The following is a 461,373-nucleotide window of genomic DNA, read 5'->3' on the forward strand; positions in this document are numbered from 1 at the left end:
CGCCGCCGCTCCGATCGAGCGCCGGATCGGATCCCGTCGCTTCGCCGTCGCGGCCTTGGTGACGCAGGTGGCCGGTTCGCTGTTCGGCCTCGGTCTTGCGGTCCTGGCCAAGACCTTCGACGCGGATTGGGGGTTCCGGTTGCACGTCGGAACCGCTGTGGGTCCGACGACCTGGATCTTCGGCGTCGTCCTGGTCGCGACCTCGCGGATGGATACGTTGTGGCGCAGGCGTATTCGTGTCGGTGTGCTGGCCCTGTTGGTGACGTTGGCTCTGTTCGGTGGGCACCTGCAGGACGTCGTTCGGCTCGCCGCGGCGGTGATCGGTCTGATCGTGGGCCCGTGGATCGTCGGTCGGTCGGCACGTGGCCCGCGATTGGCCGGTACCCAACGCGAGGGTCGGGTCCTGGTTGCGTTGATCGTCGCCGCGAGTGCCCTCGGCCCGGTGCTGGCGGCACTGAGCCCCAACGCTGTCGGGCCGTTCGCGGTACTTCGAGATGTGGTGCGGGGGGTTCCGTACACGGCGGCCGAGGTGCGCGAGATCTGCGCCGACGCGACCACCGACCCGGTCGAATGCCGTCGTGGTCTGCTCGATCTCAGACTCGGGGGAGTCGGCCCGACCATCCTGAGCATCATGCCGTCGCTGTTCCTGCTGGTGGTCAGTGACGGCCTGCGCCGAGGGAGGCGATTCGCGTGGGCGATGGCGGTGGTCTCGCAGGGAATTCTGCTCGCGCTGTCGGTGGCCAACTTCGCGATCCGGTTCCTCGAGTCCGGTGACGACCAGTCCCTGTTCTACGGTTTGGAATCGCCGACGGCGTACCGCACTGCGGTGCCGTTCCTGCTGCCGCTGATCGTGTTGTTGGTCCTGTTCGTCACCCGCAAGTTCTTCGATGTGTCGGCACCCTCGGGAACCTATCGTCGATGGGCGGCCTCGGTGGTCGGGGTGGCGGTCGGACTCGCTCTGATCTATTCGATCGGTGGGTATCTGGCCCGAGGCGGATTCGCCGATTCGCCATCGTTCGGCGGCTTGCTGGCGGACTTCCCGCAACGGTTGATTCCCCCGGTCTACCTGCAGTGGCTCGAGCCCTCCCTGCTACCGCAGAACACGCCGACCACTCTGCTCTTCGAGTGGACCGGTGTGGTGTTCTGGGTGGTGGTCTGTGTGCTCGCCGCGAGTACCTTCCTGACCCCGGTGTACGGCAGCGAGACCGACGCCACCGAACGGGCACGCGAATTGCTCATGTCGAGCAGCGGGTCTGCCCTGTCGTGGATGACGACCTGGCGCGGCAACAAGTACTGGTTCGGTCCCGACGGCCGCAGCTATGTCGCCTACCGAGTCATCTCCGGCGTTGCACTGACCACCGGGGATCCCGTCGGTCCGCGGGAATCCCTGCGGGACAACGTCGTCGACTTCGCCGAGTTCGCATCCGAGAACGGATGGATACCGTGCTTCTACTCCGTCACACCCGACGTCCGCCGCATCACCGACTCCCTCGGTTGGGGAGGAATCCAGGTCGGTGAGGAAACGGTTCTCGACCTCGACGGAATCGCATTCACAGGTAAGCGATTCCAGGACGTGCGGACTGCGCTGAACAGAGCGAAGAAGGCCGGCGTCGTCGCCGAGTGGATTCGCTTTCCTTCTGCCCCGCTGGCGATCACGGACCAGATCACTGCGATCTCGGAGGAATGGGTCGCGGACAAGGGCATGCCCGAGATGGGCTTCACTCTCGGCGGTCTCGAGGAGGTCGACGACGAGAACGTGCGGTGCCTGATCGCCGTCGACGAGCACCGGACCGTGCACGGTGTGACCTCGTGGATGCCGGTGTACGAGGACGGCGTCATCGTCGGATGGACGCTCGATTTCATGAGACGGAGATCCGAGGGTTTCCGGCCCACGATGGAATTCCTCATCGCTTCGGCCGCTCTGCTGCTCGAACAGGAGGGGGCTCGATTCCTCAGTCTGTCGGGAGCACCCCTGGCCAAGGTCGACGAGAAGCAACCCGAACATGTCTCGAGTGCCGAGCAGTCGACGCTGTCGGGCTTGCTCGAACGGTTGCTCGACGTCCTCGGACGCACCCTCGAACCTGTATACGGATTCCGTTCGCTACTGGCGTTCAAGTCGAAGTTCCAGCCTCGCTACGAACCGATGCACATGACGTTCGCCGATCCGGCCGCACTTCCCAGCATCGGTAATGCAATCGGTCGGGCGTATCTGCCGGACGTATCGATCGGTCAGGGCTTCAAGCTGGTGCGCACGATGATCGAGCGGTGAGCAGCGTCGTCAGATAGCGGTGAACGGGCCTGTGGCAGAACGATTCCGAGATCTCACAGGCCCGCCGACCGATCCGTACACGTGCCGGGTTCCGATCGGAACGATGAGGGGACGATCGGACATCGGATCGTCGATGACTGCGGCCTCTAGGCCGAACACGTCGAGCAGAAGCTGCTCGGAGATGACATCCTGCGGCCGACCTGCGGTGATGATCTCTCCCTGCTTCATCACGATCAACCGGTCGCTGTAGCGAATCGCCAGGTTCAGATCGTGCAGGACCATGACGATGGTGCGGCCCAGTTCGTCGTGCAGGCGGTCGACGAGATCGAGGACCTCGATGGAGTGCGCCAGATCGAGGTAGGTGGTCGGCTCGTCCAACAACAGAATATCGGTGCCCTGTGCCAGTGCCATCGAGATCCAGGCGCGTTGCCGCTGGCCCCCGGACAGCTCGTCGACGGGTCGGTCGGCGAGGTCGCCGACTCCGGTCAGTTCGAGTGCGTTCGCCACCTCGGCCTCGTCGTCCGAGCTCCACTGCCTGATCCACGACTGGTGCGGGTGACGACCGCGCGAGACCAGATCTGCGACGGTGAGGCCTTCGGGGGCGGTCGGCGCCTGAGGCAGCATTCCGAGGGTGCGGGCGACCTCCTTGGTCTTCATCGACGAGATCGCTCGTCCGTCGAGCATCACACTGCCGGCCTTGGGTTTGAGCAGGCGGCCGAGTGAGCGCAGCAGCGAGGACTTTCCGCAGCCGTTGGGTCCGATGACTGTGGTGATGACACCGGTGTGTATTTCGAGGTCCAGGTGTTCGACGATGGTGCGGTCGCCGTAACCGAGGCTCAGATCGTTCGCGATCAGACGCGAGGTGTGGCTGGTTGTCATACGGAGGCCTTTCGATTACTGCGAACGAGTAGGTAGAGCAGGAACGGTCCGCCGAGGGCCGAGGTGACGATGCCGACCGGGAGCTCGACGGGCAGAATCGTGCGAGCGATCAGATCGCTTCCCACGACGAGCAATCCGCCGAGCAGTGCCGACGCGATGATCGGGGGGCCGGGCGTTCGCAGCACCCTCAGCGCTATCTGGGGAGCGGCGAGCGCCACGAACCCGATGGGTCCCGCGGCGGCGGTGGCGATCGCGGCGAGTGCGACGGCAGCGAGCAGCATCATCGCCTGACTGTGTTGCAGTCGAATTCCGAGAGATCGTGCGTTGTCGTCTCCGAGTCGCAGGGCACCGAGCGTGAACGTCGCGACGACGGTGCCGCCACCGACCAGGACGACGGCAATGGCAACCGGCCAGACCGCAGCCCAGTCCGCTCCGTTGAGCGACCCGTTGAGCCAGACCTGAGCGCGGGAGACGTCGTTGATGTCGGCGCTGATCAGCAGCCAGCCGATCACGGCGGTGAGCATGGCGTTGACGGCGATCCCGACCAGAATGAGGCGGAACCCGTCGACGCCCTTTCGCCAGGCGAGGGCGTAGATGGCGATCGCGGTGAGCAGCCCGCCGATCAGTGCAGCGAGAGGAAGACCGAGGGTGGCCAGCAGCCCGCTGAAGCTGCCTCCGCCGAGCACGATCAGCGCGACGGCCGCGGCACTGGAACCGGCGGTGATTCCCAGGATGTCGGGGCTGGCAAGGGCATTGCGAGAGATCGATTGCGTGATCGCGCCGGAGATACCGAGGGCGGCCCCGACCAACAGCCCGGTCAGTGAACGGGGCAGTCGCAGGTCCATCACGATGAACCGTTCGATTCTCGAACCGCCGCCGAGCAGCACGTCGAGGACCGCCGTGATCGACAGCGGGAAGTCGCCTCGTCCGATGTTCACACACATGACCAGCAAGAGCGCCGCAGCCAGGAGGATGGTCGTCAGGACCATCACCGGCCGTCGGACCATGGAGATCGGACCGAGGCGGAACGCAGGCCGGGTGCGAACGACGCCGGGGCCGGGTGCCGGTGTGGGGGACTGCAGCTCGGCGGTCACAGGCTGACCAACTTCCGGCGTCGAACGAGAGCGATGAAGAAGGGTGCCCCGATCAGTGCCAGAACGATGCCCACCTGAAGCTCGCCCGGGCGCACCACGACCCGACCGATGACGTCGGCGATCATGAGCATCACTCCGCCCATGAGGCCCGCGTAGGGCACGAGCCAGCGGTAGTCGGGTCCGGTCACCGCGCGGGCGATGTGTGGAACGACGAGGCCGACGAATGCAATGGGCCCGCACGCTGCCGTCGCGGCACCGGTGAGCAGAGTGATGGCGAGGATCCCGACGGTGCGGGTGATCGCGACGTTGGTCCCGAGCGATCGCGCGACGTCCTCGCCGAGGCTCATGACGTTCAGGCCGGGTGTGCTCGCCAATGCGATGAGCACGCCGATGACCAGGAAGGGCAAGACCTGCCACAGTACGTCGAGGCCGCGTCCTGCAACGGATCCGACCACCCAGAAGCGGTACCCGTCCAGGCTGGTCTGATCGAGCAGTACGACGGCGTTCGTCATGGCCGAGAGAAAGAATGCGACGCCTGCCCCGGCCAAGGCGAGATTGACCGGACTCGATCTGCCCGACCCGATCGAGGAGAGACCGAACACGACGATGCTCGCCACCGCCGAACCGGCGAATGCGAACCACAGGTACTGACTCGGCGAGGTGAACCGGAACAGGTAGATGGCCATCACCACGAAGAACGCTGCCCCGGAGTTGAGGCCGAGCAGACTGGCGTCGGCCAACGGATTGCGGGTGTGCCCCTGGATGAGAGCACCTGCGATACCGAGCGCGATGCCCACGACCAATGCGAGCACCGTCCGGGGAACTCGCAGTGTGCGCACGATGATGTCGGTGTCGGTGCCCGTCGAATTCAGCAGTGCATGGGCGATTTCGGCGAACGTCAGTGGCCGTGCGCCGATGGCGATGCTGGCGAGTACTCCGGCGACGAGAGCGGCGACCAGGACGGCCAGACCGAGCAACCGTCGCCGCCGAATGGCCGCGACCGAAACATCTTTGGGGATGGGCTCGAATCCTGCTGCGACAGCGGCCTTTTCGCGCACCACCTCGGACGATGCCGCGCCGATCCGGAATTGTCGGCGCAGGGCGCGACGAGCACCGATCGGACCCTGCGTTGCGCTGTCCCGCAGTGTCAGACCCATCCAGCGTCGACCGGTGCTCTGGCCTTCGTTGCCGTCGCGGTAGCCGCGATTCCAGACGAACAGAGCCAGAGCGACACACACCGCGATGGTGCCGAACACGAATCGGTCCGCTTGGCCGCCACCGTTGTCGTCGCGAAGCGCGTCGACGATCGACCAGCCGACGAACAAGGGGACCAGCACGATCAGTGCGTCGATAGCGGCTGCAGCGATGCGAGAGCCACGCGGCGGCGGACCCGTGGGCACGTCCTCGATCCCGTAGGACTCGTCGGAAGACCGGCGTGCGCCGTGAGGGCCGAGTAGCGGAGCTGTGGTCACAGTGCTCGTGACTCCTCGCTGGTTCGAAGGGACTCGGTTTAGGTTACGGAACCCTTGCTCGACACGTGAGGTGAGGTAAGGGTAGCGGTGCCTGACCCGCTTTACGATCTGGTTAGGCTAACCTACATTGATTGCAAGGGGTGCGACGTGAGCACCCGCCGAGAACCCAAGGAGCGATCAGGTGTCAGTTGCAACAGCGTCATACACGGGCTGGGCCGATGTGCATCGATTCTCGAACCGATCCGGCGGGGCGGCGCTGTTGACCGACTCGTGCGCGACCCTGCGTGCACTCAACCCCGACTACCCGCGGATGTACGCGGTGGCAACCATGGCGAACGAGGGCAAACGCCGTTGGTGGCAGTTGGCGGTGGGACTCGACGACGGCCGCGTCGAGCAGATGTACCGACGATCGCTCGAGGATCTCGACGTTCCCGAGGCCGCGGCGGTGCAGGTTGCCACGGCCCTGATCCATGCCGTCGTCGGACGCGTGGCCGCGCTGCTGGTCCTGGAGGCACGAGCCTGGGATCCGGGCATCGACAACCTGTGGATCCACATGGACAGCGACGGCGGGATCGATTGGGCGGGAGTGGCATCGCCGATCCTGCGAGTGCTTCCCGAGGACCCTGCCGCGGGTGAGCCCGGCACGGTCACACTGCCGTGTGAACGAGCACTGTTGGTCTGGACTGCGCATCGCTGCACGACCTCGCTCGGCGCGGTGTTCCGTGCGATCGCCGAACGCGCACCGTTGGATGCGCGTGTCTTCTGGGCTCTGGTCGGTGATGCCATCCTCGGGGCCTCGACATACGTGCCGATTCTGGCGGGAGCGAGCGCGTCGGCAGGTGCCCGCCGGGGACAGATGCTGCTCGACGCCATGGTCGCGGCCGGGGCTCCCGTCCGCGCGCGAGTCGGGGTTCCGGGGCGAGCGAGACTCCGGGCATCGTGACGGTCTTGCGCCGGTACTAAGGTATGCCTATGCTGACTTCGTACCAACGGACCGCGCCGGAGTCCTGAGGGCTGCAGTGACTCCCGGTCCTTGCCACGGTGGGCCTCTCGTTCTCGACGAACGAGAGGCCCACCGATTTTCGTGGGTCGATCGTCGTGTATCTCTGAACGAGAGTCGACAGCCGAGTCGGCCGGACCATCTCGACGCAACCGGAAGGCACAGCTATGACGGACTCGAACGGCACCACGGGGGAGAGCACCTTCGACACCATGACGCCGGAACAGCTCACCGAATTGTGTGCACGAGGGTTCGACGGGGTTCTCGGCCTGCGGTACCTCGAGGTGACCGGCGACGAGGTGCGCGCGGAATGGACCGTCACCCCGCAGCTCCATCAACCGGCCGGAATCATGCACGGGGGTGTGCTGTGTTCGGTGGTCGAGTCGGTGGCGAGTATCGGTGGATCGGCGTGGTTCGGCTCGCGCGGCCACGTCGTCGGAACCAACAACAACACCGACTTCCTGCGCGCGACTCGGTCGGGAACGCTGAGCGCGCACGGACATCCGATTCATCGGGGACGGACGCAGCAGCTCTGGCAGGTCGACATGACGGACGAGAACGGACGCCTGGTTGCTCAGGGCAAGGTCCGGCTGGCGAATATCGAAAACACGGCGCATCTGGGACAGTGATGCCCATGACGGGACACAGCGACAGCGCCGACTCTTCCTTACGGTCGACGGAGACCGCACTGACTTCCGACGCGTTCGATCGCCTCGAATCACTGTTCGGTCCCATCGACGACGAACTCGCACAGCATTATCCGGGTGACCGAGTCGGCGGCCAGCCCTCTCACACCGTCTACGTATCGGCCTCGGATGCGTCGGCCTCCGTGCCCGCCGAATGGGGTGCCGCCGCCCTGGCAATCCTGGACGCTCAGCCCGAGGCGTTCGCCGAACTCGACACCGAGGACGCACTACCCCTGGTGCGGGACCGGCTCGGCAGTGCGCCGATCCAGGACCTCAGATTCGACTTCGAGGACGGCTACGGGTGGCGATCGGACGCCGTCGAGGACAGCCATGCGAGGGCGGTCGGCGCGGCACTGTCCGCCTTGGCAGAGGATGCGGCCGGTCCGACGTGGCTGGGGATTCGTGCCAAAGGGCTTGCCGCACATGAGCGTCGGCGCGGAATCCGCACCCTCGAGCTGGTCCTGGACGGGGCCGGGGGAGTGCCCGACGGCTTCGTGTTCACCGTGCCCAAGCTCCGTGCCGCCGCGCAGGTAGCTGCTGTCGTCGCCCTGTGCGAAGAACTCGAGCGTGCGCACGGGCTTCCCGATCGAGCCCTGCGATTCGAGCTGCAGATCGAGAGCCCGCAGGCGGTCATCGGGGCGGACGGAACGGTGACGCTCGCGCGTGCGATCACCAGGGCGGACGGTCGTTGCACGTCCCTGCACTACGGGACATACGACTACAGTGCCGCCTGCGGAATCACCTCTGCGCAGCAATCATTGGCCCATCCGGTGGCGGACCACGCGAAGAACGTGATGTTGGTGGCAGCGGCACAGACCGGGGTGTGGGTGTGCGACGGTTCGACCCAGGTGGTGCCGACCGGTGATCCCACACAGGTGGCGGCATCCGCGCGTCGACACTTCGAGCTGGTGACCAGATCGCTCGAACGCGGCTTCTATCAGGGTTGGGACATGCATCCCGGGCATCTGGTCACGCGATGGCTTGCCACGTTCGGCTTCTTCCGTCAGGCCATGCCGGTCGCTGCTGCTCGGCTGGGCAGCTATCTCGATCGCCAGGGTGGTGAGGTGATGGACGAACCGGCGACGGCGCAGGCGTTGGCAGGCGTTGTGGTCCGAGGCCTGGATTCGGGCGCGTTCGGCATCACCGAGCTGCAGAACGTCGCTGCCGGCATCGACCGAGACGTGCTGCGGGGACTGCTCGATCGATCGGTGACCGTGCCGCTCGGATGAGAGACGTCGGCGCGCTCCGCTGCCGACGGGTCGCAAGCGTGTCAGAATTGCCGAGCACCATCACCGATCGGGACGGAGAACTCCAATGCGGTTGTCTCCGCACGAGCAGGACCGACTGCTCGTCAGCTACGCGGCCGAACTCGCTCGGCGTCGCCAGGCACGCGGCCTCAAACTCAATCACCCCGAGGCGATCGCGGTCATCACCGATCACCTCCTCGAGGGTGCCCGCGACGGACGATCTGTCGCCGACCTGATGTCCTCGGGACGCGAGATTCTCGGTGCCGACGACGTGCTCGACGGTGTGCCCGAGTTGCTCCCCGAGGTGATGGTGGAAGCGACTTTCCCCGATGGTACGAAGCTGATCACCGTGCACGAGCCGATCTCCCCCAAGCGGGGTGACGGTCACCTGATTCCGGGTGAGATCATCACCGTCGCAGGCGACATCGAGATCAACGAAGGTGCCGAGGTGATATCCATGGCCGTCGTCAACGCGGGAGATCGCCCGGTGCAGGTGGGTAGTCACGTACATTTCCCGCAGTCCAACGCTGCGCTGCAGTTCGACCGCGAGAGGGCGCACGGTTGCCGCCTCGACATACCCGCGGGCACGGCAGTGCGTTTCGAGCCAGGAATCGAACAGACGATTCGGCTCGTGCCACTCGGTGGCACGCGCGAGGTCCACGGATTGAGCATGACACCTCCCGGAAAGTTGGACAGCTGATGGCGCGCATGAGCCGCAGTCGATACGCCCAGTTGTTCGGCCCGACGACGGGCGATCGAATCCGCTTGGCAGACACCGATCTTCTGATCGAGGTGACCGAGGACCGCAGTGGAGGACCAGGCACAGCCGGTGAGGAAGCCGTGTTCGGCGGCGGCAAAGTCATCCGTGAATCGATGGGGCAGTCCCGAGCCACCCGCGCGGACGGCGCTCCCGACACGGTGATCACGGGAGTGGTCGTCGTCGACTACTGGGGAATCATCAAGGCCGATCTCGGTATTCGCGACGGACGGATCGTGGCACTGGGCAAGGCGGGCAATCCCGACACCATGACCGGGGTGCATCCCGATCTCGTCATCGGCCCGTCCACCGAAATCATCGCGGGCAACGGGAAGATCGTCACGGCCGGCGGCATCGACTGTCACGTCCACCTGATCTGCCCGCAGATCAAGGAGGAGGCTCTCGGTGGCGGCATCACCACCGTGATCGCAGGCGGTACCGGACCCGCGGAGGGCAGCAAGGCCACCACCGTCACCCCGGGGGCATGGCACCTGTCCCGGATGCTCGAGTCGCTGGACGATTGGCCGATGAACATCGTGCTGCTCGGGAAGGGCAACACGGTCAATCCCGACTCGATGTGGGAGCAATTGCGCGAAGGCGCATCGGGATTCAAGCTGCACGAGGACTGGGGGTCGACTCCCGCCGCGATCGACGCGTGCTTGCGTGTGTGCGAGGACGCAGGTGTTCAAGCTGCTCTGCACTCGGACACCCTGAACGAGGCCGGATTCGTCGAGACCACTCTCGATGCGATCAAGGGACGCGGAATCCACGCGTATCACACCGAGGGTGCGGGCGGCGGGCACGCACCCGACATCATCACCGTGGCGGCGCAGCCGCACGTGCTCCCCAGCTCGACCAACCCGACCCGTCCCCACACCGTCAACACCCTCGACGAACATCTCGACATGCTCATGGTGTGCCATCACCTCAGTCCATCTATTCCGGAGGACCTGGCTTTCGCCGAGAGTCGAATTCGTCCGTCGACGATCGCAGCCGAGGATCTGCTGCACGACATGGGTGCGATCTCGATGATCGGCAGCGATGCCCAGGCCATGGGCCGGATAGGTGAGGTCGTCCTGCGTACGTGGCAGACGGCGCACGTGATGAAATCTCGTCGCGGATTCCTGGCCGGCGACAACGGAGCCGACAACAACCGCGTCATGCGCTACGTCGCGAAATACACCATCTGCCCGGCCGTCGCACACGGCCTCGACGACGAGATCGGTTCGATCGAACCGGGCAAACTCGCCGACCTGGTGCTGTGGGATCCGGCCTTCTTCGGCGTCCGTCCACACATGGTCGTCAAGGGCGGCATGATCGCGTGGGCAGCCATGGGCGATGCGAACGCGTCCATCCCGACCCCGCAACCGGAACTACCTCGTCCGATGTTCGGGGCGTCACCCAAGGCTGCGGCCGCGACGTCGTTGCATTTCGTTGCCCCGCAGGCGATCGAGGACGGACTGGCCGGGCGTCTGAACTGCGATCGCCGGCTCGTTCCGGTCAAGAACGTGCGCGGTGTCAGGAAGTCGGACATGGCACTGAACGACGCTCTACCCGATATCCGAGTGGATCCCGACACCTTCACCGTCCGCATCGACGGTGACGTGTGGACCGAGCAGCCGGCAACCGAACTGCCGATGGCGCAGCGATACTTCCTGTTCTGATGCCCGATGCCCGCCTCCAGGTGACGACGCTTCTCTCGCTTGCCGATTCACGCCTCCCCACCGGTGGCCACGTGCACTCGGGCGGCGTCGAGGAAGCGATCGCCTCGGGGTTCGTTCGAGACATCACGACGCTCGAAGCATTTCTGCGACGCCGTATCCGAACCTCCGGAGCGACGACGGCGTCCATTGCCGCATCGCTGGTGCACGGGTCGTCGAGCACGGACCGGGCCGATGCCGAATCCGACGCACGAACCCCGTCTCCGGCCGCCAGATCTGCCTCCCGCGCTCAGGGCCGCGGACTGCTCCGGCTGGCCAAGTCCGCCTGGCCGCACCATGATTGGTCGTCGATCGGACGGAAGCCGCACCTCGCTGTTGCCGCAGGGCATGTCGGACTCGCGGCGGGTCTGTCGGTGGCGGACACGGCCGCGGTGCAGGTCTACATCACCATGACCGGGTCGGCGATCGCCGCGCAGCGTCTGCTCGCCCTCGACCCGGCCGAAGTAGCGGCGACCACCATCCGGTTGGGTGACTTCTGCGACGACGTGACCGCCACGGTGTGCGACTGCCTGCCCGAGCTGATGGAGTTGTCGGATCCCTTGCTGGACATGTTCGCCGAAGCCCACGCCATCCGCGATCGGCCGTTGTTCGTATCCTGAACACGGATCCATTTTTCCTCTAGTGACAAGGAGTTCGACATGCCCCCGCACCTGATCGACGGTGAGCCCCACGACCACGGTTTGGATCGCCCCAAGCGCGCACGGGCGGCAGGCGACGCGCTGCGAGTCGGAATCGGTGGGCCCGTCGGCTCCGGGAAGACGGCGTTGGTGGCCGCGTTGTGCCGCCAGCTGCGCGACGAGCTCTCACTCGGCGTGCTCACCAACGACATCTACACCACCGAGGATGCGGACTTCCTGCGTCGGCACGCGGTATTGCCCGACGAGCGGATCACCGCAGTACAGACCGGTGGCTGCCCGCACACGGCAATTCGTGACGACATCACGGCCAACCTCGACGCCATCGACGATCTGATCGAGAACAACCCGCCCCTCGATCTGATTCTCGTGGAATCCGGTGGCGACAATCTGACGGCGACGTTCTCGTCCGGTCTGATCGACGTTCAGATATTCGTCGTCGACGTGGCCGGGGGAGACAAGGTGCCGCGCAAGGGCGGTCCCGGTGTGACGTTCTCCGACCTGCTGGTCGTCAACAAGACCGACCTCGCCCCGTACGTCGGAGCCGATCTCGGTGTCATGGAACGGGACGCGGCCCAGGTGCGCGAGGGGCGGCCGACTGCGCTGATCTCCCTCACCGACGATCCCGCGGCGACCACCGTGCTCGAGTGGGTGCGAGAGCAGCTGAAGGTGATCGCCGACGCCGACGCGCATGCCCACACGCACTGAGCGTCGATGCACACAGAGCTCTGCATCGACGCGAGCCGCAGCCGGAGCCCTCGTATCACCTCGGTGGGCGGACTCGCAGGCCGCCAGACGGGACCGGACACAGTTCACCTGATCGGTACGGCGGCAACTCCTCTCGGCGGAGACACCATCGTTGTCAGAATATCGGTGGCGGCCGGGGCGCATCTGGAGGTGCGCAGTGTCGCAGCCTCGTTGGCGATGCCGGGTGGGCTGCACCGTCACTCGTCCGCGCAGTGGCACTTCGAGGTCGGTGCAGGCGCATCGCTGATCTTCGATCCCGAACCGATGGTCGTCGTCTCCGACGCCTCGCATTCGGTGATCAACACCGTTGTACTGGAGAAGGATTCGACCCTACGGCTGCGTGAGCGTACCCAGATCGGCCGCTTCGAGGAAGCGTCGGGGCACTGGAGCAGTGCGATTCGATGCGATGTCGGGGGTAGCCCGCTGCTACGCCATCGAGTGGAGCTGGGCGCGGGATCGGTTGCGCACGACGCGTTGTCGGCCCCGCTGTCGATGTCCAGTACTCTGCGCTATCCCGATACCCGGGCATCCGAGGTCGATCTGGCCGACGGCACCGTCCGGCTGGCGTTGGCCGGCGGCGGCTCGCTGAGTACCTCGGTGGGGCGTCGTCTGCTGCCCGTCGAACCGGGGATGTGAGACCGGTCGCTCGGACAACGAGCAACGCAGCGGCCGACGGTATCCCGTCGGCCGATGCGTTGTGTCAGAGCTTGTTTCGGTCGATTCCCGGTTCGGGGTCGATCAGCCTGCCGCCTTCTCGCGTTCCTGGTCCGACTCGTCCGCGGCTGCCTCGACGGCCCCCGCACGCTCGAGGGAATTGAGTTGCTCGATGGCAAGTCGCGCGAACACCTGCTGCTCGGTCGACGCCATCTGCGCGCGGCCCTTGCCGAGGAACGTCACGAACCACGAGATGACCGTCGTGATGCGGCTGCGGTAGCCCACGAGGTAGTACAGGTGCAGAGCGAGCCACATGAGCCAGGCGATGAATCCGCCGAATTCGAGTTTGCCGACCTTGGCGACCGCGTTGAATCGCGACACCGTTGCCATCGAACCCTTGTCGAAGTACTTGAACGGGGCCCGCTGGGCGGGATCGTCCTGGCCCTTGACCGATGCCTTGATCAGCTTGGCAGCGTAGGTTGCGCCCTGAATGGCACCCTGCGCCATGCCCGGAACGTCCTTGACCGACATCAGGTCGCCGATCACGAACACGTTCGGGTGGCCCTTGACGGTGAGGTCCGGTTCCACCAGCACACGTCCGGCGCGGTCGGTCTCCGATCCCGACTGGTCGGCGAGCTGCTTGCCGAGAGGGCTGCCCTGCACGCCTGCGGACCAGACCTTGCACTGCGCCTCGATGCGACGCGTGGTGCCGTCCTTCTCCTTGACCGTCAGGCCGTCGTTGTCGACGTCGGTGACCATCGCGTTGAGCTGGATCTCGACGCCGAGCTTCTCGAGCCGTTCGGCGGCCTTGCGGCCGAGCTTCTCGCCCATCGGCGGCAGTACGGCGGGGGCGGCGTCGAGCAGGATGACGCGGGCGTCGCGGGGATCGATGTTGCGGAAGGCACCGTCGAGGGTGCGATCGGCGAGCTCGGCGATCTGCCCGGCGAGCTCGACGCCGGTGGGGCCCGCGCCGACGACCACGAAGGTCATGAGGCGGTCCTTCTCCTCCTGATCGTCTGAGAGTTCGGCCTGCTCGAACGCACCGAGGATGCGTCCACGCAGCTCGAGTGCATCGTCGATGGTCTTCATGCCGGGTGCGAACTCGGCGAAGTGATCGTTGCCGAAGTAGGACTGCTGCGCGCCTGCTGCGACGATCAGGCTGTCGAACGGGGTGACGGTGATGCGTTCGAGAAGCTTGGACGTCACCGTCTTGGCCTCGAGATCGATGTTCAGCACGTCTCCGAGCAGCACCTCTGCGTTCTTCTGCTTGCGCAGAATGACGCGGGTGGTGGGAGCGATCTCGCCGACGGACAGGATGCCTGTCGCGACCTGATAGAGGAGAGGTTGGAAAAGGTGGTGTGTCGTCTTGGCGACGAGGGTGATGTCGACGTCGGCTTTCTTGAGGGCCTTGACGCCGAACAGACCTCCGAACCCGGAACCGATGACGACGACGCGGTGACGCTTCGATTCGAGCGGTTGGATGCTCATTACCTGCTCCCTAACGATTGCGGTGTGAGGTCAACGGTAGTCGCCATCCATCGCGACGTCTCGACAAGGTCGTCGTGTCCGTGATGGCAGTCCACACCTATCGGCCGGCTGCTGCTCGCTTCGCAAGTTCCACGGTCGCGGCCCGCAGTTCGGTGGCCGAGTCGATCGGAGTCGCGTACCCGACTCTGGTGTACGCGATCCCGCGCGGAGTGAGCACTTTCAGATCCAGTCCGTACCGGTCGGCGGCCGTGCACTCGGCGGACGTGGCATCGGGAAAGCCGCCCAGTTCGCGGGCCATCGCAGTGAGCGACGACGAGTGGTCGGCGTTGAGGTGCTCTATCGCGTATCCGGAGGTCGGTGACACCGGATCGGGCGCAGCCTGCGCATACGCCTCGGCAGTTGCCGAATCCATTCGGCCGTATCCGCCGACCCACCGGACCCGATGCACGCGCATGATCCACAGCGTGAAGTCGCTGTAGTCCAGGTAGTACTTCGCCGCCGGTACGCCGTCGAGATGCGCTGCGCGGGCCGCGGCCAATTCGTCACCCTCGGGCCGCTCGACCACGCCTGCCAGCGTGATTCGGCCCGATGCCAGCGGATCGGTCTGCGATTGCGGTGCCACGATCGACAGGCTCATCCGTTGATCGCCTGCCAGGTTGCGTCCGTGCTCGGCCATGCGCGAGACACACAGAACCGGCGCGCCGTCGAGCAATCCGTAGGTCACGAACGAGGCCCAGGGATCACCGTCCGCGGTCAGGCTCGCGAGAGTTGCGGTGTTGGTGGACGCAGCGATCGTGCGCGCTTCTTCGGCCGCGGAGGGACGACGGTCGTCGACGACCGGGGCCAGGGGAGGGGGAACGGACGGGGCGTCACCGGGATCGCCGTGATCGAGTGCCATGCGCAGAAGCTTACGACGGCGACCTACAGGAGGTCTCCGGCATGAATCAGGGCGTCGGCGACGAGTGCGACGCCGAGCACGACGAAGACGACGCGCACCGTCGGAGGGCCGTACCGCATCAGGGCTCGGACGGTCGCGGTGAACGCGCGCCTCGAGCGTCGACTCTTCCTCGACGCCAGAATCAGCACGAGGACGGGTGGCAGGAGCCCGATCAGGCAGTAGACGACCACGATGGCCGGCCACCACGGCGGACGCGGATCGTAGGTCGAGAGCATCGTCAGCCCCGCGAGGTACGGCACTGCCGTCGGGCCCTGCACCAGACCGATCGTCAGTCCGGTCAAGGCGACGACGGGGATGCTGGAGCCGGCTCGAGCCGCCCACTCCGGTGGGCGGCGCTCGGTGGTGCGCAGAGCACCGAGTGTGATCAGTACCAGCCCGACCGCGAGTTCCGTGCGATACCGCACCGTGGGAGTGATGGTGATGTCGAACAGATCGGTGAAGAAGTCGATGCCGAGAACGGTGAGGATGCCGAATGTGGTCGTCGCCGTGAACACCCCGCCGACGAAGGCCAGCCCGGCTCGGAACGGGGACCGGCGGGTCGTTCTCGCGTGCACTGCGATGGCTGCGGTCACGCCGATCAACAACACGTCGAGCGAATCGAGTATCGCGAATCCGACGAGAGCGAGCAGCAAGGTCACCATGGAGGGTTCAGGGTATCGGTCGGGTGAAATCGACCTTCTCGGTGACGACGGCCTCGGCGGTCCGGCCGGGAGCGGTCTGGTTGTCCCAGTACATGTTCGTGTGCGCGATGACCTGGGCAGGCGGCGGCGCGCCCCACTCGGTCAGGTCCTCGGCGGTGTGGGCATCGCTCACCAGCGTCACGTCGTATCCGCGGACCAAGGCTCCGTGCAGCGTGGACCTGATGCAGAAGTCCGTGTGCGCGCCGGCGATGACGACGTGCCCCACGCCGAACGAAGCGAGGTCGGCTTCGAGACCGGTGTCCTCGAAGGCGTCGCCGTGCTTCTTGTGGACGATTCGATCGCCTGGAACCACGGGCAGAGCGTCGAGAAGCTTCCACCCGTCCGTCCCGAAGCGCAGCTCCTTCTCGGCGGAGTGCTGCACCCAGATCACCGGCGTGCTCGTCTCTCGGGCTCGCGATACCAGGGTCACGATGTTGTCGACGACGGGCTGCCGGTCGTGGACGGCGACCATCACGTCGTTCTGCACGTCGACGATCACCAGTGCGGTGGCGTTCCGGTGGGCCAGGGTGGTCACGTAGTCAGCTCCCTACGTACGCGGCCAGGTGCCGGCCGGTCAGGGTCGAACCGTCTGCCACCAGATCGGACGGTGTTCCCTCGAACACGACGAGGCCTCCGTCGTGGCCGGCACCCGGTCCGAGATCGATGATCCAGTCGGCGTGGGCCATGACGGCCTGATGGTGCTCGATCACGATCACCGACTTGCCGGAGTCGACCAGCCGGTCGAGCAACCCGAGCAGCTTGTCGACATCGGCGAGATGCAGCCCGGTGGTGGGCTCGTCGAGCACGTAGATCCCGCCCTTGTCGGCCATGTGCGTCGCCAGCTTGAGGCGTTGGCGTTCGCCACCCGACAGTGTGGTCAACGGCTGGCCGATCTTGAGGTATCCGAGCCCGACGTCGTTCAAGCGCTGCAGAATCTTGTGCGCTGGTAGCAGTTTGGCCGCGCCGTCGGCGAAGAACTCCTCGGCCTCGGCGACCGACATCGACAGCACCTCGTCGATGTTGCGTCCGCCGAAGTGGTACTCGAGTACCGATGCTTGGAATCGCTTGCCCTCGCACTCCTCGCACACCGTGGCGACGCCGGCCATCATCGCGAGGTCGCTGTAGATGACGCCCGCGCCGTTGCACGTCGGGCACGCGCCTTCGGAGTTCGAGCTGAACAGCGCGGGTTTGACGGCGTTCTCCTTGGCGAACGCCTTTCGGATCGGTTCGAGCAGCCCGGTGTACGTTGCGGGGTTGCTTCGCCGTGATCCACGGATGGTCCCTTGATCGACCGACACCACATCGTCTGTCCCCGAGAGCGATCCGTGAACGAGTGAACTCTTGCCCGAGCCTGCGACGCCGGTGACGACGACCAGTACACCGAGTGGAACGTCGACGTCCACTTCGCGCAGATTGTGGGAGTTCGCGCCGCGAATCTCCAGCACCTCGGAGAATTCGCGTACGGATTTCTTCAGTGCTGCCCGATCGTCGAAATGCCGACCGGTGACGGTGTCGCTCCGCCGTAAACCGTCGACGGTGCCCTCGAAACAGACGTGCCCGCCTGCGCTTCCCGCACCGGGACCCAGATCGACGACGTGGTCTGCGATGGAGATCGTCTCGGGCTTGTGCTCCACTACCAGCACGGTGTTTCCCTTGTCCCGCAGCTGAAGCAGCAGATTGTTCATTCGCTCGATGTCGTGGGGATGCAGGCCGGTGGTGGGCTCGTCGAACACGTACGTCACGTCGGTCAACGACGATCCCAGGTGACGAATCATCTTGGTGCGCTGAGCCTCTCCACCGGACAGTGTTCCCGAGGGACGATCGAGGCTCAGGTAACCGAGCCCGATCTCGACGAACGAGTCGAGGGTCTCACCGAGTGTGGTCAGCAGTGGTGCCACCGACGGTTCCTTCAGGCCGCCGACCCACTTCGCCAGGTCGCTGATCTGCATGGAACATGCGTCGGCGATGTTGATGCCCTCGATCTTCGACGACCGAGCGCCCTCGTTGAGTCGGGTGCCGTTGCAGTCGGGACATGTCGTGAAGGTGATCGCGCGTTCGACGAATGCGCGGATATGCGGCTGCATTGCGTCGACGTCCTTGGACAGGAACGATTTCTGGATCTGAGGCACGAGACCCGAGTAGGTCAGATTGATGCCCTCGACCTTGATTTTCGTCGGCTCGCGATAGAGCAGATCGTCGAGTTCCTTCTTCGTGTATTTCGAGATGGGCTTGTCCGGGTCGAAGTACCCACAGCCGCGGAAAATGCGCCCGTACCAGCCTTCCATGCTGTAACCGGGGATCGTGATCGCGCTCTCGTTCAATGACTTGCTCGCGTCGTAGAGCGCGGTGAGGTCGAAGTCGCTGACGGCGCCTCTGCCCTCGCAGCGCGGGCACATGCCACCGGTCACGGAAAAGGACTTCTTCTCGGTGGTCTGCCTGCCGCCCTTGTCCACCTTGTACGCGCCTGCACCGGACACCGATGCGACGTTGAACGAAAAGGCCTGTGCGGAGCCGATGTACGGCTTTCCGATTCGGCTGAACAGGATCCGAAGCATGGCGTTGGCGTCGGTCGCAGTGCCGACGGTGGAATGGGGATTGGCGCCCATGCGCTGTTGATCGACGATGATGGCCGTGGTGAGTCCGTCCATGACGTCGACATCCGGTCGGCCCAGCGTGGGCATGAATCCTTGAACGAAGGCACTGTAGGTCTCGTTGATCATGCGCTGTGATTCGGCCGCAATCGTACTGAAGACCAACGAGCTCTTGCCGGAGCCGGAGACGCCGGTGAACACGGTCAGTCGGCGCTTGGGTAATTCGACATCGATGTCCTGAAGATTGTTCTGCCGCGCCCCCTGCACACGAATCACATCGTGACTGTCGGCAGCATGCGGTGCCGAGCCCTGCGTGACCTTCTTCGTCGCCATGAGCAGTCAGGCTAGTCGTACCGGAACGTGCCTGCTTCTCGATTCCTGATCGATTCCGGTGGCCGAGAGAGCAGCGTCGAGTCGTCTCAGATCTGCCGCGGAGGACTCCAGAAGTGGGCGTCGCACGGTCGCGTCGGAGATGACGCCGATCCTGGCGAGTGCGGCCTTGGCCATAACGGCTCCCTGCGTCGTGCGCATGACGGCGTCGGTCAACGGCAGGAGTGATCGCTGTACTGCGTTCGCCCGGAGCAGGTCGCCCGCGCGGACCGCATCGATCAGCTCGGCGTAGCGGTCTGCCACCACATTGCCGGTGACGCTGACCAGTCCTGTTGCACCGGAGGCTAGGTAGGGGAGCGCGAGTTCGTCGATTCCGCAGTAGTAGGCGAGGTTCGTCGAGGACATGACGGTCATGGCCTCGTACAGGTCACCCTTCGCGTCCTTGACGGCACCGATGAGAGGGTGACGAGAGAGTGCCTCGAGCGTCGACGCCTCGATGGCCACACCTGTGCGCGCCGGGACGTCGTAGACCATGACGGGCAGCCCACCTGCCTCGGCGATGGCGACGATGTGCTCTGCGATGCCGGTCTGGGTGGGGCGCGAGTAGTACGGAGCGGTGATCAACAGTGCGTCGGCACCGGCTGCCGCTGCGGACCGAGCCATCTCGATCCCCGTGGAGGTGTCGTTGGTGCCGACTCCCGCGGTCACACGAAGAGCGTGATCGCGATGACGACGTGTCCGGGATATCAGCTGCGAGATTTCGTGGCGCGTCAGGGTAGGTGCTTCTCCGGTCGTTCCGGCGACGACGACGCCATCACACCGTGTTGTTGACAGATGCGCGAGAAGGGCATCGACGCCCCCTCGGTCGAGCGATCCATCGGGGTGCATGGGGGTCGCCATGGCGACGACGTTCGTGCCGAAGCTCGTCGAGGCCGGCGATGCAGTGGTGATCATGGTCCGAGTGTGAACCGCCCGATAGATGAGGTCCAGCGATGCATTTTCCGTAATACTGCGTATTTTTGCTTCATGATCGATGTCAGTGCTCTGCACGCCCTGCGGGCCGTCGCAGCCCTGGGCACTCTTGCGCGGGCGGCCGACGAACTCGGCTACACCTCTTCGGCGATCTCCCAGCAGATCAAACGACTCGAACGCCAGATCGGTACCCCGGTGCTGGCGCAGGCCGGTCGGGGAGTCGTGCTCACCCCCGCAGGTCGGGCGGTGGTCGAGTCCGCGGGGGAGGTGTTCGACGCTCTCGAACGGTGCGTCGAGGCGGCTCGATCCGCAGACGAGGGCGTGCCACGTGGGGTCGTTCGGCTGGTCGGATTCTCGACCGCGGTGCGCGGCTTGCTGGCACCCGCGCTGGTCGAGCTGAATCGACGGTATCCGGATCTGACCGTGCACATCAGCGAGGAGGATCCGGATCGTGCACTGCACAGCGTGTATGCCGGTACCGCCGACCTGGCGTTGGTGCACGACGCAGACGGGGTATGGGTGCCCGCTCCTCCCTCGGTCGTTCGGCAACCGATTCACACGGACTTCGGCGACGTGATCATGAAGCGAACTCACCCCCTCGCTCGACGGAAGACCGCGTTGACCCATGCCGACCTCGCTCGGTACCCGTGGGTGACGAGCCCGGCCGGGACGGTATGTCACCAGTGGTTTCGTCGGCTGTTCGCCGAGACGTCCGCCGAGGTCGACGTTCGCCATCTCGTCGACGACTTCTCCACGCAACTCGCGCTGGTCGAAGCCGACGATGTTCTCGCTCTGGTACCTCGCCTCGCGCGTCCGCTGCTCGGAGCCGGTCTCGTCGCGGTGCCGCTCGAGCGCGCTCCCGCTCGTGAGGTGCAGGCTGCGTGGCGGCGCAGCGCCGACGCCAGCCCGGCCATTCATGCTGTGCTGGACGTCCTCCATGCGGCCTCGCGCTGAGTGGTCAGCAGCACCAGCCGTCCGGTCGCGCGTGTCATAGCCACGTACGTGTCGACGGCACCCTCGACTCCGGTCCCGAAGGAATCCGGGTCGATCAGAACGACCAGATCGAATTCGAGTCCCTTCGACAACTGCGGAGTCAGGGATCGGATTCGCTCCGACTCCGGAAATGCAGGATTGCCTATGACGCAAGCGATTCCGGAGGGATTCGAGTCCAGCCATCGGTCGAGAATCGATGCCAGATCTGCCGTGTCTGCGTATTCGACGGGCACACCGGTGCTGCGGATGGAGACCGGAACATTGGCGTCCGGCAGCGCCGCGCGAATCACCGGCTCGGCCGCGGCCATGACTTCCCGCGGGGTGCGGTAATTGACACCGAGGGTGGCGATCCTCACCCGGTCGAGTCCGACCCGTCCGAGCCGTTCGACCCAGGACTCGGCGAACCCCTGCCGCGCTTGCGCCCGGTCTCCGACGATGGTGATGCTGCCCGACGGGCATCGTCGCAGGACCATCTGCCACTGCGCGTCGGTCAACTCCTGCGCCTCGTCGACGACGATGTGTGCGAACGGCCCCGCCGAGGGATCCGTCGGGATCTCCTCGAAGCCCGCCGAATCGACGAGTGCATCGCGAATTCCGTCCTGCCGCAACTGTGCAGCCATCATCTCGTCGTCGTCCGCGGCCATGAGTTCGTCGACCACGCGGTCCATTCGCGCACGCTCCGCAGCCGCGGCCAACTCGCGACGTCGAGTGCGGCGTGAATGCTCGGGATCTCCGAGCCGCATTCGTGCGGCGTCGAGCAGTGGCAGATCGGACACCGTCCACCGCGTCGGATCGGGTCGCTGGAGTGAACGAATCTCCTCGGGGCCGAGCCAGGGTGCGCACCTACGGAGATACGCCGGAACGCTCCACAGATCTGCGACGAGGTCGGCAGCGTCGATGATCGTCCAGGATCGTTCGAGCTCCGTGCGCAGAGGCTCATTGTTCTGCAACGACTTCCGTATCTCGGTTGGGTCCTCGTCACCGTCGTAGCGGTCGGCCAGAATCGTCAGTAGCAGGTCCCAGACCTGTTCGCGAGCCTCGTTGTGCGCAGTGCCGGGATCGGGTGCCTCGAACGCCTCGGCCCAGTCGTCCGGCGTCAGCCTCAGGTCGGCCCACTCCGTCTCCACGATCATGTTCCGAGTCGGCGGCTGCTCGTAGAACGCAACGGCCGCCTCTATCGCCACGCTCATGTCGGCGGATGCCTTCAGTTGCGCGACAGCAGGATTCGGCTCTTCGACCACGTCCGTGCCTTCGGCGACGAGATCCCGGAGGGTGCAGGTCCGCACACCGTCCTCACCCAGACTCGGAAGGACGTCGGAGACGTAGGCGAGGTACGGCTCGTGTGGGCCGACGAACAGCACGCCGCCGCGGCTGTGTCCCAGACGCGATTCCGTGTACAGCAGATACGCGGTGCGATGGAGTGCGACCACGGTCTTCCCGGTTCCCGGGCCACCGTCGACGACCAGCGCGCCCCGGGCGTCCGCTCGAATGATGGCGTCCTGATCTGCTCGAACGGTGCCCAGCACGTCACGCATTCGCGGTGAACGTGCCGTACCCAGACTGGCGATGAAGGCAGACTGATCGTCGAGTGCAGCGTCGGTGATCGGTCCGGTCAGGTCGAACACCTCGTCCCAATAGTCGGTGATGGTGCCGTTCGTCCACCGATATCGTCGACGACTCCGCAGCCCCATGGGATTGGCGTGAGTGGCACCGAAGAAGGGTTCGGCCGCGGGGGAGCGCCAGTCGACGAGGAGTTGTTCACCCGATGTCCCCAACAATCCGAGTCGTCCGATGTACACCGGCTCGTCCGTATCGGAGGCCACGACTCGACCCAGGCACAGATCCACCCCGTACCGACGAAGTGAACGGAGACGTCCGCCCAACCTGTGAATCTCGAAGTCCCGCTCCATCACCTCTCGGCCCATTCGGCCCGACGACTTCTGCGCGGCCGCGAGCTGCGCCGCGGTATCGGATCGAGACTTCTCGATGCTCGAGCGGATCGCGGAGAAGTGTCGCTCGTCGTGGCCGATCAGCGCTGGATCACGTTTGCGTGCGAGGCTGTCGGGTAGGGCGAAAATGCTTGGGTGCACATGCTTCACAGGACTCCGATCGAATGGTTCTCGGTTGCAGCGAGCCATTCTGAGCCCTGCACGGGGTCTTGCCGCAAGCCCCGGGGTGCGCTATATGTTGAAAGTGGAAAGACGTGATCGTCGCTTTCCGATTCCTCCGCGATTCATCCGGCACCGAGAAGCAGATCGGCGATGGCACCGGCACCGACCGGCCGGCCCAAGAGGTATCCCTGCGCGAAGTCGCAGCCGGTAGCGGCCAGTGCCTCCAGTTGCTCCTCGGTCTCGACGCCCTCGCCGACGACGGTGACGTCGAATGCGCGTGCCAGTGCCACGATGGCCGAGACGATCGCGCGAGCCCTGGGAGCGGGCAGCCGAGCTATGTACGACTTGTCGATCTTGAAGCACTCGAACATGGGGTAGCGGTCGAGATACGACATGGAGCTGTGGCCTTTACCCATGTCGTCGAGCAGCAGAGCCACACCCATCGCGTGCAGAGCAGAGACGGTGTCGGCGACGCGCTCGGTGTCCGCGACCCACACGGTTTCGGTCACTTCGAGTCCGAGAGCGAAGGCAGGCAGTCCCGTCTCTGCGAGTATGGAAGCGACCTCGGCGGGAAAGTCGGGATCGCGGAGTTGCAGCGCGCTGACGTTGACGCGAACCACGATGTCGGAGAACGTCCGCCACCGCGCCGCGGCCGTGCATGCGGTACGCAGCGCCCATGCGCCCAATGGTGTTGCAAGACCTGTTCTTTCGGCGACGCCGACGAACTCGCTCGGTTCGATGGGGCCGAGCTCATGGTGATTCCAGCGGGCGAGTGCCTCCACCGCGACGATTTTCCGCGACGCGATGTCCACCAATGGTTGGTACGCGAGAGTGAGCTCGTCGGCGCGCAGCGCCGCTCGCAGATCTATCGACAGTGACCTGATGCGATCCGCGTCGTAGAGATCGGTGGGATCGAAAACGGCATGCCCGCCGGTCCCACTGTCCTTCGCGCGGTACATGGCCAAGTCGGCGCGGTGGATCAGCTCGTGCCGAGTCGAATTCGGTTCGGACACCGCGATACCGATGCTGGCACTCAAGGGGATGGGCACGTCCTCGGCCGAGAAGGGAACCGCGATGGAACTCGTGATGTGTCGCGCCAATTCCTCTGCATGAGCCACGCTGTCCACACCCTCGCAGACGATCAGGAATTCGTCGCCGCCCAGGCGCGCGATGGTGTCGGCGTCTCGGATCGCCGAGGCGAGCCGTTCGACGAACTTGACCAGCGCCCTGTCTCCGGCGTCGTGTCCCAAGCTGTCGTTGATGATCTTGAAGTCGTCGATGTCGAGCAGCAGAAGAGCCACGGTGCCGGACTGTTGTCTCGCGCGGTTCAGTGCCGAATCGATGACCTCGTATGCGAGGGTGCGGTTGGGTAGACCGGTCAGGGCGTCGTGCGTACTGCGTCGTCGCAGTTGAAGTTCGAGGTCGATGCGGCGTATTGCCGCGGATACGATGCCGGCCACCGAACTGAGGAACGACACCTCTTCGTCGCGGTAGAGACGGGCCTCGACGCTGTGAATGGAGAGAACTCCCCACGCTTTTCCGGCCGCGGTGAAGATGGGAACTCCGACGCCGCTGCGCAGGCCGAGCGAGATCATCGTGTCGGTCCGGAATCGATTCTCGGTGTGACAGTCGTTGCACACGACAGGCTCCGAGAGGGTCAGGGCGAGTCCCACCAACGAACCGTCCCCGGAGGGAATGTCCTGACGCATACCGAGTACACCGCTGGCCGCGTCCATGGTCAAGTACGGGTCGGTCGGGTGCTCGAGGTGGGCGATGGCGGAGTTTCCCACGCCGATCAGGGTGGCTGCGGTGGCGGTTGCTGCGGTGAGCAAACTGGGTAGCTCGGCGATGACGGCGAATCGGCTCAGATCGGCCAGAGCCTTCTGCTCCTGAGCATGACGACCGGCGACCACTGCATCGGCCGCGATCCTGGCATTGCGCTGCTCCACCGTATGTCGGTGCCGAATGGTGGATGCCACCACGTCGGCGCCGCCGTCGTCACGAGGGATCACATAGGACGACACCACCACCGGCATGCCGGTCCCGGTCACGTGATGGCGCAGCTCGCAGTACCCCTCCCATTTGCCTTCGGAGAGCAGCCCGGCGGCGATGTCGTCGGTGAGGTCGACTCCGTCGGAGGTGAGCAGTTCCAAGGCCGAGAGTTGGCCGATATCGGCCACGTCATCGAGTCCGATCAGGGTTGATCCTGCCGGATTGATGTACAGAATTCTCCCCGTGAAGTCGGACAGCGCAACGAAGTCCGGAGAACGTTCCAGGAAGGATCGAAGACTCACCGGATCGTCCGGGAGATCGAACATCGGCCCTCCGATCCGTTTCGCTCGGGATACGAGCGCATCGCACCCATGTTATTCGTGGTTCACGTTCCAAGGGTACGAACACGACGTAGACCTGTGTGGGCGGGGCGGACGGATTCGCTCGTCGCCGCTCGTCGGTCTGTCCACCGTGGGCGTCGAGGGACGTTCATCGACGAAGATCGCCACGTCGCCCACCATCGTCACCTCGACCTGCGCGAATCTGTCGGACAGCGGAACGGTCACCACACCACCGTCCTGTCCTCGACACGAACGCGACCGAAGAATCGATGGGTACTGTCGTCACCGAAGTGGTTGTAGCTGTTCACAAGTACGGCGATTTCATCGACGAGAGCACTCAGCGCAGGGGAGTGGACGTCGATTCCGTCGTCGTGCTGCCAACCCCAATCAGCGTGTACGAGAAAGCAGGGTGGATCGGAACCGACGTCACACAGGTGGACCCCACATCAGGACGAGTGGAGCGACGGCTGTTTCGGATGCTGGATGGTGAAAGTGTCGCCCGGTGACATGGGTTTCAGCCCAATTCGGGTGTGGTGCCGAAGGTCGGACTCCACGTTCGGAGGGGTGGCCGTGACGACGATGGCTCCGGGTGGCCATGGGCGATGACATGAAGCTCGGCGATGTGTGAGTCGAATGCTTCTCGTCCAGCGCGTGTCAGTTTCACCCATGTCAATCTCCTCGAGTCCGAACGTGACAGCGACGCAGTCTTGTTCATCGAGACGTAGCCCGCGTCGGAGAGCGCTCTGAGATGTTTCGACAGCGACGCGTCGCTGATCTGAAGTGTGTCGCGTATGACCGCGAAGTCGATTTCGTCGATCCGGCGGAGAAGTCCGCAGACGCGCAAGCGGACTGGAGCATGGATGACGGAATCGAATCTCGGTCGGGCACCGGGATCTTCGGTCATGACCAGCTGCTTCTGGACCGACGACCGGCGAGTTGCCGGACGCCTCCAGCGTGCAGATGGGTTCGGTACACGCCGTCGAACAGGCGGCCGCCAAACAGCACGATGACGAAGCACACGGCCTGCGGCAGAAGCACCCACCACGCCGTCAGTGATGCCACCACGCCGTAGGACACGCTCAACAGGCCGAGCACGCTGACCAGCAGTCCAATGAGAACAGCCCATCCCATCATGCCTACTGCCGCTGGCCGCACCCCGGATATGCGGGGGTACAGCAGAGCCAATGTCACGGCTGCCGCAACCGGAAGGGCGCCGAGCGCTGCACTTACGTTGCCGTCCGGCAATGCCGGTGTGCCTACGTACAGGGCGGCGAGGGCGGCGAAGACCGGGTAGAACCAGGACGGCGCGGCGAGGCGCTCGGCTAGCAAGACCCGATCGGCGTGGATTGCACCCAGAAGATCGCGGATATCGTCCGGTGACTGATGGCTTTCCATAGCGGAAACTCTAACACTTTCCGAATCGGCAAGTGTTATGTTCGAGCCTCCCACTGCACCACGAACACCCACGGAGGGTCATGAAGAAGCATCCGATCGTCACACGGTCACTCGCCCTCGCAAGCGCGGTCACGGCGGCGATCGCCGCGGGGACCGTGCAATCGAGTGCCCAGGAAATGTACTTCTCGCCGCAGCAGCGAATCTACACTCTCGCCGAGGCACCCCAATGTGGTGCTGGCACAGTCGATGTAGATGTCACGAGCGGATACGCGCCCAACGAGATTCGAGCGAACTTCACGACCCACCTGTACAGTCCGGCGTGGGCTGGATCAGCCGACTACGAGTGCTATCTGAGCATCTATGCGGATTGGCGTAACCACGACACCGGACTCAGCGGAACCGCCGAGCAGCGGGTGGCGAGCTGGCGGTTCCAAGGCCCCAATGTGGCAAACCCTTACCTGGACATCGAGACAGGGGAGGGGCCGCTTACGGTCACCTTCAGAACAAGTGCCGCGCATTCACCGAGTCCCACCTTCGAAGTGCCGGCCCGCTGAACGATGCCGATCGAACCAGTCGCTCACGCCGAGACGTTCGTGTCGACTACCGAAAAGAGAAGAGTAAATATGACGATTGCTCGTAAGTCCGTTGTTCTGGTTGCGACTTTGTGCGGGTTGGCTCTCGGTGGTTGTGCGAGTGGCGATTCGGACACCAGTGCCCCGCCGGAAACTACGTCTGTGCCCGCTGGGACGACGACCTCGCCCGTGGAGACGACCACCGAGTCGTCGGTTGTGGCCGAGCCGCCGACTCAGGGCGAGGTCGAATCGCCACAGGAATCAGCAGTCGCTCCGCCGACGCGAACGCCGGAGGAAGCAGCGGATCTGGTGCCGGGTGGTGGCGGTGCGACCTTGCAGCCGTCGTTAGACCAACCGGGCAACGTCGATCCCGCGACGTTCCGGACGGGGAGCGATAAGTACAACTTCACTTCGCCGACGGGCAACATCCACTGCGGCATCTGGGACGCCGACGGTCCCGAGGGGCGAGTGGGATGTCAGGCCGTGGACGGCAGGAATCCCTTCGAGGGACCCCAGTGCTCGATGGCCGAAAACGACAAGGTCGCAGTTCGCGTCACCGCGGCGGGCTCGGAAAGCATGTGCACGACGCAGGGCATCTACGTGGATGCGAACGCGCCGGTGCTCGAATTCGGCCAGGTGCTGTCGGTCGAGGGCGTGGTGTGCCAGTCAGGGCCCGACGACATAATCGGATGCACAGCACCAACGGGCGGATTCACGTTCTCCCGAGGTATCAACTACACCTACTGATTCGGACGTTGCGGGGTGTCGGCCAGCAGTCCACACTGGGACCCACCATGACGAACTACGACCTACGCGCGAACCCACGGAAATTGCGGCCGCGGCCAGCGGTCCCGCGCGAGGCGGCGATCGAACTGACGTCCAGCGGGGTGCCTGTTTCCGAGCGTGACTTCTTCATCGAGGAATTCCGCGGGGTCACGATCGTGATTGCCCTTCCCGTGTTGAGTGTCGCTGCGCTCGAGGCAGTGGAACGAACGGTCGAGGAGTTCGGTCCTGGTGATACGCGATTCATTTTCGTCGTGCCAGCCGACCACGTTCCGGAAGTCGCCGCTGCAGTCGGTGGTGTGGCCATGGCGAGTGGGACTGTCTGGAACGACGAGTCCGTCGCCCGTCTGTGGCTCGCTATCGCAGACTCGGAATGCGTCGTGATCGGGGCGGAGGCAACCGCGGTCGCGCGCACCGCAGGCACCGTGTCTGCGAGCGTGCGGGCTTCGAAGATGGTTCTGACCGACCCGGGAGGAGGTTGGGGCGATCCTCCTCGCAGCTTCGCCGACATCGACCTGCACCGCGAGCGACTGGTCGCTCATCTGGCCGAACGGGGTCTCGACGACTTTCCGTCCGCGGCCGAGGCGGCACTTGCCGGCGGTGCATACAGCGTAAACCTCTGCCGCGGCGAGGATCTCGAGTTCGAGCTGTTCACATTCGACGGCCGGGGGACCGTCCTCACCCAGGGGCGCTACCTCCACTTGGCGTCCTTGCAGGTCGACGATTTCCCTGCAATCGAGGCGTTGGTCGCACAGGGAGTGCGAGAAGGAGTTCTCAAGCAGCGCAGTCGGATAGAGATTGCCAGGATGGCGGTCGGAGGACTCGGTGCGCGGGTACTGCGTACCGGGCACCTCGCCGGTATCGTCGGGCTGGAGATAGACCGTTACGCAGGAACGGGATTCGCTGAAGTGTCGGGTCTGATCACAGTCGCCGAGTTCTCCGGACTGGGAGCGGGTGGCCTGCTGATGGACGGACTGTTGGAGGTCTGCCGCACGAGGGGCATCGAAAACCTTTTTGCGGTCACCGTCAGCAGTGAAGCCGCGGAGTTCTTCGTCAAACGCAATTTCGTCGAAGTAGGGCACCGGGATGTCCCTGCGGCGAAATGGGATGACTACGACGCCCATCGACTCGAGGCTGCGCGGTGTTTTCTTCGATCCGTCTAGACGGATCCCTATGAACAGTCACGGGGCAGCGCCTGCACGCGGTCCGGTTTGCGACTACTTGACATAATGTTGATTATCGGCAAAACGATGGCCCAGCTCGGAAGCTGACCGGCCGGTCGGCACGGCGGTCCGGTTCATGTGAGTCGAAATGTACGGGTGTGTCTGCGTCGACTCTTCCACCGGCGTGCGCGCAGTTTTCGAGCGTCGAGTCGGCCATCCGCCGTTGGCCGGCTCGGCTCTTCCCTGTCATTGGATGACGTGCGCGTATCTCACCTGATCCAGGCCACCTCTCGGGCCGCTCCTGGGTCGGCCCCCGTTTCACTACTACGAAACGTCACAGTGACGTTTTGGGGTGATGCGGCGGGAGCTGCAATCTTCTCGGTGCGACGGTGATCATGGCGAAAACGGTCATTTCGATCGGTATCGGCCGATTCCGTGGTCGAAGTGCACGTTTCTGCTACTGTCCGTGAAATTGCTCGGTGCAGATACCAGCCGAAGGTCACCCGATGTTCGCCGTTCGTCCGTTCATCTCGGCCTCGGGTCGACGTGTGTCGTCGCAACAGCGCGCGGACAGTTCGGTGGCGGGGCTGTTGGATCTGGACGCGACTCGAACTCGCGTCATTCGATTACTCGTCGGCTCGGGGACGTTGTCGATCGGTCTCATCGGTTTACTGAGCGCACCGTCCGAGGAATACAGCGGTTGGCGAGTACCTGCGGTGGTAGCAATCAGCCTGACCGCGTTTCCGGTCGCGTTGCGTTGGTTCTTCGGTCGATGGCCGGGACCGCGTCTGCTGACTGCATTCATCGTGTATTCGGATGTATCGATCGCCGCCGGTCTGTTGTTGAAGGACACGACAATGACTGCGATCGGCGGCACGGTACTCTTCGCCGTCATCACCACTCTGGCTGTGGTGGCGGTGCCGCTACTCCCCTGTCTCGTGCACATCGTTTTCGCCACCGGCGTCCTTGCGGTGGTGGCCGTACTCACCGTGCACGCGGACGTCGCCAGCGGCTGGGTCGTTGCCGCACACAGTATGACCATGCTGTTGATGTTCGCGTCTCCGCTCATTCTGATGGTGTACGTGAGCGAGCTCAGATCTCGGGCGCGGGAGTCGCTGGTGGACCCGCTGACGGGCCTGCACAACCGTCGCGGGCTGTTCGCTGCAGTAGCTGCTACCGCGATGACGACGCCGGATGTGGAACCGAAGGTGATATGCGCCGTCGCCGCCGATGTCGACGGGATGAAGGGTGTCAACGACAGCTACGGACATCACACCGGCGACGCGGTTCTCGTCGATGTGGCCCAGCACATGCGAGCGCTGGCGGCCAACCGCTGGATCGTCGCACGACTGGGCGGTGACGAGTTCGCGTGCATCGCCGTCGGGCGACCTGCCGACCTCGCCGACCGAACTGCAGAGCTCGTGGAGCGCCTCGGACGGGCCCGGATGTTGTCCGGACTCACCGTCAGTGTCGGGTCGGCAGTGGTACCCGTCGACGCGGACAGTGATGTGCGGCAGTCCGCACACGACGTACTCCGCATCGCGGACTCGGAGATGTATCGAGCGAAACGCAGTCGCTGGCCGGCGTGAGAGCAGACACCGAGCGAATTCGTCGTCACCGCAACGTCATCGAGTTTTCAGATACCACCGTGGGAGTGCCACCCACAACGTGAGGAGAAGGGTCAGAGCGACCAGTGCCGCTACGATGCCGACGAGCGGACCGACCACGAAGTCGAACGTGAGAGCCACTACTCCCACCAGTGCGATGCCGAGCATGAACAGGCCTGCGATCGCGAGTCGGTTGCCGACCCGTACGAGTACATCGATTTCTTTGTGACGGAACAGAATTCGGTGCATTCCCACCGGCGCAATCAGCAGGATGGTTGCAACGATCGACGCACTGACGGTGATCAGATACACCGCTCGGCCGAATGTGGACACGTCGTCGAACCGTTGTTGGAACGGCAGGGTCAGGAGAAATCCGGTCAACAGCTGAACCCCGGTCTGTTCGACGCGCAGTTCCTGAAGTAACCCGAGCCAGTTCCTGTCGAGCTGCTGAGTCGGCGTCTCTCCCCTGGCCCGTGCATTCCACTCGGCATTGGGAGGTATCGACCGATCGGTCACGGGCTCTCCTTGTGTGTTGCCGGTTCGGTCACCGGTCGGGTGACGCCGTCGACGGCGGGTGTACCACGATCGTCGGCGAGAGCGTCGTTGCCCTGGACCGGGGACGCATGGCCAACCTGGTCCGCCAGCTCCAAGCCCGCTCCCGCGTAGACGTTGAAGGCGATGTCGACACCGTGATCCCTGGCCCACTGCACTTCGTCGTCGTAGCGCGCGACAGCAGCGACCGTGCCACTGAACCCGGATTCGCGCAGACAGGCGAGGGCAGTGACGTTGGCACCGTGACGCGGCATCGCCAGCACCGCGATTCGAACCGACTCGGAGTGGCGTAGTTGGTTCCAGAAGTCCAGGTCGGTCGCGTCGCCTTCGATCACTCGCAGGCCCTGGTCGGCGAGTCGGCGAATGCGTGGCCCGTCGTAGTCGACACCCACCACACCGAGGCGGTAGTGGTCGGTCAGCCGCTGATACGCCGCGAACCCGACACGCCCCATCCCGATCACGACGACCTCTGCATCGCCGGCGTCACCGGAACGTTCCTCCGGATGCAGACTGTTCTCGTCCTGCTCGGGCAAACGAGTCGCAATCTTCTCGACCATCAGGTGCCCTCGTCCGTTGACCAGCGCCGACGCCACGAAGCTCAGGGCCACGGCTATCGACATCTCGACCAGCCATGCCGGTGCCAGCAGGCCGGTCGTCACTCCGACCGAGACGACGATCAATCCGAATTCCGAATAGTTCATCAGGCTCAACCCGGCAAGGAGAGCTGTTCGATATCGCAACTTCATCAGGGCGAACAGCGCGAGATACAGCACGGACTTGAGCGGCAACAGAAACACCATGAGCAGTGCGACGCCGAGACTGGGCAGGTCGGGTAGACCGGACAGACCGATCGAGACGAAAAAGCCGACCAGCAGCAGTTCCTTGATGTGGAACAACGATCGAGACAGCTCGGACGATGCCGGATGCGACGCCAGCAGCACACCGATGATCAGTGCACCCAGGTCTCCTTTGAGACCCAGTGCGGAGAACAGCGCGTAACCGGGCACCAGCGCCATCACGATGCCGAAGAGGGATTGCATCTCACCGTGACCCAGTCCGCTCCATACTCGTCGGAGGATGCGAGTGACGGGCCACAGCAGCACCAGCATCAGCGCCCAGGGACTGGGCAGCGTGCCGCTGGTGACGGTCAGGAACACCACGGCGACGATGTCCTGCATCACCAGGACACCGATCGCCACCCGTCCGTAGAGGGCGTGTGACTCCCCTCGCTCCTCGAGGACCTTGACCACGAAGACGGTGCTCGAGAACGACATGGCGAAGGCGAGCAATGCGATCGTCGTCAGGCTCTGCCCGGACAGCATGGCCAACCCCGCCACGGCAGCCAGCCACAGAACGGTGGTACCGACCACGACGCTGATCACCAGATGCACCGAGGTGGTCAGCCACACTTCCCGGCGCAGCAGAATACGAACGTCGAGCTTGAGACCGATTGCGAACAACAGCAGCGTCACACCCAGATCAGCGAGCAGCTCGAGCTGGGGCACCTCACCGACGTCGAGTGCATTGATGACGAAACCGGCAGCCAGAAATCCGACCAGTGGAGGCAGCCGTACCACCATGGCAAGTCCACCCAAACCGAAGGCGATGACGAGGTAGATCGCGGCAACTGTCATGCACGGTCCCTTTGCTGGTGGGCTGCAACCGGATCTCCAACGGATCGTTCGACATCGGCACATGCCGTCGGAGTGTCCTCAGTATCCCGGCAATACCGCGATTTCACAGCGCACGAGGCTCGACGGGAACGGCGGTCGACGAAGCGGATTGCTTCGTCGACCGCCGTTCCTACGTGATACTTCGGCTGGGAACTCTCAGAGCTCGAACTCGGCCGGATCGATTCCGACCGCGAAGCACGCGTTGCGCACTGCGGCCTTCTCGTGATCGTCGAAATGGCCGTCTGCGCCGCCGATGATGATGCCGATCTGGATGACGGCTCGTGCTTGGTCGGGCTTCGATTTCAGTTTGCCGATCGTGGCTGTCGCCTCGACCTTCCCAAAATCGAAATCTCCCTGCAGCTTGTCGCAGTACCAGTCGAATTTCTGCCGAAGTTCGTCGGGCTCGAACACTCGCAGTGCCTCGTTACCGGCGATGAGAGATGCCGTCTTCTGGCGCTCGGCAGGATCGATGGTGCCGTCGGCCGCCGCGATCAGGGCGCACATGGCCATGCTGCCGTTGGCGAATTCCTTGTTCTTGAACTGGCTGGTCTTCGTCTGCAGCTGGCCGTTCAATTCCTGTGCCTTGGACTTGAGTTGATCCCAGAACGCCATGGAGCTCCTCACTAGGTGGTACTCGCCCGCACAGTCGCGCGGGCTTCGACCATTGTCCACGTAGTCCGTGAACTGGAGAGGAACTCCAGCTCAGCGCAGCCGTTCTGCATCGTGCGCCTTGGCCAACAGTTCGACGCACAGTCGGTGCAATTCGGCGGCGTCGGCACCCTCCGTCACCGCAGTGCTGACGTCCTCGGCAGCACACCGAACTTCGAACGCTCTGTCGGCCGCAGCCGATACCTCCTCGGCGGTCAACACGACAGCGTCGTCGGGAATCGACGTCCCCTTGGTCGCGCTGCGTTGCTCGTAGGCGCGTTGACGGCACGATTGACGGCAGTACCGCCGCTTCCGGCCGGTTCCGGAATCGGCGACCGGGCGTCCGCACCAGGTGCATGTCTGGTCGCGGCGGGTTCTGACGGACATGGTCGTTCAGCCTACTGCGGCCGCGAGGTAAGATCGCCCGATAAGCTGCGCCGATCGGACCGCGCCTGGACCCATCGGCTCGGGAACGAACCGGCGTGCGGCGACGTTGTAGATCAGTGGGTAGACGGTGTAGTTCGAAGTCGACGGATGGCTTCGGCGCACGTACCTACTATCGATGGAGAGGACTTCACCATGGCAGATCGTGTACTTCGAGGTAGTCGGCTGGGAGCGGTCAGTTACGAGACCGACCGTGATCACGACCTGGCACCCCGCCGCGTTGCGCGCTACCGGTGCGACAACGGCGAAGAGTTCGACGTACCGTTCGCCGACGATGCCGAGATTCCCGGAACCTGGGCATGCCGCAACGGCCTGGAAGGGTCGCTGATCGAAGGCACCGCGCCGGAGGCCAAGAAGGTCAAGCCTCCCCGCACCCACTGGGACATGTTGCTCGAGCGTCGCTCGGTCGACGAGCTCGAAGAACTCCTCAAGGAACGCTTGGACCTGCTGAAGGTGAAGCGCCGCGGCGCATGACCGTCCCCGCGCACTGCACCGCCTGATTGGAAACAATCCGGCGGTGCAGTTTTTTTGTGCTATTCGAACCTGCTGAATGTTTCGATGTGCTTTGTCGCATTAATTGTCCACCGAACGAGGATTCCAATACGATCGACTGGCGGTGTCAGAGTCCGAGGTGACATCATCGAGTATCGGTTGTCACACAAGTGGACGATTCGTGAACGGTTGCCGTAACAGTTATCGGACAATATCGATAAACAGCAGGCACCGGAGTCGAATAAACCAGGGGGCATCAACACGTGAGCCAGGATTCTGATCAGCGCTCGACCGACGCCTTGCGTACGGCGGCCTCCGATGCGAAATCGGAAGGTCATCGCGCAGTCGGCGAGCAGAAGCTTGCGGAGTTGAGGCGCGAGTTGGACGGAATCGACGAGGTTCTGCGCGCTGCAATTCGAGACCGCATCGATGTGTGTGTACGAGTTGCACACGTAAAACGTGAACATGACATTCCGATGATGCAACCAGGCCGCGTCGGACTGGTGACCGAACGAGCGCGAGAATTCGCGTCGGCCAATGGACTGTCTCCCGATTTTCTCGAAGATCTGTATCGATCGATGATTGCAGAGGCATGTCGCGTCGAGGATTCGATCATCGATTCTCCGACGCCCGGGCCCGGCCTCGACAGTGAACGGTAGAAGCACTCCGATGACGATCCATACGCTCCTGGTGGACAATTACGATTCGTTCACCTACAACCTGTACAGCCTTCTGACCGAGGTGAACGGTCGACCGCCCACTGTGGTCAAGAACGACGTCGAGTGGACGTCGCTGAATTTCGACGCCTACGACAACGTCGTGATCTCGCCCGGTCCCGGGCGTCCGGATGTCGAGCAGGACTTCGGGATCAGTGCCCGCGTGATACTCGAGTCGGGTCTACCGATACTCGGCGTGTGCCTCGGGCATCAGGGTCTGTGTCATCTGTTCGGTGGCAGTGTGGATCTCGCGCCCGCGCCGATGCACGGCAGGATCACCGACATCACCCATACGGGTGTGGATCTGTTCGAAGGGATTCCGTCGCCGTACTCGGTGGTGCGATATCACTCACTCGTCGTAACCCGTACCCCTGCCGACTTCGAGGAAGTCGCGTGGACGCCCGACGGACTGGTCATGGCCGTTCGTCACCGCAGCAAGCCCATGTGGGGAGTTCAGTTCCATCCCGAGTCGATCAGCACCGAATACGGCCGCGAACTACTCGCCAATTTCCGCGATCTGACGTTGGCTCGATCGAGCGCATCGAGTGCTGCGCGTACTCAGGATTCGATGTTCACCATCGAAACACGTTCGCTGGAAGGAGCATTCGACTCCGAGCAGGTCTTCGAAGCTCTTTTCGCGGACGGCTCGAAGAGTTTCTGGCTGGACGGCAGCGCGGCTCTCGAACCCGACTGCAGATTCACCGTCATGGGCGACTGCTCGGGTCCCCATGCGGAGTACGTGACCTATTCGGTTGCCGAGACCACGGTGACCGTGCAAGGTTCAGACGGTACGACCGAGCGCATTCACTCGACGTTCTTCGACTACATCGACGACCGTTTACGGGAGCGGGCCACTCCCCCTCGGCACGACCTACCGTTCGCTTTCGGTCTCGGTTACGTGGGGTACCTGGGCTACGAACTCAAGGCCGACACCGGTGGGCAACTGGTGCACACCTCTGCGACTCCCGACGCGTCGATGGTCTTCGCAGACCGCGCGTTGGTGTTCGACCACGAGGCAGGCACCCTCTATCTGATGGGGTTGGCGACCACCCCCGGGGATCCTGTGTTGGCGACGTGGTTCGACTCGGTCACCGATACCCTGCATGGTCTGTCCCGAAAGGTCGCCCCCGACAACCGTCCGGGTGTGCCTGCCTCCGGCACTCCCCTGCTCGGAGCCGATCGGTCGCTCGAACCCCGCCTACGCCACGACCGGGCCCACTACCTCGATCTGATTTCCCAGTGCCTTGCCGAGATTCGTTCCGGTGAGACGTACGAGGTCTGTTTGACCAACACGGCGACCGTGGCCGGTTCCATCGACGCGACCGCCACCTACTCGTACATGCGCGAAATCAACCCCACTCCGTACAGCGCCCTGCTGAAGTTCCCCGAGCTGTCGGTGTTGAGTGCGTCTCCGGAACGCTTCCTGCGCATCGACGCCGACCGCATAGTCGAGTCGAAGCCGATCAAGGGAACTCGTCCTCGCGGAGCCACCGCTCAGGAAGACAACGCACTGAAGGCCGATCTCGTCGCGAACGAGAAGGACAAGGCCGAAAACCTGATGATCGTGGACCTGGTGCGCAACGACCTCGCCCAGGTCTGCGTGCCGGGGTCGGTGCACGTGCCGAAGCTGTTCGATGTCGAAACCTATGCTCCCGTACACCAATTGGTCTCGACGGTTCGTGGTCGCCTGCGCGACGACGCGTCGGCCGCGGACTGTATCCGCGCTGCGTTTCCGGGTGGATCGATGACTGGAGCTCCGAAGATCCGCACGATGGCGATCATCGACAAGCTCGAAGACGGACCGCGGGGGGTGTACTCGGGTGCCATCGGTTACTTCTCGATCACCGGCACCGCGGATTTCTCGATCGTCATTCGCACGATCGTGGCCACCGAACACGAAGTGACGTACGGCGTCGGCGGCGCGATCGTCGCTCTCTCCGATCCCGACGAGGAGTTCGAGGAGACCATGGTCAAGGCTGTGTCGATGCGCCGCGCGCTGACCGGAAGAACCGAAAACAGCGGGTAGGGCACTGACGCCCTACCCGCTGTTCGACACTCCCCGACTCGGGGTCGACGTGCCTACGGAGTGGTGAAGTACTCGAACACTGCAGGCTGAGCCTGCGGGTTTCCGTTGCTGGTACCGATGACTGCGCCCGCGACCGTACCGATGACGGTTCCGATGATGCACCCGGAGATGAAGTTCGGGAAGATCGACACACAGCCGATGGCGAAACCGAGGCCTGCGCCGATCGCCGTGCCGACACCACCACCGTTGTTCCAGCCGATCGCGAGCTGGTTGACCATGTTGTCGAACGCCTGCTGCTTGGTCCGCGGACCGGCGACGTCGGCGACGGGAACCGTCTGCGGAGTCAACGTCAGTTCGCGACCCTCGGCACCGATCAGCGGTGCGATCGAGTAGACGGTGCCGTTGACGGTGTACTCCAGCGGGACAGATGCAAGCGTGGCACCGGCCTGGTCGATGACGGACACGGTCTCGCTCGTGGCGTCGACCCGGAACAGTCCGGCATCGAGGATGGTGGTGACCGTTCCGTCGGGGTTGACCGACGTCTCGTAGTTCACCGTGTCCGACGACGGGTCTGCCACAGCATGGCCCGCTCCGGTGGCCACCGCAGCGGTCAACGCCACCGCTACCGTTGCTGTTCTGATCAGTTTCACTTATGTCCCCTGGTGTTGGTTATTCGCCTTCGGCGGCATTCGTGCCGAATGCCGATGGTATTCGCAGATGTGCTCTTCGACGTGAAGAACACACCAATCGTTATTCGGGTGTATTTCCGAGATGAGAATCGACGACAGGCCCGATCACGTTGGCAGCGTCCGCATTGGTCATCTCGTTGTGGAAAACGTCGACATCGTGGATGACGATATCTCCTGTGACATACGGCCGCCATTCCTGCGGGGATCGAACAATTCCATCGCTCGCGCCCTTCGTTGCCGAGAAGAACAAAACATCTCCGTCGAAGACGTCCGGGATGAACTCGGCCATCATTCGAGTCGAGTTCTCGAATCCCGCATTGATACGACGGAGGTGATCGGCGGAGACGCCGGTCGTCTGCCCCAACGACTCGTCGAGCAGTTCGACCCCCCGTTCGTAGGTCAGTGGCTCTGTCGATGCATGAGCCGACAGGTCGAGCCCCAATCCGGCGAGCAGATTCTCGACGCTCAACGCTCCCTCGGCCTGTTCGCCGTCGTGTCCGTCCACGTAGCTGTCGAGGAGAGCAAGGGTGGCGACGTCGCTGCCGGTGCTTCGCAGTTCCACCGCTATCGCATGAGCCAGCGAGCCGCCGAGCGACCACCCCAGAAGGTGGTACGGACCGACTGGCTGGACGGCGCGGATCTCGTCGGCGTACCGGTGGGCGAGATCGCGAATGGATCCGAAGCTCGACCCTTCCACGATGCTCGGCAGCTGCAGGCCGTACACGGGACGGTCGTCGCTCAGGTGTGAGACGAGACCGGCGTATCCCCATGACAGTCCGATTCCCGGGTGGACACAGAACAACGGGGCCTTGGACCCGCTGCCGCGCAGCGGAATCACGACTCCGAACACAGAATCGAGGTCGGCGCCTCCCGCGTCGGCATCCGCGGCGACCCGCGCGGCCAACCCTGCCGGCGTCGGATCGACGAACAGTGCCTGCAGCGGCACCCGAACCCCGATGGCGTTCTCGATGGCAGGCACGATCTTCGTGGCCACCAGCGACGTTCCGCCCAACTCGAAGAAGTTGTCGTCCATGCCGACCCGTTCGACCCCGAGAACCTGAGCGAACGCGTCGGCGATCGCGGCTTCGACATCGGTGCCCGGTGCCCGGTACGGAGTTGTCGACACGGTCAGCTCGGGAACCGGCAGCGCCCGTCGATCGAGCTTGCCCACCGGAGTGAGCGGAATGTCGTCGAGCTCGATGATCGCCGACGGAACCATGTGCCGCGGAAGCACTTTGGCCACGCGATCGCGAAGTGCCTCGGTGTCGACCGATTCGCCGTCGGCCGCGAGAACGTAGGACACGAGGACGGTGTCGCCGGACGCAGCCGTGTGACCGATCGTGGCGGCGAATCCGACCTGTTCGTGCTCGGTGAGAGCGGAGTCGATCTCGCCGAGTTCGATACGGAAACCGCGCACCTTGACCTGGAAGTCACTGCGCCCGACGAACTCGACGGCCCCGGCACTGCCCCAGCGCACGACGTCGCCCGTTCGATACATCCGATCGCCCGGAGTGCCGAAGGGATCGGCGACGAAACGCTCGGATGTCAGTCCGAAACGACCGAGGTATCCGCGGGCGGTGCCTGGACCGGCGATGTAGAGCTCGCCCGACACTCCGGCCGGGACCGGTCGAAGTCGTGCGTCGAGCACCAGGAACCGGAATCCGGTTCCTGGCCTGCCAACGTCCACCGTGCCACCGGGCACCAAAGGTCCACCGACACTTGCCTGAATGGTGGTTTCGGTCGGACCGTAGCCGTTGAACATCTTGCGGCCCGGTGCCCATTTCGCCACCAACTCGGGAGTGCAGGCCTCGCCTCCGACCGCGAGGACCCGAACGGTGCCCAGACGTGTCTCGTCGATCGACGACAGCGCCGCCGGCGTCAGGAACGCATGCGTGACGTGCTCGGATTCGAGCAGGTCGGCCAAGTCGCCGCCGCCGAAGACTCCCGGCGGCACGATGACGACGGTGGCACCGACGCCGAACGCCATCGTCAGCTCGTAGATCGATGCGTCGAAACTCGGCGACGCGATGTGCGAAACACGCGAATCCCGAGTGGGGCGGAATCGCTCGATCACCTCGGCCTGGAGGTTGGCCAGGCCACGGTGCCGTACCGCAACGCCCTTCGGCCGACCGGTCGAGCCCGAGGTGTAGATCAGGTAGGCCGGGTGGTCGATGTGCAGGGTGGCCGTGCGATCGGCATCGGTCACCGCGTCCGCCGGGTAGCGAGAGAGCTCCGCGGAGGTTTCCGGATCGTCCAGAACCAGCCACGGGACCGTGTCGGGCAGCGAAGCCCTGTTGTCGATGTCGGTCAGACCCATTGCGGCATGGGAATCTTCGAGCATGTGCGCGATTCGGTCCGCCGGGTAGTTCGGATCGACAGGCAGGAACGCGGCACCGGTCTTCGCCACAGCCCACACCGACAGCACCGACTCGATCGATCGAGGCAGCGCCAACGCGACGAACGTTTCGGGACCGACCCCGTAGTCGATCAGCATCCGAGCGATCCGGTTGGACCAGCTGTCGAGATCGGCGTAGGACAGGCTGATGCCTCGGTAGGTCACGGCCACTGCGTACGGATCGAGCGCGACCGCCGCCGCGAGCAACTCCGGCCACGTCCGAACTGCCGCGTCGGCGTTTCCTCGCGCAGGCACCAACGTGCGCTGCTCGTCGGTACCCAGAAGTTCGATGTCTCCGACCACCGTGTGTCGGTCGCGTCCGACGGCATCGAGAACTCGGATCAGTCGCGCCGCGATGGCCTCGACGCTGGATGCGTCGAACAGCGATGTGGCGTAGTCGAATGCGGCCTCGAAGCCGGACGGACGCCCCTGGTCGTCGAAGGTCTCGGACAGCAGCAATTGCAGATCCTGCTTGGCCACCGGAACGTCGAAATCGAAGCCTTCGACGCGGAGGTTCGGCAGCTCGAGCGAGGCCTTCTCGTTGTTCTGGAACGACAGCGCGACCTGTGACAGCGGAGCGTAAGCCGTCGAACGCGTGGGATTGAGAACCTCGACGATTCTCTCGAAGGGCATTTCGGTGTGATCGAATGCGTCCAGGTCGTGTGTCTTGACCTGGTTCAGCAGATCGTCGAACGTCGCGGACTCGTCCACTCGGCTGCGCAGCACGAGCGTGTTGACGAACATGCCCACGAGGTCGTCGAGCGCCGCGTCACCGCGCCCGGCCACCGGGGTGGTGATCGCGATGTCGTCGGTGCCGCTCAGTCGTGCCAGAACGACCGCGAACGCGGCGTGCAGAACCATGAACATGCTGACGTTCTGTTCGCGCGTGATGGCGACGAGGGCGCGATGGATGTCGGCATCGACGGTGAAGCGGACTCGACCGCCGCGGAAGTCCTGAGTGGTCGGCCTCGGTCGGTCCGTCGGCAACGGCAACAGATCGGGAAGACCCGCGAGCGCGGTGGACCAGTGCTCGAGCTGAGCCGCAGCCACACTCGACGCGTCCTGCTCGTCACCCAGCAGCGAACGCTGCCAGATCGTGTAGTCGGCGTACTGGACGGGCAGCGGCTGCCAGCTCGGTGCGTGACCGGCACTGCGCGCCGAATAGGCGAGCACGACGTCGCGAGCGAGAGGTGCCATCGACGCGCCGTCGGCGGCGATGTGGTGCACCACCATGGCGAGTACGAAGACGGGATCCTCCGACGCGTCGTTGTCGGCGTCGAGCACCTCGAACAGCTCGACGTGCACCGGGATCTCGGTGGTCACGTCGAATCCTCGACCGGCCAACAGAGCCACGCGATCGGTGAGAACAGCGGCATCGATCCGTTCGGATTCGACCGCGGGCGCGACCTCGGCAGCCGGGTGCACGAGCTGCACCGGGAACTCGGGGCCGTCGGGGAAGGTCGTGCGCAGGGACTCGTGGCGCCCCAGAACATCGACCACCGCGTCGGCCAGCGCAGCGGTGTCGAGCCGTCCGGTCAGTTTGACGACCAACGGCACGTTGTACGCCGCCGACGAGGTGTCGAACTGGTTGATGAACCACATCCGCTGCTGTGCGAGCGAGAGCGGAATGTGCTCCGGACGCGTCGCCGCAACGAGGGCCGGCCGCTGCGTACGCGGGTCGGCCGAGCCGACTGCGCTCGCCAGACCCGACACCGTCGGGGTCTCGAAGATCGTGCGGACCCCGATCGATGTACCGAATTCGGCATTGACGCGAGCGATCACTCGCGTTGCGCTGAGAGAGTCGCCACCGAGCTCGAAGAAGCCGTCGTCCGCACCGACTCGACCCACCTCGAGGATCTCGGCGAAGACCGCCGCGACCGTCAGCTCGGCAGGCGTGCTCGGCTCGCGGTACGACGTGGCCGTGCCGAACTCCGGTACCGGAAGTGCTGCGCGGTCGAGCTTGCCCACCGGTGTGAGCGGAATCGACTCGAGCACGACGATGGCGCTCGGAACCATGTGCGACGGCAGAGCGGTGGCGAGATGATCGCGCAGAACGGCCGTGTCGAAGGTATCGACCGTCTCGGCGGGGTCGTCCCCCGTCAGGCGAACGTAGGCCACGAGAACGGTGGCACCGGTCGGCCCGGGAGTTCCGAATGTCGCCGCGAAGTCGACCGCCGGATGAGCAGAGAGCGCTGCGTCGATCTCACCGAGTTCGATGCGGAATCCACGGACCTTGACCTGGGAGTCGCTGCGACCGACGTACTCGATGGTCAGATCCGGCGACCAGCGCACCACGTCTCCGGTGCGGTACATGCGCGCACCGGGAGCACCGAACGGATCGGCGACGAATCGTTCGGCCGTCAACCCCATCCGATCGTGGTAGCCGCGGGCCAATCCGACGCCCGCGAGATACAGCTCACCCACAACCCCGATGGGAACCGGCTGCAGTCGCGAGTCCAGGACCACCTCGTACACGCCCCGTACCGGTCCGCCGATCGAGACCGGCTCGCCGGCCACCATCGGTGCACTGATGTTGGACATGATCGTGGCCTCGGTCGGTCCGTATCCGTTGAACAGGTTGCGGCCCGGAGCCCACTTGGTGACCAACTCGGCCGGGACCGCCTCGCCGCCGACGACCACGTCGGCGAACGTGTCGAGCCCTGCGGGATCGACAGAGGCGAGGGCGGACGGGGTGATGAAGCCGTGAGTGACCGATTCCTCGGCCAGCAACGATGCCAGCTCGGCTCCGCCGTACACGGTGGGCGGAACGATCACCATCGTGGCTCCGACGCCGAACGCGAGCAGGTACTCGAGCACGGACGCATCGAAGCTGGGCGACGAAACATGGAGCGTGCGTGAGTCCTTCGTGACTCGATAGCGCTCGCGTTGCTCGGTAGCGAAGTTGTCGAGGCCGGAGTGGGTGACCACGACCCCCTTCGGAACACCCGTCGAACCCGATGTGTAGATGGTGTACGCGGCACTCGAGAGGGTGACGCGACCGTGGCGTTCGTCGTCGGCGATGGGCTCGTCGCTCACCGCGTTCGGCCCATCGGTGGCGAGGTCGTCCAGAACGATCCACGGCACGGTCGACGGCAGATCGTCGAGGTGACTGCGGGTGGTGACACCGAAAGACGCTCCGGAGTCGGCCAGCATGTGCTCGATGCGATCGGCCGGGTAGTTCGGATCGACCGGCACGAACGCGGCACCGGACTTGGCGACGGCCCAGACGGTCAGCACCGACTCGATGGATCGTGCGATTCCGAGCGCCACGAACGTTTCGGTACGCACACCGTGACCGAGCAGAATGCGGGCGAGACGGTTCGACTGTCGATCCAGCTCGCGGTACGTCAGCTCGCCGTCGACGCTGCGCACCGCGACGGCATCCGGGTCGACGGCAGCTGCGTCGGAGAAGATCTCCGGCAGCAACCGAGTCGATCGGCCTTCGAGTCCGAATACCGGTGCCAGCGAACCGAGTTCGGCATCGGCGAGCAGACTGAGCCGAGCCAGCGGCTGTTGCTCGTCGGCCAGTACCGCATCGAGTACCCGCTCGACCCGATCGACGATCGCGTGCACGTCCTCGATCTCGAACAGTTCGGGCAGGTACTTGGCCTTGAGGTTCAAGCGCTCGTCCACCGACGACACCAGGGTGAGCGGGTAGTGCGCGGCATCGGTTCCGAGGATGTCGGTCACCTGCATGCCAGCGAAATCCGTTGCCGCAGAGGCTCCGGCGCGATCGACCGGGTACGACTCGAACACGGTGAGCGTGTCGAATGCGACGCCGGCACCGGCTGCGCGCTGGATGTCGGTCAGACCGAGGTAGTGGTGGTCGAGCAGTGCTGCCTGTTCGGCCTGCACGCGATCGACCAGAGCACCCAGAGTCTCGGCCCGATCGAGCGTGACCCGAACGGGCAGTGTGTTGATGAACAGCCCGATCATGCCTTCGATGCCAGGGACCTCGGGCGGCCGACCCGACACCGTGGCACCGAAGACGACGTCTTCGCGTCCGGTCAGAGTGGCGAGCACGATGCCCCACGCGGTCTGAACGAGGGTGTTCAGAGTCGAACCGCGGCGCGCTGCGAAATCACGCAGTGCCGCTGTGGTCTCGATCGACAACGACCTTTCCGTCTCGCTCGAGACGGTGGACAACTGTCGGCCCCGATCACCGGTGACCAGCAGTGTCGGCTCCTCGACACCCGCCATCGCGCTGACCCACTGCGCCGTGGAGATGGCGACGTCGCGTTGCCGCATCCACGCGAGGTAGTCCCGGTACGCGGGCACACGCGGCAGCATCGAATCGTCGGACTCGGTGACGTAGAGCGTGATCAGTTCCTTGACGACCAGAGGCGTCGACCAACCGTCGAGCAGGATGTGGTGGTTGGTCAGCAATAGTCGCCAGTGATCGTCGGCGAGGGTGATCAGCGTGAATCGAAGCAGCGGCGCCGAGTCCATCTCGAACCGCACACCGCGATCGGCGGCGAGCACGGCCTCGAGCGCGGAGTCGACGTCGGCCTCACCGCGTAGATCGACCTCGGCCCAGGGAACCGTCACCGAACTCTGCACGATCTGCAGGGATTCGCCGGCGCTGTTGTGCACGAACGCTGCTCGCAAGTTCGGATGGCGAGAGACGAGCTTGTTCACGGCGGAGTGCATCCGCTCGGCATCGACGACGCCACGCAGCTCGAGACCGAGCTGCACCATGTAGGCGTCGACGCCCGCAGTGTCACTGCCGACCTCGCCGGCGAGGCGCGCATGGAACAGCAGGCCGGCCTGCAGCGGCGACAGCGACCACACGTCGTCGAGGTCGGGGAACTGCTGCTCGAGCACCTCGATGGAGCGCTGATCGATGTCCACCAGCTCGAGGTCGGACGGGGTCAAGCCTCCCGCACCCTGCACCGAGGCGTGCTCGGTGATCGCGGTCAGCGCCTGCGTCCACAGTTCGATCAACCGATCGACCTCGTCAGAATCGAGGATGCCCGCCGGGAACGCGAAGGTGGCGTCGAGCTGCGGACCGTCGGGCGTCGAGGTGGTGACGGCGTTGATGTCCAGCGCAGCCGGCACGGGCATGTCCGGATTCTGCGCGTCGCCGAGCTCGGCGTCGGCCACGGGAATCCAGCCGACGTCGGCCATGCCTTCGGTGGAGCCGGTCGAGAATCGTCCGAGGTAGTTGAAGCTGACTTGAGGCGCGGCGAAGTCGGAAAGCGCCTCGGTGCCAGCGGAATCGAGGTACCGCAACATGCCGTAGCCGATTCCGTGATCCGGTATCTCGAGCAGCTGTTCCTTGACTGCCTTGATCAGTGCACCGGCGGAGTCGCCACCCGACAACGCGTCGGCGACGTCCACCGAACCGAGGTCGAGTCGCACGGGGAAGATCGTGGTGAACCAGCCGACGGTTCTGCCGAGATCGGCTCCGGGAACCACGGCGTCTTCACGGCCGTGGCCTTCGAGCGTGATCAGGGCGCTGCTGACAGCGGCTCCCCGTTCACGGCGCCACGCGGTCAGTGCCAATGCCAAGCCGGCCAGGAGGCCGTCGTTGACGCTGCCACGGAAGACGTTCGGCACCGTGGTCAGCAAGCGCTCGGTCACCTCGACGGGAAGTGATGTGCGGATGCGCTGCACGGTGGCGTCGACGTCGATGCTCTTGTCGAGTGGTCGCGAACCGATCGTCGGGTCGGCACCGCTCAGAATGCGCTGCCACAGCCCGATCTCGTCGGCGCGGCTCGCCGTGACCTCGGCCAAACCGGTGGACCACCGCCGCATCGATGTGCCGATCGGTGCCAACGCAGGCGCGTCGCCGGCGATGATCTGGCTCCATGCCGTTGCGAGATCCGGCACGAGGATGCGCCAGGACACGCCGTCGATCACGAGGTGATGCGCGACGACGAGCAGTCGGCCGGACCCGTTCGGGCCCTGGAACCACACCATCTGAACCATGACGCCGTCGGCTGGGACCAGTCGATCTGCTGCGGCGTCGAGCTCCGTTGCGGCGCGGGACGAGAATGCGGCACCGTCCACGGAATCGACCGAGACCGCATGGATGACCGACGCGGCGGACACGGTGCCGATCGGAGATACTTCCTCGTGCCAGATGCCGTCGGCATCCTGGTACAGCCTCGACCGGAGCATGTCGTGACGATCGAGCACGGCCTGGACGGTGCGCTCGAGCGTCTCGGTCTCGATGCCGACCGGAAGCTGAAGCAGGGCGGTCTGGGTGTAGCGGCCGAAGTCGGTGCTGCGGTCAAGCATCCAGCGAACGACGGGTGTCAGAGGCAGCGAGCCGACTCCCCCACCGTCGAGCTCTTCCAGCACGACGGCGTCGCCCCCGAGAACGACGACCTCGGCCAGCGCCGCAACGGTCTTGCGCTCGAAGATGTCGCGCGGAGCCAGGACCAGACCGGCCGCCTTGGCACGTGAGACCAGCTGGATGGACATGATGCTGTCGCCGCCGAGCGCGAAGAACGAGTCGTCGACGCCGACGGTGTCGAGGCCGAGCACGTCGGCGAACAATCCGGCAAGGATCGACTCGACTTCGGTTGCAGGCAAACGGCTTTCGGTCACGTTGGCCGAGAAGTCCGGAGCCGGCAGTGCACGGCGATCGAGCTTTCCGTTGGCAGTGAGCGGCAGCTCGTCCAGCACTATCAGCGCAGCCGGAACCATGTAGGACGTCAGCGAGTGCCCGACGAAATCCAGAACGGCGGAGTGGTCGAGGGTTCGACCCGCCTCGGCGACGACATATCCGATCAGGCGATCGCCGGATCCGTCGTCACGGACCGAGACCACGGAGGCCGCGACACCGTCGTACGCCAGCAGAGCACTCTCGATCTCGCCGAGCTCGATGCGGAAGCCGTGCAACTGCACCTGCATGTCACTGCGGCCCAGGTATTCCAGTGCACCGTCGCGATTCCATCGCGCGGTGTCGCCGGTGCGGTACATCCGGGCACCGGGGTCTCCGGACGGATCGGCGACGAAACGGGTGGCCGACAGTCCGGCCCGGCCGAGGTAACCGCGAGACAGCTGTGCCCCCGAGACGTACATTTCACCGGTCACACCCGGCGGCACCGGATTGAGACGGGTGTCGAGAACCGCGACGTGCAGCGCGGGAATCGCCTGACCGATGACGCTGGCCGAGGCCGAGGCGGCGAACTGTTCGGTCAGGGCCAGATGACTCACGTGGACGGTCGTCTCGGTGATGCCGTACATGTTGACCAGAGTCGGAGCGGATTCGTCGTGCCGGGCGTACCAGCGAGCCAACTGACCGAGATCGAGTGCCTCTCCGCCGAAGATCACGTACCGCAGCGACAGATCGGAGTCCGCGGTTCCGGCGAGGTTTCCGGTCGCAACTCGATCCGCTTCCGCGAACTGGTAGAACGCCGTCGGTGTCTGGTTGAGAACCGTGACCTTCTCGCGTACCAGCAACTCGCGGAACAGCTCCGGGGAGCGCGCGGTGTAGTAGTCGACGACGACGAGCGTTCCGCCGTGCAGCAGCGGTCCCCACAACTCCCATACCGAGAAGTCGAACGCATACGAGTGGAACATCGTCCAGACGTCGCGATCGTCGAAATCGAAGAGATCGGCTGTGTTCGCGAACAGCGTCGCCACGTTGCGGTGCGCGATCTGCACGCCCTTGGGGCGACCGGTACTGCCCGAGGTGTAGATGACATACGCGATCGAATCGGCGCTGGTGCCACCCGAGCGGTCCGCATCGGTCAGCGGGGCACCCGACATGACGTCCAGTTCGGCGATCAGCTCGGGCGAATCGATCTCGAGGACATCGAGATCCGAGGCGGGCACTGCCGCACTGTCGGCAACCGTGGAGATCACACAGACGGGCGAGGCGTCCTCGAGCATGAACGCGAGCCGATCCGCTGGGTAGGACACGTCGATCGGAAGGTAGCCTCCACCGGACTTGATCACCGCGAGCAGAGCGACGATCAGCTGCTCGTTGCGCGGCATCGCGACCGCCACGAGCGATTCCGACGTCACACCGCGCTGGACCAGAAGCCGCGCGAGTCGGCTCGACCGGTCGTCCAACTCGGCGTAGGTCAGCACGTGATCGCCGAAGACGACCGCACGCGAGTCGGGGAATCGCGCTGCTGCGGTGGCGAATCGATCGGCCAACGTCGCGTCGGATGCCACGAGACCTGCGTGGTTCCACTCGCCCGTCATGGCATCGAGCTCGCCCGGGAGCAAGAGGTCGATGTCGCCGATTGCGCGCTCGGGATCCGTCGTCACCGAGGCGAGCACAGCACCGAATCGTGCCGAGAACTCCCGGACGGACGATTCCTCGAACAGATCGACCGCGTAGGTGATCGCGGCGGTCATCCCGGCCGGCGCACCGGACTCGTCGTACTGCTCGGCGACGGTCAGCTGCAGATCGAACTTCGCGACGTGCGCGTCGATGTCGACGGCCTCGACCGTGAGCTCCGGTAGTTCGAGCGCGGCCGAGGTGTTGTTCTGGAATTCGACCAGCACCTGGAACAGCGGCGAACGGTCCGTCGAACGCGCGGGATCGAGAACGTCGACCAGTCGCTCGAATGGGACATCGGTGTTGTCGAACGCCGCCAGATCTGCTGTGCGGGTGGCACGGAGCAGATCGTTGAACGAGAGCCCAGGCGTCACCTGGGTACGCAGAACCAGCGTGCCGACGAACATGCCGATCAGATCGTCGAGCGCGGCCTCGCCTCGACCGGCGATCGGCGTTCCGACGGCGATGTCCTCGGTGCCGCTGATGCGTGCCATCAGAATCGACCATGCCGCGTGCACGGCCATGAAGACGGTCGCCTCGTTGGCGCGCGCCGACTCGACCAGTGCCGAATGGGTTGCTCGGTCGATCTCGAACCGAACACTGTTGCCGCGCATGGACTGCCGAGTGGGCCTCGGGTGATCGAGCGGCAACGGCAGTACGTCGGGAAGATCCGCGAGAGCGGTCTTCCAGAAATCCAACTGCTGCGCGGCGAGGGACGCGGGATCGGCCTCGTCGCCGAGGACGGTGCGTTGCCAGATCGCGAAGTCCGCGTACTGAACGTCGAGTGGTGCCCACATCGGAGCGCCGGTCGCTACGCGAGAACCGTAGGCGACCATGACATCTCGCGCCAAGGGTGCCATGGAGGCACCGTCGGCGGCGATGTGGTGCACAACGATCGACAGCACGAATTCGTCCGCTGCAACCCGGTACAGCACCGCGCGGAACGGTAGATCGGTCGTGACGTCGAAACCTGTTGCGGCAGAGGCAGAGATGGCCGAAACGATCTCGTCGGCGTCCAGATCGACGACGGCGAGATCGGTTCTCACCGTCTGCGCATCGAGGATCTTCTGCTCGGGGCGCTCACCGTGGCTCGGGAACACCGTGCGCAGCGACTCGTGCCGTTCGAGAACGTCCCCGACCGCCGCACTCATCGCGTCGATGTCGAGTCGACCCGTCAGCCGGACCGCAAGCGGGATGTTGTAGGCCGCAGAGTCGACGTCGAATTGGTTGATGAACCACATCCGTTGCTGCGCGAGCGACAACGGAATCGAATCAGGTCGCGGCTTGGCCACGAGTGCGGGACGGCGCTCGGTGCCGGTCGGATCGCTGTGTACGCGCACCGCAAGCGACTCGACGGTGGGAGCCTCGAACAGTGCACGCACGCTGATCGTGGTGTCCAGGGCGGCATTGACCCGGGCGGTGAGTCTGGTGGCGCTGAGCGAGTCCCCACCGAGGTCGAAGAAGCTCGAATCGATTCCGACACCGCCGTCGATCCCCAGTACCTCGCCGAAGATGTCGGCAATGACCTGCTCGGTGTCGTTGCGCGGTGCACGCGAATCGTCCCCGAGATGAAGATCGGGTGCGGGCAGGGCGTTGCGGTCCAGCTTGCCGGCCGGTGTCAGCGGAATCGATTCCAGGGCGACGAAGGCCGTCGGGATCATGTGGGTCGGTAGCGAATTCGACACATGACTGCGCAGAGACACCGCATCGATCTGCTCGCCGGACCGCGGAAGGACGTAGGCGACGAGAATGGTGTTACCGGCCGGACCGTCGACACCGACGGTGGTCGCGAACTCGACGGAAGGATCATCGGTCAGGACGGCGTCGATCTCGCCCAGTTCGATGCGGAAACCGCGCACCTTGACCTGGAAGTCGCTGCGCCCGACGTATTCGAGCGTTCCCGACTCGGTCCACCGGACGACATCGCCGGTGCGGTACATCCGCGCACCCGGCTCGCCGAAGGGATTCGCCACGAAACGCTCGGCCGTCAGGCCGAATCGGCAGTGGTAACCCCTGGCGAGCGCCGGACCGGCGAGATAGAGCTCACCCGCAACACCGACGGGTACCGGGTGCAGTCGCGAGTCGAGGACGACCTCGCTGAACCCGATTGTCGGCGAACCGATGTCGATCGTCGAATCGATATGCAGCTGATCGCTGACGGACGAGAAGATGGTCGCTTCGGTCGGACCGTACGCGTTGAACATCCGGCGGCCCGGTGCCCAGCGGGCAACGAGTTCCGGAGGACAGACGTCGCCACCGGTCGCGACGACTCGCAGCTCCGTCAGGCCCTCCGGATCCACCGATGCAAGCGCGGCTGGGGTGACGAACGCATGCGTCACCTGCTGCGCGGCGAGCAGCTGAGCCAACTCGGCTCCACCGTAGACCGACGTCGGCGCGATGACCATCGTCGCGGCACCGCAGAGCACCATCAGCAGTTCGAGAATCGAGGCATCGAAGCTCGGAGACGCGAACGCCAGAACCCGAGCGTCCGGGGTCACCTCGAAACGAGTGCGCTCCTCCTCCGCCAGGTTCGCCAACCCCCGGTGAGTGACGGTGACGCCCTTGGGCACACCGGTCGAGCCGGAGGTGTAGATCAGGTACGCGACCTGATCGATGTGAATCGGGCGGATACGGTCACCGTCGAGAACCGGCGCGGTCGAGTGACCGGCGATGTCGGCGCGCGTGTCGTCGTGATCGAGAACGGTCCACCGGGCGGATCCCAGACCCTCGACCGCGGATGTGTGCGCGGACACGGTCAGGCCGAGCGAGGCGTTCGAATCGACGAGCATGTGCTCGACGCGATCGCGCGGGTAGTTCGGATCGATCGGCAGGAATGCCGCGCCGGTCTTCGCGATCGCCCAGATTCCGAGTACCGATTCGATGGAACGTGGCACAGCCAGTGCGACAACGGTTTCCGGACCGGCACCGCGAGCGATCAGCGTTCGGGCGAGAGCCGAGGACTGCGCGTCGAGCTCGGCGTAGTCGACCGTGCGCCCGTCATTCCACAGAGCGGTGCCGTGCAGGTTGCCCGCAGCAGCGGCGGTGAGGATGTCCGGGAGCAGTCGAACTGCTTCGGCAGCCGGCCCCTGGACCGGTGCCAAGCGGACCAGTTCGTCGTCGGACAGCAACGACAGGGACCCCACGAGTCGACCGGTGTCGGTGGCAATGGCGTCGAGGACCCGCACGATTCTGTCGACCGTCGCCTCGACGACGCTGTGCTCGAACAACTCCGGCAAGTACTTCGCCTCGATGTGCAGCCGGTCGTCGACCATGGCGACCAAGGTCAGCGGATACTGCGCTGTGTCGCTTCCGTCGTGCACGTCGTGCACCCGCATCCCGGCGAGGTCGGTCTCGGCCGACAATCCCGCGCGGTCCATCGGGTAGGACTCGAACACCGTCAGGGTGTCGAAGGCGACGGCCGGTCCCACCGCACGCTGGATGTCGGTGAGGCCGAGGTAGTGGTGATCGAGCAGAGCGGCCTGTTCGGCCTGCACCCGCTCGAGGTACTCGCCGAGTGTCTCCGACGGATCGAGCACGATCCGCACCGGCAGAGTGTTGATGAACAGACCGACCATGGCCTCGATGTCGGAGACCTCCGGCGGGCGTCCGGACACGGTGGCACCGAACACGACGTCGGAGCGTCCGGTCAGAGTGCCGAGCACGAGGGCCCACGACGCCTGCACCATGGAGTTCATCGTCACGCCACGTGCACGAGCGACGCTGCGCAGCCGGTCCGTCTGCTCCACATCGAGCGAGACCAGCGACCGGCCCGCCAACGTCGACTCCTGGCGCCGGCTCTCGACCGGCGTCAACAGGGTCGGCTCGGACAAGCCTACGAGCGCGTCGGTCCACGCGGCCAGTGCCGACGAACGGTCACGCTTGGCCAGCCACGACAGGTAGTCGCGATAGGCGGGAACCCGCGGGAGCACGGTGTCGTCGCCGTCGACCACGTAGAGCGTCAGCAGGTCCTTGAGCAGCAACGGTGTGGACCAACCGTCGAGCAGGATGTGGTGGTTGGTCATCACCAGACGCCACTCGCCGGGCACCACCGTGATCAGCATGAAGCGCAACAGAGGTGCCTGCGCCATGTTGAATCTGGTGGCGCGGTCGTCGTGTTCGATGCGATCGAGCTCGACGGCTCGATCGTCGGCGTCCAGTCCGGTCAGGTCGATCGACGACCAGGGAGCGTCCACGTCGTGGTGAACGATCTGTATGGACTCGCCGTCGTCGTTGTGAACGAAGGCAGTCCGCAGGTTCGCGTGTCTCCGCAGGAGCGCTCGAGCAGCACGTCGGAACCGTGCCTCGTCGACGCTTCCGCGCAGCTCCAACACGAGTTGGACGATGTAGGCGTCGACGGACTGATCCGACAGCTCGGCGTGGAACAGCAATCCGGCCTGCAGGGGCGTCATGGACCAGATGTCGTCCAGCGTGGGATAGACCCGTTCGAGGTGGTCGATGGAACTCTGATCGAGCCGCACCAGATCGAGGTCGGACGGCGTGAAGCCACCGGCCCCCGGTCGCTGGGCGAGCTGTGTCAGCGCGGTGAGGGCCTGACGCCACAACTCCGCCAGTCCGGTGACCTCAGCGGCGGCGAGCACCCCGGTGGGGAAAGCGAACGTCGCCTCGAGGCGCGGGCCGGTCGGCGTCGCGGTGGTGACGGCATTGATGTCGAGCACTGCTGCTACCGGTAGATCGGCGTCCTGCGAATCGCCGACACCGGAGTCGTCGACCGGCAGCCAGCCGTGTCCACGCAGCTCGTCCGGAACGTCGGTGCTGTAGCGCCCGAGATAGTTGAAACTGACCTGGGGAGCCGGGAAGTCGCGCAGAGCAGCGGCGCCGTCCTCGTCCAGGTAGCGGAGCATGCCGTAACCGATGCCGTGATCGGGGACCGCCAGCAACTGCTCCTTGACCGACTTGATCAGTCGTGCTGCGTCGGCACCGCCGGCGAGTGCGTCGTCCAGGTCCAGACCGGCGAGGGTGAGCCTGAGCGGGTAGATCGTGGTGAACCAACCGATGGTCCGGCCCAGATCGGCACCGGGTACCACGTGGTCCTCGCGGCCGTGACCCTCCAGCGAGATGAGAGCGTCGTCCACGGTCACTCCCCGACCACGTCGCCACACCGCCGTGGCGAGCGCGAGCGCGGCGAGCAGACCGTCGTTGACGCTGCCGTGGAACGCATCGGGCAGTGCTGTCAGTAGCCCCTCGGTGACGTCGGTGGACAACGTCATCTCGATCTTGTCCACCGTCCGGTACACGTCGATCTCGCGATCGAGCGCGCGTGATCCGATGAGCGGATCCGGTTGTGCCAGAACGTCGCGCCAGATCGCCAGCTCGTCGCCGCGGGTGGCGGTGACCTCACGCAACCCGTGCGACCACCGACGCATGGAAGTGCCGACCGGAGCCAGCTCAGGAGTGTTCCCGCCGATGATCTGGGCCCATGCCGACGCGAGGTCCGGAACCAGGATTCGCCAGGACACGCCGTCGATGACCAAGTGGTGGGCGACGACGAGCAGACGGCTCCCCTCGGAGCCGGCGTCGAACCACACCATCTGGATCATCACACCGGAATCGGGTGCCAACCGGCCGACTGCTGCTTCTGCCTCGGCCGTGGCCTGCTCCGAGAACCCTTCTCCCCGAACGGTCGTCGACGCCACGCGGTGCACGACCGAGTTCGCCGCGATCGATCCGGCGGGAAGCACCTCCATCGTGGGGTGCTCACCCCGGTGCAGAACGCCGCGGAGCATGTCGTGGTGATCGAGGACCGTTTGCACGGTTGCCTCGAGCACATCCAGCTCGATATCGACCGGGAGGGTGAGAACCGCCGTCTGCGTGTGCTTGTCGAGGACAGCCGTCCGATCGAGCATCCAGGCGACGATCGGAGTCAGCGGTACGTCACCGACACCGCCACCTGGCAATTCCTCCAGTACGAGAGGTGCAGTGCCGTCTCCGGACGCGACCACCTCGGCCAGTGCCGCAACGGTCTTGTGCTCGAACACATCTCGTGGCGACAGAGACAATCCGGCTGCCTTGGCACGCGAGACCAGCTGAATCGACATGATGCTGTCGCCGCCGAGAGCGAAGAACGAATCGTCGACGCCGACGCGGTCCAGTCGAAGAACCTCGGCGAACAATCCGGCCAACGTCTTCTCGACCGCGTTGTCCGCATCGCGACCGGCCGTGACCTGAGCGGACCAGTCCGGTTCGGGGAGTGCGTTTCGGTCCAGTTTGCCTGCGGGAGTGAGAGGAATGGACTCGAGCATCACGAACGCCGAGGGCACCATATGCGCAGGCAACACCGAACCGGCATGCTCGCGCAACGCATCCGCCTCGACCCCGGCACCGGCCACCGGCAACACATACGACACCAACACCGTTGCCCCAGCAGCACTCTCACGACCGATGGTGACCACGAAATCGACACCCGGCACCGCAGCCAACACCGAATCGATCTCACCCAACTCGATCCGGAAACCACGCACCTTCACCTGGAAATCGCTACGCCCCACATACTCCAACGCACCCGAAGCATTCCACCGCACCACATCACCGGTGCGATACATCCGCGAACCCGCACCACCGAACGGATTGGCCACGAACCGCTCCGCCGTCAAACCCAACCGCGCGTGATACCCACGAGCCAACGCCGGACCCGCCAGATACAACTCACCCACCACACCCACCGGCACCGGATTCAACCGCGAATCCAACACCACCTCCGCGAAACCGATCGTCGGCGAACCGATATCGACCGACTCCCCCACCACCAACGCCGACGAGATCGACGAGAAAATCGTCGCCTCCGTCGGACCGTACGCATTGAACATCCGCCGACCCGGCGCCCACCGCGCCACCAACTCCGGCGCACACACATCACCACCGGTCACCACCACCTCGACCGACTCCAACCCCACCGGATCCACCGACGCCAACGCCGCAGGCGTGACGAACGCATGAGAGACCCGCTCCTGCGCCAACAACGACGCCAACTCCACCCCACCGAACACCAACGGCGGAGCAATCACCATCGTCGCCCCACCCGAGAACGCCAACACGAACTCGAGAATCGAGGCATCGAAACTCGGCGACGCAAACGCCAACACCCGCGACGACGGACCCACACCGAACCGAACCCGCTCCTCGGCAGCCAAGTTCCCCACACCACGATGAGTGACCACCACACCCTTGGGCACACCCGTCGAACCCGACGTATAGATCAGATACGCCGCATCATCGAGCCGCAACACACCCGAACGCTCGGCATCCAACACCGGAGCAGACGACCGAAACGCCAGATCCGCCACCACATCGGCATCATCGAGCACCACCCACGACACCCCACCCACACCCGACAACACACCCACATCGGCACCCAACGTCACACCCACCACAGCACCCGAATCGACCAACATGTGCTCGATCCGATCCACCGGATACTTCGGATCCACCGGCAAGAACGCACCACCGGCCTTCGCCACCGCCCACACCGCCACCACGGACTCCACCGACCGCGACAACGCCAACGCCACGAACGACCCCGGACCCACCCCACACGACATCAACATCCGCGCCAACCGCGACGACGCCGCATCCAACTCACCATACGAAACAGACCGCGACCCCGACACCACCGCAACACCACCGACACCAGCAACACCCACAGCACCAGCCAACAACTCCGGCAACACCACACCCGCCACAGACCGCGGCCCACGAACCGGAGCCAGCGAGTCGTACTCGTTGGCAGACAAGATCTCGATGTCACCGACTCGGATGGACGGCACGGCGGTCACGGCGTCGAGGATTCGTACCAGGCGATCGGCGAGAACTCGGACGGTATCCGCGTCGAACAGTTCTGTGGCGTAACGGAATCCGGCTTCGATGCCGACCGGTGCGCCGGACGCGTCGAATTCCTCCGAGATCGTCAACTGCAGATCGAAGTTGGAAATGTCGTTGGGTAGCTCGATGCTCTCGATCGACAGTCCGGGCAACGTCACGGTCGGTCGGTCGGTCTGCTGGAACTCGAGCATCACCTGGAACAACGGCGCATGGGCAGTCGACCTCGCGGGATCGACCGCGTCCACCACCCGCTCGAACGGGACATCCGAATGCGTGAACGCGGCCAGGTCCACGGAGCGAACGTCCGAGAGCAGGTCCTCGAACCGCATCGAGCCGGGAACCTGAGTGCGCAGAACGAGGGTGTTGACGAACATGCCGACGAGTTCGTCGAGTGCGGCGTCTCCTCGGCCCGAGATCGGCGTTCCGACCGAGATGTCCTCGGTATCCGAGAGTCGGGCCAGCAGTACGGCAAGAGCCGCGTGCACGATCATGAACGAGCTCGAATTATGTTCGGCGGCAACAGTAGCGAGGCGGGCATGAACCGAGGCGTCGATCTCGAACGTCACGCTGTCGCCGCGCAGGGAAGCCACCGCGGGACGCGGGCGGTCGGTCGGCAGCGTCAGAACCTCGGGGCTGCCGGACAGTGTCTCGACCCAATAGGCGAGCTGCTTGGCCATCAACGACTCGGGGTCGGACTCCGCGCCGAGGAACCGGCGCTGCCACAGCGCGTAATCGGCATACTGCACCGGCAACGGTTCCTGGCTGGGTGCATGCCCTGCGGCGCGGGCACTGTAGGACACCATCAGGTCGCGGGCCAGCGGGGCGCTCGAGAACCCGTCGGAGGAGATGTGGTGCACCACCATCACGAGCACATGCTCGTTCTCGCTGACCCGAACCAGTCGAACTCGCAGCGGAACATCGGCCACGACGTCGAAGCCCGAGCCTGCGACGTCGGCGATCAACTCCATGACGTGGCGCTCGTCGTTCGCGAGGATCGGAGTCAGATCCGGCAGTGCAGATTCCACGTCGAGGATCGACTGCACCGGAGCGTCGTCGGTCAGCGGGAACATCGTGCGCAGCGACTCGTGTCGACCGAGCACGTCGGCGATGGCCGAGTGCATCGCATCGACATCGAGCGCGCCGCTCAGGCGCATGGCGAACGCGACGTTGTAGGCAGCCGATTCGGTGTCGTACTGATTGATGAACCACATCCGCTGCTGGGCCAGCGACAGGGGCACTGCATCCGGTCGCTCCTGCGGGACCAGCCGAGGGGCGGCTGCAGCGTCGTGCTCACCGAGTTCGATGCCTGCCGACAGCGCTCGCACGGTGGGGGCGTCGAACAGATCCCTGATACCGATATCGGTTCCGAGTGCCGCATTGATTCGCGCGACCAACCGCATCGCGATCAGCGAGTTGCCGCCGATTTCGAAGAAGCTCGACGTGACACTGACCTGGGCCATACCGAGCAGATCGCCGAAGACTCCGGCGACGATCTCCTCGACCGGGTTCTCGGGCCCGAAGAATTCCGATGCAGCGACAGTGAATTCGGGCGCAGGCAATGCCTTCCGGTCGAGCTTGCCGCTGGCGTTGACCGGAAGCGAGTCGAGTACCACCACGTGTGAGGGCACCATGTACCCCGGGAGGCGGCGCGCGGCCTCGGCCGTCAGATGCGCGGGATCGACGGCGTGGCCGGGCGCACCGACCACGTAGGCCACGAGGGTCTCACCGGTGTTCGGGTCCTTGTGCACCAGTGCGATCGCCTGTGCGACCGATTCGGATCGAAGGAGAACCGCTTCGATCTCGGGCAGTTCGATCCGGAGCCCTCGCAGTTTGACCTGAAAGTCCGTGCGGCCGATGTACTCGAGCTCGCCGTCGGCGCGCCAGCGCACCAGATCACCTGTGCGATAGAGCCTCTCGCCCGGCTCGCCGAACGGATCCGCGACGAAGCGATCCGCTGTCAGGTCGCCTCGGCCGACGTACCCGCGAGCGAGTTGCACACCGGCGAGATACAGCTCGCCGGGAGCACCGATCGGAGCCGGTCGCAACGACGCGTCGAGCACGTACAAACGCGTGTTCCACACCGGTGCGCCGATGGGAATCGAGACGGACTCGCGCCCGGTCACGTGGTAGTAGCTGACGTCGACTGCCGCCTCGGTCGGACCGTAGAGGTTGTGCAGTTCCGCGAGTGAGAACTGCGCGAACTGCGCCGCGGTGGCAGGTGGAAGCGCCTCGCCGCTGCAGAAGACCAGTCGGAGCGAGACACATTCCGCAGCCCGTGCCCCTGCTGCGAACACCGCCAGCATCGACGGCACGAAGTGCGCCGTGGTGATGTGCTCCTGCGCGATGATGCGGGACAGGTACACGGGATCGCGGTGTCCGTCGGGTTCGGCCACGACGAGCTTGGCACCGACCTGTAAGGGCCAGAAGAACTCCCACACCGAGACGTCGAACGTCGCCGGAGTCTTCTGCAGAACGGTGTCCGCAGGCTCGAGGTGATATTCGTGCTGCATCCACAGCAACCGGTTCACGATGGCCGAGTGCGTGACTGCGACACCCTTGGGCCGACCGGTCGAACCGGAGGTGTAGATGACGTATGCGGTGTTCGAGCCGTGCAGTCTTCCCAGTCGGTCCGAGTCGGTGACCGTGGAGTGGTCGCGATCGGAGACGTCGAGCAGATCGACGGCCAGGACCGGAGTTGCGACCGGGATGTTGATCCAGTCGCGACTGGTGGTGAGGATGCACACGGGCTGGGCGCTGGAGAGGACGTAGGACGACCGCTCGACGGGATGGTCCGGGTCGATCGGTACATAGGCACCACCGGCCTTGACGATCGCGTACATGCCGACGAGCAGATCGATCGACCGGCGAATCGCCAGGCCGACATGGGATTCGGGGGTCACGCCGAGCGAGATGAGATGACGCGCGAGCTGATTCGCGCGTTCGTCCAGTTCGAGATAGGTGATGTGTTCGTCCTCGAACACGAGCGCTGTCGAGTACGGACTGCGCTGTACCTGTCGGTCGAACAGACTGCTGAGCGTCATGTCGGCGCCGCCGGCCGGAATCTGCTGGTGGACCGGAGGTTCGATCAGACGTGCGGTGTCGTTCCACTCGAACAGGACGAGTTCCCGCTCCGCGGCGGACAGAATGTCGATGTCTGCGGTGCGTACGTCCGTCGACGTTCCGATGGTCGACACGATCCGCAGGAAGCGATCGACGAACCGGTCGATGGTTTCGGGATCGAACAGATCCGTGGCGTAGGTGAACGACGCCGACAGTGCACCGGACGGGTCGACGGGCTCCTGATCCACACGCAGCTGTAGATCGAATTTTGCCGTATCGGTGCCGATCTCCTCGAACCGAACGGTGAGATCGGGCAGCTCCAACGTGACAGCTGCATTGTTCTGGAACTCGAGCAGAACCTGGAACAGCGGCGAGTGGTCGGTCGACCGCACCGGATCGAGTACGTCGACCAGACGCTCGAACGGGATGTCGGTGTTGTCGAAGGCGGCGAGGTCGGAGCGACGAGTGTCGGCGAGCAGATCGGTGAAGGTCGCTTGCGGCTCGACCTGTGTTCGCAGAACGAGGGTACCGACGAACATGCCGACCAGGTCGTCCAGGGCCGCGTCGCCTCGACCGGCGATCGGCGTACCGACAGCGATGTCCTGAGTTCCGCTCAGCCGCGCGAGCAGGAGTGCAAGCGCCGAATGAACAACCATGAACAGGGTCGAGTCATGTTCGGCAGCAACAGAACTCAATCGTGCGGCGACGTCGGCCGGAATCGTGAACGGGGTGACGCTGCCGCGCATCGACTGCCGGATGGGACGCGGACGATCGAGCGGCATCGGCAATACGTCCGGCAGATCCGCCAGAGCCGACTGCCAGAATTCGATCTGCCGCGACGCCACCGAGGTGGAATCGCTCTCGTCGCCGAGAACGGCGTGCTGCCACAACGCGAAATCCGCGTACTGGACGGCGAGTGGCTCCCACACCGGAGCCGAACCGGCGGATCGGGCACCGTAGGCGACCATCACGTCTCGGGCCAGCGGTGCCATCGACGCACCGTCCGCCGCAATGTGGTGGACGACGATGGAGAGTACGAAATCTTCCGAACCGGTCCTGTACAGCACCGCACGGAAGGGAAGATCGACCGTGACGTCGAATCCTGTTGTCGCGGCAGCACGGACGAGCGCATCGACCGAGCCGGCGTCGACGTCGACCACATCGAGGGGCAGCTTCGATCCGGTGACGTCCTCGACCGGTGTGATGACCTGGTTCGGCAGATCGCCCACGGTCGGAAACACGGTGCGGAGCGACTCGTGCCGGGACAGAACGTCGCCGACGGCCGCAGCCATCGCATCGACGTCCAGTCGACCGGTCAGACGCACGGTGAGCGGGATGTTGTACGCGGGCGAGGACACATCGAACTGGTTGATGAACCACATCCGCTGCTGTGCGAGAGACAGTGGGATCGAATCGGGCCGGTCCACGGCGACGAGCGCCGGACGGCGATGCAGCGATGCGCCCTTGGCTTCGGCGCGTTCGGACAGGGTCCTCACGGTCGGCGCCTCGAACAGGTCCAGCACCTTGAGATCGGTTCCGAGAGCCGAATTGACCCGAGCGATCAGACGCGTTGCCACGAGGGAGTTTCCGCCGAGATCGAAGAAGCTGTCGGTCACGCCGACCCGGTCGACCTCGAGAACGTCGCGGAACACGGTCGCCACTGCGGCCTCGTACTCCGTTTCCGCGGCCTCGAATGCACCCTGCGAACCGAGTTCGGGTTCGGGGAGTGCGTTTCGGTCCAGTTTGCCTGCGGGAGTGAGAGGAATGGACTCGAGCATCACGAACGCCGAGGGCACCATATGCGCAGGCAACACCGAACCGGCATGCTCGCGCAACGCATCCGCCTCGACCCCGGCACCGGCCACCGGCAACACATACGACACCAACACCGTTGCCCCAGCAGCACTCTCACGACCGATGGTGACCACGAAATCGACACCCGGCACCGCAGCCAACACCGAATCGATCTCACCCAACTCGATCCGGAAACCACGCACCTTCACCTGGAAATCGCTACGCCCCACATACTCCAACGCACCCGAAGCATTCCACCGCACCACATCACCGGTGCGATACATCCGCGAACCCGCACCACCGAACGGATTGGCCACGAACCGCTCCGCCGTCAAACCCAACCGCGCGTGATACCCACGAGCCAACGCCGGACCCGCCAGATACAACTCACCCACCACACCCACCGGCACCGGATTCAACCGCGAATCCAACACCACCTCCGCGAAACCGATCGTCGGCGAACCGATATCGACCGACTCCCCCACCACCAACGCCGACGAGATCGACGAGAAAATCGTCGCCTCCGTCGGACCGTACGCATTGAACATCCGCCGACCCGGCGCCCACCGCGCCACCAACTCCGGCGCACACACATCACCACCGGTCACCACCACCTCGACCGACTCCAACCCCACCGGATCCACCGACGCCAACGCCGCAGGCGTGACGAACGCATGAGAGACCCGCTCCTGCGCCAACAACGACGCCAACTCCACCCCACCGAACACCAACGGCGGAGCAATCACCATCGTCGCCCCACCCGAGAACGCCAACACGAACTCGAGAATCGAGGCATCGAAACTCGGCGACGCAAACGCCAACACCCGCGACGACGGACCCACACCGAACCGAACCCGCTCCTCGGCAGCCAAGTTCCCCACACCACGATGAGTGACCACCACACCCTTGGGCACACCCGTCGAACCCGACGTATAGATCAGATACGCCGCATCATCGAGCCGCAACACACCCGAACGCTCGGCATCCAACACCGGAGCAGACGACCGAAACGCCAGATCCGCCACCACATCGGCATCATCGAGCACCACCCACGACACCCCACCCACACCCGACAACACACCCACATCGGCACCCAACGTCACACCCACCACAGCACCCGAATCGACCAACATGTGCTCGATCCGATCCACCGGATACTTCGGATCCACCGGCAAGAACGCACCACCGGCCTTCGCCACCGCCCACACCGCCACCACGGACTCCACCGACCGCGACAACGCCAACGCCACGAACGACCCCGGACCCACCCCACACGACATCAACATCCGCGCCAACCGCGACGACGCCGCATCCAACTCACCATACGAAACAGACCGCGACCCCGACACCACCGCAACACCACCGACACCAGCAACACCCACAGCACCAGCCAACAACTCCGGCAACACCACACCCGCCACAGACCGCGGCCCACGAACCGGAGCCAGGCGAGCGCGTTCGGCGGTGGACAGCAGGTCCACATCGCCGATCCTCAGATCCGGCTCGCCGATCACAGCGTCGAGCACGCGAACGAGGCGGCGGGCGAGCTGAGCCATGCTCGCGGCATCGAACAGTTCTGTGGCGTAGTCGAAAACGACCGCGACATCGTCGGACTCGTCGACGGTGACAACCAGGTCCATGCCAATCCCGTCACGCGGCAGCGCGGACGAACCGAACCGGAGCGCAACCTGAGCAAGGGGGCTGTACGACTCCGAGCTCGGCAGACCGAGGGCCGTGACGACGTCCTCGAACGACGTCTCCCCGTGCGCCATCGCAGCATCGAAGTCGGTTCCGGACGCATCGACGAAATCGGCGAACGAGTGCCGAACGTCGGGTCGGGACCGCAGCACCACGGTGTTGCCGTCACTCGCAGGCACGGCGATCGACACGTCGTCGGTGTTGGCCAGTCGCGAAAGCAACACGGCGAGAACGGATTCGAGCACCACGAACGGAGTCGTGGAACGTTCGGCGGCCAACCGAGCCACTGCGGACCACGATTCGGATCCGATGGTCACTTCGTGGGATGCGCGAACGTGACCGATGCGCGAGGGGCGCGAACGGTCGGTCGGAAGATCGAGGAGATCGGGGGCATCGGCGAGCCGGTCGGTCCAGTAGGCGAGCTGGGCTGCGGCGCGACGTCGACGTTGGCCTTCGCGTGCGCTGTCCGGATGTACGTCTAGAACGGCGACATCGGGTCCGGCCGCGATGAAGGATTGCACCATGTCGACGAAACTCGAATGGTGTGCGGTGAGATCGTCGTCGTCGTACCGGTTGGGGTTGGCCCTGAAATCGACGAACGTCCTTGCCGGAGAACCGCTCTGATAGACGTTGACCAGAAGGTCCTCGACAGGACCCGAGGTCACGATGTTGAATTCGCCGACGATCGAGCCGAGTTCGATCTGCTGATGGAACAGCATCATGTTGACCATCGGGCCGGACAGTTGCTTGTCGCTGCCCGAAGCCGCCAGCTCACGCCGGATGTCCTCGATGCTGAAACGCTGGTGCCGCAGGGCCCCCATCAATTCGAGCTGGACCTGCTGAACCAGCTCGCCGACGGTCGCGTCCTGGGGCACATGGATCGAAATGGGTGCGACGTTGACGAGCATCCCACCGGATCGGCGAAGCAGCGCGGTGGTGCGCGCGGACACCGGGATGTTGACCGAGACGTCCTCTCGCCCGGTCATCCGCGAGAGGTAGCAGCCGAAGGCGGCGATGAACACCGCGGCCGCGGTTCCGCCCTTGGTCGCGTCGGACGCTTCGAGCTCGGTGACGACATCGTCGGGGAGAGCGACGCTGCGCAATTTACTGGCGGCGATCGTGCGCCCGGCAGTGTTGGACAGGGTGGCTCCGTCGTGGATGTCCGCGGCGCGAGCGGTCCAGTACTCCTTGTCCGTCTCGAAGCGAGACGACGTCCGGTATTCCTGATCGAGCTCGTAGAGCCGCCGAAGCTCGGCCGCCTTGTTGGGGGCAGGCTCGACGTGTTCGACGGCCGCGGTGTATAGGGCTGCGGTTCGATTGACGAGCGTCATCGCACCGTAACCGTCGAGTGCGACGTGATGAATCTTGCTGTACCAGAGGTTGCGATCGTCCTCGACCTGAATGATCCAGCTCTCGACGAGTGGATCGTGTTCCATGTCGACAGGTTGGACGTAGTTCTCGTCGATCCAGGCCAGCGCAGAGGTCATGGGATCGTCTTCGCCGCGCAGATCCAGGTAGTGCACGGACTGATCGATGGAGTGATCGACCATCTGGACCGGTTCGCCGTCCACCTCGGCCAGTCTCAGGTAGGCGGATTGAAATTCGTGTGCTGCGAGAGCCGACGCGTCCTGGAGAACGGCGATGTCAAGATCGCCGCGGAGGTCGACGTATTGCGCGATACAGACCGGGACGTCAGGAGCCAGCTGTTGAGCGAACCACATGCCACGCTGAGCGGACGACAGCGGGAACCCGTTCTCGAAGCTGGGGCCGGTCGGAGGCGTCTGAGACCCACCGGTGATTGCGGCGCGCATTCAGATGCCCTTCGGCGGCACGGTCACGACGACGAAGGCCGACGTCGAGTCGATCGACTCGGAGCCCTCGGGTCGGTTGGGAGTGTCGAGCCGCGGCGGCCTGTGCGCGCGATTGAGCAATTCTGGCTTCCGTTCTGGTCTGCGTTCGTGTCGTTTCACACACGTTCGGTGGTGATATGGCTCTGTATCAATTCGTCGCGCATCACCGATCGGATTGAAACAGGGAGAGAACCCGGTTCTACCGGATGGAACAAACCGTGAGTTCTTCGAATGAGTGTGTGGTGACTCTCGAATCCATTGTCCTGTACGACACGAACTCCCCTCCCCGCCAGGCGTACGACACGCTCGACACTGTCGGCGTCGGTGCAGCGCTCACATACCAACGCGAGACTGTCGGTCATCCACTGAAAGTCGAGCCCGGAAATCCCGCGTCGAGCATCCCAGCGGCTTACAAAGATACAACATCGGCAAGGTTCTTTTGGACGGTAATCATAAGAACCATCGATCGCCGTCTCCAGCCTGTTACAGAAGTGACCGCGAGTGCTACTCGAACAGATGCTATTCGGTCGATCGAATGACTCCGCGTGCCGGGTCGAACGCCTTTGCCCTACTCGTATCCGACTCGGCGACGCGAAAAACCCACTGTTCACCGACTCGGCGATTGTTTCACGAGGCGGAACGGCGGCGCCCGGACAGAAGCGTTGCGCCGAGTGCTCCGACGGCTGCCAGACACAGCACCAGTTCCGATCCGACGCCGATTCGTGTCGCGACGGTGAGGGATTGTCTCAGTACGACACTGGACACCAGCACGTCAGGGGTGAACAGCGGCGTCTGCTGCAGAACGTGTCCGTCGGGCGACACGATCGCGCTGACGCCGCTCGTCGCCGCCACCACGACTGTTCTCCCGTGCTCGACGGCGCGCACTCTGGACATCGCGAGTTGTTGGTAGGTCATCTCGGTGTCACCGAAGGTCGCGTTGTTGGTGGGTATGGCGATGAACTCTGCGCCCGATCGGACCGATTCCTCGAGGGCGCGATCGAATGCGACTTCGTAGCACGTCGCTATGCCGGCCGCTATTCCCCCGGCGCGTACCACTCCATTTCCGTCGCCGGGGACAAAATAACCCGCTCGGTCGGCATATTCCGAGAACAAGCGGAAGAAACTTCGGAATGGCAAGTATTCGCCGAACGGTTGAATTATCTTCTTGTCGTGCCGCTCACCGGGCCCATCGGTACCGTTCCACGCAATCACCGAATTGGTGTTCGTGCCATCGGCATTGACCAGTACCGTGCCGACGAGAATCGGAGCCCCCACGGCCACCGACGCCTCTGTGATGAGAGTCGCAGCATCGGCATTTCTCAACGGATCGATATCGGACGCATTCTCGGGCCATACGACGAGATCCGGAGCAGGCTGCCTGCCGGCCTCGACGTCAGCGGCCAACGTCATCGTCTCCCGCACGTGATTGTCCAGCACCGCTCGCCGCTGTGCGTTGAAATCCAGACCCAGCCGCGGAACGCTTCCCTGGACCGCCGCGATCGTCACCGTCCGTTCGTCGCCCTCCGGTGAGTCGTTGCTGTGCAGCGTCGGTAGCAGCATCAGCGCCACGATGGACGCCACCGTCGTTGCGGCGACCGGTCCGAGGTACGAACGCACTCCTCCTCGTCGACCGACCGCGAACAGCAGAGCAGCCGCTCCGGTTCCGGTCAGCGCCACCCCGAAACCGAGCAACGGTGCACCCCCGATGCTCGCCAAGGGAAGCAGCCAGCCCTCGGGTTGTCCGAATGCCAGTCGACCCCACGGAAAGCCACCGAAGGGAACACTCGATCTGAGCCATTCGGTCAGGCTCCAGGCCAATGCCATGGACAACGGCCACCATGCACTCCGTGCCGCCAACACCCCGAGCACTCCGAACAGGCCGACGAAGACCGATTCGGCGAGGGCGAGCGCCAGCCAGGGCATCGGTCCCACGTACACACCGATCCATGGGAGCAGCGGAACGAAGAATCCCAGGCCGGCGGCACAGCCGTAGCCGAATCCCGCTTTCAGCGATACCGAACCACGGCCGCCGAAGCCGGTCAGAACGAGGGCCAGCAGCGCGATACCCAGCGGTGCCAGGAACCACAGGGTTCGCGGCGGAAAGCTCGCGAATATCAGCGCACCACCGGCAACGGAGAGCGCAGTGGACAGTGCGGCCCGGCGCAGCCGCTCCGCCGATGACACCACCGTCTCGACACCCGAAGCGGACTCAGTTCTCATGGATGACCTGTCCGCGATGCACGGTCATCGAGCACCGTGGAGCCGTGGACGACGGGTCGAGACCGGGCAGGGGAGATACCCCCGCGCGTGGGTCCGTCGACCACCGTTGCACGCTGTCCTTGGGTGCTCGGACGACGAGCTCGTCGACCTCCCACACCGCAAAGGACGCGGGAGCCCCCGGCACCAATGTCCCTGCCAATCCGTCTCGGACTCCGCCCGCGCGCCATGCTCCGCGGGTGGAGGCCGAGAATGCTGCCCGGGGCGAGATGGCACTGCCCGGCGTGCGGTGATCGACTGCCGCCCTGATCGTCGCCCACGGATCGAGTCGGGTGACCGGCGCATCCGACCCGAACGCGAGCGACACCCCCGCCGACGCCAAGCGCGCGAACGGATGCAGCGCCGACGCCCGGTCTGCGCCGAGCCGCGCCGAGTACAACCCTTCCGTGCCGCCCCACAGTGCGTCGAACATCGGTTGCATGCTGGCGATCACGCCCCACGACGCCAATCTGTCGGCCTGTTCGGGTGCGACCATGGCCAAATGTTCGAGCCGGTGCCCGCACGCGGCGACGGCAGGAGTTCCGAGTTCGGCCACCACCTGCTCGAATGCAGTGACGGCAGCCGAAATCGCCGCGTCACCGATGACGTGGAAACCAGCCTGCACTCCTGCCGTCGTGCACGCCGAGATGTGTGCTGCGATCGCATCGACGTTCTCGTACGACACGCCCGATCCGGCATCGTCGGCGTACGGCGACGACAACCATGCGGTCCGCGACCCCAGCGAGCCGTCGACGAAGATGTCGCCGGCCAACCCGTGGGCACCGGTGCTCTCGAGGAGCTGTCGGGCCTGCTCGGCCGTCTCGACCAGCTCGCCCCAGTATCCGCGCACCTCCACTCCGTGTCGGGTGGACATCAGTTCACGGAAGTCGTCGATCCCCGACACGATCGGACCGGCACATTCGTGGACAGCGACGATTCCCTGCGCCGCAGCGCTGTCGAGCGCAGCCGTTCGAGCCCGATCCCGGGTATCGGCCGTCATCATCGACCGCGCGGTCAGCCGGGCGAGGTGATGCGCGGCAGCGGTGAGCGGAGACTGCCCCGCGAAGCCGCTGGTCGATTCGATACCGGCGGCGGCAACGCGCAACGGCGTCGAGACGGCGGCCGAATGCGCATCGATGCGAGCGAGATACACCGGGCGCCCGGGTGCCGCCGCATCGAGGTCGGCTGTCGACGGTGCGCGACGTTCGGGCCACTCGGTTTCGTCCCACCCGTGTCCCCAGACGAGAGCGTCCGACGACGACGATGCGTGGTCGGCGAGCACCCGCATACAGTGTTCGAGCGAGATGCAGTCGGACAGATCGAGTCCGACCAACGACAGCCCCAGGTCGGTGACGTGCACGTGAGTGTCCACGAACGCCGGTGCCACGAAGGACCCGGCCAGATCGGTGATGCGGACCCCTGGGTGGAGCGCTCGCCCGGTGCGATCCTCACCGATCCAACTGACGATTCCATCGGTCACGGCCATGGCGGTGGCGTCGGAAGCCATCGGACTGTAGATCCGTCCGCCGCAGAACAATTCGGTGGTCACGAACGACCAGTCTGCCCCTACCGGTGCGGCTTCCGGAAATCCCCACCGGCGGGATCGAACCGGTCCGCCTCGATCACCTGTCCCTCGAGGATCAGCGCAGAACCGGATGCATTCGGCGCGCGAGTACTCCTGTCGACGTCATCGTCGAGGATCTCACCGTCGATGACGGTGGGGCGCATGCGCCGGGTCGCGGTCGCAACCTGCGGCAACCAGCGTGCGGCGGCCCACATCACCGCTGGGCGTAGCAGCCACCTGGTCGGCGGGATCATCAACAGCAATCCGATCACCGTGGTCACCAGACCCGGCACGAACATCGCGACCGACCCTGCGGCGAAGAGAGCTCCATCGGCCACGGCTCCACCGGCCGATCGTTCGCCTCTCGATGCCCTCTGCAGACCGTCCAACACACGTCTGCCCTGCGATCGCACCAGCAGTGACCCGACCAGCGATCCGCCGATCAGCAACACAACGGTCCAGAGCACGCCGAGTGCGCTTCCCACGGCGACCAGCGCTGCGACCTCGACCACGACGTAGAGTATGAACAGAGCGAGCATGACGGTCCTTTCTTCGCTTCATCGGTACAACGCGCGGGGCATCGAAATCGCTCCCGGTGTGACCGGTTTGCCGGGAGATTCTCAGGAACCCGGCCGAACGAGTCCGGTTTCGTACGCCAGCACGACCGCCTGGACTCGATCGCGGACACCCAATTTCGTCAGAATTCGGCCGATGTGGGTCTTGATCGTCGCCTCGGACAGATGCAGTGCGGTCGCTATCTCCGCATTGGACAAGCCGGTCGCCAGGTGCACCAGCACCTCGCGCTCACGGCCGGTGAGCGCGTCGAGAACGGAGGCGTCGGTGGTCGACGGAGTCTGTGCGACGAACCTCGAGAGCAAGCGCTTGGTCACCTTCGGTGAGACGACGGCGTCGCCTGCGGCCACGCTGCGAATCGCGGAGACCAGGTCCTCCGGTGGAGTGTCCTTGAGCAGGAATCCACTGGCCCCCGCCCTGAGTGCACCGAGGACGTGTTCGTCGAGATCGAAGGTCGTCATCACCAGAACCTTGGCGTCCGAACCGGATTCGGTAATGGTGCGGGTAGCGGTCACGCCGTCGACACCGGGCATCCGGACGTCCATCAGCACCACCGCCGGTGCCAGTCTCGCTACGGCTTCGACGGCACTTGCCCCGTCGGCCGCCTCCCCCACCACCTCGATGTCGTCCTGCGCCTCGAGCACCATGTTCAATCCCATGCGCATGAGTTCCTGGTCGTCCACGACGACAACGGTGATCGGCACCGACCCAACCTAGCCCTCACTCGATCGGCAGCGTCGCCCGCACGAGCCAAGTGCCGTGTGGCGTCCGACCCGCATGCAGGGTTCCTCGAAGCACCGCTACTCGCTCACGCATTCCGAGCAGTCCGTGCCCACCGCCGTCCGCGGACGTCGGTGCGCCGGAGCCGGTGCCGTTGTCGGAAATCTCGACGGTGACCGCCTCCTCCTCGCGAACGACCTTGACGACGGCGCGCGGCGCATGGCCGGCGTGCCGGAGAACGTTGGTCAGCGATTCCTGGACCAACCGATGAACTCCGAGGCTGATCGCCGGGCTGATGTCGTCCAGATTTCCGGTCTGTTCGAGTTCGACGTTCAACCCGGCCCGACCCATCATCTCGACGACACGCGCCAGTCCCGCTGTCCCGTACTGGGGCATGTCGTCCGAGTCGGGCGACGTCCGCAGCAAGGCGACCGTTCGACGCAACTCCGCGAGCGCCGACCGGCCCGTGGCGGAGATGTTGGCAACGGCCTGCTCTGCACGCTCGGGGTTGCGTCTGATGGCATACGAGGCACCGTCGGCCTGGACCACCATGACACTGACGCTGTGGGCAATGACGTCGTGCAGCTCGCGTGCGATGCGCGTGCGCTCGGAGATCACGGCCTCCTCGGCGCGTCTGTCCCTGTCGTACTCGGCCACGACGAGACGGGCCTGCGTCGCTTCGTCGTATGCCCTGCGGGCACCGAGAAATTCCGCCGCAACCCACGACAGCGCGTACATCAGCGCGCTGAACAACAGCGTCGTGAAGACCGGTTGGTCGAACAGGTAGAGGCTCGCGGCGGTGTACGCAGCGAGCGCGGCGGCATAGATGCCGGCTTGGATTCGACCGACGTACGCAACCAGGGTGTAGAGCATGATCGGCAGGGCAAGAGCGGCCGGGTGACCGTTGTACGCATCGCCCGCCAGGCTGCCTGCTGTGTCGGAGGCGAGCGCGGTGACGAGAGTGAGCGCTGCGATCGAGCGCGGCAGACGGCGCCGCCATGCAACGGGAATCGTCAGCACCACCGAGAACACCAGGAACAACGGTGCGTTGAGACCGTCGACCGAGCTGACGAACACAAGAATGTCGAGGACGAACAGCCCGGCCGCCAGCAGGGCGTCGGCCACGAACGGCTGCCCACGGAGCCACAGACTGAATCGACGCATGTGATTGAGTTTGCCGTATGACTGCTGCCGACTGGGGATTGCTGATGGTCGCTGCCACGGCCGCCGGTTGGGTCGACGCCGTGGTGGGCGGAGGTGGTCTCATCCTGCTGCCCGCCATCCTTCTCGTGGCCCCTCAGCTGACGCAGCAGGCGGCGCTGGCGACGAACAAGGCAACTGCCGTGTTCGGTACCGTCGCCGCCGTCGTCACCTTTTCGCGGAAGGTCCCGCTGAACTGGCCGGTGCTGATTCCGGCCGCCGTCCTTGCCGCCGTGGCCTCGGCCGCAGGCGCTGCTGCGGTGTCGTTGATCGATCGCGAGCTGTTCATCCCGATCATCATGGTCGTTCTCGTCGGTGTGGCCGTACTGGTCACCTGCCGTCCGACCATCGGCCGAACGGCGGCACCGTCGCCGCCGACCCATCGCAAGGTTCTGATCGTCATCGGCTGCGCAGCCGCCGGAATCGGCTTCTACGACGGCATTCTCGGGCCCGGCACCGGAACGTTCCTCATCATCGCCTTCGCCACGCTGCTCGGTACCGAGTTCGTGCGCAGCGCCGCGATGGCCAAGGTGATCAACGTCGGGTCTAACGTCGGTGCCCTCGCCTTCTTCGCGGTCACCGGCAGCGTCTACTGGCAACTCGGAGCGGTCATGGCGGTGTGCAACGTGTTCGGTGCCGTCCTCGGGTCGCGTACGGCGGTTGCCCGCGGTGCCGGATTCGTGAGAATCGTCCTGCTCGTCGTGGTGGTGGGGATGGTCGTCCGACTCGGATGGCAACAATTCGGCTAGCGTCTTGAGGCGTGACGAGACAATCGGATCGGTCGGTCGACGCCGACTTCCTGGCTCTGCCCCTGCAGGCCCTCGCGGACGCCGCCCTGAGCACGGCACGGACCGCCGGGGCAACGCACGCCGATGTTCGCGTGCAGCGCTCGACGACTCAGTCGATCTCGCTGCGCGACGGCTCCGTTCAATCCGCCGTCGACGCCGGGGAGATCGGTCTCGCCGTGCGGGTCGTGGTCGACGGGACCTGGGGTTTCGCATCGCACGCCGAACTCGGCACCGACGCAGCCGCAGCCACGGCCCGGAGCGCAGTCGAGGTGGCCACAGCGCTGCGCGCACTCAATCGTGAACGCGTGGAACTCGCTGCCGAGCCGGTGTACTCGAGCGCAACGTGGGTGTCGGAGTACGACATCGACCCCTTCGAGGTACCCACCGCCGAGAAGGTGTCACTGCTCGCGGAGTATTCGTCCCGGCTGGCCGCGTCGGATGGCGTCGACCACGTCACCGCCTCGGTTCTGCAGGTCAAGGAGCAGTCGTTCTACGCGGATCTGGCCGGCAGCAGCATCACTCAGCAGCGGGTTCGACTCCATCCTCAGTTCGAGGCCACCACCGTGGATCGATCCGCCGGTGCGTTCGAGACCATGCGTACCCTCGCGCCACCGGTCGGACGAGGCTGGGAGTACCTGGGTGAGAACGGCACCTGGGACTGGGCCGACGAGCTTGCGCGGATACCCGAATGGTTGGCCGAGAAGGTGAAGGCACCGTCGGTCGTGGCAGGACCGACGGATCTCGTCATCGATCCGACCAACCTGTGGCTCACCATTCACGAATCGATCGGGCACGCAACGGAATACGATCGGGCCATCGGCTACGAGGCTGCTTACGCCGGCACCTCGTTCGCGACTCCGGACCAGCTGGGTACGTTGCGCTACGGATCGCCCATCATGCACGTCACCGCGGACCGAACCGAGGTCAACGGTCTGGCCAGCATCGGCTGGGACGACGACGGAGTGGCATCGCAGAAATGGGATCTGGTGCGCGGCGGGACGTTGGTCGGCTACCAACTCGACCGAGTGTTCGCCCCGAAGCTCGGTCTCGAGCGGTCCAACGGGTGCTCGTACGCCGATTCTGCGCATCACGTGCCGATCCAGCGTATGGCGAACGTGTCGCTGCAGGCCGACCCCGACACCGATCGATCCACAGCCGACGTCATCGGTGAGGTGGAGGACGGCATCTACGTCGTCGGCGACAAATCATGGTCGATCGACATGCAACGGTACAACTTCCAGTTCACCGGCCAACGCTTCTACCGAATCCGCAACGGCGTGCTCGACGGCCAGGTGCGTGATGTGGCGTACCAGGCGACCACCACCGAATTCTGGGGTTCGATGGAACTGCTCGGTGGACAGTCCACGTGGCGACTCGGCGGCGCATTCAACTGTGGCAAGGCCCAACCCGGGCAGGTTGCCGCCGTCAGCCACGGCTGCCCCGTCGCGTTGTTCCGCGGCGTCAACGTCCTCAACACCCGATCGGAGGCAGGCCGATGATCGCTCCGCAGCTCGTGATCGAACGTGCACTCGCCCACGCGAGTGTCGACGACACCATCGTGATCGTCACCGACTCCAGTGACGCAACGTTGCGGTGGGCCGGAAACTCCATGACCACCAACGGAATTGCCACCTCGCGTCGTTGGGAGGTCATCTCGATCGTGCGCGGGGCGGACGGCACTCGAGTCGGTACCGTGTCGTCGACGAGTGTCGACCCGGACGACATCGAGGCGGTGGTGCGGGCAAGCGAATCGGCAGCACGATCGGCAGAGACCGCGGAAGACGCGATGCCGCTGCTGCCTTCGGATTCGGTCGGGTCCGCCTCCGGATCGGAGAACTGGGACCGCAGTGCGACGCACACGTCGATCGACGTGTTCGGTTCGCTGGCAACGGAATTGAACGTCGGATTCGACGGCGAGGACACGCTGTACGGATTCGCGCAGCACACCGTCGACAACGTCTGGCTCGGAACCTCGACCGGTGTGCGCCGTACGTTCACCCAACCCACCGGATCGGTCGAGATCAACGGCAAGCGATCCGGGGCGAGCGCCTGGGTGGGCACCGGAACAACCGACTTCCGGGACGTCTCGGTCCGAACCATGTTGGCGGAACTGTCCACCCGACTCGGCTGGGCCCGGAACACCGTCGAACTGCCCGCCGGTCGGTACGAGACTCTGCTGCCCCCGTCGGCGGTGGCCGATCTGATGATCTACCTGATGTGGACCATGGAAGGCCGCGGAGCGCAGGAAGGCCGCACCGCTCTCTCGCGGGCCGGGGGAACGAGAGTCGGTGAGAAACTCACCGACCTGCCGCTGACGCTGTACTCCGACCCACGCGCATCCGGACTCGAGTACGCGCCGTTCGTGATCGCCGGCTCGTCGAGTGATGCGGTATCGGTGTTCGACAACGGCATGGACATCGAGCGGGTCGACTGGGTGCGCGACGGTTCGGTCGCGGCCCTGTCCTACCCACGTGCCGCCGCGCAGAAGTTCGGCGCACCCGTCGCGGTGCCGGGCAACAATCTCGTCATGACCGGCGGCACCGATACTCGGCTGGACGAGATGGTTGCCGCAACCGAGCGGGGCCTGCTGCTGACCACGCTCTGGTACATCCGAGAGGTCGATCCCACCTCGCTGCTGCTCACCGGGCTGACCAGAGACGGGGTCTACGCCATAGAGGACGGTCGGATCACCGGCGCAGTGAACAACTTTCGCTTCAACGAGAGCCCGCTCGATCTGTTGCGACGCGTCACCGAGGCGGGCGCAACGGAGGCGACACTGCCGCGCGAGTGGAAGGACTGGTTCACTCGCACGGCGATGCCGCCGCTACGCATCCCCGACTTTCACATGTCGTCGGTGAGCGCCGCGCAGTAGGGCTCGGTAGCGCGACCTACTTGTCGGGGCCGGAGAGCTCGAGTGCGATGTTGTCGGGGTCGCGGAACTCCACGATGGACAGTCCGGGCCCGGCGTCCTTGATGCCCTCGTGCGCGATACCCAACTCGTCGAGTGTCTTCACGGCGTCCTCGAGGGCGGCGCGGGTGTCGACGGTGAAACTGAGGTGATCGAGTCCGCAACGGTCCTCGGCGAATGTGTCGTCGCTCGGTGCGACCGGGCGCAGACCGAGCAGGCCACCACCGAATTTGTAGATGACGCCGCCGAAGAGGAACCACAGCGCCTTCTTGGTCTCTTCGTCCGCGTCGGGGTCCCAGGCGTACGCGACGTCGAAGCCGAACACCGAGTCGTAGAACGACCGGGACCGTTCGATGTCGCTGACGGTGAGGCGAACATGGTTGTAATCGGTCACTGCGATTGGCACGTGGTGCTCCATTCCGGCAGCAGGGGAAGCTGCCTCACGAAGCATTCGGAACCGCGCATGCGAACGATGGCACCAATCGCGACTCAGGCGGCGGTGATCGCCAATCCGACGGAACCGCTCTTGCCCCGTCGCAGCACACTTCCCTTGACCGTGAGCCATCCGATGAGTCCGTACTTCGACGCGATCGCCGAGCGAGCCTTCTCCGTCTCGGCCGCGTCGAGAATCTCGGCCCGTGCGTCGACCGCGTCGCCCTGAGGGTTACCGCGCATGTCGCACGGTGCCAGCGTGACTGCGGGGTTGCGGCGAATCCGTTTCACCTTCCACGAATCGGCCACCGTCCAGACCAGCAGCCGATTCCCGTCGAGGGCACCCCACAGCGGAGTCGGAACCCCGGTGCCGTCTTTCTTGAACGTCGTCAGCAGTACGTACTTGCCTTTGGCAATGTCTTCGAAGGTGGCAGCCATACTGCTCAGAATACGTCGCTATTCGCCCTCGAGCTCGCCCTCGGTTTCCAGATACACCTTGCGCAACCCGTCGAGAACCTGCTTGTCCGGCTCGGCCCACATCTTCCGTTCGGCCGCTTCGAGCAGCCGCTCCGCGATACCGTGCAGCGCCCACGGATTGGACTGTTGCATGAACTTCTGGTTCTGCTCGTCGAGCACGTACGTCTCGGCCAGCTTCTCGTACATCCAGTCCTGCACCACGTCGGTCGTCGCGTCGTAGCCGAACAGATAGTCCACGGTCGCCGCCATCTCGAACGCGCCCTTGTACCCGTGCCTGCGCATCGCCTCGAGCCACCGCGGGTTCACCACCCGGGCGCGGAACACTCTCGCGGTCTCTTCCGAGAGCGTGCGCGTGCGAACCGATTCCGGCCGCGTGCTGTCACCGATGTACGCCTCGGGCGACTTCCCGGTCAACGCACGCACGGTTGCGACCATGCCTCCGTGGTACTGGAAGTAGTCGTCGGAATCGGCGATGTCGTGCTCACGCGTATCGGTGTTCTTGGCGGCAACGGCAATGCGCTTGTAGGCGGTGCGCATGTCGTCCGAGGCGGGAACGCCGTCGAGACCACGGCCGTACGCGAAGCCGCCCCAGGTGGTGTAGACCTGCGCCAGGTCGTCGTCGCTGCGCCAGGTCTTGCTGTCGATCAGCTGCAGCAACCCGGCACCGTACGTCCCCGGCTTCGATCCGAAAATGCGTGTGGTGGAACGCCGTTCGTCACCGTGCTCGGCGAGATCGGCCTGCGCATGCGCTCGAACGTAGTTCTGATCGGCCGGCTCGTCCAACGCGGCGACCATCCGAACCGCATCGTCGAGCAATGCGAGCACATGGGGAAACGCGTCACGGAAGAACCCGCTGATGCGGACCGTCACGTCGATGCGCGGACGGCCGAGCTCGACGAGATCGATCACCTCGAGCCGAGTGACTCGGCGCGACGCCTCGTCCCACACCGGTGACACGCCCAACAGTGCGAAGACTTCGGCGATGTCGTCGCCGGAGGTCCGCATGGCCGACGTGCCCCACACCGACAGCCCGACCGATTTCGGCCACTCGCCGTGGTCCTGGCGGTAGCGAGCGAGCAGGGACTCCGCCATCGCCTGACCGGTCTCCCACGCCAACTTCGACGGCACGGCCTTCGGATCGACGGAGTAGAAGTTGCGGCCGGTGGGCAGAACGTTGATCAGCCCGCGCAGCGGTGAACCGCTGGGCCCTGCCGCGATGAAACCGCCGTCGAGCGCGTGCAGTACCTGGGCGATCTCGCGTGAGGTCCCGCGCAGTCTCGGAACGACCTCGGCTGCGGCGAACTCGAGAATCTGTACAACCACGCCGCCGTGCTCGCCCGCCACTCGCGCGGCCGCTGCGGGATCCCACTGAGTTGCCTGCATCGCCGCGACCAATCCGTGGGCGACGGCCTCGATACTGTCGACGCGGGTGCGATCCTCGTCTCCGTCCTCGCTCAGACCCAGCGCCTCGCGCAGACCTGGAACCGTCTGCTCCCCGCCCCACATCTGCCGAGCACGCAGCATGGCCAGAACCAACTCGACCTCGGCATCGCCGACGGGTTCCTGGCCGAGAATGTGCAGGCCGTCGCGGATCTGCACATCCTTGATCTCGCACAGCCAGCCGTCGACGTGCAACAGCATGTCGTCGAACACTTCCTCGTCGGGGCGCTCCTCCAGTCCGAGGTCCTTGTGCATCTGCGCCGCGGTCATCAGCGTCCAGATCTGCTGGCGGATGGCAGGCAGCTTGGCCGGATCGAGTGCCGAGATGTTCGCGTGCTCGTCGAGCAATTGCTCGAGCCGGGAGATGTCACCATAGCTCTCCGCACGCGCCATCGGCGGAATCAGGTGATCGACGAGAGTGGCGTGCGCTCGACGCTTGGCCTGCGTGCCCTCCCCAGGATCGTTGACGAGGAACGGGTAGATCAACGGCAGGTCGCCCAACGCCGCATCGGTTCCGCAGGAGGCGGACATACCGAGTGTCTTGCCCGGCAGCCATTCCAGGTTGCCGTGCTTGCCCAGGTGGACCATGGCGTCCGCACCGAAGCCGCCGTCGGCCTCGGTGGCCGAGATCCACCGGTAGGCCGCCAGATAGTGATGGCTCGGCGGCAGGTCCGGGTCGTGATAGATCGCAACCGGCTTCTCGCCGAATCCCCGAGGTGGCTGCACCATGATCACCACGTTGCCGAATTGCATTGCTGCAATGACGATTTCACCGTTCGGATCGGCAGACCGATCGACGTAGAGATCGCCCGGCGCGGGGCCCCAGTGCTCGATCACGCCGTCGCGCAGATCGGCGGGAAGCTGCTCGAACCACCGGCCGTACTGCGCGGCCGAGATGCGAATGGGATTGCCCTCGAGCTGGGCGTCGGTGAGCCAGTTGGGATCCTGGCCGCCGCGGGCGATCAACGCGTGAATGAGTGCGTCACCGTCGCGAGCAGCCAGACCGGGCACCGAATCCGGGCCGTCGAGCGGTCCGAGGTCGTAGCCGGCGGCGCGCATGTCCGACATCAGCGCGATCGCGCTCGCCGGAGTGTCGAGACCGACGGCGTTGCCGATCCGCGCATGTTTGGTGGGATAGGCCGAGAACATCAGCGCGATGCGGCGGTCGGCAGCGGGAATATGCCGCAGCCGGGCGTGCCGGACCGCGATGCCCGCCACCCGAGCAGCACGCTCGTGGTCCGGAACGTACGTGGTCAACCCGTCGTCGTCGATCTCCTTGAACGAGAACGGAACCGTGATGAGCCGGCCGTCGAACTCCGGGACGGCGACCTGCGTGGCCACGTCCAGCGGGGAGAGTCCGTCGTCGTTCTCGGACCACGTCGCGCGCGAACTCGTCAGACACAGTCCCTGGAGGATCGGGACGTCGAGGGCAGCGAGTTCGGCGACGTCCCAGGCCTCGTCGTCCCCGCCTGCCGACGCTCCGGCCGGTTTGGTGCCTCCCGCGGCGAGAACGGTGACGATCAGCGCATCCGCCGACTTCAGCGTGTCGAGCAGGTCGGCTTCCGCGGTGCGCAGCGACGCGCAGTAGATCGGGAGCGCGGTGGCACCGGCGTTCTCGACCGCGGTGGCGAGAGCGTCGATGTACGTGGTGTTACCGGCAAGATGCTGGGCGCGGTAGTAGAGGATGGCCACCGTCGGACCGTCGGAGCTCGCGGCGGAGTGGCGCTCGAGGTGACCCCACGTCGGGAGGTGTCGTGGGGCGTCGAAACCGTGCCCGGTCAGCAACACGGTGTCGGAGAGAAAGTTGTACAGCTGACGCAGGTTGTCGGACCCACCTTCGGCCAGATAGTTGTGCGCCTGCGCGGCGACGTTCGCGGGGACCGTCGAGATCTCCATCAGGTCGGCGTCGGGTGCCTGCTCGCCGCCGAGTACGACGACGGGCAGTCCGGTGGCGAGGACGGCGTCGATGCCCGACTCCCAGGATCGACGAGACCCCAGGATGCGCACGATGATCAGCTCTGCCGTCGCAGCCATAGCCGGTACGTCCTCGGCGAGAAGGCGAGAAGGGTTTCCCCAGTTGAAGTCGGCTCCACTGGCACGGGCACTGAGCAGATCGGTGTCCGATGTGGACAGCAGCAAGAACACGGGTAACGCCCTCCTCGGGGGTTTCGCGCCCCTGGAAATCGGTGTGTCGGTCTTCGACTCGTCGGCGAGAGGGTCTGACTCCTGCCCCGTCCCGAGGGACTGCATGGGGCGTCACAGTGGCGCGACCGTACCGGATTCTCGCCGGTTTCCTCTCGGCCTGAGCCGTGGACATCGAATGCTACCGGGGCGAGCATGGAATCGGGCCACCCGCTGCGCTTGTAGCCTGGTGACCATGAGTTCGCCAGAGAGGTCGGTGCCCGACGGCTGCCCCGGAGCGCTGACGACCCATCTGGCCGCGGACGGGCCGCTGGCACGAGTTCGGCTGCCGGGCGGAGTCGTGTCGCCGGGCCAGATGCAGGTGCTGGCGCAGGCCGCTGCGGAGCTGGGTGACGGCACATTGGAACTGACCTCGCGGGGCAACATCCAGGTGCGCGCGGTGTCGCATCCGGACGGCTTCGCGAGCAGGCTGGCCGACGCGGGATTGCTTCCGTCCTCGACGCACGAGAGGGTCCGCAACATACTCGCTTCTCCACTGTCGGGCCGGGTGGGCGGCCTCACCGATGTGCGTGCGCTGATCGGCGCGCTGGACGAAGGCCTGTGCGCACGAGCCGACCTGGCCGAACTGCCGGGGCGAACGCTCTTCGCGCTCGACGACGGCCGTGGCGACCTGTGCGGACTGGAACCGGACTTCGGTGCCTACGCCCAGCCCGACGGTTCGTTCGCTGTGCTGCTGGCGGGCCGGGACAGCGGCGTTCGCGTGGACCGCGACAAGGTCGTCTCGACGCTGCTGGACTGCGCCGGTGCCTTCGTGGAACTGCGGCAGTCCCAGTGGCGGGTGGCCGAACTGGATGACGGCCCGGCGCAGATCATCGACCGTCTCGGGCTCTCGGCCGGCCCCGCCCTGACGTTGCCCGCACCCGTGGAGGTGCCACCGATCGGATGGCTCGACCAGGACGACGGTCTGGTGGCGCTGGCCGCAGGCTTGGCCAACGGTGTTCTCGGGGCGCGGCTCGCAGAGTTCCTCGCCGCCATCGACCGTCCGTTGATCATGACGCCGTGGCGATCGCTGATCGTGTGCGACCTGGACGAGGAACCGGCCGAACAGGTCGTCCGCGTGCTCGCCCCGATGGGACTGATCTTCGACGCAGCATCTCCGTGGATTCGGGTGAGTGCGTGCACCGGATCGCCGGGGTGCGAGAAGTCGTTGGCCGACGTGCGAGCCGACCTCTCCGCGGCAGTCGATGCTCGGATGACGCCGCGCGACGAGCGGCAACACTGGTCCGGGTGCGAACGGCGTTGCGGACGGCCCAAGGGCGAGGTGACCGACGTCATCGCGACGGGAATCGGCTACCGCGTGTCCTGAGTGGGTGCCTTCACCCCAGGTGCGACCGGTTTTCTGCTGAGGGGTCCCTCTCCCCTATCGTGAAACGCATGCACGACTACGTCCGCGACGGCGCGGAGATCTATCGGCAATCGTTCGCGACGATCCGAGCCGAAGCAGATCTGTCTCGGTTCGCACCGGACGTGGCACAGGTCGTCGTGCGCATGATTCACGCGGTCGGAGAGATCGATCTGACCGAGACCATCGGCTACACCCCCGCGGTCGTGACCTCCGCTCGCGCGGCACTGAACTCGGGCGCGCCGATTCTGTGCGACGCCAACATGGTTGCCGCCGGTATCACCCGTCGTCGTCTTCCGTCCGACAACGAGGTGCTGTGCACCCTGTCCGATCCGCGGGTGCCGGAGTTGGCGAAGCGGATGGGCACCACGAGAACTGCTGCGGCGCTGGAGTTGTGGGGCGACAAGCTCGACGGTGCCGTCGTCGCGATCGGCAATGCACCGACTGCGCTCTTCCACCTGATGGAGATGCTCGCGGCCGGAGCGCCGAAGCCGGCGGCCATCGTCGGCGGCCCGGTGGGATTCATCGGGGCGGCCGAGTCGAAGGAGGACCTGATCGCCGCGGACCTCGGCGTCGAGTATCTGGTCGTTCGAGGCAGACGGGGTGGCAGTCCGATCACCGTCGCGGCCGTCAATGCCATCGCGAGCGAGCAGGAATGACCACTACCGGAAAACTGTGGGGTGTCGGCGTCGGTCCCGGCGATCCGGAGTTGTTGACGGTCAAGGCCGCTCGTGTGATCGCCGAGGCCGACGTGGTCGCTTTCCACAGTGCGCAGCACGGTCGCAGCATCTCCCGCGGACTGGCGGCCGGGTACATGCGGGACGGGCAGCTCGAGGAACATCTGGTCTATCCGGTGACCACCGAGACCACGGCGCACCCCGGCGGATATCAGGGTGCGATCGACGAGTTCTACGAATCCGCTGCCGCACGGCTGGCGTCCCATCTGGATGCGGGACGCTCCGTAGTGCTTCTCGCCGAGGGCGATCCGCTGTTCTACAGCTCCTACATGCACATGCACAAACGGTTGGCCGACCGCTTCGAGGTCGAGGTCGTGCCCGGCGTGACGTCGGTCAGTGCGGCCTCGGCCGCGCTGGCAACTCCGCTCGTGGAGCGAGACGAAGTGTTCACCGTGCTTCCCGGCACGCTGCCCGCAGACGAACTCACGCGCCGACTGCGCGGCACCGACGCGGCCGTGATCATGAAGCTGGGCCGGACCTACCCCACGGTGCTCGAGGCACTGGAGCGTTCCGGCCGGTTGGGTGAGGCGCGCTACGTCGAACGCGCCAGCACGCCCCAGCAGCGAGTACTCGACGCCACAGACGCCGACAACGTGCCCTACTTCTCGATGATCGTCGTGCCGAGCCCGTCCAACCGAGCCGAAACGCGCACCGGCACCGGAGAAGTGGTCGTCGTCGGCCTCGGTCCAGGCGACGACGCATGGACGACCGACGAGGTGCGCGCCGAACTGGCCGCCGCCACCGATCTCGTGGGCTACGTCACCTACATCGATCGGGTACCTCCCAGACCCGGACAGGTTCGACACGCCAGTGACAACAAGGTCGAATCCGAACGCGCCGCCTTCGCACTCGATCTCGCCAAACAGGGTCGCCGAGTGGCCGTGGTCTCCTCCGGCGATCCGGGGGTGTTCGCGATGGCCACCGCCGTGATCGAAGTGGCAGCCGAGCAGCAGTGGAACTCGGTACCGGTACGGGTGGTGCCCGGAATGACGGCCGCCAACGCCGTTGCCAGTCGAGTGGGCGCACCGCTCGGCCACGACTATGCCGTCGTCTCCCTCTCCGACCGCCTCAAGCCCTGGGACGTCGTCGCAGCACGGCTCTCGGCGGTAGCCGGAGCCGACATGGCGATCGCAATCTACAACCCGGCCTCGAAATCACGAACGTGGCAGGTTGCGGCGATGAAAGACATTCTGCTCGAGCACCGTTCGTCGCAGACCCCCGTGGTCATCGGACGCGCAGTGGGCAGCGCGCAGGAATCCGTTCGCACCGTCACGCTCGGCGAACTCGACCCGGAGTCGATCGACATGCGGTGCCTGCTCATCATCGGATCGTCGATGACGACGGTGGTCGAGACGGGAAGCGGACCGAAAGTGTTCACCTCCCGCCGGTACCCGTCAGAGGGCGGAGCGTAGTCGATTCGTCAGCCAGTCCACGGCGGCCGCGATGTCGAACACCGTCGGCGCCGAGCCGGTGCGCGCAGGACGGTCGACCACGATCACCGGAATCGATGCCGCTCGGGCAGCATCGAGCTTGGCCCGCGTCATGTCGCCGCCGCTGTTCTTGGTGATCAACAGGTCGATTCGGTTGTCCGCGAGCATCATCGCCTCGTGGTCGACGTCGAAGGGACCACGGTTCAGGTGCAGCGTCATGTGCGGCGGGACCGGGCCGGTCGGAGGGTCGATCGCTCGGACCAGAAACCACGAGTGATCGACACTCGCGAAATGATGAACACCCTGCCTGCCGGTCGTGAGGAACACCCTGCTTCCGGGGGTGATCGCCGACGCCGCGTCGGGCAGTGAGGCGACCGAGGTCCATCGATCACCCTCTCCCGCGGTCCACGGTGGCCGAGTCAGTACCAGCAGCGCGACCGACGCTTCCCGCGTGGCCTGCTCGGCGTGTGCACCGATGGTGGAGGCGAACGGATGTGTCGCGTCCACCACCACGTCGATTGCGTTGTCTCGCAGCCACACTGCAAGGGCGTCCGGACCCCCGAAGCCACCGATTCGCGTCCGTCCGACAGGCAGAATCGGCTCGGCAACCCGTCCGGCCAACGAGGTGATCGTCTCGATCCCCTGCACCGCGCCCAGAGCGACCGCGAGTCCCCGCGACTCCGTCGTACCACCGAGAATCAGGACTCTCACCGTTCGGTCGCAGTCCATTGTTTTGTCGCACACCATTGCGTGACCGGCAGCTGCGGTCTCCACGTCGTGAACGAGCCCAACGGTTCACCGCGATAGATCTGGAACCTGCGGAGCTCTCCGCCGTACTTCGCCGCCGCGGTCAGCAACAACGAATCCGATTCTGCGGTCACCGAATTGGCGACCAGTCGTCCGCCGGCGCGCACCGCGTTCCAGCACGTCTCGAGCATGTCGGCCCCGGTCAACCCGCCACCGATGAACACCGCATCCGGTACCGAATACGAGTCGGAGACCGCAGCGAAGCTCCCCGGGGCATCGCCGTGCACCACGAGCCCCGGAACTCCCAGGCGCAGTGCATTGGTCTCGATCTGCTCACGGCGTGCCTGCGAGCTCTCGAACGTCACTGCGCGACAGGATCGGTCGGTCCGCATCCATTCGATGGCAATGGTTCCCGAGCCGCCTCCGATGTCCCACAGCAACTCTCCGGGTGCCGGCGCCAACGCGCTGAGAGTGAGTGCTCGAACCTCCCGCTTGGTCATCTGGCCATCTCCGGTGTACGCAGAGTCGGCGAGGCCGGGAATGCGGGTGTGGCGGGGCGCGTCGGGATCTCGGACACACAGCAGTGCAACGACATTGAGTGGGTCGACGCCCTCGAACGTCGACTCTCGGGCGATTCCGCCGACGACCCGCTCGGCCGGTCCGCCGAGCTGCTCGAGGACGGTCAGTTCACTCGATCCGAAGCCGTTGGCGCACAACACAGCCGCGATCTCGCCCGGCGTACTGCTGCCCCGGCTCAACACCAGTATCCGACGACCGTCGGCCAACTCGGGCAACACCGTCTCGGCTGGGGTGTTCACCAGGGACACCGTCGAGGTGTCCTGTAGTGCCCAGCCCAGTCGCGCGCATGCCAGTGATACCGAGGACGGTGCCGGGTGGACCCGTACGCGATCGGCACCGAACTCCCGCACCAGCGTCACCCCGATGCCATGGAACATCGGATCCCCGCTGGCCAGCACGCAGACACGAACACCTGCGCAGGCGTCGAGCATCGGCCGTAGATTCGGCACCAACGGACTGGGCCACGTCCTGGTCTCGGTGCAGTGCTCTCGCACCTCCGCGATCTGGCGGGCCGAGCCGAACACCACATCGGCGTGCTCGATCGCCGTGCGAGAACCGACAGACAGTCCGTCCCAGCCATCGGCACCGATTCCGACGACCACGATCGGGTTGGGCACCGGTGCCACCATCAGCGCGGCATCCTGCGCCAGAGCCATTGCGGCAGTAGACGCATGCCGAAGAACACCGGTCGCAGAGTGCCGGGGATCCACACGGTGGCCCGACGCTTGCCCAGCGCGGTGACCACGCCGTCGGCGACCTGATCCGGTGTACTGGACATGGGCGCGGGTGTCATCCCCTCGGTCATGGAACCGATGACGAATCCCGGACGAACGAGTAGGAGATGGACCCCGCTGCCGTGCAGGGAATCGCTCAGTCCGCCGGCGAACCCGTCGAGACCGGCCTTTGCCGACCCGTACACGTAGTTGGCCCGCCGCACTCGAACTCCCGCCACCGACGAGAACACGACCAGGTCGCCGCTCCCCTGCGCTCGGAGCAACTTCGCCGCATGGGTCAGCACCGAAACCTGAGCCAGGAAGTCGGTGGTGATGACCTCGAGAGCGTGCTGAGCGTCGTTCTCGGCGCGCGCTTGATCCCCGAGGATGCCGAACGCCAACACCACGATCCCGATCGGACCGTATCGCTCCGCAACCCGGCTCACGAGCTCGGCGTGGGTGTCCATCGCGTTCGCGTCGAACTCGACGGTGTGAACGGCGTCCGCGCCTGCGTGCTGCACTCGTCGTTGCTGGGTATCGAGGTCACTGCTGCGCCGAGCTGCCAGTACGACGGTTCGGCCGGAGGCAAGTCGGGTAGCGACTTCCAGTCCGATCTCGCTGCGCCCACCCAACAGCAACAGCGTTCCGGCCGTGGGTTCTGCTCGTCTGCTCACGCCGACCAGTCTTGCCGATGAAATCGCATTCACTACAGTCGGGGCATGGCCGCCATTCCCGCAGACGCGACTGCCCTCGCCGACGACGCATTCGAGTTCCTTTCCGAGCGGCATCTGGCCACTCTGACGACACTGCGACCCGACGGAACCCCGCACGTGGTCGCCGTCGGGTTCACCTACGATGCCGAATCCCGCTGCGCTCGGGTCATCACCAACGACGTATCGCAGAAGGCGATCAACGCCGGCCGTGGCGCCTACGCCGCCGTCACCCAGATCGACGGCGCCCGCTGGCTGACGTTGGAGGGCCCCGCGTCGGTCCGAAACGATCGTGAATCGGTCGTCGATGCGGAGAACCGCTATGCGCAGCGCTACCGCGTACCCAGGGAGAACCCCACCCGAGTCGTCATCGAGATACAGGTCCAGCGGGTACTGGGTAGCCGTTCGCTGCTCGACCGGTAGCGGGCCGTCCCGTCGGCTTTCACCGCCAGGGAAGCACGGTCAGGTTCGGCCATTCGGTCGTCCACCGGGCAGCCTTGGCCTCGTACACGTGCCGCATCGGCAACCGCGGGTTCGGCCGCACGATTCCCGCGAAGAGATCCTCGAATCCGTGCGGTGCGTACACGACGTCCGTACCGCCCTGGTCGGTGGTGATGCCGAAGCAGCACGTCGTGGAGACGAAGTGATCGATCGCATCCTCGGTGCTTCGGTACGGTGCGATCGCAGTGCCGAAATGCTGCTCGTACCACAGGTGTACCCGCGCCTCGTTGCGTACTTCGACGTCCACACCGAGGTCGGCGAACACCGATGCCGCGCGCTCGATCACCTCGTTCTCCGATTCGTAGGACAGATCGGAGTCGTCGAAGTAGAAGAAGTCGTAGTCCCGGATACCCGCACGAAGGTCCCTACCGGCCAGGTGGTTCCAGACCGTCTGGAACAGGCCACCCGCCGTCAGGTACCACCCGGGAAGCTTCAGTTCTGGTGCACGTCGAAGTATCTCGGCGACAGCAGGATTGGATCGAACGATCGAGACGAACTCGGGCTCGCCTCGATTCGTCACGCCGGCAGGACGGCCAGGCCGTGCGGCCGCAGGTTGACCGACTCGCACCCGTCCGCGGTGACGACGACGATGTCCTCGATGCGCGCACCCCACTGTCCGCGGAAGTAGATTCCCGGCTCGATGCTGAACGCCATTCCTTCGGTCAGCGTGATGTCGTTGCCGGCAACGATGTACGGCTCCTCGTGCACCGACAGGCCGATCCCGTGCCCGGTCCGGTGCAGGAACGCCTCGCCCAGACCGGCGTCGACCAGCACGTCGCGGGCTGCCGCATCGATGGACTGCGCCGTGACGCCGGGCACCACCGCATCGACAGCTGCCTGCTGGGCCCGCTCGAGTACCGCGTACTGCTCGGCGATTTCTGCCGAGGGCTCGCCGAGACTGTAGGTGCGGGTCGAGTCGGAGTTGTATCCCGGTCCAACGGGTCCCCCGATGTCGATCACCACGATGTCGCCTGCCTCGACGACTCGATCGGAGACCTCGTGGTGCGGGTCGGCACCGTGAGGCCCGGACCCGACGATGATGAATTCCGGTGCTGTATGGCCTTCTTCGACAATCGCGGCCGCGATGTCCGAGGCGATCTCCGCTTCCGTGCGGCCTACTCGAAGCCACTCGCCCATCCGGGCGTGCACGCGGTCGATGGCGTACCCGGCGCGGCGCAACGCGTCGATCTCGGCCGCATCCTTGACCATTCGAAGTTCGCGAAGCACGTCGGTGGCCAGCACCGGGACCGTGCCGAAGACACCCGCCAACGGCACGAAATGCAGGGCAGGCATGGCGTCGGCGACGGCTGTTCTCGTTCCACCGGGAACTGCCGCTGCCACCATTGCGTACGGATCCACACCGTCGACCCAGTCGACGAGCGTCAGAGACAGCTCCTGCGCCGCGGAATCACCCAGTGCGGCGAGCTCGAGCCGCGGAACCACGACCGTCGGGGTGCTGCCGTCCGCCGGAACGACCAGAGCGATGAGACGCTCGAACGAGCTGGCCTTCGATCCGATCAGGTACTGCAGATCGGGACCCGGGGTGATCAACAGGGCATCCAAGCCTGCTTCCGACGTCAGGCGAGCCGCGCGGGCGAGTCTGGACGCGTAGACATCGCTGGAGAAACGTGAGGAACTGACCGAAGAATCGACACTCATACCTTCAGGCTAATGCCGTACGGCAAGATGAGCCCTATGACCGCCCCCGGAAAGTCTCCGTTGCTGCTCCTCGACGGTGCGAGCCTGTGGTTCAGGGCCTACTACGCACTGCCCGAGTCGATTACGGCCCCCGACGGGCGACCCGTCAATGCCGTTCGCGGCTTCCTCGACATGATCTCGGCGTTGATTGCGCGCACCGAACCCAGCCGACTCGCAGTGTGCCTCGATCTCGACTGGCGCCCACAGTTCCGCGTCGACCTCGTGCCGTCCTACAAGGCGCATCGTGTTGCCGACGCTGCCCCGGAGGTCGCCGAGAGCGAAGAAGTTCCGGAGACCCTGACACCACAGGTGGACATGATCATGGATGTGCTCGCCGCATTGGGGATCGCGACCGCAGGCGCAGACGGTCTCGAAGCCGACGACGTGCTGGGAACCCTGGCAGCACGCGAGCGTCAGGACCCGGTGGTCGTGGTCAGCGGGGACAGGGATCTACTTCAGGTCGCCGCCGACGAACCGAACGAGGTGCGCGTTCTGTACGTGGGACGCGGTTTGGCCAAGGCCGAATTGTTCGATCCCGCACTGGTTTCCGAGCGCTACGGTGTTCCGCTTCATCGAGCGGGTGCGGCGTACGCGGAACTCGCCTTGCTGCGCGGCGATGCCTCGGACGGCCTGCCCGGTGTCAAAGGGATCGGTGAGAAGACGGCGTCGACGTTGATGCTGAACTACGAATCCGTCGCTGCGTTGCGCGCTGCGGCCCTCGACCCGGCATCGGACATGGCCAAGGGCATCCGGGCGAAGCTGGCCAATGCGAGTGAGTACCTGGACGCCGCGCTCCCCGTCGTCCGAGTTGTCACCGACGCCGATGTCGTCCTGTCGAAATCCGACGAGATTCCGGCCGAGCCCGCCGATCTCGACGCGCTGAACACACTCGCCGAAGCCCTCGGTATCGAGAACGCCGTGGCCCGCCTCGTCGCTGCGATGGCGGCCACGGCCTCGACAGCCTGAACGGCCGACCGACGCGGGACTACTTGGGTAGGGAGACCTCGTAGTTGGCGTCGTCGTCGAGGAAGGTCAACGTCACCGTCTTGAACGCACCGTCGACCGTCAGGGTGCAATCGACACTGGTCTTTGCCTTGACCTCGATGTTCTGGGGGCAGGACACACCGGAGACGTCGGACGCCCCGTAGGACTCGGTGACGACCGTGCGAATGCCCTCCTCGGCCGCCGCGGTGTCGAGGGTGGTCGTGCGGCCGAAGGCGAAGAACAACACCACAGCGATCACTGCGACCACGGCGACGACGGCACCCGCGATGATCAGAGGCTTCTTGGACTGTGATCCGGCCTGCCCTGGCCCCTGCTGATTCGGGTACTGCTGATTCGGATACGGCTGGTTGGGATTCCAGGGCTGCTGCGGCGGCTGTCCGTACTGCCCTTGTCCGTACTGCCCACCACCGAATTGCTGTGGTGCGTAGGGGTTCTGGTAGGCCGCATCGCCCGAAGCAGGCACGCCGGCACCGGGATAGGGCGCGCCGTACTGCTGACCGGCCGGATACTGACCGGTGGGGTTCTGGCCCTGGGGGTAGCCGCCCTGCGGATTCGTGCCTTGGGGGTACTGGCCCTGCGGGTAGCCGCCCTGCGCGTTCGGGGCCTGGGGGTATTGACCCTGCGGGTAGCCGGCAGATGGGTACTGGCCCTGGGGATACTGCCCCTGTGGGTACTGGCCCTGTGGGTACTGGCCGCCGGGCTGCTGCGGGCTCTGCCCGTACGGCGTGGCCGGCGGCTGCCCGTACTGACCCCACGCCGACGGCGTCGGTTGATCGGCCGAGGGGCCGCCGGGTTGCGTCTCCGGCGTGTCGTTCGCGGCACCGTCCTGCTGATCGGGCGTGCGCGACCAGCTGTTGTCCGGATCGGTCGGACCGTATGGGCCGCTCATCTCGCCTCCACTGAAAATTCGGATTCGTCGGGGGTACAGTATCCCGCCCGTACGACTCTCCGCTGTACCGACCCGGCAGTCCGATTCGCTCCTGTCATGCGGCATCGACAGCGACCACACCGCGGCGCAGAGCCGCGATCGCCCGCGCCGCAGTGCGCGAGAGTTCAGGCTCCGGGGCCGCGAGCCGAACCTGATCCAACAGGTCGATCACCTGCCGACACCAGCGCACGAAGTCTCCGCCCGACAGTGCTTTGCCGTTGTCGCCCGCGGTGACGAGAGCATCGACCAACGAATGGTTCGACGCCCACTTGTAGATCGCCTTCACGAATCCCATGTCGGGCTCTCTCGTCGGCGGAAGCTTGTGCCGAACTTCGTCGGACCTCAACTCGTGCCACACCCGCACCGTCTCGGTCAGCGCGTGTCGAATCGGACCCGTCGGACCGTGCGGAGTGATATCGCCCTCCGACCTGGACTCGTAGACCACCGCCGAGACCACCGCCGCCAACTCTGCCGGAGAAAGGCCTTGCCACAGGCCGCCGCGCAGGCATTCGGCGACCAGGAGGTCGGACTCGGAATAGATCCGACTCAGCCGTGCGCCGTCGTCGGTGACCTTCGGATCCTTGCCTGCCGTCACGTACCCGCGGTCGGCGAGCAACGCCAGGATACGGTCGAACGTTCGGGCGAGGGAGTTCGTCGTCGCCGATACCTTCTGGCGCATCGTTTCGGTCTCCCGAGCCAGCCGGTTGTAGCGCTCACCGGTGCGGCCGAGCTCGTCGCGATCGGGGCGCGCGTGCACCGGATGCGATCGAATGGCTCTCCGAAGCGTGGCCAGTTCCTTGTCGTCCGCTGCGGTCGATTTGCGGCGGACTCGGTCCGACGGCTGCGAGATTCCGCGTGTGACCAGGGCGGCCGCGAGATCGCGCCGGGTCTTGGCGGTGCGATGATCGACGAAGCGCGGAAGGCGCATGGTGCCCAAAGACGTTGCAGGCGAGGGGAAGTCCGCTGCGGAAAGCCGCCCGGCCCATTTGTCCTCGGTCAGTACGAGCGGCCGCGGATCGGCCCGGTCGTCATCCGCCTCCAGGACCACCGCAAGACCGCTGCGGCGACCGGTCGGCACCGAGATCACGTCGCCGCGCCGCAAGGCACGGAGTGAATCGACTGCCTTGTCCCGTCGATCGGACCTGTTCTGGCGTTCGAGGGTCTTCTCACGATCCTTGAGCCGCTCACGCAGCCGCGCATACTCGAAATACTCGCCGTCGGGGCCGCCGAGGCGTGCCCCGAGCGCCTCCAACGTCTGCATGTTCTTCTCGATGCCGCGCACCATCCCGACGACGGACCGGTCGGCCTGGAACTGGGCGAAGGACCGTTCGAGCAACAGACGCGAATCGGCCGCACCGAACTGTTCGATCAGGTTGATCGACATGTTGTAGGCCGGCGCGAACGAACTGCGCAGCGGGAAAGTGCGGGTCGACGCCAGACCGGCGACCTCGGTCGGCTCCGTGCCGGGCTGCCACAGCACGACGGCATGCCCCTCGACGTCGATACCGCGCCGTCCGGCCCGGCCGGTCAGCTGGGTGTACTCCCCCGGCGTCAACTCGGCGTGTGTCTCACCGTTGAACTTGACCAGCTTCTCGAGCACGACGGTTCGAGCAGGCATGTTGATCCCGAGAGCCAACGTCTCGGTGGCGAAGACCGCCCGGACCAGGCCCTTGACGAACAACTCCTCGACGGTATGCCGAAAGACCGGCAACATCCCGGCGTGGTGAGCGGCGAATCCACGCTCGAGCGCGTCGCGCCACTCCCAGAAGCCCAGGACCTCCAGGTCCTCGCGTGGCAGCTCCGAGGTGTGCTTCTCGACGATGTACCGGATCTCCTCGGCCTGCTCGGGCGTGGTCAGCACCAGCCGCGAACGCATGCACTGGGTCAGCGCGCCGTCACAGCCTGCGCGGCTGAAGATGAATGTGATCGCCGGGAGCAGACCTTCTTCGTCGAGTTTGGCGATCACATCGGGTCGGGCCAGTGGGCGGTTGTTCGCTCCGCTGCCGTGACCGCCACCGCGACCTCCGCCGCCTGCCCGACCGCCGCGGCCTCTGCTGTGTGGTGCATGCCAGCGGTCCATCGAGTCGAGGGACTGACGTTGTTTGACGTGTCGTACGAGTTCCCGATCGACGACGATCTTCTGACTGCCGTCGGCCGACTGGGCTCGCGTGTCGAACAGATCGAACAATCGGCGACCCACCATGATGTGCTGCGACAGGGGTACCGGGCGGTTCTCGTCGACCACGACCGAGGTGTCTCCGCGGACCGTGCTCATCCAGGCACCGAACTCCTCGGCGTTGCTCACCGTGGCCGAGAGGCTGACCAGTCGAACGTCGTCGGACAGGTGCAGGATGACCTCTTCCCACACCGCGCCTCGGAAACGGTCGGCGAGGTAGTGCACCTCGTCCATGACGACGTGCGAGAGACCTCGCAATGCGTCCGAGGATGCGTAGAGCATGTTGCGCAGCACTTCGGTCGTCATGATGACGATGGGGGCATCGGGGTTGATCGACGAGTCTCCGGTCAGCAGCCCGACCGTGTCACGCCCGTACCGCGCGGTCAGCTCGGCGAACTTCTGGTTGCTGAGCGCCTTGATCGGGGTGGTGTAGAAGCACTTGCGTCCGGCGGCGAGCGCCAGGTGCACCGCGAATTCGCCGATGACGGTCTTGCCTGCACCGGTGGGGGCGCAGACCAGAACGCCGTGACCGTTCTCGAGTGCCGTACACGCGTCCACCTGGAACCGATCGAGCGGGAAACCGAGTTCGGACGAAAAGCGTTGCAGCTGGGTGGGTCGGGGGCTCGTCCCCGTATCGACGATCGGCTCGGTCATGCGATCGACCCGACGGTTCGGCCGCGGTCAGATCGTGTCGTCGTACTGTGCCTGCACTCGGGTCGCGGTACCGAAGCCGCTGGACGGCGGTGTCGGAGCGACGGCATCCGGTGACTCGATCGAACTTGCGCCGTCGATGCGCGTTGCTTCGTCATCTGACACATCACCCCATTCGTCTCTTCTCTTGCGCAACTTACGCTTGTCGTGAATCCGCGCAATCTGCACTGCCATCTCGAAGAGCACCGTCAACGCCAAGGCCAAGGCCAGCATCGAGAAAGGGTCCTGCCCCGGAGTCGCGATGGCCGCGAAGACGAACAGCCCGAAGATGAGACCTCGACGCCACGCCTTGAGTCGCTCGTAGGTGAGTACGCCGACGAAATTCAGGGCGACGACCAGCAACGGAATCTCGAAGCTGACGCCGAAGATGATGAGGAGGTTGATCAGGAATCCGAAGTACTGGTCACCGCTGAGCGCGGTGATCTGGACGTTGTCACCGATCGAGAGCAGGAAGTGCAGGCCCTTGGCCACCACGAAGTAGGCCAGGACGGCTCCGGTGACGAACAGCGCCGCGGCTCCGGTCACGAACGAGACCGCGTATCGACGTTCGTTCGCGTACAGACCCGGGGTGATGAACGCCCAGATCTGATACAGCCAGATGGGACAGGCCAGGACGACACCGGCGGTGAACGCGACCTTGAATCGCAACAGGAACTGATCGAACGGCCCGGTCGCCAGCAGACGACACTGGTCGTCGTTGCTCAGATTCGCGCGGAGGCTCGGATCGAGCGTGCAGTAGGGACCTCGTAGGAGGTCGCCGAGGCTCTCGACGCCGAAGATGGTGTGCGAGTACCAGAAGAACCCGAAAGCAGTCGTCAGCGCGACGGCGACCAACGACCACAGGAGCCGGGTTCGCAGCTCGTACAGGTGATCGACCAACGACATCGTGCCGTCGGGATTGACTCGGCGCTTGCTACGCCGCGGATCGAACGGAATGCGCATGGTGTTCTACGGTCAGCCTTCTTCGGTCGGACGACGGCGCGGAGCCGTCACCGACAGCAGTGAACCTGCGGTGCCACCTGGCACCGAAGGTGTGCTGAGCGGCCGTGCGCTCAGGCAGACTTCGCGTCGTGCTGGGTCTCGGTGTTCGGCTGCACGACAGGCGCAGGCGAAGGCAGCTGAGCGGGAGCGGTCGGCTGCTGCGCCGTCGCGGTGTCGGCGTCGGACTTGCCGTCGTTCTGCATCTCCTTCACCTCGCTCTTGAAGATGCGCAACGACCGGCCGAGTCCGCGAGCAGCCTCGGGCAGCTTCTTGGAACCGAACAGAATGATGACGACCACCGCAACGATGGCCCAGTGCCAAGGACTGGTGAATCCCATGCGAACCTCCTACAGATCAGATGAATCGAGCGTACCCGACCGCGGGCATCGCCTCCGGCAGCAGCGGGTGTCGGTTTGCCCCGTGTTCACGTGGGGACGGTGCCGTCCGCGCTGGTGGCATCGAGCTCGGCATACGCATCCAGGGCCGAGCGGGCACGATCGCGGACGGAGTTCACCAAGGATTCAGGTGCCAGTACCGTGACGCCGCCGCCGAAGCCCAAGGTCAATCGAGTCATCCACTGCAGCGTCGCGAACCTCATCGTGACCACGATGGAACCGTCGGCATCCGCGGCGACCTGCGTCATCGGGTAGTAGTCCAGAATCCAGGTGAAGGCCGGCGACACCTTCAGCCGGGCCTGCGAAAGCGAGGGATCGTCGTTGAAGATCTCGAAGGCGTCCTCGTCCTGCACCGATTCCGGAGGCGCGGCGGGTTCGTCGAGTTCGGTTGCCGAGTCGATGCGGTCGAATCGGAACAGCCGCACTCCCTCGGCGCTTCGGCACCACGCCTGGACGTAACTGTTGTCGTCGACGACGACCGTCCTGATCGGGTCCACGGTCCGTTCGGTGACGACATCCCGCGATGCGGAGTAGTAGGTCAGCTGCAGGGCATGCCGGTGACGCAGCGCAGAACGAACGGTACTCGAGACCGGTCCCTCCTCGGCACCTGCGCTGTCGTGATCCGACGAGAGCGGCACGTTGGCCGCAGCCGAGCCCGCTGCGGTCTCGATCTTCGCGATAGCGCGCTGAGCGGCGGACGGGTCGACCATGCCGGGCATGGACGTCAGGGATCGAAGCGCAACCAACAGGGCCGTCGCCTCGGTCGACGTCAGGCGCAGCGGTCGATCGATTCCGGCCGAGAACGTGACGTCGATGCTCTCCTCGGAGAACGACAGATCGATGAGATCACCCGGACCGTAACCGGGCAGACCGCACATCCAGAGCTGATTGAGATCGGCCATCAACGTCGCGGTCGACACCCCCAGCTCACGCGCGGCCTCCTCGGCACTCAAGCCGGGATTTGCCATGAAGAACGGCACCATGTTGAGCAATCTGGCCAGCCGAACCGACAGTCTCGCGCTCATCGCTGGTTCTCCACGTCGGCCGCTGTCTGCAGGGTCGAGATCACGTCGGCGCGCAATTCCGCGGGTTCGAGAACCACCGCATCCGCGCCGTGACCGGCGATCAACCGCGAGACCCAATCCCAGGACCGCACGGGCACCTCGACGACCGTGCCGCTTCGGGTGCCGAGACTCTGCACGCCCACCACCGTTCCCATTCTGCGCAATTCCAGCGCCCTTCCGTCCTGCAGCCACACTCGGGCCGTGCCCGATACCGAGGACGTGCCCGCCACTCGGCGGACGATCTCCTGCAGATCGACACCGTCGGGCTTGCGGACGCTCTGCGGGGTGCCGAACGACTTGACCTCGTCGCCGATTCGGGACAGGCGAAACGTGCGGGTGTCGTCGCGGTCCACGTCGTGCCCCACCAGATACCAGCGGCCGCGAAACGTCACCACACCCCACGGCTCGACGGTTCGGGTGGTGAACGGCTCGGTCAACGACGGGCGGTGTTGGAACCGTACCGACTTCCCGTCATCGATCGCGGCCAGCAGGGCACCCAGCGCGGGTTCGGAGCCTCGGGTACGGGCGGGAACCGCGGTCACCGCTGCGGCGGACTCGTTCTGGTCGACCTGAATACCGGCGGCGCGGAGTTTGAGCAACGCACTCTGTGCCGCCGAGGTGAGCTCCGGCGATTCCCACAGTTTGACCGCTACTGCGACGGCGGCCGATTCCTCGCTGGTGAGGTCGATGTCGGGAAGCTCGTAGGCATCGCGGTTGATGCGATAGCCCTCGACGCCGCCGAACCTGGTGGCGGTACCGGTTTCCAACGGGACACCGAGGTCACGCAGTTCGTTCTTGTCTCGCTCGAACATTCTGCTGAACGCTTCGTGGCTGGTGGAGTCGTCGTATCCGGCAACGCTCTCGCGGATCCACTCCGCGGTCAGGAACTGACGTGTCGACAGCAGACAGATGACCAGATTCATCAGGCGTTCGACTTTGGTGGTGGCCACGACAGTCGAGCCTAGTTGCTCACCGGTGGACGCAGCGGTAACGACCCGACTGCGTCCGGCACTACATCGACGCGATCAACCGTTCCACTCGCTCGTCGACCGATCGGAACGGGTCTTTGCAGAGCACGGTTCGCTGAGCCTGGTCGTTCAACTTCAGGTGTACCCAGTCGACGGTGAAGTCGCGACCCGCCTCCTGAGCGGCCGTGATGAATTCTCCGCGCAGCTTGGCCCTGGTGGTCTGCGGCGGCAGATCAACGGCCTCGTCGATCTGCTCGTCCTCGGTGACTCGCTTGGCCAGACCCTTGCGCTGCAGCAGATCGAACACTCCGCGGCCGCGCTTGATGTCGTGGTAGGCCAGGTCCAGCTGAGCGATCTTGGGATCGGACAGCTCCATCGAGTAACGGTCCTGGTAACGCTGGAACAGTTTGCGTTTGATGACCCAGTCGATCTCGGTGTCAACCTTCGCGAAATCCTGTGTCTCGATGGCGTCGAGCGTTCGTCCCCACAGGTCGACGACCTGCTCCACCTGAGTGTTCGGCTCGCGCGTCTTGAGATGCTCGACGGCTCGCGAGTAGTACTCGCGCTGGATATCGAGGGCGCTGGCCTGTCGTCCCCCGGCCAGTCGAACGGGGCGACGTCCGGTGAGGTCGTGACTGACCTCGCGGATTGCGCGAATCGGATTGTCCAGTGCGAAATCTCGGAAGGACACGCCCGCCTCGATCATCTCGAGAACGAGGGCTGCCGTACCGACCTTGAGCATCGTCGAGGTCTCGGCCATGTTCGAGTCGCCCACGATGACGTGCAGTCGGCGGTACTTCTCGGCGTCGGCGTGCGGCTCGTCGCGCGTGTTGATGATCGGCCGCGAACGAGTGGTGGCCGAGGAGACGCCTTCCCAGATGTGCTCGGCGCGCTGCGACAGGCAGAACGTCGCAGCCTTGGGCGTCTGGAGCACCTTGCCCGCGCCACAGATCAACTGACGCGTGACCAGGAACGGCAGCAGAACGTCCGAGATTCGGGAGAACTCGCCGGCACGTTGGACGAGAAAGTTCTCGTGGCAGCCGTAGGAGTTACCCGCCGAGTCGGTGTTGTTCTTGAACAGATAGATATCGCCCCCGATGCCCTCTTCGGCCAGGCGCTGCTCGGCGTCGATCAGCAGGTCTTCCAGTACCCGCTCGCCTGCGCGGTCGTGGGTTACCAGCTGCAACAGACTGTCGCACTCGGCGGTGGCGTACTCGGGATGCGAGCCCACGTCGAGGTACAGGCGGGCTCCGTTGCGAAGAAACACATTCGAGCTGCGACCCCACGAAACGACTCGGCGGAACAGATAGCGAGCCACTTCGTCCGGACTCAGCCGTCGATGTCCGTGGAAAGTACATGTGACACCGAACTCTGTCTCGATGCCCATAATTCGTCGCTGCACACTTCGACACTACAACGCAACCCGCGGATCGATGTGTCGGAGCGCCCCGATGTCGTCCGTCCGTGAGGATGCCGTCGCACGTGCCTAGGCTGGGCGTCATGACCTTGCGCACCCCGATCTCGACGGCCGTCCACGCGTGGGATCTGTCCCTGGTGGCACGAAGCGCCGCCCTGCGGCAGAGCAGAGCGGACGGTGGACTGCGCGCCCTGAGCAACGCCGCCGATCACGGTCGTCTGTGGCTCGGGGCGGCTGCGCTTCTCGTGGCCGCAGGTGGCCCGGCCCGCCGCGGCGGTGTCCGGGGGCTGGTGGCGCTGGCCGGTGCGAGCTCCGTGGCGAACGGGCTGCTCAAACCGCTGTTCCCGCGGACTCGTCCCGATTCCGAGTCGGTTCCCGTCCTGCGTCAGGTTCTGGCTCCGCCGGTGTCGTCGTCGTTTCCCTCGGGCCACTCGGCGTCCGCGGCTGCGTTCGTCACAGCGGTGGCGATCGAATCCCCGGTCGCAGGCGTGCTGCTGGCACCCGTTGCGGCCGCGGTGTGTTACTCGAGGGTCCACGTGGGCGTGCACTGGCCGACGGACGTCATCGCCGGCGCCGCTCTCGGCTCGGCCATCGCGTTGTCCACTCGTCGGTGGTGGGCCGTGCGATCGGAAGAGCCTGCCGATCTCGGCTCCCCGGTCCAGGTCGAGCCACTGCCGGGCGGCCGGGGGCTACTGGTACTCGTCAATCCGGGGTCGGGCACCGATTCGGACGCGGTGCCCGACGCGATCCGTCGAGCACTTCCCGATGCCGATCTGTTCGTGCCGAATCCCGATCAGGACTTCAACGAGCAACTGGAGCAGCGCATTCGGAGCACGTCCCCACGTGCCCTCGGTGTCTGCGGTGGTGACGGAACCGTGGTCAGCGTCGCCGCATCCGCGGTGCGCAACGGATTACCGCTCGCAGCATTTCCGGGTGGCACCCTCAACCATTTCGCGCGCGACACCGGATTGACCGTCGTGCAGGACACCGCTGCCGCCGTGGAAGCAGGCACCGCCGAACTGGTCGACATCGCCGAGGTGTCCGTCGACGGCCGCAGTGTGTCGTTCGTCAACACCGCAACGTTCGGTGGCTACCCCGACTCGGTTCGGCTACGTCAGAAATTGCAACGTCGAATCGGCAAATGGCCCGCGGCCGCCATCGCGATGACGCGGGTCCTGGCGGCTGCGGAACCACTGAACATCGGGCTCGACGGCACCGAGCAGTCGGTTTGGATGCTCTTCGTCGGCAACGGCAATTATGTACCGGCCGACCAAGTACCCATGTCTCGCAGCAGTATTCACACCGGCACCCTCGATGTCCGGTTTCTTCCGTCCGAGCCGAAAGCGTCCAGAACCAGACTGCTGTGGGCAACGTTGACCGGCACCCTCGGGTCCTCGCCCGCCTACGTCCGTCGAGCGGTGAAGGAGTTGACCGTCGAGGTGGAGGGTGCCCCCGTTGCCCTCGCGGCCGACGGTGAAGTGGTGGGCGACGGACGAAGGTTCGAGTTCACCAGTGACAAGAACGGCCTCGCGCTCTACCGAAAGCGATAGCGCGCGAGGCCGAACGAGTGTCGGGACCATCGGTCAGGACGGCGGTGCACCTTCGGTGTCGGGTGCCGTCTCGACCGCCGCGGTCGGCGCCGGCAACATGTCCTCCAGCGCAGCCCCGGCAATGCGTCTGAACGCTCGTCGCGGCCGCGCCTGGTCCAGCACGGCGACCTCGAGCGCCGACACCTCGAGAACCTTCTTCTCCGGCTCGCCGCCCGCCGCGGGCGGCGCAGTCGGGCCTGCCGTGAGTGCGTCGACGGCCACACGTACCGCGTCTGCCAGGTCCAGCCCGGCGCGGTAGGTGTCCTTCAGTGCGGCCACGATCGGCTCGGTCGTCCCGCCCATGACGACGAAATCCTGCTCGTCGACGATGGATCCGTCGTAGGTGATGCGGTAGAGCTGCGTGGCGATCGGCTCGTCCTGGTGCGACACCTCCGCGACACAGATCTCGACCTCGTACGGCTTGAGCTGCTCGGTGAAGATCGTGCCGAGTGCTTGCGCGTACGTCTTGGCGAGCGACCGGCCGGTCACGTCGCGCCGATCGTAGGTGTAGCCCTTGATATCGGCGTGCTGGATACCGGCCTTGCGCAGGTTCTCGAACTCGTTGTACTTGCCCACGGCCGCGAAGCCGATCCGGTCGTAGAGTTCGCTCACCTTGTGCAACGCGGTCGAACGGTTCTCGGCGACGAAGAGGACCCCGTCCGCATACGTCAGCACGATGACGCTGCGGCCGCGGCCGATTCCCTTGCGCGCCAACTCCGAACGATCGCGCATGATCTGTTCGGCAGATGCGTAGTACGGCATCGTCATGGTGCGCTACCCCCTTCGCTCACTTGCTGGCCGGCCCGAGTGTGGTGCTCGGCACCGCCGGAATGCGCTGCACTCTCCGTCCGCTCCGCGAGGACCGACCGAGCAGCAGCCGAAATCCTCTCGTGTGCAACGTCGTCCGCCCCGACACTGGTGATGGCAACTGCCGTCGGGTAGATCCCGCGGGTGACGTCAGGACCGCCTGTGGCCGAGTCGTCGTCGGCGGCGTCGTACAGCGATTCCACCGCTGCACGAATCGCCTCCTCCTCGGTCATTCCGGGGCGATAGAGCTTCTTGAGCGCGGACTTGGCGAACAACGATCCCGATCCCACGGCGTGGTAACCCGAACGCTCCTCGTATCGCCCGCCGACCACGTCGTAGGAGACGATGCGTCCGGCTCGATCCGGGTCCGAGATGTCGATGTCGAATCCGACCAGCAACGGGACGGCGGCGAGCCCTTGCATCGCGGCACCGAGGTTGCTTCGCACCATCGACGACAGCTTGTTGGCCTTGCCGTTGAACGTGAGCGGCACGCCTTCGATCTTCTCGTAGTGCTCGAGTTCGACGGCGAAGAGCCGAACCAGCTCGATCGCGATGCCCGCGGTTCCGGCGATACCCGCGGCGGAGTAGTCGTCGGTGACGTAGACCTTCTGCATGTCGCGGTTGGCGATCAGATTGCCCTGCGTGGCTCGCCGGTCACCCGCGATCAGAACGCCGCCTGCGTAGGTCAGTGCAACGATCGTCGTCCCGTGTGGAGCGATCCCGGACTTGTCCGAGCCGCCGTTAGCGGTGTTGGTCGCCAGATCCGCCGCGATACCGCTCTCGGGCAACAGATGGGGGGCGTGCCGACGAAGATAATCGGAGAACGACGAGCTGCTCGTCCCGAATGGGATCGCCGTTCCGTCGCCTGCCGACCGTGGGTCCGAACGATCCACCGTCACTGGCCGCCCTTCTGAACGTAGGCGCGGACGAAGTCCTCGGCGTTTTCCTCGAGCACGTCGTCGATCTCGTCGAGAAGGTCGTCGGTCTCCTCGGCCAGCTTCTCGCGTCGTTCCTGACCACCGGCTCCGGTGTCGCCGGGAACCTCATCGTCGTCGCCGCCGCCAGAGCGCCGTGTCTGCTCCTGTGCCATAGTCGCCGACCTCCTCCGTGTATCGAGAAAACAGATCTACTGCACTCTCACCGGTCGATCCGAGGTGCACCGTCGTGGATGTGCAAGTGCAACCGAACGTTCCGCCGAAAGTGCACGGACCTTTACCCTACCGACTGACCGACTCCGCCGGTCGACAAGACACCGCCTTTGGTCGGCGTCGGTCCCGGGGTGCGTCAGTTGGTGAGCTGATCGACGAGCTCTGCGGCGCTGTCGACCGACTCGAGCAGTGCACCGACGTGCGATTTGGTGCCCCGGAGTGGCTCGAGGGTCGGGATACGAACGAGGGAGTCACCGCCGAGATCGAAGATGACCGAGTCCCAGCTCGCCGCAGCGATGTCTGCCCCGAACTTGCGCAGGCACTCGCCGCGGAAGTACGCCCTCGTGTCCTCCGGCGGCGTGCCGACGGCATCGAGCACCTGCTGTTCGGTGACCAGTCGATCCATCGACCCACGAGCGACCAGCCGGTTGTACAGGCCTTTGTCCAGCCGAACATCGGAGTACTGCAGGTCGACCAGATGCAGTCGCGGAGCCGACCACCCGAGCCCCTCGCGCTGGCGGAATCCTTCCAGCAGGCGCAGTTTCGCGGGCCAGTCCAGCAGATGGGCGCACTCCATCGGATCCCGCTCGAGAAGGTCGAGGACCATGGCCCACTTGTCGAGCACGTCGAGTGCGCGCGCATCGTCACTACCCTCGGCAGCGACGAACTTGGCAACGCGCTGGTGGTAGATCCGCTGCAGCGCAAGCCCGGTCAGTTCGCGGCCGTCGGCGAGAGCGACGGCCTTGCGCAGCGTCGGATCGTGGCTGATCTGATGGACTGCGGTCACCGGCCTGGCCAGCTGCAGATCGGACAGGTCGACGCCGGCTTCGATGATGTCGAGCACGAGCGCTGTGGTGCCGACCTTGAGGTAGGTCGACATCTCGGCGAGATTGGCGTCGCCGATGATGCAGTGCAGGCGGCGATACTTGTCCGCGTCCGCGTGCGGTTCGTCGCGCGTGTTGATGATGCCGCGTTTGAGGGTGGTCTCGAGGCCCACCTCCACCTCGATGTAATCCGCCCGCTGCGAGAGCTGGAAGCCTGCTTCGTCGCCGGACTGGCCGATTCCGACGCGTCCGGACCCGGTGATGACCTGCCTCGAGGCGAAGAACGGCGACAGACCCGCGATGACCGCCGAGAACGGCGTCTCGCGCGACATCAGGTAGTTCTCGTGAGTGCCGTACGACGCGCCCTTACCGTCGACGTTGTTCTTGTACAGCTGCAGGCGCGGCGCTCCCGGGACGCTCGACGCATGGCGGGCTGCGGCTTCCATCACCCGCTCGCCTGCCTTGTCCCAGATGACCGCGTCCAGCGGGTCACGTACCTCCGGAGCCGAGTACTCGGGGTGGGCGTGATCGACGTACAGGCGAGCACCGTTGGTGAGAATCATGTTGGCTGCGCCGATCTCGTCGGCGTCGATCACCGGTGCGGGGCCACTGAAGCGTCCGAGGTCGAAGCCGCGAGCGTCACGCAGAGGCGATTCGACCTCGTAGTCCCAGCGCGTGCGCTTGGCCCGGGGAACTCCGGCGGCCGCCGCGTAGGCGAGCACTGCCTGGGTCGACGTCAGGATCGGGTTGGCGGTGGGTTCGGTGGGCGAAGAAATGCCGTACTCGACCTCGATACCGATGATGCGCTGCATGTGTCGAGCCTAGACGTCGACCGAAGAGCGCTTTCGGGGCGCGCCCTGTGCGGACGCGCCCCGAAAGTGGTGTTCGACGAAGCTACAGGTACTGGCCGGTGTTGGCCTCGGTGTCGATCGCCCGGCTCGCGCTGGCGTTCTTGCCGGTGACCAGCGTGCGAATGTAGACGATCCGCTCGCCCTTCTTGCCTGAGATTCGAGCCCAGTCGTCCGGGTTCGTGGTGTTCGGCAGGTCTTCGTTCTCGGCGAACTCGTCGACGATGGAGTCGAAGAGATGCTGAATCCGCAGACCGCTGTTTCCGGTTTCGAGTACCGACTTGATGGCGTACTTCTTCGCGCGGTCCACGATGTTCTGGATCATGGCCCCGGAGTTGAAGTCCTTGAAGTACAGAACCTCCTTGTCGCCGTTGGCATACGTCACCTCGAGGAAGCGGTTGTCGTCGCTTTCGGCGTACATGCGCTCGACGACGCGGTCGATCATCCCTCGGATGCAGGCTGCGCGGTCTCCAGCGAACTCCGCGACGTCGTCGGCGTTGACCGGCAGCGAATCGGTCAGGTACTTGGAGAAGATGTCCTGTGCCGATTCGGCGTCAGGCCGCTCGATCTTGATCTTGACGTCCAGGCGACCGGGCCGCAGGATCGCGGGGTCGATCATGTCCTCACGGTTGGAGGCACCGATCACGATGACGTTCTCCAGCCCCTCGACGCCGTCGATCTCGGCGAGCAGCTGCGGAACGACCGTCGTCTCGACGTCGGACGAGACGCCCGAACCGCGGGTTCGGAAGATCGAGTCCATCTCGTCGAAGAACACGATGACCGGGGTGCCCTCGGACGCCTTCTCCCGTGCGCGCTGGAAGATCATGCGGATGTGCCGCTCGGTCTCGCCGACGAACTTGTTGAGCAGTTCGGGGCCCTTGATGTTGAGGAAGAACGACTTCGCTTCCTTGGCGTCCTGCCCGCGGGCCTCGGCGATCTTCTTGGCCAACGAATTGGCAACGGCCTTGGCGATCAACGTCTTTCCGCAACCGGGAGGGCCGTAGAGCAGCACACCCTTGGGCGGACGCAGGGAGTACTCGCGGAACAGATCCTTGTGCAGGAACGGAAGTTCGACGGCGTCGCGAATCTGCTCGATCTGTCGCCCGAGACCACCGATGTCCTCGTATCCGACGTCCGGCACCTCTTCGAGGACCAGGTCCTCCACCTCGGCCTTGGGGACACGTTCGAAGGCGTAGCCGGCCTTGGTGTCGACGAGCAAGGAGTCGCCGGGGCGAAGTTTGCGGGACGGTTCGTCCGGGTCGATCGGACCCTCGTCGTTGACCATGTCGATCAACGGCTTGGCCAGCCACACGACTCGTTCCTCGTCGGCGTGACCGACGACGAGTGCCCTCGATCCATCGCCCAGAAGCTCACGCAGAGTGCTGATCTCGCCGACCTGGTCGAAGGTGCAGGCCTCGACGATGGTCAACGCTTCGTTCAGTCGCACCGTCTGTCCCGGTGCGAGTGAATCGGTCTCGATGTTCGGTGAACACGTCAGCCTCATCTTGCGTCCCGAGGTGAACACGTCGACCGTTCCGTCCTCGAACACGCTCAGCAGAACGCCGTAGCCGCTCGGTGGTTGACCGAGGCGATCCACCTCCTCCCGGAGCGCGATGAGCTGCTGTCTCGCCTCTTTGAGGGTGTCCATCAGTTTCGCGTTGCGCAGAGACAGTGAATCGACGCGACCTTCGAGTTCGCGTACCTGCTCGGGGGACTCCCCCAGTTGACGGCGCAGCGAAGCAGCTTCGGCTCGCACGGCGTCCAGTTCGGCTCTGGCCGCGGCCACATCCGGATTGTCTGTTGAGCTCATGAGCGACTCCTCCCAGTGACGATCTATCAACGCTACCGGCACCGGCCCGAATGTGCGGACCGACACCACGATCGGGTCGTGTGAGCACTGCGTCTCGACCGCACCGAGCGTCGGTCGAATTCATGTTAGCCTCACCTGACCAAACAGCGGACCGACGACGGAATCAGGGGCTTCACCAGTGAAGATGCGTAGTTTCTCGGTAGGTGTCGCGCTCGCGACGGCGGTGATGTCGGTAGCCGGGTGCAGCTCGGCCGATGAATCCGATCAGACCGATCACAATTCGACGTCGGCCGTCGAGAGCAGCGTTCCGGCAGCCGATGCGCCCGCCGTCGCGCCGCCGACATCCGGTGAACTCGAAGCATCTCTGCTGCAGTTGGTGGCCCCGAACGTCGACGCAGCGACGAAGGCGGCGTCGGTCGAGAACGGGCAGGCACGCCTGACCAACCTCGAAACGATGACCGCGGCCCTGGCGAACTACGGCGCGATCACGTTCGAGGTTGCCGAACCGACGGTCGAGGGCGAGACGTCGACCGCCGACGTCGCGATCGCCACCCCTCGGGGAACGGCAGCTCCGTCCCCTCAGACCTGGGTGCTGATCGATGGCGACTGGAAGCTCTCCGATGCCAGCACCTGCCAGATTCTCGCTATGGGACAGGCTCCCTGCGCCTAGACCGAGAGGTCGGAATCCTCGCCGACGCCGATCGTCATCCCTTGCCGGATCGACGCTGCGGCTTCGGCGTGACAGTGCCCTCGGCGAGGCGTCGAACACTCACCAGAAATGCGGTGTGCCCCTGCATCCGATGCTCGGGCCGAACCGCCAGTCCCACGACGTGCCAACCGCGCACCATCGACTCCCACGAACGGGGTTCGGTCCAGCATTCCTGTGCGCGTAGGGCTTCGACGACCTTGGACAGCTGCGTCACCGTCGCGACGTAGACCAACAGCACTCCGCCCGGAACGAGAGCTTTCGATACGGCGGGCAGTGCGTCCCAGGGGGCCAGCATGTCGAGAACCACCCGATCCACCTGCTCCCCCGGTCGATCGACACCGAACCGATCCACGTCGGCCACCGTCAGGTGCCAGTTGGACGGCCGCTCGCCGAAGAACGTCTCGACGTTCTTGACGGCGTAGTCGGCGTGGTCCTGGCGGATCTCGTAGGAGATGACCGTTCCTGTCGAACCGACCGCACGCAGCAGCGAACACGTCAGGGCGCCCGATCCGGCACCGGCTTCGAGAACTCGCGCCCCGGGGAACATGTCGCCCTCGTGGACGATCTGGGCTGCATCCTTGGGGTAGATGACCTGCGCGCCACGCGGCATCGACAGCACGTAGTCGGTCAACAGCGGCCGAAGCGCGAGGTAGGGGGTGCCGTTGACGGACGTGACGACGCTGCCCTCGTCCGCCCCGAGCAGTTTGTCGTGGGTGATCCCGCCCCGGTGCGTGTGGAATTCCTTGCCCGCCTCGAGCACCACCGTGTAGTGACGGCCCTTGCCGTCGGTGAGCTGGACTCGGTCTCCGACGCGGAACGGACCGCTGCGGGCGGGTCCGGTCGGTACCGGCTCGACGGGCATCCCGTCGTCGATCGTAGCGTCGTCGAGTTCGATCTCGTCGACGGTCGCGGTGACCACCTCGTCTGCACCTGGAGCCGGAACGTCGACGATCGCGTCGACCTCGGAACCGTCGCTCGCCGCGGACGCGGAATCACCGAAGGACACAGCATCACCGGACGGCACAGCGGAACCTGCTTTCGTTGCTCTGTTCGACGCCAGACCTGTTGGTCCGACACCTGGGACGACTCGACGTGCCAGACTACGGCCTTGACCGAAGATGTCGGACCAACGGCATAGTCTCGCAGTCGTGAGTATTTCCGTGTCGACGCCCATCGACTTGCCTCTACTCGACCTCGGCGACAGCGCGCGACCGCCGCTGGCGGTGCCGAGCCCCCGCAGCACGCCGGCCTTGTCGCCCTCCCGCGCAGGCGATTTCAAGCAATGTCCTCTCCTCTACCGCTTTCGCGCGGTCGACCGCATTCCCGAGGTCTCCACCGAAGCTCAGGTCAAGGGAACTGTGGTGCATGCCGCACTGGAGGCTCTCTACGCGCTGCCTGCGCAGGACCGCGTGCCGACGACTGCGCGCGACCTGGTGGATCCGGCGTGGGAGCGAGTGGTTGCCCAGTCGCCCGCCATCGAGTCGTTGGTTCCGGCCGACGAGCGGACGGCCTTTCTCGATCGCGCTCGGGCTCTGGTCGCCGGATACTACGAACTCGAGGACCCCACTCACTTCGAGCCCGAGTCCTGCGAGCAACGGGTGGAGATCGATCTGGACGACGGCACGCCGCTTCGGGGATTCATCGACCGTATCGACGTCGCACCCAACGGCATGATTCGCGTCGTCGACTACAAAACCGGTCGGGCACCGCGGGAGTTCACCGAGTCCAAGGCGCTGTTCCAGATGAAGTTCTACGCCTTGATGATCATGCGCATGCGCGGCGTCGTTCCGGCGCAACTGAAATTGATGTATCTGGCCGACAAGCAGGAACTGACCTACGCTCCGGACGAAGACGAGCTGCGCAGGTTCGAGCGCATGCTGTCTGCCATCTGGAAAGCGATTCTGGCTGCAGGCGAGACCGGTGACTTCCGCGCCAAGAAGGGCGCACTGTGCAAGTGGTGCGACCACCAGGCCCTGTGCCCCGAGTTCGGCGGCACTCCTCCGCCGTATCCGGGTTGGCCGCAGACGGCCCAGGCTTCTGCGGTGTCCGAGCAGTGACGATTCCGAACGCCTTCTTCGTCCCCGCCGGTGTCGGCAGTGAAGGCCACGAGAGGGTCACCGCCACCGAGCACACCGTCAGCCTGTGGGCACCGACGATGCAGCACGGGGCACCGCCGTCCGCCCTGTTGGTCCGTGCACTCGAGCGCGTCGACGCGCGCGAGGACACCCGGATCAGTCGGGTGGCCGTGGACATCCTCGGACCGGTTCCGGTCGGCGACATCGAGATCCGAGCATGGACCGAGCGTCCCGGTACCAATATCGAGCTCGTCGTGGCGGAACTCTGGGCGGCCGGTGCCTCGGGAACTGCGCGCGCTGTCGCCCGGGGCAGCGCATGGCGTATGCGCACCACGCCGACGGACGACGTGACTCACTCGGGTGATCCGGTGATGCGACCGGTGAGCGACGGTGTCGACTACACCTTCGGTGGCACCTGGTCGTCGGGTTATCTCGACGCCGTCGAATTCAAGATCCTCACCGGACTCGGAGAGGACGGACCGGGTGAGATCTGGGCCAGGCCCACACCCGTTCTCGTGCAGGGTGAATCGATGACATCCCTGGAGCGACTCTTCTCGATTGCGGATATCGCCAACGGCATCGGCGCGAAACTGCCGATCGACGAATGGACGTTCTTGAACACCGACCTGACGGTGCACGTGTTCAGGGTGCCGCAGGGTGAATGGGTAGGAGTCTCGGCGGAGACCTCCACCGGTCCCGACGGTATCGCCATGTGTGCAGGCACGCTCAGTGACAAACTGGGACCGGTCGGGCGCATCGCGCAGACGGTATTGGTTCGGCGTCGCACCTGACGAGCGACAACGATCGGGGCACCGCGGCGCGCACGCAACGCGCGAAACGACCCGTCGGCTGCCCGGACTCAGAATGCTCGACAGGACCTGATGTCGGAAGCGAGGATCGCCTTGGCACCCAGCTCGGCGAGCTGATCCATGACGTTGTTGTGGACCTTGCGAGAAACCATGGCGCGCACGGCAACCCAGTTGTCGTCGACCATCGGGGCGAGGGTCGGCGATTCGATTCCCGGGGTGATCTTCACGGCCTCGTCGAGGATCGCCTTGGGGCAGTCGTAATCGAGCATCAGGTACTGCTGCGCGAAGACGACGCCCTGGACACGGGCGATGAGTTGCTTGCGTGCGGAGTCGGTGCCCGGAGCGCCTGCTCGTTCGATCAACACACCCTCCGAATCGCAGAGAGATTCGCCGAAGGCCACGAGATTGTTCTGACGCAACGACCGTCCCGACTCCACCACGTCGGCGATCGCGTCGGCCACACCGAGCTGGATGGAGATCTCGACCGCACCGTCGAGGCGGATGACCGTAGCCTCGAGTCCTCTGGCGGCCAGATCCTTACGCACCAGGTTGGGATAGGACGTGGCGATGCGCAGTCCGCCCAGGTCCTCGGGTGCCCACTGCTTGCCCGCGGGTGCGGCGTAGCGGAAGGTCGATCGGCCGAACCCGAGTGCCAGCCGTTCCTCGACCGCGGCACCGGAATCGAGCGCCAGGTCGCGTCCGGTGATACCCAGATCCAATTGCCCGGATCCGACGTAGATCGCGATGTCCTTGGGGCGGAGAAAGAAGAACTCGACGCCGTTCGCCGGATCGAGAACCGTCAGGTCCTTCGAGTCGCTTCGGCGTCGGTAGCCGGCTTCACTGAGAATTTCGGCGGCGGACTCGGAGAGAGCGCCCTTGTTGGGTACGGCTACGCGCAGCATGGAGTGTCCTTGTTCGACGAGTTCGTGAGCGACAAGCGGATCGAACTCACAGATGTTTGTAGACGTCCTCGAGTTCGAGGCCTCTGCCCACCATCATCACCTGGACCCAGTAGAGAAGCTGCGAAATCTCCTCGGCGAGCGCCTCGTCGCTCTCGTGCTCGGCAGCGATCCACACTTCACCTGCTTCTTCGAGGACCTTCTTGCCCTGGAAATGAACTCCAGCGTCCAACGCTGCGACGGTGCCCGAACCCTCGGGACGGGTCTTCGAGCGATCGGTGAGCTCGGCGAACAGCGAATCGAAAGTCTTCACGACTGGATATTCTTTCACGTCGTCACTCGGGTACACGAATACGGTCGAGATTAGGGCGTTCGGCCCGACCAGGCCCGGCGAACGTCCTCGGCAGTGAGTCCGACGAGACCGTCGCGAATCGTGTATCCGGGTGCCGCCTGCACTGCGATCTCGGAGGGAACCACCAACACCGGACACCCCGCCGTGTGGGCAGAGAGCGATCCGGTGGGCGAATCCTCGACCGCAAGGCACGACGCGGCCTCGAGTCCGAGCAACGCAGCACCGCGCAGGTACGGTGCCGGGTGCGGTTTGCCTGCCTCGACCTCGTCGCCGGTGACGGTGATGTCGAAGTACTCGCGGCCCAGGGTGTCCAGTGCCCGCTCGACCAGACCGCGTTCGGTGTTGGTGACCAGCCCAGTGGACAGGCCCATCTCGCGCACGAGCGCAAGGGCGTCCTTGGCACCTGGTCGCCACGGAATCCCCTCGGCGAACAGGTCTCCGACGCGGGCGGTCAGCCATTCGCGCCCCTCGGCCAGATGATCGTCGGTGACCTCCACCGAGGCGTTGGCCAGCACCTTGCTCAGCGCGTCCCGCATCGAGTTACCGAGGGTGCTCTCGCGTACTTCCGCGCTGAGCTCGGTTCCCAGGGAGCGGGAGTACTCACCGATAGCGACGTCCCAGATCTTCTCCGAGTCGAGCAGTGTGCCGTCCATGTCCCACAGGACACCGTGCAGGTGAGTTGGACTAGACATTGAAGTACTTGGCCTCCGGGTGATGAAGCACGAATGCATCGGTCGACTGTTCGGGGTGCAGCTGCAGTTCCTCGGAGAGCTTCACGCCGATCCGCTCGGGTTCGAGAAGCGCGGCGAGCTTGATGCGGTCCTCGAGATCCGGGCAGGCTCCGTAGCCGAACGAGTAACGCGCACCGCGATATTCGAGTTTGAAGAAGCCTTCGGCCTCGGTGGGATCCTCCGAGGCAACGGAATTGCCGTCGGACAGCTTCAGTTCCTCGCGTACCCGGCGATGCCAGTACTCGGCCAAGGCCTCGGTGAGCTGAACTCCGATTCCGTGGACCTCGAGGTAGTCGCGGTACGAGTCGGCAGCGAACAGCTCGTTGGCGAAGTCCGCGATGGGCTGACCCATCGTCACCAGGTTCATCGGCAGAACATCGACCTGGCCCGATTCCCGTGCAGCAGAACGCGATCGAACGAAGTCCGCGATGCACAGGAACCGGTCGCGGTGCTGACGCGGGAACGTGAATCGGAAGCGTTCGGGCGCGTCGGGTTCGGGTTCGGTGAGCACGACGACGTCGTCGCCCTCGGACACCGCCGGGAAGTATCCGTACACCAACGCCGCATGCGCGAGGATGCCGTCGGTGCTCAGGCGATCCAGCCAATACCGCAGGCGCGGTTTGCCTTCCGATTCCACCAGATCCTCGTACGTGGCGCCTTCGCCCTTACGTGCACCGCGCAGACCCCACTGCCCCAGGAACAGAGCCCGCTCGTCGAGCAGCCCCGAGTACTCCGACAGCGACACGCCCTTGACGATGCGCGTGCCCCAGAAGGGTGGCACCGGGATGTCGATATCGGCAGCGACATCGGATCGCTCGGGCACGACCACCGGTGCCTCGGCGGCCTTGCGCTTCTCGGCGATTCGCTTTGAGCGCTCGTGACGTTCCTTGCGCTCGGCCGCCTTGGCCTTCGCGGCGAGTGCCTCGGGGCTGTCCGGAGCCGGACCGCCGCCACGCTTGGTGGTCATGATGGTGTCCATCAACCGAAGACCTTCGAACGCGTCTCGCGCATAGTGCACGTCGCCCTCGTAGACGTCCTGCAGATCGTTCTCGACATAGGACCGCGTCAGCGCGGCTCCGCCGAGGAGCACCGGGAATTGCTCGGCGACACCGCGCGAGTTGAGTTCGATCAGGTTGTCCTTCATGACCACCGTCGACTTCACCAGCAGCCCTGACATGCCGATCACGTCGGCGCGCTTGTCGATCGCGGCTTCCAGAATAGTCGAAATCGGTTGCTTGATACCGAGATTGACCACCTCGTAGCCGTTGTTGCTCAAGATGATGTCGACGAGGTTCTTGCCGATGTCGTGCACGTCGCCCTTGACGGTACCGAGCACGATGCGGCCCTTGCCGTCGTCGTCGGTCGCCTCCATGTGCGGCTCGAGGTACGCCACAGCAGCTTTCATCACCTCGGCCGAGGCGAGCACGAACGGCAGCTGCATCTGCCCGGAGCCGAACAGCTCGCCCACGGTCTTCATCCCCGAGAGCAACGTCTCGTTGATGATCTCGAGCGGCGGCTTCTCGGTCATCGCGGTGTCGAGATCGGCGTCGAGGCCGTTGCGTTCACCGTCGACGATGCGCCGTTCGAGTCGCTCGAACAGCGGCAGTCGGCCGAGTTCCTCGGCGCGGGATTCGCGAGCGGAGGCCGCGGAGACGCCCTCGAAGAGCTGCATGAGCTTCTGCAGCGGGTCGTAGCCCTCGCTGCGGCGGTCGTACACCAGGTCGAGGGCCGTCTCGCGCTGCTCGTCGGGAATCTTGTTCATCGGCAGGATCTTCGACGCGTGCACGATGGCGGTATCGAGACCGGCCTGCGTGCATTCGTGCAGGAACACCGAGTTGAGCACCTGGCGTGCAGCGGGATTGAGGCCGAACGAGATGTTCGACAGCCCGAGGGTGGTGTGCACCTTCGGGTACTTCTCCTTGAGCTGCCGGATCGCCTCGATGGTCTCGATGCCGTCGCGTCGCACCTCTTCCTGGCCCGTCGAGATCGGGAAGGTGAGGGTGTCGACGATGATGTCCTCGTGGCGCAGGCCCCAGTTCTCGGTGATGTCGGTGATCAACCGGTCCGCGACTCGCACCTTCCACTCGGCCGTACGTGCCTGTCCCTCTTCGTCGATGGTCAGTGCGACGACAGCGGCACCGTGCTCCTTGACCAGACGCATGATCTTCTGGAACCGCGAGTCGGGCCCGTCGCCGTCCTCGTAGTTGACCGAGTTGACCGCGCTGCGGCCACCGAGGTGCTCCAACCCCGCTTCCAGGACGGCAGGTTCGGTGGAGTCGAGCATGATCGGCAGGGTCGACGCGGTCGCCAGGCGGCTGGCCAACGCGGCCATGTCTGCGGCACCGTCGCGACCGACGTAGTCGACGTTGAGATCGAGCATGTGGGCACCGTCGCGCGTCTGATCCTTGGCGATGTCGAGGCACTTCTCGTAGTCCTCGGCGAGCATCGCGTCGCGAAATGCCTTGGACCCGTTGGAGTTGGTGCGCTCACCGATCATCAGGATGCTCGCATCCTGTTCGAACGGAACGGCGGTGTACAGCGAGGACACGCCCGGCTCGGGTGCAGGCCGACGTTCCAGTTTCGTTGCCCCGTGGACCATGTCGGCAACCTGGCGGATGTGTTCGGGCGTGGTGCCACAGCAACCGCCGACCAGAGCCAACCCGTACTCGTTGACGAAACCGCTCAGAGCCTCGGCCAGTTCGGGGGCGGTCAGGGGGTACTCGGCACCCTTCGCGCCCAGCGTCGGCAGGCCGGCGTTGGGCATCACCGACACCGGAAGTCGTGAATGCTTGGACAGATGACGCAGGTGCTCGCTCATCTCCGCGGGCCCGGTCGCACAATTGAGCCCGATCATGTCGATACCGAGCGGTTCGAGTGCCGTCAACGCGGCACCGATCTCGCTGCCGACGAGCATCGCGCCCGTCGTCTCCACCGTGACATGGGTGATGATCGGGATGCGGACGCCGAGGCGGTCCATCGCATGCTGACTGCCGATGATCGCAGCTTTGACCTGCAGTAGATCCTGGCAGGTCTCGACCAGGATGGCATCGGCACCGCCGTCGATCATTCCCAGAGCGGCTTCGGTGTACGCGTCGCGCAGTCGGGCGAACGGAGCATGCCCGAGGGTGGGGAGCTTGGTGCCCGGGCCCATCGAGCCCAGCACGTAGCGGCCCATTCCATCGCGGCCGGGGCCCATCTCGTCGGCGGTCTCGCGCGCGAGCCGGGTGCCCTTCTCCGCGAGTTCACGGATGCGGTCCTCGATGTCGTAGTCGGCGAGGTTCGGCAGGTTGCACCCGAAGGTGTTGGTCTCGACGGCGTCCGCGCCTGCCGCGAAGTACTCGCGGTGGATCTCCCGCAGGACATCCGGCCGGGTGTCGTTGAGGATTTCGTTGCAGCCTTCGAGACCGATGAAGTCGTCGAGAGTCAGCTCGGCATCCTGGAGCATCGTGCCCATCGCGCCGTCGCCGATGACAACGCGACGTGAAATCGCATCGAGCAGACTGGGCTTGTGTTCAGCGGGCATCACTACAGAGTAGTGGGCACCGAAGTTACGTCGGGTCGTAGGCTGTCGTGGTGAGTCCCCGAAACCTCGATGGCCAGTCCCCGATCGACGACGGTACCGAAAATACGGACATTTCAGGTGCCGGATCGGATGTGCCTCTCGATGCTGCATTGATCGAGGCCGTCCACGACGCTGTGGCCAACGCCACAGACCCCGACGATCTCGATGATCTCGACGACGACATTCCCGAGTTGCGCTCCCCGATCCTGGTGGCTGCCTTCGAGGGGTGGAACGACGCAGGCGATGCGGCCAGCGGTGCGATCGAACATCTGGAGCTGATCTGGGACGCCAGCCCGTTGGCCGAGCTGGACTCCGAGGACTACTACGACTACCAGGTCAACCGCCCGACCGTCCGCCAGGTGGACGGCGTCACTCGCGAGATCGAGTGGCCGTCGACGCGGCTGTCGGTGTGTTCGCCTCCCGGCAGCTCACGCGATGTGGTGCTGCTGCGCGGCATCGAGCCGAACATGCGCTGGCGCAGCTTCTGCGACGACCTGCTCGAATTCGTCGAACAGCTCGGCGTCGAGACCGTGGTGATCCTGGGAGCCCTGCTCGCCGACACCCCGCACACCAGGCCCGTTCCGGTGACCGGTACCGCCTACAGCACCGAGTCGGCCGAACAGTTCAACCTCGAACAGACCCGCTACGAGGGACCGACCGGAATCACCGGCGTGCTGCAGGACGAGTGCGTCAAGGCCGGGGTGCCCGCGGTCTCCTTCTGGGCTGCTGTTCCCCACTACGTCTCTCAGCCGCCCAACCCCAAGGCGACCGTGGCGCTGCTGCAGCGGGTCGAGGACGTGCTCGACATCGAGGTACCTCTCGGCGAACTGCCGACCCAGGCCGAGGAATGGGAAGAGGCGGTGACCGAGATGACGAAGGAAGACGAGGAGATCAGCGAATACGTCCGCAGCCTCGAGGAGCGCGGCGACGCCGAGGTGGACATGTCCGATGCGATCGCCAAGATCGACGGCGACGCCATCGCGGCCGAGTTCGAGAAATACCTGAGGCGACGCGGTCCGGGCAACTTCGGACTCTGACCGACCGCACACGAGGGACCGGGAGCCGGTGAGGTCTTTCTGATCCCGACGTAACGTCACCGCAGCGGTGACGTCACCCCGACCCCGCAACCTCGTGGGTATGGCCAGCACACCGCGATTCCTGCACGGCATCTTCTCCTTCACCGGGCACGGTCTGGACAAGCCAGAGCTGATCGATCCCAGCCTGAGCTTCGTCGTCCCCGAGGGTGCGACTGCTCAGCCCCTGTACTTTCGCGGCGGAAACTCGAGCGACGAGCTGGTGGTCGTGACCCTGCTACGCGACGGCAGCCCGATGCGCATGTTCCCGATGGGTGCCAAGAGCGGAGTGAACATTCCGCTGCGCGTGGTCGAGGACGTGGATCCGGACACGGTGCTCGAACTGGTGATTGCCGCCCCTGCCGGAACCAGCGGAGAGGTCGTCGTCGATTTCGGTCTGGTGCTGATCTGATGACCGCAGGCAAGCAGCGACTGTTGGTGGTCGGTAACGGGATGGCCGGTGCCAGGACCGTCGAAGAAATCATCAAACGCGACGGCAGTTCGCTGTTCGAGATCACCATGATCGGCGACGAGCCGTACGGCAACTACAACCGAATCATGCTCTCGCACGTGCTGTCCGGCGAGGCCACCGTCAACGACGAGGATCTGATCCTCAACCCGATGAGCTGGTACAGCGAGAACGGCGTCACGTTGCACGCCGGGGACCGCGCGGTCACGCTCGACCGGTTCTCCAAGACCGTCGTCTGCGAGAGCGGGCGGTCCGTCGACTACGACGTGCTGATCATCGCCACCGGCAGCAACACGTTCTTCCCGAACATGGACGGCCTGCGCGAGTCCGACGGCAGGCTGGCGCGCGGCGTGTTCGGCTTCCGCACCATCGCCGACACCAACGGCATGCTGCAGATGGCGCAGTCGCGTGACGACGTCTCGGCGGTCGTCATCGGCGGCGGACTCCTCGGACTCGAAGCCGCCTACGGCTTGCGCACGCAGGGTCTGGAGGTGAACGTGGTGCACTCCCCCGGTCACCTGATGAACCAACAGCTCGACGAGCGCGGCGGACGGGTGCTGCGCAACAAGATCGAGTCCCTCGGCGTTGGCGTGCACACCTCCAAGCGGACCACGTCGGTGTTGCGATCCGAGGACGGCGTCGTCACGGGCGTCGGGTTCAACGACGGCACCTCACTCGACGCGGACATGGTCGTGGTCACCGCGGGCATTCGCCCCAGTGTCGATTTCGCTCGCGCCGGAGGTCTGGTGATCGAACGAGGAATCGTCGTCGACGACCAATTGCGTTGCGAGGACGAGGGTTCCATCTATGCCGTGGGTGAATGCTGTCAGCATCGCGGCGAGGTCTACGGTCTCGTCGCGCCGCTGTGGGAGCAGGCCGTCGTGTTGGCCGATGTGCTCACCGGAGCCGATCCCACTGCGGCGTATCACGGTTCGCGGCTGACCACCAAGCTCAAGGTGGCCGGCGTGGACGTCGCCTCGATGGGGATCACCGCGCCCGAACGCGACGACGACGAGTTCGTCCAGTTCTACGAGCCGCGCAGTGGCACCTACAAATCGGTGATCGTCCGGAACAACAAGCTGGTCGGTGCCACCCTGCTCGGCGACATCTCCAAGGCCAACTTCCTGACGCAGGCGTTCGACGAGAAAGTGCCGTTGCCCGACGAGCGCATCAGCATGCTCTTCGACATGGGAACTCCCTCCGCGGCAACGGGAGCCGCCGAACTGGCCGACGACGTGCAGGTGTGCAACTGCAACGGTGTCACCAAGGGTGCCATCGTGGCCTGCGTGCACGCGGGCGCGAAGAACCTGAGCGACGTGACCGCGAAGACCCGTGCGGGTAAAGGGTGCGGATCCTGCAAGGGTCTGGTCCAGGACATCATCGCATGCGCTGCGGACGGTGCGGTCGAGGCCGATCCCACCGCCGACTGGTACGTGCCCTGCATCCCCATGACGAAGCCCGAGCTGATCGACGCCGTTCGGGCGCAGGATCTTCGGGCGGTATCCGCGGTGTTCGCGGCGCTGGCGACCGAGGGAACGGAGGACGCCGCCGCCAAGATGCCGTTGGCATCGTTGCTGCGGACGGTGTGGGGCCCGGACTGGGTCGACGAGCGCGGCGCACTGTTCATCAACGACCGCGTCCACGCCAACATCCAGCGCGACGGCACGTTCTCGGTGGTGCCGCAGATGAAGGGTGGCGTCACCACCCCGGATCAGTTGCGCAGGATCGCCGACGTCGCGGACAAGTACCACGTTCCGCTGGTCAAAGTCACCGGCGGACAGCGGATCGACCTTCTCGGCATCAAGAAGGAGGATCTACCGAAGGTGTGGGGCGATCTGGACATGCCCTCCGGCTTCGCCTACGGCAAGAGCATGCGCACGGTGAAAACCTGCGTCGGCAGCGACTTCTGTCGCTTCGGCCTCGGCGACTCGACAGCCCTGGGCATCGCCCTCGAAGAGCGGTTCCAGGGCCTGGAGACCCCCGCGAAGTTGAAGCTTGCGGTCGCGGGCTGCCCGCGCAACTGCTCGGAGGCACTGTGCAAGGACTTCGGCGTCGTCTCGGTCGGCGAGGACAAATGGGAGATCTACGTCGGTGGCGCGGCAGGCGCACACATCCGCAAGGGTGATCTACTGGCCACCGTGACAGGGGCCGAGGAGGTTCTCACCGTGGCAGGCAGGTTCATCCAGCACTACCGCGAGAACGCTCAGTGGCTCGAGCGAACGTACGCATGGGTTCCCCGTGTCGGCCTGGAAGAACTGCAGGCCGTGCTGATCGACGACCGGGACGGCATCGTCGCCGGACTCGACGAGCGGGTGCAGGCATCGGTGGACGGGTACGTCGACCCCTGGCAGGACCGCGCGGCACCGAAGTCACCGGCCCAGTTCACCCCGTCGCTGCCCCTGCTTCCGCTCCCACAGGTACCGGTCCGATGAGTGTGCCGGTCGGGGCCGTGGAGGACATGACACCCGGCGAGGGACGCGCCTACGTGGTGGACGGCAAGCAGGTTGCCGTGTTCCTGCTCAGCGACGGCTCGGTGCGGGCGATGGATGCCGTGTGCCCGCACAAGGGTGGGCCACTGGCAGACGGTCAGATCGACGGATCCATCGTCGTCTGCCCACTGCATCAGTACACGTTCTCGCTCGACGACGGCACCTGCCCCAGCGGCATCGGCTCCGTGCGCACGTACCCCGCCGCAGTGGTGGACGGAAAAGTGACCGTGGAGCTGTAACCGGCACGGTCGAACGACCGAGACCCTGCGCCCCCTGGTCGTTTCGCAGGCTCCACTCCTACCCCCCTGGTCGTTTCGCAGGCTCCACTCCTACCCCCTACCCTGTTCCAGTGAGCGATTCAGGTGAGGACGCGCGGCGGGGAGTCGCGAACGCGTTCGTAGAGGAAGATCGTCTCGGTCTGTTCTCCTTCGCCGTTGCCGAGAAGCGATCCGAGTACCTGGCCGTTCTCCGGGCATTCGACACCGCACGAGCCAACTACGTCGTCCTGCTGCACTCAGGAGACGTGGCCGACCTCATCGCACGCAGCCCGGGTCGGCACGACGCACTGACCACCCTCGACATCGCACCCCTGCTCGATCAGCTCCACGCCTGGGGTCTGCTCGAACGCAGCTACGACGGCACCCGCGCCGCGACACTCGCCGAGTACCGCAACCGTCACTTCGTCTACCAGTTCGGCCAAGCCGGCTACAAGGCCTACCGCGCGGTCGAGGACGTGCTCGGGGCCCGCCTGGACGACGCCGCGCTGTCGCGGCTGGTGCTGCCCGAGCTGCTGGCCGACATGCACGAGCTGGCCGAGGCGAACCGTCAGGCCGACGGCGATCGCATCTACCGCAAGCTCAGCCGACTCGATTCGACGCTGTCGGAGATGGCGACCCGCGCCGCCCACTTCTATCTCGTCCTCGGTGACCTCGTGCGCACCACCGAGATCACCCCGGAGTCGTTTCTGGTCCACAAGGACGCCCTGCTGACGCACATGCGTGAATTCAGCTCCGATCTGACCCGCTACGCACCGAAGCTCGCCGAGGCGATCGCACTCGTCGAGAGCACCGGGATCGAGGAACTGGTCGAGCGAGCCGCGATCAGTGACGAACGAGTCTTCCTCACCGTCGCCGAACGCTGCGCCGACTGGACCGATCGCTGGGCGGGCCTGTCGCACTGGTTCGTCTCGGCCGAGTCCGAACTCAGCGAGTCCGAGCGACTCCGCGAGGGCACGATGAGCGCGATTGCCGCCGTGCTCTCGCTGCTGCGCCGCGTCACCGAAACCCGCAGGGGTGGTGTGAGCAGGGAAAGCCAACTGCGGCATCTGGCCGGCTGGTTCGCTGCCACGCCTACCGAGGACAGCGCGCACGCCCTGTTCCATGCCGTGTTCGGTCTCGGCAGGCCCAGACACCTGTCGATGGTGCATCCCGACGCCGACATCATCTCCACGTCCCGATCGTGGTGGGAGGCACCGCCGGTCGAGATTTCGCGCACCCTGGCCGAAACCGGGCGCACCCCCACGCCCGGTGTTCCGGGGCGGGTACAGCGCAACGACGGCGGTATCAGACGGCTCAGGGAGCAGCAGCTCGAATCGCAGCGATCACGAAGTGCCGCAGCGCAGTCGCTTGCGTCGACCGGAATCCACGACCGAATTCTGAACGAGCAGGAAACCGAGGTGCTGTTGAGCCTGCTCAACGCTGCGTTGACCGCGCGGGTGCGCGTGAGCGGTCGCACCTCCGACTCGTCCGGATCGGACAGCGGCGTGCGCCTGACGCTCAGCGACAGCGACCGTTCGACGATCGTGCGGACCAGCAGAGGCCGATTGCATCTGGACCGCCTCGCGCTCGAGGTCAGCGAGGTGGCACGCCGATGAGAGCTCGTGAGATCTCCACCCTCGCACTGGATTCCTACCAGCGGGCCGCCCGAGTCGCGCTGTCGAACCACCTGGTGACCACGACGTATCCCGATAGGATTGCGCTGCCTCTGCTGCGTCGATGGGCGACCGAACTGCGCGAGGACCTGCTCGAACTGTTCGGATATCGCCTCGAGGTCACCGAGACCACGGCACGTCTGTACCCGGTGATCGATCGGCTCGACGACAGCCAGCCCGCGCGAACGTCCACCGACCGAATCTTCGATCGCCGCAGATACGCGTATCTGGCATTGGCACTGGCGGCCCTCGGCCGGGCGGGCAACCAGATCACCCTCTCCGAGCTGGCCGATCATGTTGCGGCGGAAGCAAGTCAAGTAGACGGAGTAGAGCTGACGACCGACCGAGCAAGCGACCGAGACGCGTTCGTCGACGCGATCGGGTGGCTCGCTACACGCGGAGCCATCGCGTTGGCCGACGGTGATGCGACCGGCTGGGCGAACAACCCGTCCGCAGGCGAGGCCCTCTACGACATCGACCGTCCCGTCGTCGTCGCCATGTTCCGGCCGCCGCGCGCCGTGCAGCACCTCCGATCGATTCGTGGTCTACTGGCCGGCTCGGACTCCCCGATCGATCCCGAGGACTCGGACCCGGGACAGGCCGACTCCGGGCGTGAGGCAGATCCGAAGGAAACGCTGCGCGCGGTCCGCCGAGCGTTGGTCGAGCAACCGGTCGTCTATCACGACGATCTCGACCGGAACGGCCGATCCGCCCTGGCCGCGTCGCGCACCGTTGCGGACGTCGAGTTGCTGACCGGCCTCGTTGCCGAGCGTCGCGCCGAGGGAGTCGCCCTCATCGACACCTCGGGACGACTGTCGGACTACCGGTTCCCCAGCACCGGAACCATTGCCCAGGTCGCACTGCTGATTGCGGGCGAGATCTCGGACCGAGTGATCGATCCGGATGCACCCGCGCTGGCAGCCCACCCCCTACCCGACGGCGACGCCCTGATCGAGCAGCTGGACGGCGCCATACCCGACGGCGGGATCTTCGGCGATCTCGCCGAATTCGGGTTCGGTTCCGATGCAACGGCATTGGAAGATGCGGACGGGAAGAAGCTGTATCCGTTGATCGAGGACAGTTGGCTGACAACGGTCGTCGACGATCTCGTCGAACGCTTCGGCCGCACCTTCGCAGCTCAGTGGCAGACCGATCGGGATGGACTGCGAGTGCGGGCGATCGCGCTGCTGCACCGACTTCGACTGATACACAGCGTTTCCGGCGGCGTACTGGTGCTGCCGGTGATCGCGCGCTACCGCGACGTGATGGTCAGCGTGCGTGATCGAACTCCACAGGACTCACTGTTCGGCACCGAACGAACCACCAGCACCGCAGAAGCACCCAGAACCGCACAGTCCGTCAGTAACGAATCGTCCGAAGTAGAGGCCTGAGTAGATGACCGCACACTCGACACGCTTTCGGCCGACACGAGCAGGGATCGTCAACCTGTGGGACTACCGCGATCAGGAGTTCTCGTTCGCCGACGGTCGCCTGGTACTGCGCGGCCCCAACGGATCCGGCAAGACCAAGGCACTCGAAGTGCTGTTTCCCTTCGTCCTGGACGGCCGCATCGAACCACGCCGACTCAATCCCTTTGCGGGAGAAGAGCGGACGATGAAGTCCAACCTGCTCTACCGGGGGCAGGAAAGCGCGCATTCGTACGTGTGGATGGAGTTCGGCCGCGGATCTCGTGAGGATCCCGAATCGGTGACGGTCGGAATCGGAATGCGGGCGAGCCGCCACAACGACAAGGTGACCCGCTGGTACTTCGTGGCCGACGGCCGGGTGGGCGTCGACTTCTCGTTGTTGGGTTCCGACGACCGACCGTTGACGAAGAAGCAGCTCGGTGAGCAACTGGGCACCGACGCCTTGACCGATCGCCCGGTGGACTATCGCGCCGCGATCGATGCCCGCATGTTCGGGTTGGGCGCGCAGCGATACGACCAGCTGATCAATCTCATTCTGACGCTTCGCCGCCCGCAATTGGCGAAGAACCTCGATCCCAAGGGACTCTCGCAGGCGTTGACCGACGGACTGCGTCCGTTGGACGAGCAGCTGGTACTCGAGGCTGCTCGCTCCTTCAGCGACATGGAGGAGGTGGGCCGGGCGCTCGAAGGCTTGGCGCAGGCCGATCACGCCGCCAGGAACTTCGTTTCGGTGTACTCCAAATACCTTCGGGTACAGACTCGATCGGATGTCGAGCAGGTCTCGCGCCGGCTGGAGGCGGTGACTCACGCGACCACCGCACACTTCGCCGCTGCCGCCCTGAAGGACCGGCGCCTGCTGGAACGGGCGGCTGCGGAAACCCGATTCGACGAGGCCGAACGCGCACTGGATCAGGCCGTTGCGGACCGCGAGACTCTGCAGCGCTCGAGCGCATACGAGGGCAAGCAGCAACTGGACGACCTGGCCGAATCCGCCGCGAAGCTGGAGATCTCGACCGCCCAGCAGGCCGACCGCGCCCGCAAGGCGCACGCCGAACTGGAACAGCGCACCACCGAGGCGGCGCGTGCCGATGCCGCACTCCGGGACTCCGTCGCCGGGGTTACCCGTGCCGAAGAGGAACTGCAGACCGCCGCCGAGGACGCGGGCATCGCCTGGACACCACTGCCCGGAACAGCCCGCAGCGATCAGATCGGCACCGCTCTGCGCGGCCATGCCGAGGAACGCGACGGCGACGTGCGGGCGGTTCGCGAGGCGCTAGGAACCGTCGAGAAGGCGTCGACCGAGCGCGCCCGTGCGGAGAAGGCCGCATCGAAGGCTCGCGAGATGCTCGAGGCGGCGTCGGCTGCGGTCACCGAGGCCGAGGCGACCGTCGACCTGGAAAAGGCGCAGTTCGCGTCGGGACTGCGGGCCTGGTGGTCGAACAATTCGGCGCTGTACTCCTCGGCGGGTATCACCTCCGCAGCGTTCGAGGCCCTCGATGCCGCGTTGGCGGGCATCGGCGACGACGATGCCCCGAGCCTGGAATCGGTGCTGGCCGACCAGACCGCAGACGCGGTCGACGCACTTCGTGCCCGCCAGGCCCAGGCGCACGTGGACGTTTCGACCCGCACGGCCGAGCTGAACTCGCTGCGTGACGAACTGTCTCTGGTTCGGGCCGAACACGACGACGCGCCGCCGCCGTTCGCGGCACGAACCGACTCTCGCGCCGACCTCGCCGGTGCGCCTCTGTGGCAGCTGGTTCGGTTTCCCGATTCGGTCTCCCCCGCCGATGCGGCAGGGATCGAATCCGCACTGCAGGCTGCGAATCTGCTCGACGGCTGGATCCACCCGATCGCGGACTTCCCCGTCGACTCGAGCTCGGAGCAGTATCTGTCGCCGCTGCCGGAGGCCTCGAGGCCGACCGGAACCACGCTGGCGTCCGTCCTCGAACCCGAGCCCGGCACCGCCGTATCCGAATCGCGGATCCTGGACGTTCTGAATTCGGTTGCACTGCAGCAGGATCGAGGTGCCGACTCGGGTGGTGCCGTCTCGATGAGCGTCGACGGTCGGTACCGGCAGGGGGTGCAGCAGGGCCGACACATCAAGACCGATGCCGAGTACATCGGCGCGACGGCCCGTGCACGGCGCCGAGAGCAACGGATCACCGAACTCGGTGCCGCGATCGATGCCGCGACAGCCGCACTGGAGGCCGCGGCGGCCGACGAGCGAACTGCCCGCGAATCGGTACAGGCACTGGCCGCGGCGGCCAAGCAACTGCCTCGTGTCTCGGCCATCGTGAAAGCGCAACGCGCCGTCACCGCCGCCGCAGGGGCGCTGCGCACGTCGACGCAGAGTTCGGCTGCAGCGGACCGAGAGTTCGACCAGGCGATCGCAGACCTGTCCGCGAAGGAGAAGCAGCTGCGTACCGTCGGCGTGGCTCACCGCACCCCACACATCGGTCGAGACATCGATGCCCTCGCCGCGGCGATCAGGCATTTCGAGCACCAGGGCTCGGTGGTGATCCGCAAGCGCGGCGATCACACGCGCGAAGCAGAACGCGCCCGCGAAGCAACCAACCGACTCGAAGAAGCGAGTGGCCTGGCCGAGGAGCTCGCCGAGGAAGCCGCGATCGCCGACGAGAACTACCGACAGCAGGTGCAACGCCTCGAGCTCCTCAGCGAGAAGCTCGGTGCCACCGCCGAACAGATCGACACCGATCTCGAGAACGCACGCGAACGCATCGAGAAGTGCCGCGCCGAGCAGCGGGCCGCACGCAAAGCGGACAAGGAAGCAGGCGAAGCGATCGGCAAGGCCGAGGGGGCCTGCAACACAGCACTGGAAAGCCTGCGCGGTGCCGTCACCGAAACCCTGGGTGACGCCGTGCGGCTCGCGCCCTACGCTCGCAAGGACCTTCTCGGCATTCTCGGCGTCCACGAGGCGTACACCTGGCCGGCGAGCGACTCGGCGTGGTTGAGCGTGGAGCAGATTCTGTATCGGGTGCAGCAGGCCGAGGGTCCCGACGACGAGGTTCCGGTACTTCCGCCCGTCGTGCGCGCTCTGCATTCGGCGCTCGATGCGGCGACGGCGTCGGTGAAGGTCAGTGACTCGAGCCGAAAGTCGACCCGGACAGCCCTGACGAGTGCGCTGCAGGAGTTCGACTCGCAACTCGCTGCGTCGGGTCAGGACTATCGACTGCAGTGGGATGCGCCGGACGGTTTGACCGTCGTCCGTGTTCAGGACGAGCAGGGCTACTCGTCGGTCGGAGATTTCGCCGACCGAATCGGTGCGGCGAGAGCCGATCAGGAGTTGTTGCTGACCGAGCAGGAGCGCCGAATTCTCGAAGATGCGTTGCTGACCGGCCTGGCGCAGCAGATTCACGAGCGCACCGTCGACGCACGCGAGCTGATCGCGCAGATGTCCGCCGAGATGAAGCAGCGCCGCATGTCCTCGGGCAACACGATCGGTGTGCACTGGGTGCTCGCGGACAACCTCGACGACGGTGCCAGGGCGGTGTCCAAACTGCTCGACCGCGACGCCTCGGCGTTGAACCAGGACGATCTGGCCGCGATGCGCGCGCACTTCGCGTCGGAGATCAGGATCGCTCGCGCGGCGCATCCGGAACGGTCCTACCCCGAGATCCTGTCCACGACACTGGACTATCGCCGCTGGCGCGTGTTCGCCTTCACCCTCATCAGCGGTGACGGCAACGAGGATCGTCTCACCGTCGCACGCCACAGTGCGCTCTCGGGCGGTGAGCAGTCGGTGTCGCTGCATCTGCCCCTGTTTGCCGCTGCGCACGTGATGCTCTCGTCCGCCGATCCACATTCACCTCGGCTCCTGGCGCTGGACGAGGCCTTTGCCGGAGTCGACGACAACGGCCGCAGCGAATTGCTCGGCCTGAGTGTGCAATTCGATCTCGATCTGTTCATGACCGGATACGACCTGTGGATCACTTACGGTGATGTGCCCGGTTGCGCGCACTACGACCTGGCGCATTCGGCAGCCGAGAACACCGTCAGCGCAGCTCTTCTGGTGTGGGAGAACGGCGAACTGTTCGCCGAGCACGACGGCACCGACCTCGCGGCCGCACTCGGGTCACCGCTGACGCGCCGTGTGCCGACCCGAACCGAAGGTGGGCTGGAGTTTGACCGGTAACAGCGAATGGCGAGGCAGCGCCGAATTGGCTGCACTGCTCGATGCGGCACGAAAGAAGTTGGAGTCCAACTGGCTTCGCGTCGGTGGCAACATCACCGTCGACCTGAGCGAGGCCCCGGAACTGTGGCGTCTGTGCAGCGCGATCTCTCGGTCCAATTCCAGTCTGCATTCGCGAGCGCGTAGCGCCAGACTCGACCTCGAGCGGTTCGACGCGTGGCTGAGCCATCCGCTCAACGGTGGCCTCGGACTGATCGACACCCTCTCGCGGCAGGCTCCGTTGCAGGACAAGAAGCAGATCGAAGCCGACAAGGCTCGGGTACGTGCCGAGGCACTCGATCGGGCCAGGGAGGTTCTCGGTGGCGGGACCGATAGGGAGTGGGTCGAGTACTGGATCGCCTCCTTGCTCAATCAGGACGGCACTCTCGGGGGCCGCGTCGCCGTCGATGCGCTCGCGGTGGCGACACAGGTCCTGGCGCTGCTTCCGGTCGACGGGATGTCGCTGACCGAACTCGCGGAACTGGCCTGCGGTGATACGAAGGCGCTCTCGGGCGGCGGTGCCCCGAAGCTCGTCCTCGACGCTCTGTCGTTGCGCGAGAACGTGCCTCGGCCCGTCGATCCGGTGGGAACAAGGGCATTGTGGGAGACCGCGGGCGTGTCGGTCGACTCGGTGTCCAGCCGGGTGCTGGTGCTCGGCTACCGCGTCGATGAGGCCCACACGGTGGCTCGTTGGCTGAACGACGCGGCGGACGTGGGCATCCCCTTCCCCGTCACCGTGGACATGCTCTCGCGCGGCCCGCTCACCAACAGCTCGTCCACAGTGTTCGTCTGCGAGAACGTCGCCGTGCTCGCCGCCGCAGCCCGCACCCTCGGCTCGAACTGCGCGAGCCTGATCTGCACCGACGGTCAACCCTCCGCAGCGGTGCACCGGCTGCTGGCCTCCCGAGCGCCCGGCACCACGATTCGGTGGCGAGCCGACTTCGACTGGGCCGGAGTGCAGATGGTGACCCGAGCCATCTCCCGATACGACGCGGTGCCGTGGCGGATGGACGTCGATTCCTACCGACGCGCACTCGATGCACGCAATTCCGAACCGCTGAAGGGCCATCGAACGGACAGCCCGTGGGATCCGGAACTCGCTGCCGCACTCCGCGACTCGGGCCGAGCAGTCACGGAGGATCGACTGATCCCGGATCTGCTGACGGATCTGCGGCTGGGACCTGCGACCTAGTTCGGGACGAGATCAGCGCAGCGCAACCCCGAGCAGAGCATCGACCGCATCGGCGAAGGCACCGGGCGCGCCCGCATCCGATCCGCCGCGTTCGACTGCGAAACTCGCCCACGCGTCGAGCGCATCGAGAGCCTTGGGGGTGTCCAGATCGTCGGCCAGGTGCTGCCGCAACCGGTTGATCACGTCGTCGGCCGATGCAGCGCTGTCGAGCGCCGCGGCCCGACGCCATAGTGCGAGCCGAGTGTGAGCGCGTTCGAGAACCTCGTCGGACCACGGTCGATCCTGGCGGTAGTGCCCGGCGAGCAAACCCAGTCGAACAGCTGCGGGGTCGACGTTCTCGGCGCGGAGCTTGGAGACGAACACCAGATTGCCGCGGCTCTTGGACATCTTCTCGCCGTCGAGCCCGATCATCCCGGTGTGCACGTAGTGCCGGGCGAAGCGCGGATCACCGGTCGCCGCCTCGGCGTGCGCGGCCGAGAACTCGTGGTGCGGGAAGATCAGATCGCTTCCGCCGCCCTGAATGTCGAAGCCGGTACCGATGCGGTTGAGCGCGATGGCTGCGCATTCGATGTGCCACCCGGGCCGCCCCGGACCCCACGGCGACGGCCACGACGGCTCGCCCGGCCGTACTGCGCGCCAGAGCAGCGCATCGAGTGGATCCCGCTTACCGACCCGATCGGGGTCGCCCCCGCGTTCGGCGAAGAACGTGTCCATCGTGGCTCGGTCGTAACCGGACTCGTAGCCGAACTGCTCGGTGGCATCGGCACGGAAGTACACATCCGGGTATTGGGCATCGTCGACGACATACGCCGCACCGGACGCGACCAGCTTCTCCACCAGTTCGACGACCTCGTCGACGGACTCGACGGCACCGATGTAGTCGCGCGGAGGGAGCACCCGGAGCGCTTCCATGTCGGCGCGGAAGAGTTCGATCTCACGAGCTCCCAGATCGCGCCAGTCCTCGCCGTCGCGGTCGGCGCGCTCGAACAGTGGATCGTCGACATCGGTGACGTTCTGCACGTAGTGCACGTCCGTGCCCGCATCCCGCCACAGCCGGTTGATCAGGTCGAACGTCAGGTACGTCGCCGCGTGCCCGAGGTGGGTGGCGTCGTACGGGGTTATTCCGCAGACGTACATCCGAGCCGTCGAACCGGGGGTGACGGGACGGACCTGGCGGTCGGCGGTGTCGAACAATCGAAGCGCTGGACCCTGTCCGGGAATTGTCGGGATCTCCGGGCTCGACCAAGAATGCATGCGGTCGAGCCTATCCGAGCCCGATCAGAAGGCGGGCCAGGGTATGGGTCTGCTCGAGCGAGGTTCCGGCATGATCGGGCGGGCGATCAACTCCTGCGCCCGGTCGAGAACCGCGACCGTTTCGGTCAGGGTGATCTTGTCGACCAATCGAGGAGCGGTGACCGTGTCGAACGTCTCGACGAACCGCACCACGTCGGTCATCAACGCATCGTCCACCGCCTGGCCCGCCCAGCCCCACAGCACCGTGCGCAACTTGTTCTCGGCGTGCAGGCAGATGCCGTGATCGACCCCGTACACGTAGCCGTCGAGACCTTCGAGCGCGTGCCCGCCCTTGCGATCGGCGTTGTTGAGGATCACGTCGAGCACCGCCATCCGCTGCAGCCGTGGATCGTCGGCGTGGATCAGCGCGATCTCCTCGCCCTCGCCGTCGTACGCCTGCAGTACCGGAATCCAGCCCGCAGGTACGAGATCGGGACGGCAGATATCGACCAGGTCGACGCGACCCTCGGCGTGATCGTCGGGCGTGTCGATCCACTTCTGCACCATGCCGGGACCGAACGGGCCGTCGCGTAGCACCGTCGGCGGGATGACGCCCCAACCGAGGGCCTCGGAGATTTCGTACGACGCCACTTCCCGGCCCGCAAGAGTGCCGTCCGGAAAATCCCACAGCGGGACTTCCCCGCGAACCGGTTTGTACACGCACCGGACGGCCTTCTCGCCCTCGCCCGCCTCGCACACCAGCGTGGCGTTGCTGGCCGACACCACCCGACCGACGACGGTCAGGTCGCCGGTCTCCATGGTTTCGCGGCCCTCGAACGGCGGCAGTTCGACGGTCAAGACTCGTCGACCTCGGTCACCGGACCGAACGTCGCGCCGCGTCGGTAACCGTTGGTTCTGATGCAGACGTGTCCCTCGGGAGCCAACGGCTGTCCGCACAGCGGACACGGAGCACGGCCCGCCGCGATGACGCGTTCGGACCGCACCGCGAATTCACGGGCCTGTACCGGGGTGAGGAACACCCGAACGGCATCGGGGCCCTCGTCGGTGTCGTCGAGAACGACCGATTCGTCCACCTCGACCTCGCTGACGGCCAACAGCTCCACCACGACGGCGTTGGCATCGGCGTCCCAGCCGAGCCCCATCGTGCCGACACGGAACTCGGTGTCGATCGGAGTCAGCAGCGGACTCGTGTCGACCGTATCGGCCTCCTCGGCCGGTACCTCTGCCCCGAAACGACGGTGCACCTCCTCGAGGAGAAGCCCCATCCGGTCGGCCAGTACCTGGACCTGCTGCTTCTCCAGCGCAACCGACACCACGCGGGCATCGTGCACCGCTTGCAGGAAGAACGTTCGGTCGCCCGGTTCACCAACGGTCCCGGCAACGAAACGATCAGGGGTGCGAAAAACGTGTATGGCGCGCGGCATTGCACCTCCTAACGACTCGAACAGCTCCGCGAAGCGATTCGCGGAACTTTCATTATCGGCCACGGATCGACCGTGGACGGTATTGCTTGCCCTCCAGCCTGCCACCGATCGGGGTGTCAGCGCCGAATCGGAGCTCTAGGTGCCTGCCCCACCACCGACGACCGCGTCCGAAGAGTCCGCGTTGCCCGCTTCCGGCGTGCTGGGCTCCTCGGCTTTGGGTACGAACACGCTCAGGTCGGACCCGGTGTCGTTGGTCCGCAGCACGAAGGGTCGCGTCGAGGTGTAGCGAACGACACTGATCGATGCCGGATCGGCGACGATGCGCTGGAACGAATCGAGGTGGGCACCCATCGCGTCCGACAGCACCGACTTGATGACGTCCCCGTGCGAGCACGCCACCCACAACACGTCACGGCCGTGATGGGCGGCCAGCCGGGCGTCGTGTTCGCGCACGGCCTGCACGGCCCGTTGCTGCACCGTGGCCAGTCCTTCACCCTCGGGAAACACCGCGGCCGACGGATGCTGCTGCACCACCTTCCACAGCGGCTCGGCCAGCAATTCCTTGATCGTTCGACCGGTCCACTGCCCGTAGTCGACCTCGACCAACCGGTCCTCGACCAGCGGCGTGAGCCCGAGCCTGGCAGCCAACGGCTCGACGGTCTGCTCGCACCGCAGCAGCGGCGAACGAACGATCTCCGCGACCGGCAGGTCGCCGAGACGGTCGGCGACCGCCTGCGCCTGTTCACGACCACGATCGTCGAGCTCGACTCCCGCGCTCCGACCCGCGAGCGTGCCTGCGGTGTTCGACGTCGAGCGGCCGTGCCGAAGCAAGATGACTGTCATTGCACCGAGCCTAACGACCGGGGTCTTCCCACTCCGCTCCGGAGGCCACTGTGCCGAACGACTAGGTGGCGGACACGACCCCGCCGGCCAACAGACCGAGCACCACGACACCCAGCACGATGCGGTACCCGACGAACCAGTACAGCGAGTGGTTCGCGACGAACTTGAGCAACCAGGCGATCGAGGCGTAGCCGAGGGCGAAGGCGATGATCGTCGCCACCAGCAGCTGCGGACCCGACGCGGCCAGTCCCGAGCCCACCGGCTCGAAGGCGTCGGGCAGCGAGAAGAGACCGGAGGCCGTGACCGCCGGAATGGCGAGCAGGAACGAGAATCGCACTGCTGCCTCCCGTTCGAGTCCGAGAAACAGGCCGGCGCTGGTCGTCGCCCCGGAACGGGACACACCCGGGATCAGAGCGAGACACTGTGCCAGACCCATGACAATGCCGTCCCGGGTGGTCAACTTCTCGATCGGGCGTTCCTTCCGGCCGACCTTCTCGGCGACTGCGATGACGACGGCGAACGCGATCAACATGAACGCGATGAGGTACAGGTTTCGGGCACCGGTTCGGATCTGGTCCTTGAACAGCAGTCCGAGAACGCCGATGGGAATGGTGGCGATGATCACGTACCACCCCATGCGGTAGTCGAGTCCGCGTTCGTCCTTCTTCGTCAGACCGACGAACCACGCTTTCACGATCCTGACGATGTCTCGCCAGAAGAACAGCAGCACAGCGGCTTCGGTGCCCAGCTGGGTCACCGCAGTGAAGGAGGCACCTGCGTCCTCGTTCCAGAACACACTGGACACGATGCGCAGGTGCCCGGACGAGGAGATCGGCAGGAATTCGGTCAGGCCCTGCACCGCACCGAGGACGATCGCCTGCAGCCACGTCATGTCGATCATGCGGCGTCACCCTCCGAGATCGGTGTCGATGGACTGATCACTGTCGATGCGCGGCCGCCGGCCCGCCCCCTGAGTTCGCGATTCACGGGCACGACCGTACCCGGCGCGGCACGTACGCACCGGGCGGCGCGGCGCACTACTGTGCACTGGCGGCAGTGCAGTTCGACACCGACGATCACACGTAAAAGGACATTCGGCACATATGAAGCAGAGATCGGTCGGCACCAGCGGACTTCGAGTCTCCAGACTCGGCCTCGGCACCCTCGGATGGGGTAGCGGAACCGACGGTGACGACGCCGCGGCGCAGTTGTCGGCGTTCGCCGAGGCCGGCGGCACGCTCGTCGACACGTCTCCCGCGTACGGGGACGGACGCGCGCAGCGAGTGCTCGCCGAATTGCTCGACGACGTGGTCCCTCGGCACGAATTGGTGATCAGCAGCGCAGCGGGTCTCAGTTCGCGCTACGGCCGCTATCACGTGGACTGCTCGCGGCGCGGACTGCTCGGCCAACTCGACGCCACGCTGCGCGAACTGGGAACCGACTACCTCGATCTGTGGCAGGTGGCCACCTGGGACCCGATGACTCCGGTCGACGAGGTCGCCGCCACACTCGACTACGCCGTCACCAGTGGACGGGTCCGCTACACCGGAGCCCGTGGCTACCTCGGGTGGCAACTGGCGACGGCGGCAGGAGCAGCAGGCACCGGACGGATCGTGGCCACACAGGCGGAGTACTCGCTGCTGGCCCGCGGGATCGAGGACGAATTGATCCCCGCCGCAGACCACCACGGCATCGGTGTCCTCGCCGCGATTCCCCTCGCGGGCGGCGTGCTGACAGGCAAGTACCGCAGCGGAATACCGGCGGACTCACGCGGTGCCGACGAGGTGCACGCAGAGTCCGTGCTGACGTACCTGACCGACTCTGCCGTCAGCATCGTCGACGCCGCCGTCACCGCCGCCGACGGGCTGGCGACCTCTCCCCTGGTCGTCGCGCTCGCGTGGGCTCGGGACAGGCCGGGTGTGAGCAGCGCGATCGTGGGGGCTCGCGATCTGGCTCAGTTGATGGGCGCATTGATGGCCGAGGAACTCGAGCTGCCGCCCGCGATCGCGTCGGCCTTGGACGACGTCAGCGCCTGATCGCCTGCCAACATCGGACAGGCTAACCTTCGGTGGTGACCGTCAACCGTCTCGCCGCCGTGCTCCTCGTCGCCGGACTCCTGGTCGGCTGCTCGGCGAACACCCCCGCCGCAGGACCCGCGGACTCGATCGGCCCCCGCACCGCCGTCGTCGACGATCCGAATCCGGAACCGATCGCCGACGATCCGGCCGAGGTACTGCCCGTCACCGTGACCGGATTCGACGGCGTCGCCGTCACGGTCACCGACAACAGCCGCATCGTCGCTGCCGACCAGTACGGCACGCTGGCCGAGACCGTCTTCGCGCTCGGACTCGGTGACAACCTCGTCGGGCGCGACACCTCTGCCGCATTTCCCGCGGCCGAGAACGTGCCCGATGTCACCCCGACCGGCCATTCCCTGAGTGCCGAGGGGATTCTGGCGCTGTCGCCGACCGTCGTCCTGACCGATACCAGCATCGGTCCACGCGCCGTGCAGGATCAGATCCGAGCCGCCGGCATTCCCGTCGTGTACTTCGATCCCACCCGCACTCTGGCAGGCGTCGCCACCCAGATCGAGGCCGTGGCGGCCGCCCTCGGTGTGCCCGACGCCGGGGCTGCCCTCGCCGAACGAACGAAGGCCGAGATTTCGGCAGCGGCGAACGAGACACCCGAGTCCACCGAACCGCCGAAGATCGCGTTTCTGTACATGCGCGGGCCTGCGATCACGATGCTCGCCGGGCCCGGCTCGGGAGCGGATGCACTGATAGAGGCTCTCGGAGCCAGGGACGCCGGTGTCGAATCGGGTCTGACCGAGCAATTCGTGCCGATCACCAGCGAAGCCCTGATCGCCGCAGCACCCGACGTGATTCTGATGATGACCAAGGGCCTGGAATCGATCGGTGGAATCGAGGGTCTGGAGCAGATCCCCGGAATCGCCCAGACCCCCGCAGGCCGAGAACGCCGGGTGGTGGACATGGACGACGGGACCATCCTCAGTTTCGGCCCGAACACCGGAAAGGTGTTGGTCGCACTGTCGAAGGCCGTGTACGACCCGGCGTCATGACGAACCGCACACTCGCCGAACGCCGCACGGGCCGAGGACGGGTTCTTGCCATTTTCGGAGCCCTGGTTGTGGCGCTGGTCGGCCTGGCGTTGATCTCGGCCGTTGTGGGGCAGGTGCCGACGACTCCGCTGGAAGTGTTGGGCAGCCTCGCGCATCGGGTGGGACTCGAGATCGGCCCGATGCCTGCACATCCCAGCGGCGAGGTGACGCTGTGGCAGGTCCGATTCCCACGGCTGACGCTGGCAATTCTCGTCGGCGCGTGTCTGGGCTGCGCGGGTGCGCTGCTCCAGGGGGTGTTCGCCAATCCACTGGCCGAGCCGGGTGTGGTCGGGGTCTCCTCGGGCGCTGCTGTTGGGGCCAGCTCGGTCATCGTGCTCGGCGGCAGCTTCGCGGGAGTGTGGAGCGTGGCGTTCGCCGCCTTCGTCGGCGGGCTCGTCACCACGGTCGCCGTGTACTTTCTCGCTCGCAACGCAGGCCGCACCGAAGTGGTGACGCTCATCCTCACCGGCGTTGCAGTCAACGCCTTCGCCGGCGGTGTCATCGCGTTCTTCACCTTCGTCGCCAGTCCCGCCGCCCGCGATCGGATCGTGTTCTGGCAACTGGGGTCGCTCGCGGGCGCAACCTGGCAGTCGGTGGCGGTGGTCGGCCCGCTCGCGCTGCTCGGAATCGGAGCCTCCCTGGCGATCGCCCGCCGACTCGACCTGCTTGCGCTCGGTGAGAACGTGGCACGCCATCTGGGCGTGAACGTCGAACGACTCAGACAGTTCGCGATCGTCGTCGTCGCCCTGCTCGTTGCGTCCGGGGTGGCTTTCACCGGAATCATCCTGTTCGTGGGTCTGGTGGTTCCGCATGCCATGCGGATGGTGCTCGGCCCCGCGCATCGACTCATCATTCCGGCCAGCGCCCTCGCCGGGGCGGTCGTGCTTCTTGCTGCAGACCTCGTGACGCGGACTCTCGTCGCGAACGTCGACCTGCCACTCGGCATGGTGACGTCGCTGGCGGGTGCCCCGTTCTTCTTCTGGCTGCTTCGCCGTACCCGGGCTCGCCAGGGCGGTTGGGCATGATGGGACGCACAGCACGCCGCGACATCCCGGTCATCCCTGAACCGGGTTCGAACGCCCTGGTCGCTCGCGGAGTCTCCGCACGAAGTGGGGACGCGACGGTGTTGTCCGGGGTCCACCTCGACGTGGTGGCCGGCGAGATACTGGCGCTGGTGGGACCCAACGGCGCAGGCAAATCGACGCTGCTGTCGGTCCTGGCGGGAGACACCGAGCCCAGCGCCGGATCGGTGCTGCTGGGCGACGAACCGCTGTCCCGCATCCGCTCGGTGGACGTGGCGAGGCGACGCGCTGTGCTGCCTCAGCAGCACAGCGTCGGATTCGCGTTCACGGCCGGCCAGATCGTCCGGATGGGCCGAGCCCCCTGGGCCGGTACCTCGGCGGCACGCCACGACGACGACCGCATCGAAGCGGCCATGACTGCGTGCGACGTGACGGCCTTCTCGCATCGACCGTTCGCATCGCTCTCCGGCGGCGAGCAGGCCCGGGTCGCACTGGCCCGCGTCATCGCCCAGGACACGGCGACGGTCATGCTGGACGAGCCCACCGCAGCACTCGACCTGGGACATCAGGAGTCGGTGATGGCCGTGGTGCGTTCACTCGCCGCCGCAGGCCGCGCCGTGGTCGTCGTGCTGCACGATCTGGGCCTCGCGGCGGCCTACGCCGATCGCGTCGCGATCCTGGACTCGGGTGAACTGATCGCAACCGGTCCGCCGCGGGAGGTGCTCACCGCCGCAACGCTGGCCCGGGTCTATCGACACCCCGTCGACGTGTTCGATCATCCCGACACCGGCGAACAGCTGGTGGTTCCCCACCGTGTCAGAAACCCTCCAACACGGAATTGACCCGGTTGAAGAAGGACCGCACTGCCGTGGTGTCGCGCTGTGACGCGTCGGACAGCTGCTGCGCGTGGGCGACCGCATCACGCACCACTCCGACGATGCTGCGCTCGTCCGTCAGATCGACTTCGGTGACCGAATGCTCGGCCACCGCTTCGACCTCGGACCGGTCCGGTACCGGGGATTGGACATCGGCGCGGTATATCTCCACGTACAGGGTGCTCCTGTGCACCCGAAACGCGAACGCCCGGCCGTCGTCGGTGCGCCCGAAGCCGTTCGGATGCGTTCCCGCGTTCACTTCCTCGACGACGAAGTGTGTTTCCTCGGTTCCCACGTCCACTCCCATGTCGTGCACTGACCTCGGACGATCACGCTACCGCGTCCTCCGCCGCGACCGAGCGGCAACCAAATCCGCCGTGGTGGATTTCGCCGAGATCGCCGCACGCTGGTACAGATGTGGCAGCGCCTCCACCGGCAGCATCTTCTCGAGGAAGTAGGTTCGGCCTCATGCGAACACCGTCGACCCGTTCGATTCGGGCGGCAGTCGCGTCCGCGCTCGCCGTCGTCACAGTCCTGTCGGTCGGCGGGTGCTCCAGCGACGACGAGAACGCCGACGACATCTCCGTCGAGCCCCTACCGCCGGCGGAGTCCCCCGAACCGACCGTGACGCCCGCCGGTACCGTCGGCGCGTTCGCGCCCGTGGACGCACTCAGTTTCGACCCCGTCACGCGAACCCTGGTGGCGCTGACCGACGCATCGACGACGGTGACCCTCGTCCGCGACGGCACGGCAGCCGAGACCCGCGTGGTCGACCTGGGCTCGACGGCAGCAGAACTCGTCGCCGGACGGGACTCGACAGTGCTCGTCCCGATGGTCGGCGCCGTCGCGAGGATCGCCGTCGCGGACGGACAGCGCACCGACCTGACGGTCGACGCCGACGCGCTGTCCGCAGCAGACCTGCCCGACGGCACGACGGCCGTCGGCGACGACACCGGCACGGTGCGCGTGCTCGATCCGAGCGGTCAGGTCACCACCATGATCTCCGGCGGCAGCGTGACCTCAGCCGATGCTCTGGCCAGTACACCGAACGGTGTCTCGGTCCTCGATCGACGCCAGACGTCGGTGACCGACCTGAATCTGGACGACGGCACCCTCGGAGTGGCCTTGCGCGCGGGCGAAGGTGCCGCGGAGATGACGAGCGACGAGTTCGGCCGCCTCCTGGTCACCGATTCGACCGGTACCGAGTTGCTCGTCTTCACCTCGCACGACCTGCTGATGCGGCAACGGTTTCCGGTCGGGTCGCAGCCGTGGGCGATCGCCTACGATGAGCAGTCCGGTGTCGCATGGGTGACGCTTCCCGCGTCCAACGAGGTGGTCGGGTACACACTCGACACCGGAATTCCGGTCGAGGTCACGAGGTTGGCCACTGTGCGGCAGCCGAATTCGGTTGCCGTCGACGCCGACACCGGCGACTTGTACGTGGGATCGGCAACCGGTGACGGGCTGCAGCGTATCCCCGCTGCGGGTCGCTGAGCTCGAAGCAGGAGTGGAGCCTGCAGGAACGACCGATAGGGCAGGAGTGGAGCCTGCAGGAACGACCGATAAGGACGGAGGAGGCATGTGAACGCACACGAGAGTTCGGCACCTGGCCGCGCGAAGATGCCCGTCGGATGGGAAGTGTCGCCGTCCGACGACTGGGAGTACGTGCCGTTGCGGTTGCCACCGGACGTGACCCGTGTGACGGCCTCGATGCGTCTGGCGATTCAGGCGGAGTTCGGCGGCTGGGAACTGTCGCGGGTTCGCCTCTACACCGACGGCAGCAGGCGTGTGCTGCTCAAACGCAAGAAGACCGCGCATCACATCCCCGAGCCCGGAATCTGAGCGCCTCGCAGTACTGTTCGACCGCACGATCGCTGAATCACAGCACGAGTTCTACCCTGCCAGATCGACCGGAGAGAAGACCGTGGGAGACCGCCTGTACCGCGTCCTGTTGCGCCTGATGTTCCTCGTGCCACCGGAGAGGATTCACCATCTGGCGTTCGGTGTGCTCCGCGCTGTCGCCGCGGTGCCTCCGCTCCGCTTTCTGGCGGAGAAGATGTTCGTGGTCGACGATCCACGACTGCGCTCGACGGTGTTCGGCGTCGACTTCCCGGCGCCGCTCGGTCTCGCGGCCGGTTTCGACAAGAATGCCGACGGAATCGATGCGTGGGGGCCGATCGGATTCGGTTTCGCCGAGATCGGCACCGTGACTGCGCAGAGCCAGCCGGGCAATCCGACTCCGAGACTGTTCCGGTTGCCTCTCGACCGGGCCATCGTCAACCGCATGGGCTTCAACAACCACGGTGCCGAGCACGCGGCCCAGCGCGTCCGTGCCAGGCGCACCGGTATCCCGATCGGTGCCAACATCGGCAAGACCAAGATCGTCGAGCCGGACGGTGCCGCCGCGGACTACACGGCCAGCGCCCGGCTTCTGGGCCCGTTGGCGGACTTCGTCGTCGTCAACGTCAGCTCCCCCAATACCCCTGGACTGCGTGACCTGCAGGCCGTGGAATCGCTGCGACCGATCCTGGTGGCGGTGCAGTCGGTGGTGACGGTCCCGGTACTGGTCAAGATCGCCCCCGACCTGTCCGACGAGGACATCGACGCCGTGGCCGATCTGGCCGTCGAACTCGGTCTCGACGGGATCGTGGCCACCAACACGACGATCTCCCGCGCCGGTCTGCGCACCGACGCAGAACTGGTTGCCGGAATGGGAGCCGGCGGCCTGTCCGGTGCTCCGTTGGCCGACCGCTCGCTCGAGGTACTGCGACGCCTGTACCGCCGAGTGGGTACGCATCTGGCGCTGATCTCCGTCGGCGGAATCGAGACCGAGGCGCAGGCATGGGAACGCATCACCGCGGGCGCGTCGCTGGTGCAGGGCTACACCGGGTTCGTCTACGGCGGCCCGCTGTGGATCGAGAACATTCACCGCGGACTGGCCGCTCGGCTCGAGCAACACGGGTTCGCCACGATCGCCGATGCGGTGGGCTCGGCGAACAAGCCCTGAACCGCCGGGTGCCGGAACATAAGTCCGGCACCCGACGACCGAGCTCAGGCCTCGTAGATGCCGGTGAGGACCGCACGACCGATGGCGTGCGAGAACAGATTGAAACCGAGGTAGGCCGGGGTGGCCGTCTCGTCCACTTCCAGCCGTTCCACGTCCACCGCGTGAACCACGATGAAGTAGCGGTGCGGGCCGTGGCCTGCCGGCGGTGCAGCACCGATGTAGCGGAACAGGCCCGCATCGTTCTTGAGCGTCACCGCGGTGCTGGGCACCCCGGTCCCGCCGTCGTCGCCCGCGCCGGACACCAGCGATGTCGTCTCGACGGGGATGTTCGCCACTGCCCAGTGCCAGAAGCCGGATGCCGTCGGCGCGTCGGGATCGTAGACGGTGACAGCGAAGCTCTTGGTGCCCTCGGGGAATCCGGACCAGGACAGCTGCGGGGAGTTGTCGTGCCCACCGGCTCCCATGATTCCACTGACCTGCTGAGCGGCCAGTGTCTTGCCGTCCTCGACGTCCTCGGACGTCAACTCGAAGGACGGTAGGTCCGGAAGCGAGTCGTATGGGTTGTACGCCACGATGGTTCCTTTCGTATCAGCTGTGCAGCAAGAAGTGTTCGAGTACCTGTGTACCGAACTCCAACGATTCCACGGGTACTCGTTCGTCGATGCCGTGAAACAACGCCGCGAAATCCAATTCCGGCGGCAACTTCAGCGGAGCGAAGCCGAAACAGCGAATACCGATGCGCGCGAATGCTTTTGCGTCGGTTCCACCGGAGAGCATGTAGGGAACGGTTCGACCGTTCGGGTCGTGTGCCAACACTGCGTCGTTCATCGCATCGACGAGATCACCGTCGAAAGTGGTCTCGTACGGTTCCAGTTTCGTGATCCACTCGCGTTCGACGTTCGGGCCGATCAACTCGTCGACCTCCTTCTCGAAGGCCGCCTGCCGCCCCGGCAGCACTCGGCAGTCCACCACTGCCGTCGCCGTCTGCGGAATCACGTTGGCCTTGTAGCCGGCCGAGAGCATCGTCGGGTTCGCGGTGTCGCGCAGGGTCGCTCCGACGATGCGGGCGATGCTGCCGAGCTTGAGCAGGGTGCCGTCGATGTCCGGTGACGTCGGGTCGAAATCGAGACCCGATTCCTCCGAGACGGCCTGCAGAAACTGCGATACCGATTCGGTGAGCACCAGCGGGAACGTGTGATTGCCCAGTTTGGCCACTGCCTCGGCCAGGTACGTCACGGCGTTGTCGTCGTGCAGAAACGATCCGTGCCCGGCTCGCGCCTTCGCCGTCAGCCGCATCCACGCCAGACTCTTCTCCGCCGTCTCGACCATGTAGAGCCGCTTCTCGGTGCCGTCCGGGCGGGGGACGGTCAGGGAGAAACCGCCGACCTCGCCGACTGCCTCGGTGACGCCCTCGAACAGGTCCGGTCGGTTGTCGACCAACCAGTGCGATCCGTACTTGCCACCTGCCTCCTCGTCCGCCAGGAACGCGAACAGGATGTCGCGGGGTGGGACGGTTCCGTTGGACTTGAACTGTCGGGCCAGCGCCAGGGCCATGCCGACCATGTCCTTCATGTCCACCGCGCCCCGGCCCCACACGTACCCGTCCTCGACGGCCCCGGAGAACGGATGCACGCTCCAGTCGGCGGGCTCGGCGGGCACGACGTCCAGGTGTCCGTGGAGCAGCAGCGCGCCGCGAGAGGAGTCCGATCCGCGCAGCCAGGCGAACACGTTTCCTCGACCGGGGGCACCGGACTCGACGTACTCCGTCTCGTAGCCCACTTCCTCGAGTTTGTTCGCCACCCACTCGGCACATTCCTTCTCGCCGACCGTGGTGTCGAGCTCCCCAGTGTTCGAGGTGTCGAACCGGATGAGGGAACTGACGAGATCCACGACTTCGTCGAGGGCAACGGTGGCGTCGATATCGGTTGGGTTTCCGGGATTGCTCACATCGTTGGACACACGTCGTTCCTACCACCAGAATCCGCTCCGGGCACCATGAGAAACGGCCTCGAGGACGAACTGACGTGGGGATTTGGGTTATCGGGAACCCGTCGGATAATCTTACGCAGCACACAGCGGCCGGCTGTGAAAGCAACAAAAGAATATGCGGCAGCGGTCGCACTTGTCCGAGTGGCGGAATGGCAGACGCGCTAGCTTGAGGTGCTAGTGTCCTATTAACGGACGTGGGGGTTCAAGTCCCCCCTCGGACACCGTCTGAAAGATGTAGCCAGACAGAAATTTTCACAGATCTGAGTTGAGACAGACGAAACGGACCCTGATTCTTCGGAATCGGGGTCTTTTTCGTTCTGCACTCGCTCCCTTCGGCTCGAAGGGGCCGATGCTAGGAGACCGACGATGAACGCGATCGACCCGACCGATCTCGAGACGTGCCTGCGCGTGCTGAAGCAGGCGGCCGAGCTGGACAAGAACCATCCCGATTCGATCGCTGTCCAGCGCGCCTCCGGTGCCATGTTCAAGGACCTCAAGCGTGCTCGACGCGTGGCGGCACGCAACGCTGTCAACGCGGCCGACCGCGCCGTCGTCGCCGCCACCGCAACAGGATCCCCGGACCGGATCGACGACGAGACAGCAGGCCTCTCCCTGACCTCCCGAGCCGAGGGAGATATCGCAGGCACGCTGATCAAGGCCCGCCCCTGCTACATCTGCAAGCAGCGCTACACCCACGTCGACTCGTTCTATCACCAGCTGTGCCCGGAGTGTGCGACGCTCAATCGCGGCAAGCGCAACGCTCGAACCGACCTGTCCGGACGTCGGGCGTTGCTGACCGGCGGGCGAGCGAAGATCGGCATGTACATCGCTCTTCGACTGCTCCGCGACGGTGCACACACCACGATCACCACTCGCTTCCCCAACGATGCCGTACGTCGCTTCGCAGCGATGGACGACAGCGATCAGTGGCTGCACCGTCTTCGCGTCGTCGGTATCGATCTTCGCGATCCGGCTCAGGTGGTGGCACTTGCCGATTCCGTCGCCGCCGAGGGGCCTCTGGACATCCTGATCAACAACGCCGCACAGACCGTCAAACGCTCCCCCGGTTCCTACAGTGCACTGGCCGATGCGGAAGCCGAACCATTGCCCGCCGCCCTGACCGAGGGGGCAGGACCGCAGCGCATCACGTTCGGCAAGACCAGCGATGCGCACCCCGCGTCACTGGCGAGTTCGTTGCCCGCCACGGCGATCGGCGGCCGATCGACTGCTGCCCTGAGCGCGGACGACGTGGCCTCCCTCGCCATGGTCGCCGGCTCGGTCACGGCGGAGAGGATCGAGAGCGGGCTCGCCATCGACGCCGGGGGTCTGGTACCCGATCTCGCCGAGACCAACAGCTGGATCCACACCGTCGAGCAGGTCGACCCGGTGGAACTGCTCGAAGTGCAACTCTGCAATTCCGTCGCACCCTTCATCCTGGTCTCGCGGCTCCGCACCGCGATGGAGGCCTCCGACGCTCGACGAAAGTACGTCGTCAACGTCTCTGCCATGGAGGGCCAGTTCGGCCGCGCCTACAAGGGGCCGGGCCATCCCCACACCAACATGGCCAAGGCCGCGCTGAACATGCTGACGCGCACCAGCGCGAAGGAGATGCTCGACAGCGGAATCCTGATGACCGCCGTCGACACCGGCTGGATCACCGACGAACGGCCGCACCCCACCAAGATGCGGCTCGCCGACGAGGGTTTCCATGCTCCACTCGACCTGGTGGACGGGGCCGCGCGGGTGTACGACCCGATCGTGCAGGGAGAGCTCGGAAACGATCTGTACGGCTCGTTCCTCAAGGATTATCAGCCCTCTCCCTGGTGATTTTCGCGTGCGTCCCCCTCGGCGAACGCGTACTGCGATACTCGTAACTCGAAGTCGTTGCGCGTGAGCGAACGGCCCATCTTCACGCACCGATAGGCGGTCACCATGGGCGAGGACGTCGAGCGCCGTAAGTTCACCAGGCAGGATCGGCACGAGTTCCGCCAGAAGGTCCAGGACTGTCTCGATGCCCTGGCGGTCATGTTGGCCGACGAGACCTTCCACGTCGGTGAACCGCAGATCGGCATGGAGATCGAGCTCAATCTCGTCGACGACGACATGGAGCCGTCCATGGCCAACGCCGCCGTGCTCGACGCCATCGCCGACCCCGACTATCAAACCGAGCTCGGACAGTTCAACATCGAGATCAACGTCGACCCTCGGCCACTGCGCGGTGCGTCGATCGCCGAGTTGGAGACGGACCTGCGCAGATCGCTGAATGCGGCGGACGAACGCGCCCGCACCTCCGGTAGCCGTCTGGCCATGATCGGCATGCTCCCGACTCTGGACGAGGAACACTTCGAGCACCGGTGGCTCTCGGCGAATCCGCGCTACGACCTGCTCAATCAACAGATCTTCGCCGCGCGCGGTGAAGACATCGAACTGAAGATCGGTGGAGTGCGGCTGCCCGGTGCCGCTGCCGCCGAGGACCTCGACATCGTGACCGACACGATCCTGCCCGAGGCAGCCTGCACGTCGGTTCAGCTGCACCTGCAGGTGGCTCCGGACGAGTTCGCATCGTATTGGAATGCAGCGCAAGCTCTTTCGGGCGTACAGGTGGCGCTCGCCGCCAACTCGCCGTTCTTCGCCGGTCGCGCGCTGTGGCACGAGACTCGTATCCCGTTGTTCGAGCAGGCCACCGACACCAGGCCGCAGGAGCTCAAGAATCAGGGAGTCCGACCACGGGTGTGGTTCGGCGAACGGTGGATCACCTCGATCTTCGATCTGTTCGAGGAGAATTCGCGCTACTTCCCTGCGTTGCTTCCCGTCTGCAGCGACGAGGACCCCAAAGCTGCGCTGGCCGAGGGCAAGACACCGTCACTGTCCGAACTGCGCATGCACAACGGAACCGTCTACCGGTGGAACCGACCGATCTACGACCGGTCCGGCGACGGCCACCACATTCGGCTCGAGAATCGTGTCCTCCCGGCCGGACCGTCGGTGGTGGATACCCTCGCCGACGCGGCGTTCTACTACGGAACCGTCCGCGCACTGGCCGATGCAGACCGCCCGCTGTGGTCCCAGATGTCGTTCGACGCGGCCGAGGAGAACGTGCACTCCGCTGCCCGCGGCGGGTTCGATTCGATGCTCTACTGGCCCGAGGTGGGCTGGGTGAGTCCGCAGGAACTGGTGTTGCGCCGGCTGCTGCCACTGGCCGACGCCGGCCTGGCCGCCTACGGCGTCGACGCGCCGGTCCGCGACCGCTATCTCGGGGTGATCGAAGCGCGGTGCCTGGCCAAGCAGTCCGGCTCGGTGTGGCAGCGCAACGCCGTCGTCGCCCGTGAACGCGCCGGTGAGAAGCGCGATCGCGCCCTCGCCGGAATGCTCGGCGATTACGTCACCCTCATGAACGCCGGAGAACCCGTGCACACCTGGACGAACTGACGGCGCGTCGACTCACGGGGGTGACCCGCGTTAGTGTCGCTGGTATGAACTCGCCAGCATCCGACTCGACCGTCGGCCCCGATCGCACTCACGACATCGTCGTCTACGGCGTCACCGGCTTCGTCGGGAAACTGACGGCGAAATACCTCGCCGAGCATGCACCGGCCAACACCCGGATCGCCCTGGCAGGGCGCTCGACGGCGCGGGTGGAGGCCGCCAGGAAGGACCTGGGCTCGAGGGCTCAGCAGTGGTCCGTTCTCGAGGCCGACGCCACCGATGTCGCATCGCTCGAGGCCATGGCCCGTTCGACCCGAGTCGTCATCACCACGGTCGGCCCCTACGCCAAGTACGGCCTGGAATTGGCGACGGCGTGCGCCGAGGCCGGGACGGATTACGTCGACCTCACCGGCGAGGTGCTGTTCGCTCGCGAGAGCATCGACACCAATCACGAGATCGCTCAGCGCACCGGGGCCCGCATCGTCCACTCGTGCGGCTTCGATTCCATCCCGTCCGACATCGGCGTACACGCCCTGTACGAGGCCGTCACCGCGGACAACGCCGGGGAGCTGACCGACACGACCCTGGTGGTCACGTCGATGTCCGGTGGGGTCAGCGGTGGCACCATCGACTCGCTGCGAGGGCAGATCGAGGCGATGAAGAAGGACAAGCGGGCCCGACGCATCGCCGCGCGGCCGTACTCGCTCAGCCCCGATCGCGGCCTCGAGCCGCAGCTCGGTCGCCAACTCGACACCGTGCTGATCGACGGCAAGAAAATCGACCCGAGCCTGCGCGGTTGGAAAGCACCGTTCGTGATGGCCTCGTACAACACACGAGTCGTCCGGCGGACCAACGCACTTCGCGACTGGGCCTACGGAAAGCAGTTCCGCTACAGCGAGGTGATGAGTGTCGGCTCGTCGTTCGCCAGCCCCGTCCTCGCCGGTGCTCTGTCGGCTGGGCTCTTCGTCGGCGTGTCGGCGATGACCGTGCTTCCGGGCAAGGTGCTCGATCGCATTCTGCCCAAGCCGGGCACAGGCCCCAGTGAAAAAGCCCGCGAGAAGGGACATTTCACGGTCGACCTGTACACCCTCACCACATCGGGGGCTCGCTACCGGGCCCGGGTCAAGGCCTCGGGAGATCCCGGCTACAAGGCCACCGCAGTCATGCTGGCCGAGTCGGCACTCGCACTCGTGCACGGCGGTGACGCCCTGCCGAAGGCCAGCGGAGTCCTCACTCCGGCCACTGCGATCGGCGACGTCCTCGTGGACCGTCTCAATGCTGCCGGTATGGAGATCTGGGCCGAACGGAACTGATCGACTCCCGCTACGACCGCGCGGAGGCCGAGGAGATCTCGGAATAGAGCTCCTTGGCTTCCTCGGTCGAGTCGACCTGTGGCGGTGAGCCTTCCAGAGGTTGGGTGGCGGACTCGCGCAGGAATCCGACGGCGACGAGGCCGACGAGACCGCTCACGACGAGGTAGTACGCAGGGATCATCGGGCTACCGGTCGAGCTGACCAACGCCGAGGTCACCAACGGCGTCGTACCCCCGAAGATCGACACCGACAGGTTGAAGCCGATCGAGAGCGCCGCGTAACGAATCCGGGTGGGAAACAGGGCCGGTAGCGTCGATGCGCTCGGCGCCGCGAAACAGGCCAGAACGAGGCCGAGGAGCAAGCACGCGATCAGCGGACCCAACCACCCGCTGCTGCGCAGCAGCAAGAAGCAGGGCACGGCGAGAACGATCTGCCCGACGGCACCGAAGACGAACACCGGTTTGCGGCCGATTCGGTCGGTGAGCCTGCCGACACCCACGATGACGCTCACCACGACGACCATCGCCGACAGGACGAGCAAGTCCGCACTGAGCTGACTTCGACCGACGACCTCGGTGAAGTACGTGGGTAGATACGACGTCACCATGTAGTTGGTCACGTTGTACAACAACACGATTCCCATGCAGATCAACAGCGCCCGCCAATGATCGGTGAAGATCTTCCCGATCGACCTCCGACCGCTCTCCTGGGCCTTGACCTTGTTGTCGTGTTCGTCGAGTTGCTTGCGGAACGCGGGCGTGTCTTCCAGCTTGAGCCGCAGGTACAGCCCGATCAGCCCCATCGGACCCGCGACGAAGAACGGTATGCGCCAACCCCATTCGATCATGGTGGCGTCGCCCAACACCGCGTTGAGGATCGTCACCAGGCCCGAGCCCATCGCGTAACCGACGAAGGTGCCGAAGTCGAGCCAACTTCCGAGGAACCCGCGCCGCTTGTCGGGTGAATATTCTGCGATGAACGTCGTTGCACCGCCGTATTCACCACCGGTGGAGAAACCCTGGACCAAGCGGGCGACGAGCAGCAGAATCGGTGCCCAGATGCCGATGGTCGCGTAACTGGGGATGAGGCCGACAGCCAGAGTGCCGATGGCCATCATGATCATGGTGGCGGCCAATACCCTCTGCCGACCGATCCGGTCACCGAGCGGCCCGAAGAACAGGCCGCCGAGCGGACGAACGACGAACGCTGCCGCGAACGTGGCGAACGTCGAGATGAGTTGCACCGCAGGCGTGGCATCGGGATAGAACACCTTGCCCAACGTTGCCGCCAGATAGCCGTACACACCGAAGTCGAACCACTCCATCGTGTTGCCGAGAGCAGCTGCCGAGACGGCGCGCTTGAGCATCGGCTGATCGACCACAGTGATGCTCTCCTCCGAGAGCGCCGGCTTCGTGCGCATCCGTTTCGAGAACGCAACGCGGCGAAGATGCTGGACGTGGCGGCGTCCCCATGTGGCCTGCTCTCGGCCGGGTTCGAGACTGGGCACTGATGTCATTCGTTCAACGTTAGCCAGACAAACGATTCGTTTTCAAACGACCGCTGTGCAGATCGACGCACACACTCGGGCGAATGCCCAGGTGAACGCGCGCAACGACGAATGTGCCACACCGCCTTGGCAATCGAGGCATTACGGTCAATGCGGACAACGGTTTCCGCGGCGGATTGTCACCGAACGGGCGGCTACTGGCACGATGGACCAGTGCCGAACCACGATTACGGACTCACGCTGAACTGGACGGGCAACCGCGGTACCGGGACCACCGGTGCCGCAGCCTACGACCGCGATCACATCGTGTCGGCACCCGGGAAACCCGACCTCCACGCGAGCTCCGATCCGAGCTTCCGCGGCAATCCCGAACGCTGGAATCCCGAGGAGATGCTCGTCGCCTCGCTGTCCAGTTGCCACATGCTCTGGTACCTCGGACTCGCGGCCGCATCCGGAGTGGTCGTAACCGACTACACCGACTCCCCCACCGGAGTGATGACCGAGCAAACCGATGGTTCGGGTCGGTTCGTCGAGGTCACCCTGGCTCCGGTCGTGACCGTCGTCGACCCGTCGATGGTGCCGCGCGCCGAGAAACTGCACGCGTCCGCGTCGTCGAAGTGCTTCATCGCGCGATCGGTCAACTTTCCGGTGCGGCACACCCCGACGACGGAGGTCGCATCGTGACCGTCCCCATGATCGTCGACGTCGACACCGGAATCGACGATTCTCTCGCCTTGCTGTACCTGCTGGCCAGCGAGGATGCCGAGATCCTCGGTATCGCATCCACCGCGGGCAATGTGCCGGTGAACCAGGTTGCCGCGAACAATCTCGCCTGGCTCGACCTGTGCCGCGCGGGTGATGTCGAGGTCTCGCTCGGCGCACAGGTACCCCTCGTGGCGCCGCTGATGACCACCGAGGACACCCACGGCCCGCAAGGCATCGGGTACGCGGAGCTTCCGGTGTCCACGCGGTCGCTGTCCGGCCGGGACGCCACCACGATGTGGGTGGAGCTGGTTCGTTCGCGACCGGGTGAGATCACCGGACTGGTCACCGGTCCGCTGACCAATCTCGCGCTGGCGATCCGTCGGGATCCCGAGCTACCTCGACTGCTGAAGCGACTGGTGTTGATGGGCGGCGCATTTCAGCACCAGGGCAACACGACACCGACCACCGAATGGAACATCGCCGTCGACCCCGAGGCCGCAGCGGAAGTGTTCGCAGCCTTCTCCGGCTTACCGCCGGAACGACATCCCATCGTCTGCGCGCTCGACATCACCGAGACCATCGAAATGACCCCCGATCACATCCGACGGCTGGCAGGGCGAGCTCGGAGCCTTCCGCCCGAGGTGATCTCGCCCGACGACGCACCGGGTGTTCGATCGACGGCGTCGAACCCCATCGTGCGGCACTTCTCCGATGCGGTGCGGTTCTACATGGAATTCCATCGCGATCACGATCAGGGATTCTTGGCGCACATGCACGACCCCTTCGCGGCGGCCGTCGCACTGGATGCCGATATCGCCACCTACCGTCATGCGACCGTCGACGTCGAACTCGTCGGAACCCTCACGCGCGGAACGACGGTCGCGGACTGGCGCGGTATGTGGGGCAAGGCCCCCAATGCGGCGATCGCAACACACACCGATCCCGAGGCATTCTTCGATCGACTCATCGAACGCGTCGGAGCTCTTGCCGACCGGCTCTATCCCGCGCTCCCGGCCGCCGGGGCAGATTCAGGAGTCGAACGCGTCGAGTAGCTCCTGGGCGGCCAGCGCGGCCGTCAGAGAACCGTCGCGTACCCGGGCTTCGACGTCGCCGCGGATGGCCTTGACGGATGGGTTCTGCGCCAGCCGGCGCAGCAGTTGGTCGTTGACCATCGTCCACGTCCAATCGACCTGCTGCTTGCGACGCTTCTCCGCGAATTCGCCTGCGTCACTGAGCACTTGCTGATGGCGCAGCACGGTGTCCCAGTACTCGTCGAGTCCGGTGCCCTCGATGGCGCTCATGGTCAACACCGGGGGCTTCCAGATCGCATCGTGCGGATAGATCAGCCGCAGCGCGCCCGCCAATTCCCGCGCCGCGTTCTTCGCGTCGGTCGCGTGCTTGCCGTCGGCCTTGTTGACGGCCACCAGATCGGCGAGTTCGAGAACGCCCTTCTTGATGCCCTGCAACTGATCTCCGGTACGCGCGAGCGTCAGGAACGTGAAGCAGTCGACCATGTTTGCGACCGTCACCTCGGACTGCCCGACGCCCACCGTCTCCACCAGAATGACGTCGAAGCCTGCCGCTTCGAGGAGCACGATCGTCTCCCTCGTCGCACGTGCGACACCACCCAGGGTTCCCGAGGTCGGAGACGGCCGAATGTATGCGTTCTCCTGCACCGTGAGACGCGACATCCGGGTCTTGTCACCCAGGATCGAACCACCGGTCCGCGTCGACGACGGATCGACGGCGAGCACCGCGACCCGGTGCCCCTTCTCGATCAAGCGCATCCCCAGCGCGTCGATGAAGGTCGACTTGCCGACCCCCGGCACGCCGGTGATACCGACGCGATGGGAACCACCCGCATCGGGCAGAACCCGAAGAAGCAACTGCTGAGCCAGATCACGATGATCCGAGCGAGTGGACTCGACCAGCGTGATGGCACGCGCCAGCCCGGAACGCTCGTTCGCACGGACCGAATCGGCCACCGCGTCGATATCGATGGTTCGGCCTCTCGGCGACGGTGCACCGGTCGGAGAACCCGTCTTGTCGTTCGGAGAACCCATACTCAGGCGTTGGCCTCGCGTGGTGCGTGCCCCAGCGCAACGGACAGCTTCTCCACCAGCCCGATCGCCGCGTCGGCGATGACGGTGCCCGGAGGGAAGATCGCCGCAGCGCCCGCCGCGTAGAGCTCGTCGAAATCACCGGGCGGGATGACGCCACCGACGACGATCATGATGTCCTCACGGCCGACATCGGCCAAGGCCTGTCGCAAGGCGGGCACCAGCGTCAGATGGCCTGCGGCCAGCGACGACACCCCGACGACGTGAACGTCGTTGTCGGCGGCCTGCCGGGCCACCTCCTCGGGGGTCTGGAACAGCGGGCCGACGTCGACGTCGAAGCCGATGTCCGCGAACGCCGTGGCAATGACCTTCTGACCTCGATCGTGCCCGTCCTGCCCCATCTTGCACACCAGGACGCGAGGCCGACGGCCCTCGTCCTCGGCGAACTGCTCGACCAGCGCGGTGGCGCGCGTGATGTTCTCGGATTTGCCTGCCTCGTCGCGGTACACACCACTGATTGTCCGGATTTCGGCCTGATGGCGCCCGTAGACCTTCTCCAGTGCATCGGAGATCTCGCCGACGGTGGCCATCTTGCGTGCCGCGTCGATGGCGAGAGCCAGCAGGTTGTTCTCCATCCCCGGCTGGTCCGAGGCCGCCGCTCTGGTCAGGTTCGCCAGGGCTGCCTCGACCTCGGCGGTGTCCCGTTCGGCCCGCAGCCGCTCAAGTTTCTCGATCTGCTCGCGGCGGACCTTGGAGTTCTCGACCTTGAGCACCTCGATGGTGTCGGGCTCGTCGGGCACGTACTTGTTGACGCCAACCAGGGGTTGACGGCCGGAGTCGATCCGCGCCTGGGTGCGGGCCGCAGCCTCCTCGATGCGCAACTTGGGGATGCCCTCGCCGATGGCCTGAGCCATGCCGCCTGCTTCCTCGACCTCGGCGATGTGTGCCCGAGCCCGATTCGCGAGCTGGTGGGTGAGCCATTCGACGTAATGCGAGCCGCCCCACGGATCGATCGGGCGCACGGTGTTGGACTCCTGCGCGATGAGCAGCTGGGTGTTGCGGGCGATGCGCGCCGAGAAGTCCGTCGGCAGGGCGAGTGCCTCGTCGAGGGCGTTGGTGTGCAGCGACTGAGTGTGCCCCTGGGTGGCCGCCATCGCCTCCACACAGGTGCGGGCTACGTTGTTGAACACGTCCTGTGCCGTCAACGACCAGCCCGAGGTCTGCGAATGAGTGCGCAGCGAACGGGATTTGGCGCTCTTGGGCTCGAACTGCTGCACGAGCTCGGCCCACAGCAGACGCCCGGCACGCAGCTTGGCGACCTCCATGAAGAAGTTCATTCCGATAGCCCAGAAGAACGACAGTCGCGGTGCGAAGGTATCGATGTCCATGCCTGCATCCAGACCGGCCCGGATGTACTCGACACCGTCCGCGAGGGTGTAGGCGAGTTCGAGATCGGCTGTGGCTCCGGCTTCTTGGATGTGGTACCCGGAGATGGAGATCGAGTTGTACTTGGGCATCTTCTCGCTGGTGTACGCGAAGATGTCCGAGATGATGCGCATCGACGGTTTCGGCGGATAGATGTAGGTGTTGCGCACCATGAACTCTTTGAGAATGTCGTTCTGGATGGTGCCGGCGAGCTTCTCCGGCCCGACGCCCTGCTCCTCGGCGGCCGCGACGTACAGCGCCAGGATCGGCAGCACCGCGCCGTTCATGGTCATCGAGACCGAGACGCTGCCCAGATCGATGCCGTCGAACAGTTGCCGCATGTCGTAGATGGAATCGATGGCGACGCCTGCCATTCCGACATCACCTTGCACTCGGGGGTGATCGGAGTCGTAGCCGCGGTGGGTGGCCAGGTCGAACGCGACCGACAGACCCTTCTGGCCGGCCGCCAGGTTACGGCGATAGAACGCGTTGGACTCGGCCGCCGTGGAGAAACCTGCGTACTGGCGGATGGTCCACGGCTGGTTGACGTACATCGTCGGGTACGGCCCGCGGAGAAAAGGCGGAGCACCCGGGTAGCTGTGCAGCGGGTAGCCTTCGGCCTCGGCGGCTGCGCGGTCTGCCTCGGTGAACACCGGCTTGACGTCGATGCCCTCAGGGGTTGACCACACCACCTGCTCGGGCGTGTAGAAGTTGGCCTTCGCGCCCTGCCGTACATGGGCGTCGACGTCCTGGGCCGACGGCGGCGTCGGCGTCGGCTCGTCGGGGTCGACCAGTGGCACGTCGGCGAAACTGCCGATGGTGTGCGAGATTCGGTTCTCGTCGGTCGTCACTTCGAGGCTCCCAGGGTGTCGAGAAGTTCGGTCAGCACTGCCACGGCGTCGATCTTCGCGGTCAGAAATCCGTCGGGACGCGAGGTGCCCTCGGTGCCGGTGAAGATCTTCTCGGGGCCGGCAAGCAGCACCTGGGTGACGCCTGCGGCCCGCAATGCATCCACGGCAGTGGCGGCCTCGTCGGCGTACCGCTTGTCGGTTCCGCACACCACCGCTATCCGAGCTCCGGACGTCTCTACCGATCCGGCGATTCCGTCGACGGTCAGGGGGCCGGGATCGACGGCCTCGATTCCGCCCGACGCCAGCAGGTTCGACGCGAACGTCGTTCGGACATTGTGTTCGGCGACGCTGCCCAGCGGCACCAGGAGCACCGTCGGGCGCGAATCGTGCTCGGCCAGATAGGCATCCGACCGGTCTCGCAGCGACTCGAATGCCCGGCCGTACCGATACACCGTTGTCGAGCCCTGCGGCGCGGTTCGTTGGGGATCGAGCGGAGCCTCGGCCAGGTTGGGAAATTCGTTGACGCCCGTCAGCGGGGTGACTCGGTGAGCGATGTCGGAATCGCGTTCGGCGCGGGTCTTCTCGATCGCAGTCATCAGCGAACCGTCGTCGACAGCGGCGCGGAAACCTCCGGACGTTTCGATGGTCTGGAAGAACTCCCAGGCCCTCGCCGCGACCGCTGCCGTCAGCTCCTCGATGTACCAGGACCCGGCACCGGGATCCAGGACCCGTCCGAGATGCGCTTCTTCGAGCAGCAGCAGCTGGGTGTTTCGGGCGATACGGGCCGCGAACGTCTTCGACACCCCGGCTGCGCCGCCGGCGAGTGCCGCATCGAACGGCAGCACGGTCACCGAATCGGCACCGCCCACTCCCGCTCCGAACGACGCCAGCGTGGTCCGCAGCATGTTCACCCACGGATCCCGCTGCGACATCATCGCTTCCGAGGTCACCGCATGCTGAGGAGCGTCACCGGCGTCGGGGGCTCCGCACACCTGCGCGATGCGCGCCCACAGCGTGCGAGCGGCCCGGAACTTGGCGATGGTCTGGAACTGGTCGTCGGTGGCCGAGAACCGGAACTCGATCTGCCGCAGGGCATCGGCGATGCCGATACCGGCATCGGTCATGGACCGGAGGTACTCGAGCCCTGCGGCGATCGCCGCACCGAGCTCCTGTGCGTCGCTGCCACCGAGATTGTGGAACACGGTGCCGTCGACCGTGATCGCACGAATCGTCTCGGCACGACCGATCGACTTGCGAGCCAGCTCGAGCGCCTCGGTCATCTCGATCGACTCGGTTCCGCTCAACCCGGCTGTGAGAGTGGACACGCCCAGCCGGATGTCGACTGCGGCGCGCTCGTCGATATCGGCGGAGTCGAGCACCTCGAACACCGCCGCTGCCGCTGCGGACACGTCCCCGCGCGCATCGATCGTCAGCGGTGCGAGCTCGAGAAACACCCCACGCAGAACCTCCGGCAGAGCGGTCGGGTCGACGCCACCGTTGCCGACCGTCAACCACAGGGCGCTGGTGCCGTTGGAGAGCGAATCGAGAATCTGGGTGTTCGCAGTCGCCGCGTCGTCGGCACCGTCGCCCCGGACCGAGCCGTGGCGGGTGCACACCTTCCAGCCCGCGTTGACGTCGCGGTGGGGGTCGCGTCCCCGCAGGTAGGGGAACTGCCCGGGCAGCGGACCTTCCGGTCGTTCGTCGAAGGCGGTGTACAACGGGGACACGGTGATCCCGTCGTACGTCGTGGAATCGAGTAGGTGTTCGGCATCGGCCGGCAGATCGGACACCTCGACCCGACGCGATTTGGCCAGGACACCTGCCACTGCCTTCTGCCAGGCCGCATGAGCGCTGCGTGCGGCATCTTCGTGCGACGCGATGGACACGTGTGCTGCTCCCTCGGTTCGGCCGGGTAGTCCTTCGCCCGACGTGAAGTGATGCTAACCCCACCGAGTTGCACATTATCGTGAGGATCACCTCACGTTCGATCGTGCAGCGCGGCTCTCGGACTCGGGAGGCGACGAGGTGTCGTCTCACGCCGGTACGCTGGCCTCTCGTGACCCGGCACCTGCGTGACGTTCGACTGATCGCGCTGCTGGCGGTGATTGCCGTCTTCGCTCTGGTAGCGGTGTTCGCACCCCATCCGAGTGTCGAACAGATTCGTGATTGGGGTGCGTCCGTCGGTCCGGCATTCCCGCTCGTGTTCTTCGGTGTGCACGCGATCGTGACCGTTGCGCCTGTCCCGAGAACGCTGTTCACGCTCAGTGCAGGAGTGTTGTTCGGGCCCCTGACCGGTCTGGCGGTCACCATCGGCGCGTCGACCGTCAGTGCGATGCTGGCGCTGCTGTTGGTCCGTGCCATCGGTCGCGACGCCGTGGCAGCGCGGATGTCGCACTCGGCTCTCGATTCGGTGGACGAGAGTCTGCGTCGACGAGGATGGCTGGCCGTCGGCTCCCTGCGCCTGATCGCGCCGGTGCCGTTCTCGTTGGTGAACTACGCGTGTGGGGTGTCGGCGGTTCGGCTCGTCCCGTTCGCCCTGGCGACGGCCGTCGGGATGCTGCCGGGCACGCTCGGAATCGTCGTGATCGGCGGAGCGATCGGAGGCCAGACACATCCGGCGCTGCTGGTGTTGTCTGCGGTCTGTATCGCGATCGGTCTGAGTGGGCTGGTGGTGGATTGGCGGCTCTCGCGAGGTTCGCGATCCGTGCCTGCGCCTGCGGGCGGTCGACAGGCCGGGAACCTTGATTCCGACGAATCAAGCCTTGAAGCTTGACTGGACCACATCAACGATCTAGCCTTGTCCGATGTTCGTGCTGACCGTGGACCAACGACGCAGTAGACGCGATATCGATCGCGTGCCCGAACTGCTCGAACGCTATCGCGACCACGAACTGATCCGGCCCTTCGAGCGCACCGCAGGAGACGAAGTGCAAGCCGTCTGCGAGGACGCCGCTACCGTCGTCTCGATCGCTCTCGAACTGGTCGCCACCCCGCACTGGAGCGTCGGCATCGGCATCGGTTCCGTCGAACTCCCGCTACCCGAGACGACTCGCGCCGGACGCGGACCGGCGTTCGAAGCAGCCAGAGACGCCGTGACCCGAGCCAAGAACGCCCCGGCTGCGCTCGCCGTCAGCGGTCCCGACGACGCTGCCGCCGAGGACGCGGAGACGGCATCGACCCTGGTTGCGCTGCTCGTGATCAGACGATCGGACCAGGGGCGAGAAGCGGTGGAACTCATGGCCCGCGGGTTCTCGCAAACCGAGGCGGCCGAACGGTTGAAGATCAGCAAACAAGCCATGTCGCAACGACTCTCGGTAGCCGGCTGGCACGTCGAGAACGCAGGTCGCACCCTGGCGACTCGACTGCTCGACACCGCGAACACGACGGGAAACCACAGGCCATGATCGTTGCCACCCTGGTGCTACTGGCACTGACCGCAATTGCCGCTATCGTCCCCACCGGCACCGGGATTCGACGATGGCTGCCCACCGTCGCCGCGTCGAGTCTCCTCGTGGCAGCGGCAGTCCTGGCCACGGTGGCCGGACCGGCCTACGGTCTCGGCCATGCCGTCGGAGTCGTCCTGAGCGTCGTCGCAGCGGCCCTGGGTGGAACGGCGGCGGTACCCACCGTGTTTCGCATCGCACGACGACGCAGCGACTCGACCGGAGACGATCCGGTCGAGCCGCTGCGTGGTGGACTGACCATAGGCGTCCTCGAACGCGTGGCCGTCGCCGTGTCGATTCTCGCCGGATGGCCGGAGGGCATCGCGATCGTGCTGGCAGTCAAGGGGCTCGCGCGCTATCCAGAACTGCGCGAATCCCATGCCTCCGAACAGTTCATCATCGGCACCTTCGCCAGCGTCCTGTGGGCTCTGGCCGCTGCCGGGGTCGGCACGGCCCTGATCAGCTGATCGGGGCCGTCCCTCAACGCTGTTCCGGCTCCGCCTCCGGCGACGCCGCCAGGGCACCGACGTCGAACCCCTTCGACAGCTCGGGCGCGGACGCCAACGACGTGTCGACCGGCTTGCGCGCCACCGCTTCTGCAGCCTTGACCGCCTCGGCGACCGCCGGATCGGTCTTGGTCTCGAACCATTCGGCGACCTCGTCCGAATCGTCCTCCGGCTTGGGCTCGTTGCCGGCCGACTCGTTGGGCTCGTACCGGAACACACCGTCTTCGCCGGGCGCACCGAGTGTCTTGGCGAACCCCTTGAGAGCGTCACCGAAATCGCTCGGGATCATCCACACCTTGTTCGCATCGCCCTGAGCCATCTGCGGCAGCGTCTGCATGTACTGGTACGCGAGCAACTCGGGCGTCGGCTTGCCTGCCTTGATGGCGCCGAACACCTTCTCGATCGCCTTGGCCTGACCCTGAGCTTCGAGGTACTTCGCGGCGCGGTCACCCTGCGCCCGCAGGATGCGGGACTGGCGCTCGCCCTCGGCGGTGAGGATGGCTGCCTGCTTGCCGCCCTCGGCCGCGAGAATCCGGCTCTGCTTGTCTCCCTCGGCCGTCTTGATCGCCGATTCGCGATGGCCTTCGGCGGTGAGGATGGTCGCTCGCTTCTCGCGATCGGCCTTCATCTGCTTCTCCATCGACTCCTGGATCGAGGGCGGCGGGTCGATGCTCTTGAGCTCGACTCGGGCCACGCGCAGGCCCCAACGGCCGGTGGCCTCGTCCAGTACGACCCGCAGCTGCCCGTTGATCGAATCACGCGAGGTGAGAGTTTCCTCCAGCGTCATTCCACCGACGACGTTGCGCAGAGTGGTGGTGGTCAACTGCTCGACACCGACGATGTAGTTGTTGATCTCGTACACGGCCGATTGCGGGTTGGTGACCTGGAAGTAGACGACGGTGTCGATGGACACGGTCAGGTTGTCCTTGGTGATCACCGGCTGCGGCGGAAACGACACGACTCGCTCACGCAGGTCGACCTTGGCACGGATGCGGTCGACGAACGGCACGAGAAACGTGAGCTGACCGGACACGGTGCGCGTGTAGCGGCCGAGCCGCTCGATCACGGCGGCCTCGGCCTGCGGGACGATCGAGATGGACTTGGCCATCAACACCGCGACGAATGCGACGATGACAGCCAGTGCGATGAGTGCTTCCACGTGGCTACGGTCCCTTCCATACGACGGCGGTTGCGCCGTCTATTTCCATCACGGTCACGGTGGTACCCGGGGCATAGACCTCGGTCTCGTCGAGTGGACGAGCGGTCCACACCTCCCCACCGAGCTTGATCTGGCCTTCGTGGGCAGTGACCTGCTCGAGAACGATCGCACTCTTGCCGGTGAGCGCAGCCATCCCCATCGGGGTTTCGGGCGGAGTCGCGAAGCGACGCAACAGTATCGGTCTCAGACCGAGCACCAATGCCAGCGACAGGACGCCGAAGACGATCGCATCGGCCCACACCGGGAAGTCGGTCAGAGCCGATACGCCTGCGGTGCCGAGCGCGCCACCGGCGATCATGAGAAGAAAGAAGTCGCCCGTCAGTGCCTCGGCACCGGCGAGAACCACTGCCGCTATGAGCCAAATGATCGCTGCCACAGCCTCCATCCAAGCACGAATCGGACAATTGCCGGTGCGTTGCTGGACACAGCCCTACTCGGTGACGAAGTCGACCAATTGCTCGACGGCTCCGATCAACGGTGCTTCGAGATCACGGAAGCTCGACACCGACGAGTACACCCGACGCCACCCCTCCCGCGGACTGCCCCACCCCAACTCTCGACAGATTCCGGTTTTCCAATCCTCGCCCCGCGGGATCTTCGGCCAAGCGTCGATGCCGACAGCAGCGGGCTTGACCGCCTCCCAGACGTCGATGAACGGATGACCGGTGACCAGAACGTGTTCGCCCAGCGACCTCGTCAACTTCGACTCCTTGGAACCGGTCACCAAGTGGTCCACCAGAACTCCCACACGGCGGCCCGGGCCGGGACCGAATTCCGCCAACCGCTCCCCCAGATTGTCCAGACCTTCCAGATGCTCGACGACCACGCCCTCCACCCGAAGATCGTGTCCCCACACACTTTCCACCAGGGCCGCGTCGTGCACGCCCTCGACCCAGATGCGACTGGCGCGGGCGGTGCGCGCGCGTAGGCCCTCCACCTTGGTCGAACCGGATGCGGAGCGCGTCGGTGCCGCCGCAGCCGCCGCAGGCTTGGGCCGAACCAGGGTGACCCGACGTCCGTCGATCAGGAACGCCGCCTCGCGCAGGGCGAACAGCCGCGTCGTGCGGGCACCGTCCTCGAGCCGGACGAAATCTCCGTCGTAGGTGCGCTCGAAGCCGACCACGGCACCGCAGTACCCGGTGCCTGCATCTTCGACGACCAATCCGCGCTCGGCCGACACCTCCGGTGCCGGAACCTTGCGCATGCGACTGTGCCCTCTGAGAATGTCTCCGCCGTACATGTCGTTCACGGCGACCAACGCTAGCGACACCGGCGTCCCGAGCACGGTTCGCCACGCCGACCTATGCTCGTGAGTCGTGTGTTCCTCAAGCGCAAGTCTCGCCCTGTGGGCCGGTTCCTGGCTGGCCGGTGCCAGCTCGCCCGACGACGTCATCGACGCCATGTACGAGTGGGCACCGATGCATCTGGTGGGTGCAGGCGATGCGGACGCGGCAATGAATTTCGGGCTCGAGCATCCCGGCTACGCCGATGGAATCGCGGGCCTGCTGCACGCGATCAGGGCGGCTGCAACAGCATCGACTCCCGAGGCCGGCGACGATCGAGTCAAACTCGTTCTGCCTGCCCCCGGCGCAGTGACTGGACTGCCTGCGAACACGGATTTCTCGCGTGCCGCCCTGAACGCGGGGCAGGCCGTGATCGTCGGGACCTCGGGCAACGCCGGCATCGGTGTGGTGCCCGTCGTGGAGGGACCGGATGTGTTGCGCTGGACCGTGTACTCGATCGTCGTCCCCGAGCACGGTCATCGAGATCAGGGGTTGGGTGAGGCCGAGTACGAAATGCGTGAGGCCGTGCGCGGCGCAGCGGACGCGCTCGCGCAGATGCAGTCGCTACCCACCCGCACCCTCGACACCGATCCGCGCACCCGTATCGCCGCACTGATCGCCGACGCGGCACGGCATCGCTACCCGGCAGAGATGTCCGACAGAGCGTTCCGCGTCCTCGAATCGGCAGATCGGGTCGCCGCCATTCTTACGGTCGCGGCGGGATCGGCTCCGTCGGAGGCACCGACCGCGTCGGCAGCCGCGGCCCGTGAAGAACTCGTTCGACCGCTGTGGGCTGCGGTGCGCACCGCGCGCACCATTGCAGTCGCGACGAGCATCGAAGCGGCGATGCACTCCGCCTGACACCCCGTCGGACGCAGGTGCCGGGCGGACGCGTTCACGACGTGGCTGCGGGCCTGGAGGGCCGGGTGGGCTGCTCACAACAGCCGACGGCGCAGCGACTGCCGTCCAGCGTCGAACCGTAGCCGGGCACACTGCCGAGGCCGCGGCACCGTCCACCGACTCGGTATTCGTCCACGAGCTCGCGAATCATCTGCGGAAAACGCGCATCGGATCCGGGAGTACCTGCACGGGCAAAGGCCATTCCCAGTTCACGGGCTTTCTCCTCCGCTTCGGTGTCCAGATCCCACACGACCTCGAGGTGGTCGGACACGAATCCGATCGGACACACGATGACGGCGTCGACGGACTTCTCCGACAGCGCTTCGAGGTGATCACAGATGTCGGGGTCGAGCCACGGCACCTGCGGAGGGCCGGAGCGGGATTGCCACACCAGGTCGTAATCGTCGACGCCCGACGCGGCTGCGACGAGCCTCGATGCCTCGGCCACCTGACGGCTGTAGAGGTGACCGCCGTCCTGGGGCGGGCCCGCATTGGCGTCGGCGGCCGAGGGGATGGAGTGTGCGGTGAACACCAGACGTGCACCGGCGCGGTGCTGCTCGGGCAGTGAGGCTCGCGCCGATGCGACGGCGTCGGCGAACGCGTCGACCATCAGCGGGTGGTCGTAGTACTGCCGGATCTTGAGCAGATGCGGTGCATCGTCACCGACGGCGGCGCGGGCCCGGGCGATGTCCTCGTGGTACTGCCTGCATCCGGAGTATCCGCCCCACGCGGAGGTCGGGAAAACGAGCGCGTTCCTGATTCCGTCCGACTTCATGGTCGCGACGGTGTCCTCGATCATCGGATGCCAGTTGCGGTTTCCGAAATAGATCGGCAGATCGACTCCGGCGGAATCGAATTCGCTGCGGAGCGCCTCGATGATGTCTCTGTTGAGTCGGTTGATCGGCGAGACTCCGCCGAAGTGCATGTAGTGCTCGACGACGGCGTCGAGCCGCTCGGGCGGCACTCCACGACCGCGAGTGACGTTCTCCAGGAACGGGCGTACGTCGGCGGGCTGTTCCGGCCCGCCGAACGAGAGCACCAACAATGCGTCGAAGTCTCCAGGGGTGGTCATGTTTTCCATTGTGCCCCCGTCGCCGACCGGCCCCTGCGGGGGTCCGATCGGCGAACCAAACCTCTCGGCGGGCGCACGTGCGGGTGCGCCCACCGCGGCATCACATGTTCTCGGGCAGGTACGTGTTGTGGCTGGCTCCGCCGTCGACGTACACGATGGATCCGGTGGTGCCGGGCAGCCAATCCGAGAGCAACGCGACGATGGACTTGGCGACGACGGTGGGGTCGTTGACATCCCAACCGATCGGGGCAGCACCGTCCCAGTAGACGTTGAGCTGGTTCATCTTTGCCGCGTCGTCCGTGGCCGTACCCGCGATGGCCTTGGCGGCGAGGGTCTTGATGGGGCCGGCAGCGACGAGGTTGGAGCGAATGCGCTTGGCGGCGCCCACTTCCCGGGCCACGTAGCGGTTGACCGATTCGAGAGCAGCCTTGGCCACGCCCATCCAGTTGTAGTACGGCATCGACGTACGAGGATCGAAGTCCATTCCGACGATGGAGCCACCCTCGTTCATGACCGGCAGAACTGCACGCGCGAGCGATGCGTAGCTCCACGCCGAGATCTCGAATGCCTTCGCGGCGTCGGGGCCGGGGCCGTCGAGGAACGGCTTCGCGTCGGGGCCCATCAGGGTGCGGGGCGCGAATGCGATCGAGTGCAGAACCCCGTCGATACCTTCGGGCGCGACCTCGCGCACTCGGTCCGCCAGGGCCGCGAGGTGCTCTTCGTTGGTGGCGTCGAGCTCGATCGCCGGCGGCACCTCCTTGGGTAGACGCTGTGCGATGCGGTCGATGAGCCGGAGCCGATCGAACCCGGTGATGATCACCTTGGCACCCTGCTCCTGCGCCATGGCCGCGGCGTGGAACGCGATCGAGGCATCGGTGATGATGCCGGTGACGAGAATGGTCTTGCCTTCGAGCAATCCGCCCATAGTGCTGTGTTCCTTAGCTTTCGAAGATGAAATCGATGACGTCGAACTGAAAAATACTGTGCAAGAACGGCTCTCAGTGACCCATGCCCATGCCGCCGTCGACGGGGATGACGGCACCGGACACGTAGGAGGAGTCCGGGCCGGCCAGGAAGCTCACAACCGCCGCGACGTCTTCGGGCTGCCCCAGACGCTGAAGCGGGATGAATTCCTTGGCCTTGCCGCGTAATTCGTCGGAGAGTTCTGCGGTCATGTCGGTTTCGATGAATCCCGGGGACACCACGTTCGCGGTGATCGAGCGTGATCCGAGTTCACGAGTGATCGACCTCGCCATGCCGATGACACCGGCTTTCGAGGCGGCATAATTGATCTGCCCCGGTCCGCCGGCCATGGCCACGACCGAACTCAGGAAGATCATCCGGCCCCAACGCGCGCGCAGCATGGCACGGTTGGCGCGCTTGGCGACCCGAAAGGCCCCGGTCAGGTTCGCGTCGATCACGCGCTGGAACTGCTCCTCGGTCATGCGCATCAGCAGCGTGTCGTCGGTGATTCCGGCATTGGCCACGAGCACCTCGACCGGACCCTGCTTCTCCTCGACCTCCTTGAAGGCCGCGTCCACCGAGGCGGAGTCGGTGACGTCGCAGACGACTCCCAACAGCCCGTCGGGGGCGCCGGAGCCGCGGTGGGTGACGGCCACCTTGTGTCCGTCGGCTCGGAGCCGCTGAGCAATGGCGAGACCGATACCTCGGTTTCCTCCGGTGACGAGTACCGATCGCGCGATGAAGTCAGGTGTGGACATGCCTAGCAACCTATCTGTTCGTCCTGGAATGACAAAGCGAAACTTACTGGTGAGTAAGAACAAAGATCACGGCAGACGTTGCCGCATCACCAACGCCGAACCGAGGCCGACCGATATGCAGAGAACACCGAGTATCAGCCACGGACGCGACGCGTCGCCGCGGGTGATCTCGAACCCGATCTGTTCTTCGAGGGTGTCGTAGACGTCTCGGAGACCCTCGAGCGACGACGCGGAGAAGAAGCTGCCGCCGGACAGGTTCGCGATCTCTCGCAACGACGGATCGTCGACCGGTACGGGGACGCGTTCGACGCCGTTCTCGTCCTCGATCTCGACCGAGCCGTAGCTGGTGCCGAACGAGATCGTGGAAATGGGCACGTTCTTGTCCTTGGCGGCACGCGCCGCGGTGTACCCGCCGCGTGGGTCGTCGAGGTTCTGCGGGACGGTCTGCTTACCGTCCGAGAGCAGCACGATGCGCGCAGGCGGTGCCGCGTCGCCGCCGCCGAGGATGGCACCGAGAGTGTCGATGGACTGGAGCGAGGTGAAGATCGCCTCGCCTGTGGCCGTTCGCTCGCTGAGCTGCAACTTGTCGATGGCGGACTTGGTGGCCTCGCGGTTGGCCGTTGGCGAGACCAGAACCGACGCCGTACCGGCGAACGCGACCAGTCCGAGATTGATGCCGGGTGTCAGACCGTCGGCGAAGGATTTCGCTGCTTCCTGCGCGGCGGCCAACCGAGTCGGCTCGACGTCCGTGGCCTCCATGGACAGTGACACGTCGATCACCAGCATGACCGTTGCCCGGTTCCGGGGCACGCGTTGATCGGCGGTTGGGCCGGCCAGCGCAACGGTGAGGAACATCAGGCCGACCAGAACGAGAGCCGTCGGCAGGTGCCGCAGCCGATTGGGCCGATCGGGTGCGACGGACTCGAGCAGTTCCATGTTGGAGAACCGCAGTACGTGCTTCTGCTTGCGCCGCTGGACCCAGACGTAGCCGACCGTCAGTGCGATGACGACGACGAGAAAGCCCAGCCACCACGGCGAGGCGAAATCGGTCAGGCTCATCGCGGCGCCCGCGCGGTGTTGGTGAATCCGGCCCCGATGGTGTGCCTGCGTGCGGTCACGAACCGTACGACGTCGGCGATCCAGTCACCGTCGGTACGGAGCGTCAATCGAGGTGCGCCGCACCGCCGCAGCGCCTTCTCCACGTCGTCACGGTGTGCCGCGGCTGCGCGCGCGAAATCTGCCCGCAACCGCGGTGTCGTACTGAATTCGCGAGTACGACCGGATTCCGGATCGTGGAGAACGACGTCACCGACGTCGGGCAGTTCGAGATCACGTGGGTCGAGTACCTCGACGGCCAAGACGTCGTGCCGCGCGGAGATGGCCCGGAGCGAGCGCTCCCAGTCGATCGGCCCGAGAAAGTCGCTGATCACCACTGCCATTCCACGGCGTCGTTCGGGGCGTCGCAACGCTTCGATGGCCGCGCGCAGGTCGCCGCGCACACCGTCGGCTGCAGCAGGAGTGGTGGCAATGGCGCGAAGCATCGACTGCGTGTGCACGCGGCCGCCGCGTGCCGGAATGCGGTTGGTGTCCGAACCTGTTGCCACCACCGCGCCGATTCGATTTCCGCCACCGCCGGACAGGTGCGTGATGGCAGCCGAGGCCGCGACCGCGAGGTCGCGCTTCTCGCACCCGGTGGTGCCGAAGTCGAGGCTGGCCGACAGATCGACCACGAGCCAGGTCTCCAGTTCGCGGTCGGCGACGGACTGCCGCACGTGCGGATGCGTCGTACGCGCGGTGACCGACCAGTCCATCTGGCGAACGTCGTCACCCGGCTGGTACTCCCTGGCATCGCCCGGCTCGGACCCCGGACCGGGTATCAATCCGAGATGGTCACCGTGCAACACCCCGTCCAGCCGTCGACGCACGGTCAGTTCCAGGGTCCGCAGCGCTGCGGCCAGCTTCGGATCACGCAGCTCACCCGAGCGGAACGACGGCGGCCGGGAAACGACGGCTCGGCCCGCGGAGGCGGTGTCGGGTCCGCTCACTGCCCCGGCGTACCGATCGATGATCCGTCACCGGACGGCTTCTGCAGAGACGGTGCGGGCTGGCCGTACTGCCCGGCTTGCGGATGGCTCTGGGGCCCTGGCTGCTGGGGACCCGGCTGCTGGGGCGCAGGCGGTTGGCCCTGGCCGGGAAACTGACCGGGTGCCGGGTACTGCCCCTGGGGCGGGTAGGGCCCCTGCGGCTGACGTCCGTCGAAGTGCTGCCCGGCCGGACCCCCTCCGTTGCTCTGCGGCAGCGGTACCGCCTGCGGCGACACCTGCGGTAGACCGACGGTCTGCAGCACCCGGGAGATGACCGTCTCGGGGGTCACCTCGTCGGCCAGAGCGTCGTAGGAGAGCACGAGACGGTGCCGGAGCACGTCGGGAATGACTTCGAGAACGTCCTGAGGGACGACGTAGTCGCGACCACGGAGCAGAGCCAGTGCGCGGGAGGCCGCGATGATGCCGAGTGTCGCACGTGGCGATGCACCGTAGGCGATCCAGCTCGCCACGTCGTCCATCCCGAACTGCTCGGGCGTTCGGGTAGCGGCGATGACCCGCACCACGTAGTCGACGAGCGCGTGGTGCACGAACACCGAGCTGGCCAGATTCTGCAGCCGAACCAACTCGGCCGGGTCGAGGATCTGCTTGGGCTCGGGGGCCTTGATGCCCATGCGGTAGACGATCTCGCGTTCCTCTTCGACCGTCGGGTAGTCGACGACGATCTTGAACAGGAACCTGTCTCGCTGAGCTTCGGGAAGGGGGTACACACCCTCGTTCTCGATGGGGTTCTGCGTGGCCATCACCAGGAACGGGTCGGGCATCGGGAACGTCTTGCCGCCGATGGTCACGTGCCGCTCCGCCATGACCTCGAGCAGTGCGGACTGAACCTTGGCCGGTGCACGGTTGATCTCGTCGGCCAGCACGAAGTTGGCCACGACGGGTCCCAGTTCGGTGTCGAACTCCTCACGGCCCTGACGGTAGATCCGGGTGCCCACGAGGTCGGTGGGCACCAAGTCGGGAGTGAACTGAACTCGTGAGAACGAACCACCCACCACCCGTGCGAAGGTCTCGACGGCGAGGGTCTTGGCGACACCGGGGACGCCCTCGAGCAACACGTGTCCGCGTGCGAGCAACCCCACCAGAATGCGCTCCACCAGTCGGTCCTGACCGACGATCACGCGCTTGACCTCGTACACGGCCTTCTCGAGAAGTTGGACGTCCTCGGCCAGGGCCGGACTGTCCACCCGCTTCGGCTCCGCACTCGGTGGATTCGGAGTCGCAGACTCGACTCGCGTCGACCCCTCGTCGTTCGAAATCCGGCCGTCACGTGATGTCACCAAGAATTCACCGCTTTCAGTCGATCGTCGTCGGGCTCGTTTCGTACCGCCGCAATCAACTATTCCAGGTGATCGGTGTGTGCGCCGAAAGGCACCCCCGGCGGGAAGCCGGAGTGGAGCCTGCGGAACGACTCGAGAAGCCGGAGTGGAGCCTGCGGAGCGACTCGAGAAGCCGGAGTGGAGCCTGCGGATCGCGGTCAGGACACCATGCGCACGGCGTACGGCGTCATTCCGCTGTAGCGAACGTCGGACACCTTCACCACCGAACCCGATTGCGGGGCTTCGAGCATCTTGCCGTCGCCGAGGTAGAGCGCGACGTGTTGGCTGGCGTTGGGTCCGTAGAAGATCATGTCGCCGCGCTTCATCTCCGAGGACGGCACCTGCTTACCGGCGGTGTATTGGTAGCCGGTGTAGTGCGGTAGCGAGATACCCAGTCCTGCGAAGGCGTAGATCATCAGCCCCGAGCAATCGAAGCCGACCTTGTTGTAGTCGCCGTAGCTGTCGGCGACTCCGCCGTCCCTGATGCCCTTGGTCGGTCCGTTCTCGTCGCCGCCGCCCCAGGAGTACGGCACACCGAGCTGGCTCATTCCGCGGTCGATCGCCAACTCGACAGCTGCGCTGCCGGTGACGGACGGGGTCGTGGAGGTCTTCGGTTTGGTGGGCGCCTTGGGCTTGGTGGGGGTGGTGGGCGTGGTCGTGGTCGAGCTGTCCGAGTCGGTCGACGCGCTCGAATCGTCGTCCACGTCCACGTGTGAACGCTGGCCCTCGGCGATGGCGGCCGCGCGTTGCTGCGCCGCCAGGTTGGCCGACACTCGGGCAGCTGCCTGCACAGCAGCTTCCTTCGCTGCGGCCGTGGCGGCGGCAATGGCCGCGTCCTCGGCCGCCTTCTGCGCCTCCCAGTCGCCGTATGCGGCTCGCTGGTCCTGCAGACCGGCGACGTTGCTGCGGGCGGCATCGAGTTCGGTCTGCGCCGAGTCGCGCTCCGATTCGATCGTGGCCTTCCGGTCGGCCTCTGCCTGCAGCGCGGCCTGCGCCTCGGCGATGGCCTGCTCGGCCTCCGCCTTCTTCGCCTCGGCTTCCGAGGCAGCGGCGTCGGCTTGCTGCTTGGACTCACGCGCTGCCGAGTCGCGGTTCGCCTGCTCGGTACGGGCTCGCTGCAGGCCGTCGAGTACTGCGTTCTGACTGTTGGAGAGAATCTTCAGGACCTGGGCGCGGTCCAGGACGTCGTCCGGTCCGCTGGATCCCAGGAACGACGCCATCGAGGCGACGCCCGAGCCCTGGGTGTAGCTCGATTTGGCGAACTCGTCGAACTTGGCCTGGGCCGCCTGGATCTGGGTGCCTGCGTCGGCGAGAGCCTGCTGTGCGGCACCGACGACCGCGGCGGCCACGTCGGCCGCGTCGCGCGCATTCTGCAGATCGACCAGGGCCTTGTTGACGCCTTCGCGCTTCGACGCGACCTCGTCGTCGAGTTGGGCGAGCTGCTGGTTGGCCGAGGCGATCGCGTCGATCAGTTGGCCGACTCGGCCGAGGCTCGAATCGACGGCGCTGCCCGCGGCGGCGATGTCGGTGTCCGAGGGGTTGGGGGGTGGCGGTGGTACCGCGGCGGCAACCCCGGGAAGGGTCGCCGTCAACGCGAGAACGAGGCCTGCGCCTACCAGCACGAATCGGGTACGGACGAGTGCACGGCGGTGAGTTCCGCGGACTTGACGTCGGCTCACAAATGTCTCCCTCGGGTCCGGCATTCACTCAGGTTCGCGTCGAACCGTCGTGCCGTCGGGAAGCTCTCCGTCCTCCACCCCGATCGCAGGTGACGGTGAGCGCTCTCGCCGGGCAGGAAAGAAACACGCAGCGATACGACAGGTGCGAACCACGTCAGTCACACCCGAAGCAGTGGCCTCCCGAGTTCCCCACGGATGACAACCGCCTTCTGCGACACTCCTTCCCCAGCAGTGCCAATGGCACCGTACGACACTTCGCACCCTAAAGAAACTCCAGTCACAAATGACACATTGGTAATTTCACCAGGCACAACGCCGTGAACTCGGGGTTTACCGAAAACAATTTTTCCGACTTTTTCGGACGACCCGACGGTCACCATCGGGACGGGGTCGAACGGGGCGAGCGTCGGTCGGTCGAACGACACTCCGACGCGCGTGTTCAGTCGGCGACGGACTCGCTGTGCGCGCGGTCGTTCGACTCCGAACGCGAGCGATATCTGCGGACCTTCACGACAGCGGTCAGAGCCGCGACCGCGGCGACCACGACGACCAGGCCGCCCGTGAGCAGACCCCACGGCGTCTGATCCTCGACGAGGGTGTCGACGAAGTTGTCGGCCGCCACGACGTGGTTCCCGGTGTACGTACGGTCCTGGCCTGCTTCGAGGGTCACCCGGCTGATCGAGTCGCTGAACGTACCCACCTGCCCTGGGCTGAGCACGAGAACAGTCCCGCCCTCGCGTGCTCCGACAGCGGTTGCGAGGTCTCGAAGTTGCGAGTCGTGGCGAGGTTCGGTCGGCACGATGACGATGCTCAGATCGATGCCGTGGTCCTCGGCGCGCGCGACGGCCGCGGACAAACCGGCCTCCTCGTCGGCGGGGGCACTGACGCCGGACTCGCGGACCGTGGCGACGATGCTGTCGACGTCCAGACCTGCCGGTATATCGGTGGCAAGTGGGGAAACGGCGTGAATCGGCTCAGGCATCTCTCGTCCAGTCGGTAGGAACCAGTCGGCTCGAACCCTACGTCACCGCCACGTGCGAACCTGGTTGCCCCGCAGGTCCGGCTTCACTACTGAGGTCGCCCTTCATTGCGCAGCCGGGAGCACTGCGTGAGGATCGTCGTGTGGTTCGGTCCCTCCAGACCCACCGAGGACCCGACCGCAGGTTTTCACAGGACAAGCGTACTGTTAGACTTCCATCGAGACACCGACCGTGCGTCCGCCCCGAACTCTCGCTACCGAGATTCGAGGCCGAGGCCCGCAGTCGGCGCCTCGCTTCAACCGTCGACACAGCCCCGTCGGCGGTGTGCCTCATAGACGAGTGGAGCTGAAGTGACCGCAAGTAAAGATTCATTCGGTGCAAAGGGCACCCTCGAAGTCGGAGAGAACTCGTACGAGATCTTCCGACTGTCGGCCTTGCCCGGTGCCGAGAAGTTGCCCTACGCACTGAAGGTCCTCGCGGAGAACCTCCTTCGCACCGAGGACGGTGCAAACATCACCGCCGACCACATTCGTTCGATCGCCTCGTGGGATCCGTCCGCGGAACCGAGCTTCGAGATCCAGTTCACCCCTGCACGCGTCATCATGCAGGACTTCACCGGCGTTCCCTGCATCGTCGACCTCGCCACGATGCGTGAAGCCGTCACCACCCTGGGCGGCGACCCGAACAAGGTCAACCCCCTCTCCCCCGCCGACATGGTCATCGACCACTCGGTCATCCTCGACGTCTTCGGCCGCGCCGATGCTCTCGAGCGCAACGTCGACCTCGAGTACGAGCGCAACGGTGAGCGCTACCAGTTCCTGCGTTGGGGACAGGGCGCGTTCGACGACTTCAAGGTCGTCCCTCCGGGCATGGGCATCGTGCACCAGGTCAACATCGAATACCTCGCACCGACGATCATGACCCGCAAGGGCCAGGCCTACCCCGACACCTGCGTCGGCACCGACTCGCACACCACGATGGTCAACGGCCTCGGTGTGTTGGGCTGGGGCGTCGGCGGTATCGAAGCCGAGGCGGCCATGCTCGGCCAGCCCGTCTCGATGCTGATCCCCCGCGTCGTCGGTTTCAAGCTCTCCGGTGAGATCCAGCCCGGCGTCACCGCGACCGACGTGGTGCTGACCGCGACCGAGATGCTGCGCAAGCACGGCGTCGTCGGCAAGTTCGTAGAGTTCTACGGCGAGGGCGTGGCCGAGGTTCCGCTCGCGAACCGCGCCACCCTGGGCAACATGAGCCCCGAGTTCGGTTCCACCGCAGCGATCTTCCCAATCGACGAAGAGACGATCAACTACCTGCGCCTCACCGGCCGCAGCGACGAGCAGCTCGCGCTCGTCGAGGCGTACGCCAAGGAACAGGGCATGTGGCACGACCCGAAGAACGAGGCCGTGTACTCCGAGTACATCGAACTCGACCTCAACACGGTCGTTCCGTCCATCGCGGGACCGAAGCGCCCGCAGGACCGAATCCTGTTGTCCGAGTCCAAGGTTGCCTTCCGCAAGGACATCCACAACTACGTCGAGGAGAACCACCCGGCGCACGAGGGTGACAGCAAGCTCGACGAGGCACTCGACGAGTCGTTCCCGGCCAGTGATTCCGCTTCGCTGAGCTTCGCCGAAGAGGACTCCGTCGACGTACGTTCTGCCGCATACGGTTCCGAGGGCCGCCCGAGCAAGCCGATTCGGGTCACCACCGACGAGGCCGGCGAATTCGTCCTCGACCACGGTGCCGTCGTCGTCGCAGGCATCACCTCGTGCACCAACACCTCGAACCCGTCGGTCATGCTCGGCGCAGCACTGCTCGCCCGCAATGCCGTCGAGAAGGGGCTGTCCACCAAGCCGTGGGTCAAGACCAACATGGCACCCGGCTCGCAGGTCGTCACCGACTACTACGAGAAGGCCGGCCTGTGGCCGTACCTCGAGAAGCTCGGCTACTACCTCGGTGGTTACGGCTGCACCACGTGCATCGGTAACACCGGTCCGCTGCTCGAGCCGATCTCGAAGGCGATCAACGACAACGACCTCTCGGTCACCGCAGTCCTGTCGGGCAACCGCAACTTCGAAGGCCGCATCTCCCCCGACGTGAAGATGAACTACCTGGCTTCGCCGCCGCTGGTCATCGCCTACGGCCTGGCGGGCACGATGGACTTCGACTTCGAGACCGACGCTCTCGGCGAGGATCACGAGGGCAATCCGGTGTTCCTCAAGGACATCTGGCCGTCCTCGCAGGAGATCGAGGAGACCATCCAGTCCTCGATCAGCCGGGACATGTTCAGCAAGTCCTACGAGACCATCTTCGCCGGTGACAGCCGCTGGCAGAACCTGTCGACCCCCGAGGGCGACACGTTCGAGTGGGATCCCAAGTCGACGTACGTGCGCAAGCCTCCGTACTTCGACGGCATGACGATGGACCCGGCTCCCGTCGAGGACATCAAGGGTGCACGCGTGCTGGCGCTGCTCGGCGATTCGGTCACCACCGACCACATCAGCCCGGCCGGTCCCATCAAGGCGGGTACACCTGCCGCGCAGTACCTGGATTCGCACGGCGTCGAGCGCAAGGACTACAACTCGCTCGGTTCGCGCCGCGGAAACCACGAGGTCATGATTCGCGGAACGTTCGCGAACATCCGCCTGAAGAACCAGCTCCTCGACGACGTCTCGGGTGGCTACACCCGCGACTTCACGCAGGACGGCGGACCGCAGTCCTTCATCTACGACGCGTCGCAGAACTACCAGAAGGCCGGCATCCCGCTGGTCGTGCTGGGCGGCAAGGAGTACGGCAGCGGCTCCTCACGTGACTGGGCCGCCAAGGGCACCTCGCTCCTGGGCGTCAAGGCCGTCATCACCGAGTCGTTCGAGCGCATCCACCGCTCCAACCTCATCGGCATGGGCGTCGTCCCCCTGCAGTTCCCGGCCGGTGAGAGCGCATCGTCGCTCAAGCTGGACGGCACCGAGACCTTCGACATCGTCGGAGTCGCGAAGCTGAACGAGGGCACCACCCCGAAGACGATGACCGTCATCGCCACCAAGGAAGACGGCTCGAAGGTCGAATTCGAGGCAGTGGTTCGCATCGACACCCCGGGTGAAGCGGACTACTACCGCAACGGCGGCATCCTGCAGTACGTGCTGCGCAACATGATCAGAGGCTGAGTGCGCGTCGTCTGACGTACGCCTCGAACGGCGATGGGCCCGGAACCGACAACGTGTTTCCGGGCCCATCGCCGTCTCGGTCGAGGCCCTCATCGAAAGTAGGAAACCCACACGTGCCCAAGGTCAGCGAAGACCACCTGGCTGCCCGTCGAAGCGAGATTCTCGACGGCGCGCGTAAGTGCTTCGGCGAGTTCGGTTACGAGGGCGCGACAGTACGGCGTCTCGAAGAAGCCACCGGCCTGTCGCGCGGAGCCATATTCCACCACTTCAAGGACAAGGACGGGCTCTTCCTCGCGCTGGCTCAGGAAGATGCCCGACGCATGGCCGAGGTCGCGGCCACTCAGGGTCTGGTGCAGGTGATGCGAGACATGCTGGCGCAACCCGAACAATTCGAATGGCTCGGCACGCGGCTTGAGATCACCCGACGATTGCGCACGGACGCGGACTTCCGGTCCAGCTGGGCCGAGAGGTCGGCCGAGCTGACCGACGCCACACTCGGACGACTCGAGCGTCAGAAGACCGCAGGACGACTGCGCGACGACGTACCCAACGACGTCCTCGCCGACTACCTCGATCTCGTGCTCGACGGCCTGGTGGCTCGCATTGCGTCCGGTCACGGCGGCTCGAACCTCGCCGCGATCCTGGACCTGGTCGAGGAGTCGGTCCGCAGGCAGGACTGAGCACCGTTACGCGAGCTGGATCAGTTCCAGGTATTCCTGCGACCAGTGGTCCTCGGTGCCGTCGGGAAGCAGAATCACTCGTTCGGGTGACAGCGCTTCGGCGGCACCGGGATCGTGGGTAACCAGTACGACAGCGCCCTTGTAGCTGCGTAGCGCGTCGAGCACCTGCTCACGGGAGATCGGGTCGAGGTTGTTGGTCGGTTCGTCGAGCAGGAGAACGTTCGCCGCGGAGGAGACCAACCCGGCGAGAGCCAAACGGGTCTTCTCGCCACCGGACAGTGTTCCTGCCGGCTGGTCGAGCTGGGGCCCGGTGAACATGAAGGCTCCGAGCAGCGATCGCAGTTCCTGTTCGCCGGTGTCGGGTGCCGCGTGCCGGATGTTCTCCCAGACAGAAGCGTGGTCGTCGAGAGTGTCGTGTTCCTGCGCGAAGTATCCGACGCGCATGCCGTGGCCGGGTTCGATCTCACCGGTATCCGCCTTCTCGGTTCCGGCGAGGATCCGCAGCAGCGTCGTCTTGCCTGCACCGTTGAGCCCGAGCACCACGACACGGCTGCCCCGGTCGATGGCGAGGTCGACGCCGGCGAAGATCTCCAGCGATCCGTACATCTTGGTCAGGTTCTTCGCCATCAGCGGCGTCTTGCCGCACGGTGCCGGCTCTGGGAAACGAATGTGCGCCACCTTGTCGGACACACGTTCGGCATCGAGGTTGGCGAGCAGCTTGTCGGCGCGCTTCGCCATGTTCTGTGCTGCAACGGCTTTCGTCGCCTTGGCCCCCATCTTGGCGGCCTGCACGCGCAGTGCCCCGGCTTTCTTCTCCGCGTTGGCGCGCTCACGACGGCGACGCTGCTCGTCCGTGGCGCGGGCGTCGAGGTACTTCTTCCAGTTCATGTTGTAGATGTCGGCTTCGCCGCGGACGGCGTCGAGGAACCACACCCTGTTCACCACGTCTCCGAGCAGTTCGACGTCGTGGCTGATCACGATGAGTCCGCCCTCGTGGTTCTGGAGGAATCCGCGCAGCCAGGTGATGGAATCGGCGTCGAGGTGGTTGGTCGGCTCGTCGAGCAGCAAGGTGGTGTTCGATCGTCCACCACTACCGTCGGACGCGGCGAACAGAATGCGAGCCAGCTCGACGCGTCGACGCTGTCCACCGGACAGGGTCCGTAGCGGTTGGCCGAGGATGCGGTCGGCCAGGCCGAGGCTGTTGCAGATGCGGGCCGCTTCGCTCTCGGCTTCGTAACCGCCGAGGGACGCGAAACGCTCTTCGAGTTCGCCGTATTTACGGACTGCTTTGTCGAGCAGCGCCTCGTCGGCAACCTCGGCCATCAGCGCTTGCTGCTTCTCCATCTTGTGCAGGAGGGTGTCCAGGCCACGCGCCGAGAGCACGCGATCCTTGGCCAGCACGTCGAGGTCGCCTTCTTTGGGATCCTGCGGCAGGTAACCGAGTTCGCCGGTGCGCACGACCTCGCCCGCGTAGGGCTCGCCTTCGCCCGCCAGGATGCGCAACGTGGTGGTCTTTCCTGCACCGTTGCGACCGACCAACCCGATGCGGTCGCCCGCCTGTACCCGGAGCGCGGGCCCCTCGGTGGACAGAAGGGTCCGCACACCGGCACGAACTTCCAGGTCGGTGGCGGTGATCACGCGTGAGCTCCTAGCGATTGCCGAACAAGATCGTCGCCCGTCGACCGACGGGCGAACCATGCCGCCGAACAGCACAGCAAACCCCCATTTTAGCTCAGCATTCACGTGCCCTCACCCAGGAACGACGGTGACACCGGTAACGTCTGATCGATGACCGACGCCTCCGAAACAGTCAGCTCTTCCAGCGCGCCGACCCCCGACCTCGCCGGGCGCACCGCACTCGTCACCGGCGGCAGCCGAGGCATCGGCAAGGCCATCGCCGCGGAACTGCTCGCCCGCGGCGCGAACGTCGCCATCACCGCTCGCAAGCGCGAACCTCTCGTTGCGGCGGCAGCGGAACTCGGCGATTCCGTGCTCGCGATCGACGGTAATGCGGGCGACCCGGAGCACCGACGCAACGCGGTCGCGAGCACCGTGGAGACCTTCGGTTCACTGGACATCCTGGTCAACAACACCGGCATCAACCCCGTCTACGGCTCACTGATGGACGCCGACCTGGCTGGCGTGAGCAAGATCTTCGACACGAACGTCGTGGGTACCCTCGGATTCGTCCAGCAGGCGTTCCATGCCTGGATGAGCGAGCACGGCGGCGCGATCGTCAACGTCGCCAGCGTGGCCGGCATCCGCTCCACCGGCGTGATCGCCGCGTACGGCGCATCCAAAGCCGCTCTGATCCGCCTCACCGAGGAGCTCGCCTGGCAGCTCGGTCCGAAGATTCGCGTCAATGCCGTGGCTCCGGGCGTGGTGAAGACGAAATTCGCCGAGGCTCTCGTCGCCAACGGCGAAGACGCGGCAGCGGCCGGCTATCCGATGAAGCGTCTCGGCAATCCTGAGGACGTAGCGGCCCTGGTGGCCTTCCTGGTGTCGGACGCGTCCTCCTGGATCACGGGCGAGACCGTGCGCGTGGACGGTGGTTTGCTCGCCACCGGCGGAATGTGAACGATTTCTCGGCCGACGTCGCGGTGGTCGGACTCGGTCCCGCGGGGCGGGCCGTCGCCCATCGGTGCGCCGAGGCCGGACTTGATGTGCTCGCACTCGATCCACACCCGTCGCGCACCTGGACACCGACGTATTCCGCCTGGGCCGACGAGTTGCCGTCGTGGTTGCCTCCGACCGCCGTCGCCTCGACTGCGCAGAAGCCGGCGGTATGGACCGACCGTCATCGGATCATCGACCGGACGTACTGCGTGCTGGACACACCTGCCCTGCAAGCGACCCTGTCCCTCGACCGCGTCCGAGTGCTGGCGGGGACGGCCGTCGACGTCACCGGTTCCCGGGTGACGACCGCCGACGGCACCATCGTCGATGCTCGTCACGTCGTCGACGCCCGCGGCACGCTCGATTCTCGGGACCTCGCACAGCAGACGGCGTACGGCATCGTCGTCGACCGGGACCGCGCCGAGCCGATCCTCGAAGGGTCGGACGCCTGGTTCATGGACTGGCGCACCGACAACGGAGCTCGGCCCGGTGAGGCCCCTAGTTTTCTCTACGCCGTGGCGCTCGACGAAGGTCGGATCCTGCTCGAGGAGACGTGTCTGGTCGGCCGGCCACCGCTGGAACTTGCTTTGCTTCGATCGCGGCTGCACCACCGGCTCACCCGTCGGAACGTGGAACCGACCGGCGGCGAGGACGTCGAGCGAGTGCGGTTCTCGGTCGAACCGCCGCCTCGGTCGCGGCTGCACACCGGGCGTGGCGGACCGGTGCTCTTCGGTTCCCGCTCCAATCTGATGCATCCCGCCACGGGGTACAGCGTTGCGGCGTCGCTGGCGACGGCGGATCACCTCGTCGAGAGATTCCGAGGCGGTGGACGTTCGCGCCCGATGCGCCCGGTGCACGTCTGGACGGTTCAGAAGCTTCGCAACCTCGGGCTGCGCACGGCACTGGCTCTCGAACCCGAGATGGTCCCCCAGTTCTTCTCCAGCTTCTTCTCGCTCCCGGTCGAACTGCAGCGCTCGTACCTGTCCGGGTACGACGACGCCCTCGGGACGATGACCGCGATGCTGAAGATGTTTCCGACGCTCCCGGGATCGGCCAGGCTCGCGATCGCGCGCACGATAGTGCGCACTCCGGGCCGCGGCTGAGTTTCCCGCCAACGGTCGACACGCGGGCGCCCGGTCGGCGATCATGGACAGATGCGCAGCATTTGGAAGGGCTCGATCGCCTTCGGACTGGTCAATGTTCCGGTGAAGGTCTACTCGGCCACCGAGCAGCACGACATTCGGTTTCATCAAGTGCACGCGAAGGACGGCGGGCGCATCAAGTACGACCGCATCTGTCAGGAATGCGGCAAGTCGGTGCAGTTCGCCGATATCGACAAGGCGTACGACTCCCCCGACGGGGAACGCGTCATTCTCACCGACGACGACTTCGACAAGCTGCCTGCGGCGGAGAAGCACGAAATTCCGGTTCTCGAATTCGTGCCGACCGAGCAGATCGATCCGATCCTCTACGACAAGAGTTACTTCCTCGAGCCGGACTCCGCGTCACCCAAGGCCTACGTGCTGCTTCGGGAGACGCTGGAGGAAACCGAACGCACCGCGCTGGTGCATTTCACTCTGCGACAGAAGACCCGCCTGGCCGCACTACGCGTGCGCGACGATGTGCTGGTGATTCAGACACTGCTATGGCCGGACGAAGTCAGGGCCGCAGAGTTTCCTTCGCTCGAAGACGCGCCGTCCGCGCGCCCGCAGGAAGTGAAGATGGCGACGTCCCTGGTCGAAAGCATGTCCTCGGAATTCGATCCCACCGAGTACACCGACGACTACCAGATCGAACTGCGCAAGCTGATCGACGAGACGCTCGCCAACGGCGGTGAGAAGGTCATCCACACCGAGACGGAGAAGGACGACGACGGAGAGGATGCCGAGGTCGTCGATCTCGTGGCGGCTTTGCAACGCAGCGTCGAGGCGGCAGGCAAGAACACGAAGTCGGGGTCCTCCACATCCGCTTCGGCGAAGAAGACACCCGCGAAGAAAGCCCCGGCGAAGAAGGCGACCGCCAAGAAGACGGCAGCGAAGAAGTCGACCCCCGCCAAGACCGCCGACTCCAAAGCCGACGAAGCCAAGGGTGCGTGAGGGGGCCGACTCGGCCGTACGTCAGACGGTGAAGCCGAGGGCCCTGAGCTGCTCGCGACCGTCGTCGGTGATCTTGTCCGGACCCCACGGCGGCATCCAGACCCAGTTGATCTTGAGGTCGGCGGCCAGACCGCTGCGCACGAGCGCGCCGCGAGCCTGATCCTCGATGACATCGGTCAACGGGCATGCCGCCGACGTCAGCGTCATGTCGACCGTGACGATGTCGTCGGCGTCGATCTTGATGTCGTACACCAGTCCCAGGTCGACGACGTTGATCCCGAGTTCGGGGTCGACGACGTCGCGCATCGCTTCTTCGAGGTCCTCGAGCACCTTGATCTCGTCGGCGGTCAGAGCCACCGGAGTGGTCTCCGATGTCTCCGACGCTGACTGGGTCGTATCTGTTGTATCCGTCATGATCCCTGTCCTCCGGAAAATGCCGACTGGGCGGTCTCGCCCGTCGTGACTGTCGAATCTGCGTCCACTACCTGAACAACCGCGTCCTTGAAAGCCATCCATCCCAGCAGGGCGCACTTGACACGGGCCGGGTATTTGGCCACACCGACGAACGCGATTCCGTCACCGATGACGTCCTCGTCGCCTTCGACGGTACCTCTGCTGCCGACCATGTCGCTGAACGCGTCGACCGTCTTCAACGCATCGGCGACGCTCAGGCCGACGACCTGGTCGGTGAGCACCGATGTCGCCGCCTGGCTGATCGAGCAGCCCTGGCCGTCGTACGAGACGTCGGCGACGGTGCCGTTCTCGATCTGCACGCGCAGGGTCACCTCGTCGCCGCAGGTGGGGTTGACGTGGTGTACCTCGGCACCGAAGGGCTCGCGCAGTCCACGGCCGTGCGGGTGCTTGTAGTGATCGAGGATCACTTCCTGGTACATCTGTTCCATGCGCATCTACCGCTGACCTCCCCCGCCGTTGTCGGTGGTGCCGAAGAACGACTGTGCGCGGCGAATCGCCTGTGCCAGAACCTGCACTTCCTCGACCGTGTTGTAGAGCGCGAACGAGGCGCGCGCTGTCGCAGCCACACCGAACCGACGATGCAGGGGCCACGCGCAGTGATGTCCGACGCGGATGGCGACCCCCTCGTCGTCCAGGATCTGTCCGAGGTCGTGGGCATGAATGCCGTCGACCACGAACGACACCGCCGAACCGCGGTCGACGTTCTCCGTCGGTCCGATCACGCGAACACCGTCGATCTTCGCGAACTCGGCGAGAGTTGCTGCGACCAAGGACTTTTCGTGCGCGGCGATGACATCGATGCCGATGTTCTCCAGGTATTGCACAGCTGCGCCGAGTCCGACGACCTGCGAGGTCATCGGAACGCCGGCCTCGAACCGTTGCGGCGGCGCGGCGAACGTCGTCTTCTCCATGGTGACGGTCTCGATCATCGAACCGCCGGTGATGAACGGAGGCATCGCTTCGAGGAGTGCAGCCTTGCCGTACAACACGCCGACCCCCGAAGGACCGAGCATCTTGTGACCGGAGAACGCGGCGTAGTCGACGTCGAGCGCGTGGAAATCGACCTTCATGTGAGGCACCGACTGGCACGCGTCGAGGACGACGAGCGCGCCCACCGCCCTGGCCCGACGCACCAATTCCTCGACCGGAGCCACCGCGCCGGTCACGTTGGACTGATGCGTGAACGCGAGAACCTTGACGGCCGAGGACAATTCGAGCGAGTCGAGGTCGATTCGACCGTCGTCGGTGACGCCGTACCAGCGCAGCGTGGCACCGGTTCGAGCTGCCAGCTCCTGCCACGGAACGAGGTTGGCGTGGTGTTCGAGTTCGGTGACGACGATCTCGTCGCCGGGACCGAGGTGGCGATCGAATCGCTGATCGGCAAGCACGTACGTCACCAGGTTGAGCGACTCGGTCGCGTTCTTGGTGAACACGATCTCGTCGACGTCGGCACCGACGAACGACGCGATGGCGGCGCGCGCACCCTCGTAGGCATCGGTGGCCTCTTCGGCCAACTGATGCGCCCCGCGGTGTACGGCGGCGTTGCACGTGGTCAGAAATTCACGCTCGGCGTCGAGTACCTGCACGGGCCGCTGAGAGGTGGCACCGGAGTCCAGATACACCAACGGCTTACCGTCTCGCACGGTACGCGAGAGGATGGGGAAGTCGCGGCGAACCGTGGCGACATCGAACGATGCCGCCACCGCCGCAGCTGCGGGTGCAGCCATACTCATGCTCCGGTGGTCGCGGCCTGCGTGTAGCCGGCGTATCCGTTGGCCTCGAGCTCGTCGGCCAGCTCTGCACCGCCGGACTTCACGATTTCACCGTTGACGAAGACGTGGACGAAGTCGGGCTTGATGTAGCGCAGGATGCGGGTGTAGTGCGTGATCAGCAGCACTCCACCGTCTTCGCGCTCCTTGTACTTGTTGACGCCCTCGGACACCACGCGCAGAGCGTCGACGTCGAGGCCGGAGTCGGTCTCGTCGAGGATGGCGATCTTGGGCTTGAGCAGTCCCAGCTGAAGAATTTCGTGACGCTTCTTCTCGCCGCCGGAGAATCCCTCGTTGACGTTGCGCTCGAGGAAGTTCGCCTCGATCTCGAGCTCGCTCATCGCGGTCTTGGCTTCCTTGACCCAGTGCCGCAGCTTCGGAGCCTCACCGCGCACGGCGGTGGCGGCAGTGCGGAGGAAGTTCGACATCGACACGCCCGGCACCTCGACCGGGTACTGCATCGCCAGGAAGAGGCCGGCGCGCGCACGCTCGTCGACGCTCATCTCGAGCACGTCTTCACCGTCGAGGGTGATGGTGCCCGAGGTCACCGTGTACTTCGGGTGGCCGGCGATGGCGTAGGACAGGGTCGACTTGCCGGAACCGTTGGGACCCATGATCGCGTGCGTCTCACCCGACTTCACGGTGAGGTCGACACCCTTGAGGATGTTGATGGGCTCCGCAGTGGCGTCGGAGTTGGCGACGCTGACGTGCAGATCGCGGATTTCGAGTGTGGACATCAAAAAGTTCCTTTGTGCAGTCGAGAAAGGTTCGGGTGTGACCTACGCGCCGACGACGGCGAGTTCGGTCTCGATGGCAGCGTCCAGGCGCTCGCGCACGGCGGGGACCGGAATCTTGTCGATGACCTCGTGGAAGAAGCCGCGGACGACGAGTCGGCGAGCGACCTCCTCGGAGATGCCACGAGCGCGCAGGTAGAACAGCTGCTCGTCGTCGAAACGGCCGGTGGCACTGGCGTGGCCTGCTCCGACGATCTCCCCGGTCTCGATCTCGAGGTTCGGTACCGAATCGGCGCGCGCGCCGTCGGTGAGAACCAGGTTCCGGTTGAGCTCGTAGGTCTCGGTTCCCTCGGCCTCGGCGCGGATGAGAACGTCGCCGATCCAGACGGTGTGCGCGTCGTGCTTGCCCGGGCCCACTTCGCCCTGCAATGCGCCCTTGTACATGACGTTGGACTTGCAGTGCGGAGCCGAGTGGTCGACGAGCAGACGCTGCTCGAGGTGCTGGCCCGCGTCGGCGAAGTACAGACCCAGCATGTCGGCGTCACCACCGGGCGCGCTGTAGCGCACGGTCGGGCTGATGCGCACCAGGTCGCCGCCGAGACTGACGTTGTAGTGCCGCAGCACGGCGTCGCGTCCCAGCAGCGCATGGTGTGCCGCCACGTGCACGGCGTCGGATTGCCAGTCCTGGATCAGCACGACGTGCAACTGCGAGCTGTCACCGAGAACGAACTCGACGTTCTCGGCATACGTGCCACTACCTCGCTGGTCGATCACGACGGTGGCACGAGCGAACGTGCCGAGTCGGATCTGGAGGTGACCGTAGGCGACGTGGTCGACACCGGGACCGTCGATGGTGATCTCGATCGGATCGGCCACCTCGACCTCGTTCGGCACGGAGACGATCGTGGCCGCCGTGAACGCCGAGAATGCCTGAGCGGCAATACGATCGGCAGGAACGCCGGCCTTGCCCAGTCGCTCGTCCTCGCGCCCGACGGTCTCCACGGTCACCGATTCCGGGGCGCCGACGGTGACCTGAGCGGCCCCGTCGGCGACGGCGGAACCGTCGTGCAGGCCGCGCAGCCGACGCAGCGGTGTGAAACGCCACAGCTCGTCACGACCCGACGGGATCTCGAACGCGTTCACGTCGTAGGACGTGAACTGAGCGCCCTTGTTTACGACGAGCTTCGACTTGTCTTCCTTGGCCGACTCGGGGTTTTCGGATGCCACGGCACCCATAACTCCGGTGAGGGGGTTGTTCACTTATCCGACCGACCCTTCCATCTGCAGCTCGATGAGCCGGTTGAGCTCGAGCGCGTATTCCATCGGCAGTTCGCGAGCGATCGGCTCGACGAAGCCGCGCACGACCATCGCCATGGCCTCGTCCTCGGTCATGCCGCGGCTCATCAGGTAGAACAACTGATCGTCGCTGACCTTCGAGACGGTGGCCTCGTGGCCCATCGAGACGTCGTCCTCGCGGATGTCGACGTAAGGGTAGGTGTCGGAACGACTGATCGTGTCGACGAGCAACGCGTCGCACTTGACCGTCGAACGCGAACCGTGCGCACCCTTGTTGATCTGGATCAGACCGCGGTACGACGTCCGGCCGCCGCCGCGAGCGACGGACTTGCTGACGATGTTCGACGATGTGTGCGGTGCCAGGTGCAACATCTTCGAGCCGGTGTCCTGGTGCTGGTCCGGGCCTGCGAACGCGACCGAGAGAACCTCGCCCTTGGCGTACTCACCGGTCATCCAGACGGCCGGGTACTTCATGGTGACCTTGGAGCCGATGTTGCCGTCGACCCACTCCATCGTCGCGCCTGCCTCGGCCTTGGCGCGCTTGGTGACGAGGTTGTAGACGTTGTTCGACCAGTTCTGGATGGTCGTGTAGCGGCAACGACCACCCTTCTTGACGATGATCTCCACCACGGCGGAGTGCAGCGAATCCGACTTGTAGATCGGCGCGGTGCAACCCTCGACGTAGTGCACGTAGGCACCCTCGTCGACGATGATCAGCGTGCGCTCGAACTGACCCATGTTCTCGGTGTTGATCCGGAAGTAGGCCTGCAGCGGGATGTCCACGTGGACGCCCGGCGGGATGTAGATGAACGATCCACCGGACCACACCGCGGTGTTCAGTGCGGAGAACTTGTTGTCGCCTGCGGGGATGACGGTTCCGAAGTACTCGCGGAACAGCTCCGGCTGCTCCTTGAGAGCGGTGTCGGTGTCGAGGAACAACACTCCCTGAGCCTCGAGGTCCTCACGGATCGAGTGGTAGACGACCTCGGACTCGTACTGGGCGGCGACACCGGAGACGAGGCGCTGCTTCTCCGCCTCGGGGATGCCGAGCTTGTCGTACGTGTTCTTGATGTCCTCGGGCAGGTCTTCCCACGTTGCAGCCTGCTTCTCGCTGGACCGCACGAAGTACTTGATGTTGTCGAAATCGATGCCATCGAGGTCGGAACCCCAGTTCGGCATCGGCTTGCGCTCGAACGTCTTGAGCGCCTTGAGGCGCGCCTCGAGCATCCACTCGGGCTCGCTCTTCTTCTGCGAGATGTCGCGGACGACGGCCTCGGAGAGACCGCGCTTGGCGCTTTCACCGGCTACGTCCGAGTCGGCCCAGCCGTATCCGTAGGTGCCGAGCGAGGCGATGGTCTCGTCCTGGGTCAGCGGCGCGGTGGGTGTCACCTGGTCTGGTGTGACGGTCATGCGGGCTCCTTCCGGAGGCGTGGGCGTTCTCCGACACGGGGCTGCGCGTCGGGAGTCTTCTTGTCGGAACTATCGGTGTTCGAGTACCGCGTCGGTGACAGCGGTACGTGCGTCGTACACGCGCAATTACCGTTGGCGATGGTCGCCAAACGCTGCACGTGCGTGCCGAGGATCTCGGCGAACGCGGTCTGCTCGGCCTCGCACAGCTCCGGAAACTCGGAGGCGACGTGCGACACCGGGCAGTGGTGCTGGCAGATCTGCACACCGTTGCCCACCTGACGGGTGGTGGCCGAGAATCCGGCCGCGCTGAACGCGTCGGCGATTCGGTCGGCGGCGTCCTCCACGGCATGCGCATCGGATCCCGTCGCAGGCTCCACGTCGGCCACGATGGTGTTGACGCGTTGCCGAGCGAATGTCTCGATTGCCGCGTCTCCCCCGATCTTGCGCAGCTGCCGCATGGCGGCACCGGCAAGATCGTCGTAGGTGTGGCCGAGACGGTTGCGCCCGGCTGCGGTGAGCTGGAAATGCTTGGCCGGTCGGCCCCGGCCACGTTGCCGAGCACCTGCGGGGGTGGTGATGCGGGCCTCGCCCGCGTCGATGAGTGCGTCCAGGTGACGTCGGACACCCGCAGCGCTCAACCCCAGCCGAGTACCGATGTCGGAGGCGGTGATGGGGCCCTCTTCCAGCAGTAGAGTGACCACAGCGCTCCGCGTCTGCCCCTCGGGGGCCGACGTGGGTCGCACCGACGAAACGCCTGCGCCGGACGCCGAAGACTCGACACTTCCCGGACGCACGAGCGAGCTCTCGGTTGTTTTCACAACACCAGTGTGACGGAATTGCGGTACCCGGTCCAGCAAGGGTGCCCTATGCAGGGCGCTCGTCCGACGACGTGGCCGATGCCGTGCCTGCGGATGGAGCACGGTGCAGGCCGTGCGCGAGTGCACAGCTACGCTCCCACTGTGCCATCGACCGACAGTGAGCCCAGTTCCGAGAGCTCACCTTCCGCGAGCGGTTCCGAGTCCTCCTCGGCGTCCGGCACATCGAAGTCCACCCCGGGCGCGCTCGTCCAGCGGTTCGTCGTGGTCCCCGCCCGTCGAGTCATCGGCCTGGAGCCGACGCCTCCCGGCGGGGCGGTCGCCACCCTGCACGGAGACGAGCAGGAGGCACCGGGGCTGAACCCCTCGGAGACGAACCAACTCAGGAACATCCGTCGTTTCGGTGCCGCGGGTGCGCTGCTGATGGCGATCGGTGCCCTCGGCGCGGGCGCGCAGCCGGTGCTGCAGAACCCGATCGCGGGTGTCCGACTGCTGAGCTTGCCGTCCCGAATGGCGACCACCGCACTGACCGTCACGATGACCGGAACCGTCATCGTGGTGCTCGCGTGGTTGCTGTTGGGAAGATTTGCGTTGGGACGAACGCGATCGGGAACCACTCCGCGTCGACTCACTCGTTCCCAGATGGACCGCACGCTGCTGCTGTGGATCCTGCCGTTGTCCGTGGCACCGCCCATGTTCTCGCGTGACGTCTACTCCTACCTGGCACAGAGCGAGATCACCGCGCGCGGACTCGACCCGTACGAGGTCGGTCCGGTCGACGCGCTCGGGGCCGACAACGTACTGACCCGAACGGTTCCGAACATCTGGCGGGAGACCCCGGCACCCTACGGTCCGCTGTTCCTGTGGATGGGCCGTGGAATCACGTACCTGACCGGCGAGAACATCGTCGCCGGCATTTTCCTCCATCGCCTGCTCGCTCTGGCGGGAGTAGCGCTGATCGTCTGGTCGCTGCCACGTCTGGCTCGGCGCTGCGGGGTCGCGTCGGTCACGGCACTGTGGCTCGGCGCCGCGAACCCGTTGGTGCTGTTCCACCTGGTGGCCGGTATCCACAACGAAGCCCTGATGATCGGGCTCATGCTGGCGGGTACCGAACTGGCGCTTCGCGCGATCGAGCACTCCGGAGCGCTACGCGGTACCGACATCGCGTTCCTCGTCGGCGGAGCAGGCCTGATCGCACTGTCGTCCGCGATCAAGATTCCCTCGCTCATCGCTCTCGGCTTCGTGGGGATGGCGCTGTCGAGGCGGTGGGGCGGGACCCTGCGATCCGTGATCCACGCGGCGCTCCTGCTCGGCTCGATCGCCATCGCGGTCCAGGTGGCGGTGAGCCTGGGCAGCGGTCTCGGCTTCGGCTGGATCAACACTCTGGGAACTGCCGGAGTGGTGCGCAGCTGGATGTCGATCCCCACGATCCTCGGTCTCGGCACCGGATTCGTCGGTGTGCTCCTGGGCCTCGGCGACCACACCACCGCTGTGTTGGGTCTCACTCGCCCGATCGCAGCCGTCGTCGCGGGAATCATCGTCGTCCGCATGCTCATCGCCGTCCTGCGTGGCCGCCTGCATCCGGTCGGCGCACTCGGCGTCGCACTCGGAGCCGTCGTCCTGCTGTTCCCGGTGGTGCAACCCTGGTACCTGCTGTGGGCGGTCATTCCGCTGGCGGCGTGGGCCACGACTCCCTCGTTCAGGCGTCCGGCCATCGCCTTCTCGTCGTTGGTGAGCGTGATCCTCATGCCGAACGGCAGTGAGTACCAACCGTTCCAGATCGTGCAGGCCGCCGTCGTGACCATCCTGACGATCGCGGTGCTCTATCTGCTCACGCGAAACCGGATGCCGTGGCCCATCCGCACCGGACCACCGGAACGCGACCGCAGCAGCGACGAATACGCTGAGTCCTCGTGATCTCCGGGACGTCCGACGCGGCGCAACCTGTCGTACAGCTGACCGACGTACGCAAGTCGTACGACGGTGTCAGTGCCGTCGACGGACTGAGCCTGAACATCGGCCCCGGCGAGGTTCTCGCGCTGCTGGGCCCCAACGGTGCCGGAAAGACCACCACCGTCGAGATGTGCGAGGGGTTCGTCGTACCCGACAGCGGCTCGGTCCGGGTCCTCGGACTGGACCCCGTGGCGCAGTCGGCGCAGCTGAGGCCACGCATCGGCGTCATGCTCCAGGGCGGAGGTGCGTACCCCGGTTCCAAGGCAGGCGAGATGCTCCAACTCGTCGCCTCGTACTCGGCCGATCCACTCGACCCGGCGTGGCTGCTCGACTGCCTCGGCCTGACCTCTGCCGTCCGCACCCCGTACCGGCGGCTCTCCGGTGGGCAACAGCAGCGGCTGGCTCTGGCCTGCGCCATCGTCGGGCGGCCCGAACTGGTGTTCCTCGACGAACCGACCGCCGGGCTCGACGCCCAGGCCCGGCTGCTGGTGTGGGAATTGATCGACGCCCTGCGCCGCGACGGTGTCGGCGTACTGCTCACGACACATCTGATGGACGAGGCCGAGCAGCTCGCGGATCGGCTGACGATCATCGACAACGGCCGCGTCGTCGCCTCGGGCACACCCTCCGAGCTGACCAAGCAGGGTGCCGAGGGCCAACTGCGCTTCACCGCACCCCCGGGACTCGAACTGTCCATGCTCGACGCGGCACTCCCCCCGGGTTACGTACCGTCGGAACCGACGCCCGGCTCCTATGTGGTCTCCGGTGTGATCGAGCCGCAGATTCTGGTGATCGTCACGTCCTGGTGCGCACAGCAGGACGTGTTGGCCACCGAATTGCAGGTCGACCAGCGCCGCCTCGAGGACGTGTTCCTCGAACTGACCGGCAGAGAATTGAGGAAGTGACCGTGCGCAGAGAAGCCCGGCTCGCCGACAACCGATTCGAGACAGGCCTGTTCGCGCCTCGCCCGCAGCCCGCCTCGGCTGCGCGGATGCTGCTCGCACAGACCCGCCTCGAACTGAAGTTGTTGCTGCGCAACGGTGAACAGTTGCTGCTGACGATGTTCATCCCGATCACCCTGCTGATCGGATTGACCCTGCTGCCCTTCGGCGAACTCGGTGCCGACCGAGTGGCCCGCGTCGTCCCGGCCGTGATGATGGTGGCCATCATGTCGACGGCGTTCACCGGCCAGGCGATCGCTGTCGGCTTCGATCGCCGCTACGGCGCGCTCAAGAGACTCGGGGCGACACCCCTTCCGCGGTGGGGCATCATCGGCGGCAAATCCGCCGCCGTGGTGATCGTGGTGATTCTGCAATCGATTCTGCTCGGCTCGATCGGCGTCGCTCTCGGATGGCGCCCGAGCGCGACGGGTCTGTTGCTCGGGGCCGTCATCATCGCTCTGGGAACCGTCACCTTCGCGTCGATGGGACTGCTGCTCGGCGGCACCCTGCGCGCCGAGATCGTGTTGGCGCTGGCGAACATCGCCTGGTTCGTGATGCTCGGCATCGGCAGCGCGGTGTTCGTGGACGACCAGATCCCCCAGGGACTGCAGAACGTCGCACGCATCGTGCCGTCCGGCGCGCTCGGTGAGGCACTGAGCAGAGGTGTGTCCTCGTCCTTCGACATCTTCGGTGTGGTCGTACTGCTGGTGTGGGCTGCGGTGTGCGGCACCCTCGCGGTACGCACGTTCAAGTTCACCTGAGCGGGGCTCGCCACCCAACGACGGTCACTACCCAACGACGCTGTGTAGTTGATCGGCGTTTACCATCGAGGGGTGCTGTACAGAGCGTTCTTGCGCGTCGTCGATATCCTGCCCGTGCCCTCGCTTCGAGTGCAGCGGGTGCTGGCATTCATCGCGATCCTGACGCAGGGTGGCATCGCTGTCACCGGTGCCGTCGTTCGTGTCACCGGTTCCGGACTCGGGTGCCCCACGTGGCCGCAGTGCTTTCCCGGTAGCTTCACACCCGTCGGGGTGTCCGAGGTCCCCGTTCTGCACCAGGCCGTGGAGTTCGGCAACCGTCTGCTCACGTTCGTGGTCGTTCTCGCGGCCGCAGCGGTCGTCATCGCCGTCACCAGGGCACGGCGGCGTCGGGAAGTGCTGTTCTTCGCGTGGCTGATGCCGCTCGGTACCGTCGTACAGGCCGTGATCGGCGGATTCACGGTGCTGACCGGACTGCTGTGGTGGACGGTAGCCGTTCACCTCGTCGTCTCGATGGCCATGGTGTGGCTGGCCACGTTGCTGTACGCCAAGGTCGGCGAGAGCGATGCGCCGGCCGAGTCCACGCCGACGGTGCCGGGTGCTCTGCGAGCGCTGACGGGGCTGTCCGGGATCGCTCTGACGGGCGTGCTGATCGCGGGCACCATGGTGACCGGAGCCGGCCCGCACGCGGGCGACAAGAGCATCGAGGAACCGGTACCGCGTCTCGGTATCGAGATCGTGACGCTGGTGCACGCACACTCTCAGTTCCTGGTCGGCTACCTGGCCCTGCTCGTCGGATTGGCATTCGCGCTGTATGCGGTTCGTGCGCCGAAGGCGGTCACGTTCCGACTCAACGTCCTGATCGGCCTGGTGCTGGCGCAGTCTCTTATCGGACTGGTGCAGTACTTCACCGGGGTTCCGGCCGTGCTCGTCGCCTTCCACGTGGCCGGTGCGGGCGCATGTACCGCCGCCACCGCTGCAGTCTGGGCGGCCTGCCGCACTCGCGGCCCGGTGGCGACCGAGACGGTCGAGACCACCGAGGACGTCGCAGTTCGCTCGTGACGATCGGTCGAGCTTCGAACAGGGTGGAGGGGCAGCCGGCCTCCCCCTCAGATGGCCGACTGCCCCTCCACTGACTTCGACGCATCGGGTACCGAGATGGTTCCCGCCGGATCGAAGGAATTTCCGCAGTTTTCTCCGCTCAGACGATCGCCTGGTTGCGCGCCTCCGGGAACTTCTTCTGACCGGCCACCCACCCGGCCATCTTCTCGTAGTGTCCTGGGGCCGGATTGACCGAACTGACCAGCTCACGGTCCCATTCGGCCTCGGTCAACTGGTCGAGACCGTCGACGATCGCGCGGGCGATGGCGGTCGTCGCCACCACCTGGTCGCCCAGTACGCCGTCGGCACCGACCATGGTGAGCCGAGTTCCTGCTCGACCGATCGGCTGGATCACCACGTTGGCGGAGTTGCCGTGGTCGGCGAGAAAGCTCTTCACGGCCGCGAGTGTTCCCTTCGGAACCTCGTTCGACTCGTTCTTCTCGATGCCCGCGCTGTCGATTTCGGTAGCCATGCCGACACGATACCGAGGCCGTCCACGTCGCCCGCATCCACCCGTCGAGTCGTTACTGATCGGTAACTTCGGCCGCGTGCGTGTGTTACCCGGATCCGTGTACCCGAGTGTGACGCGCCCGTGTAGAACGGTTTCATGCGTGCCATTCGAATAGACAACACCGGCGGACCCGAGGTCATGAACGTCGTCGACATTCCGATACCGACGCCGGGACCGGCTCAACTACTGGTCCGGATCGAGGCCGTCGGCATCAACTACATCGACACGTACTTTCGACGCGGTCTGTATCCACGCGCGCTGCCGTACGTTCCCGGCGACGAGGGATCCGGGGTGATCGAACAGGTCGGAACGGACGTCACCGACTTCGCACCGGGACAGCGCGTCGCCTGGGCCGCAGCGCCGGGCAGCTACGCGGAATACGTACTGGTCGACGCCTCGTCGGCCATCGCGGTTCCCGAGGGCGTTCCTGCCGATCAGGCCGCCTCGGCATTGCTGCAGGGTATGACGGCGCACTACCTGATCGAATCCACCTACCCGGCCCAGCAGGGTGACACCGTCCTCGTGCACGCCGGCGCAGGTGGCGTCGGACTGTTGCTGACGCAGATGGCGGTGGCGAAGGGAGTGAACGTCATCACCACGGTCTCCACGGATGCGAAGGCCGAGCGGTCCGCGCAGGCCGGTGCCGCCCACGTGTTGCGCTACGAAGAGGACATCGCTGCTCGCGTGCGCGAGATCACCGACGGCGAGGGTGTCCATGCGGTGTACGACGGCGTCGGTGCCGACACGTTCGAGGCAAGTCTGGCGTCGCTGCGGATCAGAGGGACGTTGGCCCTGTTCGGAGCGGCGAGCGGTCCGGTCCCGCCCCTGGACCCGCAGAGGTTGAACGGCGCAGGATCGCTGTTCCTCACCAGGCCGACACTCGCCCACCACATACGGGACCGGGCCGAGCTCGAGTGGCGGGCCGGAGATGTGTTCGGGGCGATATCGCGTGGCGCGCTCACGGTCGAGGTCGGCGCTCGATACGCGCTGGAGGACGCCGCGCAGGCCCACATCGATCTGGAGTCACGCCGAACGACGGGATCGATCGTGCTCGTTCCCTGACCGATCCGTCGGGTGACGCTCGCTCAGGAGAGAAGCTGGGCGAGCGTCTGCCAGCCGAGGACCGAGTCGACGGCCAGGCCGCAGAACACCAGTGCCAGGTATTCGTTGGAGAGGATGAACAGCTTCAGTGGCTTGACCGGAGTTCCCGCTCGCACGCCTGCGTACAGGCGGTGTGCGACGACGAGAAACCACACTCCCGACGCCACGGCGACGGCCGCGTAGACGATGCCCGAGCCCGGTGCCAACGCAAGTGTTGCGGCAACGGTGGCCCACGCATACAGCACGATGTGCTTGGTGACCTTCGTCTCCGACGCGACCGCAGGCAGCATCGGTACGTTGGCCGCCTGGTAGTCCTCCTTGTAGCGGAGCATGAGCGCCCAGGTGTGCGGCGGCGTCCACAGGAAGATGACCACGAACATCACCAGCGCTTGCCACCCGATCGTGCCGGTCACAGCGGACCAGCCGATCATCACCGGCATGCAACCGGCCGCGCCACCCCACACCACGTTCTGCGAGGTGCGCCGCTTGAGCACCAGCGTGTAGACGAAAATGTAGAAGCAGATGGTGACGACGGCGAGCACACCGCTGAGCAGATTCGTGGTGGCCCACAGCCAGAAGAACGAGAACACACCGAGTACGAGCCCGAAGATCAGCGCGTGCGAGACGGGCATGGCACCGCGGGCGAGCGGGCGCTTCTCGGTGCGCTTCATCACCTTGTCGATGTCTGCGTCGACCACCATGTTCAGCGTGTTGGCACTGGCCGCGGCCAGCATTCCGCCGAAGAGGGTGGTGAGGATCAGCCACGGATCGACGTTTCCCCGGTCGGCCAGCAACATCGCCGGAATGGTCGTGACGAGGAGGAGTTCGATGACCCGGGGCTTCGTGAGCGCGACATACGCAAGAAAGAGTGCGAATGCTCTACGTGGGGCGGACGTCGCCGGCGCGGCCTGCGTCGGCTCACCTGTCTCGTCTGCTCCGAATCCGGGGCCGCCGGCGAAACCGTGTCCGCCCGGCTGCTGCCCAATTCGCACTGCGTCTCCTCGCACGACTGTCGTTCTCTGGCGCTCGGCCACTTGCTCACGCGCCACCGGCACGCGGGTTGTCTCTCGACGGCGACACTTCGGCGCCTGCGCGCACGGGCAACTCCGCGACCACAACCGCGGGAGCCGACGACCGTGCGCCTACTACGACCGATGGTAGACGGCGGGGTTTGCACCTCCAATTCGCAGGGCACCCAAAGTGAGGAATACGTCGCCTACGAGTAACCCGCGCGCAATCGCCCGGGGGAAGGCACGACAGTAGGGTCGGACAGAACTAGGCTGGTGGAGGACGTCCTTCGGCACCGACCACATGCGTGCTCCACCCAGGCGCATTGCAGTCGCCGCCGGGCGACGATTCCCCGGAGCCACAACTCGAACGAATGTCAGGAGATTTCTGCTCGTGTCGATCACAGACGATATTGACGTCCTCACCACGGCGCACCACCCGAGCGACTGGACGGACCTGGACACCCGAGCGGTCGACACCGTTCGTGTTCTGGCAGCGGACGCAGTGCAGAAGGTCGGCAACGGCCACCCCGGAACCGCGATGAGCCTGGCTCCCCTCGCCTACACCCTCTTTCAGCGCACCATGCGCCACGACCCCACCGACACGCACTGGATCGGCCGCGACCGGTTCGTGCTCTCGTGCGGGCACTCGAGCCTGACTCTCTACCTGCAGCTGTACTTGGGCGGCTTCGGTCTCGAGCTCGCCGACATCGAGGCACTGCGCACCTACAAGTCGAAGACTCCCGGACACCCCGAGTTCCGCCACACCGACGGCGTCGAGATCACCACCGGCCCGCTCGGTCAGGGACTCGCCTCCGCCGTGGGCATGGCCATGGCGGCGCGGCGCGAGCGCGGTCTGTTCGATCCCGAGCCCGCACTCGGTGAGAGCCCGTTCGATCACTACATCTACGTGATCGCCTCCGACGGAGACATCGAAGAAGGCGTGACGTCCGAGGCGTCGTCTCTGGCCGGCACTCAGCAGCTCGGCAACCTGATCCTGTTCTACGACGACAACAAGATCTCCATCGAGCACTCCACCGACATCGCTCTCTCCGAGAACACGGCCGCGCGCTACGAGGCCTACGGCTGGCACGTACAGGTGGTCGAAGGCGGCGAGAACGTCACCGCGATCGAAGAAGCCGTCGAGGCTGCCAAGGCCGTCACCGACAAGCCGTCGATCATCGTGCTGCGTACCATCATCGGCTTCCCGGCCCCCACCATGATGAACACCGGCGCAGTCCACGGTGCCGCACTGGGCGACGAGGAGATCGCGAAGGTCAAGCAGGCCCTCGATTTCGACCCGGCCAAGACGTTCGAGGTCACCGACGAGGTCATCGGCCACACCCGCAAGCTGCAGGAGCGCGGTCGCAAGGCCCACGCCGAGTGGACCGTACAGTTCGACGCCTGGGCCGCCCGCGAGCCCGAGCGCAAGAAGCTGCTCGATCGCCTCACCAAGGGCACGTTGCCCGAGAACTGGACCGACGTTCTGCCCACCTGGGAGCCCGGCAGCAAGGCCGTCGCCACGCGTGCCGCGTCCGGTGAGGTTCTCAACGCCGTCGGACCTGTTCTCCCGGAACTGTGGGGCGGCTCGGCCGACCTCGCAGGCAGCAACAACACGACGATCAAGGGTGCGAAGTCCTTCGGCCCCACGTCCATCTCCACCGACGACTGGGACGCCGAGCCGTACGGCCGCACCCTGCACTTCGGTATCCGTGAGCATGCGATGGGCGCGATTCTTTCGGGCATCGTGATGCACGGCCCGACCCGTGCATACGGCGGAACGTTCATGCAGTTCAGCGATTACATGCGGCCTGCGGTCCGGCTCGCGTCACTCATGGACATCGACCCCATCTACGTGTGGACCCACGATTCCATCGGCCTCGGTGAGGACGGCCCGACGCACCAGCCGGTCGAGCATCTCGCCGCGCTGCGGGCCATCCCCAACCTCTCGGTGGTACGCCCCGGCGACGCCAACGAAACCGCGTTCGCATGGCAGGCAGTGTTGGCCAAGTCCAGCAGCAGCGGACCCGTCGGCCTCGCGCTGACGCGTCAGGGCATCCCGATTCTCGAGGGCACCAGCTATGAGGGCGTCTCCAAGGGCGGATACATCCTCGTCGAGTCGTCCAAGGCGACCCCCGACGTCGTGCTGATCGGTACCGGTTCCGAGCTGCAGTACGCCGTGGAGGCACAGAAGCAGCTCGAGGCGCAGGGCATCGCCGCCCGCGTCGTCTCGATGCCGTGCGTCGAGTGGTTCGAGAGCCAGGATCAGAACTACCGCGACCAGGTGATCCCGCCCACCGTCAAGGCCCGGGTGTCGATCGAAGCCGGCATCGCGATGCCGTGGTGGAAGATCGTCGGCGGCTTCGGCGAGATCATCTCGCTCGAGCACTACGGTGAATCTGCCGACGCTGCAACACTTTTCCGCGAGTTCGGCTTCACGGCCGAGGCCGTCACGGCAGCTGCACAGCGCTCCATCACCAATGTGAAGGGATAATTCATGACCCAGAACAAGAATCTTGCAGAACTCTCCGCCGCCGGAATCTCGGTATGGCTGGACGACCTGTCCCGTGATCGCATTCGCTCGGGCAACCTCCAGGACCTCATCGACACGAAAAGTGTGGTCGGAGTGACCACCAACCCGTCGATCTTCCAGGCGGCCCTGAGCAAGGGCGAGGCGTACGACGAGCAGGTGAACAAGCTCGCCGGTGAAGGTGCCGACGTCGAGACCACCATCCGCACGGTCACCACGGACGACGTTCGCGAGGCCTGCGACATCCTGATGCCTCAGTACGAGGCAAGTGCAGGCGTCGACGGCCGCGTGTCCATCGAGGTCGATCCGCGCGTGGCACACGACGCCGACAAGACGTACGAGCAGGCCGTCGAACTGTGGAAGATCGTCGACCGTCCGAATCTGCTGATCAAGATCCCGGCGACCGAGGACGGGATTCCCGCTATCGCCAAGGTGATCGGCGAGGGCATCAGCGTCAACGTCACGCTCATCTTCTCCGTCGAACGCTACGAGCTGGTGATGAACGCCTACCTCGACGGTCTGGAGAAGGCGCGTGCGGCCGGCCACGACCTCGACAAGATCCACTCGGTCGCGTCGTTCTTCGTCTCCCGCGTCGACAGCGAGATCGATTCCCGTCTCGATGCGATCGGTACCCCCGATGCCGAGGCACTCAAGGGCAAGGCCGCTCTGGCCAACGCTCGTCTGGCGTACGTGGCGTACCAGCAGATCTTCGAGGTGGCCCCTCGGTTCCGCGAGCTCGTCGGCAGCGGCGCACGCCCGCAGCGTCCGTTGTGGGCGTCGACCGGCGTGAAGTCCGACGCCTACCCCGACACCATGTACGTCACCGAGCTCGTCTCACCGAACACGGTGAACACGATGCCGGAGAAGACCATGGACGCGGTTGCCGATCACGGCGAGATCGTCGGCGACACCGTCTCGGGCAAGGGACCGGAATCGCAGGAGATCTTCGACCGCATCTCGGCACTCGGGATCGACATCACCGACGTCTTCCTGACGTTGGAGAACGAAGGCGTCCAGAAGTTCGAGGCGGCCTGGAACGAGTTGCTCGAAGCCACCGGCGAGCAGCTTCGCCAAGCAGGTCAGAAGAGCTGACCGACTGTGCCCACCGCAGAAACCGAACCTCTCCACTCCGCGGACTGGGTCAACCCACTCCGCGACGCGCGGGACAAGCGGCTCCCCCGCATAGCGGGCCCGTGCAGCATGGTCATCTTCGGAGTGACCGGCGATCTCGCGCGTAAGAAGCTCATGCCTGCGGTGTACGACCTGGCGAACCGGGGGCTTCTACCCCCCGGTTTCGCCTTGGTCGGCTTCGCCCGTCGGGAATGGCAGAACCAGGACTTCGCGAAGATCGTGCACGATTCCGTGCGCGATCACGCGCGCACTCCGTTCAGCGAGGAGGTCTGGAACACCCTCGCCGAAGGATTCCGGTTCGTCCAGGGAACGTTCGACGACGACGCGGCGTTCGACGAGTTGTCGCGGACACTGACCGAACTCGACGAGACCCGGGGCACCGGCGGCAATCACGCCTTCTACCTGTCCATTCCGCCCAGCGCCTTTCCCGTCGTTCTGGAGCAGCTGTCTCGGTCCGGTCTGGCGCAGGGCGAGGACGGCAACTGGCGACGTGTGGTGATCGAGAAGCCGTTCGGCCACGACCTGCAGAGCGCGAAAGAGCTCAATGCCGTCGTCAACCGAGTGTTCCCCGAGGACACCGTGTTTCGCATCGATCACTACCTGGGCAAGGAGACGGTGCAGAACATCCTCGCACTGCGCTTCGCGAACCAGTTGTTCGATCCGATCTGGAATGCGCACTACGTCGACCACGTTCAGATCACGATGGCCGAGGACATCGGATTGGGTGGTCGCGCAGGGTATTACGACGGAATCGGTGCCGCCCGCGACGTCATCCAGAACCACCTTCTACAGCTCCTCGCCATCACCGCGATGGAGGAGCCGGTCAGCTTCAACCCCAAGGAGCTGCAGTCGGAGAAGATCAAGGTGCTCTCGGCGACCAAACTCGCCGAGCCACTCGATCGAACCTCGGCGCGCGGTCAGTACACCGCGGGGTGGCAGGGCAGCCAGAAAGTGAAGGGGCTCAAGGAGGAAGAAGGGTTCGACTCCGAGTCGAACACCGAAACCTACGCCGCCATCACCCTCGAGGTGGATACGCGGCGATGGGGTGGGGTGCCCTTCTATCTCCGTACCGGCAAGGCACTCGGGCGCCGAGTCACCGAGATCGCGATGGTGTTCAAACGCGCCCCGCACCTGCCGTTCGACGCCACGATGACCGAGGAACTCGGTCAGAATGCGTTGGTGATCCGAGTCCAGCCCGACGAGGGCGTGACGATGCGGTTCGGCTCCAAGGTGCCGGGTTCGAGCATGCAGGTGCGCGACGTCAGCATGGACTTCAGCTACGGCCAGGCGTTCACCGAATCCTCCCCCGAGGCCTACGAACGACTCATCCTCGACGTGCTGCTGGGCGAGCCGTCGTTGTTCCCGGTCAATGCCGAGGTGGAACTGTCGTGGAAGATCCTCGATCCGATCTTGGAGTTCTGGGCCTCCGGCGGCACCGCGGAACCGTACGAAGCCGGTACCTGGGGGCCCTCCTCGGGTGACGAGATGATGCACCGCACCGGACGCGAATGGAGAAGACCGTGATTGTCGACATCCCCGCCACGACGACGGCCGAGGTCGGCAAGAAGTTGGTGGAGGTGCGCGAAGCAGGCGGTGCGGTGACCATCGGCCGAGTGCTGACTCTGATCGTGGCCAGCCGTGATCCGGCCAAGGCCGAACGAGCGATCGACGCGGCGAACGAGGCGAGCCGTGAGCATCCGTGCCGCGTCATCGTGCTCATCCACGGAGATCGGTCGGCCGAGTCGAGCCTCGACGCGCAGATCCGGGTGGGCGGCGACGCCGGTGCATCGGAGGTCGTCGTGTTGCGCCTGAACGGCGAACTCGCCGACCACGAACACAGTGTCGTCATCCCGTTCCTGCTGCCCGATACTCCGATCGTGGCCTGGTGGCCGGACGAGGCACCGACCGTTCCGGCGAAGGATCCGTTGGGGCGCTTGGCGATTCGACGCATCACCGATGCCACGAACTCCCCCGACACCACCGCGACGATCAAGGGACGGCTCAGCAGCTACACCGAGGGCGACACCGATCTCTCCTGGAGTCGCATCACGTACTGGCGTGGCCTGTTGGCCACCGCGCTCGACCAGGCTCCGTACGAGGCTGTCGTCTCGGCCACGGTGTCGGGACTGGCCGAGGAGCCCGCACTCGACATCCTTGCCGGTTGGCTGGCCGCGAAGCTGGACGTGCCGGTCCACCGCCGTGCGGGTGAGCTGAAAGTCGAGCTGATCCGGGAGAACAGCAGCATCTCGCTGACGCGACCGCAGACCGGTAAGACCGCAACCCTGCGGCGTACCGGTCAGCCCGACGCCGAAGTCGCACTGGCGCGGCGCAACACGCGCGAGTGCCTCGCCGAGGAACTGCGCAGACTCGACACGGACGAGATCTACGAACTCGCCTTGAACGGACTGTCGAAAGTGAGCTATGAGTAAGACATCGGTACTCCAGTACCTGGACGCGCAAGCCCTTGTCGACGCAGCGCGATCGCGCTTCGTCGACGTGATCACCGCCGCGCAGGCCGAGCGAGGATCTGCGTCAGTGGTGCTGACCGGCGGTGGCACAGGAATCGCATTGCTGGAGGCGCTGCGCTCGGACTCCGGCTCGATCGACTGGGGCAGAGTGGACGTCTACTTCGGTGACGAACGCTTCCTGCCCTCGGGCGATCCCGAGCGCAACGAAGTTCAGGCCTCGGAGGCGCTGCTCGATCACGTCGATGTCCATCCGGATCGGGTGTTCCGGATGGCCGCATCCGACGGACCACACGGAAGCGACCCCGAAGTTGCCGCGGCAACGTACGCACAGATCCTGCATTCCGGATCCGAAGGCGAGCCGACGCCTCGGTTCGACGTCCATCTGCTCGGCATGGGCGGCGAAGGCCACATCAATTCACTTTTCCCCCACACCGATGCAGTGCGCGAACAGCACCGCTTCGTCGTGGCGGTCGAGGACTCCCCCAAGCCCCCACCGGTGCGCATCACACTGACGCTGCCTGCGGTCCGCCGCGCGCAGCACGTGTGGTTGCTCGTCTCGGGAGCGAACAAGGCCGATGCCGTCGCTGCTGCGGTGGGCGGGGCCGATCCCGACGACGTCCCGTCGGCCGGAGCACTGGGCACCGAATCGACGGTCTGGTTCCTCGATACCGGCGCAGCGTCCAAGCTGGACACGGTGTGAGAGCCCGGAGCTAGTCCGGTTCGACTGCGTCGGGGTCACGTCCCGGCCACGCATCGTCGTAGTCGCCGACGCACCGAACACGTCCTGATGTCGAGCGATCGATCCGCCTACCGTTCGCACGGTAGGCGGATCCGTCGCGCCAGGCATCGGTGTCGTTGCTGCACTGCCTCATACCTCGTTGGACGCTTCTCGCCGCCGACCGGTTCCGCGCCCCTCGTGCGGGTCAGCCGCTGTTACGCAGTGCCGTCGCGAGACCGTTCATCGTCAGCAGGATTCCTCGCTTGACGCGTTCGTCGTCGTCCCCGTTTCGGTAGCGCCTGAGCATCTCGACCTGCATCTGATTGAGCGGCTCGAGGTACGGGAATCGGTTGTGCACGGAGCGTTCGAGAGACGGATTGTCTTCGAGCAGTCGACTGTGACCGGTGATCTTCAGGTACATCCGCACCGTCGTGGCGTGCTCGGCCTCGATCATGCCGAAGATCCGAGCCCGGAGATCGGCGTCGGGAACCAACTCGGCGTAGCGAGCCGCGATGCCCAGATCGGACTTGGCCATGACCTGCGCGAGGTTGGACAGAACCGTCTGGAAGAACGGCCACTTCCGGTAGAGGTCGGTCAGCACCTCGAGCCTGGAATCGTCGTCGCCGACCCACTCCTCGAACGCCGATCCGGTTCCGTACCACCCGGGCAACATCACGCGGCACTGACTCCACGACATCACCCAGGGAATGGCACGCAGGTCGTACACCGAGTTGGTCGGCTTCCGCGATGCCGGACGGGAGCCGATGTTCAGCTCCCCTACCTCGGCAACGGGAGTCGACGTTCGGAAGTACTCGACGAAACCTGGCTCCTCGTGCACCAGACGGCCGTACGCTGCACGTGCCTTGGCGGCCAGATCGTCCAGAATGTCGTACGCGGCTTCGGCACCGTCCCCGAGGCCCTCGACGTCGAGCAGAGTCGATTCGAGAGTTCCGGCAACCAGGGACTCGAGGTTTCGTCGCGCCAAGGACGGCTCCGCGTACTTCGCTGCAATGATCTCGCCCTGCTCGGTCAGACGCAGGGATCCCTGCACCACACCGGGCGGCTGCGCCAGGATCGCGTCGTAGCTCGGACCGCCGCCGCGGCCGACCGTGCCACCGCGACCGTGGAAGAGCCGCAACCGGATCCCCGTCTTGCGCGATGCCTCGAGTAGATCCAACTCGGCGCGATACAGCGCCCAGTTGGCCGCGAGGTATCCACCGTCCTTGTTCGAGTCGGAGTACCCGAGCATGACTTCCTGGTTCATGCCGCGACCGGCGACCAGCGCGCGGTAGATCGGAACGTCGAGCGTGGCCAGCAGAGTCGCCGCGCCCTGCTGGAGGTCCTCGATGGTCTCGAACAGCGGAACGACACCGACGGTCGAGGTCGGTGCCGAACCGTCGGTGCCGGGGTCGAAGATGCCTGCCTCCTTGAGCAGCAACGCCGCTTCGAGCATGTCGCTGACCGACTGGCACATGCTGATGATGTAGTTCTGGATGGTGTCGGGGCCCAGGTGGTCGATGGCCTCCTTGGCCGCCCTGACGATGCCCAGTTCCTTCGTCGCGAGCTCACTGAGCTGCGCGTTGGGGCCGACTAGCGGCCGCCTGGTCGCGAGTTCCCGCGACAGCACCGACACCCGCTCGTCCTCGCCGAGGGACACGTAGTCGGGGTGAACACCGGCCCAGGCCAGCAGCTCGGCGACCACCTCTTCGTGGGTCTCGGAGTTCTGCCGCATGTCCAACGCCTGCAGATGGAATCCGAACGTCTCGACCGAACGTCGAAGCCGGAGCAGTCGATCGTCGGCGATCAACGCGTCACCGTCCGCACGAAGTGCCCGGTCGATGATGTCGAGGTCGTCGAGGATGTCCTGCGGGCCGTCGTACTTCTGCGCTCCGAGGTCGATGCCGGAGACCGGTACGGCGTCGAGCACCGCCTCGGCGGTGGCGGTGAGCCGAGCCCGGATGCCGACCACCGCGACCCGATATGGTTCGTCCGATCGGCGGTCGTCCGGTTCGGCCGATGCGCCGGCCAGAGCCGCGAGCTCCTCGGTGACATCCACCAGGCGCGCGGACATCGACAGTTCCTTCTCCAGCGCGACCAGCTCGTCCAGGTAGTGCTCGAACGCTACGTAACCCGCCTGATGTGTCGCAGTGTGCACCACGTCGGCGGTGACGTTCGGATTGCCGTCGCGGTCGCCGCCGATCCAGGAACCGGGGCGAAGGATGGGGCGCGGCAGTAGATCGTCCTCGGGCCACCGTGCGCGCAGCGCGGCACGCACATCCGCATTGAGGGCAGGCATGACGTCGAACAGAGACGACTCGAAGTAACGGAGGCCGACCTCGATCTCGTCCTGAATTCGCAACCGCGACAACCGAATCAGAGCTGTCTCCCACAGGGTCAGTACCTGCCTGCGGATCTGCACGTCGATGGCGGCCAGTTCCTTGGCCGCGCTGGCGGCCTTGCCCTCGACCGCCGCAGCGGCGACATCGCGGCGACGCATCAGCTCGGTGATCTTCGATTGCACGTCGAAGATGGTCCGTCGACGTGTCTCGGTGGGGTGCGCTGTGATCACCGGGGCGACCAACGCATCGGTGAGAGCGGCTGCCACCTGCTCGCGCGACGGTGCCGCGGCATCGATCTTGAGCCAGGTGGCGTCGAGGCTGCTGTCCTGCGGCGGATCCTGGCGGTCGAGGTGAATCGCGCGGCGACGTTCGCGGTGCAGGTCCTCGGCGAGATTGGCCAGCAGCGAGAAGTGACTGAACGCGCGAATGAGTGGAACTGCCTGTGCCACTTCCACATCGGTGTAACGTCCGACCGAATCGTCACGCTCGATCTCGGATCTGCGTACCGCGAAGGATTCGACGCGCGCTGCCTCGATCAGGTCGAAGACGTCCTCGCCCTCGTGCTCGCGAATGATCTCGCCCAAGATACCGCCGAGATAGCGGATGTCCTCACGGAGAGGCTCTGTCAACTCTCGACCCTGAGCTGTCGGTGGGACGAAGGCTGGGGAACCGACTGACTCGTAGGAGGATTCGCTCATCCACCCAGTATCGTCGCTCCGTCACCAACTCGCACTCGGAGCCGAATTCGATCAGGTGTACTTGATCTCCAGACCGATACCGAGGATGGCGATGAGCCAGATGATGCCGGTGAAGACCGTGAGGCGATCGAGATTCTTCTCGACGACGGTCGAACCGGAGAGGCTGGACTGCACTCCGCCACCGAACAGGCTGGACAATCCGCCGCCCTTGCCGCGATGCAGCAGGATCAGCAAGATCAGTGCCAGGCTGGTGATGACCAGCAGAATATCCAGAAACAGATCCATGTCCACCTCAAACTCGATTCGATGCCTTCAGCAGCCTACCTGGCCCCGTGAACGGCTTCGGACACCCCGCCGAAGCGAGGTGCCCGAAAACCGTTCGTCGTAGCGTTGCCGATCAGGGCAGGGGTCCTCCTGCAGCGATGGCCGACAACGTGGCGAACTCGTCGGCCTTGAGCGAAGCGCCACCGACCAGTGCGCCGTCGACATCGGGCTGACCGACGATCTCGCCGACGTTCTTCGCGTTGACCGATCCGCCGTAGAGCACGCGTACGCCTGCGGCGACCTCGCCCGAGGAGAGCGACTTCAACTCCTCGCGGATGGCGCCGCACACTTCCTGAGCGTCCGACGCGGACGCGACCCGGCCGGTTCCGATCGCCCACACCGGCTCGTAGGCGATGACGACCTTCGAGATGTCCTCGGCCGACAGTCCGTCGAGTGACCCGCGGAGCTGCGCGACGTTGTAGGCCACGTGCTCGCCCGCCTCGCGGATGTTCAGACCCTCGCCGATGCACACGATCGGAGTCAGTCCGTTCTTCAGCGCCGCCTTCGTCTTGGCGAGCACGACGGCGTCGTCCTCGTTGTGCAACGTGCGTCGTTCGGAGTGACCGACGACGACGAAGGTGCACCCCAGCTTGGCCAGCATCGATCCGCTGATCTCGCCGGTGAACGCACCCTTGTCCTCGGACGAGACGTCCTGCGCACCGTAGGTGAGCAGGAGCTTGTCGCCCTCGACCAGAGTCTGGACGCTCCGGATGTCGGTGAACGGCGGGATCACCGTGACATCGACCTTGTCGAAGTACTTCTCGGGCAACGAGAATGCGATCTTCTGCACCAGCGAGATGGCCTCGAGGTGGTTGAGGTTCATCTTCCAGTTGCCCGCGATGAGCGGCTTACGTGCCATGCGTTACGCCTCCAGGACGGATAGGCCGGGGAGCTGCTTGCCTTCGAGGTATTCGAGGGATGCACCGCCGCCGGTGGAGATGTGCGAGAAGCCGTCGTCGGGCAGTCCGAGGGTGCGCACCGCAGCCGCGGAGTCTCCGCCACCGACGACGCTGAACGCGCCCTTTTCGGTGGCTTTGATGATTGCTTCCGCGATGCCCTTGGTGCCGGCCGAGAACTTGTCGAACTCGAACACTCCTGCCGGTCCGTTCCAGAAGACGGTCTTCGCATTCGAGAGCACGACAGCGAAACGACTGACCGAGTCGGGTCCGATGTCCAGGCCCATCCAGCCGTCCGGAATCTCGGACGCCTTGACGGTCTTCGCCTCGGCGTCCGCCGCGAACTTGTCTCCGACGACGATGTCGACGGGCAGGTGGATCACGTCGCCGAAGCGCTCGAGCAGGTCCTTGCAGACCCCGATCTGATCCTCCTGCAGCAACGAGTTGCCGACCGAATATCCCTGCGCGGCAAGGAAGGTGAACGCCATGCCGCCGCCGATCACGAGGGTGTCGACCTTGGGGGCCAACGCCTCGATGACGCCGAGCTTGTCCGAGACCTTGGAGCCGCCGAGCACAACCGCGTACGGACGCGCAGCGTCCTCGGTGAGCTTGGCCAGCACCTCGACCTCGGCAGCGACGAGGGTGCCCGCGTAATGGGGCAGCAGCTGCGCCACGTCGTAGACCGACGCCTGCTTGCGGTGCACGACGCCGAATCCGTCGGAAACGAACGCCGCGTCGTCGCCGGCCAGAGCCACCAGCTCGCGAGCCAGGGCAGCTCGCTCGGACTCGTCCTTGCTGGTCTCGCGCGGATCGAAGCGAATGTTCTCGAGCAGCAGTACGTCGCCGTCCGTCAGACCCTCGGCGCGAGCCTCGGCGTCCTGACCCACGACGTCGCCCGCGAGCTGAACATGGCGTCCGAGCAGCTCGCCGAGTTTCGCGGCGACCGGAGCCAGGCTGTACTTCGCGTCGGGCTTACCGTCGGGACGACCGAGATGCGCGGTGACGATGACCTTGGCACCGGCCTCGACCAGAGCCTCGAGAGTCGGGATCGACGCCTGGATACGGCCGGGATCGGTGATCGTGCCGTCCTCGAGCGGGACATTGAAGTCCGATCGCACGAGGACGGCACGGCCTTCGACACCGGCATCGAGCAGATCCTGCAGTGTCTTGACAGCCATCGGTGTCAGAGGGACTTGCCGACGAGACCGATGAGGTCGGCGAGGCGGTTGGAGTAGCCCCACTCGTTGTCGTACCAGGAGACGATCTTGACCTGGTCGTCGATGACCTTCGTCAGCGGCGCGTCGAAGATCGACGAGTGCGGGTCGGTGACGATGTCCGAGGACACGATGGGATCGGTGTTGTACTTCAGGATGCCCTTCAGCGGTCCCTCGGCAGCTGCCTTCATCGCGGCGTTGATGTCGTCGGCGGAGGCCGACTTCTTCAGCAGCGCGGTGAGGTCGGTGACCGAGCCGGTGGGGATCGGAACCCGGAGCGCGTAGCCGTCGAGCTTGCCCAGCAGCTGCGGGAGCACCAGGCCGATGGCCTTGGCTGCGCCGGTGCCGGTCGGCACGACGTTCAGAGCCGCAGCGCGAGCGCGACGCAGATCGCTGTGCGGGCCGTCCTGCAGGTTCTGATCCTGTGTGTACGCGTGGATCGTGGTCATCAGTCCCGAGACGATGCCGAACTCGTCGTCGAGAACCTTGGCGATGGGGCCGAGGCAGTTGGTGGTGCACGACGCGTTGGAGATGATGTTCTGGCTGCCGTCGTACTTGTCGTCGTTGACGCCCATCACGATGGTGATGTCCTCGCCCTTGGCGGGCGCGGAGATGATGACCTTCTTCGCACCGGCGTCGATGTGACCCTGGGCCTTCGCAGCGTCGGTGAAGATGCCGGTGGACTCGACGACGACGTCGACACCCAGGTCACCCCACGGAAGTGCGGACGGGCCCTCGCGCAGCGACAGTGCCTTGATCTTCTGGCCACCGACGACGATGGTGTCTTCGCCCTCGAGCGAGACATCGTGCGGCAAACGGCCCAGGATCGAGTCGTACTTGAGCAGGTGTGCGAGCGATGCGTTGTCGGTCAGGTCGTTGACAGCAACGATTTCGATGTCGGTGGTACCGAGCGCCTTCTGCGCGTCGACAGCCCTGAAGAAGTTACGCCCGATGCGGCCGAAGCCGTTGACGCCTACCCGGATCGTCACTGTTCGCTCCTAAAAGTTGTGAAAACAGATGTCTGATTGTGCCTGCGTGCGGGGTGCCACACGCGGTTCCCACCCTAGTGTGCGCGCAGGCAGAGCGCGCGCATCACGTGATCGGACCGATCACGCCTCGTCGAGCAGCTCGGCGGTGACCGCGGACTCGGTGTCGGGAATTCCGGTTTCCTTGGCCTTGCGATCGGCCATGGACAGCAGGCGTCGAATTCGGCCGGCCACGGCGTCCTTGGTCATCGGAGGGTCGGCCAACTGGCCCAGTTCCTCGAGTGACGCCTGCCGATGCTGGACTCGGAGCGATCCCGCTGCGGCCAGATGGTCCGGCACGTCGTCGCCGAGGATGTGCAGGGCGCGCTCGACTCTCGCTGCGGCGGCGACGGCGGCCCTGGCCGAGCGGCGCAGGTTGGCGTCGTCGAAGTTGGCGAGCCGGTTCGCAGTGGCTCTGACCTCGCGTCGCATGCGTCGTTCTTCCCAGATCAACCGGGTGTCCTGTGCTCCCATGCGGGTGAGCAGGGCTCCGATGGCCTCGCCGTCGCGGACGACCACTCGATCGGTGCCGCGGACCTCACGGGCCTTCGCGGCCACTCCGAGGCGGCGGGCGGCTCCGACGAGCGCGAGCGCCGCCTCCGGTCCGGGGCAGCTGATCTCCAGGGCCGAGGACCTGCCCGGTTCGGTGAGCGAGCCGTGCGCCAGGAATGCGCCCCGCCATGCTGCCTCGGAATCCCCCACCGTGCCGCCGACGACCTGTGCGGGGAGGCCGCGAACCGGGCGTCCCCGCAGATCCAGCAGGCCGGTCTGGCGGGCCAGCGCTTCGCCGTCCTTGGCCACTCGGACCACGTACCGCGAGGTCTTGCGTAGCCCGCCTGCACCGAGCATGTGCACGTCGGAGGAGTAGCCGTACAGCTCGAAGATCTCCCGCCGCAGCCGTCTCGCAATGGACCCGAGGTCGACCTCGGCTTCGACCACCACCCGGCCCGCCACGATGTGCAGTCCACCGGCGAATCGCAGCAGTGCGGACACCTCGGCCTTGCGGCAACTGACCTGGCTGACGGTCAGCCTGCTCAGCTCGTCCTTGACCTCCGCTGTCATGGCCACGAAGTGATCCCCTCTCTGCGTGCGGCAGTCGGTGCGGTGCCGCCGGTGGGCGACACGATGGAGCCGAGAGCCGCGGCAAGCTTGCCGTAATGATGTGCGTGGGTGCCGTTTTCGGCAACGTCGACGTAGACGACCTCGGCACCGAGCCGGGCCGCAGCCCGCGCCACGTGCTCGCGGTTGCTGCCTTCCGGGACCGAGGCGGAATCGACCAACACGTAGTCGATTCCCAAATCCGGTGCGTGTTGGGAGAGTACGTGGACATGGCGCTCGGCGGAGAATCCGGTGGTCTCACCGAGTTCGGGGGCCAGGTTCAGCACCAGTACCTTCGGCGCGCTCGTACGGGCCAGCGCGGTGAGCTGATCCGGCACCAGTACGTGCGGGATCACGCTGGAGAACCACGATCCCGGTCCGAGCACCACGAGGTCAGCCTTCTCGATCGCAGCGAGTGCATCCGCGGACGCCGGCGGTTCGGGGGGAAGCAGCCGAACGCGGCGAACCTTGCCGGGAGTCGTCGCCACCGCCACCTGTCCGCGAATGACGCGGCTCACGCGCGGATCGTCCTCGAGACCGGAGACGTCGGCCTCGATGTCGAGTGCGATCGGCGACATCGGAAGCACTCGTCCGTCGATTCCGAGCATCCGCACCATCTCGTCCAGTGCGGCGATCGGGTCGCCCAGTACCTCGGTGAGGCCGGCGAGGATGAGGTTGCCCACCGAGTGCCCGGCCAGCGCGCCCGTGCCACCGAAGCGGTGCTGGAGGACGTCGGTCCACAGCTGTGTTCGCTCGTCCGAGCGTGCCAGCGCGGCCAGCGCCATGCGCAGATCCCCGGGCGGAATGACGCCGAGCTCGGCCCGCAGACGTCCCGAGGATCCCCCGTCGTCGGCGACCGTGACGATGGCGGTGACGTCGTGACCGAGCAACCGGGCCGCCGACAGCGTTGCGTACAGGCCGTGACCGCCTCCGAGTGCGACGATCCTGGGGCCCGATACCGGTACTTCGGTGTCGACCTCGCTCATTCGCGACCCAGATCCCGATGCAGCACCCGCACCGACACATCACCCTGATCGGCGAGAATCGCGGCCAGTGCCTCGGTCATCGCAACACTCCGATGTTTCCCTCCGGTGCAGCCCACAGCCACCGTCATGTATCTCTTGCCTTCCCGCACGTATCCCTCGATCGTCAGATTCAGCAGATGCGTGTACGTCTGCAGGTAGTCGCGTGCCCCGTCCTGCCCCAGCACGTAATCCCGGACGTCCGCGTCCTGGCCGGTGTGTTCGCGCAGCTCCGGAACCCAATGGGGATTGGGCAGAAAGCGAACGTCGCAGACCAGGTCGGCGTCCATCGGCAGGCCGTACTTGAAGCCGAACGACTGCACGGTGACCCCGACGCCGGTGGTGTCGGACTCGCCGAACACCGTCTCGATCTTGCGCCGCAATTGATGCACCGACAGGGATGTGGTGTCCACGGTCAGATCCGCGGCCGCCTTGACCTGGGCGAGTCGCAACCGTTCGGCGGTGATGCCCTCGGTCAAGGTTCCGTCCTGACCGTCGTTCTGCAGAGGATGGCTGCGCCGGTTGGACTCGAATCGACGGATCAGCACGGCGTCGGACGCGTCGAGGAAGAGCACTCTGTTGCGCACGCCCTTGGAATCGAGTTCTTTGACCACCCAGCCCAGATCGCCGGTGAACAGGCGACTTCGAACGTCCATCACCAGCGCCAGTCGCTCGATTCTGGGCTTGGACTCGCGGCCGAGATCGACCATCTTGGAGATGAGCTCCGGCGGTAGGTTGTCGGCGACGTACCAGCCGAGATCCTCGAGAATCTTGGCCGCCGTGCGCAATCCTGCTCCGGAAACCCCGGTGACCAACGCCACTTCGATCTCGTCGTGCCGCGACTCCCCCGCGGAGGGCTGTTCGAGATGGTCTTCGGACGGTGGGTGTCTCTGTGTCTGGTGTTCGCTCACTACGAAGCCTGTCCCGCCGATTCCACGCGCGGTGCGATCGCATGTTCCGCCGTGTTCTCGCCCGATGTCGTTGCAGTTGCGCTGCCATCATCGCCTACATCGGCGTCGTCCGTGCCGGAACCCAGTGCGGCCAGCACCGACTTGGCTGTGGTCTCTCCGATCCCGGGCACCTCGACGATCTCCGCGACCGTCGCACGCTTGAGGTTGGCGACGGAACCGAAGTGTGCCACCAGTGCCGTTCGACGCGACTCGCCGAGTCCGCGAACCGAATCCAGAGCCGAGGCCGTCATGCGTCGCGATCGCTTGCTGCGATGGAACGTGATCGCGAACCGGTGCGCTTCGTCGCGAACCCGTTGGAGCAGGTAGAGCGACTCGCTCGTACGCGGAAGGATCACCGGATCCTCCTCCCCCGGAACCCATACCTCCTCCAGCCGCTTCGCCAGACCGACCACGGCCACGTCGGTCACGCCGAGCTCGTCCAGCACGGCCGCGGCAGCGGCCACCTGAGGGGCACCGCCGTCGACGACGAACAGATTGGGTGGATACGCGAATTTGCGCGGTCTGCCGGTCTGTGGATCCAACGCCGCTTCGGGGGCGAGATCGCCTCCGGTCCCCTCGGCCGAACCGTCCGCGGAGTGCCGTAGGAACCGGCGACGGGTCACCTCGGCGATGCTCGCCACGTCGTCGGAGTGCCCGTCGCCTGCCGCTTCCTTGATCGCGTAGTGGCGGTAGTCGCTCTTGCGGGGCAATCCGTCCTCGAAGACGACGAGCGAGGCCACCACATCGGTTCCCTGCACGTGGGAGATATCGATGCACTCGATGCGCAGCGGTGCCGAATCCAGATCGAGTGCCTCCTGAATACCCTGCAGCGCAGCCGATCTCGATGTGAAGTCGCCCGCGCGCTTGAGCTTGTGCTGCTGCAGGGCTTCCTTGGCGTTGCGTTCGACGGTCTCGGCCAACGCCTTCTTGTCGCCGCGCTGGGGAACACGCAGAGTCACGTTCGAGCCCCGAAGTTCACTGAGCCAGGCCTGAACCTCGTCGGCGTTGTCCGGCAGGACCGGAACCAGCACTTCCCTCGGGACGGCGTTGGAACCACCGTCGTCACCGCCCGGTGCCTGTGCGGACAGGGCGGCCTGCTCGCCGTAGAACTGCGTCAGGAACTGCTCGACCAGAGCGGGCAGATCGGCCTCGTCCTGGCGTTCGATCACCTCTCCTGCCTTCTCCACCACCCAGCCGCGTTGCCCGCGCACGCGGCCGCCTCGGACGTGGAAGACCTGAACGGCAGCTTCGAGGGCGTCGGTGGCGAAGGCGACGAGATCGGCGTCGGTGCCGTCGCCGAGCACCACCGCCTGCTTCTCCAATGCCCGACGCAGCGCACCGACGTCGTCTCGCAGACGTGCGGCGGTCTCGAAATCCAGGTCCTCGGATGCAGCCTGCATCTTCTTCTCGAGCTGACGCACGAGCTTGTCCGTCTTTCCGGCCAAGAAGTCACAGAAGTCCTCGACGGTCGCCCGATGCTCCTCGGCGCTGACCCGTCCGACGCACGGTGCCGAGCACTTGTCGATGTAGCCCAGCAGGCAGGGCCGGCCGATCTGATTGTGGCGCTTGAAGACTCCGGTCGAGCACGTGCGCGCGGGAAATACTCGCAGCAACAGATCCAGCGTCTCGCGAATGGCCCACGCGTGCGCGTAGGGGCCGAAATAGCGGACACCCTTGCGCCGGGGTCCGCGGTAGACGAACAACCGAGGAAACTCCTCGTTCATCGTCACCGCGAGCATCGGATAGCTCTTGTCGTCGCGGTAACGGACGTTGAACCGTGGATCGAATTCCTTGATCCAGTTGTACTCGAGTTGGAGGGCCTCGACTTCGGTGGTCACCACGGTCCACTCCACCGATGCCGCGGTGGTGACCATCTGGCGAGTACGCGGATGCAGCGAGGCTATGTCTGCGAAGTAGGAATTGAGTCGACTGCGGAGGCTCTTGGCCTTTCCCACGTAGACGACGCGGCCGTGCGGATCGCGAAATTTGTACACCCCCGGCTCCACCGGGATGGTTCCGGTGGCCGGGCGGTAGGTAGCGGGGTCGGACACGGCATCCACGTTAGCCGTCGGGTCCGACGTTCTCCGCATCCGCAGCTCAGCCGCGGTGCGGAGGTAGGACGTCAGTCCCGATCGACCGGGATGTCCGGAACGGAGGCGGCGGGCGCGTAAGTGCGTTCGAGAGTGCGGAACTTTCGTACGGCCGCGACCGCATGGTCACGATCGTTGGACTGGATGGCCATCACGTTGATGAACTCGTCGTCGGGAATGTCGATCCTGGCCCACATGGCTCCTTCGGGGAAGGACAGACCACGCACCAGATCCCATTCGATCAGACGCTCCGACAACAGGTTCCGCACCGCGACACCTGCAGGCCCGACGCGAATGCGCGGGCGCGTCAGCACGAGCGCCAGGCCTCCCAGAAGAAGTCCGATACCTGCCATCGCCAGTTGGTCCGCGGTTCTGAAGTACACCCCGGTCGGCGAGACCCTCAGCAGGACGGCGACGGTCGAATGCGCCACCACGAGCAACACCGCCGTCGCGATGGCGTAGCGAGCCGACTTGCGCGACTTCACCACCATGTCCCACTCGGCGGACGGTGCGCTGCCGGTCACGTGAACTCCTGATTCGTCCAGGGTTGGCGTAGGTGTTTGAGAGTCAGCGCTGTGTCGATCGCGGCCGCCGTGGCCTGCGCGCCCTTGTCCTCGAACGAACCGGGCAACCCTGCGCGATCGAGCGCCTGCTGCTCGTCGTTGGTGGTGAGCACGCCGTTGGTGACCGGAGTGCCCTCGTCGAGCGAGACGCGCGTCAGGCCTGCCGTGACGGCGTCGCATACGTACTCGAAATGCGGTGTGCCACCGCGGATGACGACGCCGAGTGCGACGACGGCGTCGTGGTTGCGGGCCAACGCCTGCGCGACGACGGGCAGTTCGATGGCTCCGGCCACACGGATGACCGTGACGTCCTCGATCCCGGCCGACTCGGCTTTGCGAAGTGCACCGTCGAGCAATGCCTGAGAGATCTTCTGGTGCCACTGACCGGCGACGATCGCCAGTTTGAGATCACTGGCGCCTGCGAGCTGCAGGGTGGGTTCGCCTTCGCCGCTCATGAGGTGGCCCCGTTCTCGGATGCAGGAGTGGAGCCTGCGGAACGACCGTTCTCGTACTCGTCCAACCCGGTGAGGTCGTGGCCCATCCGGTCGCGTTTGGTGCGCAGGTAGGTGAGGTTCTCGGCGTTGGCGCGCAACGGCATCGGCACTCGTTCGGTGACGTGCAGACCGTAACCATCGAGTCCCACTCGCTTGGCGGGGTTGTTGGTCAGCAGCCGCATCGACGACACACCGAGGTCGACGAGGATCTGAGCACCGATTCCGTAGTCGCGGGAGTCGGCCGGCAGGCCCAGTTGCAGGTTGGCGTCGACAGTGTCGGAGCCCGCGTCCTGGAGCTGGTAGGCCTGGAGCTTGTGCAGCAGACCGATTCCGCGACCTTCGTGTCCGCGCATGTACAACACGATGCCGCGTTCCTCGGCGGCGACCATTTCCAGGGCCGCGTCCAACTGTGGTCCGCAGTCGCAGCGCAGTGATCCGAACACGTCGCCGGTGAGGCATTCGGAGTGCACTCGAACGAGCACGTCGTTGCCGTCTCCGTCGGGGCCCGCAATGTCGCCGCGCACGAGCGCGACGTGCTCGACCTCGTCGTAGATGCTCTGGTAGCCGACGGCGCGGAAGGTGCCGTGACCGGTGGGGATCCGGGCGTCGGCGACACGGACGACGTGCTTCTCGTGCTTGCGACGCCAGGCGATGAGGTCGGCGATGGAGATGAGGGCGAGGTCGTGCTCGTCGGCGAAGACGCGCAGTTCGTCGGTCTGGGCCATCGCGCCCTCGTCCTTCTGACTGACGATCTCGCAGATGACGCCTGCAGGCCGTAGGTCTGCCATGCGGGCCAGGTCGACGGCGGCTTCGGTGTGGCCGGGGCGACGCAGCACTCCGCCGTCCTTGGCGCGCAGCGGTACGACGTGGCCAGGACGGGTGAAGTCGTTGGCCCCGGTGTCGGGGTCGGCGAGCAGTCGCATCGTGGCCGCCCGGTCGGAGGCGGAGATTCCGGTGCCGATGCCCTCGCGGGCGTCGACGGTGACGGTGTACGCGGTTCCGTGCTTGTCCTGATTGGTGGCGAACATCGGCGGCAGGCCGAGTCGGTCACAGTCCTCACCGGAGAGTGGAACGCAGAGATAACCGGAGGTGTAGCGGACCATGAAGGCGACCAGTTCCGGGGTGGCCTTCTCGGCGGCAAAGATGAGGTCGCCTTCGTTCTCGCGGTCCTCGTCGTCGACGACCACCACTGCTTTGCCCGCAGCGATGTCCGCAACTGCGCGCTCGATACTGTCGAACCTGGTCACCACGGTGTGCTCCATACGTCTCGGGCCTGGCTCAGCGCCCTGGAAATTCTCCGATGCACCATCGATTGCGTGCATGTCAACAGTACTTACTGTGCGTCGATCGTCTGCAGCCGCTCCACGTACTTGGCGATGACGTCGACTTCGAGGTTGACCGGCGATCCGACCTCGGCCGTGCCGAGAGTGGTCAGGTCGAGGGTGGTGGGGATCAGGGAGATCTCGAACCAGTGCGCTCCGTCGTCGACGCCGAGTCCGGAGACGGTGAGCGAGACGCCGTCGACGGTGATCGAGCCCTTCTCCACGACGTAGCGCGCGACCGAGGTGGGCAGTGCGATGCGCACGACGGTCCAGTTCTCGGACGGCGATCGGCCGATGATCGTTCCGGTGCCGTCCACGTGACCCTGTACGAGGTGCCCGCCGAGACGGCTGCCGAGCGCGGCCGCACGTTCGAGGTTGACGCGGCTGCCCACGTCGAGGGCACCGAGGCTAGAGCGGTTCAGCGTTTCCTGCATCACGTCGGCGGTGAATCCGCCGTCGGGCAGCACCTCGACGACGGTCAGGCAGACCCCGTTCACCGCGATGGAGTCGCCGTGGCCTGCATCGGAGGTCACCACCGGGCCCCGAACGGTGAACCGCGCGGCGTCGGGCAGTTCGTCCTTGGCGACGATCTCGCCGAGCTCTTCGACAATTCCGGTGAACATCTACTTCGCTCCTTCGGGCACGACGCCGATCAGAATGTCGTTGCCGATCATGGTGACTGTCTCCGTGCGGAACCGAATTGCGTCGGCAATTGTTCCGATGCCCGCATTCTCCACCGCTGTGGGCCCGCTGCCCAACACCGCCGGTGCGACGTACGCCACGACGCGGTCCACCAGGCCCGCAGCGAGGAATGCCCCGGCCAACGTCGGGCCGCCTTCGATCTGGATGTCGGTGTGCTCGCTGAGGGCATCGATCACGGCCGCGGGGTCGTGGGTGTCGAGGAACACCGTGGGGGCGTCCGTCCCACGGATTGCTGCGGTCGACGGTATCGGCCGCGATCCGACGACGACGCGCACGGGTTGGTGCGGCGCGAGGGTCCCGTCCGGACGTCGTGCGGTCAGTCGCGGGTCGTCGGCCAGCACGGTGCCGGTTCCGACGACGATGGCGTCGAGCTTGGCTCGCTCAGCGTGGACGTGCGCCCGGGCCTGCGGTCCGGTGATCCACTGACTCGTACCGTCCGCCGCGGCGCTGCGTCCGTCGAGGGTGGCGGCGTATTTCCACGTCACGTGCGGCCGACCGGTGCGTTGCTTGTGCAACCAGGCGCGCAGTGGCCCCTGACGCACCGCCGTCTCACCGATCCCCTGTTCGACGCGAATGCCCGCCGCGCGCAGGGCTGCCGCGCCGCCCGATGCGAGCGGATTCGGATCGGCGATGGCGTGCACGACCGCGGCGATGCCCGCGTCGATCAGGGCCTGTGAGCACGGTCCGGTGCGGCCGGTGTGGTTGCAGGGTTCGAGGGTCACCACCGCGGTGCCGCCGCGCGCTCGGTCACCGGCCTCGGCCAGCGCGACGATCTCGGCGTGCGGACCGCCGGGCGGACGCGTCGAGCCGATGCCGACGACGACGCCACCGGCATCGAGAATCACGGCACCGACCGCGGGATTGGGACTGCTGATGCCTCGGGCGGACTCGGATGCCTCGACGGCGAGGGCCATGGCGTCCGCGACGGACAGTGCTGCGCCCTGGCCGTTCATTACGACAGGTGGTGTGATGCGCGGGCGGCTCGGTCGCGTAGGTCGCGCACTGCGGCTGCGGGGTCGGCGGTGTTGTATACGGCCGATCCGGCGACGAAGCAGTCGATTCCGGCCTCCGCGGCCTGCTCGATCGTGTCGGAGTTGATGCCACCGTCGATTTCCACGACCAGTCGCAGATCCCCGGAATCGACAAGTGCTCGAACGGCTTTCGCCTTCGCGAGTACCTCCGGCATGAACGACTGCCCGCCGAAGCCCGGCTCGACGCTCATCACCAGCAGCGTGTCGAAGTCGCGCAGGATCTCGAGGTACGGCTCGATGGGTGTTCCCGGCTTGACGGACAGTCCGGCTTTGGCTCCCGCCGCCCGGATGTCGCGCGCAACCGCGGACGGGTCGTCGGTCGCTTCGGCGTGGAAGGTGACGTTGTACGCACCCGCCTCGGCGTACGGCGGTGCCCAGCGGGCCGGGTCCTCGATCATCAGGTGGCAGTCGAGCGGAATGTTCGTCGCCTTCAGCAAGCTCTCCACGACCGGCAGCCCCAGGGTGAGGTTGGGTACGAAGTGCGCGTCCATGACGTCGACGTGCAACCAGTCGGCTCCGGACACCGCCTCGGCTTCGGCGGCGAGCCGGGCGAAATCGGCGGACAGAATGGAGGGGGCGATCATCGGGGAAACCACGATTGACGAGCCTAGCCCAGCCGGTATCGTTCGCCCATGACCACCATGGATTCCGTGACAGCGGTGATCGCCGAGCTGCCAGAGGTCACCGAGAGTGTCCGGTACGGCCGTCCGGCGTGGTCGGTGGGCAAGAACGTGTTCGCGTGGGTCCGCCCGTTCAGCAAAGCCGATCTGAAGCGGTTCGGCAGCGAGATCCCGCCCAGCGGACCGATTCTCGCCGTCCGCACCGCCGATCTCAACGAGAAGGAAGCAATTCTCGCCGCACACCCGCGGGCGTGTTTCACCATCTCGCATTTCGACGGGTTCGCTGCCGTTCTGGTCGACCTCGACAACACCGAGGACGACGAACTGCGCGAACTGATCATCGACGGGTGGCTGGTCCACGCCCCGACAGACGTGGCCGAGACGTTCCTGGCCGGCAACTGATCACACCGCTTCCCGGTCACGACGGCTCACCGGTCACATCGGCTTACGCAGCGCCGCCATGAACATTGCGTCCGTACCGTGTCGATGCGGCCACAATTGCACCGATGTACCGTCGCCGAGTTGCGGCACTCCTGGGACCAGCTCGCGGGTGTCGAGCTGTTCGACGCCGTAGCGGCGGACCGCGTCCGCGACGACGGCGGTGGTTTCGGACAGGTGCGGCGAGCACGTCGAATACAGCACCACTCCGCCCGGGCGGACCAGCTCGATCGCCGCGGCCAGCAGTTCCTTCTGCAATGTCACCAGTGCCGCCACATCGGAGGGCAGTCGTCGCCACCGGGCCTCGGGCCTGCGGCGCAGAGCACCGAGCCCGGTGCAGGGCGCGTCCACGAGCACGCGATCGTAGCCGCCGTCGAGTCCGGACTGCCTGCCGTCGACGGTGTGCACCGTCACCGGGAGGTCTTTCGTCGTCTTGGACACCAGATCGGCTCGGTGCGGCGTCGGTTCGACGGCGTCGACCGTGGCACCGTCGATCTCGGCGATGGCACCGAGGAGGGCAGCTTTACCGCCCGGTCCGGCGCACAGGTCCAGCCACCGGCCACCGTCCTCGCCGACGAGCGGTGCCAAGGTCAGCGCTCGGCCGACGAGTTGACTCCCCTCGTCCTGCACCCCGGCCAGTCCGTCCCGGACGGCGTCGAGCTTGCCGGGATCTCCGCCGTCGAGGTGCACTGCGTACGGCGAATAGGGTCCCTCTTCTCCCCCGGTGATCAGCGCCAGTTCCTCGGCGGAGATCTCACCGGGCCGAGCCACCAGGTGGACCGAGGGACGTGCGTCGTCGGCCTCGAGCACCGCGGCGAGTTCACCGGCGTCGGCACCGAGTGCATCGGCGAAGGCCTGCGCGATCCACTTGGGATGGGCGTACTCGAACGCGAGGTGGCCGACGGGATCGGTTGCCGCAGCGGGCGCGAGCTCGTCGACCCACTGGGCAGCCGTCCGCTCGGACACGCGGCGCAGTACCGCGTTGACGAAACCTGCTTTGCCGGTGCCGAATTCGGACCGAGCCAGGTCCACCGACGTGGCGACGGCCGCGTGCGGTGCCACTCGGGTCCGGAGCAGTTGGTAGGAGCCGAGTCGCAGAATGTCGAGCAGCGGCCCGTCGATCTCGGCGGCAGGCCGACCGGCTGCATGGGCGATCACCGCGTCGAGCACACCACGCGCGCGGGACGCGCCGTAGGCGAGTTCGGTGGCCAGTGCCGCGTCGCGCGAGTCCAGTTTGCGCTCTCGTAGCAGGCCCGGAAGCACCAGATTGGCGTAGGCATCCCGCTCGCGTACCGCCTTGAGAACGTCCCGGGCAGCCCGGCGGGCCGGGTCGATCGCGTCGACGGCACGCGGTCCCGCGCCTTGCGGGGGCCGGTTTCCCTTCGGCCCGCGGGCTCCGGGCGACTTCTTGACGTGCTTGCGAGCTGGACTGGACTCGCGCTTTCGGGGCCTGTCGGGTTCTGTCATCGTGCTACCGCCGTATCGTCCAGCCGAGCGCCGCGCGCCCAGTCGAGTGCCTTCATGAGCTTCTTGCCCTGCGGCTGAACATCGCCGAGAACCACTGCCGTCGTGCCTGTTCCGATGTGTACGCCGGACTTTCGCACCGATATCTCGCCCGGGGCCAACGTGTCCTCCGAGGGCGTTGTCGGAGCGATCTTGACGCGGAGTTCACCGATCGTGGTCCACGCGCCCGGTGCGGGGGTGACCGATCTGATGTGCCGGTCGACGAATGCCGCAGACCGAGTCCAGTCGATGCGCGCGGCGTCGACGCTCACCTTGCTCGCGTAAGAGATCCCGTCCTCGGGCTGTGGATGCGCGGATGCCGTCCCGTCCTCGATCGCGTCGAGGGTGGCAGCCAGTAGCTCTGCTCCGCTCGACGCCAGTCGGGTGAGCAGGTCCCCCGTCGTATCGGTTGCGCGCACCCGCTCGGTGACGACGCCGAGTACCGGGCCGGTATCCATTCCTGCGTCGAGCAGGAAGGTGGAGGCGCCGGTGATCTCGTCGCCCGCGGCGATGGCGGCCTGTACCGGCGCGGCACCTCGCCACGCGGGCAGCAGCGAGAAGTGCAGATTGATCCAGCCGAAGCGAGGGATGTCGAGCACCGGCTGCGGCAGCAGTGCCCCGTATGCGACGACCGGACACACGTCGGGCGCGAGTTCGGTGAGCTGTGCGACGAAATCCGGATCCGAGGGCTTCGCGGGTGTGAACACGGGGATTCCGTGCTCGTCGGCCAGCAGGCCGACAGGTGAGCGCATCGTCTTGCGGCCCCTACCGGCTGCGGCGTCGGGCCGGGTCACCACCGCGATCACCTCGTGGCGTTCGGACTCCAACAGTCGCTGCAGCGACGGGACTGCGGGCTCCGGTGTACCGGCAAAGACGACGCGCACTCGAGCAACTCCCTGGATGGACGAAAGGATCTCGGGTGTTCATCCTAGGGAGTCGCGAGCGCCGCGGACGATTCCGCAGGTGCCGATCACGTCGCGTCGGGGGCGTCGACCGTGTCGTCGGGATCTCGATCGGTCGGACCGTCGTCGGCGAGGATCCGATACAGCGACCTGCGTGCTTCGGTGAGGATCTCGGCGGCCTGCTCCACCTGTGCCGGTGTGCCGACTCCGGCGACCTGACCGGCTGCGCCCATCAACTGGCCGATCAGGGCCCGAAGATCGCGAGCGTCGACACCGACGGACTCTGCCACGTCGTCCCATGGGCTGCCCAGATCGCCGCGATGAGCGTCGACGTGCGTTCGCCCCTCGTCGGTCAGCGCAGCCGTCTTACGGCCGGCCACCTTGTCGATCAGGACCAAGCCCTCGTCTTCGAGTTGGGACAGGGCCGGATAGATGGAACCCGGACTCGGCTTCCAGGTTCCGTTGCTCTTCGCGGCGATCTGCTGGATCAGTTCGTATCCGTGCATCGGACGTTCCTCGAGCAGTAGCAGGATCGCAGCGCGCACGTCCCCGCGTCGTCCGCGTCCTCCCCGACCCCGGCCTCGACCGAAGTCCCCGTTCGGCCCGAAACCGCCGGGACCGAAGCCGGGGCGCATGCCTTCCCGTCCCCGTCCGAACGGGCCGCCCTCACCGTGCCTGTTCCGTTCACCATGACCTCTCCTTCCACGGCCTCGTTCTCGCGGACCGTGATCGTCCGACGGGCCTCGATCGTCGCTCTGCGCGACCCACATCTGAAAGGGCGCGCCTCGCATCTGGCGACGTACAGCGCGGCGTCCGAATTCGTGAGCGAATCCCTCGAATGCGTGATTCATGTCGTTCTCCTTTGTATCGATTGACAAGTCGACGATATATCGTCAATAGAACTTTGACAATACCCAGAGGTAACCTCCACGTTTTCCGGATCCGAGGAACACGTCGTGGATCGCTTCCGCTCGTTAGAATGGCGCGGTCGGTGCGAGCTCACGTCCAACGAACCGTGTACAGCGGCCGGCTCTACAGCGATCGCTCACGAACGAGGGGGGCCGTGTGGCCGGATCGACGAGGCGACGCGTGACCGTCGTTCTCGGCTGCGTCCTGGCCATCGTTCTGCTCGCCGGCTCCAACGTTCTCGGCCAGAGAATCTCGGTACTGATCGACGACGTCGCACAGCTCGCAGGTGGCATCACCGCAACGGTCGTCTGCTGGCGAACGGCGTCGAGACGGACGGGCTCCGAACGGCAGTGGCGCGTTCTGATGGCCGCGGGAATGGCGTGTTGGAGCGCAGGCATGGCCGTGTGGGCTTTCTATCGATCCGCTCTCGACATGCCGCTGCCGAACACATCGGTCGCCGACGTGGGGTTCTTTCTCTTCCCGATCTTCGCCGTGCCCGCGCTGCTCGCCTTCGTCGGCCCGTCGCCCCGGCGGGCGGCCGCAGGTACACGCCATGTCTGGGTGATGTCGTTGCTCGACGGGGCCGTGGTCGTCGGGTCCCTCTTCGTTCTGTCCTGGGCCACCGTCCTCGGGGCGGTCGTGCACTCGTCGGAATCGGAGTCCATCGCGTTCCTCGTGGCGATCATGTATCCCATCACCGACCTCGTTCTCGTGGCCATGATCGTGCTGCTCGCCGTGATCCCGAAGATCGCGTCGCGTTACCGAACGCAACTCACCCTGCTCGGTGCCGGAATCCTCATGATGGCGGTGTCCGACAGCATCTACGCGTACCTCGTCGCCACCGGTGCGGACTTCATGCCGGTTCTGACCGACGGCGGATTCATCGCAGGCACTGCACTCATCGCTCTCGCGGCCGCCGCCCCGAGGACCGTCGAGGACGATCCGCCTGTGCCGCCGATACACGGCTCGTCACTGCACGGATCGGCGACAGCTGCGCGGGTGTACACCGAGACCGTCACCGGTGAGAGAACACAACTGTTGTTGCCGTACGGGCTGATGGGCGCGATAGGGATCGTGCTGGCGATACTGCGCGTGCAGACCGGGGACCTGGATTCGACGGTGGTGGTACTCGGGGTAGCGGTGGTGCTGCTCTCGCTCGTGCGCCAGGTGATCACCCTTGTTCAGAACGACAATCTGCTTCGGAGCCTGTCTCTGGCCCAGGCCGAGCTGACGTATCGCGCGCACCACGACGGACTCACCGGGCTGCTCAACCGGTCGTCGTTCGACGAACACCTTCGAGCGGCGGTGAACGACGCCAGGGCGGGCCGGGGCCGCGCCGTCCTGCTGCTGATCGACCTCGACGACTTCAAGAGCGTCAACGACAGATTCGGCCACGGCGGCGGCGATCGACTACTCGTCGAACTCGCCCGCCGCCTCGACCGATGCGTGGTCGACGGAGTGGTTGCGCGCTTCGGCGGCGACGAGTTCACCGCCCTGGTGAACGCGGATCTGCGAACCGGCCGTACCACGGCGGTCCGCATCGCCGAGGCCATGCGGACCGCGCACGAGATCGACGGCCATTCGGTGTCGGTCGGCGCGTGCGTGGGTGTGGTGCAGATCGGTCGTCCCGACCGCACCGCCGACGGGACGACGACCGTGGCCGGCACCGACACCTCCGACGTCGACGAGGACGAGCTGATGCGCCTCGCCGATCGCGCGATGTACAAGGCCAAGCGCTCGGGCAAGGCCGGCGTCTACGCCTACGACACCGCAGGAACACTCAGCATGGTCCCGAGCGGTTCCGATCAGGGAAGCTTGGGGATCAACCCGAAAATGGTTGCAGGCGAACCGGATCCGGCCCGGTTGATCGGTCCGCCGACCAGAACGTAGGCACCCGTGGTCGGTATCGACTCCAGATTGGTCAGGTTCTCGAGACTGATCCGACGCCGGTCGTAGAGCTTGACCGATACCGGATAAGTTTCGTCGTTGCCCAAGTCGGGTCCGAAGGTGTCGGTTCCGAGGGCACCTCTGTCGGCGAGCCTGCCCGTGTCGATCAACCACTGCGCCGCCTCCGCCGAGAAGCCGGGTTGGTGCGTCACGCCGTCCGCGTCCGCGTTCGCGTAGGCGTCGGTACCCCAGCGTGACGCCCATCCGGTCCACAGAATTACGGCCGCGCCGTGCGGAATGGCTCCGTTGACTGCTTCCCAGTTCTGCAGGTCGGCCACGGTCACGGCGTAGTCGGCGTCGGCTGCCGCCCGATCACGAATGTCGATCTTCACCGCGGGCAGAAACAGATCCTCCGGATCGAGCTGGTCGGCGGTCAGCCCACCTTCCCGGAAGTGTGCGGGCGCTCCCCAGTGCGTGCCGGTGTGCTCGCCCTCCTTGACGTACTGGAGGTAGAAACCGTCGTCCGCGACGGTGAACGCCGTCTCGAGCGAGAATTCGGGATCGCCGGGAAAAATCGGGGTGAGCGCCGGATCGTTGACGTGCGACAGAGACACGATCCGTAGCAGTCGATCCAACGGAACGGCCGGTGTGGGCGGCTGCGCCGAGCCGGTACCGGGCAGGGCGTCGGCGGAGGCAGGTGCCACGAGCCGGGCTCCGATCACCACTGCCAAACCTGTTGTCGCACGGCGAAAGAGCTGCCTTCTCTTCATGTCCCCGACCCACCTCTCATCGGCGCCCCGTGCGCCGCCCCGACGCAACCTTAGGCCACGGCTGCCCCGGACGGCAGTGTCAGCCGATTCGAATCGGGTCTATCTGAACCCGCACTCCGCCGCCGAGCTTCTTGGCGCTACGAGATGCCTGAGCGGCGGCCAGCGCCCGCGCCAAGGCCGCCCCGGTGCTGCGCGGCACGCGTATCAACAGCCGCTGCACATCACCGGGAAGCACGTCCTCACCGCCGCCCGCGGGTGCGCGTTGGCCGTCCGGCAGATCGACCGGTCCGAGTATCTCCACTGCCTCGGGCAGATCTGCACCCTCCACCAGCGCCGTGATCGCATCGGTGGTTCCGTCGATCGCCGCGACGTGTACGGCGGGCGGGAACCGTACCTCCACTCGTTCGTCCAACTGACTTCTGGCGTGCCACAGAGGATCCCAGCGAACCAGCGCCTGCACCGTCGGTATCTCGGACTCGGCGACGACGACGACGCGACCTCCCGCAGAGCCGGGCCGGACCAACGCGGCGGCCGTCATCCACCGACGCAGTGTCTCCTCTGCCGCGCGCAGGTCTGCCCGGCCGAGCAGGGCCCAGCCGTCCAGCAGAAGAGCTGCGCCGTACCCACCGTCGACCGTCGGCTCGGCACCGACGGTCGACACGACCAAACCGGCACCGGGTCGGACGGAGTCGAGCACGGCGGCGCCTCCCGAGTTGTGTATCGGTACGCCGGGAAATGCCCGTCCGAGTTCCTCGGCGGTGCGGCCCGCTCCGATCACGACCGCCCGCAGGTTGCGTGATCCGCATACGGTGCAGCGATGCGCGGTGTCGGCGATTCCACACCACGAGCAGGTCGGACTGCCGGCTCCGTCGCTTCCAGGGGCCGACGGCAGGGCCAACGGCCCGTTGCACCGGCGACACCGAGCCGGGTGCCGACATTTCGCACACGCCAGTGACGGCACGTATCCGCCGCGCGGAACCTGAACCAGCACAGGCGAATCGGCTTTCAGTGCGGCTCGCGCCGCCTCGAACGCGATGGCGGGAAGCCGGGCGACACGGGCTGCCGGGTCCCGCGCGAGCGCATGGTCCGAGTCCGCCAAGGCCACCACATGGGGTTGACGCTCACGGACCAGCTCACGAGGAGCCACCAGATCGTGTGCCCAACCGGAATCGACGAGAGCTTCCGCCTCCGCCGTCCGCGAGTGTCCGCCGATCACCACCGCCGCCCCGGATACGTGCGCTCGGAGCAACGCGACTTCTCTGGCGTGCGGATACGGCGAACGGGGCTCGGCGAAGCTGTCGTCACCGTCGTCCCAGACGGCGATCATGCCCAGAGTGGACACCGGAGCGAACACGGCGCTGCGCGTCCCCACCACAACGACCGGGCCCGATCGCAGACCGCGCAACCATTGCCGATACCGCTTCGCCGGACCCAGTCCGGCCGACAACGCCACCACCCGGTCGGCTCCGAGCAGAGCCGTGCAGGCCGTTTCCAGTCGATCGAGATCGCGCTGATCGGGTACCACCACCACGGCGGATCGACCGGCGGCGACGGTCACGGCAGCGGCCTCCGCCAGCCGCACCGGCCACCGCTCACCGGGCAATGCCTGCCACACCGCGCGGGGTACGCGTCCCGATGCCAACGCGTCGAGGAAGTTCGAGCCGTGGGTGTAGGCCGACCATGCCGACCTGTCGACGGCAGGCTCGACCGGGGGCTCGACGACGGGTGTCGGTTCCGCCTCGACTCGGGCGTGGCGAGCCGGGATCGCCAGACGCAGTACGTCCGCTCTGGTCCCGGCGTACCGATCGGCCACCGCCTCGGCCAGTTCCGCGATCTCGGGAGTCAGAACTTGCTCTGCCGACACCACCCGATCGAGCCAGCCGAGCTTGCCGGAGTGCTCGGTCTCGGCCAGTCTGGCCAGCACGAAACCGTCGACCAGTCGGCCCGCGAACCGAATCCGAACTCGCACGCCGGGCCGAGCATCGGTGCTCATCTCCTCGGGTACGAGGTAGTCGAACTCTCGGTCGAGATGCGGCAGCGGCAACATCGGGAGAATGCGCGCGATCGGGAGATCCGACGCCGCCACCCGCGCTACGCCCGCCACCGCACCTCCTCCTCGATTCTCACCCCACCCTCGATGACGGAGCACCGAGCCGGTGCGAGCAGGGTACGTGCCGAACGGTCGACGCCGAACTCAGAGTCCGGCAGCCTCGCGGAGCTTGCCTGCGCGATCGGTGGACTCCCACGGGAGATCGATGTCGGTGCGGCCGAAGTGTCCGTACGCCGCAGTGGGCGCGTAGATCGGTCGCAGCAGATCCAGATCGCGAATGATGGCACCGGGACGCAAGTCGAACACCTCGCTGATCGCCGCCTGAATACGCGCGGGATCGGTCTTCTCGGTGCCGAACGTCTCGACGAACAATCCGACCGGCGCGGCCTTGCCGATGGCGTACGCCACCTGGACCTCGATGCGATCGGCGAGCCCAGCCGCGACAGCGTTCTTCGCGACCCAACGCATCGCGTACGCAGCGCTGCGGTCGACCTTGGACGGGTCCTTGCCGGAGAATGCGCCGCCGCCGTGCCGTGCCATGCCGCCGTAGGTGTCGACGATGATCTTGCGACCGGTCAGCCCGGCGTCACCCATCGGACCACCGAGCACGAACTTTCCGGTGGGATTGACCAACAGACGCACATCGGACGTGTCCAGCGTCGGCACGTCCAACTCGGCGAGTACCGACCCCAGTACCTTCTCCCTGATATCGGGGGTGAGCAGGTTGTCGAGATCGATGTCGGCCGCGTGCTGAGTCGAGATCACCACGGTGTCGAGGCGAACGGCGTTGTCACCGTCGTATTCGATCGTCACCTGTGTCTTGCCGTCCGGACGCAGGTAGGGCAAAACCCCACTCTTGCGGACCTCGGTCAGCCGCCGAGAAAGACGGTGCGCCAACGCGATCGGCAACGGCATCAATTCGGGAGTGTCGGTGTTGGCGTAGCCGAACATCAACCCCTGATCCCCCGCGCCCTGACGGTCGATCTCGTCGTCGGACAGTCCTTCGACTCGGGCCTCGTGAGAATGATCGACGCCCTGCGCGATCTCGGGAGACTGCGCGCCGATCGCGACGTTCACACCGCACGAATTTCCGTCGAATCCCTTGGCCGACGAGTCGTACCCGATCTCGAGCACCTTCTCGCGCACGATCTTGGGGATGTCGGCGTACGCGGTGGTGTTGACCTCACCCGCAACGTGGACCTGGCCGGTGGTGACGAGGGTCTCCACGGCCACCCGAGCACGCGGATCCTCCGTCAACAGAGCATCGAGAATCGAATCGCTGATGGCGTCACAGATCTTGTCGGGATGACCCTCTGTGACGGACTCGCTGGTGAAAAGCCGACTACCGGACTTGCTCACGGACTTCCTCTCGACGCATGTTCCTGTCCGACCCGACGCCGCGCGCCGGTCGGGCACTCCATGAAAATTTGACGTTCCCTCGGTGTTATCGCCCCTGCCGGAGCCAGGCAAACCTCTACGGCCTCACACGTGGTGCTCAGCACGGTAGCCGGTGCGACATCGCTCGTGCACCCTCACCGTCGTCACTGTGTCGACCTCGTTCGGGGACTACGTGCGTCGAGCATCTGCGCCACAGAATCGAGTACGCGGCTCGCGAGAAGCGCTTTGGAGCCCTCGCCGAGCGCATCCTCGGAACCGTCGGAACCGAGCAACCATCCGTCGTTGTGGTCGACCTCGAAGGCCTTGCCGTCACCGACAGCGTTGACCACGAGCAGGTCGCAGCCCTTGCGTTCGAGCTTGGCCCGCGCGTACGTCAGTACGTCTCCGTCCGCGTCACCGGTCTCCGCCGCGAATCCGACGATGACAGTGGACGATTCGAGCTCACCGTCGCGGCGAGCCGACACGAGGCCTGCGAGTATGTCGTCGTTGCGGACCAACGGGATCGACGACGGCTCGTTCGCCCCCTTCTTGATCTTGCTGCCCGCGATGGACTCCGGGCGGAAGTCGGCGACCGCGGCCGCCATCACCACTGCATCGACACCGACGGCGAGTTTACGAACCGCATCCTGCATGTCCGAGGCCGTCTTGACGTGCACCACGTCGACCGCGGCCGGATCGTCGAGGTCGCTGGTGTACCCGGCGACCAACGTCACCTGGGCTCCGCGTTGCGCTGCCACGCGGGCCAGTGCATATCCCTGCTTGCCCGAGCTTCGATTGCCCAGGAAACGGACCGGATCGAGAGGCTCACGAGTGCCGCCGGCAGACACCAGAACATGCCGTCCTTCGAGGTCACGAGGAAGCGCATCCGCTCGCTCGGTCACGAGCATCGACAGTGCGAAGATCTCGTCCGGCTCCGGCAGCCGACCCGACCCGGTGTCACGTCCGGTCAGACGACCCGACGCAGGTTCGATCACGTGTGTACCGCGCGAACGAAGCGTCGCGACGTTGGCGACCGTGGCCGGGTGCTCCCACATCTCCGTGTGCATCGCGGGAGCCAGGACCACCGGGCACCGCGCGGTGAGCAGGGTGGCCGTCAGAAGATCGTCGGCGCGCCCCCCGGCGATGCGCGCCATCAGATCTGCGGTGGCGGGGGCCACGACGACGAGGTCCGCCTCCTGACCCAGGCGCACGTGCGGGACCTCCGGCACGTCCGCGAAGACCCCGGTGTGCACCGGTTGGCCGGACAGCGCCTCGAACGTCGCACGCCCGACGAACTCCAGAGCGGACGCGGTCGGAATCACCCGTACCTCGTGCCCACTCTCGGTGAAGCTGCGAATGAGCGAACAACTCTTGTAGGCGGCGATACCTCCGCCGACTCCGACGACAACGCGCAAGTCAGATGTCCTCTGTGAGGTTCTTATTCGCCTTCGGTGTGCTCGAGCAGATCCGCGTGGATCTCGCGGAGAGCGATCGACAGCGGCTTCTCCTGCAGACCCGGCTCGACGAGAGGTCCGACGTATTCGAGGATGCCGTCACCGAGCTGGTTGTAGTAGTCGTTGATCTGACGTGCACGCTTGGCTGCGTAGATCACGAGGGCGTACTTGGACGAGGTGCGGGCGAGCAGCTCGTCGATGGGTGGATTGGTGATGCCGAGCGGCGTGTCGTAGGCCGGCAGAGCGCTGCGTCCGTCGAAGTCGGAAACGGCCGCTGAAATGCTGCTCACTGATGATCTCCTGAAATTGCATCGTTGGTGCTACGAACTAGCTGGTCGGGGCCTCGTGCGCCGTGAAACTGGTCAGCTGTTGCCGACCGACGACCTACCGACCAACAAGGATACCAACTGTTCGCACGAATGGTCGACATCGGTATTGACAACCACGGTGTCGAACTCGTCCTGTGCGGCCAATTCCACCCGTGCGGTCTCCAACCTCCGCTCGGTGGCCGCGCTCTCCTCGGTCGCGCGCCCGACCAGACGGGCGACCAAGTCGTCCCATGTCGGTGGCGCCATGAACACCAACAAGGCCTCGGGCTTGGACACCCGCACGGCACGGGCACCGGCCAGATCGAGCTCGAGCAGCACCGGGCTGCCCGCCTCCAGCGCGGCCTCGACGGGTGCGGCCGGAGTTCCCGACCGCTGCAGACCACCGTGAATGCTCGCCCATTCGAGCAGCTCGTCATCGGCGATCATTCGATCGAACTCGCCGGCGGAGACGAAGTGGTAATCCTGCCCGTCCACCTCGCCCGGCCGCGGCGATCGCGTCGTGACCGACACGCTGAAGACCAGCTCGGGCAGCGCCGCACGCACGAGCCGAACGACACTGGACTTGCCGACGCCGGAGGGGCCGGACAGCACCACCAACCGGCCGCGCTCGTTCTCCGGGACCGATGTCGCCGCAGTGTCACTCACCGTCGTCAGGCCTCGAAATCGAACTTCGTCAACAGCGCCTTGCGCTGCCGATCACCGAGACCGCGCAGTCGACGGGTTGGCGCGATCTCCAATTCCGTCATCAACTCCGCGGCCTTGACCTTGCCCACCTTCGGCAGGGCCTCGAGCAGCGCGGAGACCTTCATCTTTCCGAGGATCTCGTCCGTCTCGGCGTCCTTGAGCACCTGCTTGAGGTCGGTACCGCCGCGCTTGAGGCGCTCCTTGAGTTCGGCGCGCGCTTTCCTGGCGATCGCGGCCTTCTCGAGGGCAGCGGCGCGCTGCTCGGGGGTCAACTGGGGAAGGGCCACTGTCGGTTCCTCCGTCTTCTCGTTTCTGGGCGATACGACGCACACGATCGCTGTCGGCACGTCGACCATCGGTCTTCCACTGCCACCGATCGCGGTCATCAGCGCTGCGCACTGGCGATCCGCACTGTTCGTCGGCAGCGTTAGCGACCGTACCGACGACCCGCGTGAACCGCTAACTCGCCCCCGAGCGCCGATGCGCCGCAGCATCGACTATGCGAGACCGGCTTCGATCTCGTCGCGCAATCGTGTCGCCGCGTCGCGCAAGGCCGTCACCGACGGGCCAGCGGCCAGGACACCGCGAGAGGAGTTGGGCAGCAACAGCTCACGCGAATCGCGGAAGATCTCCGCGAGATCGGCAACGGTTGCTCCCTGCGCTCCCAGACCAGGCGCGAGAATCGGACCGGTGTAGTTCGACAGGTCGAGACCGTGATCACGAGTGGCACCGACGACCATCCCCACCGTGTCGGCATCGACGCGATTGCGCGCGGCTGCGGCGTCGACGATCGACTGAGCCACCGACCCACCGTTCGACGTCGCGGCCCGCTGCAGGGCCGAGCCCTCCGCATTCGAGGTGCGGGCAAGCACGAACAGCCCGCGCCGGTGTCGCACCGCTCGATCGACGGTCTCCCCGAGCGAATCGAAGCCCAGGTACGGCGAGACCGTGACGGCATCGGAGGACAGCGGCGAATCGGGTTCGAGCCAGGCCTGCGCGTACGCATCCATCGTGGTGCCGATGTCGCCGCGCTTCGCATCGGCGATCACCAGGGTGCCCGCGTCCCTGAGCACACTGACAGTGCGTTCGAGCACCGCGTACCCGGCCGATCCGTAGGCCTCGAAGAACGCCACCTGAGGCTTGACGATCGCCACCTCACCGACGAACGCTTCGACACACAGCTCGGCGAACACCTCGAGACCGTCCGCCGAGCGTGGTAGGTCCCATGCCTCGAGCAGAGCCGGATGCGGATCGATACCGACACACAGTCGACCGCGCGCCGCGACCGCCGAACGCAGACGATCCGACCAACTTCGATCGTGCGTCATTCCACTCCCAGCCCATCGGGTCGGTCCGCAGGCTCCACTCCCAGCCCCTGCTTCAGACCCGCATGCAGATCCTGCAACGAGCGAACACCGATTCCGCCGGCGATACCGGCTTCGATGCCCTGCACGGCTGCCGACGCGCCCTGCACCGTGGTGATGCACGGAATGTTCTGCGCCACCGCGGCGCTACGGATCTCGTACCCGTCGACGCGGGGGCCCGAGTTGCCGTACGGGGTGTTGATCACCATGGCGATGTCACCTGCGAGTATCCGGTCGACGATGGTCCGCTCCCCCTCCGGCACGTCCTCGCCGGACTGCTTGTACACCTGCTCACACTTGATTCCGTTGCGCCGCAACACATCTGCAGTGCCTTCGGTCGCCAGAATCGTGAAGCCCAGATCCGCGAGTCGCTTCACCGGGAAGATCAGTGATCGCTTGTCCTTGTTGGCCACCGACACGAACACCGCGCCGCCCGCAGGCAACGAGCCGTAGGCGGCGGTCTGACTCTTGGCGAAGGCGGTACCGAAATCGAAGTCGATTCCCATCACCTCACCGGTGGACTTCATCTCCGGGCTGAGCAGAGTGTCCACTCCGGTTCCGTCCGCACGACGGAACCGGTTGAACGGCAACACCGCTTCCTTCACCGCGATCGGGGCGCCGGCCGGTACGGTGCCACCGTCTCCGGTCTCGGGCAGGATGCCTGCGGTCCGCAGCTCGGCGATGGTCTCCCCCAGCATCACTCGGGCGCAGGCCTTCGCGAGCTGTACCGCAGTCGCCTTGGAGACGAACGGAACCGTGCGGCTCGCACGCGGGTTGGCCTCGAGAACGTACAGGATGTCGTCCTTGAGTGCGTACTGCACATTGAGCAGGCCGCGCACGCCGATGCCCTTCGCGAGAGCCTCGGTGGACCGCCGGACGTTCTCGATGTCGGTCTTGCCGAGTGTGATCGGCGGCAACGCGCACGCCGAGTCGCCGGAGTGGATACCGGCCTCCTCGATGTGCTCCATGATGCCGCCGATGTAGACCTCGGTGCCGTCGCACAGTGCGTCGACGTCGATTTCGACCGCGTCTTCGAGGAACCGGTCGACCAGCACCGGCCGGTCGTCCGAGATCTCCGTCGCGTTGGAGATGTACGTCGCGAGCGAGGCCTCGTCGTACACGATCTCCATGCCGCGTCCGCCGAGAACGTAGGACGGACGCACCAGTACCGGGTAGCCGATCCCCGCGGCGATCTCACGGGCTCCGTCGAACGTCGTCGCGGTGCCGTACTTCGCTGCCGGCAGTCCGGCTGCGTCGAGCACCTTGCCGAATTCGCCACGATCCTCGGCGAGGTCGATGGCCTCGGGCGACGTGCCGACGATCGGGACGCCTGCGGCCTTTAGCCGCTTGGCGAGCCCGAGCGGGGTCTGCCCGCCGAGCTGGACGATGACGCCCCGCACCGTGCCCGACGCCGCCTCGGCCCGGTACACCTCGAGGACGTCCTCGAAGGTCAGTGGCTCGAAGTACAGGCGGTCCGCGGTGTCGTAGTCGGTGGAGACGGTTTCGGGGTTGCAGTTGACCATCACCGTCTCGTAACCGGCCTCGGACAGGGTCTGCGCCGCGTGCACACAGCTGTAGTCGAATTCGATGCCCTGGCCGATGCGGTTGGGACCCGAGCCGAGGATGAGCACCTTGGGGCGGTCCGGCTGCGGGGCGACCTCGGATTCGGCTTCTGGGTCGAGCTCGTAGGTGCCGTAGTGGTACGGCGTCTTTGCCTCGAACTCGGCGGCGCAGGTGTCGACCGTCTTGTAGACCGGATGCACACCGAGCTCGGTACGGAGCGCCCGCACACCGTCCTCACCGTCGAGTTCGGGGCGCAGAGCCGCGATCTGGCGGTCGGAGAGACCGTGATACTTCGCCTGGCGCAGCAGCGCCTCGTCGAATTCGGCCGCCTCGCGAACCTGAACGCCGAGTTCGTGGATCTGCTGGAACTGGTCGAGGAACCACGGGTCGATCTTGGTCGCCTCGAACAGCTGCTCGAGGGTGGCACCCATCGCGAAGGCCTTCTCGATCCCGTACATCCGACCGTCCTGAGGAACGGACAGATCCTCGAGCAACGCCTCCAGGCTCTCTGCCTCGACCTCGGGGCCGGTCCAGTAGCCCGCGCGCTTGGTTTCGAGCGAGCGCATCACCTTGCCGAAGGCCTCGGTGAAGTTGCGGCCGATCGACATCGCCTCGCCGACGGACTTCATCGTCGTGGTCAGCGTGCCGTCGGCACCGGGAAACTTCTCGAACGCGAACCGCGGAGCCTTGACGACCACGTAGTCCAGGGTCGGCTCGAAGCACGCCGGGGTCTCGCGGGTGATGTCGTTGACGATCTCGTCGAGGGTGTAGCCGATGGCCAGCTTGGCCGCCATCTTCGCGATCGGGTAACCGGTTGCCTTGGACGCCAGCGCCGACGAGCGTGACACACGCGGGTTCATCTCGATGACGACGAGGCGACCGTCCGCCGGGTCCATCGCGAACTGGATGTTGCAGCCGCCGGTGTCGACGCCCACCTCACGCAGGATGTCGATTGAGAGGTCGCGCATCTTCTGGTATTCGCGGTCGGTCAGCGTCATGGCCGGGGCGACGGTCACCGAGTCGCCGGTGTGCACGCCGACGGGGTCCACGTTCTCGATGGAACACACGATGACCACGTTGTCGCGGCCGTCGCGCATCAGCTCGAGCTCGTATTCCTTCCAGCCGAGGATGGACTCCTCGATGAGGACGTTCGCCGTGGGCGAGGCCGCAAGTCCGCCGCCGGCGATCCGGGTCAGGTCCTCGTCGTTGTACGCCAACCCCGAACCGAGACCGCCCATCGTGAACGACGGACGTACGACCACAGGGAAGCCGAGCTCGGCGACGGTCTCGCGGACCTCGTCCATCGTGTAGCAGACGGCCGACTTGGCGGACTCGCCACCGACCTTGGCCACGATGTCCTTGAACTTCTGCCGATCCTCGCCGCGCTGGATGGCGTCGAAGTCGGCACCGATCAGCTCGACGCCGTACTTGGTGAGAATGCCCTGATCGTGCAGCGCAACAGCGGCATTGAGCGCCGTCTGTCCACCCAGAGTGGCGAGCACTGCCTGAATGGGGTGACCCTGCTCGGCTTCGCGGGCGAAGATCTTCTCGATGAACTCCGCCGTGATCGGCTCGACGTAGGTGGCGTCGGCGAACTCGGGGTCGGTCATGATCGTCGCGGGGTTGGAGTTGACGAGGCTGACCCGCAGTCCTTCCTCGCGCAGCACTCGGCAGGCCTGGGTGCCGGAGTAGTCGAACTCGCAGGCCTGACCGATGACGATCGGGCCGGATCCGATGACCAGGACGTGGTTCAGGTCTGTGCGGCGTGGCATTACTTCTTCTCCTGAAGGACGCTGGTGAAACGGTCGAAGAGGTAGGCGGCGTCGTGTGGACCGGCCGCGGCCTCGGGGTGGTACTGCACGGAGAAGGCGCTACCGCCGATCAGCTCGACGCCCTCGACGGTGCCGTCGTTGGCGCAGGTGTGACTGATCCGGGCTCGGCCGAAGTCGGTGTCGAACTCCTCGCCCGCTTCGCCTTCGAGTGCGAATCCGTGGTTCTGCGCGGTGATCGCGATGCGGCCGGTGGTGTGCTCGATGACCGGGATGTTCATCCCGCGGTGGCCGAACTTCATCTTGTAGGTGCCACGGCCGAGTGCGCGCCCGAAGATCTGGTTTCCGAAGCAGATACCGAACAGCGGCAGCTCACGCTCGAGCACTTGCCTGGTCAGTGCAACGCTGGTGTCGGCCGTGGCCGGGTCGCCTGGTCCGTTCGACAGGAAGACACCGTCGGGGTTCAGTTCCAGAACCTGCTCGATGGTGGTGTTCGACGGCACCACGTGCACGCGGATACCGCGCTCGGCGAACATCCGCGGGGTGTTGGTCTTGATACCGAGATCGACTGCGACGACGGTGAATCGAGCATCCCCGGTCGGCTCGATGGTGTAGCCGGCTCCGGTGGTCACTTCACCGGCGAGGTCGGCACCGAGCATCGACGGCTGACCGACCACCTGCGCGAGCATCTCGTCGGAGGTGCCGAGGGCGTCGCCCGAGAACACTCCCGCACGCATGGACCCGCGGGTGCGCAGGTGTCGGACCAGGGCTCGCGTGTCGATTCCGGCGATGCCGACGACGTTCTGCGCCTCGAGCTGGTCCTGCAGCGTTCCGGTGGAGCGCCAACTCGAGGTGCGGCGTGCCGGATCTCGGACGACGTAGCCGGCGACCCAGATCTTGTTGGGATCCTGCGCGCTTGCGGCTTCACCGTCCTCCTGGTTCCAGCCGGTGTTACCGATCTGCGGCGCAGTCGCGACGACGATCTGTCGGTGATAGCTCGGGTCGGTGAGAGTCTCCTGGTACCCGGTCATTCCGGTGCAGAACACGGCCTCGCCGAGGGTGCGCCCCTGTGCGCCGAATGTGGTGCCGCGGAATGTCCGGCCGTCCTCCAGAACAAGAACTGCGCTGCTCACGCGGTTTCCTCCTTGGTTTCTCCGGTGGAACTCGCTGTCCACACCGGGTAGATCTGCTTGTCGTCGGCCCGGAAGCCGGTGTCTATCTCGGTCCCCGTCGGCAGCTCCCAGCGAATGACCAGGAGCCCGTCCTTGGTCATGACCTTGCCTGCCAACCCGCGTTCGGTACGGATCGCGCGGATCGATTCCGCCGGGATCCAGATGGGAGATTCACCGTCTCGGTCGAGCAGGATGCCCTTCTCGTGTCGGGACAGTTCACCGGTGGACCGGTGGCCGATGTCGCCGACGGCGATGCGGTCCTGCCAGCTCGGAGCGATGGTGCTGCCGACGTACAGGCCGGTGCTCGGCTCGACGAGGGTTGCTCCCAGATCGTCCGGCACGGCCGGGAAGTCACCGATTCGCTCTTCCTGGCGCTTCTGCCGTCCTCGCCAACCCCAGAAGATCAGCGCGATCATCAGCGCCCAGAACAGGATGAATCCGATGACGATGAGAACTCTGTCCACGGCTCTACTCTCCCGCTCTGTTCGCCACGGCTCCGTCGCGGACGGTGATTCGCCCGCGCAGCACCGTCGTGGTCACCTTCGAGGAGAAGCTCATGTCCTCGAACGGCGTGTTGTGTGCGACGCTGGCCAGCTTCTTGCCGGAGACCGTCCAGCTCGCTTTCGGGTCCACCAGCGTGAGGTTGGCGATCTCACCGACCTCGATGGGCCGTCCCTGATCGGCCAATCCGACGATCTGGGCGGGACGCTCGCTCATCACCCGCGCCACGCCGCGCCAATCGAGCAGTCCCGGGGTCACCATCGTGTCGACGACGATGGACAGTGCCGTTTCGAGCCCGAGCATTCCGGGACGGGCGATCGAGAACTCACAGCACTTGTCCTGCTCGGCATGCGGAGCGTGATCGGTTGCCACACAATCGATCACACCGTCGGCCAAGCCCTTGCGCAGGGCGTCGACATCGGACTTCTCGCGCAGTGGTGGGTTCACCTTGTTGATCGCGTCGTACGTCTCTAGCCGCGAATCGTCGAGCAGCAGGTGATGCGGGGTGACCTCGGCGGTGATCGAAATGCCCTGTCCGCGTGCCCATTTCATCAACTCGACGGTGCCTGCAGTGGATGCGTGACAGATGTGCACCCGCGCACCTGCGTCACGAGCCAGCAGGGCGTCGCGTGCCACGATCGATTCCTCGGCCGCACGCGGCCAACCGGCCAGTCCGAGGCGCGCCGCCGTCGGCCCCTCGTGTGCGACGGCACCGACGGTGAGCCGGGGCTCCTCGGCGTGCTGAGCGATGAGCACACCGAGGGAACTCGAGTACTCCAGCGCCCGACGCATGATCAGTGGATCGTCGACGCAGTGGCCGTCGTCGGAGAACATCTTCACCCGGCCGATTCCCGCGGCCATCGTGGCCATCTCGGCGAGCTGCTTGCCCTTCAATCCGACGGTGATCGCTCCGACGGGGTGGACGTCGACGAGACCGACTTCCTGCCCCCGACGCCATACGTGGTCGGTCACCACCACCGAGTCGGCGACCGGGTCGGTGTTCGCCATCGCGAACACCGCGGTGTAGCCGCCCAGAGCTGCTGCGGCCGAACCGGATTCGATCGTTTCGGTGTCCTCGCGGCCGGGCTCGCGCAGGTGCGTGTGCATGTCGACGAATCCCGGCAGCAGTATCTGGCCGCGGGCGTCGACGACCTCGGCTCCGTCGGCGTCGAGGTCCGAGCCGATCCCCGCGATCTCCTCACCGGCGATCAGGACGTCGGTCTCGGGGCCCTCGCCGTACAGCAGCACGCCGCGCAGCAGAACGGAGGTCGCAGGTGCGGTCACGACGCACCCCCGTCCGAACCGACCAGCAATCGGAACAGCACCGCCATCCGCACGTGAACTCCATTCGTAACCTGTTGCAGGACTGCAGTTTTCGGAGAGTCGGCCACCGAGGACGCGATCTCCATACCGCGCAGCATCGGACCGGGGTGCAGTACGACGGCATGCTCGGGCAGCAGGTCGAGCCTGCGCTGCGAGAGCCCGTACGTGATCGAGTACTCACGAGCGGAGGGGAAGAATCCGCCGTTCATCCGCTCGGCCTGCACTCTGAGCATCAGCACCGCATCCAGTCCGGGAAGTTCGGCGTCGATGTCGTGCGAGACCCGCACCGGCCAGCCGGTCACTCCGACGGGCAGCAGGGTCGGTGGTGCGATCAGCACCACCTCGGCACCGAGCGTGGCCAGCAGGATCGCATTCGAGCGCGCCACCCGGCTGTGCAGGATGTCGCCGACGATCGCGATCCGACGGCCGGCGATGTCGCCGAGTCGTTGGCGCACCGTCAAGGCGTCGAGCAGAGCCTGGGTGGGGTGTTCGTGCGTGCCGTCGCCTGCATTGATCACCGCGGGGCCACCTCCAGGAGTGGAGCCTGCGGAACGACCAATGAGGCCAGGAGTGGAGCCTGCGGAACGACCGACGAGGCCGGGAGTGGAGCCTGCGGAACGACCATCGGTGGTGCTGCCGGTGCCCTGATCGGCGGTCCATTGGGCGATCTGATGTGCGGCACCGGATGCCGGGTGCCTGACGATCAGCGCATCGGCTCCGGCGGCGCGCAGCGTCATCGCGGTGTCGCGGAGCGACTCCCCCTTCGACACCGACGAGCTGCTGGCGCTGACGTTGATGACGTCGGCGCTCATCCACTTGCCTGCGACCTCGAACGAGACGCGGGTACGTGTCGAGTTCTCGAAGAACACCGTCATGATGGTGCGTCCGCGCAATGTCGGGAGCTTCTTGACTTCGCGGCCGAGAAGCGCCTGCTCGAATCGTTCGGCTTCGTCGAGGAGTTCGGTGGCCGATTCGGCCGTCAGGTCGGCGACCGAGAGCAGATGCTTCATCGAGCGGATCCTCCCTCGGACAGGCTGACCCCGTCGCGGCCGTCGTGTTCGGAGAGCAACACCGACACGTCCTCGGTGCGCGCTGTGGGGACGTTCTTGCCGACGTAGTCCGCCCGAAGCGGAAGCTCGCGGTGGCCGCGGTCGATCAGGACTGCGAGCTGCACGGCGCGGGGGCGACCGAGGTCACGGAGGGCGTCGAGCGCAGATCGCACGGTTCGGCCGGAGAACAGCACGTCGTCGACAAGCACCACGAGTGCGTCGTCGACACCGCCTGCGGGCACCGACGTACGCTCGAGCGGACGGTGCGGCTTGTTTCGCAGATCGTCGCGGTAGAGGGTGATGTCGAGAGAACCCAGCGGGGGGCGTACTCCGGAGAATGCCTCGATACGTTCGGCGAGACGTTCCGCCAACGTGGTCCCGCGGGTGGGAATGCCGAGGAGCACCACGCGCGGCGAGTCGGCGGCGTCGAGGGCCGTCTTCTCGATGATCTGGTGGGCCATGCGGGAGATGGTGCGCCCCACATCGGCCGAGGACAGCAATTCGCGAACGGCGGGGTTCGCGGACGAGCTTTCGGGCGCAGGCAAACTACGACCTCCTTCTCCGCCTCTCTGGACGGATCGTTAAAGGATGTCTGACAACAACTGCGTAGAGCCTAGCAACGCTCTGCGAACCACGACCAGCAGGCTCGCAGAGCGTTCGGTCACACGGGCGTCGACCGGTCGATCACTGCTCGGCGTCGACCGATGCCTCACCGGACGCGTCGGTTTGCGTACGGCTCGAGACCGCCGCGGCCGCGGCGCGTACCTGCGGCGCGACGAGGACGATCTGACCCAGTACGCCGTTGACGAAGCCGGGCGAATCGTCGGTGGACAACTGCTTGGCCAGCTCGACGGCTTCGTCGACGGCCACGACCGGTGGAACATCGGTGGCGTGGAACAACTCCCACACCGCGACGCGCAGGATGGCCCTGTCCACTGCGGGCAGACGGGTGAGCGTCCAGTCCTTGAGGTGATCGGCGATCACGCCGTCGAGGCGATCGAGATTCTCGGCGACGCCCTCGACCAGGGTCGAGGTGTAGTCGCTGACGGGAGCGATGGTGTCGTCGCCGCGCGCGAGTTCGATTCGCTCGGTGGTGAGGTTCACCGGATCGACGTTGCGCGCCTCCGCCTCGAACAGAAAGTCCACCGCGCGCTTGCGGGCCTTGTGGCGCGCACCCAGCTTCTTCGCACCGGGGGCACCGTTCTGCGAGGCGGAGGAGGTCGACTTCTTCGATGACACGTTAGGAGTTCACACGCCCGAGGTAGTTTCCGTCACGCGAGTCGACCTTGAGCTTGTCGCCGGTGTTGATGAACAGCGGCACCGAGATCTCGGCTCCGGTCTCGAGGGTTGCCGGCTTGGTGCCACCGGTGGAGCGATCACCCTGCAGGCCGGGGTCGGTGTGCTTGACCTCGAGCTCGACGGTGACGGGAAGCTCGACGTACAGCGGAACGCCCTCGTGCATGGCGACCTGCACGCGCAGGTTCTCGAGCAGGAAGCGTGCGCCGTCACCGACGGTTGCCTCACCGATCGAGAGCTGGTCGTAGGTGTCGGCGTCCATGAACACGTAGTCGCTACCGTCGTGGTAGAGGTACGTCATGTCGCGACGGTCGACCGTTGCGGTCTCGACCTTCACACCGGCGTTGAACGTCTTGTCGACGACCTTGCCCGAGAGCACGTTCTTGAGCTTGGTCCGCACGAATGCGGGCCCCTTACCCGGCTTGACGTGCTGGAATTCGATGATCGACCACAGCTGGTTCTCCAAGTTGAGAACCAGTCCGTTCTTGAAATCGCTGGTGGAAGCCACTTGCTTCGCGTCTCCTCAATCGTTTGTGCGCGTGACGCGCCGTCGGTCACGTGCTTGGATTCGCTCCAGCCCGCGCGCTAGACGGACGTGAGTTCCTTGCTTGTCAGGGTGAGCAGTTCCGGACCCCCGTCGCGAACGACGAGTGTGTCCTCGATCCGAACGCCGCCGCGACCGGAGAAGTAGACACCCGGCTCGACGGTGACCGCTGCACCGCTCAGCAGTGTACCGGTGCTCGTCTTCGCGATTCCCGGCGCTTCGTGGATTTCCAGGCCGACGCCATGGCCGAGCCCGTGCAGGAAGTACTCCCCGTACCCCGCATCCTCGATCACAGAGCGCGACGCAGCGTCGACCGATGCGGTGGTCACCCCTGGAGCCAGAGCGTCTCGACCGGCTGTCTGCGACCGCTGCACCAGCTCGTACAGATCGCGCTGCCACTGCGCGGGAGTCCCGATGACGAAGGTGCGAGTCATGTCCGAGTGGTAGCCGCCGACGAGTGCACCGAAGTCGAGCTTGACGAAGTCTCCGTCGGCCAGCACCGCATCGGTCGGCCGGTGATGCGGGACCGCCGAATTGGCTCCGGCAGCGACGATGGTCTCGAACGACACAGCATCGGCACCGTGGTCGAGCATCGACGACTCCAACTCGCGGGCGACTTCACGCTCGGTCCGGCCTGCACGGATCCCGCCCCCACCGATCAGGTCGGCCAGCGCGTCGTCGGCGGCGCGGCAGGCGTCCCTGAGCAATCCCACCTCGAACTCGTCCTTGACCATGCGCAACGACTCCACGACACCCGGTGCGCGCACCAACTCCACGGCACCGTCGAGCTCCGACCACGCGCGGTGTGCATCCACTGTCACCACGTGGCTCTCGAAGCCCACGCGACCCGTGTTGCCCGCGACCGACGATCGAAGCAGATGCACCGCCGACGCCCGGTCGATCTCGGCGCGCAGATCCGGGACCTGTTCGGCCACCTGAGTGACGTACCGACCGTCGGTGCAGATCACCGTCCGATCCTCGTCGCCGGCCGAATCGGCCGCCGAGACCAGCAACACGGCATTCGAGCCGGTGAAACCGGTCAGGTATCGGACGTTGAGAAGATCGGTGATCAACATCGAATCGAGTCCGTCGGCGGCCAACAGTTCTCGTAGGGCACCACGACGGGCACCGAAATCGGCAGGCATGGTTTCGACATTACCGGGCGTGGCACACGCTCCCTTCGACTCGACCGGGTCATCGAACTTGTGGGCCCCGACACACAAAGTTCGACGTGCGGATATGCTGTGCCGCATGACTGGGTGGGCAGTGCGTGGCATAAGTATGGGATTGGTCAACGTCGTCGTTCGACTGCTGCTGGGGGCAGCAGTGTCGATGTGGCCGCTGAGCGGATCGGCACTGCGCTGGGTGGCCTACGCCCTCGTGCTGCTCGTCATCATCGTGTGGGCCGGCATCGACGGAATCCGTGACCGACGCAAGCATCCCGACCCCGACGACGGCGAGGACCTCACCATGGTCTGGCTCAAGGCCGCAGTGGTCGGCGGGCTCCTCGGAGGTCTCCTGAGCTGGATAGTCGACTTCTTCGTCGACTTCAGCCTGGGGCAGAACGGTCTGGTCTTCGAGTTGACGTCCGGAGCCGCGTTCACCATTCTCACCATCTTCATCGCCGCGAGCATCGCGGTGTTCGCGGGAAGGCAGATCGTCAACCGCGAGGCCAAGAAGAAGTTGGCCACGTCGGACGCCGAACGCGCGCACGACCGCCAGCTGGTCAACGCCGGTCAGGAGAATCGGTCGAGACAGGGCGGGGCAACGCAGTCCGAACCCGCGCGGTCCGAACCTCAGCGGTCCGAAACTCATCGGTCCGAAACTCAGTGGGCCTCCGAGCACGGCGAAGCCGACACCGAGGTGTTCTCGGCGGTGGACGCAGACGGCAAGCCGCGTCTGGACAAGCGTGGACGTCACGGCAGCGCCGACGGTTCCTGACTCCCCCACACCGCCCGTTCTTCGTCCGTACCCGAGTCGCCTCTCACGAGGTCACAACAGAATGGCCGACCCACCTGCGGCCGGGGCCTCGCGACCGACCGCGGAGAATGCGGCGACGAGCAGTGCCGGGTCCGGCCCCTCGAGCCGTCCGGGCTTGGCGAGACCGTCCAGAACCACGAACCGCAACAGCCCGGCCCGGTTCTTCTTGTCCGTCTGCATGCCCTTGAGCAGATCCGAGAACGCGTGCTCGTCGTAGGTGACCGGCAAGCCGACCGATTCGAGAATCGAACGGTGGCGGTCGGCCGTGGCGTCGTCCAGGCGTCCGGCCAGGCGTCCGAGCTCGGCCGCGAACACCAGACCGACCGACACCGCGGCACCGTGGCGCCAACGGTACTGCTCCCGCCGCTCGATGGCGTGCGCGAGCGTGTGCCCGTAGTTCAGAATCTCGCGCAGGTTCGACTCGCGCAGATCCGCCGCCACGACCTTCGCCTTGACCTCGACCGAGCGCCTGATCAGCTCCGGCAGCACGTCGCCGGTCGGATCCAGCGCTGCGGCAGGATCCGCCTCGATGATGTCCAGGATCTTCGGATCGGCGATGAACCCGGTCTTGATCACCTCGGCCAGGCCCGAGACGATCTCGTTCTTCGGCACGGTCTCGAGCGTCGCCAGATCGATCAACACGGCGGCCGGTTCGTGGAACGAGCCGACGAGGTTCTTGCCCGCATCGGTGTTGATGCCGGTCTTGCCGCCCACGGCCGCGTCGACCATGGCCAGCAGCGTCGTCGGCACGTGGACGATACGGACTCCGCGCATCCAGGTCGCGGCAACGAAGCCGGCCAGGTCCGTTGCCGCGCCGCCACCCAGACTGACGATGGCGTCGCTGCGGGTGAGACCGATTCGACCGAGAACCTCCCAGCAGAACCCCGCCACTGCCAGATCCTTGCCGTCCTCGGCATCCGGGATCTCGATGCGGTGAGCGTCGATTCCCTTGTCCGCCAACGCAGCTCGCACAGCCTCCGCGGTCTCGGCCAGCGGAGGTTGGTGGAAGATCGCCACGGTGGCCGTTCCGGCGAGCTCGTCGACGAGGTCCGTCAACAGACCTCGGCCGATGATCACCGGGTACGGGTTGGCTGTCTCGACCTGGACGCGCACGGGCTCTGTCATCGAATCACCTTCATCTACTGGGGGTTTCTCTCGTTCGCATCGCGCCCGGGAACAGGGGCGATCGCCGTCAGCTTCGCCACCAACTGACCCACGACCCGAGCGGGGCTGCGACTGTCGGTGCGCACTCGCACCGTGGCCACCGAACGATAGAGAGGTCGCCGATGACGCATCAGTTGCTGGTACTTCGCACGCGGGTCGGGGCCCGCGAGCAGCGGCCGAACCGTGTTCGCACCGGTTCGCCGAAGCCCCTCGGCCACACTGATCTCCAGGTACACCACGGTGTGCCCGGACAGTAGGGCGCGGGTCGCGGGCGACAGCACGGCACCACCGCCGAGGGAGACGATCCCGTCGTGCGATGCCAGAGCACCGGCGACTATCCGCTCCTCGATCTGCCGAAACGCCGGTTCGCCGTCGTGCGAGAAGATGTCGGCGATCGTGCGACCGGTGTCTCGCTCGATGGCCACGTCGGTGTCGAACAGGTCCAGGTCCAGCGCCTGTGCCAGCCGTCGACCGATCGTCGACTTCCCTGCTCCCGGCGGTCCGACGAGGACCGCGTACGGGGTCATCGTGGAGGTCGGGCGGCGGTGCCCTTCACGTAGTGGTCGACGTTGCTCGTCGTCTCCGCCAGCGAGTCCCCACCGAACTTCTCCAACGCTGCCTGCGCGACCACCAGGGCGACCATGGTCTCCGCGACGACGCCTGCAGCCGGAACAGCGCATACGTCCGAGCGCTGATGAATGGCCACTGCCTCGTCACCGGTCGTCATGTCGACCGTTGCCAGCGCACGCGGAACCGTCGAGATGGGCTTCATCGCCGCCCGCACTCGCAGTGCCTCACCGTTGGTCATACCGCCCTCGATGCCGCCTGCGCGGTTGGTCGAGCGCAACACACCGTCCGGGCCCGGCTTGATCTCGTCGTGGGCGACGCTTCCGCGTCGGCGCGCGGTCTCGAAGCCGTCCCCGATCTCGACCCCTTTGATGGCCTGGATACCCATCAGTGCTGCGGCGAGTCTGGCGTCGAGTTTGCGTTCTCCGGAGACGAACGATCCGAGGCCGACGGGTAGGCCGTGCACGACGACCTCGACGACGCCGCCGAGGGTGTCGCCGTCCTTCTTCGCGGCTTCGATCTCGGCGATCATCGACTCCTCGGCGGCCTTGTCGAACGCGCGAACCGGGGAGGCGTCGATCGCGTCGAGGTCGGCACCTGCGGGCGGCGGTCCGACATAGGGGTCGGACGCACCGATCGAGATCACATGGGACACGACGTCGACGCCGAACGCCTGCTTCAGGAACAGACGGGCGACAGTGCCGATGGCGACCCGGGCGGCGGTCTCACGAGCGCTGGCGCGTTCGAGCACCGGACGAGCGTCGTCGAATCCGTACTTGAGCATTCCGGAGAAGTCGGCATGACCGGGCCGCGGCCGGGTCAACGGAGAGTTGCGCGCAAGATCCGCGAGCACTGCGTCGTCGACGGGGTCGGCCGACATCACCTGCTCCCATTTGGGCCACTCGGTGTTGCCGACCTCGATCGCAACCGGCCCGCCCATGGTGCGTCCGTGTCGGACACCGCCGGTGAGGGTCACTTTGTCGGCCTCGAACTTCATGCGGGCACCACGGCCGTAGCCGAGGCGACGGCGCGCGAGTTGAGAGGCAATGTCGTCCGAGGTCACCTCTACTCCCGCGACCATTCCTTCGAGGATGGCGACGAGAGCGGGTCCGTGGGATTCTCCGGCAGTTATCCAGCGCAGCACTCGAACATCTTTTCACGCCAGTGACGCCGCGGATGCCAGCAGGGTGGCCGCGCACATGGACGGGCCGTGCGCGATGCGCGCGCGCCCGTGCCCGAACGCCGCGACGACCGACCCCACCACGGCAGTTACCACCGGTGCCGCCACTGCGGCGATCGCCCATCCTTCTCCGCCGCCCACGCATGCGATCGAGCCGACCGACCAGGCGAGTTTGACGTCCCCCGCGCCGAACGCGGCGGGCGCGAGAAGGTGAACGACCAGGTAAATCGCGAACAGCAGAGCGCCGCCGAGCACTGCGCTCGCCGAGCCGGTGACCACGAGCGCGATCGTCACCACGATCGCTCCGGGGACGGTCAAGACGTTCGGCAACCGGCGTCGCTGCAGGTCGACGGCGCTGAGAGCGGCGAACCACCACGTCGTTATGCACAACGAGAACGCGTACTCGGAGCCGCCGAACCGCCACCAGACCCATCCGGTCCCGATCGCAGACAGCAACGGCAGGAGCCGAGGATTCCATCGGGCCAGGCAGCGGCGAATCGTCATCCCCGCGGCGGCGCCGACCACGACCGCGACACACAGACCCATCATGATCGAAGGGTTGCATCGCGGTGGCGGCCGGCTGTGACGAAAGCCCAGGTGGCAGATTGCCCTGTGGACAACTCACGACCTGTGGACAACTCGCAGCCCGTGGACTATCGGCGGACGAAACTCACCGCACGGTGGCCAGAGCGTCCCGCATGATGGCTCGTGGTGCCGGCTTGCCGGTGAATTGCTCCACCTGCCCGTAGGCCTGGTTGAGCAGCATCGACAATCCGCTGATGACGGTTCCACCGGCCGCCTCCACGGCAGCTGCCAGGGGCGTCGGCCAGGGATCGTAGATGGCGTCGAGTACCAGCGGCGCATGGGCGAGATCCGACGCGATGTCGGCCGCTCCGGCCGCCGGAACGGTGCTCACCAGTACCGCCGAGGCCGCTGCGACAGTGGCGAGACGAGGGTCTGTCATGTTCACGAACTCCGCGCGCATTCCCGCGGTAACGGCGCAGTCCAGTGTGTCCCGGGCGCGCTCGGCCGACCGCGCGACCACGGTGACCGCAGCCGCTCCGAGCCCGGCCAGCGCCACGATCGCCGGCCTCGACGTTCCCCCGGCACCGACCACCGTCACGGTGCTACCGGACAGGTCCGCGACTCCGGCGTCGCGCAGTGCACCCACGATTCCGTCGACGTCCGTGCAGTCGGCGCGCCAGCCCGACGCGGTCCGCACCAGGGTGTTCGCCGAGCCGGCCAGAACTGCACGCGCGGTGCGTTCGGTCGCGTACTCCAGAGCGGCAACCTTGCCCGGCATGGTGACCGAAACGCCGACCCATTCGGGGCCGAAACCGTCGAGCAGGCCGGGCAACTGCTCACCGGTGCAGTCAATGCGCTCGTAGGTCCAGTCGGTCAGGCCGAGCGCGCGGTACGCAGCGCAGTGCAGCACCGGCGACTTCGAGTGTTCGACGGGGCTTCCCAGCACCGCGGCGCGCACGTCAGCGGCCGCTGTCGAGGAAGCCACCCTCGACCTTGGTGATGTTGGCCAGGTGTTCCTCGTAACTGCGGGTGAACAGGGTTTCGCCCGCCTGGTTGATGGTCACGAAGTACAACCAGTCACCGTCGGCGGGCATCTCGACCGCCTGCACCGCACCGATACTCGGCGAGGAGATCGGGGTTGCCGGCAGCCCTTCGCTGGCATAGGTGTTCCACGGGGTGACGCGGGCGCGGTCGGCGTCGGTGGTGGCCACCTCGGTCGTGTCGAGCGAGTAGTTGACCGTCGAGTCGAACTCGAGCTTCTGCGGTACGGCGAGGCGATTGAGAATCACCCGGGCCACTTTGCTGAAGTCCTGGGGCAGGGACTCACGTTCGACGAGCGACGCAGCGACGAGGGTGTCGTACGGAGTCAGCCCGGAGTTGGCGCCCGCGGTGAGAATTCCGGTGTCCTCGTAGCGGGTGGCACTCTCGGACACCAACTGCTCGAGGATGTCGGTCGGTGCCGCGCTGGGATCGAAGTCCCAGGTACCCGCGGCGATCAGGCCCTCGAGCTGGCGATCGCGGTCCGGGACTCCTTCGACGCGATCGGTGGCCCAGTCGGGCACGCCCAGGGCGGCCGGGTCGTCCACAGCTCCGGCCGCGTTGAGGTCGTCGTAGCTCACGCAGGTGGGGGTTCCACTGCCGGTTCGGTCCACGCAGCTGGCCTCGGAGATCAGGGTGTAGATGCCCTTCTTGACCGCACCGGTGTTCACGTCGCGAGCGTCGTGCAACTGGCGGCCCTCGGAGATCACCATGTTGCCCACTCGGGACGCGGGGTCGACCAGTTCGGAGACGGCCTGCGAGGCAGGCACGTTGCTGGCGAGCAGATAGAAGCCGGGTTGAACCGAGGTGATGGCGTTGTTCGACAGCGCTGCTTCGAGGAACGCCCCCGAGCTGGCCACGACACCTTTGTCCGCTGCCTGGGTACCGATCTGTTGCGCGGTGTCGTTCGGATGAACCTGAATCACCACGCCGTCCCCCGGTGAGCCTGCGGCGAAGTCCGCGTTCGGTGTCGTGCGATTGCCGAACTTGTTCACCGCGAAATACCCTCCGCCTGCCACTGCCACGATCAACACGAGCCCGAGCACCGCAGCCACCAAGCGGCCGCGACGCTTGCGGCTGGACGCGGCTCGGTCCTTGCGGCTCGCAGCACGGCTGCGTCCGACCTCCTGGGGCACCGCTGGGCGCTCGGCCTCGCGATCGGGCTCGCGATCGCCGTGACGAGAGGCCCGTGGGTGCGGCTCCTGCCGCTGCGGATGGCCGTGGAGGCTGCGGTGGAACTCGCTGCCCTCGTCCACCGAATAGCCGATCGGGTCGGTGTGCGCCTCGTCCGCGCGCGCGTCTCGGCGGTCCCGATCGGGCCCTTGGTAGTTCACTCGTCGACCTCCGTCGATCCTGAATTCGTCGCTGCACGATCCGATACGGCGCGGCGCTCGTCGAGCCACCCCTGCAGTATCGCCACCGCCGCAGCCTGATCGATCACCGATCGTTGGTTCTTGGCTCGCACTCCACTGTCCCGTAACGCACGCGATGCGCTCACGGTAGTCAGTCGCTCGTCGGCCATCCGAATCGGAACACCACCCAACCGCCGGTAGAGGGAACGGCCGAATCTCTCGGCTGCCTCGACGGCGCTGCCGCGTTCTCCGCGCAGCGTTCGCGGAAGCCCGATCACGATCTCGACTGCCTCGTACTCGGCGACGATCTCCGCCACTCGCACCACGTCCGGCGCGTCGGGACCCTTGATCTTCGAGCGCGGCACGGTCTCGACCGGCGTGGCCAGCACACCGTCCGGATCGCTCGCGGCGATGCCGATGCGGACGCTGCCGACGTCGATGCCGATACGACGGCCACGTCCGGGATCGTCGGCACCGGGCCGATCGGGGCCACGCCCCTGAGTCACCACGATCGTCAGTGGGTCGTGAGTTCGGTCAGTCGAGCCCGAGCGGCGTCGATACCGGCGTCGATTCCGGCGACGTCCGATCCCGATCCCTGGGCCAACTCGGGCTTGCCGCCGCCTCGGCCACCGATGCTCGGACCGAAGGCCGCCACCAGATCGCCTGCCGCGACGCCTGCATCCTGAGCTGCCTTGTTGGCCGAGACCACGAACGGGACCTTGCCGCTCACGGTGCCGAACAGCACCACCACGGCCGGATCGGTGCCCAGCCGTCCTCGAATGTCGGTCACCAGGGTGCGCAGATCGTTACCGCCGACACCCTCCGGTGCTCGGGCAACCACCGCTCGCACGTCACCGAATCGCTCGGCCTTGCCGACGAACTCACCTGCCGAGGCCAGCACAGCGGCGGCCTTGACGGCGTCGAGTTCCTTCTCCGCGACCCGCAGGCGCTCGACCAAGGTCTCGATGCGCGCCGGGACCTCCTCGGACGGAACCTTCAGCGAGGACGCGATGCCGGCCAGCAGCGCGCGTTCCTTGGCGAGGTAGCGGTAGGAGTCGAGGCCGACGAATGCTTCGACGCGGCGCACTCCGGAGCCGACGGACGATTCACCGAGAATGGTGACCGGTCCGATCTGCGACGAGTGCTGCACGTGCGTACCACCGCACAGTTCCATCGAGAACGGTCCGCCGATCTCGACCACCCGCACCTCGTCGCCGTAGTTCTCGCCGAACAGGGCCATCGCGCCCATCTTCTTGGCGCTGTCGAGGTCGGTGACCAGGGTGTTGACCGCGAAGTCCGAGCCGACCGCGTCGTTGGCGACGTTCTCGATGTCGTCGCGCTGCGCCTCCGAGAGCGCGCCCTGCCACGAGAAATCGAATCGAAGGTAGCCGGGCTTGTTCAACGAACCCGCCTGCGTCGCGTTCGGACCGAGGACCTGTCGCAGGGCCGCGTGCACCATGTGGGTACCGGAGTGGCCCTGCGTCGCACCCTTGCGCCAGGCGTGATCGACGTCGACGTGGACGGTGTCGCCCTCGGTGATCTGCCCCGACTCGACCACGGACTTGTGAGTCCAGAGCTTCTTGGCGATCTTCTGCACGTCGTCGACCTTGACCGAGAGCCCGGGCGCGGTGATGGTGCCGATGTCGGCGATCTGGCCACCGGACTCGGCGTAGAGAGGGCTGCGGTCGAGAATGATCTCGATCCGCTCCCCCGCAACCGCGGTCGGAACCCGGACGCCGTTGGAGATCAACGCCAACACCGTTGCGTCGGAACCGAGTTCGTCGAATCCGGTGAACTCGGTCGGCGAACCGTCGACGAAGTCCTTGTAGACCGTCAGGTCGGCGTGTGCGTGCTTACGGGCGCGAGCGTCGTCCTTGGCCCGGTTGCGCTGCTCGGCCATCAGCGACCGGAATCCGTCCTCGTCGACCGACAACCCCGCCTCGGCGGCCATTTCGAGCGTCAGATCGATCGGGAACCCGTAGGTGTCGTGCAGTGCGAACGCTTCTGCGCCGCCGATCTTCTTCGCACCCGACGCCTTGACTGCCTCGGCGGCACCCTCGAACAGCCGTGAACCCGAGGTGAGTGTCTTGAGAAACGCGGTCTCCTCCCCCACGGCGACGGTGAGAATTCGATCGAAGTCGGTGACGAGGTTCGGGTAGGACTCGGCCATCGTGTCGCGCACGACGGTGATGAACTGCGCCATCGTCTCGTCGGGTGCTCCGAGCAGCCGTGCCGATCGCACGATGCGGCGCAGCAACCGGCGCAGCACGTAGCCGCGGCCGTCGTTGCCGGGGTTGACGCCGTCCGAGATGAGCAGCGCGGCGGTGCGCGCGTGATCGGCGATGACCCGGAAGCGGACGTCGTCCTCGTGATTCGCACCGTAGGCGCGTCCCGAGAGCTCCTCGGCCTTGGCGATGACCGGTCGGACGAGGTCGGTCTCGTAGACGTTGTCCACGCCCTGCAGTAGGAATGCGACGCGCTCGACGCCCATGCCGGTGTCGATGTTCTGCTTCGGCAGCGGACCGAGAATCTCGAAATCGTCCTTGCTGATCCCCTTGCCGCGTTCGTTCTGCATGAACACGAGGTTCCAGATCTCGATGTACCGGTCCTCATCGGCCTCGGGACCACCCTCGGCACCGAACTCGGGTCCGCGGTCGTAGTAGATCTCCGAGCACGGGCCACAGGGCCCGGGAATGCCCATGGACCAATAGTTGTCGGCCATTCCGCGACGTTGAATTCGTTCGTCGGGCAGTCCTGCGATCTCCTTCCAGAGCTCGATGGCCTCGTCGTCGTCGAGATACGCAGTGGCCCAGATCCGCTCGGGGTCGAACCCGTACCCGCCGTCCTCGACACTGTCGGTCAACAGCGACCAGGCATGCCGAATGGCGTCGCGCTTGAAGTAGTCGCCGAACGAGAAGTTGCCTGCCATCTGGAAGAACGTGTTGTGGCGGGTGGTGATACCGACGTTCTCGATGTCGAGGGTGCGCACGCACTTCTGGACGCTCGTCGCCGTCTTGTACGGCGGTGTCTGCTGACCGAGGAAGAACGGGACGAAGGGGACCATGCCCGCATTGACGAACAGCAGATTCGGGTCGTCGAGGATCAACGACGCACTGGGTACTTCGGTGTGTCCCGCCTTCACGAAATGGTCGAGGAAACGCCTGCGGATCTCATGGGTCTGCACTGATACAGGTTAGCGTCCGAGGCCGTGTACCGACTCAAGGGCCTATCGGCCTCGGATGATGCGTCGCAGTTTCCCCACTCTGGTCGCGATTTCTCGCTCGGCGCCGTGTTCGGTGGGCTCGTAGTAGTTCACGCCCACCAGCTCGTCCGGTGGGTACTGCTGCCCCAGCACGCCGCCGGGACTGCTGTGCGGGTACCGGTACCCGACGGCGTTTCCCAATCCTTGCGCTCCCTTGTAGTGGCCGTCGCGTAGATGCGGCGGCACCGATCCCGACTTGCCCGCCGCCACGTCGGCCATCGCCGCACCGAGCGCACCGATCACCGCCCCGGACTTGGGGGCGGTCGCCAGGTGGATCGTGGCCTGCGCCAGAGCCAACCGCGCCTCGGGCATCCCGATCATCTGCACCGCGCTGGCAGCGGCAGTCGCGGTCTGCAAGGCGGTGGGATCGGCCATCCCGATGTCCTCGCTTGCGTGCACGACCAGACGCCGCGCGATGAACCGCGCGTCCTCGCCTGCCGTGATCATCCGAGCCAGATAGTGCAGGGCGGCGTCGACGTCGGACCCTCTGATCGACTTGATGAACGCACTGATGACGTCGTAATGCTGGTCTCCGTCGCGGTCGTATCGCACGGCGGCCTTGTCGACACTGGCTTCGACCGTCGCGAGGTCCAGCGTTCCGTCGGTCGCGGCACCCGCTGCCGCCTCCAGAGCCGTCAGCGCTCGGCGGGCGTCGCCGGCCGCGAGACGCACCAGGTGATCCATGGCGTCCTCGGCGATGGTCACCGCACCGTCCAATCCGCGCGGATCGTTGGCGGCACGAGTGAGCAACAACTCGATGTCCTCGGATCCCAGCGGTTGCAACTGCAGCACCAACGACCGGGACAGCAGCGGAGACACCACCGAGAACGACGGGTTCTCGGTGGTCGCAGCCACCAACAGCACGATCCGATTCTCGACGGCGGCGAGCAGTGCATCCTGCTGCGTCTTGGAGAACCGGTGCACCTCGTCGATGAACAGCACGGTCTGCTCACCCGAGAGGAGTCGGCGTCGCGCCAATTCGATGACGTTGCGCACTTCCTTGACTCCGGCCGACAGGGCCGACAGCGCCTCGAACTTGCGTCCGGTCGCCCCAGAGATCAGCGACGCCAGCGTCGTCTTGCCGGTTCCCGGTGGACCGTAGAGCATCACCGAGGACGCACCGGAGCCCTCGACGAGCCGCCGCAGCGGTGCGCCGGGAGCCAACAGATGAGACTGCCCCACCACCTCGTCGAGGGTCGTCGGCCGCATTCGCACCGCCAGCGGGGCGTCGGGCCTGACATAGGCGGACGTCGGACGGGATTCGGCGATCGTCGCCTCCGGTGCCGCAGGAGTGTCGAAGAGTCCGTCCTCGCCGAACTCGTCGCTCCCCGAGATGTCCCCGCCCGAGATGTCACTTCCGAAACCGCTGCTCACCGGTCGAACGCTACCGATCCGACCGCTGCGAGCGCGAACGACGTCTTTCTCAGCGCTCCCACTTCGTCCGCAGAGCGGTTCCGACCGACGTCGCGTACTCCGCGATGCCTGTTTCGCCGACGCGCGCCGCACTGTCCGCCAGCACCGCCCACCGCGAGATCAGTGCCTGCGACCGCGGAACCGACAGATGGTGCGCCCGCGCGGCTGCGATGCGAGTGTGGTCGTCGGGCAGGAACCAGTAGGTGCTCAGCCACACCCAGATCAGACGCGCGTCGAGGATCTTGCTCGCCAGGGCGGTGTCGTCGGCCAACGCAGGCCAGATGCCCACCACTTCCGCGCGCCAAGCGTCGATCATCGCCTGCTCGCGATCGTGCGAGAGCTCGAAGCTGCACAGGCAACCGGGGAACGACGCCAACGCGTAGGTGATGTCGAGGGTGGCGTCACGGAATCCGCCCCACTCGTAATCGAGGAATCGCACGCCTTCGTCGTTGACGATGATGTTGTCGGGGCACAGGTCGGACGGGCTGAAGGCACGGAAGGCTCCGTGCGCGAACAGCCGTCCGCTGCGAGAGACGCGATCGAGAATCGCATCGGGGGTGGCTCCGACGCCCAGGAGATCGGTCAGCATCCCTGGAACCTCGGCGAGCGCGCCCGGTATCTGGGCGGAGATCCCGTCGGTGGAATCCGGTTGCCCCACCCGACGCAACAGAGCGGCGAAGTCGTCCTCGCGGCCGACGGTGGCGGCGTGCATGCGGCCGAGTGCCTGGGCCATGGCCATCAGAGAATTGGTCACCGCGGCTTCGTCGGAATTGCGCAGCAGAGTGGTGATGGGACTGGCGTCGCCGAGATCGCTGAGCACCAGCAGCCGCGCATCGAGATCGTAGGCGTGCAGCTCGGGTCCTGGCCTGCTGTCCGTGGCCAGGGCGTTGGCGAACTGGTACGAGGCCGCCTCGCGCAGGAACGCACTCGAGCTGGAGATGTCGGCGAGCTCGGCGGGCTGTTCGGATTCGGCGGGCAGGTCGCGGACCTGCTTGATCACCAGGGTGCGGGGAAGTTGAAACGGGTTCTCGGAGACTCGGACTCGCAACACGATCGCTTGGCCGCTACCCCCCAGGTTCACCGGGTCGATCAACGTCACCGGAGCTCCGGTGCGTTTGGTGAGGAGTCGCTGAGCTGCTGCTACTACCTCTGATACAGGGTCTGCCAGTGTTGCGGTCATCGATGTCCAAGCTACCCGTTCGGTGCGTTCTGCTGTGCTGTGTCGACGACTACGAATGAGACACGATTGTCCGTTTTGCGACATTTTTCGTCTGCATCCCCAGATTCGACCAGGTGGTCGGTTACCCCCGAGCCATCAGATTATGCCGGGTTCGCTACAGCGGTGCAACGTCCACCGACACGGCGATGGTGCTCTCCTCCGCTTCGGTGTAGATCACCCCGCGCAGTGGAGGTACATCGGCGTAGTCGCGTCCCCACGCCACGGTCGCGTACCGCTCGTCCACCAATTGATCGTTGGTGGGATCGAAGGCCAGCCAGCGATCGTTCGGCATCCACACCGCAGCCCACGCATGGGTCGCGTCGACACCGATCATCCGCTCCTTGCCGGGCGGAGGTTCGGTGGCGAGATAACCCGACACGTACCTCGCCGCGAGACCCTGGGACCGCAAGCACGCGATCGCGAGACGAGCGAAGTCCTGACACACTCCCGATCGCGCGGCGAGCACGTCGACCACGGTGGTCGAGACCGTCGTCGAGCCCGAGAGATAGCGAAAATCGGTGAAGATCCGATGCGTCAGATCGACCACGACGTCCGCCAGAGGACGACCCGGCCAGAAGCTGGGTGCGGCGTAAGCGCGTACCTCGTCGGTGATCTCCGGGGTCGGCAGATCCAGAGCGAACTCCACAGCCGACGCGCGAGCCGGATCGGCAGGCACGTTCGCACCGAACAGCGCCATCCGAGCTGACTCCCACGACGCCGTCGCCGGCCACGACGTGGTTTCGTCCACCGGGCGCGGATACACCTCCACGAGAGAATCCGCCGTCACCACCAGTTTCTCGTGGTCCTGGGTGACGTGGAAGTACACATCCTCGTTGCCGTAGACGTCGACACCGAAGGATTGATCGGTCGGTGCCGGCTCCACCGTGACCGACTTCTCCACGCAGTGCTGCCCGTCCATGTCGCGCGGAGCCAGGAATCCACGGCCGTAGGACGAGGTCACGCGGTCGGAGTACGTGTAGGTGGTGATGTGCTTGATTCGATACCGACGACTCATCACCGCACCCCGTTCGCAGATCGGATGTTCGAGCTGCCCCACAGCGGCTGCGTGCCGCCGGGCAACGACATGTGCGTGGCGAGGACGACGCGAGACAACTCCTCGAGTGAGTCGTGGATCCCGTCCACCAGTTCGAGCAACTCCACCCGGCGACCGTTCGCGTCGACCGACTCCAGATCGCCCGGGTCGATCCGTCGCAATCGCACCCGCATCTGCTCGACGAGCTGCTCGGGCCGTGACGTGCCCGAGGCATCGGGCAACGAACCCAGATCGTCCCGAAGCCGGTCGAGCTGGTAGACCAGCGCTCGCGGGTTGCCTTCGTCGAACAGCAACAGCTGCGCGACGGCCGCCGGACGCGCGCGCCCACTGTTGCGTCTGCGGTAGATCACCGAGGACTCGGCGGCGGACAACACCGAATCGATGACCGCCTGTTCCGTGGACGGAGTGAGAGCGTGACTCAGGGTGGCCGAGAGCAGCGCAGTCAGCTGCAGACCACGCTCGATCCGCTTACCGGCGTCCATCAGGTACCAGCCCGCGTCTCGCACCATCGATTCCGACGCCAGGCCGGACAGTGCGAGCAGACCACGCAGCACACTCGACTGCGACGACGCCAGTTGCGCGCCGTTGTGAACCGGCGACTCGGCCAGCTCCTCCAGCGCGGTGTCGATGCGGTTCAGAACCGCCCAGGTGTCGTTCGAGAGCTGGTCGCGTACCGCGCGCGCCGCTTGCTGCATCCGGTCCACCGATTGCGCCAGCGAACCCATACGGCCCGTCGAAAGCATCAGCGAACGCATTTCCACGGTCGCGTCGCCGTGGTTCTTCTCGTCGAGGAACCCCGGCCAGGTACGCGAGACCTTCGTGACCGCTTCGAGCAGGATCGGCAGACTGTCGCTGCCCTCGAGCCACGGCATCGAGCGGTAGTCCTGATTGCGTTCGCGCGCAGCGATCAGCAAGCGAGTCATGTCCTCGGCACGTTCGCTGTAGCGCCCGAACCAGAACAGATCACCGAGCACACGCGGAGAGCTGACGACATCGACGTTGGACGCGGCGTACTGCGGCAACTCCTCCACCGTGGCGGGAGGGGTGTGCGGAGCGGAGTCCGCCGGGGTGACCCGTTCCACCGACTTGACCCACACGTCCTTCGACGCCACCGTGATGAGCGGATCGGTGACCGGTGCGGTGAGCACCACCTGCCCCAGGCCGCCGCGCATCGGTGTGTACCCACCCCGTTGCGCAACCGTGAACAGCCGCATCCCCACCTGCGCAGGGGCTACCGCCAACTGCGACCCCGACTCGCCGTCGATCGACGAACCGACCGGAGCCAGCGAGAACTCGGGGACTTCCTGCCCGGTCCACTTCCACGGCTCGGCCACGATTCGATCCCACAGCTCCCTGGCTGCGACGTCGGTGAGATCGTGCCCCACCACCGTGCGACGCGAGGTGGTTGACCGCAGTACCAGCGAACGCAGCCGGCTGCCGATGTGCGAGAGCTGATTCGGGTCACCGCCCCAGTAGGTCCGAACCGAACCGAGAATCAGATCCTCGTCCAGCAGCGCACGGCTCAACGCCGGAAGCAGCGGAAGCAGAGCCGGGTTCTCGAGCACACCGCTACCGAGGGTGTTCACCACGCTCACGGCCCCGCGGCGTAACACCTCGACCAGACCGACGACACCCAGGTGCGAATCCGGACGTAGATCGAGTGGGTCCGCGAACTCGGCGTCGACTCTGCGCAGCACCACATCCACCCGGCGCAACTTGCCGAGCGACCGCATCCACAGACAACCGTCACGGACCACGAGATCGGCATTCTCCACCAGCGGAAAACCGAGAACCGTTGCGAGATAAGCCTGATCGAATGCCGTCTCGGAGTGCGAACCAGGACTGAGCACCACCACGACCGGATTCTCGGCCGACGCGGGCGCAGCATCGCGAAGCGCCAGGCGCACCGCGCGCGCGAACGTCGAGAGCGGCCTCGGGTTGCTCGCCTGGAACAACTCGGGCATCGCGCGCGACATCACCCGTCGATCGGCGAGCGCGTACCCCACTCCCGACGGTGCCTGCGTGCGGTCGGCGACGACTCGGAACTCACCGTCCGAACCTCGGGCGACATCGGCGGCATGCATGAACAGCTGATGCGGCCCCGGAATGGTGATCGCGTGCGCAGTGCGCAGATAACCCGGATTACCGAAGACCAACTCCGGCGGAATCAACCCCCGACGAACGGTTTCCTGGGCCCCGTAGATATCGGTGAGCACCGCGTCGAGCAGCATCGACCGCTGAACCAAACCGGCTTCCAGACGATCCCACTCATCGGCCGCGACCACCAACGGAACACTGTCCAACCCCCACCGAACAGCACTGGGCAATGCCTCGCTGCCACCCGACGGCGGAATGGGGTTGTACGTGATGCCGTGGTCGTCGACCAGACGGCTCACCCGCGACTGCAACGTCTGCATGGCACCAGAGCCGGCCTCACGCATACCGTCGACCAACTCCGCCCAATGCGGGCGAACGGCGTCGTCGGCGTCGAGCAACTCGTCGAACCGATCGACGCGACCGCTCACGGCCTCGCGCCGACCGCGGTACGCGAGCCACGGCGACCCGGCACCACTCGAAACACCGTCGTTCCTGCCGGCTCCACTCGAGACATCGTCGTTTCTGCCGGCTCCACTCGAGACATCGTCGTTCCTGCCGGCTCCACTCAGGGTGGTATCCACGGGCACCATCGAGCCGTTGTTCCTTCCGTCGGTCGATCACACTCCGCCGCCGGGCGGCTCCGCTTGCTGCGGACCCACCCGATACGCGTCGGACCGAGATCGCTACCGGTCGACTCGTTCTCCTGTGCAGTCGCGTCTCAGGACGTGATGACTCCGGTCCGGCGCAGGTCGAGCATGCCGGGCGCGGACACATCGATCGCTTGGCGAGCGTGCATCTCGAGCAATCTTGCTACGTCCACCTTCCCCGAGGTGAACCCGCCCTCCTCGAAGCGGCCGTTGCGGCGAGCCTCGGCTTCGACCGAGTTGACGGGAGGCCCCTCGTACGAGCGCCCGCCCGGATGCACGACGTGGTACGAGCATCCACCGACTGCGCGTCCGGTCTGCATTTCCACCAGGTCGAAACGCAGTGGACTCTGCACCTCGATCGTCGGGTGCAGAGCGCTCGGCGGCTGCCAGGCGCGGTAGCGCACACCGGCGACCTGAACGTCCTGACGCTCGGTGCGCACCATCGGTACCGGCACCCCGTTGCACGTCACCATGTATCGGCCCGCGTCGGCTCCGGCGACCCGAACCTGGATCCGCTCCACCGAGGAGTCGACGTACCGCGCGGTGCCGGAGGACGTCGACTCCTCGCCGAGGGTGTTCCAGGGCTCGATCGCGCCACGCAGTTCGATCTCGGCATCGTTGACCACGGTGGTGCCGATCCGCGGGAATCGGAATTCGGTGAACGGATCGAGCCAGCTGGTGTCGAAGTCGATACCGTGCTCACGGAGGTCCTCGGCCACGCGGCCGATGTCGCTGATCACGAAGTGCGGAAGCATGTATCGGCCGTGCAGATTGGCACCGTGCCGGATCAGCGGAGCCTCGAGCGGGGTGTCCCAGAATCGCGAGACCATCGATCGCACGAGAAGTGACTGCACCATCGCCATCTGATGGTGCGGCGGCATCTCGAACCCGCGCAGTTCGAGCAATCCGAGTCGGCCGCGGGTGGAGTCGGGGCTGTAGAGCTTGTCGATGCAGAACTCGGCGCGGTGCGTGTTGCCGGTGATGTCGGTGAGCAGGTGCCGCAGTGCTCGGTCGACCACCCAGGGCGAGGCCGATCGATCGGCCCCGGTCAGTCGCTTGATCTCGCTGAATGCGACCTCGAGCTCGTAGAGCGATTCCTCTCGACCCTCGTCGGCGCGAGGTGCCTGCGAGGTGGTGCCGATGAAGCGGCCCGAGAACAGGTACGACAGCGACGGGTGCCGCTGCCAGTGGGTGAGCAGCGACACCAACAGATCCGGTCGACGCAGAACGGGTGAATCGACCGGCGTCACGCCGCCGAGAGTGATGTGGTTGCCGCCGCCGGTTCCGCGGGTGGTGCCGTCGTTGTCGAATCCTTCGGTGCTCAACCGGGACTGGCGAGCCTCGAGGTAGAGACGCTCCATCAGTTCGTTCTGTTCGGCCCACGAGGAGGTCGGTTGCACGTTGACCTCGATCACACCGGGATCCGGTGTGACAGTGAGGGTTTGGATACGCGGATCCGACGGCGGGCCGTAGCCCTCGATCACGACGGGGGTGTCGATGGTCGACGCCGCCTGCTCGACGCGTGAGACGAGGTCGACGAAATCGTCCAGTCGATCCATCGGCGGCATGAACACGTGCAGGATGCCGTCACGGACCTCGGCGACCAGAGCGGTGACGGCGGTGCCGCCGACCCTGGACGTCTCGTCGACCAACTGCGCGTACCGCGACTCGGCCGGGTTCACCGCGCGCGGCGGCTGCTGCGTGAGCTGCGGTGTCGGCAGATCCGGCTTGGGGGCGGTGGGGTCGGCCGGGTTCTCGACCGGTCCCCCGTCCCAGGAGATCGCTCGCAGGGGCAGCCGCAGGCCCGCAGGAGAATCGCCTTCCAACAACACGATTCGGCCACGGCGCAACTTCCAGTCCGAGCTCTCCCAGCCGGACCCGTCCTCGGTGCGCGAGATGGGCAGCACGAATGCCGCCGGCTCGTCGGTGCTGGCATCGAGCCGTTCGAGCAGTCGCTTCCTGGCGTCCGCGGAATCGGCTCCAGGTTCGAGGTCGTCGTCGTCGGCGGGCGGGTCACCGTAGGGCTGACGAACCAGGTCCAACAGTTTCACCAACGGGTCCTCGTAGGCGGGACGCGCTTGTGAGGCAGGCAGTCCGAGAGCCTTGACCAACTCGTCGATCAATTCCTGCGACGCCGAGTTGTCCACCGGTTCCGGGCGCAGATCCTCTGCCAACCAGGGATCGGCGATCAGGTCGGAGTCGTGCCACAGGGCTTGACCGTCGGTGCGCCAGAACAATCCCACCTGCCACCGTGGCAGCGGCTCACCCGGGTACCACTTGCCCTGACTGCGTTGCACCAGGCCGTCCGGTGCATAGATGGTGCGAAGCCGTTCGGCGAGCACACTTGCCAGCTTGCGCTTGTGTGGGCCATCGGCCGTGGTGTTCCACTCGGGCGCTTCCTGATTCTCGATCGCGACGAATGTGGGCTCGCCGCCGACGGTCAGTCGAATGTCCTGATCGAGCATCCGCTTGTCGATCTTCTCGGCTGTCGCCTTGATCGACTCCCACTGTTCGGCGGTGTAGGGCAACGTCGTTCGCGGATCCTCGTGGACGCGTACGACGGTGTTGGAGAAGTCGAGTTCGGCCTTGCACTTGCTCGTGGCACCGGAGATCGCGGCGGCAGTCGACGGGTGTGGCGTCGCCGACAGTGGAATGTGACCTTCGCCGGCGAACAGGCCGGAGGTCGGATCCATCCCGACCCAGCCCGCACCGGGGAGATAGACCTCGGTCCACGCGTGCAGATCGGTGAAGTCCTCCACCGGCCCGGACGGGCCGTCCAGAGACTTGACGTCGGACGACAACTGAACCAGGTAACCCGAGACGAAGCGCGCGGCCAGACCCATCTGACGCAGGACCGACACCAGCAACCACGCCGAGTCGCGGCACGACCCGACGGCGGACGTCAGGGTCAGATCCGGGGTCTGCACTCCCGGTTCCATCCGCACCGAGTACCCGACGTCCCCCATCACGGCTTGGTTTGCCATCACGAGAAAATCGATGGTGCGCAACGACTCTCCGCGTTCGACGACGGCTGCCTGTAGCTTCTCCACCCAGGCCGAGACCACCGGGCCCGGTCCTGATCCCGCCTTGCCCTCGTCCACCGGGCGCAGGTACGGCTCGAGGTCGGGAAGGTCGTGCTCCTCGTACGCGAACCCGAAGTGCTCGGCCCATTCCTCGACGAAGAAGTCTAGGGGGTTGATCGACGCCATGTCCGCGACGAGTCCAACGGTGATCGACAGGTGGTCGGTTCGCTCGGGGAAGACCACCCGAGCGAGGAAGTTTCCGAACACGTCCTGCTGCCAGTTGACGAAATGCTCCGCCGGTTCGATCTTCAGCGAGTACGCCTCGATGGGAGTACGCGAATGCGGTGCCGGTCGCAGCCGAATCTCGTGCGGAAAGATCTTGACGGTGCGGTCGAATTTGTAGCTGGTGCGGTGTTCGAGTGCAACCTTGATGCCCACGGCGAGCCCCTCGTGATAGTCCCGGTATGGGTAGAACACCCAACCCTAGTAGGACCGGGCCCGGTGCGCTCGGCGAGAAATCGTGTCCGAAATGTGCCGACCGGGCAGGCGCGTAGTCCTTGACACCCCCATCGTGGTGCGGTTCGCTCAGCGAGAATCGAGTACTCGTTCGACGCACGTCACACTTTGCAATCAAAGGGAATCTCGTGAGCGACAATCCATCCGACGGACCGCACTACGGCTCCGATCCGAACCGACCCCAGTACCCCACGAATCCAGCGTCCGGCTACCCGCCACCCGGCAACTACCCGCCCCCGGGCAACTATCCACCGCCGCCGGTCGGCGGCAACGCGGCATTCGGCACGGGTTCCCCGCTGCCCGGCGGCGCGCAGCCCGGCAGCCTCGGATCACGATTCGCCGCCCGCTTCCTGGATGGGCTCGTTCTCGCGGTCGTCCAGTTCATCCTGTACTTGATTCTCCCGAGCGGGTTCTTCGGAACCGTGCTGCTGAGCCTCGCGTCCGCACTCCTCGGCTTCGCGTACTTCACGCTGCTCGAGTCCTCGCGTGGCCGGACTCTGGGCAAGCAGCTCCTCGGTCTGCGAACCCTCGGCGCATCGGGCGGACTGCCCACCCAGGCCGAAGCGGCCAAGCGCAATGCCTTCCTGCTGCTGAACGTGGTACCGCTGCTCGGCACCTTCCTGGTGATCGTGGCGTACATCGTCATTGCGGTGACCATCAACTCGAGCCCGACCAAGCAGGGCAAGCACGACGAGTTCGCCGGCGGAACCCAGGTCGTCGCCATCTCGTAAACCCCATCCACGCACGAGCGGACCTTCGACACACGGCGGAGGCCCGCTCGTCTGCGTCCGGGTGTTCCACGGCCTCGACGCCCCGAATCACCCCATTGCTCCCGACCACAGACCAGGAGAACGACGTTGAGCGACAATCCGACCGGCGAACCCCGGCCCGGCGAGGGATCCGATCCCGACCGCACAGACACGCCCAACACTCCCCCGCCGAACACGGGAAACACCCCGCCGACTCCCGGCGGTCAGTACCCACCCCCGACCGAAAGCTACCCGCCGCAGGGCAACTTCCCGCCGCAGGGGAACTACCCACCGCAGGGCAGCTACCCACCGCAGGGTGGCTACCCGCCTCCCGGCAACTACCCACCGCAGGGCGGCTACCCGCCTCCCGGCAACTACCCACCGCAGGGTGGTGCACCCGGCGGCTATCCACCGCCCCCCGGTGCGTACCCGCCGCCGCCCGGCACCTATGGAAACCAGGGCTACGGGCAGACGCCACTGGGTCCGAATCCCGGACGGCTCGACGTCGGGGCAGCGCTGAGTTACGGGTTCGACAAATTCAAGGCCAACGTCGGCCCATGGCTCGGAATCACCGCCATCGTGTGGGCCGTGACGGCTATCGGTCTCGCTGTGGTCTTCGCGTCGACGTTCACCGCAGCGATGGTGGCAGCCGACAGCGGCGACACGACATTCACGGCCACGACATCCGGGGTGGCCGTCGTCCTGACGGCGATCCTCACGTTCGTGTCGTATTTCGTCAACGCCGCTTACGTTCGAGGTGCGCTGGACGAGACCGGTGCCCCGCAGAAGCCGTCGTTCGGTAGGTTCTTCCAGCTCACCAACGTCGGCCAGATCGCCGTTCTCGCGCTGATCTGGACGATCGTGAGTGTGGTGGTCAGTTTCATCCCGTTCCTCGGAACGGTCGTTCTGATCGTGATCGGCTTCCTCGCCAATTTCGCACTGACGTTCCTGATCGATCGCAACCAGACGGCGATCGAATCCATCAAATCGAGTGTCGACCTGACCGTGAAGAACTTCGGTCCCGTGGTGTTGCTCCTGCTGCTGCTGGCCGCGATCAACATCGTCGGTGCGCTGCTGTGCGGTCTCGGTCTGCTGTTCACCATCCCGATCTCGGTGATCGCAACCAACTACGCCTACCGCGTACTGACCGGTGGGCCGCTGTCCCCCGCACGCTGACCTGCTCGACAACAGACGACTGTCCCCGTAGCGCACAGCGCTACGGGGACAGTCGTTTTCGAAACCTCTCAGGCCTCGGCGGGTTCTTCCTTCTTCTCCGGCTTGAAGTCGACGCCCGATTCCTTACGCTGCTGCGGGGTGATCGGGGCGGGCGCGTCGGTCAACGGGTCGATGCCGCCACCGGACTTGGGGAACGCGATGACCTCGCGGATGGAGTCGACGCCGGCGAGCAGCGCAGTGATGCGGTCCCAGCCGAACGCGATGCCGCCGTGCGGCGGTGCGCCGTAGGAGAAGGCGTCGAGGAGAAAGCCGAACTTCTCCTGGGCTTCTTCCTTGCCGATACCCATGATCGCGAACACCCGTTCCTGAATGTCCTTGCGGTGGATACGAATACTGCCGCCGCCGATCTCGTTGCCGTTGCAGACGATGTCGTAGGCGTAGGCCAGGGCGGATCCGGGATCGGTGTCGAACGTATCCATCGACTCCGGCTTCGGCGACGTGAAGGCGTGGTGCACGGCAGTCCACGCACCGGATCCGACGGCCACGTCACCACTGGCGGTGGCGTCGGACGTGGGCTCGAACAGCGGAGCGTCGACGACCCACACGAATGCCCATGCCTTCGGGTCGATCAGGTCGAGCTTGCGAGCGATCTCGCCGCGCACGGCACCGAGCAATCCACGTGATGCCTTGATCGGGCCCGCGGAGAAGAAGATCGCATCGCCGTTGTTCGCGCCGACGTGCGCGGCGAGGCCGTCACGCTCGGCGTCGGTGAGATTCTTGGCAACCGGGCCACCCAAGGTGCCGTCCTCGCCGACGAGCACGTAGGCGAGGCCTTTGTGGCCACGCTGCTTGGCGAATTCCTGCCACCGGTCCAACTGCTTGCGGGGCTGCGATGCACCACCGGGCATGACGACGGCACCGACGTACGGGGCCTGGAACACTCGGAACGTGGTGTCGGAGAAGAAGTCCGTGCATTCGACCAGTTCGATGTCGAAGCGGAGATCGGGCTTGTCCGAACCGTAGCGACGCATCGCCTCGGCGTAGGTGATTCGTGGAATCGGAGCCGTGAAGTGGTGGCCGACGAGCTTCCACAGCGACGCCAGGATCTCCTCGGCCAGGAGGATGACGTCGTCCTGGGTGACGAAGCTCATCTCGACGTCGAGCTGAGTGAACTCCGGTTGACGGTCGGCGCGAAAATCCTCGTCTCGGTAGCACCGGGCGATCTGGTAGTAGCGCTCGATACCGCCGACCATCAGCAACTGCTTGAACAGCTGCGGGCTCTGCGGCAGAGCGTAGAAGCTGCCCGGCTGCAACCTCGCCGGCACCAGGAAGTCGCGGGCGCCCTCGGGAGTGGATCGCGTGAGCGTCGGCGTCTCGACCTCGACGAACTCGTGGTGCGCGAGTACCGAGCGGGCTGCTGCGTTGACGTGCGAGCGCAGGCGAATGGCGTGGCCCGGTCCCTCGCGACGCAGATCGAGGTAGCGGTACTTGAGCCGCGCTTCCTCGCCCGGCTGGTCGTCGAGCTGGAACGGCAGCGGCGCAGCCTCGGACAGGACCTCGATATCGGAGGCCTCGACCTCGATCGCACCGGTGGGGATCTCGTAGTTCGCGTTGCCCTCCGGACGACCCTCGACCTTGCCGGTCACCTTCACCACGTATTCGGCGCGCAGGCGGTGGGCCTGCTCGAGTGCTGCGCCCTCACGGAAGACGACCTGGGACACACCGGAGGCGTCACGCAGATCGATGAAGATGACGCCGCCGTGATCGCGTCGGCGGGCCACCCATCCCGTCAGCGTCACGGTTCGGTCGACGTGCTCGGGGCGTAATGAGCCGGCGAGGTGGGTGCGCAGCACGGGTGTCCTTTCGAGAAAAATCCGCTGATCGTGTTGTTCGATCCTCGATCCTACGGAGCACATCGCCGTAGAAGGAAACGAGATCGCAACGCGGCATGCGAAGCTAAGGCCGACAGTGGCGGTATCGGTTCGCATCACAGATGCGCGCTCGGCGGAGGGGAACTCCAGCATGACGTTCAGAGAAGGCTCGCAAACGACACCAGGCCGAGTCTCCGTCGGTGGCAGCGGAGGGGGTGGCGGACGCGGCAAGTTGGCGATCGGAGGCGGCGCGGGTGGACTGGTCGTCATCGTCCTTGCCCTGCTGTTCGGCGGCGATCCCGGCGCGATCCTGAACCAGATCAGCGGCGGCGACAGTTCCGCCGGTCAGAACGACTCCGGGTCGTCCGGAACGCTCGACTGTGACGTCACAGAGGCGAACAGCAACGTCGACTGCCGGGTGGATTTCACGGTGGCGAGCCTCGATACCGTGTGGGAATCGCAGCTGCAATCGCAGACCGGCGTCGCCTACGTCCAGCCGGCCGTGAGATTGTTCTCCGGTTCGACCGGCACCGGCTGCGGCAACGCCACCAGCGCCGTCGGGCCGTTCTACTGCCCGGCCGATTCCACCGCCTACTTCGACACGAGCTTCTTCCAAGTACTCGTCGACCAGTTCGGCTCCAGCGGCGGACCACTCGCACAGGAATACGTGGTGGCGCACGAGATCGGCCACCACATCCAGAATCAGCTGGGCGATATCGGACGCGCGCAGGCCGATCCCCAAGGACCCGAGTCCGGTGGCGTCAAGGTGGAGTTGCAGGCCGACTGCTACGCGGGAATCTGGGCGCACTACGCAGCCGAGACGGTCGACCCGAAAACTGGAGTCCCCTTCCTCGAGCCGCTGACCGCTACCGACATCGACGACGCACTCTCGGCGGCGTCGTCGGTGGGCGACGACCGCATCCAGCAGGCATCCACCGGCCGCGTCAACCCCGAGGGTTGGACGCACGGTTCTTCTGCGCAGCGTCAGGCATGGTTCACCGCGGGCTACGAAACCGGACAGGTGGCGGCCTGCGACACGTTCTCGGCACGCGACCTGAACAACCCCTGATCATTCAGCTCAGAACAGGGTGAGAGCCGGCCCCGAGGTCACCGGTGCTCGGGGTTCGGCAGGCTCGTTGGCGGGCAGCGAGCGGGTCTGCTCGGCGGCGAACCCGTAGGTGTCGAGCAGCGGATCCATTCTCGCTTTGAGCCACTGCTTGTACTCCGGAGTCACGTAGGCCCCGTGTCCGTAGAGCTGACGGTACCGACGCACCAACGCGGGGTGTTCCTTCACCAGCCAGCTCATGTACCAGTCCTTGGTGCTCGAACGCAGATGCATCGGCAGCGCCGTCACGGTTGTCGCACCTGCCTCGGCCAGGGCACCGATGAGGCCGTCCAACTGCTTGGCCCCGTCGGTGAGAAAGGGAATCACCGGTGCCACCAGAACGCCGCAATCCAGGCCCGCGTCGCGGACCGCACGAACGAGATCCAATCGCGCTCGTGGACTGGGGGTTCCGGGCTCGAGCTGCTTCTGCAGGTCGGCATCGTGAATGGCCAGGCTGATGCTCACCTGCACCTCCACCTGCTGCGCAGCCAGCGTCAACAGGGGTAGATCACGCCGCAGCAGTGTGCCCTTGGTGAGAATGGAGAACGGCGTCCCGGATTCGGCCAATGCTCGAATGATCCCCGGCATCAACCGATATCGCCCTTCCGCGCGCTGATAGGGGTCGGTGTTGGTACCGAGCGCCACCGGCTCCCGTTTCCACGACCGGCGCGCGAGTTCCTTGCGCAGTACCGCAGCAACGTTCGTCTTCACGACGATCTGCGAGTCGAAGTCGTTGCCGGAGTCCAGATCCAGATATTCGTGCGTCGGGCGGGCGAAGCAGTATCGACATGCGTGCGAGCACCCGCGCATCGGATTGACGGTCCACGAGAAGGGCACCTGAGATTCGCTCGGCACTTCGTTCAGAGCGCTCTTGCACAGCACTTCGTGGAAGGTGATGCCCTCGAACTCGGGCGTCTGGACGCTGCGGACCAGTCCCGATCGCTCGAGCCCCGGTAGTGCCCCGTCGTCCGCGGCATCGAGAGTCTGGCCGGCCCATCGCATGCACACAGTCGAACATTTGTTCTATGTCGTGTCAAGGGTGGCTCTCCCCCGCGGATCCCCGCTCGGGCGTGGTCACCGGAAGGCGATAGCGTAGGCCCCCAGCCGATCCTAGGAGTGCACCACAAGTGACCGCCCCGAACACACCGACCCTCGAGCCGATTCTGCGTCTCGGCCTCACCCTCGGACCGGGAATCGACATCGGCTCGGTGCCGGCCGGTGAGCGGGTGGTCACCACCGTGCTCGGCGGCGCAGCTCCCGGCCCCGACATCGAGGGCACCCTCGCCGCCGGGTCGACCGTCGTCAGCGTGACGCGGCCCGACGGATGCACCGAGTTCAGCACCGACCTCGTCCTGGAGTTGGCAACCGGCGGTTATCTCTCGCTCGACTACCGCGGAGTTCAGTTCGGGCCGGCCGAGGTGATCGACGCTCTGAACGATCCCGAGCGTGAGGTGGACCCCGCCACGTACTACTTCCGCGGCACCCTTCGCGTGTCGACCGCGGTCCCGAAGTTCACCTATCTCAACCGTGCGCTCGTCGTCACGTCCGGATCTCGCTCGGCCGAAGCCGTCGTGCTCGACGCATTCCTGGTCACCTGATCCCGGCTCAGTCGAGCAGTTGGGCGACCTCCCGGTCGGTCAGAGTCGCCTGCGGAGTTCGTCCCTTGCTACGGACGAGTTCGACGGCGCGGTAGAGCGGCCGTTGGTCGAGCCCGGCGTCGCGTGCCTCGGCGCGCAGCTGATCGACCAGCACCGATGCGATCGCCGCAGCCGGCACCAACTCGGTGGTCCACAGCGAGTCGGCGAGGGTGCGCAACGACAGAATCGGCAGTTCCCGGCCCCCGTCCCTGGTGTAGAGCGCAAGCGGAACCACGACGTGTGTACGCCCGTCGTAGAGCCGTAGCGAGATCTGATCGATTCCGGCCGTCCGAATGGTCAGTTCGGCGGTCACCACCTCCGGCATCTTCAGTCGGCGCGTGCGCAACCCTCGTGCACACAGTTGCGGACCGTCGAGCCATATCCGGCGGCGCAGACCGAGCCAGCCGGACAGTACCGCGGGACCGCCGACGATCACTCCGACGAGAACTGCGACCCACATCGGCGCGAACAGCGCCAGCACGACGGCGACAACGATCCCGATCGCCGCCGACCCGACCATGATCTTGCGCAGGCGCGGTTTCAGGAACTCCACCGAGACCAGGTCCAGTGCTACCGGCCCCGCGTTGGACCGGGAGTCACCGGGCGGGGACTCACCGGGCAAGACGCGCTCCGAGGGCGTCGACCACGTCGGCCATCGGAACGGTGTCCTGCTCACCGTTCGAAAGGTCCTTCACCAGAACCGCTTCGGCAGCCAGTTCCTGATCCCCGAGCACCAACGCGAAACGTGCTCCGGATCGGTCGGCGGCCTTCATGGCACCCTTGATTCCGCGATTCCCGTAAGCCATGTCCACCGCTATTCCTCGTTCGCGTAGCTGAGCCGCGATGTCGACGATCGCCAGCTTCGCACCGGCACCCATCGGAACACCGAAGACCTGGCATCGTGCCGTCGCGCCCGCAGTCTTGCCCTCGGCGGCCAGGGCCAGCACCGTGCGGTCGACGCCGAGGCCGAACCCGATTCCGGAGAGCGCCTGCCCGCCGAGCTGTTCCATCAAACCGTCGTAGCGGCCGCCGCCGCCGATGCCCGATTGCGCGCCGAGTCCGTCGTGCACGAATTCGAACGTCGTCTTGGTGTAGTAGTCGAGGCCACGCACCATTCGCGGGTTCACGAGGTACGGGACGTTCATCACGTCCAGGTAGGCCAGCACTTCGTCGAAGTGTTCCTTCGCCGAATCCGAGAGGTGATCGAGCATCAGCGGTGCGTCTGCGGTCATCGCGCGCACCTCGGGCCGCTTGTCGTCGAGCACACGCAGCGGGTTGATCTCGGCACGTCGGCGAGTGTCCTCGTCGAGCGGAAGGGCGAACAGGAACTGCTGCAACAGCTCTCGGTACTGCGGGCGACAGGTGTCGTCGCCGAGCGAGGTGATCTCGAGCCGGAAGCCGGTCAGACCCAGGGCCCGGAAACCGGCGTCGGCCACGGCGATGACCTCGGCATCCAGTGCAGGGTCGTCGACGCCGATCGCCTCGACCCCCACCTGCTGCAGCTGCCGGTAGCGGCCGGCCTGCGGTCGTTCGTAGCGGAAGAACGGCCCGGCGTAGGCCAACTTGACCGGTAGCGCTCCCCGATCCAGTCCGTGCTCGATCACCGCGCGCATGACTCCGGCGGTGCCCTCGGGGCGCAGCGTCACCGATCGGTCTCCGCGATCGGAGAAGGTGTACATCTCCTTGCTCACCACATCGGTCGACTCCCCGACCCCACGGGCGAACAGGCCGGTGTCCTCGAAGATCGGCAGTTCGATGTGGCCGTAGCCGGCGGTGCGGGCTGCGTCGAGCAACCCTTCGCGTACGGCGACGAACTCGGCCGAGTTGGGCGGGAAGTAATCGGGAATGCCCTTGGGCGCGGAAAAGGCGGTCGGCTTGCTCACGCTCACAGCTTTCCTTGCCCGGGGTCGGTGAGTCCAACGAGGAACGGGTTGGATGCGCGCTCCTGGCCGATCGAGCTCTGTCCGCCGTGTCCCGGGAGCACCACCGTGTCGTCGCTCAGAGGGAGCAGCCGAGTCGCGATGGAGCGCAGCAGTTGATCGTGATCGCCGCCGGGCAGATCGGTGCGCCCGATCGACCCCGCGAAGAGGGTGTCCCCGGTCAGAGCCAACGGAACCGAGCCGTCGGGCCCGTCAACGTGAGCGAGGAACACCACCGATCCCTGAGTGTGCCCAGGGGTGTGTACCACCGTGAATTCGATTCCGGCGAGTTCGAGCCGTCGACCGTCCGTGAGCTCGATCACCTCGGCCGGTTCGTGGAACTCAAGGTCGCCCAGTACCGCCGCCAACGTCGGGCCGGTTCCTTTGATCGGATCGGCCAGCATGTAGCGGTCCTCGGGTGCGATGTACGCCGGGATGCCGTACTTTGCGCAGATCGGCTCCACCGACCACGTGTGGTCCAGATGACCGTGCGTGAGCAGTACTGCGGTGGGGGTGAGCGAGGACTGCGTCAGGAAGTCGATCAGCGGATCCGCGGCGTCCTGACCGGGATCGACGACGACGCACTCGGACGCGTCGTCCTGGGCCAGGATGTAACAGTTCGTCTGAAACATGCCTGCGGGGAATCCGGTGACGAGCAAGACAAACGCTCCTAAATGGCTGAGGCCGAAGTACCGAACAAGCTTAGTGGGGCCGATCCCGTCGGGTCCCCCCAGCATGCTCTCAGGCAGTGATGGCAAACTCGCGTTGGCCGATTCTCGGCCGGTTACCACACGATCGGTCCGTGCAGCGAGCGGGCGAGGTCGTTTTTCGACAAGCGGGAGGAACACGAATTGCCCAGCAACGAGCAACGGCGCGAGGCTGCCAAACGAAAGCTCGAACGCCAACTCGTACGCCGTGCCGAACGAGCCCGGCGTCGTAAGCAATTGACGATCGCCGGTTCCATTCTCGGCGTCGTTGCGGTGGTGGCCGTCGTCTCGGTCGTGTTCGTGGTGACCCGCGGTGACGACGATGCCAGTACCGCCCAGGAATCCTCGACGTCGGCACCCGCCGATTCGATCATCGCAGCCGGACGCACCGAGCCGTTGCCCGAGACGGTGAACTGCTCCTACCCCGCCGCGGCGGGGCCTGCGGCCAAGCCGAACACTCCCCCGCGCACCGACAACGTGCCGACCAGCGACGAGCCGCTGAGCTACAGCATGACCACGACTGCGGGAAACATCGGTCTGACGCTGAACAACCCCGAGTCTCCCTGCACGGTCAACAGTTTCGTCTCGCTCGCCAATCAGGGTTACTTCGACGGCACCACCTGCCATCGACTCACCACGGGCGCGGGTCTGCAGGTTCTCCAGTGCGGCGATCCCACCGGCACCGGCTCCGGCGGGCCGGGCTACCAGTTCGCCGACGAATTCCCCACCGATACGTTCGCCGAAGGCGACCCTGCTGCGCAGACCCCGATCTCCTACCCACGTGGAACGTTGGCCATGGCCAATGCGGGCCCGGGAACCAACGGCAGCCAGTTCTTCCTCGTCTACGGCGATTCCGAACTGCCGCCCGCCTACACCGCGTTCGGCACCATCGACGAGACCGGACTCGCCACCCTCGACGCCATCGCGGCCAAGGGAGTCGAAGGCGGCGCGTCCGATGGAGCCCCCGCCGAACCGGTCGACATCACGACCATGTTGAGCGACCTGTGAACCGCACCTCGGCTCTGACGATCGCGATCTCGGCCACCGCGCTGGTTCTCGCAGGGTGTTCCGGTTCGGCCGAACCGGCAGCTGCGCCGGCCACCACGCCGTCGTCGACGACCACCACGACAACCGAGGCACCCGCGCCGCGGCCTGCACTCGATCTGTCCCGTTTCGGGGCTCTGCCGCCCGTGCCGCAGCCGACGACCGACACGGTCTCCTGCTCGTATCCGGAGCAGTCTCCGGCCGTCAAGCAGGTCACCGCTCCGGCTACCGACAACGTCGACGTGTACGGAACCGTCGATGTGACGTTGTCCACCACTGCAGGTCCGATCGGCATCACACTGGACCGGACACCAGCACCGTGCACGGTCAACAGTGTCGTGAGCCTCGTCGAGCAGGGGTACTTCGACGGCTCACCCTGTCACCGACTGACGACGTCACCGGGCCTCGAGGTACTGCAGTGCGGTGACCCGTCCGGTTCCGGTCGAGGCGGACCGGGATACACCTTCGCCAACGAGTACCCCACCACCGCGTACACGGACGATCCGGCGCAGGCCGAGAACCCGGTGGTCTACCCCCGCGGAACGCTGGCGATGGCCAATGCCGGCCCCGACACCAACGGCAGCCAGTTCTTCCTGGTGTACGCCGATTCGGTGCTGCCGCCGCAATACACGGTGTTCGGCACCATCTCGGACGCCGGTCTGCAAACCCTGGACGCCATCGCAGCGGGCGGGGTGACCGGTGGCTCGGAAGACGGCGCACCGGCGACTCCGGTGATCGTGGAATCGGCAACGGTGTAGCTCCGATCGAACGACGAGAGGGTGAGCAGAGATCCTCTGCTCACCCTCTCGTCGTTCTCCGGCCCGCTCAGGCGGCCGACGTCAGCCGGTACACGTCGTACACGCCCTCGACGTTGCGCACAACGTTCAGCACGTGCCCGAGGTGCTTCGGGTCACCCATCTCGAACGTGAACTTGCTGATCGCCACCCGGTCCCCGGACGTGGCAACCGATGCCGAGAGAATGTTGACTCGCTCGTCGGCGAGCGCTTTGGTGACGTCGGAGAGCAGTCGGTGACGGTCCAGTGCCTCGATCTGGATGGCGACCAGGAACACCGAGGACGCCGACGGTGCCCACTGAACCTCGATGAACCGCTCGGACTGCTCTTCCAGCGATCGCGCGTTGGTGCAGTCGGTGCGGTGGACACTCACCGATCCACCACGGGTGACGAATCCGAGGATCTCGTCTCCCGGCACCGGCGTACAGCACTTCGCGAGTTTCGCGACGACGCCCTCGGCACCGGTGACCAGCACGCCCGCGTCGCCGACCTGACGGGGTCGAGTGGGAATGGTCGACGGTGTCGACCGCTCGGCGAGCTCTTCCTCGACGTCGCCGACGCCACCGAGATGGGCGACCAACCGCTGCACCACGTGGCGAGCGGATACGTGATTCTCGCCGACCGCGGTGTAGAGAGCGGAGACGTCGACGTACCGTAGCTCGTGCGCGATCGCCGACATGGACTCGGCATTCATCAAGCGCTGCAGGGGAAGTCCGCCTCGACGGACCTCTTTGGCGATGCCGTCCTTGCCTGCCTCCAGGGCTTCCTCGCGACGCTCCTTGGCGAACCACTGGCGAATCTTGGTCTTGGCTCGCGGTGAGGCGACGAATCCCTGCCAGTCCCGACTCGGGCCTGCGGTGGCAGCTTTCGAGGTGAACACCTCGACCACTTCACCGTTGTCGAGTGTTCGTTCCAGTGCGACGAGTCGACCGTTGACCCGCGCGCCGATGCAGCGATGTCCCACTTCGGTGTGCACGGCGTACGCGAAGTCGACCGGGCACGATCCGGCAGGCAGGGTGACGACGTCGCCCTTGGGGGTGAAGACGAAGATCTCCTTGACCGCGAGGTCGTAGCGCAGCGATTCGAGGAACTCCCCCGGATCGGCGGCTTCTCGCTGCCAGTCGAGCAACTGGCGCATCCACGCCATGTCGTCGACCTCGGCGTTGTCCTGCGAGTGCTTGCCCTTGGTCTCCTTGTACCGCCAGTGTGCCGCGATGCCGAACTCGGCTGTGCGATGCATGTCGCGCGTACGAATCTGCACCTCGAGGGGCTTGCCCTCCGGTCCGATCACCGTGGTGTGCAGCGACTGATAGACGCCGTAACGCGGCTGCGCGATGTAATCCTTGAAACGGCCCGCCATCGGCTGCCACAGCGAATGCACCACGCCGACAGCGGCGTAACAGTCACGGATCTCGTCGCACAGAATTCGGACGCCCACGAGGTCGTGGATGTCGTCGAAGTCGCGACCCTTGACGATCATCTTCTGGTAGATCGACCAGTAGTGCTTCGGGCGACCCTCGACGACCGCGCTGATTCTCGACGCGGCGAGCGTCGCGTTGATCTCGGCCCGAACCTTCTCGAGGTAGGTGTCGCGGGACGGTGCCCGATCGGCGACGAGCCGCACGATCTCGTCGTACTTCTTGGGATGAAGAATCGCGAACGCCAGGTCTTCGAGCTCCCACTTGACCGTGGCCATTCCGAGCCGATGGGCAAGCGGCGCAATGACTTCCAACGTCTCCTTGGCCTTGCGCGCCTGCTTCTCCGGGGGCAGGAACCGCATGGTGCGCATGTTGTGCAACCGGTCGGCGACCTTGATGACCAACACCCGCGGATCTCGCGCCATCGCGATGATCATCTTGCGGATCGTTTCGCCCTCGGCTGCGGTTCCGAGCACGACCTTGTCGAGCTTGGTCACCCCGTCCACGAGATGGGACACCTCGTCGCCGAACTCCTCGGTCAGCTTGGCGAGCGAGTATCCGGTGTCCTCGACCGTGTCGTGCAGCAGAGCTGCAACCAGCGTTGTCGTGTCCATCCCCAGCTCGGCCAGAATGTTGGCCACGGCGAGCGGATGCGTGATGTAGGGATCGCCGGACTTGCGCATCTGCGAGGCGTGCAGCTCGTCGGCAACGTCGTAGGCCCGCTGCAGCAGCGTCAGGTCTGCCTTGGGATAGAGCTCACGGTGCAGGCTGACGAGTGGCTCGAGCACCGGTTTGACCGCCGCGCTGCGCCCAGCGGTGATGCGGCGCGCCAGGCGTGCGCGGACCCGCCTCGACGCGGAGGTGGGAACGGGTGCCGAATTACGGGTTCCGGACGGAGCCTGCGAATCGGTCGCCGCCGGATCGTGGGGAACCGGGCCGTGAGGAACCGGAGCGTCGACGGCCGGGCGGACACCACCGGACGCGGACTCGTCGGTCGTGACGACGTCGACTCCGGTCCGATCGGTAACTCCGGTCCGATCGGCAACTACGGGCCGCTCGGGGACGGCAGGCCCGTCGGGCAAGGGTTGATCGATGTATCGGGTCACTCTCATCACCTCCTGCCACACATTCCGCGCTGTCGTCGAAACGTCAACGCATTGTGACAGAGACTTTAGTCCTCATACTCGAACCAGGCAGCCGAGCGGGTAGCCACTGCACTTGTCGCGCCCGCCCAGAACGGCGATCTCGAGAACGACAGCGGCACCGACGATCACCGCTCCCTGCTCGGTCAACAACCGAGCCGTTGCATCGACGGTACCGCCGGTCGCCAGCACGTCGTCGACCACGAGCACTCGTTTTCCGGCCACGTCGATCGCAGTCGGGATCTGCAGTGCGGCGGTTCCGTACTCGAGTTCGTACGACCGTGAATGCACCGGAGGCGGCAGCTTGCCCGCCTTGCGCACCGCCAGCACACCGCACCCGAGTTCGAGGGCAACTCCGGCACCGAGCAGGAACCCCCGTGCATCGATACCCGCCACCAGGTCGACGCCCTCGAAACCCTGCGCCAGCTCCGACACGACACTGCGTAACGCCGGTCCGTCCGCGAACACCGGCGTCAGATCGCCGAAGCGAACGCCCGCGACGGGGAAGTCCTCGACCCACCGCGTCAGCCTGGTCACCGCGGCGGCAGCACCCGCTCGCTCGTCCACGTCGTTCATCGAAGAAGCACCCACCGATCCATGTTCCAACCGGCACCTGCGGCCGTCGGGTTGGGCACCACGTCCTGCATGCCGTCGCTGACGACGGTGGTCCGTGGCTCGTTGTACAGGGGAAGCGACGGCATGTCGTTCCACAGGATGTTCTCACCCTCGGTGGCCAGAGCCAGCACTCGCTCGGGATCGTCGGTCACCGCCAACTGATCGACGATGGAATCGATCCTGCCGTTGCTGTATCCGCCGACGTTCAGGCCGATTCCCGTCCGCAACGAATACCGTGCGGTGACCGCAGCGGCAGAACCCGACGGTCCGGGAAGGGATCCGCTGCTACCGAGCACGGCGTCGACAGCCCCGGCGCGCAGTGCGGACGGTGTGAAGTCCGGTGAGCTCGCGTCCTCGACGGTGATGCCCGCAGCCGCGCAATCGGCAGCCATGCGACTCACCACCTGGGCGCGGCGCGCGTCCGGTCCCCGGTAACCGACACGAACGGTCAGAGCATTCTCGCCCGCAGCCTCGAGTTCTCGGCTCGCCTGGTCCAGGTCCGAGCGCTGGTATCGATCGCCCACCACCGTTGCGACCGACGGATACTCGAGCGTGTCGGGCTGGACGAGACGAGAGTCGACGACGCCCGAACCCAGACCCGCGGCCTCCGCCTCGAAACCGGGGTGACCCAGAGTGTCGAACAGGTCCGACCGCGGGATGCACGCGGCCACTGCTCGACGAGCACTCGCATCGGCCAGCACCCCCTGGGTGGCGAACGTCAACTGCTCGACGCCCCGCGACGGTTCCTGGGTCGTCGTGAATCCCTCGGTGGTCCCGAGGTCGACGGCACCGGCACCGTGGTCGATCACGTCCAACGATCCGTCCGCGGACTTCGCGGCCAGGTCGGTGCCCTTCGGCCAGACGACCACCTGCTGGGTCTGGGGTGGGTTTCCCCACCAGGCGTCGTTCGCCACGAGCACGAGACCGTCCTCGGCGGTGTAGGACTCGATGCGGTAGGGGCCGGCCGAGGGCAGTAGCGCGAGGTCGATCGAGCCCGGTGTCAGAGTCCAGCCGGTGTTCCAGAAGTCGGCGATACGGGTCACCACGTCGTCGTCCTCGGCCAGGATGGGATCGACGACGTTCGGCACGCCCGCTGCTCGAGCCGCGACATGTGCCGGTAGCAGGTCGGTGGCTCCGAACAGGGCACGCCAGTTCTGGTAGCTGCGGCCGGACGCGAAGACGACCGTCGCTTCCTTGGCCCCCGGGACGCAATCGATGCGCTCGATGTCGGAGTACCCGGCCGTCGACGCCGCGTCGAACAGGGGGCGGTCGGTGGCGAACTTTCCACTGTTAGCCGCCCACGCCAACACCAGATCGTCACAGGCCATCGGCGCACCGTCCGAGTACGTCGCCGCGGGGGCGATGGAGTACTGCACGGTCAGGGTGTCGCCGGGAACCACGGACACGGTTCCGATGTCGTTGTCCGACAACGCGTCTCCCTCGGGCCCGAGATAGCTGAAGCCCACCTGCACCCGAGTGAACGCCTGCCGGGCTCCCGACGCCGCGCCGTCGACGGTTCTCGCGTTGTAGGTGTCGACCACGTTGTCGAACGAATAGCCGATCGAGGGCACCTTGTCTTCGGGCGACGAGCACGCAGTGATGGACACCGCACCGACACTCGCTGCTACCAGTGCCGCGCTCCACCGTCGTTTCACGTGCACACTCCGTCCCTGTCGAGGATGGACATCTACCGTCGCTTCTTGTTTCGCTTTCCGGTGGGCCGGTTGCCCGGCTGCGGAGCCGACGCCTTCGGGACGGCCACACCGACGGCCACCGGTTCCGGAGCGTGGCCTGCGGCACGAGCTGCCGCTTCGGCGCGCTTGAAGTGGACCTTGCGCGTGTGAACTGCGACGGGACCCCACTTCTCCTTGAGCGTCACCAGCAACGGAGTGGCGAAGAAGATCGACGAGTAGGCACCGACGATCATGCCGACCAGCTGTACCAGAGCCAGGTCCTTCAGCGTGCCCACACCGAGCAGCCACACCGCGATGATCATCAGTGCGATCACCGGGAGGACACCGATCACGGTGGTGTTGATCGAGCGCATCAGGGTCTGGTTGACGGCCAGGTTGGCCTGTTCGGCGTACGTCTTGCGATGCAGGTTGAGGATGCCGCGAGTGTTTTCCTCGACCTTGTCGAACACCACCACCGAGTCGTACAGAGAGAAACCGAGGATCGTCAACAGGCCGATCACGGTTGCAGGCGTCACCTCGAACCCGACGAGCGAGTACACGCCTGCGGTCACGAGGAGGTCGAATGCCAGGGCGGCCAGCGCCGCCAACGCCATGTCTCGCTCGTATCGGACACCGATGTAGATGCTGACGATCACCAGGAAGACCACGAGAGCGATCAGGGCTTTCTGGGTGATCTGGCTACCCCACGTCTCACTGACGTCGGACACACTGATGGCGTTGGGGGTCGCGGTACCGGAGTTGTCCTGCGGCTGGAATGCCTCGAACAACGCCTGGCGAAGGGTGTCCACTTCGGCTGGGTCGAGTGCTTCGGAGCGAATCTGCACCGTTGCTGCGGCACCCGAACCGACGGTCTGCACCGACACCGGCGGCATGCCGAGCGAGTCGTCGTACACGGTTTCGACCTGCTCGGTGGTGATGTTGTCGGCCGCGGGCAGCGCGATCCGGGTTCCGCCCTCGAAATCGATACCGAGGGTGAAGCCGCGGACGACGAAGCTCAGCAGGCACACCAGCACGATGACGCCGGTGAGGATGTAGTAGAACCGGCGACGACCGACGATGTCGAAGGCACCGGTACCGGTGTACAGCCTGGACAACCAGCTGTGCTTGGGCTGGGCGGATTGATCGACACCCGAGTCGTCGAGGGGCGATGGGGTCGACGTGGTCGTGTCCGACATGTCATGCCTCCTTCGACGGCGCAGCGCCGGTCTTGACGGCGAGTGCCTTGTTGGCTGCGCGCTTGCGTTCGAGCGCGATCTGCTGGACGGCACCGAGACCGTTGACGGACGGCTTGGACCAGAACGTGGATTTCGACGCCAGGTACACCAGCGGCCACGTCACCAGCACCACGACGATGATGTCCAGGATCGTCGTGAGCCCGAGGGTGAACGCGAAGCCGCGGACCTGACCGACGGCCAACACGTAGAGCACTGCGGCGGCGATGAAGCTGACCGCATTGCCCGACAGGATCGTCTTGCGTGCGCGTGCCCAACCGCGAGGAACCGCCGATCGGAAGCTGCGGCCCTCCCGGATCTCGTCCTTGATGCGCTCGAAGAACACGACGAACGAGTCAGCGGTCATGCCGATACCGATGATCAGGCCGGCGATGCCGGCGAGGTCGAGCGTGAAGCTGATCCATCGACCCAACAAAACGATGATTCCGTAGACGACGAGACCGGCCAGCGCCAACGACAGCGCAGTGAGCAGCCCGAGGGCACGGTAGTAGAGCAGGCAGTAGACCAGCACCAGAGCCAGTCCGATGGCACCGGCCAGCAGTCCGGCTTCCAGAGAGGCCAAGCCCAGCGTTGCCGACACCGTCTCGGCCTCGGAGGACACGAAGGACAGCGGCAGGGAGCCGTACTTGAGGGTGTTGGCGAGCTCGGACGCGGTCTGGTTGTTGAAGTTGCCGGTGATCGAGGTGGCGCTGCCTGCAGGGGTGGCCCCCTGAATGACCGGCGCACTGATCACCTTCGAGTCCAGTACGAACGCGGCCTGCTTCTGGAGATTGGCCGCGGTGAACTGGGCCCAGGTGTTCGAGCCGTCCGTGTCGAACGTCAGGCTGACCTGGAACTGGGCCTGCTGACTGTCGAAGCCGGAGGTCGCGTCGGCTATTTGCTGGCCGTCGATGATCGTCGGACCCAGCAGGTAGACCGCTGTTCCGTCGGTCGAGCACGCCACCAGGGGAAGCGCCGGATCGTCGTTGCCTGCGAGCGGGTCGGCGGCGTTGCAATCGAGGGACTGCATGGCCAGCTGCTGGATCTGCGGATCCTCGCTCTGTCGGAGCGTCTTGGCGTCGGCGATCTCCTGCGCTGCGCGCTCGGCGTCGGACAGGGTCGCGTCGGTGGCGGGATCGTCTGCCGCCGGTGCGTCGGTGGCGGGCGCATCGGTGGTGGGGGCGGGAGCCGGATCGACCGTGGTCGGATCCTGCGCCGGGAACACCCGGTTCTGCGGAGTGGCCGGGTCTGCGGGCGCAGCCGGATCGGCCGAAGCAGCAGGGTCTGCCGGTGCAGCAGGATCGACCGGCGCGGCCGGGGCCTGCTGCGAACCTGCTCCCTCGCCTGCCGACGGAGCTACCGAGCTCAGAACCGGTCGAATGAACAGTCGCGCGGTCTGCCCGAGAGTGCGCGCCTGGGAGCTGTCGTCGCCGGGCACCGTGATGACGAGATTGTCGCCGTCGATGACCACCTCGGAGCCCGAGACACCGAGACCGTTGACACGAGTCTCGATGATCTGCTGCGCCTGCTTCAGGCTGTCCTGCGTAGGCGCGTTGCCGTCGGGTGTCCGCGCGGTGAGTGTCACGCGCGTGCCGCCCTGCAGGTCGATTCCCAACTTCGGCGAGGGGTCTTTGTCTCCGGTGAAGAAGACCATGGCGTACACCGCTGCCATCAGCACCGCGAAAACGGCGAGATAGCGGGCGGGTTGCACCGGTCCGCTGGAAGGTGCCACGGTGTGTGTTTCTCCTCTGGGCGATGAAAGTGTCGGTTCCTGCAGGGCCTGGCGGCCCGATGTGTCGGCGATGAGCGGTGCGATTGTGCACCACATCGGTCACCGCAGAGAAAACCGCTGCCGGATACTGTCTCCGACAGCGGTTTCGATCACATCCTGCTCACTCTTTTTCCAGCCTCTTCGACGTCTGCTCGATGGTCTCGTCCGGCCGACTCACGTCCGTCTTGCTCAGCGACGGTCCAGCGGTGTCGTTCGAGCCGAGGGCCGTGATGTCCGACTCGGTGGTGGTGTCGAGGTCGGTGTCGTCGAACTCGGAGTCGTCGGGCAGAACCTCACGTACCACTGCACGCGACCAGGTGGTGATCACGCCGTCGGCGATCTCCAGATCGATGGTGTCGTCCTCGACCAGGACCACTCGGGCGTACAGGCCTGCGGTGGTGACCACCTCGTCACCGATCTTCAGCGAGTCCTGCATTTCCGTTGTCTTGGCCAACACCTTCTTCTGTCGACGCGCATTGAGAAACAGCGGTACCAGAAGTGCCACGATCAGCAGCGGGAACAGCAAATCCATCGGAAGGTCAGTCCTCGAAGTCGGGTTCGAAATACGTCATTGTCTCGTGCGAGAGCGTCGCCGGTGCGGGCCTCGCAGCTACCCAGTGTGCCATTACCTGGAACCGGTCCGGTCCGTTCGTGTCCTGTTGTGCCCGATTCATTCGAATAATCCCTGCTGGACCTCCGAGGATCGGACCGAAATTCCACCCACCGCGAGATCCGGTGGCGGCGTCAGACCGAGGTGTTGCCACGCAGCAGCGGTCGCGACGCGCCCGCGGGGGGTACGGGCGATCATTCCGGCACGTACCAGGAACGGCTCGCACACTTCCTCGACCGTCGACGGTTCCTCCCCGACGGCGACGGCCAGCGTGGACACACCCACCGGCCCTCCGCCGAAGCTCCGGATGAGCGCGCTCAGTACGGCGCGGTCGAGTCGATCGAGCCCGAGTTTGTCGACGTCGTACACCACCAGGGCGGCCTTCGCGGTGTCCTGAGTGACGGTGCCGTCGCCGCGCACGTCCGCGTAGTCGCGGACTCGGCGCAGCAATCGATTCGCGATACGGGGAGTGCCACGCGAGCGCCCGGCGATCTCCGCGCATCCGTCCCGATCGATCGGCACACCCAGGATTCCAGCGGACCGCATGAGGATGCGCTCGAGTTCGTTCGGCTCGTAGAAATCCATGTGCGCCACGAATCCGAACCGGTCGCGCAGCGGTCCGGTGAGCGCACCCGACCTGGTGGTGGCACCGACGAGGGTGAACGGTGCGACCTCGAGTGGAATCGACGTCGCTCCCGGCCCCTTGCCGACGATGACGTCGACGCGGAAATCCTCCATCGCCAGATACAGCATCTCCTCGGCCGGGCGAGCGATGCGATGGATCTCGTCGATGAACAGCACGTCGCCTTCGACCAGGTTGCTGAGCATCGCTGCGAGATCGCCTGCCCGCTCGAGCGCCGGACCCGACGTGAGCCGCAGCGAGGTTCCCAACTCGGCGGCGATGATCATCGCCATGCTGGTCTTGCCGAGGCCCGGCGGCCCGGACATGAGGATGTGATCGGGGGTTCCGCCGCGCATCTTGGCGCCCGACAACACGAGCTGGAGCTGCTCCCGCACCCGGGGTTGACCGATGAAATCGGTGAGGTTCTTCGGACGCAGACTCGTCTCGACATCCAGGTCGTCGGACATCGGGTCCGCACCCACCTGGGATTCTGCGAACCGATCTTCCTCGGTCACCCGGGCCTACCTGGACTTTCCGAGGTATGCCAGCGCCGACCTCAGCGCGGTCGACGTCGTGGCCTCGGGCTGCTGAGCGAGCACCGCGTCGGTCGCTTCCTCGGCCTGTTTCACGGGGAATCCGAGACCGATCAGCGCCTCGACGATCTGGTCTCGCATCGAGTTGCCGACTCCGGATCCCGGCACGGCCGCGCTTCCTGCGCGTCCGACCACTGCGTCGACCTTGTCGCGCAGCTCGACGACCATTCTCTCCGCGCCGCGCTTACCGATACCGGGAACCCTGGTCAGTGCTCCGATATCACTGTCGGCCAACGCAGTTCGCAGTGCGTCGGGCTCGTGTACGGCAAGAGTTGCCATGGCGATCCGCGGGCCGACGCCGGTCACGGTGAGGAGCAACTCGAACAGCTCACGCGACTCCTTGTCGGGGAATCCGTACAGCGTCTGCGAATCCTCGCGCACGATCATGGTCGTCAGGAGAATCGCTTCGCTCCCCCGGTGCAAAGTGGCCAACGTGGCCGGGGTGGCGTTGACGCGGTACCCGACGCCCGCAGCCTCGAGCACGGCGTGATCGAGCGCGATGTCGAACACCGAGCCCCTGATCGACGCGATCATCGGGCGCCCGCCTCCTTCTTGGCCATTTTCTCGATCCTGCGTGCCACGACGGCGCGAGCTTTGCGCTCCTCGGCCAGACGAGCGTCGTACTTGCGTTTCTGTTCGGCGGCCATGGCCTCGGCCTTGGCCATGCGGGCGATCATGGGCGCTCGCCAGCAATGACAGATGCCGAGGGCAAGCGCGTCGGCGGCGTCGGCGGGAGTCGGTGCCGTCTGCAGACCGAGAATGCGCATCACCATCGCGGTCACCTGAGCCTTGTCGGCCGAGCCGTTGCCCGTGACCGCGGCCTTGACCTCACTGGGAGTGTGAAAGCAGACGTCGATGCCGCGTCTGGCCGCCGCGAGGGCGATGACGCCACCGGCCTGGGCCGTACCCATGGCCGTACGAACGTTGTGTTGGGCGAAGACTCGCTCGATGGCCACCACCGAAGGCTTGTGGGTATCGAGCCAGTACTCCGCGGCCTCGGAAATCGCCAGCAACCGCTGCGCCAGATCCATGTCCGCGGGCGTTCGCACCACATCGACATCGAGGGCGACCACCGTTCGGCCCACACCACCCTCGATCAGACTGAGCCCACACCTGGTCAGACCGGGGTCGACACCCATCACCCGCACGCCACCACACCTTCCGCTTACGAACTGTTGTTCGATAGCGTAGCGGAGCCCACCGCTGGATCAGGGATACGACACCCGGTCGAACACGTCGTCGGATGCGAGGGGCGTCAGTCCTCGTCGTCGAGCTCGGCCATGACCTCGTCGGAGAGGTCGACGTTGGACCACACGTTCTGGACGTCGTCGCTGTCCTCGAGGGCATCGATGAGCTTGAACACCTTGCGGGCACCGTCCGCATCGACCGGGACGTTGACCGATGCCTGGAAGCTCGCCTCGGCCGAGTCGTAGTCGATTCCGGCCTCCTGCAACGCGGTGCGTACCGCGACCAGGTCGGTCGGCTCGCTGACGACCTCGAACGTATCGCCGTTGTCGTTGACTTCCTCGGCGCCGGCTTCGAGGACGGCCATGAGCACGTCGTCCTCGCTCTGCCCGTTCTTCTCCAGGGTGACGACGCCCTTACGGGAGAACAGGTAGGACACCGATCCCGGATCGGCCATGTTCCCACCGTTGCGGGTCATCGCCACGCGTACCTCGCCTGCGGCGCGGTTGCGGTTGTCGGTGAGGCACTCGATCAGAATGGCGACACCGTTGGGACCGTAGCCCTCGTACATGATGGTCTGCCAGTCGGCACCGCCGGCTTCCTCGCCCGCTCCGCGCTTGCGCGCGCGCTCGATGTTGTCGTTGGGGACCGACGTCTTCTTCGCCTTCTGAATGGCGTCGTACAAGGTCGGATTGCCCGTCGGGTCACCACCACCCGTGCGGGCCGCCACCTCGATATTCTTGATGAGCTTGGCGAAAGACTTGCCGCGTCGGGCGTCGATCACCGCCTTCTTGTGCTTGGTGGTGGCCCATTTTGAGTGGCCGCTCATGCGATAGGGCCCCTTCCTGCTCGAAATCAGTGTTGTCGACTTTACTCGCCCGGTACCGCGCTCGGCACCGACCGACCGCCGAGGGATTCTAGCGGCGTCGCACCATGTCGACGAAGAGTGCGTGAACGCGATCGTCCCCGGTGACCTCGGGATGGAAGCTCGTCGCCATGACGGAGTTCTGGCGAACGGCCACCACGCGTCCGGCAGCCGGGCCGTGCGGCACGGTGGCGAGCACCTCGACTTCCTCGCCCACCCGCTCGACCCAGGGCGCGCGAATGAACACCGCCCGCACCGGTCCGCCGTCGACGCCGGTGACATCGAGATCGGTCTCGAAGGAATCGACCTGACGCCCGAAGGCGTTTCGCCGGACGGTGATGTCGAGCGCATCGAGATGCCGGGCGTCGGGCCTGGTGTCGAGGATCTCGGAGGCCAGCAGAATCATGCCCGCGCACGAACCGTAGGCGGGCAGTCCCTCGGCCAACCGAGCACGCAGTGGATCGAGAAGGTCGAACACGCCGAGCAGGTTGCTCATGGTCGTCGATTCCCCGCCGGGGACGATCAGTCCGTCGATCTGCGCGAGCTCGGCGGGCCGACGCACCGTGACACCGCGTGCACCGCTCGATTCGAGCGCAGCCAGTTGTTCGCGAACGTCGCCCTGCAGGGCGAGAACACCGATGGTCGGAGCGCTCACTTGCGGCCGAAGGGATCGACATGGGGCGCGTCGGGGTCCCGCTCGAAACGCATCAACCCCTCTTGCACCACCGCGGCGACCAACCGGCCGGACGTGTCGAAGATTCGTCCCTGCGTCAGCGCTCGCCCGAAATCTGCCGACGGAGACGTCTGGTCGTAGAGCAACCATTCGTCGGCCCGGAAGGGCCGCAGGAACCACAGCGCGTGATCGAGCGAGGCCGTCTGAGTGACGGCGTCCGGGTGCGGAACCTTGGCCGATCCGAGCAGCGTCATGTCGCTCATGTAGGCCAGCGCACACACGTGGAAGACCTGGTCGTCGGGCAAGGTGTCGCGGTAGCGGAACCAGACACGTTGTTGCGCAGCGAAACTGGGATGCTTGACGGTCTGGTCCTCGGGAATGAGACGGATGTCCCACTCGGACCACTCCTTGTAGTAGGAGTGGTCGTACTCGGCGAGGGTGGTGGGATCGGGCAGGGTGTCCGGCCCGACGACCTCGGGCATGACGTCCTGGTGCGAAATGCCGTCGTCGTCGCCGTGGAACGAGGCGGACATCGTGAAGATCGCCTTGCCGTGCTGAATGCCGGTGACGCGGCGGGTGCAGAAAGACCGTCCGTCGCGAATCCGATCCACCATGAACACCGCCGGCTCGTTCGGATTGCCCGGACGCAGGAAGTAGCCGTGCAGCGAGTGCACACGAAACTCGGGGGCCACCGTGCGCACCGCCGCAACGAGCGCCTGGCCCGCCACCTGACCGCCGAACGTACGGGGCAGCCGAGAAGGAAAGGTCCGTCCCCGATAGATGTCGTTCTCGATCCGTTCCAATTCGAGAATGTCCTCGATGCTGGCCATGGCTGGTGTCCACCTTTCTGTGACAACGGCTCAGGCTAACAATGATCGGACCAGGCAAGATGGTCGGCGTGGGTCAACCGATGCCGATATTTCCCGATCTTCTCGTCGAGTCGATTGTCGATTCGTGCCGGGACGGTGCCCGATCGATCGTCGTGATCGACGGCGCGGATGCCGCGCGGCCGGTCGAGTTCGCAACGCGCACAGCCGAACACGCCCGCTCTCGGGGCCGTCCGGCTGCCGTCGTCGACCTTCACGACTACGTCCGACCTGCGTCCATTCGATTCGAGTACTCGCGCACCGACGAATTGAGCTATCGCACACTGTGGTTCGATTACGACGCCCTCGTCAGAGAGGTCATCGCCCCACTACGCCCCGGTGGCGGAGGTCACTTCCTGCCGCGACTGTGGGATGAGGCCACCGATCGTTCGGCGCGAGCCCGCAGCGCCTCGGCAGCAACGAATCAGATAGTCCTGATCGCGGGACCGATGCTGCTCGGCCGCGGATTGGACGTCGATCTGTCGGTGCATCTACGCCTGTCCGGCAGCGCATTACGCCGCAGAACGAGCGCCGACGATCAGTGGACCTGCGCCCCGCTGCTCGAGTACTACGACGGCCTCGACCACGCGGCCGGGCGGCCGGACTTCCTGGTCCGCTGGGACCATCCCGACCGCCCGGCCCTCGAACGCAACTGATCGAAAACCGTCACCAACCGCGCTCGGCGAGACGGTGTCCGACGGGGAGGTCGTCGACGTTGATTCCGACCATCGCCTCGCCGAGACCGCGCGAGACCTTGGCGAGCACATCGGGGTCGTCGAAGAACGTGGTGGCCTTGACGATCGCCTCGGCGCGTTCCTTGGGGTTGCCGGACTTGAAGATTCCCGATCCGACGAACACGCCCTCGGCACCGAGCTGCATCATCATCGCTGCGTCTGCGGGAGTGGCGATGCCGCCCGCGGTGAACAGGGTGACGGGCAACTTGCCGGCCCGGGCGACCTCGACGACGAGGTCGTACGGAGCCTGCAGTTCTTTCGCCGCCACGTACAGCTCGTCCTCGGGAAGCGAGGTGAGGCGACGGATCTCGTCACGGATCTTGCGCATGTGCGTCGTCGCGTTCGAGACGTCGCCGGTTCCGGCCTCGCCCTTGGAGCGAATCATGGCCGCGCCCTCGGTGATTCGGCGCATTGCCTCACCGAGGTTGGTGGCACCACAGACGAAAGGAACGGTGAAGTTCCACTTGTCGATGTGGTTCGCGTAGTCGGCCGGGGTGAGCACCTCGGACTCGTCGATGTAGTCGACGCCGAGGCTCTGCAGGATCTGCGCTTCGACGAAGTGGCCGATGCGGGCCTTCGCCATCACCGGGATGCTGACCGAGGAGATGATGCTGTCGATCATGTCGGGATCGCTCATTCGCGACACCCCGCCCTGCGCGCGAATGTCGGCGGGGACGCGCTCGAGTGCCATGACGGCCACGGCTCCTGCGTCCTCGGCGATCTTGGCCTGATCGGCGGTGACCACGTCCATGATGACGCCGCCCTTGAGCATCTCGGCCATTCCTCGCTTGACGCGTGCGGTGCCGATTCCGTTCTCGGCCGCCCCGCCTTCGGCGGATCCAGCGGGTGTAGTGGATGCGTGTGGGGTACTCAAGCCGACTCCTGTGTTCTGGGCACCGAACCGGTGCTCCGGACTGATACACGCGACCACGCTCAGCCGCGGTAACCGAGGACGATCGCACGCGGCGCGAAGTCGCGCCCAGAACTGTAGGCCTCGACGCGACGGTTTCCCATAACCACTTGACGATTGCTGGACTGCTCGAAAAGGGTCCAGATCGCTAGCGGATAGCGCGCACGTCCGGATCACCGCGTCGAGCGAGAGCCACGTTGACCTCGTCGAGCAGTTCCGCCAGGTCCTGGGGATAGACGTTCTCGCCGACCGCGCTCAGCGCACGGATGTCGGCTTCGGTGCACCACTGATGGCCGGTCACGGTGCGGCGTTCGAAATCGGTGAAACCAGCACTGTGCGGTTCGAACTCCTGCGTCCGGATCGCGAAGAACAATTCTTCCGAGCGGATCAGAGTTCCGTTGAACGGGAACGTCGCAACCCGACGCCACAGCGGACCGCGCAGGTCGGCCGGAGCGATGGTCAGGCCGGTCTCCTCGTGTACCTCCCGCACCGCTGCCTCGCGGAGCGATTCGCCCTTCTCCACTGCCCCACCGATGGTGAACCAGAAGAAGGTGTCGGGAACCGTCGGATCGTGTCCGCGCAGCAGCAGTACGCGACCGCGCTCGTCGAGCAGCACCACCCGCGCGGACGTTCTCGGGGTGGCGCGGTTCTCGCTGCCGAACGTCGCGGCAGCAGACCGCTCGGCGATCTCGAAGTACGACGGCAGTGCCGCGGTTCCGCCGAGGTGCAACCAACGGACGGGACGTCTGACGCGCAGGGCAAGGGTGTCGCGAACTGCGTCGTTGTGAAACCGTCGTGCGATCAACACGCGGGCCTCGGCGTCGGCCAGTTCGGCGACCAGTTGCGGGGGCAAGTCGTTCGGTTCGACGACGGCCAGAGCCATGGACACCGCGTTCTCGGCCTCTTCGCGCTGTGACCGGTCGACGCGTTCGGCCCGATCGGCCAACGCAGCGAGTTCTCTGCTCGACGGGGCCGAGTCCCGGGTCGCCGCGGACACCGCGCGCGCGACGACGGCCCGGCGGGCGAGTGCTGCATCGAGCGCCTGCCAGGCGAGGTCGGTGCGCACGTGTAGGCGGTCGAGTCGGTTCGCCGTTCCGTAGGCCCACAGGCCGACGACGAGGATCAGTACGGCGATCAGCCCGAGTACCAGAATCGTGAGCGCTGAGAAGGTCATCAGTTCGCTGCCCGCACCTTCTGTCCCCCGAGGGTGACGGTTTCGTAGACACGCAGGATCTGCTCGGCGACGACGGGCCAGTCGTAGGTGGTGACAGCCACGGAGGCGGCGTCGACCAGACGTGCACGGACGGCATCGTCGCCGAGGATCGAGCAGACGGCGACGGCGAGGGCAGCGGAGTCGTCGATCGGAACGAGGAGTCCGCACGTGCCGTCCCGCAGGACCCGTCGGAAGGCGTCGAGTTCGCTTGCCACCACCGGTGTTCCGGCGGCCATGGCCTCGACCAGGACGATGCCGAAGCTCTCACCGCCGAGGTTGGGTGCGCAGTAGACGTCGGCGCTGCGCATCGCGGATGCCTTGGTCGCATCGTCGACCTGCCCCAGAAACGTCAGGTGCGACGCGAGTGCGCCTGCGTCCTTGCGTAGCTTGTCCTCGTCGCCACGGCCGACGATCAGGATCTCGATGTCGGGGTGGGATTCGACGAGTGTGGGCAGAGCGCCGAGCAGGACTGCCATTCCTTTGCGCGGTTCGTCGAAACGGCCGAGGAAGAGCACCGTGCGACCGGCGCGTGGATAGCCTTCCAGCACAGGGGCATCGGCGAATGCGGGCACGTCGACTCCGTTGGGGATCTCGACGGCGTCGGAGCCGAGGGCCTCGACCTGCCAGCGCCGGGCGAGCTCCGACACGGCGATACGGCCGCTGATCTTCTCGTGGTACGGACGCAGCACTCCTTGAAAGGTGCTGAGCACCAGGGACTTCGTCGTCGAGGTGTGGAAGGTCGCCACGATCGGGCCGTCCGCGGCCTTGAGCGCCAGCATCGACAGGCTCGGCGCGTTCGGTTCGTGGATGTGCAGCACGTCGAAGTCGTTGTCGGAGATCCACTTCCGGATTCGAGAATATGTGATCGGTCCGAATCGCAGCCGTGCGACGGATCCGTTGTACGGAATGGCGAGAGCCTCGCCCGCCGACACCACGAAGTCCGGTAGCTCGACATCGTCGGACGCCGGAGCCAGGACACTGACGCGATGCCCGCGTTCGATGAACACCTCGGCCAACTGCTGAACGTGTGCTTGCACTCCACCGGGAACGTCGAACGAGTACGGGCACACCATGCCGATCTTCACGCGCCCTCGATTCGGGCGCGTCGATCGGCCGACCAGTCGCTCATCCACAACGGCTGCAGCATGTGCCAGTCCGCCGGATGGGCTCGGATTCCGGCTGCGAAATGATCGGCCAACGTCTGGGTGGCAGGCCCGACCCCGGCCGAGACATCCACTGCGGGCGAGATGTCGAATCCCCAGCCGTCGCCGTCGAAGTAGCCGTGCACCGGGAGCAGCGTCGCCCCGGTGTCGATCGCGAGTTTCGCCGCGCCCGCAGGCATCCGGGTCGGTTCACCGAAGAAGGTGACCGGCACCCCGTGCTTGGCGAGGTCCCGCTCGCCGAGCAGGCAGACGACCTTGTTCTGCCGCAGTCTCTCGGACAGTGCGAGCAGAGGCGGTTGCTCGCCGCCGCTGAGCGGGAATATCTCGAAGCCCAGGCTCTCTCGATAGGCGACGAATCGCTGGTACAGGGATTCGGGCTTCAGCCGTTCGGCAACGGTGGAGAGGCCTCCGTGCGTGCGCACCAGCCACATTCCGGCCATGTCCCAATTGCCACTGTGCGGCAGAGCCAGGACCACTCCCTTACCGGCCGCGAGCGCACCCTCGAGATGTTCCTTGCCGTTCACGCACCGATCGATGACGGCGGCCTGCGCAGCCAGATCCATCGACGGCAACCGAAACGCCTCGCGCCAATATCGAGCGTAGGAGCGCAGGCTGTCGCGAATCAGCTCGTCGGGTACCTCGGCGGGAGTGGTTCCCAGGACGCGAGCGAGATTGCGACGCAACTGATCCGGGCCGCCGTTGCGCGTCGACGCGAAGTCTGCGCCGCGATCGAACAGGCGTCGTGCCACCGGCTCGGGCAGAGACCGGACCAGGCGCCAACCGGCCGCGTAGCCGGCGTCGCTCGCTCTGTCGGAGAGATTCACGACGCGGCCACGTCGCCGTCGTCGGGTGCCGGTGCCACCGGAGGCACGATGATGTCACGGGCACCCTCGGATCCACGAACTGCGAGAACGCGCTGGAACACGGTGACGATGCTCAGGGCGGCGAGAATCCACATGGCCGGGTAGATCAGGCTGTCCAGCCACGGAATGTCGAAATGTCTTCCGACACCGGTGAGCCCAGCTCCGACCAGAACGATGACGAGGCGGTCCGGTCGTTCGATCCAACCACCGTCCGCTGACAAGCCGCTGGCCTCGGCGCGGGCTTTGGCGTACGAGATGACCTGCGAGGTGACCAGGCAGATCAGGGTGGCCACCAGCAGCAGCTTGTCCTGCTCGGAATAGACGGCCCACCAGGCCAATCCGCCGAAGATCGCACCGTCGGCCACTCGATCGCACGTCGCATCGAGGACGGCACCGTACTTGGTACCACCACCCCGAGCCCGCGCCATGGCACCGTCGAGCATGTCGAACAGGACGAACAGGGTGATGACGATCGAGCCCCACCACAGGTAGCCGGCGGGGTACATCGTGACCGCCGCGGTCACGGTGACGACGGTGCCGATGATCGTCACCGAGTTGGGGGTCAGTCCGGTGCTGTTGAGGGCGCGCCCGAGCGGGGCGGTCACCTTCGAGACCGGCGCACGGCCGAAAATGCTCAGCACGGCGCGTGCTCCTCTCGCCTGTGGTTCATTCGTTCCAGGCCGACGCCAGCAGGGCCCGAGTGTCGCGGAGCAGCTGCGGCATCACTTTTGCGCCGCTGATCACGGTGATGAAGTTCGCGTCGCCGCCCCACCGGGGCACGATGTGCTGATGCAGATGCTCGGCCAAGGACCCGCCCGCGGCAGCTCCGAGGTTGAGCCCGACGTTGAACCCGTGCGGACGTGACACTCGCTTGATGACGCGAATCATCTGCTGCGTGAAGGCCATCAGTTCCGCGCTCTCCGCGGGCGTGAGGTCTTCCAGTGCCGCGACGCGACGGTACGGCACGATCATCGCGTGGCCCGGGTTGTACGGATACAGGTTGAGGACCGCATACACCGATTCGCCTCGAGCGACGACGAGACCGTCCTCGTCGCTCATCTTGGGGATGTCGGAGAACGGCTCGTTCGACTTCGCCGAGCCCTGAGGAGCCTCGGCGATGTAGGACATCCGATGCGGCGTCCACAGTCGCTGCAGCCGATCGGGCTCACCGGCCCCGGTGACGACGATCGACTCGTCCTGTTCCGACATGATCAGCTCACTCCTGCGGGTTCGGTCTGCACGAGCTCGGCGGTCGGTGATGCGTTGTTGCGCTGGGAAATCCAGTCGGTGACGACGGTGATGGCCTGCGCCACCGGGACGCCGTTGACCTGAGTGCCGTCCCGGAATCGGAAGCTCACGGCACCGGCCTCGACGTCGCGTTCGCCGGCGAGGAGCATGAAGGGAACCTTCTGCGCCGTCTGGTTGAAGATCTTCTTCTGCATCCGGTCGTCACTGGCGTCGACCTCGGCGCGTACGCCACGCTTCTTCAGCTCGTTCACCACCGCGAACAGGTGGTCCTGGTAGACCTCGGCAACCGGGATGCCCACGACCTGGACCGGTGCGAGCCAGGCCGGGAACGCGCCCGCGTAATGCTCGGTGAGCACTCCGAAGAAGCGCTCGATGGATCCGAACAGCGCGCGGTGAATCATCACCGGGCGTTCCTTGGTTCCGCCCGAGCCGGTGTATTCGAGTTCGAAGCGTTCGGGCAGGTTGAAGTCGAGCTGAATGGTCGACATCTGCCAGGTACGCCCCAGCGCATCCTTGGCCTGTACCGAGATCTTCGGTCCGTAGAACGCCGCACCACCCGGATCGGGCACCAGGTTCAGGCCCGACGCAGCCGCCACCTCGGCGAGGGTGTTGGTCGCTTCTTCCCAGACCTCGTCGCTGCCGACCGACTTCTCCGGGTTGCGAGTGGACAGTTCGAGGTAGAAGTCGTCGAGGCCGTAGTCCTTGAGCAGCCCGAGAACGAACTCGAGGGTGCTGGTGAGCTCGCCGCGCATCTGCTCGCGGGTGCAGAAGATGTGCGCGTCGTCCTGGGTCATCCCGCGCACCCGGGTCAGACCGTGGATGACGCCGGACTTCTCGTAGCGGTAGACCGAGCCGAACTCGAACAGGCGCAACGGCAGTTCGCGGTACGAACGGCCGCGAGAGCGGAAGATCAGGTTGTGCATCGGGCAGTTCATCGGCTTGAGGTAGTAGTCCTGGCCGGGCTTGCGCACGTCGCCGTTCTCGTCGAGTTCGGCGTCCAGGTGCATCGCCGGGAACATGCCGTCCCGGTACCAATCGAGGTGACCCGAGACCTCGTAGAGATGGCCCTTGGTGATGTGCGGGGTGTTGACGAACTCGTAGCCCTCTTCGATGTGCCGCTGGCGGGAGTAGTTCTCCAGCTCGTTGCGGATCACACCCCCCTTAGGATGGAACACCGGAAGACCGGAGCCCAATTCGTCGGGAAAGCTGAACAGGTCCAGCTCGGATCCGAGCTTGCGGTGATCGCGACGCTCCGCCTCGGCCAGCAGTTCGAGATGCGCATCGAGCGCTTCGGCGGACTCCCATGCCGTTCCGTAGATGCGCTGCAGGCCTGCATTGTCCTGATTGCCGCGCCAGTAGGCGGCCGAACTGCGGGTGAGCTTGAACGCGGGCACGTACTTGGTGGTGGGGATGTGCGGTCCGCGGCACAGATCGCCCCAGATACGCTCGCCGGTCCGGGGATTGAGATTGTCGTAGGCGGTCAGCTCTCCCCCGCCGACCTCCATGACCTCGGGATCGTCGATGCCGGACTTGTCGTCGATCAGCTCGAGCTTGTACGGCTCGTTAGCCAACTCCTCACGGGCCTGCTCCACCGACTCGTACACCCGACGCGAGAAACGTTGTCCGGCCTTGACGATCTGCTTCATCTTCTTCTCGAGGGCCGTCAGATCCTCGGGAGTGAACGGCTGCTGCACGTCGAAGTCGTAGTAGAAGCCATCCTTGATGAACGGTCCGATGCCCAGCTTGGCGTCGGGAAAGAGATCCTGAACGGCCTGCGCCAGCACGTGCGCAGCCGAGTGCCTGATGACGCTTCGTCCGTCCTCGGTGTTCGCCGGAACGGGCTCGACCTCGGTGTCGCCCTGCGGTGCCCATGACAGGTCACGGAGCTTGCCGTCGGGATCGCGCACGACGACGATCGCGTCGGGTCCCTTGTTGGGCAGGCCGGTGTCGCGGAGCGCCGTACCTGCCGTGGTTCCGGCCGGCACCATGATGCGGGCGGGCGAAACAGCGGCGACAACGGGCATGCTCACAGCGATGTACTCCTCGATCGGTTCTTCTGGCCAGGAAGGCCTCCGACAGCCTATCGGCATCGGTCCACTCGATTGGCCTCAGCGCGACGCGTGACGTCAGATCGGGCTTTCGAGCCACGTCCAGTCGAGCCCGATCCAGCCTCCGACCAACGCGAACGTTCCCAGCAGCCACAGCGTGGCCAGCACGACCACGGTGGTGAACAGAACGCCGAGGCCCTTGACGAACATCGATTGCTCGGAGAACCACGCCATGAATGCGTCGTATCTCTTGCGGACGAACCGCAGCGCACTCTTGGCCCACGCGAATTCCGAGGCCAGGATGCCCAGACCCGCGAACACGATCAGCCACCCGGGCCCCGGGTACGGAATGGCGAGTACACCCAACACCAGCACGACCGTTCCGACGACACCGATCGTTATCCGGTAGGCGAGATCGAGCGACTTGTTCTCGGCGATGCGCGCCCGGAAGCGCCGATGCTTCACCTTGGCTGTGTCCATCGGACCCTGGTCGTCGACGGCCTGCGGCTTCGTCTCTTCGGTGCTCACCGACCCAGGTTACCGGCCTCGAACGCAAGAAGGCCCACACCGACGAGCGGTGCGGGCCTTCTTTTCTGTGGTCCCGGCTGGGATCGAACCAGCGACCTTCCGCGTGTGAAGCGGACGCTCTCCCACTGAGCCACGGGACCGAACGAGGCAAAACATTAACACGAGGTGCCGCGGCGAACCGAATCGCCTACCCGATCATCGAATTCGTCGATGGACTACCTCCACTGAACTCGTTCCGCCTCTGCTTTCACATCATTCACATGGGCCGATCGGTCGAATTCCGCGGCTGACCACGAGATTTGTGAGTTTCACTCCCGTTGGGTTAATGTTTTCCCCGCACCACGGAGACAGCAACTGCCCAGCAGTGAACGGCTCCGGGGTATGCGGATGTGGCGCAGTGGTAGCGCATCACCTTGCCAAGGTGAGGGTCGCGGGTTCGAATCCCGTCATCCGCTCGAGGGTCTCGACCCATGGTGGAGTGGCCGAGTGGTGAGGCAACGGCCTGCAAAGCCGTGCACACGGGTTCGATTCCCGTCTCCACCTCGCTAGTGCGTCGGTCGCAAGGCCGATGCGAGGACACGCGCGATTAGCTCAGCGGGAGAGCGCTTCCCTGACACGGAAGAGGTCACTGGTTCAATCCCAGTATCGCGCACCACAGCAACACAACGAAGGCCCCCTTTCGAGGGGGTCTTTTTTGTGCTTGACGAATCAAATGTGGTGATTCACGCCATAGAAGTGCACAGTGGAGATGACGCACACACTTCGACGGAAGGACACTCACGTGTCGGACGAAGCTCAGAGCGAACCCACAGTCGACGACGCCACCCTGGAGGAAGCGAAGAAGTCCGTCGAGGGCCTCGACGACCGGTATCGACCCGGTGCCCGGCCCACCGTGGCCCTTCCGGGAACCAACGGGACCGTCGCCGGCACCGCGTTCGCGGACATGGTCGACGACAACGGTGAGATGGTGGACGCCGACGACCAGGACTCCGACAGTTCCGATGACGATTCCGCCACGGATCACGCCGACAACCAGGAAAAGGTAACGTCCTCGAACGATGCCTGAACTCGAAGGTCCCGACGCCCCCGCCGACATCGATCTCGGCGGGGGTGTCGCCTTTCTGCACACGCCCGCGATTCCGTCACGGGGCGGCCTGGCTCTCACCCACGGTGCGGGCGGCAACTGCGAGTCGCCGCTGTTGCAGCGCATCGCCGCAGTATGGACGGCAGCCGGGTTCACGGTGCTGAGGTTCGACCTTCCCTTTCGGGTACGCAAACCCAAAGGACCGCCGCACCCGTCCCGCTCGGCCGAGGACCGGCTGGGTATCTCCGTGGCCGTCGAACGCCTCCGCGCCGAGACAGACGGATTCATCGCGTTCGGTGGGCATTCCTACGGTGGCAGGCAAGGGTCGATGATCGCGGCCGAACGACCGGGCCTCGTCGACGGGCTCGTGCTGACGTCCTACCCCTTGCACCCGCCGGGCAAGCCGGAGAAGGTTCGTACCCAACACCTTCCGGAACTGCGAACACCGGCGGTGGTGGTGCACGGCACGAAGGACCCGTTCGGCACCACTGCCGAGCTGAGCGCTGCGCTCGCGCTCGTCCCGGCACCCACACTGCTCGTCGACATCGAGGGCGCAGGCCACGACCTCGCTCCGGTCAGGTACGACGCGGCGACGAAAACCCTTGCCGGTGCCACCTCGCTGTTCGCTGCCCCGACGTCCGATTCGTCCGTTGACGTCCCGCTCTTCGACCCGTCACGCTGAAGTGGTCTACTAAGGCATGCCGACCTGGGGATGGTTCATCGTGGCGTTGGTCCTCGTCGACGCGGCGGTGCTCGCGGCGTGGCTGCTGGCCCGCAAGAAGCCCGGCTCGTCCTCGGACACCTCACGCCACATCATGTTCGTCGGTCTCGACGAGAGCGCCCGCGCAGACATTCATCAGCTACTGGCCGCCAACAAGAAGCTCCAGGCGATCAAGGTCTTTCGCGAACGAACAGGTGCCGGCCTCCACGACGCGAAGATCGCGATCGAAAGCGTCCAGCGCGGCGAGCCCCTTCCGTCCTCGGCCACCATCGTCGACGCCGCGCAATCCGGTCCGACACCCTGGAACGATCTGATCCCGCGACTGCAGTCCCTCAAATCGGAGGGCAAGACGATCTCGGCCATCAAACTGCTGCGCGACCGGACCGGTATGTCGTTGCGCGATGCCAAGAACGCAGTGGATCTGCTGTGACCGTGCGGGTAGCAACACTCGGCGATGCACATCGCGTCGCCGAGGTGGCCGCGTCGACCTTTCCGCTCGCCTGCCCGCCGGGAACCCGGCCCGACGACATCGAGCAATTCATCTCGAACGTGCTGTCGGCCGAGCACTTCGAGAACTACATCGCCGATCCGAACAGGGCCGTCCTGATCGACGAAACTGTGGACGCTCACGTGGTGGGCTACGCGATGCTCGTGTCGGGGACGCCCACCGACCCGGATATTCGCGCCACCCTGTCGCACGAGCCGACCATCGAGATCAGCAAACTCTACGTGGAACCGACCCAGCACGGCGGCGGAGCCGCGGGCCGACTGATGTCGTCGTCGCTGAGCCAGGCACGCGAATCCGGTTGTGCGGCAGCATGGTTGGGTGTCAATCAACAGAACGTACGGGCGCAGAAGTTCTACACCAAACACGGCTTCCAGATCGTGGGCACCAAGAAATTCGTCGTCGGCGTCCAGACACACGACGACTACGTCATGGAGGTGAGGCTGTGACGACCGCTCAGCCGACTGCGGCGAACCGGGACAACGCGAGCAGCCGCGACGTGGCGCGCAGATACTTCTTGCGGTAGCCGCCGGCCAACATCTCCTCGGTGAAGATCTCGTCGAGCTTGCCGCCCGACGCCGTCACCGGGATACCCGCGTCGTACAGGCGATCGGCGAGGACCACCAGGCGCAGGGCGATGGCCTGATCCGATGCCGGGTGCACGTTCTTCAGGAACACCGCAGGAATGCCGTCGAGCAACTTGCCGTAGCGCGAGGGGTGCAGCGTGCTCAGATGCGCCAGCAGCTCGTCGAAATCGTCCAGGGTTGCGCCCTCGACGGTATCGGCGCGGTCGATCAGCTCGGCCTCGGACGTGGGCTCCGGAGCCGGGGGCAGATCGCGATGGCGGTAGTCGGGTCCGTCGACCCGGATGGACTCGAAGATCGAGCCGAGTTTCTTGATCTCTCGCATGAAGTCCTCGGCGGCGAAGCGACCCTCACCGAGCTGCCCGGGCAAGGTGTTCGAGGTCGCGACGATGGACACTCCGCGCTGCGAGAGCTCGGAGAGCAACCGAGAGACCAACATCGTGTCGCCGGGATCGTCGAGCTCGAACTCGTCGATACACAGCACGCTGTGGTTGGAGAGTTCTTCGAGGGCCTTGTTGAAGCCCAGAGCGCCGACCACGTGCGTCAGCTCGACGAACGTGCCGAATGCCTTGGGCTCGGGAACGCTGTGGTAGATCGAGGCGAGCAAGTGAGTCTTGCCGACACCGAAGCCGCCGTCGAGGTACAGGCCTGCACCGATGGCCGGGGTCTTCTTGCCGAACAGACCTCGTTTGCCCTTGCCGCGGATCTTCTGCACCTTGTTCGCGAACTCCTCGGCCTTCGCGACCGCAGCAGCCTGCGTCGGCTCCTTGGGGTCGGGAATGTACGAGGAGAAACTGACGTCGTCGAACATCGCCGGCGGGACCATCTGCGCGATCAACTGATCGGAGGGGACCACGGGATTTCGGTCGACAAGGCGTGCGGGCATTTGTCGAGCGTAACGACGTGGTCTGATCTCTCTCATGCAGCTTCTCGATAATGGGACCTACTTCACATCGGAGCAGGCAGCCGACTCCGCGCCCGCCGTCGGCTCGATCCTCGACGACGATGCCATCCGGGCCCTGTACTCCTACCCCACACAACTGGACCGACCGTGGATCCGCACGAACTTCGTCGCCAGCATCGACGGATCGGTCACCGCTGAAGGTAAGTCGGCGGGCCTGGGAACCCCCGCGGACGCCCGACTGTTCGGCATTCTGCGTGAACTCTGCGACGCCGTACTGGTCGGTGCCGGAACCGCTCGCGCCGAGAACTACGGCGGCGTTTCGCTGTCCGCCGAAGCGAAGGCACGGCGGGTGGCCGGTGGACTCGAACCGGTTCCGACGATCGTGGTGGTGACCGCCTCCGGTTCCATCGATGCGGATTCTCGATTGGTCACCGACGCCGACGTGCAGCCGGTGGTGCTGACCTCCGCGGCGGCGGACAGCTCGACAGTGGCCGCGCTTCGTTCGGCGGGTGCGACGGTGATCGGGGTGTCCGGCGAATCGGTGTCGACCGGCGACATCGTTGCGACGCTGAGCGACCTCGGATTCCGCCGAATCCTGTGCGAGGGCGGACCGGGACTGTTCGGGCAAATCGTCTCCGACGGGGCGGCGGACGAATTGTGTCTGACGACCTCGCCGATGTTGGTCGCAGGAGAGGCGGGCCGTATCGCCCACGCAGGCGTCGCGTCCGACACGCCCATGCACCGGGCACACGTTCTGGGCGATGCGGACGGAACGCTGCTCACGCGCTGGGTTCGTCGCCCATGAGCTGCGCGCCGCCCGGCAACGATCGAAAAGTCGATAGCCTCGCACGGTGACGCAGAAACGAACGTTGCTCGCCGCGGTCCTCGTCCTCGCCACGATGTGCGCGGCCTGCGGCGCCGGCCCGTCGCTCCGACCCGACGTCGCGGTGGAACAACGATCCCCCGGTCAACCGGCGGAAACCTCGACGGACGCGCCACCGGAACCGGTCGCGCTTGCCGTTCCCGCTACCGATCTCGCCTGGACCGACTGCACCACAGCCACACTCGGCACCTTCGGGCTCACCTCCACCACCCCCGGGCTGACACTCGAATGCGCAGAGTACGAAGCCGACGTCGACGCCAGCGGGCAGATGTTCGGCACCTTCGCCGTCGGCGCACTGCGAGCCCGACTCGACCGAACACCCACCGATGCGGGACCGCTGGTGTTCACGTCCGGTTCGGATCGATCCTCGATTGCCACGTTGGCCACGATGGCCGCCGGCCCGCTCGCGACGCTGCTCGAGGCCCATCCGATCGTCGCGGTGGATCGACGCGGCATCGGCCGATCCACCGCCGTCGACTGCATCGACCCGACGACCAAAACGGACGTCGACGCGCTGGGGCAGTTCACCAGATCCGATGCCGACAGCGTCGACCGCGCTGTCGACGCCGGTCGTGACGCCACGATCGAGTGCACCGACACGTTGCAGCCGCAGGAGCTCGCCTTCGGAACCACATACGCCGCCGACGATCTCGACCGTCTGCGGCAACTCTGGGGCGTGGAACAGATCGGCCTGATCGGCTCGGGCAACGGCGCGCTCACCGCGTTGGCCTACGCAGCGAAGTTTCCGGCCAACATCTCGCGCCTGATCCTCGACTCACCGGCCGGAGTGGGTGCCGACCAGATCACGTTGGCAGAGCAGCGGACACAGGGCAAGGAAGCAGCGTTCGGTGCGTTCGCGCAGCGATGCGTCGCGCTGAACTGCTCCCTCGGCCCCGACCCGACGGCCGCCGTCGCGCAGCTGCTCCGACGCGCCGCCGGTGGCGAATTCTCGCCGCTGTCCACCCACGAGATTCTCGACGGCATCACCTTCGCCCTCGCCTCGACTGCAGGCGACGCGTCGTCTCGGGCCACCGGGCTCGCCGCCGCCCTGTCCTCGGCTGCCGGGTCCGACACCACCGCGTTGTCCGCCCTCGCCGAGCGAGGCCGCAACGCCTACGGCACCGACGGGCAATTCGTGTCTCGGTGCACGGACGGGCAGCAGTGGCCATCACCGCAGGGCGTTCGCGACCTGACATCGCAGTGGACCGACCGCTATCCGATCTACGGCACCGATGCTGCACTGACGGCGTTGCTGTGCTCGTCCTGGCCGACGGCTCCGTCCACTCCCCTGCCCACCTCTCTGGACGTTCCGGTATTGGTCCTGTCCAACGCAGGCGACCCGATCGTCGGCAACGGCGGACTGTCCTCGGTCACCGGGTTGGTCGGTGCGACCGGTGCAGGCGTCGCCTCGGCTGCATGGCAAGGCAGCGGGCATCCGAGCCTGGGCGGATCGCAGTGTCTGCAGAGCGCAGCGGTGAACTACGCACGCGACACCGCGCTTCCGACCGACGGCACGGTCTGCCCCGCCTGAGTCGGTACCCGTCGCGGGGTGTCCTTCGCCGGGACGGTCACCGCCTCGGGTACCGTTCCCGGGTGTCACTTAGCTTTCTGGAGCCGCGTTCGGGGCGGACGACCGCCGAGGTAATCAAGTACGCCCTGTGGCCGATCGCCATCATGACCGTCATCCAGCGCGTGGTGATCAAGGCGGTCAACGGTGACATCACCAACGACTTCAACCCGGTGTACAGCGCTGCCCTGGCATTTCTCAATCGTCAGCCGGTGTACACCGCGAACTTCGACTCCGTCGATCCGCACTACCTGTACCAACCGAGCGCGACGATGCTGCTGTCCCCCATCGCCGTCATCGACCCCGAGCGGTCTCGTTGGCTGTTCATCCTCGCCAGCACGATCGCCATTCTCCTGGCGTTGTACATCCTGTTGCGCATCTTCGGGTTCCGGCTCGATTCGGTCGCGGCCCCCGCTCTCCTGCTGGCTGCCTTCGTCAGCGAAACCGTCACCAACACGTTGGTGTTCACCAACTTCAACGGCTTCGTTCTGCTCGGCGAGGTGGCCTTCCTCGGGTTCCTTCTCCAGCGCAAGGACCTGTCGGCGGGCGTCGCCATGGGTTTGACTCTGGCGATCAAGCCGATGCTCGCGCCGCTCCTCCTGCTCCCGCTGATGACGCGTCAATGGAAGGTGTTCATCACATCGATCGCCATTCCGGTCGTGATGATGGCCATCGCCTGGCCGTTGTCGGTGGATCCGATGAATTTCATCGATCGCACGCTGCCGTACCTGCTGCAGACTCGCGACTACTTCAACAGCGCGGTCGTCGGCAACGGCCGCTACTACGGTGTCCCCGAACTCCTCACCCTCGGAATACGAGCGGTACTGGGAATCATGGTTCTGATCTCGCTGTGGCTGCTCTACCGATACTGCCGCGAGGACCGTCTGTTCTTCTTCGCCACCACATCGGGGTTGATCCTCACCGCGCACTGGCTGCTGGGCTCGCTCGGCCAGATGTACTACTCGATGATGCTGTTCCCGCTGCTGATGACCGTCGTGCTGAAGAATTCGGTGCTGCGGAACTGGCCCGCCTGGCTCGCGATCTACGGGTTCATGAACTACGACCGATGGCTCTCGGGGCGCTGGATCGAAACCGGCCGGGCCTTGGACTACCTGCGCACCACCTTCGGCTGGGCACTGCTGATCGTCGTCATCTTCGGGGTCCTCGTCGCCCGCTGGTTCGCCGCACGCAGCGAAGGGCGGTTGGAGGACGGAATAGAACCCAGCTACCTACTGCCGAGCGCGCCACCAGCGAAAACGGCATAGCCCGACAAAACGTATTAGCGTGTGAGCATGAGTTCAGCTACCGACAACAATTCCGCCCCGGCCGTCCAGCTCACCGATGCACAGTGGCGCGAGAAGCTGACCCCCGAGGAGTACGCGGTGCTGCGGCAGGCAGGCACCGAGCGCCCAGGAGTCGGCGAATACACCGACACCACCACCGAGGGCATCTACGAATGCCGCGCCTGCGGTGCCGAGCTGTTCCGCAGCACCGAGAAGTTCGAGTCGCACTGCGGCTGGCCGTCGTTCTTCGATCCGGCCGACAGCGACGCCGTCATCCTCAAGGAGGACACCTCGCTCGGGATGCGTCGCGTCGAGGTCATCTGCCGCACCTGCCACAGCCACCTCGGCCACGTCTTCGAAGGGGAGGGCTACCCCACGCCGACCGACCAGCGGTACTGCATCAACTCGATTTCGTTGACACTCAAGCCCGCATCCTGATCGGCCCGGAAAATACCGGAGATCACGGTGTCGAATTGCGAGTCATGAACGGCGGATGCGCCGACGCGCAGCCGGGGTATTCCTGAATTTACTTTTGTTTTGCTTAATACATAGAGTAAATTTTACTGGCATGGCCACGTCGATCAAGACTTTCTGGTGGCGCCAGGTGAAACTGACCGGCGTCAGACCCAATTTCGGCGACGAACTGACGCCCGGACTGGTGAGATCACTGTTCGGACAGAAATGCTCCTGGCGTCGTGCGAAGCGGAGCGACATGATCGGGGCGGGTTCCACTCTCGAAATGGTCCAGCTCATGCAGGCGCGGAAAGGTCTGAAGGTCTGGGGTTCGGGATTCATGCTCGGCGACACTGCCCGTGAAAGGAACTTCAGCTACCCCGACTTCGACTTCTACGCTGTGCGAGGGCATCTGTCGTTGAGTCGCATCGAGTCCGAGCGCAAGGTCGCGGTCGGGGACCCAGGGCTTCTGGCGAACAGGGTCTATTCACGCTCCCCAGTCGTACCCGGTCGAATCGGCCTCGTTTACCACTGGGTGCACAAGAAGGATCCTGTCGTGCTCGCGCTTGCGCGGGAAAAGAATGTGACGTTGATCGACCCGTCCAGAAAGCCTGCCGACGTCATCGCGGACATCACTGCATGTGAGTTCGTGATGTCGACGAGTCTGCACGGGTTGATCGTCGCGGATTCGTACGGCGTCCCCAACGCGTGGATCAAGCTGACCCAGGACATTGGCGGCAACGGATACAAGTTCGACGACTACTACTCCGCTTTCGACCGACAAGCACTCCAGCATTCGTCGGACCTTGCGCGGGATCACGAGAAAATCGCGCAACTTCGGAAGGAATATCGACCGATCCCGAATCTGACGGAAATCCAAGAGGATCTGATCGCCGCATTTCCGTTCGCTGCGCGCTACACCGCCTGAATTCAGCAGGCCGAGAACAGAGCTGAACATCGTTCGCGCTACTCGATCGCCTGCTCCGACGGTGCATACTGTGAGCATGCGCACTTTCACGTCACCAGAGCAGATCAAAGCGGCCGTCGGCGAAGACCTGGGCACCAGCGATTGGCTGCAGATCACCCAGGAACGGGTGAACACCTTCGCCGACGCCACCGGCGATCATCAGTGGATCCACGTCGACGTCGAGCGGGCGAAGAAGGAAAGCCCCTTCGGCGCACCTATCGCCCACGGATTTCTGAGCCTGTCCCTGGTGTCGATGCTCAACTGGCAGATCTACACCATCGAGAACACCAAGCTCGGAATCAACTACGGCTCCAACAAGGTTCGCTTCATCAACCCGGTGAAGGTCGGAGCCCACGTGCGTCTGCAGACCACCCTCGTCTCCGTCGAGGAAGTGTCCGGCGGAGCACTGCAGATGGTGACGGCGGGAACGTTGCAGATCGAGGGCGAGGACAAGCCGGCGCTCGTCGCCGAGATCATCTCTCGGGTCGTGTTCTGACCCCGGACCGAACAGGTGGATCGAACGCTGTGATCGGCGGCAACGGCTCGTCGTAGCGTTCGATCTCCACCAACACGTGTTGGCCGGTGCAGCCGCGTGCGAGCGCCGACGATCCCTCGTCTGCGGTGAGCACGTTCACGCTCCCGTGAACGCACATCGAATCGGGATCGGCCGGATCTTCGGGGTCGTACCAGGCCCCTGTGGACAACTGGACGACAGACTCGAGCAGCGCGTCGTCCACGACCACACCGGCCAGGCACGAACCGCGGTCGTTGAACACCCGCACCACGTCGCCGTCCGACACTCCCCTGGCCCCGGCCGCCGACGAGTGCATGCGTATCGGCTCGCGGCCCCGAATTTTCGAGTTCCGGCTCACCGCACCGTGATCGAGCTGACTGTGCAGCCTGGTGCGCGGCTGATTGGCGATCAGTTGCAACGGAAACTGCTCGGCCCTCGGTCCGCCGAGCCACTCGGTCGGCTCGAACCACATCGGATGACCCTGGCAGTCGTCGTAGCCGAACCCGTCCACCGTCGCCGAGAAGATCTCGATCTTCCCGCTCGGGGTGCGCAACGCGTTGCCCACCGGATCGCGTCGGAAATCCTCGAAGAACGTCAGATCGTCCTCGGTCTTCATCCGAAACGAACCTTCACGCCGGAAGTTTTCGTATTCCGGAGTGTCGACGCCGTCGGCGCGTAGATATCCGCGCCACTGCTCGTACATGTGCTCGAGCCACTGCTGCGAGCTACGCCCCTCGGTGAACTGCTCGCCCACACCGAGTTTCGTCGCCAGCTCGGCGAACGTGTCGTAATCGTCGCGGGAATCGGCGAAGCGCTCGGCGGCGGGTGACATGGCGACGAGCAAGGGATCGTTGCGCGTGCAGCTCAGGTCCGATCGCTCCAACGACGTGGTCGACGGGACCACGATGTCGGCGTGCTTGGCCATCGGTGTCCAGTACGGATCGTGTACGACGACCGTGTCGGCTCTGCCGAGCGCGCGACGCAGCCGCCCGAGGTCTTGGTGGTGGTGGAACGGATTGCCGCCGGCCCAGTAGACGATCTTGATGTCAGGATAGGTCAATCGCTTACCGTCGTAATCGAATTCGGAGCCCGGGTTCAGCAGCATGTCCGAGACGGCGGCGACCGGAATGAGGTCGGGAACGGGATTGATCCCCTGCGGCAGAGTCGGCAACGGATACGGCACCGGGGCCAGACCGGGCTCGTTCATCGACCCGTACCCGTGCCCGAATCCTGCTCCCGGAACGCCTATCCCACCGAGCATCGACGCCAAGGTGACGCCCATCCACGGGGCCTGCTCGCCGTGCCGCGTTCGTTGCAGCGACCAGGTGACCGTCACCATCGTGCGTTTCGACGCCATCTCCCGGGCCAGATCCGAGATCACCGCGGCCTCGATTCCGCAGATCGTCGACGCCCACCGCGGGGTCTTGGGTGTGCCGTCCGTGCTGCCGAGCAGGTAGCGCTCGAACTCGGGGTATCCCTCGCAGTACCTCTCCAGAAACGCTGTGTCGTGCAGCTTCTCGTCGGCCAGCACGTACGCGAGCGCCAGCATCATCGCCACGTCGGTACCGGGTCGCGGCGCAATCCATCGAGCGTCGCCGCTCATGTCGTTGCGTAGCGGACTCACGGTGACGATCTGCCCACCGCGAGCCCGCATCGCGTCGAGTGAGTCGACCGTCGGATGATCGGACGTACCGCCGTGATTGATGCCGGTGTTCTTCACCGGCACTCCACCGAACGCCACCAACAATTCGGTGTGCTCGGCTATCACGTTCCAGGATGTGGAGCGCGAGAACATCTTCCAGTGCGCGCCGAGAACGTGCGGCATGATGACACCGGTCGCACCGAGTGAGTAGCTGTGCACCGATCGCGTGTAACCGCCGATGCAGTTCAGGAAGCGATGCACCTGGCTCTGCGCGTGATGGAAGCGTCCGGCACTCGCCCACCCGTACGAGCCGCCGTAGATGGCGCTGTTGCCGTATGTGCCGACAACTCTGCGCAATTCGTTGGACAGCAGGTCGGTCAACTCGTCCCACGAGACGTCGACGAACTCATCGCTGCCACGCTTGTCGGTCGGACCCGGGCCGCGCTCGAGCCAGCCTCTGCGTACCGCGGGTGAGGTAACGCGCGATCGATGGGTCACCGACCCGACGAGGTTTCCCAACACCGGGGAAGGGTTGCTGTCGGTCACCTGGGGATGGACCGCAGTGACTTCTCGTCCGTCCGACTCGGCCCGAAACATGCCCCAATGGCCCATGTGCTGGACTCCGGCCGCTCCGGTCATCGAACCACCCCGGGTCATCGAATTCCGAACGCGCTCAACGCTGCCAGCAGTGCATCCGGCCGCTGCGCCGTCGGCACCGGATCCACGAGCGCGAAGTTGCATCCGATCTCCCGCGCGGCACCGTCGGCTTCGTCGCTGTCGCCGACCATCAGCGTCCGCGACGGATCGACGCCCAGAGCGGCGACGGCGTGCCGGAATATCTCGGGCTGCGGTTTGACGTGACCCACCTCGAACGAGAGCACGAATTCGTCGACGTACCGATCGAGACCGCGATCGACGAACGCAGGACGGATGTCGAAGGCGATGTTGCTCAACACTCCGACCCGAACCGACTCGTGCGCAAGCCTTTTCAGCACCGCCTCGGTGTCCGGATACGGCGTCCAGGAATCTGCGTCGATCACGCGTCCGTACACCGACTCGGCCTGCTGCGGGTCGCTGACCCCCGACTGTGCGAGTACGTGCAGGTACGCCTGTCGGTGCAGCGCCGGGTCGAGATCTCGGTTTCGCCAGGCGTGTCTGGTGGCGTCGTCGAACTCCACCGTCTCCCCGACCGGAGCAGTCATGCGCCGCATCAGCTCTGCAGCTCCCGCTCCGTCGACCGGAGTGCCGTCGGCATCGTGGACGCCGTCGAACCACGAGGGCTCCTCCTCTAGCCTGAACAGCGTGCCCGAGAAGTCGAACAGGACGGCCTCGATCGCGGGTGTGCCCGTGGTCGTCACGGCAGAGATTCGACGAGCGCGTCCACCTCGACCCGAGGGCCGGTGAAGAACGGAGTCTCCTCGCGCACGTGACGCCTCGCCTCGGTGGCCCGCAGGTCACGCATCAGGTCGACGATGCGATCGAGCTCGGGAGCCTCGAAGGCCAGAATCCACTCGTAGTCGCCGAGCGCGAACGACGGCACGGTGTTCGCACGAACGTCCTTGTAGTCGCGTGCTGCCTTGCCGTGGTCGGCGAGCATCGTGCGACGCTCGTCGTCGGGCAGCAGGTACCAGTCGATCGAGCGGACGAACGGGTAGACGCAGATGTACGCGCCCGGATCCTCGCCGGCGATGAAAGCCGGGACGTGGCTCTTGTTGAATTCGGCCGGACGGTGCAGCGCGGTGTTGCTCCACACCGGTGTGCTCGCCTTGCCCAGCGCGGTGGTGCGACGGAAATCGGAGTACGTCGCCTGCAGGTCCTCGATGCGCTCGGCGTGCGTCCACACCATGAAATCGGCGTCGGCGCGCATACCGGCGATGTCGTAGACCCCGCGCACCGCGACACCCTTGTCCTCACGACCTTCGAAGAACACCTTCGCTTCCTTCGCGGCCGCGGCCCGATCCTCGCCCAGAACGCCGGGCGTGACCTTGTAGACCGAGAACATCAAGTAGCGAAGTGTCGAGTTGAGCGCTGAGTAATCGAGGCGTGCCATGGCCCTATCGTGCCACTTCGATCAGACGAGCGGCAGCGGTGGTGGCGGACGCAATACACGCCGGCACCCCGACGCCGCGCTGCCAGGCCCCGGTGACCTCGAGGCCGGGTAGGTCGGCGACCCCGGCCTCGATGGCGGCGACGCGATCGAGGTGACCCGGCGCGTACTGCGGCAGGCCTCCCGGCCAGCGCTGCACGGTCGCGGCGAGCGGCCGCACATCGATTCCGGCTACCGTCCGCAGATCGTTCGAGGCTGTCTCTATCGACTCCGCATCGGATCGGTCCGACGCCGTGGTGTCACCGAATCGGCCGAGGGAGGCCCGCAGCAGTACCGCGTCACGCTCACCCAGGTGTGGCCACTTGCGGCTCGACAGGGTGAATGCCTTGACGTCCAGGCCCGCGTCCGTGGCCACCAGGATTCCCGAATTCTGCGGTAGCTCCGTGGTCTTGGGGAACGCGAGCGCGACGACGACCGAGGATGCGAGTTCGATCTCCCGCGCGGCCTGCGACGCCGCGGGTGCCACCTCGGCGATGAGCCGACCGAGAATGGGCGCAGGGACCGCGAGCACCACTCCGTCGACGCATCCGAGTCCGTCGACGAACCATCCGCCGGACTCGCGGCGGATCTCGCCGACGCCTGCTCCGACGACCGTCCTTGCATCGGTCGCAGCGACGAGGGCATCGAGCAACACCGCGTAGCCGTCGCGCAGCCCGCCGAACACCGGCCCCGGCGACGGGGTGGGCAGTGCTGCCTGCACTGCCTCGGTGAGGTTCGCCGCTCCGCCGTCCAATGCCGCAGCCAACGTCGGCAGTGCCGCGCGGACGCCGATGGAGCTCGACGAACCGGAGTACACGCCGCCGAGCAGCGGATCGACCGAACGGCTGACCACCTGAGAGCCGAATCTGGTGCCCACGAGTTCGGCCACGCTGACATCGGATCCCGCGGTCCAGGCGAAGGGCCGGGCGGTTTCGGTCTCGATGAGGTGCAGGTCTTCGGGGTCCACCAGATCCCGAACCGAATCGGCGGACGACGGGATGCCCATCAGGGTGCCGGGCGGAAGCGGGTGTGTTCGACCGCCGGAGAAGACGAGCGGTCGCACCGGTGCCGGGTACACCAGCTGATCCGACAGACCGAGCTCGGCGAGCAGTGCCGGCACCTCGGGACGTCGACCGATGAAGGCCTCCGCACCGACGTCGAGCGAGTCCGTGCCGACCGCGGTGGTGCGCAGCGTGCCGCCGATGCGAGACGAGGCCTCGACGAGAGTGATCTCGGCATCCGGCCCGCAGGACTGCCGAAGGCGATACGCCGCGACGAGGCCGGAGATTCCGCCGCCGACGACGGCATATCGCCGCACCGTCACAACGAATGCACCAGCGACACCACGCGCGTCAGAATGTCGGGATCGGTATCGGGAAGCACTCCGTGTCCGAGGTTGAACACATGTCCGCGCGCACCGGCCGCGACAGCGCGGTCTCCCTCGGCGGCGATGCGTCGAACTTCGGTATCGACGGCATCCCAACCGGCGAACAGCACCGCTGGATCGAGATTGCCCTGCAGGGCTTTGCCGTTGCCGACACGATGCACGGCGTCGTCGAGTGGGATCCGCCAGTCGACGCCGACCACATCGGCGCCTGCCTCACCCATCGCCCCGAGCAACTCTCCGGTTCCGACGCCGAAGTGGATCTTCGGCACACCGGCCGAGGACACGGCCTCGAACACTCGCTGCGAGTGCGGCAGGACGTACTCGCGGTAGTCGGCGAGGGACAGCGCACCCGCCCAGGAGTCGAACACCTGCACGGCGTCGACGCCTGCGGCCAACTGAGCCTGCAGGAAGGTGATCGTCGTGGTGGCCAATGCGTCGAGCAGGGCGTGCCAGGTCGCCGGATCGGACCGCATGAGCGCTTTGGTCTTCTCGTGATTGCGACTCGGGCCGCCTTCGACCAGATACGACGCGAGAGTGAACGGTGCACCCGCGAAACCGATGAGCGGCGTACCGGCGAGCTCGCGGGTGAGGATCCGCACCGCGTCGGCCACCGGCTCCACCTGATCGACGCTCAGGACCGGCAGAGCCGCGACGTCGGCAGCCGACCGCACCGGCTGCGCCACGACCGGTCCGGTGCCTGCGACGATGTCGAGATCGATACCGGCGGCCTTGAGCGGAACGACGATGTCCGAGAACAGGATTGCCGCGTCCACGTCGTGGCGACGAACGGGTTGAAGAGTGATCTCGGCCACGAGATCGGGCCGGAAGCACGAATCCAACATGCCGATGCCTGCACGAATCTTGCGGTACTCGGGCAGCGACCTACCGGCCTGGCGCATGAACCACACCGGCCGACGCGAGGGAGTTCGACCCGCGATCGCGGCCAGGAACGGTGCGTCCGGGAGTTCCCGGCGGGCTGGGGCTGTGGCGTGCGGTTCGGCGTTCATCGGGTTCCATGCTGCCACGCGTCGGGAAAGCGCCCGCCACCAAGGGCGACACACCCACTTCGGTTGCATCACGGCTCGGCGCGCCTCCGCCTCGGGGCAACGTGACGCGTCTAACGTCCGGTGACGTGACCGAACCCCATTCCACCGCCGAACCTGCGCCGTTCCGCGCCGCCATCGACGCGATGCATCGGGCTCAGGTACACCCGGCGATCGAAATCGGTCCGATCCGGCCGCCGCAGCGTCTCGCTCCCTACAGCTACGCGATCGGTGCCGAGGTCAAGCATCCCGATTCCGAACAGGTCGACGAACAGAGCGACGGCGACGCCTTCGGCCGCCTCATTCTGCTGTACGACCCCGACGGTGCCGAGGCATGGAACGGCACCCTTCGACTGGTCGCATACATCCAGGCGGACGTCGACGAGTCCCTCGCCGACGATCCCCTGCTCCCCGAGGTCGGATGGAGTTGGCTGGTCGACGCGCTGGAGTCACGGTCGGAGCCGCTCAACGCACTCGGCGGCACGGTCACCTCGACCAGCTCGGTGCGCTACGGCGACATCGCCGGGCCTCCCAAGGCCCACCAGCTCGAACTGCGCGCCTCGTGGACGGCCACGTCCGAGGACCTCTCGACGCACGTCGAGGCGTTCTGCGAGGTGCTCGCCTACGCGGCGGGTTTGCCGCCTGCGGGCATCACCACCCTCGGCCAGCGCAGTTCCAGCCGGACATAGTGGGCGGTTCTCGTAACCGCAGGGCCTAGAGTCACATCTCATGTCAGCCGAGAGTTCTCCCGAGACCACGCCGGACGACGAGGCGAACGCGCCTGTCGCCGTTCCGCTACTGGCCCCGGCTGACGGCGTACCCGACGTGGTCGACACGCCGGACGCCGTGCGCGCCGCTGCCGCTCTGCTCGCAGCAGGTCACGGCCCCCTCGCCGTCGACGCCGAACGCGCCTCCGGCTTCCGCTACTCCCAGCGCGCCTACCTGCTGCAGTTCCGCCGCCGCGGCGCTGGCACGGTCCTGCTCGATCCGATCCCGGTCACCGGCGATCTCGCCCCGCTCGCCGAGGTGATCAACCCGCTCGAATGGGTACTGCACTCCGCCGATCAGGACCTACCCGGGCTCGCCGAACTCGGCCTGGTGCCTGCCACTCTGTACGACACCGAACTGGCAGGACGCCTCGCCGGATTCGATCGCGTGGGGCTCGGTGCCATCGTCGAACGCACCCTCGGACTGGCCCTGCAGAAAGGCCACGGGGCAGCCGACTGGTCCACCCGGCCGCTGCCCGACACCTGGCTGAACTATGCCGCGCTCGACGTCGAGGTTCTTCTCGAACTGCGCGACGCGATGGCCGAGGAGCTCGAACAGCAGGGCAAGACGGACTGGGCAGCACAGGAATTCGCCCACATCCTCACGCTCGGGCCACCCAAACCCAAGACCGACAGATGGCGACGGACATCGGGGATCCATGCGATCAAATCTCCCCGCACCCTCGCTGCCGTTCGCGAATTGTGGACCACGCGAGACGAACTGGCAGCCAAGCGTGATGTGGCACCGAGCCGGGTACTGCCCGACTCGGCGATCGTGGCGGCGGCAACAGCGGACCCGAAATCCTCGCGGGAGCTCGAGCAACTGCCGGTCTTCGGCGGTCCCCGTCAGCGCAGATCGTCCCGATTGTGGGCCTCGGCTCTGACCCGTGCGCGGGCGCTTCCGACCTCCGAATTGCCCTCGATGGCAGCCTCGTTCGACGGCCCGCCTCCGGTCAATCGGTGGGCTCGCCGCGATCCCGACGCAGCGGCGCGACTCGCCGACGTACGAGCCGCGATGACCGAGCTCAGCGAATCGGTTGCAGTGCCGGTCGAGAATTTGTTGATGCCGGATCTGCTGCGCCGCCTGGTGTGGGATTGGCAGAATCCGCTCGATTCAGACGTGGACCCGGCCGAGCTGATCGAGGCCCGACTGGCCGACGGCGGGGCCCGACCCTGGCAGCGGACGCTGGTGGTGCCGGTACTGGCGAAGGCACTGGACCCTTCCCAAGTTACCGACGGGTAATACCGGCTACAGTAGTGGACGCGTCCGGGCACCCGGGCGAGTCGTCCGCATCTGTCGGGAGGATCGAAAAGCGTGTCTGTACCCGCGTCCACCAGCTCACAGAGGAATGTCGTCTTCGTCGACGGCATCCGTACCCCGTTCGGCAAGGCAGGCCCCAAGGGCATGTACGCCGACACTCGCGCAGACGACCTCGTCGTCAAAGCAATCCGCGAACTTCTTCGCAAGAACCCCAACCTCCCTCCCGAACGGATCGACGAGGTCGCGATCGCCGCGACCACGCAGACCGGTGACCAGGGCCTGACCATCGGACGTACGTCCGCACTGCTCGCCGGACTCCCCCGCAGCGTCCCCGGCTTCGCCATCGACCGCATGTGCGCAGGCGCGATGACCTCGGTGACCACGACCGGATCGGGCATCGGCTTCGGCCAGTACGACGTCGTCATCGCCGGTGGCGTCGAGCACATGGGCCGCCACCCCATGGGTGAAGGCGTCGACCCCAACCCGCGCTTCCTCGCCGACAAGCTCGTCGATCCCAGCGCGCTGGTCATGGGCAACACCGCCGAGAACCTGCACGACCGGTTCCCGAGCATCACCAAGGACCGCACCGACGCGTACGCCGTCGCCAGCCAGAACAAGTACGACGCCGCCAAGAAGGCCGGCTACATCGCCGACACCCTCGTGCCCGTCGCCACCAAGTCGGCCGCAGGCTGGGGCCTGGCCACCGAGGACGAGCCGCCTCGCCCCGGCACCACCGTCGAAGACCTCGCCAAGCTCAAGACGCCGTTCCGGCCCGCAGGCCGCGTCACCGCAGGCAACGCCGCTGGACTCAACGACGGCGCAACCGCCGCGATTCTGGCCGGTGAGGACACCGCGCACGAGCTCGGCCTGAACATCGGAATGCGGATGGTCGGCTTCAGCTTCGCCGGAGTCGACCCGGCGGTCATGGGTATCGGACCGGTCCCCGCGACCGAAAAGCTGCTCGGCCGAACCGGATTGAGCATCGACGACATCGGCCTGTTCGAGATCAACGAGGCCTTCGCCATCCAGGTTCTCGCCTTCCTCGAGCACTACGGAATCTCCGACGACGACCCCCGCGTCAACCAGTGGGGCGGTGCCATCGCGTGCGGCCACCCCCTCGCGTCCTCGGGCGTTCGCCTGATGACGCAGCTGAGCCGCCAGTTCGCTCAGCAGCCCGACGTGCGCTACGGCCTGACGACCATGTGCATCGGTCTCGGCATGGGCGGCACCGTCATCTGGGAGAACCCCAACCACGCTGACTACTCGGGAGCGGCCAAATGAGTGACATCACCACAGCGTTCACCGACGAGGTAGTCACGAACGCATTCACCAAGATCGTCTCCGTACCGGGGCTCGAGGGCTCCATCGCCCTCGTCACGCTCGACAACGGCTTCGATCACACCAAGCCGTCGACCTTCGGTCCCGGCGGTCTGGCCAAGTTCGACGCCGCACTCGACGAGGCATTCGCAGCGAACCCGGTGGCCATCGCCGTCACCGGCAAGCCGTTCATCTTCGCCGTCGGTGCCGACCTCAACGGTGTGCCGAACATCGAGACCAAGGACGAGGCGCTGCAGATCGGGCAGCTCGGGCACAAGGTGTTCCGTCGCCTGCGCGAGTCGACGATTCCGACGTTCGCCTTCATCAACGGTGCTGCACTCGGCGGCGGCCTCGAAGTGGGACTGCACTCGCACTACCGCACCGTCGCAGAGAACGCCGCTGCCCTCGGCCTGCCCGAGGCCTTCCTCGGCCTGGTCCCGGGATGGGGCGGAACCCAGTTGTTGCCCAACATCATCGGAGCCTCGAACGCCGTCACCGTCGTCATCGAGAACGCTCTCAACCAGAACCGCGTCCTCAAGCCGCAGCAGGCACTCGATCTCGGCATCGCCGACGCCCTCTTCGGCGGAGCCGACTTCCTCGAACAGTCCCTCGCGTGGGCTGCTCAGGTCGTCAAGGGCGAGATCGTTCCCGACCGTCCCGAGATCGACCGCGGACAGGCCTGGGACGACGCCATCGCCCGTGCCAGGGGCATCGTGGCCGGCAAGACCGGTAATTTCGCACCGGGCCCCGTCGCCGCAGTCGATCTGCTCGAGCTCGCCAAGAGCACCGACATCACCGACTCGGCCTCGCTCGACAAGGCCTTCGCGGCCGAGGACGAGGCGCTGTCGACGTTGCTGGTCAAGGACGAGCTCCGCGCCGGGCTGTACGCCTTCGATCTGGTGCAGAAGCGCGCGAAGCGTCCGGCCGGTGCACCCGACAAGTCGTTGGCGCGCAAGATCTCCGGCGTCGGCATCGTCGGTGCCGGCCTGATGGCCAGCCAGCTCGCCCTGCTGTTCGTGCGCCAGCTGAAGGTGCCGGTGATCCTCACCGACATCGATCAGGAGCGCATCGACAAGGGTGTCGGGTACGTCCACGGGGAGATCGACAAGCTGCTCGGCAAGAAGCGTCTGTCCCCCGATGCCGCGAATCGGTTGAAGGCGTTGGTGTCCGGCTCCATCGACAAGTCGGCGTTCGCGAACACCGATTTCGTCATCGAGGCCGTGTTCGAGAACCTCGACGTGAAGAAGAAGGTGTTCGCCGAGGTCGAGGAGTTCGTCTCTGCCGAAACGATCCTTGCTACCAACACGTCCTCGCTGTCGATCACCAAGATGGCTGCAGACCTGAAGCACCCCGAGCGCGTCGTGGGCTTCCACTTCTTCAACCCCGTTGCGGTCCTGCCACTGCTCGAGGTCGTCAAGGGTGAGAAGACCGACGACGCCACCCTGGCAACGGCATTCGCGACGGCCAAGACCCTCAAGAAGTCGGCCGTGTTGTCTGCGGATCTCCCCGGATTCGTCTTCAATCGTCTCGTCACACGTGCGTCCAACGAGATCATCAGCGCCATCGACGAGGGCACCCCGTTCGATGTCGCCGACGGCGCAGTGGGCGAACTCGGCATGCCGATGAGTCCGCTGACCCTGCTGGCTCTCGTCGGCCCGGCCGTGGCACTGCACACCGCGGAGACCCTCGCCGAGGCATACCCGGAGAGGTTCAAGGACTCGCCGGGATTCCGCGCTCTCGTCGAGGCGAAGAAGCCTGGTGTGTGGACCTACGGACCCGAGGGCCAGGTCGTCGATCCCGAGGTCGCCGCGCTGTGGCCGCAGGGCGATTCGCCCTCGACTGCCGAGCAGGTTCTCGACCGGACCCGTCGGGCATTCGCCGACGAAATCCGCATCATGCTCGACGAGGGAGTCGTAGCTGCAGCCGAGGACATCGATCTCTGCCTGCTGCTCGGCGGCGGCTTCGGCTTCTGGAACGGCGGCATCACCCCGTACCTGGACCGCAGCGGTGCCTCCGAGGCAGCGACCGGTCGGCGCTTCCTCGCGCCGGGTGTCGCCAGCGTCTAGTACGGCCCGCCGAGTTCGAGGTTACGGACGGATTTCCGCGTTTTTTCGTCCGTAACCTCGAACTCGACCGTCGTTCAGGAACGCCCACAGTTCGTCCTCCCGCTGTCGGTCGTACGACTCGTCCGAGGATCGGGTGACCGTTCGACGATCGACATAGTCTCCGGATCGGGTGGCGATCACACCCAGCGCGACGTCGGCCAGTGCACGACCGGCCTGCGCGGCCGTCGAGGCGATCGGCGTCACCGCCAGGACGGGGAGCAGCCACACCATCGCCGATCGCGACACGAACCCGGCATCGCGCGCCAGGCCGGTTCCCGGCACGAAACCCGGATTGAACGACACCACGTCCACTCCCGCGGGGAGTACCCGAGCGAGCGCGTGCACCAGATGAATCGCCGCCAGTTTGTTGGTCGAGTAGGCGGTACGGCCCGCTCGCACCGATTCCGGGTCGGCGAAGGCGCGCACCCTCGCCAGTCGATCCGGAGGCACCCATCGCGGACCGGGAACCATCCCGAGATTGTGCCGGACGTCGCCGAAGTGCGTGTCGCTGACCGTGATCACGACGCGGGCCGGTCGGTCGAGGGCGTCTGCGAAACCGCGAACCACGAGATGGTTGGCCACCACGGCGACGGCGAACGTGGTCTCGTACCCGTCCTCGGTCTCACTGCAGTTCGTCGCGCACTGCACTCCCGCGTTTCCTACGACGACGTCGAGCGGCGGGAGTTCCTTCGCCACGATCCTGCGCGCGATGGAGTCCACAGCGGCTGCGGTCTGCGCCACCGAGCGAAGGTCGGCTCTCACGTGAGTCGCCCGCGAGTGAGACGGTCCGGGACCGCGTCCGATCGTCACCAGTCGCGCTGTCGGGTCGAGTCGAAGTATCGATTCCGCTGCTGCCCACCCGATTCCCCGACTCGCTCCCGTCATGACGACGGTGTGTGGTCTCGAGTTCGATGTCATCTCTCGGACCCTGCCATCGGCACACGGCGGCTGCCAGGGCCTGCGCAACGGAGGGTCTGCCGATACCAGGCAGGACGCGCCATACTGTCACGGTGACGACAGCACGTTCGGAACTGGGCGAGCTCCTGCGCTCGTGGCGAGATCGCCTGGCACCGCACGCCGTCGGCATCGACCCGACCGCGACGCGTCGCACGACCGGGCTGCGACGCGAGGAGGTCGCACTGGCCGCGGGCGTATCGGTGGACTACCTCGTCCGCCTCGAGCAGGGGCGGTCGACTCACCCCTCGGCGCAGGTCGTCGACGCGCTCGCCCGTGCTCTGCACCTCGATTCCGCCGAACGAGCCCTCCTCCACCGCACTGCCGGACTGCTGCCGCCCGCCGAGCAGTCGGTCCAGACCGCTCTGCCGTTCGAGGTCGTCCGACTCGCCGCGCGGTTGGACGACCATCCCGTGGCCGTGTTCGACGCGACGTGGCAGCTCAGGACGTGGAACTCCATGTGGAGTGCTCTGCACGGTGACCCGGAGTCGGTACCGACGGAACAGCGCAACATGGTTCGGGCGGTGTTCGGCTCCGACGACCGAGCACGCTCGTGGATGCGACCGGTCTCGATGGCCGACGGACTCGAGCGCTTCGCCACCGCGCTGGTCGCCGACCTGCGAATAGCGGTCGGCAGATATCCGGACGACCGCGTACTTCGTCGACTGGTCGACGACATGCGGTGTGAGAATGCGTATTTCGACACGCTCTGGAGTTCAGGGGTTGCCGCTGTGCATGTCGGTGACCGCAAGACGATCGTTCACCCCGAGGTCGGTGAGATCACGCTCGACTGTGACGTTCTGACCGCACCGGGCGCGGACCTGCGACTGGTCGTGTACTCCGCGGAGGCGGGTACCGCGGATGCGGACGCTCTGAGCCGGTTGCGCGCCGCACGCGTCGACGAGCGATGACGTCGTCCGGCGATGCAATCGGTGCGCCGACCTCCACGGCCGAGCGTGCACGACTGATCGGCATCGCCTACCGAATGCTGGGTTCGCACAGCGATGCCGAGGATGCCGCGTCCGAGACCGTCGTCCGCTGGTTCCGGCTCACCGACGCCGAACGTGACGCCATCGACGTTCCAGCGGCGTGGCTGACCCGCGTCGTGAGCCGCATCTGCCTCGACCTGCTCGGCTCTGCTCGCGCTCGCCGCGAGAACTACATCGGGCAGTGGCTGCCGGAACCCGTCTGCGGCCTCGACTCCGAGACTCCTGCCGCCGCGGACCCCGCCGACCGAGTTGCGCAGCAGGAATCGGTGACGCTGGCACTCCTCGTGGTGCTCGAATCGCTCGGTCCGGCGCAACGAGTCGCATTCGTACTGCACGACGCGTTCGCCGTTCCGTTCGACGAGATCGCGACCGTTCTCGATCGATCCCCGGCTGCCTGCCGTCAACTCGCCTCTGCTGCACGAACTCACGTCCATTCCCGTCGCCGCTCCGTTGCCGACCCCATCGAGCACGACCGCGTGGTGCGGGCTTTCGCGTCGGCCTCCGCAAGCGGGGACATCGCATCCCTGATATCGGTGCTCGCACCCGACGTCACGTTGGTCAGCGACGGCGGCGGCCATGTATCCGCGGCCCGCAATGCCATCCTCGGATCCGATCGAGTCGCTCGATTCGTTCGCGGCATCACTGCCAAGTCGATCGATCTCGACTGGTCGATAGAACCCGTCAACGGCCTGTCGGGCATCGTGATGCGGCGCGACGGCGCGGTGTTCGGCGTCATCGGTTTCGACGTCATCGGGGTCGACACCGCCGACTGCATGGTCGCGAGCGTCTGGATCGTGCTCAATCCGGACAAACTCCGGCACTGGGTCGCCACACACGACAGACATTCGCCTCGGCTGCGTCGTCAGAGAGTGGAGGGCCGCGCAGTGCGGTCCGCATCATCACTCGAGAATCAGGTGGAAACGCGATGAAGCTAGCCGTAGCCGGTGGAACCGGAACCGTGGGAGTGCACGTCGTCGAGGTTGCGCGGGAACGCGGACACGAGGTGGTAGTCCTGTCGCGGTCTGCCGGTGTGGATCTCGTCTCCGGATCGGGACTGCCCGACGCCCTGTCCGGCGTCGACGCGGTGATCGACGTCGCCTCGACGCAGACGATCTCGGCGAAGGAATCGACGGCGTTCTTCGCTGCCGTCACCCGTAACCTGCTGACGGCGGAAGGCGCGGCCGGAATCGGGCACCACGTGGCGTTGTCGATCGTGGGGATAGACAAGGCCCCGTACGCGTACTACGCCGGAAAGGTGGAGCAGGAGCGCCTCGTTCGCGCTGGAGCCGTACCGTGGACGATCCTGCGAGCTACTCAGTTCCACGAGTTCGCCGCGCAGATCCGGTCGCAGACCTCGTTCGGTCCACTGACGGTCGTCCCGAGGATGGTCTCGCAACCGATCGCAGCCCGCGAGGTCGCCGAGCGACTGATCGACCTGGCGGAGCGGCCACCGGCAGGCCGAGTCGCCGATCTCGGTGGACCGCGTGAAGAGCGCATGGCGAAGATGGTGCGGCGCTACGCACGAGCAATCGGTGCGCGCGGCCCGGTGCTCGAGGTGCCGCTTCCCGGCGCGTACGGCCGCGCGATGCGAGACGGAACGCTGGTCACCACACAGGATTCGGATCACGGTCTACAGACCTTCGATCAGTGGTCGGACGCCCAGGCGCGTTGAGTCGCATCTCGCCGAACTCGAAGTTGTGGACGATATTCCGGCCTTTTTCGTCCACAACTTCGAGCTCGACCGGTGGAATATCGGACAATTCGCCGTTTTCGGCGAGCCGTTTTCCACCCGCCGCGAATGCCGTGTCGATTTCGCTCCCATTGCGTCGGTGCGAGGACGATGATGGCGATCGACCACCAAGGACGCTGGTTCACCTCGAAAGCTGGGTCACGTGATGACGCAATCCACCGATCGGCACACTGCCAAAGTCATCGGAGTCACCATTGCCGCCGCTGTCGGCGGCTTCCTGTTCGGGTTCGATTCCTCCGTTGTCAACGGCGCAGTGGACTCCATTCAGGAGAACTTCGCCCTGTCGTCGTTCGTCACCGGCTTCGCCGTCGCCATCGCACTTCTCGGTTGTGCGGTCGGTGCCTGGTTCGCCGGCCGTCTCGCCGACACCTGGGGCCGGAAAAAGGTGATGCTGCTCGGTTCCGCGCTGTTCACCATTTCGTCGCTGGGGTCCGGGTTCGCGTTCAGCGTCCCGGATCTCATGCTCTGGCGTGTACTCGGCGGCCTTGGTATCGGTATCGCCTCGGTGATCGCGCCCGCGTACATCTCGGAGATTGCCCCGGCCCGCTACCGGGGTGGTTTGGCTTCGCTGCAACAGTTGGCGATCACCGTCGGAATCTTCGCCGCGCTGCTGTCGGACGCGGTGCTGCAGAACGCCGCGGGCGGACCGTCGAACGACCTGTGGTTCGGACTCGAAGCCTGGCGGTGGATGTTCTTGGTCGGCGTCGCACCGGCCCTCGTCTACGGCTTTCTCGCCACTCTGATTCCGGAGTCGCCCAGATATCTCGTCGGAAAGCACCTCGACGAAGAAGCGGCCCGCATTCTGGGAGACATAACCGGAGAAGTGAACCCGAACGAGAGGGTCAAGGAAATCCGGTTGACCCTGCGCCGGGAATCCAAGTCCTCGTTCGCCGATATCCGTGGACCGAAGTTCGGTCTGCAACCGATCGTCTGGGTCGGCATCACCATGGCGATTCTGCAGCAGTTCGTGGGAATCAACGCGATCTTCTATTACTCGACAACGTTGTGGAAGTCCGTCGGTTTCAGCGAGAATCAATCGTTCGTCACCTCGGTGATCACCTCGGTCATCAATGTCTCGATGACATTCGTCGCCATCTTGTTCGTCGACCGATTCGGCCGACGAAATCTGCTCATGATCGGCTCGATCGGGATGTTCGTCGGTCTCGTACTGGCGGCCATCTCGTTCACTCAGGCCGTGGGCAGCGGCGACCAACTCGAATTGCCGTCGCCGTGGGGCCCGGTTGCTCTCGTCGGAGCCAACCTGTTCGTGGTCTTCTTCGCCGCGACCTGGGGTCCGATCATGTGGGTGATGCTCGGCGAGATGTTCCCCAACCGAATGCGCGCCGTCGCCCTCGGTATCAGTACCGCCGCGAACTGGATCGCCAACTTCGCCATCACACTGGCATTTCCGCCGTTGTCCGACACCATCGGACTCGGATTTATCTACTCGTTCTTCGCGTTCTTCGCGATCCTGTCTTTCTTCTTCGTCAAGTACAAGATCAAGGAGACCAAGGGAATGGAGCTCGAGGACATGGAGATCTGACATGCCGATGTTCGTCGTCCAATACACCTACACCCCCGAAACGTCCTCCGGGCGTGACGATCACCGAACCGATCACCGCGCGTGGCTGCGCGAACTCGAGCGCCGCAAGATCCTCCGATCGTCGAGCCCACTCGCCGATCACAGTGGTGCCACGATGATCGTCGAAGGCACCGACAAGGCAAGTGTGGAACGAATGTTCGCACACGATCCCTTCGCCCTGGCCCATCTGATCGATCGCGTTCAGATCGAAGAACGTGTGGCCGGGACGTAGCAGGCCGTCGAGTCCTTGCGCAGTCCTACGGCCGCCACCGCCAGAACGATCACGTAGACAACGCAATACGCGTTCCGTAGTCCGGCGTCGACGATCGGCGATACGGACTGCATGAACGTGCCGATCACCACAACATCGGCCTGTGTGCGATACCAGGCCACGAAAGGTGCAGTGGCGGCGAGCACTCCGAGGACACGCAGCGTGCGGCCGCGCCCGCTCGTTCGCGAACTCGTACACGCGTCGAGTCCGATCACCAGCAGCGGAACGCACCACACCCAATGGTGGCCCCAGGAGAACGGCGAGACCATCGGGGCCGTGAGACCACACACCGTCATGGCCAGCAGTGTTCTACCCGCACGGTGAGCTCGATACGACACCCACATCCCCGCAGCGAGGACGACCACCGCGGCCGGCAACCACACGATCACCGGCGGGTGCTCGGTTCCCCACGCCCGCGCCACCATTCCCCGAATCGACTGATTCGCGGGAGACGTGGTCGACCCCACTCGGTCCGAGGCGAGGATCGCCGAGGTCCAATAGCGCCACGCGTCGGAGGACACGACCACGAACCCGATCACCACCGTGACCAGACCGGTGCCGGCCGCAGTCCATACCGCTCGCCACTGCCGCTGCACGATCGACATGACGATGAACAGGCCGGGCGTCAGCTTCAGACCGGCCGCGATTCCGACGCCGACCCCCCGAAGGCGACTGCCCTCGGGCCGGCCGAGATCCCACAGCACCAACACGAGCAACAGCAGGTTGATCTGACCCAACCACAGCGACATGCGCACCGGCTCGAGCCACGAGCAGCCCAGTGCCAGAGCAGCACTCACCACTCTGGTCCGTGTGCAGTTCTCGTATCCGAGTCGTCGCCAACTCAGATGGACGACGACGTAGAGCAATACGACATTGGATATGTTCACCAGCAATCCGGCCGCGGTGTCGGACAGCAACCCCAGCGGAGCGAACAGCACAGCAGCGAACGGCGGATACGTGAACGGCAGTGTGCCGAACAGCGAGAACGAGTACAGCTCTTCGCTACTGAGCACGGTTGCGCCGCCGTGTCGGTAGACGAGCGCGTCGACACCGTTGCCGAACAATCCGTACAAGGAGTCGAACGACAGCAGACGATCGTGTGCGGCGAACGCCACCACACCGATCACCGCCGTCATCGCCACGAACCACCGCGAATGCCGTCGCTCGGTCCCGTCGTTCCGGGAATCCGTTGCCGGTGTTCCATCCACGGATTCCATGCCCGCCCAGTCGGGGTCACCGTTGCGTGGAGTCGGATCGATTTCGCTGTCCGAGACGCCGGTTCTACCGTCGAAGACGAGGGTCATGAGCGAAACATGCCAGTCGTCCCGGTTTCGGCATCTACGACACACCAGTCACACAGGTCACATATTCGCAAAGAAAACATCGCCGCCCGGAGACGACGCCGACGAACCTGCGGGCCGCAACGGCACGCGACGGTGCATTGCCGAGTTCGATTGCTCGGACTGTCGGCTACGGGGCCGGCATCCTGCGGGCCTTCGGTGTGCTGCGTCGTGCACTGGGCGACGCAACGGTGGGAACCGTCGGTTCTGTTCCTTCTCGTGATGACGGCTCCGAGAGCAGTCGCGGGCGCGGTGGCCGGACGCCGCGCGTTCTACGGCGTCGACGTCCGGCGAGAGACCGTCGTCAGAGGCTCTTGACCCAGTGCGACACGCGCTGCACGACGTCCTCGCAGGTGAGGCCGAGTTCGTGGTGCAGCTGATCGCGCGATGCGTGGTCCAGGAATCGTTGTGGCACACCGAGATCGCGGCACGGGGTATCGACGCCTGCGCCACGCAGAGCCGCAGACAGTGTCGAACCGATGCCACCGTGCAGGCCACTGTCCTCGAGGGTGACCACGAGCCGGTAATCCTCGGCCAGCTTCAACAGCGACTGCGGGATCGGCAGCACCCACCTTGGGTCGACCACGGCAGCGGAGATGCCGTCGTGCTGCAGCTTCTCGGCTGCATCCATGGCCATCTGCCCGAACACTCCGACGGCCACGATCAGCACATCGCCCGTGGCACCGGACGGCTCGGTCAGCACGTCGACAATTCCGTCCAGTCTGCGCGTCGCGGGCACGGTTTCGGTCACCGCGCCCTTCGGGAAGCGCAGGGCAGTGGGTCCGTCGGACGTGGCGATGGCCTCTGCCAGTTCTTCTCGCAGGGTCTCGGCATCTCGCGGTGCCGCCACCTTCATACCGGGGACGATGCCGAGCAAAGACATGTCCCACATGCCGTTGTGGCTGGCACCGTCGGCCCCGGTGACACCGGCACGGTCCAGCACCACCGTGACCGGCAGTCCGAGCAACGCCACGTCCATCAGCAACTGATCGAACGCGCGATTGAGGAAGGTGGAGTAGATGGCGACCACGGGATGCATTCCGCCCAGCGCGAGCCCGGCCGCCGACGTCATCGCGTGCTGCTCGGCGATCCCGACGTCGAACAACCGATCGGGGAAGCGAACCCCGAACGCGGCGAGACCGGTGGGCGCGGCCATCGCTGCGGTGATCGCTACGACGTCCTCGTTCTGCTCGCCCTGCTCGATCAGTGCCGCAGAGAACACCGAGGTCCAGTCCGGAGCCGACTTGGACCGCGCCAGCCCCGTCAACGGATCGATGATCCCGGTGGCGTGCATCTGATCTGCGACGTCGTTCTCGGCGTGAACGTAGCCCATACCTTTGCGCGTCACCGCGTGGACGATGACCGGACCGCCGTATGCCTTGGCTCGGCGCAGCGCGGATTCCATCGCGTGCTGGTCGTGACCGTCGACCGGACCCAGGTACTTGATGCCGAGATCGGTGAACATGACCTGCGGGCTGATGGCGTCCTTCACCCCGGCCTTCATACCGTGCAACATGGCGTAGGCAGTGGGACCGACGATCGGAATGCGACGGACGATGCGGCGACCGTTGTCCAGCACCTTCTCGTATCCGGGCTGAAGGCGAAGGGCCGCCAGATGATCGGCCAATCCCCCGATGGTCGGGGCGTACGAGCGACCGTTGTCATTGACGACGATCACGAGGGATCGATCGCGGCCTGCGGCGATGTTGTTGAGCGCCTCCCAACACATTCCGCCGGTGAGCGCACCGTCACCGACGACAGCGACGACGTGCCGGTCGGTTTCGCCCTTGAGCGCGAAGGCTTTGGCAAGGCCGTCGGCGTAGGAGAGCGAGGCCGACGCGTGCGAGGACTCCACCCAGTCGTGCTCGCTCTCGACCCGTGACGGGTAGCCGGACAGGCCGCCCTGCTTACGGAGCGTGTCGAACAGACCCGTGCGTCCGGTCAGCATCTTGTGCACGTACGCCTGATGACCGGTGTCGAAGATGACCGGATCGTTCGGGGAGTCGAAGATGCGATGAATCGCCAACGTCAGTTCCACGACACCGAGATTGGGACCGAGGTGGCCGCCGGTAGCGGACACCTTCTCGACGAGAAACGCGCGGATCTCGCGAGCCAGTTCGGCCAGCTCCGCACTGCCGAGGTCGCGCAAGTCCTCGGGCGTCTGAATTCGAGCTAGGACACCCAACGAGATCGCTCCCTTCGGCCGGAAAACACAATGGAAATTTCAGTCTACGGAGTGACCGTGCCCTGCTGCTCCGCCCAGCGTCGTGACGCCGACAGTACCGTCGAACGTCGAAGTGCCCTGGGTCAGCCGCCCCTAACCTCGACGCTGCCGAATCGGACATCACACATACAGTGTGGCCCATGAGCAACGTGGTCGATGCCATCCTGCGCCGAGTTCACGAACTGTGCCGTGACGACACGTCCGGGCAGGTGGCGGACTACATCCCCGAACTCGCTGCCGTCACGCCGGACGGATTCGGTATCGCGCTGACGACCACGGACGGTTACGTCTACGAAGTCGGCGACACCGGACTCCCCTTCACGATCCAATCGATCTCCAAGCCGTTCACGTACGCATTGGCGCTGGCCGACCGGGGCCTGGACGTCGTGGCGAGCAAGATCGACATCGAACCGTCCGGGGAACCCTTCAACGAGATCAGCCTCGATCCCGTCACCGAGCGACCACGCAACCCGATGATCAACGCCGGTGCCATCACGTCGGCGTCGCTCATCGCCGGTCGCAGTGCCGAGGATCGATTCGAGCGCATTCGCGCCTCGTACTCGCGGTATGCGGGGAGGTCTCTGACGTTCAACGACGCCGTCTATCGGTCGGAGGCACGCACCGGCAATCGCAACCGCGCCATCGGGTACATGCTCCGTTCGTTCGACATCATCGACCACGATCCCGATGCTGCCGTCGATCTGTACTTCCGCCAGTGCTCGATCGATGTCACCGCCGCCGACCTCGCCATGATGGCGGCCACCATGGCCAACAACGGCGTCAATCCCCGGACGCGGGAGCGTGCGCTCGCACCGGCCCTCGTCGAACGAGTGCTGTCGGTCATGACGACATGTGGGATGTACGACGGCGCAGGCGACTGGGTCGCGAGGGTCGGCCTGCCGGCCAAAAGTGGAGTCGGGGGCGGGATCCTCGCGGTTCTTCCGGGACAGATGGGCATCGCCGTCTACTCCCCGCGGCTCGACTCGCACGGCAACAGCGTGCGCGGAGTCGCCGCCTGCCGCGAACTCTCGACACGCCTCGAACTGCACTTTCTGCACGTCACTCGTGCGGCGAAGTCCTCGATCCGGCGACGCTACGTGGTGACCGAGGCTCCGTCGCGCAAGCGGCGTTCCGACACCGAACAGGCCACTCTGGCCGCCGTGGGCGAACGCGCCCGCGTGTACGAACTGCACGGCGATCTGCTGTTCTCCGGTGCCGAGACCGCCGTTCGTGAGATCGGCGACCTGGACCGAGAACTCGATGCGCTCGTCATCGACGTGCGCGGCGTCGACGAGGTCAGTGCGATCGCCCGCACCATGTTCGAGGACCTTCGTGGGGATCTCGCCGAACACGGCTGCGTGGTGGCTCTGGTCGACCCGAGAGCGATCATGGGGCACACCACCTCGAGCCTCGACCCGTCCGATCCGGCCGGTCGGGTGTACTCGAGCCTCGGTTCGGCCGTTCAATGGGCAGAGAACCTGCTGCTGGATCGTCACTGCGCAGGCGCGCGACAGCCGGCCGTCGTCGCGATCGCAGAGCACCCGCTGCTTGCCGGGCTCTCGGCCGAACAGTTCGAGGCGGTGACGCCCTACCTGGAGAAGCGGCACTACGCGCGTGGCGACGTGATCGTTCGTCACGGTGCCCCGGCGGCAGGCCTGTTCCTGATGCTGCGCGGCGAGGTGACCTCGACGGCCGTCGCCGCCGACGGTGGCAAGCACCGCATCACGACTCTCTCCCCCGGCATGAGCTTCGGCGAGATGCCGTTGCTGATGTCGGTGCCCTTCTTGCTCGACATGGTCGCCGAGACACCGGTCGACCTCGTGGTGGTGTCGGTGGAGCACTTCGAGGCACTCACACGCGACGCACCGGAGGTCAAGCTGGCGCTGCTGGAGAATCTCGCCACCGGAGCCTACGGCCAGATGGCAGCGGTGATCAGAACGCTCGGGCGGTTCGACATCGGTATCTGACCGAATGTCGAACCGCCCGAGACGACTGTTCTCGTGCTGTGCTCAGGCACCCAACGTGAGCATCGTGAGCACCTCGGTGGGCTGGGCCGACCCGCCTGCGGGTTCCAGCGAGAACGCGAAGTTGGTCGAGGAACCGAGACCGTCGACCACCGTCCCGGACTCCGAGGTCAGCTGATCCTCGGTCACGACGCCGGCCGAGCGAGGTGAGCCGTCCACGAACCACATCTGGTACACGCGACCGGGCGGCGGCTGTGGGACTCCGTCGAGATCGACGACGACCGCGTTCTGGGAAAGCGAGTACGACACGGTGGCCGAGCCGCCACCGGGGAACTCCGCCGACACCTGACGTGAGTCGGGCGCGGCCACGATCTGCTCCGCCTGAGACGGCTGCGCATCGTTGCCCATCGTCTGGCTGACGACCACCACTCCGCCGACGGCGACGACCACCGCGGCCGCAGCCGAGACCATCGAGTACCGCCAGGCCTTCGAGCGCTCCCGCCGATGCCGGTGCAGTGGTGTGACGTTCGGTGGCAACTGATGGACCGTGGGCTCCTGGTCGCTGACGGCGACCCGATCGAGCACCGAACGACGCAGTCGGTCGGGTGCGGGTGTCGCATCCGCCGCGGCCGCCAGGGCCAGCGTCTCGTGGATCTCGCTCACGAGAATGTCGAACTGGGCTCGCGCGGTGTCGTCGACACGTAGGCGCTCGGCCTCGATGTCGCGTCGCTCGGCGTCGGTGGTCGCGTGGAGGGCGTAGACCTCCGCGTCGTCGAGTAGTCGCTGCCGTGACGAGTCGCTCATTGCGGGATCACCCCCAGACATGTTTTCAACTTGATCAATCCATCTCGTATGCGCGATTTGATGGTGGGAACCGCGACCCCGAGCCGCTCCGCAACTTCGCGATAGGTGTAACCGCTGTAGTAAGCCATTCGTACCGACTCGCTCTGCGTATCGGTCAGAGTTTCGAGACAGGCCACGACGGCCTCGGACTCGAGCCGCTGCGTCACCGTCTCGAGTACCTCGTCGTGCTCCGGTGTGTGGCTGACTGCGCCGTACGCGGCCTCACGATCGGTACCCGATTGCTCGCTCCGGACACGATCGACCGCGCGACGGTGCGCCAGAGTCATGATCCACGCCAGTGGACTGCCCTGGTTCGGGTCGTAATTGGGTGCCGCGCGCCAGATCTGGAGGAACACCTCCTGCGCTGTCTCCTCGCTGTACCCCGGGTCTCGAAGCACCCGCAGCACCATTCCGTAGACCCGCGACGACGTCGCGTCGTACAGCTCGGCGAACGCCGCCCGGTCGCCTTGGGCAACCGACGCCATCAACCGTCGCAGACGATCGGTTTCGTCGGCACGCAGGTTCTTGAGCTGTGGACTGGGAACAGCGCACACCGCGTCCTGTGCCGCGTAGCTTTCCGAGGCATCGGGCGTCGTCCGGTCACGGCCGGCATTCGACGTTCCCGACGCATCCGACATCGGCGCGCTCATCGGAAGGTCGTCCCAACAGACGGGTTCATGATCGAGTTCATCGATCACGACACTAGTGGTCATATCGCTCTCATATCGAAACCTCCGCGTTTTCCCGCCGCAGTACATATTCGGAACAAACCGACCGGAGGATGGTTCGCGACGAAAATTCGTTTGCGCAGATGTGGACCGCATTTCATCCTTGGTGGAGAATCGGACAATCGCGGGGAATCGGGCGGCGGCCCATCGGAGGAATCGAGAGACATGGCGGCGATCGAGACACACGGTCTGGTCAAACGTTTCGGAACGAACACCGCGGTCGACGGAGTCGACCTCTCCATCTCCTCCGGTGGTGTCTACGGCGTGCTCGGGCCGAACGGGGCAGGGAAGACGACGACCATCCGGATGCTGGCCACGCTGCTTCCGATCGACGGAGGCAGCGCCCGGGTGCTCGGTCACGACGTCGCGAGCGAACCGGAGGCCGTACGGCAGAAAGTCGCTCTGACAGGGCAATTCGCGTCTCTGGACGAGGATCTCACCGGTACGGAGAACCTGGTGCTGCTCGCCCGGTTGCTCGGCTACTCCCGTCCCGCCGCCCGATCACGAGCCGAGCAGCTGCTGACGGCATTCGACATCGCCGATGCCGGACCGCGACAGGTCAAGACGTACTCCGGCGGCATGCGCCGTCGCATCGACATCGCCGCCAGCATCATCGTCACTCCCGAACTGATCTTCCTCGACGAGCCCACCACCGGACTCGACCCTCGCAGCCGAAACCACGTGTGGGAGATCGTCCGCGCCTTGGTCGCAGGCGGGACGACTGTGTTGCTGACCACACAGTATCTGGACGAGGCCGATCAATTGGCCGGGCGTGTCGCAGTCATCGATCGCGGCAAGGTCATCGCCGAGGGAACGACGGGCGAGCTGAAGGCGTCGGTGGGATCGAATTCACTGCACCTGCGAGTTCTCGAGGCGTCCCAGCGGTCGGCCGCCGCAGGGATCCTGCGAGATCTACTCGGCAGCAACGTCACCGAGGACCCGGATCCGTCCACCGTCACCGCACGGTTGAGCAACCCGGCGCAGGCCGCGCCGGTCCTGCCTGCACTCGAGACCGCAGGCATCTCGATCGCGTCGTTCACGCTGGGACAGCCGAGCTTGGACGAGGTGTTTCTCGCTCTCACCGGGCACGACGCCGGTGCCACAGTCGAATCCGACCGGGAGGTTGCATCATGACCACCGAAGCCCAGCAGACGGCGCCACAGGCGTCGACGATCATCGATGTACTCGGTGCCGCCGGGCCTCGCCCGCCTCGTCCGTCGTCGTTGTCGACGTCGTTGAGCTTCGGATGGCGAGCGCTGCTCAAGATCAAGCACGTTCCCGAGCAGTTGTTCGACGTGACGGCCTTTCCCATCATGTTCACGTTGCTCTTCACGTACCTGTTCGGCGGCGCACTGGCCGGGTCGACCGAGGCGTACATCCAGTTCCTGCTCCCCGGCATTCTCGTGCAGACCGTGGTGATGATCACGATGTACACCGGCGTGACGATGAACAAGGACATCGAGAAGGGCGTCTTCGATCGATTCCGTTCGCTGCCCATCTGGCGGCCGTCGCCGTTGGTCGGCGCTCTGCTCGGCGACGTCGTGCGCTACACGCTGGCTTCGGTGATCGTGCTGATCCTCGGGCTGATCCTCGGTTTCCGGCCGCAGGGTGGTCTTGTCGGTGTGGTGGCGTCGATCGCTCTGCTGCTGTTGTTCTCGTTCTGCCTCTCCTGGATCTGGACCATGATCGCGATGATCGTCCGTACCGAGGCTGCGGTGATGGGGGTGTCGATGTTCATCCTGTTTCCGCTCACGTTCGCGAGCAACATCTTCGTCGACCCCAGCACGATGCCCGGTTGGCTGCGCGCGTTCGTCGACGTCAACCCGGTCAGCTTTCTGGTCACGTCGCTGCGTGGACTGATGCAGGGCGATGTCGACACGGGCGGGCTGGGAGTGACGCTGATGCTGTGCGCGGCGATGCTGGCGGTGTTCGGGCCGATCACGATGCGCCTGTACAACCGAAAGTCCTGACGACCGCGCTGCGCTGCGCCTCGATCACGAGGCCGCGCGTGCTCGATGCCTGCGTACTGCGTCGCGATTGGAGCACACCGTTCCGCAGTACCGCTGCCTGCCCGTTCTCGAGGTGTCGGCGAAGGCGAGTGTGCAGTCTGCGGCGGCGCAGCGAGCGAGGCGAGACATCCCGCGTCCGGTCAGATGCAACGCGGTGCCGACGCTCACCAGGGCCCTGATGACCCCGCCGAGTTCGATGTTGGGGTCGCGATAGTGCATGTGCCAGCCGTCGTCGGCATGGTTGGTCAACCGTGGGTAGGCCGACGCCTGTGCCAGTAGAGCATTGAGCTCGTCGGCCCGATCGGTTTCGGTGCTCGCGTCCACCACCCGCGCCCAGTCACGCAGGAACTGGAGGGTGTCGACCAGATCGGCATCCGTGGCGATCCAGTCCGGTACGAGGCCGGCGTCCACGCAGCGTTCGCCCAGCTCGGTCGCCGACGTGGGCGGCGAATTGAGCAGGTCGATACCGAGTTTCACGGCATACTCGCCGTAAGGGTTGATGTGCACAAGACCATTACATCACGATGGACGCATGCACACCGAACACACCACACACACCTGGACCACCCACTCCACCCACGACACGAGCGAGGGGCTCGTCGGCTACCAGGGCTGCCGGTGCGGTGCTCAGCGCATCCTGTCCGTTCCCATGCACACCTTCGCCCCGGTCGCCGAAGTTGCACACCGGATCTGATCGGTTGCCGCAGCCCTCACCGACGAACGAAACGACCGATGCACTCGACGTGGCTGGTCGACGGAAAGGCGTCGAAAGCGCGCATGTCGTCGAGCTCGTATCCAGCAGCCCGATACAAGCTCACATCCCGTGCGAACGAGGCCGGATCGCATCCGATGTGCACCACCGAACGCGGAGACCGGACGGCGACGGCATCGACGACGTCCCGTCCTGCTCCCGCGCGAGGTGGATCGAGCACCGCTACCGACACCGGATCGGTCAACGCATCGATCGAGCGCTCGACCCGACCCGGCACGAACGTGACCTGCGGCAGATCCCGCAGCGCCGAACGGCCGTCCTCGGCTGCCCGACGAGAGAACTCGACACTGGTGACCCGGCCGCTCGGACCCACACGATCGGCCAGGGCGGCGGCGAACACCCCGACGCCTCCGTACAGATCCCACGCACCGTCACCCGACGTGGCGTCCGCCCATTCCCGCACCACATCGGTGTACACCTGCGGCGCGCCGCGGTGAGCCTGCCAGAACCCGGTGGCGTCGAGGGTCCATGCCCTGCTCGAGACGTATTCGGTCACCCGACCCGATCCGATCACGGCCTTCTCGGGCCGGGAGCGAGACGACGCTGCCCGACGCGCCGACGCTCCACGACGACCCGGCGATCGGCGTCCGGTGGGCGAGAGTTGCGCCGGCGCGATCTCCACCACATGCCGCTCCCCGTCCCCGTCGAGCACCACCTGCAGCTCGGCACCCGGCCGCCACTGCTGATCCGACAGTCCCACGAACGCGGCAGAATCCATTTGGGGACAGGTGAGTTCGGTGACGATCGAGCTACTGCGATAGCGGTGATAGCCGGGCCTACCGCCGGCATCGACGGCGAGCCGCACTCGGGTTCGCCACCCGGTGCCGTCGCCGGACCCCGGTAGTTCCTCCACCTGCACCTCGCGCTCGATTCCGGCGACGCGGCGAAGCTGTTCGGCGACGACGAACGACTTCAGGCGCCGCCCGGCATCGGCAGTGGCGTGGGAGTAGTCGCAGCAGCCCGAGCCGCCCGGTCCGGCAATGGGACAGCGCGCGTCCACCCGGTCCGAAGACGCCGACAGAATCTCGACGGCATCGGCGCGACAGAACGACCCGCCCCGATCTTCGGTCACCTTGGCCACGACCCGTTCACCCGGCAGTCCGTGCCGTACGAACATCACCCGGCCGTCGTGGCGGGCCACGCAGAATCCGCCGTGCCCCGGCGGGCCCAGTTCGACCTCCAGCAGCAGCCCGAACCAGCTCTCGCTCACTTGCCCGCCGGAGGCTCGTAGCCGCGCCGCGACGCACCGGGCGCATTGCCGAGCACCTCACGCTTGGCCTTCTCGGACGACCGCAGCTGCCACGGCACGCTCGTGACCATCACGCCCGGCTGGAACAGCAATCGAGACTTCAGTCGCAACGCACTCTGATTGTGCAGAACCTGCTCCCACCAGTGACCGACCACGTACTCGGGAATGAAGACCGTGACGACGTCCCGAGGCGAGTCGCGGCGAACCCGCTTCACGTAGTCCAGGACCGGTTTGGTGACTTCTCGGTAGGGCGACTCGACGACCTTGAGCGGCACCGAGACGTCACTGGCTTCCCACTCCCGAACCAGTGCGCGAGTATCGGCTTCGTCGACGTTGACGGTCACGGCCTCGAGGGTGTCGGGCCTGGTTGCTCGGGCGTACGCCAACGCGCGCAGGGTCGGCATGTGCAGCTTCGAGACCAACACGATCGAGTGTGTGCGGCTGGGCAGAACTCCGTCCCATTCCTCGTTCTCGAGCTCGCGCGCCACGGTGTCGTAATGCTTTCTGATCATGCGCATCAGGACGAAGATCGCCACCATCGCCACGATCGCGATCCACGCGCCGGCGGCGAACTTGGTGATCAACACGATGACCAGCACCGTTCCGGTCATGCCGAGACCGACTCCGTTGACCACCCGTGAGCGGTGCATGCGCCGCCGTTGCTCGGGATCGGCCTCGGTGGCCAACAGCCGCGTCCAGTGCCGAACCATGCCGGTCTGACTGAGGGTGAACGAGACGAACACCCCGACGATGTAGAGCTGAATGAGCTTGGTTACCTCGGCACCGAACGCGACGACGAAGACGATCGCAGCTCCGGACAGAAAAAGGATGCCGTTGCTGAAGGCAAGACGGTCGCCACGAGTGTGCAGCTGCCTCGGCAGGTACCGGTCCTGGGCCAGAACCGAACCGAGAACGGGGAAGCCGTTGAACGCGGTGTTGGCCGCAAGTACCAGGATGAGGGCCGTGACGGTCGTGATGAAGAAGAATCCAGCGGGGAATCCGCTGAACACCGCCTCCGCGAGCTGCGCGATCAACGTCTTCTGCTGGTACCCCTCCGGCGCGCCGACCAGCTGAATATCGGGATCCAGGGCGTACTTGATGCCGATCTTCTGTGCGAGCACGATGATGCCCATCAGCAATGTGATGCCGATGGCTCCGAGCAGCAACAAGGTGGTCGCGGCGTTACGCGACTTCGGCTTCTCGAATGCGGGTACCCCGTTGCTGATGGCCTCCACCCCGGTCAGCGCCGCACAACCGGAAGAGAAGGCGCGCGCGATGAGGAACGCGAATGCGATGCCGTACAGGTGCGAATCCTCGGCCTTCAGATCGAAGGTTGCCGATTCTGCATGAATGTCGTCGCCGAGAACGTAGACCCGGAACAGGCCGTACGCCAACATCAGGAACATGCCACCCATGAAGGCATACGTCGGGATCGCGAACGCAGCCCCGGACTCGCGGATGCCCCGAAGATTGACGGAGGTGACCAGGACGATGGCCACCACGGCGAACAGCACCTTGTGCTGGGCCACGAACGGAACCGCTGATCCGATGTTCGACGCCGCCGCCGAGATCGACACCGCCACGGTCAACACGTAGTCGACCAACAGTGCGCTGCCGACCGTCAATCCGGCCGCGGGGCCCAGGTTTGTGGTCGCGACCTCGTAGTCGCCGCCGCCGGACGGATAAGCATGCACGTTCTGTCGATAGCTGGCCACGACGACGGCCATCACCACGCAGACGGCGAGACCGATCCACGGGGTGAAGGCGACTGCCGAGATGCCCGCCACCGACAGCACCAGGAAGATCTCTTCCGGTGCATAGGCAACCGACGACATGGCGTCCGAGGCGAACACCGGCAACGCGATCCGCTTGGGAAGCAACGTATGACCGAGCTTGTCACTGCGGAACGGCTTACCGAGCACTAGCCGCTTGGCGGCAGTCGAGACCTTGGACACGCACAGAAGCGTAGGCCGTCCTCCTGCGGACGTCTCAACCACGCGCCCGAAACTGCGTCGGAGCGCACCCTCGGTCGGTACGGTGACCGATCCCCCGATACGTTGGTGCACGCCTGCCGGTCGTGGCAGTGTCGGTCGGCAGTGGTCGACCATCGAGATCGGGACGGAGCTGGGCGTTGTACGTAGTTGTGATGGGATGTGGCCGCGTCGGCGCATCGCTGGCCGGGGCGCTCGAACGCATCGGACACGAGGTCGCGATCATCGACCGCGACGAAACAGCCTTTCTGCGCCTGGACCCCGACTTCGCCGGGCATCGCGTCGTAGGCATGGGTTTCGACCGAGATGTGTTGGTGAGCGCGGGAATCGAGAAGGCCGAGGCCTTCGCGGCCGTGTCGTCCGGCGACAACTCCAACATCATCTCCGCCCGCGTCGCTCGAGAGACGTTCGGCGTCGACAAAGTGGTCGCAAGGATCTACGACGCCAAGCGCGCGGCCGTCTACGAACGCCTCGGCATCCCGACGGTCGCCACCGTCCCCTGGGCCACCGATCGTTTTCTGCACAACCTGTTGCGCGACGACCCCACCACCAAATGGCGCGATCCCTCCGGCAGCGTCGCCGTCGTCCTGCTCGACTTCCACGACGCCTGGATCGGCAAGAAGCTCTCGGTACTCGAGGAGGCCACCAACTCGCGGGCCGCGTTCGTCATCCGGTTCGGCAGCGGACTGCTACCGGACAAGCGAACCGTGATCCAAGCCGGTGACGAGGTGTACGTCGCCGCGGTCTCGGGAACCGTCGCCGAAGCCATTGCGCTGGCAGGCAACCCGCCGCCCCCGGACGACTGATGCACGAGCGCACGTTCCCCACCTCCCCCATCGACCCGAACGGGAAGCCATGAAAGTCGCTATCGCCGGAGCCGGCGCCGTCGGCAGATCCATCGCACGCGAGCTGATCCGCAGCGAACACGATGTGATGCTCCTCGAACGCAAACTCGACCACGTCGATCAGGCCGCCATCCCGGAAGCGGAATGGGTGTTGGCCGACGCGTGCGAGTTGAGTCTGCTCGAAGCCGCGCACCTCGAGAATTACGACGTGGTGATCGCTGCCACCGGAGACGACAAGGCCAACCTGGTGCTCAGCCTGCTGGCCAAGACCGAGTTCGGCGTCAACCGCGTGGTGGCCCGGGTCAACGATCCGCGCAACGAATGGCTGTTCGACGCTGCCTGGGGTGTCGATGTCGCCGTGTCCACTCCGCGCATGCTCGCGTCCCTGGTCGAGGAGGCCGTATCGGTGGGCGACCTCGTTCACCTGATGACGTTCCGTAAGGGTCAGGCCAACCTCGTCGAGATCACGCTGCCGGAGAACACTCCCCTGGCGGGCAAGCCGGTCCGCAAGCTCCAGTTGCCCAGGGACGCAGCGTTGGTGACGATTCTGCGCGGCGGTCGGGTGATCGTTCCCCAGCACGACGATCCGCTGGAGGGCGGCGACGAACTGCTGTTCGTCGCGGCCAAAGAGGTCGAGAACGAACTACGCGCCGCTGTCGGCCTGATCTGACGGCCGGTCCTGCTTGCGGTCTTCGCTCGACGCTGCGTCGAGCGCACGATCGGCCGCACGCACGGCCCAGAGAGTGACCAACAGCGCCACTCCCGTGAGCGGCCAGCCCATGCCGATGCGGGCAACGGCGAGCCAACCCGTCTGGTCGGAGTCGTAGAGCTGGGACTGAACGATGTATCGGGCACCGAACACCGACGCCCAGGCGATCGTGGCCACGTCGTAGTACCGCACGGCCGACCGGTTGCCACGCCACGACGTTCCGTTGCCGTTGAGGTATCCCCAGATGATGCCGACCAATGGCCAGCGCGCGAGCACCGACAGCACGAACGCCGCGCCGTAGGCGAGCGAGGTGTAGATGCCGAACAGGAAGTAGCCCTTGGCATCTCCCGTCCGGTATGCGATGAATGCGCAGATCCCGACCCCGAAGAATCCCGAGATGGCGGGCTGAATCGGGCTACGACGAACCAGCCGCCACACCAACACCGCAGCGGCGACTCCCAGAGCGGACCACAGAGCAGCGGCGAGACCGGCATAGCTGTTCACCGGAACGAAGACGACGACGGGCAAGGTCGAGTAGACGAGCCCGCTCAACCCGCCGAGCTGCTCGAGGACGGTGGGAGCCACCTTCTCGGCGGTCGTCGACGCGTCGGGCGCAGGTTCCGGCGTCGTCGACGGGGGCGGCACGGAATCGTCGCTGTTGGTCACGACAACGAGAGTGCCATACCGGCGACGATCAGCTGTCGTCGCGCAGTTCGTAGTAGGGGTTGTAGACGATCTTGCGTCCGTCGCGCTCGCCGACGCGTCCGCGAACGAGCAGAGTCTTGCCGGGCTCGATTCCAGCGATCTTGCGTCGTCCGATCCACAGCAGCGTCACCGTGTCGGTGCCGTCGAAGAACTCGGCCTCGATGTTGGCGTTGGCCGCCTTCGAACAGGCTTCGACGCTGCGCAGTCGACCCAGCATCGTGACTTCTTCACCTCGCGAGCAATCGCACGCCCGCCGAGCCCCGGAGGCTTCGGAGGTTTCGGCCATCTCCTCGGCATCGAGTTGATCGATGTCCTCTGTCAACTTCCGCGTCAGACGGCGAAAGTATCCTGCGGCAGCGGGTGCCATTCTGTGCTCCAGCGGTGTGGGTCGTCCCCTCGTCGGGGTGGTACTTCGCCACTGTAGACCCGAAGTGTCACGCTGACCAACCGTCGTCACAGCGGTGTCGGCAGGCGTGCACAATCGTGTCGTGCACAGCCGATTCCACACCAGCACCGCGATCGTTCTACCGGGGACGGGGTCCGATGCGCGGTTCGCCGCCGACGCGTTCTCGGCGGCATTCGACAGTGTGGGATTGACCACCGTGGCCGTCGAACCCGACCCGACCGCGGTGGTGGAAAGCTACCTGTCCGCCCTCGACGACGCAGCACATCGCCTCGGACCCGTCGTGGTCGCAGGGATATCCCTCGGGGCGGCCGTCGCGGTTCGCTGGGCTGCAGACAACGCATCGAACACCGCGGCTCTCGCACTCGCGCTACCGGCGTGGACCGGAGACCCGGCCGGCTCCCCCGCGGCCCTGAGTGCGGAGTTCACCGCGCGATCCCTGCGCGAGCAGGGACTCGACGCCGTCACCGCGGCGATGGCAGCGTCGAGCCCGCCGTGGCTCGCGCACACTCTGCGCAGATCCTGGGCTGCCCAGTGGCCCGCCCTTCCCGGCGCGCTGGACGAGGCGGCTCGCCACCGCAGCCCCGAACTCGACGAGCTCGCTCGGATAGAGGTACCCGCTGTCGTCGTGGGTGCGGTGGACGATGCAGTCCATCCGATCGAGGTCGCTCGACAGTGGGCTCGGGCACTGCCGAACTGCGAACTGCGCACGGTGACCCTGGACGGCATAGGAAGCGACCCGGGATGCCTCGGCCGAGCGGCCGTCGACGGTCTCGACGAGCGGTCGGGTCAGCCGCCCAGCTGCTGAATTGCCGATCCCGACGCTCCCCGACGCGGCGCTCGGTCACGCTCGGCAGCGGTCGGCTGCGGAGCCGCTTCCTGTTGCGGCGCTGCAGATTCCGACGTCGGCACCGCAGCCCGAGGCTCCGCGGCCGGTTGCGCCGCGCTCTGCTGAGCTGCCGCCTGCTGCTGTGCGGCTGCCGCGAGCTGCTCGGCCAACACCTGCGGCAACACCACCGGTAGCGGTGTCCGAACGGGGTGCGGTTCGGTACCCCGATCCACCACGGTCTGCCGCAGGATCGTGTGTGCCAGCCGGACGAGCGGTTGGCCCTCGGCCACCGCGCCCGAGGGACCCGCCAGCACGCAGCGAACCATCCAGCGATATCCGTCGACTCCGATGAAGCGCAGGTCTGCGTTGGCCGTGACACCGAGCAGTTCGCGTCCCCACGGACCCGTCTCGACCGTCGTCTCGGCCTTGTCGTTGCGCAGAGACGTCGCCAGATCCGCTGCCACCTCACGCCACTGGCCGGGCGATTTCGGTGCCGCGTAGGCCGCGATGGTGATGCGCCCGAACTGCGTGACGATGTGCACTGCCTGCGGGCTGCCTGCCTGCGACATCTCGACCTGGAGTTGCCCGCCCTCCGGCAACGGAATCAGCACCGAACCGAGGTCGAGACGCGTCGCCGCGACCGTCTCGCGATCGTCGTCGAGGTCCCCGAGGTCGTGGGGACCGTCGGCGGCCGTGTTCGCGGCCTCGATATCGTCGTCCTCGTCTTCGACGCTGTCGACGAATGGCTCCGCACCGGGCGCGGAGGCACTGCCGGCGTCGTTCTTCTTACGCCGTCCGAACATGTTCAACTCTCTTCTTCTCGGTTGCTTCCACTGTGCCTGCCCGCGGCGAACGTCGTGGCGGAACTCACTGCTCCAGACTCGCATGGCCACCGGTCGAACCGTGACCACCGGCTCCTCGAACGGTGTCGTCCAACTCGTCGACCTCGACGAAAGTCACCAGCTCGACTCGCTGCACGAGCAGTTGAGCAATACGGTCGCCTCGCTCGAGCTCGATCGGAGTGTGCAGGTCGTGATTGATCAGACAGACCTTGATCTCGCCGCGATACCCGGCATCGATGGTGCCCGGGGTGTTGACCACCGACAGACCCGATTTCGCCGCCAACCCCGATCGCGGATGCACCAGTCCGACGGTTCCGACCGGGAGAGCGATCGCGATTCCGGTCCCCACCAGGACGCGTTCGCCCGGAGCGATGGTCACTGCGGCCGTCGTTCGCAGATCGACTCCCGCATCACCCTCGTGCGCCCGTGTCGGCACCGGAAGCTCCGGATCGAGTCGGCGCACCCGGACCTCGGACATCGGATCGGAGGGTCGGCGCGGGGTGCGGGGTCGGTCGACGGACGGTTCGGTGCCGGTCTCGGTGACTTCGTCGCTCACGTCGAACGAGACTACGCTGGCCGGCTTCGGTCTCGGTGTGGCGACTACCCTGGGACTCGTGACTGCAGATCGACAGGCCGAACATGCGTCGGAGTCCGGCGACTCCACCCCCGACACGGGCTCCACCGCACCCGAGAACTCGGTGCTGTACTCCGAGCGACTGTGGGTACCGATCTGGTGGTGGGGAGCGGGCGCGGCCGTCGCTGTGTTGCTGGCTGCGGAGATCCACATGGGTGCGCCCGGCATCCGTGCCTGGCTGCCCTACGTCGTGTTGCTCCCGCTCATCGCGTGGGCGTTGTTCGCCTTCAGCAGGCTGCGCGTCGAGGTGGTCGCCGGTGCGACCGGTGACGAGTTACGCGTCGGGTCCGCTCATCTGCCCCTCGATGTGGCGTCCAAGGCCGCCGTCGTTCCCGGGACAGCAAAAAGTGCGGCGCTGGGAAGGCAGCTCGATCCGCTGGCCTTCGTGCAGCACCGCACCTGGGTGAAACAGATGGTGATCGTGGTCCTCGACGACCCCGACGATCCGACGCCCTACTGGCTGATCAGCACCAAACGCCCCGAGGAGCTGTTGGCCGTCCTGACCGCGCACGGTGTCGAGGCGCGCTGACCTACCGGTCGCTCGACAGTCGGAGCCGTCGACACAGACCTGACCGAACCGATCAGGTCTGTGCGGAGAAGGTCACGCCGCGCAGTCGCGGCACATCAGAACACCGTTGGCGTCACTGGCCAGACGGCTGCGGTGATGGACCAGGAAGCAGCTCGAGCAGGTGAACTCGTCGGCCTGCTTGGGAACCACCCGGACCGAGAGCTCCTCACCGGACAGATCTGCACCCGGGAGCTCGAAGGACTCCGCGGTGTCGGATTCGTCCACGTCCACCACGGCGGACTGGGCCTCGTTGCGTCGGGCCTTCAATTCTTCGAGCGAGTCCTCCGACACATCGTCGGATTCTGTTCTTCTCGGTGCGTCGTAGTCGGTTGCCATTGTCCTCGTACCCCTCATCTTCGTGCGTGTGTGTGGTGAAAGCTGCCGATGTGGTCGGCTTGTGGCCGTCGGCTGTGAAGAGGGCGCTTGCTCGCTCCCACCGATGTTCGTATCTGTTCGAATCGTTCGTCGTCGCGCGGTGCCCGAAACTACACCGGGTAGTTCCCAGAACTCGCCGGTTGAAACCCGATCGAGACCTCGCTCACCTGATCGATTGGTGCACCGGCGTCCGATTCTTGAAGCACCGCGGCCGCCAGACAATAGCCGAAGCCGGCAGCAAAGCAGAAACCGAACCGCCGACGAGTCCATCACCTGGGTGCACGCCGCATCAACACCGGGATGGGCAGCTTCATTCCACCCTTCACAGAACACTTCTCGGTGCCGGTTTCGGCCTCCGAATCGGCCATCGCGCACTGGATCGAAGGAGGGTACGGCCGAGTGTGCCGCCCTCGCGCACCCCGGCCATCTACAGTAGGCACCGCGTCGGTGTGAACCGACTCTGCGAACCGGTCTCGGCGACTGCCGACGGAAAGGCGAAGATCACCGTGGTTTCTCTGATCACCGAAGGCCATTCGGTCGACGGCAAAGGTCGTCCGTTCCGTCGACGCCGTGCGTTTCCGATCATCGCGGTCTTCACGGTGCTCGCTCTCCTCGGAGTGCTGGTGTGGGTCAAGGTGTTCACCACCGCCGAGGCCACCTCGGCGACCGCCGAGTGCAATGCCCCGACCACAGCCGCCGCGACGGACGGTACCCAGCCGGTACCGCTCGGCGAGGAAGTGGACCCGGCGACCCTGCTCGACGTCGAGCCCGCCGCCCTGTCCGCATCGAAGGTCCGTGTCTTCAACGCGAACGGTGAGCGCGGACAGGCCGCTCACGTGGCCGCCCAGCTCAGCGATTACGGGTTCGCGAGCGCACCGGACGTCCAGGTCGGCAACGATCCGGTCTACGTCGACCAGAACATGCAGTGCCAGGGCCAGATTCGGTTCGGCCCGGCCGGCCTGGCGGCAGCGAGCGCGGTGTCGCTGGTCGCCCCATGCGCCGAACTCATCGAAGATGCCCGCACCGACGACTCGGTCGATCTGGCACTCGGTACCTACTTCAGCGAGATCCAGCCCAACGACGACGCCGAGGAAGTGCTGCGCACTCTGGCCGGGGCCGCACCCGGTACTCCGCCTGCCCCACTCGATGCCGATCTGCTCTCGGCAGCACGCGAATCCCGCTGCTGACGCGCCGACGGCCCGTCAGCCGGGAATCGGATCGAGGGCGCCCGCGCTGCGCAGGACGGCCACGAAGGCGTCCGCGATCCCCGGGGCCGTTGCCACCGTCACCGCACCCTGCGCACTGCTGCTGTTGGCGGCGGGCACCCTGACGATCGCGCCTGCCTCGGCGGCGATCAGCGCACCCGCCGCCCAATCCCACGGACTGAGTCCGTGTTCGAAGTGAGCGTCCACCACTCCGGACGCGACCATGCAGAGATCGAGCGCAGCCGATCCGATCCGGCGTATGTCTCGCACCTGAGGCAGCAGTTCGGCGATGATCGCGCCCTGCACCGCTCGACGCCCTGATCCGTAGCCGAATCCGGTGGCCAACAACGTCATCGACACGTCGGTCACACCGGAACAGCGCAGCTGCTCCTGCGTACCGTCGGCCCTCTCCACCGTCGCCCCACGCCCGAGAGCGGCCGAGTAGACGAGGCCGCGGGCAACATCGATCACGGCCCCGGCAACACTGACACCGTCGATCTGGACCGCGACCGAGACCGCGTACGCCGGAACTCCGTACATGAAGTTGACGGTTCCGTCGATCGGGTCCAGCACCCAGCGCACACCGTCGAGCGAGTCGTCGTCGCTGCCTTCCTCCTCTCCGAGAATCGCATCCTCCGGCCGCAGCCGCGCCAGCATCTCGCGCAGGACGCGCTCGGTCTCGGTGTCCACGACGGTCACCGGATCGGTCGGCGTGCTCTTGGAGTGCACCGCGCCGTCACCCTCGGTCGAATCGCCGCCGAAGACCTCCGGGCGGCGCCGTCCGACATGCTCGGCGGCTCGCGTCGCGACCCGTACGGCGACCTCGCGCAGCGCATCGACCTCGCGCGTGTTCGATCCCTCGGCTGCCACCTGCTCTTCCGGCAATCGTGTACTGGCGGTGTCGGTCTGCGATCGGTCTGGTGTCGGCACGCGTACATCGCAACACACACCGACCTCCGAGCACCACCGCAGCGACCGCCGATGACGTCAGCGTCCCGCGAGCGCCGAAACGCACTATTGTTCGGAGGCGACGGCATCACACGGATTCGATCACGCCAGGAGCGGCATCCTCATGACACAGGCAGGTTCGGACAACACCACCGCTGCGGCAGCGCGCCATGGATTCGGCGTGGACGTGGGCGGCAGCGGCATCAAGGGCGGAATCGTGGACCTGAGCACCGGCGAGCTCGTCGGCGACCGCCACAAGATCGAGACGCCGCAACCGTCGACCCCCGATGCCGTCGCGCGCACCGTCGCCGAGATCGTCGCGCACTTCGAGTGGACCGGCCCGGTGGGCGTGACGTTGCCCGCCGTGGTGACCGGCGGTGTCGCTCGCTCGGCCGCCAACATCGACAAGTCCTGGATCGACACCGACGCCCGCGCGTTGTTCGCGAAGGCCATCGGCACCGACAACGTCACCGTGCTCAACGATGCGGATGCGGCCGGAGTGGCCGAGGACAAGTACGGCGGCGGCAAGGGCAAGGACGGAGTCGTCGTGCTGTTGACGTTCGGAACGGGGATCGGTTCGGCCGTCCTGCACAACGGGGTTCTGCTTCCCAACACCGAATTCGGCCACATGGAAATCGACGGCAAGGAAGCCGAGCATCGTGCGGCGTCGTCGGTGAAGGAGAACCAGGGGCTGTCCTACAAGGAGTGGGCCAAGGAGGTCTCGAAGGTTCTCGAGACGTTCGAGGCGCTGTTGTGGCCGGATCTGTTCATCGCAGGCGGCGGCATCAGCCGCAAGAGCGAGAAGTGGATTCCGCACCTGACCAATCGCACGCCCGTGGTTCCGGCAACCCTGCTGAACACTGCCGGGATCGTCGGTGCCGCTCTCGCAGCGGACTCCGCCGTACCGTCCGCCGAGACCGGTACGTCCGCGGGATCGGCACACTGACACGCGGGTTGCCACCTGCATAGGGCAAGGGTCGGTAACAAACTCCTGAGAGGTCGTTACAATGGTGTGTGCCGGTACGCAGCCGGCCGAATCCGAAGACCTCTCCGCCGGAAACAACTCTGGCGTGACGCCGCACGACTTCGTCACGAAAGGGCGTACGTGGCAGCCACCGATATCCGTCAGACCGTAGATTCCGAAACCGAGTCTGCGACACCTGCACCTGCTGTCAAGGCACCCGCTGCGAAGGCACCGGCAAAGAAGGCTCCCGCCAAGCGCGCCGCAGCCAAGAAGGCACCGGCGAAGAAGGCCGCAGCAAAGAAGACAGCAGCCGCACCGGCATCCGGCGACGACGCCGACGAGAGCACTCCCGGCATCGAGGACATCGACATCTCCGAGGGCGACCTCGCCGCTGCCGCCAACGATGTCGTCGAGGTGGTCGCTGCAGGTGACGACACCGAGGAGGACGTCACCGCCGAGCCGACCGCCGAGGACAAGGCATCCGGTGATTTCGTCTGGGACGAAGAAGAGTCCGAGGCACTGCGCCAGGCCCGTAAGGACGCCGAGCTCACCGCGTCCGCCGACTCTGTCCGCGCCTACCTCAAGCAGATCGGCAAGGTCGCGCTCCTCAACGCAGAGGAGGAAGTCGAACTGGCCAAGCGCATCGAGGCCGGCCTGTTCGCGGTCGAGAAGATGCGCGAGTCCGCGGAGAAGGGCGAGAAGCTCCCCGTTGCGCAGCGCCGCGACATGACGTGGATCTGCCGTGACGGTAATCGCGCCAAGAATCACCTCCTCGAGGCGAACCTTCGTCTCGTCGTCTCCCTCGCCAAGCGCTACACCGGTCGTGGCATGGCTTTCCTGGACCTCATTCAGGAAGGCAACCTCGGTCTGATCCGCGCGGTCGAGAAGTTCGACTACACGAAGGGCTACAAGTTCTCGACGTACGCCACGTGGTGGATCCGACAGGCGATCACCCGGGCCATGGCCGACCAGGCCCGCACCATCCGTATTCCGGTGCACATGGTCGAGGTCATCAACAAGCTCGGCCGTATCCAGCGCGAGCTGCTCCAGGATCTGGGCCGCGAACCCACCCCTGAAGAGCTGGCGAAGGAAATGGACATCACGCCGGAGAAGGTGCTGGAGATCCAGCAGTACGCGCGTGAGCCGATCTCGCTCGACCAGACCATCGGTGACGAGGGCGACAGCCAGCTCGGCGACTTCATCGAGGATTCCGAAGCGGTCGTCGCCGTGGACGCCGTGTCGTTCACGCTGCTCCAGGATCAGCTGCAGTCGGTTCTCGAGACGCTGTCCGAGCGCGAGGCGGGCGTGGTTCGACTGCGATTCGGCCTCACCGACGGTCAGCCCCGCACCCTCGACGAGATCGGTCAGGTCTACGGTGTCACGCGCGAGCGGATCCGTCAGATCGAGTCCAAGACGATGTCCAAGCTGCGGCACCCGTCGCGTTCTCAGGTACTGCGCGACTACCTGGACTGATTCGTTCGCTCCACCTCCAACAACGACCGCCGATCACGTGATCGGCGGTCGTTGTTCTGTGCGCGGGCGTCACACCTGCGGCACCCCGAACGTTCCGTCCGGCCCCGGCCGATAGTCGAGCACTGCCGTGACGGCCGCGATCGGAAGCGGTCCGTACAGGTGCGGAAAGCGCATGGACTCCGGATCGGACGGTACCCCCGGTTCCCACCGAACGGGTGCAGTCAGACGAGTCGGATCGACCCGCAGCAGAACCAGATCCGTGCGGCCCGGGAAGAGCCGGTTCGCAGGCAAGTGCACTTGCTCGGGTGTGGACAGATGCACGAAGCCCACGGATTCGTACGAGTCCGGGGTGTAGTCGGCCCGACCACGCATCGCGAGCCACTCCCCTGCCGTACAGATGTGAACGAGGTCGTCCTGCTTGCTGGTCACAAGTCCATTCTGCCGTGTCGTGCGCGGGTCAGGGCGGCGGAATGTCGGCAACGACCCGATCTCTTCGGGTCGGCAGCCCACCGACCACGACTGCCACGATGACGGCCAGGATTCCGAGAGCCTCGTACGTCGTCGGAATCTGAGTCAGCACCACGGCACCGACCACCGTCGCCGTTGCCGGAAGCAGAGCCAGCAACAACGCGAAGCGGGCCCGGCCCACTCGCACCAGGACGTACTGATCGAGAACGTAGGGAACCACACTCGACAACAGCCCGACGCCCAAACCGAGAACCCAGATCCGCCAGTCTCCCAACGCATGCGGGTGCGCGACCGCGAACGGCCCGAACAAGGGAACGGCCAGGAGCACGGACGCGATTGCGAAACCGGCAGCCATGTCGTCGAGTCCCTGGCCTGCGTCGGCAACCGACTTGCCCAGCACGATGTAGGCAGCCCACAGCGCCGCCGAGCCCAGCGCGAACGCGATCCCGACCAACCCCACCTCGCCGCCCTCGAACTGCGCAGAGGCGATGGCTCCGACGCCGGCCACCACCAGCAGCAGCGCGCACACGTCGGCAGGCCTTCTGGACCCGGCAGCGGCGACCGCGATCGGTCCGAGAAACTCGATGGCCACGGCCGCGCCGAGCGGCAGCCTGGCGATCGCCTCGTAGAACATCGCGTTCATGCCGATCGTCGCGCCGCCGAACGCGGCGGCCGTGATCGCCCGACGCACGGTCCATGCGCCGGCACCGGCCCGACGCCGCCACGGCCGCCGCCAGAGCACCAACACCAGCGCCGCACCGAACCCACGCAGCCACGCCACCGCGGCCGGGTCGACGGTGTCGAACAGGAACACACCGATCGCCGCACCGACGTACATGCACAGCGCACCGATCACGAACAGCGAGGGGATACCCAGCTTCGATGCGCCGGAGAGCGAAGTAGAAGTCGAAGCCACACCGGCGACCCTACTGCCGCGGCACGGGCGGACTCCGATCAGCTGTCAGCGAACACCGTCGACGGCGTTCCTGCTCGTGAACGATGTTTCGTGTTAGTGACAACACAAAGAAACGCGCTCGGGAACAACGCATGACCGCCATACGTCTGACAGAGTGAACGGACCGCGCCATACCGACGCGGCGGACCGGCCCCAGGCGAACGGGACAACCCGCAAGCCAGTACGGAGGAGTCATGCCCGGAACATTGACCAGCCCACAATTGACAGCAGCGGACCGGTGCGACCGGTGCGGTGCAGGGGCTCGCGCGCGTGTCGTGCTCTCGACCGGTGGAGAACTTCTCTTCTGCGGTCACCACGCCACCGAGCACGAAGCCCGTTTGCGTGAAGTGAACGCAACGGTGATGACCGAATCGGACTCCACGGTGTAACCCACCTTTTGTGTCGGGGGAAAACAGGTTCGCCACGATCGACGAACACAACGACGAAGACGGACGGTCACCAGACCGTCCGTCTTTTTCGTGCCCGGACCCGCCGGGGATCTCTACATCTTCCGCAACTGCGCGATTCGCTCACCCAACTGATCCGCCGACGCCATCGCCGTCGGCGGGCCACCACAGATTCGTCGCAGATCGCCGTGAATCACCCCGTGCGGCTTCCCCGTGCGGTGGTGGTACACCGCAACCAAACTGTTCAGTTCACGCCGCAGACCGGCCAACTGGCCCGCACTGGTGGCCCTGTCGTTGACGACGGCTGGTGCCGGAACCGCCGGTCCGGCGGCCGGCTTGTCGATCTGTTCCTGTTGGCGCTGGCGCAGCAGGTCGCGCATCTGCGTCGCGTCGAGCAAACCGGGCAGACCGAGATAGTCGGCTTCCTCGTCGCTGCCCGAGAACGTCGCGGTACCGAACGACGAACCGTCGTAGATCACCTGGTCCAGTTCCGCATCCGCGCCCAGCGAGGTGTACGCCTTCTCCTCCTCGCCCAGCTCGTCCTTCTGCTTGTTGGCGTCGGCCAGCAACTCGTCGTCGAAGCCGTCCTTCTCGCGGTGCGGCTTGCCGAGGATGTGATCGCGTTGCGCCTCGAGCTGCGACGCGAGATCCAGTAGCACCGGTACCGACGGCAGGAAGACGCTCGCCGTCTCACCCTTGCGCCGAGACCGCACGAATCGGCCGATGGCCTGCGCGAAGTACAGCGGGGTCGACGCACTCGTCGCGTAGACACCGACGGCCAGACGCGGAACGTCGACGCCCTCGGACACCATGCGGACGGCAACCATCCACCGCTGGTCGCTCTTGCCGAACTCGGCGATGCGAGCAGAGGACGTGGGGTCGTCCGAGAGCACGATCGCAGGCGTCTCCCCCGTGATCACCTCGATCAGCTTCGCGTAGGCCCGCGCCACCGTCTGATCGGTCGCGATGACCAGACCGCCGGCATCGGGCATGCCGCCTGCGCGCAGTTGCGCGAGCCGGGTGTTGGCCGCCAACAGCACCGCAGGCATCCAGTCGCCCTGCGGATCCAGAGCGGTGCGCCATGCCCGCGCGGTCTGTTCGGCATTGAGCGGCTCCCCCAGCCGAGCGGTGTATTCCTCGCCTGCACTGTCCCGCCAGCGTGCCTCACCGGAGTACGCGAGGAACACGACCGGACGGACGACGCCGTCCGCGAGAGCATCGGAGTAGCCGTACGCGTGATCGGCCTTGGACCGCATCAACCCGTCCTGATCGGGTTCGTAGTTGACGAACGGGATGGGACTGTCGTCGCTACGGAACGGCGTACCGGTCAGTGCGAGACGTCGGGTGGCGTCTCCGAACGCTTCGCGAATTCCCTCGCCCCAGCTCTTCGCGTCGCCGCCGTGGTGGATCTCGTCGAGAATCACGAGGGTCTTGCGTGATTCGGTGCGCACTCGATGCTTGAACGGGTGCGAGGCGATCTGCGCATACGTCACGACCACGCCGTGATAGTCGCTCGACGTCTGACCGGTCGAGTTCGAGAAGCGCGAGTCCAAGGCGATTCCGACCCTGGCGGCCGACTCCGCCCACTGGTGCTTGAGGTGTTCGGTGGGCGCAACGACCGTCACCTGGTCGACGGTGCGATGCGCGAGCAGCTCCGCGGCCACCCGGAGGGCGAAGGTCGTCTTGCCTGCGCCGGGCGTCGCGACCGCGAGGAAATCCTTGGGCGAGGCGACGAGGTACTTCGTCAACGCCCGTCGCTGCCACGCACGCAGCGGTGCGCCCCCGATCGCGGGAGCGGCAGTCTGCTCGGTGGACGGTGGTGTGGGATCGAACATGTCAGCGCTCACTGGCCGCCGGTTCCTGGCATCGATGTAAATTCCTCGCGCTCTCGGTAGCCCTGCAGTGTCCGCGGAGGAGCCTATCGCTCCGCACCGACCGATCCCACATCGCTGGGGTGAGTCGGATGCGACACGGCGAGTCGGCTGTTAGGCGAAGTCGCCTGTCGTCAGGAATGCTGGAGGAACCATGAGCGAGTCTGCAGGCGGAACTCCACCACCGGAACGGTTGTCGGCGAGAAGGCCGATACACGCCGCGTGGAAAGTGACTCTGCGCACTCTGAGCAAGGCGTGGGACGACTCGATCTTCAGCAAGGCCGCAACGGCCGCGTTTTGGCAGACGTTGTCGCTGCCACCGCTGTTGCTCGGCGTGCTGGGCAGCCTGGGACTCGTCGGCGGATGGTTCGGACCCAACACCGTCGAGATCATCGAGTCCAAGATCATCACGTTCAGCAACACCCTCTTCAGCGGTAGCGTCGTGGACCAGATCATCGCTCCGACGGTCAAGGACGTTCTCGCCCAGGGCAGCGGGGAGATCGTGTCCGTCGGCTTCCTGCTCTCGTTGTGGGCCGGGTCCTCTGCGATCTCGACGTTCGTCGACTCCATCGTCGAAGCGCACGGTCAGGCCGACGCACGACATCCCGTCTGGCAGAGGTTCTTCGCGCTGCTTCTCTACGTGGGTTTCCTGGTGATCGCGGTCTTCGTGCTTCCGCTCGTCGCACTCGGACCGGTGTACGTGCAGCAGATCCTGCCCGACTCGTGGATCACCGTGGGCAGCGAGGTCATCGACTTCTTCTACTATCCGGCCGTCGGGCTCCTGCTGATCATAGGTTTGACCACGCTGTACAAGGTGGCCCTGCACACCTCGCTGCCCTGGCATCGCCTCCTCGGCGGAGCTCTGCTGGCCGGGGTGTTCTTCATGATCGCGAGCGCGGTACTGCGCCGGTACCTCGGCTGGGTGACCAGCACCGGATACACCTACGGCGCGCTGGCGACGCCCATCGCGTTCCTGCTGTTCACGTTCTTCCTCGGCTTCGCCGTCGTACTCGGTGCCGAGTTCAACGCAACGATCCAGGAGTTCTGGCCCGCCCGGGCGACACGAATGGACCAGATGCGGGAGTGGATCGCGGCGCAGGCCGCCACCGACGACAAGCCGTCGGGACCGGTGACCGCCGTCGCTCGACGGCTGGCCACGGGGCCGATCAAACTGACCGGCGACCGAGCCCGTTCGGATCGACCGGAACCGACCCAGGACCGGCACCCGGGCGACGGTGCTCAGTCGCCTTTCTTGAGACCCTCGTAGACCTTCTTGCAGTCCGGGCACACCGGTGATCCGGGCTTCGCGGACTTGGTGACGGGAAACACCTCACCGCACAGCGCGACGACGTGTGTACCCATCACCGCGCTCTCGGCGATCTTGTTCTTCTTCACGTAGTGGAAGAACTTCGGCCGGTCGTCATCGGTGGTTTCGTCCGGTGCGATATCGGGACGGTCCTTCGTCTGAGTGCTCATGAACACAGATTAATCCGTGCATCCACAGCACGGGGTAACCGGTTCCACAGCTCGTCGTATGCATTCTGTGAGCAGTAGTGCCACAGTGGAGGTATGACGAGAACCCCAGGGTTCGACGGAAGCGCGTACAGCGACTCGCCGGATGGGCCCGTCCTGATCACCGAGGCGCAGCAATCGGTCGAGGAGCAGCACAAAGCTCGCGTCCGCAAATACATGTTCATCATGTCGTTCCGCATCCCGGCGCTGGTGTTGGCTGCCATCGCGTACGGGATGTGGATGAATCCGTGGATCTCCATGGCGATAGTCGGAGCGTCCATTCCACTGCCGTGGATGGCGGTGCTGATCGCCAACGATCGGCCGCCCCGCACCAAGGACGAGATGAGCCGATACGACTACCGGACCGTGGACAGGCCGCAACTGGAATCGAGCAACCACCGCGTGATCGAACCGGGCGACGACTGACGTCCCGGCCGTCGCCGGTGCGACACTTGCGTCGTGACTGCACCGAATCCCACGTCCCCGCTCATCGTCGCCTGCTCCGGTCTTCGTGAGGCCTTCGAGCGGGCGGGATACGACGCCGACGGCGTACTGACACTGCTCGGCGAGGACGCCCACGCTGCCCTCGGTCGCAGCGAACCGGTGCCGGTACGCAACGCCAGTCGGGACGGGGGTGCGCTGGGTGTTCTGGTGCGCCTGTTCCTTCTTGTCGACGACTGCCCCGAGTCCGACGTCGCCGACGCCATCGCGCCACTGACGGTCGCCGACGCCGTCGCAGCCGGAATTCTCTCCCGATCGGGATCGACGGTGCGGACGCTGCTCGACATTCGGCCTCTCGACGCCGGCCACGGGACTCGGTGGATCGTCTCGGATCCCGACGGCAGCATGCGCGCCGCCGAGACGGCTCCCGATCACGTGCTCGGCGTCGGACAGGCTTCCCTGTCTCTGTTGCGCGGAACGCCCACGTCCCCGGCGACCAGTGTTCTCGACGTCGGTACCGGCTGCGGAGTCCAGGCCGTACACGCCTGCGGCTACGCAGAGCAGGTGACCGCGACCGACATCAGTCCGCGATCGATGGATTTCGCTGCGGCGACGATGGCGCTCAACAACCTCGACGTCGAGTTGCTGCACGGTTCCTGGTTCGAGCCCGTCGCCGGGCGTCGGTTCGATCGCATCGTCGCCAACCCGCCCTTCGTCGTCGGCCGCGCCGAAGTGCAGCACTCGTACCGCGATTCCGGCCTCGACCTCGACGGAGCGAGCGCTCTGATGATCGGCCGAGCCCCGGACCACCTGACGCTCGGCGGTACTGCGGCGATCCTGGCGTCCTGGGTGCACGTCCGCGGCGAGGACTGGCGCGCGCGGGTGGCGTCGTGGCTGCCTGCGCACGGCATCGACGCCTGGGTCGTCGAGCGTGACGTCGCCGATCCCGCGCTCTACGTGGGCACGTGGATGCGCGACGGCGGACTCGATCCACGCGATCCCGACGCAGCCGCGGTGGCACAGTCCTGGCTCGATCACTTCGCCGCCGCCGACGTGGAAGGAATCGGTTTCGGGTTCGTGTATCTCCGCAGAACGGACGAGCCCACCGATCTGCTCGCGGAGGAACTCACCCATGGCTTCTCCGACCCGCTCGGCAACGAATCGATCGAGTACTTCGCGCGGCTGGACTGGCTGCGGGAGCACGACATTCTCGACTCGGTGCTCACCGTCGACCCGAACACCGCGCTCGAACGCGTCTACCTTCCCGGCGAGGAGGGCTGGGCCGAAGTGGCAGTGCGGGTCCATCGCGGGAACGGCCCGCAGTGGCAACACGACATCGACGAACTCGGTGCGGCTCTGCTCGCCGGGCTGCGACCCGACGGTCTACCGGTCGGTGAACTGGTGGAGTTGCTCGCTGCTGCGCACGGCGAGGACGCCGAGGAACTGGCAGTGCATGCGGTGACGATGATGCAGGGTCTCGTCCGGCACGGGTTGGTTGTGCCGGCTCGAGGAGTCCCCGACATCGACCCGGGAGAGCGCGCGTTCCCGGCGGCTTCACTTCTCAGCAACTTCTCAGGACGAACATGACGTAATCCCTGGTCACGCGGGTATCCACGGGATCGGCGTGGGAACTTATCGGAGTCTCCCAAGCGTTGAGCCTTGTGAGACACCACCGACCAGGAGGCAAGTCATGACCAGCCCCAGCACCACGATTCGTCCGCGGCCGACCGATGCCGATCTGGACGCTCAGAGCCCAGCAGCCGATCTCGTTCGCGTGTACCTCAACGGCATCGGCCGCACCGCATTGCTGACGGCTGCCGAAGAGGTCGATCTGGCCAAGAGGATCGAGGCCGGTCTCTACGCGAAGCAGGTTCTCGAGAACACGAAGCGACTGAGCGCGGTCAAGAAGCGCAACCTCGCCATCATCGTTCGCGACGGAAGTGCTGCGCGTAGCCACCTGCTCGAAGCGAACCTTCGCCTGGTCGTGTCTCTCGCCAAGCGCTACACCGGTCGCGGGATGCCCCTGCTCGACCTGATCCAGGAGGGCAACCTCGGACTCATCCGCGCGATGGAGAAGTTCGACTACGCCAAGGGCTTCAAGTTCTCGACCTACGCGACGTGGTGGATTCGTCAGGCCATCACCCGCGGCATGGCAGATCAGAGCCGCACGATCCGGCTGCCCGTCCACCTGGTCGAGCAGGTCAACAAATTGGCCAGGATCAAGCGTGAGCTGCATCAGCAACTCGGCCGCGAGGCGACGGATGAGGAACTGTCGAGCGAATCGGGTATCGCGGTGGAGAAGATCGCGGATCTGCTCGACCACAGCCGTGACCCGGTCAGCCTGGACATGCCGGTCGGCAGCGACGAGGAAGCGCCTCTCGGCGACTTCATCGAGGATTCCGAGGCGACGTCCGCCGAGAACGCCGTCATCGCCGGCCTGTTGCACAGCGACGTCCGTGTCGTCCTCGGAACTCTCGACGAGCGAGAGCAGCAGGTCATCCGTCTGCGCTACGGCCTGGACGACGGACAGCCCCGCACCCTCGATCAGATCGGCAAGCTCTTCGGGCTCTCTCGCGAGCGCGTCCGTCAGATCGAGCGCGAGGTGATGGTCAAGCTTCGGCAGGGCGACCGCGCCGAGAAGCTGCGGTCCTACGCCAGCTGAGCACAGCCACCGACCGGTGCAGCAGCGGTGACCATCCCCGTTCGCTGCACCTCACGCGGTAGCCGGGCCGACGTTCTCTCCCCCTCGGGACGTCGACTCGGCTGCCGCTTTGTCGTGGCCCGTCCTCTCAGCGCAGGCGACGCGGACCCAGATCGGCCTTGGTGGGCTCGGGCCCGATGCGCACCCGGGCGTCGGTGATCTGCGCGCCGTCGGCGGAGGCCAACACCGGCTCGCAGGAGATCTCGCGAATGTCGGCGATGTCCTCTGCCAGAGCAGAAATACGCTGAACGAGGTCGATCAGGGCATTCTTGTTGACGGGCACCGCATTTCGGTATCCGGACAGCAGCGGAGCCGCTTTGGGCGCGTCGATGAGCTGCGCGGCCTCGTCTTCGGTCAGCGGCAGCACCCGGTACGCGCGGTCACCCAACAAGTCCGAGATCACCCCGGCCAGCCCGAACGAGATGAGTGATCCGAACGACGGGTCGTCCTGCACGCGCACGACGCATCCGATGCCCTTGACCGCCATACGCTGAACGTGCAGCAACGGCTCGCCGGAGTCCGCAGCGAGGTTCCGGTACGCCACGCGCACTGCCGAGGCGTCGGCCATGTCCAAGCGCACTCCCCCGAGATCGGGCCGGTGTCGCCACCGCTCCCCGGTCGCCTTCACCGCCACCGGGTAACCCAGTTCGTCCGCCGCGGCGACCGCCTCGTCCTCGTCTGTCACGATTCTGAAGGCCACGACGTCGAGTCCGTAGCAGGACAACAGTTCTGCGGTCTCGAAGTCCGAGAGCCACCGTCCGTGACTGCCCGACGACCGCCACCCTTCCACCAGTCGCTTCGCGCGATCGGAGTCGATGCTCTTGGGACGGACGAGGTTCGACACCGGTCGCGAACGCCACGACGAGTAGCGCCACGCGGCAGCCAGGGCCGCAACCGCCCGCTCCGGACTCGAGTACGACGGCACCGAACCGCGAACGGGATGACCACCCGGTCCGCGTACCGCCAGGACGTCCGGGATTCCTTCGGTGGCCAGGAAGGTCGAGAGCACGGGCTTGTCGGATCCACGAACGGCATTGCCGAGCGCGGCCGCGAACGGTTCGACCTCGACGGCGACCGGAGGCACGAACACGACGATGACGGCATCGATGTCCGACGCGGCCAAGGCCGAGGACACCGCCGCAGCGAACTCTTCGGGACCCGCCTGCGGACCTACGTCGGTCGGATTGCTCGCATGCAGGCCCTTGGCTCGCGCAGCGTCGACGGCCAGCACACCCAGAGCCGTCGAATTTCCCACCACGGCAACCCGCGGGCCGACAGGAAGAGGCTGATTTCCGAACAGGACGGCGCAGTCGAACAGTTCGGAGATGGTGTCGACCTGGATGACGCCGGCCTGCGCGAACAGTGCGCGCACGATCGAGTCGTCGATGTCGGCACCGATCGCGTGGGCGGGCGGCACGGCACCGCGTCCGCTCTTGACCGCGATGATCGGCTTGGTGCGTGCGACCCGTCGAGCGATCCTCGTGAACTTCCTGGGATTACCGAAGCTCTCGAGGTACAGCAGGATCACCTCGGTGGCCGGGTCCGAATCCCAGTACTGCAGTAGGTCGTTTCCGGACACATCGGCGCGGTTTCCGGCCGAGACGAACGTCGACAGTCCCAGCCTGCGGTTGGCGGCCTCGTCCAGAATCGCGATGCCGAGGGCTCCGGACTGACAGAAGAACCCGACGTTGCCCGGCGTGGGCAGATGCGGAGCCAGGGTGGCGTTCAGACCGAACTCGGGATCGGTGTTCGCCACACCGAGCGCGTTGGGCCCGATCAACCGCATTCCGTGCGCCCTCGCGGCGAGCACCAGCCTGCGTTCGCTCTCCTGTCCCGCGGGTCCGGTCTCGCCGAATCCGCCCGATACCACCAGCAACGCTTTGACGCCCTTGTCGAGGCAGTCGTCGAGTACCGCGTCGATCGCATCGGCGGGTACCGCAGCGATCGCCAGATCGACGGGATCCGGGATGTCGTGCACCGTGGCGTAGGCGCGGACTCCGCGGACCGAACGGTGGTCGGCGTTGACGGGATACACCGGGCCGGTGAAGTTGCCCGCCAGCAGATTCGCGAGAACGGCGTTGCCCACCTTGGAGCTGTCCGTCGACGCTCCGATCACGGCGACCGATCGAGGGCTGAGTACGTTGCGCACACTGCGGGCCTCGGCGGCACGTTCACGCGAATTGCGCACCGAGAGCAGCGCTTCGCTCGGGTCGATCGCGAACTCGAGTCGCAACACTCCCCCCTCGAAGGACCTGCTGACCTGATAACCCGCTTCGCGGAAGACGGTGACCATGTTCCGGTTCTCGGCGAGCACCTCGGCGACGAACATGTTCACCCCGTTCTCGGCGGCCGCCCCCGCGAGGTGTTCGAGCAGGATCGGCCCCAGCCCGCGGCCCTGATGCGCGTCGGCGACGACGAAGGCCACCTCGGCGGAATTGCCGTCTCCCTCGGGAAGTCGTTCGTACCGGCCGACCGCGATGATGTCGTCACCGAGCACCGCGACGAACGCGACTCTGTCGTGGTGGTCGACGGTGGTGAAGTTGAGCACGTCACGCTGGGGCATCGTGGGGTAGGGACCGAAATACCGCAGGTACCTCGTCCGCTCGGACAGCCGGCCGTGGAACGCGACGATGCGCTCGGAGTCCGACGGGACGATGGGACGCAGGTGCACCACACCGCCGTCGGAGGTCAGGACGTCGGCAACCCAGTGCCGCGGAAACGACGTCTCCGCTCGCTCCCGTGCCAGGTCCTTCTCGCTCGGCTCCGACGCCGCAACGGCAGGCTCCTCGGCCGAGGGGCTGTCGGTCGGATCAGTCACGCGGGTCCTCCGGATCGAGTCCGAGCAGTGGAAACACTGCTCGACGGGTGGCGATGATCGCCGAATCGACGCGTTCGAGCGCCCTGTCGGTGCCGTCCGCGCCTGCGAGAGACCCACCAGGTCCGTCCCAGGCGGGATAGTCGACGTCTCCCCCGTCACCCATGGTCTGCGGTAGGTCGACGCTCGGTGCCATGGTCCGCACCCGCTCGCGCCACGTGTCCGGCAGCGCCGACATCGGGTCGATGTCGCGGCCGAGCGCGGCAGCGATGAGGTACGTCCAGGACCGTGGAACGACGCGCACCAAGCCGTACCCACCACCGCCGACGGCCAACCACCGACCTTCGGAATGCTTGTCCGCCAGATCGCGCATGGCCAGGAACGCAGCGTTCTGGCCGTCGACGGTCAGGGCGAGGTCCGCGAGGGGATCCTCGCGGTGGCTGTCCACACCGCATTGGCTGACGATGATCTGGGGCCGGAACGCCGCGATCGCGCCCGGCACGATCGCGTGGAACGCGCGCAACCACAACCTGTCCGCGGTCCCGGGCAGCAACGGGACATTGATCGAGGTTCCCTCACCGCGCTCGGTTCCCACCTCGGTGGACCATCCGGTGTTCGGCCACAGCGTCGCCGGATGTTGATGCAACGAGACCGTGAGCACTCTCGGGTCACCGAGGAAAGCCGCTTGAACGCCGTCCCCATGGTGAGCGTCGACATCGATGTAGGCGATTCGGTCGAACCCGTTGTCCAGCAACCAGGAGATGGCGATGGCGGCGTCGTTGTAGACGCAGAAGCCCGATGCCCAGTCGGCCATCGCGTGGTGCATACCGCCACCGATGCTCACCGCGCGTCGAGCGCGACCCGAGGCGATCTCGCGGGCGGCGGCCAGCGAGCCGCCGGCGAGCATGGCGCTCGCCTCGTGCATCTGCGGAAACACCGGATTGTCGTCGGAACCGAGTCCGTGGACGACGTCGTCGGGATCGCGCAGGGCCGGGCCCTGAGACGGTGCCTGTTTGACGGCCTCGATGTACGCGCTGGTGTGAAACCGGAGCAACTCCGAATCCGGTGCTGCGGCGGGCTCGACCAATTCGACACCCTCGAGCAGGCCGATGTCGGTGGCGAGCGCCATCGTCAGATCGAGCCGAGTCGGGTTCATCGGGTGGTCGTCGCTCCACCGGTAGCCGAGGTAGTCCGCGCTCCACACGACGATGTCCTCGGGGCGGTTCGGGATGGACGCGGCGGCGCGTGTCGCCTGATCAGACATAGGGACAAAACTACGTTGTCGGGCGGGATGGTGTTGCCGGGTTCCGGTGTTGTCCCCGGAGTCCCCCTGTGAGAAGCCACGGGAAAAGACGTCCTCCGTTGTGGTGCGCCGCGCCCGCTGCGACTGGGTGCAGCGCCTATTTCGGGACGCTGACGGTAGGATCGAGCCCGACGAAGGGGTTGAGTGTGAAGGATCTGGTCGACACCACGGAGATGTACCTCCGGACGATCTACGATTTGGAAGAAGAGGGCGTGATTCCGCTCCGCGCGCGAATCGCCGAGCGGCTCGAACAAAGTGGTCCCACCGTCAGCCAGACCGTTGCTCGAATGGAACGTGACGGGCTGTTGTCCGTCGCGGGCGATCGGCACCTGGAGCTGACCGAGAAGGGCCGAAGTCTGGCGGTTGCGGTCATGCGCAAGCACCGTTTGGCGGAGCGCCTGCTCGTGGACATCATCGGTCTGCGCTGGGAAGACGTTCACGCCGAGGCGTGCCGCTGGGAGCACGTGATGAGCGAGGAGGTCGAGCGTCGTTTGGTGACCGTACTGAACAACCCGACGACCTCGCCGTACGGCAACCCGATCCCGGGGTTGGCCGAACTCGGGCTCGGCCAGTCGACTCTGGCACCGGAGGCTCTCATCCGCCTCACCGACGTTCCGGTCGGCCAACCGACTGCCGTCGTGGTGCGTCGTCTCGCCGAGCACGTCCAGTCCGACCCCGAGGTGATCGCTCAGCTCCGCGAAGCAGGCGTGGTCCCCGATGCTCGCGTTACAGTCGAGGCCAAGCCCGGATCGATCACGATCACGGTGCCAGGACACAGCGGTGTCGACATATCCGAGGAGATGGCGCACGCCGTCCAGGTGAAGAAGGTCTGACCTCCCACCGACGACGGCGTTCGACGCGTGTGAGGGAGAACGAACAGTGAAGCTTCTGGTTACCGGTGGTGCGGGCTACGTCGGCAGCGTCTGCGCGGCCGTGCTCGTCGAGCGCGGACACGAGGTCGTGGTCGTGGACAACCTGTCCACCGGTAACCGGGACGCCGTGCCCGGTGGTGCCACGTTCGTCGAAGGTGACGTCAAGGACGTTGCCGCGGACGTGTTGATCGGCGGCGGCTTCGACGCCGTCCTGCACTTCGCCGCGCAATCTCTGGTGGGCGAGTCGGTGGTCTCGCCCGACAAGTACTGGAGCGGGAACGTCGTCACCTCGCTGGCGTTGCTCGATGCCATCCGAGCATCCGGCACCGCGAAGCTGGTGTTCTCCTCGACCGCCGCCACGTACGGCGAGCCCGAGAAGACTCCCATCACCGAGGACGCACCCACCCGCCCCACCAATCCCTACGGTGCCACCAAACTCGCGATCGATCACGCGATCACCTCGTACGCCGCGGCCTACGGCCTCGCCGCCACCAGCCTCCGGTACTTCAACGTCGCCGGTGCCTACAACGGTTTCGGCGAGAATCGCGTCGTCGAGACCCACCTGATTCCGCTCGTGCTTCAGGTCGCTCTGGGGCAGCGCGAGAAGATCTCGGTGTTCGGCACCGACTGGCCCACTCCGGACGGTACGGCTGTTCGCGACTACATCCACGTCGCAGACCTGGCCGAGGCACACATTCTCGCCGTCGATGCCGCACAACCGGGTGAGCACACCATCTACAACCTCGGCAGCGGCACCGGGTTCTCGGTGCACGAGGTCATCTCGTCCTGCGAGCGCGTCACCGGTCTGCCCATCGCCGTCGACCATGCTGCCCGTCGTGCCGGTGATCCTGCGGTCCTGATCGCCTCGAGTGCACGTGCGGTCGAGGAGCTGAAATGGACGCCAGAGCTGACCGATCTCGATCGGATCGTGGCCGATGCGTGGACCTTCCTGCAGCAGCTCGGCGATCGGTCGCACGCAGCGCGCTGACCCGCGTTGCCGGCCGATCATCGATGTGCCCGACCGGCCGTCACCGTCGACCGAACGGGTCGCCGGGCAACCGAACTCCGCACGCGCGCGCGCACGCGAAGCCGCTCTCGGCCACTTCGCGAACGAGTTCGGGACCTGCGCCAGCGCTGAGCGATCGGTCCAGCAGTCGCGCCAGTGAGTAGGTCTCGTCGGCTTCCAGTGCAGCGTCGATCGCGACGCGGGCCATCGGCCCGTCTCCGCGCACGTACGCGCTGAAGGCCAGAAGTGTTGCGGCGACGGCGCGTGCGCCCTTCGGCAGGACGCGGGACATTCTTGCCCAGAACTCTTCGACGAATCCGGCGTCGTCGCCAAGCGTCAACGCCAGCACCGCGTCACGCACCTGGACGTGGCCGATCGCGAGTGCGATGCGAGCGATGTCGGTCGGATCCAATTCGGTGTCGTACGGTCCGCGTGCGATGTACGACAGCACCGAGGTCAAGTCGTCGGTACGAGACCGGGTGCCCTCGCGTCGTTGTCGCGACATCTCGGCCGCCACGGCCCGCACCGTCGCGTCGGGGCCCGGTGCGATGGTCTCGGCGAGATCGCACCTGGACTTTCGCACGGAGTAGCCGTCGAGCACGCGTGCCACGGTCATCGGAGACGCCGACGGATCGGATATCAGGCCGTGCCGCTGCGGTCCGCGCAAGGTCCACCACTCGGCGGAATCGGCGATCTCCGACGCCGCGAGGGCCTCGCCGAGCTGCACTCCGAACGATGCGAGTGCGGCGTCGAGTTCGATCACCAGCGCTTCGACGTCGAGCAGATGCGCTGTTCTGACGGCTCGGTCGAGCCTGTCGTCGACGAACACCGCCATGACCGCGGGGATGTTCTCCCTCGCGCAGTAGCCGGCAAGGTAGCCGATGACGTCGAGCATCTCCTCGGTCGCGCGGGTACGACCGCCTGCGCGCCGATCGGCGTGTTCGCCTGCCAGGACGAGGTCGTGACGCATCGTGGGTCCGACGCCGGCACCGCCGTCCTGGACCGCGATGAGCACCATCGATCGCTGCGGGTGGAATCCGAGCATGGCCGGCACGGCTGCCATCAGGTCGCTCACGTGACCGAGTCGAACGCGATGGCGGGAGTCGAAGTTGTCGTGTGAATTCGTCGGTGTGTGCATACCGGAGAATCCTGGCCGGGGTCCTGACGACCGACGAAGTCCCGACCTGGGCCTTCGAACTGCCCTGTGGAGAACCGGTGTGTTGTGGACCGATCGTGTCGCCGGAGCTGTGGACGACCGATTCGTGTCGGTGCGATCTGCTATCGCTCCGTCAGCTCTGGCCGACCTTCTGGACGGCCGCGGTGAACAGCTCGTCGAGGGTCGTCGCGTCGGGCGTGCCCGAGCCGAACGACATGAACGTGGCCGACACTCGCACCCCGTCGATCTGGGCCATCAACGTCAGCATCGACTGCGTGACGGCGTCGCCGCCTGCTCCCGATGCAACGGTCTGCCGGACGGCCAAGGTGTCGTCCGCGTCGATGGGCGGTGCCGGCGTCAGAGTCGAGGTCACCGTCGAGGTCGCACCGGACTTGGTTGCCGTCACCTCCCCGCACTGTTCGAGCTGCTCCTTGCGCGCCGAGAGCGGTTCGTCCACTGCGGTCAACTCGATCGAGATGGTCGATCGACTGTCGTTGTCGGTTCCGACGATCATGGCCGTGCCCGTCGGGCCGAAGTCCTGGTCGGCAGGCTTGCATCCCGCCGGGCTGACCTCGGCACCGGCCGGTATTCCGCTGAGATCGGGTGCGGCTTGCGAGATCGCCTGCTGGGGCAGAACCAGGGCGTCGTACGGTGCAGGGAAGCTGGACGGGTCGATCAGCAGCGTGCTGAGATCCACACCGGACCGCGCCGACGAGGTGGCACTGCCTCCACTGGGTTCGGCGGTGCCCGTGACGGTCGAGCTGCACCCCACCAGTACGAGCGCTCCGATCGCCGCCGACGTGGCAGCGCTGGTCAGGCGGGTTCTCCGTGCGGCGGGGCTCACAAGACGTCCTCTTCGAGTAGGTGGGACGCCGCAGCACTCGCTCCGGCGTCCCACCACTGTCTCATTCCGACCACCTCGAACGCGGCAGGCGACCTACCGCAGTGTCGCGATGTCAGCTTCCGCGGGCGATCCACTCCTCGAGGTGCGGTGCCTCGTCGCCGATGCGCGTGCCGTCGCCGTGCCCGGTGTTGACGCGAGTCTCGACGGGAAGCGCGAAGAGTCGATCACGGATGGACCCGATGATGGTCGGGAAATCCGAGTACGACCGTCCGGTGGCACCCGGACCGCCGGAGAAGAGGGTGTCGCCGCTGAACAACTCCCCCGCCTCCGGCAGGTACAGGCACGTCGATCCCGGTGAGTGCCCGGGTGTGTGCAACGCCAGGATGTCGGTTCCGGCAACGGTGATGCGCTGGCCGTCCTCGAGGGTCGAGTGCCCGACGCCCGGGTGCGTCTGCTCCCACAGCATGTCGTCGGCCGGGTGCAGCAGAATCGGCGCGTCGAGGGTGTCCGAGAGCTCGGGTGCCACGGTCACGTGGTCGTTGTGACCGTGCGTGCAGACGACGGCCTTGACCGTGCGACCGGCTACCGCGTCGACGATCGGGGCCGCGGTGTGGGCTGCGTCGACGATCACGACCTCGTCGTCGTCGCCGATGAGCCAGATGTTGTTGTCGACGTCCCAGGTGCCACCGTCGAGACTGAACGTGCCCGAGGTGACCACGTTCTGGACACGGAATCGACCACTCACAGGATCACCACCGACCGCAGCACGGTGCCCTTGTGCATCTTGTCGAACGCGGCTTCGACGTCCTCGATGGTGATGCGTTCGGTGACGAACTTCTCGAGCGGCAGACGGCCCTGCTGGTACAGATCCACCAACTGCGGGAAGTCGCGCTCGGGCAGGCAGTCGCCGTACCAGGACGACTTCAGCGAGCCGCCGCGGGAGAAGAAGTCGATGAGCGGCATCTCGAGAGTCATCTCGGGAGTCGGAACGCCGACGAGCACCACGGTTCCGGCGAGGTCGCGTGCGTAGAACGCTTGCTTCCAGGTCTCCGGACGGCCGACGGCGTCGATCACCACATCGGCACCGAAGCCTCCGGTCAGCTCCTGCACGGCCTCGACGGCGTCGACCACGGAGGAATCGACGGTGTGGGTGGCTCCGAGTTCGAGGGCCCATTCGAGCTTGCCCGGGTCGCGATCGACCGCGATGATCGTCGATGCGCCCGCCAGTCGGGCTCCGGCGATCGCGGCATCGCCGACGCCGCCGCAGCCGATCACGGCCACCGAGTCTCCGCGCGAGACGTTGCCGGTGTTCATCGCTGCCCCGAGCCCGGCCATCACTCCGCAGCCGAGCAGTCCGACGACGGCGGGATCGGCGTCTGCGGCGACCTTGGTGCACTGGCCCTCGTGCACCAGGGTCTTCTCGGCGAATGCGCCGATGCCCAGCGCAGGGGTCAGCTCGGTGCCGTCCTCGAGGGTCATCTTCTGTGCTGCGTTGTGGGTGTCGAAGCAGTACCACGGGGTGCCGCGCTTGCAGGCTCGACATTCGCCGCACACGGCACGCCAGTTCAGGACGACGAAGTCGCCGACCTCGACGTGCTCGACGCGGTCGCCGATGGTCTCGACGATTCCGGCTGCCTCGTGTCCGAGCAGGAACGGGAACTCGTCGTTGATGCCGCCTTCGCGGTAGTGCAGGTCGGTGTGGCACACCCCGCAGGCCGCGATCTTGACCACGACCTCGTTCGGCCCGGGATCGGGGATGGTGATCGTCTCGATGGAGACGGGCTCGCCCTTGCTCTTGGCAACGACAGCGCGGACCTGCTGCGGCATGTGTTCCTCCACTGTGAATCGGGTGTTTCGTGCTGGGCTCAGCCTCGCACAACGCATCAGTACGTGGCGACATCTGCATGGGTTCGGCCTCCGAATCTCGGAGTTCACAAGGTTGTGACCGGGTGGGCACGCAGTCTTTGCGTGCGAGCGGTACCTATGACGAATGTCTGAACCCATGGAGTACGACCTGGTGGTCATCGGCTCCGGCCCAGGTGGCCAGAAGGCGGCCATTGCGGCTGCGAAGCTCGGCAAGCGGGTGGCGATCGTGGAGAAGGGCCACATGCTCGGCGGGGTCTGCGTCAATACCGGCACCATTCCGTCCAAGACGCTGCGCGAGGCCGTTCTGTACCTCACGGGCATGAATCAACGTGAGCTGTACGGGGCGAGCTATCGGGTGAAGGCCGACATCACTCCGGCCGATCTGTTGGCGCGAACCCAGCACGTGATCGGTAAGGAGATCGAGGTGGTGCGCTCGCAACTGCTGCGCAACCGGATCGAGCTCATCACCGGCGTCGGAAAGTTCCTCGACGCGCACACCATCGTGATCGAGGACGAGTCGCGAGGTGAACGCATCACGGTCAGGGCAGCCAATGTGGTGATCGCCACCGGCACCGCTCCCGCGCGTCCCGCCGACATCGCGTTCGACGATTACCGCGTCCTCGACTCCGACGGGATTCTCAATCTCGAATTCATTCCGGCGTCCATGGTCGTGGTCGGGGCCGGCGTCATCGGAATCGAGTACGCATCGATGTTCGCTGCTCTGGGAACGAAGGTCACCGTTGTCGAGAAGCGCGATTCGATGCTCGACTTCTGTGATCGCGAGATCATCGAGTCGTTGCAGTTCCACCTCCGCGATCTCGCGGTGACGTTCCGATTCGGGGAGGCGGTGACCGCAGTCGACGTCGGCCCGAACGGAACGGTGACCACCCTTGCCAGCGGCAAGCGGATCCCGGCGGAGACGGTGATGTACTCGGCAGGCCGTCAGGGTCTGACGACGGCACTCGAACTCGAGAACGCCGGTCTGGAGGCCGACGCGCGCGGTCGCATCTTCGTCGACGAACATTTCCAGACCAAGGTCGATCACATCTACGCGGTCGGTGATGTCATCGGATTTCCGGCGTTGGCCGCGACGTCGATGGATCAGGGCAGGCTGGCGGCGTACCACGCGTTCGGCGAGTCCAGCGCGAAACTGACCGATGTGCAGCCCATCGGCATCTACTCGATTCCCGAGGTCTCGTACGTCGGAGCCACCGAGGTCGACCTGACGAAGGGATCGATTCCGTACGAGGTGGGGGTGTCGAGGTACCGCGAACTCGCTCGCGGTCAGATCGCCGGCGACTCGTACGGCATGCTCAAGCTGCTCGTCTCCACCGAGGACCGGTCGATTCTCGGCGTACACATCTTCGGGTCGGGTGCGACGGATCTGGTGCACATCGGGCAGGCCGTGATGGGGTGCGGCGGCACCGTCGACTACCTCGTCGATGCGGTGTTCAACTACCCCACACTGTCGGAGGCGTACAAGGTTGCCGCCCTCGATGTCACGAACAAGATCCGTGCGCTGGCCAACTTCGACCGCTGATGTCGTCCTCGGCACGAGGGCAACCCGGGACGGGGAATGAACAGCGGTCCACCGGTTGTTCTTTCGGATAGTGAATCGCCACGATCGACGTCGGCGGGTACGGGGCTCGCGCCCAGGATCGGCGTATTCTTACCCGATGCTCGCTTCGAGGTACCTACGAGTCGATCCGAAAGGGGCCCGGCCATGACCGAACAGTCGAAGATGTACGAGCTGGAGTTTCCGGCACCGCAAATCTTCTCCAACGACGGAGTCGGACCCGTCCTCGTGCACGGTCTGGAGGGCTTCTCCGACGCGGGTCACGCAGTGAAGTTGGCGACGACTCATCTGCGCGAGAGCCTGGAGTCGGAACTCGTCGCGTCGTTCGACGTCGACGAGTTGATCGACTACCGGTCCCGTCGTCCGACGATGACGTTCAAGTCCGATCATTTCTCGGACTACGACGCTCCCGAACTGAATCTCTATGCCGTCAAGGACCGCACCGGCACCCCGTTCCTGCTGCTGGCCGGTATGGAACCGGATCTGCGGTGGGAGAAGTTCACCACTGCTGTTCGCCTGCTCGCCGAACAGCTCGGAGTCCGTCGGACCATCGGTCTCGGCTCGATCCCGATGGCCATTCCGCACACTCGGCCGCTCGGTGTGACGGCCCACGCCAGCGACAAGGAGCTGGTCAAGGAAGGCAACAGCTGGGCAGGTGACCTGCAGGTGCCCGGCAGCGCGTCGTCTCTGCTCGAGCTCAGGATGGCGCAGCACGGTCACGAGTCGATGGGCTTTTCGGTGCATGTACCGCACTACCTCGCCCAGACGGACTACCCCGGTGCAGCCGAAACGCTGCTCGAGAACGTCAGCGAAGCCGCCGAGTTGGACCTGCCGCTGGCCGCGCTGGGTGAAGCTGCCGCACGGGTTCGGGAGCAGGTGAACGAGCACATCACCGGAAACGAAGAAGTCCAGTCGGTGGTGCAGGCACTCGAGCGTCAGTACGACACCTACGTGGCCGCGCAGGAACAGCAGTCGACGCTGCTGGCCAGCGACGAGCCACTGCCGAGCGGCGACGAGCTCGGGGCCGAGTTCGAGCGCTTCCTCGCCGAGCAGGCCGGTCTCGACGAGGGAGAGGACACCACCGAGCAGTAGCAGTGTGAGCGGTCACAGAAGATGATCGCTCGGGCGCGCACATCGGACAGTTCGGGCGGATCGAAACATACCTGTAACCGCAAATACGCCCGATGTTCTGCCCCGAGCGTCATCTCGTGCAAGAGTCGTACCAACACGTACTCGGGTACGTACGTCCACACACTCGTGCACGGCGTCGCCGTCGTGTGCCGCCTCGCGCGGTGCACCAGGGAATTTCAGGAGGCGCAGATGAGCACCAATCCGCGCAGTCGCAAGCTCCGCCCGGTTCCCGATGAAGAGCCACGGCTGATCTTCCGGACCATTCACGGATACCGGCGGGCGTTCCGCATGGCCGGTGAAGGACCGGTCCTGTTGTTGATCCACGGGATCGGCGACAACTCCGAGACGTGGAACGAGGTGATCCCGCACCTCGCGAAGAACTACACCGTCATCGCTCCGGATCTGCTCGGGCACGGTCGCTCGGACAAGCCCCGTGCCGACTACTCCGTCGCCGCGTACGCCAACGGCATGCGTGACCTGCTCTCGGTGCTGGGCATCGAACACGTGACCGTCGTCGGACACTCACTGGGCGGCGGGGTCGCCATGCAGTTCGCCTACCAGTTCCCGGGCATGGTCGACAGGTTGGCTCTGGTGTCCTCCGGTGGCGTCACCAAGGACGTTCATCCCCTTCTTCGACTGGCATCCATGCCGTTTCTCAGCGAGGCGGTCAAACTGCTCCGCCTGCCCGGTGCCATCCCCGCGGTGAAGTTGGCGGGCAGCCTCCTGAGCACACTGCACAGCTCTCCCCTGCGTCCCGGGTCGCTCCTGCACGACACTCCGGATCTGATCCGAGTGCTGAGCGAGCTTCCGGCCCCGACGACGTACGAGGCGTATCTGCGGACCCTGCGCGCCGTCGTGGACTGGCGCGGCCAGGTGGTCACGATGCTGGACCGGTGTTACCTGACCGAGAATCTGCCGGTGCTGCTCGTCTGGGGTGATCAGGACTCGGTGATTCCGGTCAGTCATGCGCACCTCGCTCATTCGGCCATGCCCGGTTCCACATTGGAGGTGTTCGAGAATTCCGGACATTTTCCGTTCCGAGACGACCCGATGCGCTTCCTGCAGGTCGTGGAGGATTTCATCGATTCCACCCCGTCGTTGACGTTCGACGAAGTGCGGTGGCGCAACCTGCTCATCACCGGTGTCGGCGAGGACATGATCACCGGCAGCGCGAGTACGAGACTGGCAGTGCTCGGAGCCATGGGCTCGGACGAACGCAGCGCCACCTGACGCATCGACGGACCCCGCCCGGCGCGGTGTCGATGCGGGTCCGGCCGTCGATCCCACATAGCCTGTAGAGGTGCTTCTCACCGAACTGATTCCCGATACCGCCGCCGCTCGGTCCGACGGCGTCGACCCGGACGTCCTGTTCGACACGTTCACCACCTGGACTGCCGATCGCGGTCTGACCCTGTATCCCGCGCAGGAGGAAGCTCTCATCGAGCTGGTCTCCGGCTCCAACGTCATCCTCGCGACGCCGACCGGATCGGGTAAGTCGATGGTGGCCATCGGAGCTCACTACGCCGCGATGGCCGCGGGCATACGCAGCTTCTACACCGCGCCGATCAAGGCACTGGTCAGCGAGAAGTTCTTCGCTCTGTGCGAGATCTTCGGTGCTCAGAACGTCGGCATGATGACGGGCGACGCGTCGGTCAATTCCGGAGCCCCGATCATCTGCGCCACCGCCGAGATCGTCGCGAACCTCGCCCTGCGTCAGGGCCGCGGCTCCGACATCGGCCAGGTGATCATGGACGAGTTCCACTACTACTCCGAGCCCGATCGAGGGTGGGCCTGGCAGGTGCCGTTGATCGAACTGCCGCACGCCCAGTTCCTGTTGATGTCCGCGACCCTGGGCGATGTCTCGTTCTTCCGGGACGATCTGACCCGGCGCACCGGACGCACGACCACCGTCGTCTCGGGCTCCGAACGTCCGGTTCCACTGATGTTCTCGTACGTCACCACTCCGATCAGCGAGACCATCGAAGAACTGGTGGAAACGCATCTCGCGCCGGTGTACGTCGTACATTTCACACAGGCCGCGGCACTCGAACGAGCCCAGGCGCTGACGAGCGTCAATGTCGCGTCCAAGCAGGAGAAGGCCGAGATCGCCGAGGCCATCGGCGCCTTTCGCTTCACCACAGGTTTCGGGAAGACCCTGTCGAGACTGGTTCGGCACGGCATCGGGGTGCACCACGCCGGCATGCTTCCCAAGTATCGACGGTTGGTCGAGAAGCTGGCGCAGGACGGTCTGCTCAAGGTGATCTGTGGAACGGACACGTTGGGGGTGGGCATCAACGTTCCCATTCGCACGGTGTTGTTCACCGGACTGACCAAGTACGACGGCATCCGCACCCGCAAGCTTCGGGCCCGCGAGTTCCATCAGATCGCGGGACGCGCGGGCCGAGCCGGCTACGACACCCTCGGCACCGTCGTGGTGGAGGCCCCCGAACACGACATCGAGAACGCGCGTCTGGTGGCCAAGGCCGGCGACGATCCGAAGAAGCTCAAGCGTGTGCAGCGCAAGAAGGCACCCGACGGTTTCGTCTCGTGGGGTGAGCCGACATTCGAGCGGATCATCGCCGCCAGCCCGGAGCCGCTCACGTCCCGGTTCTCGGTGAGCAACGCGATGTTGCTCAATGTCATTGCCCGGCCGGGCAATTGCTTTCATGCCATGCGACACCTGCTCGAGGACAATCACGAGACCCGGCCCGCTCAGCGCAAGCACATCCTACGGGCGCTCTCGCTCTACCGTGGTCTGGTCGATGCGGGCATCGTCGAGCAACTCGACGAGCCGGACGCCGACGGTCGACATGCTCGACTGACGGTGGACCTGCAACCGGATTTCGCGCTCAATCAGCCGCTGTCGACGTTCGCGGTCGCGTCCTTCGACCTGCTGGACGCCGAATCACCGACCCATGCCCTCGATGTGGTGTCGATCATCGAGTCGACCCTCGACGATCCCCGTCAGATCCTCATGGCACAGCAGCACGCCGCGCGCGGCGAAGCGGTGTCGCAGATGAAGGCCGACGGCATCGAGTACGACGAGAGAATGGAGCTGCTCGAGGAGGTCACGTGGCCGAAACCTCTTGCAGAGCTGCTCGTTCCGGCATTCGAGATCTACCGCGGCACCCATCCGTGGCTCTCCGAGGTCGGTCTGTCGCCCAAGTCCGTGGTCCGCGACATGGTCGAGCGCGCGATGACGTTCGCAGAATTGATCAGCCACTACGGTCTGATGCGGTCCGAGGGACTCGTCCTGCGGTATCTCGCCGACGCCTATCGCACACTGCGCCAGACGGTTCCGCCGGAGTCTCGAACCGAAGAGGTACAGGACATCACCGAGTGGCTGGGTGAGCTCGTTCGGCAGGTGGATTCGAGCCTGCTCGACGAGTGGGAGAACCTCACCGATCCCGGTGCCGAGCCGGAAGCGCTCGTGGAGGCGTACGGATCCGACGTGCCGCGTCCGATCTCGGCCAACCCGCGAGCCTTCCGAATCCTCGCGCGCAACGCGATCTTCCGCCGCGTGGACCTGGCGGCGCGCCGACAGTGGGACACGCTCGACGACCTCGACGACGGCCCGGACTGGGAGGCCGAACTCGAACCGTTCTTCGCCGAATACGGCTCGATCGGAACCGGCCCGTCGGCCCGTGGCCCCGCATTGTTCACCCTGAACGTCGGTGCGGAGTCCACGACGGTGCGTCAGGTGTTGGAGGACCCCGACGGGGACCATGGCTGGTCGCTCGACGCCGTCGTCGATGTGCCCGAGTCCGATGCGGCAGGCGAGATCGTGTTCGACGAGATCGTGATCACGCCCGGCTGAGGCCACCTTCGTGGCCGGCACGAACCTCGGTGGCGAGAAGACTTGCCAGCGCCCGGTATTCGGCCGAGCGTGCACTCGTGGATCGGTGCACGAGACCGATCGTGCGGCCGGGAGCCGGGTGTGCGAATTCCGCGGTGGACAGGCCCGCACGAGCGACCTCGACCTCGACGGCGCTGCGCGGCAGCAGCGTCAGACCCAGCCCGCCTGCAACGCACTGCACCACCGTGGTCAACGACGCCGCCCGGGTAGCGCTCGCGTCGGGCGCGATGTCGACCGAGCGGCACAGGTCGAGGGTCTGCTCGCGCAGGCAGTGCCCCTCGTCGAGCAGGAGCAGAGGCAGGCCTCGGAGGTCGGCGACGTCCAGATCCCGCCGCCCCGCCAGTGGGTGCTCGGCAGGTAACGCGAGCACGAAATCCTCGGTGTACATGGATATTTCGATCAATCTCGGGTCGGCGAGGGGCAGCGCGAGAACGGCGACGTCGAGGTCACCGGAGCGGAGTGCGTCCAGCAGTCGGGCGGTGTGATCCTCCACTATCCTCGGCACGAGGTCGGGATACTCGGCGCGTACGGCCGGGAGTACTGCCGGCAGCACGTACGGTGCCACGGTCGGAATGATTCCGAGCCTGATACCACCGGTCAGGTGGCCACCCAATCCTGCTGCGGTAGCGACGAATCCGTCCACCGCGTCCAGTGCCGCGGTGGCCCGAGCGAGCAACTGACCGCCGGCAGGCGTCAACAACACCCGGCGAGTGCTGCGCTCGATCAGCTGCACCCCCAGCCCCTGCTCGAGCGCAGCAAGAGCCTGCGACAGCGAAGGCTGGGTGATACTCAGTTGCGCTGCGGCAGAACCGAAGTGGCGATGACGTGCGATCGCCGCGAAAGCCCGCAGATGCGACAGGGTCGGCTGATAGCTTCGATCGGTCACGCCTATCAGTGTAGTGCCACTCATCACGTTTACCTTTGACCACACTTTTGGCACACTCGTACCGGTCGGCCGGGCTCGTACGGCTGCATTCACGCCACCGACCCCGAACCGCTCACATACGGAACCGACGCGATCATTCGACACGAGGAGACCACATGGCACTGTTGACAATTGGCGACCAGTTCCCTTCATACAACCTGACCGCCGTCATCGGCGGAGACCTGTCCAAGGTGAACGCTCAGCAGCCCGACGATTACTTCACCACCGTCACCAGTGACGATCATGCAGGCAAGTGGCGCATCGTCTTCTTCTGGCCCAAGGACTTCACGTTCGTGTGCCCCACCGAGATCGCCGCGTTCGGCAAGCTGAACGAGGAGTTCGAGGACCGTGACGCACAGGTCCTCGGTGCGTCGGTGGACAACGAGTTCGTCCACTTCCAGTGGCGGGCACAGCACGACGAGCTCAAGACCCTCCCGTTCCCGATGCTGTCGGATCTCAAGCGTGAATTGGCTGCTGCCACGGGTGTTCTCAACGCCGATGGTGTCGCGGACCGCGCCACGTTCATCGTCGACCCCAACAACGAGATCCAGTTCGTGTCGGTCACGGCAGGCTCGGTGGGCCGCAACGTCGACGAGGTCCTTCGAGTTCTCGATGCCCTGCAGTCCGACGAGCTCTGCGCCTGCAACTGGAAGAAGGGTGATCCCACCATCGACGCAGGCGAACTGCTGACGGCGAGCGTCTGACATGACGATCGACAACCTCAAGAACGCCGTCCCCGAGTACGCCAAGGACCTCAAGCTCAATCTCGGTTCCATCGCCCGTTCCACGGTGCTCAGCGAGCAGCAGCTGTGGGGCACGCTGCTGTCGGTGGCGGCAGCGTCGAAGTCCGCGACGACGTTGAAGGAGATCGCCGAGGACGCTGCCGATTCACTGTCGGCCGAGGCGTACAACGCGGCACTCGGTGCGGCGTCGATCATGGGCATGAACAACGTCTTCTACCGAACCAAGGGATACCTCGGCGGCAAGTACGACGATCTGCGCGCCGGCCTGCGCATGAACATCATCGGCAACCCTGGCGTGGACAAGGCCGACTTCGAGCTGTGGTCGCTCGCGGTGTCGGCCGTCAACGGGTGCAACCACTGCCTGGAGGCACACGAGAAGACCCTGCGCGCCGAGGGCGTCGACCGCGAGAAGATCTTCGAGGCCATCCGTGCCGCGTCGATCGTCGCAGGTGTCGCGCAGGCGATCGAAACAGGGCGAATCCTCGACGGTGCCGCCGTCTGAGCGTCGTCTCGCACTGTTCACCGAACGAGGGATCCGCGGCCGCGGGTCCCTCGTTCGGCGTTCGGTACCATCCGGGCATGGCTACCGACGTCTCCGTCGTACGAGTGTTCACCGATGCCGACGGCAGGTTCGGCAACCCCCTCGGCATCGTGGCCGCGGGCGACGTGGACGAGGCCGACAGGCAGCAGTTCGCCGCCGAGCTCGGCTTCAGCGAGACGGTGTTCGTCGATCGCACCGAGTCCGGTACGGCCTCGGCGACCATTCACACCCCCGCCGTGGAGCTGCCCTTCGCCGGACATCCCACGGTCGGACTCTCGTGGTGGCTCCGCGAGCAGGGACATCCCGTCGACGTGCTCACCGTCCCTGCCGGACCGTTGCGCATCCGCTACGACGGCGAGCACACCTGGGTTCGCGCTCGCGCCGACTGGACTCCGCAGTTCACCTTCCATCGGGTTCACGATGCGGCCGAGGTGGCGGCAGCCGATCCGAGTGCCTACGACAGTGGGCACCACTACGTCTGGGCCTGGACCGACGAGGAACACGGCACGCTGCGATCGCGCATGTTCGCACCGATGATGGGTATCGCCGAGGACGAGGCGACCGGTGCTGCCGCCGTCCGGCTGACCGGTGAACTCGGCCGGAGCCTGAACATCGTGCAGGGAGCCGGATCTCGGTTGCGCACCACCATCGGCGACGGCTGGGTGGAACTGGGCGGACGCACCGAGGCGGACGCGTCGATCAGCGTGTGACGGGTACGTCCACTTCGATTTCCTCGCCGAGACGAACTCCGTCGGCCAGTGGCAGTCGGTCGCCGCTCCAGAACTTTCCCGGGTCGAACCAGTTGGCTTTCTTGTTGCCCGTGAGCAGACCCATCGCGTCGTAGGTCATGGCGACCACCTCGGCGCAGTAGGCGGTTTCGAGTGCCGCTCCCTCGCGTCGGTTGCGACGCAGTGCGGGGACTCGGCCCCGGAACCACCGACCGGCGAGCGCCGCAGTGGTCGGGAACGCGGTTCCGTCCATGCGGGCGATCGTGCGCAGCAGGGCGTCCTCCTGCGCAGTCGTCACGGACTCGTCCAATTGCCGCAGCCAACAACGCTGTTCGTACTTCGTGGCCCACTGGGTGACGGCCGCACGCAGATCGTGCAGCTGAACCCCGCGTTGGAAATTTCCGCTCCACATGTCCTGCAACGACTTTCCCAGTTCGGCGTGCCACATCAGCGGAGGCAGGTCGTCGATCACGACGGCCATTCCGACGTGGTTGACGGGACTGTTGGTCAGTGCCTGGATAGCGCGATCGGCGTTCGACTGTCCGCGGAAGATCCAGATGTCGCCCGTTCTGGTGGCCTCGACTGCAGTATCGAGGCTGATTCGCGACGGATTCATGGTCCACACCCTAGATCTCGTGACGGTACGGTGGCCGGATGAACGTGTGGAAGGCCCTCGGTCTCGCCGGGATGGTCGGTGTCGCGGCCACCGGGGCGTTGGTGGTCCGATCCGAACGCAAGCGTCGCGCATACGCGCCCGAGGAAGTACGAGATCGGCTGCACCGGCGCTTCGCCGCCGTCCCCGACGAGCCGCAGCCCGCAGCTGCTGCCCCGCGCTCACGCGGACAGCAGCTGCGCAGCAGGCTCCGGTTCAGCCGAGCGCGCTGAGGATTCGCGCGGCCAGCTCTTCGATCTCGGCATTCGTCATGACGAATGCCGGCGAGATCTGCATCGCACCCTGACCGGCCGCGCGACTGGACACACCGTGCGCTCGAAGCGTCTTGACGAAGGGCAATGCCTCGGCCGGGTCGGCGAGCTGCACGGCGGCAACCGCACCGATTCCGCTCCGGATCTCCGAGACCCTCTCGTGTGCGGCCAACGGCGCGAGGTGGGTGTGCAACGCCGCCTCGATGCGCTTCGAGTGTGACAGCAGTTCCTCGCGCTCGATGATGTCGAGGTTGGCCATCGCGGCCGCGGCCGCTCCGGCATGGCCACCGTAGGTGTACCCGTGCCGCCACCACACGCCGCCCGCGAAGAACGGCTCGGCGATCGTCGGGGCGATGAACACCGCACCCATCGGTACGTATCCGGACGTGAGCCCCTTGGCGGTGGTCATCAGATCCGGTTCGAGCTCGAATCGAGTGGAGGCGAACCAACTGCCGCCGATACGGCCGAATCCGGTGACGACCTCGTCCGCGACGAACAGTACGTCGTTGTCGCGGCAGATCTGCCGCACCTCGCGCAGGTAGCCCTCCGGTGGGAGGTATATGCCGCCGGCACCGATCACGGGCTCGCAGAAGAATGCGGCCACGTTCTCGGCACCGACCTCCTCGATCAGTGCCAGCAGCGACTTCGCGTCGTCCCACGCCACCGTTCGGGCGTCGGACATGAGCTCGCCGTAGTGCTCCTTGTTCACCGGAATGCCGGCCAGCGCTGTTCCCGCGACGTGCATCCCGTGGTAGGCCTTCTGCCGGCCGACGATCAGTGTCTTGCTCGGTCGACCCATTTCGACCCAGTAGCGCCGGGCGAGTTTCGCGGCGGTGTCGATGGAGTCCGAGCCACCCGAGGTGAAGAAGATCTTGCTGCCCGGTACCGGGGCGATCGCCGCGAGACGATCGGCGAGTGCCAGTGTGGTCTCGGGTACGAAGTCACCGAAGTTCGAGTAGTGGGCGATCGAGCTCAACTGCGTCGCAACGGCGTCGGCGATCTCCCGACGGCCGTGGCCGACGTTGGTGAACCACAGGCCCGCGGTGGCGTCGAGGTATTCGGTACCCGCGTGGTCGTAGATGTAGGCACCTTCACCGCGGGAGACGACGAACGGGCCGCTGGTCGTGACGGCTCCCATGTCGGCGAAACCGTGCCAGAGCGCGGAAGAGTGTGTGGTTCCGGTGGCAGAAGACATGCGGTACACAGTAGTCACGTGGTTCCGGCCGAGCCCGATCCGTACCTCCACCGTCCGGCGATCCTCCCGAGTGCACCGACCGCGAGAGCCATCAACGCGAAGGCGACGGTGAGAACGAGCAGGCCGATGGCGAGCGCGAGGTAGCCCTGGACGCGTGGGTCGAGGAACGGATAGGGATACCAGTCGACAACGGGCCCACGGACGAGGGTGTAGATCCCGTAGAGAAGCGGAAACAGCAGCCATGTCAGGCTGCGCGATTCCGAGATCTGCCGTCGCGGTGGCGTGAGGATCCAGTCGATCAGCAGGACGATGGGCATGATGCGGTGCACCACGTTGTTCGTCCACGGATCCGCCACGCCCACATCGATGTTGGCGAGCAGTACGGCGTAGATGATTCCGGTGATGACCATGTAGAGGGTGACGGCACCCCGAACGAGCTGCCAGTGCGCCGCGCGTGGATCGACGACGCCGCCGACCAGCAGCACCAGCACCGTCAGCACGTTGCTCATGACGGTGAAGTAGCTGAAGTAGTTGGCCAGCGAGAACGTCGTGGAGGCGAGACCGTCCAGGACGATCGAGATCAGTGCCGAGGCGGTGAGCGCCGCGAACAGTACGCGCAACGTCCTGATCGGTACGGGAGTGCGCGGCTGGACCATCACATCCTGCGAGATGCTCATGTGGCGATCCTGGCACAGTCACGACCTGCATTCGGTGGCACTGCCGAAACCGATATCCTGGGTGAAGTATGTCTACCTCGAACCCGTCCGTTCAGCGTCGCGCTCTCGCCACACGTCTGGCCCAGGTCACCATCCGCGACGAGAACCGGCTGCGGCGGCGATTGGACAATGCGCGTACCGACGACGCGTTCGCCGCACTCGACCGCGACATCACCCGCGCCGAGACCGTGGTCGCCAACCGCCGCGCTGCAGTGCCCAAGCTCGAATTCCCCGAGTCACTTCCGGTCAGTCTTCGCAAGGACGACATCGCCGCGGCCATCGCCGAGCACCAGGTGGTGATCGTCGCCGGCGAGACCGGCTCCGGCAAGACCACTCAGATCCCCAAGATCTGCCTCGAACTGGGGCGCGGGATCCGGGGCTCGATCGGTCACACACAGCCCCGTCGACTCGCCGCTCGCACCGTCGCCGAACGCATCGCCGAGGAGGTGGGTGAACCACTGGGTGAATCCATCGGCTACAAGGTGAGATTCACCGATCAGTCCTCGGATGCGACCCTCGTCAAGCTGATGACCGACGGCATCCTGCTGGCGGAGATCCAGCGAGACCGGCTGCTCCGCCAGTACGACACCCTGATCATCGACGAGGCCCACGAGCGCAGCCTCAACATCGATTTCATCCTGGGCTACCTCGCGCAGCTCCTCCCCCGCCGACCCGACCTGAAGATCGTCATCACCTCGGCGACGATCGATCCCGAGCGTTTCGCTCGGCACTTCGCGCGCGACGGCGTGCCCGCGCCGATCATCGAGGTCTCCGGCCGCACGTTCCCGGTCGAGATGCGCTACCGGCCACTGACCGTCGACGCCGGGGACACCACGATCGATCTCGACCCCGTCGACGCGACGTGCCAGGCCGTCGACGAGTTGATAGCCGAGGGCGACGGTGACATTCTGGTGTTCCTGTCCGGTGAGCGCGAGATTCGCGACACCGCCGACGCCTTGAACGACCGAAATCTGCGCAACACCGAGATCGTTCCACTCTATGCGAGACTCTCTGCGGCCGAACAACATCGAGTGTTCTCCCCGCACTCGGGCAGGCGCGTGGTGCTCTCGACGAACGTTGCGGAAACATCGCTGACGGTCCCCGGAATCCGCTACGTGGTCGACCCGGGTACCGCCCGCATCTCGCGATACTCGTTGCGTACCAAGGTTCAACGCCTTCCCATCGAGCCGATCTCCCAGGCATCGGCTCGGCAGCGGGCCGGCCGCTGCGGCCGCGTTGCCGACGGCATCTGCATCCGGCTGTACTCGGAAGAAGATTTCGAGTCGCGTCCGCAGTTCACCGAGCCGGAGATTCTGCGTACCAACCTGGCGTCGGTGATCCTTCAGATGACCGCACTCGGGCTGGGCAAGATCGACGCGTTCCCGTTCGTCGAACCACCCGATCCGCGGAGCATCCGAGACGGAATCGGACTGCTCGAAGAGCTCGGGGCACTGAAGCCTGCCACCAAGGACGGCACCGCGGAGCTCACCCACATCGGCCGGGAACTCTCGGCGCTTCCGGTCGATCCACGGATGGCGCGAATGCTGGTCGAGGCCAACGGCAACGGGTCTCTCCGCGATGCGTTGGTGGTCGTTGCCGCGCTGTCGATCCAGGACGTTCGGGAGCGGCCGGCAGAGCATCAGCAGGCGTCGGACGAGAAGCATGCGCGCTTCGCGGTGGAGAACTCCGACTTCCTCGCGTACGTGAAGCTGTGGACCTATTTGCGCGAACAGCGGAACGAGTTGTCCTCCAACCAGTTCCGCCGTATGTGCCGCACCGAGTTCCTGCACTACCTACGTATTCGCGAGTGGCAGGATCTGCACGGTCAGCTACGTCAGATCACCCGTGGACTCGGGTGGACGGTTCCCGACGCCGACTCCACCGAGACCGCGCTGCATCAGTCGCTGCTGTCCGGACTGCTCTCGCACATCGGGCTCCGGGAGGGTGACAAGCGTGAGTTCCTCGGCGCGCGTGGGGCTCACTTCGCAATCTTCCCCGGGTCGGGTCTGTTCAAGAAGCCCCCGCGCTGGGTCATGGCCGCCGAATTGGTCGAGACCGGACGCCTGTGGGGCCGGATGGCTGCGCGCATCGAGCCCGAGTGGGCCGAGCGGTTGGCGCCGCACCTGGTCAAGCGGACGTACTCGGAGCCGCACTGGTCCATCAAACGGGAATCGGCGATGGCCTACGAACGGGTGACGCTCTACGGCATTCCGTTGGTGACGCAACGTCCGGTGAACTATCACCGCATCGACGCCGAGGCGTCTCGAGAGCTGTTCATCAGACATGCGCTGGTGGAGGGTGAATGGAAGACCCAGCACGCGTTCTTCCACAAGAACCGGGCGCTGCTCGACGACGTGGGTGAACTCGAACATCGCGCTCGGCGACGAGACATCGTGGTCGACGACGACGCTCTCTTCGACTTCTACGACGCACGTATCGCCCCGGAGGCGGTGTCGGCGCGACACTTCGACACCTGGTGGAAGAAGGCACGCAGACAGGACCCGCACCTACTCGACTTCACCACCGACACCGTCGTCAACTCCGACGCAGCCTCGGTACTGACCGGCGCGTATCCCGACGCATGGCGACAGGGCGAGATCCAATTCCCACTGACGTATCAGTTCGAGCCGGGCACCGCGGCCGACGGAGTCACCGCGCGCATTCCGATCGCGCTGCTCGCTCAGGTACAGCCGGTGGGCTTCGACTGGCTGGTCCCGGGAATGCGCGGCGAGCTGGTCACCGCATTGATCAAGACGCTGCCGAAGGCACTGCGGCGCAACGTGGTTCCGGCTCCCGACTTCGCGGCCGCGGCGTTGGCGGCCATGAAGCCGCGCGCGGAAACTCTGGTGACGGCGTTGGCCCGTGAGTTGTCCCGGGCTGCCCGGTGCGACATCACGGCGAAGGACTTCGACCCCGCCGCGCTGCCCGAGCATCTGAAGATGACGTTCGCGGCCGTCGACCCGTCCGGAAAGGTGCTGGGCAGCAACAAGGATCTGACTGCTCTTCGGACGAGCCTGTCGGGTGAGGTCGGCCGTCAGGTGGCGAGCGCGGTCGGCGACGCGGAGCGCGCACCCTCTCTGGCCTGGACCTCCGGCACGCTGGGTCGGTTGGAGCCGACGGTGACTCGGCAGGTCGGTGGACAGAAGGTCACCGGCTATCCGGCGCTGGTTCCGGAAGGACCCGGCGTCGCGGTGCGGGTCCTCAGCACCCCCGCCGAGGCGCGGGCGGCAATGCGCTCGGGAACCAGAACTCTGCTTCTGTCGACGGCTCCGAAGGGCACCAAGGCATTGCTGGCCGGCCTACCGACCACGGAACGTCTTGCACTGGGCCAGAATCCGTACGGTGGAGTCGACGCACTCCTCGAGGAGTGCCGAGTACTTGCGGTCGAAGAGGCCATGGATGCGCACGGAGGACCGGTCCGGGATCCCGATGCCTTCGAGAAACTGAGGGCACTCGTCAACGCCGAGGTTCCGCAGCGCACCGCTGCGGTCCTGGCGTTGGTTCGCCCGGTGTTGACCGCCGCCCTGGCGCTGTCCGCGCAACTTCAGTCCTCCTCGGGCGAGCCGGCGGACGATGTTCGGGAACAGTTCGACGGCTTGATCTTTCGAGGGTTCGTCACCGAATTCGGCTCTCGCAGACTCGCAGACCTGCCGCGCTACCTCGCCGCGGCGACCAAGCGGTTGGCGACGCTGCCGAGCAGTGCAGGCCGGGACGCGGCTGCGATGGACGTGCTCGATCGGGTGTACGCCTCGTACGGGCGACTGTTGGATTCGCTGCCGGAGAGCAGAAAGAACAGCTCCGGGGTACAGGAACTGTTCTGGATGATCGAGGAGTTGCGCGTCGGACTGTTCGCGCAGGGCATTCGCACGGCATACCCGGTGTCGGAGAAGCGCATCGAGAAGGCGATCTCGGACCAGCGTCGCTGATGGCCGGGCCTGTCAGTCGATGTCTGCGGACTCGCGGTGCTTGCGCAGTTCGTGGATTTCCTTCTCGAAGTCTTCTGCCGAGCTGAACGAGCGGTAGACGGAAGCGAAGCGAAGGTAGGCCACTTCGTCCAGGTCACGGAGTGGACCGAGAATGGCCAAGCCCACTTCGTTGCTGGGGATCTCCGCGGATCCCGCTGCACGGATGGCGTCCTCGACCTGTTGTGCCAGTAGGTTCAGCGCGTCGTTGTCGACATCTCTGCCCTGGCAGGCGCGACGGACTCCCTTGACGACCTTCTCTCGGCTGAACGGCTCGGTGACACCACTGCGTTTCACGACGGCCAGCACTGCGGCCTCGACCGTCGTGAATCGGCGACCGCACTCCGGGCAGGAGCGACGACGCCGGATTGCTTGCCCCTCGTCCATCTCACGCGAGTCGACCACGCGTGAGTCGGGATGCCTGCAGAACGGGCAATGCATGAGGGATCCTCCGTCGTAGCCGATGCTCCGACGACGAGCACGCACATCGGGGCAGTCTGTCGAGGATACTCAGTCTCGTCGAACCCGACGGTGCCGGTGGTCATCTGCCGGGCGTGTACTCGACGACAGCTCCGTCGTGCACCTCGACCACACCCGCCGGTTGCGCGCCGGCATCGGGGGCGACGGCCCGCAGGTTCGCGATGCCGATCAGCCCGCCCGCCACCACCAGGACCGCCAACACCGTCAGCACGATCGAACGCATCCGAACCGGCTGGCCGGCGAAGTGCGCCGAGGTCGCGTCGAACTCGCGATCGGCCTGCTCGCGATCGGTGACATCGGTCCACGACGGATCGAGGACCGGGAGGCACGGTGAACTCTGTGTGCGGGGTCCCGTGACACCGTGTGTTCCGATGGGACTCTGCAGAACGGGACGCGCCCGGCGGCGGCGCTCGACGGCAGTGGATCGGGCGCGGACACCGGCGGCGGTGGGGCGATCGGTGATGATGGTCATCGGAACCTCGACTTCGCTCGTTGGATCGATTGTTCGATCAGGCGTTCGATGGACGCTTGTTCGAAGTTCTATCACGAGCCTCCGACAAAGTCTGCAGAAAACGCGACACGAGTCGAACAGATGTTTGATTCAACAGCTGATACACGCTAGATTCGTGTCAGAAACCACACGCCACACGAGTCGACACCATCAACTCCAGTCCGCGCAGACCTACCACGCAGACCGGATCCAGGACACCAGCAGGAGGCCGACAGCATGAAGGACGAGACCTCGACGAGGTCGACCACGCTTTCCACGACCACCGGTTCCAAGGCGACCGGAGCCAGGGCCACCGCACCGAAGGCCGCAGCGGCTAAGCCTGCCGCGGAACCGACATCCAAGGCCATGGAAGTCGGCACCGACATCAGCGCGGGTCTGACGGAGCGGCAACGGAAGGTACTCGAGGTCATTCGAGCTTCGGTGACCGAGCGCGGTTACCCACCGAGCATTCGAGAGATCGGTGACGCAGTCGGCCTGACATCGACCTCCTCCGTCGCTCATCAGCTCCGTACGCTCGAACGCAAGGGTTTCCTCCGGCGCGACGCCAACCGGCCCCGCGCCGTCGACGTCCGCGGTCTCGACGAAGTGCAGGCCGATCAGGCAGCCGCCGCGGTCGACGGATCGCAGGCGTCCGAGGAGCAGGATCGGTTGCCTACCCCGACGTTCGTGCCGGTACTGGGCCGGATCGCTGCAGGCGGTCCGATTCTGGCCGAGGAAGCCGTCGAGGACGTCTTCCCGCTCCCCCGCGAGCTGGTCGGACAGGGTTCGCTGTTCCTGCTCAAGGTGGTCGGTGAATCGATGATCGATGCGGCCATCTGCGACGGTGACTGGGTGGTGGTTCGTCAGCAGTCCGTGGCCGACAACGGCGACATCGTCGCCGCGATGATCGACGGCGAGGCCACCGTCAAGACGTTCAAGCGGTCCAAGGGCGAGGTGTGGCTGCTGCCGCACAACCCGCTGTTCGAGCCGATCCCGGGCAACAACGCCGCGATCCTCGGCAAGGTCGTCACCGTGATGCGCAAGCTGTAGGAATCGTCACCGAGGTGAAATGCGAAGGGCCGCAGCACAGGAGTGCTGCGGCCCTTCGCATTTCACGGATCAGCGGATCACAGATTCAATCCGCGGCCGATGATCTCCTTCATGATCTCGGTGGTGCCGCCGTAGATGGTCTGCACACGAGAGTCCATGTACGCCTTGGCGATCGGGTATTCCTTCATGTAGCCGTAGCCGCCGTGCAGCTGAAGGCACCGGTCGATCAGTTTGACCTGATTCTCGGTGGTCCACCACTTCGCCATGGCAGCTTCTTGCACAGTCAACTTGTCTGCGTTGAGCAGTTCGATGAACTTGTCCACCATGATGCGGGTCGCGGTGGTTTCGGTGGCCAGTTCCGCCAACACGAAGCGCGTGTTCTGGAACTTGCCGATCGACTTTCCGAAGGCCTTGCGGTCGCGGCAGTACTGAATAGTCATCTCAAGCGCGGATTCCATCGCGGCGGCCGCGACGACGGCGATCGACAGGCGTTCCTGCGGCAAGTTCTGCATCAGGTAGATGAAGCCCATGCCCTCGTCGCCGAGCAGGTTGGCGGCGGGCACACGAACGTCGGTGAAGCTGAGTTCGGCGGTGTCCTGGGCCTTCATGCCGATCTTGTCGAGGTTGCGGCCTCGCTCGAATCCGGGCATGTCACGTTCGACGACCAGCAGACTGAAGCCCTGCGCGCCCTTCTCGGGGTCGGTGCAGGCCACGACGATCACCAGATCGGCGTTGATTCCGTTGGTGATGAACGTCTTCGAGCCGTTGAGCACCCAGTCGTCACCGTCACGTACGGCCTTGGTCTTGATTCCCTGCAGGTCGCTTCCGGTTCCCGGCTCGGTCATCGCGATCGCGGTGATCAGTTCGCCGGAGCAGAATCCGGGAAGCCAGCGCGCCTTCTGCTCGTCGTTCGCGAGATCGATCAGGTACGGCGCGACGACGTCGTTGTGCAGGGTGAAACCGATACCGCTGTATCCGCCACGGGTGGTTTCCTCGGTGACGATGGCGTTGTAGCGGAAGTCCTTGACTCCGCCGCCGCCGAATTCCTCGGGCGCTGCCGTTCCGAGGAAGCCCTGCTTACCGGCCTCGACCCAGACGTCGCGATCGACGATGTTCTGCTCTTCCCACTTCGCGTGGTTCGGCGCTACGTGCTGATCGAGAAATTTCCGGTACGACTCCCGGAACAGCTCGTGCTCGGGCTCGAAAAGTGTGCGTTCCACGAATGTCTCCTTGTTCGGTGCATACCGGCAGCGACCACGCGAAATCTCTACGAATCTCGATCGCCGGTACGACTGACGTCACAGGGAAACACTACGTCCGCGGCGTCGGGGCGGTCGATGACCAAAACGCGCGCGATCCGTGACCGACCCCGCTATCGACCTCGAGTGCCTGCACTCCTGGCGAGCGCCGAGACGATCGGGTACCCCAGCAGGATGCCCACCGAACCCCAGGCGATACCGCCGAGTTCGACCGATCCGACGGACAGTGTCAGGTCACCGATTCCGGCGACCAGCGCCGCCGCAACGACGATGAGATTGACCGGGTCGGTGAAGTCGACCTTCGCGTCGGTCCAGATGCGTACGCCGAGAAGCCCGATCAGGCCGTACAGCACCAGAGTCGCGCCGCCGATGACTCCGTCGGGGACGGTGAAGATCAGCGCACCGAACTTGGGCGAGAACGCGAGCACCATCGCCGTGATCGATGCGACCCAATACGCCGCGGTCGAGTACACGCGGGTGGCAGCCATGACACCGATGTTCTCCGCGTAGGTGGTGGTTCCCGAACCGCCGCCTGCTCCGGCGAGTGTGGTCGCCAGCCCGTCGGCGATCAATGCGTCACCGGCCACGTCGTCGAGGTTCTTGCCGGTCATCGCCGCGACGGCTTTGACGTGTCCCACGTTCTCGGCGACGAGGACGATCACCACCGGCAGCGCCACCAGGATCACCGACAGCTCGAAGGACGGACCGCGGAACTCGGGCAGACCGATCCAGCTCGCCGCGCTCAGTGCGTCGAGGCGTGGTTGCGCGATGCCCCCGGTGACGGCGGCGAACACCCAACCCACGACGACACCGAGCAGAATTCCGAGTCGCCCGATCAAGCCGGGTCCGAGCGCCGTCGCCAGCAGAATCGCGATCAGGGTTACGGCTGCGATCAGCGGCTGTGCCTCGAACGACGTGGTGGCGGCCGGCGCCAGGTTCAGCCCGATGAGCACGACGACGGCACCGGTCACGACGGGCGGCATGGCCGCGTCGAGGACCCGTTGGCCCGCGAACTTCACCACGAAGCCGACGGCGGCCAGTACGAGGCCGACACACAGGACCGCTCCGAGTTGGGCTGCGGGTCCGTTCGCTTGGGTGGCACCGAGCGGGGCCAGGAAAGCGAAGGACGAACCCAGGTAGCTGGGAACGCGCCCTCGAGTGATGACGAGGAACAGTGCCGTTCCTATGCCCGAGAACAGCAGCGTCGTCGATACCGGAAATCCGGTGATCGTCGGAACCAGCAGTGTCGCACCGAACATCGCGACGACATGCTGCATTCCGATACCGATGGTGCGTGGCCACGTCAATCGTTCGTCGGGTGAGACCACCGCCCCGGCCTCGACGGTCTTTCCGTTTCCGTGCAGCGTCCAACCCAGAGTTCTCATGATGGAAGGCAACACTATTGGATCAGCCGAGGATCGCGCTCACTGCCTCGCGCGCGGCGGCGGTGCTGTCCGTTTTCAGGGCTGCGGCGGCCGCTTCCTTGCACTGATCGAGCGTGACCGTCGCCAACTTCGAACCCACGTGCGCGACGGCAGCCGATGCAGCGGACAGAGAGGTGATGCCGAGGCCGACCAACACACAGGCCAGGAGCGGATCGGCAGCGGCCTCGCCGCAGACCCCGACCGGCTTGCCTGCCTTGGCTCCCGCGGCAGCGGTGTGGGCGACCAGTGCCAGTACCGCCGGCTGCCACGGATCGGTCAGGCCGGCGAGCTGAGCGGACATACGGTCCGCGGCCATCGTGTACTGCGCCAGGTCATTGGTGCCGATGGACAGGAAATCGACGTGCTCGAGGATGTGTTCGGCGAGCAGCGCGGCTGCGGGTACCTCGATCATGACGCCGGGGGTGAGTCCTCGTTCACGGACGTCGGCGGCGAAATCCTTCGCTTCCAACGCGGTTGCGATCATCGGAGCCATCACCCACGGGGAGGAGTCGGTCGCCTTCGCGGCTGCCGCGATGCCGTCGAGCTGGCGGTACAGAATCCCGCGGTCGGCCTCGGCGATGCGGATTCCGCGAATGCCGAGGGCCGGGTTTGCCTCGTCGGGATGCGTGGCGAACCGAAGCGGCTTGTCCGAGCCTGCGTCGAGAGTCCGTACGACGACCTTCTTGCCCGCGAACGCGTCGAGTACCTGGGCGTAGATCTCGGCCTGCTCGTCGACGGTGGGTTCGGAGTCGCGGTCGAGGAAGCACAGTTCGGTACGGAACAGTCCGACGCCGTCCGCTGCACTGGATCGCGCCGCGCGAGCACCGGCACCGTCCTGGACGTTGGCGAGAATGTCGACTGCGTGGCCGTCGGCGGTGGTACCGGGACCGACCCACTGGGACACCCGGTCGAGCTCGTCGCGGGCGGAGACGACGGCGGCGCGGGCCGACTCGGCATCGGGTTCGAGTTCGATCCGGCCGCTGGTGCCGTCGACCGATGCGTTCGTACCCGCGGCGATGTCGTCGAGGCCTGCCACGGCGACGATGCACGGAATGCCCAACTGACGCGCGATGATCGCGGTGTGGCTGGTCGGACCGCCCAGCGAGGTGGCCAGACCCACGATCAGCGCGGGGTCGAGGCCGGCGGTGTCGGCGGGTGCCAGGTCGTCGGCGAACAGCACGGACGGTTCGTCCGGCACCGGAACACCGGGCTCCGGAACGCCGAGGATCTCGGCGATGACGCGATCACGGATGTCGCGCAGGTCGGTCACGCGCTCTGCCATCAGTCCGCCGAGCTGGGTGAACATCGCGGCGAACTTGTCCGTCGCCGCCGCTGTCGCGGTGACGGCCGAACTGCCCTTGGCGATCGAGGAGCGCGCGGCTCCCAGCCAGCCGCGGTCCGTTGCCATCGCGGCGTTGGCCGACAGGACTTCCGAGGCAGCTCCGGTCGCCAGCTCCGCGCGACCGCGCAGTCGAGCGGCGACGGCGTTCGCTGCGGCGTCGAAGACGTCCTTCTCGGCATCTCGATCCGCCTCGGCCACCTCGCCGGTATCGGCAGGGATGGCGGGACGGGCACCGGGGCGGATCACGCGGCCGTATCCCACGCCGGGCACGACAGGCGTGCCGTGCAGCGTGGTCTGCGCTGCTCCGGTTCCGGCTGCATCGACTGTCGTGTCTCTGTGTCCGGTCGAAGCGGTGCTAACCGATCCCGTCATGTGGTCCTCCTCGGATCCTGCGTGAACAAAGGTCTTCGTACTGTCCGGCGAGCTGTGGTGGGGGCCATCAGTCGCTTGTGTTGTGACCGAGATTACTCCAAACCCTTGACATGTCAACACACACGGGCGTAAAACAACATAAAGCAACATCAACGAGGAAGGAGACGCAGGTGTACGCAGAAGAACGACAGCACTCCATAGCCGAACTCATCAGCACCCAGGGCCGCGTCTCCGTCAACGATCTCTCCGCCACCTACGGCGTCACAACGGAAACCGTGCGCCGTGATCTCGCCACCCTCGATCGAATGGGTGTCGTGCGCCGCGTACACGGTGGCGCAGTGCCCGCGTCGGCACTGACCACACTCGAACCGGGCGTCTCGGAACGAGAGTTCACCCGGGCCGATCAGAAGGACGCGATCGCGGCCGCCGCCCTGTCCTTCCTCCCTCCCGTCGGAGGCAGCGCCGTGTTCGATGCCGGCACCACAACCGGTCGACTCGCCGGTTTGCTTCCTCACGATCGCGAACTGACGTTGGTGACCAACTCGGTCCCGATCGCCGCGCGCGCCGCGACGATGTCGAATGTCAACCTTCGACTACTCGGCGGGCGGGTACGCGGGACCACCCAGGCGGCAGTCGGCGACGAAGCGCTGAGTGCCCTCGAATGGCTCCGGGTGGACGTCGCGTTCATCGGCACCAATGCCATCAGCGTCGGGCACGGACTGTCCACTCCCGACAGCGACGAGGCAGCCGTCAAGCGTGCCATGGTCGAGGCAGCCAATCATGTCGTGGTGCTGGCGGATTCGTCGAAGATCGGGCGCGAGCATCTGGTCAGCTTCGCCCGAGTGGGCTCCATCGATGTCATCGTCACCGATAGCGATATCTCGATAAATGACCGAAAGAATCTCAGCGACAAAGGAATCGAGGTGGTGATCGCATGATGGTCACACTCACGGCCAACCCGAGCATGGACCGGACGGTCACACTCGACACGCCGCTCGTCCGTGGCGGCGTACACCGGGCATCGACGTCGGCCATCGACCCAGGAGGCAAGGGCGTCAACGTCGCTCGCGTTCTCGGCGGATCGGGAGTCGGGGCGTTGGCAGTTCTCCCGGCCAACGTTGGAGACCCCCTGCTCGACGCGATGGCCGCGAAGGGAGTGCGGTATTCCGCGGTTCCGACGTCGGGTCCGGCGCGGACCAACATCACGGTGAGCGAAGTCGGTGGCACCACCACCAAGATCAACGAGCCCGGTGCCACGGTGTCGGAGCGGACCCGTGCGGAGCTGCGGGAGCGGATCCTCGCTCTCGCAGTCGATGCCGAATGGGTGGTTCTCTCCGGTTCGCTCCCGCCGGGCCTCCCCGTCGACTGGTATGCCGAGCTCGTCACTGCCCTGCGTGCCACGTCGGCGAAAGTCGCGGTGGACACCTCCGACGAGCCGTTGCTCGCTCTCGCCGCTGCCTTCCCGGAGTCGGCACCCGATCTGATCAAACCCAATTCCGAGGAACTCGCCCAACTCACCGGGTACGATTCCGAAGAGCTGGAAAGCGCAGCGGCGCAGGGCGATCCGACGGCTGCCATCGCAGCCAGCACGATCCTTCTCGGCCGAGGCGTCGGCGCGGTACTTGCCACTCTCGGCAGTGCCGGAGCCGTACTGGTCACCGAGGACGGTTCCTGGTACGCTAGCCCGCCCCCGATCACCGCGGTCAGCACGGTCGGCGCAGGCGATTCCTCGCTCGCCGGCTACATCCTCGCCGACGCCGAGAACTGTTCCGATGCAGACAAACTCCGCCGCGCCGTCGCCTACGGAACGGCAGCGACCGCGCTTCCAGGCACCACGCTTCCCCTGCCCGAGCAGACCCACCCGAATTCGGTGACGGTCCGTGCGCTCGACATCCCCACCTCCGTCACTCCGTCCACGCTCTCCCCTTCTTCGAACCGTCTCTAGGAGCCTGCAATGTCCACCCCCACCGAAGATCAGCAGATCATCGCCGAGGATCTGATCCTCCTCGACGCCGATCTCGGCGAGTCCAAGGAAGCCGTCATCGAACGCCTCGCAGGCGTTCTGGCTTCCGCGGGTCGCGCAACCGAAACCGATGCCCTGCGCGACGCCGCTCTGGCCCGCGAGGCGCAGTCGGCAACCGGCCTGCCCGGCGGCATCGCCATCCCGCACTGCCGCTCCGAAGCGGTCACCTCGGCCTCTCTCGGATTCGCCCGTCTGAACCCGAAGGTCGACTTCGGTGCCCCCGACGGCCCCGCGGACCTGGTGTTCCTCATCGCCGCTCCTGCCGGTGCCGGTTCGGCCCACATGAAGCTGCTCTCGAGCCTTGCGCGCGCACTGGTGAAGCCGGAATTCGTCACCTCCCTGCGCAACGCGTCCTCGGCCGCCGAGATCGTCACCCTCGTCGACGGGGTCATCAACCCCGCCGCCAAGCCGGCCGTGACGGCCCCGGCCGCAGCTCCTGTGTCGACCGCCAAGCACAGCGCGGCCGCCACCCCGGCCGAGACCACTGCCCCGAAGCACATCGTCGCAGTCACCGCCTGCCCCACCGGAATTGCGCACACCTACATGGCTGCCGATTCACTCGTCGCAGCGGGCGAGCGTGCCGGAGTCACCGTTCACGTCGAGACCCAGGGCTCGAGCGGCAGCACGCCGCTGGACCCCTCGATCATCGCCGGAGCCGAAGCAGTCATCTTCGCGACCGATGTGGGCGTCAAGGGTAGGGAAAGGTTCGCCGGTAAGCCCGTCATCTCCTCGGGCGTCAAGCGCGCCATCAACGAGCCCGACGTCATGCTCACCGAAGCCCTTCGCGCTGCACTGAACCCGGACGCAGCCCGCGTCGGCGGTACCGCAGTGGCCGCAGGCTCCACCGAATCCGCGGGCGAACTCGGCTGGGGCACCCGCATCCGCCAGATTCTCTTGACCGGCGTCAGCTACATGATTCCGTTCGTCGCCGCCGGCGGTCTGCTGATCGCCCTCGGCTTCCTGCTCGGCGGATACGAGATCTCCGGAGTCGCCGAGGACATCGTCGTCAACAACTCCATCACCTCCCTCCCCGAAGGTGGAATCGCCGCCTACCTCGGTGCCGTGCTCTTCCAGATCGGCGCACTGTCCTTCAGCTTCCTGGTGCCCGCACTGGCCGGCTACATCTCCTACGCCATCGCCGACAGGCCGGGACTCGCGCCAGGCTTCACCGCCGGTGCCGTGGCCGTTCTCGTCGGCGCAGGCTTCATCGGCGGCCTCGTCGGTGGTCTCATCGCCGGCTTCGTCGCACTGTGGATCAGCAAATGGAAGATCCCCGCGGTACTGCGTGGCCTGATGCCCGTCGTCATCATCCCGCTGTTCGCCACCCTCATCGTCGGCGCGATCATGTTCCTGCTGCTCGGCAAGCCGCTCGCCGCGATCACCAGCGGACTGACCGACTGGCTCAACGGTCTCAGCGGCTCCTCGGTCATCATCCTCGGCATCATTCTCGGCCTGATGATGTGCTTCGACCTCGGCGGACCGGTCAACAAGGCTGCCTACGCATTCGCAACCGCAGGCCTGTCGGTCACCGACACCGCATCACTGCGCATCATGGCAGCAGTCATGGCCGCAGGTATGGTGCCGCCGCTGGCCATGGCACTGGCCTCGACCGTTCGCTCGCGTCTGTTCACCGAAGCCGAGCGTGAGAACGGCAAGGCTGCCTGGTTCCTCGGAGCAGCATTCATCTCCGAGGGTGCCATTCCGTTCGCCGCGGCCGACCCGTTCCGCGTCATCCCCTCGATGATGGCCGGCGGCGCAGTCACCGGTGCCATGATCATGGCCTTCGACGTCACCCTCAGCGCTCCCCACGGCGGAATCTTCGTGTTCTTCGCCATCGGAAACATCCTGTGGTTCATCGTGTCTCTGGCCGTCGGCACCATCGTCTCGGCGTTCCTGGTCGTCTCGGCCAAGCAGTTCGTCAAGGGCAAGAACGCCCCGACCGAGGCCGAGCTCGATCCGGCACTCGCCACCGTCTGACACTCGCTACGATCGCAACAACCCCACTACGAAGGAGCACCACATGCCCAGCACCACAGTCGCCGTCGGATCCTCGATCGGTCTGCACGCTCGACCCGCAGCACTGATCGCCGACGCCGTCGCCGAAGCCGGCGTGGACGTCACCCTCGCAGTGGCCGACTCCGAGCCCGTGGACGCAGGTTCGGCCCTGATGATCATGACGCTCGGTGCCACCAAGGGCACCGAAGTCACCGTCAGCAGCGACGACCAGGCAGCACACGACAAGGTGGTCGCCCTCGTCGAAGCAGACTTGGATGCCTGACCAGACTGTTCGGCCAAGCGCCTAGCGAGAACGCATCGATCGCCGGACGGTGAATCCCACCGCTCCGGCGATCAGCACCACACCGGCAGCGACGGCCGCTCGGAATGTCCATTCCGAGTCCGTCGCTGTCGGCGTCTGTGCCGACTGCTCGGGAACGACGGTCGGCGATACCGGCTCCACAGCAACAGGTTCGGGGGCAGACATCTCGAGATCGACCGCGTCGGGGACCCGCAGGATCGGCGGAAGCGTGGCCTCCGCGGATCCGAATCCGGCCTCGGATGCGATGAGCAAGGAACCGTCGTCGGTGAAGACCAGAGCCTCGCCCTGCGGCTGGTCGGGCAGCGGCACCACGGCGCGAGGCGCTGTCGGATCGACCAATGCCGACGCGATGTCCCCGTCCGGCACGCGGAACAGGTAGGCGTCGGTGTAGGTGCGCACTGCGGCCACGGCACCGTCGGCGCTCACCGCTCCCCCGGTCGCCAGTATCGATCCGACCACGAACGGCGGCCCACCGACCGTGTCGGTTGCCGTGAACGCCAGTTCTCCGACCTTGCGCATCGGCGTCGGGCCAGGGCTGGTCAGATCGGCGACGGATTCGTCGCCGGCAGGTACGTACACCCCGCTCACGCCCGAGAGTGCCTTGGTCACGATCACCGGCCTACCACCGGGCTCGATCAGTATCGTCTCGGCGTCGTGCGCGCCGTCGGGGTAGGTCAGTCGGTACAGTTCTCCCGCGCCCGAGGCCGGGTCCATTCGCGTCAATGCCACTGTCTCGCGGCGCATCTGATTGTCGCCGATGTCCGCCAACCACAGCGAGCCGTCGTACGACGTCAGGTCCTCGACGTCGTACGGGTCGACGGGCACGTCGATCCATCGCGTGACTGCGCAATCGGCACCGAGCACCGCGACCCGATCGTCGGCTCCGCTGTCTCCGATCGCGTAGAAGACGCCGTCGATCGAGGTCAGCCCCGACAACTCCGCGAGTCCAGGATCGATTGGACCACAATAGGTTTCGGTCTCGATCGGTGCACCCGAGGCGACTCCCCCGAATGCGGCGGCCGAGGCCACGACAGCCACGACAGCACCGCGGGCCACCAGCCGTGGTCCCACCACCGAGGTCAGACGCTGGGCACGATCGCCGTGAATTCGACGAGCGCTGCCGCAAGCGATTGCGGCACACGAGCTTCCACACGCGTGCCCTCTTCCTCGTGGGCCGTCTTCACGATCCGGCCGTCGGTATGGATTCGCGCGACCAGATCACCACGGGTGTAGGGCACGAGAACATCGACCAACACGTCCGGCTCGGACAGGATCTCGGCCAGATGATCTCGCAGAGCGTCGATTCCCTCGCCGGTCTTGGCCGAGACGAATCGAGCGCCGTCGAGCAGCCCGCGCAGCTGAGTCAGTTGAACCGGATCGGCAGCGTCGATCTTGTTGACCACCAACAACTCCGGCGGCATCTTCGCGTCCTGCTCGCGAACCACCTCGGTGATCACCTCACGCACGGCCTTGATCTGATCGATCGGAAGAGGATCCGAACCGTCGACCACGTGCAGCAGCAGATCTGCATCGGTGACCTCCTCGAGCGTCGAGCGGAACGCCTCGACCAACTGAGTCGGAAGATGCCGAACGAAGCCGACCGTGTCGGTCAGCACGATCTCGCGACCGTCCTCGAGCGTCGACTTACGCGTGGTGGGATCGAGGGTGGCGAACAGAGCGTTCTGAACCAACACACCGGATCCGGTCAGCGCATTGAGCAGGCTCGACTTGCCTGCGTTGGTGTAGCCCACGATCGCGATCGACGGCACCGTACCGCTCAGGCGCTGTTCGCGTTTGGTGTCGCGGGCCTGCTTCATGCCCTTGATCTCGCGGCGCAGCTTGGCCATCCGCTCACGGATGCGTCGACGGTCGGTCTCGATCTTCGTCTCACCCGGTCCGCGCAGACCCACACCACCGTTACTGCCTGCCCGTCCACCGGCCTGCCGCGACATGGATTCGCCCCAGCCGCGAAGCCTGGGCAACATGTATTCCATCTGCGCGAACGCGACCTGCGCCTTGCCTTCTCGTGAGGTCGCGTGCTGGGCGAAGATGTCGAGGATCAGCGCGGTGCGGTCGATGACCTTGACCTTGACGACCTTCTCCAGCGCATTGAGCTGAGCAGGGGTCAGTTCACCGTCGCAGATGACCGTGTCGGCGCCGGTCGCGAGGACGATGTCGCGCACCTCCTTGGCCTTACCGGAACCGATGTACGTCGCGGCATCGGGCTTGTCACGTCGCTGCATCAGCGCTTCGAGCACCTCCGAGCCGGCGGTCTCGGCCAATGCAGCCAGTTCGGTCATGCTGGACTCGGCCTGCGCGGCCGTACCGGTGGTCCAGACTCCGACCAGCACGACGCGTTCGAGCCGCAGCTGCCGGTACTCGACCTCGGTGACGTCGGTGAGCTCGGTGGACAGGCCGGCCACTCGACGCAGCGCGGTGCGGTCTTCGAGCTGCATGTCGCCGGAGGACGGGGAGTTCTCGTCGCCGAGCGGAGACCGAGCCAGTCGTCTCGACCACGCGTCGGACTCTTCGCGGGTCCAGGCGGATTCGGTTTCGGAAGCGCCGTCGATGTCGTCGCGACCGTCGTCGACCGGCTCGCCTGCAGGGGATGTTTCATGTGAGTTCGTCATACGAGCTCCATGATCCACGAAAAGCCCAGCGTATGCACGCGGGTTTCGGTCCACGTGGGTGCCGAGGCCTGCGCGATCGTCAGGACCGAGCCTTCAGCCACCGGTCGTCGATCTCGCCCCGGGCCAGCAACACCGACGGCCCGCGCAGAGTGGCACCGACGTGATCGATGTTCACACGCACCCGACCGCCGAGCACACCGACGCTCACCTCCCCTGTCTCGAGGCCCTCGTAGGACAGCGCCGCTGCGGCCGCTGCCACGGTTCCGGTGCCACAGGATCGCGTCTCCCCGACGCCACGTTCGAACACACGCATCTGGACGGCACCGTCGTCGAGCCTGGTCAGGATCTCGACGTTCGCACCGTGGGGGAAGAACTCGGAATCCAGTGTCGGCGGTTGGGACAAGTCGAGCGCGCCGAGGGATGCGCGTGTCAACGCACCGTCGACACAGGCCAGGTGAGGATTGCCGACGTCGATTCCGATGCCCTCGTACGTCCCGCCCGCGAGGGTCGCCGAGCTCGAGCCCATCAGCGTGACGTCCCCCATGGCCACGGTGACATCGGCGTCGGTGTCGTCGAACGAGTGAACGGTCACAGCGCGTGCGCCGGCCCGCGAACCCACCACGAACTGGTCACGTTGTTCGAGGTCGTGCACCCGCAGGTAGTGCGCGAACACCCGCACACCGTTGCCGCACATCTCGGCGATGGTGCCGTCACCGTTGCGGTAGTCCATGAACCAGTCCTCGGGCTCGACACCCGGCGGCATTCGGTCGAGTACGCCTGCATCTCGGAGCACACCGGCCCGGGCGACGCGCAGAATCCCGTCGGCACCGAGGCCCTGGCGTCGATCGCACAACACCGACACCGCCGACCTGGTGAGTTCGAGCTCGGCTGCCGGATCCGGCAGCACGACGAAGTCGTTCTGAGTTCCGTGGCCTTTGGCGAATTCCATGGTCGCGAGTCTACGGGCGTACGGCTAGGAGGGGTCGATCGCGGACAGCGCGTCCGAGGTCAGCGTCGGCGAGGTGCCGTCGAGCCACCGGACGCGTTCGTCGCGACGAAACCAGGATCGCTGGCGTCGTACGTAGCGTCGGGTTCCGATGAATGTCCGTTCGCGTGCGTGCTCGACGTCGTAGTCCCCCGCCAGCACGTCGAGAGCCTGCGCGTACCCGATCGCCCGCGACGCGGTGACGCCCTCACGCAGTCCCAGGGCGAGCAGCCCTTCCACTTCGTCGAGCAATCCCGTCTCGAACATCAGCCGAGTGCGCTCGGCGATCCGCTCGTCCAGTTCGGCCGTGTCGCGGTCGACTCCCAACACCACCGTGCCCCAGCGAGGTGCACCGATCTTCGGGGCCGATGCCGCGAACGGCTGCCCGGTCAGCTCCACCACCTCGAGCGCTCGGACCATGCGCCTGCCGTCGGTGGGCAGGATCGACGCGGCAGCCTCGGGATCGGCGGCCGTCAACACGCGATGGATCTCCTCGACGCCGTCGCGCTCGAGGACTTCTTCCCATTTCGCTCGGACGACGGGGTCGGTGGCCGGAAACGCCCACTCGTCGAGCAACGACTGCACGTACATCATCGATCCGCCGACGATGATCGGCCGCGAACCCCGCGATCGAATGTCCTCGACGTCGGCGACCGCAGCCTCCTGGTAGCGGGCGACGGTAGCGATGTCGGTGACCTCGAGCACATCGAGTTGGTGGTGCGCAATCCCGCGCCGCTGCGCGACGGGCACTTTCGCGGTCCCGATGTCCATCCCCCGGTACTGCTGCATCGCGTCGATGTTGACGATTTCGCCGCCGAGTTCCTCGGCCAGATCGAGAGCCAGATCGGACTTTCCTGTGGCAGTCGGCCCGATGACCGCGACCGGTGTCGTGGCCGAATCGCTCGCCCCGTCAGTCACGAGCCCAGGTCCCCACGAAGTATCCGACCCCGAAGGGCGCACCTCGGTAGAGCTCGGCCGTCGTTGTCGCATCGGCTCCAGCGAGTGCCGCCAGCACCTGCCACGCCGCTCTGCCGCCGACACCGAGCGAAGCGCACAGGTCCGGATCCAGATCCGCCAATGCATCGACGTCGGCGCTCGCGAGGGCATCGTCGATACTGCGCTGGACCCCCTCGGCGCGCTCGTCGAACGATCCGGGTGCCTTTGGAGTCAGTGTGTTAGCCCCGTCTGCCAGCAGCAGAACGCCCCAGGTCTCCGCCGAGGCGTCGAACTCTCGGCGCAGCTGCTCGCCGAACTCGGCGCACGACCCGGGGCTCGCATCGGCCGCGATCGTGCGGACCTCGACCGCAGCGTCGGGAGCTGCCACCCCGCGCAGCCACCCGGCGATCAGAACCGCCAGCGGCAGGTCCGGATCTGCCGCAGAGTGCGCTGCGCCGCCGGACAGGCTCACCACCACGTCGACTCCGAAGCCCCGGAACGTGCCGACGGTGGCCGTGCCGTAGGTGGACGACACGCGGTCGACGCCGACGGCGATCCAGCGGTCGACCGTCGACGCCAGATGGGTGGTCGCGTCGACGGCGGCGGTCCGCAGATCGGCTGTCCGGGCCGCCCCCGCGCCCATCAGTTCGGGGACCAGCAACGGTGGAGAGGGCACCAGGGCCGCGGCACGAAACACGAGCACCACGCTAGTCGGTGGCGCGACTTGTCCCGACGAGTCCACCTCGAGTCGTCTGAGCTGTTTCAATGGTCCGATCGGTCGTCACCTAGTTCAATGGTGTCCAGATCGCGATTGAAGGCAGCCGTGACGCGCGGCAGAGATGAGGAACAATGACCGACCCGAACGCCGGCACTCCCACCACCCCAGAGGCTGCATCCTCGGATGCACCCGCCCAGACCCCCGGTGCGACCGCGCCCGGTGCAGCGAACCACGGCGGACCCAAGCCCGGAGGTGGACCCAAGCCCGGCAGTGGACCGAAGCCCGGTGGAGGACCCAGGCCCGGCGGCCCGGGTCCCGGCTCTCCTCGTCCCGGCGGTTCGGCCGGTGCCAAGCCCCACCCGACCCCCTCCCACGTCCCGACCGCGATCCCGACGGTCGCGCCTGCGAGCGACCCCAGCAAGTTCGGCAGAGTCGACGACGACGGCACCGCATGGGTGACCACCGCCGACGGTGAGCGGCAGATCGGGTCCTGGCAGGCAGGAGACGCGGCGGAAGGACTCGCCCATTTCGGTCGGCGCTACGACGATCTGGCCACCGAGGTCGCTCTGCTCGAAGCTCGACTGACCTCCGGTACCGGCGATGCCAAGAAGACCAAGGCCGCAGCGTCCGCGTTGTTGGAGAGCCTGCCGACCGCTGCTGTGATTGGCGACCTCGATCTGCTCGCCAGGCGACTCGACGCGGTCGTCGAGCATTCGGACGCCGCAGCAGCGGTGGCCAAACACGAAAGGGAGCTCGAACGCGCCGAGCACACCGCGCGCAAGGAGGCCCTCGCCGTCGAAGCCGAGCAGATCGGTAGCGAATCGACCCAGTGGAAGCATGCGGGCGATCGGCTGCGAGAGATCCTCGACGAGTGGAAGACGATTCGCGGGGTCGACCGCAAGATCGACGATGCCCTGTGGAAGCGGTACTCCAAGGCACGGGAGAACTTCAACCGTCGCCGCGGCGCCCATTTCGCCGATCTCGATCGTGAGCGCGGTGCGGCCAAGACTCGCAAGGAAGAACTGGTCGAGCGGGCCAGAGCCTTGTCGTCGTCCACGGACTGGGGACCCACCGCAGCAGCGTTCCGCGATCTGCTGGTGGAATGGAAGGCATCCGGCCGTGCCCCACGCGATGCCGACGACGCGCTGTGGAAGAACTTCAAGGCCGCACAGGACGTGTTCTTCGCTGCCCGCAACGCCGCGGCCTCCGAGCGGGACGCCGAGTTCGAGGCCAACGCCGAGGCCAAGGAAGCCCTGCTGGCCAAGACACACATAGATCCGAGCAAGGACCTCGATGCCGCCCGTTCGGCACTGCGCGACCTGCAGGACAAGTGGGATGCCATCGGCAAGGTTCCGCGCGAGAAGATGCAGGAACTCGAGGGCAAGCTGAGGGCGATCGAGAAGTCCGTCCACGACGCGGTGGAGGCCCAGTGGCGTCGTTCGGATCCCGAGGCCGTCGCCCGCGCCGCCCAGTTCCGCGAGCGGGTGGCTCAGTTCGAGGATCAGGCCGCCAAGGCGACCGCAGCAGGCAAGACCAAGGATGCCGAGCGTGCGCTCGCACAGGCGCAGCAGTGGCGCGAGTGGGCCGACGCAGCAGAGAGCGCCGTCGACGAGTTGTGATCGACCGGCACTCCTGACCGGGGGCGGCCGATCGGACCTACGGGGCCGAGTGGCCGTCCCACAGGCGCAGCTTCTGTTCGCCCGACGCAGCGGCGATGCGTCGCTGCTCCTGGGCCGCGAGCTGGGCGTTCGTCTTGTTCCACACGGCCTTGAGCCAATGGAACGTCAACGCGATGACGGCGATCCACGCGATGATCAGTCCGATTCCCGGTCCGGCACCCTGCAGGTTGTCCGGCACGGTCTGCCGTGTCCAGATCGAGAGCATCCCGTACACCGACGACACCGCACATCCCGCGAGGGCGGCCCAGGCCAACGCCCAGATACGGGTGACGAGCGCGAGCACCGACATCACCACGCCGAACGTCAGCACCAGCACGACGAAGACGCGTGACGGCAGCGCGATGGACTCGGCAACTGCGGCTTCTCCACCCGTGAGCACGTCGAATCCGCTGGCCGATCCGGTGTGCGGCAACGCGAACGTGACCAACAGGACCAGCACCAGCCCGGCCACGACCATGGCCCGCGCTCCCGGGTCCAGCTCCGTCATCACCGCCCTCTCCGTTCGCCCGAGTTCCTCGGCGGATCGAGAGGGTACGACGCGATCGGGTCCGTCTGTGTCTGTCATGCGGTGCATCCTGTCTCTACCGGTAGCGGCGCCGGTGCGCCGATCGAAGGAAGTCCGAGGCCGACGCCGATCGGTGCCGTCTTGGGCATCACACCGCGTTCGTGGGCGTCTCCTGCTGCCGTACGGCGATGCGTGAGCACGCCGGCGTCGGCGATGAGGTGGTACGGCGCAGCGGCCGTCAGCGTGGTGGTGACGACGTCGCCCGGGCGGATCTCGCTCACGCGATCGGCGTCGACTGCGAAATGCACGAGTCGGCCGTCCCTGGCTCGCCCGCTCATCCGATGCGTCGCGGCGTTCTTGCGACCTTCACCGGTGGCGACGAGCAGTTCGACCTCGGTACCGATCAACTCTCGGTTGGCAGCGAGAACGATCTCTTCCTGCAGAGCGATCAATCGCAGATACCGTTCTTGCACAACCTCTTTGGGGATCTGATCGGGCATCTCGGCGGCAGGCGTTCCCGGCCGCTTCGAGTACTGGAAGGTGTAGGCATTGGCGAACTTCGCCCGCCGAACCACGTCGAGCGTCTGCTCGAAGTCCTCATCGGTCTCACCGGGGAAGCCGACGATGATGTCGGTGGTGATGGCCGCGTGTGGCATGACCGCGCGCACCTTGTCGATGATGCCCAGGAACTTGCTCTGCCGGTAGGACCTGCGCATCGCCTTGAGGATGCGATCCGATCCGGATTGCAGCGGCATGTGCAGGGTGGGACAGATGTTCGGGGTGGACGCCATCGCCTCGATGACGTCGTCGGTGAACTCGGCCGGGTGCGGAGAGGTGAACCGCACTCGCTCGAGACCCTCGATCGAGCCGCATGCGGTCAGCAGCGACGCGAACGCGCCGCGGTCGCGAGGCATGTCCGGATCGGCGAACGAGGCACCGTACGCATTGACGTTCTGGCCGAGCAGCGTCACCTCGAGTACACCCTGATCCACCAAAGCCTGTACCTCGGCGAGGATGTCGCCCGGCCTGCGGTCGATCTCCTTGCCGCGCAGGGCCGGGACGATGCAGAACGTGCAGGTGTTGTTGCAGCCCACCGAGATCGAGACCCAGCCCGCATATGTCGATTCGCGTTTCGCCGGCAGGGTCGACGGGAAGGCCTCGAGGGATTCGAGAATCTCGACCTGTGCCCGTTCGTTGTGCCGGGCGCGCTCGAGCAACACCGGCAACGACCCGATGTTGTGGGTTCCGAAGACCACGTCGACCCACGGAGCCTTCTCGACGACGGTGCTGCGATCCTTCTGCGCCAGGCAACCACCGACCGCGATCTGCATGTTGGGGTTTCGCGTCTTCGCGGGCCGCAACATGCCGAGGTTGCCGTACAGCTTGTTGTCGGCGTTCTCGCGCACCGCGCAGGTGTTGAAGACGACGAGATCTGCGTCGGTGCCTGCGTCGGCCGGAACGTAGCCCGCTTCCTCGAGCAGCCCGGACAACCGCTCGGAATCGTGGACGTTCATCTGGCATCCGTGCGTACGCACTTCGTAGCTGCGGGGAACCGACGCCGACGGGTCCGTCACCGGGACGGGATCGGTACTCCCGTGATCGGCCACGTCCACGGTCGGAAAAACACTCGTTTGCACCCCTCCAGGGTACGTCCATCGCACCGACCGGCCCGCCGGGGTCGCGGGCTCCACCACAGACTGTGCAGGGCCGATGCGGGGCAACAGTAAAGTTTCCATTACATAATCGAAGATGACGGGCGAAAACACCGGTCGGCGAGGAAACTACGCATAGGGTTTCGACTTATGACGCACGCCACCGACGCGCCGGCATCGACACCCCCGCCGGGCGCGCCCTCGATGATCTCGCTCAAATCCGTCGACAAACATTTCGGTGATCTGCACGTCCTCAAGGACATCAACCTGGAAGTGCCGGCCGGTCAGGTCGTCATCGTCGTCGGCCCCTCCGGCTCGGGCAAGTCGACTCTGTGCCGGACGATCAACCGCTTGGAGCCGATCGATTCCGGTGCCATCGAGGTCGACGGAGATCTACTTCCCGCGGAAGGCAAGGCCCTTGCGGCCCTGCGCGCCGACGTGGGCATGGTGTTCCAGTCGTTCAACCTGTTCGCGCACAAGACGATCCTGCAGAACGTCATGCTCGCGCCCATGAAGGTACGCAAGCAGAAGAAGGACGAGGCCGAGAAGAGCGCCTTGGCTCTGCTCGAACGCGTGGGAATCGCCAACCAGGCCGACAAGTACCCCGCTCAGCTCTCCGGTGGTCAGCAGCAGCGTGTCGCCATCGCGCGATCTCTCGCCATGAACCCCAAGGTGATGTTGTTCGACGAGCCGACCTCGGCCCTCGACCCCGAGATGGTCAACGAGGTACTCGACGTCATGACCTCGCTCGCCAAGGAGGGCATGACGATGCTCGTCGTCACCCACGAGATGGGCTTCGCCCGCAAGGCCGGCGACCGCGTCATCTTCATGGCCGACGGAGCCGTCGTCGAGGACACCGATCCCGAGACCTTCTTCAAGTCGCCCAAGTCCGAGCGTGCCAAGGACTTCCTCGGCAAGATCCTCGGTCACTGACCCGCTTCACCGTTCACCCCGAATACCCGAACCGATCCCTAAGGACATTCACTGTGAGAATCACCCGACCGCTTCGCTTCGGTGTCGCCATCGCCGCTCTGTCCATCGTCGCCACCGCCTGCGGCGGCGGAGAGGAAGCTCGCACCATCTCGAGCAGCGCCGAGTCCGGCAACCTCATCGTCGGCATCAAGTTCGACCAGCCCGGTCTCGGTCTGCGCAATCCCGACGGCACGTTCAGCGGCTTCGACGTCGAGGTGGCCAAGTACGTCGCCGGCAAGCTCGGTGTCGACGAGGCCAACATCGAGTTCAAGGAGTCCCCCTCGGCGCAGCGCGAGACTCTGATCGAGAACGGCGAGGTCGACTACATCGTCGCCACCTACTCCATCACCGACACCCGCAAGGAAAAGGTCGGTTTCGCCGGCCCGTACTTCGTGGCGGGACAGTCGTTGCTCGTTCGTGAGGACAACACCGACATCACCGGTGCCGATTCGCTCAACGACGGCAAGCGACTCTGCTCGGTCACCGGTTCCACCCCGGCCCAGAACATCGCCGACGAGTACCCCGGCGTGCAGCTGCAGCCGTTCGACACGTACTCCGCATGCGTCGAGGCGCTGCGCAACGGCACCGTCGATGCGGTGACCACCGACGACATCATCCTCGCCGGCTACGCCGCTCAGTCCCCCGGACAGTTCAAGGTGGTCGGTGAGCCGTTCACCACGGAGAACTACGGCATCGGCCTGAACAAGGACGACACCGAAGGACGTAACCAGATCAACGACGCCATCGAGGAGATGGTGTCGAGCGGTGCATGGGAGCAGGCCTTCAACGACACCGTGGGCGCATCGGGCTACCCGCTGCCGACCCCGCCCACCGTCGACCGCTACTGATCGACCCTCTCGTCGTGTTCCGCGAGCGCGTGCGCGCGGAACACGACGGTTGGATCTCGCCGAGCCGTGAGGATCAACAAGCACCGTGAACCTATTGAGCAAGTACGGCGATCAATTGATCGACGCGTTTCTCTCGACCATCTACCTGACGTTGGCATCCCTCGTCGGCGCGCTGGTCATCGGAACGATCATTGCCGCGATGCGGGTGTCACCCATCCCGATCGCGCGTGGCATCGCCGCGACGTACGTCACCATCTTCCGTAACACCCCGTTGACCCTGATCATCCTGTTCACCTCGTTCGGCCTGTACCAGACCATGGGTGTCTCGCTCGCGTCGGAATCGTCCTCGACCTTCCTCGACGACAACAACTTCCGCCTGGCAATCCTCGGTCTGAGTGTCTACACCGCGTCGTTCGTCGCAGAATCTCTGCGATCGGGAATCAACACGGTCCCCGTCGGTCAGGCCGAGGCCGGCCGCTCACTGGGTATGACGTTCACCCAGAACATCTCCATCGTCGTTCTGCCACAGGCGTTCCGCGCCGTGGTCGGACCGCTCGGCAGTGTCGTGATCGCACTGACGAAGAACACGACGATCGCATCGGTCATCGGCGTCGCCGAGGCGTCGTTCCTGATGAAGAACATGATCGAGAACGAGGCCGCGATCTTCGTGGTCGGCGGCATCTTCGCGCTCGGTTTCATGATCCTGACGCTCCCGACCGGGTTGCTGTTCGGCTACATCAGCAAGCGATTGGCGGTGTCATGATGAGTGATGCAGTAGCAGTTCTCTACGACGTTCCGGGCCCGAAAGCGGTGCTGCGCTACCGGATTCTGACCGGGGTCGTTGCCGTCGTCTCGCTGGGCGTCGCGTTCCTCATCTACCGAGCACTCGACTCCAAGGGTCAGTTGACCGCCGAGAAGTGGGATCCGTTCCTCGAATCGACCACGTGGACCACGTATCTGATCCCCGGAATCCAGGGCACGCTGGTTGCAGCGGCGCTCTCGATCGTGTTCGCACTGATCCTCGGTGCCGTCCTCGGTATCGGCCGCCTCTCGGATCATCGCGCGGTACGGATCGTCAGCGGCGCGATCGTCGAGGTGTTCCGCGCAGTACCCGTACTGATTCTGATGATCTTCCTGTACGCGGTCTACGCCGATTACGAGGTCTTCAAGGTCAAGTACCTGGCGTTGGCGGCCGTGGTCACCGGCCTGACGCTGTACAACGGATCGGTCATCGCCGAAATCGTTCGCGCGGGAGTCAATTCACTGCCCAAGGGGCAGCGGGAAGCTGCATCCGCGCTGGGAATGCGCAAGAGCCAGGTCATGCTTCTGGTTCTGCTCCCCCAGGCCGTCACCGCCATGCTTCCGGCGATCATTTCGCAGATGGTTGTGGCGTTGAAGGACTCGGCGCTCGGTTACGTCATCGGGTACGTCGAAGTGGTCCGTTCCGGTCAGCAGGTAGGCGCGTTCTACAGCAACTACCTCCCCTCGCTGATCATCGTCGCCGTCATCATGATCATCATCAACTCCGCGTTGACAAAGCTGGCCACCGTGGTCGAACGTCGTTTGCGTTCGCGTAAGCGCAAAGCCGGCGCGACCGACGTGGTTCCCGCTCTCGATGGTGGTCAGGCAGCCTGATCACCATCGAGAGCAACGAGTAAGGCCCGCAACACCGATGGTGTTGCGGGCCTTACTGTTTCTCGACGGCTCCTACTCGAGGTGGACGATCACATCGAGTCTGGGCCGTCGAAGCCTTCGGTGTCGGCACCTGCGCGGTCGAGTTGCTCCTTGACCACCGCGAACGCCATGCCCTGCGAGTAGCCACGGCGCGCGAGCATGCCGACCAATTTTCGGACAACCTTGTCACGCTCTGCGCGGGCATCCGGCCCACTCGAGTCCGGCAACTGCAGTGTGCGAAATCGCTTGCGTACCAGCTCGGCTGCGCGCTGACGTTCGTCGTCGGCATCGATCGTATCCAGTGCGTGCAGAGCGAGTTCGTTACTGACTCCCTTGTTGCGGAGCTCCATACTCAGTGCGCGTTTACCCTTGCCCGAGTACTTGTGCCGGGATTGAACCCATTGCTGCGCGAAGGACTCGTCGTCGACAAGCTTTGCCTTTTCGAGCCGGTCGAGAACGGCGTTCGCGATCTCGGCAGTGAAGCCCTTCTTCGCAAGATTTGCTTCGAGTTCGTGCCTGCTACGCGCTCGGTCGGTCAGCAACCGAAGGCAGACATCTTTCGCCTGCGCCTCGGTGCCGCCACCCTCGTCTCGCTGCTGCACAGCGACAACAGGTTAGAAGTCCACCGGAGCGGCTGCAGGCTCCTCCGCGGTGACGTCCGCGCCGATCTGCAGCTTCTCCATGATCTTCTTCTCGATCTCGTCCCGCACGTCGGGGTTCTCGAGCATGAACTTGCGGGCGTTCTCCTTGCCCTGACCGAGCTGGTCACCCTCGTAGGTGAACCACGAACCCGACTTGCGGATGAAGCCGTGCTCGACGCCCATGTCGATCAACGAGCCCTCGCGGCTGATGCCCTTGCCGTAGATGATGTCGAACTCGGCCTGCTTGAACGGCGGCGCAACCTTGTTCTTGACCACCTTGACCCGGGTGCGGTTACCGATGGCGTCGGTTCCGTCCTTCAGGGTCTCGATGCGGCGGATGTCGAGGCGAACCGAGGCATAGAACTTCAATGCCTTACCACCGGTGGTGGTTTCGGGAGAGCCGAACATGACGCCGATCTTCTCGCGCAGCTGGTTGATGAAGATCACGGTGGTACCGGAGTTGCTCATCGCGCCGGTGATCTTGCGCAACGCCTGGCTCATCAGGCGGGCCTGCAGACCGACGTGACTGTCGCCCATCTCGCCCTCGATCTCGGCGCGCGGTACCAGTGCCGCCACGGAGTCGATCACGAGGATGTCGAGTGCACCCGAACGGATCAGCATGTCGGCGATCTCGAGAGCCTGTTCACCGGTATCGGGCTGCGACACCAGCAATGCATCGGTGTCGACACCGAGCTTCTTGGCGTAGTCCGGATCCAGAGCGTGCTCGGCGTCGATGAAGGCCGCGATGCCGCCTGCTCGCTGAGCACTGGCCACCGCATGCAGGGCGACGGTGGTCTTACCCGAGGATTCCGGACCGTAGACCTCGATGACACGTCCACGCGGCAACCCTCCGATGCCGAGTGCCACATCGAGCGCGATCGATCCCGTGGGGATGACGGCAATGGGCTGGCGGACCTCGTCACCGAGGCGCATCACCGAACCCTTGCCGAAGTTCTTGTCGATCTGCGCGAGTGCGAGATCGAGCGCTTTGTCGCGATCGTATGCAGCCATCGTGAGCTCCCTGTGTCGTGTCGTTCAGCTGTGTCGTGTCGATCAGCTTTGTCGTCGGTAACGCTAGATCGGGGTACCGACAAGAAGTTTCTCGACACCGACCGGCAACCGTTGACCCAAGCATAGGGGAACACGTGTTCGAGTCAACTACCGCAGCAATCGACACGCCGAGAGGATCGACAGGACCTGGGGAACTACCAGCGTTCTCTCGGTACATCGAACTCGTAGCAGATCGACCGCCACACTTCCCGTGGATCGACGCCGTCCTCGATGGCCTGCGCTCCGGTTCGGCCGATACCGGACAGCACGTGATCGGTCAGCAGCGAATCGCCACGAACGGAGCCGAACTCCTCGGTGAGCAGTTCACGAAATTCGGTCAGACGCACAACGACAACCCTAACGTCCGCGCCGTGGAGTGCTGCGGTCGAGCACCCGATGACAGACGGACACGGGATCCTCGACGGACTGCGCCCCGTCCGCCGCCGTCGCCGCCGCCCGGGCGAAGCGCGGATCGGACAGTACGCGGGCCACCGCGTCGGCGATCGAGGTCGGCGTCGGGGGTCGCACGATGACGGCACTCCCCTGCCGTGCGGCGCGGTTGGCCAGCTCCCACTGATCGCCACCGCCCGGGACGGTCACCACCGGAACGCCGTGCATGAGCGCCTTGGCCAGCATTCCGTGCCCACCACCGCACACCACCACATCGGCGTGACGCAGCAGTTCGTCCTGGCGGCCCAAACCGGCGTTCGCCCAGTTCGGGAGTACGGCGGGAACTCCGTCGAGAACGGACGCCACCACCCGAACTCCCCTGCCTTCCAACCCTTTCAGCGCCATCTCGAGCATTCCCTCCGCCCCGGTGAAGGCTGTCGACGGCGCGACCATCACCAGCGGTGACGTGCCGTCCGGAGTGTCGAGCAGGTCGTCCGTCGGTTCCCACAGCAGTGGGCCGACCACGTGGGCGTCCTCCGGCCAGTCGGGACGGCGCACCTCGAGCGCAGGAATGGTGGCGACGAGCCGAGCAGCCGGGCCCGGATCCTCGGCAGGCAGCCCGATGCTCGTCCGTGCGCTGGACCGCTGAGCTCGTCCCTGAGCGATCGAGCGTGCCGTCAACGCGCGCATCACGGTATCGCGCAACCTGCCGCGAACCCCGGTACCCGGAGCCAGGCCACTTCCGATGGGAGGCAACCCTTTCGAGGGCGAATACAGTGGATGGGGCGAGAGCTCCACCCAGGTGATCCCGAGCCGCTCCGCGGCCATGCCGCCCCCTGCGGTCAGGATGTCGGACACGACGAGATCGACGTTCTCCCGCTCGAGGTCGGGCAGCAACTCGGTCGAGACGAACGCCGCCCGTGAATGGATACGTTGTCCGGCGTCGAGATCGTCGTCCTCCGGCCGCGGCGCAAGACCACCCAGCGGAAACGCCCGCAGCCCCGCTGCGTGCGCGTCGGACACCCAGCGGCTACCGGTGAAGAGGATCGGTTCGTCGCCTGCCGCGCGGAAGAGCAGGGACAGCGCGATCGCCGGAAAGGCATGCCCCGGATCGGGCCCGGCCACCACTGCTACTCGCACGAACCCAGCGTGCCACACTCGAGCCGTACCGCTCGACGGGTGCCGGGATCAGGTCGGGAGAGCCGGCCCGAACCCGAGCGGCGAAATGTGCACTCGGTCCCGATCGCGGTCGACGCAGACTCGTTCACGCACTCTCGGGCCGCAGGTAACTGTCCACTGCGTACGCCATCTGACGCGTCACCTCGGTCCCCGAGACGCGCTCGGACACCATCTCCGCGGACTGCACCGCGGACTGCACCATCAGTAGCACCAGCGTGGCCAGCGTCGTGGGATCCCCTGCGCGAATCGAGCAATCACGTTGTCCGGCAACGACCAGAGAAGACAACGCGTCGATGATCAACGACTGACTGGTTCCGAGACGATGAAGAATGTACGTGGCCAGCACGTCGGAATCGGAACGTAGAATCTTCACGAACAACGGATGGAGTCGGATGCGGTCGGCCACTTCACCCACGGCAGTGACGATCTGATCGCGAGCCGACGCGGTGGCGTCGAAACTCGGAATCAGGGCACCGATCTCACGAGTGAGCAGGCTCGACACCACAGCTCGCGTGTCGGCCCATCGCCGGTACACGGTGGGCCTGCTGACCTTGGCGCGGCGCGCGATTTCGGCCAAGGTGGTGCGCTTGACGCCGTGTTCGAGGATGCAGGACCGGGCCGCGTCGAGAACGGCGTCTTCGACCGACTTCTCGGGAGCTTCTGTTCGGGACGGCGACTGCAGGGGCTCGGACGAGGCAGGACTCGACACCGGCTGCTCGATCACGTGCCACCCTTCGTAGTTCGGACAAAAGGACTGTATTTCCAGCAATAACAGTCTCTTTCGTTACAGTACCTCACGGTTACACGCACCTTCGGCCCCGAAATCACCGGCCACACGCCCGAACAACGTACGCCGGAGGCATACCGCTGCGAATCGCCTCGGTCACCACCACGGGAACCGTCGACCCTGGCAAGCTGATCGATGTGATCGACGAATCGTTGCGACCATGACCCGATCGGTGACGGTGTTGACCAATCCGATGGCCGGCGGTGGTCGCGCGGGCCACGCCGGGCGGTGCGCCGTGGCGCGCTTGCGGGAGCGAGAACTTCACGTCACGACCATCGAAGGCCGCACGCCGGGGGATGCATTGTCATTGCTCGAGAAGGCCGTCGGCAGCGGTACGGACGCCGTGGTCGCCGTCGGCGGCGACGGGCTCGTCAATCTCGTCGTTCAAGTGCTCGCCGGCACCGACGTTCCGATGGGCCTGATCCCGGCAGGCACCGGCAACGACCTGGCCCGAACCCTGGGACTACCTCGCGACGACGCTGCCCACGCAGCCGACATCGTCGCCGACAACCTCACGCGCGCAATCGATCTCGGACGGATCGGCGACCGATGGTTCACCACCGTCCTGTCCAGTGGTTTCGACTCGCTGGTCACCGAGAGGGCCAAGCGACTGCGCTGGCCGCGCGGACCTCTCCGGTACAACGCGGCCATGGTGCTACAGCTGGCGTCACTCACGAAGCTCCCGTACGTCATAGAACTCGACGATGCCGAACTTCGACTCGATGCCACCTTGGTCGCGGTCGGAAACGGCAGGAGTTACGGAGGCGGTATGGCCGTGTGCCCTGCCGCGCGAGTGGACGACGGTCTGCTCGATGTCACCGTCGTTCGCGGGGCGAGTCGGACGCGCCTGCTCGGACTGTCGCCGACTCTCTATCGGGGAACACACATCGACTTACCGGAGGTCGACACGTACACCTCGACGCAGGTCACCTTGCGGTGCGACGGAATCGTCGCCTACGCCGACGGGGAACGTGTCGCGGAACTACCCGTCACGGCACGCTGCATACCGCGGGCCCTTCGGGTGTTCGTCGAGCAGGGCTCTGCTGCTCTCGGGTGACGGAACACCGCATCGGCGTCAGAACTTCAGCGACGAGCGATCGTTGTCGGAGGCGATCGCCTTGTACAGCCACACCAGTCCCATCACGATCGCGCCTGCCACCACCAGCCAGAACAGACCCTTGATGATGCTGCCCAGAAGCGCGAGCGCAATCCAGATCAGAACGATGAATCCCAGAATCTTCCAGAACATGAGTGCTCCTACCGTGTCGCCGCGCACCGTGTCGTATCGCGTACGTCGATCCTGGCATCCGGCCGCGACGAACACATCGGGGTGAACCCTGAATTGTCTCAGCGGTGCCGCGACCGGATCTGATCGATTTCGGTGAGTGCCTCGGCCCATCCCTGCAGTCGATCCGTCGCCGACAACAGCTCACGTCGGTGCGATTCCACGACCGTCGTCGACGCTGGTCCGGCGGGGCCGGTCATCCGCGCGGCCGCGGCGACGAGCTGCTCGTACTGATCGACCCCGGTCGCGAGTTCGGCTGCCGCCGAGGCTATTGCGCCGCGGAGGTGCTCGCGGGTCACAGCGCTCGCCGCCCCCGCACGTTCCAGAGCAGCGATGTCGACAGCAACTCCTTCGAGACCGCGGGCCGCATCGGAAGTAACCCCGATCATCTCCTCGACGTCGTCGGTACCGATCGTCTCGGACCTCGCGAGGATCCCCAGCAGCTCGAACAGACTCTGCTCGGCACCGGCCAGTCGGGCCATCGACTCGTACGCGGCGGATCCGCGCTGCGGCGACACGCGCTTGGTGGGCAGGCCGACGGGGACCGGTTGGGCGCGAAGACGCCGCAGCCGCGTCACCGCGAATGCCGCCGGTACCGCCATGAGGGCAGCACCACCGCCGCCCACGAACAGAGTCCACTCCGGAGCCGACAGCACGGCCATCCCCGCGGTTCCCACCGCTGTCGTCGTGGACGCAGCACCGAACCTGATTCCGCGTCTTCTGGCACGGCGAATCTTCTTCAGATGCTTGACACGGGGGTCTTTCCGACGGCCGGCGGCGTCGAGGATCGAGGTACCGACACTTCGAGCGGACTCCGCCAGAGATCTGACCACTGCACCGGACTCGGAGACGGCGGTGGTCAAGGATTCTCGATCGAGCGAAACGGCCGGCCGCTTACGCGACCGGCCGGATTCGTGATCTCTTCTACCCATCTCGGCGCTGCTGTCGGACGACCGAGTTGTTCGTCAGGTCGATCTACGCCTGAGCCGGGGGCTCGGGCGTCGCGTCCGGGGACTTGGCAATCGACGGCTTCGCCGTGGCATTTCCCGACGGCAGCGAGTCGCCTGCCATCGAAGCGCGGATCTGCTCGAGGCGGCTGTGGCCCGCCATCTGCACGGATGCCTGCTGGACCTCCATCATGCGACCGGAGACCGAGTTCTGAGCCAGCTCCGCCGATCCAAGGGCGTCTGCGTAGCGACGTTCGATCTTGTCCCGGACGGCGTCGAGGCTCGGGGTGTTGCCGGGCGCGGACAGGGTGCTGTCCATCGACCGAAGGGATTCGCTGACTTTCTCCTGCATCTTCGCCTGCTCGAGCTGGCTGAGCAGCTTGGTGCGTTCGGCGACCTTCGACTGCAGGGCCATGGCGTTCTGCTCGACGGCCTTCTTGGCCTGAGTGGCCGCCTGCAGCGACTGATCGTGCAGGACCTTGAGATCCTCGACGCTCTGCTCGGCGGTCACCAGCTGCGCGGCGAAGGCCTCGGCGGCGTTCGTGTACTGCGTGGCCTTCTCGATGTCGCCCGCGGTGGCGGCCTGATCGGCCAGCGTCACCGCTTGCCGAGCGTTCGCATTGAGCTTCTCGACCTCGTCCAGCTGCCGGCTGAGCTTCATCTCGAGCTGGCGCTGATTACCGATGACGGACGCGGCCTGCTGGGACAGAGCCTGATGCTGGCGCTGTGCGTCCTCGATCGCCTGCTGAATCTGAACTTTGGGGTCGGCCTTCTCGTCGATCTTGGAATTGAAGAGCGCCATCATGTACTTCCAGGCTTTGACGAAAGGATTAGCCATGGGGTGGTCCTGCCTCCATCTGTTGCGCCGCGGTGGCCGCGTACGGGTCGGCTGCTCTCGCAGTGACCGAAATGAACCTGTCCGTGCTGTGAAAGTCGGGTGCGTGATCTGGGTCAGGAGTGGAAACTGGTTGCTTTTCCGATCTTAGGCGGCGGCGAGAGCTCTGGCAGCAGGTGCCGGAATCACGACGCGAGTATCGCCGTCGATACGGGTGGCGACCGCTGCCTCGTCGAGCCGCGCTGCGGCGGTGGAGGCGTCGGACAGCGTCACACTGACATCGCTCATGACGTCCGAGAGCGGGACGGCGAGTGCGTCGCAGATCGCGGCGAGGAGTTCGCTCGATGCCTCCTTGCGACCGCGTTCCACCTCGGAAAGGTATCCGAGGCTCACGCGTGCGGTGTTCGAGACTTCACGCAGGGTTCGGCTCTGTGCGACGCGAGTACGCCGCAAACTGTCGCCGAGTGCTTCACGCAATAGCAGCGCCATCTCGCTCCTCCTCGTTGGTGTTCGTGCCGACGACTGTGCCGTCGGGACGACAACGTTCATATCTCGTTCGTCCGGAGCCGTCACGATGTTCAACGTCCCAGCCGGTCCGATTGGTTCCCGACCCTATATGCCCGTTCACTCCAACACGTGCCGAAGCTGCTCCGACACGGCTCCCAAGACTGTATCCCGCCGAATCCTCATCCTGCTCGCCCGCGCGCCACACAGCCGCTGCGGAGGGCACGTCGGAGCGATTCACGTCGAGGACACGCCTCGGCGCAGGCGAACGGCCTGCACCACGTAGTCCAGGCCGGTGTACACGGTGAGCAGTACCGCCAGCGCCATCAAGGCAACGGCGAACGGGTCGACGACACTCGGCAGCGGGCACAGGTACACCCCAATCGCGAACGTCTGCACCAGTGTCTTGACCTTGCCGCCGCGGCCTGCGGGTATGACGCCGTGGCGGATGACGGCGAACCGCACTGCGGTGATGCCGATTTCTCGCACTCCGATGATCACCGTCACCCACCACGACAGGTCGCCCAACATCGACAGCCCGACGAGCGCGGCGCCGATCAACGCCTTGTCGGCGATGGGGTCGGCCATCTTCCCGAAGTCGGTGACGAGACCGTACTTGCGGGCCAGCTGGCCGTCGATCCGGTCGGTGATGGCAGCGGCGGCGAAGATCGCGGTCGCGGTCAGCCGCCAGGAGGTGTCGTGGCCGCCGCCGACGAACAGCGCTGCGAGAAAGACCGGAACCAGTGCGATCCGGAGCACCGTGAGAACGTTCGCGATATTGAGCAACGGCACTTCGTCCGGGCCGCCGGCGACAGCGTTGCTGTGGGGCAGTCCCGTCGTGCGCGGAGCATCATCCGGTCCGGAGGCGCGGTTGCCGGAAATCTCACCGCTGGACGGAACGCCGTGATCGGGCGCAACCGGCCCGGTCATCGGCACACCCGCGAGCCGTCGACGACGTACCGGCTCGTATGTCCGCTGTTGCGCAGCACCGATCCGCCGAGACGGGGACACAGCTGCAGAAGCGACACACGGAAAGTTTATCGGTTGAGGGACTGACTACTGTTCACCCCATGACTTCTGGGCCGAATCGGGCGAGTCGCGACATCGCAGACCCCGAATCCGACGTGCATTCCGACCTCGCGGACCGTGGCTCCGTGAACGACGGCACCCTCGTCGTGCGTCGAGCCAGGACCTCCGACATCCCCGAGATCAAACGTTTGATCGACATCTACGCAGGACGCATCCTGCTCGAGAAGAACCTCGTCACCCTCTACGAGGCGGTGCAGGAGTTCTGGATCGCCGAACGTGACGGTGAGATCATCGGCTGCGGTGCGTTGCACGTGCTGTGGGCCGATCTGGGCGAAGTTCGCACGGTGGCCGTCGATCCTGCGGCGAAGGGGCACGGCGCAGGCCACCTGATCGTCGCAAAACTGATCGAGGTCGCTCGTGAGCTGGCACTGCAGAAGGTGTTCGTGCTGACCTTCGAGGTGGATTTCTTCTCCCGACACGGGTTCGCCGAGATCGACGGAACCCCGGTCACGGCGGAGGTCTACGCGGAGATGTGCCGGTCGTACGACACCGGCGTGGCCGAATTCCTGGACCTTAGCTACGTCAAACCGAACACTCTGGGCAACACGCGGATGCTGCTCTCGCTCTGACAGAATTCCGGTATCAATCCTCGAATCCGGAAGAGAGCTCCATGCCCCTGATCGCCGTCACATACACCTACTCCCCCGCCACCACGGAGGGACGCGACACCCATCGCGCGGCACATCGCGCCTGGCTGGCCGATCTGCTCGACCGGAAGACCCTGGTGTCGAGCGGACCGTACGCCGACGGCAGCGGGGCGCTGCTGCTGGTCGAGGGACCGGATGCCGCCACCGTCGAAACGCTGTTCGCCCAGGACCCTTTCGCGGTGGAGAACCTCATCGAGACGGCGACGTTCCACGAGTGGACGCCCGTCATGGGGACCTTCACGTCCTGATCGGCCCGCTCACCCGGTTCGGGTGAATGGACCCTTGCACCGCCCAGACGGCTGCAGTGGTCCATTCACCCGGGACCGGGGAGCGCTCAGAACTCGTCCGACGCGGGCTGCTCGTCCGGGTCGCCGCCCTTGATCGACCACAGCAGACCGTCGAGCTCGTCCGGCTTGACGAGCACCTCGCGGGCCTTCGATCCCTCGCTCGGGCCGACCACCCCGCGGTTCTCCATCAGATCCATCAATCGCCCGGCCTTGGCGAATCCGACTCGCAATTTTCGCTGCAACATCGACGTCGAACCGAACTGACTCGTCACGACCAACTCGACCGCCTGCAACAGCACGTCGAGGTCGTCGCCGATGTCGGGGTCGACATCCTTCTTGTCCGAGACCTTCGCTGCGGTGACGGTGTCGTTGTACTCCGGCTCCGCCTGATTCTTGGCGAAGTCGACGACTGCCGCGATTTCCTCGTCGGTGATGAACGCACCCTGTAGACGTGTCGGCTTGCCCGCACCCATCGGCAGGAACAAAGCGTCACCCATACCGATCAGCTTCTCCGCACCCGGCTGATCCAGGATTACGCGAGAGTCGGTCAGGGACGAGGTCGCGAAGGCCAGACGGGACGGGACGTTCGTCTTGATCAGACCGGTCACGACGTCGACCGAGGGTCGCTGGGTGGCGAGCACCAGGTGGATACCGGCGGCGCGGGCCTTCTGCGTTATCCGCACGATCGCTTCCTCGACGTCGCGGGGAGCGGTCATCATCAGGTCGGCCAACTCGTCGACGATCGCGAGGATGTAGGGATAAGGCCGATAGACGCGCTCGCTGCCGAGGGGTGCGGTGATCTCGCCGGAACGCACCTTCTTGTTGAAGTCGTCGATGTGGCGGACCTTGTTGATCTGCATGTCCTGGTAGCGCTGCTCCATCTCCTCGACGAGCCAGGCCAACGCCGCGGCAGCCTTCTTGGGCTGCGTGATGATCGGAGTGATCAGGTGCGGAATGCCCTCGTAAGGCGTGAGCTCGACCATCTTCGGGTCGATCAGGATCATCCGAACCTCGTCCGGCGTCGCCCGCGCGAGCAGTGAGACGAGCATCGAGTTCACGAAGCTCGACTTACCGGAACCGGTGGATCCGGCCACCAGCAAGTGCGGCATCTTCGCGAGATTGGCACTGACGAAGTCGCCCTCGATGTCCTTGCCCAGTCCGATCACCAACGGATGGTGATCCTTGCGGGTCGACGGCGCGGTCAGCACGTCCGCCAGGCGGACCATCTCCCGGTCCGAGTTGGGTACCTCGATACCGACCGCGGACTTCCCGGGGATCGGCGCGAGCAGGCGAACGTTGTCGGTGGCGACGGCATAGGCGATGTTGCGTGCGAGCGCGGTGATCTTCTCGACCTTGACGCCGGGTCCGAGCTCCACCTCGTAGCGAGTGACCGTGGGCCCGCGGGTGAAACCGGTGACCGCGGCATCGATCTTGAACTGTTCGAGTACCTCGGAGATCGCCTCGATCATGGCGTCGTTGGCCTGGCTGCGGGTCTTGGGCGGATCACCGTCGATCAGCAGCGACAGCGACGGAAGCGTGTAATCGCCGTCGACGACTCGATCGACGACGATCTTGTCGTCCTCGGCTGCCTGCTTCGGTTCGGCCGCTTTGACGATCGGCTTGGGCTTGGGTCGTGGGGCCGCGACCGGCTCGGGGGCAGGTGCGGGGACAGCCGCGTCGGGCACGATGACCTCGGTGGCCGCCTCGGGTGGCGGGGTCTTGCGCGCGCGGGGCGGCTTGGTGACCGGGATGTACTCCTCGGTCGGGTAGTTGTCGTACGGGTCCGCGCTGCCGTGGACCGGGTAGCCGTCGGCGTCGAAGTTGCTGTCGTAGTCGCCGTAGCCCTCGTCCCCGAACTCGGAGCCGAAGTCGGCCGGGTCGTACTCGTCGTATTCGTCACCGCGACTGTCTGTGCCGAACAGTGCTCGCATCCGATCCGGCACGTCGCGCACGGTGGTGCCGGTGAGCAGGAGTACTCCGAACAGACCGGCGAGCAGCAGCAGCGGCACAGCCAGCCACACGGTGAGGCCGTCGGCGATGGGTCCGCCCGCTACGTAGCCGACGAAGCCTGCGCCCTCGGATCGGCCGGCGGCATCGGTCGGTGAACCGGCGGCCATGTGCCACAGTCCGAGGATCGGCAGACCGAGCAGGATCGAGCCCAGGACCAGTCGCGGTCGTACCTCGGGATGCGGTTCGGACCGCATCAGAACAACGGCGATCGCGACACCGAGCACGGGCGCGACGTAGCCGGCTTCGCCGATGACGGCGCGGATGCCCACCTCTATCCATTCACCGACCGGTCCCCCGGCGCTCAACCAGACACTCGCGGCGACGACCACGCTGACGGCGATCAGTCCGAGCGCGATGCCGTCACGGCGGTGGCCGTGCTCGATGTCAGCTGCCTTGCTCACCGTCCGAGTCGTGGCACCGACTCCGCGTGCCGCCATCGACCAGGTGGACGCGATGCCCCGGCCGATCGCATCGAGAGCACCGCGTGACTTCTTCTTCGCCGCAGGCCGCCGAGCCGTAGACGCACCCCTGGCGGGCCCCTTGCCGCGCGAGGATGCGTTCGCACGGGAGGTCGCCGGGTTGCGCGGCGCGGTGGGCTTCTTGGGCGTGGTGACGGTGCGCGCGGTGCGGCCGCCACCGGATTTACGGGCGGTGCCGGACGCGCGCGAGGAGCCGGATCCACTGGACCCGGCCCTGGCGGTGGAGGTGCTGGTCTTTCCTGCCATGCCCCCAGGCTAGTCGCAACAGCCCCGTCGAAACCATCCGCAACACCAGTAACAGCGGAGCCGAATGTGTCAGAAGCTCAGATCGAGTGCCTTCACGACAGCGACATCGTCTGCCGAACCCTCGTACAGAACCTCGATCCGGTCGCGTCCGAATGCGTAGAGCAGCAGTTCCGACGGCTCCCCCACCACGGTCACGCCGGGGCCGGACCCGCCCTTGAACGTTGCCCGTCGCCCATCGGGTGTGCGTACGTGAACCGGTACGGGTGACGAGCGATGACCGCCCCGACCCACCAAACGGACCTGCGTCCACAGTCGGGTCTCCACGGCTGTGGGCAACACTCGCCGAGTCCAATTCTCCCCTGCCCGGCGCAGATCCTCGTGATGAACGAACATCTCACCGAGGTTGATCAACGGGTCCAGCAGTGCGAACGGTGACCACATGGGCGGCCCGGTCCGAACGTCCTCCACCACGGCGGCGAACGGCTTGTTCGCCACGGATCGCTGAACCCGCGCCGTGTACCCCGCGAGCGGAGACAGAAATATGCCCGGCGAGGCGTCCAGGCGTCGCTCCCGAACGACGAGATGCGCCGCCAGATCGGCCGCTGTCCACTCACCGCACAGCGTCGGCGCATCGGGACCCACGTCGAGAAGGGTCTGGACCAGTTGGGAACGTTCATCCTGGGCAAGGCTCACGTGCTCCAGGCTACGGCCAGACGGAACCAGCGGCATCCTGCCGCGGGATACCACCCTTTGCCTGGGTAACCTCCCAACAGTGCCGGTATCGGAAATTCTCGTCATCCTGCTCGCCGGGTTCGGAGCCGGAGCCATCAACGCCGTCGTCGGCTCCGGGACGTTGATCACGTTTCCGACGTTGGTCGCATTCGGCTATCCCCCGGTGGTTGCCACCATGTCCAATGCGGTGGGACTGGTCGCGGGAAGTGTCTCGGGTACGTGGGGCTATCGCCGCGAGCTGCGCGGACAGTGGCATCGACTGCGATGGCAGTTGCCTGCCTCGTTCTTCGGAGCACTCGGCGGGGCCTGGCTGCTGCTGCACCTGCCCGAAACGGTGTTCGCCGCGGTGGTTCCGGTGTTGCTCATCGGCGCGCTGATCCTCGTTGTCGCACAACCGAGAATCCAGGCCTGGGCGAAGCGTCGATCGGAGGCCGCGGGCAAGGCCGCGAACCACATCGGTCGCACCAGGATGGCGTTGGTCACCGGAGGCACTCTGCTGGTCGGCATCTACGGCGGCTATTTCACTGCCGCACAGGGAATTCTGCTCATCGGAGTGATGGGGGCGCTGCTCCCCGAAACCATGCAGCGGATGAACGCCGCCAAGAATCTGCTGTCACTGGTCGTCAATGTCGTTGCGGCGGTGACGTACACGATCTTTCGATTCGACGACATCAGTTGGCAGGCAGCCGGACTGATCGCGGTCGGCTCTCTGATCGGTGGAGCCGTCGGAGCACGCTACGGCCGCCGGCTCTCGCCGGCGGCCCTGCGTGGTGCCATCGTCGTTCTCGGTCTGATCGGACTCTGGCGACTGCTCGTCTAGCCGATCGCGTCCGGTTCGGCTGCGGGCGTGCCTAGTTCGACTGCGGCTGCGGCTTGACCGCGATGATCGTCGGAACGATCATCGGCTTGCGGCGATACTTGTCCGCCACCCACCGACCGACCACGCGGCGCACGGCCTGCGCGATGCGATGCGTATCGGACACGTTGTCGGAGGCCAACCGCTGCAACTCCGACTCGACGAGTTGACCGGCCTCCTTGAGTGCGGCCGGATCGTCGGAGAACCCGCGACCGGACACCTCGGGTGCGGTCACCGCACGTCCGGTGGCCGAGTCGACGGCAACGCTGATCGCGATGAATCCGCCCTCGCCCAGTACCAATCGATCGGAGAGCGTCGAATCGCCGACGTCACCGACCGAGAGGCCGTCGACGTACACATGCCCCACGGGCACCTGTCCGACGATCTCGGCGAGACCGTCGACCATGTCGACCACCACGCCGTCCTCGGCCAGCACCACGCGGTCCTCGGGAACACCCGTCGCCTTGGCCAGCGCCGCGTTGGCGCGCAGGTGACGCCACTCGCCGTGTACCGGCATGGCATTGGTGGGCCGTACCGCGTTGTAGAGGTACAGCAGCTCACCCGCCGAGGCGTGGCCCGAGACGTGGACCTTCGCGTTCTGCTGCGTCACGACGGTGGCACCTCGCTTGGCGAGGCCGTTGACCACTGCGAACACCGAGTTCTCGTTACCCGGAATCAGCGAGGACGCCAGCACCACGAGGTCGTTCGCCTTGACGTTGATCTGGCGGTGCTCGCCGCGAGCCATCCGGGACAGCGCCGACAACGGCTCGCCCTGCGAGCCGGTGGAGATGAGCACCAACCGGTCGTCGGGAAGTGTTGCGGCCGTGTCGACATTGACCTCGAGGCCGTCGGGCACACGCAGGTAACCGAGGTCCTGAGCGATCTGCATGTTGCGGACCATCGACCGCCCGACGAATGCCACTCGGCGGTTGTACCGCTCGGCTACGTCGATGACCTGCTGGATGCGGTGCACGTGACTGGCGAACGACGCGACGATGACGCGCTGCTTCGCCTTGCCGATGACGGTGTCGAGCACTCCGCCGATCTCACGTTCCGGCGTGACGAATCCGGGCACCTCGGCATTGGTGGAGTCGACCAGAAACAGGTCGACGCCCTCGTCGCCGAGCCGTGAGAAGCCGGCCAGGTCGGTCAGGCGACCGTCGAGCGGCAGCTGATCGAGCTTGATGTCACCGGTGTGCAGCACCAGACCGGCGTCGGTCCTGATGGCGATGGCAAGCGCATCGGGAATCGAGTGGTTCACCGCGAAGTACTCGCAGTCGAACGGACCGTGCTGGGTGTGCTGGCCCTCGATGACCTCGACGAGGTTGGGACGCAAGCGATGCTCACGGCACTTGGCCGCGACGAGTGCGAGGGTGAACTTGGATCCGACGACGGGCAGGTCGGGACGCAGACGCAGCAGGAACGGCACTGCTCCGATGTGGTCCTCGTGACCGTGCGTCAGGACCACTGCCTCGACGTCGGCCATGCGATTCTCGATGTGGCGGAAGTCGGGCAGGATCAGGTCGACGCCGGGCTGCTGGTCCTCGGGAAAGAGCACGCCGCAGTCGATGATCAGCATCTTTCCCTGATGCTCGAACACCGTCATGTTGCGACCGATTTCTCCGATGCCGCCGAGTGCGACCACCCGAAGGCCCTTGAACGGGGCCTTCGGCGGTGTGCCGAGGCGCTCCGTCGGATCGAATTCACGACGCTTGTCGGGACGCTGAGTGCGCGCAGAGTTCTGCACCATCGGCTTGCCCTGGCGGGATCCTGCCGGTTGGCCCTGCTTCGGGGCCGGACGCTCGGAGGGAGGTCCGGCGTTTCGGGTTGCGCGTCCGCGCGATCGGTTCGGTCGTGTCATACAAGAACTCCTGCCGCCCGCAGCTCTGCTGCGAGCAATTCGATGTGGTCGATGCTCGGTGGCACCTGGGGAAGTCGTGGTTCGCCGACATCGAGTCCGATGAGGCGAAGGCCGGCCTTCGATGCGCTGACGCCGCCGAGGCGCGCGACCGAACGGATGACCGGGATGAGGCTGACGTTGATCGCCTGTGCACGTGCGATGTCGCCCATCATGAAAGCGGTGTGCAGCTCACGCAGACGCGCCGGAACGAGGTGGCCGATGACGCTGACGAAGCCGGTGGCACCCACCGAGAGCCAGGGCAGGTTGAGCGGGTCGTCGCCGGAGTAGAACTGCAACCCGGTCGACGCGATCAGTTCGGCACCGGCGTTCAGATCGCCCTTGGCGTCCTTGACCGCGAGGATCCGGGGATGTTCGGCCAGCCGACGCAGCGTCTCGGTCTCGATGGGAACGACCGATCGCGGCGGAATGTCGTAGAGCATCACGGGCAGGTCGGTGGCATTCGCGACCGCGGTGAAGTGCGCGTACAGACCGGCCTGCGGTGGCCGCGAGTAGTACGGGGTGACGACCAGAAGACCGTGCGCGCCTGCGCGAGCGGCATCACGAGCGAGTTCGACGCTGTGCGCGGTGTCGTTGCTGCCTGCCCCGGCGATGATGCGAGCCCGATGGCCGACCGCGGCGATCACCGCACGGAGCAGTTCGAGCTTCTCGTTCTCGGTGGTGGTGGGCGACTCGCCCGTCGTGCCGGCCAGAACCAATCCGTCGTTGCCCTGCTCGACGAGGTGGTGTGCCAGCCGAACGCCTGCATCGATGTCCAACTTACCGTCCGCTGTGAACGGGGTCACCATGGCAGTGAGCACCGTACCGAACACAGGCGCAACGGATGGAGCGGCGTCACCGTAGGTCATGGCAGCAGATTACCCGGTGCTTTACCCACTCTCGCGCAGCGGGACTCCCCGCCGACACCGCCGGTGCATACCCGGTCTTCGAGGCAACCGAACCTCGTCGTCAGACCTCGGTCACGAACGGGCTGCGGGCGACTTCCGTGCCGTCCGGCAGCGTCGAGATCTCGAAGTCGCCGAACACGTCCGGAGCCACGTCCACGAGCTTACGCAGACATTCCACGGCAACACGTCGAATTTCCACGTCCGCATGTTCGGAGGCTCGCATCGACACGAAATGTCGCCATGCGCGGTAGTTTCCGCTCACCACGACCCTCGTCTCGGTCGCATTCGGCAACACCGACCGGGCCGCCTGACGCGCCTGCTTACCTCGCAGCGCGGCGTTGGTGACCGATTCCAGCTTTCCTTCGAGTGCACCGAGCAGTTCGGTGTAGGCCGCCCGGCTGGCCTCGGTGGCCGCGGCGAACAGCGCCTCGAGTTCGGGATCGCCTTCGACTGCGGGCGGAAGAACCACGTTGGCGTCGTGCTCGGGAACGAATCGCTGCGAGAGCTGCGAGTAGGAGAAGTGCCGGTGCCGAATCAGCTCGTGCGTGCACGAGCGTGAGATTCCGGTGATGTAGAAGCTCACGCTCGCGTGTTCGAGAACCGAGAGGTGTCCGACGTCGAGCAGATGCCGCAGGTACGACGCGTTGGTCGCAGTCCGGGGATTGGGCTTGGACCAGCTCTGATAGCAGGCCCGTCCGGCGAACTCGACCAGCGCCTGTCCCCCGTCCGCGTCGGTTTCCCAGGGGATGTCGACGGGCGGAACGAACTCGGTTCGGGCGACCAGTTGCACTCTCAACGCAACCGTCCGCGGCACAGCTCTACCTTCGTTTTCTGCTGACACCGCACAACCCTAAACGCGGCACCGATGCCCGGCGAGCGATGGCGTCACTGTGCGGATACATGACGCCACCAGCACTCCTTGACCGACGTCATTCATGGCGTCACACTGGCGTCATGGAACTGGACAAGTACACCGCGTCACTGCGCACGGATCTACTCGCGGCGGCCGCCCTGGGAGACGAGCACACCCGACAGACAGCGGAGGCTCTCGGAAAGACGGCCGAAGCGTCGGCCAGATTGATGCTGCTCACCGCACTGTCCGACTTCGCGGCCGAGGTCTCGAACGATCTGGACGGACATACGGTCACCGTTCGTCTCGACGGCACGCAGGCGCACGCCGATGTTCGACGCGACAGCCCGGTGCCCGGTCTGCACGACGGCGATCCGGCGGAGCCCGTCACCGAGGACTACCCCACCATGGACGATGTGTCCGGTGAGGTGCGACGGGTGACGCTGCGACTGGTCGAGCAGATCAAGGAACGTGCCGAGGACGCCGCGAACAACAGCGGAGTGTCGCTCAATTCGTGGTTGTCGCAAGCAGTTCAGGGCGCACTGCGCGATCAGATGCGCAAGGAGCGCGGCTGGAACAACTGAGCCCAGGAGTTCGAGCGAGCGCTGGCCCTACTTCTTCTCGCGCCACTCCCGCTCGAACGGCAACCGCCACGCGTGTGGGGCGATGAGTTGGTGGATCGCGTTGGGTCCCCACGACCCCGGTGCGTACAGGCGAACGGGGGGCGGATCGGCGAGCAGCGGCTCGGACACCTGCCACAGCCGCTCGATACCCTCGGCTGTGGTGAACAGCGTGTGGTCGCCGTACATGGCGTCGAGAATGAGCCGTTCGTACGCCTCGAGGACGTCGCCGACCCGCTCGGTTTCCTGGATGGCGAACTGCATGCTGAGTTTGTCCAGACGCATACCGGGTCCTGGACGCTTGCCGTAGAACGACAGTGACACCTTCGAGGCGTCCGCGAGGTCGAAGGTCAGGTGGTCGGGACCTTGCGCACCCACGCCCGAGCCGGCCGGGAACATGCTCTTCGGTGGTTCCCTGAACGCGATCGAGATGATGCGCTGCCCCTCGGCGAGGCGTTTGCCGCTGCGCAGGTAGAAGGGCACTCCGGCCCAGCGCCAGTTGTCGATCTCGCATTTGAGGGCCACGAAGGTGTCGGTGTCGGAGTCGGCGGCCACACCCTCCTCCGAGCGATAGCCCGTGTACTGGCCTCGGACAACGTTTTTCGGGTCGAGCGGCATCATGGACCGGAAGACCTTGTTCTTCTCCTCGCTGATGGCGCGGGGTTCGAGCGCCGTCGGCGGTTCCATCGCCATGAATGCCAGCACCTGGAACAGGTGGGTGACCACCATGTCCTTGTACGCGCCGGTGGATTCGTAGAACCCGGCTCGTCCGTCGAGGGCGAGCTTCTCCGGGATGTCGATCTGGACGTGATCGATGAAGTTGCGATTCCAGATCGGCTCGAACAACCCGTTGGCGAAGCGGAAGGCCAGGATGTTCTGCGCGGGTTCCTTGCCGAGAAAGTGATCGATCCGGAAGATCTGATCCTCGTCGAACGTCTCGTGAACCCGAGCGTTCAGGGCGATCGCGCTCTCGAGGTCTGTGCCGAACGGCTTCTCCATGATGATTCGGGAGCGCTTGACCAGATCTGCCGACGCGAGCGTATCCACCACTGCCAGAGCAGCTCTCGGCGGAACGGACAGGTAGTGGAGCCGTTTGGCGCTTCCGCCCAGTTCGATCTCGGCCTCGGCCACGGCCTCCCCCAGCGCCGCCGGTCCTGCCTTCTGCGACACGTAGGTCAGTCGCGAGGCGAAACGACTCCATTGCTCGTCGCCGACTTTGCGGCTCGAGTAGGTGTTGATCGATTCGCGAGCGAGAGCGCGGAATTCGTCGGTCGACATCTCTTCGAGCGAGGTTCCGACGACCCGGATGTTCGGCGCGAGATCGGACAGCGCCAGATGCATCATCCCGGACAGCAGTTTTCGCTTGGCCAGGTCTCCTGTCGCCCCGAACAGGACGACGACCTGGGGTGGGAGTTCCGTAGCGGTGTCCGACCGGCGTGAAGTCACGGTTCGAATAGTGGCACCGATTCTGCCCGAGTGCACTTCGGCGGGACCCGACCCAGCCGACGAAGGTCAACGCAATGCGGCGACGAGGTCTCCCCGGTCACCCACCACCACGCGTTCGAGTTCGAGCCAATCCGCCATCTGCCGCAGCACCTCTCGCAGTCGAGGCGCGATGTCGCCCGCGTTGCGGTCGCCTTCGACGAAGGCCGCGACCACGTGCAGCTCGGACCGCGCTCGCACCGCCTTGAGATCGAGTCGGGCCACCAGATGCCCGTCCAGCAGAAAGGGAAACACGTAGTAGCCGTGAACTCGCTTGTGCTGTGGGGTGTATATCTCGATTCGATAGTGGAAGTCGAAGATTCGCTGGACCCGCGGCCGGTAGAAGATCATCGGATCGAACGGGCACAGCAGAGCGGCAGCGGTGGCCGTTCGCGGTGTCCTGGCCTCGCGGTGCAGGAATGCCGGTGCGTTCCAGCCTCGAACGGTCACCTGTTCGAGCACACCGTCCTCGACGAGTTCGGCGATCGCCGCCTTGGCCTGCTTCTGCGAGAGTCGGTAGTAATCCCTCAGATCCGGCTCGGTGGCGACTCCCAGTGCCCGCGAGGACTTCTCGATCAGTGCACGTACCGCGAACGGTTCGTCGACGCGCCTGCGCAGAACGTCGTCCGGGATCACCCGTTCGCTGAGCTCGTACCGGCGCACGAAACCCGTCCGTGCCGGCACGGTCACCACGCCCGCCGCGAACAGCTGTTCGCAGACGACCTTGACGTCACTGCGATCCCACCACGGCCCCTTGCGACCGGGTGTGTCCACCTCGAGGTGCTTCTCGATCTCACCTGCGCTGGCCGCACCGTTGTCGCCGATCACCGCGAGGACGTCGTCGACAAGAGTCGGTTCACGGTCGAGAATGTGGGCAGCTCCGCCCCACCGCCCGTGTCGATACAGCTCCATTCGCCACCGCATCAGCGCCCAGTCCTCGACGGGTAGCAGCGCGGCCTCGTGTGCCCAGTACTCCACCAATCGACGGGGCCGACGAGCGGTGTCGGTCCATGCGGCGTCGTCGACGATCGAGCGGTCGTACACGCCGACGCGGCTGAACACCGGTGCATAGTGCGCACGAACCACCACCGACACCGAGTCGATCTGCAGCAACCCGGTGGTGTCGATCGCCGCGTGCACCGCGGCCCTGCTCGCCGGCCGAGTACGCGACCGCCTCGACGCCAGCCCCTGGGCGGCCAGGGCCGTGCGGCGGGCGGCGGCGGCACTCATCTCCTGCATCGGGCCAGCCTGTCACGGCCCACCGACACGTCGACTCAGGTACTGAACAGATTCGCCGCCTTGAGGATCAATTCGTACAGTCCGTAGGCGAACGGCACACCGACCCACGCCCATGCGACCGCCATCGTGACCTGCCTCTGTACGCCGCTCATGCCTTCACTCCCGTAGTGGCTGCAGAACCCGCGTGATCGGATTCGTGGTACTTGGAGGCGACCGGTTTGATCGCCTCGTTGGCCAGGAAGCCGACCACCAGCAGGCCGATCATCACGTAGAACGCCGGCAGGTATCGGCCGGTGGTCCCCGGCTCACCCGCGTCGGCGATGGCATTGACGATCAGTGGCCCCAACACACCGGCCACCGACCATGCGGTGAGCAGTCGTCCGTGGATCGCGCCGACCTGGTACGTACCGAAGAGGTCTTTGAGATAGGCGGGAACCGTCGCGAAACCCGCACCGTAGAACGAGAGAATCAACAGAGCCGAGACCATGAACAGGATCTTGTTGGTGTTGGTGAACAGTGCGATGTACAGGTACAGCAACGCTCCGACACCGAGATACATCCGGTAGATGTTCTTGCGACCGACCACATCGGAGACCGAGGACCAGACGAACCGCCCGATCATGTTGGTCAGGGAAAGGAACGCGACGAAACCGGCGGCTGCGGCAGCAAGGGATTCGGGCGAGGTCGCGTCGGGAAAGAAGTCCTGATAGATGCCCGATCCGCGTTCGAGGATGCCGATTCCGGCAGTGACGTTGAAGCACAACACGACCCACAGCAGCCAGAACTGCGGAGTCTTCACTGCGTTCGCGGCCGAGACGTTGTGCGTCGAGATCATCGACGACGACGCGGGCGGGGTCCAGCCTGCCGGCTTCCATCCCTCGGCCGGCACTCTGATGAGCACGACACCGAGGGCCATGAACACCGCGTATCCGACGCCCAGCGTGAGGAACGTCTTGGCGATGGAACCGTCGGTGAAGCCGCCGAAGTTGACCATCAGCTGGCTGGTGAGCGGAGACGCGATGAGTGCGCCGCCGCCGAAGCCCATGATCGCGATTCCCGTGGCCATACCCGGCCGGTCGGGGAACCATTTCATCAGCGTCGAGACAGGTGAGATGTAGCCGATTCCGAGGCCGATGCCGCCGACGAATCCGTAGCCGAAGATCACCAGCCAGAACTGTCCGAGGGCCATGCCGAGCGCGGACAGCAACAGTCCGGAGACGAAGAAGACCAGGGAGACGGCCATGGCCCACCGTGGACCGTTCTTCTCGACGCGGGTTCCGAAGATCGCCGCGGACAGGCCGAGCATGACGATGGCGAGCTGGAACGGAATGGCGGTGACGGTTCCGCTGAGTCCGAGCGCGTCGGGCTGCGAGATGGCGTTCTTGAACACGCTCCAGGCGTAGGCGGACCCGATCGCGAGGTGAATCGACAGGGCCGCCGGGGGTATCAACCAGCGACTCCACTCGGGTGTGGCGACGATTCTGGACCGGTCGAGAATGGGGAGGGTCATCGAAATCCCTTGGAATAGAAAGTGGTACAAACTTGTACGAGCCCTAGCAGTCAAACACGGGCACCGCCCCGGCTGCTCACAATCAGGAATAGTTTCTGTGCCGAAGTCACTATCGGCTCCGGGTATCTTCGAGAAAGTGGATATCGAACGGTGGCGCAGTCGCCTGCCCGTCAAACGGGCCTCCGACGGCGAAGTGATCGGATGGACCGTCGCGCACGAATCGAATACGCGGGACGAGTACGACGAGGGCTATCTCGTCGATGCCGTCAATCCTGTCGGGGTCACCGTGGCTCGGGGCGTTCCGATCGAGCGCGCAATCGAGCACCTGGAGGATCGGGGTCTGGCATCGCTGTCGGCGCCGCACTGGACGAAGGCCCCGCTACCACTCGAGCCGGAGACGGACCTGTCCGCACCGCATGACGATTGGCCCTGGCGGCGGGTGCTGATGACACAACTCGACGACAACCGGGTGTGGATCAGGCCCGCGTATCCGAGCTGGCCGGAGCGGCTGCTCGAGATTCCGCTGCAGATTCCCGCCGACGAGATTCTGCGTGCCGACTCCCCCGACGATTCCGACTGAATTCGGTGGCGACCCGGGACGGACCTGATGGCGTCGGCCGTCGCGGGTGTCGGACGGACCGTCGTAGTTCTCGGGGCGCGCGCGTCATCGTGGAAGCCCGTCGGGAAACCGCCACCGTCAGTCGGACAGCCCCGCCGCGACGGTTCCGCCCAATTCGTAGCAGCGTTCACGTGCGGGCTTGCCGCTCTCGGCAATGTGTACGGTCCCGAAGACCTTCTCGAGGCCCCAACCCGACGCGATCTTCTCGATGGCCCGTCCGGCACCCACGGTGTCGTCGTTGCCGTGAACCCAAGCGGCGTAGGGCTTTCCGGCAACGGCACCGAGGCACGGGTAGTACACGGTGTCGAAGAAGTGTTTCAGCGCCCCACTCATGTACCCGAAGTTCGCCGGCGTTCCGAAGAGAAATCCGTCGGCACCGAGGACATCCGGAACGGTCGCACCGAGAGCAGGCACACTGCGTACGTCGACGCCGGTGATCTCGGGGTCGTGTGTGCCGTCGAGCACTGCCTCGAGCAGCTCACGTGTGAGCGGGCTCGGGGTGTGATGAACGACCAGCAGGGTGCGCGGCATCGACGGTCAGTTCTCGTTCCGTTCGAGTGCCACGGCGCGCTTCATCGTCTCGCGGGCCCGCCCGCGGTCACCGGCGTAATCGTAGGCACGAGCCAACCGGTACGAGTTGCGCCAGTTGTCCGGATCCTTCTCCCACTCGGTCTTGATCCGTTGGAACAACTCGTCTGCGGCATCACGTTCGATGCGTCCCGACGGTCTGCGCGGAAGGTCCGAGACGTCGAGTTCGAGGCCTTCCTCGTGAATGCGCGATGCCAGCCTCTGATGGTCGAAACCGGCTTTCAAGGTGGCCCACACGATCCACAACCCGAGTATCGGCAGCAGCAGGACCCCGATCCCCAGGGAGATGCTCGCCACTCCACCGTTCTGGATCAGCGTCACACCGCGCTGACCGAGCAGGAAGAAGTAGAAGCCGAGGATCAGCACCATCACCGTGATGATGGCGAGCACCTTCGTCGTCTTGTTCACCGTCGATCAGCTCACAGATCCAGCAGCGGATCGAGCCCGACGGTCAACCCCGGTCGTCCGGCGATCTCGCGGACTCCCAGAAGGACTCCGGGCGCGAAGGATGTTCGGTCGAGCGAATCGTGCCTGATGCTCAGCGTCTCCCCCTGCGTGCCGAGCAGAACCTCTTGGTGCGCAACGAGTCCCGCGAGCCGGATCGAGTGCACCCGCACGCCGTCCACGTCGGCACCACGTGCGCCGTCGAGTTCGGTGGTCGTCGCATCGGGGCTCGTCGGAGTTCCTGCGGCGGCGCGTGCCTCGGCGATCAGCGCGGCAGTGCGATACGCCGTGCCCGACGGCGCGTCGGCCTTGTTGGGGTGGTGCAGTTCGATCACCTCGACGGAGTCGAAGAACCGCGCTGCCTGCTGCGCGAATCGCATCGACAGCACCGCACCGATGGCGAAGTTGGGCGCGATCAGCACACCCGTCTGCGGCGATCCCGCCAGCCATTCGCGAACCTGCTCGAGCCGCCGGTCGTCGAAACCGGTGGTACCGACCACAGCATGGATGCCCTGCTCGATCAGGAACTGCAGGTTGTCCATCACCACGTCGGGATGGGTGAAATCGACAACCACCTGGGCGTTCGCGTCGACGAAATTCGCCAGCGGATCACCCTGGTCGACGGTCGCCACGAGCTCGAGATCGTCGGCCGCCTCGACGGCGGCACAGATTGCCTGACCGACCTTGCCGCGTGACCCCAGTACCCCTACTCGAACAGGTGCCGTTGCACTCACGTCGTACCCACACTCGTTTCGTCGTCTTGTCGGTTCTACCGACCTCAGAGCCTACTTCTCCGCGATCCGCACCGGCAGCTACGGTCGTCCGGTGCCATCCAGCGTCCTGTTCGCCGACCGAGTCGATGTCGTCCGCGGCGGCCGATACCTGCTCAGCGACGCCACGATACGGGTCGAGGAGGGCGAGCACTGGGTGTTGCTCGGTGCGAACGGCGCAGGTAAGAGCACTCTGCTCAGCTTGCTCGGTGCCGTGGTGCATCCCACGCACGGTTCCGTGCACGTTCTCGGGCATCGCCTCGGCCGGGTGGACATGCGCGAATTGCGGACGCGCATCGGCCACGTCGATCCCCGTCTGACGGTCGAGGCTCCGCTGACTCTGTTCCAGGTGGTGCTGACCGGCCTGACCAACACTCCCGACCTGATCCCGAGATGGTCGGCCACCGAGGACCAGATCGCCCGTGCCCATCGGTTGATCGGTTCCCTCGGCGTCGCCCATCGCACCGAGGCATCGTGGCACACGCTCTCCCAGGGAGAACGTGGCCGAGCGCTCATCGCGCGCGCCCTGCTCCCCGACCCCGCAGTGCTGTTGCTCGACGAGCCCGCCACCGGACTCGATCTCGCTGCCCGCGAACAACTCCTCGGTGCGCTCGACTCGTTGCGGGCCGAGCACCCGAGCCTGGCGAGCATTCTGGTGACGCACCACCTCGAAGAGATCCCCGTCTCGACCACCCACGCCCTGCTCATCCGCAACGGAAAGGTGTTGGCGCAGGGAGCCGTCGACGCGGTGCTGACCACCGCAAACATCAGTAAGTGTTTCGACCATCCCATCGAGATCTCGACGCAGCGCGGCCGGTGGGTCGCGACCGCCGCCAACAGCTGATGCTCAGTCGAAGACGATGACCTGACGGATCGCGTTGCCGTCGGCCAATTCGTCCATGCCGCGGTTGATCTCGTCCAACGTGATTCTCGAGGAGATCAGCTTCTCGACGGGAAGCCGTCCCTCACGCCACATCTGGGCATAGGTCGGGATATCGCGCGCCGGGACGGCGGAGCCCAGGTAGCTGCCGATGATCGTGCGCGCCTCGGCCACCAGGCCCAGCGGCGAGATGGACGAGCGGGCGTCGGGCGACGGGAGACCGACGGTGATGGTTTTGCCGCCGGGAGCCGTTGCAGCGACGGCAGTTTCGAAGGCTCGGGCGTTGCCTGCCGCCTCGATCACGATATCGGCCTTGATTCCCTTCTCGGCGAGCTCGGCCGGTGAATAGACCTGCGTTGCGCCCAGATCGGTTGCGGTGGAGAGCTTGTCCGGGACTCCGTCGACTCCGATCACCTCGCCTGCACCCACCGATACGGCTGTCAGAACGGCGGCCATGCCGACTCCGCCGAGACCCACCACCATCACCGATTGACCGGGCGTCGGAGTTCCGGCGTTGAGCACCGCGCCACCGCCGGTCAGTACCGCACAACCGAGAACTGCGGCGATATCGGCCGGGATGTCGTCCTCGACCGGCACCACGGACTTTCGGCTCACCACCGCATGGGTGGCGAATCCGGAGACTCCGAGGTGATGTTTGACCTCTTGCCCGTCACGGTGCAACTTGATGCCGCCGCCGAGCAGGGTCCCGGCATTGTTCGACGCGCTACCGGTGATGCACGGCATCTGACCGTCGGTGGCGCACCCGGCACACTCGCCGCAGCGCGGCAGGAACGTCATGACGACGCGGGTACCGATCGCGATGTCGTCGACGCCCGGTCCGACTTCCTCGACTCGGCCTGCGGCCTCGTGGCCGAGCAGCATCGGGACCGGACGAACTCGATTGCCGTCGACCACCGACAGGTCCGAGTGGCACAGCCCCGCGGCTTCGATTCTGATCAGCAGTTCGCCGTCGCCCGGCGAACCGAGCTCGAGGTCCGAGACGGTGATGGGATGCGAGTCCGCGAAGGGACGAGATCGGCCGATTTCTTCGAGTACTGCGCCGCGAATCTTCATCCCGCCAGACTATGCGGCTCCGCCGCATGTGCGTGGAACTTCGTAGCCCACTACGAAGTTCCACTCACATGGGCCGCAGGCCCTCAGAGCGGCAGACGCGGCCTGAGCAGGTGCGCCACCAGCGCTGTCCACCCGGTTTGGTGGGTTGCCCCGAGTCCCTCGCCGGTGTCTCCGTCGAAGTACTCGTTGAAACTGGGATGCTCGGACCACAACGGGTCGGCACTGGACTCGATGCGATCGCCGTCCGCGGGCCGCTTGCCGTCCACCGGCCGGAACAGTCCGGCGAGACCGTTGTCGATCAGATCGGCGGCGTCGGTGAGGGTGCGGTGGTTGCCCGAGCCGGTGGGGATCTCGATGGTGAACGAGTCGCCGTAGTACCGGCCGTACGCGCGCAGCTTGTCGGCCAGCAGTACGTTCACCGGGAACCACACCGGTCCACGCCAATTCGAGTTACCACCGAACATTCCGGTACGCGACTCCCCCGGCTCGTATTCGATGGACAGGCTTCGTCCGTCGACGTCGAAGGTCACCGGCTCGCGATACGAGGCAGACAGCGATCGAATTCCGAACTGCGACAGGAATTCCTCGCAATCGAACATCCGCGAGAGGATGCGCTTGAGACGCTCGGGCTGGACGAGCGTGAGCAGCATCCGCACCTCGCCGCCCTCACGCCGAGCCAGCAGTGGGCTGACCATCTCCGGCCGTCGACGCTGAACCCAACGCAGACGGGCGGTGAGGTCGGGGCATTCCTCCTCGACCCACGGCGGAATCTCGGTGGCCCCGAGGATGGGCAGCAGGCCGACCATCGATCGCACCCGCATCGGAACCGCATCGCCCTGAGGTTGGACGAGAACGTCGTAGAAGAAGCCGTCTTCCTCGTGCCAGAGCGAAATATGCTGCGAACCGAACGAATTGACGGCTTTCGCGATCGAGAGGAAGTGCGAGAAGAACTTCGTCGCGACGTCGTCCCAGGCGCTGTCGTGCCGCGCGAGCTCGAGTGCGATCTTGAACATCTGCTGGCAGTAGAACGCCATCCAACTGGTCGCGTCGGACTGCTCGAGTCGGAAGCCGGGAGGCAGTGGTGCAGATCGGTTGAACAGTCCGATGTTGTCCATGCCGAGGAATCCGCCCTCGAAGATGTTCGAGCCCTCGGAGTCCTTGCGGTTGACCCACCACGCGAAGTTGAGCAGCAGCTTGGTGAACACCCGCACCAGGAATTCGCGATCCCGGTAGCCGTCGATGCGATAGACGTGCCACGCCGCCCACGCGTGCACGGGTGGGTTGACATCACCGAACTCCCATTCGTACGCAGGCAGTTGACCGTTGGGGTGCATGGCCCATTCCCGGCACATGAGCACCAACTGTTCCTTGGCGAAATCGGCGTCCACGTGCGCCAACGGAATCGCGTGGAAGGCCAGGTCCCAGGCCGCGAACCACGGATACTCCCACTCGTCGGGCATCGAGATCACATCGGCCAATGCCAGGTGACGCCAGTGCGCGTTGCGCCCACCCGGGTCCTGCCGCGAGTCCGGTGCCGGAGCTCCGACCTTGTCGCCCTCGATCCACTCCTCGACGTCGTATCGATAGAGCTGCTTGGTCCACAACAGGCCGGCGTACGCGCGCCGTGCCACGTGCCGGTCGACATCGGTGAGATCGGCACCGATCACGGCACCGTAGAACTCGTCCGCCTCGACCTGGCGATCGACGTTGACGGCATCGAATCCGGCCCCGAACGTCTGCTCGTCCGGGCGGTTGGGCGAGAGCCGCAGCCTGACCGATTCCGTTGCACCCGAGGCGATGTCGTCGAAGCGATACCAGAACGCAGCCTTCGTTCCCGTCTGCTCGGGGTTGACCGCATCGAGTTCCCCGTCGACGACTCGGCGGCCGATGCCGTCCTTGGGGTAGGACGAGATGTTCTCCTGCCCCCACAGGGCTTCGGCATTGGTCTCGTTGTCGCAGAACAGAACTGCCGGCGTGCCTTCGGCACTGAGGTAGTACCGACCGAGAAATCCGTGATCGACGGCGATCGCTTCGAGTCCACCTGCCATCAGGTCCGGCGGGCTCAGCTGCGCCAGTGTTCCGCCCCGCTCGTCGCGTCCCCAGGACCAGGTGTTGCGCAACCACAGGTGCGGCAACAGGTCCACCGATGCCGCCTCGGGGCCGTGGTTGGTGATCGAGATGGTGATGCAGATGTCGTCGGGCGAGGCCTTGGCGTACGTGACCTGGACGTCGAAGAATCTGTTCTCGTCGAGGATGCCGGTGTCGGCCAGCTCGTACTCGCGGTCGTCACGTCCGCGTCGAGCGTTCTCTTCTCGCAGGTGGGCGTAGGGGTACTCCGCGTGCGGGTAGCGGTAGAGCCACTGCATCCAACTGTGCGTCGGTGTTCCGTCGACGGCCCAGAAGTACTCCTTGACGTCCTCGCCGTGATTGCCTTCTTCGTTGGCGAGGCCGAACAGACGTTCCTTCAGGATCGGGTCCTTGCGGTTCCACAGTGCGAACGAGAAGTTGAGGAACCCGAAGCGGTCGCAGATTCCGCCGATCCCGTCCTCGCCCCAGCGGTAGGCCCGCTTGTGTGCCTGGTCGAAAGGGAACGACGCCCAGGCGTTCCCGTCTTCGGAGTAGTCCTCGCGCACTGTGCCCCACTGCCGTCCCGCCAGATACGGACCCCACTGGCGCCACGGTCCGCTGACTCCGGGCGATTCGGCCAACCGATTGTGTTCGACGGTGGACGGGGTGGGAACGCTCACGGGATTGGTGGTCACGGCACACAGTCTGGTCGTTGGCGGTCATCGATGCACGCCGACGTTGGCCGCGAGGTAGCCGACGCGTCGTTGTACCGCGGCGATCTCGCGGATGCCGTCGGTCAGCAGGCTTCGTTCGAGCGGCGACAGATCGGCCATGATCAGCACGTCGCCGGGGCGGTGGCCCGCTGTGATCTGGTCGATCTGATGCGACAGTCGGAGCCGTTGCAGCAGCGCGAACACCTCGGACAGTGCAGTGACATCACGTTCGGAGAGCATGCCGTTACCCGACGCCGCGGCGAGTCGCGCCGGCGTGGAGGCCGAGGCCATGCCGACCGACAGCCCACCCCAGCGAGCGAGGTTGACGATGGGCGTCAGCGCGTGGGCCTTGAGATCGAACGTCCCGCCGCGCCGAGCCAGGACGTCGCGTAGCGATCGCAGCCGAGCGCGGCCGGCGAGCGCATCACGCAGCTGCAACCGCAGTGCGTCGGGGTGATCGACCAGCAGTCGGCGGTAGGCCTCGGGCACGGTGTGCAGTTCTCTCGGGCCCCACACCACTCTGCCGTCGATCATCAGCGAGGACATGATGAGGCCGGAGTCCTCTGCCGGATTGCCACGTTGGCCGAAGGGGTTGCTGAGCCAGTGCGCCGCGGCGCGTTCCCACTGACCGGCCGAGCGTGCGAATCGAGGTGAGCTCGCGACCGCGCCGTTGGTGTCCGACGGTAGCCCGGCACCGTCGAGGCTCTCGTGCACACGGGCGGCCAAGTCCATCAACGCCTCGTCGCGGGTTCTCTGCACCGCGTTCGCTTTCCCTCGAACCTCGGGGTCGGCGGTGGTGTCCGCCCAGCTCAGCGCACTGTCGACGTCCGAGGAGGGCATGGCTTCTCGACGCGCCACGCTGCCGAGAGTGATCCAGGCGAATCGGTCACGCGGCACGTCCGGACGTGCAGTCCATTCGATCTCGACGGCACGGCGGACGATGCTGTCCACCACGACGGAGAGGATCGCGCTGACCGCCATCGCATCGGTTCCGCCCTGGAACAGATCCACCACCAGTCGGGGCACGAGCCTGCCTGCGTCGGCGAGTTCGGCGGAGGTCGAAGCCGACGCCACCGCTCGGCGCACCACGAAACTGCGTCGAGTCGAGGCAGCGTGCAGATCGGAATCCTCGACGACACCGAGAACCTCGCCCCGATCGGACACCACGGGCATGTGCCGCAGCCCCAGTTCGAGCATGTCCATCAGCACGGTGCCGGCCAGCCGGTCCGCCGTGACGGTCTCGGCGGGTGCCGTCATCACCTGCTCTATCGGAGTATCGACTCCGATCCCGGCGGCCACCACACGAATTCGGAGGTCTCGGTCGGTGAATATGCCATGGCGCGAGCCACGCAGCGGAACCAGAACGTACGAGCTGCCCTGATCGGTCATGTGCCGGACGGCGTCTCGAACGGTGGTGCCGACGGGTACGAACACCGCTGGGGCCGAGAGCAATTCACCGACAGTGCGGCCTGCGCTACCCTCGACCGGTCCCCCACGGTATGCAGACGACGAATTGACGGCATCGGCCAGGAACGCCAGACCGGTGGGCGTCGCGAACAACGGCCGAACCAGTGCACCGGGCAACTGCAGGACGACACTCGGTTCGAGTGCCCGCGCTCGGAATTCGACAGTTCCACCGGACAGCAGAGCCGAGAATCCGAAGACGCCACCTTCACCGATGGTGTCGATCGGCACCTCGGTGGGAGAGGTCGCGTCGGGGTGCATGATCACCACGCGCCCGGTATGCACCACCCATACGGTGTCGGTATCGGTCGAGACGTCCATCCGTCGAGGGTCCACAACCCATGCGCCACTGCCGTACTCGCGTTCGACGGCCGCCGCGGCCACCTCGGCCAGCACAGCCGGTGGCGCGCCCTGAAACGGTGGATGCGCGCCGAGGAAATCGGCCAGCTCCGATCTATCCGCCACGGATCAGGTCGGCGCATCTCTCCGCCATGGTCATCACCGTGATGTTGGGATTGACGTACGGCAGCTTCGGCATCGCCGACGCGTCGACCACGCGCAGGTGCGAGACTCCCTTGACTCGTAATTCCGGATCCAGCACGGCCATGGCGTCGTCCACCGAGCCCATCCGCGCCGTGCCCGCCGGGTGATAGACCGTGTTGTGGGTCTTGTGCACGTAGTCGAGCAGGTCGTCGTCGGTGACGGCCTCGGGCCCTGGGGCGAGTTCGCGCTCGATCCATTCCGAGAGTGGACCGTGCGCGGCGATGTCGCGCGCCAGCTTCAGTCCGGCCAGCATCACCGCGTCGTCGTGGCCGTCGGCATCGGTGAAGTAGCGCGGGTCCACTTTGGCACGGTCACGAAAATCTCTGCTGCGCAGACGAACAGTGCCGCGCGAGCGCCCCTGCGTCACGTTCGGAGTCAGGCAGAATCCGTTGTCGGTGGTCGGGTAGCCCCAGCGGAGGGTGTTCATGTCGAACGGCACACTGCCGTAATGCATCATCACGTCCGGGTAGTTCAGCGAGTCGTCGGTCTGCGCGAACACCCCGATCTCCCACCACTGCGAGGACGTGGTGACCATGGGCTTGCTCGCTTCCCAGAACACCAGACCTTCGACGTGGTCGTCGAGGTTCTCACCCACACCGGGAGAATCGACTCGCACCGTGATTCCCATCTCGCGCAGTTGGGCTGCCGGTCCGATTCCCGAGAGCATCAACAACTTCGGCGTGTCGATGGCACCGGCGGTCACGATCACCTCGCGCCGTGCGGAGACGGTGTCGTAGCCCGTCAGGTCGGGGCGCTGATATCGCACACCCGTCGCGGTCAGCGATTCGTCGATCAGAATCTCGCTGATCCAGCAGTCGGTGCGCACCTCGAGGTTCGGCCGTGAGCCGATGATCGGGTGCAGGTACGCATGCGAGGTCGACATGCGTGAGCCGTCTTCTCCCGCATTGATCTGAAACCAACCGGCACCGTTGAGTACAGGCGTTCCGCGGTTGAATGCGACCGTGGGAAGACCTATCCCGGCGGCCGATTCGAGTACTGCGGCACCGCACGGATCGTTCGGCGGCACGTCGCGGATTCGCACGGGGCCGTCGTGTCCGCGGCCCGTGTCGTTGTTCTCCACGCGCGCGACGTACGGCAGGATGTCCGACGCGCCCCACCCCGTCGCACCGGCCGCCGCCCAATCGTCGAGGGTTTCCGCAGGTGGGTGAAACGCGATGCAGGAGTTGTGCGAGGAGCAGCCACCGAGCACTTTCGCGCGCGCGTGCCGCATGAAGCTGTTGCCGCGTTCCTGCGGCTCGACGGGATAGTCCCAGTCGTAGCCGGAGTCGAGCAGGTGCATCCACTCCACCAGTTCGAGAATCGCCTTATCGCCGACGTCGGTCGGCCCTGCTTCGACGAGGCAGACACTGACGGAGGGGTCCTCGCTCAGACGTGCCGCGAGGACGCACCCCGCCGTCCCGCCACCTGCGACGACGTAATCGAACTGGGTGTCTGTCACTGCACGCTCCTTCTAGTTGCCCGTGGAGGCATGTGATTTCAGAGTGCCGATGTGCTTGCGTCCCTTGACTGCGTACCACAGCAGGCCAACGCCGAGGATGCCGCCGATGTAGACGAATGCTCCGAACGTGTTGTACCAGGGGGTTCCGTACACGGCCTCGCGCGGCCACGCGAGGTTGATCGCCATTCCAGCGCCCCACACCACTGCCGCGATGTTGACCGGCAGGCCCCACCTGCCCATCGTGAAGTATCCGCCGGGCTTCAGATCTGCCGGCGGCCACTCACCCTTGACTCGTTTGACCAACAGTGGACCGGTGACCATCAGATACGCGAGGTAGATCATGATGATCGCGATCGAGGTGAGGACCGTGAAGATCTGCGGCTGACCGATGTTGACGACGAGAATGACGATGGCCAGCACGCCGATGGTCACCGCGGGCACCACCGGGGTCTGGGTCTTCGGATTCACCTTGGCCAGACTCTCGCCGAAGGGCAACGCGTTGTCTCGGGCCATGGCGAACGTGAGCCGGATCGCCGCGGTGTGCACTGCCAGTGAGCAAACGAAGACCGCGATGACGATGCAGATGAGGAAGACGGTGCCCAGCGGGCCCCACATCACCGATTCGACGATGGACTGCAGGCTGCCGTCGGGACTGCCGAGGGAAGGATCGTTCAGGTCCGGTGCGGCCATGACGGCGAACACCAGGATGGCTCCGCCGATGACGAACGAGGCGAGGATGGCGCGAAAGATCGCCTTGGGGGCCGTGCGCCGAGGTTCGACCGTCTCCTCGCCGAGCGAGCTCGCGGTGTCGAATCCGTACATCACGTAACCCGACGCCAGCGACGCGACCAGGAAGGCACCGAGGTAGCCGCCGCTCTCGCCGGCTCCGTAGCCGTTGGTCGAGAAGAACACCTCCGGCCCGCGAGTGATGTTGGCCGCGAGCAGGATCGCGATGAGAACGGCAGCGATGAGTTCGATGAACACGCCCGCACTGTTGATCATGGCCATCAGCCGGACTCCGAGCGCATTGATCGTGGTGGTGATCGCGATCAGAATCGCACCGAGCAGCACTGCGTTGGCCGCGAAGTCGGTGGCACCCGAGCCGTCACCGATGATCTGGAACCCACTCCAGATACGTGGCAGGTTCAACTGCAGAGCCAGAGCGACGGCAGACAGTGTCACGATCGATGCCGTGAGCATCAACCAGCCCGCCGACCAGCCGACGATCCTGCGGCCCAACAGCTTCGCCCAGTTGTACACCGATCCCGCCACCGGATACTTCGCGGCCAACTCCATGAAGCACAAGGCCACGCAGAGTTGGCCGACGAACACTGCAGGCCACGACCACAGATACGCCGGCCCGGCGGTGCCGAAACCGAAGTAGAAGAGCTGGAACGTGCCGGTGAGAATGGAGATGTAACTGACTCCCGCGGCGAAGCTGGCGAATTTCCCGAGACTTCGATCGAGTGACTCCTTGTAACCGAAGTCGTCCATTCCGCTCGAATTGTCGTTCAGTAGTGCCATGCGCCTGGCCTTTCCGATCTTTCGCTATCGGGTACCGAACCACCCCGCCGCGGTGGGTGAGGTGTTGTGCCAAATATGCTTTGCCTCTTGGTATTCGGACATTCCGGACGGTCCGAGCTCGCGTCCGTTGCCGGACTGTTTGAAGCCGCCCCATTCCGCGGCAGCGGTGTAGACACCGAAGTCGTTGAGCCACACCGTGCCATGGCGAAGCCCACGGACCATCCGTTCGCCTCGCGCGGCGTCCGATGTCCGAACTCCTGCGGCGAGACCGTAATTCGTATCGTTACCCAACAGGAGTGCTTCGGCCTCGGTGCCGAAGCGCTCCACAGTGAGTATGGGCCCGAATGTCTCCTCCTGCACGATATTCATGGACCGATTGCAGTGGTCGAAGATCGTCGGCAGAAAATAGCTACCCTTGTCCAGGGCCGGATCGTCCGGCTTCGTTCCGCCGATGACCAGCGTCGCGCCCTCCTCGACGCCGGTCGCCACGAAGGCTTCGATCTTCTCTCGCTGTGCCTGCGACACCAGTGGCCCGGTCTCGCTCGCCGGGTCCATGCCCGGCCCGATGACGATGGTTTTCGCCCGTTCGGCCACCGCAGCGACGAAGCGGTCGGCGACCGATTCCTCGATGATGAGTCGAGTGCCTGCCGAACACACCTGACCCGAGTGCAGAAAAACTCCGGTCAGGACGTTGTCGACCGAGTCGGCGAACGCCTGTTCGTCGGCCACCGCATCGGCGAACACGATGTGTGGATTCTTGCCGCCGAGTTCGACGGCCACCTTGGTGACGTTCTCGGCCGCCGCGGCCAGGATGTGTCTGCCCGTCGCCAGTCCGCCGGTGAACGAGACGAAGTCGACGTCGCGGTTCCTGGTGAGCGCGTCCCCGAGAACCGCGCCGCTGCCCTGCAGCAGGTTGACCACACCGGCCGGCACTCCGGCTTCTTCCACCAGCTTGGTGAACGCGATGGTGGACAGCGGAGTCACCTCGCTCGGCTTGAGCACCATGGTGCAGCCGGCTGCCAACGCGGGGGCGATCTTCCACGAGATCTGCAGCAGTGGGTAGTTCCACGGTGCGATCATGACGCAGACACCGATGGGCTCGTGCACCACACGGCTCAGGATTTCGGGTCGGTCGACGTCGATCAGACGATCGGCCTGCACCACAGCGAGATCGGCGTAGAAGCGAAAGACCGACGTCACGTCGTCGATGTCGATCTCGCTCTCGCCGTATGTCTTTCCGGTGTCGAGGGTCTCGATGCGCGCCAACGTCGCTTTGTCGCGTTGGAGCAGATCGGCGATGCGGTTCAGCAGATCGCGGCGCTCGGCCACCGTGACCGAGCGCCACGGTCCGTCGTCGAACGCCGCTCGCGCGGCTGCCACCGCCCGCAGAGCGTCGTCCGGCGTGGCCTCGTCCACCACGGCGACCGTGCTGCCGTCCGCTGGGTTCACGATGTCTCTGGTACCGCCGTCACCGGCCCCCTGCCACTGTCCGTCGATGTACAACGACGGGCGCAGCGAGGTCGGGTCGAGTGCTGCATCGGAATCGGTCACCGAAACACCTTCTTTCGTAGGGGGTCGGGTGGTGTGTCTACGCTATGCCCTCAACGGCCGATGACTCCATCGATCTGTTCGCGGATGATGTCCGCGTGTCCGTTGTGCCGGGCATATTCAGCGATCATGTGCACGTAGACCATCCGCAGCGACATCGGCCCACCGCGCGAGTCGACCAGATCGTCCAACGAGTGCCGGGCCGCGATCTCGTCCGAGGCACCGCACTCGGCGGAGAATCGCGCGAAGTCGGATTCGGCCCCGGACTCGGTCGCTCCCAGAAAGTCGGAGTCCTTACCGAACGCCGCGTCGTACATCGGAGCGAACGACATCGACTCCAGTCGCTCTCGGAACCAGATGCGCTCGACCTTCGCCAGATGACGCACGAGTCCGAGCAGGGAGAGCGTCGAGTGCGGAAACGGTCGCCACGCCAACTGTTCGGCGTCGGCACCGGCGCAGATGTTGAGCAGTGTCGCTCGATGCCACTGCAGCATTCCTTCGAGAATCGGCCGCTCGTCGCCGACGAGCGGACCCGTGACCTGTTCGGGTGTGGGCGCTGTCCATGTCTTCCGCCGTTCGGTCATGCAGAGATTGTCGAACATGCGACGGCGCTGTGCAGCGCCGCGCATTACGGTGGGATTCATGACTATCGAAGATGTGGGCGGCAGACGAACGGTGACGGCGGACGAGCTTCTTCTCCTGGTGGGTGATCACCTGCTCATAGAAGAGGGTGTCGCGACCGGGTTCATCGAAAGCGCAGGCCAGGTCGCCGAGAACGTGGCGGTGACCGTGACCGACGGCGTCGACGGCACCACGACGACCGAGCGCGTTTTTCTTCCCGATGCCGAGGTGACCATCGAACCCGCCGATCGCGGACGCGCCCCGGTCACTTTGTGACGGAAGAAGTCCCTGCTCAGAAGTACATTCATGTAACTCGAACAACTCTGCTCACACCAGTCACACCGGCACCGAATTGAGCTAGGGTGGCGGAAACCCGTCACCGCTCGAAAAGGACGTCAGTAGTGCGACAAGGCCGAGTACGACCGACCGTTCGCGTTGCCGTGGTGTCCTGCGCCGCCGCGCTCGCTGTCGGGTTCGGCTCGATCTCGGCGGTTGCCGCGCCCGAGGCCTCGGCCCCGGCAACCGTCGCCGAAACGGTCCGTTCGGCCGACGCGGAGCGCTACAACGACGCGCAGAATGCATTGGTGAAGGGGCGCTACGACGCCGGTTTCGCGGCACTCGATGCGCTCGCAACCGCTGCCCCGGACGACGCCAACGTGGCAGCTCTGCAGACGTTCTATGCCAACGCGACCGCCGATACCGCTGCTCTGACGGAGCACAGGACCCGCCTGCGCGGCCTGTCTCCAACCCTCGCCGATGCAGTCGATCGCGCCATCGCCATCATCGACGAAGCCGCCACGCAGACAATCGATTTCGCCCCGACCACCGACGGACCGCGTACCGCGATCGTGGTGCTCGGGCTGGGGCTGGAGGGTGACGGCAGCATGACAGACGAGTTGGTGGCACGTCTACGCTCGGCCGTCGCCGCGGCGGAGCGCTCCCCCGAGTCCCCCATCGTCGTCACCGGCGGGAATCCGCAGAGCGGTATCACCGAGGCCGAGGCCATGCACCGATGGCTCGTCGACGAAGGCATCGCGGCCGATCGCATTCACACCGAATCGACCGCGAATTCGACGGTGCAGAACGCACAGCGCACCACCGCACTGGCAGCCGAGATCGGCGTCGAGAATCTGGTGCTCGCAACGACTCCGAGCCACCTACGGCGCGCGATGTCGGACTTCGAGATCGCCGGATCCGACGTGATGGGCGCTGCGACCGTCGATGTCGACGATGTCCCGGACCTGCCCACACTCGCTCCTACGGCGCGGTTGGGTATGACCGTGGATGCGACCAAGATTCTCGGAATACCGCGCACCTACTGACGCGTCCACCCGCGCAGCACGCACTCCGCTCCCGCGTCGAACATCGCCCGACGAGTCTCGTCGTCGGCGGTCGAGGGCATTGCCAATTCGAGCGACACCAATCCGTGCACGATCGCCCAGAACGAGTGGCTGATCAACTCGACCGACGCCCCGTCCATGGTTCCCGCCGCAACGGCGCTCGACACGGCAGCGCGGAGCGGATCCATGGCCGCGTCCGCGCGATGCGCCTCGTCTGCAACATCGATCGAACCGAGCACTCCCCCGAACATCACCGCGTACAGATGCGGATTGGCCAGTGCCCAGGTGCGGTACGCGACGGCGAGCTCTCGTAGGTCCACTTCGGGATCGCCGGTGACCGGAACCCGGCGCTGGGAGTCCCCGAAACTCGCGAACGAGGTGGCGAACAGTGCCACGAGCAACTCGGTACGTCCGCCGAACAGCGAATAGATCGCCGTTGTGGATGTGCCCTGTGCAGCGGCCAGTTTACGCAGCGACAACGAGTCGACGCCCTGGTGCGCAACGGTTTCCGCCGCGGCCTCCAGTAGCCGGGTCCGCAACTGCTCGTCGTGAATTCTGGGTCTCGCCACTTGCGGAACCTATCACAACGGTGTTTTATAACGGTGTCACACAATGCTTCACCCACCGAACAGACGGGAACACGTCATGCCACCCATCATCGACGGCCGCCGGACGGTCGAATTCGAACGAGACAGCGTCACGGTCTTCCTCATCGGAATGCGGATCAACAATCCGGTGGCCGTTCGCTCCTGGTTACCCGTGGTGCGCGCGATGCCGCGGATGCTCGGCCATCTCGAGCAGGATCGCGCTTCCGGGCTGCTCGGTTACCACTCGTGGCTGGGGCGCACCACCATGCTGGTCAGCTATTGGCGCACTGCCGAGGATCTGACGCGATTCGCCTCCGATCCCGACGCACCACATGCGCCCGCCTGGCGTGCCTTCAATCGATCGGTGGCCGCAACCCGCCACGTCGGCGTCTGGCACGAAACCTATACCGCCACAGCACAGAACAGCGAGGCGATCTACGTCAACATGCCTGCGTTCGGCCTTGCGGGAGCCATCGGCGGACTACCGGTCGGTACCGGCTCGCACACGTGGAAGCAGCGAATGAAGTCCGCGAAGTAAGAGCTACAGGAAGTTCGCGGCACGCGCAGCGAGGTCGAGAACGGGCTGCGGAAAGACTCCGAGAGCGACGGTGACCACCACCGAGGCCCCTATCGAGCACGACACCGAGGCAGTCGGGCGCACGATCGTGGCAGTCGTCTCTCCCGGATCGGTGAAGAACATCAGCACGATCACCCGCACGTAGAAGAACGCCGCAATCGCGCTGCACACCACACCGACCACGACCAGCGCCGCTCCGCCTGCACCGGAGGCAGCACTGAACACCGCGAACTTGCCGATGAACCCACTGGTGAGCGGAATCCCGGCGAACGAGAGCAGAAACAACCCGAACACCGCCGCCACCAGCGGTGACCGACGGCCTATTCCCGCCCACCGATCGAGGTCGCTCACCTCACCGCGTTCGTCGCGCGCCAACCCGATGATCGCGAACCCTCCGAGAGTGCTGAAGGCGTACGCCACCAGGTAGAACATCGTGGCCGACACACCGGCGTCACCCCCATCACCGGAATCACCCAGTGCCGTCACTCCCGTGAGGATGAATCCGGTGTGTGCAACGGACGAGTACGCCAGCATCCGTTTGACATCCGTCTGCGTCACCGCGACAACGGAACCCAGCACCATCGTCGCGATGGCGACCACCCACAGCATCGGTCGCCAACTCGAGTCGAGACCGGGCAGAGCCATTCCGAAGATGCGAAGAATCGCACCGAACGCCGCGACCTTGGTCACCGTGGCCATCAGCGCCGTCACCGGCGTCGGTGCACCCTGGTAGACGTCGGGAATCCACGAATGAAAGGGCACCGCGCCGACCTTGAACAGCAGACCCACTGCGAGCAAGGCGGTTCCGATCAGCGCGAGCGATCTGCCCGGACCGTCCACCGCGATGGCGTCGGCGATGCCGTCCAACCGAACGGTTCCGGCGTATCCGTACAGGAACGCGACTCCGAACAGGAAGAACGCGGACGAGAACGCGCCCAACAGAAAGTATTTCAGAGCCGCTTCCTGTGAGAGCAGCCGCCGCCGTCGGGCGAGTCCGCAGAGCAGATACAGCGGAAGCGACAGCACTTCCAGCGCCACGAACATCGTCAGCAGATCCGTGGACGCCGGGAACAGCAGCATCCCGCCGATCGCGAACATCGCCAGAGGAAATACCTCCGTCTGGGCGACGCCTGCATCGATGGCCTCCTTCTCCGCCACGCTGCCCGGGGTGGTCGATGCCTGTGGAGTGAACGAATCGATCCGGCGCTCGGCACCGGCCCCGGTGACTGCAACGGTGCGCTCCGCCAGCAGTGCGACTGCCGGAATCGACACCAGCACAATGGTTCCCTGCAGGAAAAGGGTAGGGCCGTCGATCGCGACCGCCCCGTTCATCGCCGACGCCTCGGTTCCGGCCAGACCGAGGATCGCCGCCAGCGCTACCAGCAGTCCTGCGAGAGCAAGACCCAGATGTATGAGCCGACGGGCCCGCAGCGGCACGAACGCTTCGACGAGAACGCCGAGAACTGCGACCGAGAACACGATCAGCATCGGTGCCAGCAGACCGTACTGCACCTCGGGTGTGGTCATCGCTGACCTCCTGAACCGTCGACGATCGTGGATTGCACTGCCGGAGTGATGACATCGAGCGCCGGTTTCGGGTAGACACCAAGCACGATCAGCAACGCGATCAACGGCACCACCACGGCCAGCTCGCGTCGGACGAGATCGGGCACCGTCCGGTTGTCTTCAGGGACCGGCCCGGTCATGACGCGCTGGTAGAGCCACAGTATGTAGATCGCCGACAGCACCAGGGCTCCGGCGGCCACGATCGCAGCGACTCCGTATCGACCGAACGTGCCGATCAGCACCAGGAATTCGCTCACGAAGGGGGCGAGGCCGGGTAGAGAGAGCGTGGCAAGTCCCGAGATCAAGAACGTGCCGGCGAGCACCGGTGCCACCTTCTGCACACCGCCGTAGTCGGCTATCGCTCGTGAACCTCGACGCGAGACGAGGAAGCCCGCGATCGAGAACAGTGCGGCCGTGGAAATTCCGTGGTTGACCATGTACAGCGTGGCACCGGCCTGACTCTGACCGGTCATGGCGAAGATGCCGAGGATGATGAACCCGAAATGCGAAATAGACGTGTACGCAATCAGTCTCATCATGTCGGTCTGACCGATCGCCAGTATCGCGCCGTAGACGATGCCGATGACCGCAAGAGCGATGATCCACGGCGCGAACGTCTGCGACGAGCCAGGAAAGAGTTCGAGACAGAACCGCAGCATCGCGAACGTGCCGACCTTGTCCACCACCGACATCATCAAAACCGCAGTCGCGGGCGTGGACTGCACGGCGGCGTCGGGCAGCCACGAATGGAACGGCCACAACGGTGCCTTGATCGCGAAAGCGAACATGAAGCCGAGGAACAGCGCGTTCAGGACCATCGGGTCCACTCCGAGTCCGCCCGATGACGCCGCGTCGGCGATCACGCGCAGATCGAATGTCCCGCCGTCGAACGGCCCGTCGGGTCTCGCGGTCACCACGTAGAGGCCGATGACGGCCGCCAGCATGACCAGACCGCCGAAGAGGTTGTACAACAGGAACTTCACCGCGGCGCGCGTACGATGCTTGCCCCCGAAGCCGCCGATGAGGAAGTGCATCGGAATCAACATCGCTTCGAAGAAGATGTAGAACAGCAACACGTCCAAGGCAAGGAACGAGACGACGACCATCGACTCGACCACCAGGATCAACGCCATGTACGTGTGCGACACCCGACGGGAGCCGTAGTGCGCGACGCGACTGCCGTCGTACCAGCCTGCGACGAGCAGCAAAGGCGTGAGAACGGTGGTGAGCAACACCAGCACGAGGCCGATGCCGTCGAGGCCGAGGGTGTACCGCGCACCGAAAGCCGCTATCCACGAATGGTCCTCGACGAACTGGTACCGATCGCCACCGGAGTCGAACGACACTGCCAAGGCGACCGACAAGGCCAAGGTCACGGCAGCGAAACCCACTGCGACACTGCGCGCGACGGTCGGACGAGCGGCGGGCACCAGGGCGACGACGATCGCGCCGAGCATCGGGAGCACCCAGAGAACGGTCAACCAGGGAGTCACAGAGCCACCACCATCAGTACCACGAGAACGGCTCCCGCGAACATCGCCAACGCATACGACCGCACGTATCCCGTCTGCAGCCGCCGGGACCGCGTCGATGCACCACCGATCGAGCTACCCACCCCGTCCACGACGGCGTCGATACCGTTGTCGGCGTGCACCAGTGCGCGCGTGAGGGTCTGTCCCGGACGCATGAATGCCGCCTCGTTGAAGGCGTCTCCGTAGAGATCGGCACGTGCGGCTCGGGTCACGGCCGACACGTCCTCGGGTGGCGTCGACGGAACCTCACCGACGATGTACTTGCGGTAGGCGACGGTCGCGCCGACCACAACGACCACCAGGACGGCGACGGTGACGACCCAAGCCGGAATCGCGTGCTCCTCGTGAGCCGATCCCACCACGGGCTCGAGCCATGTCTCGAGGCGACCGCCCACCGCGAGAAAGGCACCCGACGCCACCGAGCCGACGGCCAACACGATCATCGGAGCGGTCATCGTCGCCGACGCCTCGTGCGGATGTGCCTGCGCGGACCAGCGTTTCGGACCGAAGAACGTCAACAGCATCACCCGAGTCATGTAGAAGGCCGTCAGGCCTGCACCGAGCAACGTCACGCAGCCGAGAATCGGGCCTGCCACTCCCCCGGCGGCGAATGCAACCTCGATGATCGGATCCTTGGCGAAGAAGCCGGAGAACGGCGGCAGTCCGATGATGGCGAGATACCCCAGGCCGAACGTGACGAACGTGATCGGCATCGCGACGCGGAGTCCGCCGAACCGTCGCATGTCGGTCTCGTCGTTCATCGCATGCATCACCGATCCCGCGCCCAGGAACAAGCCCGCTTTGAAGAAGCCGTGCGAGATCAACAGCACGATGGCGTAGGAGTACCCGGAGGGGCCGAGCCCGGCCGCGAGCACCATGTACCCGATCTGACTCATCGTCGACGCCGCGAGCGCTTTCTTGATGTCGTCCTTCGCACATCCGATGACGGCACCGAACAGCAAGGTCACCGCCCCGACGGTGACGGTGGCCGCGCGGGCGGCAGGAGATGCCTCGAACACCGGTCCCGAGCGCACGATGAGATACACCCCGGCCGTGACCATCGTGGCCGCGTGAATCAGTGCCGACACCGGTGTCGGACCCTCCATGGCATCACCGAGCCAGGACTGCAACGGCACCTGCGCCGACTTTCCACATGCCGCCAACAGCAGCATCAGCGCCATGGCGGTGGCCACGGATTCGCCCGCCCCGCCGATTCCGGCGAACACGTCGTCGTACTGCACGGAGCCGAAGTTGACGAACATGATCATCAGCGCAACCGCCAGGCCGATGTCGCCGACTCGGTTGACCACGAACGCTTTTCGGGCAGCCGACGCGGCGGACGGCTTGTGCTGCCAGAAGCCGATGAGCAGATACGACGCCAGACCGACACCCTCCCACCCCAGATAGAGACCGAGGAAGTTGTCGGCCAGAACCAGCAGCAGCATGGCTGCCAGAAACAGGTTGAGGTACGCGAAGAAGCGACGCCGCTCGGCGTCGTGACTCATGTAGCCGATGGAGTACACGTGAATGAGCGAACCGACCCCGGTGATCAGCAGGACGAAGCAGATCGACAATTGATCTGCGCGCAAGCCGAACTCGACCTGTAATTCGTCGACCGGAACCCACCGGAACAGGGTCTGGGTGAGGGCGCGGCCCGACTCGGCGCGACCGAGCATCGAGCCGAACACCACCGCGGCCACGACGAACGAGGACACTGCTGCCGCCGTCGCGACGAGGTGCCCCCAGCGGTCGGTACGCCTGCCACCGAGCAGCAGGAACGCCGCACCGAACGCAGGCAGAGCCGGAAGAAGCCACAGCATCGACATCATTTCTACGCCCCCGTCAATTCTTCATCAGGGAGTTCTCGTCCATCGAAATCGACCGACGGGATCGGAAGATGGCCATGATGATGGCCAGGCCCACCACCACCTCGGCGGCGGCGACCACCATGGTGAAGAACGCGAACAACTGGCCGTCGAGGTTGCCGTGCATGCGGGAGAAGGTGACGAACGCGAGATTGACTGCGTTGAGCATCAATTCGATGCACATGAACACGATGATCGCGTTGCGCCTGACGATGACGCCCGCCGCGCCTATCGCGAACAACAGAACGGACAGGTAGAGATAGTTCTCCGGATTCATCGTTCGTCACTCTCGATCCGAGGATCGGCGAACATGGCGTTGACGGAGGACTCGGATTCGGTTCCGTCGGGCAACAAGGCGCGGCGATCGACCCCGTTGTGCCTGGCATACACTCCCGGGCTCGGCAGCGGTGTCACCCTCGAGCCGTCGCGGAAGCGATCCTGCGCCATCTCTCGCTGACCCTTGACCGGCCCCAGAACTTCTCGGTGCGCCAGAATCATCGCTCCGATCGTGGCAGTGATCAGCAGTGCTCCGGTCAACTCGAACGCCCACACGTATTCGACGAAGATCAGCTCTGCCAGGCCCTCGACGTTTCCGGTCGAGTTGGCGGCGTCGAGACCGGCGAAGTCGAGCCGGCCGGCACGGGCCGCGTCGCGCAGCAGTACCCCGATGATCAACAGTCCGAAGCCGATTCCGATGACGACGGCAGCGATGCGGTGGCCACGCAGAGTTTCGGTCAGCGACTCCGAGGTGTCGACCCCGACGAGCATCAGAACGAACAGGAACAGCATCATGACCGCGCCGGTGTAGACGACGATCTGCACGACACCGAGGAACAGCGCTCCCTGCGCCATGTAGAAGGTCGCCAGTACCACCATCGTGGCAGCGAGGAACAACGCCGAGTAGACGGCCTTGGTGCTCATCACCACCCCGAGTGCGCCGATGACGGCGACGACACCGAGGGTCCAGAACTGCACGGCCTCACCGGTGGACGTGGCATCGAGGGCGAGCTGCACCGCAGCTTCCGGTGCACTCATCGCACCGAACCACCATCGGGTTCGGCTGCGGGCTCGGCTCCGGACTCGTGGCCGGTGACGGCTCCCCGGTAGTAGTCCTCGGACGTAAGGCCCGGCGCCATCGCGTGCGGCGGTGCGGTCATCTGCGGTTGCAGCGGGGCCAGCAGCGCGTCCTTCTCGTAGATCAGATCGGCTCTGTTGTCACCGGCGAGTTCGTACTCGTTGGTCATCGTCAGAGCCCGTGTGGGACATGCCTCGACACACAGTCCGCACCCGATGCACCGCAGGTAGTTGATCTGATAGACCCCGCCGTAGCGCTCGCCCGGAGAGTACCTTTCGGTCTCGGTGTTGTCGGCTCCTTCGACGTAGATGGCGTCGGCCGGGCAGGCCCACGCGCAGAGCTCGCAGCCGATGCATTTCTCGAGACCGTCGGCGTACCGATTGAGCTGATGCCGCCCGTGGTAGCGAATCTCGGTGGGCTTCTTCTCCTCCGGATACAGCTCCGTCTCGGGCTTCTTGAACATCGTGGCGAAGGTGACCCCGAAACCTGCTATGGGACCGAGAAATTCAGGCATCGGCGTTCTCCTTCGGTGACCTGGCGGCGGATGAGCGCACACCGGCGTGCCGGCTTGGGAAATTCGAGCCCTGCTCGGGAATGGGAGGTATCGGGAATCCGCCTGCCAACGCATCGAACTCGACGACAGATGCAGGAGGCGGCACGTTCCGTTCCCGTGCATGCCTGCGCACCATCAGCAGCAGCGCACCCAGCACGGCCACCGCGAAGATTATCGACACTCCGAACGTGACCAGTGGTACGTCGTAGCGCTCGGCCCCGAGGACCCGAACCGTCGCGATCACCATCACCCAGACGAGGGCAACCGGAATGAGGATCTTCCAGCCGAAGTTCATGAACTGGTCGTAGCGCAGCCTCGGCAGCGTCGAACGCAGCCAGATGAACACGAACAGGAACACCCAGACCTTGAGGGTGAACCACAGCACGGGCCACCACCCCGAGTTGGCACCGCTCCACAGACTCAGCGGAATCGGAGCCCGCCAGCCGCCGAGGAACAGCGTGGTCGCCAGTGCCGACACGGTGACCATGTTGATGTACTCGGCGAGCATGAACATGGCGAAACGAAGAGACGAGTACTCGGTGTGAAACCCGCCCACCAACTCACCCTCGGCCTCGGGCAGATCGAACGGAGCGCGGTTGGTTTCGCCGACCATCGCCGTCACGTACACCAGGAACGACGGCAGCAGCAGAAACACGTACCAGGTGTTCTGTTGCGCAGCAACGATTCCGGACGTCGACATGGTGCCCGCGTACAGGAAGACCGCCGCGAACGACAGGCCCATCGCGACCTCGTAGGAAATCACCTGCGCAGTCGAACGGAGCGCACCGAGCAGCGGGTACGTCGAGCCCGACGCCCACCCTGCCAACACGATCCCGTACACACCCACCGACGTGACCGCGAGGATGTACAGAACCCCGACCGGCAGGTCGGTCATCTGCAGTGGCGTCGTGGTACCGAACACCGACACCTCGGGGCCGAACGGAATCACCGCGAAGGCCATGAACGCAGGCACCACCGAAATGATCGGAGCCAGAACGTAAATCGGCTTGTCGACGCCGGTCGGAGTGATCCCCTCCTTCAGCGCCAGCTTGATCCCGTCCATCAACGACTGCAACAGGCCCCACGGCCCCACCCGGTTGGGACCGACCCGCATCTGCATCCACGCCATGATCTTGCGTTCGGCGTAGATCGCCACCAGCGGCGTGAGCACCAGGAACACGAAGACCGCCAAGGCCTTCCCGACAACCAACCACCACGGATCGTTGCCGAACATCGACAGATCGGTCGGCGCGGCCACGATCACGACTGCTCACCCTCTGGTCGTTCCGCAGGCTCCACTCCTGCTCCCTCTGGTCGTTCCACAGAACCCCGACCGATGCGAACCACCGCGCCCGACTGCACACCGAGCGACCGGTACACCGCCGAACCGGACGAGTTCAGCGGCAGCCAGACCACGGTGTCGGGCAGGTCGGTGATCGTCAGCGGCAACGTGATCGAGCCCCGGTCCGTCGCGACGCTCACCGGGTCACCGGTCTCCGCTCCGATGGCCGACGCCGTCGCCGCCGACAACCGAACAGTGGGCGGGCGACCGGTCGCGGCGAGATTGTCCTCACCGTCCTGCATCCGTCCCGCATCGAGGAGCATCCGCCACGTGGCCAGAATCGCCTCCCCGGGCCCGAGGGTCGGAACGTGCGCGCGGGACGCGATCCGGGCCACCGGGATGCGCGGGCCGTTCCACACACCGAGGCGAGTCAACTGAGCGCGTGCCGCCGCCGCGTCGGGTACGGCCAGTTCGACGCCCATCTGTGCGGCGATCGCATCGAGGACGCGTTGGTCCGGCATCAGTGCACCGGCACCGAGCGCAGTGTCGAACGCGCGCGGTCGTCCTTCCCAGTCGACGAAGGTTCCCGGCTTGTCGACCACCGGCGCCACCGGGAACACCACGTCGGCCCGCTCGGTGACCGCACTGCGGCGTAGCTCCAGGCTCACCACGAACGCCGATCGGTCCAGTGCATCGAGTGCACCCGCAGGGTCCGGTAGATCGTCGAGATCGATTCCGGCAGTGACCAGGACACGACTCGGTCCGGCGTCGGCCAGGATCGCCGCGGTGTCGCGGCCCACCTCCGCCGGCAACTCGGACACACCCCACACTGCGGCAACCTCGGCGCGCGCAGCCGCATCCGCCACAGGACGCCCGCCGGGCAGGACGTTCGGCAGCGCCCCGGCGTCGAGGGCACCGCGTTCTCCAGCACGTCGCGGAATCCAGGCCAGGCGCGCCCCGGTATCGTCCGCCAGTTTCGAAGCCGCCGCCAGACCGCCGGGCACGGAGCCGAGCCGCTCGCCGACGAGCACGATCGCACCGGGCTCGCGAAGGAGGTGAGCAATGGATTCGGTCCCACGATCGCCGATGTGCAACGCATCGAGCCACGCCGGCTCGTCACCGGGAATCGACTGCAGCAGAACGCCGTCGAGCTTTCGCAGGCCTCGGGTGGAGAACGGCGCGATCGACGCCACCACCACTGCGCTCGTGCGGTGCGCCTTGCGAAGCCTCAGGAACACCAGCGGCGATTCTTCCTCGGGCTCGAAGCCGACCAGCAACACCACCGGGGCCTGCTCGAGGTCGGTGTAGGTGACCCCCAACCCGGTCGCTGCAATTCGGCCGGCCAGGAAGTCGGCTTCTTCGGTGCTGTGGCTCCGATTGCGGAAGTCGACGTCGTTGGTGTGCAGCACTGTTCGAGCAAACTTGGCGTACGCGTAGGCGTCTTCGAGGGTCGACCTTCCGCCGATCAGCACCGCCGCCCGGCCGACCGATGCGGCCAGCCCCGACGCCGCGGCGGCCAGCGCAGCCGACCACGACGTCTCGATCAACTCCCCTGATCCGTCCCGGATCATCGGCGCGGTGATGCGATCGGGTTCGGTGGCGTACTTGAACGCCCACCGTCCCTTGTCGCAGTTCCATTCCTCGTTGACCTGCGGGTCGTCACCTGCCAGCCGGCGAAGGACCTTGCCGCGTCGATGGTCGGTTCGTTGAGCACAGCCGCCTGCGCAGTGCTCGCACACGCTCGGTGACGAGGTGAGATCGTAGGGACGCGCCCGGAACCGATATTCGGTGTTGGTCAGCGCACCCACCGGACAGATCTGGACGGTGTTGCCCGAGAAGTAGGAGTCGAACGGCTCGTTACCGAAGATCCCGACCTGTTGAATCGCACCGCGCTCGAGCAGGTCGATGGACGGGTCGCCGGCCACTTGTGCCGCGAACCGAGTGCAGCGCGCGCACAGGACACACCGTTCCCGGTCCAGCAGGACCTCCGCCGACAGCGGAATCGGTTTGGGGTACGTGCGTTTGGTCTCGACGAATCTGGACTCTGCTCGACCCGCCGCCATCGCCTGGTTCTGCAGCGGGCACTCGCCGCCCTTGTCGCACACCGGGCAGTCCAGCGGATGATTGATCAGCAGCAGTTCCATGACGCCTCGCTGCGCCTTCTCCGCCGACTCCGATGTCACCTGAGTGCGCACGACCATGCCCTCGGCCACCGTGGTCGTGCAGGACGCCAACGGCTTGCGCTGCCCCTCGACGTCGACCAGACATTGACGGCACGCCCCCACCGGATCGAGCAGCGGGTGATCGCAGAAGCGCGGGATCTGCACACCCATCAGCTCGGCGGCGCGAATCACCAACGTGCCCTTGGGAACGCTGATCTCGTGGTCGTCGATGGTCAGTGTCACCATCTCCACGTGGGTCACCGCGGAACGACCATGTGCAGCTGCGGTCATGACGTCAGCTCCTCTGCCATCAGAGTCGATCGGTGTGGATCGAAGGGACATCCCTGTTCGGTGACATGTCGGATGTATTCCTCGCGGAAGTACTTCAGCGAGGACACGATGGGGCTCGCAGCTCCGTCTCCCAACGCGCAGAACGACTTTCCGGCGATGCCGTCAGCGATGTCGAGCAGTGTCGTCAGGTCCGCTTCGGTGCCGGTTCCACTGTCGAGGCGGCGCAGTATCTGCACCAGCCAATAGGTTCCTTCTCTGCACGGCGTGCATTTGCCGCAGGATTCGTGTGCGTAGAACTCCGTCCAGCGCAGTACCGCTCGCACCACGCACGTCGTGTCGTCGAAGATCTGCAATGCCTTGGTACCCAACATCGATCCGGCGGCGCCGACGCCTTCGTAGTCGAGTGGCACGTCGAGGTGGTCGCCGGTGAACATCGGTGTCGACGAACCTCCCGGTGTCCAGAACTTCAATTCGTGACCGGGCCGGATGCCGCCCGCGTAGTCCAGCAGTTCCCGCAGGGTGATACCCAGCGGAGCCTCGTACTGGCCGGGACGACACACGTGACCGGAGATCGAGTAGAGGGTGAATCCGGGTGACTTCTCGCTGCCCATCGACCGGAACCATTCGATTCCGTTGCGCAGGATCACCGGAACGCTGGCTATCGATTCGACATTGTTGACCACTGTCGGGCGTGCGTACAGGCCTGCGACCGCGGGGAACGGTGGACGCAGCCGGGGTTGTCCGCGCCGACCCTCCAACGAGTCGAGCAGAGCCGTCTCCTCGCCGCAGATGTACGCGCCTGCACCGGCATGGATCACCAGCTCGAGATCGAATCCCGTTCCGAGAACGCCCTTGCCCAGGTAGCCGGCCGCGTATGCCTCGGCGACCGCGGCATGCAGTCTGCGCAACACCGGTACCACTTCGCCGCGGACGTACACGAATGCACGCGATGCCCGAATGGCGTACGCCGCGATGATGATTCCTTCGATCAGTGTGTGCGGGCTCGCCATCAGCAGCGGCATGTCCTTGCAGGTGCCCGGCTCCGATTCGTCGGCGTTGACCACCAGGTAGTGAACTTTCCCGTCACCCTGTGGAATGAAGCTCCACTTCGTTCCGGTCGGGAATCCCGCACCGCCACGGCCGCGCAGACCGGAATCCTTCACCAAGGCGATGAGATCGTCGGGGTCCATGGACAGGGCTTTCTCCAGCCCTCGATATCCGTCGTGACTGCGGTAGGTGTCGAGGGTCCACGAGTTCTTCTCGTCCCAGAATTCGCTCAGCACCGGCGTCAGGGCCATGTCACTTCCCCTTCGTCGACGGATCGGTTTCGGTGGTGTTCGGCTGCGGTGGAACGGTCGCCGACGGAGCCGGAGCGGGTTTCTCGCGCACCGTCTCCGCCACGGCTTCGGCACCGAGATCGGGATGATCGTCCGGGGAGCCGGCGACCGCCCGGGGAGCCGACATCGAGTGCTCTCGGGCGTACCGGAGGCCTGCGAGGGTGGCTTCGCCTGCGCTGCCGGAGGATTCGAGTGCCCCGGGCCGGTCGTCGGCGAACCCGGCGAGAATTCGCTCGGTCTCGCGGAACGTGCACAGCGGCGCGCCGCGAGTCGGGGTCACCTGCTCACCGGAGCGAAGCGCGTCGACCAGTTCCCGCGCCGACGCCGGAGTTCTGTTGTCGAAGAATTCCCAGTTGACCATCATCACCGGCGCGAAGTCGCACGCGGCGTTGCACTCGATGTGCTCGAGGGTGATGGCACCGTCGGCCGTGGTTCCGCCGTGATCGATGTCGAGGTGGTCCCGCAGGGCGTCCATGATGGCGTCGCCGCCCATGACGGCACACAGGGTGTTGGTGCACACTCCGACGCGATAGTTGCCGGTGGGCTCGCGGCGATACATCGAGTAGAACGTCGCGACCGCGGTCACCTCTGCTCCGGTGAGATCGAGTACGTCCGAGCAGAATTCGATTCCGGCCGGCGTGAGGTATCCGTCCTCGGATTGCACCAGGTGCAGCAACGGCAGCAACGCGGATCGGGTCTGAGGATAGCGGGCGAGGACGATGTCGGCGTCGGCGCGCAGGCGGGCCAGGACGTCGTCGGGATAGGATTCGCGTGCGTCGGGTCCGACCAGTTGTACGGCTTCCTCGGGGCGGGCTCCGAGTTGGACGAGTACCGGCTCCGAGCGTGGCGTGGTCATCGGTCCACCCCGCCCATCACCGGGTCGATACTGGCCACGGCAGCGATGACGTCGGAGATCATGCCGCCCTCGCACATCGCGGCAACCGCCTGCAGGTTGGTGAACGACGGGTCTCTGAAATGCACTCGGTAAGGCCGAGTGCCGCCGTCGCTGACGATGTGCACGCCCAGTTCGCCTCGCGGCGATTCCACGGTGGAGAGCACTTGGCCCGCCGGCACTCGCATTCCCTCGGTCACCAGTTTGAAGTGGTGGATCAACGACTCCATCGAGGTGTCCATGATGGTGCGCACGTGGTCCTGAGAATTGCCGAGACCGTCGGGTCCGGAGACCAGTTCGGCCGGCCAGGCGATCTTCTTGTCGTCGATGACCACCGGTCCGGGTCGCAGCCGATCGAGAGTCTGCTCGACGATCTTGAGCGATTCCTTCATCTCTTCCACGCGAATCAGATAGCGACCGTAGCAGTCGCATCCGGTGTCGGTGACGACATCGAACTCGTAGTTCTCGTACCCGCAGTAGGGATCGGACCGGCGCAGATCGTAGGGAAGTCCGGTCGAGCGAAGCACCGGACCGGTGACGCCGAGTGCCATGCACCCCGTCAGGTCCAGGTAGCCGACGTTCTCGGTTCTGGCCTTCCAGATCGGGTTGTCGTTGAGCATGAGTTCGAGGTCGCGTAGACGGCCGGGAAGAACCCGCAGTAGCTCGCGGACCTTGGCGATCGCATCGGCGGGCAGATCTTGAGACAAGCCCCCGGGACGGATGTAGGCGTGGTTCATCCGAAGTCCGGTGATGGCCTCGAAGACGTCGAGTATCAGTTCGCGTTCCCGGAAGCCGAACAGCATCGCCGTCACGGCACCCAATTCCATTCCGCCCGTGGCCAACGCCACGAGGTGCGAGGAGATCCGATTGAGCTCCATCAGCATCACCCGGACTACCGTCGCGCGCTCGGGAATGTCGTCGGTGATGTCGAGTAGCTTCTCCACCCCGAGGCAGTACGCGGTCTCGTTGAAGAAGGGCGAGAGATAGTCCATCCGAGTGACGAACGTGACGCCCTGGGTCCAGTTACGATATTCGAGGTTCTTCTCGATACCGGTGTGCAGGTAGCCGATTCCGCACCGGGCCTCGGTGACGGTCTCGCCTTCGATCTCGAGTATCAACCGCAGCACACCATGGGTGGACGGGTGTTGCGGACCCATGTTGACCACGATGCGTTCCGTGGTCGACCCGCGGGCCAGTTCGACCACGTCGTCCCAGTCCTGACCCGACACCGCATAGATGGTTTCGTCCGTTGCGCTCATCAGTTGTACGACCTGCGCTCGTTGGGAGGCGCAACCCGAGCGCCCTTGTACTCGATGGGAATTCCGCCCAGGGGATAGTCCTTGCGTTGGGGGTGGCCGACCCAATCGTCGGGCATCTCGATCCGCGTCAGTGCGGGATGACCGTCGAAGACGATGCCGAAGAAGTCGTAGACCTCGCGTTCGTGCCAATCGTTGGTCGGATACACCGCGCAGAGCGAGGGCGTGTGCGGATCTGCATCGGGCACAGCCACTTCGAGTCGCACACGGCGTCCGTGGGTGATGGAGACCAGATGGTAGACCACGCGCAATTCCCGGCCGACATGATCCGGGTAGTGCACGCCCGATGCCCCCGTGCACAATTCGAATCTCAGTTCCCCGTCGTCACGGAGAGCACGGGCGACAGCGGGTACGTGCTCCCGCGAGAGATGCAGCGTCAGTTCGTCGCGGAAGATCACCACACGTTCGACGGCGTCCTCGAACGGTACGGCTGCGTACCCGGAGTCGAGAACAGCGGCCAAGCGATCGACCAGGGCGTCGAAGTAGCTGCCGTAGGGTCGGAGCGCGGTATCGACCGACGCCACCGGCGGCTGCAACCGGCCGTAGCCGGACGTGTCGCCGCTCCCCCGGACACCGAACATCCCGCGGGCTCCGTGCGTCGTCATCGCAGCAGCCCCTTCAAGTCGATGGTCGGGGTGGACGCCAGCGCTGCAGCCTCGGCGGCCGCGCGCACCTGCTCGCGGTTGACACCGAGCGGCATTTCCTGAATCTTCTTGTGCAGCTCCAGGATTGCGTTGAGCAGCATCTCGGGTCGGGGCGGGCAACCGGGCAAGTAGATGTCGACGGGGACGATGTGATCGACACCCTGAACCACCGCGTAGTTGTTGAACATTCCGCCCGAGGACGCGCAGACACCCATGGCGAGGACCCATTTCGGCTCCGCCATCTGGTCGTACACCTGCCGCAGTACGGGCCCCATCTTCTGGCTGACACGCCCCGCCACGATCATCAGGTCCGCTTGACGCGGAGACGCACGGAATGCTTCCATGCCGAATCGCGCGAGATCGAACCGACCGGAGGTGGTGGCCATCATCTCGATCGCACAGCACGCGAGACCGAAGGTCGCGGGCCACAACGAACCCTTACGGGCGTAGCCCGCCAACCCCTCGACGGTGGTCAGCAGAAATCCGCTGGGTAGCTTCTCTTCGAGTCCCATCGATCACGCTCTTTCGCATCCGCTTGAGGTGAGAACAGTGCATCGTGCCGCCGCCGATCAGCGTTCGGGCGTCAGTCCCATCCGAGTCCGCCTCGCCGCCACTCGTAGACGTAGGCCACCGACACGTTGACGACGAACAGTGCCATGGCAACCAGTCCGAAAGCGCCCAGGACGTCGAGGTGCACGGCCCACGGATAGAGGAAGACGATCTCGATGTCGAAAATGATGAACAGCATCGCGGTCAGGTAGAACTTCACCGGAAATCGTTGGCCCGTAGGCGCATGCATCGTGGGCTCGATGCCGCACTCGTACGCGTCGAACTTCGCTCGGTTGTACCGCGCCGGACCCACCATGGTTCCGACCATCACCGAGAACACCGCGAACACGACCGCAATGGCACCGAGAACGAGGATCGGAACGTAGGCGTTCATCCCGGCATCTGCTCCCTCGATCGACTACCGCGCCGGCGCGGAGTAAATGCGACGGCCGTACCAATGTGACCTGAAACACACGATATGGGTTCGGTGTCGATCTCGCGGGATTTCGAGGACTCCAGTTTCGTAATCCGTTGACACGCATGGGGCACCCGGTCTCGACAGTGTGACTCAGATCACTACCCGGCCCCATGCGATCCGGTCGGACGTCAACGACAAACCTCCCGACGATCCCGGCCGAACGAGGCCGCGGCATGAAACAGGAGGAATGATGAAATCGATTTCCGTCTCGGCACTCGCCGCCGAGGGATTGGGAACTGCCCTGCTCGTGATCTTCGGAGTCGGCACCGCCGTCATCGCGGGCGACACTGTCGGCACCCCGGGCATCGCCCTGGCGTTCGGACTCACACTGCTCGCCCTCGTCTACGCGATCGGGCCTGTCTCGGGATGCCACATCAACCCGACCGTGACGATCGGAGCCCTGATAGCTCGCGCCATCACCCCGGTCAAAGCTGCGTTCTACATCGCTGCGCAGGCCGTCGGTGCAGTGATCGGCGCGCTGATCGTACTGTTCGTGGCGTCCGGCCGCCCCGGATACGACATGTCGTCGGACGGTCTGGGCACCAACGGATTCGGCAGCTCGTCACCCGGAGGATACGGGCTGGCGTCGGTGGCGGTGTTCGAGACGATCGCGACCGGCCTGCTCGTCCTGGTCGTACTGGCCACGACCGCCCCCACCGTTCACCCCGTCGTGGCGGCCGGCATCCCGATCGGCCTCACCCTGACCGTGGTTCACCTGCTGGGCATCGGCATCGACTCGACCTCGGTCAACCCTGCTCGGTCCCTCGGCCCGGCCCTCGTCTCCGGCGGACCGGCCCTGTCACAGCTGTGGGTGTTCGTAGTGTTCCCGCTGCTCGGAGCAGTCATCGCCGGTTCGATCCACCGGTTCCTGCTGACGGTCCCCGCATCGGAGAAGACGGTCTGATCTACCGCGGTCGAGAGACCCGGGCACCGACGCGTGCCGAGTGCTGCCCCAGCAGATCGACCACCGCACGCCCGAGCCGAATCGGATCCAACGGGTGCGGTACTGCAGCCTCGGCGCGCGACCATTCGGCCAACCACGCGTCGTCCGGACGTCCGATGAGCACCAACACCGGTGGGCAATCGACGATCTCGTCCTTCAGCTGCTTCGCCAGACCCAGACCGCCGACGGGTGAGGACTCGCCGTCGAGAATCGCCAACGCGACACCGCCTGCATCCATGTGCTCGATGACTACGGCAGCCGTGGCGATGTCGACGTACTCGATGTCACCGAGTGCGGGATCCGGTCGAGTTCCCACCGCAGACCGCACCTGGGCACGGGTGGCGGCATTGCTGCTGTACACGAGCACGCGCAGACGACCGGATGAACTCTCTCCCACTGTGGCGTCGGACACACCGCGATGCTACCGCGCTGTCCCCGCGAATCAGCCCGAAACAGCTACGGCCGACATGCATTCGACGCTGCGAGTCCGGTCAGGACTCGACGGTGACGATCACCGCGGCAGGTTCTTCGGTGGTCGTCACCGTGAACTCGGGTCGATCGGCCGCAACACCGACGAAGGCCTGCGAGATTCCGCCGGGATCGGCCAGAAAATCGACCGAGGCAACAGCGGAACCCTCACTTCCTCGGACACGTTCGGGCCCGGTATACGGAGAGAACGTGCCGTCGGAGTCCGTCGATGTACCGGACAGATCCACCTGCAACACCGATCTTCCCGGCACGGCCAGCGGTTCACTCGTGGCGTAGCGGACGGCTTCGTCGACATACCGCACCGTGTAGGAGACAGGGCCGTTGCCCGCCAACCGGAATATGACAGTCGACGACCCCTCGAACACCACGTCGGTGACACCGACCGGCGACGCGCTCGGGAACCGCGCGCCATCGAGGCTCGGGGGTAGCTCTGTCACCACGGGCGGCGGCGCTTCGACGGTCGGCCCGGGATGGGACACGGGATCACCGACCACCAAAGATCCCGTGACCGTCACGTAGTTCGTGCCGGCCGAGACCTCGTCGACCCGGCCGCTGCCGTCCTCGCCGGCACAACCCGCGAGAAGACCGAGCGCCAGCGATCCGACGACCCAGAGCGCGAGTGGAGACCTGCGGTGGCCGTCGTACATCGCCATACCGTACTGAAGAAACCGATCGGTTCGGTAGTGCTGTCCCGACGCAAATCGGTCACGATTGCACCGTCCTGCGATGCTGCTAGCGTCGGAGGGTATGGAGCCCAAGAGCTATTCGTCCGGTGAGCGTGTGTTCGGTCCGCCCAACGGGACTTTCGACGCGGACTGGGCTGCCACCGCACTGCGCTCGAACCGCCCCGAGTTGGACCATCCCACCTCGGTACGCCTGGTGGAACGGGCCTGGGAGCTACTCCGAACGCAGGGCCTGCGCGGAGAACCGCTGGCAGCTGCACTGGACCTCGAGCCCGGTCTCGCAACTGCGGTGTCCGCCGTCGCCACCGAGACCGCCGAGCTGTACCTGGACCCTCGGTAGTTTCCGAGTCTCTCAGCGCGCACCGAACTGCTCGACGGCGAAGCCGGCCACGAGCACCGCTGTTCCTCCGATTTCGCCGACGATCAACGACACCATGAACAGATGCGTCCCCGGGACGGGATCGACGAACTGGTTCTCGGTGTCCCGACGAAACCCGTGCACGGTGTAGCTCACGACGGCAGCGACGAAGAACAACAGCACCACCGATGCGGCGATCAGATCCACCGGCACCGACCACGCGCTGAACTGCGCCAGCACAGCGAGTACCAGAGCGGCGAACGAGTACATCAACGCTGCCCGATGGGCGATGTCGACGTACCGGTGGGCAGTGCCGTCCGGAGACGTCGACATCTGGTGGTACTTGACGACACCCAACCCCAGTGCCCACAGCAGCAGCAGACCGGCCACGAGGACGATCACCTTGGTGTCCAATTCCAACTGCATGTTTCTCCCCCACTAGATCCCGCGCCGAAGGTATCACCGGACTTGCTACCTTTCGGCAATGCCGGCCGACCCCGAACTGTCCCAGAACGCGTACGGACTCCGCTTCGACTGGGGTCTGCGCGGTGCCGATGCCTGTGTCGACGGCGCCGACATCGCCGTCGTCGTGGATGTCCTGTCGTTCACGACCACTCTCACGGTCGCTGTGGACGCGGGTATCGACGTCATCCCCAGTCGGTGGCGCGACGACCGGGCCACCGAGTTGGCCGAGCAGTTCGACGCGGTCCTGGCCGTGGGGCGGTCGGCCGCCTCACCGGGCCGGATCAGCTTGTGCCCGGCCACCGTACGGGCCGCGCCGGCACCGGCTCGGCTGGTGTTGCCGTCACCGAACGGGTCCACCATTGCCCACGATCTCGCGAGCACTGCCCCGCTGTGTGTGGGAGCGTCGCTGAGAAACGCGTCCGCAGTGGCGCAGTGGATACGGGCCGTGAACAGCAGTGCGGTGACAGCGGTCATAGCGGCCGGAGAACGATGGCCGGACGGATCGCTCCGCCCCGCCGTCGAGGACCTGTGGGGGGCCGGTGCAGTCATCGCCGCCCTGCTCGACGCCGGAGCATCCGATGCCTCCCCCGAGGCGAGAACGGCCGCTGCCGCGTGGCGAGCCGTCATGCACGACGTGGGCTCCGAGCTGCGGCAATGCGCCTCGGGTCGCGAATTGGCCGGGATGGGACACCCGGAAGACGTCGACATCGCAGCCGAGGTCGATTCGAGTTCCTGCGTTCCGATTCTGCGCGACGGAGTATTCGTCGACGCGGCTCGGTCGTGAGTCGACGGGCGATCCACACGACCCACGATGCCGACCCGACACGGCCGATCGTGTCCGATATTTGGATCGGACACCCGAATCACGGATCATACGGTGGTGAGTACGGAACGAGTCGCCCCCAAGACCACCGTCGTTGTACCGACGTACAACGAACGTGAGAACCTCCCCAAGCTCGTCGAGCTGCTGGCCGGGTTACAGGTGGAAGGGCTCGGTGTGTTGGTGGTCGACGACAATTCGCCGGACGGCACCGGCGAGGTCGCCGACAAATTGGCCATCGACGGACCCATCGACGTCAGCGTTCTGCACCGCACCGAGAAGAACGGGCTCGGCCGCGCATACGTCGCAGGCATGACGAGAGCGCTCGACGAAGGTGCGGACATCGTCATTCAGATGGACGCCGATCTCTCGCACCCCACCGAGGTGATTCCGGCGATGATCGACAAACTCAACACCAGCGACGCGGCCGTGGTGCTCGGATCGCGATACGTACCGGGCGGAGCGGTCGCTGCCGATTGGCCCTGGCATCGCAAGGCCCTGTCCGCATGGGCGAATTTCTACGTGAACACGATCCTGCGCCTCGGAGTCAAGGATGCGACCGCGGGATTCAAGGCGTGGCACGCGCGCACCCTGCGCACCATCGATGTCGCCTCGGTCGAGAGCAACGGGTACGCGTTCCAGGTGGAGATGAACTACCGAACCGTCAAACACGGCCTCACTCTCGCCGAAGTGCCGATCACGTTCGAGGAGCGCAGCGAGGGCGAATCCAAGATGAGCCTGTCGGTGCAGCTCGAGTCGGCATTGGTGCCCTGGAAGTTGTTGCTGGGCAAGAAGAAACTCTGACCCCACACGTCAAGGCGTGAAGCGTCGGAATCCGCCCTCGGCCCCGATCACCTGACCGGTGATCGAGCCCGAATCGGGCGAGAGCAGCATCGCCACGACGGCCGCGGCCTCGTCCGGAGAGTTCCACCGACCGCGCGGCATGTGGCGTGAAACGAACTCGTCCAGATCCGCACTGGCCCAGCCGGTATCGGTCGGACCCGGATTGATCGTGTTGACGGTGATGCCTCGCTCGATCACCGAATCGGCCAGCGTAGAGGTGATCGACGCAATGGCACCCTTGCTCACTGCGTAGGGAATTTCGGTCGGCATGGGCCCTTCGTCCTGCCCGGAGGTGAACAGTACGACGCGACCACCGTCGGGATGCGCCACGTAGCGCCGCACGAATTCCTGAACCAGGAGCAGAGACGCTCGCACGTTCACCGCCCAGGTCAGGTCGAGCGACTCCGCCGTCATCGAATCCAGATCACCCACCTGCGACCGCGCATGGTTGACCACCAGAGAATCGATCGCACCGAGCCTGAATTCGGCCGCGTCGAACAGGGCTGCCGGTGCCGCGGGATCGACGAAATCGATGTCGAGGTGGCCGAGCCTGTCGTCGGCGATCGACAACTCGGCCAACACCTTCCTCGCTCCCGGTGTGCCTGCTCCCCACGGCTCGGTGGCGTCGTAGCCGTCGCACGAGTGCGCGAAGACGCGGGTGGTCTCGTCCTGCAGCAGACGGCGGGTGACAGCGATGCCGATTCCCTGCCGCCGACCTACGCCGGTGACGAGGACTGTTCTGCCTCGTGCCGGCACGTCCGAGTTTCTCATGCCGCTTCCTTGACCGACGCGGCGTACACATCGACGTATTCCTGCCCCGACAGGGTCGCCAGCGCCGCCATCACCTCATCGGTGACCGCTCGCAGAATGGCCTTGCTGTTCTCTCCCCCTGCGTATCTCGTGAAATCCAATGGTTCGCCGACGACCATGCGCACCTTTCCCGGACGCCACATTCTCGAGCCGACCGGATTGACGGCGAGCGTTCCGTGCATCACCAACGGTACGACGGGGGCACCTGTTTCGATCGCGACGCGCGCCAGGCCGGTCTTGCCCTTGTACAGCCGTCCGTCAGGAGATCGAGTTCCCTCCGGATACACTGCCCATACCTCCCCTTGTCGCAGAATGCTTTTCGCGGCCTCGAGCGCCGGGGCCGACGCGTCGGCACCGCGTCGATCGACCGGAACCTGACCTGTCGCGCTGTAGAACCACCGAAGCGCCGCCCCCTTGATTCCCCGGCCCGTGAAGTACTCGCTCTTGGCGATGAAGGTGACGCGGCGACGCACCAGGAGGACGAGGAAGAAGGAGTCGACGACCGTGAGGTGGTTGCCCGCGATGATCACCGGACCCGAGGTCGGTAGATTCTGCGTCCCGGACACTTTCGGTCGACCGAGACTGCGCAGAATCGGCCCGATCAACACGCATTTGAACAGCAGGTACCACACGTCGGATCCTCTCGGCTGGACAACGTCGACACCGAGAGTAGACAATGTCTACGTGCCGGACAACCTCAGGACTCGACTGGTGAACGCGGGTGTTCGCCTGCTCGAAAGCGAGGGACAGGGCGGGCTGACCATCAGAGCGGTCACCCGCGAAGCGGGCGTATCGCACGGCGCACCGAGACGGTACTTTCCGACGTTGAGCGCACTTGCCGCGGCGGTGGCTCGAGTCGGTCTGATCGACTTGGGGGTGGCGCTGAACTCGGCGGCGCAACAAGCCGTTTCACCCCGCCAGTCACTGGATGCGATGGCACATACCTACGTGCAGTTCGCTGCGCAGCGCCAGGCGATGTTCGCACTCATCTTCAGGCACGACCTGCTCGAGGGCTCGGGCGAGAACCTGCGGCTGGCGTCGCGGCCGGTGTTCGACGCGTTGATCGACGCGGTCGAAGCCGTTGCGCCGGAGAATCCACAGTTCACAGCCCTGCGACTGTGGACCTCCGTGCACGGAATAGCGGCGCTCCACTCCACCCGTGCGCTGGAGCCGATCACCGACGTTTCGGCGGTGACGGAGTTGACCCGCCGCGCCGTGCGCGACGTGATCGCCGACGCTACCGAACGAGGGACCTGACCGACGCAGGCAGCTGGCGAACGTTCTTGTAGGGGCCGACCACCGCGGCACCGAAAGGACGCTCGAGCAACACGGCTGCAACCTCGCGCACCTCGTCGTTGCCGACGCTGTCGATCCGCGCCAACGTGTCGGTGATGTCGCGGTGATTACCGTAATTCAGTTCACTACGACCGATACGGTTCATCCGAGAGCCCGAATCTTCGAGTCCCAGAACCAATCCGCCTCGCAACGAACCCTTGGCCCGCGCGCACTCCGCGTCGGTGATGCCCTCGGAGGCGACCTTGGCCAGCACTTCCCTGATCACCGTCGTCACTTCGCCCAAGTTCTCCGGCTGGCAACCCGCATAGACGGAGAAGGCACCACTGTCGGCGAACGTGTCCACCGACGAGTACACCGAATACGCCAGACCGCGCTCTTCTCTGATCTCCTGAAAGAGACGGGAACTGAGCCCGCCTCCCACGGCCGAGTTCAGCACGGACAACGCCCAGCGGTGCCCCTCGTGTCGACCGAACGCCCGTACACCCAGGCACAGGTGGGCCTGTTCACTGTCACGAGTGGTCAGGCTCAACGTGGGTGCGCTACGCAATCGCGCTGTACCGGAACGTCTTTCGGCCGGCCTCAGACCCTTGTCCAGATGACCGGAGAACGCTCGGCGCACGAGCGAAACGATCTGCTTGTGATCGACGTTGCCCGCAACCGCAACGACCATGCGCTGCGGGGTGTATCGACGAACGTGGAACGAGTGCAGTTGCGCACGCGTCATCGACTCGATGGATTCGACGGAGCCGATGATCGGGCGTCCGATCGGATGATCGCCGAACATGGCTTCCAGGAAGGCATCTCCCAGCAGATCCTCCGGATCGTCGTCGCGCATGGAGATCTCTTCGAGGACCACCTGACGCTCGACGTCCACATCGGCAGATCGGCACCGACCACGCAGCACCACATCGCTGACCAAATCGATGGCGAGCGCCACGTCCTCGTCGAGCACGTGCGCATAGAAGCAAGTGCTCTCCTTCGAGGTGAACGCGTTCAGCTCGCCCCCGACGCCGTCCATCACCTGGGCGATTTCGAGCGCACTACGCGTAGGAGTCGACTTGAACAGCAAGTGTTCGAGGAAATGTGCCGCACCGGCAACACTGGGCTGTTCGTCTCGTGAGCCGACCCCGACCCACACACCGACCGAAGCCGAGCGAACGCCGGGCACGAACTCGGTGACGACCCGAAGACCGCCGGGCAGAGTCGTCCGTTGCACACCCGTATCGATGGTGATGCTCTCTGGAACGGCCGAACGGTACGTCCCGAGGGGACGTACCGTTCGACT

General features: G+C 65.7%; 401 protein-coding genes and 5 tRNA genes (2 of these 406 only partly in view). 154 read left to right on the top strand and 252 right to left on the bottom strand.

Annotated features, from left to right (window positions below; translation table 11 throughout):
• A protein-coding gene (locus CH273_RS18385) for a bifunctional lysylphosphatidylglycerol flippase/synthetase MprF (RefSeq protein WP_032398488.1) crosses the window boundary here: on the top strand, positions 1-2,269 show its 3' portion. It extends 254 nt beyond the left edge of the window; the window shows 2,269 of its 2,523 coding nt (coding positions 255-2,523); the start codon falls outside the window, past its left edge; its stop codon occupies positions 2,267-2,269.
• Between the two features lie 9 nt (positions 2,270-2,278).
• Here the strand turns inward: CH273_RS18385 and CH273_RS18390 are convergent, their stop codons facing one another.
• The 3 genes from CH273_RS18390 to CH273_RS18400 all read right to left on the bottom strand — a co-directional run bounded on the left by CH273_RS18390 (position 2,279) and on the right by CH273_RS18400 (position 5,714).
• Positions 2,279-3,148 carry an ABC transporter ATP-binding protein gene (locus tag CH273_RS18390; RefSeq protein ID WP_032398121.1) on the bottom strand — a complete coding sequence of 290 codons (870 nt, stop codon included), beginning with the start codon at positions 3,146-3,148 and terminating at the stop codon, positions 2,279-2,281.
• Positions 3,145-4,155: a FecCD family ABC transporter permease gene (locus tag CH273_RS18395; protein ID WP_230597048.1), complete on the bottom strand. Its 1,011-nt coding sequence runs from the start codon at positions 4,153-4,155 to the stop codon at positions 3,145-3,147. The genes CH273_RS18390 and CH273_RS18395 overlap by 4 nt, the downstream gene beginning before the upstream one ends.
• Before the next feature lie 83 nt (positions 4,156-4,238).
• Positions 4,239-5,714 (bottom strand): FecCD family ABC transporter permease, encoded by a 1,476-nt coding sequence (locus tag CH273_RS18400; RefSeq protein ID WP_082322664.1) that lies wholly within the window; start codon positions 5,712-5,714, stop codon positions 4,239-4,241.
• A gap of 181 nt (positions 5,715-5,895) precedes the next feature.
• Between CH273_RS18400 and CH273_RS18405 the strand changes: the two genes are divergently transcribed.
• The 8 genes from CH273_RS18405 (at position 5,896) to CH273_RS18440 (ending at position 13,143) form a co-directional block, all read left to right on the top strand.
• Positions 5,896-6,657: a hypothetical protein gene (locus tag CH273_RS18405; RefSeq protein ID WP_032398119.1), complete on the top strand. Its 762-nt coding sequence runs from the start codon at positions 5,896-5,898 to the stop codon at positions 6,655-6,657.
• A gap of 224 nt (positions 6,658-6,881) precedes the next feature.
• Positions 6,882-7,343, top strand: a complete 462-nt coding sequence (locus CH273_RS18410) for a PaaI family thioesterase (RefSeq protein WP_032398118.1) — start codon at positions 6,882-6,884, stop codon at positions 7,341-7,343.
• Positions 7,344-7,348: 5 nt separating this feature from the next.
• The gene (locus tag CH273_RS18415; RefSeq protein ID WP_176459403.1) at positions 7,349-8,629 is read left to right on the top strand and encodes a DUF6986 family protein; all 1,281 of its coding nucleotides are present in this window, start codon (positions 7,349-7,351) and stop codon (positions 8,627-8,629) included.
• An 85-nt stretch (positions 8,630-8,714) separates the two neighbouring features.
• Positions 8,715-9,347: an urease subunit gamma gene (locus tag CH273_RS18420; protein ID WP_045195131.1), complete on the top strand. Its 633-nt coding sequence runs from the start codon at positions 8,715-8,717 to the stop codon at positions 9,345-9,347.
• Positions 9,347-11,068: an urease subunit alpha gene (locus tag CH273_RS18425; RefSeq protein ID WP_032398116.1), complete on the top strand. Its 1,722-nt coding sequence runs from the start codon at positions 9,347-9,349 to the stop codon at positions 11,066-11,068. Before CH273_RS18420 ends, CH273_RS18425 begins: the two co-directional genes overlap by 1 nt.
• Positions 11,068-11,724: an urease accessory protein UreF gene (locus CH273_RS18430; protein ID WP_032398115.1), complete on the top strand. Its 657-nt coding sequence runs from the start codon at positions 11,068-11,070 to the stop codon at positions 11,722-11,724. Before CH273_RS18425 ends, CH273_RS18430 begins: the two co-directional genes overlap by 1 nt.
• Before the next feature lie 39 nt (positions 11,725-11,763).
• On the top strand, positions 11,764-12,468 hold the full coding sequence (gene ureG, locus CH273_RS18435; RefSeq protein WP_032398114.1) for an urease accessory protein UreG: 705 nt from the start codon (positions 11,764-11,766) through the stop codon (positions 12,466-12,468).
• Positions 12,469-12,474: 6 nt separating this feature from the next.
• Positions 12,475-13,143 carry an urease accessory protein UreD gene (locus CH273_RS18440; protein WP_032398113.1) on the top strand — a complete coding sequence of 223 codons (669 nt, stop codon included), beginning with the start codon at positions 12,475-12,477 and terminating at the stop codon, positions 13,141-13,143.
• A gap of 102 nt (positions 13,144-13,245) precedes the next feature.
• Here the strand turns inward: CH273_RS18440 and CH273_RS18445 are convergent, their stop codons facing one another.
• The 6 genes from CH273_RS18445 to dapA (CH273_RS18470) all read right to left on the bottom strand — a co-directional run bounded on the left by CH273_RS18445 (position 13,246) and on the right by dapA (CH273_RS18470) (position 20,162).
• Entirely contained in the window at positions 13,246-14,649 is a 1,404-nt protein-coding gene (locus CH273_RS18445; RefSeq protein ID WP_032398112.1) for an NAD(P)/FAD-dependent oxidoreductase, read from the bottom strand.
• A gap of 97 nt (positions 14,650-14,746) precedes the next feature.
• Positions 14,747-15,547 (bottom strand): HugZ family pyridoxamine 5'-phosphate oxidase, encoded by an 801-nt coding sequence (locus CH273_RS18450; RefSeq protein ID WP_032398111.1) that lies wholly within the window; start codon positions 15,545-15,547, stop codon positions 14,747-14,749.
• A gap of 23 nt (positions 15,548-15,570) precedes the next feature.
• The gene (locus CH273_RS18455; RefSeq protein ID WP_032398110.1) at positions 15,571-16,248 is read right to left on the bottom strand and encodes a GAP family protein; all 678 of its coding nucleotides are present in this window, start codon (positions 16,246-16,248) and stop codon (positions 15,571-15,573) included.
• Between the two features lie 7 nt (positions 16,249-16,255).
• Positions 16,256-16,822 carry an isochorismatase family protein gene (locus CH273_RS18460; protein WP_032398109.1) on the bottom strand — a complete coding sequence of 189 codons (567 nt, stop codon included), beginning with the start codon at positions 16,820-16,822 and terminating at the stop codon, positions 16,256-16,258.
• A 4-nt stretch (positions 16,823-16,826) separates the two neighbouring features.
• Positions 16,827-19,211, bottom strand: a complete 2,385-nt coding sequence (locus CH273_RS18465) for an ATP-binding cassette domain-containing protein (protein WP_032398108.1) — start codon at positions 19,209-19,211, stop codon at positions 16,827-16,829.
• Between the two features lie 6 nt (positions 19,212-19,217).
• On the bottom strand, positions 19,218-20,162 hold the full coding sequence (dapA, locus tag CH273_RS18470) for a 4-hydroxy-tetrahydrodipicolinate synthase (protein WP_032398107.1): 945 nt from the start codon (positions 20,160-20,162) through the stop codon (positions 19,218-19,220).
• A gap of 72 nt (positions 20,163-20,234) precedes the next feature.
• On the opposite strand from dapA (CH273_RS18470), the gene CH273_RS18475 reads away from it, so the two are divergent.
• Positions 20,235-21,134 (top strand): LysR family transcriptional regulator, encoded by a 900-nt coding sequence (locus CH273_RS18475; RefSeq protein WP_032398106.1) that lies wholly within the window; start codon positions 20,235-20,237, stop codon positions 21,132-21,134.
• Here CH273_RS18475 and helR read toward each other — a convergent pair.
• From helR to CH273_RS18505, 4 genes are all read right to left on the bottom strand, one after another.
• Positions 21,095-23,272, bottom strand: coding sequence for an RNA polymerase recycling motor ATPase HelR (helR, locus tag CH273_RS18480; RefSeq protein ID WP_032398105.1), 2,178 nt, complete (start codon positions 23,270-23,272; stop codon positions 21,095-21,097). The genes CH273_RS18475 and helR overlap by 40 nt on opposite strands.
• 134 nt (positions 23,273-23,406) lie before the next feature.
• On the bottom strand, positions 23,407-25,602 hold the full coding sequence (locus tag CH273_RS18485) for a sensor domain-containing protein (protein WP_052050371.1): 2,196 nt from the start codon (positions 25,600-25,602) through the stop codon (positions 23,407-23,409).
• A 529-nt stretch (positions 25,603-26,131) separates the two neighbouring features.
• On the bottom strand, positions 26,132-26,521 hold the full coding sequence (locus CH273_RS18500) for a transcriptional regulator (protein WP_052050369.1): 390 nt from the start codon (positions 26,519-26,521) through the stop codon (positions 26,132-26,134).
• On the bottom strand, positions 26,518-27,012 hold the full coding sequence (locus tag CH273_RS18505) for a hypothetical protein (RefSeq protein ID WP_032398102.1): 495 nt from the start codon (positions 27,010-27,012) through the stop codon (positions 26,518-26,520). The genes CH273_RS18500 and CH273_RS18505 overlap by 4 nt, the downstream gene beginning before the upstream one ends.
• A gap of 80 nt (positions 27,013-27,092) precedes the next feature.
• Here CH273_RS18505 and CH273_RS18510 point away from each other — a divergent pair, with 80 nt between their 5' ends.
• The 4 genes from CH273_RS18510 to CH273_RS18525 all read left to right on the top strand — a co-directional run bounded on the left by CH273_RS18510 (position 27,093) and on the right by CH273_RS18525 (position 31,119).
• The gene (locus tag CH273_RS18510; protein WP_032398101.1) at positions 27,093-27,566 is read left to right on the top strand and encodes a hypothetical protein; all 474 of its coding nucleotides are present in this window, start codon (positions 27,093-27,095) and stop codon (positions 27,564-27,566) included.
• A 207-nt stretch (positions 27,567-27,773) separates the two neighbouring features.
• The gene (locus tag CH273_RS18515) at positions 27,774-28,331 is read left to right on the top strand and encodes a hypothetical protein (RefSeq protein ID WP_052050364.1); all 558 of its coding nucleotides are present in this window, start codon (positions 27,774-27,776) and stop codon (positions 28,329-28,331) included.
• Positions 28,332-28,378: 47 nt separating this feature from the next.
• Positions 28,379-29,530, top strand: a complete 1,152-nt coding sequence (locus CH273_RS18520) for a GNAT family N-acetyltransferase (protein WP_032398099.1) — start codon at positions 28,379-28,381, stop codon at positions 29,528-29,530.
• A 506-nt stretch (positions 29,531-30,036) separates the two neighbouring features.
• Positions 30,037-31,119 (top strand): GGDEF domain-containing protein, encoded by a 1,083-nt coding sequence (locus CH273_RS18525; protein ID WP_032398098.1) that lies wholly within the window; start codon positions 30,037-30,039, stop codon positions 31,117-31,119.
• A gap of 36 nt (positions 31,120-31,155) precedes the next feature.
• On the opposite strand, the gene CH273_RS18530 is transcribed toward CH273_RS18525, so the two are convergent.
• From CH273_RS18530 to CH273_RS18545, 4 genes are all read right to left on the bottom strand, one after another.
• Positions 31,156-31,653 carry a DUF6328 family protein gene (locus CH273_RS18530; protein WP_032398097.1) on the bottom strand — a complete coding sequence of 166 codons (498 nt, stop codon included), beginning with the start codon at positions 31,651-31,653 and terminating at the stop codon, positions 31,156-31,158.
• Positions 31,650-33,323 (bottom strand): cation:proton antiporter family protein, encoded by a 1,674-nt coding sequence (locus CH273_RS18535; RefSeq protein ID WP_082322663.1) that lies wholly within the window; start codon positions 33,321-33,323, stop codon positions 31,650-31,652. Before CH273_RS18535 ends, CH273_RS18530 begins: the two co-directional genes overlap by 4 nt.
• Before the next feature lie 195 nt (positions 33,324-33,518).
• Positions 33,519-33,974 carry a tellurite resistance TerB family protein gene (locus CH273_RS18540; protein WP_032398482.1) on the bottom strand — a complete coding sequence of 152 codons (456 nt, stop codon included), beginning with the start codon at positions 33,972-33,974 and terminating at the stop codon, positions 33,519-33,521.
• Positions 33,975-34,064: 90 nt separating this feature from the next.
• Positions 34,065-34,397 carry a hypothetical protein gene (locus tag CH273_RS18545; RefSeq protein ID WP_032398096.1) on the bottom strand — a complete coding sequence of 111 codons (333 nt, stop codon included), beginning with the start codon at positions 34,395-34,397 and terminating at the stop codon, positions 34,065-34,067.
• Between the two features lie 192 nt (positions 34,398-34,589).
• Here CH273_RS18545 and CH273_RS18550 point away from each other — a divergent pair, with 192 nt between their 5' ends.
• The 3 genes from CH273_RS18550 to pabB all read left to right on the top strand — a co-directional run bounded on the left by CH273_RS18550 (position 34,590) and on the right by pabB (position 37,688).
• Positions 34,590-34,928, top strand: coding sequence for an RNA polymerase-binding protein RbpA (locus tag CH273_RS18550; protein ID WP_027497120.1), 339 nt, complete (start codon positions 34,590-34,592; stop codon positions 34,926-34,928).
• 281 nt (positions 34,929-35,209) lie between these two features.
• Positions 35,210-35,605 (top strand): chorismate mutase family protein, encoded by a 396-nt coding sequence (locus CH273_RS18555; RefSeq protein ID WP_230597022.1) that lies wholly within the window; start codon positions 35,210-35,212, stop codon positions 35,603-35,605.
• 10 nt (positions 35,606-35,615) lie between these two features.
• Positions 35,616-37,688 (top strand): aminodeoxychorismate synthase component I, encoded by a 2,073-nt coding sequence (gene pabB / locus CH273_RS18560; protein WP_032398480.1) that lies wholly within the window; start codon positions 35,616-35,618, stop codon positions 37,686-37,688.
• Between the two features lie 53 nt (positions 37,689-37,741).
• Here the strand turns inward: pabB and CH273_RS18565 are convergent, their stop codons facing one another.
• The 7 genes from CH273_RS18565 to CH273_RS18600 all read right to left on the bottom strand — a co-directional run bounded on the left by CH273_RS18565 (position 37,742) and on the right by CH273_RS18600 (position 71,529).
• Positions 37,742-38,338, bottom strand: coding sequence for a hypothetical protein (locus CH273_RS18565; RefSeq protein WP_032398095.1), 597 nt, complete (start codon positions 38,336-38,338; stop codon positions 37,742-37,744).
• A gap of 100 nt (positions 38,339-38,438) precedes the next feature.
• Positions 38,439-65,213, bottom strand: a complete 26,775-nt coding sequence (locus CH273_RS18570; protein WP_094638042.1) for a non-ribosomal peptide synthetase — start codon at positions 65,211-65,213, stop codon at positions 38,439-38,441.
• Positions 65,214-65,879: 666 nt separating this feature from the next.
• Positions 65,880-67,472: an apolipoprotein N-acyltransferase gene (gene lnt / locus CH273_RS18580; protein WP_082322661.1), complete on the bottom strand. Its 1,593-nt coding sequence runs from the start codon at positions 67,470-67,472 to the stop codon at positions 65,880-65,882.
• Positions 67,462-69,015, bottom strand: a complete 1,554-nt coding sequence (locus tag CH273_RS18585) for an amidohydrolase (RefSeq protein ID WP_052050506.1) — start codon at positions 69,013-69,015, stop codon at positions 67,462-67,464. The genes lnt and CH273_RS18585 overlap by 11 nt, the downstream gene beginning before the upstream one ends.
• Positions 69,016-69,074: 59 nt before the next feature.
• The gene (locus CH273_RS18590; protein ID WP_032398092.1) at positions 69,075-69,611 is read right to left on the bottom strand and encodes an FxsA family protein; all 537 of its coding nucleotides are present in this window, start codon (positions 69,609-69,611) and stop codon (positions 69,075-69,077) included.
• Positions 69,612-69,692: 81 nt separating this feature from the next.
• Entirely contained in the window at positions 69,693-70,349 is a 657-nt protein-coding gene (locus CH273_RS18595; protein WP_032398091.1) for a response regulator, read from the bottom strand.
• 16 nt (positions 70,350-70,365) lie between these two features.
• Positions 70,366-71,529 carry a sensor histidine kinase gene (locus CH273_RS18600; RefSeq protein ID WP_032398090.1) on the bottom strand — a complete coding sequence of 388 codons (1,164 nt, stop codon included), beginning with the start codon at positions 71,527-71,529 and terminating at the stop codon, positions 70,366-70,368.
• A 17-nt stretch (positions 71,530-71,546) separates the two neighbouring features.
• Here CH273_RS18600 and CH273_RS18605 point away from each other — a divergent pair, with 17 nt between their 5' ends.
• Genes CH273_RS18605 through CH273_RS18615 form a run of 3 tightly spaced genes read left to right on the top strand, consistent with a single transcriptional unit; the run spans position 71,547 to position 75,225 of the window.
• Positions 71,547-72,314: a TSUP family transporter gene (locus tag CH273_RS18605; RefSeq protein ID WP_032398089.1), complete on the top strand. Its 768-nt coding sequence runs from the start codon at positions 71,547-71,549 to the stop codon at positions 72,312-72,314.
• Positions 72,315-72,325: 11 nt separating this feature from the next.
• Positions 72,326-73,852, top strand: coding sequence for a TldD/PmbA family protein (locus tag CH273_RS18610; protein WP_032398088.1), 1,527 nt, complete (start codon positions 72,326-72,328; stop codon positions 73,850-73,852).
• The gene (locus tag CH273_RS18615) at positions 73,849-75,225 is read left to right on the top strand and encodes a metallopeptidase TldD-related protein (protein WP_032398087.1); all 1,377 of its coding nucleotides are present in this window, start codon (positions 73,849-73,851) and stop codon (positions 75,223-75,225) included. Before CH273_RS18610 ends, CH273_RS18615 begins: the two co-directional genes overlap by 4 nt.
• Positions 75,226-75,241: 16 nt before the next feature.
• Here the strand turns inward: CH273_RS18615 and CH273_RS18620 are convergent, their stop codons facing one another.
• From CH273_RS18620 to cobN, 3 genes are all read right to left on the bottom strand, one after another.
• Complete coding sequence (locus tag CH273_RS18620; protein WP_032398478.1) at positions 75,242-75,667, bottom strand: VOC family protein; 426 nt, start codon at positions 75,665-75,667, stop codon at positions 75,242-75,244.
• A gap of 83 nt (positions 75,668-75,750) precedes the next feature.
• Positions 75,751-76,131 carry a PPOX class F420-dependent oxidoreductase gene (locus CH273_RS18625; protein WP_032398086.1) on the bottom strand — a complete coding sequence of 127 codons (381 nt, stop codon included), beginning with the start codon at positions 76,129-76,131 and terminating at the stop codon, positions 75,751-75,753.
• Positions 76,132-76,149: 18 nt separating this feature from the next.
• Positions 76,150-79,755 carry a cobaltochelatase subunit CobN gene (gene cobN / locus CH273_RS18630; protein ID WP_032398085.1) on the bottom strand — a complete coding sequence of 1,202 codons (3,606 nt, stop codon included), beginning with the start codon at positions 79,753-79,755 and terminating at the stop codon, positions 76,150-76,152.
• Positions 79,756-79,987: 232 nt separating this feature from the next.
• Between cobN and cobG the strand changes: the two genes are divergently transcribed.
• The 3 genes from cobG to cobJ all read left to right on the top strand — a co-directional run bounded on the left by cobG (position 79,988) and on the right by cobJ (position 83,303).
• Complete coding sequence (gene cobG / locus CH273_RS18635; protein ID WP_052050361.1) at positions 79,988-81,118, top strand: precorrin-3B synthase; 1,131 nt, start codon at positions 79,988-79,990, stop codon at positions 81,116-81,118.
• A 68-nt stretch (positions 81,119-81,186) separates the two neighbouring features.
• Positions 81,187-81,813 carry a precorrin-8X methylmutase gene (locus CH273_RS18640; RefSeq protein WP_032398476.1) on the top strand — a complete coding sequence of 209 codons (627 nt, stop codon included), beginning with the start codon at positions 81,187-81,189 and terminating at the stop codon, positions 81,811-81,813.
• Positions 81,810-83,303, top strand: coding sequence for a precorrin-3B C(17)-methyltransferase (cobJ, locus tag CH273_RS18645; RefSeq protein WP_032398084.1), 1,494 nt, complete (start codon positions 81,810-81,812; stop codon positions 83,301-83,303). The genes CH273_RS18640 and cobJ overlap by 4 nt, the downstream gene beginning before the upstream one ends.
• Here the strand turns inward: cobJ and CH273_RS18650 are convergent.
• From CH273_RS18650 to CH273_RS18660, 3 genes are read right to left on the bottom strand one after another with little or no spacing between them, the layout of a single operon-like run.
• Positions 83,286-84,050: a cobalt-precorrin-6A reductase gene (locus tag CH273_RS18650; protein WP_032398083.1), complete on the bottom strand. Its 765-nt coding sequence runs from the start codon at positions 84,048-84,050 to the stop codon at positions 83,286-83,288. The genes cobJ and CH273_RS18650 overlap by 18 nt on opposite strands.
• Positions 84,029-85,303: a precorrin-6y C5,15-methyltransferase (decarboxylating) subunit CbiE gene (gene cbiE, locus CH273_RS18655; RefSeq protein ID WP_230597020.1), complete on the bottom strand. Its 1,275-nt coding sequence runs from the start codon at positions 85,301-85,303 to the stop codon at positions 84,029-84,031. The genes CH273_RS18650 and cbiE overlap by 22 nt, the downstream gene beginning before the upstream one ends.
• Entirely contained in the window at positions 85,276-86,034 is a 759-nt protein-coding gene (locus CH273_RS18660) for an SDR family NAD(P)-dependent oxidoreductase (RefSeq protein ID WP_032398082.1), read from the bottom strand. The genes cbiE and CH273_RS18660 overlap by 28 nt, the downstream gene beginning before the upstream one ends.
• Before the next feature lie 45 nt (positions 86,035-86,079).
• Here CH273_RS18660 and CH273_RS18665 point away from each other — a divergent pair, with 45 nt between their 5' ends.
• Positions 86,080-86,493 carry a TIGR03618 family F420-dependent PPOX class oxidoreductase gene (locus tag CH273_RS18665; protein WP_032398081.1) on the top strand — a complete coding sequence of 138 codons (414 nt, stop codon included), beginning with the start codon at positions 86,080-86,082 and terminating at the stop codon, positions 86,491-86,493.
• Between the two features lie 19 nt (positions 86,494-86,512).
• Here the strand turns inward: CH273_RS18665 and CH273_RS18670 are convergent, their stop codons facing one another.
• Both CH273_RS18670 and CH273_RS18675 read right to left on the bottom strand, forming a co-directional pair.
• On the bottom strand, positions 86,513-87,091 hold the full coding sequence (locus CH273_RS18670) for a nucleotidyltransferase family protein (RefSeq protein WP_032398474.1): 579 nt from the start codon (positions 87,089-87,091) through the stop codon (positions 86,513-86,515).
• The gene (locus CH273_RS18675) at positions 87,088-88,230 is read right to left on the bottom strand and encodes a M24 family metallopeptidase (protein ID WP_032398080.1); all 1,143 of its coding nucleotides are present in this window, start codon (positions 88,228-88,230) and stop codon (positions 87,088-87,090) included. The genes CH273_RS18670 and CH273_RS18675 overlap by 4 nt, the downstream gene beginning before the upstream one ends.
• A 27-nt stretch (positions 88,231-88,257) precedes the next feature.
• Between CH273_RS18675 and CH273_RS18680 the strand changes: the two genes are divergently transcribed.
• Positions 88,258-89,235 carry a 5'-3' exonuclease gene (locus tag CH273_RS18680; protein WP_032398473.1) on the top strand — a complete coding sequence of 326 codons (978 nt, stop codon included), beginning with the start codon at positions 88,258-88,260 and terminating at the stop codon, positions 89,233-89,235.
• A 19-nt stretch (positions 89,236-89,254) separates the two neighbouring features.
• Here the strand turns inward: CH273_RS18680 and CH273_RS18685 are convergent, their stop codons facing one another.
• The 7 genes from CH273_RS18685 to pafA all read right to left on the bottom strand — a co-directional run bounded on the left by CH273_RS18685 (position 89,255) and on the right by pafA (position 97,899).
• Positions 89,255-90,163, bottom strand: coding sequence for a DUF4333 domain-containing protein (locus CH273_RS18685; RefSeq protein ID WP_032398079.1), 909 nt, complete (start codon positions 90,161-90,163; stop codon positions 89,255-89,257).
• A 94-nt stretch (positions 90,164-90,257) separates the two neighbouring features.
• Complete coding sequence (locus tag CH273_RS18690) at positions 90,258-93,032, bottom strand: DEAD/DEAH box helicase (RefSeq protein WP_045195196.1); 2,775 nt, start codon at positions 93,030-93,032, stop codon at positions 90,258-90,260.
• A gap of 27 nt (positions 93,033-93,059) precedes the next feature.
• Positions 93,060-94,031: a twin-arginine translocase subunit TatC gene (gene tatC / locus CH273_RS18695; protein WP_032398078.1), complete on the bottom strand. Its 972-nt coding sequence runs from the start codon at positions 94,029-94,031 to the stop codon at positions 93,060-93,062.
• Between the two features lie 110 nt (positions 94,032-94,141).
• Complete coding sequence (gene tatA / locus CH273_RS18700; protein WP_032398077.1) at positions 94,142-94,408, bottom strand: Sec-independent protein translocase subunit TatA; 267 nt, start codon at positions 94,406-94,408, stop codon at positions 94,142-94,144.
• 86 nt (positions 94,409-94,494) lie between these two features.
• Entirely contained in the window at positions 94,495-95,490 is a 996-nt protein-coding gene (locus CH273_RS18705; RefSeq protein WP_032398076.1) for a helix-turn-helix transcriptional regulator, read from the bottom strand.
• A complete protein-coding gene (locus tag CH273_RS18710; RefSeq protein ID WP_032398075.1) occupies positions 95,487-96,479 on the bottom strand; it encodes a helix-turn-helix transcriptional regulator in 993 nt (330 codons plus the stop codon). The genes CH273_RS18705 and CH273_RS18710 overlap by 4 nt, the downstream gene beginning before the upstream one ends.
• A 61-nt stretch (positions 96,480-96,540) precedes the next feature.
• Positions 96,541-97,899: a Pup--protein ligase gene (gene pafA / locus CH273_RS18715; protein WP_176459280.1), complete on the bottom strand. Its 1,359-nt coding sequence runs from the start codon at positions 97,897-97,899 to the stop codon at positions 96,541-96,543.
• 98 nt (positions 97,900-97,997) lie between these two features.
• Here pafA and CH273_RS18720 point away from each other — a divergent pair, with 98 nt between their 5' ends.
• On the top strand, positions 97,998-99,464 hold the full coding sequence (locus tag CH273_RS18720) for a bifunctional phosphatase PAP2/diacylglycerol kinase family protein (RefSeq protein ID WP_032398073.1): 1,467 nt from the start codon (positions 97,998-98,000) through the stop codon (positions 99,462-99,464).
• 33 nt (positions 99,465-99,497) lie between these two features.
• On the opposite strand, the gene prcA is transcribed toward CH273_RS18720, so the two are convergent.
• From prcA to arc, 5 genes are all read right to left on the bottom strand, one after another.
• The gene (prcA, locus tag CH273_RS18725; RefSeq protein ID WP_032398072.1) at positions 99,498-100,271 is read right to left on the bottom strand and encodes a proteasome subunit alpha; all 774 of its coding nucleotides are present in this window, start codon (positions 100,269-100,271) and stop codon (positions 99,498-99,500) included.
• On the bottom strand, positions 100,268-101,209 hold the full coding sequence (gene prcB, locus CH273_RS18730; RefSeq protein ID WP_032398071.1) for a proteasome subunit beta: 942 nt from the start codon (positions 101,207-101,209) through the stop codon (positions 100,268-100,270). Before prcB ends, prcA begins: the two co-directional genes overlap by 4 nt.
• Positions 101,206-101,400 (bottom strand): ubiquitin-like protein Pup, encoded by a 195-nt coding sequence (locus CH273_RS18735; protein ID WP_008716348.1) that lies wholly within the window; start codon positions 101,398-101,400, stop codon positions 101,206-101,208. Before CH273_RS18735 ends, prcB begins: the two co-directional genes overlap by 4 nt.
• Before the next feature lie 194 nt (positions 101,401-101,594).
• Positions 101,595-103,094: a depupylase/deamidase Dop gene (gene dop, locus CH273_RS18740; protein WP_032398070.1), complete on the bottom strand. Its 1,500-nt coding sequence runs from the start codon at positions 103,092-103,094 to the stop codon at positions 101,595-101,597.
• Positions 103,095-103,176: 82 nt separating this feature from the next.
• Positions 103,177-104,940: a proteasome ATPase gene (gene arc / locus CH273_RS18745; protein WP_032398471.1), complete on the bottom strand. Its 1,764-nt coding sequence runs from the start codon at positions 104,938-104,940 to the stop codon at positions 103,177-103,179.
• A gap of 184 nt (positions 104,941-105,124) precedes the next feature.
• Between arc and CH273_RS18750 the strand changes: the two genes are divergently transcribed.
• On the top strand, positions 105,125-105,610 hold the full coding sequence (locus CH273_RS18750; RefSeq protein WP_032398470.1) for a hypothetical protein: 486 nt from the start codon (positions 105,125-105,127) through the stop codon (positions 105,608-105,610).
• Between the two features lie 34 nt (positions 105,611-105,644).
• Here the strand turns inward: CH273_RS18750 and CH273_RS18755 are convergent, their stop codons facing one another.
• Positions 105,645-106,511 carry a tRNA (adenine-N1)-methyltransferase gene (locus CH273_RS18755; protein ID WP_032398469.1) on the bottom strand — a complete coding sequence of 289 codons (867 nt, stop codon included), beginning with the start codon at positions 106,509-106,511 and terminating at the stop codon, positions 105,645-105,647.
• Positions 106,512-106,866: 355 nt separating this feature from the next.
• Between CH273_RS18755 and CH273_RS18760 the strand changes: the two genes are divergently transcribed.
• Together CH273_RS18760 and CH273_RS18765 are read left to right on the top strand one after the other, a co-directional pair.
• Positions 106,867-107,706: a RecB family exonuclease gene (locus CH273_RS18760; RefSeq protein WP_032398468.1), complete on the top strand. Its 840-nt coding sequence runs from the start codon at positions 106,867-106,869 to the stop codon at positions 107,704-107,706.
• Positions 107,703-108,515 (top strand): thioesterase family protein, encoded by an 813-nt coding sequence (locus CH273_RS18765; RefSeq protein WP_082322660.1) that lies wholly within the window; start codon positions 107,703-107,705, stop codon positions 108,513-108,515. Before CH273_RS18760 ends, CH273_RS18765 begins: the two co-directional genes overlap by 4 nt.
• A gap of 68 nt (positions 108,516-108,583) precedes the next feature.
• Here CH273_RS18765 and hisG read toward each other — a convergent pair whose 3' ends face one another.
• The 4 genes from hisG to metH are packed head-to-tail and all read right to left on the bottom strand — an operon-like array spanning position 108,584 to position 114,038.
• Complete coding sequence (gene hisG / locus CH273_RS18770) at positions 108,584-109,435, bottom strand: ATP phosphoribosyltransferase (RefSeq protein ID WP_032398069.1); 852 nt, start codon at positions 109,433-109,435, stop codon at positions 108,584-108,586.
• Between the two features lie 46 nt (positions 109,436-109,481).
• The gene (locus CH273_RS18775) at positions 109,482-109,745 is read right to left on the bottom strand and encodes a phosphoribosyl-ATP diphosphatase (protein ID WP_032398466.1); all 264 of its coding nucleotides are present in this window, start codon (positions 109,743-109,745) and stop codon (positions 109,482-109,484) included.
• 50 nt (positions 109,746-109,795) lie between these two features.
• The gene (locus CH273_RS18780; RefSeq protein WP_032398068.1) at positions 109,796-110,476 is read right to left on the bottom strand and encodes an HAD family hydrolase; all 681 of its coding nucleotides are present in this window, start codon (positions 110,474-110,476) and stop codon (positions 109,796-109,798) included.
• Positions 110,469-114,038, bottom strand: coding sequence for a methionine synthase (gene metH, locus CH273_RS18785; protein ID WP_032398067.1), 3,570 nt, complete (start codon positions 114,036-114,038; stop codon positions 110,469-110,471). Before metH ends, CH273_RS18780 begins: the two co-directional genes overlap by 8 nt.
• Positions 114,039-114,211: 173 nt before the next feature.
• On the opposite strand from metH, the gene CH273_RS18790 reads away from it, so the two are divergent.
• From CH273_RS18790 to CH273_RS18825, 8 genes are all read left to right on the top strand, one after another.
• A complete protein-coding gene (locus CH273_RS18790; protein ID WP_032398465.1) occupies positions 114,212-115,114 on the top strand; it encodes a PAC2 family protein in 903 nt (300 codons plus the stop codon).
• A 100-nt stretch (positions 115,115-115,214) separates the two neighbouring features.
• The gene (locus CH273_RS18795; RefSeq protein ID WP_032398066.1) at positions 115,215-115,562 is read left to right on the top strand and encodes a hypothetical protein; all 348 of its coding nucleotides are present in this window, start codon (positions 115,215-115,217) and stop codon (positions 115,560-115,562) included.
• Positions 115,562-118,051: a nitrite reductase large subunit NirB gene (gene nirB / locus CH273_RS18800; RefSeq protein WP_032398065.1), complete on the top strand. Its 2,490-nt coding sequence runs from the start codon at positions 115,562-115,564 to the stop codon at positions 118,049-118,051. The genes CH273_RS18795 and nirB overlap by 1 nt, the downstream gene beginning before the upstream one ends.
• Positions 118,048-118,347, top strand: a complete 300-nt coding sequence (locus CH273_RS18805) for a Rieske (2Fe-2S) protein (RefSeq protein ID WP_032398064.1) — start codon at positions 118,048-118,050, stop codon at positions 118,345-118,347. The genes nirB and CH273_RS18805 overlap by 4 nt, the downstream gene beginning before the upstream one ends.
• A gap of 110 nt (positions 118,348-118,457) precedes the next feature.
• Entirely contained in the window at positions 118,458-119,981 is a 1,524-nt protein-coding gene (locus CH273_RS18810; protein ID WP_032398063.1) for a TIGR02677 family protein, read from the top strand.
• Positions 119,978-121,429 (top strand): TIGR02678 family protein, encoded by a 1,452-nt coding sequence (locus CH273_RS18815; RefSeq protein ID WP_032398062.1) that lies wholly within the window; start codon positions 119,978-119,980, stop codon positions 121,427-121,429. Before CH273_RS18810 ends, CH273_RS18815 begins: the two co-directional genes overlap by 4 nt.
• A gap of 4 nt (positions 121,430-121,433) precedes the next feature.
• Entirely contained in the window at positions 121,434-125,618 is a 4,185-nt protein-coding gene (locus CH273_RS18820) for a TIGR02680 family protein (RefSeq protein WP_032398061.1), read from the top strand.
• Positions 125,608-126,846 (top strand): DUF2399 domain-containing protein, encoded by a 1,239-nt coding sequence (locus tag CH273_RS18825; protein ID WP_230597019.1) that lies wholly within the window; start codon positions 125,608-125,610, stop codon positions 126,844-126,846. The genes CH273_RS18820 and CH273_RS18825 overlap by 11 nt, the downstream gene beginning before the upstream one ends.
• A 12-nt stretch (positions 126,847-126,858) precedes the next feature.
• Here CH273_RS18825 and mshC read toward each other — a convergent pair whose 3' ends face one another.
• From mshC to CH273_RS18850, 5 genes are all read right to left on the bottom strand, one after another.
• Positions 126,859-128,100: a cysteine--1-D-myo-inosityl 2-amino-2-deoxy-alpha-D-glucopyranoside ligase gene (gene mshC, locus CH273_RS18830; RefSeq protein ID WP_032398059.1), complete on the bottom strand. Its 1,242-nt coding sequence runs from the start codon at positions 128,098-128,100 to the stop codon at positions 126,859-126,861.
• A 24-nt stretch (positions 128,101-128,124) separates the two neighbouring features.
• On the bottom strand, positions 128,125-128,898 hold the full coding sequence (locus CH273_RS18835; protein WP_179272770.1) for an SCO1664 family protein: 774 nt from the start codon (positions 128,896-128,898) through the stop codon (positions 128,125-128,127).
• Positions 128,899-128,933: 35 nt separating this feature from the next.
• On the bottom strand, positions 128,934-129,524 hold the full coding sequence (locus CH273_RS18840; protein WP_032398057.1) for a DUF3090 domain-containing protein: 591 nt from the start codon (positions 129,522-129,524) through the stop codon (positions 128,934-128,936).
• Positions 129,525-129,659: 135 nt separating this feature from the next.
• Positions 129,660-130,367 carry a histidine phosphatase family protein gene (locus CH273_RS18845; protein WP_032398056.1) on the bottom strand — a complete coding sequence of 236 codons (708 nt, stop codon included), beginning with the start codon at positions 130,365-130,367 and terminating at the stop codon, positions 129,660-129,662.
• Positions 130,368-130,428: 61 nt separating this feature from the next.
• Entirely contained in the window at positions 130,429-131,259 is an 831-nt protein-coding gene (locus tag CH273_RS18850) for an undecaprenyl-diphosphate phosphatase (protein WP_371828408.1), read from the bottom strand.
• 211 nt (positions 131,260-131,470) lie between these two features.
• On the opposite strand from CH273_RS18850, the gene CH273_RS18855 reads away from it, so the two are divergent.
• Genes CH273_RS18855 through CH273_RS18870 form a run of 4 tightly spaced genes read left to right on the top strand, consistent with a single transcriptional unit; the run spans position 131,471 to position 135,349 of the window.
• On the top strand, positions 131,471-132,403 hold the full coding sequence (locus CH273_RS18855; RefSeq protein ID WP_032398054.1) for an aldo/keto reductase: 933 nt from the start codon (positions 131,471-131,473) through the stop codon (positions 132,401-132,403).
• A 35-nt stretch (positions 132,404-132,438) separates the two neighbouring features.
• On the top strand, positions 132,439-133,446 hold the full coding sequence (locus tag CH273_RS18860; RefSeq protein ID WP_032398464.1) for a heme/hemin ABC transporter substrate-binding protein: 1,008 nt from the start codon (positions 132,439-132,441) through the stop codon (positions 133,444-133,446).
• The gene (locus tag CH273_RS18865; RefSeq protein ID WP_032398053.1) at positions 133,443-134,510 is read left to right on the top strand and encodes a FecCD family ABC transporter permease; all 1,068 of its coding nucleotides are present in this window, start codon (positions 133,443-133,445) and stop codon (positions 134,508-134,510) included. The genes CH273_RS18860 and CH273_RS18865 overlap by 4 nt, the downstream gene beginning before the upstream one ends.
• A complete protein-coding gene (locus CH273_RS18870; RefSeq protein WP_032398052.1) occupies positions 134,507-135,349 on the top strand; it encodes a heme ABC transporter ATP-binding protein in 843 nt (280 codons plus the stop codon). The genes CH273_RS18865 and CH273_RS18870 overlap by 4 nt, the downstream gene beginning before the upstream one ends.
• On the opposite strand, the gene CH273_RS18875 is transcribed toward CH273_RS18870, so the two are convergent.
• The gene (locus tag CH273_RS18875; RefSeq protein ID WP_052050357.1) at positions 135,324-135,689 is read right to left on the bottom strand and encodes a hypothetical protein; all 366 of its coding nucleotides are present in this window, start codon (positions 135,687-135,689) and stop codon (positions 135,324-135,326) included. The genes CH273_RS18870 and CH273_RS18875 overlap by 26 nt on opposite strands.
• Positions 135,690-135,850: 161 nt before the next feature.
• On the opposite strand from CH273_RS18875, the gene CH273_RS18880 reads away from it, so the two are divergent.
• The 3 genes from CH273_RS18880 (at position 135,851) to CH273_RS18890 (ending at position 138,389) form a co-directional block, all read left to right on the top strand.
• Positions 135,851-136,876 (top strand): YncE family protein, encoded by a 1,026-nt coding sequence (locus CH273_RS18880; protein WP_032398051.1) that lies wholly within the window; start codon positions 135,851-135,853, stop codon positions 136,874-136,876.
• Between the two features lie 126 nt (positions 136,877-137,002).
• Positions 137,003-137,224, top strand: coding sequence for a DUF5703 family protein (locus CH273_RS18885; protein WP_032377864.1), 222 nt, complete (start codon positions 137,003-137,005; stop codon positions 137,222-137,224).
• Positions 137,225-137,318: 94 nt separating this feature from the next.
• Complete coding sequence (locus CH273_RS18890; RefSeq protein ID WP_032398462.1) at positions 137,319-138,389, top strand: quinone-dependent dihydroorotate dehydrogenase; 1,071 nt, start codon at positions 137,319-137,321, stop codon at positions 138,387-138,389.
• Between the two features lie 44 nt (positions 138,390-138,433).
• On the opposite strand, the gene CH273_RS18895 is transcribed toward CH273_RS18890, so the two are convergent.
• Positions 138,434-138,961: a YbhB/YbcL family Raf kinase inhibitor-like protein gene (locus CH273_RS18895; protein ID WP_032398050.1), complete on the bottom strand. Its 528-nt coding sequence runs from the start codon at positions 138,959-138,961 to the stop codon at positions 138,434-138,436.
• A gap of 16 nt (positions 138,962-138,977) precedes the next feature.
• Complete coding sequence (locus CH273_RS18900) at positions 138,978-140,309, bottom strand: M20/M25/M40 family metallo-hydrolase (RefSeq protein ID WP_082322695.1); 1,332 nt, start codon at positions 140,307-140,309, stop codon at positions 138,978-138,980.
• 204 nt (positions 140,310-140,513) lie between these two features.
• On the opposite strand from CH273_RS18900, the gene CH273_RS18905 reads away from it, so the two are divergent.
• From CH273_RS18905 to CH273_RS18920, 4 genes are all read left to right on the top strand, one after another.
• A tRNA-Leu gene (locus tag CH273_RS18905) sits at positions 140,514-140,599 on the top strand.
• A 145-nt stretch (positions 140,600-140,744) separates the two neighbouring features.
• Positions 140,745-142,205 (top strand): SDR family NAD(P)-dependent oxidoreductase, encoded by a 1,461-nt coding sequence (locus tag CH273_RS18910; protein ID WP_032398049.1) that lies wholly within the window; start codon positions 140,745-140,747, stop codon positions 142,203-142,205.
• A 105-nt stretch (positions 142,206-142,310) separates the two neighbouring features.
• Entirely contained in the window at positions 142,311-143,807 is a 1,497-nt protein-coding gene (locus CH273_RS18915) for a glutamate-cysteine ligase family protein (RefSeq protein WP_032398048.1), read from the top strand.
• Between the two features lie 44 nt (positions 143,808-143,851).
• Positions 143,852-145,117 (top strand): saccharopine dehydrogenase family protein, encoded by a 1,266-nt coding sequence (locus CH273_RS18920; RefSeq protein WP_052050354.1) that lies wholly within the window; start codon positions 143,852-143,854, stop codon positions 145,115-145,117.
• A gap of 10 nt (positions 145,118-145,127) precedes the next feature.
• Here the strand turns inward: CH273_RS18920 and proP are convergent, their stop codons facing one another.
• Entirely contained in the window at positions 145,128-146,633 is a 1,506-nt protein-coding gene (proP, locus tag CH273_RS18925) for a glycine betaine/L-proline transporter ProP (protein ID WP_032398047.1), read from the bottom strand.
• 204 nt (positions 146,634-146,837) lie between these two features.
• On the opposite strand from proP, the gene CH273_RS18930 reads away from it, so the two are divergent.
• Positions 146,838-147,308 carry an OsmC family protein gene (locus CH273_RS18930; RefSeq protein WP_032398046.1) on the top strand — a complete coding sequence of 157 codons (471 nt, stop codon included), beginning with the start codon at positions 146,838-146,840 and terminating at the stop codon, positions 147,306-147,308.
• Positions 147,309-147,316: 8 nt separating this feature from the next.
• Positions 147,317-148,381 (top strand): nucleoside hydrolase, encoded by a 1,065-nt coding sequence (locus CH273_RS18935; protein ID WP_032398459.1) that lies wholly within the window; start codon positions 147,317-147,319, stop codon positions 148,379-148,381.
• Here the strand turns inward: CH273_RS18935 and meaB are convergent.
• From meaB to mutA, 3 genes are read right to left on the bottom strand one after another with little or no spacing between them, the layout of a single operon-like run.
• Positions 148,358-149,392, bottom strand: coding sequence for a methylmalonyl Co-A mutase-associated GTPase MeaB (meaB, locus tag CH273_RS18940; protein WP_052050351.1), 1,035 nt, complete (start codon positions 149,390-149,392; stop codon positions 148,358-148,360). The two genes, CH273_RS18935 and meaB, sit on opposite strands and share 24 nt — an antisense overlap.
• 2 nt (positions 149,393-149,394) lie before the next feature.
• Positions 149,395-151,665, bottom strand: coding sequence for a methylmalonyl-CoA mutase (gene scpA / locus CH273_RS18945; RefSeq protein ID WP_032398045.1), 2,271 nt, complete (start codon positions 151,663-151,665; stop codon positions 149,395-149,397).
• The gene (mutA, locus tag CH273_RS18950) at positions 151,662-153,551 is read right to left on the bottom strand and encodes a methylmalonyl-CoA mutase small subunit (protein WP_032398044.1); all 1,890 of its coding nucleotides are present in this window, start codon (positions 153,549-153,551) and stop codon (positions 151,662-151,664) included. Before mutA ends, scpA begins: the two co-directional genes overlap by 4 nt.
• Positions 153,552-153,721: 170 nt before the next feature.
• Between mutA and CH273_RS18955 the strand changes: the two genes are divergently transcribed.
• From CH273_RS18955 to CH273_RS18965, 3 genes are read left to right on the top strand one after another with little or no spacing between them, the layout of a single operon-like run.
• Positions 153,722-154,438, top strand: coding sequence for a TVP38/TMEM64 family protein (locus tag CH273_RS18955; RefSeq protein WP_032398043.1), 717 nt, complete (start codon positions 153,722-153,724; stop codon positions 154,436-154,438).
• A 31-nt stretch (positions 154,439-154,469) separates the two neighbouring features.
• Complete coding sequence (locus tag CH273_RS18960; protein ID WP_032398042.1) at positions 154,470-155,069, top strand: hypothetical protein; 600 nt, start codon at positions 154,470-154,472, stop codon at positions 155,067-155,069.
• A complete protein-coding gene (locus tag CH273_RS18965) occupies positions 155,066-155,575 on the top strand; it encodes a hypothetical protein (RefSeq protein WP_032398041.1) in 510 nt (169 codons plus the stop codon). The genes CH273_RS18960 and CH273_RS18965 overlap by 4 nt, the downstream gene beginning before the upstream one ends.
• A 13-nt stretch (positions 155,576-155,588) precedes the next feature.
• On the opposite strand, the gene CH273_RS18970 is transcribed toward CH273_RS18965, so the two are convergent.
• Genes CH273_RS18970 through CH273_RS18980 form a run of 3 tightly spaced genes read right to left on the bottom strand, consistent with a single transcriptional unit; the run spans position 155,589 to position 158,073 of the window.
• Entirely contained in the window at positions 155,589-156,773 is a 1,185-nt protein-coding gene (locus CH273_RS18970; protein ID WP_032398040.1) for an SPFH domain-containing protein, read from the bottom strand.
• Between the two features lie 4 nt (positions 156,774-156,777).
• Entirely contained in the window at positions 156,778-157,209 is a 432-nt protein-coding gene (locus tag CH273_RS18975; RefSeq protein WP_032398457.1) for an NfeD family protein, read from the bottom strand.
• A gap of 54 nt (positions 157,210-157,263) precedes the next feature.
• On the bottom strand, positions 157,264-158,073 hold the full coding sequence (locus tag CH273_RS18980; protein ID WP_032398456.1) for a DUF3097 domain-containing protein: 810 nt from the start codon (positions 158,071-158,073) through the stop codon (positions 157,264-157,266).
• A 76-nt stretch (positions 158,074-158,149) separates the two neighbouring features.
• Between CH273_RS18980 and CH273_RS18985 the strand changes: the two genes are divergently transcribed.
• Positions 158,150-158,977 (top strand): hypothetical protein, encoded by an 828-nt coding sequence (locus CH273_RS18985; protein WP_179275518.1) that lies wholly within the window; start codon positions 158,150-158,152, stop codon positions 158,975-158,977.
• Between the two features lie 34 nt (positions 158,978-159,011).
• Here CH273_RS18985 and CH273_RS18990 read toward each other — a convergent pair whose 3' ends face one another.
• From CH273_RS18990 to CH273_RS19025, 8 genes are all read right to left on the bottom strand, one after another.
• Entirely contained in the window at positions 159,012-160,088 is a 1,077-nt protein-coding gene (locus CH273_RS18990) for a ferrochelatase (RefSeq protein WP_094638059.1), read from the bottom strand.
• Positions 160,089-160,188: 100 nt separating this feature from the next.
• Positions 160,189-161,013 (bottom strand): NADH-dependent enoyl-ACP reductase InhA, encoded by an 825-nt coding sequence (gene inhA, locus CH273_RS18995; protein ID WP_032398037.1) that lies wholly within the window; start codon positions 161,011-161,013, stop codon positions 160,189-160,191.
• 73 nt (positions 161,014-161,086) lie between these two features.
• Positions 161,087-161,809, bottom strand: coding sequence for a 3-oxoacyl-ACP reductase FabG1 (gene fabG1 / locus CH273_RS19000; protein ID WP_032398036.1), 723 nt, complete (start codon positions 161,807-161,809; stop codon positions 161,087-161,089).
• A 66-nt stretch (positions 161,810-161,875) separates the two neighbouring features.
• Positions 161,876-162,868 carry a VWA domain-containing protein gene (locus tag CH273_RS19005; protein ID WP_032398035.1) on the bottom strand — a complete coding sequence of 331 codons (993 nt, stop codon included), beginning with the start codon at positions 162,866-162,868 and terminating at the stop codon, positions 161,876-161,878.
• On the bottom strand, positions 162,865-163,854 hold the full coding sequence (locus CH273_RS19010; protein ID WP_032398034.1) for a DUF58 domain-containing protein: 990 nt from the start codon (positions 163,852-163,854) through the stop codon (positions 162,865-162,867). The genes CH273_RS19005 and CH273_RS19010 overlap by 4 nt, the downstream gene beginning before the upstream one ends.
• Entirely contained in the window at positions 163,851-165,098 is a 1,248-nt protein-coding gene (locus CH273_RS19015; RefSeq protein WP_032398455.1) for an AAA family ATPase, read from the bottom strand. Before CH273_RS19015 ends, CH273_RS19010 begins: the two co-directional genes overlap by 4 nt.
• A gap of 290 nt (positions 165,099-165,388) precedes the next feature.
• Positions 165,389-166,909, bottom strand: a complete 1,521-nt coding sequence (locus CH273_RS19020; RefSeq protein WP_032398454.1) for an NlpC/P60 family protein — start codon at positions 166,907-166,909, stop codon at positions 165,389-165,391.
• A gap of 439 nt (positions 166,910-167,348) precedes the next feature.
• Positions 167,349-167,891, bottom strand: coding sequence for an Rv1476 family membrane protein (locus CH273_RS19025; RefSeq protein ID WP_032398033.1), 543 nt, complete (start codon positions 167,889-167,891; stop codon positions 167,349-167,351).
• Between the two features lie 348 nt (positions 167,892-168,239).
• Here CH273_RS19025 and CH273_RS19030 point away from each other — a divergent pair, with 348 nt between their 5' ends.
• Together CH273_RS19030 and CH273_RS19035 are read left to right on the top strand one after the other, a co-directional pair.
• Positions 168,240-171,050, top strand: a complete 2,811-nt coding sequence (locus CH273_RS19030; RefSeq protein WP_032398032.1) for an aconitate hydratase — start codon at positions 168,240-168,242, stop codon at positions 171,048-171,050.
• Between the two features lie 113 nt (positions 171,051-171,163).
• Positions 171,164-171,730 carry a TetR/AcrR family transcriptional regulator gene (locus CH273_RS19035; protein WP_032398031.1) on the top strand — a complete coding sequence of 189 codons (567 nt, stop codon included), beginning with the start codon at positions 171,164-171,166 and terminating at the stop codon, positions 171,728-171,730.
• A gap of 6 nt (positions 171,731-171,736) precedes the next feature.
• On the opposite strand, the gene CH273_RS19040 is transcribed toward CH273_RS19035, so the two are convergent.
• Positions 171,737-173,368 carry an ABC-F family ATP-binding cassette domain-containing protein gene (locus tag CH273_RS19040; RefSeq protein WP_032398030.1) on the bottom strand — a complete coding sequence of 544 codons (1,632 nt, stop codon included), beginning with the start codon at positions 173,366-173,368 and terminating at the stop codon, positions 171,737-171,739.
• Positions 173,369-173,518: 150 nt separating this feature from the next.
• On the opposite strand from CH273_RS19040, the gene CH273_RS19045 reads away from it, so the two are divergent.
• From CH273_RS19045 to ku, 3 genes are read left to right on the top strand one after another with little or no spacing between them, the layout of a single operon-like run.
• Positions 173,519-174,307: an SDR family oxidoreductase gene (locus CH273_RS19045; protein WP_032398029.1), complete on the top strand. Its 789-nt coding sequence runs from the start codon at positions 173,519-173,521 to the stop codon at positions 174,305-174,307.
• A complete protein-coding gene (locus CH273_RS19050) occupies positions 174,304-175,449 on the top strand; it encodes a lycopene cyclase family protein (protein ID WP_032398028.1) in 1,146 nt (381 codons plus the stop codon). Before CH273_RS19045 ends, CH273_RS19050 begins: the two co-directional genes overlap by 4 nt.
• A 51-nt stretch (positions 175,450-175,500) precedes the next feature.
• Positions 175,501-176,442 carry a non-homologous end joining protein Ku gene (ku, locus tag CH273_RS19055; RefSeq protein WP_032398027.1) on the top strand — a complete coding sequence of 314 codons (942 nt, stop codon included), beginning with the start codon at positions 175,501-175,503 and terminating at the stop codon, positions 176,440-176,442.
• A gap of 21 nt (positions 176,443-176,463) precedes the next feature.
• Here the strand turns inward: ku and CH273_RS19060 are convergent, their stop codons facing one another.
• Genes CH273_RS19060 through CH273_RS19090 form a run of 7 tightly spaced genes read right to left on the bottom strand, consistent with a single transcriptional unit; the run spans position 176,464 to position 182,868 of the window.
• Positions 176,464-176,856, bottom strand: a complete 393-nt coding sequence (locus CH273_RS19060; RefSeq protein WP_032398026.1) for a metal-sulfur cluster assembly factor — start codon at positions 176,854-176,856, stop codon at positions 176,464-176,466.
• Entirely contained in the window at positions 176,853-177,350 is a 498-nt protein-coding gene (sufU, locus tag CH273_RS19065) for a Fe-S cluster assembly sulfur transfer protein SufU (RefSeq protein WP_032398025.1), read from the bottom strand. Before sufU ends, CH273_RS19060 begins: the two co-directional genes overlap by 4 nt.
• Positions 177,351-178,643 (bottom strand): cysteine desulfurase, encoded by a 1,293-nt coding sequence (locus CH273_RS19070; protein ID WP_032398024.1) that lies wholly within the window; start codon positions 178,641-178,643, stop codon positions 177,351-177,353.
• Positions 178,644-178,645: 2 nt separating this feature from the next.
• The gene (sufC, locus tag CH273_RS19075; protein ID WP_032398023.1) at positions 178,646-179,422 is read right to left on the bottom strand and encodes a Fe-S cluster assembly ATPase SufC; all 777 of its coding nucleotides are present in this window, start codon (positions 179,420-179,422) and stop codon (positions 178,646-178,648) included.
• Positions 179,423-179,464: 42 nt separating this feature from the next.
• Complete coding sequence (sufD, locus tag CH273_RS19080; RefSeq protein ID WP_094638060.1) at positions 179,465-180,655, bottom strand: Fe-S cluster assembly protein SufD; 1,191 nt, start codon at positions 180,653-180,655, stop codon at positions 179,465-179,467.
• A 24-nt stretch (positions 180,656-180,679) separates the two neighbouring features.
• The gene (gene sufB / locus CH273_RS19085) at positions 180,680-182,125 is read right to left on the bottom strand and encodes a Fe-S cluster assembly protein SufB (protein WP_032398021.1); all 1,446 of its coding nucleotides are present in this window, start codon (positions 182,123-182,125) and stop codon (positions 180,680-180,682) included.
• Entirely contained in the window at positions 182,122-182,868 is a 747-nt protein-coding gene (locus CH273_RS19090) for a helix-turn-helix transcriptional regulator (protein WP_317810418.1), read from the bottom strand. Before CH273_RS19090 ends, sufB begins: the two co-directional genes overlap by 4 nt.
• Before the next feature lie 336 nt (positions 182,869-183,204).
• On the opposite strand from CH273_RS19090, the gene mptB reads away from it, so the two are divergent.
• The 4 genes from mptB to CH273_RS19110 all read left to right on the top strand — a co-directional run bounded on the left by mptB (position 183,205) and on the right by CH273_RS19110 (position 187,654).
• Positions 183,205-184,857: a polyprenol phosphomannose-dependent alpha 1,6 mannosyltransferase MptB gene (gene mptB, locus CH273_RS19095; protein ID WP_094638043.1), complete on the top strand. Its 1,653-nt coding sequence runs from the start codon at positions 183,205-183,207 to the stop codon at positions 184,855-184,857.
• The gene (locus tag CH273_RS19100; RefSeq protein ID WP_032398020.1) at positions 184,854-185,798 is read left to right on the top strand and encodes an ABC transporter ATP-binding protein; all 945 of its coding nucleotides are present in this window, start codon (positions 184,854-184,856) and stop codon (positions 185,796-185,798) included. The genes mptB and CH273_RS19100 overlap by 4 nt, the downstream gene beginning before the upstream one ends.
• 2 nt (positions 185,799-185,800) lie before the next feature.
• Complete coding sequence (locus CH273_RS19105; RefSeq protein ID WP_371828407.1) at positions 185,801-186,595, top strand: ABC transporter permease; 795 nt, start codon at positions 185,801-185,803, stop codon at positions 186,593-186,595.
• A 72-nt stretch (positions 186,596-186,667) separates the two neighbouring features.
• Complete coding sequence (locus tag CH273_RS19110; RefSeq protein ID WP_032398018.1) at positions 186,668-187,654, top strand: COX15/CtaA family protein; 987 nt, start codon at positions 186,668-186,670, stop codon at positions 187,652-187,654.
• Between the two features lie 139 nt (positions 187,655-187,793).
• Here CH273_RS19110 and CH273_RS19115 read toward each other — a convergent pair whose 3' ends face one another.
• A complete protein-coding gene (locus tag CH273_RS19115; RefSeq protein WP_032398017.1) occupies positions 187,794-188,165 on the bottom strand; it encodes a hypothetical protein in 372 nt (123 codons plus the stop codon).
• A gap of 135 nt (positions 188,166-188,300) precedes the next feature.
• Here CH273_RS19115 and CH273_RS19120 point away from each other — a divergent pair, with 135 nt between their 5' ends.
• Positions 188,301-189,266: a quinone oxidoreductase family protein gene (locus CH273_RS19120; RefSeq protein WP_032398016.1), complete on the top strand. Its 966-nt coding sequence runs from the start codon at positions 188,301-188,303 to the stop codon at positions 189,264-189,266.
• 23 nt (positions 189,267-189,289) lie between these two features.
• On the opposite strand, the gene CH273_RS19125 is transcribed toward CH273_RS19120, so the two are convergent.
• Complete coding sequence (locus tag CH273_RS19125; protein WP_032398451.1) at positions 189,290-190,297, bottom strand: heme o synthase; 1,008 nt, start codon at positions 190,295-190,297, stop codon at positions 189,290-189,292.
• Between the two features lie 409 nt (positions 190,298-190,706).
• Between CH273_RS19125 and tkt the strand changes: the two genes are divergently transcribed.
• From tkt to pgl, 5 genes are read left to right on the top strand one after another with little or no spacing between them, the layout of a single operon-like run.
• Positions 190,707-192,806: a transketolase gene (tkt, locus tag CH273_RS19130; RefSeq protein WP_032398015.1), complete on the top strand. Its 2,100-nt coding sequence runs from the start codon at positions 190,707-190,709 to the stop codon at positions 192,804-192,806.
• Positions 192,807-192,809: 3 nt separating this feature from the next.
• On the top strand, positions 192,810-193,934 hold the full coding sequence (gene tal, locus CH273_RS19135; protein ID WP_032398014.1) for a transaldolase: 1,125 nt from the start codon (positions 192,810-192,812) through the stop codon (positions 193,932-193,934).
• Positions 193,935-193,940: 6 nt separating this feature from the next.
• Positions 193,941-195,497, top strand: coding sequence for a glucose-6-phosphate dehydrogenase (gene zwf, locus CH273_RS19140; protein ID WP_032398013.1), 1,557 nt, complete (start codon positions 193,941-193,943; stop codon positions 195,495-195,497).
• Positions 195,494-196,402, top strand: coding sequence for a glucose-6-phosphate dehydrogenase assembly protein OpcA (opcA, locus tag CH273_RS19145; protein WP_176459282.1), 909 nt, complete (start codon positions 195,494-195,496; stop codon positions 196,400-196,402). Before zwf (CH273_RS19140) ends, opcA begins: the two co-directional genes overlap by 4 nt.
• Complete coding sequence (gene pgl, locus CH273_RS19150; protein ID WP_032398011.1) at positions 196,395-197,141, top strand: 6-phosphogluconolactonase; 747 nt, start codon at positions 196,395-196,397, stop codon at positions 197,139-197,141. The genes opcA and pgl overlap by 8 nt, the downstream gene beginning before the upstream one ends.
• 223 nt (positions 197,142-197,364) lie before the next feature.
• On the opposite strand, the gene ppc is transcribed toward pgl, so the two are convergent.
• The 15 genes from ppc to rpe all read right to left on the bottom strand — a co-directional run bounded on the left by ppc (position 197,365) and on the right by rpe (position 213,523).
• A complete protein-coding gene (ppc, locus tag CH273_RS19155; protein ID WP_032398010.1) occupies positions 197,365-200,196 on the bottom strand; it encodes a phosphoenolpyruvate carboxylase in 2,832 nt (943 codons plus the stop codon).
• 51 nt (positions 200,197-200,247) lie between these two features.
• A complete protein-coding gene (gene secG / locus CH273_RS19160) occupies positions 200,248-200,481 on the bottom strand; it encodes a preprotein translocase subunit SecG (RefSeq protein WP_032398009.1) in 234 nt (77 codons plus the stop codon).
• A gap of 112 nt (positions 200,482-200,593) precedes the next feature.
• Entirely contained in the window at positions 200,594-201,379 is a 786-nt protein-coding gene (tpiA, locus tag CH273_RS19165; RefSeq protein WP_032398008.1) for a triose-phosphate isomerase, read from the bottom strand.
• A 3-nt stretch (positions 201,380-201,382) separates the two neighbouring features.
• Positions 201,383-202,594: a phosphoglycerate kinase gene (locus tag CH273_RS19170; RefSeq protein WP_032398007.1), complete on the bottom strand. Its 1,212-nt coding sequence runs from the start codon at positions 202,592-202,594 to the stop codon at positions 201,383-201,385.
• A gap of 5 nt (positions 202,595-202,599) precedes the next feature.
• Positions 202,600-203,619: a type I glyceraldehyde-3-phosphate dehydrogenase gene (gap, locus tag CH273_RS19175; RefSeq protein ID WP_032398006.1), complete on the bottom strand. Its 1,020-nt coding sequence runs from the start codon at positions 203,617-203,619 to the stop codon at positions 202,600-202,602.
• A 120-nt stretch (positions 203,620-203,739) separates the two neighbouring features.
• A complete protein-coding gene (gene whiA / locus CH273_RS19180) occupies positions 203,740-204,723 on the bottom strand; it encodes a DNA-binding protein WhiA (RefSeq protein WP_032398005.1) in 984 nt (327 codons plus the stop codon).
• On the bottom strand, positions 204,714-205,739 hold the full coding sequence (locus tag CH273_RS19185; RefSeq protein ID WP_032398004.1) for a gluconeogenesis factor YvcK family protein: 1,026 nt from the start codon (positions 205,737-205,739) through the stop codon (positions 204,714-204,716). The genes whiA and CH273_RS19185 overlap by 10 nt, the downstream gene beginning before the upstream one ends.
• Positions 205,736-206,686 (bottom strand): RNase adapter RapZ, encoded by a 951-nt coding sequence (gene rapZ / locus CH273_RS19190; protein ID WP_371828397.1) that lies wholly within the window; start codon positions 206,684-206,686, stop codon positions 205,736-205,738. The genes CH273_RS19185 and rapZ overlap by 4 nt, the downstream gene beginning before the upstream one ends.
• Complete coding sequence (gene uvrC / locus CH273_RS19195; RefSeq protein WP_032398449.1) at positions 206,686-208,776, bottom strand: excinuclease ABC subunit UvrC; 2,091 nt, start codon at positions 208,774-208,776, stop codon at positions 206,686-206,688. Before uvrC ends, rapZ begins: the two co-directional genes overlap by 1 nt.
• Positions 208,777-208,847: 71 nt before the next feature.
• The gene (locus tag CH273_RS19200; RefSeq protein WP_032398448.1) at positions 208,848-209,306 is read right to left on the bottom strand and encodes a PH domain-containing protein; all 459 of its coding nucleotides are present in this window, start codon (positions 209,304-209,306) and stop codon (positions 208,848-208,850) included.
• 29 nt (positions 209,307-209,335) lie between these two features.
• Complete coding sequence (gene ribH, locus CH273_RS19205) at positions 209,336-209,833, bottom strand: 6,7-dimethyl-8-ribityllumazine synthase (protein WP_032398003.1); 498 nt, start codon at positions 209,831-209,833, stop codon at positions 209,336-209,338.
• Positions 209,830-211,119 (bottom strand): bifunctional 3,4-dihydroxy-2-butanone-4-phosphate synthase/GTP cyclohydrolase II, encoded by a 1,290-nt coding sequence (locus CH273_RS19210; protein ID WP_052050500.1) that lies wholly within the window; start codon positions 211,117-211,119, stop codon positions 209,830-209,832. Before CH273_RS19210 ends, ribH begins: the two co-directional genes overlap by 4 nt.
• Before the next feature lie 86 nt (positions 211,120-211,205).
• Positions 211,206-211,817 (bottom strand): riboflavin synthase, encoded by a 612-nt coding sequence (locus CH273_RS19215; RefSeq protein ID WP_032398002.1) that lies wholly within the window; start codon positions 211,815-211,817, stop codon positions 211,206-211,208.
• Positions 211,818-212,849 carry a bifunctional diaminohydroxyphosphoribosylaminopyrimidine deaminase/5-amino-6-(5-phosphoribosylamino)uracil reductase RibD gene (gene ribD / locus CH273_RS19220; protein WP_032398001.1) on the bottom strand — a complete coding sequence of 344 codons (1,032 nt, stop codon included), beginning with the start codon at positions 212,847-212,849 and terminating at the stop codon, positions 211,818-211,820.
• Positions 212,849-213,523, bottom strand: coding sequence for a ribulose-phosphate 3-epimerase (gene rpe / locus CH273_RS19225; protein WP_032398000.1), 675 nt, complete (start codon positions 213,521-213,523; stop codon positions 212,849-212,851). The genes ribD and rpe overlap by 1 nt, the downstream gene beginning before the upstream one ends.
• Before the next feature lie 36 nt (positions 213,524-213,559).
• On the opposite strand from rpe, the gene CH273_RS19230 reads away from it, so the two are divergent.
• Positions 213,560-213,949: an MmcQ/YjbR family DNA-binding protein gene (locus CH273_RS19230; protein ID WP_032397999.1), complete on the top strand. Its 390-nt coding sequence runs from the start codon at positions 213,560-213,562 to the stop codon at positions 213,947-213,949.
• Positions 213,950-213,982: 33 nt separating this feature from the next.
• Here the strand turns inward: CH273_RS19230 and CH273_RS19235 are convergent, their stop codons facing one another.
• From CH273_RS19235 to CH273_RS19245, 3 genes are all read right to left on the bottom strand, one after another.
• Positions 213,983-215,452 carry an RsmB/NOP family class I SAM-dependent RNA methyltransferase gene (locus tag CH273_RS19235; protein ID WP_032397998.1) on the bottom strand — a complete coding sequence of 490 codons (1,470 nt, stop codon included), beginning with the start codon at positions 215,450-215,452 and terminating at the stop codon, positions 213,983-213,985.
• Entirely contained in the window at positions 215,449-216,372 is a 924-nt protein-coding gene (gene fmt, locus CH273_RS19240) for a methionyl-tRNA formyltransferase (RefSeq protein WP_032397997.1), read from the bottom strand. The genes CH273_RS19235 and fmt overlap by 4 nt, the downstream gene beginning before the upstream one ends.
• An 86-nt stretch (positions 216,373-216,458) precedes the next feature.
• Positions 216,459-217,160 carry a PadR family transcriptional regulator gene (locus CH273_RS19245; protein ID WP_032398446.1) on the bottom strand — a complete coding sequence of 234 codons (702 nt, stop codon included), beginning with the start codon at positions 217,158-217,160 and terminating at the stop codon, positions 216,459-216,461.
• Here CH273_RS19245 and CH273_RS27790 point away from each other — a divergent pair.
• Positions 217,080-217,265: a hypothetical protein gene (locus CH273_RS27790; RefSeq protein ID WP_179275514.1), complete on the top strand. Its 186-nt coding sequence runs from the start codon at positions 217,080-217,082 to the stop codon at positions 217,263-217,265. The genes CH273_RS19245 and CH273_RS27790 overlap by 81 nt on opposite strands.
• A gap of 214 nt (positions 217,266-217,479) precedes the next feature.
• Entirely contained in the window at positions 217,480-219,189 is a 1,710-nt protein-coding gene (locus CH273_RS28390) for a GGDEF domain-containing protein (protein ID WP_306436895.1), read from the top strand.
• Here the strand turns inward: CH273_RS28390 and CH273_RS19255 are convergent.
• The 17 genes from CH273_RS19255 to CH273_RS19335 form a co-directional block, all read right to left on the bottom strand.
• Complete coding sequence (locus CH273_RS19255) at positions 219,105-219,956, bottom strand: cyclase family protein (RefSeq protein ID WP_032397995.1); 852 nt, start codon at positions 219,954-219,956, stop codon at positions 219,105-219,107. The two genes, CH273_RS28390 and CH273_RS19255, sit on opposite strands and share 85 nt — an antisense overlap.
• A gap of 79 nt (positions 219,957-220,035) precedes the next feature.
• Positions 220,036-222,003: a primosomal protein N' gene (locus CH273_RS19260; protein ID WP_179275532.1), complete on the bottom strand. Its 1,968-nt coding sequence runs from the start codon at positions 222,001-222,003 to the stop codon at positions 220,036-220,038.
• Positions 222,004-222,150: 147 nt separating this feature from the next.
• Complete coding sequence (metK, locus tag CH273_RS19265) at positions 222,151-223,365, bottom strand: methionine adenosyltransferase (RefSeq protein WP_032397994.1); 1,215 nt, start codon at positions 223,363-223,365, stop codon at positions 222,151-222,153.
• A gap of 182 nt (positions 223,366-223,547) precedes the next feature.
• Positions 223,548-224,798, bottom strand: a complete 1,251-nt coding sequence (gene coaBC / locus CH273_RS19270) for a bifunctional phosphopantothenoylcysteine decarboxylase/phosphopantothenate--cysteine ligase CoaBC (RefSeq protein WP_094638045.1) — start codon at positions 224,796-224,798, stop codon at positions 223,548-223,550.
• A gap of 23 nt (positions 224,799-224,821) precedes the next feature.
• Positions 224,822-225,127, bottom strand: a complete 306-nt coding sequence (gene rpoZ / locus CH273_RS19275; protein ID WP_032377808.1) for a DNA-directed RNA polymerase subunit omega — start codon at positions 225,125-225,127, stop codon at positions 224,822-224,824.
• Between the two features lie 72 nt (positions 225,128-225,199).
• Complete coding sequence (gene gmk / locus CH273_RS19280; protein ID WP_032397992.1) at positions 225,200-225,811, bottom strand: guanylate kinase; 612 nt, start codon at positions 225,809-225,811, stop codon at positions 225,200-225,202.
• A 5-nt stretch (positions 225,812-225,816) separates the two neighbouring features.
• Positions 225,817-226,137, bottom strand: a complete 321-nt coding sequence (gene mihF / locus CH273_RS19285) for an integration host factor, actinobacterial type (RefSeq protein ID WP_027496987.1) — start codon at positions 226,135-226,137, stop codon at positions 225,817-225,819.
• 210 nt (positions 226,138-226,347) lie between these two features.
• Entirely contained in the window at positions 226,348-227,178 is an 831-nt protein-coding gene (gene pyrF, locus CH273_RS19290; protein ID WP_032397991.1) for an orotidine-5'-phosphate decarboxylase, read from the bottom strand.
• Positions 227,175-230,549: a carbamoyl-phosphate synthase large subunit gene (gene carB / locus CH273_RS19295; protein ID WP_032397990.1), complete on the bottom strand. Its 3,375-nt coding sequence runs from the start codon at positions 230,547-230,549 to the stop codon at positions 227,175-227,177. Before carB ends, pyrF begins: the two co-directional genes overlap by 4 nt.
• Positions 230,549-231,679, bottom strand: a complete 1,131-nt coding sequence (gene carA, locus CH273_RS19300; protein ID WP_032397989.1) for a glutamine-hydrolyzing carbamoyl-phosphate synthase small subunit — start codon at positions 231,677-231,679, stop codon at positions 230,549-230,551. The genes carB and carA overlap by 1 nt, the downstream gene beginning before the upstream one ends.
• Entirely contained in the window at positions 231,676-232,182 is a 507-nt protein-coding gene (locus CH273_RS19305; RefSeq protein ID WP_032397988.1) for a PH-like domain-containing protein, read from the bottom strand. Before CH273_RS19305 ends, carA begins: the two co-directional genes overlap by 4 nt.
• Positions 232,183-232,186: 4 nt before the next feature.
• Positions 232,187-233,503 (bottom strand): dihydroorotase, encoded by a 1,317-nt coding sequence (locus CH273_RS19310; RefSeq protein WP_032397987.1) that lies wholly within the window; start codon positions 233,501-233,503, stop codon positions 232,187-232,189.
• Complete coding sequence (locus tag CH273_RS19315; RefSeq protein WP_032397986.1) at positions 233,500-234,552, bottom strand: aspartate carbamoyltransferase catalytic subunit; 1,053 nt, start codon at positions 234,550-234,552, stop codon at positions 233,500-233,502. The genes CH273_RS19310 and CH273_RS19315 overlap by 4 nt, the downstream gene beginning before the upstream one ends.
• Positions 234,549-235,136 (bottom strand): bifunctional pyr operon transcriptional regulator/uracil phosphoribosyltransferase PyrR, encoded by a 588-nt coding sequence (pyrR, locus tag CH273_RS19320; protein WP_032397985.1) that lies wholly within the window; start codon positions 235,134-235,136, stop codon positions 234,549-234,551. Before pyrR ends, CH273_RS19315 begins: the two co-directional genes overlap by 4 nt.
• Before the next feature lie 139 nt (positions 235,137-235,275).
• Entirely contained in the window at positions 235,276-235,830 is a 555-nt protein-coding gene (nusB, locus tag CH273_RS19325) for a transcription antitermination factor NusB (protein ID WP_045195309.1), read from the bottom strand.
• Between the two features lies 1 nt (position 235,831).
• Positions 235,832-236,395, bottom strand: a complete 564-nt coding sequence (efp, locus tag CH273_RS19330) for an elongation factor P (RefSeq protein ID WP_027496978.1) — start codon at positions 236,393-236,395, stop codon at positions 235,832-235,834.
• A 77-nt stretch (positions 236,396-236,472) separates the two neighbouring features.
• Positions 236,473-237,576, bottom strand: coding sequence for a M24 family metallopeptidase (locus CH273_RS19335; protein WP_032398443.1), 1,104 nt, complete (start codon positions 237,574-237,576; stop codon positions 236,473-236,475).
• A gap of 106 nt (positions 237,577-237,682) precedes the next feature.
• On the opposite strand from CH273_RS19335, the gene CH273_RS19340 reads away from it, so the two are divergent.
• Positions 237,683-238,372 (top strand): B-4DMT family transporter, encoded by a 690-nt coding sequence (locus tag CH273_RS19340; RefSeq protein ID WP_032397984.1) that lies wholly within the window; start codon positions 237,683-237,685, stop codon positions 238,370-238,372.
• Between the two features lie 51 nt (positions 238,373-238,423).
• Here CH273_RS19340 and aroB read toward each other — a convergent pair whose 3' ends face one another.
• From aroB to CH273_RS19405, 13 genes are all read right to left on the bottom strand, one after another.
• Entirely contained in the window at positions 238,424-239,536 is a 1,113-nt protein-coding gene (gene aroB / locus CH273_RS19345; RefSeq protein WP_032397983.1) for a 3-dehydroquinate synthase, read from the bottom strand.
• A 14-nt stretch (positions 239,537-239,550) separates the two neighbouring features.
• Positions 239,551-240,102: a shikimate kinase gene (locus tag CH273_RS19350; RefSeq protein ID WP_032397982.1), complete on the bottom strand. Its 552-nt coding sequence runs from the start codon at positions 240,100-240,102 to the stop codon at positions 239,551-239,553.
• The gene (aroC, locus tag CH273_RS19355; protein WP_032397981.1) at positions 240,099-241,286 is read right to left on the bottom strand and encodes a chorismate synthase; all 1,188 of its coding nucleotides are present in this window, start codon (positions 241,284-241,286) and stop codon (positions 240,099-240,101) included. Before aroC ends, CH273_RS19350 begins: the two co-directional genes overlap by 4 nt.
• 12 nt (positions 241,287-241,298) lie before the next feature.
• Positions 241,299-241,871, bottom strand: coding sequence for a prepilin peptidase (locus CH273_RS19360; RefSeq protein ID WP_230597018.1), 573 nt, complete (start codon positions 241,869-241,871; stop codon positions 241,299-241,301).
• A 121-nt stretch (positions 241,872-241,992) separates the two neighbouring features.
• Complete coding sequence (locus tag CH273_RS19365) at positions 241,993-242,832, bottom strand: shikimate dehydrogenase (protein WP_371828396.1); 840 nt, start codon at positions 242,830-242,832, stop codon at positions 241,993-241,995.
• Positions 242,807-244,219 carry an endolytic transglycosylase MltG gene (locus tag CH273_RS19370; protein ID WP_032397979.1) on the bottom strand — a complete coding sequence of 471 codons (1,413 nt, stop codon included), beginning with the start codon at positions 244,217-244,219 and terminating at the stop codon, positions 242,807-242,809. Before CH273_RS19370 ends, CH273_RS19365 begins: the two co-directional genes overlap by 26 nt.
• Positions 244,216-244,746 carry a Holliday junction resolvase RuvX gene (gene ruvX, locus CH273_RS19375; protein WP_371828395.1) on the bottom strand — a complete coding sequence of 177 codons (531 nt, stop codon included), beginning with the start codon at positions 244,744-244,746 and terminating at the stop codon, positions 244,216-244,218. Before ruvX ends, CH273_RS19370 begins: the two co-directional genes overlap by 4 nt.
• A gap of 5 nt (positions 244,747-244,751) precedes the next feature.
• Positions 244,752-247,421 (bottom strand): alanine--tRNA ligase, encoded by a 2,670-nt coding sequence (alaS, locus tag CH273_RS19380; protein ID WP_032397977.1) that lies wholly within the window; start codon positions 247,419-247,421, stop codon positions 244,752-244,754.
• Positions 247,422-247,463: 42 nt separating this feature from the next.
• Positions 247,464-248,834: a replication-associated recombination protein A gene (locus CH273_RS19385; RefSeq protein WP_032398441.1), complete on the bottom strand. Its 1,371-nt coding sequence runs from the start codon at positions 248,832-248,834 to the stop codon at positions 247,464-247,466.
• 88 nt (positions 248,835-248,922) lie between these two features.
• Positions 248,923-250,092: a protein kinase family protein gene (locus CH273_RS19390; protein WP_032397976.1), complete on the bottom strand. Its 1,170-nt coding sequence runs from the start codon at positions 250,090-250,092 to the stop codon at positions 248,923-248,925.
• 154 nt (positions 250,093-250,246) lie between these two features.
• Entirely contained in the window at positions 250,247-251,146 is a 900-nt protein-coding gene (locus tag CH273_RS19395; protein ID WP_032398440.1) for a transglutaminase family protein, read from the bottom strand.
• A complete protein-coding gene (locus CH273_RS19400; protein ID WP_230597016.1) occupies positions 251,146-253,872 on the bottom strand; it encodes a circularly permuted type 2 ATP-grasp protein in 2,727 nt (908 codons plus the stop codon). The genes CH273_RS19395 and CH273_RS19400 overlap by 1 nt, the downstream gene beginning before the upstream one ends.
• A gap of 128 nt (positions 253,873-254,000) precedes the next feature.
• Positions 254,001-257,390: a transglutaminase family protein gene (locus CH273_RS19405; protein WP_032398438.1), complete on the bottom strand. Its 3,390-nt coding sequence runs from the start codon at positions 257,388-257,390 to the stop codon at positions 254,001-254,003.
• Positions 257,391-257,596: 206 nt separating this feature from the next.
• On the opposite strand from CH273_RS19405, the gene CH273_RS19410 reads away from it, so the two are divergent.
• Both CH273_RS19410 and CH273_RS19415 read left to right on the top strand, forming a co-directional pair.
• Positions 257,597-258,199: an RDD family protein gene (locus CH273_RS19410; protein ID WP_230597015.1), complete on the top strand. Its 603-nt coding sequence runs from the start codon at positions 257,597-257,599 to the stop codon at positions 258,197-258,199.
• A 126-nt stretch (positions 258,200-258,325) separates the two neighbouring features.
• On the top strand, positions 258,326-259,393 hold the full coding sequence (locus CH273_RS19415) for a hypothetical protein (RefSeq protein ID WP_032397975.1): 1,068 nt from the start codon (positions 258,326-258,328) through the stop codon (positions 259,391-259,393).
• Positions 259,394-259,461: 68 nt separating this feature from the next.
• On the opposite strand, the gene aspS is transcribed toward CH273_RS19415, so the two are convergent.
• A complete protein-coding gene (gene aspS / locus CH273_RS19420) occupies positions 259,462-261,246 on the bottom strand; it encodes an aspartate--tRNA ligase (RefSeq protein ID WP_032397974.1) in 1,785 nt (594 codons plus the stop codon).
• 169 nt (positions 261,247-261,415) lie between these two features.
• Between aspS and ypfJ the strand changes: the two genes are divergently transcribed.
• Positions 261,416-262,333, top strand: a complete 918-nt coding sequence (gene ypfJ / locus CH273_RS19425; protein ID WP_032398436.1) for a KPN_02809 family neutral zinc metallopeptidase — start codon at positions 261,416-261,418, stop codon at positions 262,331-262,333.
• 9 nt (positions 262,334-262,342) lie between these two features.
• On the opposite strand, the gene CH273_RS19430 is transcribed toward ypfJ, so the two are convergent.
• Entirely contained in the window at positions 262,343-263,371 is a 1,029-nt protein-coding gene (locus tag CH273_RS19430; protein ID WP_032397973.1) for an Rv2578c family radical SAM protein, read from the bottom strand.
• Positions 263,372-263,496: 125 nt separating this feature from the next.
• Between CH273_RS19430 and CH273_RS19435 the strand changes: the two genes are divergently transcribed.
• Complete coding sequence (locus CH273_RS19435; protein ID WP_032397972.1) at positions 263,497-263,967, top strand: DUF3237 domain-containing protein; 471 nt, start codon at positions 263,497-263,499, stop codon at positions 263,965-263,967.
• Positions 263,968-263,974: 7 nt separating this feature from the next.
• On the opposite strand, the gene CH273_RS19440 is transcribed toward CH273_RS19435, so the two are convergent.
• From CH273_RS19440 to CH273_RS19450, 3 genes are read right to left on the bottom strand one after another with little or no spacing between them, the layout of a single operon-like run.
• A complete protein-coding gene (locus CH273_RS19440; protein WP_052050345.1) occupies positions 263,975-264,628 on the bottom strand; it encodes a hypothetical protein in 654 nt (217 codons plus the stop codon).
• Complete coding sequence (gene hisS, locus CH273_RS19445; protein WP_032397971.1) at positions 264,618-265,889, bottom strand: histidine--tRNA ligase; 1,272 nt, start codon at positions 265,887-265,889, stop codon at positions 264,618-264,620. The genes CH273_RS19440 and hisS overlap by 11 nt, the downstream gene beginning before the upstream one ends.
• 2 nt (positions 265,890-265,891) lie before the next feature.
• A complete protein-coding gene (locus CH273_RS19450) occupies positions 265,892-266,584 on the bottom strand; it encodes an MBL fold metallo-hydrolase (RefSeq protein ID WP_032397970.1) in 693 nt (230 codons plus the stop codon).
• 192 nt (positions 266,585-266,776) lie between these two features.
• Here CH273_RS19450 and CH273_RS19455 point away from each other — a divergent pair, with 192 nt between their 5' ends.
• Both CH273_RS19455 and CH273_RS19460 read left to right on the top strand, forming a co-directional pair.
• Complete coding sequence (locus CH273_RS19455) at positions 266,777-267,640, top strand: peptidylprolyl isomerase (protein ID WP_032397969.1); 864 nt, start codon at positions 266,777-266,779, stop codon at positions 267,638-267,640.
• Complete coding sequence (locus tag CH273_RS19460) at positions 267,637-268,434, top strand: peptidylprolyl isomerase (RefSeq protein ID WP_045195339.1); 798 nt, start codon at positions 267,637-267,639, stop codon at positions 268,432-268,434. The genes CH273_RS19455 and CH273_RS19460 overlap by 4 nt, the downstream gene beginning before the upstream one ends.
• A 67-nt stretch (positions 268,435-268,501) precedes the next feature.
• Here CH273_RS19460 and CH273_RS19465 read toward each other — a convergent pair whose 3' ends face one another.
• From CH273_RS19465 to CH273_RS19520, 12 genes are all read right to left on the bottom strand, one after another.
• Positions 268,502-270,994, bottom strand: a complete 2,493-nt coding sequence (locus CH273_RS19465; protein ID WP_179273203.1) for a RelA/SpoT family protein — start codon at positions 270,992-270,994, stop codon at positions 268,502-268,504.
• A 72-nt stretch (positions 270,995-271,066) separates the two neighbouring features.
• Positions 271,067-271,597, bottom strand: a complete 531-nt coding sequence (locus tag CH273_RS19470; RefSeq protein WP_371828406.1) for an adenine phosphoribosyltransferase — start codon at positions 271,595-271,597, stop codon at positions 271,067-271,069.
• Positions 271,598-271,602: 5 nt separating this feature from the next.
• On the bottom strand, positions 271,603-273,306 hold the full coding sequence (locus CH273_RS19475; protein WP_032397967.1) for an ABC transporter substrate-binding protein: 1,704 nt from the start codon (positions 273,304-273,306) through the stop codon (positions 271,603-271,605).
• A gap of 26 nt (positions 273,307-273,332) precedes the next feature.
• Entirely contained in the window at positions 273,333-274,514 is a 1,182-nt protein-coding gene (gene secF, locus CH273_RS19480; RefSeq protein ID WP_032397966.1) for a protein translocase subunit SecF, read from the bottom strand.
• 1 nt (position 274,515) lies between these two features.
• The gene (gene secD, locus CH273_RS19485; protein WP_032397965.1) at positions 274,516-276,282 is read right to left on the bottom strand and encodes a protein translocase subunit SecD; all 1,767 of its coding nucleotides are present in this window, start codon (positions 276,280-276,282) and stop codon (positions 274,516-274,518) included.
• 160 nt (positions 276,283-276,442) lie between these two features.
• The gene (gene yajC, locus CH273_RS19490) at positions 276,443-276,853 is read right to left on the bottom strand and encodes a preprotein translocase subunit YajC (RefSeq protein WP_032397964.1); all 411 of its coding nucleotides are present in this window, start codon (positions 276,851-276,853) and stop codon (positions 276,443-276,445) included.
• 138 nt (positions 276,854-276,991) lie between these two features.
• Positions 276,992-278,020, bottom strand: a complete 1,029-nt coding sequence (gene ruvB / locus CH273_RS19495) for a Holliday junction branch migration DNA helicase RuvB (RefSeq protein WP_045199784.1) — start codon at positions 278,018-278,020, stop codon at positions 276,992-276,994.
• 54 nt (positions 278,021-278,074) lie between these two features.
• A complete protein-coding gene (gene ruvA, locus CH273_RS19500) occupies positions 278,075-278,680 on the bottom strand; it encodes a Holliday junction branch migration protein RuvA (protein WP_032397962.1) in 606 nt (201 codons plus the stop codon).
• The gene (gene ruvC / locus CH273_RS19505; RefSeq protein WP_032397961.1) at positions 278,677-279,294 is read right to left on the bottom strand and encodes a crossover junction endodeoxyribonuclease RuvC; all 618 of its coding nucleotides are present in this window, start codon (positions 279,292-279,294) and stop codon (positions 278,677-278,679) included. The genes ruvA and ruvC overlap by 4 nt, the downstream gene beginning before the upstream one ends.
• 107 nt (positions 279,295-279,401) lie before the next feature.
• Positions 279,402-280,160: a YebC/PmpR family DNA-binding transcriptional regulator gene (locus tag CH273_RS19510; protein WP_032397960.1), complete on the bottom strand. Its 759-nt coding sequence runs from the start codon at positions 280,158-280,160 to the stop codon at positions 279,402-279,404.
• 88 nt (positions 280,161-280,248) lie between these two features.
• Positions 280,249-280,851, bottom strand: coding sequence for a pyridoxal 5'-phosphate synthase glutaminase subunit PdxT (pdxT, locus tag CH273_RS19515; protein ID WP_032397959.1), 603 nt, complete (start codon positions 280,849-280,851; stop codon positions 280,249-280,251).
• Positions 280,848-281,699: an acyl-CoA thioesterase gene (locus CH273_RS19520; RefSeq protein ID WP_032397958.1), complete on the bottom strand. Its 852-nt coding sequence runs from the start codon at positions 281,697-281,699 to the stop codon at positions 280,848-280,850. The genes pdxT and CH273_RS19520 overlap by 4 nt, the downstream gene beginning before the upstream one ends.
• A gap of 41 nt (positions 281,700-281,740) precedes the next feature.
• On the opposite strand from CH273_RS19520, the gene CH273_RS19525 reads away from it, so the two are divergent.
• Positions 281,741-282,391 (top strand): nucleoside/nucleotide kinase family protein, encoded by a 651-nt coding sequence (locus CH273_RS19525; RefSeq protein WP_230597014.1) that lies wholly within the window; start codon positions 281,741-281,743, stop codon positions 282,389-282,391.
• A gap of 10 nt (positions 282,392-282,401) precedes the next feature.
• Here the strand turns inward: CH273_RS19525 and pdxS are convergent, their stop codons facing one another.
• From pdxS to CH273_RS19570, 9 genes are all read right to left on the bottom strand, one after another.
• On the bottom strand, positions 282,402-283,343 hold the full coding sequence (pdxS, locus tag CH273_RS19530) for a pyridoxal 5'-phosphate synthase lyase subunit PdxS (RefSeq protein ID WP_082073976.1): 942 nt from the start codon (positions 283,341-283,343) through the stop codon (positions 282,402-282,404).
• A 184-nt stretch (positions 283,344-283,527) separates the two neighbouring features.
• Positions 283,528-284,553: an NUDIX hydrolase gene (locus CH273_RS19535; protein WP_032397957.1), complete on the bottom strand. Its 1,026-nt coding sequence runs from the start codon at positions 284,551-284,553 to the stop codon at positions 283,528-283,530.
• On the bottom strand, positions 284,553-285,677 hold the full coding sequence (locus CH273_RS19540) for a glycosyltransferase family 4 protein (protein ID WP_032397956.1): 1,125 nt from the start codon (positions 285,675-285,677) through the stop codon (positions 284,553-284,555). Before CH273_RS19540 ends, CH273_RS19535 begins: the two co-directional genes overlap by 1 nt.
• A complete protein-coding gene (locus CH273_RS19545; protein WP_032397955.1) occupies positions 285,674-286,579 on the bottom strand; it encodes a phosphatidylinositol mannoside acyltransferase in 906 nt (301 codons plus the stop codon). Before CH273_RS19545 ends, CH273_RS19540 begins: the two co-directional genes overlap by 4 nt.
• Complete coding sequence (gene pgsA / locus CH273_RS19550) at positions 286,576-287,259, bottom strand: phosphatidylinositol phosphate synthase (RefSeq protein WP_032397954.1); 684 nt, start codon at positions 287,257-287,259, stop codon at positions 286,576-286,578. Before pgsA (CH273_RS19550) ends, CH273_RS19545 begins: the two co-directional genes overlap by 4 nt.
• A 25-nt stretch (positions 287,260-287,284) precedes the next feature.
• Positions 287,285-287,827, bottom strand: coding sequence for an ATP adenylyltransferase (locus CH273_RS19555; protein ID WP_032397953.1), 543 nt, complete (start codon positions 287,825-287,827; stop codon positions 287,285-287,287).
• A gap of 2 nt (positions 287,828-287,829) precedes the next feature.
• The gene (thrS, locus tag CH273_RS19560) at positions 287,830-289,890 is read right to left on the bottom strand and encodes a threonine--tRNA ligase (protein WP_032397952.1); all 2,061 of its coding nucleotides are present in this window, start codon (positions 289,888-289,890) and stop codon (positions 287,830-287,832) included.
• A 102-nt stretch (positions 289,891-289,992) separates the two neighbouring features.
• A complete protein-coding gene (locus tag CH273_RS19565) occupies positions 289,993-290,394 on the bottom strand; it encodes a TIGR02611 family protein (RefSeq protein ID WP_032398430.1) in 402 nt (133 codons plus the stop codon).
• A 116-nt stretch (positions 290,395-290,510) separates the two neighbouring features.
• A tRNA-Val gene (locus CH273_RS19570) sits at positions 290,511-290,582 on the bottom strand.
• Positions 290,583-290,825: 243 nt separating this feature from the next.
• On the opposite strand from CH273_RS19570, the gene CH273_RS19575 reads away from it, so the two are divergent.
• From CH273_RS19575 to CH273_RS19605, 7 genes are all read left to right on the top strand, one after another.
• Positions 290,826-290,897, top strand: a tRNA-Gly gene (locus CH273_RS19575).
• A gap of 17 nt (positions 290,898-290,914) precedes the next feature.
• Positions 290,915-290,985, top strand: a tRNA-Cys gene (locus CH273_RS19580).
• A 37-nt stretch (positions 290,986-291,022) separates the two neighbouring features.
• Positions 291,023-291,097: transfer RNA gene (locus CH273_RS19585), tRNA-Val, on the top strand.
• A gap of 126 nt (positions 291,098-291,223) precedes the next feature.
• On the top strand, positions 291,224-291,508 hold the full coding sequence (locus CH273_RS19590) for a hypothetical protein (protein WP_230597013.1): 285 nt from the start codon (positions 291,224-291,226) through the stop codon (positions 291,506-291,508).
• A complete protein-coding gene (locus CH273_RS19595; protein ID WP_032397951.1) occupies positions 291,501-292,208 on the top strand; it encodes an alpha/beta hydrolase family protein in 708 nt (235 codons plus the stop codon). The genes CH273_RS19590 and CH273_RS19595 overlap by 8 nt, the downstream gene beginning before the upstream one ends.
• A gap of 16 nt (positions 292,209-292,224) precedes the next feature.
• Positions 292,225-292,677, top strand: a complete 453-nt coding sequence (locus CH273_RS27430; protein WP_032397950.1) for a hypothetical protein — start codon at positions 292,225-292,227, stop codon at positions 292,675-292,677.
• Positions 292,674-293,201, top strand: coding sequence for a GNAT family N-acetyltransferase (locus CH273_RS19605; RefSeq protein ID WP_032397949.1), 528 nt, complete (start codon positions 292,674-292,676; stop codon positions 293,199-293,201). The genes CH273_RS27430 and CH273_RS19605 overlap by 4 nt, the downstream gene beginning before the upstream one ends.
• 7 nt (positions 293,202-293,208) lie before the next feature.
• On the opposite strand, the gene zapE is transcribed toward CH273_RS19605, so the two are convergent.
• The gene (zapE, locus tag CH273_RS19610; protein WP_032397948.1) at positions 293,209-294,222 is read right to left on the bottom strand and encodes a cell division protein ZapE; all 1,014 of its coding nucleotides are present in this window, start codon (positions 294,220-294,222) and stop codon (positions 293,209-293,211) included.
• A 34-nt stretch (positions 294,223-294,256) separates the two neighbouring features.
• On the opposite strand from zapE, the gene CH273_RS19615 reads away from it, so the two are divergent.
• The 6 genes from CH273_RS19615 to CH273_RS19640 all read left to right on the top strand — a co-directional run bounded on the left by CH273_RS19615 (position 294,257) and on the right by CH273_RS19640 (position 299,889).
• The gene (locus tag CH273_RS19615) at positions 294,257-295,045 is read left to right on the top strand and encodes a pyrimidine reductase family protein (RefSeq protein WP_032397947.1); all 789 of its coding nucleotides are present in this window, start codon (positions 294,257-294,259) and stop codon (positions 295,043-295,045) included.
• Between the two features lie 46 nt (positions 295,046-295,091).
• On the top strand, positions 295,092-296,654 hold the full coding sequence (locus CH273_RS19620) for an alpha/beta hydrolase (protein WP_032397946.1): 1,563 nt from the start codon (positions 295,092-295,094) through the stop codon (positions 296,652-296,654).
• Between the two features lie 62 nt (positions 296,655-296,716).
• Positions 296,717-297,955 carry a glycosyltransferase family 87 protein gene (locus CH273_RS19625; RefSeq protein WP_032397945.1) on the top strand — a complete coding sequence of 413 codons (1,239 nt, stop codon included), beginning with the start codon at positions 296,717-296,719 and terminating at the stop codon, positions 297,953-297,955.
• A gap of 27 nt (positions 297,956-297,982) precedes the next feature.
• On the top strand, positions 297,983-298,411 hold the full coding sequence (gene msrB, locus CH273_RS19630) for a peptide-methionine (R)-S-oxide reductase MsrB (RefSeq protein ID WP_032397944.1): 429 nt from the start codon (positions 297,983-297,985) through the stop codon (positions 298,409-298,411).
• A 130-nt stretch (positions 298,412-298,541) separates the two neighbouring features.
• Positions 298,542-299,354 carry a polysaccharide pyruvyl transferase family protein gene (locus CH273_RS19635; protein WP_032397943.1) on the top strand — a complete coding sequence of 271 codons (813 nt, stop codon included), beginning with the start codon at positions 298,542-298,544 and terminating at the stop codon, positions 299,352-299,354.
• A 76-nt stretch (positions 299,355-299,430) separates the two neighbouring features.
• Positions 299,431-299,889, top strand: coding sequence for a MaoC family dehydratase (locus CH273_RS19640; protein WP_045195371.1), 459 nt, complete (start codon positions 299,431-299,433; stop codon positions 299,887-299,889).
• Here the strand turns inward: CH273_RS19640 and CH273_RS19645 are convergent.
• Genes CH273_RS19645 through hemE form a run of 5 tightly spaced genes read right to left on the bottom strand, consistent with a single transcriptional unit; the run spans position 299,867 to position 306,029 of the window.
• Entirely contained in the window at positions 299,867-302,188 is a 2,322-nt protein-coding gene (locus CH273_RS19645) for a molybdopterin-dependent oxidoreductase (protein ID WP_179275519.1), read from the bottom strand. The two genes, CH273_RS19640 and CH273_RS19645, sit on opposite strands and share 23 nt — an antisense overlap.
• A 14-nt stretch (positions 302,189-302,202) precedes the next feature.
• Positions 302,203-302,907: an HAD family hydrolase gene (locus CH273_RS19650; RefSeq protein ID WP_032397942.1), complete on the bottom strand. Its 705-nt coding sequence runs from the start codon at positions 302,905-302,907 to the stop codon at positions 302,203-302,205.
• Positions 302,904-303,599: a hydrogen peroxide-dependent heme synthase gene (gene hemQ, locus CH273_RS19655; RefSeq protein ID WP_032397941.1), complete on the bottom strand. Its 696-nt coding sequence runs from the start codon at positions 303,597-303,599 to the stop codon at positions 302,904-302,906. Before hemQ ends, CH273_RS19650 begins: the two co-directional genes overlap by 4 nt.
• Positions 303,600-303,603: 4 nt before the next feature.
• Entirely contained in the window at positions 303,604-304,959 is a 1,356-nt protein-coding gene (locus tag CH273_RS19660) for a protoporphyrinogen oxidase (protein ID WP_032397940.1), read from the bottom strand.
• Positions 304,956-306,029 carry a uroporphyrinogen decarboxylase gene (gene hemE, locus CH273_RS19665; protein WP_032397939.1) on the bottom strand — a complete coding sequence of 358 codons (1,074 nt, stop codon included), beginning with the start codon at positions 306,027-306,029 and terminating at the stop codon, positions 304,956-304,958. Before hemE ends, CH273_RS19660 begins: the two co-directional genes overlap by 4 nt.
• Before the next feature lie 125 nt (positions 306,030-306,154).
• Here hemE and CH273_RS19670 point away from each other — a divergent pair, with 125 nt between their 5' ends.
• From CH273_RS19670 to CH273_RS19685, 4 genes are all read left to right on the top strand, one after another.
• On the top strand, positions 306,155-306,754 hold the full coding sequence (locus CH273_RS19670; protein ID WP_032397938.1) for a DUF3000 domain-containing protein: 600 nt from the start codon (positions 306,155-306,157) through the stop codon (positions 306,752-306,754).
• A gap of 40 nt (positions 306,755-306,794) precedes the next feature.
• Positions 306,795-308,075, top strand: a complete 1,281-nt coding sequence (locus CH273_RS19675) for an HRDC domain-containing protein (RefSeq protein WP_032397937.1) — start codon at positions 306,795-306,797, stop codon at positions 308,073-308,075.
• 72 nt (positions 308,076-308,147) lie between these two features.
• Positions 308,148-309,374, top strand: coding sequence for a thiolase family protein (locus tag CH273_RS19680; RefSeq protein WP_032397936.1), 1,227 nt, complete (start codon positions 308,148-308,150; stop codon positions 309,372-309,374).
• The gene (locus CH273_RS19685) at positions 309,371-311,476 is read left to right on the top strand and encodes a 3-hydroxyacyl-CoA dehydrogenase NAD-binding domain-containing protein (RefSeq protein WP_032397935.1); all 2,106 of its coding nucleotides are present in this window, start codon (positions 309,371-309,373) and stop codon (positions 311,474-311,476) included. Before CH273_RS19680 ends, CH273_RS19685 begins: the two co-directional genes overlap by 4 nt.
• Positions 311,477-311,497: 21 nt before the next feature.
• Here CH273_RS19685 and CH273_RS19690 read toward each other — a convergent pair whose 3' ends face one another.
• Positions 311,498-312,433, bottom strand: coding sequence for an SDR family NAD(P)-dependent oxidoreductase (locus tag CH273_RS19690; protein ID WP_230597012.1), 936 nt, complete (start codon positions 312,431-312,433; stop codon positions 311,498-311,500).
• A 92-nt stretch (positions 312,434-312,525) separates the two neighbouring features.
• Here CH273_RS19690 and CH273_RS19695 point away from each other — a divergent pair, with 92 nt between their 5' ends.
• The 5 genes from CH273_RS19695 (at position 312,526) to CH273_RS19715 (ending at position 317,022) form a co-directional block, all read left to right on the top strand.
• Positions 312,526-313,380: a helix-turn-helix domain-containing protein gene (locus CH273_RS19695; protein ID WP_052050336.1), complete on the top strand. Its 855-nt coding sequence runs from the start codon at positions 312,526-312,528 to the stop codon at positions 313,378-313,380.
• Complete coding sequence (gene sigJ, locus CH273_RS19700) at positions 313,377-314,387, top strand: RNA polymerase sigma factor SigJ (protein WP_082322657.1); 1,011 nt, start codon at positions 313,377-313,379, stop codon at positions 314,385-314,387. The genes CH273_RS19695 and sigJ overlap by 4 nt, the downstream gene beginning before the upstream one ends.
• Positions 314,384-315,130 (top strand): SDR family oxidoreductase, encoded by a 747-nt coding sequence (locus tag CH273_RS19705; RefSeq protein ID WP_032397934.1) that lies wholly within the window; start codon positions 314,384-314,386, stop codon positions 315,128-315,130. The genes sigJ and CH273_RS19705 overlap by 4 nt, the downstream gene beginning before the upstream one ends.
• Positions 315,131-315,353: 223 nt before the next feature.
• Positions 315,354-316,751, top strand: coding sequence for a sugar porter family MFS transporter (locus CH273_RS19710; protein ID WP_032397933.1), 1,398 nt, complete (start codon positions 315,354-315,356; stop codon positions 316,749-316,751).
• A gap of 1 nt (position 316,752) precedes the next feature.
• Positions 316,753-317,022 carry a YciI family protein gene (locus tag CH273_RS19715; protein ID WP_032397932.1) on the top strand — a complete coding sequence of 90 codons (270 nt, stop codon included), beginning with the start codon at positions 316,753-316,755 and terminating at the stop codon, positions 317,020-317,022.
• On the opposite strand, the gene CH273_RS19720 is transcribed toward CH273_RS19715, so the two are convergent.
• The gene (locus CH273_RS19720; RefSeq protein ID WP_094638046.1) at positions 316,992-318,365 is read right to left on the bottom strand and encodes a glycosyltransferase 87 family protein; all 1,374 of its coding nucleotides are present in this window, start codon (positions 318,363-318,365) and stop codon (positions 316,992-316,994) included. The genes CH273_RS19715 and CH273_RS19720 overlap by 31 nt on opposite strands.
• Before the next feature lie 340 nt (positions 318,366-318,705).
• Positions 318,706-320,586, bottom strand: a complete 1,881-nt coding sequence (dxs, locus tag CH273_RS19725; RefSeq protein WP_032397931.1) for a 1-deoxy-D-xylulose-5-phosphate synthase — start codon at positions 320,584-320,586, stop codon at positions 318,706-318,708.
• Between the two features lie 179 nt (positions 320,587-320,765).
• On the opposite strand from dxs, the gene glsA reads away from it, so the two are divergent.
• A complete protein-coding gene (gene glsA / locus CH273_RS19730; protein ID WP_032397930.1) occupies positions 320,766-322,592 on the top strand; it encodes a glutaminase A in 1,827 nt (608 codons plus the stop codon).
• Positions 322,593-322,634: 42 nt separating this feature from the next.
• Here glsA and CH273_RS19735 read toward each other — a convergent pair whose 3' ends face one another.
• Both CH273_RS19735 and CH273_RS19740 read right to left on the bottom strand, forming a co-directional pair.
• Complete coding sequence (locus tag CH273_RS19735; RefSeq protein WP_032397929.1) at positions 322,635-323,393, bottom strand: anti-sigma factor; 759 nt, start codon at positions 323,391-323,393, stop codon at positions 322,635-322,637.
• Positions 323,390-324,145 carry a sigma-70 family RNA polymerase sigma factor gene (locus tag CH273_RS19740; RefSeq protein WP_032397928.1) on the bottom strand — a complete coding sequence of 252 codons (756 nt, stop codon included), beginning with the start codon at positions 324,143-324,145 and terminating at the stop codon, positions 323,390-323,392. The genes CH273_RS19735 and CH273_RS19740 overlap by 4 nt, the downstream gene beginning before the upstream one ends.
• Positions 324,146-324,325: 180 nt before the next feature.
• Between CH273_RS19740 and CH273_RS19745 the strand changes: the two genes are divergently transcribed.
• Both CH273_RS19745 and CH273_RS19750 read left to right on the top strand, forming a co-directional pair.
• The gene (locus tag CH273_RS19745; RefSeq protein WP_032397927.1) at positions 324,326-325,294 is read left to right on the top strand and encodes a daunorubicin resistance protein DrrA family ABC transporter ATP-binding protein; all 969 of its coding nucleotides are present in this window, start codon (positions 324,326-324,328) and stop codon (positions 325,292-325,294) included.
• Complete coding sequence (locus CH273_RS19750; RefSeq protein WP_032397926.1) at positions 325,291-326,130, top strand: ABC transporter permease; 840 nt, start codon at positions 325,291-325,293, stop codon at positions 326,128-326,130. Before CH273_RS19745 ends, CH273_RS19750 begins: the two co-directional genes overlap by 4 nt.
• A gap of 24 nt (positions 326,131-326,154) precedes the next feature.
• On the opposite strand, the gene CH273_RS19755 is transcribed toward CH273_RS19750, so the two are convergent.
• Positions 326,155-326,676, bottom strand: a complete 522-nt coding sequence (locus CH273_RS19755) for a CGNR zinc finger domain-containing protein (RefSeq protein ID WP_032397925.1) — start codon at positions 326,674-326,676, stop codon at positions 326,155-326,157.
• A 25-nt stretch (positions 326,677-326,701) separates the two neighbouring features.
• On the opposite strand from CH273_RS19755, the gene CH273_RS27795 reads away from it, so the two are divergent.
• The gene (locus tag CH273_RS27795; RefSeq protein WP_179275520.1) at positions 326,702-326,863 is read left to right on the top strand and encodes a hypothetical protein; all 162 of its coding nucleotides are present in this window, start codon (positions 326,702-326,704) and stop codon (positions 326,861-326,863) included.
• A gap of 16 nt (positions 326,864-326,879) precedes the next feature.
• On the opposite strand, the gene CH273_RS19760 is transcribed toward CH273_RS27795, so the two are convergent.
• Together CH273_RS19760 and CH273_RS19765 are read right to left on the bottom strand one after the other, a co-directional pair.
• On the bottom strand, positions 326,880-328,151 hold the full coding sequence (locus CH273_RS19760) for a class I SAM-dependent RNA methyltransferase (RefSeq protein WP_032397924.1): 1,272 nt from the start codon (positions 328,149-328,151) through the stop codon (positions 326,880-326,882).
• Positions 328,148-330,145 carry an APC family permease gene (locus CH273_RS19765; RefSeq protein ID WP_032398423.1) on the bottom strand — a complete coding sequence of 666 codons (1,998 nt, stop codon included), beginning with the start codon at positions 330,143-330,145 and terminating at the stop codon, positions 328,148-328,150. Before CH273_RS19765 ends, CH273_RS19760 begins: the two co-directional genes overlap by 4 nt.
• A 176-nt stretch (positions 330,146-330,321) precedes the next feature.
• Here CH273_RS19765 and CH273_RS19770 point away from each other — a divergent pair, with 176 nt between their 5' ends.
• Both CH273_RS19770 and CH273_RS19775 read left to right on the top strand, forming a co-directional pair.
• The gene (locus CH273_RS19770; RefSeq protein ID WP_032398422.1) at positions 330,322-330,987 is read left to right on the top strand and encodes a potassium channel family protein; all 666 of its coding nucleotides are present in this window, start codon (positions 330,322-330,324) and stop codon (positions 330,985-330,987) included.
• Between the two features lie 49 nt (positions 330,988-331,036).
• A complete protein-coding gene (locus CH273_RS19775) occupies positions 331,037-331,696 on the top strand; it encodes a potassium channel family protein (protein ID WP_032397923.1) in 660 nt (219 codons plus the stop codon).
• On the opposite strand, the gene CH273_RS19780 is transcribed toward CH273_RS19775, so the two are convergent.
• Together CH273_RS19780 and CH273_RS19785 are read right to left on the bottom strand one after the other, a co-directional pair.
• On the bottom strand, positions 331,670-332,320 hold the full coding sequence (locus CH273_RS19780; RefSeq protein WP_032398421.1) for a DUF3159 domain-containing protein: 651 nt from the start codon (positions 332,318-332,320) through the stop codon (positions 331,670-331,672). The genes CH273_RS19775 and CH273_RS19780 overlap by 27 nt on opposite strands.
• Positions 332,321-332,429: 109 nt before the next feature.
• On the bottom strand, positions 332,430-332,807 hold the full coding sequence (locus CH273_RS19785; RefSeq protein ID WP_032397922.1) for an OB-fold nucleic acid binding domain-containing protein: 378 nt from the start codon (positions 332,805-332,807) through the stop codon (positions 332,430-332,432).
• A gap of 121 nt (positions 332,808-332,928) precedes the next feature.
• On the opposite strand from CH273_RS19785, the gene CH273_RS19790 reads away from it, so the two are divergent.
• Positions 332,929-333,651: an alpha/beta fold hydrolase gene (locus CH273_RS19790; RefSeq protein ID WP_032398420.1), complete on the top strand. Its 723-nt coding sequence runs from the start codon at positions 332,929-332,931 to the stop codon at positions 333,649-333,651.
• On the opposite strand, the gene CH273_RS19795 is transcribed toward CH273_RS19790, so the two are convergent.
• Positions 333,633-334,475: a DUF3710 domain-containing protein gene (locus CH273_RS19795; RefSeq protein WP_032397921.1), complete on the bottom strand. Its 843-nt coding sequence runs from the start codon at positions 334,473-334,475 to the stop codon at positions 333,633-333,635. The genes CH273_RS19790 and CH273_RS19795 overlap by 19 nt on opposite strands.
• Before the next feature lie 64 nt (positions 334,476-334,539).
• Entirely contained in the window at positions 334,540-334,992 is a 453-nt protein-coding gene (gene dut, locus CH273_RS19800) for a dUTP diphosphatase (RefSeq protein ID WP_032398419.1), read from the bottom strand.
• 220 nt (positions 334,993-335,212) lie between these two features.
• On the opposite strand from dut, the gene CH273_RS19805 reads away from it, so the two are divergent.
• Complete coding sequence (locus tag CH273_RS19805; protein WP_032398418.1) at positions 335,213-335,677, top strand: DUF3093 domain-containing protein; 465 nt, start codon at positions 335,213-335,215, stop codon at positions 335,675-335,677.
• A 72-nt stretch (positions 335,678-335,749) separates the two neighbouring features.
• Here CH273_RS19805 and CH273_RS19810 read toward each other — a convergent pair whose 3' ends face one another.
• Positions 335,750-336,052 (bottom strand): DUF4193 domain-containing protein, encoded by a 303-nt coding sequence (locus CH273_RS19810; RefSeq protein WP_027496891.1) that lies wholly within the window; start codon positions 336,050-336,052, stop codon positions 335,750-335,752.
• A gap of 545 nt (positions 336,053-336,597) precedes the next feature.
• On the opposite strand from CH273_RS19810, the gene cei reads away from it, so the two are divergent.
• Positions 336,598-337,278 (top strand): envelope integrity protein Cei, encoded by a 681-nt coding sequence (gene cei / locus CH273_RS19815; protein ID WP_032398417.1) that lies wholly within the window; start codon positions 336,598-336,600, stop codon positions 337,276-337,278.
• Positions 337,279-337,293: 15 nt separating this feature from the next.
• Here cei and CH273_RS19820 read toward each other — a convergent pair whose 3' ends face one another.
• Positions 337,294-338,181: an inositol monophosphatase family protein gene (locus tag CH273_RS19820; protein ID WP_032398416.1), complete on the bottom strand. Its 888-nt coding sequence runs from the start codon at positions 338,179-338,181 to the stop codon at positions 337,294-337,296.
• A 187-nt stretch (positions 338,182-338,368) separates the two neighbouring features.
• Between CH273_RS19820 and ppgK the strand changes: the two genes are divergently transcribed.
• Both ppgK and CH273_RS19830 read left to right on the top strand, forming a co-directional pair.
• A complete protein-coding gene (gene ppgK, locus CH273_RS19825) occupies positions 338,369-339,190 on the top strand; it encodes a polyphosphate--glucose phosphotransferase (RefSeq protein ID WP_052050332.1) in 822 nt (273 codons plus the stop codon).
• A 159-nt stretch (positions 339,191-339,349) separates the two neighbouring features.
• Positions 339,350-340,681 carry an RNA polymerase sigma factor gene (locus CH273_RS19830; protein WP_032397920.1) on the top strand — a complete coding sequence of 444 codons (1,332 nt, stop codon included), beginning with the start codon at positions 339,350-339,352 and terminating at the stop codon, positions 340,679-340,681.
• 69 nt (positions 340,682-340,750) lie between these two features.
• On the opposite strand, the gene CH273_RS19835 is transcribed toward CH273_RS19830, so the two are convergent.
• Positions 340,751-341,110 (bottom strand): DUF952 domain-containing protein, encoded by a 360-nt coding sequence (locus tag CH273_RS19835; RefSeq protein ID WP_032397919.1) that lies wholly within the window; start codon positions 341,108-341,110, stop codon positions 340,751-340,753.
• Positions 341,111-341,138: 28 nt separating this feature from the next.
• A complete protein-coding gene (locus CH273_RS19840) occupies positions 341,139-342,065 on the bottom strand; it encodes an EamA family transporter (protein WP_032397918.1) in 927 nt (308 codons plus the stop codon).
• A 233-nt stretch (positions 342,066-342,298) separates the two neighbouring features.
• Between CH273_RS19840 and CH273_RS19845 the strand changes: the two genes are divergently transcribed.
• Complete coding sequence (locus CH273_RS19845; RefSeq protein ID WP_027496884.1) at positions 342,299-342,493, top strand: DUF7455 domain-containing protein; 195 nt, start codon at positions 342,299-342,301, stop codon at positions 342,491-342,493.
• A 113-nt stretch (positions 342,494-342,606) separates the two neighbouring features.
• Here the strand turns inward: CH273_RS19845 and CH273_RS19850 are convergent, their stop codons facing one another.
• Entirely contained in the window at positions 342,607-344,346 is a 1,740-nt protein-coding gene (locus tag CH273_RS19850; protein ID WP_032397917.1) for a DEAD/DEAH box helicase, read from the bottom strand.
• Between the two features lie 190 nt (positions 344,347-344,536).
• Between CH273_RS19850 and CH273_RS19855 the strand changes: the two genes are divergently transcribed.
• A complete protein-coding gene (locus tag CH273_RS19855; protein WP_045195405.1) occupies positions 344,537-345,649 on the top strand; it encodes a YihY/virulence factor BrkB family protein in 1,113 nt (370 codons plus the stop codon).
• On the opposite strand, the gene CH273_RS19860 is transcribed toward CH273_RS19855, so the two are convergent.
• Positions 345,622-345,858 (bottom strand): DUF3039 domain-containing protein, encoded by a 237-nt coding sequence (locus tag CH273_RS19860; RefSeq protein ID WP_032398413.1) that lies wholly within the window; start codon positions 345,856-345,858, stop codon positions 345,622-345,624. The two genes, CH273_RS19855 and CH273_RS19860, sit on opposite strands and share 28 nt — an antisense overlap.
• A 93-nt stretch (positions 345,859-345,951) precedes the next feature.
• Between CH273_RS19860 and CH273_RS19865 the strand changes: the two genes are divergently transcribed.
• The 3 genes from CH273_RS19865 (at position 345,952) to CH273_RS19875 (ending at position 348,997) form a co-directional block, all read left to right on the top strand.
• On the top strand, positions 345,952-346,320 hold the full coding sequence (locus CH273_RS19865) for a DUF3099 domain-containing protein (protein ID WP_032397916.1): 369 nt from the start codon (positions 345,952-345,954) through the stop codon (positions 346,318-346,320).
• Positions 346,321-346,353: 33 nt separating this feature from the next.
• A complete protein-coding gene (locus CH273_RS19870; protein ID WP_052050327.1) occupies positions 346,354-347,922 on the top strand; it encodes a DUF7782 domain-containing protein in 1,569 nt (522 codons plus the stop codon).
• Between the two features lie 103 nt (positions 347,923-348,025).
• A complete protein-coding gene (locus CH273_RS19875; protein WP_032377730.1) occupies positions 348,026-348,997 on the top strand; it encodes a sigma-70 family RNA polymerase sigma factor in 972 nt (323 codons plus the stop codon).
• A gap of 127 nt (positions 348,998-349,124) precedes the next feature.
• Here CH273_RS19875 and CH273_RS19880 read toward each other — a convergent pair whose 3' ends face one another.
• Both CH273_RS19880 and CH273_RS19885 read right to left on the bottom strand, forming a co-directional pair.
• Positions 349,125-351,782 carry a bifunctional acetate--CoA ligase family protein/GNAT family N-acetyltransferase gene (locus tag CH273_RS19880; RefSeq protein WP_032398411.1) on the bottom strand — a complete coding sequence of 886 codons (2,658 nt, stop codon included), beginning with the start codon at positions 351,780-351,782 and terminating at the stop codon, positions 349,125-349,127.
• A 64-nt stretch (positions 351,783-351,846) separates the two neighbouring features.
• The gene (locus tag CH273_RS19885; RefSeq protein WP_052050321.1) at positions 351,847-353,115 is read right to left on the bottom strand and encodes an acetoin utilization protein AcuC; all 1,269 of its coding nucleotides are present in this window, start codon (positions 353,113-353,115) and stop codon (positions 351,847-351,849) included.
• Between the two features lie 185 nt (positions 353,116-353,300).
• Between CH273_RS19885 and CH273_RS19890 the strand changes: the two genes are divergently transcribed.
• Both CH273_RS19890 and galE read left to right on the top strand, forming a co-directional pair.
• Positions 353,301-353,987, top strand: a complete 687-nt coding sequence (locus CH273_RS19890) for a metal-dependent transcriptional regulator (protein WP_032397915.1) — start codon at positions 353,301-353,303, stop codon at positions 353,985-353,987.
• 46 nt (positions 353,988-354,033) lie between these two features.
• The gene (gene galE, locus CH273_RS19895; protein ID WP_032397914.1) at positions 354,034-355,014 is read left to right on the top strand and encodes a UDP-glucose 4-epimerase GalE; all 981 of its coding nucleotides are present in this window, start codon (positions 354,034-354,036) and stop codon (positions 355,012-355,014) included.
• 40 nt (positions 355,015-355,054) lie between these two features.
• Here the strand turns inward: galE and CH273_RS19900 are convergent, their stop codons facing one another.
• The 4 genes from CH273_RS19900 to CH273_RS19915 form a co-directional block, all read right to left on the bottom strand.
• Positions 355,055-356,107: a DUF4192 domain-containing protein gene (locus tag CH273_RS19900; protein WP_179275521.1), complete on the bottom strand. Its 1,053-nt coding sequence runs from the start codon at positions 356,105-356,107 to the stop codon at positions 355,055-355,057.
• Between the two features lie 214 nt (positions 356,108-356,321).
• Positions 356,322-357,032, bottom strand: coding sequence for a DUF5642 family protein (locus CH273_RS19905; RefSeq protein ID WP_082322655.1), 711 nt, complete (start codon positions 357,030-357,032; stop codon positions 356,322-356,324).
• 112 nt (positions 357,033-357,144) lie between these two features.
• A complete protein-coding gene (locus CH273_RS19910) occupies positions 357,145-357,777 on the bottom strand; it encodes an MBL fold metallo-hydrolase (protein WP_032397912.1) in 633 nt (210 codons plus the stop codon).
• Positions 357,774-358,859 carry an S-(hydroxymethyl)mycothiol dehydrogenase gene (locus CH273_RS19915; protein ID WP_032397911.1) on the bottom strand — a complete coding sequence of 362 codons (1,086 nt, stop codon included), beginning with the start codon at positions 358,857-358,859 and terminating at the stop codon, positions 357,774-357,776. Before CH273_RS19915 ends, CH273_RS19910 begins: the two co-directional genes overlap by 4 nt.
• 163 nt (positions 358,860-359,022) lie before the next feature.
• On the opposite strand from CH273_RS19915, the gene sthA reads away from it, so the two are divergent.
• The 4 genes from sthA to CH273_RS19935 all read left to right on the top strand — a co-directional run bounded on the left by sthA (position 359,023) and on the right by CH273_RS19935 (position 365,422).
• Positions 359,023-360,438 carry a Si-specific NAD(P)(+) transhydrogenase gene (gene sthA / locus CH273_RS19920; RefSeq protein WP_032397910.1) on the top strand — a complete coding sequence of 472 codons (1,416 nt, stop codon included), beginning with the start codon at positions 359,023-359,025 and terminating at the stop codon, positions 360,436-360,438.
• 183 nt (positions 360,439-360,621) lie between these two features.
• Positions 360,622-361,566 carry a proteasome assembly chaperone family protein gene (locus CH273_RS19925; protein ID WP_032397909.1) on the top strand — a complete coding sequence of 315 codons (945 nt, stop codon included), beginning with the start codon at positions 360,622-360,624 and terminating at the stop codon, positions 361,564-361,566.
• Positions 361,567-361,794: 228 nt separating this feature from the next.
• Complete coding sequence (locus CH273_RS19930) at positions 361,795-362,835, top strand: alpha/beta fold hydrolase (RefSeq protein WP_032398408.1); 1,041 nt, start codon at positions 361,795-361,797, stop codon at positions 362,833-362,835.
• A gap of 70 nt (positions 362,836-362,905) precedes the next feature.
• Entirely contained in the window at positions 362,906-365,422 is a 2,517-nt protein-coding gene (locus CH273_RS19935; protein ID WP_032397908.1) for a DEAD/DEAH box helicase, read from the top strand.
• Here the strand turns inward: CH273_RS19935 and CH273_RS19940 are convergent.
• Positions 365,409-366,347 (bottom strand): hydrogen peroxide-inducible genes activator, encoded by a 939-nt coding sequence (locus CH273_RS19940; protein ID WP_032397907.1) that lies wholly within the window; start codon positions 366,345-366,347, stop codon positions 365,409-365,411. The two genes, CH273_RS19935 and CH273_RS19940, sit on opposite strands and share 14 nt — an antisense overlap.
• Before the next feature lie 155 nt (positions 366,348-366,502).
• Between CH273_RS19940 and CH273_RS19945 the strand changes: the two genes are divergently transcribed.
• The 3 genes from CH273_RS19945 to CH273_RS19955 all read left to right on the top strand — a co-directional run bounded on the left by CH273_RS19945 (position 366,503) and on the right by CH273_RS19955 (position 368,380).
• On the top strand, positions 366,503-367,090 hold the full coding sequence (locus CH273_RS19945) for a peroxiredoxin (protein ID WP_032397906.1): 588 nt from the start codon (positions 366,503-366,505) through the stop codon (positions 367,088-367,090).
• 1 nt (position 367,091) lies between these two features.
• Entirely contained in the window at positions 367,092-367,631 is a 540-nt protein-coding gene (locus CH273_RS19950; protein ID WP_032397905.1) for a carboxymuconolactone decarboxylase family protein, read from the top strand.
• A 77-nt stretch (positions 367,632-367,708) separates the two neighbouring features.
• Entirely contained in the window at positions 367,709-368,380 is a 672-nt protein-coding gene (locus CH273_RS19955) for a PhzF family phenazine biosynthesis protein (protein ID WP_032397904.1), read from the top strand.
• Here CH273_RS19955 and CH273_RS19960 read toward each other — a convergent pair.
• Positions 368,370-369,014, bottom strand: coding sequence for a hypothetical protein (locus tag CH273_RS19960; protein ID WP_032397903.1), 645 nt, complete (start codon positions 369,012-369,014; stop codon positions 368,370-368,372). The genes CH273_RS19955 and CH273_RS19960 overlap by 11 nt on opposite strands.
• A gap of 38 nt (positions 369,015-369,052) precedes the next feature.
• On the opposite strand from CH273_RS19960, the gene CH273_RS19965 reads away from it, so the two are divergent.
• A complete protein-coding gene (locus tag CH273_RS19965) occupies positions 369,053-369,283 on the top strand; it encodes a hypothetical protein (RefSeq protein WP_032397902.1) in 231 nt (76 codons plus the stop codon).
• Here CH273_RS19965 and CH273_RS19970 read toward each other — a convergent pair.
• Both CH273_RS19970 and CH273_RS19975 read right to left on the bottom strand, forming a co-directional pair.
• Positions 369,267-370,517, bottom strand: coding sequence for an aminotransferase family protein (locus CH273_RS19970; RefSeq protein WP_032397901.1), 1,251 nt, complete (start codon positions 370,515-370,517; stop codon positions 369,267-369,269). The genes CH273_RS19965 and CH273_RS19970 overlap by 17 nt on opposite strands.
• 14 nt (positions 370,518-370,531) lie before the next feature.
• Entirely contained in the window at positions 370,532-371,194 is a 663-nt protein-coding gene (locus tag CH273_RS19975; protein ID WP_230597011.1) for a Pr6Pr family membrane protein, read from the bottom strand.
• Positions 371,195-371,262: 68 nt separating this feature from the next.
• Between CH273_RS19975 and hrpA the strand changes: the two genes are divergently transcribed.
• A complete protein-coding gene (gene hrpA, locus CH273_RS19980) occupies positions 371,263-375,159 on the top strand; it encodes an ATP-dependent RNA helicase HrpA (RefSeq protein ID WP_032397900.1) in 3,897 nt (1,298 codons plus the stop codon).
• Between the two features lie 12 nt (positions 375,160-375,171).
• Here the strand turns inward: hrpA and nrdR are convergent, their stop codons facing one another.
• Positions 375,172-375,636 (bottom strand): transcriptional regulator NrdR, encoded by a 465-nt coding sequence (gene nrdR, locus CH273_RS19985; protein ID WP_008716872.1) that lies wholly within the window; start codon positions 375,634-375,636, stop codon positions 375,172-375,174.
• Positions 375,637-375,736: 100 nt separating this feature from the next.
• Positions 375,737-376,147 carry a hypothetical protein gene (locus tag CH273_RS19990; protein WP_032397899.1) on the bottom strand — a complete coding sequence of 137 codons (411 nt, stop codon included), beginning with the start codon at positions 376,145-376,147 and terminating at the stop codon, positions 375,737-375,739.
• A 384-nt stretch (positions 376,148-376,531) separates the two neighbouring features.
• Here CH273_RS19990 and lexA point away from each other — a divergent pair, with 384 nt between their 5' ends.
• Positions 376,532-377,215: a transcriptional repressor LexA gene (gene lexA / locus CH273_RS19995; protein ID WP_032398406.1), complete on the top strand. Its 684-nt coding sequence runs from the start codon at positions 376,532-376,534 to the stop codon at positions 377,213-377,215.
• A 77-nt stretch (positions 377,216-377,292) separates the two neighbouring features.
• Here lexA and CH273_RS20000 read toward each other — a convergent pair whose 3' ends face one another.
• The 3 genes from CH273_RS20000 to ptsP form a co-directional block, all read right to left on the bottom strand.
• Positions 377,293-378,435, bottom strand: coding sequence for an acyl-CoA dehydrogenase family protein (locus CH273_RS20000; protein ID WP_032397898.1), 1,143 nt, complete (start codon positions 378,433-378,435; stop codon positions 377,293-377,295).
• Between the two features lie 152 nt (positions 378,436-378,587).
• The gene (locus tag CH273_RS20005; protein WP_179275522.1) at positions 378,588-379,859 is read right to left on the bottom strand and encodes a uracil-xanthine permease family protein; all 1,272 of its coding nucleotides are present in this window, start codon (positions 379,857-379,859) and stop codon (positions 378,588-378,590) included.
• 22 nt (positions 379,860-379,881) lie between these two features.
• The gene (ptsP, locus tag CH273_RS20010) at positions 379,882-381,612 is read right to left on the bottom strand and encodes a phosphoenolpyruvate--protein phosphotransferase (protein WP_032397897.1); all 1,731 of its coding nucleotides are present in this window, start codon (positions 381,610-381,612) and stop codon (positions 379,882-379,884) included.
• Between the two features lie 170 nt (positions 381,613-381,782).
• On the opposite strand from ptsP, the gene CH273_RS20015 reads away from it, so the two are divergent.
• Genes CH273_RS20015 through CH273_RS20030 form a run of 4 tightly spaced genes read left to right on the top strand, consistent with a single transcriptional unit; the run spans position 381,783 to position 385,913 of the window.
• Positions 381,783-382,550 (top strand): DeoR/GlpR family DNA-binding transcription regulator, encoded by a 768-nt coding sequence (locus CH273_RS20015; protein ID WP_032397896.1) that lies wholly within the window; start codon positions 381,783-381,785, stop codon positions 382,548-382,550.
• Complete coding sequence (locus CH273_RS20020; protein WP_032397895.1) at positions 382,547-383,557, top strand: 1-phosphofructokinase family hexose kinase; 1,011 nt, start codon at positions 382,547-382,549, stop codon at positions 383,555-383,557. The genes CH273_RS20015 and CH273_RS20020 overlap by 4 nt, the downstream gene beginning before the upstream one ends.
• A gap of 9 nt (positions 383,558-383,566) precedes the next feature.
• Positions 383,567-385,612: a PTS fructose transporter subunit IIABC gene (locus CH273_RS20025; protein ID WP_032397894.1), complete on the top strand. Its 2,046-nt coding sequence runs from the start codon at positions 383,567-383,569 to the stop codon at positions 385,610-385,612.
• 43 nt (positions 385,613-385,655) lie between these two features.
• A complete protein-coding gene (locus tag CH273_RS20030; protein WP_032397893.1) occupies positions 385,656-385,913 on the top strand; it encodes an HPr family phosphocarrier protein in 258 nt (85 codons plus the stop codon).
• Positions 385,914-385,934: 21 nt separating this feature from the next.
• Here CH273_RS20030 and CH273_RS20035 read toward each other — a convergent pair whose 3' ends face one another.
• From CH273_RS20035 to CH273_RS20055, 5 genes are all read right to left on the bottom strand, one after another.
• A complete protein-coding gene (locus CH273_RS20035; RefSeq protein WP_230597010.1) occupies positions 385,935-386,990 on the bottom strand; it encodes a hypothetical protein in 1,056 nt (351 codons plus the stop codon).
• Positions 386,991-387,031: 41 nt separating this feature from the next.
• Positions 387,032-388,582, bottom strand: coding sequence for a GTPase HflX (gene hflX, locus CH273_RS20040; protein ID WP_230597009.1), 1,551 nt, complete (start codon positions 388,580-388,582; stop codon positions 387,032-387,034).
• A 79-nt stretch (positions 388,583-388,661) separates the two neighbouring features.
• On the bottom strand, positions 388,662-389,531 hold the full coding sequence (dapF, locus tag CH273_RS20045; protein WP_032397892.1) for a diaminopimelate epimerase: 870 nt from the start codon (positions 389,529-389,531) through the stop codon (positions 388,662-388,664).
• A gap of 24 nt (positions 389,532-389,555) precedes the next feature.
• On the bottom strand, positions 389,556-390,485 hold the full coding sequence (gene miaA / locus CH273_RS20050) for a tRNA (adenosine(37)-N6)-dimethylallyltransferase MiaA (protein ID WP_032397891.1): 930 nt from the start codon (positions 390,483-390,485) through the stop codon (positions 389,556-389,558).
• Positions 390,478-391,200, bottom strand: coding sequence for a class III extradiol dioxygenase subunit B-like domain-containing protein (locus tag CH273_RS20055; protein WP_032398402.1), 723 nt, complete (start codon positions 391,198-391,200; stop codon positions 390,478-390,480). Before CH273_RS20055 ends, miaA begins: the two co-directional genes overlap by 8 nt.
• A 152-nt stretch (positions 391,201-391,352) precedes the next feature.
• On the opposite strand from CH273_RS20055, the gene CH273_RS20060 reads away from it, so the two are divergent.
• On the top strand, positions 391,353-392,840 hold the full coding sequence (locus CH273_RS20060) for a DUF349 domain-containing protein (RefSeq protein WP_032397890.1): 1,488 nt from the start codon (positions 391,353-391,355) through the stop codon (positions 392,838-392,840).
• Positions 392,841-392,877: 37 nt separating this feature from the next.
• On the opposite strand, the gene CH273_RS20065 is transcribed toward CH273_RS20060, so the two are convergent.
• Positions 392,878-393,465: an Rv2732c family membrane protein gene (locus CH273_RS20065; protein WP_032398401.1), complete on the bottom strand. Its 588-nt coding sequence runs from the start codon at positions 393,463-393,465 to the stop codon at positions 392,878-392,880.
• Positions 393,462-394,979 carry a tRNA (N6-isopentenyl adenosine(37)-C2)-methylthiotransferase MiaB gene (miaB, locus tag CH273_RS20070; RefSeq protein ID WP_082073983.1) on the bottom strand — a complete coding sequence of 506 codons (1,518 nt, stop codon included), beginning with the start codon at positions 394,977-394,979 and terminating at the stop codon, positions 393,462-393,464. Before miaB ends, CH273_RS20065 begins: the two co-directional genes overlap by 4 nt.
• Before the next feature lie 282 nt (positions 394,980-395,261).
• On the opposite strand from miaB, the gene CH273_RS20075 reads away from it, so the two are divergent.
• The 4 genes from CH273_RS20075 to CH273_RS20090 all read left to right on the top strand — a co-directional run bounded on the left by CH273_RS20075 (position 395,262) and on the right by CH273_RS20090 (position 398,512).
• Positions 395,262-395,990 carry an amino acid ABC transporter ATP-binding protein gene (locus CH273_RS20075; RefSeq protein ID WP_170944851.1) on the top strand — a complete coding sequence of 243 codons (729 nt, stop codon included), beginning with the start codon at positions 395,262-395,264 and terminating at the stop codon, positions 395,988-395,990.
• A gap of 53 nt (positions 395,991-396,043) precedes the next feature.
• Positions 396,044-396,877, top strand: a complete 834-nt coding sequence (locus tag CH273_RS20080; protein WP_045195442.1) for a glutamate ABC transporter substrate-binding protein — start codon at positions 396,044-396,046, stop codon at positions 396,875-396,877.
• 85 nt (positions 396,878-396,962) lie between these two features.
• On the top strand, positions 396,963-397,640 hold the full coding sequence (locus CH273_RS20085) for an amino acid ABC transporter permease (protein ID WP_032377154.1): 678 nt from the start codon (positions 396,963-396,965) through the stop codon (positions 397,638-397,640).
• A complete protein-coding gene (locus CH273_RS20090; protein ID WP_032397888.1) occupies positions 397,640-398,512 on the top strand; it encodes an amino acid ABC transporter permease in 873 nt (290 codons plus the stop codon). Before CH273_RS20085 ends, CH273_RS20090 begins: the two co-directional genes overlap by 1 nt.
• 89 nt (positions 398,513-398,601) lie before the next feature.
• On the opposite strand, the gene CH273_RS20095 is transcribed toward CH273_RS20090, so the two are convergent.
• The 5 genes from CH273_RS20095 to CH273_RS20115 all read right to left on the bottom strand — a co-directional run bounded on the left by CH273_RS20095 (position 398,602) and on the right by CH273_RS20115 (position 402,493).
• On the bottom strand, positions 398,602-399,153 hold the full coding sequence (locus CH273_RS20095; protein WP_032397887.1) for a regulatory protein RecX: 552 nt from the start codon (positions 399,151-399,153) through the stop codon (positions 398,602-398,604).
• A gap of 12 nt (positions 399,154-399,165) precedes the next feature.
• Positions 399,166-400,203, bottom strand: coding sequence for a recombinase RecA (recA, locus tag CH273_RS20100; RefSeq protein WP_008716921.1), 1,038 nt, complete (start codon positions 400,201-400,203; stop codon positions 399,166-399,168).
• Positions 400,204-400,397: 194 nt separating this feature from the next.
• Positions 400,398-400,589, bottom strand: a complete 192-nt coding sequence (locus CH273_RS20105) for a DUF3046 domain-containing protein (RefSeq protein WP_032397886.1) — start codon at positions 400,587-400,589, stop codon at positions 400,398-400,400.
• 10 nt (positions 400,590-400,599) lie between these two features.
• Positions 400,600-401,772 carry a glycosyltransferase gene (locus tag CH273_RS20110; RefSeq protein ID WP_032398399.1) on the bottom strand — a complete coding sequence of 391 codons (1,173 nt, stop codon included), beginning with the start codon at positions 401,770-401,772 and terminating at the stop codon, positions 400,600-400,602.
• Between the two features lie 124 nt (positions 401,773-401,896).
• Positions 401,897-402,493: a TetR/AcrR family transcriptional regulator gene (locus CH273_RS20115; RefSeq protein ID WP_052050488.1), complete on the bottom strand. Its 597-nt coding sequence runs from the start codon at positions 402,491-402,493 to the stop codon at positions 401,897-401,899.
• 265 nt (positions 402,494-402,758) lie between these two features.
• On the opposite strand from CH273_RS20115, the gene CH273_RS20120 reads away from it, so the two are divergent.
• A complete protein-coding gene (locus tag CH273_RS20120) occupies positions 402,759-403,655 on the top strand; it encodes a diacylglycerol kinase (RefSeq protein WP_032397885.1) in 897 nt (298 codons plus the stop codon).
• 18 nt (positions 403,656-403,673) lie between these two features.
• Here the strand turns inward: CH273_RS20120 and CH273_RS27800 are convergent, their stop codons facing one another.
• The 5 genes from CH273_RS27800 to pgsA (CH273_RS20145) all read right to left on the bottom strand — a co-directional run bounded on the left by CH273_RS27800 (position 403,674) and on the right by pgsA (CH273_RS20145) (position 407,099).
• Positions 403,674-403,847, bottom strand: a complete 174-nt coding sequence (locus CH273_RS27800; protein WP_032398397.1) for a hypothetical protein — start codon at positions 403,845-403,847, stop codon at positions 403,674-403,676.
• Positions 403,848-403,945: 98 nt separating this feature from the next.
• Positions 403,946-404,746: a phage shock envelope stress response protein PspM gene (pspM, locus tag CH273_RS20130; RefSeq protein WP_179275535.1), complete on the bottom strand. Its 801-nt coding sequence runs from the start codon at positions 404,744-404,746 to the stop codon at positions 403,946-403,948.
• Positions 404,747-404,858: 112 nt separating this feature from the next.
• Complete coding sequence (locus CH273_RS20135) at positions 404,859-405,668, bottom strand: PspA/IM30 family protein (protein ID WP_032397884.1); 810 nt, start codon at positions 405,666-405,668, stop codon at positions 404,859-404,861.
• Between the two features lie 144 nt (positions 405,669-405,812).
• Entirely contained in the window at positions 405,813-406,154 is a 342-nt protein-coding gene (locus tag CH273_RS20140) for a helix-turn-helix domain-containing protein (protein ID WP_032397883.1), read from the bottom strand.
• 252 nt (positions 406,155-406,406) lie between these two features.
• Positions 406,407-407,099 carry a CDP-diacylglycerol--glycerol-3-phosphate 3-phosphatidyltransferase gene (gene pgsA, locus CH273_RS20145; RefSeq protein ID WP_371828394.1) on the bottom strand — a complete coding sequence of 231 codons (693 nt, stop codon included), beginning with the start codon at positions 407,097-407,099 and terminating at the stop codon, positions 406,407-406,409.
• 140 nt (positions 407,100-407,239) lie between these two features.
• On the opposite strand from pgsA (CH273_RS20145), the gene CH273_RS20150 reads away from it, so the two are divergent.
• Both CH273_RS20150 and CH273_RS20155 read left to right on the top strand, forming a co-directional pair.
• Positions 407,240-407,827: an amino-acid N-acetyltransferase gene (locus CH273_RS20150; RefSeq protein WP_230597007.1), complete on the top strand. Its 588-nt coding sequence runs from the start codon at positions 407,240-407,242 to the stop codon at positions 407,825-407,827.
• A gap of 41 nt (positions 407,828-407,868) precedes the next feature.
• Positions 407,869-408,153 carry a YciI family protein gene (locus CH273_RS20155; protein ID WP_032397882.1) on the top strand — a complete coding sequence of 95 codons (285 nt, stop codon included), beginning with the start codon at positions 407,869-407,871 and terminating at the stop codon, positions 408,151-408,153.
• Positions 408,154-408,239: 86 nt separating this feature from the next.
• Here the strand turns inward: CH273_RS20155 and CH273_RS20160 are convergent, their stop codons facing one another.
• Positions 408,240-410,927, bottom strand: a complete 2,688-nt coding sequence (locus tag CH273_RS20160) for a DNA translocase FtsK (RefSeq protein ID WP_179275523.1) — start codon at positions 410,925-410,927, stop codon at positions 408,240-408,242.
• A gap of 69 nt (positions 410,928-410,996) precedes the next feature.
• On the bottom strand, positions 410,997-411,620 hold the full coding sequence (locus tag CH273_RS20165; protein WP_032397881.1) for a TIGR03085 family metal-binding protein: 624 nt from the start codon (positions 411,618-411,620) through the stop codon (positions 410,997-410,999).
• A 79-nt stretch (positions 411,621-411,699) separates the two neighbouring features.
• Between CH273_RS20165 and CH273_RS20170 the strand changes: the two genes are divergently transcribed.
• Positions 411,700-412,479 (top strand): sulfite exporter TauE/SafE family protein, encoded by a 780-nt coding sequence (locus CH273_RS20170; RefSeq protein WP_032397880.1) that lies wholly within the window; start codon positions 411,700-411,702, stop codon positions 412,477-412,479.
• 31 nt (positions 412,480-412,510) lie between these two features.
• Here the strand turns inward: CH273_RS20170 and CH273_RS20175 are convergent, their stop codons facing one another.
• The 3 genes from CH273_RS20175 to thyX all read right to left on the bottom strand — a co-directional run bounded on the left by CH273_RS20175 (position 412,511) and on the right by thyX (position 416,134).
• Complete coding sequence (locus CH273_RS20175; protein WP_032397879.1) at positions 412,511-414,265, bottom strand: ribonuclease J; 1,755 nt, start codon at positions 414,263-414,265, stop codon at positions 412,511-412,513.
• Between the two features lie 107 nt (positions 414,266-414,372).
• Positions 414,373-415,281 carry a 4-hydroxy-tetrahydrodipicolinate synthase gene (dapA, locus tag CH273_RS20180; protein WP_027496818.1) on the bottom strand — a complete coding sequence of 303 codons (909 nt, stop codon included), beginning with the start codon at positions 415,279-415,281 and terminating at the stop codon, positions 414,373-414,375.
• 100 nt (positions 415,282-415,381) lie between these two features.
• Entirely contained in the window at positions 415,382-416,134 is a 753-nt protein-coding gene (gene thyX / locus CH273_RS20185; protein ID WP_032397878.1) for an FAD-dependent thymidylate synthase, read from the bottom strand.
• Positions 416,135-416,274: 140 nt separating this feature from the next.
• Between thyX and CH273_RS20190 the strand changes: the two genes are divergently transcribed.
• Positions 416,275-416,754 (top strand): hypothetical protein, encoded by a 480-nt coding sequence (locus CH273_RS20190; RefSeq protein WP_032397877.1) that lies wholly within the window; start codon positions 416,275-416,277, stop codon positions 416,752-416,754.
• A 27-nt stretch (positions 416,755-416,781) separates the two neighbouring features.
• Here CH273_RS20190 and zwf (CH273_RS20195) read toward each other — a convergent pair whose 3' ends face one another.
• From zwf (CH273_RS20195) to CH273_RS20205, 4 genes are all read right to left on the bottom strand, one after another.
• Positions 416,782-418,236 carry a glucose-6-phosphate dehydrogenase gene (zwf, locus tag CH273_RS20195; RefSeq protein WP_032398392.1) on the bottom strand — a complete coding sequence of 485 codons (1,455 nt, stop codon included), beginning with the start codon at positions 418,234-418,236 and terminating at the stop codon, positions 416,782-416,784.
• Between the two features lie 66 nt (positions 418,237-418,302).
• Complete coding sequence (locus tag CH273_RS20200; protein WP_032397876.1) at positions 418,303-419,511, bottom strand: winged helix-turn-helix domain-containing protein; 1,209 nt, start codon at positions 419,509-419,511, stop codon at positions 418,303-418,305.
• 35 nt (positions 419,512-419,546) lie between these two features.
• The gene (locus CH273_RS28490) at positions 419,547-419,663 is read right to left on the bottom strand and encodes an MFS transporter small subunit (RefSeq protein ID WP_441344239.1); all 117 of its coding nucleotides are present in this window, start codon (positions 419,661-419,663) and stop codon (positions 419,547-419,549) included.
• Positions 419,660-421,021: an OFA family MFS transporter gene (locus CH273_RS20205; RefSeq protein WP_032397875.1), complete on the bottom strand. Its 1,362-nt coding sequence runs from the start codon at positions 421,019-421,021 to the stop codon at positions 419,660-419,662. The genes CH273_RS28490 and CH273_RS20205 overlap by 4 nt, the downstream gene beginning before the upstream one ends.
• 97 nt (positions 421,022-421,118) lie before the next feature.
• On the opposite strand from CH273_RS20205, the gene CH273_RS20210 reads away from it, so the two are divergent.
• Entirely contained in the window at positions 421,119-421,601 is a 483-nt protein-coding gene (locus CH273_RS20210) for a hypothetical protein (protein WP_230597006.1), read from the top strand.
• Between the two features lie 117 nt (positions 421,602-421,718).
• Here CH273_RS20210 and CH273_RS20215 read toward each other — a convergent pair whose 3' ends face one another.
• Genes CH273_RS20215 through dapB form a run of 3 tightly spaced genes read right to left on the bottom strand, consistent with a single transcriptional unit; the run spans position 421,719 to position 423,406 of the window.
• Positions 421,719-422,171, bottom strand: coding sequence for a flavodoxin family protein (locus CH273_RS20215; protein WP_032397874.1), 453 nt, complete (start codon positions 422,169-422,171; stop codon positions 421,719-421,721).
• Positions 422,172-422,177: 6 nt separating this feature from the next.
• A complete protein-coding gene (locus CH273_RS20220) occupies positions 422,178-422,597 on the bottom strand; it encodes a hypothetical protein (protein ID WP_052050479.1) in 420 nt (139 codons plus the stop codon).
• A 50-nt stretch (positions 422,598-422,647) separates the two neighbouring features.
• A complete protein-coding gene (gene dapB / locus CH273_RS20225) occupies positions 422,648-423,406 on the bottom strand; it encodes a 4-hydroxy-tetrahydrodipicolinate reductase (protein ID WP_032397872.1) in 759 nt (252 codons plus the stop codon).
• 91 nt (positions 423,407-423,497) lie between these two features.
• On the opposite strand from dapB, the gene CH273_RS20230 reads away from it, so the two are divergent.
• Complete coding sequence (locus CH273_RS20230) at positions 423,498-424,286, top strand: ABC transporter ATP-binding protein (RefSeq protein WP_032397871.1); 789 nt, start codon at positions 423,498-423,500, stop codon at positions 424,284-424,286.
• Between the two features lie 3 nt (positions 424,287-424,289).
• Here CH273_RS20230 and CH273_RS20235 read toward each other — a convergent pair whose 3' ends face one another.
• From CH273_RS20235 to CH273_RS20265, 7 genes are all read right to left on the bottom strand, one after another.
• Positions 424,290-425,396 carry an alcohol dehydrogenase catalytic domain-containing protein gene (locus CH273_RS20235; protein WP_032397870.1) on the bottom strand — a complete coding sequence of 369 codons (1,107 nt, stop codon included), beginning with the start codon at positions 425,394-425,396 and terminating at the stop codon, positions 424,290-424,292.
• Positions 425,397-425,479: 83 nt separating this feature from the next.
• Positions 425,480-428,158, bottom strand: a complete 2,679-nt coding sequence (locus tag CH273_RS20240; protein ID WP_230597005.1) for an MGH1-like glycoside hydrolase domain-containing protein — start codon at positions 428,156-428,158, stop codon at positions 425,480-425,482.
• 24 nt (positions 428,159-428,182) lie between these two features.
• A complete protein-coding gene (locus CH273_RS20245) occupies positions 428,183-430,105 on the bottom strand; it encodes a putative nucleotidyltransferase substrate binding domain-containing protein (RefSeq protein ID WP_032397869.1) in 1,923 nt (640 codons plus the stop codon).
• Positions 430,095-431,642, bottom strand: coding sequence for a GMC family oxidoreductase (locus CH273_RS20250; protein WP_032397868.1), 1,548 nt, complete (start codon positions 431,640-431,642; stop codon positions 430,095-430,097). The genes CH273_RS20245 and CH273_RS20250 overlap by 11 nt, the downstream gene beginning before the upstream one ends.
• Before the next feature lie 12 nt (positions 431,643-431,654).
• Positions 431,655-433,166 (bottom strand): APC family permease, encoded by a 1,512-nt coding sequence (locus CH273_RS20255; RefSeq protein WP_032397867.1) that lies wholly within the window; start codon positions 433,164-433,166, stop codon positions 431,655-431,657.
• 24 nt (positions 433,167-433,190) lie between these two features.
• Positions 433,191-434,717 carry an aldehyde dehydrogenase family protein gene (locus CH273_RS20260; protein ID WP_045195472.1) on the bottom strand — a complete coding sequence of 509 codons (1,527 nt, stop codon included), beginning with the start codon at positions 434,715-434,717 and terminating at the stop codon, positions 433,191-433,193.
• A gap of 50 nt (positions 434,718-434,767) precedes the next feature.
• Positions 434,768-435,298 (bottom strand): DinB family protein, encoded by a 531-nt coding sequence (locus tag CH273_RS20265; protein ID WP_032398388.1) that lies wholly within the window; start codon positions 435,296-435,298, stop codon positions 434,768-434,770.
• Between the two features lie 58 nt (positions 435,299-435,356).
• Here CH273_RS20265 and CH273_RS20270 point away from each other — a divergent pair, with 58 nt between their 5' ends.
• Positions 435,357-435,611, top strand: coding sequence for a hypothetical protein (locus CH273_RS20270; protein ID WP_032398387.1), 255 nt, complete (start codon positions 435,357-435,359; stop codon positions 435,609-435,611).
• Between the two features lie 125 nt (positions 435,612-435,736).
• Positions 435,737-436,657, top strand: coding sequence for a YdcF family protein (locus CH273_RS20275; RefSeq protein WP_052050313.1), 921 nt, complete (start codon positions 435,737-435,739; stop codon positions 436,655-436,657).
• On the opposite strand, the gene CH273_RS20280 is transcribed toward CH273_RS20275, so the two are convergent.
• Positions 436,651-437,244 (bottom strand): TetR/AcrR family transcriptional regulator, encoded by a 594-nt coding sequence (locus tag CH273_RS20280; RefSeq protein ID WP_032397866.1) that lies wholly within the window; start codon positions 437,242-437,244, stop codon positions 436,651-436,653. The genes CH273_RS20275 and CH273_RS20280 overlap by 7 nt on opposite strands.
• A gap of 76 nt (positions 437,245-437,320) precedes the next feature.
• On the opposite strand from CH273_RS20280, the gene CH273_RS20285 reads away from it, so the two are divergent.
• Positions 437,321-437,800 carry a DUF4188 domain-containing protein gene (locus tag CH273_RS20285; protein ID WP_032397865.1) on the top strand — a complete coding sequence of 160 codons (480 nt, stop codon included), beginning with the start codon at positions 437,321-437,323 and terminating at the stop codon, positions 437,798-437,800.
• Positions 437,801-437,803: 3 nt separating this feature from the next.
• On the opposite strand, the gene nuoN is transcribed toward CH273_RS20285, so the two are convergent.
• The 14 genes from nuoN to CH273_RS20355 form a co-directional block, all read right to left on the bottom strand.
• Entirely contained in the window at positions 437,804-439,366 is a 1,563-nt protein-coding gene (nuoN, locus tag CH273_RS20290) for an NADH-quinone oxidoreductase subunit NuoN (RefSeq protein WP_052050310.1), read from the bottom strand.
• Complete coding sequence (locus CH273_RS20295) at positions 439,363-440,862, bottom strand: NADH-quinone oxidoreductase subunit M (RefSeq protein WP_462052387.1); 1,500 nt, start codon at positions 440,860-440,862, stop codon at positions 439,363-439,365. The genes nuoN and CH273_RS20295 overlap by 4 nt, the downstream gene beginning before the upstream one ends.
• A gap of 32 nt (positions 440,863-440,894) precedes the next feature.
• Positions 440,895-442,766 (bottom strand): NADH-quinone oxidoreductase subunit L, encoded by a 1,872-nt coding sequence (gene nuoL / locus CH273_RS20300; RefSeq protein WP_179275524.1) that lies wholly within the window; start codon positions 442,764-442,766, stop codon positions 440,895-440,897.
• Between the two features lie 13 nt (positions 442,767-442,779).
• Positions 442,780-443,079 carry an NADH-quinone oxidoreductase subunit NuoK gene (gene nuoK / locus CH273_RS20305; protein WP_032397862.1) on the bottom strand — a complete coding sequence of 100 codons (300 nt, stop codon included), beginning with the start codon at positions 443,077-443,079 and terminating at the stop codon, positions 442,780-442,782.
• Entirely contained in the window at positions 443,076-443,837 is a 762-nt protein-coding gene (locus CH273_RS20310) for an NADH-quinone oxidoreductase subunit J (protein ID WP_032397861.1), read from the bottom strand. Before CH273_RS20310 ends, nuoK begins: the two co-directional genes overlap by 4 nt.
• Positions 443,834-444,391, bottom strand: a complete 558-nt coding sequence (gene nuoI / locus CH273_RS20315) for an NADH-quinone oxidoreductase subunit NuoI (RefSeq protein ID WP_032397860.1) — start codon at positions 444,389-444,391, stop codon at positions 443,834-443,836. The genes CH273_RS20310 and nuoI overlap by 4 nt, the downstream gene beginning before the upstream one ends.
• Positions 444,384-445,664 carry an NADH-quinone oxidoreductase subunit NuoH gene (nuoH, locus tag CH273_RS20320; RefSeq protein WP_032398384.1) on the bottom strand — a complete coding sequence of 427 codons (1,281 nt, stop codon included), beginning with the start codon at positions 445,662-445,664 and terminating at the stop codon, positions 444,384-444,386. The genes nuoI and nuoH overlap by 8 nt, the downstream gene beginning before the upstream one ends.
• 26 nt (positions 445,665-445,690) lie before the next feature.
• Entirely contained in the window at positions 445,691-448,165 is a 2,475-nt protein-coding gene (locus CH273_RS20325; RefSeq protein WP_052050307.1) for an NADH-quinone oxidoreductase subunit G, read from the bottom strand.
• Complete coding sequence (nuoF, locus tag CH273_RS20330) at positions 448,162-449,463, bottom strand: NADH-quinone oxidoreductase subunit NuoF (protein WP_032397859.1); 1,302 nt, start codon at positions 449,461-449,463, stop codon at positions 448,162-448,164. The genes CH273_RS20325 and nuoF overlap by 4 nt, the downstream gene beginning before the upstream one ends.
• 1 nt (position 449,464) lies before the next feature.
• Positions 449,465-450,358 (bottom strand): NADH-quinone oxidoreductase subunit NuoE, encoded by an 894-nt coding sequence (gene nuoE / locus CH273_RS20335; protein WP_032397858.1) that lies wholly within the window; start codon positions 450,356-450,358, stop codon positions 449,465-449,467.
• Complete coding sequence (gene nuoD, locus CH273_RS20340; RefSeq protein ID WP_032397857.1) at positions 450,355-451,653, bottom strand: NADH dehydrogenase (quinone) subunit D; 1,299 nt, start codon at positions 451,651-451,653, stop codon at positions 450,355-450,357. The genes nuoE and nuoD overlap by 4 nt, the downstream gene beginning before the upstream one ends.
• On the bottom strand, positions 451,653-452,315 hold the full coding sequence (locus tag CH273_RS20345; protein WP_032397856.1) for an NADH-quinone oxidoreductase subunit C: 663 nt from the start codon (positions 452,313-452,315) through the stop codon (positions 451,653-451,655). The genes nuoD and CH273_RS20345 overlap by 1 nt, the downstream gene beginning before the upstream one ends.
• Positions 452,312-452,866 (bottom strand): NuoB/complex I 20 kDa subunit family protein, encoded by a 555-nt coding sequence (locus CH273_RS20350; RefSeq protein ID WP_032397855.1) that lies wholly within the window; start codon positions 452,864-452,866, stop codon positions 452,312-452,314. Before CH273_RS20350 ends, CH273_RS20345 begins: the two co-directional genes overlap by 4 nt.
• A 71-nt stretch (positions 452,867-452,937) precedes the next feature.
• Positions 452,938-453,297 carry an NADH-quinone oxidoreductase subunit A gene (locus tag CH273_RS20355; protein ID WP_032397854.1) on the bottom strand — a complete coding sequence of 120 codons (360 nt, stop codon included), beginning with the start codon at positions 453,295-453,297 and terminating at the stop codon, positions 452,938-452,940.
• 274 nt (positions 453,298-453,571) lie between these two features.
• Between CH273_RS20355 and CH273_RS20360 the strand changes: the two genes are divergently transcribed.
• Positions 453,572-454,285, top strand: coding sequence for an aquaporin (locus CH273_RS20360; RefSeq protein WP_032398382.1), 714 nt, complete (start codon positions 453,572-453,574; stop codon positions 454,283-454,285).
• A 1-nt stretch (position 454,286) separates the two neighbouring features.
• Here the strand turns inward: CH273_RS20360 and CH273_RS20365 are convergent, their stop codons facing one another.
• Positions 454,287-454,736 (bottom strand): hypothetical protein, encoded by a 450-nt coding sequence (locus CH273_RS20365; protein ID WP_052050304.1) that lies wholly within the window; start codon positions 454,734-454,736, stop codon positions 454,287-454,289.
• A gap of 79 nt (positions 454,737-454,815) precedes the next feature.
• A complete protein-coding gene (locus CH273_RS20370) occupies positions 454,816-455,460 on the bottom strand; it encodes an AMIN-like domain-containing (lipo)protein (RefSeq protein ID WP_143546254.1) in 645 nt (214 codons plus the stop codon).
• Positions 455,461-455,539: 79 nt separating this feature from the next.
• Here CH273_RS20370 and CH273_RS20375 point away from each other — a divergent pair, with 79 nt between their 5' ends.
• Positions 455,540-455,836, top strand: coding sequence for a hypothetical protein (locus tag CH273_RS20375; protein ID WP_230597004.1), 297 nt, complete (start codon positions 455,540-455,542; stop codon positions 455,834-455,836).
• 12 nt (positions 455,837-455,848) lie between these two features.
• On the opposite strand, the gene CH273_RS20380 is transcribed toward CH273_RS20375, so the two are convergent.
• Positions 455,849-456,280, bottom strand: a complete 432-nt coding sequence (locus CH273_RS20380; protein ID WP_032397852.1) for a hypothetical protein — start codon at positions 456,278-456,280, stop codon at positions 455,849-455,851.
• 58 nt (positions 456,281-456,338) lie between these two features.
• On the opposite strand from CH273_RS20380, the gene CH273_RS20385 reads away from it, so the two are divergent.
• Both CH273_RS20385 and CH273_RS20390 read left to right on the top strand, forming a co-directional pair.
• The gene (locus CH273_RS20385; RefSeq protein WP_032397851.1) at positions 456,339-457,103 is read left to right on the top strand and encodes a 2-phosphosulfolactate phosphatase; all 765 of its coding nucleotides are present in this window, start codon (positions 456,339-456,341) and stop codon (positions 457,101-457,103) included.
• A gap of 96 nt (positions 457,104-457,199) precedes the next feature.
• A complete protein-coding gene (locus tag CH273_RS20390; protein WP_032398379.1) occupies positions 457,200-457,943 on the top strand; it encodes a polyprenol monophosphomannose synthase in 744 nt (247 codons plus the stop codon).
• A gap of 9 nt (positions 457,944-457,952) precedes the next feature.
• Here the strand turns inward: CH273_RS20390 and CH273_RS20395 are convergent, their stop codons facing one another.
• Together CH273_RS20395 and CH273_RS20400 are read right to left on the bottom strand one after the other, a co-directional pair.
• Positions 457,953-458,753, bottom strand: coding sequence for an SDR family oxidoreductase (locus CH273_RS20395; protein ID WP_032397850.1), 801 nt, complete (start codon positions 458,751-458,753; stop codon positions 457,953-457,955).
• Complete coding sequence (locus CH273_RS20400) at positions 458,750-459,424, bottom strand: lysophospholipid acyltransferase family protein (protein ID WP_032397849.1); 675 nt, start codon at positions 459,422-459,424, stop codon at positions 458,750-458,752. Before CH273_RS20400 ends, CH273_RS20395 begins: the two co-directional genes overlap by 4 nt.
• A 52-nt stretch (positions 459,425-459,476) precedes the next feature.
• Here CH273_RS20400 and CH273_RS20405 point away from each other — a divergent pair, with 52 nt between their 5' ends.
• On the top strand, positions 459,477-460,049 hold the full coding sequence (locus tag CH273_RS20405; protein WP_082322654.1) for a TetR/AcrR family transcriptional regulator: 573 nt from the start codon (positions 459,477-459,479) through the stop codon (positions 460,047-460,049).
• Here the strand turns inward: CH273_RS20405 and CH273_RS20410 are convergent.
• A protein-coding gene (locus CH273_RS20410) for a M16 family metallopeptidase (RefSeq protein WP_179272755.1) crosses the window boundary here: on the bottom strand, positions 460,030-461,373 show its 3' portion. Its footprint extends 48 nt past the window's final position; 1,344 of the gene's 1,392 nt are visible here — the last part of the coding sequence; its start codon lies off the right edge, out of view; the stop codon is at positions 460,030-460,032. The two genes, CH273_RS20405 and CH273_RS20410, sit on opposite strands and share 20 nt — an antisense overlap.

It is taken from the genome of Rhodococcus sp. 05-339-2, from assembly GCF_002258965.1.
In the GTDB taxonomy this organism is placed as follows: domain Bacteria; phylum Actinomycetota; class Actinomycetes; order Mycobacteriales; family Mycobacteriaceae; genus Rhodococcoides.

Bases quoted from the DNA above. Each gene is read 5' to 3' on its own strand.
- CH273_RS19860 (WP_032398413.1), bottom strand. From the start codon at position 345,858: ATGAGCACTCAGACGAAGGACCGTCCCGATATCGCACCGGACGAAACC.
- ruvA (WP_032397962.1), bottom strand. From the start codon at position 278,680: ATGATCGCGTCGATCAGGGGCTCGGTGTTCGACATCGCGCTCGATCAC.
- CH273_RS18880 (WP_032398051.1), top strand. From the start codon at position 135,851: ATGCGAACACCGTCGACCCGTTCGATTCGGGCGGCAGTCGCGTCCGCG.
- aroB (WP_032397983.1), bottom strand. From the start codon at position 239,536: ATGACAGAGCCCGTGCGCGTCCAGGTCGAGACAGCCAACCCGTACCCG.
- CH273_RS18850 (WP_371828408.1), bottom strand. From the start codon at position 131,259: ATGACGTGGCTGCAGGCGATCGTCCTCGGTGCGGTGCAGGGCCTGACC.
- CH273_RS18685 (WP_032398079.1), bottom strand. From the start codon at position 90,163: ATGAGCGGCCCATACGGTCCGACCGATCCGGACAACAGCTGGTCGCGC.
- CH273_RS18510 (WP_032398101.1), top strand. From the start codon at position 27,093: ATGAAGAAGCATCCGATCGTCACACGGTCACTCGCCCTCGCAAGCGCG.
- CH273_RS19350 (WP_032397982.1), bottom strand. From the start codon at position 240,102: ATGACCCCGTACGCGGTCCTCGTCGGACCGCCGGGAGCAGGGAAGTCG.
- CH273_RS20270 (WP_032398387.1), top strand. From the start codon at position 435,357: ATGACTATCGAAGATGTGGGCGGCAGACGAACGGTGACGGCGGACGAG.
- CH273_RS19875 (WP_032377730.1), top strand. From the start codon at position 348,026: ATGACCAGCCCCAGCACCACGATTCGTCCGCGGCCGACCGATGCCGAT.
- CH273_RS19735 (WP_032397929.1), bottom strand. From the start codon at position 323,393: ATGAGCGACTCGTCACGGCAGCGACTACTCGACGACGCGGAGGTCTAC.
- CH273_RS20345 (WP_032397856.1), bottom strand. From the start codon at position 452,315: ATGACGACGCACGGAGCCCGCGGGATGTTCGGTGTCCGGGGGAGCGGC.
- CH273_RS20120 (WP_032397885.1), top strand. From the start codon at position 402,759: ATGACCCGATCGGTGACGGTGTTGACCAATCCGATGGCCGGCGGTGGT.
- CH273_RS19690 (WP_230597012.1), bottom strand. From the start codon at position 312,433: ATGACATCGAACTCGAGACCACACACCGTCGTCATGACGGGAGCGAGT.
- CH273_RS18815 (WP_032398062.1), top strand. From the start codon at position 119,978: ATGAGAGCTCGTGAGATCTCCACCCTCGCACTGGATTCCTACCAGCGG.
- CH273_RS19395 (WP_032398440.1), bottom strand. From the start codon at position 251,146: ATGAGTCGTCGGTATCGAATCAAGCACATCACCACCTACACGTACTCC.
- tatC (WP_032398078.1), bottom strand. From the start codon at position 94,031: ATGCGCATTCCGTTCGATCCGCGGCGTAGCAAGCGCCGAGTCAATCCC.
- CH273_RS18965 (WP_032398041.1), top strand. From the start codon at position 155,066: ATGATCGTTGCCACCCTGGTGCTACTGGCACTGACCGCAATTGCCGCT.
- CH273_RS19855 (WP_045195405.1), top strand. From the start codon at position 344,537: ATGAGCGAGTCTGCAGGCGGAACTCCACCACCGGAACGGTTGTCGGCG.
- CH273_RS19970 (WP_032397901.1), bottom strand. From the start codon at position 370,517: ATGTCTTCTGCCACCGGAACCACACACTCTTCCGCGCTCTGGCACGGT.
- CH273_RS18885 (WP_032377864.1), top strand. From the start codon at position 137,003: ATGCCCGTCGGATGGGAAGTGTCGCCGTCCGACGACTGGGAGTACGTG.
- inhA (WP_032398037.1), bottom strand. From the start codon at position 161,013: ATGGGCGGATTGCTCGAAGGCAAGACCATTCTCGTCACCGGCATCATC.
- nuoI (WP_032397860.1), bottom strand. From the start codon at position 444,391: ATGCCTGAATTTCTCGGTCCCATAGCAGGTTTCGGGGTCACCTTCGCC.
- CH273_RS18675 (WP_032398080.1), bottom strand. From the start codon at position 88,230: ATGAGTGTCGATTCTTCGGTCAGTTCCTCACGTTTCTCCAGCGATGTC.
- CH273_RS18875 (WP_052050357.1), bottom strand. From the start codon at position 135,689: ATGGGAGTGGACGTGGGAACCGAGGAAACACACTTCGTCGTCGAGGAA.
- CH273_RS20075 (WP_170944851.1), top strand. From the start codon at position 395,262: ATGATCTCGCTCAAATCCGTCGACAAACATTTCGGTGATCTGCACGTC.
- CH273_RS19335 (WP_032398443.1), bottom strand. From the start codon at position 237,576: ATGCCTGCCGATTTCGGTGCCCGTCGTGGTGCCCTACGAGAACTGTTG.
- CH273_RS20030 (WP_032397893.1), top strand. From the start codon at position 385,656: ATGCCCAGCACCACAGTCGCCGTCGGATCCTCGATCGGTCTGCACGCT.
- CH273_RS20020 (WP_032397895.1), top strand. From the start codon at position 382,547: ATGATGGTCACACTCACGGCCAACCCGAGCATGGACCGGACGGTCACA.
- ptsP (WP_032397897.1), bottom strand. From the start codon at position 381,612: ATGACGGGATCGGTTAGCACCGCTTCGACCGGACACAGAGACACGACA.
- CH273_RS18665 (WP_032398081.1), top strand. From the start codon at position 86,080: ATGGCCGCCATTCCCGCAGACGCGACTGCCCTCGCCGACGACGCATTC.
- CH273_RS19255 (WP_032397995.1), bottom strand. From the start codon at position 219,956: ATGAAGAGAAGGCAGCTCTTTCGCCGTGCGACAACAGGTTTGGCAGTG.
- ypfJ (WP_032398436.1), top strand. From the start codon at position 261,416: ATGACGTTCAGAGAAGGCTCGCAAACGACACCAGGCCGAGTCTCCGTC.
- nirB (WP_032398065.1), top strand. From the start codon at position 115,562: ATGACCGCAGGCAAGCAGCGACTGTTGGTGGTCGGTAACGGGATGGCC.
- CH273_RS19565 (WP_032398430.1), bottom strand. From the start codon at position 290,394: ATGGACACAGCCAAGGTGAAGCATCGGCGCTTCCGGGCGCGCATCGCC.
- CH273_RS18750 (WP_032398470.1), top strand. From the start codon at position 105,125: ATGCGTAGTTTCTCGGTAGGTGTCGCGCTCGCGACGGCGGTGATGTCG.
- CH273_RS19230 (WP_032397999.1), top strand. From the start codon at position 213,560: ATGACCACCATGGATTCCGTGACAGCGGTGATCGCCGAGCTGCCAGAG.
- CH273_RS19645 (WP_179275519.1), bottom strand. From the start codon at position 302,188: ATGACCGGAGCGGCCGGAGTCCAGCACATGGGCCATTGGGGCATGTTT.
- tatA (WP_032398077.1), bottom strand. From the start codon at position 94,408: ATGGGATTCACCAGTCCTTGGCACTGGGCCATCGTTGCGGTGGTCGTC.
- CH273_RS18600 (WP_032398090.1), bottom strand. From the start codon at position 71,529: ATGCGTCGATTCAGTCTGTGGCTCCGTGGGCAGCCGTTCGTGGCCGAC.
- ppgK (WP_052050332.1), top strand. From the start codon at position 338,369: ATGACACAGGCAGGTTCGGACAACACCACCGCTGCGGCAGCGCGCCAT.
- CH273_RS18395 (WP_230597048.1), bottom strand. From the start codon at position 4,155: ATGGTCCGACGGCCGGTGATGGTCCTGACGACCATCCTCCTGGCTGCG.
- CH273_RS19945 (WP_032397906.1), top strand. From the start codon at position 366,503: ATGGCACTGTTGACAATTGGCGACCAGTTCCCTTCATACAACCTGACC.
- dapF (WP_032397892.1), bottom strand. From the start codon at position 389,531: ATGGAATTCGCCAAAGGCCACGGAACTCAGAACGACTTCGTCGTGCTG.
- CH273_RS18805 (WP_032398064.1), top strand. From the start codon at position 118,048: ATGAGTGTGCCGGTCGGGGCCGTGGAGGACATGACACCCGGCGAGGGA.
- secG (WP_032398009.1), bottom strand. From the start codon at position 200,481: ATGGATCTGTTTCTGGATATTCTGCTGGTCATCACCAGCCTGGCACTG.
- CH273_RS18720 (WP_032398073.1), top strand. From the start codon at position 97,998: ATGACCTTGCGCACCCCGATCTCGACGGCCGTCCACGCGTGGGATCTG.
- CH273_RS18735 (WP_008716348.1), bottom strand. From the start codon at position 101,400: ATGGCACAGGAGCAGACACGGCGCTCTGGCGGCGGCGACGACGATGAG.
- CH273_RS19960 (WP_032397903.1), bottom strand. From the start codon at position 369,014: ATGAATCCGTCGCGAATCAGCCTCGATACTGCAGTCGAGGCCACCAGA.
- CH273_RS18425 (WP_032398116.1), top strand. From the start codon at position 9,347: ATGGCGCGCATGAGCCGCAGTCGATACGCCCAGTTGTTCGGCCCGACG.
- hisG (WP_032398069.1), bottom strand. From the start codon at position 109,435: ATGCTGCGCGTAGCCGTACCCAACAAGGGCGCTCTCTCCGAGTCCGCC.
- CH273_RS19245 (WP_032398446.1), bottom strand. From the start codon at position 217,160: ATGTGGGTCGCGCAGAGCGACGATCGAGGCCCGTCGGACGATCACGGT.
- CH273_RS19745 (WP_032397927.1), top strand. From the start codon at position 324,326: ATGGCGGCGATCGAGACACACGGTCTGGTCAAACGTTTCGGAACGAAC.
- CH273_RS19740 (WP_032397928.1), bottom strand. From the start codon at position 324,145: ATGACCACTAGTGTCGTGATCGATGAACTCGATCATGAACCCGTCTGT.
- CH273_RS20310 (WP_032397861.1), bottom strand. From the start codon at position 443,837: ATGAGTGCACCGGAAGCTGCGGTGCAGCTCGCCCTCGATGCCACGTCC.
- CH273_RS20215 (WP_032397874.1), bottom strand. From the start codon at position 422,171: ATGCCGCGCACCCTGCTGGTCGTTCATCACACCCCGAGCCCGCTCACA.
- CH273_RS19005 (WP_032398035.1), bottom strand. From the start codon at position 162,868: ATGAGCCTGACCGATTTCGCCTCGCCGTGGTGGCTGGGCTTTCTCGTC.
- CH273_RS19685 (WP_032397935.1), top strand. From the start codon at position 309,371: ATGAGTGACATCACCACAGCGTTCACCGACGAGGTAGTCACGAACGCA.
- CH273_RS19705 (WP_032397934.1), top strand. From the start codon at position 314,384: ATGAAGCTAGCCGTAGCCGGTGGAACCGGAACCGTGGGAGTGCACGTC.
- CH273_RS18590 (WP_032398092.1), bottom strand. From the start codon at position 69,611: ATGCTCGCTCTGTTCATACTCTACGTCGTGGTCGAGGTCGCAGCGCTG.
- CH273_RS18755 (WP_032398469.1), bottom strand. From the start codon at position 106,511: ATGCCCGTCGAGCCGGTACCGACCGGACCCGCCCGCAGCGGTCCGTTC.
- CH273_RS18455 (WP_032398110.1), bottom strand. From the start codon at position 16,248: ATGGTGACCTTGCTGCTCGCTCTCGTCGGATTCGCGATACTCGATTCG.
- CH273_RS20265 (WP_032398388.1), bottom strand. From the start codon at position 435,298: ATGACCGAACGGCGGAAGACATGGACAGCGCCCACACCCGAACAGGTC.
- CH273_RS19775 (WP_032397923.1), top strand. From the start codon at position 331,037: ATGAAAGTCGCTATCGCCGGAGCCGGCGCCGTCGGCAGATCCATCGCA.
- CH273_RS27795 (WP_179275520.1), top strand. From the start codon at position 326,702: ATGCACACCGAACACACCACACACACCTGGACCACCCACTCCACCCAC.
- CH273_RS18855 (WP_032398054.1), top strand. From the start codon at position 131,471: ATGAAGCAGAGATCGGTCGGCACCAGCGGACTTCGAGTCTCCAGACTC.
- CH273_RS27430 (WP_032397950.1), top strand. From the start codon at position 292,225: ATGCCGACCTGGGGATGGTTCATCGTGGCGTTGGTCCTCGTCGACGCG.
- CH273_RS18820 (WP_032398061.1), top strand. From the start codon at position 121,434: ATGACCGCACACTCGACACGCTTTCGGCCGACACGAGCAGGGATCGTC.
- CH273_RS19025 (WP_032398033.1), bottom strand. From the start codon at position 167,891: ATGCCTGAGCCGATTCACGCCGTTTCCCCACTTGCCACCGATATACCG.
- CH273_RS20025 (WP_032397894.1), top strand. From the start codon at position 383,567: ATGTCCACCCCCACCGAAGATCAGCAGATCATCGCCGAGGATCTGATC.
- CH273_RS19390 (WP_032397976.1), bottom strand. From the start codon at position 250,092: ATGACCGCAACACTGGCAGACCCTGTATCAGAGGTAGTAGCAGCAGCT.
- CH273_RS19060 (WP_032398026.1), bottom strand. From the start codon at position 176,856: ATGACGGATACAACAGATACGACCCAGTCAGCGTCGGAGACATCGGAG.
- CH273_RS18505 (WP_032398102.1), bottom strand. From the start codon at position 27,012: ATGGAAAGCCATCAGTCACCGGACGATATCCGCGATCTTCTGGGTGCA.
- CH273_RS18585 (WP_052050506.1), bottom strand. From the start codon at position 69,015: ATGGCTTCCGACGCCACCGCCATGGCCGTGACCGATGGAATCGTCAGT.
- CH273_RS19185 (WP_032398004.1), bottom strand. From the start codon at position 205,739: ATGAGCGAGGTCGACACCGAAGTACCGGTATCGGGCCCCAGGATCGTC.
- lnt (WP_082322661.1), bottom strand. From the start codon at position 67,472: ATGAGAACTGAGTCCGCTTCGGGTGTCGAGACGGTGGTGTCATCGGCG.
- CH273_RS20285 (WP_032397865.1), top strand. From the start codon at position 437,321: ATGCCACCCATCATCGACGGCCGCCGGACGGTCGAATTCGAACGAGAC.
- ureG (WP_032398114.1), top strand. From the start codon at position 11,764: ATGCCCCCGCACCTGATCGACGGTGAGCCCCACGACCACGGTTTGGAT.
- thrS (WP_032397952.1), bottom strand. From the start codon at position 289,890: ATGCCCGTTGTCGCCGCTGTTTCGCCCGCCCGCATCATGGTGCCGGCC.
- cobG (WP_052050361.1), top strand. From the start codon at position 79,988: ATGAGTTCGCCAGAGAGGTCGGTGCCCGACGGCTGCCCCGGAGCGCTG.
- CH273_RS20255 (WP_032397867.1), bottom strand. From the start codon at position 433,166: ATGGCACTACTGAACGACAATTCGAGCGGAATGGACGACTTCGGTTAC.
- sufB (WP_032398021.1), bottom strand. From the start codon at position 182,125: ATGACCGTCACACCAGACCAGGTGACACCCACCGCGCCGCTGACCCAG.
- CH273_RS19200 (WP_032398448.1), bottom strand. From the start codon at position 209,306: ATGGTGGTGAAGTCGCGCAAGTCGGCTCGCTACGCCATCGCGACGGCG.
- CH273_RS18795 (WP_032398066.1), top strand. From the start codon at position 115,215: ATGGCCAGCACACCGCGATTCCTGCACGGCATCTTCTCCTTCACCGGG.
- nuoH (WP_032398384.1), bottom strand. From the start codon at position 445,664: ATGTTCGGCAACGATCCGTGGTGGTTGGTTGTCGGGAAGGCCTTGGCG.
- CH273_RS19675 (WP_032397937.1), top strand. From the start codon at position 306,795: ATGTCAGCCGAGAGTTCTCCCGAGACCACGCCGGACGACGAGGCGAAC.
- CH273_RS19400 (WP_230597016.1), bottom strand. From the start codon at position 253,872: ATGGTGCCCGTGGATACCACCCTGAGTGGAGCCGGCAGGAACGACGAT.
- pgsA (WP_371828394.1), bottom strand. From the start codon at position 407,099: ATGACCGGGCCGGTTGCGCCCGATCACGGCGTTCCGTCCAGCGGTGAG.
- cbiE (WP_230597020.1), bottom strand. From the start codon at position 85,303: ATGGCTCTGGCGCAGGATGCCGCGCTGATGGTGGCACCGGTGCCCAAC.
- CH273_RS19925 (WP_032397909.1), top strand. From the start codon at position 360,622: ATGACCGAACAGTCGAAGATGTACGAGCTGGAGTTTCCGGCACCGCAA.
- ribD (WP_032398001.1), bottom strand. From the start codon at position 212,849: ATGAACGGCCAGGGCGCAGCACTGTCCGTCGCGGACGCCATGGCCCTC.
- sthA (WP_032397910.1), top strand. From the start codon at position 359,023: ATGTCTGAACCCATGGAGTACGACCTGGTGGTCATCGGCTCCGGCCCA.
- CH273_RS18445 (WP_032398112.1), bottom strand. From the start codon at position 14,649: ATGAGCATCCAACCGCTCGAATCGAAGCGTCACCGCGTCGTCGTCATC.
- CH273_RS19750 (WP_032397926.1), top strand. From the start codon at position 325,291: ATGACCACCGAAGCCCAGCAGACGGCGCCACAGGCGTCGACGATCATC.
- CH273_RS18780 (WP_032398068.1), bottom strand. From the start codon at position 110,476: ATGTCTAGTCCAACTCACCTGCACGGTGTCCTGTGGGACATGGACGGC.
- CH273_RS18990 (WP_094638059.1), bottom strand. From the start codon at position 160,088: ATGACCACCCCTGGAGACTTCGACGCATTGTTGGTGCTCTCGTTCGGC.
- glsA (WP_032397930.1), top strand. From the start codon at position 320,766: ATGAGCAACGTGGTCGATGCCATCCTGCGCCGAGTTCACGAACTGTGC.
- CH273_RS20175 (WP_032397879.1), bottom strand. From the start codon at position 414,265: ATGGTGCAGAACTCTGCGCGCACTCAGCGTCCCGACAAGCGTCGTGAA.
- CH273_RS20200 (WP_032397876.1), bottom strand. From the start codon at position 419,511: ATGCAGGAGATGAGTGCCGCCGCCGCCCGCCGCACGGCCCTGGCCGCC.
- CH273_RS20395 (WP_032397850.1), bottom strand. From the start codon at position 458,753: ATGAGAAACTCGGACGTGCCGGCACGAGGCAGAACAGTCCTCGTCACC.
- CH273_RS18615 (WP_032398087.1), top strand. From the start codon at position 73,849: ATGATCGCTCCGCAGCTCGTGATCGAACGTGCACTCGCCCACGCGAGT.
- nrdR (WP_008716872.1), bottom strand. From the start codon at position 375,636: ATGCATTGCCCGTTCTGCAGGCATCCCGACTCACGCGTGGTCGACTCG.
- CH273_RS18550 (WP_027497120.1), top strand. From the start codon at position 34,590: ATGGCAGATCGTGTACTTCGAGGTAGTCGGCTGGGAGCGGTCAGTTAC.
- CH273_RS19785 (WP_032397922.1), bottom strand. From the start codon at position 332,807: ATGGCACCCGCTGCCGCAGGATACTTTCGCCGTCTGACGCGGAAGTTG.
- CH273_RS27800 (WP_032398397.1), bottom strand. From the start codon at position 403,847: ATGTTCTGGAAGATTCTGGGATTCATCGTTCTGATCTGGATTGCGCTC.
- hflX (WP_230597009.1), bottom strand. From the start codon at position 388,582: ATGACGAACTCACATGAAACATCCCCTGCAGGCGAGCCGGTCGACGAC.
- CH273_RS18960 (WP_032398042.1), top strand. From the start codon at position 154,470: ATGTTCGTGCTGACCGTGGACCAACGACGCAGTAGACGCGATATCGAT.
- fabG1 (WP_032398036.1), bottom strand. From the start codon at position 161,809: ATGTCCACACCTGACTTCATCGCGCGATCGGTACTCGTCACCGGAGGA.
- nuoE (WP_032397858.1), bottom strand. From the start codon at position 450,358: ATGACCACGCCACGCTCGGAGCCGGTACTCGTCCAACTCGGAGCCCGC.
- CH273_RS18430 (WP_032398115.1), top strand. From the start codon at position 11,068: ATGCCCGATGCCCGCCTCCAGGTGACGACGCTTCTCTCGCTTGCCGAT.
- CH273_RS18915 (WP_032398048.1), top strand. From the start codon at position 142,311: ATGGGCGAGGACGTCGAGCGCCGTAAGTTCACCAGGCAGGATCGGCAC.
- CH273_RS18540 (WP_032398482.1), bottom strand. From the start codon at position 33,974: ATGGCGTTCTGGGATCAACTCAAGTCCAAGGCACAGGAATTGAACGGC.
- CH273_RS19070 (WP_032398024.1), bottom strand. From the start codon at position 178,643: ATGGCTGCACCCGCAGCTGCGGCGGTGGCGGCATCGTTCGATGTCGCC.
- CH273_RS20295 (WP_462052387.1), bottom strand. From the start codon at position 440,862: ATGCTCGGCGCGATCGTCGTCGCCCTGGTGCCCGCCGCTCGTCCGACC.
- CH273_RS19845 (WP_027496884.1), top strand. From the start codon at position 342,299: ATGCCCGGAACATTGACCAGCCCACAATTGACAGCAGCGGACCGGTGC.
- CH273_RS20220 (WP_052050479.1), bottom strand. From the start codon at position 422,597: ATGGTGCTGATCCTCGGCTTCTACTTCTTCCTGCTCGGTCAGCGCGGT.
- CH273_RS18835 (WP_179272770.1), bottom strand. From the start codon at position 128,898: ATGGAGACCGGCGACCTGACCGTCGTCGGTCGGGTGGTGTCGGCCAGC.
- CH273_RS19810 (WP_027496891.1), bottom strand. From the start codon at position 336,052: ATGGCAACCGACTACGACGCACCGAGAAGAACAGAATCCGACGATGTG.
- CH273_RS18485 (WP_052050371.1), bottom strand. From the start codon at position 25,602: ATGTTCGATCTCCCGGACGATCCGGTGAGTCTTCGATCCTTCCTGGAA.
- CH273_RS18625 (WP_032398086.1), bottom strand. From the start codon at position 76,131: ATGGCTGCCACCTTCGAAGACATTGCCAAAGGCAAGTACGTACTGCTG.
- CH273_RS19640 (WP_045195371.1), top strand. From the start codon at position 299,431: ATGCGCACTTTCACGTCACCAGAGCAGATCAAAGCGGCCGTCGGCGAA.
- CH273_RS19170 (WP_032398007.1), bottom strand. From the start codon at position 202,594: ATGGCTGTCAAGACACTGCAGGATCTGCTCGATGCCGGTGTCGAAGGC.
- CH273_RS20325 (WP_052050307.1), bottom strand. From the start codon at position 448,165: ATGACCGCAGCTGCACATGGTCGTTCCGCGGTGACCCACGTGGAGATG.
- CH273_RS19510 (WP_032397960.1), bottom strand. From the start codon at position 280,160: ATGAGCGGCCACTCAAAATGGGCCACCACCAAGCACAAGAAGGCGGTG.
- CH273_RS18605 (WP_032398089.1), top strand. From the start codon at position 71,547: ATGACTGCTGCCGACTGGGGATTGCTGATGGTCGCTGCCACGGCCGCC.
- yajC (WP_032397964.1), bottom strand. From the start codon at position 276,853: ATGGATTTGCTGTTCCCGCTGCTGATCGTGGCACTTCTGGTACCGCTG.
- CH273_RS20160 (WP_179275523.1), bottom strand. From the start codon at position 410,927: ATGGCAGGAAAGACCAGCACCTCCACCGCCAGGGCCGGGTCCAGTGGA.
- CH273_RS20355 (WP_032397854.1), bottom strand. From the start codon at position 453,297: ATGAACGCCTACGTTCCGATCCTCGTTCTCGGTGCCATTGCGGTCGTG.
- CH273_RS19260 (WP_179275532.1), bottom strand. From the start codon at position 222,003: ATGTTGCCGCTGCCGCATCTCGACCGAGAGTTCGACTACCTCGTACCC.
- CH273_RS20060 (WP_032397890.1), top strand. From the start codon at position 391,353: ATGACCGACCCGAACGCCGGCACTCCCACCACCCCAGAGGCTGCATCC.
- tal (WP_032398014.1), top strand. From the start codon at position 192,810: ATGACCCAGAACAAGAATCTTGCAGAACTCTCCGCCGCCGGAATCTCG.
- CH273_RS19930 (WP_032398408.1), top strand. From the start codon at position 361,795: ATGAGCACCAATCCGCGCAGTCGCAAGCTCCGCCCGGTTCCCGATGAA.
- CH273_RS19950 (WP_032397905.1), top strand. From the start codon at position 367,092: ATGACGATCGACAACCTCAAGAACGCCGTCCCCGAGTACGCCAAGGAC.
- CH273_RS18500 (WP_052050369.1), bottom strand. From the start codon at position 26,521: ATGACCGAAGATCCCGGTGCCCGACCGAGATTCGATTCCGTCATCCAT.
- CH273_RS19535 (WP_032397957.1), bottom strand. From the start codon at position 284,553: ATGACCTTCTCAGCGCTCACGATTCTGGTACTCGGGCTGATCGCCGTA.
- CH273_RS18840 (WP_032398057.1), bottom strand. From the start codon at position 129,524: ATGCCGCGCGCCATACACGTTTTTCGCACCCCTGATCGTTTCGTTGCC.
- CH273_RS19850 (WP_032397917.1), bottom strand. From the start codon at position 344,346: ATGTTCGATCCCACACCACCGTCCACCGAGCAGACTGCCGCTCCCGCG.
- CH273_RS19430 (WP_032397973.1), bottom strand. From the start codon at position 263,371: ATGCGATGGGCCGGCCAGACTCTCGATGCCGCGGACGACGGGGCACTA.
- dapA (WP_032398107.1), bottom strand. From the start codon at position 20,162: ATGATCACCACTGCATCGCCGGCCTCGACGAGCTTCGGCACGAACGTC.
- CH273_RS19045 (WP_032398029.1), top strand. From the start codon at position 173,519: ATGACCGACGCCTCCGAAACAGTCAGCTCTTCCAGCGCGCCGACCCCC.
- CH273_RS19975 (WP_230597011.1), bottom strand. From the start codon at position 371,194: ATGAGCATCTCGCAGGATGTGATGGTCCAGCCGCGCACTCCCGTACCG.
- CH273_RS18920 (WP_052050354.1), top strand. From the start codon at position 143,852: ATGAACTCGCCAGCATCCGACTCGACCGTCGGCCCCGATCGCACTCAC.
- dop (WP_032398070.1), bottom strand. From the start codon at position 103,094: ATGCAGCGCATCATCGGTATCGAGGTCGAGTACGGCATTTCTTCGCCC.
- ku (WP_032398027.1), top strand. From the start codon at position 175,501: ATGCGCAGCATTTGGAAGGGCTCGATCGCCTTCGGACTGGTCAATGTT.
- CH273_RS18520 (WP_032398099.1), top strand. From the start codon at position 28,379: ATGACGAACTACGACCTACGCGCGAACCCACGGAAATTGCGGCCGCGG.
- CH273_RS19215 (WP_032398002.1), bottom strand. From the start codon at position 211,817: ATGTTCACCGGAATTGTCGAAGAGCTCGGCGAGATCGTCGCCAAGGAC.
- hemQ (WP_032397941.1), bottom strand. From the start codon at position 303,599: ATGGCACGCCTCGATTACTCAGCGCTCAACTCGACACTTCGCTACTTG.
- CH273_RS19525 (WP_230597014.1), top strand. From the start codon at position 281,741: ATGATCGGACCAGGCAAGATGGTCGGCGTGGGTCAACCGATGCCGATA.
- CH273_RS20135 (WP_032397884.1), bottom strand. From the start codon at position 405,668: ATGGCTAATCCTTTCGTCAAAGCCTGGAAGTACATGATGGCGCTCTTC.
- hemE (WP_032397939.1), bottom strand. From the start codon at position 306,029: ATGAACGCCGAACCGCACGCCACAGCCCCAGCCCGCCGGGAACTCCCG.
- nuoK (WP_032397862.1), bottom strand. From the start codon at position 443,079: ATGAATCCGGAGAACTATCTCTACCTGTCCGTTCTGTTGTTCGCGATA.
- ribH (WP_032398003.1), bottom strand. From the start codon at position 209,833: ATGAGCGGCGAAGGCGAACCCACCCTGCAGCTCGCAGGCGCCAGTGAT.
- CH273_RS20370 (WP_143546254.1), bottom strand. From the start codon at position 455,460: ATGTACGACGGCCACCGCAGGTCTCCACTCGCGCTCTGGGTCGTCGGA.
- mshC (WP_032398059.1), bottom strand. From the start codon at position 128,100: ATGCATTCTTGGTCGAGCCCGGAGATCCCGACAATTCCCGGACAGGGT.
- CH273_RS19965 (WP_032397902.1), top strand. From the start codon at position 369,053: ATGAACGTGTGGAAGGCCCTCGGTCTCGCCGGGATGGTCGGTGTCGCG.
- CH273_RS18650 (WP_032398083.1), bottom strand. From the start codon at position 84,050: ATGGACTGCGACCGAACGGTGAGAGTCCTGATTCTCGGTGGTACGACG.
- CH273_RS28490 (WP_441344239.1), bottom strand. From the start codon at position 419,663: ATGAGCGGCGTACAGAGGCAGGTCACGATGGCGGTCGCATGGGCGTGG.
- CH273_RS19235 (WP_032397998.1), bottom strand. From the start codon at position 215,452: ATGACAGAACCCGACAGGCCCCGAAAGCGCGAGTCCAGTCCAGCTCGC.
- CH273_RS20005 (WP_179275522.1), bottom strand. From the start codon at position 379,859: ATGAGAACTCTGGGTTGGACGCTGCACGGAAACGGAAAGACCGTCGAG.
- CH273_RS18420 (WP_045195131.1), top strand. From the start codon at position 8,715: ATGCGGTTGTCTCCGCACGAGCAGGACCGACTGCTCGTCAGCTACGCG.
- CH273_RS27790 (WP_179275514.1), top strand. From the start codon at position 217,080: ATGACCTCTCCTTCCACGGCCTCGTTCTCGCGGACCGTGATCGTCCGA.
- CH273_RS18680 (WP_032398473.1), top strand. From the start codon at position 88,258: ATGAGCCCTATGACCGCCCCCGGAAAGTCTCCGTTGCTGCTCCTCGAC.
- CH273_RS20140 (WP_032397883.1), bottom strand. From the start codon at position 406,154: ATGGCGCTGCTATTGCGTGAAGCACTCGGCGACAGTTTGCGGCGTACT.
- CH273_RS20235 (WP_032397870.1), bottom strand. From the start codon at position 425,396: ATGAAGATTCGCGGCGCAGTACTCGAAGAAATCGGCCGATCTCGTCCC.
- metH (WP_032398067.1), bottom strand. From the start codon at position 114,038: ATGCCCGCTGAACACAAGCCCAGTCTGCTCGATGCGATTTCACGTCGC.
- CH273_RS19865 (WP_032397916.1), top strand. From the start codon at position 345,952: ATGACGAGAACCCCAGGGTTCGACGGAAGCGCGTACAGCGACTCGCCG.
- CH273_RS19885 (WP_052050321.1), bottom strand. From the start codon at position 353,115: ATGTCTGATCAGGCGACACGCGCCGCCGCGTCCATCCCGAACCGCCCC.
- sufC (WP_032398023.1), bottom strand. From the start codon at position 179,422: ATGTCCACACTCGAAATCCGCGATCTGCACGTCAGCGTCGCCAACTCC.
- pgl (WP_032398011.1), top strand. From the start codon at position 196,395: ATGAGTAAGACATCGGTACTCCAGTACCTGGACGCGCAAGCCCTTGTC.
- CH273_RS18640 (WP_032398476.1), top strand. From the start codon at position 81,187: ATGCACGACTACGTCCGCGACGGCGCGGAGATCTATCGGCAATCGTTC.
- pabB (WP_032398480.1), top strand. From the start codon at position 35,616: ATGACGATCCATACGCTCCTGGTGGACAATTACGATTCGTTCACCTAC.
- tpiA (WP_032398008.1), bottom strand. From the start codon at position 201,379: ATGGCACGTAAGCCGCTCATCGCGGGCAACTGGAAGATGAACCTCAAC.
- CH273_RS19715 (WP_032397932.1), top strand. From the start codon at position 316,753: ATGCCGATGTTCGTCGTCCAATACACCTACACCCCCGAAACGTCCTCC.
- CH273_RS19635 (WP_032397943.1), top strand. From the start codon at position 298,542: ATGGCCACGTCGATCAAGACTTTCTGGTGGCGCCAGGTGAAACTGACC.
- msrB (WP_032397944.1), top strand. From the start codon at position 297,983: ATGAGTTCAGCTACCGACAACAATTCCGCCCCGGCCGTCCAGCTCACC.
- CH273_RS18535 (WP_082322663.1), bottom strand. From the start codon at position 33,323: ATGACAGTTGCCGCGATCTACCTCGTCATCGCCTTCGGTTTGGGTGGA.
- CH273_RS18475 (WP_032398106.1), top strand. From the start codon at position 20,235: ATGATCGATGTCAGTGCTCTGCACGCCCTGCGGGCCGTCGCAGCCCTG.
- ruvB (WP_045199784.1), bottom strand. From the start codon at position 278,020: ATGTCCGACGACCTGGATGTCGAGACGAGTCTGCGTCCGAAGAACCTC.
- dapA (WP_027496818.1), bottom strand. From the start codon at position 415,281: ATGACCTACGGTGACGCCGCTCCATCCGTTGCGCCTGTGTTCGGTACG.
- CH273_RS20150 (WP_230597007.1), top strand. From the start codon at position 407,240: ATGACTTCTGGGCCGAATCGGGCGAGTCGCGACATCGCAGACCCCGAA.
- CH273_RS18545 (WP_032398096.1), bottom strand. From the start codon at position 34,397: ATGTCCGTCAGAACCCGCCGCGACCAGACATGCACCTGGTGCGGACGC.
- CH273_RS18690 (WP_045195196.1), bottom strand. From the start codon at position 93,032: ATGACCGAGCCGATCGTCGATACGGGGACGAGCCCCCGACCCACCCAG.
- ppc (WP_032398010.1), bottom strand. From the start codon at position 200,196: ATGAGCGAATCCTCCTACGAGTCAGTCGGTTCCCCAGCCTTCGTCCCA.
- sigJ (WP_082322657.1), top strand. From the start codon at position 313,377: ATGACGTCGTCCGGCGATGCAATCGGTGCGCCGACCTCCACGGCCGAG.
- prcA (WP_032398072.1), bottom strand. From the start codon at position 100,271: ATGACGATGCCGTACTACGCATCTGCCGAACAGATCATGCGCGATCGT.
- CH273_RS20375 (WP_230597004.1), top strand. From the start codon at position 455,540: ATGCTGCTAGCGTCGGAGGGTATGGAGCCCAAGAGCTATTCGTCCGGT.
- cobJ (WP_032398084.1), top strand. From the start codon at position 81,810: ATGACCACTACCGGAAAACTGTGGGGTGTCGGCGTCGGTCCCGGCGAT.
- sufD (WP_094638060.1), bottom strand. From the start codon at position 180,655: ATGGGTGCCGTGGCATCCGAAAACCCCGAGTCGGCCAAGGAAGACAAG.
- CH273_RS18390 (WP_032398121.1), bottom strand. From the start codon at position 3,148: ATGACAACCAGCCACACCTCGCGTCTGATCGCGAACGATCTGAGCCTC.
- CH273_RS18935 (WP_032398459.1), top strand. From the start codon at position 147,317: ATGATCGTCGACGTCGACACCGGAATCGACGATTCTCTCGCCTTGCTG.
- proP (WP_032398047.1), bottom strand. From the start codon at position 146,633: ATGACATCAGTGCCCAGTCTCGAACCCGGCCGAGAGCAGGCCACATGG.
- secF (WP_032397966.1), bottom strand. From the start codon at position 274,514: ATGTCGGACACGACCACGTCGACCCCATCGCCCCTCGACGACTCGGGT.
- CH273_RS19795 (WP_032397921.1), bottom strand. From the start codon at position 334,475: ATGTTCGGACGGCGTAAGAAGAACGACGCCGGCAGTGCCTCCGCGCCC.
- CH273_RS20065 (WP_032398401.1), bottom strand. From the start codon at position 393,465: ATGACAGACACAGACGGACCCGATCGCGTCGTACCCTCTCGATCCGCC.
- CH273_RS20385 (WP_032397851.1), top strand. From the start codon at position 456,339: ATGCCGGCCGACCCCGAACTGTCCCAGAACGCGTACGGACTCCGCTTC.
- CH273_RS18865 (WP_032398053.1), top strand. From the start codon at position 133,443: ATGACGAACCGCACACTCGCCGAACGCCGCACGGGCCGAGGACGGGTT.
- CH273_RS19615 (WP_032397947.1), top strand. From the start codon at position 294,257: ATGCAGCTTCTCGATAATGGGACCTACTTCACATCGGAGCAGGCAGCC.
- CH273_RS19955 (WP_032397904.1), top strand. From the start codon at position 367,709: ATGGCTACCGACGTCTCCGTCGTACGAGTGTTCACCGATGCCGACGGC.
- CH273_RS18415 (WP_176459403.1), top strand. From the start codon at position 7,349: ATGACGGGACACAGCGACAGCGCCGACTCTTCCTTACGGTCGACGGAG.
- CH273_RS20350 (WP_032397855.1), bottom strand. From the start codon at position 452,866: ATGGGACTCGAAGAGAAGCTACCCAGCGGATTTCTGCTGACCACCGTC.
- CH273_RS18845 (WP_032398056.1), bottom strand. From the start codon at position 130,367: ATGACAGTCATCTTGCTTCGGCACGGCCGCTCGACGTCGAACACCGCA.
- CH273_RS19340 (WP_032397984.1), top strand. From the start codon at position 237,683: ATGACTGGGTGGGCAGTGCGTGGCATAAGTATGGGATTGGTCAACGTC.
- CH273_RS20380 (WP_032397852.1), bottom strand. From the start codon at position 456,280: ATGCAGTTGGAATTGGACACCAAGGTGATCGTCCTCGTGGCCGGTCTG.
- nuoL (WP_179275524.1), bottom strand. From the start codon at position 442,766: ATGATGTCGATGCTGTGGCTTCTTCCGGCTCTGCCTGCGTTCGGTGCG.
- CH273_RS19915 (WP_032397911.1), bottom strand. From the start codon at position 358,859: ATGCCGCAGCAGGTCCGCGCTGTCGTTGCCAAGAGCAAGGGCGAGCCC.
- CH273_RS19710 (WP_032397933.1), top strand. From the start codon at position 315,354: ATGACGCAATCCACCGATCGGCACACTGCCAAAGTCATCGGAGTCACC.
- CH273_RS19360 (WP_230597018.1), bottom strand. From the start codon at position 241,871: ATGATGGGTCTGTGTGTCGCGGTCGTGGTCGGCGCCGCCGCGGGGATG.
- CH273_RS18705 (WP_032398076.1), bottom strand. From the start codon at position 95,490: ATGAGCGCGAGACTGTCGGTTCGGCTGGCCAGATTGCTCAACATGGTG.
- lexA (WP_032398406.1), top strand. From the start codon at position 376,532: ATGGAAGTCGGCACCGACATCAGCGCGGGTCTGACGGAGCGGCAACGG.
- CH273_RS18980 (WP_032398456.1), bottom strand. From the start codon at position 158,073: ATGTACGGCGGAGACATTCTCAGAGGGCACAGTCGCATGCGCAAGGTT.
- CH273_RS18870 (WP_032398052.1), top strand. From the start codon at position 134,507: ATGATGGGACGCACAGCACGCCGCGACATCCCGGTCATCCCTGAACCG.
- CH273_RS18910 (WP_032398049.1), top strand. From the start codon at position 140,745: ATGAACGCGATCGACCCGACCGATCTCGAGACGTGCCTGCGCGTGCTG.
- CH273_RS18450 (WP_032398111.1), bottom strand. From the start codon at position 15,547: ATGGCACTCGATCACGGCGATCCCGGTGACGCCCCGTCCGTTCCCCCT.
- CH273_RS19120 (WP_032398016.1), top strand. From the start codon at position 188,301: ATGCGTGCCATTCGAATAGACAACACCGGCGGACCCGAGGTCATGAAC.
- CH273_RS20155 (WP_032397882.1), top strand. From the start codon at position 407,869: ATGCCCCTGATCGCCGTCACATACACCTACTCCCCCGCCACCACGGAG.
- CH273_RS19115 (WP_032398017.1), bottom strand. From the start codon at position 188,165: ATGGCTACCGAAATCGACAGCGCGGGCATCGAGAAGAACGAGTCGAAC.
- CH273_RS18440 (WP_032398113.1), top strand. From the start codon at position 12,475: ATGCACACAGAGCTCTGCATCGACGCGAGCCGCAGCCGGAGCCCTCGT.
- carB (WP_032397990.1), bottom strand. From the start codon at position 230,549: ATGCCACGCCGCACAGACCTGAACCACGTCCTGGTCATCGGATCCGGC.
- CH273_RS19520 (WP_032397958.1), bottom strand. From the start codon at position 281,699: ATGGCCAGCATCGAGGACATTCTCGAATTGGAACGGATCGAGAACGAC.
- CH273_RS18410 (WP_032398118.1), top strand. From the start codon at position 6,882: ATGACGGACTCGAACGGCACCACGGGGGAGAGCACCTTCGACACCATG.
- zapE (WP_032397948.1), bottom strand. From the start codon at position 294,222: ATGCCCGCACGCCTTGTCGACCGAAATCCCGTGGTCCCCTCCGATCAG.
- CH273_RS18570 (WP_094638042.1), bottom strand. From the start codon at position 65,213: ATGCGCGCCGCAATCACCGGTGGGTCTCAGACGCCTCCGACCGGCCCC.
- CH273_RS18525 (WP_032398098.1), top strand. From the start codon at position 30,037: ATGTTCGCCGTTCGTCCGTTCATCTCGGCCTCGGGTCGACGTGTGTCG.
- CH273_RS19555 (WP_032397953.1), bottom strand. From the start codon at position 287,827: ATGTCGGAACAGGACGAGTCGATCGTCGTCACCGGGGCCGGTGAGCCC.
- pyrF (WP_032397991.1), bottom strand. From the start codon at position 227,178: ATGACGCACGATCGAAGTTGGTCGGATCGTCTGCGTTCGGCGGTCGCG.
- hrpA (WP_032397900.1), top strand. From the start codon at position 371,263: ATGTCTACCTCGAACCCGTCCGTTCAGCGTCGCGCTCTCGCCACACGT.
- CH273_RS18465 (WP_032398108.1), bottom strand. From the start codon at position 19,211: ATGGCGACGAAGAAGGTCACGCAGGGCTCGGCACCGCATGCTGCCGAC.
- CH273_RS20205 (WP_032397875.1), bottom strand. From the start codon at position 421,021: ATGACCCTCCCCATTCTCGACCGGTCCAGAATCGTCGCCACACCCGAG.
- nuoN (WP_052050310.1), bottom strand. From the start codon at position 439,366: ATGACCACACCCGAGGTGCAGTACGGTCTGCTGGCACCGATGCTGATC.
- meaB (WP_052050351.1), bottom strand. From the start codon at position 149,392: ATGGGTTCTCCGAACGACAAGACGGGTTCTCCGACCGGTGCACCGTCG.
- arc (WP_032398471.1), bottom strand. From the start codon at position 104,940: ATGAGCTCAACAGACAATCCGGATGTGGCCGCGGCCAGAGCCGAACTG.
- dut (WP_032398419.1), bottom strand. From the start codon at position 334,992: ATGTCCGAGGTCCGGGTGCGCCGACTCGATCCGGAGCTTCCGGTGCCG.
- nuoF (WP_032397859.1), bottom strand. From the start codon at position 449,463: ATGGCCCTGACGCCGGTGCTGAGCGAATTCTGGGACGAGAAGAACTCG.
- sufU (WP_032398025.1), bottom strand. From the start codon at position 177,350: ATGCGCATGGAACAGATGTACCAGGAAGTGATCCTCGATCACTACAAG.
- CH273_RS19720 (WP_094638046.1), bottom strand. From the start codon at position 318,365: ATGACCCTCGTCTTCGACGGTAGAACCGGCGTCTCGGACAGCGAAATC.
- nuoD (WP_032397857.1), bottom strand. From the start codon at position 451,653: ATGAGCGCAACGGACGAAACCATCTATGCGGTGTCGGGTCAGGACTGG.
- CH273_RS20090 (WP_032397888.1), top strand. From the start codon at position 397,640: ATGAGTGATGCAGTAGCAGTTCTCTACGACGTTCCGGGCCCGAAAGCG.
- CH273_RS19990 (WP_032397899.1), bottom strand. From the start codon at position 376,147: ATGACCATCATCACCGATCGCCCCACCGCCGCCGGTGTCCGCGCCCGA.
- CH273_RS20190 (WP_032397877.1), top strand. From the start codon at position 416,275: ATGGAACTGGACAAGTACACCGCGTCACTGCGCACGGATCTACTCGCG.
- CH273_RS20360 (WP_032398382.1), top strand. From the start codon at position 453,572: ATGAAATCGATTTCCGTCTCGGCACTCGCCGCCGAGGGATTGGGAACT.
- recA (WP_008716921.1), bottom strand. From the start codon at position 400,203: ATGGCTGCATACGATCGCGACAAAGCGCTCGATCTCGCACTCGCGCAG.
- CH273_RS19315 (WP_032397986.1), bottom strand. From the start codon at position 234,552: ATGAAGCATCTGCTCTCGGTCGCCGACCTGACGGCCGAATCGGCCACC.
- CH273_RS19595 (WP_032397951.1), top strand. From the start codon at position 291,501: ATGCCTGAACTCGAAGGTCCCGACGCCCCCGCCGACATCGATCTCGGC.